This is a genomic window from Pseudomonas sp. LB3P93, from assembly GCF_054898025.1.
On the sequence record NZ_CM142713.1, the window covers coordinates 57,672 to 519,044 of the forward strand.

A 461,373-nucleotide genomic window follows, 5' to 3' on the forward strand; every position below is an offset into this window, starting at 1 on the left:
CGCAACAGCCGGCCGTTAGGTGCCTTGCAATAAAGCGCCATGTGGAAGAGGCGATTGAGGCGGCCGATCTCGCTGTAATCGTGTTCCGTTTCCATGTCGTCGATATGCTTGGCGGCCTGTTCGAAGTCTTCCTTCTCCAACAAGGGAATCGACAGGCGCAGCGCCTCGGATTCCAACAGGATTCGTAACGCATAGGTTTCGACGGCATCGCCCTGAACCAGCGGTGCAACCACTGCGCCTTTGTGGGCGATAACATTGAGCAGCGCCTGGGCTTCAAGTTGTCGCAGGGCTTCGCGCACCGGCATGCGGCTGACGCCGAACAGGTCGGCCAAATCTTGCTGGCGCAACGCGGTGCCGCAGGGAATGCGCCCGTCGAGAATGGCCGAACGCAGGGTTTCTTCAATCACCGAACGCGCCAAGTGAGCGGGAATCGGCCCGTTGACCTTGATACTGCTGAGGGGGTTGGGCTTCTGTGTCACGACTACGCACCCTGTTTGGCTGAAATATTTGGATCCAAATGGACACTAGTGACTGCCATGCAGCTTGTCAAATGGACAAAAGATCGCCGCCCGCGACTTTTCATGTCATTCACCATACAAAGTCTAGCGCGTCGGCGGTGATTGCACCGTGCCATTGTCTTTTAACGGGCTAACCTGCACCATCAACCGAATTCCACCTGCCTGACCTGGATGCCTCGCATTGGCGGTACGTTTCGCGATCCCTCGGACTTTGCGCTGGCTGTGCTGCGCGGTGCTGCTGGCCGGCGCCATGCTGGGCGGGCTGCATGCCGATTGGGATTTTTCGCTGATCAGCCGCAAGGCGCAGGCCCTGTACGGACCGTTGGGTGAAGGCCAGGCGCGCATCGATGCCTGGCAGCATTTGCTGGCCACGCAAAAACAGGTCAACGAGCTGGAACAGCTCAAGGTGGTCAATCAGTTCTTCAACAAACAGATGCGGTACGTCGAGGACATCGACCTGTGGCACGAGGTTGATTATTGGGAAACACCCATCGAAGCCCTGTGGAAGGGCGCCGGCGACTGCGAAGACTACGCAATCGCCAAGTACTTCAGCCTGCGCCATCTCGGCGTTTCCAGTGACAAGCTGCGCATCACCTACGTCAAGGCTTTGCGCCAGAACAGGGCGCACATGGTGCTGACGTACTACTCGAGCCCCGAGGCCATGCCGCTGGTGCTCGACAGCCTGATCGATGCGATTAAACCGGCCAGCCAACGAACCGATCTGTTGCCGGTCTACTCTTTCAATGCCGAAGGGTTGTGGTTGCCGGGCGCCAAGGGCAACAAGAAAGTCGGTGATACCAAACGCCTGTCCCGTTGGCAGGACGTGTTGAAGAAAATGCAGGCCGAAGGTTTCCCGGTCGAGACGACTAACTAGGAGCACGCGCTCAGATGTCTTTGTTCAAACAGCTGTTGATCGCTATCTGTCTGTTCCTGGTGGTCGCCTTCACCGGCAGCTTCATGGTCAGCCTGGAAAGCTCGCGTACACAGTACGTCAACCAGTTGCGCTCCCACGCCCAGGACGCCGCGACGGCATTGGCGCTGTCCCTGACGCCGAACATCGACGACCCGGCGATGGTCGAGCTGCTGGTCAGTTCGATCTTCGACAGCGGTTACTACGCGAGCATCCGCGTGGTCGATCTCAAGACTGATCAGACCATCGTCGAGCGCAGCGGTATTCCGGCGGTGAACAACGTGCCGGACTGGTTCGTCAAAATGATTGGCCTGGAGCCGGCCGGTGGCGATGCGCTGGTCAGCCGCGGCTGGGAACAGGCTGCGCGGGTCGAAGTGGTCAGCCATCCGATGTTCGCGTTGGCCAAACTGTGGCAGAGCGCGTTGGGCAGCCTCGGCTGGTTGCTGATCTGCGGCGCCGTGAGCGCGGTGTTGGGCGCACTGTTGCTGCGTCGACAACTGAAACCGCTGGACTACATGGTCAAGCAATCCCACGCCATTGCTCGCCGCGAATTCCTCAGCCTGCCGGAACTGCCGCGCACGCCGGAACTGCGCCGTGTGGTGCAGGCCATGAATCAGATGGTCGAGAAGCTCAAGGCGCTGTTTCAGGAACAGGCCGAACGCAGTGAAAAATTGCGGGTGGAGTCCTATCAGGACAACCTGACGGGTTTGGCAAACCGTCGCTATTTCGAGATGCAGTTGAACGCCCGGGTGAGCAATCCGGAGCAAGCCAGTTCGGGTTATTTGCTGCTGTTGCGAGTCAAAGACCTGGCCGGTTTGAACCAGCGTCTGGGCGGCCAACGCACCGACCAATTGCTGAAAGCGGTCGGTGAGCAGTTGTCCCGCGAGTGCGCCAAGTACCCGGAAACCCAGAACCTCGTCACGCGGATCCGTGGCGGTGAGTTCGCCGTGCTGGCGCCGGGGCTGGTGCGCGAAGAAGCGCTGCAGCTGGCGCAGAACCTCGACAGTGCCTTGGCGAGCCTGCATGCGACCGGCGCCACTGACGTGGCCTCTGTGGCGTCGATTGGTCTCGCGCCGTTCATTCATGGCGACTCACCGCAAGCGGTGCTCGGGCTGGGCGATCAGGCGTTGGCTCAGGCTGAAGGGCAGGGCGAACAGAGCTGGGCGTGCCTCGATCACAGCGCCTCGGCCAGCGTCGGCGATGACCATCACGCCTGGAATAACTTGCTGGATCAGGCATTGAATCAGCAGCGTTTCCAGTTGTATTTCCAACCGGTAGTGGCCAGCCAGGACACGCAACTGGTCCTGCACTACAAGGTGCTGTCGCGGTTGATTGACGAAGACGGCCAGACCATTCCCGCCGGACGCTTCCTGCCGTGGCTCGAGCGATTTGGCTGGACTGCGCGCCTGGATCGGCTGATGTTGGAGCTGGTGCTTGAGCAGATGGCCGAGCATCAAGAGTCGCTGGCGCTGAACCTGTCGTCGGCGACGTTGGCCGATCCGCAGGCGCTGAATAAAGTCTTCGAGATTTTGCGTGTTCACTCCGACCTCGGACCACGGCTGACCCTGGAAATCGGCGAGGAGCAACTGCCCGAGCAAGCGATGCTGGAAGAACTGACGCGGCGTCTGCGTGAGCTTGGGTTCTCCTTGAGCCTGCAACGGTTTGGCGGGCGCTTCAGCATGATCGGCAACCTGGCGCGGCTCGGTTTGGCATATCTGAAGATCGACGGTAGTTACATCCGGGCGATTGATCAGGAAAGCGACAAGCGCTTGTTTATCGAGGCGATCCAGCGGGCGGCGCATAGCATTGATTTGCCGTTGATTGCCGAGCGAGTGGAGACCGAAGGGGAGTTGGTGGTGATTCGGGAGATGGGGTTGTATGGGGTTCAGGGGCAGTTGTTTGGTGAGCCGAAGCCTTGGCGCTAACCCACTGATCGTTCACACGCTCTGCGTGGGAATGCAGCCCGTGACGCTCTGCGTCATATCGTTGCCAGGCGCAATGCAGGCGGCGAAGCCGGAACGCGGAGCGTCCCTGGAGGCATTCCCACGCAGAGCGTGGGAACGATCGGTGTGTGGAGTTAGATCAACCCCGTCTCGTCATCATCAATCAAATGACTCAACCCACCCAACGCCTCACGGGCCTGGTTCCGGTCCATCAGTTTGGCCTGAGCAGCGGCCGGCAAGTCGGTGACGCGGATCACGCCTTTGCTGGTCAGCACCTGAATCAAGTCGTCAAGTACCCGGATCATTTCCAGGTCGCTCTGCTTGAGCTGTTTGAGGCTGGTTTCCATCACTTCGTTGGCGTACCAGGCCTGAATCTCGTGATTATCAGCCGGCAGCGTTTCCGTGGCCTCGGCGTAGGCCGCGGCTTCCACGCGCACTAACTGACCTTGCGCATCGCGTTGCACGTAGAACATTGAGCATCCCTCAGAAATGAACCAGCGTCATGCTGTCAGCAGCATAGGCCAACTGGACGCGAGTATGCGGTGCGGCGACGAAATCGTCACCGGGGGCAAGCGCAAACGTGACGGCCGCCCCATAAGGGCGGCCGTTTTTCGTTGGATCAGCTGTTGTTGTGATCGACTTTGATGGTCGGGTCGCTGCCGGCAATCAACGTGTGGATGTTGGCGCTGGACCAGTTGTTGCCTTCCAGTTTGATCGTCACATCCGGCGTGGCGGCGGCCGCATCGCCCGAGTTGAACTTGCCGCCGGAGCTGACTTGCAACGATGACACGCCATCCACGGTGCTGATCTTCAGGAAGTTGTCGATCGTGCTGCCGGTTTCGCCTTGCAGCAGATCGCGCAGGTCGATGCGGTCACCTTCGCTGGCCTTGAAGTCCTTGATCACGTCGCTGCCGGTATCGCCAGCCTTCCAGACGAAGGTGTCGGCGCCCGAGCCGCCAATCAGGATGTCGTTGCCCTGACCGCCCATCAGCGAGTCGTTACCCGAGCCGCCGAGCAGGATGTCATTGCCCTTGCCGCCGTCGAGCAGGTCATTGCCCCCCGAGCCGAAGAGAATGTCATTGCCCGCACCGCCCAGCAGCGTGTCGTTGCCGTCATGGGCACCGGACACATCAAATGCGCTGTAGTGCTCGGTGATGTACTGGTGCACGTTGCTGGTCGAGACTTTGCTGACGTCCACGCCGGTCTCTTTGGCGACGAACGCCTGGATCGCCTGATAACCCTCGCCGGCAATGCCGTTGAAGCTCACCAGGTCACCGAACAGGATGTCGTTGCCGTCGCCACCATTGACCGTGTCGGAACCTGGCATTGTCGCTTCGGTGTGGCCGATGATCGAGTTGGCCAGGTCTTTCGGATCGATGTTGGTTTGCGGCGTCTTGTCCGTGTCGTACGGCTTGAGGTCGTTGAGGGTGACGTCTTTGTTCAGGCCGATGGCTTCTACCGTCGACACCTTGCCCAGCAGCGCGAAGCTGTCGGTGGAGTTGTCGATGGCGCTGGAGCCGGTGCTGCTGCCGTTACCGTCGCGATAAGACAGCTCGTACGTGCCGTTACCCTCGGCGCGAATAGTGCCCAGTTCGTCACTGCTCCAGTAACCGCCCTTCGAGTTCTTGTACGTCTGCAGCGTGACGGTGCCGGAGTTATCGATGGTCAAGTAGTGAGTGCTGTCCAGATAGCCGGAATAGGTCTGCCCCAACTTGTAATTGGTGGTGGTGATGACGTCATCGAGCTTCACGTTGCCGAACAGGGTCGGGTTGGTCTGCTCACCGCTCTGGTAGTAGGTCGGCTTGCCGTCGGTGATGAAGTACGTGAGGTTCTTCGCCCCGGTGTTCGCTATGGCGTCGGCACTCTGGAACCAGTTCGCCGTGGTTTTGAACACGTCCTCATAGTTGGTGCCGCCGCCGGAAACCATGGAATCAAGCACCGCTTTGAGCAGGATCAGCGCATTCGGATCGTTCAGGTTCACCGAGACAGACTTGTTGACCTGGTTGTCGAAGTCCGCGAGGAAGATGTTCACGGTGCCGGAGTTGCCACCCATGCTCTGCTTGAGCGTGTTGAACACCGAGGTCAGCGAGTCCTTGGCGGCGCTGACCGACGACGCGCTCATGCTGCCCGAGCTGTCGACCATGAACGCGATGTTGTAGTTGGTGCCCGGCACCACGGTCAGCCCGCCAATGTCGGCGACCATGATGTCGTTGCCGTCGGTGCCGGTGATGGTGTCGTCGGCCGCGGTAGCGGTGACGGCGTTGTAGACCGTCGGGTAAACGGTGACCGGGATCGTCGCGGTGCTTGTCGCCGAGCCGCCGAGGACCTCGGTGGAGGTCGAGGTCACGGTCAGGTTGAACTGGCCGTTGTAGTACGGCGGCGGGGTCACGGTCAGGGAACCGAGGTTCCAGCCGGTGACGTTGGCTTCACCCGACGTGGTGCTGGCGGTGAAGGTGTGGCCGGCGCCATCGGTAAGCACCGAGCCTGCCGGGATGCCGCTGATCTTCACGATCAGGCTTTCAGAGCCGTCGGTATCCGTGAGCGCAGTCTTGATCGCAGACAGGTGAACGCTGGTGCCTTCGGCCGCTTCGTTGAGCTTGTAGCCGTCGTAATAGCCTTCGCCATTGGTGCCGTGCAAATCGGAAACCGTCACGCCGGAAGCGGCCAGATCTGCCACGCCGGTATACAACGGCACGCCAGCGCTGCTCAGGTCGACCGCTGCACCGCCGTTGACCGACAGGTTGACGTCATAGCTGCCCGGGCCGCTCTGGTTGTGGTGGTAGATGTCCAGCGTGTAGTAACCGCTGGTGGTCGGGATAAACGAACCGCTCAGTTTGCCGCCCGCACCCCACGTGATCGCCGCGACGTTTTTGCCGCCGATGGTCACGAGCAGGCTGTCATCGCCCGTACCGCTGAAGGTGTAAGTCTTGCCCGCTTCGAGGTAGATCAGGCCGGAGGTTTTCGACGCCGTGCCGGCCGCGACGCTGCCGTCGGACTGCACATTGGTCACCGTGCCACTGGTGTTCGGTTTGCCCGCGCCGTCGATGACGCTTTTCAGCGTGCCCGAAGAGGCGCCGCTGCCATCGGTGCCGAGGCCCGACAGGCCGGTCCAGACTTCTTTGATCAGCCCGGTGGATTTGACGCTGTTGTCCGCAACGCTCAGGGACGGCGCATCGGCAACCGGTGTAATGTCGATTTTGATCGTGCCGGTGTTGCCCAGCAGCGAACCGTCGGTTGGCTGGAACTTGATCTGTGCGTAGTCCGCCAGATTGTTGCCCACGCCGCTGCCGCCGTAGCCATTGGCGCCGGATTCGTTGGCATCCGGCAGGAAGCGCACTTTACCCGCGTCGATGTCAGCCTTGGACAGGGTCTGGTTGGTCGTCACGTCGGTCCAGGTCGAGCCGTTCAGGTACTGCAATTTGCCTTCGCCCGGCAGGCCGGTGATTTTCACACCGAGGCTGGCGGCAGGGCTGTCGACATCGCTGACGCCAAAGGTCGACCAGCCGAGGATCAGTGGAGTGTCCTCGGTGCCGGTGACGTTAACCGGCGCGGCGGTCGGTGCATCGTTCACCGCCACAACGTTGACGGTGGTGGTCGCGGTGTTGGAGTAGTTGCTGCCATCGGTCACGGTCACGGTGATGATCCGCGGCACGCTGCTCGGGTTTTCACTGCTGTTGGTGAAGCTGATGTTCTTGATCTGCTGCATGTAGTCGGCGAGCGTCGCGTTGCCCGACAGAGTCAGCGTGACCGTGCCATTCGTGCTGTTGGCATTAATGGTGATGCCGTTGACGCTGGTGCCCAGGTTCAGCGCATCGCCGTCCTGACGGTTGGTCAGCACAATGGTCGCGCCGGTCAGCATTGTGCTGTCCGGGTCGGTGATTTTCAGGTCGGTGTCGCCGATCGATACGCCTTGGCCCGTGGTGCCTTCGGTGAAGGTCACGTTGTAGTTGGCACCCGTGGCGCCGCTGGAATTGTTGGCGTCCAGGTCGAGCACTGGCGGTGCATCGTTGTCGACGATCGCGGTGCTGATGCTGCCGTTGGACGCGCTGATCGCCAGGTTCTCGAAGTTGCCGCCGGTGGCCGAGTCGATCTTGACCACGAAGTTTTCAGTGCCTTCGGTGATCCTGTCGTCCAGGGTCGCAACGTTGAAATTCGCCGTGCTGGCGCCCGCCGGAATTTTCACGGTGTACACGCCGGTGAAGTCCGAACCGTCGGCGGCGGTGCCGCTGTAGGTGATCTTCAGGGTGACTTCGGTCTGCGCCGGGCTTGTCAGGCTGACGGTGTAACTGGCGGTCTGGCCTTCGGTCACCGAGGTGCTGCCGGTGATGCTGACTTCGGTTCTGTCGAGGGTGTCGGTGACGTTGGTGACGGCTGCCGCCGGGCTTTTGACCAGGTTCTCGAAATTGCCACCGGTGGCGTTGCTGATGGTCGCCTGTACCGTGCCCGCGTCTTTGTAAACGTCGTCTTTCGGCGCGTCAAAGCTCACGGTGCCAGTGGTTTTGCCGGCGTCGATGGTGATCACCGCGCCGTTGCTCAGCGTCACGGTCACCGGTGTGCCGGCGGCGTTGGTCAGGGTGGCGGTGTAGATGATCTGGCCGCCTTCGGCCACCGAGTTGCTCGCACTCAGCGAGAGAGTGGTCGTGTCGGTGGTGTCGGTCACGGTGGTGCTGACCGGGGTTTTGTCGGCAACCAGATTTTCGTAGTTGCCGCCGTTGACGTCGGTGATCGAGTTGGTCAGTGGGGTGTGGCCGCTCAGAGCGTCGTTTGGCGCGAGGGTGGTCACGAAGCCGGTGGTTTTACCGATGTCGATGGTAATCGTTTGGCCGTTGGCCAAGGACACGGTGACCGGGCTGCCAGTCACTGCCGCGCCAACTGTGGCGGTGTAAGTGACGGTGCCGCCTTCAGCGGCCGAGGCGGTGGCTTTCAGGGTCACGGTTGAGGTGTCGATGGTGTCGGTGACACTGGTAACAACCGCGGTTTTGTTCGGGACCAGGTTCTCGAAGTTGCCGCCGGTCGCGGTGGTGATGCTCGCCTGGACCCTGCCGGCGTCGATGTAGACGTCGTCTTTCGGCGCATCAACGGTCACGGTACCGGTGGTTTTGCCGGCGTCGATGGTGATCACCGCGCCATTGCTCAGATTGACGGTCACAGGTGTGCCGGCCGCGTTGGTCAGGGTTGCGGTGTAAACGATCGAACCGCCTTCAGCCACCGAGTTGGTCGCGCTGAGCGACAGGGTGGTCGTGTCAGCGGTGTCGGTCACGGTGGTGCTGACCGGGGTTTTGTCGGCAACCAGGTTTTCGTAGTTGCCGCCGCTGACGTTGGTGATGGCGTTGGTCAGTGGCGTGTGGCCGGTCAAGGCATCGTTTGGCGCAAGCGTGGTCACGAAGCCGGTGGTTTTGCCGATTTCGATGGTGATGGTCTGGCCGTTGGCCAACGACACGGTCACTGGCGAGCCGGTGACCGGCGCACCGACAGTGGCGGTGTAGGTGACGGTGCCGCCTTCAGCCGCAGCGCCGGTAGCGGTGAGTTTGACCGTCGAAGTGTCGATGGTGTCGGTCACATCGGTAACCGCAGCCGCCGGGTCTTTGACCAGGTTCTCGAAGTTGCCGCCAGTCGCGTCCTTAATGGTCGCTTCGACTTTGCCGGCGTCTTTGTAGACGTCATCGGCTGGTGCCTTGACGGTCACGGAGCCGACAGTTGCGCCAGCAGCGATGTTGATCACCGCGCCATTGCTCAGCGTCACGGTCACAGGTGTGCCGGCCGCGTTGGTCAGGGTTGCGGTGTAAACGATCGAGCCGCCTTCAGCCACCGAGTCAGTCGCGCTCAAGCTAAGAGTCGTAGTGTCAGCCGTATCGGTAACCGAGGTGTCTGCCGACTTGCCATCGACGTCGAGCTTCTCGTAGTTACCACCCTTCGCATCGTCGATTTTGACGCTCAACGAAGCGCCGCCAGCCAGGGCGTCGTTCGGTGCAACGAAATTCACGCTGCCGGAGCTCGAACCGACCGGAATGGTGATCGTCTGGCCGTTGGACAGGCTCACAATCACCGGCGAACCGGTCACTGGCGCGGTGACGGACGCGGTGTAAACCACGGTGCCGCCTTCGGCCACGGTGCCGTTGGCCGTCAGGCTGACCGTCGAAGTGTTAATGGTGTCGGTCACATCGGTAACCGCCGCCGCCGGGTCTTTCACCAAGGTTTCGAAATTGCCGCCGCTGGCGTCCTTGATGGTCGCTTCGACTTTGCCGGCATCTTTGTAGACGTCATCGGCGGGTGCCTTGACGGTCACGGAACCGCTAGTCGCACCAGCGGCGATAGTGATCACCGCACCGTTGCTCAGGGTTACGGTTACCGGCGTGCCGGCAGCGTTGGTCAGGTTGGCGGTGTAGACGATGGAACCGCCCTCAGCCACCGAATCCGTCGCGCTCAAGCTCAGCGTCGTGGTGTCCGCGCTGTCGGTCACTTTGGTGACGACGGCCGAGCGGTCGGTGTCCAGTTTTTCGAAGTTGCCGCCAGAGCTGTCTGCGATCGCTGCCCTGACGGGCGAGGCGCCGGTGTAGACGTCATTCGGCACGGTGTACGGCGCCGAACCGCTGGACTCGCCGGCCTTGATGTTGATTACCAGACCGTTGTTCAGCGTCACGGTCATCGCCGTGTCGGCCGGATGGCTCAGCGTGGCGGTGTAGGTGATCTGGCCACCTTCGCCGACGGTGCTCACATCGGCACTGAGTTTCAGCGTGGTGGTGTCGATGGTGTCATTGACGGTCGTGGTGTGCGTGGTCTTGCTGACGTCGAGTTTTTCGAAGTTGCCGCCGTCGGTGCTGGTGATGCCGACGGTGATCTTGCTGCCGTCCTTGTAGACGTCATCGGCCGGCGCCGGGACGGTGATGAAACCCGACTTCTCGCCGGCCTTGATCACGACGCTCTCGCCGTTGCTCAGTTTGACCGTCATGTCAGTGCCGGCGGCATTGCTGAGTTTGACGGTGTAAGTGATGGTGCCGCCTTCGACCACGTAGTCGCTGGCGGTCATGGTCACTTTGGTGGTGTCCAGGGTGTCGCTGATGGAGGTCGAGGTCGGGGTCTTGTCGGCGACCAGATTCTCGTAGTTGCCGCCGGCGACATCCTTGATGGCATTGGTCAGCGGTTCGTGGCCTACCAATGCGTCGTTCGGTGCTTTAACGGTGATCGAAGCATTGCTTTCACCGACCGCGATGGTAATTTTTTCACCATTGGCCAACGTGACAACCACGTCCTTGCCAGTGACCGGCGCGGTGACGGACGCGGTGTACACCACGTTGCCGCCTTCGGCCGTGGTAGGCGTTGCCGTCAGACTGACCGTCGACGTATTGATCGTGTCAGTCACTTCAGTGATGGCTGGCGCCGGGCTGGTCACCAGGTTTTCGAAGTTGCCGCCGCTGGCGTCCTTGATGGTCGCTTCGACTTTGCCGGCGTCTTTGTAGACGTCATCGGCTGGTGCCTTGACGGTTACGGAGCCGACAGTCGCTCCAGCGGCGATGGTGATCACGGCACCGTTCGACAGGTTAACGGTCACCGGCGTGCCGGCGGCGTTGGTCAGGGTCGCGGTGTAGACGATCGAGCCGCCTTCCGCGACCGAGTCGGTAGCGCTCAGGCTAACGGTGGTGGTGTCTGCGGTATCAGTAATCGAGGTGTCAGCCGACTTGCCGTCGACGTCCAGCTTCTCGTAATTACCACCCTTCGCATCATCGATTTTGACGCTCAGTGAGCTGCCGCCAGCCAAGGCATCGTTAGGCGCAACGAAGTTCACGCTGGCGCTGCTCGATCCGACCGGAATGGTGATGGTCTGGCCGTTGGACAAGGTCACAACAACCGGCGAACCGGTCACTGGCGCGGTGACGGACGCGGTGTAAACCACGGTGCCGCCTTCAGCGACAGAGGAAGTCGCGGTCAGGCTGACCGTCGAGGTATCGACGGTGTCGGTCACGTCAGTCACTGCCGGAACAGCGCTCGGCACCAGGTTTTCGAAGTTGCCGCCAGTCGCGTCCTTGATAGTCGCTTCGACCTTGCCAGCGTCTTTGTAGACGTCATCGGCAGGCGCCTTGACCGTTACGGAACCGACAGTCGCGCCGGCCGCGATGGTAATCACGGCACCGTTCGACAGGTTCACCGTGACCGGCGTGCCGGCGGCGTTGGTCAGGGTCGCGGTGTAGACAATCGAACCGCCTTCAGCGACCGAGTCGGTAGCGCTCAGGCTCAGGGTGGTGGTGTCTTTGACGTCGGTTACCGAAGTGACCGCCGGGGTTTGGTTCGCCACCAGGTTTTCGTAGTTGCCGCCGGTGGTGCCGTCGATTTTCACGCTCAGCGAACTGCCGCCGGCCAGGGCATCGTTCGGTGCAACGAAGTTCACGCTAGCTGAACTTGCGCCGACCGGGATGGTGATGAACTGGCCATTGGACAAAGCCACCACCACCGGCGAGCCGGTCACTGGCGCATTGACCGAAGCGGTGTAAACAACAGTGCCGCCTTCGACCGTGCTGGCCGTGGCAGTCAGGGATACGGTGCTGTTGTTGATGGTGTCGGTCACGTCGGTGACCGCTGGCGTCTTGTCGGTTACCAGGTTTTCGAAGTTGCCGCCGGTCGTCTTGGTGATGCTGGCGTCGACTTTGCCCGCGTCTTTATAGACGTCATCCTTCGGAGCGGCGAAGTTCACCGAACCGGTGGTGGCGCCCTTGGCAATGTTGATCACCGCACCGTTGCTCAACGTCACGGTCATTGCGGTGCCAGCGGCGTTGGTCAGGGTCGCGGTGTAGACGATCGAACCACCCTCGGCGACCGAACCGGTAGCGCTCAGGCTCAATCCGGTAGTGTCAGCCGAATCGGTGACGGTGGTGACCGCCGGCGAATGGTCCGTGACGACTTTTTCGAAGTTGCCGCCGCTCTGGCTGGCGATCGTCGCCTGGACTTTGCCGCCGTCGATGTACGGCGTGTTGGCCGGGGCGGCGAAGTTGACCGAACCGGTGGAGGCGCCGGCGGCGATGTTGATTACTGCGCCGTTGCTCAACTTCACGGTCATTGCCGTGTCCGTCGGGTTGCTCAGGGTGGCGGTGTAGGTGATCTGGCCACCTTCGCTCACGGTATGGCTGGCCGACAGGGACAGGGACGTCGTGTCCACCGTGTCTTTGACGGTTGTGCTCACGGACGACTTGCTGATATCGAGTTTTTCGAAGTTGCCGCCGCTGGCGTCAGTCATCTTGACGGTGAGCTTGCCGGCATCCTTATAGACGTCGTCGCTTGGCGCCGCGATGGTGACCGAACCGCTGGTCTTGCCGGCCGCGATGGTGATGGTCTCGCCGTTGCTCAGCTTGACGGTCACCGGGGTTTGCGCGGCGTTGGTCAGGGTCGCGGTGTAGGTGATGTGCGAACCTTCGAGTACAGACTTGTCAGCGCTGAGGGTCAGCTGTGTGGTGTTAGTGGTGTCGGCGACGTTGGTCACAGCCGGGTTCGGGCTGGTGACCAGGTTTTCAAAGTTGCCGCCGGCGGCGTCTTTGATGGTGACTTCCAGCTTGCCTGCGTCGTTGTAGACGTCGTCTTTCGGTGCGTCGACGGTCACGGTGCCGGTGGTTTTGCCGGCCGCGATGGTGATCACCGCACCGTTGCTCAGGGTCACAGTGACCGGCGTGCCGGCCGGATTGGTCAAGGTCGCGGTGTAAACGATCGAGCCCCCCTCATTGACGTTGCCAGTGGCGGTCAGCGAAAGAGTGGTGGTGTCGATGGTGTCGGTCACACTGGTGCTGACCGGGGTTTTGTCGGCAACCAGGTTTTCGTAGTTGCCGCCGCTGACGTTGGTGATCGAGTTACTCACCGCTGTGTGGCCGCTCAGTACATCGTTGGAGACCACGGCGTTGACGGTGCTGCTGCTGGCGCCGACCGCAATGGTGATGGTCTGACCGTTGGCCAGGGTCACGATCACAGGCGAACCGGTGACAGGTGCGCCGACCGAGGCGGTGTAAACCACGGTGCCGCCTTCAGCCACGGTGCTGGTGGCCGTCAGCGTGACGGTCGACGTGTCGAGGGTGTCGGTGACGCTGGTCACGGCGGCTGCCGGGTCTTTGACCAGGTTTTCGAAGTTGCCGCCAGTCGCGTCCTTGATGGTCGCTTCGACTTTGCCGGCGTCTTTGTAGACGTCATCGGCAGGTGCCTTGACGGTCACGGAACCGCTGGTGGCGCCGGCCGCGATGGTGATGACTGCGCCGTTGCTCAGCGTGACGGTTACTGGCGTGCCGGACGCGTTGGTCAGGTTGGCGGTGTAAACGATGGAACCGCCTTCAGCCACCGAGTCTGTTGCGCTGAGGCTCAGAGTCGTAGTGTCAGCCGTATCAGTTACCGAGGTGTCCGCCGACTTGCCATCGACATCCAGCTTCTCGTAGTTGCCGCCCTTCGCATCGTCGATTTTGACGCTCAGCGAACTGCCGCCAGCCAAGACGTCGTTCGGTGCAACGAAATTCACGCTGGCAGAACTGGCGCCAACCGGAATGCTGATCGTCTGGCCGTTGGACAAGGTCACCACAACCGGCGAACCGGTCACTGGCGCGTTGACGGACGCGGTGTAAACCACGGTGCCGCCTTCAGCGACAGAGGACGTGGCTGTCAGGCTGACCGTTGAGGTATCGACGGTGTCGGTGACGTCAGTCACGGCCGCAGCCGGGTCTTTGACCAGACTTTCGAAGTTGCCGCCAGTGGCGTCCTGGATGGTCGCTTCGACTTTGCCGGCGTCTTTGTAGACGTCATCGGCGGGTGCCTTGACGGTCACGGAACCGCTGGTGGCGCCAGCGGCGATGGTGATCACCGCGCCGTTGCTCAGGGTCACGGTGACTGGCGTGCCGGCCGCATTGGTCAGGTTGGCGGTGTAGACGATGGAACCGCCTTCAGCCACCGAGTCTGTTGCGCTGAGGCTCAGAGTCGTAGTGTCAGCCGTATCAGTTACCGAGGTGTCCGCCGACTTGCCATCGACATCCAGCTTCTCGTAGTTGCCGCCCTTCGCATCGTCGATTTTGACGCTCAACGACGCGCCGCCAGCCAGGGCGTCGTTCGGTGCAACGAAGTTTACGCTGGCGCTGCTGGCGCCAACCGGAATGGTGATGGTCTGGCCATTCGAAAGGGTAACTACCACTGGCGAACCAGTGACCGGTGCAGTAACGGACGCGGTGTAAACCACGGTGCCGCCTTCAGCGACAGCCGACGTAGCTGTAAGGCTGACCGTCGAAGTATCGACGGTGTCGGTCACATCAGTCACGGCCGCAGCCGGATCTTTGACCAGGTTTTCGAAGTTACCGCCGCTCGCATCCTTGATGGTTGCTTCGACCTTGCCGGCGTCTTTGTAGACGTCATCGGCGGGTGCCTTGACGGTCACGGAACCGCTGGTGGCGCCAGCGGCGATGGTGATGACTGCACCGTTGCTCAGGGTCACGGTGACGGGCGTGCCGGCAGCATTGGTCAGGTTGGCGGTGTAAACGATCGAACCGCCCTCAGCCACAGAATCAGTCGCGCTCAAGCTAAGAGTCGTAGTGTCAGCCGTATCGGTAACCGAGGTGTCCGCCGACTTGCCATCGACATCCAGCTTCTCGTAGTTGCCGCCCTTCGCATCGTCGATTTTGACGCTCAGCGAACCACCGCCAGCGAGGGCATCGTTCGGCGCAACGTAGTTCACGCTGGCGCTGCTCGAACCGACTGGAATGGTGATGCTCTGGCCGTTGGACAAGCTCACAACCACCGGCGAACCGGTCACTGGCGCGGTGACGGACGCGGTGTACACCACGGTGCCGCCTTCAGCCACGGACGAAGTCGCGGTCAGGCTGACGGTCGACGTGTCGACGGTGTCGGTCACGTCAGTCACGGCTGCAGCCGGATTGGTGATCAGGTTTTCAAAGTTACCGCCGGCTGCATCTTTGACAGTGACTTCAACTTTGCCAGCGTCTTTGTAAACGTCATCGGCAGGTGCCTTGACGGTCACGGAACCGCTTGTGGCGCCAGCGGCGATGGTGATCACCGCGCCGTTGCTCAGGGTCACGGTGACTGGCGTGCCGGCCGCATTGGTCAGGTTGGCGGTGTAGACGATGGAACCGCCTTCAGCCACCGAGTCTGTTGCGCTGAGGCTCAGAGTCGTAGCGTCCGACGTATCAGTTACCGAGGTGTCCGCCGACTTGCCATCGACGTCCAGCTTCTCGTAATTGCCGCCCGTCGCATCATCAATTTTGACGCTCAGCGAACTGCCGCCAGCCAAGACGTCGTTCGGTGCAACGAAATTCACGCTGGCAGAACTGGCGCCAACCGGAATGCTGATCGTCTGGCCGTTGGACAAGGTCACCACAACCGGCGAACCGGTCACTGGCGCGTTGACGGACGCGGTGTAAACCACGGTGCCACCTTCAGCCACGGAAGAAGTCGCGGTCAGGCTGACGGTCGAGGTATCGAGGGTGTCGGTAATGTCAGTCACTGCCGGAGCAGTGCTCGGCACCAGGTTTTCGAAGTTGCCGCCGCTGGCGTCCTTGATAGTCACTTCGACCTTGCCGGCATCTTTGTAGACGTCATCGGCAGGCGCGGCAACGCTGACGGAACCGCTGGTGGCGCCGGCCGCGATGGTGATCACCGCGCCGTTCGACAAGGTAACGGTCACAGGCGTGCCAGCCGGATTGGTCAGGGTGGCGGTGTACAGAATCTGACCGCCCTCGGCCACTTCGGTGGATGCCGACAGGCTCAAGCCGGTGTCGTCCCTGGAGTCGGTAATGGTGGTCAGCGCTGGCTCGGTGCTCGGAGTCAGCTGCTCGAAGTTACCGCCGGTGGTCCCGGTGATAGTGGTGCTGACGGTGCTGCCATTGTTGTAGACGTCATTGGCGGCGGTATCGACGGTCACGCTGCCGGTGGTCTTGCCCGCTTCGATGGTAATGACCGAGCCATTGCTCAAAGTCACAGTCATCGGTGTGCCGGCCGGGTTCGTCAACGTGGCGGTGTAGGTGATCTGGCCGCCTTCGACGACGGTGCCGGTGGCGGTGAGGCTCAGGCCGGTGTTGTCGACCGAGTCGGCAATGGTGGTGACCGCTGGCGTGGTGCTCGGGGTCAACTGCTCGAAATTGCCGCCGGTGGTCCCGGTAATGGTGGTGCTGACGGTGCTGCCGTTGTTGTAGACGTCATTGGCCGCTGTATCGACGATCACGCTGCCGGTGGTCTTGCCCGCTTCGATGGTGATGACCGAGCCATTGCTCAAGGTCACGGTCATCGGCGTGCCGGCCGTGTTGGTCAGTGTCGCGGTGTAAGTGATCTGGCCGCCTTCGACAACAGTGCCGGTGGCGGTGAGGCTCAGGCCGGTGTTGTCGACCGAGTCGGTAATGGTCGTGACGGCTGGCGTGGTGCTCGGCACCAGGTTCTCGAAGTTGCCGCCGGTGGCGCCAGTGATCGTGGTGCTGACGGTGCTGCCGTTCTGATAGACGTCGTTGGCCGGGGTGTCGACGTTCACGGAGCCGGTTGTTTTGCCAGCGTCGATGGTGATGGTCGAGCCGTTGGACAGGGTGACAGTGACTGGCGTTTGAGCCGGGTTGGTCAGGGTGGCGGTGTACGTGATCTGGCCGCCTTCGGTGACCGTCGAACCCGCCGTCAGTGTGACGGAGGTGGTGTCCGGCGAGTCGGTAATGGTGGTTACGGCCGGGGCCGGGTTTGGCACCAGGTTCTCGAAGTTGCCGCCGGTGGCACCGGTAATTGTCGTGGTGACCGTACTGCCGTTGTTATAGACGTCGTTGGCCGGTGTCGACACGTCAACAGTGCCGGTGGTTTTGCCGGCTTCGATGGTGATGGTCGAACCGTTGGACAGGGTGATGGTGACCGGTGTCTGCGCCGGGTTGGTCAATGTCGCGGTGTAGGTGATCTGGCCGCCTTCGGTGACGTTGGCGCCGGCGGTCAAGGTGACCGTGGTGGTGTCGACAGTGTCGGTAACCTGGGTCACGGCCGGGGTCGTCGGCGGGGTGACGGTGATGCCGTTGCCGCCCGTGGTGCCGGTGACGGTCACGTTGATCTGGGTCGAGTCGTTATAAACAGTGTCGTTTGGCGCGAGCGGGACATTGACGGTGCCGGTCAACTGGCCAGCCGGGATCACGATCACCGATCCATTGGACAGCGTGATGGTCAGGTCGGTCAGCGGTGCCTGGGTCAGGGTCGCGGTGTAAACCAGTACGCCGCCCGCTTCGGTGATGGTCGGCGTGGCGCTCAGGCTCAGGGTCGAATCGCGCTGTACGTTGGCGTTGGCGTTGGCGTTTGCCGTCTGACCGCCGAGGGTGTTCTGGGCGGTCAGTGCCGCAGTGCCGAGGCCCGCCGTCGGGAAACCAATGGTCGGGTCGACCCGGCCAGCGGTGGCATCCAGCATCACGAAGCTGTGACCGCCACCTGCTGCACCGCCGGTGCCCGCAGCTGTCGGGCCGGCAGCGGTGGCTTCGAGTTCAGTGGTCGGGTCGACACCCGCAGCGATGGCTTGCTGCAGTTCTTCAACCGATGGCGCGGCTTGTGCAGTGGCTTCTGACAAGTCAGTGCTGGAGTCCGGATCGCTTGCACTCCATTGAGTGTCGCGGCCCAGGTCCAGAGTGCGGCCGTCAGCCAGTTCGAGCGTAACGGCGCCAGCGGCACCCGTGTCTACCTGATCGCCGACAAACAACCGGTCGCCTTCAACGAGCACGCGGCGAATGCCCTCTGGGGACACCGCGAAAACCTGACCGACAATGCTTTTGACGATGGCAACAACACTGCTCATTGAAGACTCTCCGGGTGTCACGTTCAGTTGACTTCCATAAACCTGATGGCGTGTTCGCCGAATCAGTCTGGACGTACTTTCACAATATAAGAGGCACAACTTTGACGCGGTTAATCGTCAACAAATTGGCTATATTTTTTCGCTATAAACTATATGCCAAACTATTGACCTTAGTGTTGTCATCCTAAACACTCGCCCCCGTAATGTCACATTGATATTTAGGTAACTACCTGCCCCAAGAGTGTGACTCAGTTCCAAATTCCAACTTTCCGACACACGGTCATTCCGATGGTCATCATCCGATGCAGCGGCACGTTCTGCAGTGATTCAAGACAAGTAATTCCGGGAAATTCCAACCATGCGTTTGCACCTGTTAAAGGCTTTACCCTTCGCCCTTGCCGCCAGTTTTGTTCAGGCGCAGTCACTTCCGGAGGCCATGCAACAGGCGTTGGATGTCCATCCGGAAATCCAGGCAGGTGTTAATAGTCGATTAGCCGCGGATTATCAGTTAAAGGCCGCAAAAGGTGGATACCTTCCACGGGTCGATCTGCTGGGCGGTTATGGTCGCGAAGGCACGGACAGCGTCACCACACGCGCTGCCGGCAACGACAATCACTGGGAAACCCTGAACCGTAGCGAGTCGAGTTTGCGCCTGTCGCAAATGGTCTTTGACGGTTTTGCGACGTCCAGTGAAGTGGGGCGACAACAAGCCACCGTTAATTCCCGAGCTTATTCCTTGTTGGGCACGTCCGAACGCACCGCGCTGACCGTGGCTCAGGTTTATCTGGATGTACTGACCCGCCGCGAATTCGTGCGCCTGGCCACCGACAACCTGAAAAGCCACGAACGCATTTTTGACCAGATCAAATTGCGCACTCAGCGCGGCGTCGGCAGCGGTGCCGACCTCGATCAGGCCGAAGCGCGTATGGCCCAGGCTCGGAATAACCTGATCACGGAACAGACCAACCTGGCGGACGCTGAGACCAACTTCCTCAGCGCCGTGGGCCAGATGCCCGATCAATTGGAGCGTCCTGCCGATTTCCTCGCGCTGTTGCCGGCCAACTTGAATGAAGCCCGCGCGCAGATGCTGGAAAACAGCCCGATCCTGCGTTCTGCCGAGTCCGACATTGCCGCGGCCGAGAAACAGTACGACGCTGCCAAATCGTCCTTCTATCCGCGCTTCGATGCCGAACTGGGTCGCTCCGCCGACAACGACCTCGACGGTCAGAACGGTCACAGCAACGAATGGCAGGCCATGTTGCGCATGCGCTTTAACCTGTATGCCGGCGGCAGCAACAAGGCTGACCTGGAGTCCAAGTCCTACCTGTCCAACCAGGCACTGGATATCCGCAATAACGCTCTGCGCGTATTGAACGAAGAGTTGGGCCTGGCCTGGAATGCATTGAACAACGCAAATGCCCAAGTGCCGATCGCCCAGCAATATGTCGATCACAGCACTAGCGTGCGCACCGCGTACCAAAAGCAGTTCAGCCTGGGCGAACGCACTTTGCTTGACCTGCTCGACAGTGAAAACGAACTGTTCACCGCTTCCCGTCGCCTGGCGGAGATCAAAAACATTCAGTTATTTACTCAGTACCGAATCAAGGCGACCATGGGCGAGTTGCTCAAGAGCCAGGGAGTGGTCGCACCGTTGGCATCCGTTGTGCAGAACGACGTGAAGCCCAGGGTCCAGCTACCCGGGATGAATTGAGTCTTCCCTTTTTACTGTTAGACAAGAGTGCCGAGCGTGGAATCAGAAGTCAGTCGAGTTCAACTCATTCATGATCCACGCGCGCTGCACGACGATCCGCTACTGGATGGTCTGCTGGCCCTTTGCACCCTGCATCAAAAGCCGGCCAGCGCCGCGATGTTGACCACCGGCCTGCCGTTGCCCAAGCAGCGCCTGAGCGTTGAACTGCTGCCCCGCGCGGCCGCTCGCGCCGGTCTGCAAGGGCGCGTGCTGGTGCGCAAACTGGAGCAGATTCCGGCGATTGCGATGCCGGCGCTGTTGCTGCTCAAGGATGGCCGTAGTGCCGTCCTGCTCGGCTGGCACGGTGAAGACCAGGCCCGCCTGCTGATCAGCGAAAGCGACGGGGGCGAAAGCCTCGTCAGTCGGGAATTGCTGGCAGACGACTACATCGGCAAAGTGTTCTTCGCTCAACCCCAGCACAAATTCGACGTCAATCACGGCACGCTGATCCCGCGCGCGCGCTCGTGGTTTCGCGACACCCTCAAACGTTCGCGCTGGCTGTACGCCGACGCCATCGCCGCCAGTTTCCTGATCAACATCATCGCCATGGCCGCGCCGCTGTTCGTAATGAACGTCTACGACCGCGTGGTGCCGAATCAGGCTGAGTCGACCCTGTGGGTGTTGGCCATCGGTATCACCGGGGCTTACCTGTTCGACCTGATCCTAAAGAGCCTGCGCAGCTTGTGCCTGGACTTGGCCGGGAAGAAAACCGACTTGATCATCTCGGCGACGCTGTTCGAGCGCATCGTCGGCATGGCCATGAAGTACCGCCCGGCCCGGGTCGGCAGCTTCGCCCAGAACATCCATGAGTTTCAGAGCCTGCGCGATTTCCTCGCCTCGCTGACCTTGACCAGCCTCATCGACCTACCGTTTACGCTGCTGATCTTCATGGTCATCGCCATTCTCGGTGGGCACCTGGTGTGGATTCCGGTGCTGGCATTCCCGATTGCCTTGCTGATCGGCTATGCGCTTCAGAAGCCACTGGTGGCGACCATGGAGCGAACCATGGCCCTGGGCGCCGAGCGCCAGTCGAGCCTGATCGAAACCCTCGCCGGCCTCGATGCGGTGAAGGTCAACAACGCGGAAAGCGAACGCCAGTATCAATGGGAACAGACCATCGGCACCCTCAGTCGCCTTGAGCTGCGGGTGAAAATGCTCTCCGGTCTGGCGATGAACATCACCTTGCTGATCCAGCAACTGGCCGGGGTGATCATGATTGTCTTCGGCGTGTACCAGATCATCGCCGGCAACCTGAGCATGGGCGGTCTTATCGCCTGCTACATGCTTAGTGGTCGCGCGCTCAGCCCGCTGGCTTCGTTGTCCGGCCTGCTGACCCGCTACCAGCAAGCGCGGGTGACCATGACCTCGGTCGATCAAATGATGGAGCTGCCGCAAGAACGCAACTTCGAAGAGCGCCCGTTGAGCCGCAAGGTGCTGCAAGGCGCCATCGAATGCCGGCAGATGAACTTCACCTACCCGAACCAACAGAACGCGGCGCTGCAAAACATCAACTTGAGCATCAAGCCTGGCGAGAAGATCGGCATCATCGGTCGCAGCGGCTCGGGCAAAAGCTCCCTGGCCAAACTGCTGGTGGGTCTGTATCAACCGGACGACGGCGCGCTGTTGGTGGACGGCGTCGACATCCGTCAGATCGACGTCAGCGAATTGCGCCACAACATCGGCTACGTGGCACAGGACATCCAGCTGCTGGCCGGCACCCTGCGCGACAACCTGGTCTCGGGTGCGCGCTATGTAGAAGACGAAATGGTGCTGCAAGCCGCCGAACTGGCCGGCGTACACGAGTTCGCCCGTCTGCACCCGCAAGGTTATGAACTGCAAGTCGGTGAGCGCGGGCAGAACCTGTCCGGCGGCCAACGCCAGAACGTGGCGCTGGCCCGTGCGTTGCTGCTCAATCCGCCGATCCTGCTGCTCGACGAACCGACCAGCGCCATGGACAACACCGGCGAAGAACGCCTCAAGCAACGCCTCGCCGCGGTGATTGAAAACAAGACCGTGGTGCTGGTGACGCACCGGGCATCGCTGTTGTCGCTGGTGGATCGCCTGATCGTCATCGACCGTGGACAAATTCTCGCCGATGGCCCGAAAGCCGCCGTGATGGAAGCGTTGAAGAAGGGGCAGATCAGTGTTGCTTAAGTCGGGTTTCAAGGATTCGATCCGCCGTTACTTCAAAGGCTCCGAGTCGCTGCATGGCCAGCCACTTCCCGAGGTTAACAAAGCCCTTATCGAAGACGCCCCGCGCGTGGTGCGGCTGACGATCTGGGCGATCATCGGCTTTTTCGTATTCCTGATGCTCTGGGCCAATTACGCGGTGATCGACGAAGTCACCAAGGGCGACGGCAAGGCGATTCCGTCGTCGAAGATCCAGAAAATCCAGAACCTTGAGGGCGGGATCGTTTCCGAGCTGTACGTCACCGAAGGGCAAATTGTCGACGCCGGTGCGCCACTGATTCGCTTGGACGACACGCGGTTTGCCTCCAACGTGGGCGAGACCGAAGCCGATCGGCTGTCGATGCTGTTGCGCGTGGAGCGCTTGAGCGCCGAGGTCGATGACCGTCCGCTGAACTTCCCCGCTGATGTGCTGAAGGCTGTTCCCGGTCAGGCGGCCAGTGAAGAGTCGCTGTACATCAGTCGTCGTCAGCAACTGCACGATGAGATCGGAGGCTTGCAGGAGCAGTTGATCCAGCGTCAGCAAGAGCTGCGCGAATTCACTTCCAAACAGTCGCAGTACCGCAATGGACTGTCGTTGCAACGTCAGGAAATCAACATGTCCGAGCCGCTGGTGGCCCAGGGCGCGGTGTCCCCGGTCGAAGTGTTGCGACTCAAGCGTGCAGAGGTCGAAACCCGTGGGCAACTGGACGCCACGACACTGGCGATCCCTCGCGCTGAATCGGCTATCAAGGAAGTGCAGCGCAAGATCGACGAGACACGCGGCAAATTTCGCAGCGAAGCCCTGACCCAACTCAACGAGGCACGCACCGACCTGAACAAGGCCCAGGCCACCGGCAAAGCGCTGGAAGACCGGGTCAGCCGGACGCTGGTGACATCGCCGGTGCGCGGCATCGTCAACAAGCTTCTGGTGAACACCATTGGCGGCGTGATTCAGCCGGGCAGCGACCTGGTGGAAATCGTACCGCTGGACGACACTTTGCTGGTGGAAGCGAAGATTCGCCCGCAAGACATCGCGTTCCTGCACCCGGGCCAGGAAGCGACGGTGAAGTTCACGGCGTACGACTACACCATTTACGGTGGGCTGAAGGCCAGGCTTGAACAGATCGGTGCCGATACCATCACCGATGAAGACAAGAAGACCACGTACTACATCATCAAACTGCGCACTGATCGCAGTCACCTGGGGACAGATGAAAAGCCGTTGCTGATCATCCCGGGGATGGTGGCTTCGGTGGATATCATTACCGGCAAGAAGACCGTGCTGAGCTACCTGCTCAAGCCGATTATTCGGGCGCGGGCCGAGGCACTGCACGAGCGATAAGCCTGACAGATCGTTCCCACGCTCTGCGTGGGAATGCCGCCATGGACGCTCCGCGTCCACTGTGACGCAGAGCGTCACGGGATGTATTCCCACGCAGGAGCGTGGGAACAATCGGTGTTAGAGAAAAGCCATATCGTTATTCGCTAACGGTATTTAAATTTAAATTCTTATACCTATAAAGTCACTCTCCTGCGTACCTGCCGACCAATCGGCGCGCCGCACGACACGAACCAACACGGGACCTCCGTGAGTTTCTTGATCGACGTGCGCGCTTTGAAGCGTGCCGTGCGTGGGAGTGATTTTTATGTCAGTCGTCTCTGCGTCACCCGCAATCGCGCCACAAACCTTCGACATTCGTCCGTTCAGCGGCGCTGTCGGTGCTGAAATCATCGGTCTGGACCTGTCCCGCCCGATCAATGATCAGGATTTCGCCCGCATCCACCGCGCGCATCTTGATCATCACGTCGTGGTGTTCCGCGACCAGCGCATAACCCCCGAGCAGCAAATCGCTTTCAGCCGACGATTCGGCGTGTTGCAGATCCATGTGCTCAAGCAGTTCCTGCTGGCCGGCCACCCGGAAATCCTCATCGTTTCCAACATCATCGAAAACGGCCAATCCATCGGCCTCGGTGACGCCGGCAAGTTCTGGCACTCCGACCTTTCCTATAAAGAACTGCCGAGCCTGGGCTCGATGCTGCACGCCCAGGAACTGCCCGCCGAAGGCGGTGACACCTTGTTCGCCGACATGCACAAAGCCTGGGATAACCTGCCCGAGGCACTGCGCAAAGCCGTTGAAGGTCGCTCGGCCGCGCATTCCTACACCGCGCGCTACAGCGAGACCAAATTCGAAGGCAACTGGCGCCCGACCCTGACCCCGGAGCAACTGGCACAAGTGGCCGAAGTGGTCCACCCAATCGTGCGCACGCATCCGGAAAACGGGCGCAAGGCGTTGTTCGTCAGCGAGGGCTTCACCACGCGCATCGTTGGTTTGCCGGAAGACGAGAGCAAACAACTGCTCGATGAGCTCTACGCGCACAGCGTGCTGCCGCAAAACATCTACCGCCATCAATGGCAGGCCCACGACCTGGTGTTCTGGGACAACCGCTCGCTGATCCACCTCGCCGCCGGATGCCCAAGTCATCTGCGCCGCAAGTTGTATCGCACCACCATCCAGGGCGACGCGCCTTTCTGATTTGTCGGAGAACTTCCATGTCCAAACGTCTTCCATTCGCGCCGCTGGCTGCCGCCATCGGTTTGGGATTCAGCCTGATCGCCGGCAGCCTGGTGGCGCCGACCGTGGCTCACGCCGAAGGTGAAATCCGCATCGCCGAGCAGTTCGGCATTGTTTATCTGTTGCTCAACGTGGTGCGCGATCAGAACCTGATCGAGAAGTACGGCAAGCAGGAAGGCATCGACATCAAAGTCGACTGGACCCAGCTGTCCGGTGGCGCGGCGGTCAACGATGCGCTGCTCTCAGGTTCGATTGATATTGCCGGTGCGGGCGTCGGTCCGCTTCTGACCATCTGGGATCGCACTCACGGCAAGCAAAACGTCAAAGCCGTGGCTTCCCTCGGCAACTTCCCGTACTACCTGGTGAGCAACAATCCCAAGGTCAAATCCATCGCCGACTTCACCGAAAAGGACCGCATCGCGGTGCCGGCAGTCGGCGTTTCGGTGCAGTCGCGCTTCCTGCAGTACGCAGCCGCCAAGCAATGGGGTGACAAGGAATTCAATCGACTCGACAAGTACACCATCGCATTGCCGCACCCGGACGCCACCGCCGCGCTGATCGCGGGTGGCACCGAATTGACCGGGCATTTCTCCAACCCGCCGTTCCAGGACCAGGCGCTGGAAAACCCGAACGTGCACGTGGTGCTGAACACCTATGACCTGCTCGGCCCGAACTCGCCGACGGTGCTGTTCGCCACCGAGAAATTCCGCGACGAGAATCCGAAAACCTATAAGGCCTTCGTCGACGCACTGACCGAAGCGGCGCAGTTTGCCCAGAACGATAAAGGCGCGGCAGCGGACACTTACATCCGTGTCACCAAAGCCAAAATCGACCGTGCCGCGTTGCTGAAAATCATCGATAACCCGCAGTTCGAATTCAGCGTCACGCCGAAAAATACTTACCCATTGGCCGAATTCCTCTACAGCGTCGGCGCAATCAAAAACAAACCGGATTCGTGGAAGGATTACTTCTTCCAGGACGCCAAACCGCTGCAAGGGAGCTGATCGAGATGAACGCCCCTTTGCAAGGCCACACGGCCAGCAACCCGATCGCAGCCGCCCAGGCGCTGTTGTCCGTCGAAAATGTCAGCCTGGAATATCGCACGCCGCAGCGTGTGGTTCGGGCGACGCATCAAGTCAGTTTTGAAATCGATCCGGCGGACCGCTTCGTACTACTGGGGCCGTCGGGTTGCGGTAAATCTACGCTGCTCAAAGCGGTCGCCGGGTTCATTCAACCGTGTGAGGGCGAGATCCGGCTGCAAGGGCAAACCGTTCATGCGCCGGGGCCGGACCGGATTGTGGTGTTCCAGGAATTCGATCAACTGCCGCCCTGGAAAACCGTCAAACAGAACGTCATGTTTCCGCTGCTGGCCTCGAAAACCCTCAAGCGCAAAGAGGCCGAAGAACGGGCGCTGCACTACCTGGACAAAGTCGGTCTGGCGGCGTTTGCCGATGCCTATCCGCACACGTTATCCGGCGGCATGAAGGCGCGCGTGGCGATCGCCCGGGCGTTGGCGATGCAGCCGAAAATCCTCCTGATGGACGAACCTTTCGCCGCCCTCGATGCGCTGACTCGCCGCAAGATGCAGGAAGAATTGCTGCTGCTCTGGGAAGAGGTGCGTTTCACGCTGCTGTTCGTCACGCACTCCATTGAAGAAGCGCTGGTGGTAGGAAATCGCATTCTGTTGCTGTCGCCGCACCCGGGTCGGGTGCGGGCGGAAGTGCATAGCCATCAGTACGATTTGCACAGCCTCGGCGGCGTGGCGTTTCAGGAGTCGGCGCGACGGATTCATCGGCTGTTGTTCGATGAAGGTCAGTCGCCGGAAACCGAGCGCGAGCTGGATTTTTCCGATATTCGCATCGCTTATTGAGCCATTGAGAGGAGTGCCCGATGAGCCATTTATCATCTGCGCGTGAAGAATTCGAAACCGTTTTGCAGCCATTGACCAGCGTGCCGGTGGAGCGGGAATTGCCGCTCGGTCAGCGCCTCTGGCAACAGGCCTGGCTGCGTAAAAGCCTGATCCTGATTTTGCTTGCAGTGCTGTGGGAAGTGGTTGCCCGCGTCCAGAACAACGACTTGCTGCTGCCGAGTTTTCTGCAAACCGGCAGCGCGCTGTATGACGGTTTGCTCAGTGGTGAGCTGCTGGGCAAAGTGTGGATTTCGCTGGTGGTGTTGCTCAAGGGTTACTTGATTGGCATCGTCCTGGCGTTTGGTCTGACCACGTTGGCGGTGTCGACGCAGTTCGGTCGTGATCTGCTGAGCACGTTGACCTCGATGTTCAATCCGCTGCCAGCGATTGCTCTGTTGCCGTTGGCGCTGCTGTGGTTTGGTCTGGGGCAGAACAGCCTGATTTTTGTGCTGGTGCATTCGGTGCTTTGGGCGTTGGCGTTGAACACTTATGCCGGGTTTCTCGGCGTCTCGGAAACCCTGCGCATGGCCGGGCGCAATTACGGCCTCAAGGGCATGCGTTTTGTGTTGTTCATTCTGATCCCGGCGGCGCTGCCGTCGATTCTTGCCGGGTTGAAAATCGGCTGGGCGTTTGCCTGGCGGACGTTGATTGCCGCTGAACTTGTGTTTGGCGCTACCAGCGGCAAGGGCGGGTTGGGGTGGTACATCTTTCAGAATCGAAATGAGCTGTACACCGACAAGGTGTTTGCCGGGTTGGCGGTGGTGATTTTGATTGGGTTACTGGTGGAGAACCTGGTGTTTGACACCCTCGAGCGGGTGACCGTAAAGCGCTGGGGGATGCAGCGCTAAGTTTTTTTGGTGTCTGATCTGGCGCCTTCGCGGGCAAGTCGAATCGTCGCACCGCCGCTCCCACAGGGTTCTGTGTCGAACCCAAGGTCTGCATCCACTGGAGATAACTGTGGGAGCGGCGGTGCGACGATTCGACTTGCCCGCGATGGGGCCAGACCTGCCAATACATCAGTCAGGAGAATGTTTGCTAGCATTGCGTCTGAATCAACCCAACCCAGACACGAGTGCTCAGCATGCAACTCCCGGACATGAACCTGTTGGTCGCCCTCGACGCCTTGCTCGACGAGGGCAGCGTGGTGGGCGCCGCGCGGCGGATGAACCTCAGCCCGGCGGCCATGAGCCGAACGCTCACGCGTATTCGCGAGGCCATCGGCGACCCGATTCTGGTGCGCGCCGGTCGTGGTTTGGTGCCGACGCCCAAAGCGCTGGAGCTTCGCGAGCAGGTGCGCGATGTCGTGGAACAGGCCGCATTGTTGTTCCGCTCGGCCGATGCGGTGGAGTTGGGTTCGTTACGCCGTCGTTTCAGCATCCGGGCCAATGACTTCTTCGTCGGCGTCTACGGCGGCAAGCTGTTTGACACACTTGACCGCCAAGCGCCGCATTGCGAGCTGCGTTTCGTCCCCGAAGGCGACGGCGATGATGAAGCGCTGCGCGAGGGGCGGATCGACCTGAACATCAGCAACACCCGACCGCTGACCCCGGAAGTGAAGGTTCAGAATCTGTTTTCCACTCACTTCGTCGGCCTGGTTCGCGAGGACCATCCGCTGTTCGCCGAAGAGATCACGGCCGAGCGCTTCGCTGGTTTCTCCCATATCAGCATGTCCCGTCGCGGCATTGCTCGCGGGCCGATCGATGCCGCACTCAATGCCCTTGGGCTGGAGCGGCGGGTGGCGGTGATTGCGCCGAGTTTTCATGCGGCGATGTTTGCACTACCGGATTCCGACCTGATTTTACCGGTGCCCAAGGAAGCGTTGCTGAGCGTGCGGCGCCTGGGTTTGAAGCTGCGCTCGTTTACCCTGCCGATTCCCTTGCCCACCCTGATGCTGACCCAGGCCTGGCACCCGCGTTTCGACAAGGATCCGGCGCATCGCTGGCTGCGCGAAACGCTCAAGGCGTGTTGCGACGAGACGTGGCTGGCCGCGCAACCCTCTTGAAGTTCACCCCCAATTCCTGTGGGAGTGAGCCTGCTCGCGATAGGGCCATCACATTCAACATGATGTTGACTGATCCACCGCTATCGCGAGCAGGCTCACTCCTACAGGGGGTTTTGCATTGCTGCACCAAGCGCACTTATAACCTGCCAATAAGTCAATTTTCGTAACGTCTCGCGCTTCTTAAAATGCTCCGGTATTCAAACCCCGGAGCTTGCAGTCAATGACTTCCCTCATGGTCACGGCACCTCTCGCCGCGGCCAGTCCAGCCGCCGTTACGCCGCCCGTCTTCGGCCCGCGGATCATCATCGGTCTGGTGGGCGTGTTGCTGGCGGTGCTGGTGTCAGGTCTCAACGAAATGGTGACCAAGGTCGCCCTGGCCGACATCCGCGGCGCATTGGCCATCGGCTACGACGAAGGCACCTGGCTGGTCGCCTGCTACACGGCGACCTCGGTAGCCGCCATGGCCTTCGCGCCGTGGTGCTCGGTGACGTTCTCGCTAAGGCGCTTCACTCTCTGCGCCATCAGCGCCTTCACCCTGTTGGGTGTGTTGTGCCCGTTCGCCCCGAACTACGAAAGCCTGTTGGTCATGCGTACCCTGCAAGGTCTGGCCGGTGGCTCACTTCCGCCGATGTTGATGACCGTCGCGCTGCGCTTTTTACCGGCCAACGTGAAGCTTTACGGTCTGGCGGGTTATGCGCTGACGGCCACCTTCGGCCCAGGCCTCGGCACCCCACTCGCCGGTTTGTGGACCGAGTACGTCGGCTGGCAATGGACCTTCTGGCAAATCATCGCCCCGTGCCTGATTGCCATGGCGGCCGTGGCTTACGGCTTGCCGCAGGATCCACTGCGGATGGAGCGCTTCAAGCAGTTCAACTGGCGCGGTTTGCTGCTGGGTTTTCCGGCGATTTGCATGCTGGTGATCGGCATTCTGCAGGGCAATCGGCTGGACTGGTTCGAGTCGGACCTGATCTGCGGATTGCTCGGCGGTGGGCTGTTGATGCTGGTGCTTTTCCTGATTAACGAGTGGTCGCAGCCGATCCCGTTTTTCAAGATGCAGATGCTCGGTATCCGCAACCTGTCGTTCGCCTTGCTGACCCTGGCGGGGGTGTTGGTGGTGTTGCTGGCGGTGATCATTATTCCGTCCAGCTACCTGGCGCAGGTCCAGGGTTATCGACCGGTTCAGACCGCGCCGATCATGTTGTTGGCGGCCCTGCCACAGTTGATTGCGCTGCCGCTGGTGGCGGCGCTGTGCAACCTGCGTTGGGTCGATTGCCGCTGGGTGCTGGGCATCGGTTTGAGCATGTTGGCGCTGTCGTGCCTCGGTGGTTCGCAGCTGACATCGGTGTGGATTCGTGACGATTTCTACGCGCTGCAATGGCTGCAAATCTTCGGTCAGCCCATGGCGGTCCTGCCGCTGCTGATGCTCTCCACCGGCAGCATCACGCCGATGGAAGGCCCTTACGCTTCGGCCTGGTTCAACACCGTGAAAGGCCTGTCGGCGGTGATCGCTACAGGAGTGATCGAGGCGTTGACCACATCAAGGCTGCATTTCCATTCGACCATGCTGGTGGACTACCTCGGCAACTCCCCTCTAGCCGACAGCGACAGCGCTGGCCTTGCCCATCGTCTGCATGAGCAGGCCGTGGTGCTGACGTCATCGGATCTTTATCTGTGCATGACCGGCGTCGCGCTGGCGCTGATCCTGCTGATTTTCTGGCTGCCGACGCGGATTTATCCACCGCGCGCACCGACATGAACGCTCCACTGAAACAGAAGGTTTTTATGACGACTCAAACAAAGCAAAAAGTGGCTGTCGGCGTCGCCGCAGTGGTGGCGGTCGGCGTGCTGATTTACCTGCTGGCGCCAGGTCTTTTCGGCAAGCGTACGCAGCAGAACACCAACGATGCGTTTGTCTCGGCGGACTTCACCCTGGTGGTGCCTCGCGTGGCCGGGTTCATCAAGGAAGTGCTGGTGGAGGACAACCAACAGGTCAAGGCCGGGCAGTTGTTGGCGTTGATCGATGACCGGGACCTGCGTGCCGCCGCCCAGGCCGCCGACGCCGAGACGCTGGTGGCCAGGGCGCAACTGCAAAACGCTCGAGCGACCCTTGAACGCCAGGCTTCGGTGATCGCTCAGGCCCAAGCCACTGTGGTGTCGGCCAAGGCGGAAATGGCCTTCGCCGAGCATGAATTGAACCGCTACAACCACCTCGCCGGGGTCGGTGCCGGGACGGTGCAGAATGCTCAGCAAGCGCGCACGCGCATCGATCAGGCCGCCGCGCGATTGGCCAACGTCACGGCGGTGCTGGCGGCGGAGCGTAAGCAGGTGGAGATCCTCACGGCTCAGCGCGACGCGGCTGACGGTGGATTGAAGCGGGCGCAAGCGGCGCTGGAAATGGCCAGCTACGAGCTGTCTTACACGCGCATCGTTGCCCCTCAGGACGGCATGGTGGGCGAGCGGGCGGTGCGGGTTGGTGCTTACGTGACACCGGGCAGCAAGATTCTGGCGGTGGTGCCGCTGGCGCAGGCTTACGTGGTCGCCAATTTCCAGGAAACCCAACTAACCGACGTGAAGCCGGGGCAGGACGTACAAGTGCGTGTCGACAGCCTCGGTGGAGAGGTTTTGACGGGGCGCGTCGAGAGCATCGCGCCGGCCACCGGCGTGACATTTGCTTCGATCAAACCGGACAACGCCACCGGTAATTTCACCAAGGTTGTGCAGCGGATTCCGGTGAAGATTGTTCTGGAACCGGGTCAGGCATTGGCCGAGCGGTTGCGGGTGGGGATGTCTGTGGAGGCAAGGATTGATACGGCAAGCACCGTCTCGCGTGAGGTGGTTCAGCAATGAAGACATTTGTTGACAGGACTGACGCCTTCGCGAGCAAGCTCGCTCCCACAGGGGATATCTGTTTGGGCGGAGATTGTGTGAATTGCACAAATCCAATGTGGGAGCGGGCTTGCTCGCGAAGAGGCCGGTGGCCCCAACTCACCTTGTGCACCTTGCTGGTCATGAGCCTTACAGCCTGCACCGTCGGCCCAGACTTCCAGAAACCTCAACCACAACAAATCACTGAATGGTCGAAACCGTCTAAGGCCGCCGCCAGTGAAGCAGTACCCATCGACATGAACGAGCGCTGGTGGGAAGTCTTCAACGACCCGAAACTCTCGGCCCTGACCCAGCGCGCCCTGACCGACAACCTCGACCTGAAACTCGCCAGCAGCCGCTTGCAGCAAAGCCGAGCGGCACGCCAGGTGATCACCGCCGACCGCTATCCAAACACCGCCACCACCGGCGGTTACGGGCGCAAACGCAACAGCGGCGAAGGCCTGAACGATCCCTCGGGCAACAACGGCGACTCGGCGTTCAACCTCTGGGACGCCGGCTTCTCCGCGTCATGGGAGCTGGATTTCTGGGGCCGTGTGCGTCGCGAAACCGAAGCCGCCGACGCGACCCTGGAAGTCGCGGAAAACGATCGCCGCGGTGTGCTGCTGTCAGTGCTCGCCGAAACCGCTCAGGACTACATTCAACTGCGCGGCGTACAAAGCACTCGGGCCGTCACCGAACAAAACCTCGATGTCGCCCGGCACAGCCTGAAACTCTCGCAACTGCGTCTGGCCGACGGCGTCGCCACTGACCTGGACGTCGCCGAAGCGGCCGCCCAGGTCGCCGCCATCGAATCGCGCCTGCCGGCGCTGGAACAGCGTCAATCACAACTGATCAACGCCCTGAGCTTGTTGATGGGCGAGCCACCTCAAGCGCTGCACGCCGAGTTATCCACAGACGCACCCGTGCCGCCAACCCCTCGTCAGGTCGCCATTGGCCTGCCGTCGCAACTGGCCGAACGCCGCCCGGACATCCGTCAGGCCGAAGCCCGCCTGCATGCCGCCACCGCGAGCATCGGCGTGGCCAAAGGTGACTTCTATCCGCGGATTACCCTGTCCGGCAACATCGGTTCACAAGCCATGCAACTGAGCGATTTCGGCTCCTGGGGCTCGCGCTCGTTCGGCATCGGCCCGCTATTCAGTCTTCCGCTATTCGACGGCGGCCGCCTGCGCGGGGTCCTGAACTTGCGCGAGGCCCAGCAACAGGAAGCCGCCATCGCCTACCAACAAACCGTACTACGCGCATGGCACGAAATCGACGATCAACTGAGCGCCTACAACGCCAGCCAACTGCGTCGCGACAGCCTCGCCGAAGCCGTCCGCCAAAACCAGATCGCCCTGCGCACCGCGCAGCAGCAATATGTGGAAGGGGTGGTGGATTTCGTTAACGTGTTGACCGTGCAGGGGGCGTTGTTGGCGACTCAGGAGCAGTTTGTGGAGAGCTCGACCGGGGTGTCGCTGGCGATGGTGGGGTTGTATAAGGCGTTGGGTGGGGGGTGGGAGTCGGTGTATCCGTTGGCAGAGACGGCACAGCGTTAATTTCGTGGGGGGGGTATATCGAAAAAACCGGCCGAGGCCGGTTTTCTCACCCTAACGGCCAGCGAACTTAATCGCTGCGTACAAGGTTCAGTGGTGTGCCGAAGCTAGGGCCAAATGGTTTTGAACGCAATGATTGATCAAAGGACCATCTCGTAGGAAATGTCCTGATTTTTTTATGTGGGATTTGGTTTGCCTGAACCGGCGTTAATATTGCGACCCATATGCCTAACAAGCGCCGTCATCTCATGCATTCCAACCCTTACTCGCCACCGGCTGCAGACTGCGCCATAGGCAACGACCTGTTGTTTGCCTTCTATGTCGTGTCTAAACGCAAGCTCGCAGTCCTGTTTGTCGCGACCTTCGGTTTGTACTTCATGTATTGGTCGTATCGAAACTGGAAAAACTATCGAGCAGCTACTGCGGTGCGGGTCATGCCATCAATACGCGCGGTCATGAGTGTGTGGTTCACCTATGCCCTGGTCAGAGCTATCGATCGGCGCATATATGCCACAGGTTTTCGATACAAATGGTATCCAAGGTTTCTAGCTTTAACGTTCATTCTGCTCTGTGCCCTTGAGTCCACACGCATCTGGATTTTGGATCTGCATCTAAGTCTTGCGATGCTGGTGGTGCTCCTGACCCTTCAAGTCAGTTGCTTGATGCGTGTGCAGGTGGCGATAAATTATCTGGCGGACGATGCGTCGGGTAGACAAAACTCAACACTCAGCCCAATAAACTGGATATGGATTGTCTTGGGATTGTGCTGGTGGGGATTGTTGACCAGCCTCATTTTGGAGGGGCTAACGTAATGCCTCTGGCAGGAAGCGATAAAGCAGCCAGTTGGCTGCTCACCCAGCGAAATTTTCGATCTTTACCTGGCCATCTGGAAAAGTGGCGATGATTTCAAGTTCGCCGCCCATCGCGCGGATGTAGTTACGTAAAGTACTGATGTACATATCCGTGCGACGTTCCATCTTTGAAATCGCTGCCTGATTGATGTGCAGCGTTTCTGCAAGCGTGGCCTGGCTAAGCGCTTTGGCCTGACGCAATTCGTGCAATGGCATTTCCTTGATGTGTTGTTCATAAATCGACTCGGCGCGTGCCCGGGATTCGGGTGTCATCCGCGCTTCGAGCTCGGCAAATTTCTTAGCCATCGTTGTGACCCTCTTTGCGCAATGTGTCGAGATGCTCATCGTACAGCTGATCGGCCAGCGGTACATTGACTTCATACCATCGATCCTGACCGGTTTTATCACCGCCAATCAACAGCAAGGCACACCGCCTGGGATCGAATGCATACAGGATGCGATACGGACGCCCTGCATGCTGAATTCGTAGCTCCCTGAGATGACCGTGGCGTGAGCCATTTATGCCTGAGCTATGGGGAAACCTCAGGCCCGGGCCGAATTGGCCTAGCAACTTGACGCTTGCAGCCACAGAACTCTGCTCGCTTTCGCTCAGATCCGTCCACCAGTCGCCGAACTCGTCGGTGTATTCAATATCCCAATTCATGGGGCGGAATATGCACCTTATGGAATATTCCATCAAGGTTATATTTTCGATGAGTTGAAATCGAATTAACCAATGAAACTTTTCCCGATCCTTCGCTTTTCCTACAAGTGTTGGCAATCCACTTGACGCCCACCCACCCTGTCATAGACTCCGCTCATCCGTCAGGGAGATACGGTTATGCGGCGTTTTCGTGTTTGGGTTATCGGATTGACCTTGGTTACATGCGCCGTTCAGGCGCAAACGCCCGCGTCAGAGGATCCGCTGTTGGACAACAGCGCCACTGGCAGCAATGCGACGGCCAGCAGCGAAGCCCGTGGTGTATTGCGGGCCCGGGATCAGGCCGTGCTCGCCAGTGAGTTGTCCGGGCGCATTGTCGAGTTGCCGTTCAGTGAGGGCGAGTCGTTCAAGAAGGGCGATACGCTGGCGCGTTTCGATTGCTCGGCTTATCAGGCGCAGCTCAATGCGGCGCAGGCTGCCAGCCGTGGCGCGGGTGAAGAGTTGTCCCACAACAAACAGCTGGCGGCGTTGAATTCGGTCGGGCGTTTTGAAGTGGCGCGGGCCGAGGCCAAGGTCAGCGAGACGCAGGCGCAGTCTCAGGTTTATCAGGTTCAGGTCAAACGCTGCAGCGTGCTGGCACCGTTCGATGGCCAGGTCGTCGAGCGCAAGGTCAAGCGCTATGAGAGCGTGGCAGCCGGTACGCCATTGCTGGACGTGGTCGACAACCGCACCCTGGAAATCCATCTGCTGGTGCCGTCACGCTGGATGGCCCGGCTCAAGCCTGGCCAGACCTTCAGCTTTGTCCCCGATGAAACCGGTCAGCCGCTGGATGCCACGGTCAAGCGCTTGGGCGCGCGAATTGACGAAGGCAGTCAGACTTTGTTGCTGGTCGCGACGCTGCCCAATGCCAACGGTTTGCTGGCCGGCATGAGCGGCACAGCGCGTTTTGCGGAGCTTAAATGAACGCGCCCGTTGCGGGCGGTGCTGAACAGGTCTTCGCCAGGTTTCTAGATCTCGAACGCTTGACCCGCGCTGCGCGCACGCCTGCGCAATTGGCCTACAGCCTGGTCAATGACGGGCAGGCATTGTTTGGTTTTCGTCACGCGGCACTTCTGATCGCCGGCAAGGTGCAGGCGGTGACGGGTGTCAGTGCGGTGGACCCGAATGCGCCGTTCGTGGCGTTCGTCGAGCAGGCCGTGGCGCAGCTGTTCAAGGCCGGTGTGCTGCAGCAGGCACGGGTGATCCCTGCAAATGGACTCAGCGAATCGATTCAGACCGACTGGCAAAGTCTTTCTGCGGCTCAGGTTTTTTGGCTGCCGCTGATCGATCACCAGGGCGAGGTGTTTGGTGGTCTGTGGCTGGCGCGGGATCTGCCGTGGAATCCCTCCGAGCAAGTGCTGCTGTCGCAACTGGGCGACACCTACAGCCACGCCTGGCTGGCGTTGCAACCGCGCAAACCGTGGCGGCTGCGCTGGACCCGCAAACGTCGGGTAGCATTGGTCGCCGCACTGTTGCTCGCGTTGCTGATCCCGGTGCGTCAATCGGTGCTGGCACCGGCGGAAGTGGTTCCGCTGGGTGGCCGCGTGGTGGCTGCACCTCTAGACGGGGTGATTGCCGAGTTCCTGGTCAAACCCAATCAGACGGTAAAAACCGGCGACCTGTTGCTGCGCTTCGAAAGCACCACGCTCAAGGCCCAGGCCGACGTGGCCGAGCGCGCCTTGGGTGTGGCCGAAGCTGAGTTGAAAGCCAATTCCCAGCGCTCGTTCGCCGATGCCGAATCCAGCTCGAAGATCGATCTGTTGGCCGCGCGAGTCGAGCAAAAACGCGCCGAACGAGATTACGCCCGCGAACTGCTCAAGCGCAGCGAAGTCCGCGCCGAGCGCGGCGGTATCGCGGTGTTCGCCGACGCCGAGCGCTGGACCGGCAAACCGGTGCAGACCGGCGAGCGGCTGATGGAAATTGCTGACCCGACCCAGGCCGAGTTGCGCATCGAACTGGCGGTGGGCGATGCGATTTCCCTTGAACCGGGCGCGCAAGTCGCGCTGTTTCTCGACAGTGATCCTTTGCAACGGCACCTGGCGAAACTTGAACGGTCAGCCTATGAGGCGCAACCCACCGCTGCCGGACAATTGGCTTATCGTCTGGATGCAAATTTCGAGGGCGCGCCACCACGTATCGGCCTGCGCGGAACAGCGAAGATTTTCGGTGATCGTGCACCGCTGGCGTTGTACCTGTTGCGTCGGCCGCTGGCCGGTTTGCGCCAGAGTGTGGGTTTTTAGATGAACCTGCCGAGCCTGCGGGCCGATTTGCAGTTATCCGTGGCGACCCCGGCCCTCGATGGCTCGCCGCGCTGGACCCTGGCTGACCCGGTACGCGGGCGCTATTTCAAACTCGGCGCCGCTGCGATGCGTTTGCTGCGGCATTGGTCGTTGGGGGATCCCGAGCAAGTGCTGCGCGCCGCCAACCGCGAGCCCGGGTTGCCGCTGGATGGCGCAGAGCTTGAGCAGTTGCTGGGCTTTTTGCGAGGCCACGATCTGATCAGCGCGCTCGACCCGCAACAGCGCGCCAGTTACAGCCTGAAGGCAGCCGCCCAGCGTCAGACGTTGTGGCAGATTCTGCTGCACCAATACCTGTTTTTCCGCATTCCCCTGTGGCGCCCCGACGCTTTTCTCAATCGTGCCTGGCCCTGGCTGGAACGCTTCGGCCCGCGAGTGCTGCGCTATGGGCTGCCGGCGACGTTGGTGCTCGGGGTGTTTTTTGTCTCTCGGGACTGGCAGCGGTTTATCGCCACCTTCCCGCATCTGTTCAGCCTCGGCGGCGCGCTGGCGTTCGGAGTGGCGCTGTTTTTCGCCAAGCTCTGTCACGAGTTCGGCCACGCCTTCATGGCCAAGCGCGCGGGCTGTCGGGTGCAGAGCATGGGCGTGGCGTTCATGGTGTTGCTGCCGATGTTTTACACCGATGTCAGCGACGCCTGGCGGGTCAACGATCGCCGCGCGCGTCTGCTGATCGGCGCTGGTGGGGTGTTGGCGGAATTGCTGCTGGCCAGCATCGCCCTGCTGGTCTGGTCACTGCTGCCGGACGGCCCCGGACGCACGGCGGCGTTCATGCTCGCCAGTGCCACCTGGATCACCACGCTGGTGATCAACCTCAACCCGTTCATGCGCTTCGATGGTTATTTTTTACTCAGCGATTTCTGGGAGGTGGACAACCTTCAAGGACGCGCCTTTGCCTTGTGCCGTTGGCGGTTGCGCGAGTTTTTGTTCGGTTATGGAGCCGCCGCGCCGGAGCCATGGTCGCCGAAGATGCAGCGCCGATTGCTGATCTGGGGATATGGTGCGTGGCTGTGGCGCGCGGCGTTGTTTTTCGGGATTGCGCTGGCGGTCTATCACCTGTTCTTCAAAGTGTTGGGGATTTTCCTGATGCTGGTGGAGCTCGTGTGGTTCATCTTCCTGCCGATTTTGAGCGAGTGGCGGCAATGGTGGAGTCGGCGGGAGCAGGCTCATGCCTCCCGCGTGTTGCTCAGCGGTCTGGCGTTGTTCGGGCTGGTGTTGGCGCTGGTCTTGCCGTGGCGCAGTGCGGTAGAGCTGCCGACGATGCTTGAAGCGGGGCGCGCCAGTGCGTTGCACGCGCCGGTCGCGGCGCGGGTCAAAACGGTGAATGTGCATGACGGCCAAGTGGTTGCGCAGGGCGAGGTACTGATCGAGCTGGAGTCGCCGGACCTGGACTCGCGTCAGGCCATCGTTCGTCGCGAAATCCAGATCCAGCAGTTGCAGATGCGCCGTCAGGCCAGTCGCAGCGAAACCGCCGCCGACGCCGGTATCATCGAGCAGCGCCTGGCCGAAGCGGTGGCCGACTATCGCGGGCTGGCCGCCCAGCGTGAACGTCTGCTGCTACGCGCGCCCCATGCCGGCACCGTGCGTGATCTGTTGCCGCAATGGGTGGTCGGTCGCTGGCTGTCGACCAAAGATCCTCTGGCGCGAGTCGTCGAAGACGGTGCGCGGTTGCGCGGTTATCTGGCCGAAGCCGAACTGTGGCGGGTTGCGCCGGGGGCCACTGGGCGGTTCATCGCCGATGATCCGATGCATCCGGCGATCGCCGTGCAACTGACTGAAATTGATACCAATGGCGCAGCCTATGTCGATCAGGAGGCGCTGACCTCCGATCACCACGGGCCGATTGCCGTCCGCCGGGATGCGCATCAACGGGCCGAGCCGGTGCAGGGGCAATACGGGGCGCGGTTGAGCACCCTCGAGCACGCACCGACGCCGATGCAGCCCTTGCGCGGTGTGGTGGTGTTGCAGGGCGGCGGAGAGTCGCTATTGGGAGTGGCCTGGCGGCGCATGGCCGCGCTGGGTGTCAGGGAAAGTGGTTTCTAAGGAGAGCAGCGATGGCAAATACTGATTCAGTGGCGGCCGATGGCTTGGTGGTCCGGCCCTCGCGGACCAGCGATGCAGTGTTTCTGGAGAGTCTTTACCAGGCGGCGCGACCGGATTTGCAGTGGATCGACGGTGAGCAGGAAATGGTCGAGCAGGTGGTCGCCCAGCAATTTCAGGTGCAGGAACAGGGTTTGGGCGAGCGTTTCCCCAACGCGATGCATTACGTGATCGAGAAACTCGACACGGCCATCGGTGCGCTGACCACTGATTTTGGCCCCAATGAAATTCGCGTGTTGTACCTGGCGTTCATTCCCCAGGCCCGCGGCCAGGGATATGGACGCAAGGTGCTGCAAGGTGTGCAGAAAGCCGCGCAACAAATTCGCTGCCCGGTGGCCACGGTGGTCTGGGCCAACAACCCCCATGCGCGCCAACATTATCTGGCGCTGGGGTTTCAGGTTGAAGAGCGAAACCCGGCGGCGGAGCGGTTGGTGTGGTATCCACAAGTTTGAAAACACCATAGCCCCCTGTGGGAGCGAGCTTGCTCGCGATGGCGGAGTGTCAGGCACCATAGATGTGAATGAACCACCGCAATCGCGAGCAAGCTCGCTCCCACATTGGGATTTCGGTGTGTTCAGTTGAAGGCGATGTAGAAATATCCCACGCCCGGGTCACGTCCCATGGCCGGTACCCGGGAGACAAAAATGTCTTCCACCCGACCCAGTTCCGGTAACTCCAGCGCACATAACCCATCGACGAACTCTGTCGGCTCCAGACTGTTTAACCCGACGCTGAACGGCATGCGCTCGCTGTTGGGCATTTGCGAACAGGGCGTTTCTTTAAGCGTGTCGATATGGATCGGCAATTCACTGCCACCCGGCAGCTGCAGCCTGTCTGTCTTGCCCAGCAGAGCCTGAAAGTGTCGGCTTTGAACCTGTTGCAGCATGGCGTCACTCTCCAAAAAACGGTCGGGGGATTTGCATCCCCCGGCCAGACCTCAGTTGCGAGAAGGGAACAACCCGTTCAAGGCAACGCTGAAGTTGAGCACCAGGAACGGGTTCATCGTTTCCATCGGCAAGCCGTTACCGGCAGACGAGATTTCTCCCGTCACTGCGGTGGCGACGCCCTTGAGCGGTACGGCCGCAGCGCCTTGTGCATCGGAGAAGATGCTCGCCGAGCCCGGGCCGCCGCCCGAAGCGCCGATGTACGAGTTGGTGGCGGTTGGCGTGGTGACCGGGTTGCTCGCCGGGCTGGCCAGTTGCAGGGTGGTGGTCGCCGTGAGCCCGGACAAGGCATGGGTGTGATTAGGCATGTTGGTGATGGTGGCGGTGACGTTCTCGGTCCCGGAGTACTCGCCGATAACGCGAGGGGTCAGGCCCTGCCCGTTGCCTTGTGCAATCGGCATTCGGCCTTGCAGGTTGGGTAGCATGAAGTTGGTGGTGCCATTGCCTCCGTAGTAGATTCCCAGCAGTGAGAAAAGCGCCTGGTATTGCGAAACCCCCAGCGTCTGGCCGTTACACAGAGCCCAGCCGTTAGGGGCAAAGTTAAAGGCGAAAGGCTGAATAGTGCCCATGAATACTTCCATAGTTCCTCATCCCTCAGGTTAGTTGTCTGGCGCGCCACGCGGGCGGCCCGGATAGCCGGGCAGATCGTTGCGATTAGCCGATTCCTTTCATCTCCGTGGCTGGGTCACGCCAAGCCAGAGCGTAGTTGATCCGCATGGATACCCAATGTCGTTGGTCGCAAAGCCAGCATCGACGACGGCGCTGTCGCTGTCTTACAGTGATTGCAAGCTTCACGCTTTTTCACCGGCAGTCCTGAGGGGAGTTAATGGAGGCGCACAGAGAGTTGCCGCTCGACGGCACCCAAGGCCCGCAAGCGACACCCGGCGCCTGGGCGAGTGGCCGGCGCTTGCTTCGCTGGGCACGCGAGCATTGGCTGTTGCCGATCCTGGCGCTGGCCGCGCTGGTGCGTTTCTACGACCTGACGGCGGCGGCTATCTGGGGCGACGAAGGCTCCAGCCTGCTGCTGAGCCACTATTCTCTCGGCGGAATCTGGGTGCACGCTGCCCACGATGTGCATCCGCCGCTGTATTTCATGCTGCTGCATGGTTGGATCGAGCTGTTCGGCGACGGTATTTTTTCCATCCGCACGCTCAGCGCATTGCCCGGGATCGCCACGGTGTGGCTCGGCGTCTGGCTGATGGACTTGATCGCCACCCGGCGTGCCGCGTTGCTGACCGGTTTGCTGCTGGCGCTGCTGCCCACGGCGGTGCGTTACAGCCAGGAAGTGCGGATGTACTCGCTGCTGGGCCTGTGGCTGATCGGCGCCACGATTGCCCTGGTCTACTGGATCAGATACCCCCGGCGCACACGTTATCTGGTGGCGTATGTGCTGCTCATGAGTGCAGCGTTCTACACCCATTACTTCACGGCACTGTGTGTGCTTGGCCACTGGCTGTATCTGGGGGTGATCCGCCTGCAACCAGGTTATCGCTTGCGGCATATTCAACGCCCCGGCTGGTGGCTGGCGAACGTGGCCATCGTGCTGTTGTACTTGCCGTGGGTGCCGAGCCTGATCGATCTGATCCAGCACATGGATCAGCTCAAAGCCAATGGCGATGTAGGGTGGGAGGTACCGGTCACGTTCGGCTCGTTGCCGTCGATGATCTGGTCGTTTCTGATCCAGGACGATGGCGAGGACCTGCCGACAGTGATTTTCATCACGTTGCCTTTGGCGTTGCTGGCCTTGATGGGGGTGGCGCTGGCGCGTGATCGCAGTGTCATTCGTGGCAGTGCGCTGGTGGTGATCTACACCGTTTTGCCGTTGTTGCTGGTGTTTTCGGTGTCGTTCATCTCTCCGGTGTTCATCGAGCGGTACCTCACTGCCTATGCCCTCGGCCTGCCGATGATTGCCGCGCTGGCCATTGATCGCCTGTACTCGGGCTTCCGGGTACTGGCCCTGACAGTGCTGGTGTTGTTTATCGGTGTCGAACTGGTGGGCCTGAATAACAACGCCACGGTCGATACCAACGATCAGTTCAACGTCATGGTCAACTACGTCAACCAGCACTTCGTTGCCGGTGACCGGATCGTCACCAGCGACATGCTCTGGTACCTCAGCTACGTCTATTACAACCGCACCGACGCCAAGCCTTTGCTGTACACGCCACCCTTGCCCGGTGGCGGTTCGAGCCGGCCGAATGCCTATGGTTTCGGCACGTTGGTGAGCCAGGACGTTTACCTCGAAAGCCTTGGCGGCTTGCCCAAAGGCACGGGACGCGTGTGGTTGATCGGTACCGTCGGGGTGCCAGACGAGTTCACGCCGTTGCCCGCAGGCTGGCAGAGCGCTGGTGAAACCCAGGCAGGCGGCGCCAATGCGCGCTTGTTCTTGATGCATTGATTCAGTAGCAAAAATCACCCTTCTCAGATGATTTAGCTTCGATTTGATATCAAAACACTACTAATGGTACGGCCATTCATAGTCTACGCTCCGTCATACATAAGGGACTTATGACTAGGTGAATGGATGCAGCAGTTCCACTTTATCTCCGGCTTGCCGCGCTCGGGCTCGACCCTGCTTTCTGCAATCCTTTTGCAGAACCCGCGTTTCCATGCCGGCATGACCAGCCCCGTTGGCGCTCTGTTTTCCGGTGTTCTGGAGCAGTGCAGCGCCGGCAGCGAGTTTGGCGCGGTGATTGATACCGACCTGCGTCGGCGATTACTGCGCGGTCTGTTCGATTCCTTCTACGCCGACAAGGCCGACAAACCGGTGGTGTTCGACACCAACCGGCTGTGGAGCTCGCGCCTGCCGGCCATCAGCGATCTGTTCCCGCAAGCCAAAGTCATTGCCTGTGTGCGCAATGTCGCCTGGGTCATGGACAGCATCGAGCGTTTGTACCGCGCCAACCCCTTTGAAAACACCAAGTTGTTCGGCGACGCGATCGAACGCAATACCGTCTACAGCCGTTGCGAAACCCTGGCTCAGCGCAATCGCTTGGTGGGTTTTGCCTGGGCGGCGCTAAAGGAAGCCTATTACGGCGAACACGCCGAATCGTTGCTGATCGTCGACTACGACCTGCTGACCCAGGCGCCTGACCGGGTGATGCGGCTGGTCTACGACTTCATCGGCGAACCCTGGTTCGAGCATGACTTTGACAACCTCGCCTATGACGCGCCGGAGTTCGACCAGGCCCTTGGGGTTTCGGGCCTGCACAAGGTCAAGCCGCGGGTTGAACTGCAATCGCGGCGCACGATCCTTCCGCCAGATTTGTTCAAGCAGTACTCGGAATTGTCCTTTTGGCTCGATGGCTCAGCCAGCGCCGCCAATGTCATTCGCATGAAAGCCGACGCCGCGATCAGTTGATCGCGGCATTTTCATTTTCGCGTCACGAAAGTTCGAGTCCGGGTGAGCAGCATGTGGTGGAGCAAAGGCAAGTCGCGAGTTACCCAAGGCGCACGGGCACTGGCCTCGCCGATGATCATGTCCCTGGAACCGCGCATGCTGTTCGACGGCGCGGTTGCCGCCACGGTGGCGGATGTCGCTCAGCCTGACAGCCACCCCACGGCCGACGCCGCGAAAGCGCCGGCGAGTGATCAGCCGGTCGCCAGCAAAGACACCCACGGCCAGGCCGATGCCACGCCCGCGACAACACCTGTTGCAGTGCCTGGCCAGAGCGTGGTGTTCGTCGATTCCCGGGTCAAGGACGCCGACAGCCTGCTCAAAGGTGTGGCGCCCGGCACTGAGGTGGTTCAACTGGATGCGAGCCGGGACGGCTTGCAACAGATTGCTGACTACCTCGACACCCATCAGGGCATCAGTTCAGTGCAGATCATTGCCCACGGCAACGCGGGCGATCTGTGGTTGGGCGACAGCTATCTGTCGGCCGAAAACGTCGCAGCCCGCAGCACGGTGCTGGCAGAAATCGGCAAGGACATGAATGTCGGCGGCGACATCATGATCTACGGCTGTTACACCGCCGAAGGCCAGCGCGGCTTGAGTTTCGTCGACTCGCTGGCGCAAATGACCGACCGTGATGTGGCCGCGTCCAGCAACCGCACCGGGATCGGCGGCGACTGGAATCTGGAAATTGTCACCGGCAACATCGAAAGCGCCAACGTGCTGTCGACCACGGCCATGAGCGAGTATCAGTGGGGCCTGGCGACCTGGACCGCCACCAACAACGCCAACACCGGTGTCGGCTCGTTGCGTGCCGCCATCGCCTCGGCGCAGAACGGCGATATCGTCACCTTCAACAGCAGCATGACGGTGCAGTTGACGTCCGAATTGCTGATCAACAAGAACATCACCGTTGATGGCGACTTGAACAATGACGGCGCGGCTGACGTGATTCTCGACGGTCAGTACAGGACGCGGGTGATTGAAATTGCGGCGGGCAGAACCGTGAGTCTTGACGGCCTGGTGATTACCCGTGGTTTGGTGTCGGGCACAGGCGGCAACGGTGGTTACGGTGCCACGGGTGCGATGGCCGGGGGGATTTTCAACGCAGGGATCCTGACGCTGAACAACGTCAGCGTGACCTCCAACGCCGCTTCCGGTGGCGGTGGCGGTGGCGGTGTCACGGGCGCTTTTTACGGTGGTGGCGGTGGTGGCGGTGGTGGTTTGGGCGGCCAGGGTGGCGGGCATGGCGGTTCGGCCGGGCCGGGCACCGGCACGCTGGGTGGCCAGGCAGGTTCCGGTGGCGTTGGCGGTTATGGCGGTGGTTATGACGCGACCCACATGGGCGGTCGCGGCGGCACCAGCACCGGCGGCACGGGTGGCCTGGGCGTTTCCTATTACAGCAACGGCGGTAACGGTTCGACGGCCACCAATGGCACGATTTCCATTGGCGGCGGGGGCGGTGGCGCCGGTTGGGACAAGGTCGGTGGCGCTGGCGGTAACGCGGCGGGCGGGATCTACAATGCCTCCACCGGCACGATGACCATCATCGGCACGTCGAGCATCACCAACAACATCGGCGCCGGCGGTGGCGGTGGCGGCGGTGGTGGCTACGGCAGCAATGCGTCCAATGGCGGCATCGGCGGCCGGGGCGTCGGCGCGATCTGGAACAAAGGCACGTTGCTGATCACGGCCGCCAACTTCGCGGCACTGGCCGGCAATGCGGCGGGCAGTGGTGCGGGTGGTGCTGCGTTGGGCGGCGGGACAACAGGCACCTCGCCAACCGCCGCCGCGACAATCTACAACGACGGTGGTGTACTCAACACCGCGTATGCGCCGCCGCCGACCGCGACGATTGTGGTCGCTGACACCACCCTGAGCATCGGCGAAACCACCGTGGTGACATTCACCTTTTCCGAGGCCGTGACCGGTTTCACCAATGCCGACCTGACCCTCGCCAACGGCACCCTGAGCGCCGTCAGCAGCAGCGATGGCGGCATTACCTGGACGGCGACCTTCACGCCGACCGCCAGTATTTCCGATACGACCAACCTCATCACCCTGGACAACACCGGGGTGATCAACGGCCTGGGCACGGCCGGCGTCGGTACCACCAACTCCAACAACTACGTCGTCGACACCGCACGCCCGACCGTCGGCATCGTGTTCACCGACACCGCGCTGAAGGTCGGCGAAACCTCGCTGGTGACCTTCACCTTCAACGAGGCCGTGACCGGTTTTACCAACGCGGACCTGACGATTGCAAACGGCACGTTGAGCGCGGTGAGCAGCAGCGATGGCGGCATCACTTGGACGGCGACCTTTACCCCGACCGCCAGCATTACTGATGCGACCAACCTGATCACCCTGGACAACACCGGGGTCAGCGACCTGGTGGGCAATGCCGGTAGCGGCACCACCGATTCCAACAACTACGCCATCGATACCGTGCGCCCGACCGCGACCATTGTCGTGGCCGACAACGCGCTGAAAATCGGCGAAACCTCGCTGGTCACCTTCACCTTCAGTGAAGCCGTCAGCGGTTTCACCAATGCCGACCTGACGATTGCCAACGGCACCTTGACGGCCGTAAGCAGCAGCGACGGCGGCATCACCTGGACGGCGACCTTTACCCCGAACGCGAGCATCAACGACACAACCAACCTGATCACCCTGAACAATACCGGGATCGCTGACTTGGCGGGCAACGCCGGCAGCGGCACCACCGATTCGAACAACTACGCCATTGATACCGTGCGCCCGACCGCGACCATTATCGTGGCCGACAACGCGCTGAAAATCGGCGAAACCTCGCTGGTGACCATCACCTTCGCCGAGGCGGTGACCGGTTTCACCAACGCCGACCTGACGATTGCCAACGGCACGTTGACGGCCGTGAGCAGCAGCGACGGCGGTATCACCTGGACCGCGACATTCACGCCGACTGCCAGCATCACCGACACCACCAACCTGATCACACTGGCCAACACCGGTGTGAGCGACCTGTCGGGCAACGCCGGCAGCGGCACCACCGATTCGAACAACTACGCCATCGACACCGTGCGGCCAACGGCAACCATCGTCGTCGCGGACACGGCCTTGCGAATCGGCGAAACCTCGCTGGTGACCATTACCTTCAGCGAAGCGGTCAGCGGTTTCACCAACGCCGACCTGACCATTGCCAACGGCACTTTGACGGCCGTGAGCAGCAGCGACGGCGGCATTACCTGGACTGCAACGTTCACCCCGAGCGCCAGCATCAACGACACGACCAACCTGATCACCCTGGACAACACAGGGATCGCGGATCTGTCGGGCAACGCCGGTAGCGGCACCACCGATTCCAACAACTACGCCATCGACACGGTGCGTCCGACCGCCTCGATTGTGCTGGCCGATAGCGCACTGACCGCGGGCGAAACCTCGCTGGTGACCATCACGTTCTCCGAGGCGGTGAGCGGTTTCACCAACGCTGACCTGACGATTGCCAATGGCACGTTGACTGCGGTGAGCAGCAGCGACGGCGGGATCACCTGGACCGCAACTTTCACGCCGACAGCGGGCGTGAATGACACGACCAACGTCATCACCCTGAACAACACCGGTGTGGCCGATTTGTCCGGCAACACGGGCAGCGGCACCACCAATTCCGGCAACTATACGATCGACACTGTGGCGCCGACGGCCACCATCGTGGTCGCCGATAACGCGCTGAGAATTGGCGAAACCTCTCTCGTCACCATTACGTTCTCTGAAGCGGTAACAGGTTTCACTAACGCGGATCTGACCATCGCCAACGGCACCTTGAGCGCGGTGAGCAGCAGCGACGGCGGCATTACCTGGACCGCAACCTTCACGCCGACCGCCAGCATCACTGACGCGACCAACCTGATCATCCTGGACAATACCGGCGTACAGGGAGCCGGCAGCGGGAACGTTGGCAGCGGCACCAGCAATTCGAACAACTACGCCATCGACACCGTACGCCCGACGGCCACGGTTGTGGTGGCGGACACTGCACTGAGAATCGGCGAAACCTCGCTGGTCACGATTACCTTCAGTGAAGCGGTCAGCGGTTTTACCAACGCCGATCTGACCATCGCCAACGGCACGTTGAGTGCGGTGAGCAGCAGCGATGGCGGTATTACCTGGACCGCGACCTTTACCCCGAGCGCCAGCATCAACGACACGACCAACCTGATCACCCTGGACAACACCGGCATCGCCGACCTGTCGGGCAACGCCGGCAGCGGCACCACCGATTCCAACAACTACGCCATCGATACGCTTCGCCCCACCGCGACCATCGTCCTGGCAGACCCGACCCTGAGTGCCGGCGAAACGTCGCTGGTGACCATTACGTTCTCCGAGGCGGTGAGCGGTTTCACCAACGCCGACCTGACGATTGCCAATGGCACGTTGACTGCGGTGAGCAGCAGCGACGGTGGCATCACCTGGACCGCAACTTTCACGCCGACAGTTGGCGTGAATGACACAACCAACTTCATCACCCTGGCCAATGCCGGGGTGGCCGACCTGGCCGGCAATGCGGGCAGTGGCACCACCAACTCCGGCAACTACACGATTGATACCGTGATTCCGACCGCGACGATCGTGGTCGCCGACAACGCCCTGAAAATCGGTGAAACGTCGCTGGTGACCATCTCCTTCTCTGAGGCGGTGACGGGGTTCACCAATGCCGATCTGACCATCGCGAACGGCACACTCAGCGCGGTGAGCAGCAGCGATGGCGGCATTACCTGGATCGCCACGTTCACACCGACATCCAGCATTACCGACACGACCAACCTGATCACCCTGGACAACAGCGGTGTGCAAAACGGTTCGGGCAACGCCGGTATAGGCAGCACCGATTCCAACAACTACGCCATCGACACCGTGCGCCCGACGGCTACTATCGTGATGGCGGACACTACATTGGCGCTGGGCCAAACCTCGCTGGTGACCATCACCTTCTCCGAGGCGGTCAGCGGTTTTACCAACGTCGACCTGACGATTGCCAACGGCACGTTAAGCGCGGTGAGCAGCAGCGATGGCGGCATCACCTGGACCGCGACCTTCACGCCGACTGTCAGCGTCAACGATGCGACCAACCTCATCACTCTAAACAACACCGGGATAGCCGACCTGGCCGGGAACGCTGGTGCGGGCACGACTGATTCCAATAACTACGTGATCGACAGCCTGCGTCCGACCGCCACCATCGTGGTCGCCGACAGCACACTCAGCGCGGGTGAAACCTCACTGGTGACCATCACCTTCAGCGAGGCGGTCAGCGGGTTCGACAACAGTGACCTGAGCATCCCTAACGGTACGTTGAGCGCGGTCAGCAGCAGCGATGGCGGCATCACCTGGACCGCGACGTTCACACCAACGGTCGGCGTCAGGGACACCAGCAACGTTATCACTCTGAACAACACCGGGGTGGCGGACATTGTCGGCAACGCGGGCAGCGGCACCACCAGTTCGGCGAACTACACGATTGATACGGTGCTGCCGACCTCCACCATTGTGGTTGCCGACAGCACCCTGAACATCGGTGAAACTTCCCTGGTGACCATCACCTTCTCCGAGGCGGTAACCGGTTTCACCAACGCCGACCTGACCATCGCCAACGGCACCTTGAGCGCGGTCAGCAGCAGCGACGGCGGCATTACCTGGACTGCGACCTTCACGCCGACCAACGCTATTACCGACACGACCAACCTGATCACCCTGGACAACACCGGCGTGCAAAACGCCTCGGGCAACGTCGGCAGCGGCAGCACCGACTCCAACAACTTTGCCATCGACACCGAGCGTCCAACCGCGACGATCGTGGTGACTGACGCGGCGTTGGGCGTTGGCCAGACCACGCTGGTGACCATCACGTTCAGCGAGGCGGTCAGTGGCTTTACCAACGCCGACCTGACCATCGACAACGCCACCCTGAGCAACGTCAGCAGCAGCGACGGCGGCATCACCTGGACGGCCACCTTGACGCCTTTGGCCGGCATCTCCGACACCAGCAACATCGTCCGACTGGACAACACCGGGGTTCAGGATCTGGCCGGCAACGCAGGCAGCGGCACCACCGATTCCAATAACTACGTGATCGACAGCCAACGCCCGACCGCGACCATCGTGTTGAGCGATACGACCCTGAAACCGGGCGAAACCGCGCTGGTAACCATCACCTTCAGCGAGGCCGTCAGCGGTTTCGACAACAGCGACCTGAGCATTGCCAACGGTACGTTGAGCGCGGTGAGCAGCAGCGACGGCGGGATCACCTGGACCGCGACCTTCACCCCGACCCTCGGTGTAACCGATGCAACTAACCTCATCACCTTGAACAACACGAGGATCGCTGACCTTGCCGGTAATGCCGGTTCGGGCACGACAAACTCTGCCAACTATGTGGTCGAGACCCAAGTGCCGACCGCGACCATCGTGATCGCCGACAACGCCCTCAAGGCCGGTGAAACCTCAGGCGTGACCATCACCTTCAGCGAAACGGTGAGCGGTTTCACCAACGCTGATCTAACCATCGCCAACGGCACGTTGAGTAACGTGTCGTCCAGCGACGGCGGCATCACCTGGACCGCGACGTTCACGCCAACGGTCGACGTGACGGACAGCACCAACCTCATCCGCCTCGACAACAGTGGTGTGCAAAACGCCTCGGGCAACAGCGGCGTGGGCGTGACCGATTCGAACAACTACGCCATCGACACGGCGCGGCCGACTGCGACCATTGTGGTCGCGGACAATCGCCTCGGTATCGGCGAGACCACCACCGTTACAATCACCTTCAGCGAAGCGGTGTCCGGTTTCGATTTGTCGGATCTGAGCGTGGCCAACGGTGTGCTCTCCAACCTGGTCAGCAGCAACGGCGGCGTGACCTGGACGGCGACCCTGACGCCGACGGCGAACATCAACGACACCACCAACCTGATCCTGCTCGACACCGGCAACGTGGCCGACGCGGCAGGCAATGCCGGTGCCGCGATAGCCATCTCCAACAACTACGCCCTCGATGCCTCGCGCCCGACCGCCACCATCGTGGTTGCCAATCCGAATTTGGGCATTGGCCAGACGACGCTCGTGACCTTCACGTTCAGTGAGGCGGTGAGCGATTTCGACTTGTCGGATTTGAGCGTGACCAACGGCGAGTTGACCAATCTGACCAGCAGCGATGGCGGCAAGACCTGGACCGCGACCTTCACACCGACCGCGAACCTGTCCGACCCGAGCAACTTCATCGCCCTCGACACCAGCAACGTCTCGGACCTGGCAGGCAACACCGGCAACGGCGTAGCGGTTTCCAACAATTACGCCATCGACGGCGAGCGGCCGACCGCCACAGTCGTCGTTGCCAACCCGAACCTGGGTGTTGGCCAGACTTCGCTGGTGACCTTCACCTTCAATGAGGCGGTGACCGGTTTCGACCTGTCCGACATCAGTGTGGCCAACGGCACATTGTCCAACCTGACCAGCAGCGACGGTGGCAAAACCTGGACCGCGACGCTGACGCCCACCAGCAATACCAGCAACGGCAACAACGCGATCAGCCTGAACATCGCGGGCGTCAGTGATGGTTCGGGCAATGCCGGCAGCGGCTCTAGCCAGTCGAACAGTTATGCGATCAACACCGTGCCGGTGCCATCGTCGCCGATTGTGTTGGTGCCGGCGGATCCGGAGTTCCGCGCCCCGCAACCCGTGATCGTTCCAGATCAACCGAACGTGCCGCTGCAGCCGATCATTTTCACCCCGCCAACGGGCACGCTTGGCTCGCCGCTGACCTTTGCGCCGTTGTTCGAACAGCGGGTGATCGGCGACGGCATCCGGCCGCTGGGCGACATTTTCATCAACCGCGGCACACTGGCGCCAAGCTTCATCGCCCAGGTATTCGACAGCAGCGACAGCGGAGGCGAAGGCTCGGGCCAAGGGTTCCTTGGCTTTGGCGGTGGCGATGGCGGTGTGTTCAGCACCAGCACGCTGTCGAGCCTGTTCAATCAGGACACCGGCAGCGAACGCGGATCGCAGGACTCTTTCGGCAGTCATTCGATCAGGGGCGGGGACGTTTCCCAAGGACTGCGCGGCGTGTTTGGCGCGCTAACGCTCAACCAACAATTGCAACAAATCAAAGACACCGAGCAACGGCAGGTCGAGAGCCTGGCCGAGGCGTTGAAACACGTCGGCATCAGCGAAATGCAAGCCTGAAAAAATATTCAAAACAGTGCGGAACCCAGGGGCAGTCAAGGATGAATAGAAGTCAGAAGTTGTTCGGCGCCAGCCTGCTGGCGCTTGCGATCAGCGGATGTGCCGTCAAAAGTGAACCGATCGAGCGCAGCGTCAGCGAACAGCGCGCCAAGAGTGATCTGCAGAATATGTACACCGGTCAGGAGCCCCTCAGTGGTCCGCTGACCTTGCACCAGGCCATGGCCCGCGCGGTGAAATACAACCTCGAAGGCCGGCTCAAGATCATGGAAGAGGCGTTGGCCAAGCGCCAACTCGACCTCGCCAGTTTCGACATGCTGCCGCGCATGGCGCTGGCGGCAGGCTATGCCGGGCGCAGCAACGTCAGCGCCTCCAGCAGCCAGAGTGTGCTGACTGACACCCAGTCCCTGGAACCGTCGACCTCCCAGGACCGAGACCGCCGAGTGGCCGACCTGACCATGGTGTGGAACGTCCTCGACTTCGGCGTCAGTTACATCAGTGCCAAGCAGCAGGGCGATCAGCGACTGATCGTTCAGGAACGCCGGCGCAAAGTCATCAACACCATTGTCCAGGATGTGCGCTCGGCCTATTGGCGAGCGGTGGCTGCCGAGCGTTTGCTCACGCAGATCGACAGCCTGATGGCGCGGGTCGATGCGGCGCGCAGCAACAGCCAAAGCATGAGCACACAACGCATCGGCGATCCGATCCAGGCGTTGGGTTATCAGCGCTCACTGATCGAGGCGACCCGCCAGTTGCAGGAGCAACGCCGGGCGTTGTCACTGGCCAAAACCGAACTGGCAACCCTGATCAACCTGCCGATGGGCACCGACCTGAAACTGGCGACCCCGGATGATTACTCGATTCCGCAGTTGAAAGTTGGCATGGCCAGCCTCGAGCATGAAGCCTTGGCCAGCCGGCCGGAACTGCGTGAGCAGGATTACCAGACCCGCATCAGCACCGCCGAAACCCGTAAAGCCATGCTACGGCTGTTGCCGGGGCTGGAGTTTTCGGCGGGCGGGCATTACGACAGCAACTCGTTTTTGGTCAACGACAAGTGGGCCGACTACGGGGTGAAATTGACCTGGAACCTGTTCAACGTGATTTCCGCACCGGCCGCGATCAACGTGGCCAAGGCTGGCGAAGAAGTCGCCAAGGCACGGCGTCAGGCCATGTCCATTGCGGTGCTGGCCCAGCTCTACGTGGCCAACGCCAACTATCAGGAAGCGCTGCATCAGTTCGAGACCAACCAGGAATTGTCGAGCATTGACGGGCAGATTCTGGGGCAGTTGCGCAACCGTCATCAGGCGGCGGGTCTCGGTGAGCTGGACCTGATCCAGGGTGAACTGAACACCTTGCAGGCGGATTTGCGCCGCGATCTGTCCTATGCCGATCTGCGTAACGCTTACGGTCAGATCTTCGCCAGCGCCGGCCTCGACCCGATGCCGGATGAGGTGCAATCGACTGAAGTCCAATCCATCGCCACCGCCTTGGCCAACCGCGAAGCGGCGTGGGCGTCGGGCAACATCGCCGTGCCGGTGACCCATGCCCCAGTCCAATAATCTGCGGGTGCCGACCGCGAGCATCAATCGCGAACAACGAGAGACCCGCAACGGTCATCACGGCACCGCGATTTTGCTCACCGGTTTACCGGCAGCGGGCAAATCGACGCTGGCCCAGGCACTGCACGCCGAGCTGTTTGAGCGCGGCGTGCAGAGCGTGGTGCTCGATGGCGACGGGTTGCGGGTCGGGCTCAATCGCGATCTTGGCTTTTCCGACAGCGATCGTCTGGAGAACATCCGCCGCGCCAGCGAACTGGCGGCGCTGCTGGTGGAGAACGGGCAGATTGTCATCCTCGCGATGATCGCGCCGCTGGTGGAACTGCGTGAGGTGTTCGCTCGGCGATTGGGTGAGGATTACCGCGAAGTCTGGTGCAGCGCTTCGCTGGCGGTGTGCGAGCAACGCGATCCCAAGGGCCATTATGCGAGGGCGCGTCGCGGTGACCTGGCAGGGTTTACCGGTGTGTCCGCGCCCTATGAACCGCCGCCGTCCGCCTCCTTGGTGCTCGATACCGGCGTGCAGTCGGTTGAGGCCTGCCTCGACCACTTGCTGACCTGGCTCGGCGAGTGTGCGGTGCTGCCGAGACGATGAGTCGACCGGTGTTTGCTCGCTTGCCGGTGACGGTGGATTTGCCGCTGTTGTTGCAGGCGCTCGCGGCCATCGACGAGGATGCCTGGCACGCGCATTTCAACAGCGATTACTACGCCGGGGATTGGAGCGGTGTGGCGCTGGTGTCGGCGGCGGATGCGTTGACGGAATTGTCGCCGGGGCGCGGTGAGCCGCTGTTGCGCGCGCCTTGGTTGCGGGATTTGCGATGGCAGCAGGGCTTGCGGGATCTGCCATTGGAGATTGTGTCTGCACGCCTGTTGCGACTTGGGCCGGGCGGGCAGATTCATGAGCATCGTGACTATGATCTTGGCGGGCCAGACGCCGATTTGCGCCTGCACATCCCGCTGCTCAGCCCGCCTCAAGTGGACTTCATGCTCGATGGCCAGCGCATGCCGATGGCGGCGGGCGAGTGCTGGTTTCTCGACTTGTCGCGGCCGCATCGTGTGGACAATCGTGATACTCAGGCGCGGGTTCATCTGGTGCTCGATTGCCGACCGGGTGTCTGGCTGGAGCAGGCGATTGTTGACGGCGTATCGACCACGCCGTCGCCTGGCGTGGGTGACGGCGCCTTGCTGCAGTTTCAGCGTCTGGTGGCTAGTGATTTGCAGCTGTCGAAGACGTTGCAGGGCTTGCCGGACACCGAGGTTTTCATCACTCGTACTCTGGAACTGGCGGCTGAGCGAGGCCTGGCGTTTTCTCGGGGAGAACTGCTTGCGGCCATGCGAAACGGCCGTCGCCGATGTAATGAACAATGGAACGCCTGAGCCTGGAAGGTTGGCTACCGATTCGGGTCTGGCGGCCGGCTGGCGAGTGGCAGGTCGATTGGTGCTGGTTTGGCGACACGCCGCTGCATCAGCCTTTTTTTCGCGATGCCGTGGAAGAGGCGCTGCGACTGCCGTTCAACCAGGCGTTTCGTCGGCAAACACCGTTGGCTGTTCTCGGCGACTGGCAGGCGCAAAGTCCCGGTTTGGCGCCGAGTGCGTTTATTTTTCATGCTTCGCGCTGCGGCTCGACCCTCATCAGCCAAATGCTCGCGCAGCTCGATAACCACATCGTCATCAGCGAACCGCCGCCGCTGGATGACTTGTTGCGCAGTGATTTGCCTGCCGCCGAACAACGTGCCGCCATCAAAGGGTTGTTGTCCGCTTATGGTCAGCGCCGGCTCGGTGTCGAACAGCGGCTGGTGATCAAACTCGATGCCTGGAACATCGCTGAATTGCCCCTGTTGCGCGAATGTTTTCCCGACACGCCTTGGTTGTTTGTGTACCGCGATCCGCTGGAAATCGCCGTTTCGCATCTGCGTCGTCCGGGTATGCACATGGTGCCGGGGATGATCGGGGCGAGTGGGCTGGATGACGCATTGCCGTTCGACAGTCGCGAGGATTTTATTGCGCGGCGGTTGGGGCGGTTGTTGGAATTGGGGTTGGTGCGATGTTGGGCGTTTGGCGGGTTGGCGGTGAATTACAGTGAATTGCCCGGCGCAATGGCAGGGCGGTTGGCTGGGTTTTTCGGGTTGGATGATGTGCAGCGTGAGCAGGTTTTTGCGGCGGTGGGGCCGCATGCTAAACAGCCTTCGGAGGTGTTTGTCGGGGACAGCGATGAGAAGCGTCGTGAGGCTTCGGCACTTTTGTGTGAGCGGGTGGAGCGTTGGGCGCGCGCGCCTTATGAGGCGTTAGTTGCCAAGTCATGCATTGACAGTACTGACGCCATCGCGGGCAAGCCCGCTCCCACAGGTGATCTTCAGTGAACACAAGATTTTTGTACGACTGCGATCCCTGTGGGAGCGGGCTCGCTCCCACAGGTGATCTTCAGTGAACACAAGATTTTTGTACGACTGCGATCCCTGTGGGAGCGGGCTCGCTCCCACAGGTGATCTTCAGTGAACACAAGATTTTTGTACGACTGCGATCCCTGTGGGAGCGGGCTTGCCCGCGATGACGATCTTCAACTCACCACAAAACTACCCGGCTAAACCTTGGCCTGAGCCTGCTGAATCTGCACCGCCTCCCAATGATCCAGCGCCCGCTCAACCAGCAACTGCACACCATCGGCCATGCGGCTGAGTGCCAGGGCTACCGAGCGCCGTGTCCCGTCCACATCGTCTGCCAGATCGGCCGCGATGGCGCTGATGGACAGCAGGTCTTCGGAGGCGTTGGCCAGCAGGGCTTCGGTGTCGATGTCGGGAGAGACGGAGAAGAGCGCGCCTTTGCGGCGCCTGGCTGGTTTTCCGTCAGCCGGGGGAAAGTAGTGGGCAAAGGCGCGGTCAGCGGCTTCTTTGAGTTTTTCAGTTTCGAGAGAATCTTCGGAATCGGTGCCAGGGTTACCTGGCGGATTCGGCGTAATTTTGTGCATATATAAAAAATCCTAAACAGTATGTGAGAGCCGTCACCGTTCGCTTGCACGCGAATGGGGTGGCGGCCGTGCGCAGGTGTGCAAGACCGGGACTGTTTAGGACACCCAGCAGATCCGAGGATCTCCTGCGCGCAGCCGCCATTAAGCAATGAGCCATGGCAATTGCGACCTAAACAGTTTCGTCGGACTTGCACGTCCGTGTCACCGTTTATTCAGTGACAAAGCCAGACTAGACCTGGGCCCGGGCGGGAACAAGTTCACCAACACCACTACAACTTGAAGGAAATCTCCGACGGAGTTACCAGACGTTGGTGTTTTTGCAGAAGGTCAGGATTTGGACGACAAGTCCGCCATCCCCTTGAGCAATTCGATCGGCAGCGGAAAGACGATCGTCGAGGTCTTGTCACCGGCAATCGAACTCAGCGTCTGCATGTACCGCAACTGCATGGCCCCAGGCTGGCGGCCAAGCATCTCGGCCGCTTGCATGAGTTTTTCCGAGGCCTGCAATTCACCTTCGGCGTGAATCACCTTGGCCCGGCGTTCCCGTTCGGCTTCGGCCTGTTTGGCGATGGCGCGGACCATCGATTCGTTGAGGTCCACGTGTTTGATCTCGACGTTTGCCACCTTGATGCCCCAGGCATCGGTCTGGGCGTCGAGTACTTGCTGGATGTCGATGTTCAGCCGCTCCCGTTCGGCCAGCAGTTCATCGAGTTCATGTTTACCGAGCACCGCCCGCAACGTGGTCTGGGCCAGTTGGCTGGTGGCCATGAGGAAGTCTTCGACCTGGATGATGGCTTTCTGCGGGTCGAGCACGCGGAAATACAGCACCGCGTTGACCTTGACCGAGACGTTGTCGCGGGTGATCACATCCTGCGGCGGTACGTCGAGCACCACGGTCCGCAGGTCGACGCGGACCATTTGCTGGACCACCGGAATCAGCAGGATCAGGCCCGGGCCCTTGACCTGCCAGAAGCGCCCGAGCTGGAACACCACCCCGCGCTCGTATTCGCGCAGGATGCGGAAGGTCGACCCCGCCAGTGCGATCAGCAGTAACAGCAGCGCGGCAAAACCCAGTTGCAGGCCCATGTCTATTCTCCCTTCGACGCCGCATCAGCCGCGGCCACTTCCAGCAGTAATCCCTTGCGCGCCACCACCCTGACCCTTTGCCCGGGTTGCAGCGGCGTGGTGCTGAGGACTTGCCACTTTTCTCCTTGCAGGTGCACCCAACCGTTGTAGGCATTGCCGGCCAGCGACAACACCGGGGCCACGCTACCCACCAGTCCGGCATCGCCGCTGACGTTTTCTCGCGGTCGGGTTTTCAGGGCGTGGATCAGCAGGAAGATCAACAGCAGCGCACTGATCAGTCCGAGGCCGACCATCAATGGCACAGGCACTTCGGTGTTGCTCAGGATCACCGCGCCGATCACAAACATCACAATGCCGCCCAGCCCGATCACACCGTAATTGGGCAAGGCCGCCTCGGCGATCAAAAAGGCGATGCCGAACGTGATCAGCCAGATCCCCATGGGGTTGGGAGCCAGCAGGACGACGGTGTCCGCTGCGAAGACCGATCCGCTCAAGGCCAACAGCAGCGCAATTGCCCAGCAACGAGTGTTCACGTGACCCTCCGGGAGAGTCATTGATGGTTCTTTATACAGTCTAGCTGAGCTGTGGATTGTACGAATTTTGACCAGTTATTGACGTCGGCCCGGCGGGCGGATTTCCCGCGTGATTACGCCAGCGGGCCTAGACTTTCAGTACGTAGAAAAGCTTTAACCATCGTCCGCGCAAGTTGTTGCGGACACCGAGGTGCATCATGCGTATGGCAAGAACCCTGCAGAGCAGCCTGGATAAGGCGCACTGCGAATATGACATCATTTCCCACCCGCACTCGGCCAGCAGCCTTGAAACCGCACGGCTTGCGAACATTCCTGCCGAAAGGGTGGCCAAGTCGGTGATCCTCGACGACCAACACGGGCATTTCCTGATGGCTGTGCTACCGGCGAGTCGTCATCTGGACCTGAGCAAAGTACGCAGCAGCGGCGAATGGCAGGTCTCCCGGGAAAGCAACCTGCCGCACCTGTTCGATGATTGTGAACGCGGTGCCGTGCCAGCCCTGGGCGAATCCTATGGGCTCGACGTGGTCATCGACCCGTTGCTGACTCGCCAGAAAGACATCTACCTGGAAGCCGGCAACCACACCAATCTGCTGCACATGGAAATGCCGCAGTTTCTGAAAATGGTGCCGCATGCGGAGGTGCGAGAGTTGAGCCAGTGAGTTTTGCGGCGTTAGTGATACCGTCATCGCGGGCAAGCCACGCTCCCACAGGGTTCTCGCAGTCCTGTGGGAGCGTGGCTTGTCCGCGATTGACTGCAAAGCAGTCACCCAATCATTTGCCATAAAAAAGGAGCCCGACATGGAATCCCCAACCCACAGCCTTCCTTCCCTGTTCAAACAACTCGGCCTGGACAGCGATCCGGTCAGCATCGACCAATTCATCGCCACCCATTCACCGCTCAAACCGGACCTGCACCTGGCGGACGCGTTTTTCTGGACCAAGAGTCAGGCGGAGTTTTTGCGGGACGAGATTCTGGATGACGCGGATTGGGCGGAGGTGGTGGATCAACTGGATGTGCTGATGAGGAAGGGGCGTGGGGGTGTAAAAATCTGAGCGCAAAACCTTGTCACAGCTTTTCTGAAAGGTATTACCTGAGCTGAAGTAGCTTTCATGGCGTTGAGTCCAGCTATGAGAGCGAGTCATGCAACGAGTTTTGGCAGAAAGAGTCATCAGCATTTCTGAACTCGCGAAAAACGCAGGAGCTGCGGTGCGCGAGTCGCAAGACGGGCCGATTGCGGTGCTCGAAAACAATAAAATCAAGGCCTATCTGGTTTCGCCGGAGCTTTATGAAGCGATGCTTGTGCGTTTAGGTGATTTCAACCTGGCGTCCAGTTGAGTGTCGTAAATCTGTCCGTCCGCCTGAGAATTGTTTCAAAACTTGACCAACTTTCCCCTCCAATGCCATATTGATAGTTAGCAAGCTAACAGTGTGTGTTTCCCCTCGTGCCGAAGAACCTCGACGCTCTCCAGATGAACATCAGCAGCTCCATGGTGGTGGCCGCCAGGCATTGGCGGAAGATCTGCCAGACCACGCTGGTCAACTATGGAATCTCCGAAGCCTGCGCCGTCCCGTTGTTGATGATCGGGCGTCTGGGCGAGGGGGTGCGGCAGGTGACGGTGGCGCAGGCGGCAGGGATGGAGAGTCCGTCGCTGGTTCGCCTGCTGGATCAGCTGTGCCATGCCGGTTACGTCTGTCGCACCGAAGATGCCTATGACCGGCGCGCCAAATGCCTGAGCCTGACGGAAACCGGCCGGGAGTTGGTGCAGGCGGTCGAGATCGAGCTGGTGCGGTTGCGCAATGAAGTGCTCGAAGGCATCGACCGCAGTGATCTGGAAGCGACGCTGCGGGTTTTGAGAGCGTTTGAAGCGGCCAATCCGCCGTCGGTGGCCAACCCTTGAGCGGATTTTTCGCCGGCGTTCCTCCGGCGCGGGACTGGTTCTACGGGGTTCGCACGTTTGCGGCGTCGATGATTGCGCTGTACATCGCCATGCTCATGCAAATGCCCCGTCCGTATTGGGCGATGGCCACGGTGTACATCGTTTCCAGCCCGTTTGTCGGCCCTACCAGTTCCAAGGCTTTATACCGCGCGGTCGGCACCTTTCTCGGTGCGGCGGCGGCGGTGTTTTTCGTGCCGATGTTTGTCCAGAGTCCGTATGTGCTGGTGGTGGTGATCGCGCTGTGGACCGGGACGTTGCTGTTTCTGTCCTTGCACCTGCGCACGGCCAACAGTTACGCGCTGATGCTCGCCGGTTACACCTTGCCGCTGATCGCCTTGCCGGTGGTGGATAACCCGTTGGCGGTGTGGGATATCGCTGAAGCGCGAACCGAAGAAATCTTCCTCGGCATCGCGGTGGCAGCCGTGGTCGGTGCGATGTTCTGGCCCCGTCGGCTGGCGCCGGTGTTCAACGATTCGGTGAACAAATGGTTCGCCGATGCCTCGACTTACAGCCTGCGTTTCCTCAGCCGCAACGTGCAGCCGGACGAAGTCAGTGCCTTGCGTTCGGCGATGGTGGCGACCTTCAACAGCCTGGAGCTGATGATCGGTCAATTGCCCCACGAGGGCGCGCGGCCGCAGACGGTGCGCAATACCAAGGAGCTGCGCGGGCGGATGATTCACCTGCTGCCGGTGATCGACGCCCTCGATGACGCGCTCTATGCCCTTGAACGAAGAACGCCCGAGCTTGTGGATAAGTTCGCGCCGCTGTTGATCGCGACCACCGAATGGCTCGGCCACAAAGATGCCGACCTCGACCGCTGGCAGGCGCTGAAAGATCAACTTGAGGCTCTGCAACCGTCCGCCGAAGCGCTGGATGACCGCAAACAGCTGCTGTTCTCCAACGCGTTGTATCGCCTTGGCGAGTGGATCGATCTGTGGCAAGACTGCCGCAGCCTGCAATACGCCATTCAGTGCGAAAGCCAGGACAGCTGGCGCGCGGTGTATCGGCATTGGCGTCTGGGTCGCCTGTCGCCGTTTCTCGACCGTGGGCTGATGCTCTATTCGGCGGCGTCCACGGTGACCGCGATCATTGTCGCGTCGGTGCTGTGGATTCTGCTCGGCTGGACCGACGGCGGTGCCGCCGTGATTCTGGCAGCGGTGGCGTGCAGCTTCTTCGCCTCGATGGACGACCCGGCGCCGCAGATTTACCGGTTCTTTTTCTGGACCGCGATGTCGGTGCTGTTTGCCAGCCTTTATCTGTTCCTGGTGCTGCCCAACCTGCATGACTTCCCGATGCTGGTGCTGGCGTTTGCCGTGCCGTTCATTTGCATCGGCACCCTGACGGTCAAGCCGCAGTTTTACCTGGGCATGCTGCTGACCCTGGTCAACACCTCGTCTTTCATCAGCATTCAGGGCGCTTACGACGCGGATTTTCTCAGCTTCGCCAACTCCAACCTGGCCGGCCCCGTCGGCTTGCTGTTTGCGTTTGTCTGGACCCTGATCGCCCGGCCGTTCGGCGCGGAACTGGCGGCCAAGCGCCTGACCCGTTTCAGCTGGCGCGACATTGTCAGCCTGACCGAGCCGGCTACGCTGGCCGAGCACCGGCACCTCGGCGTGCAGATACTCGATCGCCTGATGCAGCACCTGCCGCGGCTGGCCATGACCGGGCAAGACACCGGCATCGCGCTGCGGGAAGTACGTGTAGCGCTGAACTTGCTCGATCTCCTCGCTTATACGCCGCGAGTGCAAGGCACACCGCAAGCGCTACTGCATCAAGTGGTGGCCGAGGTCGGCGAATACTTCAAGGCGTGTTTGAAGGCGGGCGAGCGGTTGCCGGCCCCGAGCCCGCTGCTGATGACCCTCGACCGTACCCGCCGAGCCCTCAACACCGAGTGTGATGACGGCGCGCGTCTGCACCTGTTGCATGCCCTGAGCGGTCTGCGTTTGTCGCTGCTGCCGGGGGTGGAATTCGTCGCCTCGGGTGAACTCGAAGAACCGCTTCCCCATGGCATCGATGGAGCGCCTTTATGATCGGTGATCTGGATATCAGCGGGGTGTTCCTGCCCACGCTGCTGGTGCTGATGGGCATTACGTACGTGCTGTTCCTGCTGGTGCACGGATTGCTGACGCGCCTGCACTTTTACCGTCTGGTCTGGCACCGGGCATTGTTTAACGTGGCTCTCTACGCCTTGCTCCTCGGCGCCGTGGACTCACTCAGTCGATACCTGATGACATGAAAAAGCCTTTTTTGACCCTCGGTCGCGTGGTCCTGACCCTGTTGATCGTGACCTTCGCCGTCGTCATGGTCTGGCGCATGGTGATGTATTACATGTTCGCGCCCTGGACCCGGGACGGGCACATCCGAGCCGACATCGTGCAGATCGCCCCGGACGTTTCCGGGCTGATTCAGAAAGTGGAAGTGCGAGACAACCAATTGGTGAAACGCGGCCAGGTGCTGTTCAGCATCGACCAGGACCGTTTCAAACTGGCCTTGCGTCAGGCCAAGGCAGCGGTCGCCGACCGACAGGAAACCCTGGCCCAGGCGCAACGCGAAGCCAAGCGTAACCGTGGCCTCGGCAATCTGGTGCCGGGTGAACAACTGGAAGAAAGCCAGTCGCGGGTGGCCCGCGCCGAAGTGGCGTTGATGGAAGCCCAGGTGGCGGTGGACAGCGCCCAGCTCAACCTCGACCGTTCGACCATTCGCAGCCCGGTGGACGGTTACGTCAACGACCGCGCGCCGCGTGCACAGGAATTCGTCACCGCCGGGCGCCCGGTTTTGTCGGTGGTGGACAGCAACTCGTTCCACATCGACGGTTATTTCGAAGAAACCAAACTCGACGGCATCCATGTCGGCCAGTCGGTCGACATCCGGGTGGTCGGCGACCGCGCGCGTTTGCGCGGCCATGTGGAAAGTATCGTCGCCGGCATCGAGGACCGCGACCGCAGCAGCGGCAGCAACCTGCTGCCCAACGTCAATCCGGCGTTCAGCTGGGTGCGGCTGGCCCAGCGGATCCCGGTGCGGATTGCCTTCGATGACGTGCCGGCCGACTTCCGCATGATCGCCGGACGGACCGCGACGGTGTCGATCATGGATGACCAACCGCAGGAGCCCGCGAAATGAGCAGGGCCTCGGGTTTGGCTGTCGCCGGATTGGGCCTGTTGCTGTCGGCGTGTCAGGTGGTCGGGCCGGATTATCACTTGCCGGATGACGCTGCCATCCACCGTGAAGACTTGCAGGGCGACTTATCGGTCAACGGTAAAAACGTCGTTTCAGCCCCGGTGCCCGCCCATTGGTGGCGCTTGTATCAGGATCCGCGCCTGGACCAACTGGTGCAGCAAGCCATGGCCAGCAACACCGATTTGCGCGTGGCCGCTGCGAACCTTTCCCGTGCCCGCGCTCAGGTCGACGAAGCGCAGGCTGCGGGTGGCTGGAGCGGTGGTGTGAAGATCGGCGCCCAGCGTTTGCAGGAATCCGGCGAAGCCTTCTTGCTACCGGAGAAAGTGCCGGTGGCCAACGTCGGTGACATTGGCATTACTACGTCGTATCAGTTCGATTTGTTCGGCACCTTGCAGCGCGGGATCGAAGCGGCCAAGGCCAATGCCGACGCGACTCAAGCCGCTGTCGATACCGCACGCATCACCTTAGTGGCGGATGTGGTCCGGGCTTATACCCAAGTGTGCGCGGCCAATGAAGAGCAGGAAATCGCCCAGCACTCCCTCGACCTGCAGGCCCAAGGCACCACCCTGATCCAGCGTCTGCGCGACGCCGGGCGCGGCGACGAAACCCAAGTCACCCGTTCGCAAACCCAATTCAAATCCTTGCGCGCCGACATGCCTCGTTATGAAGCGGCGCGTCAGGCCGGGTTGTTCCGCTTGTCGATGTTGTTGGCCAAGCCGGTTGAGCAGTTGCCTGCCGGAACCGCCACTTGCGCCGAATTGCCGAAAATCACCCAATTGTTGCCGGTCGGCGACGGCGCAACCTTGCTCAAGCGCCGACCCGATGTGCGCCAGGCCGAACGCCGACTGGCGGCCGCGACTGCCGGCATCGGCATCGCCACCGGCGAGTTGTACCCGGACATCAGCATCGGCGCGACGGTCGGTACCGTCGGCATCCTGGAGAACCTCGGCAAACCGGCGACCAATCGCTGGGGCTTCGGCCCGTTGCTGACCTGGACCGTCCCGTCCAACGGCTCGCGAGCGCGAATCCGTGAAGCCGAAGCAGCGACCCAAGGCACGCTGGCGCATTTCGATGGCGTGGTGCTCAACGCCATCCGCGAAACCCAGACGGGTCTGGCCCAGTACTCCGCGTTGTTGCAACGTCGCGATGCGCTGGCCGACGCCGAACAATCGGCGCAACTGGCCGCAGACCAGACCCACCGTTTCTTCCAGGCCGGCCGCGCGTCGTTCCTGGCGGACCTGCAAGCGACCCGGACTTACACCGATGTGCGGGCCCAATTGGCCTCCGCCAACACCCAGGTTGCCATGAGCCAGATCGATTTGTTCCTCGCCTTGGGTGGCGGTTGGGAAAGCGGACGAACGCAAGGCACGAACCCCGGCAAACCCTGAGGCCGTTGCTATGCTTTGACTTGATGAGGTCGCGTGTCGATTTCATCGTTCAAGGCTCGCGTTGGTCATGGGGATCTAATAATGAAAAACCCTTATGCTCCCGGCTTCTGGTGCGCTATTGCAGCATTGGTTTTGCTGTCGGCCACCTATTTCTACGGCATCATGCTGGCCCACCAGATCGACAAGGCGCTGGTGTTCCTCGACAGCGCCGCGGCGCTGATTGCCGTGATGGCAATCGTCGTGGTGGCCTGGGCTTCAGTCCAGGGCCAGCGCATCAAAAAAAGACAACTTGAACAAGGCAAGACCCTGGTGCTGATCTGGGACACCAAGGTGGCTTTGCGCCGGGTCGAAACCGTGTTTGACCGGTATTTCTGGGGCAGCTACTGGCAGCCGGGGCGCACGTTTCAGGAAGTCATGGGCGAACTTACCGGCACGCCGCTGGAAAAAAGCCTCGATACCCTGAAAAAACAGTGCCTTGAACTGGACAAACAAGTCTCCGACGACGACAGGCACTGGCTCAACAATGCCCGTGAGCTCTCCGATGTTGCCAACGCCATGGCCCGCGAACGCTATCAGCTGGACTTCTGCGATCCCCGCGCGGAAGTGACGGGCGGGGCGGTGATCAATCGCGATTTTGAAGTGCTGGTGTATACGTGGACGGCGCGGCTCAAGAGCTTTGATCATCAGCTGGATGAGATGGAAGTGCAGTATTCCTGAATTTGTGTTGCCTGAGCTGACGCCATCGCGGGCAAGCCCGCTCCCACAAGGATTGCGATAAACCTGTGGGAGCGGGCTTGCCCGCGATGGCGATTTCATATGCGCCGAAACTCTCGACCCTTACGCGCGGTCCATAGACACTCTTTAACCTTTAATCATTGGGCCGCCCCGTGCGCCTGATGCTAATCTGCATCGCACTTTCAGCGCAGTCGCGACCGCAACCCGTCATGGGTTCAGGGAAGACGACCACATTTTCAACAACGGACATTGATCGGGTCATTCATGAATAAATCAGCAGGCGTGCTTCTTGGAATCGTCGTTGCCATCGGTGCAATCAGCGCCGGTGGTGCCTGGTACACCGGCACCAAAATTGAAGGCGTGCTGAACACCTCGATCGCCGACGCCAACAAAGAGCTGAACGCCGCGCTGGTCGGTTCCAACGGCAAAGCGTCGCTGGAACTGGTATCGCTGGAGCGCCATGTGTTCAGCAGCACCGCGCACTACCGCCTCAAGGGCGAAGGCGAAATGTTCGGTGAAGCGCCGGTCGAGTTGTTGTTCGTCGACCACATCGAACACGGTCCGCTGCCGTTCTCCCGTCTGGTGTCGCTGAAATGGCTGCCGGTCATGGCCACCAGTCATTACGAACTGGAAAGAACCCCAGCCACCGAAAAATGGTTCGCCGCTGCCAAGGACAAGTCGCCGCTCAAGGGCCTGGTCAATATCGGTTACGACGAATCTACCAACGGCACCCTTGAATTGCTGCCGCTGGACGTCGCGCTGGATGCCAAGTCCAACCTGACGTTTTCCGGTCTGAACCTCGACGTCGCCGCCAGCGCCCAGGCCCAAAAGGTCAAGGCCAACGGTTACATGGACAAACTGACGTTGACCACGGTGGCTGAAGATCAGACGCCGGTGAAGGTCGAGCTGAACGGCCTGACCGTGGCCAGCAACCTGACCAAAAGCACCTACGGCTATTACATCGGCGACAACACCCTGGAGCTGACCGACAGCAAAACCACCTTCGGCGCCAAGCAGTCGGTGCTGGGTCTCAAGAAATTTGAAATGAAGAACCTGACCGAAGAATCGGGCACCAGTGGTTCGGGACGTGCCGATTACAAGGTCGGCGAAGTGTCGTTGAATGGCAAGACTGTCGGCTCCGCACAGATGGCCATGAGCCTGAAAAACCTCGACATGCCGGCGACCATGGCGTTGATGCAGATATATCAGACCAAGTTGCAGCCGTACGAGAAGGCTGCCGCTGAGGCCGCTGCCGCCGGTGAGCAGGCTCCAGAACTGGTCTTGACCCCGGCCGAAGAGGCGCTGGTCAAAACCAATCTGGAAAAACTGCTCGCCGCTGGCCCGCAGGTGGCTTTGGAGAATCTGTCGTTCAAGTCCATCAATGGTGAAAGCCGCGCCAACCTGGTGCTCGACCTGACCAAGCCGCAGTCCATGGACCTGCCGCCAGACCAGCTGACCCAACAGCTGATCGCGCTGCTGGATTTCAACCTGAAAGTGTCCAAGCCAATGCTCGTCGACCTGCTCACCGTGCAATCGGAAATCGACGGTCAGACCGACGTCAAGCTCGTTGCCGATCAGGCGACGGCCACCGCGGACATGTTCAGCAGCATGGCGGTTGGCACACAGTTCGCCAAACTGGAAGGCAACGACATCGTCACCCACCTGCACTACGCCAACAATCAGGTGGAATTCAACGGCCAGAAAATGACCGTTGAGCAATTTGTCGGTTTCGTGATGAGCAAGCTCGGCGGCGTTGCACCGATTCAGTAAAACCGCTCGCTTCAACGAAACGCCCGGCCTCTGCGACACGCAGACGCCGGGCGTTTTGCTGTCGGGTGTTTAAAACCTAATCCACGTCCCTAATCAGCCGCCACGCCTCATCCACCGGCAACGGTTGTTTCATCCGCTCAGCGAGCATCGCCATCGCTCGCTCTTTGTCGCAGGCAACCGCCGCCGCGACCACGCCGTTCCTGCTGAACAGGCCAATAAACGGAGGATGGTCAGGGTTGCCCTTGAACTCGACTTCGTCCCAGGTTTCGGCATGACCGAGGTAGTCGTAGTTTTTACCGAAGTGCCAGGTCCAGAAATACGGAACGTCGAGGTAGTGTTCGTCGCCGCCCAGCATGTTCGCTGCAGCGATGCGTGCCTGTTGCTGGGCCAGGCGCCAGTGCTCGATCCGTTGCGGCTGGCCGTTGAGCGGGAAGGTCGCGATATCACCCGCCGCCCAGAGCCCGTCGGCCACGCGCATACCACCGTCGGCCTGCAGTGAACGATCCTTTTCCTTGGGCAGGTCGGCAAACGGTTCCGTTGCCGGGCTGACGCCGATGCCGACCAGCACCAGGTCTGCCGGCAAACGTTGACCGTTTTCCAGTCTCACCGCTTCGACCTTATCCGTGCCTTCGATCTGCGCGGCTTCGCCATCGGTATAAAACACCACACCGTTGGCCTCGTGCAGGGCACGAATCGACTTGCCGACCGCTTCGCCGAACTGCTTGGCGAAGGGCACCGCGTGGCGGGCCAGCACGGTGACCTCCAAGCCGTATTGGCGCAGGGCCGATGCGGACTCAAGGGCAATGAAGCTGTCGCCGATGATTACCGCCCGCTGTCCCGGTTTCGCGGCGTTCAGAATCCGCGTCGCCTGATCCTTGGAGCGCAGCAGGAAGACTTGCGGCAGGTCGGCGCCGGGCAGCGTGGGGGGGTTGGGTGTGCCGCCGGTAGCCAGCAACGCCGCGTCATACGTCAGCGACTGACCGTCGGCCAGTCGCAGTGTTTTGTTGGCTGCATCCAGGCTCGCCACCTCACCGGTTATTCGCTCGATCCGCTGCTCGCGGTAGAAGCTTTCGTCTCGGAGTGGCGGGACTTCTTCTGGCGGCATCTCCCCGGCGATCACGAATTTGCTCAGCACCGTCCGGTCGTAACCGGCATCGGCTTCACGGTCGATCAACACGACGCGCCCGCCGAAGCCTTTTTCGCGCAATGCCGCCGCACCGGCCGTGCCAGCGGCACCGGCACCAACGATCACAAACGTGCGCTCATCATCGGCCGGCGGTGTGTGGGGATCCGATAGCGGCTGATCGTCGACCCAGACCTCGTCATCGCGCATTTCCAAGGGAAAGCGCTTGAGACTGTCCAGGGCAGGCGGTTCGCACAACCCGCCGTCCTCGATCCGATACGCAGCCTTGTGCCACGGGCAGATCAGGCGCCCATGACACAGCGCACCCTCGGCCAGCGGCGCCCCGGCGTGGGGGCATTCGCCTTGATAGGCGCGCAATTGATCGCCGACCTTCAGCAAAACGATTTTGGTGTCCGCGATCCGTACTTCCAGGCCTCGGTTTTCGGGCACATCGGCGAAACGGGCGACGCGGTGCAGGGCCATGATCACTCTCCAGGCAGGCGATTCACTTAAGAGTTTGGCGCTTAACCCGAGGTTCAGCCAATTCCCACTGCCACCGCACGAACGGTACCGCTATAGTTCGCAAGCCGAAAAAGTCCCCCTCCGCACAAGGTGCTCCGGAATGACCCGATTGACCTCTCTGAACCCTTGGCTGGCGGCCGTTGCAGTCGCCTTTTGCGTGCAATTTCCGGCGCAGGCCCAGGAGCGTTTCACCCTGAATATCCCGGGTGTCACGGATGACCGGCTGTTCACCTCGGCCGCCGCCAGCGATGCCCCAGGTTGCGGCGGACACAACGCGTCGCCGGCGCTGAACTGGAACACTGGCCCGGCAGGCACCTTGAGCTATGCCATCGTCATGCACGATCCCGACGGCCAGAAAGGTCAGGGGGTCGATCACTGGGTGCATTACGGCATCAAAGCCACCACGCACCAGATTGCGGCCGGTGTCGGCGCAAAATCCGCCCTTGAGGGCGTCGGCGGCACCAACAGCAAAGGCACCACCGGTTACGTTGGCCCTTGCCCGCCGGTTGGCGACAGTGCGCATCACTACATTATTCAGCTCTATGCACTGGACCTCGCTCCGGACGCCTTGCCCGCCGGCCTGACACGCGCGCAATTGCTGGAGAAAATCAAAGGCCATGTGCTGAAAAACAGCAGCGTGGTGCGGCGTTATCACCGCTGAAATTAATTTTCGGCCGGTTTAACCCGAACCTGAACGGGGGCTCGTCTCAGAGGATGAATGGATCAATTTCCTCCTGAGGTCAGCCCCCATGTCCCTCCCTCTGCACTTCCTCCGCCCGGCCGCCCAGGGTTTCACCGTCGGGTTGCTGCTGGCCGTTGCCGGTTGCGGCGTTTCCTCTAAACCTGATTCCGCTGCGGTGTCGCCACCGGCTCAAGGCGCAATGAAGACTGAGGCGCTGGTGCGCAGCGAGTCCGTTGCGGCGGATGCCTCGATGGCCAAGCGCAGTGTGCGTGCGGCACCCATAGCGGGTTTTGCGCCTGAGATGGCTGCGCCGGGTTATCGGGATGAGCAGCGTGAGCAATATCAGGCACTCGCGGATAACCCGATTCAGAGCGTGGCCGAGGCGCCGGTCTCGACCTTCAGCGCCGACGTCGATACCGGTGCTTACGCCAACGTTCGCCGCTTGCTGAATCAGGGACGTCTGCCGCCCGAAGGCGCGGTGCGGCTGGAGGAAATGGTCAATTACTTTCCCTACGATTACGCGTTGCCCACGGACGGCTCGCCCTTCGGCGTGACTACTGAGCTGGCGCCGTCGCCGTGGAACCCGCATACCCGTTTGTTGCGCATCGGCATCAAGGCCTCGGACCGTGCGGTAGCGGAACTGGCACCGGCCAACCTGGTGTTTCTGGTGGACGTGTCCGGCTCGATGGACCGGCGCGAAGGTTTGCCGCTGGTCAAAAGCACGCTGAAATTGCTGGTCGATCAACTGCGCGAGCAGGATCGCGTGTCACTGGTGGTCTACGCGGGAGAATCCCGTGTGGTACTGGAGCCAACTTCCGGACGCGAAAAAGCGAAAATTCGCACAGCGATCGATCAATTAACCGCCGGCGGCTCGACGGCGGGTGCCTCGGGCATCGAACTGGCTTATCAGATGGCGCAGCAGGCCTTCATCGCCAAAGGCATCAACCGCATCCTTTTGGCCACGGACGGAGACTTCAACGTCGGCATCAGCGACTTCGACAGCCTCAAGCAAATGGCTGTGGATAAACGCAAGACCGGCATTTCCCTGACCACGCTGGGTTTTGGTGTGGATAACTACAATGAACACCTGATGGAACAACTTGCCGACGCCGGCGATGGCAACTACGCCTACATCGACAACCTGCGCGAGGCACGCAAGGTGCTGGTGGATCAACTCGGTTCAACCCTCGCGGTGGTGGCAAAGAACGTGAAGCTGCAAGTGGAGTTCAACCCGGCGCAGGTCAGCGAATATCGGCTACTCGGGTATGAGAATCGGGCGCTGAAGCGTGAGGATTTCAGTAATGACAAAGTCGATGCCGGAGAAATCGGTGCAGGACACACGGTGACGGCGTTGTACGAAATTGTCCCCAAGGGCGAGAAGGGCTGGTTGGAGCCGCTGCGGTATGGCAAATCTGAGTCGGCTGCTTCTGGTACGACCGGGGAATTGGCGATGCTGCGTGTGCGTTATCAGTTGCCGGAAGGTGGGAAAAGTCGCTTGATCGAGCGGCCGATCGCGGGTGGTTCGGTTGGCAAAGCCAGTGATGACCTGCGATTTGCGGCGGCCGTGGCAGCGTTTTCCCAGCAACTCAAGGACGGGCGTTACACCGGTGATTTCAGCCTGAAGGACACCGAGGCTTTGGCACGTGGTGCACGGGGTGACGACCGATTCGGTCTGCGGGCAGAGTTTGTGCAACTGGTGGAGTTGGCGCAGAGCCTGCGCACCACCACCGCCTCCAACAGTGAGCCGCATAAAGGAGATTACAACTGACATGTCAGCGCCTGAACCGAGCGACGAATCGCTGCTGGCCCGGTATCGCGCAGGCGACGGGCCAGCGTTCGAGATTTTGTACGCCCGTCATCGCCAAGGCCTCTACCGGTTCCTCTTCGGTTTGAGCGGCAAGCCCGAACTCGCCGAAGAGGTTTACCAGGAAACCTGGCTGAGCCTGATCCGCAGCACCAGCCAGCCACAAGGCCGGGCGAATTTTCGTACGTGGCTGTTTCAGATTGCCCGCAATCGATTGATCGACCACTGGCGCAAACATGGAATCCACAATCCTTTGCACGACAGCTATGACGAGCAGACCCACGCCGTGATTGATGAGGCGACCGATCCCGAGCAACTGCTGAGCCTGAGCCGCGACACCCAGCGCCTCGAAGCCGCCCTGCAAAACCTGCCCGCCGACCAGCGCGAAGTGTTCCTGCTGCGCGCCCACGGCGATCTCGACCTGCCGCAGATCGCCACCCTCACCGAAACACCCCTGGAAACCGTCAAGAGTCGCTTGCGCTACGCCCAGCAAAAACTGCGTCGGCTGCTGGCCGAGGAGGTACTGACATGACTGACGCCCGCAAAACACCGGATGACGATGTGGTGAAGCATTTTCGTGAACACGCGGCTGGCGAACCACCGGCACATCTCGACGCGTTCATTCTGGCCGCCGCACACCGTGAAGCGCCTGCACACAAACCGAGCCTGTGGCAACGCTGGGTTCAGGCTTGCCAGAAACCCCGTTGGCAAGTCGCGTTTGCCAGCCTTGTTGGCGTCGCGCTGATGTTGACGCTGGTGCAACGTACGCCCAAGCAAGTGCCAACCTACGATTCCACCCCGGCGCCCAAAGCCTCATCTTTTGCGGCCAAGAAAGAAGCCGCAGAAGCGCCTGCATCGATTGCCCGCTCAATGGCGGCCCCGGCTGGCGCGATGTCCGCGCCTGCGCCAGCACCTGTGGCGCCAATGGCTGATATGGCTGCGCCCGCGCAGAGCGAATCGATCAGCGCTGACATGGCTGAGGAAGCGAAAGTAAGTAAACGCTTCGCGGCTCCACCGAAGTTCCTCGACGACCAGTTACGGGAAGTGATCCGCCTGCGAAATGCCGGTCAAACCAAAGCGGCCGACGACATGATGGCGACATTGCACAAACGCTTTCCCAAGGAGGACCTCGCCGCCAGACTCAAGAATCTGCAGAAAAACTGAGAGGCAAAGCGGTCAGCGATTTGGCATCAACAGCCGAAAGCGCGCACTATCGGGCCATAGCCGATGCGTTGGAGGATGCCGTGGCAAAAAAAATCGACCGCATCGCCCAAATGCTCAACTGCCCGGTCAAGGGCGAGGAATTGCGGCGAGCAGTGACGGAGAGTCGTAAGGAGTTTCTTCTGGCGAAGCAGGCAGAAGAGGCGCTGGAGGAGGACGGCCTTGATGATGAGTTGATTGAGGACGAAGAAGACGATGATGAGTACGATGAGTTTGATTGGACGACTGAATGAAAAGCACGCGTGCGCTCAATTTGAACCGTCAAGTTTTCCTTGACGGTTGCATCGGACCAACCAGCAGTTGCCGAGATGCCCTCACCCCTTGTAATCGCCGTCAACACGGCCCCTGTCGGTTGATGCGTTCCGGCGCTGATACTGCTCAGGGGTTTTTATTATCTGGATTTTTCTTTTTACCATTTGAGGCTCCTCCAGCCCTAGTCATGGCAGTAATCCCGCCTTCGACGGGAGCGTCCGCTCAACCCTAGGCGTGAGCCCGCGAAGTATCCTTATCCGAAAGAGACGGGACAAAGTGATCGACGGCTGTTCCATGGCCAGATTTCAGCTCAGTCTCGGCCCCATTTGGTTAAGATGCCGCGTTTCCTCAACCCTTGAGCTGCCAAGCCGCCCGGTTGGCCAGCGTCTTCGATACGGAGTATCTGCAGTGGATATGGAGGTGGCCTAATGGATGCCCAGCAGCAACTGCAGCGCTTGCTGGCCGGCAATGGCGAGAGTGAAGTAGTGGAGTTCAAGGAAGCCAAGAGCAACTACGATTTCGACAAGCTCGGCCGCTATTTCTCCGCGCTGAGCAACGAGGCTAACCTCAAGGGGCTGTCCGCAGCCTGGCTGGTCTTCGGCGTCAATGACCGCCAACAAGTGGTGGGAACACGCTTTCGAGAGACGCCTAAGCAGTTGCAGTCTTTGAAGAAGGAAGTGGCTGACAAGATCAGTCAGCGCCTGACCTTTGTCGAGATTCATACCGTTCAGCATCTTGCGGGCCGGGTGTTGCTGTTCGAAATTCCCGCTGCACCACAAGGTCTGCCGATGGCCTGGGAAGGACATTTCTACGGCCGCGACGGTGAGTCCCTTGGGCCGCTGTCGCTCGAAGAGATTGAACGCATCCGCCGCCAGAACCGGCTTCAGGACTGGAGCGCGGGTCTCTGTCCCGGAGCCAGCCTGGCGGACTTGAGCGAAGTGGCAATTGCGCTGGCCCGGCGCGAGTATTCCACTAAGCATCCTAAGTTGACCGACGAACTGGCGGGCTGGTGCGACGAAACCTTTCTCAACAAGGCTAAGGTAACCATCCAGGGGCATATCACCCGAACTGCCATTTTGTTGCTGGGCAAACCGGAGGCGGCGCATTGGCTCAACCCAGCCTCGCCCACCCTCAGCTGGATTCTCAAAGACCGCGACGGTTTTGAGCGCGATTACCAGCACTTCTCCTGTCCATTGCTGGTCAGCGCCGATGAGGTCTACCGCAAAATCCGCAACCTGAAATACCGCTATATGTCAGAGAGCTCGTTGTTCCCAGAGGAGGTCGACCAGTATGACCCCTTCATTATCCGCGAAGCACTCAACAATGCCATTGCCCACCAGGACTACGAACTGGGTGGCAAGGTCTCGGTAGTTGAATTCGAAGATGGGCGGCTATGCTTCAGCAACCCCGGCGACTTCATTCCCGGCTCGGTGGAACAAGTGATTCAGGCCGACGCACCGGAAACGCGCTACCGCAATCGCTTCCTCACCGATGCCATGGTCAACCTGAACATGATCGACACCATCGGCAGTGGCATCCGCAAGATGTTTCTGATCCAGAAAAACCGCTTCTTTCCCCTTCCTGAGTATCAGCTTGAGCGGAATCGCGTGCAGGTCACCATCACCGGACGCGTGCTGGATATGAGCTATGCGCGCAAATTGGCGGAAATGCCCAATTTGTCACTGGAAGACATCCTCCTGCTGGATCGGGTGCAGAAGCGCAAACCGCTGACCGATGCGCAGTCTCTCCATCTCAAGGCGCAGGGGCTGATTGAGGGGCGCAAGCCCAATTTTCATATCTCCGCCCAAGTGGCCCAGCACAGCGATGATCTGGCGCAGTACATCCGTAACCGGGGCATCGACGATACGCATTACAAACGCCTGATTTGCGAGTTGATCCAAAAATCGGGCTCAGCCAAACGTATCGACATCGATAAGTTACTGATAGACAAACTACCCGAGGTTCTAGACCGTCAGCAGAAAGCCAACAAGATCAAAAATCTGCTGCAGGCGCTTAAGATTCAGGGTGTTATCAAGGTCAAGGGCAAGCTGTGGCAAATGTCTAAAGGCTGATTTCTAGACATTGTTAGACGTTTTTAGACATTTATAGACATTCGCGCGTCGTGTTGGGGTTAGCCCGACGCCGACGAAACTGCACCTTCCTGATAAGAAGTCGGAAGGTGTAAACCTTCTTCAGGACGAGACATCACCCACAAAAAAGCCCCAGGCCCTACGGCCTGAGGCTTTCTCGTTTCTACTATTATGGTGCACCAGGCGGGATTCGAACCCACGACCCCTGCCTTCGGAGGGCAGTACTCTATCCAGCTGAGCTACTGGTGCAAGCGGGCGCCATGATACTCATATGCACTGCGGGCGTCCATGCTGCTGAATCGACTGCGGTTTTCGCAACCGTAACAACCGTTTGCTACGTTGATCAGAAAAATTAGGCAAATGCGCCGTTTTCGTTCTTTTTTTCGAACATAGTATTGTCCTTTAGGCGCTTTGATCCTACGATCCGTTTGAGATTTCAAACGCTCTTGTCTGGGTGCTGAACCGCACGAGTTTCGAACAGTGCGCTATTTATGTGCTTCAGCCCGGTGAATGATTTCCCTGACGGCAGCCTACAAGGCGCCTTTCTACAATCATAATTCGCTCCGCGCTGGTCGCGGTGCTGTTAAGGAAAGCCGACATGCAGCTTAAAGACACCCAGTTGTTCCGCCAGCAAGCCTTTATCGATGGCGCTTGGGTTGATGCGGACAATGGTCTGACGATCAAGGTCAACAACCCGGCAACGGGCGAAATTCTGGGCACTGTGCCGAAAATGGGCGCTGCCGAAACCCGTCGTGCAATCGAAGCCGCTGACAAAGCGCTGCCGGCCTGGCGTGCACTGACCGCCAAGGACCGTGCGAACAAACTGCGTCGCTGGTTCGAACTGATCATCGAGAACCAGGACGACCTCGCTCGCCTGATGACAATGGAACAGGGCAAGCCATTGGCCGAAGCCAAGGGTGAAATCGTTTACGCCGCTTCCTTTATCGAGTGGTTCGCCGAAGAAGCCAAGCGCATCTACGGTGACGTGATTCCGGGCCACCAGCCAGACAAGCGGCTGATCGTGATCAAGCAGCCAATCGGCGTGACCGCAGCCATCACCCCGTGGAACTTCCCGGCCGCGATGATCACCCGCAAAGCCGGCCCGGCCCTGGCCGCCGGTTGCACCATGGTGCTCAAACCTGCTTCGCAAACTCCGTTCTCGGCATTCGCTTTGGCTGAACTGGCCCAGCGTGCCGGCATTCCTGCCGGTGTGTTCAGCGTTGTGACCGGCAGTGCCGGCGACATCGGCAGCGAGCTGACCAGCAACCCGATCGTGCGTAAATTGTCCTTTACTGGCTCGACCGAAATCGGTCGTCAGCTGATGGCTGAATGCGCCAAGGACATCAAGAAAGTGTCCCTGGAATTGGGCGGCAACGCTCCATTCATCGTGTTCGACGACGCGGACCTGGATAAGGCCGTCGAAGGCGCGATCATTTCCAAGTACCGCAACAACGGCCAGACCTGCGTCTGCGCCAACCGTCTGTACATTCAGGATTCGGTCTACGACGCGTTCGCCGAGAAGCTGAAAGTGGCTGTGGCCAAACTCAAGATCGGCAACGGTCTGGAAGAAGGCACCACCACTGGCCCGCTGATCGACGAAAAAGCCGTGGCCAAGGTTCAAGAGCACATTGCTGACGCAATCAGCAAAGGCGCAACCGTGCTGGCGGGTGGCAAGGTCATGGAAGGCAACTTCTTCGAACCGACCATTCTGACCAACGTGCCGAAAAACGCTGCCGTGGCCAAGGAAGAAACCTTCGGTCCATTGGCGCCGCTGTTCCGCTTCAAAGACGAAGCCGAAGTGATCGCGATGTCCAACGACACCGAGTTCGGTCTGGCCTCGTACTTCTATGCTCGCGACCTGGGTCGTGTGTTCCGTGTGGCTGAAGCCCTGGAATACGGCATGGTCGGCGTCAACACCGGGTTGATCTCCAACGAAGTCGCGCCGTTCGGCGGCATCAAGGCGTCGGGCCTGGGCCGTGAAGGCTCCAAGTACGGCATCGAAGATTACCTGGAAATCAAATACCTCTGCCTGGGCATCTAAGCTCGCACGACTTAAGCACGGCAAGGCATTGCTTCAAGCGGAAAGGGCACGAGAGCGCTGTCCCTTTCTGCGCTTCAAACGGAATTTTCTCTGTGGCCGGGAACGCTGTGGCAGTCGATCATCGCATGCTGCCGTAGTTGCCTCCCCGCCGCATTTTCCTTGAACCACGCCGCCCGATGAGCGGTGAATGAGGACTTTATGAGCAAGACTAACGCTTCCCTGATGAAACGCCGCGAAGCCGCTGTACCACGCGGTGTTGGCCAGATTCACCCGATCTTCGCCGAGTCCGCGAAGAACGCCACCGTGACCGACGTTGAAGGTCGCGAGTTCATCGACTTCGCCGGCGGTATCGCCGTACTGAACACCGGTCACCTGCACCCGAAAATCATCGCCGCCGTAACTGCGCAGCTGAACAAGCTGACCCACACCTGCTTCCAGGTGCTGGCTTACGAACCGTACGTAGAACTGTGCGAAAAAATCAACGCCAAGGTGCCAGGTGATTTCGCCAAGAAAACCCTGCTGGTGACCACCGGTTCCGAAGCCGTGGAAAACGCCGTGAAGATCGCCCGTGCCGCCACTGGCCGTGCCGGCGTGATCGCGTTCACCGGCGCTTACCACGGTCGCACCATGATGACCCTGGGCCTGACCGGTAAAGTCGTGCCTTACTCGGCCGGCATGGGCCTGATGCCAGGCGGCGTGTTCCGCGCGCTGTACCCGAACGAACTGCACGGTGTAAGCGTCGACGATTCGATCGCCAGCATCGAACGCATCTTCAAGAACGACGCCGAGCCACGTGACATCGCTGCCATCATCATCGAGCCGGTTCAGGGTGAAGGTGGTTTCTACGTCGCTCCGAAAGAGTTCATGAAGCGTCTGCGTGCCCTGTGCGACCAACACGGCATTCTGCTGATCGCTGACGAAGTGCAAACCGGCGCTGGCCGTACCGGCACTTTCTTCACCATGGAACAGATGGGCGTTGCTGCCGACCTGACCACCTTCGCCAAATCCATCGCTGGCGGCTTCCCGTTGGCCGGTGTGTGCGGCAAGGCCGAATACATGGACGCCATTGCTCCAGGCGGCCTGGGCGGCACCTACGCCGGTAGCCCGATCGCTTGCGCCGCGGCCCTGGCCGTGATGGAAGTGTTTGAAGAAGAGCACCTGCTGGATCGCTGCAAGGCAGTCGGCGAGCGTCTGGTCACTGGCCTGAAAGCCATCCAGGCCAAGTACCCGGTGATCGGCGAAGTCCGTGCCCTGGGCGCGATGATCGCGGTCGAGCTGTTCGTTGATGGCGACAGCCACAAGCCGAACGCTCCAGCGGTAGCCGCCGTTGTGGCCAAGGCTCGCGACAAGGGCCTGATCCTGCTGTCTTGCGGCACTTACGGCAACGTTCTGCGCGTCCTGGTACCGCTGACTTCGCCGGACGAGCAACTGGATCAAGGTCTGGCAATCATCGAAGAGTGCTTCTCGGAACTGTGATTCCGGGCACTGATCGATTTGTGATCTGATCGACAAAAACCCGCTTCGGCGGGTTTTTTTTCGCCTCTTGAAACACATTGAAGCATTGGCGCTGTATCGAATGGCAAGCGTTGACTAAGGTTCAAGCATTGCGAGGGAGCGTGTTGCATGACTGCCGTTGATTTACCCGCTGTACCGAGAGTCTTGATTGCCGAGGCCGACCCTTGGTCTCGCGACCTGCTCAAGCAGGTGTTGTTGAGTGTGCGTTGTGATGCACTGCTGGATTTGTGTGCTGATGGCCAGCAGGCGCTGGAGTTGCTGGCGGCAAATCCTTACGACCTGGTGATCGTCGACTGGGAGCTGCCTGGCGTCGATGGCCTGAATGTTTTGCGCAACGTGCGTCAACGCAAGCGCAATCCGCCGCTGCCCTTCATTCTGTTGAGCAGCCGCAACGACAGCGCCAGCGTGCGCGAGGTCTTGCCCCTGGCACCCACGGAGTACCTGACCAAACCGCTGAACATGGAAGGCCTGACCCATCGCCTGCAAGAATTGCTGGTGAATGCCGGAGAGGAGGTTGCCTGCGAGGTGCCAACGCTGGCGCCCGGGATGACCTTGTCGGTGTACCTGGAGCGTCGCCGTGAACTGGCGGAAGGTGCGCCGTTGATGACCGACGTGCAGGTGGCGATCAAACGCAGCCTCAATCCCAATGGCCTCGATCTGACCCGGCTGGGAGATGAAATCCGCACCGATCCGCAGGTCACCGCCGTGCTGATCGCCGCCGCCAACAGTGCGGCTCATCACCTTGGCGATGCCGTACAAACCCTGTCCCAGGCGCTGCACCGCTTGGGCACCGGGCAAAGCATGAACCTGATTCTGGGGCTGGCGCTCAAGCGCAGTGCCCGGCTCAGCGATCCGTTCCTGGCGGATTACGCCGAGCGTTTCTGGGAGTTGTCGCTGCACACGGCTGAATACGCCCGCACGCTGGCGCGCTTGCTGGACCTGGATCAGGAGCGTTGTTATTGCGCGGGCATGCTGCATTGCCTCGGCGACCTCGCTTTGCTGAGGTGTTTGCAGGAGTGGAAGCAGGCCGGTGGCGAGCTGGATGAATGGCAGGAGGTGGGAGACGCCTTGGCCGACTTCGGCGCGGCCTACGGTTCGGCGCTACGCGCGCGTTGGCGCCTGCCGCTGGAGTTGCGAGAGCTGATTGCAGCGGTCTACCAGCTCGGTGGCGGGGTTTACTCCCGGGAAGCGCTGGTGATGAACATTGCTGCGCAACTGGCGCGTCTGACCGAGCATGAGGGCATTGAGGTATTGGCCAAAAGCCGGGCCGCGCGGTTGCTCCAGATTGGCTTGCCGGAATTGATGCGTTTGCGCAAAAAATAAACCTCACACGAAACCCCTTTAGGAGTGTCGATTCGGGTTTTGGGTCAGCCGGAGATAATACGGTTTTTACCCTGGCGCTTGGCCTCATACATCGCGGCATCCGCGCGGGCGAACACGCTGTCGAGGGTATCGTCCTCCGGAGTCAGGCTGGTCAAGCCTTGGCTGACGGTGATGCCGAACGTCTGGTCGTCATGGCTGAAGCTCAATTGCTGAATCTGCCGTTGCAGGCGTTCGGCGACTTGCATGGCCATGTCGGGTGCGCAGCCGGGGAACACCGCAGCGAATTCCTCGCCACCGATCCGCCCGAAAAAATCTCCCCGGCGTAAGGCGGCACGTCCGCTCTCGGCGATTCGTTGCAGTACGTTGTCGCCGGCTTGGTGGCCGTAAGTGTCGTTGACCACTTTGAAGTCATCGATGTCCAGCAACAGGAACGCCATCGGCGCGCCTTGTTTTCGCGCTTGTGCAAACTCGCGCTGGGCGCATTCGAAGAAGTGTCGGCGATTGCTGCTTTGCGTCAGCACGTCGGTGGTTGCCAGGCGCTGCAGTTCGGCTTCCATCCGTTTCTTTTCGGTGATGTCTTCGGCAATACCGACGATGATCACTGGTTGACCCGGCTCGGCCTGACGGTTGATGAAGCATTTGTCGCTGAGCCAGCGTACCTGGCCGTCGGCGGCGATGATGCGGTACTCGCGGTCTTCAACGGCGCCTTTGACCAGGACTTCCGCCAGGCTGCGCTCGGCGTAGTCCAGGTCATCGGGGTAAATGCTGTCGCGCCATTCGTTGTAGTCGGACAGCAACAGGCCTGCGGAACGACCAAAAATCCGCTCATAGGCCGGGCTGACGTAGAGCACCTGACGGGTTTCCCAATTGAATGCCCAAAGCACCGCGTTGACGCTCACCAGCAGGGAGCTGAAGAGCTGCTCGCGTTCGCTCAGGCGTGCCACTTCGCCCTGGGCATGCATGAGAGCCATCAGGGTTTGAGCGGCGTCGGGTAATTGAGGAAGGGATGAGTCTTGTGGGTTTTTGGGGACCATCGGGACAAATCTCAAAGGGCGTGCGCCGCTCCGATGTTACAAAGCGGCTGCAGCAAAGCCCGCCGGGTGGCGAAGTGTCTTTGAGATAGGGGATTTGGAGATTGGTTCCCGCCTATGGGGGCGCGGGAGCTTGCTCCCGCCGGGCGGTACTGGCGACTGCTGCGCAGCCGAACGGGGTGATGCGGCGTTCCGACAAGCCCCCTCGCCACAGACAAGCCTCTTTCTAGAGGCAAGCCTGTGGCGACGGGTCAGACAGCAGCAGGGCGCAGGGAGTAGGTTTTCAGTTGGTCGGCGAAGTCGCGCAGGGATTGAATCCCGCTGGCTTCGGCTTCGTGAACCCAATCCTTGATGGCGGCCAGCATGTCGTGACCATTTGAGCTGGTCTTGACCCAGATCTGCTGCAAGGCCAGGCGTTTCTCGTAAATTACCTTCAGCGCCTGACTGTGCTCGAGCATGGTCTGGATCCGAACGTGGTGTTTTTCGTCCAGCAGGCTGGTTTCCCGCGAAAGCAGGCGCTTGGCCCGGTGGAACTGGTGACGGACCGAGTGATCGACCTTTTCCAGCTCTTGCTTGACCAGCGGCGCGATCACCAATTTGCGGTATTGGGCCATGATCTGGAAGCGGTTGTTGAGGATCGCCATGGCAGTGTCCATGTCCAGGCTGCCTTTGCCTTCGACGCGGTGAGCGATTGGAGCAACCCGCTGGACCTTGGCCAGGCGGAAGAAACTGAAGACCTGGATCCAGGCCCAACCGAGGTCGAACTCCCACTTCTTCACCGACAGTTTGGCCGAGTTCGGGTAAGTGTGATGGTTGTTATGCAGTTCTTCACCGCCGATCAGGATGCCCCAAGGCACCAGATTGGTCGCCGCGTCGCGGCATTCGAAGTTGCGGTAACCGATGGCATGGCCCAGGCCATTGACCACGCCGGCGGCCCACACCGGGATCCACATCATCTGGATGGCCCAGATGGTGATGCCGATGGTGCCGAACAGCAGCAGGTCGATGACCGCCATGATCGCCACGCCCAGCAGCGGGTAGCGGCTGTAGAGGTTGCGTTCGATCCAGTCTTCGGGGCAGTTCTTGCCGTAGATGCGCAGGGTCTCCGGGTTTTCCGCTTCGGCGCGGTACAGCTCGGCACCTTTGCGCAGAACGGTGGACAGGCCCTTGATGACCGGGCTGTGCGGGTCATCGACGGTTTCGCATTTGGCGTGATGCTTGCGGTGGATAGCGGTCCACTCGCGGGTGTTCTGTGCTGTGGTCAACCACAGCCAGAAGCGGAAGAAATGTTTCAAGCCGGCATTGAGCTCAAGCGAGCGATGGGCTGAATAACGATGCAGATAGACCGTGACGCCGATAATCGTGACGTGGGTCATCAGCAGGGTGACTGCCACCAGTGACCAGGGCGACAAGCCGAGAAAACCTTCGTACCACATAGGCTATAGGGCCCTCGATAAATAAAAAAACAGCCGTTGCATTATCACTAAGCCCACAGATAAAACCAGTCGCCCTTTCAGATAAGAGTGGCCGGATGTTTCTTTAACCTATAATCCCAACCCTTTTGTAGGGACATGGACGGCCGAATGTCTGCCACCTATCGCGATGCCTTGCGTGCTGCGCTGCTCTACCTGTTGCTTTCTGCAGTATGGCTCCAGTTTAGCGGCTACTTATTGAACAGTTTCTTCGATAACTCCGCCGAGTTACTGCGATGGCAACTGATCAACGGTTACGTCTGGGTTGCGTTTAGTGCAGGGCTGATCTTCATTGCCCGAGCGCGATTGTTCCGGTGTCTGGGCATCGGCGCCAAGCTGCGCGAGCGTAGCGACGACCGGGAACGTTTGCGTCAGGCGGCCGCGGTGTTCGATTGCACCCGTGAAGGCGTGCTGGTCACTGACAGCGAAGGACTGATCGTCCATGTGAACCGGGCCTTCATGGAAATTACCGGCTACCAGCGTGAGGAAGTGCTGGGGCAGCGGCCGAACCTGTTCAAGTCCGGGCATCATCCTCCGGCGTTCTATCAGACGATGTTCGCCACGCTGGACAGTACGGGCGAGTGGAGTGGAGAAATCTGGAACCGGCGCAAAAGCGGCGAGATCTACCCGCAATGGCAGACCATCCGGATCATTCGCGATGACGAAAGGCAGGTCAGCCAATACGTTGCAGTGTTTTCCGACATCAGCGCGATCAAGAACTCGGAGCATCAACTCAAGCACCTGGCCCACCACGATCCGCTGACCACGTTGCCAAACCGGCTGCTATTCACCGACCGCGCCGAGCAGGCCCTGGCTTCGGCGCAACTCCACAAACGCGGTTGTGCGTTGCTGCTGGTCGATCTGGATCACTTCAAGATGATCAACGACAGCCTCGGGCACACGATCGGCGATCAATTGCTCAAAGCCGTGGCCGAGCGATTGAAAGCCATGTTCGGCCCGGGCATCACATTGGCGCGTCTGGGCGGTGACGAGTTTGCGGTACTCGCCGAAAGCTGTCCGCAACTGGTGCACGCCGGGGCGCTGGCTCAGCGGATCATCGATGGTCTGCGTGAGCCACTGCATATCGAGGGGCATCGGCTTTTTATCAACGCCAGCATCGGTATCAGCCTGTTTCCCGGCGATGCCTTGAGTGCCGAGCAATTGTTGCGCAACGCCGATTCGGCGCTGTTCAAGGCCAAGAGCGCCGGCCGCGAAGGCTACGCCCTGTACACCGAGGAATTGACTGCACATGCCCAGCAACGGGTAGAGATCGGATTCGAGCTGCGCCGCGCGCTGGAAAAGCAGGAGTTGCGGGTTCATTACCAGCCCGTGCATGACCTCAAGACCAGCCGTCTGATCGGCGTCGAGGCGCTGGTGCGTTGGCAGCATCCGCAGCGCGGGCTGGTGTCGCCGGCAGAGTTCATCCCTATCGCCGAACGCACCGGGCTGATTGCCGAGATCGATGCCTGGGTCATGCGCCAGGCCTGTCAGCAGATGTGCCAGTGGCAAGCCGCCGGCGTGGCGTTGTCATTCGTTGCGGTGAATGTTTCGTCGCGGTTGTTTGCCCGCCGCGAGCTGTATCAACAGGTGGCTCAGGTGCTGCACGAAACCGGCCTGGATCCGGCGTATCTGGAGCTGGAAGTCACTGAAAGCGCGGTGATGGAAGACCCGGAAGTGGCGCTGGAGCAAATGCATCGCCTGCGCGAGTTGGGTGTGCGGCTGGCCATCGATGATTTCGGCACCGGTTATTCGTCGCTGCTGCGACTCAAGCGTCTGCCGGTGCAGAAGCTCAAGATCGATCAAGGTTTTGTCGCCGGTTTGCCGTGGGACGAGGACGACGCGGCGATCGTGCGAGTGATTATCGCGCTGGCGCAAAGCATGGGGATGCAAGTGCATGCCGAAGGGATCGAGCAGGTCGAGCAGGCGCGCTTCCTGCTCGAACAGGACTGCGATCTGGGGCAGGGCTACTGGTTTGGGCGACCGGTTCCGGCCGAGCTGCTGGGGTGGGCGTACACGCCGGAAATCCGCTAAGCCCACCTTAGATTTTTGTGGCGAGGGAGCTTGCTCCGGCTGGATTGCGCAGCAGTCCCAAAAGCGAGTGCTTCGCCCTCGAACGGGAGCAAGCTCCCTCGCCACAGGGTTGTGAGCCACTTTCAAAAGCGTAAATCCGCCGCAAACCTATGTCTCGATAGATAATGTAATTTGGTTATATAAACATTCTTAAATAGTCTTTTTAAGAATATCCGCACGTCTCTACTATTGCTCTCACGCCGCAAGCAGTGCCGCCACTGCCAGGCAACCTCTCAGTTGAAGGAGCAGCACCATGAGCGCATCCCTACGTAGCGTTGACGGTCAAGACGAAGCAACCATCTTGCGTGAGATCCAGAGCGCATTGCGCGATCTGCGTTTTGGCGCCGTGGAAATTACCGTGCACAACGCTCAGGTGGTCCAGATCGAACGTAAAGAAAAATTCCGTTTGCAGAACCCAAGCAACAAACCGAGCTAACAAACCGGCAACCCGATTCCAGCACACCATAAAAAAAGCCAACACACCAAGAATTCCAGGAGCTTTCACCATGTCGTCGATTCGTCATTTCGCTTTGGCCGCCCTGGCCAGTGCCCTTTTTGCTGGTTCCGCGGTTGCCAAGGATTACGAGCTGCTCAACGTGTCGTATGACCCGACTCGCGAGCTGTACCAGGATTACAACGCCGAGTTCGTCAACTTCTGGAAAAAAGACCACGCTGGCGACAACGTGAAAATCCAGCAATCCCATGGTGGTTCGGGCAAGCAAGGCCGGGCCGTGATCGACGGTCTGCGGGCCGACGTGGTGACCCTGGCCCTGGCCGGTGACATCGACGAAATCGCGAAGCTCGGCAAGACCCTGCCGGCCGACTGGCAGAAGCGTCTTCCCGAGGCGAGCACGCCTTATACCTCGACCATCGTATTCCTGGTGCGCAAGGGCAACCCTAAAGGCATCAAGGACTGGGGCGATCTGGTCAAGAACGACGTATCGGTGATCACCCCGAACCCGAAAACCTCCGGCGGTGCGCGCTGGAACTTCCTCGCGGCCTGGGCCTACGGCTTGAAAGCCAACGGCGGTGATGAAGCCAAGGCCAAGGAATACGTGCAGACCCTGTTCAAACACGTTCCGGTTCTGGACACCGGCGCTCGCGGTTCGACCATCACCTTCGTCAACAACGGTCAGGGCGACGTGTTGCTGGCCTGGGAAAACGAAGCCTTCCTGGCGCTGAAAGAAGATGGCGGCGCTGACAAGTTCGAAATCATCGTGCCTTCGCTGTCGATTCTTGCAGAGCCACCGGTGGCTGTGGTCGACAAGAACGCCGAGAAAAAGGGCAACGAGCAGATCGCCGAAGCTTACCTCAAGCACCTGTACAGCCCGGCGGGCCAGGAAATTGCGGCGAAAAACTTCTATCGTCCACGTGACAAGGACGTGGCCGCCAAGTACAGCAAGCAGTTCCCGACCCTGGACCTGGTGACCATCGACAAGGACTTCGGCGGCTGGAAATCCGCTCAGCCGAAATTCTTCAACGATGGAGGCGTGTTCGACCAGATCTACCAGGCGCAGTAATTTTAAATAGCCATCAACGAGCCCCGGATTTACATTCGGGGCTTTGCGCGTTCTCAACCAAGGACTTTTATGTCGCGTCGTATCTCCCCCGTCATACCCGGCTTCGGGCTGACACTGGGCTACACCTTGGTGTACCTCAGCCTGATTGTGCTCATTCCACTGGCGGCGATGTTTGTGCACGCCTCGCAACTCACCTGGGATCAGTTCTGGGCGATTATCTCGGCGCCACGGGTGCTGGCGGCGTTGAAGCTGAGCTTCGGCACCGCGCTCTATGCCGCGATCATCAACGGCATCATCGGCACGCTGCTGGCCTGGGTGCTGGTGCGCTATAGCTTCCCTGGTCGCAAGATCATCGACGCAATGATCGATTTGCCCTTCGCTTTGCCCACTGCCGTGGCCGGTATCGCGCTGACTGCGCTGTACGCGCCGAATGGTTGGGTGGGTCAGTTTGCGGCGGACCTGGGTTTCAAGATCGCGTATACCCCCCTCGGCATCACGCTTGCCCTCACTTTTGTGACGCTTCCATTCGTAGTACGTACGGTACAGCCAGTATTGGCCGATATCCCCCGTGAAGTCGAAGAAGCGGCGGCGTGCCTGGGGGCCAAACCCTTGCAGGTTTTCCGTCATATTCTGGTGCCTGCGCTGCTGCCTGCGTGGTTGACCGGTTTCGCATTGGCCTTTGCCCGCGGGGTCGGCGAGTACGGTTCGGTGATTTTCATCGCCGGCAACATGCCGATGAAAACAGAAATTCTGCCGCTGCTGATCATGGTCAAGCTCGACCAGTACGATTACACCGGCGCCACGTCCATCGGCGTACTGATGCTGGTGGTTTCCTTCGTCCTGTTGCTGCTGATCAACTTGCTGCAACGCCGTATTGAAACCCCATAAGGAGGCGCAGAAATGTCCCAATCATCTATTGCTGCTGCTTCCTCGAACGCTGCCCGCCGTGGCAGTGCCAGTTCACGGAGAATCCTGATCGGTCTTGGCTGGCTGGTGTTTGCCCTTTTCCTGTTGCTGCCGCTAGTGATCGTGGTGTCCCAGGGTTTGAAGAATGGTCTGGGTTCGTTCTTCACCGCGATCCTTGAACCCGACGCGCTGTCGGCGCTGAAACTCACGGTCATCGCCGTGTTGATTTCGGTCCCGCTGAACCTCGTGTTCGGCGTCAGCGCCGCGTGGTGCGTGAGCAAGTACTCGTTCCGCGGTAAAAGCATTTTGGTGACGCTGATCGACCTGCCGTTTTCTGTATCGCCGGTTATCGCCGGTCTGGTCTACGTGCTGATGTTCGGCGCGCAAGGCCTGTTCGGGCCGTGGCTGCAGGATCACGACATCCAGATCGTCTTCGCCTTGCCAGGCATCGTGCTGGCGACGATCTTCGTCACCGTACCGTTCGTGGCGCGTGAACTGATCCCGCTGATGCAGGAACAAGGCACCCAGGAAGAAGAGGCCGCGCGCTTGCTCGGGGCCAATGGCTGGCAGATGTTCTGGCACGTCACCGTTCCCAATATCAAATGGGGCCTGATCTACGGCGTGGTGTTGTGTACTGCGCGGGCGATGGGTGAATTCGGTGCGGTGTCGGTGGTTTCCGGGCACATTCGCGGGGTGACCAACACCCTGCCGCTGCACGTCGAGATCCTCTACAACGAATACAACCACGTGGCCGCGTTCGCGGTCGCGAGCCTGTTGCTGATCATGGCGCTCTTCATCCTGCTGCTTAAGCAGTGGAGCGAAAACCGTATTAACCGCCTGCGCGCCAGCGCCGCGGAGGAATAATTCATGTCGATCGAAGTGCGTAACGTCAGCAAGAATTTCAATGCGTTCAAGGCGCTGGACAACATCAGCCTGGACATTCAAAGCGGCGAGCTCGTGGCGCTGCTCGGTCCGTCGGGTTGCGGTAAAACCACGCTGCTGCGGATCATCGCCGGCCTGGAAACCCCGGATAAGGGCAACATCGTGTTCCACGGTGAAGACGTTTCCGGCCATGACGTGCGTGACCGCAACGTCGGTTTCGTGTTCCAGCACTACGCGCTGTTCCGCCACATGACCGTGTTCGACAACGTCGCGTTCGGCCTGCGCATGAAACCGAAAAACCAGCGCCCTAGCGAAAGCCAGATCGCGGTGAAGGTTCATGAACTGCTGAACATGGTGCAACTGGACTGGCTGTCGGATCGCTACCCGGAGCAACTCTCCGGTGGCCAGCGCCAGCGTATCGCGCTGGCCCGTGCCCTGGCGGTCGAGCCAAAAGTCCTGCTGCTCGACGAACCGTTCGGTGCACTCGACGCCAAGGTCCGTAAAGAGCTGCGTCGCTGGTTGGCGCGGCTGCACGAAGACATCAATCTGACCTCGGTATTCGTGACCCACGACCAGGAAGAGGCTATGGAAGTCGCCGACCGTATCGTGGTGATGAACAAAGGCGTGATCGAACAGATCGGATCACCGGGTGATGTCTACGAAAACCCGGCCAGCGATTTCGTTTATCACTTCCTCGGGGATTCGAACCGTCTGCATTTGGGTGAAGACAACCACGTGCTGTTCCGCCCGCACGAAGTGTCGCTGTCGCGGCATGAGCTGGAAGACCATCACGCGGCGGAAGTGCGGGATATTCGTCCGTTGGGCGCGACGACCCGGGTGACGTTGAAGGTCGAAGGCCAGAGCGAGTTGATCGAAGCTGAAGTGGTGAAGGATCACGACAGCCTGATCGGCCTGGCGAAGGGTGAGACATTGTTCTTCAAGCCCAAAGTCTGGCAGAAACTCGCGAACATCTGACTCTGTAGGAGCCGGCTTGCTGGCGATTGCGGTGTGTCTGACATGCCGCGTTGTCATTGATCGCCAGCAAGCCGGCTCCTACAGTGTCTGCGGTGTTCACAAATCCCCTGTGGGAGCGAGCCTGCTCGCGATGGCGTCCTATGCAGCAGCACGCTTCGGATTGATCCGCACACCCCCAACCCGCGACTCAATCTGCTCTTTGAGGTCCCGCCGCATCCCCAGCAAAAACGCCAACTCAACCACCACAAACAACGGCCCGACAATCAACCCCGTCACATCATCGACAAACGCCGGTTTGCGCCCTTCATAGTGATGACCGACAAACTGAATCGCCCACCCCACCACAAACATCCCGATCCCGCTCGTCAGCCACACCAGCGTACTTTGCTGCGCAAGAACCTGGCCCGCCCAAACGCACAGCCCCAGCAGCACAGTCATCAACACCCCGAGCCGCACTTCCAGGCGCAGGTAAAACCACGCCGACGCCAGTGCCACCAGCATCGCCGGCGAAACCCAGCCTCCAACCCATTGCGGCCGCGACAGCAGAACCGCCACCGCCACTACGATCAGCGGAATACCGATAAAGTGGCTGGCAATATTGCGCGGGTCACGGTGGTAGGCGGCGTATTGACTGAGATGGTCAACGAGGCTTTTCATTGTTATTCCTCCTGTAGGGTGATTGATCATGCCTCGGGTTCACTTTTCGCTCTGTCAGGCAGGCGACAATCTCCAGGAGTTTTGATGGACATGCAGGTTTGGCGTGCGCGCCTGGAGTCGGGGCAGTGGTTCAGTCATTTACCTGTTCCCTTACAGGATAGTCTGCTGGCTGCGGCCCGGGTGCGGCGGTTATCGACGGGGCAGCTGTTGTTCAAGCGCGGTGACCCGCCGTGCGGCTTGTACGCGGTGCTCGAAGGCTCGGTGCGCATCGGCGCGGTCAGCGAGCAGGGCAAGGAAGCGCTGCTGAGCCTTGTGGAATCGCCCCATTGGTTCGGCGAAATCTGTCTGTTCGACGGCCAGCCACGTACCCACGATGCCTTCGCCGTGGGTCAGTGCACCCTGCTGCACATCCCGCAGGCGGCGCTGCTGGCGTTGCTCGATGAACAACCAGTGTACTGGCGGCAACTGGCGCTGCTGATGAGCCACAAACTGCGCCTGACCTTCATCAGCCTCGAACAGCTGAGCCTGATGCCCGCCCCGGCACGCCTGGCTCATCGATTGCTGATGATTGCCAAGGGTTACGGCGAATACGATCCGCCGCGCCGGGTACTGCAACTGCCCCAGGAGCAACTGGCGTCGATGCTGTCGCTGTCGCGCCAGACCACCAACCAGATCCTCAAGGACTTACAGGGGCAGGGCATTCTGAATTTGAAGTACGGCGAGATCGAGATTGTCGATGCCGAGCGCTTGCGGGCACTGGCGATTTTCTAAAACTCAGCGTTATTGATGGGCTTTGTCCGCGAACGCGCCTAGCCTGTGATGACGACAATCGAGGTGTGCCATGCGTGTGCTGTTAGTAGAAGACGAACCGGAGACCGCCAAACTCCTGGCCAACGGCCTGAACGAAGCGAGTTATTCGGTCGACGTGGCGCTCAACGGAATGGACGGCCGACGCTTTATCGAGTCCGGCGAGTACGAACTGATCATCCTCGACGTGATGCTGCCGGGGCTCAACGGCTGGCAGTTGCAGCAACAGATCCGCAAGCTCGGCGACACGCCGGTGCTGTTCCTGACCACAAAGGATGGCATCGAAGATCGCCTGCGCGGGTTGGAACTGCATGACGATGACTACTTGCTCAAGCCGTTTACCGTGAGCGAGCTAGTGGCGCGGGTGCGCAAGTTGTTGCGGCGGGATAGGGGGCGGTGATTTCTAGAGTCTGGTCATAAACGAACTGGACTTCGCATCGGAACTGCACTAAATACAATGCATGCCCACGATTTGTGGAATTTTGCACGGTATACGATGCTGGTTATCAAATGGAAAACCTTGGTGAACTGATCCGAACATTGCGCAAGGAGAGAAAGCTCTCTCAGCAGGCGCTGGCGCAACAGTACGGTATGAGCCGCTCTACCATTTCGGGTATCGAGAACAACACTATCGCCGAAGTTGGTATCCGTAAGGTTCAGGCGATTCTCAATGGCTTTGGGTATGAACTCACGGGCGTGGCTCGCCGGTCGACGCGTCCGACTCTGGATACCCTGAAAACTAAGAGCTTCCATTGTTGAGCCCCAGGACATTGGCAGATTGTGAAAATCAGGTGTTGCGCGAAGTCTGGTCAAAAAGCCGACAACGTTAGGGGAGTCGAAGATCGCCTTCGCGAGCAGGCTCACTCCCACATGGGGTCTTCGGTGTTGCCCGATTTTGGGATCCGCTAGAGATCAACTGTGGGAGCGGGCTTGCCCGCGAAGAGGCCGGAGCAGGCAACCCACCTTCCGGATCTGTCACCGCAGCCCATCCCGAAACTGCCCCGGCGTCATCCCGGTCCAGCGTTTGAAAGCACGGCTGAAGCTGCTCGTATCGGCAAACCCCAGCAAATAACTGATCTCACTCAACGAGCATTGCGGGTCGCGCAGGTGCAGCAGTGCGAGGTTTTCGCGGCTTTCGTTGAGCAGCGTGTCGAATCGACAGCCTTCGTCCGCCAGGTGCCGTTGCAGGCTGCGCAAGCTCAGGTGCAAGGCCTTGGCGATGTGTTCGGCGCTGGGCTCGCCTTCGGGCAGTTGCTCTTCAATGGCATCGCGGACCTTGCGCTCCCACGTCAGCGGTTTGAGTTGCGCCAGGGTGCGCTTGAGCACCGCTTCGTTGTGTTCAGCCAGTTCCGGGTTGGCGTCGTCCAAATGACTGTCGAAGTCCACGAGCGCAAATTCCAGCCGGTCTTCGTCGGCGGCGAAATACACCGGCGAACGAAAGACTTTGTGCCATTGATGCGGGTCGGCCGGTTCGGGACGGCGCAGGTACACCGCCAGCGGTGCATAGTCACGGCCCAGGCGATTGCGACAGGTGCGCACGTAAATCGCGGCAAACGCGTCGATGGCCTCCAGCGCCGGCGCGGGGTTGCCGGCGGGAATTTTCAGACGGAAGCGATAACGATCCTCGGCGCGGGTCAGTTCCAGTTCCAGCGCATCGCTGACCACTTGGTGATAGCGCACGATGCGCTCGAACACTTCACGCAGACTGCCGCTGGCCACCAGTGCATAACCGAGCGCATGAAACGTGGTCGGGCTGACAAAGCGCGACACCCGCAGGCCGATCGCCGGGTCGCCGCTGACCTGCACCGCGATTTCCCACAGGCGCGTGGTGCCCGACAACGGGTAACGGGCGTTCGGGTCGTCCATCAATTGCGGGTCGAGCCCCGCCTGGTGACACAGGGCGGTGCTGTCGAGGCCCAGCGCATCGAGTTGCTTGCGCAGGGCGCGGGTCCAGCTGGCGAGGGAGGTCGGTTCAGTCATGCTGATTGGCGCTTCCGGTCAACAGGTTGGCGTTCACGGCTACCGCGTTGTGAGGGTTCACAAGGCAGGATGCGAACATCAATAACCAGAGGATGGAAGCATGGACGGTACTTCTGCAAGTCCCCAGCGACTGAATGCAGCTCAACGATCAGCCCATATTCGCGAAGCGGTGCTGGCCAGAGGGGTCGAACTGCGCAAACGCTACCCGGTTCTCAACCATCAAGACGCGATGGGCGCGGGCATTCTGGCCTTCGCACTGGCCGCAATGATCGGTTCGGCGGCGCTCTACATGACCGGGCACATGGCCTGGTGGGTGTGCCTGTTGCTCAACGCGTTTTTCGCCTCGTTGACCCACGAGTTGGAACACGACCTGATTCATAGCATGTACTTTCGCAAACAGCGCGTGCCGCACAATCTGATGATGGGCCTGGTGTGGCTGGCGCGGCCGAGCACGATCAATCCGTGGATTCGCCGGCATCTGCACCTCAATCATCACAAGGTGTCCGGTACGGAAGCCGACATGGAAGAACGCGCGATCACCAACGGCGAGCCCTGGGGTTTTGCGCGGCTGTTGATGGTCGGCGACAACGTGATGTCGGCGTTCATTCGCATGCTGCGGGCCAAGACCTGGACTCATAAGCTCAGCATCATCAAACGCGCACTGAAGGTCTACGCGCCGCTGGCGCTGGTGCATTGGGGCGCGTGGTACGTATTTCTTGGTTTCCATGCAGCGAATGGCGTCGCCTATCTGCTGGGTGCGCCGATCGAATGGTCGGCGACCATGCTGTCGGTCATGCAGGTCATCGACATCGCGGCGGTGGTGATTATAGGCCCTAACGTGTTGCGCACGTTTTGCCTGCACTTTGTCAGCTCCAACATGCACTACTACGGTGATGTGGAGCCGGGCAATGTGATTCAGCAAACCCAGGTGCTGAACCCTTGGTGGATGTGGCCGATGCAGGCGTTCTGCTTCAACTTCGGCAGCAGCCACGGGATTCATCACTTTGTGGTGAAGGAACCGTTTTACATCCGCCAGATGACCGTGCCGGTAGCGCATGAAGTGATGCGCGAGATGGGCGTGCGGTTCAATGATTTCGGGACATTTGGACGGGCGAACCGGTTTGTGCGTGAGGAAACAACAGAGGCGCAGGAGGTTCGTGCCGCTCAGGCTTGATCAATGCACTCGGAAACTCAAACGCTGGTCATCAATTTGACCCAAAGGGACGTTACGTTGTGAAGCAAGGAGTGATTGGCATATGCAATTTAGGACTAATAAAGTAATTAAATATTCCTTTAATAGATAACCGTTTCAGCCAATCATCACATTCCAGCGAGGTTGATCAGCGCTAACAGATTTTGAGTTTCCGGGGCCGTCTCCTTGGCAGGGTGCGGTCCCTTTTTTTATTCGGCAAAACACAAAAGCCTGTAGGAGTGAGCCTGCTCGCGAAAGCGGTTTTTCCGCCACCATCAATGTTGAATGTGAGGCCGCCTTCGCGAGCAGGCTCGCTCCTACAGGGAGTTGTTCGCATATTCGATACAGATCTTAATAAATAGCTTCTTATTCCTTAACGAATATAACTCTCCTCCCTATACTCGGTCGGGAACAGACACGCAGCAGGAGAGTTCCCCCATGCGCAACGAATCAATTCGCTACCTGATTGTGCCGGGCTGGCAAGGATCGCCGGAAGATCATTGGCAAAGCCACTGGCAGAACAGTCTGCCGAACAGCGCGCGGGTGGAGCAGGCCGATTGGCTGACGCCGCGTCGTGAAGATTGGGTCGCGGCGCTGGCCGAAGCGATAGCGGCCGACAGCACGCCGGTGATCTTGATTGCGCACAGTCTGGGCTGCATTACGGTCGCTCATTGGGCCGCCACTGCGCCGCTGCAATTTTTGCGTCAAGTTCGCGGTGCCTTGCTGGTCGCACCCGCGGATGTCGAGCGCCCGGCGTGCTCGCCGGCGCTGCGTAACTTCGCACCGATCCCAAGCCACTTGTTGCCCTTCCCGAGCCAGGTCGTCAGCTCCGACAACGACAGCGCCGTGAGTGCGCCGCGAGCCCTCGAACTGGCCCGCAACTGGGGTGCCGAGGCAGGGATTCTGGCGGATGCCGGACACATCAACGTGAAGTCCGGACACCAGCGCTGGGAGCAGGGTTTTGCCTATCTCTATCGCCTGCAAAACCGAATGGAACATCACGCCCTGCGTCGCGCTTGAACCCTTTTCTTTTTTAAAAACGCCTACCCGTCTCCCGGCGGTTTTGGGCGGGAGTCTGCCATGAGTTTTGAAGCTTTCGGTCAGCCACTGCTGACCTTTCCCGACGCAGAAAAAAGCCCCCTCAGCATTCGCGCCAAGGCGCTGGTGTTTGTCGATCCACGCTCCCGCCAATTGCGCCAGGAGCTGGAGCAACTGGCGCCGCGCTCGATCTCGGTGTTGATCCGTGGCGAGTCCGGCAGCGGCAAGGAATTGCTCGCCCGGCACATCCATCGTGCGAGTGATCGCGGCGGGTTGTTCGTCTCGGTCAATTGCGGTGCCATCAGCCCGACCTATGCGGATGCTGAGCTGTTCGGTTATGCCGCCGGCAGTTACAGCGGTGCGGCCAGCAGCCGCGCTGGCTGGTTCGGGTCGGCCAACGGCGGAACGCTCTATCTGGATGAAATCGGCGACTTGCCGCTGCCGATCCAGATCAAATTGCTCGCCGCCCTGGAAAACCACGAAGTCACCCGCGTTGGCTCGCCCCAGCCGAGCCCGGTGGATGTGCGCCTCGTCGCCGCCACCAGCATCGACCTGGCGCAAGCGGTGGCGGCTGGAAAATTTCACGAACGGCTTTATCACTACCTCAGCGAAGGCCAGCTTGAACTGCCTGCGTTGCGCGAGCGGGTCGGCGATATTCTGTCGCTGTCCGAGTATTTCCTCGGCATCTACAGCCAGCGCCTCGACCTGCCGGTGCCGGTGCCGCTGATCAGCGAGGCTGCGCAGGTTGTGCTGGAGCGGCACAGTTGGCCGGGCAACACCCGGGAGCTGGAAAACGTCATTCACTTCGCGCTGCTGGTCAGCACCGGCGACGAGATTTTGCCGGAGCATTTGAATCTGCCTGAAGTGCCTGTGTCGTTGGCGCAGATCGAGCAGCAGATCGCGCAGGTGAGCAAAAATGGCACGGCTGCAGAGCGTTCGATCCTAAAGGATTTACTCGAGAGCCTGAGCCGAACGCTGTAACCCCAGCGAGCTAGAGCTGTATGAACAAAATGGAATATCAAAGTGAATAAAAGATATTGTTCGGGAATAAAAAATCCCGGTATTGTCCGCTTCACGCCAGCGATAGCACTTCACTGGCACACGTACTAATTAGCCGTCGTCGATGACGACCGTGATATTCGATAAGGACACTGCATGAAAAAGGTTCTGTTGTTCACCGCACTGGCGGCTGCCCTGACTGCGGGCCTGGCCCAGGCTGGCGAGAAACTGGTGGTTGCGGCGACCCCTGTTCCACACGCCGAGATTCTTGAACTGATCAAGCCAACCCTCGCCAAAGAAGGCGTGGACCTGGAAATCAAAGTCTTCACCGACTACGTTCAACCCAACGTACAGGTCGATCAGAAGCGTCTGGACGCCAACTACTTCCAGACCCTGCCGTACCTGAAAAGCTTCAACGAAGGCAAAGGCACCAACCTGGTGACCGTGATCGGCGTTCACGTCGAACCGTTCGGCGGTTACTCGAAGAAAGTCAAATCCCTGGCTGAGCTGAAGGACGGCGCGACCATCGCCATCCCGAACGAAGGCAGCAACAGCGGCCGTGCCCTGATCCTGTTGCAGAAGGCTGGCCTGATCGAGTTGAAAGACCCGAAAAACGCCCTGGCGACCCCGAAAGACATCGCCAAGAACCCGCACAATTTCAAGTTCAAGGAACTGGAGTCCGCGATGTTGCCGCGTGTTCTGGATCAGGTTGACCTGGACATGATCAACACCAACTACGCGCTGGAAGCAGGCCTGAACCCGGCAAAAGACGCGCTGGTAATCGAAGGTGCCGATTCGCCTTACGTGAACTTCCTGGTGGCTCGTCCGGACAACAAGGACAGCGTTGCCATCCAGAAACTGGCCAAAGCCTTGACCAGCCCGGAAGTGAAAGCATTCATCGCCAAGAAGTACAGCGGCGCGGTACTGCCGGCGTTCTGATTCGCGAGGTAAACCCCTTCAAGGTTTCGAGCGCCGACGGCTAAAATAGCGTCGGCGTTTTTTGTGTGCGTACATTGATCGTTCCCACGCTCCGCGTGGGAATGCCTCTACGGACGCTCCGCGTTCGGCTTTAGATGTGACGCGGAGCGTCACGGGCTGCATTCCCACGCAGAGCGTGGGAACGATCTACATCTCTCAGGCCACCCTGGCCTCCAGCGCCCTGCGCAACGCCACCAACAATTTCACGATTTCTTGCGGATCCAGCCGCTGTGGCACTTTCACGTCAGCCATTTTTCTCTTCCTTGTGATGGTTCGGCCAGGGAGTCTGGCCAAAAGCTGTGCGTCCTTGGAGGGGCTTTTTGAAAAAAAGATCCCTCCTACAGCTGCAAGGAAAATAGTCGTCTTCCTTCGCCTGGGCAAATCCGGCGGATAGTTTTTTGCGTGATATCAATATGCTTTAACGGTATTTAAATTCTTCTTTTTATACCTTTAAAGTCGGTGCCTGCCGGGCGGTTATCCACTGCCCATGGACTGCACCACCGTCGCTTACCCCCGCGACGTCCAGGATGTTCAATGAACTTCGATTACGCTTTTATCCTCAGCACCTTGCCGGCGTTTCTCAAAGCCGTGGGCATGACGCTGCAGGTCGGTTTTATCGCCATCGGCACATCGCTGCTGGTCGCCCTGATCAACGCAACGATTCTGGTGTTTCGCACGCCCTACCTGCAGCGGCTGGTCGGACTCTATGTCGAGTTGGCGCGCAACACGCCGCTGCTCATCCAGCTGTTCTTCGTGTACTTCGCCTTGCCGGCGCTGGGCATCAAGGTCTCGGGGTTTGCTGCGGCGATCATCACCATGACGTTTCTTGGCGGCGCTTACCTGACCGAAGTACTGCGTGCCGGCGTAGACGCCGTGCCCCAGGCTCAACTCGAATCCGGCCGCTCCATCGGCTTGTCCCACGGGCAACTGCTGCGCTACGTGATCCTGCCGCAAGCCGGGATTCTCAGCCTGCCGTCGCTGTTCGCCAATTTCATCTTCCTGCTCAAGGAGACCACCGTGGTCTCGGCGGTGGCGGTGCCGGAGATTCTCTACACCACCAAAAGCTACATCGCGCTCTACTACAAAACCTACGAAATGCTCGCCGTGCTGACGCTGATTTGCGTGCTGTTGTTCTTGCCGCTGTCGCTGCTGCTCAGCCGTCTGGAAAGGAGGCTCCAGCATGGCCAGTTCGGGTCTTGAATTGCTCTGGGTGTCCTTGCCGCAACTGGGCAAGGGCGCGGCGCAAACCTTGTCGATTTCCTTCTTGAGCATCGCCATCAGCACTGTTGGCGGCGTGCTTTACGGCGTGTTGCGCACGCTCAACGTCAAATGGCTGAACGTGTTCTTGCGGGTCTACCTGGAATTGTTCCGGGCGATCCCGGTACTGGTGTGGCTGTACCTGCTGTTTTTTGGCTTGCCGATTTTTTTCGGCCTGAGCATTCCGAGCTTCTGGTGCGCAGTGCTGGTGCTGTCGCTATGGGGCGCCAGCGAGGTCGGCGAAGTGGTGCGTGGCGCGTTGCATTCGTTGCCGCGCGGGCAGCGTGAAGCGGGGTTGTCGATTGGTCTGGATGGCCCGCAACTCTACGGCTACGTGCTGCTGCCCCAGGCGCTGAAACGCATGACGCCGCCGACCATCAACGTCTACACGCGAATCATCAAGACCAGCTCTCTCGCGGTGCTGATCGGCGTGGTGGACGTGATCAAGGTCGGCCAGCAAATCATCGAACGCACCTATGAATCAGTACTGATCTACGGCGCGCTGTTCCTGTTTTTCTTTTTCATCTGCTACCCGCTGTCGGCCGCTTCGCGCGTGCTGGAGCGGCGCTGGACGCAAGCATGAGCGCATTGATCGAGTTCAAGGGTTTCAACAAGTTTTTCGGCGAGCAGCAAGTGCTGGACGGCATCGACCTGCACGTGAAGTCAGGCGAAGTGATCGTCATCCTCGGCCCCAGCGGCTGTGGCAAAAGCACCTTGCTGCGCTGCCTCAACGGTCTGGAAGTCGCGCACGGCGGCAGCCTGAATTTCGCCGGGCGCGAGCTGCTGGACAAGGGCACCGACTGGCGCGAAGTGCGACAGCAGATCGGCATGGTGTTCCAGAGTTATCACCTGTTTCCGCACATGAGCGTGCTCGACAACCTGCTGCTCGGCCCGGTCAAAGTGCAGAAACGCGAGCGCCGCGAAGCCCGGGATCAGGCCGAAGCCTTGCTGGCGCGTGTGGGCTTGCTGGACAAGCGCGACGCCTTCCCGCGTCAGCTCTCCGGTGGCCAGCAGCAACGCATCGCCATTGTCCGTTCGCTGTGCATGAACCCCAAGGTCATGCTCTTCGACGAAGTCACCGCCGCCCTTGATCCGGAAATGGTCAAGGAAGTGCTCGAAGTCATCCAAGGCCTGGCTCGCGAGGGCATGACCCTGCTGATCGTCACCCACGAAATGGCCTTTGCCCGCGCCGTGGCGGACCGAATTGTGTTCATGGATGCCGGGCGAATCCTCGAACAAAACCCACCCGAGATTTTCTTTACGAACCCGCAAACCGCACGAGCGCAGCAGTTCCTGGAGAAGTTCTCCTACGTCGCCGCTTTACCCAAAACGACTCAAACAAAGGAACTGGAACCGCTATGAAAACTGCCAAGACTTCACTGCTGCTACTCCCGCTGCTCGGCCTCGCTTTGCTGGCCGGTTGCAACAAAACCGATGAACCCGCCAAGCCTGCGGCCACCGCCAGCTACCTGGAAAAAATCAAGGCGCGGGACAAGCTGATCGTCGGCGTCTTCACCGACAAACCGCCGTTTGGCTTCGTCAATGAGGCCGGACGTTATGTGGGTTTCGATACCGACATCGGCCGTCAATTCGCCAAGGACCTGTTGGGCGACGAGAACAAAGTCGAGTTCGTTGCGGTGGAACCTGCCAGCCGGATTCCGTTCCTGCAAAGTGACAAGGTCGATCTGATCCTGGCCAACATGACCGTCACCCCGGAGCGCAAGGAAGCGGTGGAGTTCACCAACCCGAACCTCAAGGTCGCGGTGCAGGCACTGGTTCCGCAAGCCAGCACGGTGAAAAACCTCGATGACCTGGCGACTCGCACCACCATCGTGACCACCGGCACCACGGCCGACATCTGGCTGACCAAGAACCACCCGGACTGGAAACTGCTGAAGTTCGAGAAAAACTCCGAGTCTCTGCAAGCGCTGGCCAATGGGCGCGGCGACGCTTATGCACAGGACAATCTGGTGCTGTTCAGCTGGGCCAAGCAAAACCCTGGCTACCGCGTGCTGACCCAGACCCTGGGCGCAGAAGCACCGATCGCGCCGGCGGTGAAGAAGGGCAATATCGAACTGCGTGACTGGGTGAATGCCGAGTTGGCGAAACTGGGCGAGGAGAAGTACTTGCTGAAGCTTTACGACCAATACGTGCGTAAAGAGCTGAGCGATGACACCAAGCCAGAGAGCGTGATTGTCGAGGGTGGGAAGTGGCAGGGGTGAGACTCTAACTTTTTCATCGATCTTTCGGTCCTCATCGCGGGCAAGCCCGCTCCCACAGGATTTGGGTCTGGACACAGAATATATGTCCGCTGAAGATCATTGTGGGAGCGGGCTTGCCCGCGATTCGGTTTCTCAGGCGCCGACTAGTCCGGCCAATACCACGCCGGCTCATCCAGCAAGCGCTGCCCGACAATCCCGGTCTGACCCAATGTTTTCTCAAGCACAATGCAATTGCATTCCGGATCTTCCTGCAACGCCGAGATCAATCGCCGCGCATGGGAAACCACCCACACCTGGCACTGCTCCGACGCCCGGATAATCAACCGCGCCAACGCCGGCAACAGGTCCGGGTGCAAACTGGTTTCCGGCTCGTTGAGCACCATCAGCGACGGTGGACGAGGCGTCAGCAACGCCGCCACCAACAGCAAGTAACGCAAGGTCCCATCCGACAACTCGGCCGCCGACAACGGTCGCAACAGCCCTTCCTGGAAAAACTCAATCGCAAACCGCCCGCCCTGCAAAGGCGCGATATTCAGTCGTGCACCAGGGAACGCGTCACTGATCGCAGACTGCAACGCCTCGGGGTCGCCGATTTCACGAATCGTCTGCAACGCGGCGGCGAGGTCGCGACCATCGTGATGCAACACCGGCGTGCGAGTGCCCAGTTGTGGTTGGCGCACCGGTGCATCGGCATCGCTGCGAAAGTGATCGTAGAAACGCCAGCGGCGGATGAACTCACGCAATTGCATGACTTCCGGCGAGGTCCGGAAGCTGCCGACCTGATCGAACAGGCTGTCGAAATTCGGCGTGTGCTGGGCCAGCACGTCCCAGTCGCGACCGACCCGGGCGCGGATCATCGGGCCGTTACGTTCCACCATGAGACTGGCCGGGCGGTAAAACGGGCCGTTCCAGATGCATTCCTTTTTGATTTCCGGGTCCAGGGAAAACGCGGACAGGCTCGGCTCCGGCAAACCCAGCGCGATCGAATAGCTGAAATCCTCACCGGCAAACCCCAGGCGCAGGCGTTTGGCGCCGTGGCGCACGGTGGCCTCGATCGGGACTTCACCATTACGCATACGCCGGGTGATGGTTTCCGGCCCGGCCCAGAACGTCGAATCCAGCCCACCCTCACGGGCCAAGGCGTTGACGACGCCGCCCTGAGCGGTTTCCGCCAGCAGCCGCAACGCGCGGTAGAGGTTGGATTTGCCGCTGCCGTTGGGGCCGGTGATCAGGTTCAACCGGCCCAGCGGAATCACCAATTTATTGATCGAGCGGTAATTGGCCACCGCGAGGGTTTTGAGCATGGGAAGCTTCCTGCTGCAGAGGCTGCCAGTTTGCCTTATTGTCGAGAGCACTGTGATCCCTTGTAATTGGATGGACTCGCCCAAGCCGAGGCGTCAATGCGCCACGATGGCAGTCTAAACAGCCAACGACAGCGAGGGCGAGTCCATGAAAAAGCATACTTCGATTGATCAATCCCTGTCTTCTTCCGATTTGTCGGCCTGCACAACCGTGGCGGTCGATCTGGCCAAGCAGGTCTTTCAGGTCGCCGGTGAAGACGTCCTCGGCCAAGTGCACTACGAGCAACGGATCAAGTCGCGCGAGGCGTTTTATGAGTTTCTACGCCAGTTGCCGCCTCATGTCGTGGTTCTGATGGAGACCGGTCCGGGTGCTCAAGCCTGGGCCCGGCAGCTGCAAGACCAAGGCAATCTGGCGCGGATTCTTCCAGCCCGTTTGGTGGCCACACATCGTAGCGGGCCTAAAAATGATCGCAACGATGCGCTGGCGATTCTGCGCGCTGGTCGCGATGAAAAGATCTACGCAGTGCCGGTCAAAAGCGTTGCGGCGCTGGCAATGCAGGCGTTGCATCGCGCCCGCCAAGGCTATGTGCGTCGACGCACGGCGGTGAGCAATCAGATGCGCGGCCTGCTGCTCGAGCATGGCGTGGCCTTGGCGCAGGGCGATGTTGCGATCAGCCAGAAAATTCCGCGGGTACTGGAAGATGCCACCCAGCCGGTGCCGGGCCTGCTGCGTGAACTGATCGACGAACTGTTGGCCGAGTGGCACCATTTGGGCGAACGCATCAGCGTGCTGACGGGGCGCCTGGAAGTGGCCGCCAACGCCGACATGACGGCGAAGCGACTGATGACTGTGCGCGGCATCGGCCCAGTCACTGCCACGGCACTGGTGGCCAAGGAAACCAAGCCTGAGCGATTTCCCAATGCCCGCAAGTTTGCCGCGTACTTTGGCATGGTGCCTGACCAGCACAGCAGCGGGCAGACGGTCCGGCTGGGGGACATGACCAAGCGAGGCGATGTTTATTTACGCAGCCTGATGATCCAGGGAGCCCATGCGGTACTGCAACAACTACGACCTGATTCCCAGCAACCCGATGACCGCCGCTTGTTGCGCTGGATGAGCCGGCTGGGTCGTAAGGAGGCTGCGATCAGGCTAGCCAACCGCAACCTGCGAATCGTCTGGGTGCTTCTACAGAATGACCAGACTTATCGTCGCCAGGCGGGTGATGGCCAGCAAGCGACGATGAGCCACTGAGCGACAGAGTTCTGCCACCGAGGTACCAACTGTCCGACCCTTTGCTGAAAAACATTGACCCCAGGTAAGACCGGCGTGGATTGATGCCTTAGCTGCTACTGGCCTTCGAGGCCTGACTGTAATCGGCATACCACGAGCTCTTCCAATTTTGGCCAGAAGCCGAAGACGGCTTCCTCGAATAGGCCTAATACATAGATGCAACGGGGCGGCGGTTTTTCAAAAGCGGGTAGACAGTGGGGGCGAGTCCATACATAGCAGCTGGCGGAGCCTGCGTTCGGCTGCGCAGCAGTCGTAAAATCAGCGCACGCGGTGTATCAGGCGGACCGTGCAAGCCGGATTGACGACTGCTGCGCAGCCGAACGCAGGCTCCGCCAGCTGCTACAAGGATTACGGCGTGATCGGTTTATTTGAAACCGTCAGGTGCACCCGTGGAACCCTGTTCTAAGCTCACAGTCGTATCGCCATTGGCACGTCCGTACAACGCAAAGGAGTCTGCATGGCTGGTCCCGGATTGAAAATAGTGGTTGGCCTGAGCCTCCTTGCCCTGCTGACCGCGTGTGGTGATAAAAAACCGGTCGAGAAGGACCGTCCACGGGTGTTCGTCCAAGTGGTCAAACCCACGGATTACGCCGCCTCGGTGACGCTCACCGGCGATGTTCAGGCCCGGGTCCAGACCGAATTGTCATTCCGCGTGGGCGGCAAGATCATTCAGCGCATGGTCGATGTCGGTGACCGGGTGTCGGCCAAGCAAGTGCTGGCCAGACTCGATCCCAAGGACCTGCAGACCAACGTCGACTCGGCCCAGGCCCAGGTCGTCGCCGAGCAGGCCCGGGTCACGCAGACCGCCGCCGCGTTCGTTCGCCAGCAAAAACTCCTGCCCAAGGGCTACACCAGCCAAAGCGAATACGATTCCGCCCAAGCCGCGTTGCGCAGCAGTCAGAGCGCGTTGACCGCTGCCCAGGCGCAACTCGCCAACGCTCGCGATCAACTGCGCTACACCGCGTTGGTTGCCGATGCGCCGGGGGTGATTACTGCGCGTCAGGCCGAGGTCGGCCAGGTGGTGCAGGCGACAGTGCCGATTTTCAGCCTGGCGCGCGATGGCGAGCGCGACGCGGTGTTCAACGTCTACGAATCGCTGCTGACCGAGGCGCCGGAGGATAAAACCGTCGTGGTCAGTCTGCTCGACAACCCTGCGATCAAAACCACCGGCACCGTGCGGGAAGTCACCCCGGCGGTGTCCGCGCAGACCGGCACCGTGCAAGTCAAAGTCACCCTCGACGGTCTGCCGGAAGGCATGCAATTGGGCTCGGTGGTGAGCGCCACGGCAAAGACGCCGGGCAAATCCGCCGTGGAGTTGCCGTGGTCGGCGCTGACCAAAAACCTCAGCGATCCGGCGGTATGGCTGGTGGACGCTGAGGGCAAGGCGCAACTGCACACCATCACGGTCGGTCGTTACCTGATCGGCAAAGTGATCATCAGCGCCGGTCTGCAGGGTGGCGAAAAAGTCGTCATCGCGGGTGGCCAGTTACTGCACCCCGGCGTGAAAGTCGAAATCGCCGAAAACACCTACAAGGATTTAGCAGTGGAAGCCCAGCCATGAAGCGTCTGTTACTGGTGTGCACCGCGGTGATGCTGGCGGCCTGCTCGAAAGAAGAACCGCCGCCGGAGCCGGTACGCCCGGTGCTATCGGTCAAGGTCCAGGCGTTGGATGAGGAAAATCTCGGCCGCTTCGCCGGCAGCATCCAGGCCCGCTATGAAAGCAATACCGGGTTCCGCGTGCCGGGGCGCATCGCCAGCCGTAGCGTCGATGTCGGTGCCGAAGTAGAAAAGGGCGCGTTACTCGCCACGCTCGACCCCACCGATCAGCAGAACCAGTTGCGTTCCGCCCAGGGCAATCTGGCCAGCGTCCAGGCGCAACTCATCAACGCCCAGGCCAACGCCCGGCGCCAAAAGGAATTGTTCGATCGCGGCGTCGGCGCCCAGGCGCAACTCGACATCGCGCAGACCGACCTCAAAACCACCCAGGCCTCCCTCGATCAAGCGCAAGCGGCGGTCGATCAGGCCAAGGACCAGCTCAACTACGTCGAACTGCGCGCCGACCACAAAGCCGTGGTCACCGCGTGGAATGCCGAAGCCGGGCAAGTCGTCACCGCCGGCCAGCAAGTGGTGACCCTGGCGCAGCCGGACATCAAGGAAGCCGTGATCGACCTGCCGGACACCTTGGTCGATCAGTTGCCGACCGACGTCGTGTTTCAAGTCGCGGCGCAACTGGACCCGAGAATCACCACCACCGCCACCGTTCGGGAAATCGAGCCTCAGGCCCAGAGTGCGACCCGTACCCGTCGAGCCCGCCTGACCCTGACCGACACACCGCCCGGTTTTCGCCTGGGCACTGCGATCAGTGTGACTCTCAGCTCCGCGATCAAACCGCGCATCGAACTGCCCTTGAGTGCGCTTCAGGAGGTCGATGGCAAAACCCGCATCTGGGTCATCGATACGCAGACCCAGACCGTTGCCCCACGAGACGTCAATCTGGTCAGCCGCACGGACTCAACGATGATCCTGGCCAGTGGCGTGAAGTCCGGTGAGCGGGTGGTCAGTGCCGGTGTGAACAGCCTGAAACCCGGGCAAAAAGTGAAAATCGACGAGGACAGCCCACAATGAAAGGGAGTTTCAATTTATCCGAATGGGCCCTCAAGCATCAGTCATTTGTCTGGTATTTGATGTTCGTCGCGCTGCTGATGGGCGTGTTCTCGTACATGAACCTGGGTCGCGAGGAAGACCCGTCGTTCACCATCAAAACCATGGTCATCCAGACCCGCTGGCCGGGCGCGACCCAGGAAGAAACCCTCAAGCAGGTCACGGACCGCATCGAGAAGAAGCTCGAAGAACTCGACTCCCTCGACTACGTGAAAAGCTATACGCGGCCCGGCGAATCGACGGTGTTCGTCAACCTGCGTGATACCACCAGTGCCAAGGACATTCCGGAAATCTGGTACCAGGTGCGCAAGAAGATCAACGACATTCGCGGCGACTTCCCCCAAGGCCTGCAAGGGCCGGGGTTCAACGACGAATTCGGTGATGTGTTCGGTTCGGTCTACGCCTTTACCGCCGATGGCTTGTCGATGCGCCAGTTGCGCGATTACGTGGAACAGGTCCGTGCCGAAATTCGCGAAGTGCCGGGGCTGGGCAAGGTCGAGATGGTCGGTGAGCAGGACGAGGTCCTCTACCTGAATTTCTCCACCCGTAAACTGGCGGCGCTGGGCATCGATCAGCGCCAGGTGGTGCAGAGCCTGCAAACCCAGAACGCGGTGACCCCGGCCGGGGTGATCGAGGCCGGTCCCGAGCGCATTTCGGTGCGCACCTCGGGGCAGTTCGCTTCCGAGAAAGACCTGGCCAACGTCAACCTGCGGCTCAATGATCGCTTCTACCGCTTGGCCGACATCGCCGACATCAGCCGTGGCTACGTTGACCCGGCGACACCGGAGTTTCGCTACAACGGCCATCCGGGCATCGGCCTCGCCATCGCCATGAAGAAGGGCGGCAACATCCAGGAGTTCGGCAAGGCGTTGCACCAGCGCATGACCGACCTGACCGCGGACTTGCCGGTGGGCGTCGGTGTGTACACGGTTTCCGACCAGGCCGATGTGGTGGAAAAAGCCGTCGGCGGTTTCACCAGTGCCTTGTTCGAAGCGGTGGTGATCGTACTGATCGTCAGCTTCGTCAGCCTTGGTGTGCGTGCCGGGCTGGTGGTGGCGTGCTCGATCCCGCTGGTGCTGGCGATGGTTTTCATCTTCATGGAATACAGCGGCATTACCATGCAGCGGATCTCCCTCGGTGCGCTGATCATCGCCCTCGGCCTGCTGGTGGACGACGCAATGATTACCGTCGAGATGATGGTCACGCGCCTGGAAATGGGCGAGACCAAGGAGCAGGCGGCGACGTTTGCCTACACCTCGACCGCGTTCCCGATGCTCACCGGCACATTGGTGACCGTGGCCGGTTTCGTGCCCATCGGCTTGAACGCCAGCTCGGCGGGTGAGTACACCTTCACCCTGTTTGCGGTGATTGCCGTGGCGATGCTGGTGTCGTGGGTGGTCGCCGTGTTGTTCGCCCCGGTGATCGGCGTGCACATCCTCAGCGCCAACGTGAAGCCCCATGACGCCGAGCCGGGTCGCATCGGCCGTGCCTTCAATTTCGGCATGCTCTGGGCAATGCGCAACCGCTGGTGGGCCATCGGTATCACGATTGCGCTGTTCGTCGCGTCGGTGTTTTCCATGCAGTTCGTGCAGAACCAGTTCTTCCCGTCCTCGGACCGCCCGGAAATCCTCGTCGATCTGAACCTGCCGCAAAACGCCTCTATCGCCGAAACGCGCAAAGCGGTGGATAAGCTCGAAGCGACGCTCAAGGATGATCCGGACATCGTGCGCTGGAGCACTTACATCGGGGAGGGTGCGATCCGTTTCTACCTGCCCCTCGACCAGCAATTGCAGAACCCGTACTACGCGCAATTGGTGATCGTCAGCAAAGGCCTGGAATCGCGTGTCGCCCTCAGTCAGCGCTTGCGCGAGCGGCTGCGCAAAGATTTTGTCGGCATCGGCAGCTACGTTCAGGCCCTGGAAATGGGCCCGCCGGTGGGTCGCCCGATTCAGTACCGGGTCAGCGGCAAGGACATCGATCAGGTGCGCAAACACGCGATCGCCCTGGCCACCGAACTGGACAAGAACTCACACATCGGCGAGATCATTTACGACTGGAACGAACCGGGCAAAGTCCTGCGCATCGAGATCGCGCAGGACAAGGCGCGGCAATTGGGGTTGTCGTCAGAAGACGTGGCCAACCTGATGAACAGCATCGTGGTCGGCTCGCAGGTCACTCAGGTCGATGACGATATCTACCTGATCAATGTCGTGGGTCGTGCGGTGGACGCGGAACGCGGCACACCGGAAACCTTGCAGAACTTGCAGATCGTGACGCCGAGCGGCACCTCGATTCCGCTGCTGGCCTTCGCCACGGTGCGCTATGAACTGGAGCAACCGCTGGTCTGGCGCCGCGACCGCAAACCGACGATCACCATCAAGGCGGCGGTGCGCGATGAGATTCAGCCGACCGACCTGGTGAAACAGCTCAAGCCTGACATCGATAAATTCGCCGCCAGTTTGCCGGTGGGTTACTCGGTTGCCACGGGCGGTACGGTAGAAGAAAGCGGCAAGGCCCAGGGGCCGATTGCCAAGGTAGTGCCGTTGATGCTGTTTCTGATGGCGACCTTCCTGATGATCCAGTTGCACAGCGTGCAGAAGCTGTTCCTGGTGGCCAGCGTCGCGCCGCTCGGCTTGATTGGCGTGGTACTGGCGCTGATCCCGACGGGCACGCCGATGGGCTTTGTGGCGATCCTGGGGATTCTGGCGCTGATCGGCATCATCATCCGTAACTCGGTGATTCTGGTGACCCAGATCGATGCCTTGGAGAAAGAGGGCGTTGCACCTTGGGATGCCGTGGCGCAGGCCACGGAGCATCGGCGCCGGCCGATTCTGCTGACCGCTGCGGCGGCGAGCCTGGGGATGATTCCGATTGCCCGGGAAGTGTTCTGGGGGCCGATGGCGTACGCGATGATTGGCGGGATCATTATTGCGACGTTGCTGACGCTGCTGTTTTTGCCGGCGCTTTATGTCGCCTGGTACAAAATCCGCGAGCCGAAAAAAGAGGTGCAGTAAGGCGAGCGCTTGATCGTTCCCACGCTCTGCGTGGGAATGCAGCCAGTGACGCTCCGCGTCATAGCCGCAGGGACGCGGAGCGTCCCGAGAGGCATTCCCACGCAGAGCGTGGGAACGATCAGTCGTTGCGGCGCCAAACGCTGGCCAACCAAGGCTGCTGCTCCCGTGGCAGCCCCGCCGGCCGGTAGTAATGCTCCAACTCCACAAACCCCGCCTCCGTCAGCAATTGCTGCCAGGCCGAAAGATCGTGATACGCCCCATACCGCGGCCCATTCCACCCTTCCTGATTCTCCCCGCGCGGATTGGAACTGAACAACACACCACCCGGCTTCAACGCCCCGCGCAATTCCTTCAACACCCGAGGCAATTCCTGGCGCGGGATATGAAACAGCACCGCATTGGCAAAAATCCCGTCGAAGCGTTCAATCGGCAGATCCAGCTTCAGAAAGTCCTGTTGCCACACCTCGCAACCACTGTCTTCACGCGCCATCTGCGCAAACTTCTCCGACCCATCCAGCCCGACAGCCGTGTGGCCCATGCGCGTGAACGTCTGCAAATCACGCCCCGGTCCACAGCCGAAATCGAGAATGTCGAACGGCGCCTCGCCCTGAATATGCCGCAGCAGGGCGTCGATGTTCTGGCTGACATCATGATCGCGAGTGCCCTCGCGAAAACCTTCGGCCACCGAGTTGTAATGGCCCAGGGTGGTGGAGGTGATCTGCTCGAGGTCGTCGGGGGTTTGTTTCATGGTGGGCTGCGCAGGCAATGGGGATTTGCCGAATATACGCCATGAGGCCGGTGACTGCTGCGCAGCCAATCGCGAGCAAGCCCGCTCCCACAGGGGAACGCGTCTGTCGGAACAACTCGGTCAACTGTGGGAGCGGGCTTGCCCGCGATGGCGGTATCACTGACGACCGATGACTCAGCTCTGCTTCATCCCCAAACAATCAATGGAACGATCAACCATGGCTTTGGCAATCTCCAGCAGATGCCAAATGGAGAACACCATGGCCCGGTCCGCCCCCTTGAGGTGATCGCCACACTGATATGCGGTGACCGAAGCGCAGCGCAGCAGGTCTGCGACGTAAAGTTGGGTGTCTTCGAAACTCACGTCGTCGCTGACGTTGTAGAAGCGCAGTTCATCGGGTGCTGAAGGCTGTTCACCGGTGAGGTAGAAATCGATTGCACGATAAAGAGCGGAACGGTCTCTCGGCGGGGCGCCGGCAGGCTTGCCTTCGGTGGGCGTTTCGGGTGGTGGATCGGGGACAGATCTTTTCATTGGTAAAACTCCTGGTATTAGTTGGAGCCAACCGATATCGCGACTAAACGAACAGGGGTGGCGGCTGCACGCAGGTTAGTCGACCGGTCTCCAGGCAATACCGGCGCACCCGAAGGTGCCCTGCGCACAGCCACCATAACGTTCAGGCAATGAAAACACCTGGAATGAGGTGGCGCTGTGCGCCTGGAAGATCCGGGCGACTAAACCCGATCACTGATGAGCAGTGACGGACGGAGACTAGCCACCGGAATTGGCAGGCGCAAGCGGGCAGAATGATCTAGGAAATGTCCTGCAAATGAAAGGGAACAGGCCTGTAGGCACACTGATTTTTCTGTGGGAAATGTTCCCTCCATAGCGAGGGAAATTGCCTGTGCCGAGGACGCTTTTGTGGCGAGGGAGCTTGCTCCCGCTGGGCTGCGAAGCAGCCCCCAAGCCATCCAACGAGGTGTGTCAGACTAACCCGGTCAGTAGATTTTGCGATTGCTGCGCAATCGAGCGGGAGCAAGCTCCCTCGCCACAAAAGCTCTACAATTTTCAGCGTGTTCAGCGCTTGTTGAGCCCCCGCGCCAACCGATCCCCGCCAAGCTGAATCACCGCCACCAACACCACCAGCAACACAATCACCGTCAACATGATCTGGCTATCAAACCGCTGATACCCGTACCGATACGCAATGTCCCCCAACCCGCCCGCACCTATTGCCCCGGCCATGGCCGATGAGTTGATCATGGTCACCAGCGTGATCGTGAAACCCCCGACAATCCCCGGCAGTGCCTCAGGCAACAGCACATGCCAGACGATGTGCCAGCGCCGGCAACCCATCGCCTGCGCCGCTTCGATCAATCCGTGATCCACCTCGCGCAAACTGACTTCGGCAATGCGCGCAAAGAACGGCGTGGCCGCAATCGTCAGTGGGACGACGGCGGCCCAGACACCGTACGTGGTACCGACGATCAACCGGGTAAACGGAATCAGCGCCACCATCAAAATCAGAAACGGAATCGAGCGGAACAGGTTCACGAAGGCGCCCAGTGCGCGGTTCAGCGCCGGTGCTTCGTAGATGCCGCCCTTGGAACTGGTGACCAGAATCACCGCCAACGGGATGCCCGCCAGCAGCGCAATCAGCGACGAGACGCCGACCATCAAGAACGTGTCGATGAAGCCTTGCAGCAAGCGATCAAACCACATAACCCAATACCTCCGCCTGTTGCGCCCAGTGGCCGGCGCGCTGACGCAACTCTTCCGCGCCGAGCGACGAGCCGGTCACCGCCAGCAGCAATTGCCCCAGCGCGTGGCCCTGAATCCGTTCCACCCCACCTTGCAGCAAGCGCACGCGGCCACCGAGGGCGCTGAACAGCGCCGCCAGATCCGGTTCGTCCGTGGCGCTGCCGGTGAATTGCAAACGCAGCACCACCGCGGCATCCGAGGACTGAGGTTGCGGGCGCAAGCGGCTTCGCAGTTCTTCCGGCAGAGCGTGTTGCAGCGGCGCGAGCAAGGTCTTGCTGACCTCATGCTGCGGGTTGCCGAACACTTCCCACACCGGCCCTTGCTCGACGATTTGCCCGTGTTCCAGCACCACGACCCGATCACAGATATCGCGAATAACCGCCATCTCGTGGGTGATCAGGACAATGGTCAAGCCCAGGCGCTGATTGATCTCGCGCAGCAGGCCGAGAATCGATTGCGTGGTTTCCGGGTCCAGCGCCGAAGTGGCTTCGTCGCACAGCAGGATTTCCGGGTCGTGCACCAGTGCGCGGGCGATGCCGACGCGCTGTTTTTGCCCGCCGGACAATTGCGCCGGATAGGCCTTGTGCTTGCCTTGCAGGCCCACCAGTTCCAGCAGTTCGCGGACTTTCTGCTCGCGTTTGTCCTTGGGCACACCGGCAACTTTCAACGGCAACTCGACGTTCTGCCAAACGGTCTTGGCCGACATCAGATTGAAGTGCTGGAAGATCATGCCGATCCGTCGGCGCAGCGCGACCAGGCGGTCTTCATCGAACTCGCCGATGTCCACTTGATCGATCAACACCCGGCCAGTGCTCGGTTGCTCCAGACGATTGATGGTGCGGATCAGCGACGACTTGCCGGCACCGCTGCGACCGATGATGCCGAACACCTCGCCGCGCTGGATCGCCAGGTCGATGCCGTGCAGCGCCGCCACCGGACCTTGTTGGCCGGTGTAGGTTTTGCCCAGGCCAACGAAGCGCACGTGAGCACGGTTAAGGACCGGATGCAGTTCAGTGTGTATCGCGTTGTGGGGCTCTGGAATTTCCAGTCGCAGTTGGGTGGCGGCCGTCATCCTTAGCTTTCCCAACCGGCTTGATAGAGCTTGCCGTGGGCCTTATCCAGCGCGGCACGAACGGCCGGCGAGTGCTGATAAATATCGACGAACTTGATCAGGCGCGGATCGGTTTTGCTTTTCGGCTGGATCACGAACTGAATCACGTATTCCTTGTGATCGAGGCCGTCGAACAGCAGCGCCGAACCGGCATCGAAGGTCTTCGACAGACGAATATAGGCCGGGTAGCCCTGAACCAGATCGGCGTCGTCATAGGCGCGCACCAGTTGCACGGCTTCAACCTGGAGGATTTTTATTTTCTTCGGGTTGGCGATGATGTCTTCTTCGGTGGCCTTGTAGCCGACACCCGGTTTGAGGGTGATCAGCCCGGCCTTGGCCAGCAGTTGCAGGCCACGACCACTGTTGATCGGGTCGTTGGCAATCGCGACGCTGGCGCCTTGCGGCAACTCGTCGAAGCTTTTGTATTTCTTCGAGTAGAGGCCGACGTTGTTGATGATCCCCGGCGCGAACGGCACCAGGTCAAAACCGGCGGCGGCTTTGGCGTTTTCCAGGAACGGGACGTGCTGGAAGTAATTCACATCGATGTCGCCGGCCGCGAGGCTGACGTTGGGGGCGATCCAGTCGCTGAACTCGACCAGGTCGACTTGCAGGCCTTGTTTTTTCGCTTCCTCGACGGCGGCTTCCAGCGGGATGGCGAAGGCGGCGGTGGTGCCGACCTTCAACGGCGCGTCGGCGGCGAAGGTGATGGAGCTGAAGAGGCCGAGGGCCAGGGCCAGTGCTTTGACTGGGTGGGAGAGGAGGGTCTTTTTCATGATGGGTTTTCCAGTCAAGTTAAGGCCGATCGTTCCCACGCTCCGCGTGGGAATGCCTCTCGGGACGCTCCGCGTCCCTACGGCTGTGACGCAGAGCGTCACTGGCTGCATTCCCACGCAGAGCGTGGGAACGATCAGTTACAGGGATTAGTGCCGGTAGTGGGAACCGGTATGTTGCTCAGGCAAATGCGCCTCACCGTGAAACAGCTTTTCTCGCAAGCTGCCGTGGTCATAAGCCGTCTTGTACGACCCGCGCCGCTGCAACTCCGGAATCACCAGTTCTATGAAATCCACATAGCTTTCCGGCGTGACAATCCGTGTCAGGTTGAAGCCATCCAGGCCGGTCTCGGCGATCCACGATTCCAGTTCATCCGCCACTTGTTCAGGCGAACCCACCACCGTGATGTAGCGGCCGCCGAGGGCGTGTTGCTCGAGCAATTTGCGTCGGGTCCAGTCGTTGTTTTGCAGGTTTTTGGTCGCTGACTGGATCGCGTTGCTTTTCACGTACTGGATCGGTTCGTCGATCTCGTATTCGGAAAAATCGATCCCGGTCGATGCCGAAAAATGCGCCACGCCTGCTTCAGCGCTGGCGTAGCTCAGGTACTCGGCATGCTTGGCCCAGGCCAACTCCTCGGTGGCGCCGACAATCACGTTCAAGCCCATGAACACCTTGATGTCCTCGGGATTACGCCCGGCTTCGACGGCGCTGGCGCGGACCTTGTCCACCTGAACCTTGGTTGACGGTTTGTTCTGCCCGCTGATGAACACGCACTCGGCATGACGCCCGGCGAACAACAAGCCGCGATCGGAACTGCCGGCCTGAAACAGCACCGGCGTGCGCTGCGGCGACGGCTCGCAGAGGTGATAACCCTCGACCTGATAGAACTCGCCTTTGTGCTCGACCTTGTGCACTTTCTCCGGTTGGGCGTAGATCCGTTGCTGCGGGTCATTCAGCACTGCGCCGTTTTCCCAGCTGCCTTCCCAGAGTTTGTAGAGCACTTCAAGGTATTCATCGGCCTGGTCGTAGCGGCGGTCGTGTTCGACCTGTTCACTCAAACCCATGGCTTTGGCGGCGCTGTCGAGGTAGCCGGTGACGATGTTCCAGCCGACTCGGCCGCGACTCAGGTGATCGAGGGTCGACATGCGTCGGGCGAACAGATACGGCGGCTCATACGTCAGGTTGGCGGTGAGGCCGAAACCGAGGTTTTTCGTCACCGCTGCCATGGCAGAGACCAGCAGCAGCGGGTCGTTGACCGGCAGCTGGATCGACTCTTTCAGCGGCACGTCAACGGAGTTTTGGTAGACGTCGTACACGCCAACGATGTCAGCGATGAACAGACCGTCGAACAACCCGCGCTCCAGCAACTGCGCCAGTTCGGTCCAGTATTCGATGGTTTTGTACTGGGTGGAGTTGTCCCGTGGATGCGTCCATAGGCCATGGTTGATGTGCCCGATGCAGTTCATGTTGAACGCGTTGAGCAGGATCTTCTTTTTGGCGTCGGCCATCAGATGGTCCCTCGCAACGGAGGGTTTTCATCGTTGAGGTAGTAATTGCCGACGGCGTGATACTTCCAGCGCACCGGGTCATGCAGCGTATGCACCCGAGCGTTGCGCCAGTGACGGTCGAGGCCGTGTTCGATCAGCGTCGCCTGGCTGCCGGCCAGTTCAAATAGCGTGCTGCCGGCGGCGAGGGAAATGTCGGTGCTGATGGCGCGGGCTTCGGCGACGGCAATCGAGGCGGCGGCGACAGTCTCGGCGTTGGGGTTGGCCTGGGCCTTGTCGAGGAATTCGCCGGAGCGTTCCAGCAAGGCTTCGGTGGCGTGCAGGCGAATGCTCAGGTGGCCGAAGCTTTTGATGGTCAGCGGGTCGTCAGTGGCTTTTTCGTGGGTGGCGTCGATCCACGGCCGGGTTTTGGTGCGCACGAAGTGCAGCGCATCTTCATAAGCGGCGCGGGCGATGCCGGTGTCGATGGCCGCGTGAAGAATCTGCGCCAGCGGGCCGACAGTGGTCGGGCGCTCGAAGGCACTTTGAAACGGAATGACGTCTTCGGCGCCCACGTAGACGTCTTCGAACACCACCGAACCGCTGCCGGTGGTGCGCTGGCCGAAACCGCTCCAGTCGTCGATGACGGTCAGGCCTTTGCTGTTGTGGGGGACGAACGCCAATTGCTGCACACCGTTTTCATCCACGACGGAGGTCGGAATGCGTTGCGCATAGATCGCACCGGTCGCGTAGAACTTGCGACCGTTGATGCGATAACCGTCACCGTCGCGGGTCAGGCTGGTGACGCGGTCGTGGGCGGTTTTGGTGCCCAGTTCCGCCAAGGCATTGCCGAAGCGCTGGCCGGCGAGCACTTCGGCGTACAGGCGTTTTTTCTGCTCTTCGCTGCCGTTCACGCGCAGCACTTCGAGGGCGTAGAAGTGGTTCTGCGGGATCTGTCCAAGCGAGCCGTCAGCCTGGGCAATCAATGCGATCACTTTGGCCAGGGTGACGTTGGAAACGCCAGCGCCGCCGTACTCTTTGGGCACGCTGATACCCCACAGACCCGAGCGGGAAAACACTTCCAGCTCCGGGTGCGGCAGACGGCGCTCGCGGTCGCGCAGGGCGCTGTCGCGTTTGAAATCTTCGGCCAGATCGGTCGCGACGATCAGGGCTTGCTCATCGCTGGTTATGACCGCGACGTGGTGAGAAAGAGTCATGTGTTTCTCCAGAGATCTGGTCAAAAGTGTTCTGGTCGTTAGATCCAGGAGTGGCGAGCGGGAAGCGTGCCGTTCAAGTGATAGGTGCCGACTGCGTGATACTTCCAGCGCACAGGGTCGTGCAGCGTGTGCACGCGGGCGTTGCGCCAATGGCGGTCGAGGTTGAATTCGGCGAGGGTCGCGCGGCTGCCGGCCAGTTCGAAGAGCTTTTCGCTGGCGAGCAGCGAGATTTCGGTGGTCAGCACTTTGGCTTCGGCCACGGCAATCGAGGCACGCGCGGCGGACTCGGCGGTGAGTGGCGCGGCGTTGACCTGATCCAGCACTTGCCCGGCCTTGCGCAACAGCGCTTCGGCGGCATGCAGCTCGATTTTCAGTTTGCCGATGTCGGCGATCACATACAGATCATCGCTGGCCCGTTCGACCTTGGCGTCGATCCATGGCCGGGCGCGGGTTTTTACGAATTCGATAGCGTCGTCGATGGCGCCGCGAGCGATGCCGGCGTCGATGGCCGCTTGAATCAGCTGCGACACGGCGCCCTGGATGTTCGGGCTGTCGTTGATCTTCCAGTTGTCCACCACCAGCTCGGCGTCAACGCGCACGTTGTTGAGCAAAATCGTGCCGCTGGCGGTGGTGCGCTGACCGAAGCCCGACCAGTCATCAACGATGCGCAGGCCCGGTGTGCCGCGACGGACGAAGGCCAACACTTGCTTGCCGTCATCGTTCAGCGCCTTGACCGCCACCCAATGGGCGAACAGCGCGCCGGTGGAATAAAACTTCTGCCCGCTGATGACAAAACCATCACCGTCGGCGGTGATCCGGGCTTTGAGTTCGAGGGTGTTTTTGGTGCCGCGTTCTGGCCCGGCATTGCCGATGCGCCAGCCTTCGAGCACGCTTTTGAACAGCTGTTTTTTTTGCGATTCCGTGGCGCTGCCGAGCACCAGATTGAGGATGCCGAACTGGTTCTGCGGGATTTGCCCTAGTGCCGGGTCCGCCGCGGAAATGATCGCGAAGACCTCGGCGAGGGTGACGAACGAAACCTGCGGGCCACCGTACTCGCGCGGGATGGCAATGCTGCCTAATCCGCTGCGGGTGAACTGTTCGATTTCCGACCATGGCAACTTGCGCTGGCGGTCACGTTTGGCTGCTTGCAGTCGGGCGACTTGCGCCAGCTCATGGGCGGCCTTGATGGCTTGTGCGTCGTTGCGCAAGACTTGCGCGGGCAACAACAACGGGGCGATGTCCAGATCACTCTGAACGATTGCATCTGCCAGACTGGACATCAGTGCCGCTCCTTGGCTGCACGCAATGCCCTGGCGATCTGCACTGGGGTGATTGTGTTCCGGACCATACCTACCTCACATCTCATGGAGTCGCCGCGATGGATGCGGCGAAATAAAAACAAGAATGTCCGGTGGTCCGGTTTATATACCCTAAACGCGTATAAATAATTAATAAACTAACTTTTGGGAATATGCATAGAAGGGCGTCTGTTCGTAGCGCAACACTTGTTTATGCAGCAACACTTGGGCTTGTCGCCGATGGCGAAGCCCTGTGGGAGCGGGCTTGCTCGCGAAGGCGGTGTGTCAGGCAAAATTAGATGGCGACTGATATGGCCTCTTCGCGGGCAAGTCGGATCGCCGCACCGCCGCTCCCACAGTGGACGGCGGTGTCTTCACTTTTTGCGCGGTTCGGCGGCTTTCAATTCCTCTTTGAACGGCAATTTCAGATAAGGATTGGCGCAGCCGATCTTCAATCTGCGCGGCGGTGCCCAGCCGGAGTTGTTGCCCACTCGATCGAGGATGCAGTAGGTCACTTCCAGCCGAAGGTCTTCGCCGGCTTCGAGAATGATCGCCGGCGGCACCCAGACCTGAATCGGCTCGCCGATGTCCCCAGCCTTGAGCTTCGGCAGGTCCATGCGCACGTCGCCCCAGCGCAGGGTGATTTCGTCGTCGACGGCCATGTTCAGGTAAGGCTCGATGGTCAACGGTACACCCCGTTTGATCTGGTTCGGATTGACCCCCTGGCGGCGAATGGTTTCGGGAATGCCCACCGGTGCCAGGTGCTCGTTTTCGTGGCCGCACGACGTGATCGGCTGGCCGCCCGGGCAATCGAGCTTGATCTGTACCTGAGCAGCAAGTGACAGCGCCGGCCCTTGTCCAACCTGCATGACGCGGTAGTGAATGCTGGAGGCGCCATTGGCGATGAAGCTTTGCGGCACACGCAGGCTGACGACTTCGCCGACATCATCGGCCGTGAGGACACGGGAGGCGACGTAGCAGTTGTCCCAGAACAGTTCGATCAGGTCGCCTTCGTCCATGCCGGGGTAGGGCGCCACGTCGATCAGCAGATGGGCCGCCGACGTGACATTGATGCCGGTCTTGTGAGATTGCGCCAGGGTAGGGGCCGCAAGTCCGGATTTATTCGAGATGCTTGTCATGGGTTTCTCCTTGAAGCCTTGCAGCGAAGTCCGTTTCTGAAAGATCAAAAGGCGTGAATTACCGAGCAACAAAGTTGATCACTATTTGCAAGTTTAAATAATGACTTGGAACGATGGCTGACGCCTGCTGGCGACTAGATAAGAGTGCGCTTGAATAGGTGTCAATAGAGTTGGTTAGTTAAGCAGTGTATTCAGTGTTATTCAGAAAAATCCTACGCTCTGAAGTTAATAAGCCGCATCGCTATGTCGAATTTGGCCGCGTATTTATTGATTTTCATGGCTAGGTGGCGGCGACCATGTGCTGGGTGAGGGCGCCGGATTTGGCGAATTTTAGGCGAGGTAAATCTGTTGCAGGACATATATATGTACCGCACGTGGCTGTAGAAAATAGTCCATTGTTCGAATGAGCAAGGAGAGAGTGTTGCGGAGTTTTCGTAGCAGAGATAGTTGTCACTTCCATCCGTGGAAGTTAACAAGTAATAAAACGGTATTAGTGGATGGCGTTATTCAGGAACTTACTGAGAAACTGCTTCGTGCGCTCTTCTTTCGGATTGGCGAACAGCGCCTTGGCTTCGCCTTGCTCGACGATCACACCTTTGTCGAAAAACACCACACGGTTGGCCACGTCCCGGGCAAAGCCCATTTCGTGGGTAACGATGACCATGGTGCGCTTCTCTTCAGCCAGGCTGCGGATGGTCGCCAGCACTTCACCCACCAGCTCCGGATCGAGCGCCGAGGTGGGTTCATCGAACAGGATCACTTCCGGTTCCATCGCCAGCGCACGGGCAATCGCCACACGCTGTTGCTGACCACCGGAAAGGCGTCGCGGGTAAGCGTCTTCCTTGCCCGCCAGGCCAACCCTGGCCAAGAGCTTTTTACCCAGGGCAACGGCGTCGGCGTGCGGGATCTTCTTCACGATGATCGGGCCTTCGATGACGTTTTCCAGGGCGGTGCGATGGGGGAACAGGTTGAAGCTCTGGAACACGAAGCCGACGTGCTGGCGCAAGCGCCGCACCAGGCTCTGTTGCTGGTTCAACGGGCGGCTGCCATCGATCTCGATGTCACCGACCTTGATCCGGCCGCTGGTGGGTTCTTCCAGAAAATTCAGGCATCGCAGGAAGGTGGTTTTTCCCGAGCCGCTAGGCCCGATGATCGCCACCACCTCGCCTTCCTTCACTTCCAGATCGATGCCGTTGAGCACCACTTGACCCTTGAACTGCTTTGTCAGTTTTTCCACGACAATCATTGGGTCAGGACTCCTGGTCGTGCCGATTGACCCGCTCTTCCAACTTGTTCTGCAGGTGCGAGAGCACCGTGGCCAGAATCCAGTAGATCAGCGCGGCGGCAAGGTACATGGTGAACACTTCGAAGGTTCGTGCTGTGATCAGTTGCGCCTGGCGGAACAGTTCCGGCACCTGGATGGTGGCGGCCAGCGCGGTGTCCTTGACCAGCGAAATGAAGCTGTTGCCCAGCGGCGGCAATGCGGTGCGCATCGCTTGCGGGATGATGGCCCGGCGCAGGGTCTGCGCACGGGTCATGCCGATGCTGGCCGCAGCTTCCCACTGACCGCGCTCAATGGAGCTGATCGCGGAACGCAGGATTTCACAGGCGTAAGCGGCCATGTTCAGCGAAAAACCGATCAGGGCCGCCGGGAGCGGATCGAGTTCCATGCCCAATTGCGGCAAGCCGTAATAGATCACGAACAGTTGCACCAGCAACGGCGTGCCGCGAAAGAACGACACATAGATGCGGGCGATCCAGCTCACCAGCTTGAAGCGCGACAGGCGCATCAGTGCCAGGCCGAAGCCCAGCATGAGGCCGAAGAACATCCCGCCCAGGCTCAAGATGACCGTGTAGTAGGCCCCCTTGAGCAGGAAGGGCAGGGAGTCCAGTGCGAGTTGGAAAGCTTCTTCCATTATTGAGTGACGTCAGCGCTGAAGTATTTTTCCGAAAGCTTTTTCAGCGTACCGTCGGCACGCAGCTTGTCGATGGCTTTGTTCACCGCAGCCAGCAACTCAGGCTCGCCTTTGCGCAGGGCAATACCGGCTTCCTGACGGGAGAACGCTTCGCCGGCGGCGACAGTGTCCTTGGCCTTCCTGGCGTATTCCAGTGCGGCGAGACGGTCGATCAGAATGGCGTCGATGCGGCCGACGCGCAGATCCTGGAACTTGGTCGGATCATCGTCATAGGTCTTGATAATGGCTTTAGGCTGATTGTCCTTGAGCCATTGTTCGTAGTTGGTGCCCAGGCCGACACCGACTTTCTTGCCGTCCAGATCGGCGGCGGTCTTGATGGTGTCTTTGTTCTTGGTCAGAACCAGCGCCTGAATCCCGGAAACGGTGTACGGCTCGGAGAAGTCATACTTCTTTTTGCGTTCTTCGGAGATGGTCACCTGGTTGATCACCGCGTCCAGACGTTTGGATTCCAGCGCCGCGAGGATGCCGTCCCATTTGGTCGGTTGCAGTTTGACCTTCACGCCCAGCTCTTTGGCCAGGGCTTCGGAGAACTCGACTTCGAAACCGGCCAGTTTGCCGTCGGCGTCGACGAAGCTAAACGGTGGGTAAGTGCCTTCCAGACCGACGTTGATCACGCCCGCGTCTTTGATTTTTTGCAGCTGCTCACCGGCAACCGCTTGCCCCAGCAGGCCGGCGCTCAGCGCCAGGCCCAGCGAACCGACCAGCAGATTTCGACGTAGTGCGGAAAAATTCATGACAAGCCCCTGTGTTTTCTTATGAAGACGCTTTTAGGAATGTTGGCAAAATCGGGATTTGGACGACTGCAATATCCTGCCCTAAAGCAGCGTATGCGTCTCGCTGCAAATTCGCCTGCGGCGTGACTATATGATGGCGCTTTTAGATAGGAAAATAATAAATATTGAGTTTGTTATTCTTTAATGGAATATCAGGCTGATGCAATTCCCTGTGGCGAGGGAGCTTGCTCCCGCTCGGCTGCGCAGCAGTCGTAAATCCAATCACCGCGATTAAAGTGAAACACCGCGTCGCAGGTTTTGGGGCGCTTCGCGCCCCAGCGGGAGCAAGCTCCCTCGCCACAGAACCATCGTCTACAGGAAGTCTTTGTAGGCAAACAACGCCGGCGCCCCACCGGTGTGCAGGAAGATGATCGGGCCATCGTTGAAGCGCTGACGACCGATACCGTCGAGCAACCCGGCCATGGCCTTGCCGGTGTACACCGGATCCAGCAACAAACCCTCCTGACCCGCCAGCAACTTCACCGCTGCGAGCGTCCCGGCATTCGGCTCGCCATAGCGTGGACCGAAATATTCGTCCCACAGTTCGATCTTGAAACTCGCCGGCAGGCTCACGCCCAGCAACTCGGCCGTGCGCTCGGCCAGGCCCTGGACTTTTGGGCGCTGATCTTCATCGCTACGGGAAACCGTGACACCAATCACTGGCAAATCCGGCAGTACTTCACTCAATGCCAGAGCCAGGCCACTGTGGGTGCCGGCGCTGCCCGAAGCCAGAACCACGGCCGCAAATTCCAGGCCGGTGTCCTTGATCTGTTCGGCCAGTTCCAGCCCGGCGCGCACATAACCCAAAGCGCCGAGGGCATTGGAGCCACCAATCGGCACCAGGTACGGCTTCTTGCCGTTGTTGCGCAGACGATCGGCCAGGGCTTGCAGTTGCTCGTCGGCGTTGTCGAGGTTTTCCACCAGCTCGACCTTGGCATCGAACAGGTCGAGCAACAGCCGATTGCCGTTGCCGAGATAGTTGAGGTCGTCGGTGCCCAGCGGGTTTTCCAGCAACGCTATACAGCCAAGGCCAAGTTTGGCTGCAATGGCCGCGGTCTGACGCACATGGTTGGACTGAAGCGCGCCAGCGGTGATCAACGTGTCGGCGCCCTGGGCCAAGGCATCGGCCGCCAGGTATTCGAGTTTGCGCAGCTTGTTGCCGCCCATGGCCAGCGGTGTCAGGTCATCGCGTTTGACGTACACATCGCGGCCGAGCCAGGTCGACAGCCGTTCGAGTTTTTCAAGTGCGGTAGGGTGGTCGAGGAGGTCGAGGCGGTCAAAACGGGCGAGCTGTTGTTTGATCATGGGTCCGTACTGGCGGAGAAAGATCTCAGGACTATAGGCACGGCTATAAGTGGGGGCAACCGCCAATCGCTTATATCCGAAAGTGCTGTACACAGCACAATTGGTTCTTAATTCGGCTTCCAGACCTTGCCGTAAAGTAATCGCCGTCAGCGTGGCCAGGCAGTCCGGCCGCCCGTGAGGAGTTTTTACCGTGAGCGAACGTTCCAGCCATTGGCAATTGCAGACCATCGTCAGCCAACTGCGTACGGCGCGCGACCAGTGGCGCGCACAAAACGGCCGCGCCAGCGGCGAGCAGGGCGGTCGCGAGTTGCCTTCGCGGGCAGCCATGGCGGAGATCCTTGAAGCGCTGTGCGGTGCCCTGTTCCCGATGCGTCTGGGGCCGGTGGATTTGCGTGAGGAGAGTGAAGACTTCTACGTCGGCCACACGCTGGACGTCGCGTTGAATGCGTTGTTGGCCCAGGCGCGCCTCGAACTGCGTTACGTCGCTCGCCACAGCGCCGAGGCCGACACCGAGGTCGAGGCCAAGACCATTTCGATCATTCAGGACTTCGCCCTCGCATTGCCGGGGCTGCGCAGCTTGCTGGACACCGATGTGCTGGCGGCCTATCACGGCGACCCGGCGGCCCGTAGCGTTGATGAAGTATTGCTCTGCTATCCGGGCATTCTGGCGGTGATTCACCATCGCCTGGCGCACCATTTGTACCGCGCGGGGCTGCCGCTGCTGGCACGGATCAGCGCGGAAATCGCCCACTCGGCTACGGGTATCGACATCCACCCTGGGGCGCAGATCGGTCGCAGCTTCTTCATCGATCACGGGACGGGTGTGGTGATCGGCGAGACGGCGATCATTGGTGAACGCGTGCGGATTTATCAGGCCGTGACGCTGGGCGCCAAGCGCTTCCCTTCGGATGAGGACGGCCAGTTGCAGAAGGGCCATCCACGGCATCCGATTGTTGAGGATGATGTGGTGATCTATGCCGGCGCGACGATTTTGGGCCGGATCACCATCGGCAAGGGTTCGACCATTGGCGGCAACGTCTGGCTGACCCGCAGCGTGCCGGCCGGGTGCAACCTGACGCAGGCGAATTTGCAGCATGATGATGGGACGCAGAAATAGGTCCCGAAATCTCGGCTGACTGACCCGGCCTCATCGCGAGCAGGCTCGCTCCCACAGTGGAGGGGTGTTGGACCACAGATTTGTGGACGACACTTATCCCTGTGGGAGCGAGCCTGCTCGCGATTGGTTTCAAGCCGAACCCAAATACTGGCATTCAGCAAATTTCCCTCTGAACGAATCCTCTAAATCCCCCGTCATACCCATCCTTGAGCTAGCGTAGGAAAGCGACCGCCGAGCCCTGCGATTAGTCCTTAGCACCCTATTCATGTTTAACTTGAACGCTCATTCAAGTTAAACCGCCGGTTTGCTGCCCGTTCACAACAGGAGGTTTGCCTTGCCGAGTCCGTTACTGATTGACCTGTTTCACCCCTTTGAGGTGCACCTTTCATGAGTGCATCGTCCCTCCCTCCAAGCGGCCAGGTCCGCATGAATCCGCCGGTGTTTTACTTCTCGGCGACCTTCATTCTGCTGTTCGGCATTATTGTCATCGCCATGCCTGAACAGGCCGGCGCCTGGCTGCTGGAAGCGCAAAACTGGGCGGCCAATACGGTCGGCTGGTATTACATGCTCGCGATGACGCTGTATCTGGTCTTCGTGGTGGTCACCGCCTTGTCCGGCTACGGCAAGATCAAGCTCGGTGCCGACCACGACGAGCCCGAATTCAGTTACCTGTCCTGGGCCGGCATGTTGTTCGCCGCCGGGATCAGCATCACGCTGTTCTTCTTTTGCGTGTCCGAACCGCTGACCCACTTGGCGCAACCGCCACAAGGTGAGGCCGGCACGGCGGATGCGGCGCGTCAGGCGATGCAGATTCTGTTTCTGCACTGGGGCCTGCACGGCTGGGGCGTGTTCGCTTTCGTCGGCATGGCCCTGGCCTATTTCGCCTACCGTCACAACCTGCCGCTGGCCTTGCGCTCGGCGCTCTACCCACTGATCGGCAAGCGCATCAACGGCCCGATCGGTTACGCAGTGGACGGCTTCGGCATCATCGCCACCGTGTTCGGTCTCGGCGCCGACATGGGCTTCGGCGTGTTGCACCTCAACTCGGGTCTGGATTACCTGTTCGGCATCGCTCACACCCAGTGGATTCAGGTCGGCCTGATCACGCTGATGATGGGCGCGGCGATTATCGTGGCGGTGTCCGGCGTCGACAAAGGCGTGCGGGTGATGTCCGACATCAACATGCTGCTGGCCTGTGCGCTGCTGCTGTTTGTGTTGTTTGCCGGGCCCACGCAGCACCTGCTCAACACTTTGATCCAGAACATCGGCGACTACCTCGGCGCCTTGCCGATGAAGAGTTTCGACCTCTATGCCTACGACAAACCCAGCGACTGGCTGGGTGGCTGGACCGTGTTCTATTGGGCCTGGTGGATCGCGTGGTCGCCGTTCGTTGGGCTGTTCATCGCACGGATTTCCCGTGGCCGGACCATCCGCGAATTCGTCTTCGGCGTGCTGTTGATTCCGCTCGGTTTCACCCTGGCGTGGATGTCGATCTTCGGCAACAGCGCCATCGACCAAGTCCTCAACCACGGCATGACCGCGCTCGGTATGTCGGCCATCGACAACCCGTCGATGACCCTCTACTTGCTGCTGGAAACCTACCCGTGGAGCAAAACCGTGATCGCGGTGACGGTGTTCATCAGCTTCGTGTTCTTCGTCACTTCGGCCGACTCTGGCACCGTGGTGCTGTCGACGCTGTCCGCCAAGGGCGGTAATCCGGATGAAGACGGGCCGAAATGGCTGCGTGTGTTCTGGGGCGCGATGACGGCGCTGGTGACCAGTGCGCTGCTGTTCTCCGGCAGCATTGATGCGCTGAAGTCAGCGGTGGTGCTGACTTCGTTGCCGTTCTCGATGATCTTGCTGCTGATGATGTGGGGGCTGCACAAGGCGTTCTATCTGGAGTCGCAGAAGCAGATCGCGCAGCTGCATTCCCTGGCTCCGGTGTCCGGCTCACGGCGTGGCGGCTGGCGTCAACGCTTGAGCCAGGCCGTGCATTTCCCGTCTCGCGATGAGGTTTACCGCTTCCTCGATACGACGGTGCGCCCGGCGATTGAAGAAGTCTCGGCAGTGTTCGTCGAGAAGGGTTTGAAGGTGGTCACTCAGCCGGACCCGGCCAACGACAACGTCAGCCTGGAAATCGGTCATGGCGAGGAGCATCCATTCATCTATCAAGTGCAGATGCGTGGCTACTTCACGCCATCATTTGCCCGTGGCGGCATGGGTTCCAAGGAACTCAACAACCGTCGTTATTACCGGGCCGAAGTGCATTTGAGCGAGGGCAGTCAGGACTACGATCTGGTGGGTTACACCAAGGAGCAGATCATCAACGACATCCTTGATCAGTACGAACGGCATTTGCAGTTCTTGCATCTGGTGCGTTGATTGCCGGCGCGGTGCTGTTCACGTTTCGGTGCTCAGCACCATGAACAGCACCAGCGCCGCCACCGGTACACCGAACACGGCGCTGCCGACCGCCAGTTCCGTGCTCAACGGCTGGCCGGCATGGACCATGCCGACCGCGCCGTTGATCAGCGTCAGGGCCAGCCACAGGACAACAAAACTGTAGGCCAGGGTCTGGCGGCTGAAGCCGATTTTCTCGCCGATGAACAGCATCAGCGCCAGCAGGATCAGGCCGAAGGTGATGATGATCGTGGTGTGCATGGTGTGTGTCCTCCCTTCAGATGTGTTCTGCCTCAAGACCGCCTTCGCGGGCAAGCCTCGCTCCTACAGATTGCGCGTAACCCCTGTAGGAGCGAGGCTTGCCCGCGAAGGCGTCTGGCCTGCCTGCAAATCAGCTTAAACCAATCCACCATTAGCCCGCAGAATCTGTCCATTGACCCAAGCCGAATCCGGCCCAACCAGAAACGACACGATGCGAGCGATGTCTTCCGGCTGACCCAGACGCTCCAGCGGAGGCATCTTGGCGAAGGTCTGGATCTGCTCTTCGCTCTTGCCATGCAAAAACAGCTCGGTCGCGACGGGGCCGGGGGCCACGGCGTTGACGGTGATGTTGCGACCGCGCATTTCCTTGGCGAACACCTGAGTCAGGGATTCCACCGCCGCTTTGCTGGCGATGTACACCGCGTAGCCTGGCAGGTTGAGGCCGACGGTGCTGCTGGAGAAGTTGACGATCCGCCCGCCGTTATTCAGACGCGTAGCTGCTTCACGCAACGTGTTGAAGGTGCCGCGCGCATGAATGTTGAAGGTCTGGTCGAACAGCTCATCCGTGTGTTGCGCCAGTGGCATCACTTTGAGAATGCCGGCGTTGTTGATCAGCACATCGACCTTGCCCAGTTGCGTTTCTGTTTCGTCGAACATCCGGCGCACGTCATCGGCATTGGCCACATCGGCCTTGATCGCTATGGCTTGATGCCCTGCCTGACGCAACTCCACCACCAGTTTCGAGGCTTCAGTGACGCTGCTGGCGTAGTTGATGGCGACGGCGAAACCTTCGCTGGCCAATTGTCTGGCAATCACCGCGCCGATGCCGCGGGAGGCGCCGGTCACGATGGCAACTTTCGAAGTTTGAGTGGTCATGGCGGTGATTCCTTTGAAGGTGGTTGCTTGGGGTGAAGCCAGATTCACATGTTTACGCAAGCCGATAAATGCACGAGAGTTGCCTTGACTGTTCAATAAACGCCAACAATAGAAGGGTGGGAGCGCAACGTGGATCAAGTCAAAGCGATGAAGGTGTTCGTGCGGATCTACGAGCGCAGCAGCTTCACGCTGGCCGCCGAAGACCTGAACCTGCCGCGTGCGACGTTGACTCACACCTTGAATCAGTTCGAAGCGTGGCTCGGTACGCGGTTACTCGAGCGAAGTACACGCAAGGTGCGCCCGACACTGGATGGCGAAGCGTATTACCTGCGTTGTGTGCAGTTGCTGGCGGAACTGGAAGAAGCCGAACTGGCTTTTCGCGGCTGCGCACCCAAAGGCCGATTGCGCGTCGACCTGCACGGCACCCTGGCCAAGCACTTCGTGATCCCCGCATTGCCGCAATTCATGGCGCGCTACCCGGACATTGAACTGTCCATCAGCGAGTCCGACCGTTTTGTCGACTTGATCGCTGAAGGCGTCGACTGCGTACTGCGCGCCGGCACCCTGAGTGATTCGGCGCTGATCGGAAAACGCATCGCCAACCTGCGCCAGATCACCTGCGCCAGTCCCGCGTACCTGCGCAAATACGGCGAACCGAAAAACCTTGAAGACCTCAAACATCACCGGGCGGTGAACTACGTCTCGCGCACCACCGCCAAGGTGTTCCCCTTCGAATTCATGGTTGATGGCCAGCTCAAAGAAATCGCAATCGATGGCGCGGTTTCCGTGTTCGGTGCGGAAATTTATGCAGCGTCGGCGATTGCCGGGCTTGGCCTGATCCAGTGTCCGCATTACCGGATGGAAACGCAGATTGCCCAAGGCCTGGTACAGGAAGTCCTTATCGATACGCCACCTCCGCCAATGCCGGTTTCGGTGCTGTATCCCCACAACCGACACATGTCGCCACGGGTTCGGGTGTTTGTGGATTGGTTGGGGGAGGTGTTTGCTGAGGCCCGGTAGCCGCCGGTCCGAGAGCAAAAAGGCGTTGGGCCAGAACGGCTAATATTTATCAGAGTGTGTATGGTGTGTATAGAAAAGACGTTCGTCGCGTAATGTGCGCAGCACAAGCTGCCCACAAGGACGAAGGTGATGCGAAGTCGAGAAATGATCAGGATGATCGAAGAGGATGGTTGGTATCTGGTAGCGGTGAAAGGTAGCCACCATCAGTACAAGCATCCGTGCAAGCCTGGAAGGGTGACGATAAAACACCCTGACTCGGATCTTCCAAAAGGAACGATCAACAGCATATTGAAACAGGCGGGTCTGAAATGAGGCCCGAGATCGGAAACGAGAGCCTCGAAGAGGCCACATCACAGGAAGGACTCACTGAAATGAAATTCCCGGTCGTTCTGCACAAGGATGCCGACTCAGACTACGGAGTAATTATCCCGGACGTTCCGGGTTGCTTCTCCGCAGGCGCTACTGTGGCTCAGGCATTTGAAAACGTGAAAGAAGCATTGTCATTGCATTACGAAGGCCTGGTTGCCGATGGTGATCCATTGCCGCAGATACGCGAGATCGATGCTCATCTTGATAACCCTGATTACGCGGGGGGTGTGTGGGGTGTGGTCGAGTTCGATATCACGCCGTACTTCGGCAAGTCAGTGCGTTTCAACGCGACATTGCCGGAACAGCTGCTTGAGCGTATCGATCAAACGGTCAGGCGGGACCAGCGTTACAACTCACGGTCTGGCTTTTTGGCTGCTGCCGCGTTGCGTGAGTTATCCGCCTGACTTGAAAACCTCCAGGAGCCAGAGCAAGCTCGGCTCCTTCCGTTTTCAGGCACTCTCGCGCTCAATCACTCGACACTCCAGCAAATTCAGCCGCTGAATCTCATCCTCCACCGGCAGCACCCCCAGGCTCTCCAATACCCGCGTCGCGGCCAGTACACCAATTTCCAGCGCCGGTGGTTTGATGGTGCTCAGACTTGGCAGCAACATCTCGGCAAATGGGTAGTCGCCGAACCCGAGCACCGCGCACTCCTCGGGGATTTTCAGTCCGGCTCGTTGCCCCGCCAGCAATCCGCCGGCCGCGAGATTGTCGTTGGCGAAGATGATTGCATCGGGAGCTGGAGAGACTTGCATCAGCGCTTCCATCGCTTGCTTCCCGGCTTCGAACGGCGCCCGATCGACATCCGGCGCAAACACCCAAGGCTCCAATCCGAATTCACGAACAGTCTGCGCATAACCATCGCGACGCTCCAGGGCACTGAAGTCTCCGGCCGCGCTGTTCTGCACAAACGCGATGCGTCGATAGCCTTTTCCATGTAGATACCGCGCAGCGCTGACGCCCACTTCAAAGTGAGAAAACCCGATCTGCATCGGCTCCCGCTCTGGCTGGTAATCCCAGGTTTCAATCACCGGAATGTCCGCTTCCGCGATCATTTTTTCGGTGCCTGCGCTGTGGAAATGGCTGGTGAGTACCAACGCTGCCGGCGACCAGCCGAGGAATGCCCGTACCGCGCTTTCTTCCTGCTCGGCGCTGAAGTAACTCGACGCCAGCAGCAGCTGATAACCATGGCGGCTGAGGGTGTCGCTGAATCCCTGAATGGTGTTGGCGAAGATCGGCCCGGAGATGTTCGGGATGACCATGCCGACGATTTTCCCCCGCGCCGACGCCAGCCCGCCGGCGACCAGGTTCGGCACGTAGCCCAGTTCGGCGACCACTGCGGCAATGCGATCGCGGCGTTCCGGCGAAACCTGTTCCGGCTGGTTGAAATAGCGCGACACGGTAATCGCCGAAACACCGGCTTGCCGCGCCACGGTGTTCAGCGTCACGCGGCCGGCGCCACGGCGTTTACGGGGTTTGTCTTCGCTCAACTTGTCATCCTTCTTAAAAACCAAAAGGCATATAAAAGTAATTTTTCAGTATTGGACGGTCTATATGACGCTTGCAGATACTGAGGATGTTAGCGCTAACATAGCGTTCTGTCTGCTACTCGCTCGAGCGAATGCCCAAGACACATTTCAGGCGTTGTCGTCGTAGAACGGCAGCGGTTCAGGGCACACTTTCGAGCGGGTAGACCATGCACAATTTTCCTGGGGCAACACAAAAACTGGCGCAATCGATTCGCGCTGCCGGCTGGTTACTTTCCGGGTTGGCGGCGTTGCCGCTGCCCACTGCATTCGCCGCCGACAGCGCGGATCAGGAACCCACACTCAAATCCGTCACGGTCACCGCTACGCGCCGCGAAGAATCGCTGCAAAAAGTCCCTGTCGCGGTGTCGGTCATCGATGGCGAGCAGCTTGAGCGCGACAACCGCAACAGCGTGGCGAGCATCGTCCAGCAGGTGCCTTCGCTGAACTTCCGCACCGGCGCTTCCAACAAGGACACGTCGCTGTTCGTGCGTGGGGTCGGCACGATTTCCACCTCGCCCGGCGTCGAGCCGACCGTGGCCACGGTGATCGATGGCGTGGTGTACGCACGTCCGGGTCAGTCGACCCTCGACCTGCTGGATCTGGAACGCGTCGAAGTGCTGCGCGGTCCGCAAGGCACGCTGTTCGGCAAGAACGCCTCGGCCGGTGTGCTCAACATCACCAGCAAGGCACCGACCGCCGAAACCCACGGCTACATCGATCAGTCGTATTACAGCGGCAACGAAAGCCGTACCCGGTTTGGCCTCGGCGGCAGCTTGATTCCAGACACTCTGAAGGGATCGATCAGCACGCTGTTTGGCAGCTACGATGGCAACGTCGACAACGAGCACAACGGGCAGGAGGTCAACGGCTACAACCACAAAGGCGCGCGGGGCAAGCTGGAATTCACACCCACCGATGACCTCAAATTCACCTTTATCGCGGACTACATGCAGTCCCACGACGATGCGCCGAATGGGGTGGTCAGCGAGTCTCTGACGCCAGCCTTTGCCAATGCGCTAAACCCTGTTCGGGCGTCCAGCGACAACCGCAAGATCAACACCGATACGCGCACCCATGTCGATGACATCAACAAAGGTCTGTCCGGCCAACTCGACTGGAACCTCGGCGATTACACCCTGACCTCGATTACCGCGTGGCGCGGTTGGGACAACACCCAACATCAGGATGGCGACCGTCTCGGTACGATCACCGCCGCGTTCCCCAGTACCGCCGACAAGGGCGATCTGGCGTTCGATCAGTACTCGCAAGAGCTGCGTCTGGCCTCGCCCAAAGGTGAGTTTCTCGAGTACGTCGGCGGCCTGTTCTACATGCACGGCAAAGATGAAGAAACCTATCAACGGACGCTGACCACAACCACAAGTGTTAACCGTGGCGTCGCCGATTACAGCACCACCAGCGACAGCTACGCGGTGTTCGGTGAAAGCACGCTCAACTTCACTTCGGACTTCCGTGGCATCGCCGGCCTGCGCTGGACTCACGACGATCTGGAATACGATCACCGCCGCGTTTCGACGTCCGCCACCACCGTCAGCGGCATTCAACCAGGCACCAGCAGTTCGGGGTCGGTGGATGAAGACGGCTGGTCCGGTCGACTCGGCGTGCAATACGATCTGAGCGATGCGGTCACCACCTACCTGACCTATTCGCGTGGCTACAAAGGCCCGGCCTACAACGTGTTTTTCAACATGCAGCCACGGGACACCGACGCGCTGAAACCGGAAACCTCCAACACCTGGGAGGCCGGTATCAAGGCCACGTCCTGGAACAATCGCCTGACCACCAACCTCGCGATCTTCCACAGCGATTACGACAACTACCAGGCGAACTTCTTCGACACCGTCGCCGGTCAAGTGGTGACGCGCCTGATCAACGCCGGCAGCGTCAGCACCGAAGGCGTCGAACTCGATTACGCCTTGCAGGCCACCCAACAACTGAAGTTTTCCGGTGCGCTGGCCTACACCCGCGCCCGCATCGACGAGTTTGCCTGCCCGGCGGGCGCGGCGGCGTCGTGCAACGTCAACGGCAAACCGCTGCCCTTCAGCCCGGACTGGAAAAGCTACGTGCGCGCCGACTACACCATCCCGCTGGATAACGGCCTCAATGTCGAACTGGGCACCGACTACAGCTGGCAAAGCGAAGTGCAGTACGACATCAGCCAGAATCCCGACACCAAACAGGGCGCCTACGGACTCTGGAACGCCAGCGTCGCCCTCGCCGATTACAGCAACGGCTGGCGCGTCGCGCTGTTGGGCAAAAACCTGGCGGACAAATCCTATTCACCGGCGCTGGCCAGTGGCGGCAGTTATATCTATCGCGCTGTGCCACGTGATGACGAACGTTACGTCGGCGTGCAACTGCGCAAGGATTTCTGAGCATGACTCGACAGCTGAAACTCGGCGCCTTTCTCATGGCCGGCGGGCACCACGTGGCCGCCTGGCGTCATCCCGAGGTGCCGGCCAATGCGGGGCTGGATTTCACCCACTACAAGCGTCTGGCGCAGATTGCCGAAGCGGCGAAGTTCGACGCGTTGTTTGTCGCCGACAGCGTCGCCGCGCCGAGCGGCAAGATTGCCAGCCGCATGGCGCGCTCGGATTTTTTCGAACCGCTGACGCTGCTTTCAGCCTTGAGCGTCGTCACCGAGCACATCGGCCTGATTGCCACCGCGACCACCAGCTATAACGAGCCGTACCACGTGGCCCGCAAATTCGCCTCGCTGGATCACCTGTCTGGCGGGCGCGCAGGGTGGAATCTGGTGACTTCGGACAATGCGGCCGAAGCGCAGAATTTTGGCCGCGACGAACACATCGGCCACGCCGAACGCTACAGCCGCGCCCGGGAGTTTCATCAGGTGGTCACCGGACTTTGGGACAGTTGGGAAGACGACGCCTTTATCCGCGACAAGGCCAGCGGTGCCTATTACGCCCCGGCCAGACTGCACGTGCTCGATCACGTCTGTGAACACTTCCGGGTCAAAGGCCCGCTGAACGTCGCGCGCTCGCCGCAAGGGCAACCGGTGATCGTGCAAGCCGGGTCTTCCGAGGTCGGTCGCGAACTGGCGGCGCAGACGGCGGAAGTGGTGTTTACCGCGCAAACATCTTTGGCCAGCGCCCAGGCGTTTTATGCCGACCTCAAGGGCCGTCTGCCCCGGTACGGTCGCAGCGCCGACTCTCTGAAAATAATGCCGGGCGTTTTTGTGGTGGTCGGGCAAACCGAAAGCGAAGCGCAGGAAAAATGTGAAACGTTTCAGCAATTAGTCGAACCAGAGGTTGGCGTCGCATTACTTGGGCGTATGCTGGGCAACTTCGACTTGTCGAAGTATCCGCTGGACGGGCCGTTACCCGACTTGCCGCTGACGCAAAGTGGCCAGCAAAGTCGGCAAAAACTGCTGACGGAACTGGCGGGCCGGGAAAACCTCAGCCTCGCTGAGTTGGGTCGCAAGATTGCCGGCGGCCGAGGGCATTTCAGCCTCGTCGGGACGTCGCAGCAGATTGCCGATCAGTTGCAGGAATGGTTCGAACAGCGCGCGGCAGATGGCTTCAATTTGCTGGTGCCGCATCTGCCCGGTGGCCTGGAAGATTTCGCCAACGGCGTGGTGCCGGAACTGCAGCGCCGTGGGTTGTTCAGAACAGAGTACGAAGGCCGCACCTTGCGCCAGAACCTTGGGTTGGCGAGGCCTTCCAACAGATTTGTGTAAACGAAAGGCAAAAGGGCTTTTGTGGCGAGGGAGCTTGCTCCCGCTGGGTGCGAAGCGGCCCCCGAAAACTGCTGATGCGTTTGTCAGTCAAATTTCGGTTGCCGAATTTGCGGCTGCTGCGCAGCCGAACGGGAGCAAGCTCCCTCGCCACAGGATTGATGTCTGACTCCAGTTACAAGCAATACAAACAAGAGAGGACTCGATGACTTACACCGCTGCCGAAAACCGCTACGACTCTATCCCTTACCGCCGCGTAGGTCGCAGCGGCCTGGTGCTGCCGGCACTGTCCCTGGGCCTGTGGCACAACTTTGGCGACAGCACGCCGATCGACACTCAGCGCTCGCTGTTGCGCACAGCCTTCGACCTGGGCATCAACCACTTCGACCTGGCCAACAACTACGGCCCGCCTTACGGCAGCGCGGAGGTCAACTTCGGTCGTTTGTTGCGTGAAGACTTCAAGCAATACCGCGATGAGTTGATCATCTCAAGCAAGGCCGGTTGGGACATGTGGCCAGGGCCTTACGGCCAAGGCGGCGGCTCGCGCAAATACGTGCTGGCCAGCCTCGACCAGAGCCTGCAGCGTTTGGGCCTGGACTACGTGGACATCTTTTATTCCCATCGCTTCGACCCGGACACGCCGCTGGAAGAAACCGCCAGTGCACTGGCCACCGCCGTGCAACAGGGTAAGGCGCTGTACATCGGTATCTCGTCGTATTCCGGGGTAAAAACCCGTGAGATGGCGGCGCTGCTGAAGGAGTGGAAAGTGCCGTTACTGATTCACCAACCGGCGTACAACCTGCTCAACCGCTGGGTTGAAAAGGACCTGCTGGATGTCACCGATGAACTCGGCACCGGCGTCATTGCGTTCACGCCGCTGGCGCAGGGTTTGTTGACCGACAAGTACCTTAATGGCATTCCGAAAGATGCGCGGGTCAATCGCCCGGGCGGTGGTTCGTTGCAGGAATCTCATCTGTCCGAAGCCAACATCGCCCACGTGCGTGGGCTCAACGAAATCGCCAAGCGTCGTGGTCAGAGCCTGGCGCAACTGGCGTTGGCGTGGACGCTGCGCGATCCGCGCGTGACCTCGGCGTTGATCGGCGCGAGCCGGCCGGAACAGATTATCGAAAACGTCGGGGCGTTGAAGAATTTGAGCTTCAGTGCTGAAGAACTGGCGGAGATTGACCGGTTTGCCCAGGAAGGCGGGATTAATCTTTGGGAGAAGCCTTCGACGGCAGAGTAAGCGTTCGGCGCCGGATTTGATCGTTCCCTCGCTCCGCGTGGGAATGCCTCCCGTGACGCTCCGCGTCACAGTGGACGCGGAGCGTCCATGGCTGCATTCCCACGCAGAGCGTGGGAACGATCGGGCGATAGGATCAGCGAAAGAACGGCACATCCCCCAATACCGTAGCCCGCTGCATCACCCGCCGCGCCGGTCGGTAATCATCGACGGCGTAATGCTGCGTCACGCGGTTATCCCAGAACGCCACGTCATCCTTCTGCCAACGCCAGCGAATGGTGAATTCCGGCCGCGTCGCATGAGCAAACAAAAACTTCAAAATCGCCTCGCTCTCGGTTTCCGACAGTTCATTGATCTTCGATGTGAAGCCCTCGTTGACGAACAACGACCGGCGCCCGCTCACCGGGTGCGTGCGAATCACCGGGTGCGACAACGGCGGATTCTTCCGGCGTGCTTCTTCCCACTGAGCCAGGGCCTCAGGCGTGTTGCCATAACGCTCCAGCGGAAACGAACGGGTAAAGTCGTGAGTCGCCGTCAGCCCTTTCAGCAAGCCTTTCATCGGCGCGGACAACGCTTCATACGCCGCAATGCCGCTGGCCCACAGTGTGTCGCCGCCAAATTCCGGCAGCAGCTTGGCGCTCAGTACCGCGCCCATGGCCGGAGTCGGCAGGAAGGTCACGTCGGTGTGCCAGATCGCGTTGTCGCGCACGTCGGTGACGGCGGTGTCGAGGATCAGCACTTCCGGTTGTTCCGGCACATTCGGGTAGATCGGATGGATGTGCAGATCGCCAAAATTCGCGGCGAAGCGTGCCTGTTGCTGTGGCGTGATTGGCTGATCGCGGAAGAACAATACTTGGTGCTTGAGCAACGCTTGCTCGATGGCGTCGCGTTGTTCCAGGTTCAGCGGCTGGCTGACGTCGATGCCGCTGATTTGCGCGCCGAGGGCCGAGCTGAGGGGAACGATGGTCAGGTTGCTCATGTTCTTTCTCTTCAATCCGGGGTGCCGAGCTGTCGGCATGGTCAATGACAAATCTTTAGTGAGCCTGGCCGTGCCACGGCACCAATTTGCGTTGCAATGCGCGCAGGCCCATTTCCATGGCGAAGGCGATCAGTGCAATCACCAGAATCCCCAGCACCACCACATCGGTGACGAGGAATTGTGCGGCCGACTGCACCATAAAGCCCAAACCGCTGGTGGCGGCGATCAGTTCGGCAGCAACCAGCGTCGACCAACCCACGCCCAGACCGATGCGCACACCGGTCAAAATGTCCGGCAGGGCGCTTGGCAGAATCACATGGCGAATCAACTGCGCCCGGGTTGCGCCCAGCGACTGGGCGGCGCGCAACTTGGCCGGGTCCACCGTGCGCACGCCGGTCGCGGTGGCGATGGCGATCGGGGCAAAGATCGCGAGGTAGATCAGCAAGACTTTCGACAACTCACCGATGCCGCACCAGATCACGATCAGCGGCAGATAAGCCAGCGGCGGAATCGGCCGGTAGAACTCGATCAGCGGATCGAGAATGCCGCGCGCGATTCGGTTATGGCCGATAGCGATTCCGACCGGCACGGCGGTCAGCACCGCGAAAGCGAGGGCCAGACCGATGCGGCTGAGGCTGGCGCCCAAGTGCTGCCACAACGTTGAATCCATGTAGCCCGTGGTTACCAGCAGCCAGCCTTTTTGCAGCACGGCGGACGGTGGCGGCAGGAACAGCGGTTCGATCATTCCAGTGGCCGTCACGGCCCACCAAATGAAAACCAGAGCGAGCAGCGTCAGCACGCTGATCCACCGAGTACTCAAACTGCGACGCACCGGAATGACTGTCGAACCTGGTTTCACCGCAACGGCGGGAATTTGATAACTGCTCATGCGCGCTCCTGCCGCTGGGCGGTGCTGCGTTGGGAGAACACTTTGGCGAGCACGTGTTCGCGGGTTTCGATGAAGCGCGGGTCGGACTTGATCGAGCGTGCCGACTCTCCGGCAGCGTAACGCTGGCCGAAATCCAGGCTCAGGCGCGCGACGATTTGCCCTGGGTTCGGCGCCAGCAAAATCAGATCCGTGGCGAGGAACACCGCTTCTTCGATGTCGTGGGTAATCAGGAATACGGGTTTGGCGGTGCGCTGCCAGACTTGCAGCAGCAACTCCTGCATCTGTTCGCGGGTGAAGGCGTCGAGGGCGCCGAAGGGTTCGTCCATCAGCAGAACGCGAGGGTCGGCGGCGAGGGCCCGGGCCAGGCCGACACGCTGTTTCTGGCCGCCCGAGAGCTGCCAGATTCGGCGATTTTCAAAACCTGAAAGGTCCACCAATGCGAGCATTTCCCGAGCACGGATTTCACGTTTGTCCCGGGAAACACCAGCCAGTTCCAGACCGAACCCGACGTTGGCCAACACGTCCTGCCACGGCAGCAAGGCGTCGTCCTGAAACACCACGCCGCGTTCGGCACTCGGGCCTTTGACCGGCACGCCGTCAAGGGTGATGCGCCCGGCGCTGGGTTTGACGAAACCGGCAATCAGGTTCAACAGCGAAGTCTTGCCACTGCCGGACGGGCCGAGGGCGACCAGCAATTGCTGGGGCCCAAGGCTCAGGGAAATATCCGCCAGTACCGGTTCCGGGCTGCCGGGGTACTGTGCGCTGATGCGCTCCAGCTGTAGCAAAGCCATTGCGGTTAACTCCCGATCAGTTGGTGATGAACTTCGCGCTGACGTACGGCGCGTAGTCCGGCAGCACGGCTTCGACCTTGCCTTGTTCCTTGAGGAATACGGCGGTGTCGGTGATGGCTTTGGTGGTCGGCGCGCCGAGGGTGATCACCTGGTCAGCCGCCAGCGGGAAGACGTTGCCTTGCAGCAGCAACGGAATGTCGCTGGCCTTGGCGCCGGAGAGTTTCACCAGTTTGTCGACGTTGGATTGGTTGGCGAGCCAGGCTTTCGGGTCTTTGCGGTAATCGGCGTAGGCGTCCAGGGTCACTTTGGCGAACGCGGTGACGATTTCCGGGTGCTTTTCCGCGAAGTCTTTACGCACGATCCAGGCATCGAAGGTCGGCGCACCGAACTTGGCCAGTTCGCCGGAGGTGATCAGCACTTTGCCGTTTTCCTTGGCAACACCAAGCGCTGGGTCCCACACGTAAGTGGCGTCGATGTCGCCGCGTTTCCACGCAGCGATGATGGCGGGTGGTGCGAGGTTGAGTACGGTGACTTTCGACGGGTCGATGTTCCAGTGTTTCAGCGCGGCCAGCAGGCTGTAGTGGCCGGTGGAAACGAACGGCACGGCGATTTTCTTGCCGATCAGGTCCTGAGGGGTCTTGATCCCGGAACCGTCGCGGGCGACCAAGGCTTCAGCGGCACCGATCTGCGTGGCAATCAGGAAGGTTTCGACCGGGACTTTGCGGGTGATCGCTGCTGTCAGAGGGCTGGAACCGAGGTAGCCGATCTGCACGTCGCCGGAAGCGATGGCGGCGATGATGTCCGCGCCATTATCGAACTTGCGCCAGTCGATCTTGGCGTTGGTGGCTTTTTCGTAAGCGCCGTCGGCCTGGGCGACTTTCGCCGGGTCAACGGTGGTCTGGTAGGCGACAGTAACGTCGGCCGCCTGGGCCAGGAAACTCGCCGCAGCCAGAGACGCGGCCGCCAGGAGGCGAAGGGGGAAATTCAGTTTCATTGGGAAGCTCCTTGTCAGGCGACCGAGAGTCGGCGTGAAAGGAGACTAAATGATCTAAGAATCCGAAAATAAATAACTTTTTCGAATGAGCTTATGAGCGGAAAATTCTAAGGGAGAGTAGTAGCGGATCGCTTTTGGCGAGGGAATTTATCCCCGTTGGGCCGCGAAGCGGCCCCAAAAATTATCCATGGCATTCATGATCGTTCCCACGCTCTGCGTGGGAATGCAGCCCGTGACGCTCCGCGTCACTGGACGCGGAGCGTCCCTTGAGACATTCCCACGCAGAGCGTGGGAACGATCAGAGCCAAGGAGGTTAGTTGCTGATCGCCAGAATGCTCGCCTGATACGACCCGACAAACACATCGAAATCGCCGACTTCGTTCTGCTCCAACTCCACTTGCTCAGCCAGCGAGGAACGCGCGCGTGCTTCAAACTTCGCCTGATCTTCGCCGTTCAACGGCTCGCTGCGGAAAAACTCCGCATGTGCCCGGCTCTGACGCAGGGAGAACTGGGCAAAGCTTTCCTTGTGCTCGGCCATCGCCGCCAGCACCTGGGCCGATGGTGTCAGGGACGGGTCCTTGACCTTGGCGAGCTGCGCATCCAATGCCTTGCTGTGGGCATCGCCGCCGTGGCTTTGATCCAGCAGCGCGGCGAGCGGAGCTATTTTTTCCAGCAACTCGGCGGCCCATTCCTTCAGGTCGACCGGTTGACCGTCGCGCTGCAATTGCAGGCCCGGACGACGACCTTCCTTGACCACGCTGAGGAAGTTCGAGGTCGCATTGCTGCACGAGGTATTGGTCAGCAGCGGGCTGTCGTTCAGCGCGCAATACAGCAGGAACGCGTCGAGGAAACGCGACTCCGGCAGGTCGATGCCCATCGGCAGGAACGGGTTGATGTCCAGGCAGCGCACTTCGACGTACTGAATGCCGCGAGCCACCAGCGCCTGGATCGGCCGTTCGCCGGTGTAGGTCACGCGTTTCGGGCGGATGTTGGAGTAGTACTCGTTTTCGATCTGCAGGATGTTGGTGTTGAGCTGAACCCACTCACCGTCCTGATGCGTGCCGATTTCGACATACGGCGCATACGGCGTGGCGACCGCTTTGCGCAGGCTGTCGGTGTAACTGGCCAGATCGTTGTAGCACGGGGTCAGACCGGCCTGGGCGTTGCTCTGGTAACCCAGGTCGCTCATGCGCAGGCTGGTGGCGTACGGCAGGTACAAGGTGTCCGGATCCAGTTGTTCCAACTGGTGCGAACGACCGCGCAGGAAACCGGCGTCCAGTGCAGGGGAGGCACCGAACAGGTACATCAGCAGCCAGCTGTAGCGACGGAAGTTGCGGATCAGCGCGATGTAGGCCGACGACTGATAGTCGCGGTCGGTGCCGACAAAACCTTCAGTCTCTCTGAGCAGCGGCCAGAGCTGTTCCGGCAGGGAAAAGTTGTAGTGAATCCCGGCGATGCACTGCATGGTCTTGCCGTAACGCAGGGCCAGGCCCTTGCGGTAGACGTACTTGAGCTGACCGATGTTGGACGTGCCGTAATAGGCGATCGGGATGTCTTCCTCGGCCGGCAACGGGCACGGCATCGATGGACTCCACAGAAACTCGTTGCCAAGCTTGCTGTAGGCAAAACGGTGAATCTTGTCCAGGCTCGCCAGCGTATCGGCCGGGTCTGGCAGGGCCGGGGTAATGAATTCCAGCAACGACTCGGAATAGTCGGTGGTGATTTGTTCATTGGTCAGCGCGGAACCCAATTCTTCCGGGTGCGGCGTTTGCGCCAGGCGACCTTCGCCAGTCACGCGCAGGCATTCACGTTCGATGCCGTGAAGGCACTGTTCGAGCAGAGAGAGGTTAGCGCGCTCGCCGAGCAGAGCCAGGCGGCGGTTGAGAAGTTCGCTCAAGTTGGATTCCTTCACGCGTCAGTCGCCCCAATATGGGGGTGGGCAAGACGGTCTACAAGGGTGAAGTTAAAACTGGCGTTTTCGCCTGGTTTTTGCAACCGCGCAAGCCATGCCGGTCAGTAAGAACTGCACAATCCCTGTGGGAGCGAGCCTGCTCGCGATTAGGGAGTGTCAGTCAACGTTTAAGTCGTCTGGCACACCGCAATCGCGAGCAGGCTCGCTCCCACAGGATTCGTTGCGCTGAAATTAACTCAAAATGATGGCATTCATCTACAGGACAGCGAACGTGCCTTGTGCTTTTGCGACCAGTTTGTCGCCCTGCATCACGTCAGCTTCGACCACCAGCGTGCGCCGGCCCGGGTGGATCACCCGTGCCGTGCACATCACTTCACCGTCAGAAACGGCGCGAATGTAGTTGATCTTGCATTCGATGGTCGCGCTCTGCTGGTCAAAGCCATGGGTGCTGGAACAGGCCAGCCCCATGGCAATGTCCACCAGACTGAACAAGGCCCCGCCGTGCAGCTTGCCCCCGCGATTGCGCAGTTCTGGCTCAAGCGCCAGGGCGACTTGCGCCACCCCGGTTTCCAGGCTGTGCAAGCGACACCCCAGCAGCTTGAAAAACGCGCTTTCGGTCAGCCCGGCAGGGATGTCCATCAGCGTTTCTTCAACTGCTTGGCGTTGGCGAACAGCGAAGCCATGGCATTGTTGGCCGGGGCCGCCGCCGTGGTTTCTTTACGCGGTGCAGTGTTCTGCGACTGGCGTGGAGCCGAACCCGGACGCGCACCACGGGCACCGTCGATTTTCTCGCCCGGGGTGTCGCTCATGCGCATCGACAGGCCAACGCGTTTGCGCGGGATATCGACTTCCATGACTTTCACTTTCACCACGTCACCGGCCTTCACCGCTTCGCGTGGATCCTTGATGAACTTCTCCGAAAGCGCCGAGATGTGCACCAAACCGTCCTGATGCACGCCGATATCAACGAACGCGCCGAAGTTGGTCACGTTGGTCACCACGCCTTCGAGGATCATCCCCAGTTGCAGGTCCTTAAGCTCTTCGACGCCTTCCTGGAACTCGGCGGTCTTGAACTCCGGACGCGGGTCGCGGCCCGGTTTTTCCAGCTCTTGCAGGATGTCGGTGACCGTTGGCAGACCGAAGGTTTCGTCGGTGTACTTCTTCGGGTCGAGGCGCTTGAGGAAGCTCGCATCGCCGATCAGCGAGCGAATGTCGCGGTCGGTTTCAGCGGCAATGCGTTGCACCAGCGGATAGGCTTCCGGGTGAACCGCCGACGAATCCAGCGGGTTGTCGCCGTTCATGACGCGCAGGAAGCCGGCCGCCTGTTCGAAGGTTTTTTCGCCCAGACGAGCGACTTTCTTCAGTGCCGCGCGGGTTTTGAATGCGCCGTGCTCGTCGCGGTGGCTGACGATGTTCTGCGCCAGGGTCGCGTTAAGGCCGGAGATACGGGCCAGCAGCGCCACGGAAGCAGTGTTCACGTCGACGCCCACGGCGTTCACGCAGTCTTCGACCACAGCGTCCAGGCCGCGCGCCAGTTTCAGCTGCGATACGTCGTGCTGGTACTGGCCGACACCGATGGATTTCGGGTCGATCTTCACCAGTTCGGCCAAAGGATCCTGCAGGCGACGGGCAATCGACACCGCGCCACGGATCGACACGTCGAGGTCCGGGAATTCCTTGGAAGCCAGTTCCGACGCCGAGTAAACCGATGCGCCAGCCTCGGAAACCATGACCTTGGTCATCTTCATCGCTGGGTATTTTTTGATCAGCTCAGCGGCGAGCTTGTCGGTTTCACGGCTGGCAGTGCCGTTACCGATGGCGATCAGGTCCACCGAGTGCTTGGCGCACAGGGCGGCCAGAATCGCGACGGTCTGATCCCACTTGTTGTGCGGCACGTGCGGGTAAACCGTGGCGTGGTCCAGCAGCTTGCCGGTGGAATCGACCACGGCGACCTTGCAGCCGGTACGCAGGCCCGGGTCGAGACCCAGGGTTGCGCGCGGGCCGGCCGGGGCCGACAGCAGCAAGTCGTGCAGGTTGTGGGCGAACACGTTGATCGCTTCGGTTTCCGCGCCATCGCGCAGTTCGCCGAGCAAATCGGTTTCCAGGTGGGTGTAGAGCTTGACCTTCCAGGTCCAGCGCACCACTTCGCCCAGCCATTTGTCGGCGGCGCGGTTCTGGTTCTGGATGCCGAATTGCTGGCCGATCATGCCTTCGCACGGGTGCATGGTGCCCGGCAGTTCGTCGCCGACTTTCAGCGCGGAACTCAGAATGCCTTCGTTGCGGCCACGGAAAATGGCGAGCGCGCGGTGCGACGGCATGCTTTTCAGCGGTTCGTCGTGTTCGAAGTAATCGCGGAACTTGGCGCCTTCTTCTTCCTTGCCGGCGATGACGCGGGCACTGAGGGTCGCTTCCTGCTTGAGGTAGCTGCGCAGTTTGTCGAGCAAACCGGCGTCTTCGGCGAAGCGTTCCATCAGGATGTATTTGGCGCCTTCGAGGGCGGCCTTCACATCGGCCACGCCTTTTTCGGCGTCGACGAAGCGTGCGGCTTCAGCGTCCGGCGTCAGGCTCGGGTCGTTGAACAGGCCGTCGGCCAGCTCGCCGAGGCCGGCTTCCAGGGCGATCTGGCCCTTGGTGCGGCGCTTCTGCTTGTACGGCAGGTACAAGTCTTCGAGGCGGGTCTTGGTGTCGGCGAGTTTGATGTCGCGTTCGAGTTGCGGGGTCAGCTTGCCTTGCTCTTCGATGCTGGCAAGGATGCTGATGCGCCGTTCGTCGAGTTCTCGCAGGTAGCGCAGACGTTCTTCCAGATGACGCAACTGAATGTCATCGAGGCTGCCGGTCACTTCTTTCCGGTAGCGGGCGATGAAGGGAACGGTAGAGCCTTCATCGAGTAGCGCGACGGCCGCTTCGACCTGTTGTGGGCGTACACCGAGTTCCTCGGCGATGCGGCTGTTGATGCTGTCCATAAAACCACCTGACAAATTGTGAAAGCAGGCTCGCAGGCGCAGAGATAAAGGCTCGGCGAGTCTGGTTGAGCGGCCTGGCGTGCGCCGCTACCTGGATCAACAGGTATCCCGTTGACCCGTGAAATCGAACAATGACTGCCGGCACCATGAAAATAAAAAGCGGCCACCTGCAGCCATGATCAGACGTTGCCTGACACAAAAGGCCGCGCATTATAACCAGCGTTCTATCATTCAGGGGCATCGCAGGCGGTAACGCGAAGGCCGGGTTTCTGGCGGTGAAGGAAAAATCTGCTAACAATGCACACGGTGCGTATAACGGCAGCTACGCCATAATGCGCGCCGAGATCAAAGGAGCATCTAATGAGCAGCACTGCAAACAATGCTGAAGGCGAAAAAATTCTTATTGTTGACGACGATCCAGGGCTGAGCAGCCTGCTGGAACGTTTTTTCGTCAGCAAGGGCTACCGCGCCCGCGCCGTACCGAACACCGAACAAATGGATCGCCTGCTGGCGCGTGAAGTGTTCAACCTGGTCGTTCTCGACCTGATGCTGCCCGGCGAAGACGGTCTGACCGCCTGCCGCCGCCTGCGCACGGCGAACAATCAGATTCCGATCATCATGCTGACCGCCAAGGGCGATGAGCTGAGCCGCATCAAGGGCCTTGAATTGGGAGCCGACGATTACCTGGCCAAGCCATTCAACCCGGATGAGCTGATGGCCCGTGTCAAAGCGGTCCTGCGCCGTCAATCGACGCCTGTGCCGGGCGCACCGGGCAGCGAAGACGAAAGCGTGACCTTCGGTGACTACGAGCTGTCCCTGGCCACCCGTGAACTCAAGCGCGGTGACGAAGTGCACATGCTCACCACCGGTGAGTTCGCGGTGCTCAAGGCGTTGGTCATGAACGCGCGTCAGCCACTGACTCGCGACAAACTGATGAACCTGGCCCGTGGCCGCGAATGGGATGCCCTGGAGCGTTCCATCGACGTGCAGATCTCCCGTCTGCGCCGAATGATCGAGCCTGATCCATCCAAACCGCGTTACATCCAGACAGTCTGGGGCGTGGGTTACGTGTTCGTTCCGGATGGCGCCGCCACCAAGTGATCGGCGATTTGTAGGAGCGAGTCTTGCGGGCGATTGTCCGCAGACTCGCGATCCGCAATATGCGAGCATCGCTCGCTCCTGCAAGTGTGTAGCGGTTATCCATGAAAACCCCCGTTTGGTTCCCCCAGAGTTTCTTCTCCCGCACCCTGTGGCTGGTGCTGATCGTCGTCCTGTTCTCCAAGGCGCTGACCCTGGTTTATCTGTTGATGAACGAAGACGTGCTGGTGGATCGCCAATACAGCCACGGCGTCGCCCTGACGCTGCGCGCCTATTGGGCTGCCGATGAAAAAAACCGTGAGAAAATCGCTGATGCCGCCACCCTGATCCGGGTAGTGGGTGCGGGTGTGCCGGAAGGCGAGCAACACTGGCCTTACAGCGAGATCTATCAGCGGCAGATGCAGGCTGAATTGGGTGCCGACACCGAAGTGCGATTACGTATGCACTCGCCGCCGGCTCTGTGGGTTCGGGCGCCTAGCCTGGGCGATGGCTGGCTGAAAGTGCCGCTCTATCCGCATCCGTTGCGCGGCCAGAAAATCTGGAACGTGCTCGGCTGGTTCCTTGCGATCGGCCTGCTGTCCACCGCCTCGGCGTGGATCTTCGTCAGCCAGCTCAATCAACCGTTGAAACGTCTGGTCTATGCCGCAAGGCAACTCGGCCAGGGTCGCAGCGTGCGACTGCCGATCAGCGACACCCCGAGCGAGATGACCGAGGTGTACCGCGCCTTCAATCAGATGGCTGAAGACGTTGAGCAGGCCGGCCGCGAGCGCGAACTGATGCTGGCCGGGGTGTCACACGACCTGCGTACGCCTTTGACCCGTCTGCGGTTGTCCCTGGAGTTGATGGGCGACCACAACGACCTCACCGACGCGATGGTGCGCGACATCGAAGACATGGACGCGATCCTCGACCAGTTCCTGGCGTTTATTCGCGATGGTCGTGACGAGTCTGTCGAGGAAGTGGACCTGAGCGACCTGGTGCGTGAAGTCGCTGCGCCGTACAACCAGAATGAAGAAAAAGTGCGGCTGCGCCTGGAACCGATCCAGCCGTTTCCGTTGCGTCGGGTGTCGATGAAGCGGTTGCTGAACAATTTGATCGGCAACGCTTTGCATCACGCTGGCAGCGGGGTTGAGGTGGCGGCTTATGTGTCCGGGGATACCAGCGCGCCGTACGTGGTGCTGAGCGTCATGGACCGTGGGGCGGGGATCGATCCTTCGGAATTGGAAGCGATCTTCAACCCGTTTACTCGAGGTGATCGTGCCCGGGGCGGGAAGGGGACAGGATTGGGCCTGGCGATCGTGAAGCGGATTGCTTCGATGCATGGCGGGAATGTTGAGTTGCGTAACCGGTCCGGTGGTGGGCTGGAAGCGAGGGTGCGGTTGCCGCTTGGGTTGATGCTGCCTAGAGATGCGGTTTAAGAAACCAGCAGCTTCGTTGGGGCTGAGGGCCTCTTCGCGGGCAAGCCCGCTCCCACAGGGTTTAGCAGTGAGCGCATGATTGTGCTTCACCACAAATCCTGTGGGAGCGGGCTTGCCCGCGAAGGCGGCCTTCCGGCCGCCATGAATTTCAGGGTTTAACCTTTTCCTTTGGTCCGCGTCATATTCGGCCCACCATTCTTCTCAAGATGCTCAATGATGATCCCCGCCACGTTCTTCCCTGTGGTGGTCTCAATCCCTTCCAGTCCCGGCGACGAGTTTACTTCCATCACCAGCGGTCCGTGATTGGAGCGCAGGATATCCACACCCGCCACCGCCAAACCCATGACCTTCGCCGCGCGCAACGCGGTCATGCGTTCTTCCGGGGTGATCTTGATCAGGCTGGCGCTGCCACCCCGATGCAGGTTGGAGCGGAACTCCCCGGGCTTGGCCTGGCGCTTCATCGCCGCGATCACCTTGTCGCCGACCACAAAGCAGCGAATGTCCGCGCCACCGGCTTCCTTGATGTATTCCTGAACCATGATGTTCTGCTTCAGGCCCATGAAGGCTTCAATCACCGACTCTGCCGCCGTCGCTGTTTCGCACAACACCACACCGATGCCTTGCGTACCTTCCAGCACCTTGATCACCAGCGGAGCACCGTTGACCATGTCGATCAGGTCGGGAATGTCATCCGGGGAGTGCGCAAACCCGGTCACCGGCAAACCGATCCCCCGGCGCGACAACAGTTGCAGCGACCGCAGCTTGTCCCGAGAGCGGGCGATGGCCACCGATTCGTTGAGCGGGAAAACCCCCATCATTTCGAACTGGCGCAACACCGCGCAGCCATAAAACGTCACAGACGCACCGATCCGCGGGATCACCGCGTCGAAACCCTCCAGCGGCTTGCCGCGGTAGTGGATCTGCGGCTTGTGGCTGGCAATGTTCATATAGGCGCGCAGGGTGTCGATCACCACCATTTCATGGCCACGCTCGGTACCGGCTTCGACCAGACGACGAGTGGAATACAGACGCGGGTTCCGCGACAGCACAGCGATCTTCATGCAACACCTGTGGAGGAGGTAGATACCGGGAACACCGGCTTGTCTTGTACGTACTTGATGCCCGGATTGACCACCAGCTGGCCGTCGATCAGGGCTTTGGAACCGAGTAGCAGGCGATAACGCATGGACTTGCGGCAGGCGAGGGTGAATTCGACCCGCCATACCCGATCACCCAGGGCCAGTGTAGTGCTGACCACGTAGCGCATCTGCGCGTGACCGTTGGAGCTTTTAATGGTTTTGCGCGTCACCAGTGGCGCCTCGCAACGTCGATGACGCAACTGCACCACCGTGCCCAGGTGCGCGGTGAAGCGCACCCAGCTTTCACCGTCGCGCTCGAACGGTTCGATGTCGGTGGCATGCAGGCTTGAGGTGCTGGCACCGGTATCGATTTTTGCGCGCAGGCCCGCGACTCCCAAATCCGGGAGCGCCACCCACTCGCGCAGACCGATAACGGTCAAATGGTCAAATGTCTTCAATAGGAAAAAACCGGCGATTAACGCGTCCAGGCCTCAGGCGTTACCTGGGCCAACGCTTTGAATGCAGGCTTGGCGAACCAGTAACCCTGCATCAGAAATATTCCACAGTCCGCCAGGAAATCCCGTTCTCCGGCGCTTTCGATGCCTTCGGCGATGACTGTAACGTTCAACTCCGCACAGATTGTGACAATCCCTCGAACGATAGCCTGACGAACACGATCGCGGTCGACATCGCGGATCAGTGCCATGTCGAGTTTGATCAGGTCCGGTTGGAAATCAGCCAGCAGATTGAGCCCCGAGTAGCCCGCACCGAAATCGTCGATGGCGGTCTTGAAGCCGAATTCGCGGTATTCACGCAGAATATTAGTCAAATGGCGATAGTTATCTACGTGCTGGCTTTCCAGTGTTTCGAAAATCAGACGGTTGATCGGAAAGTTGTGTTTTTTCGCGGCCTCGAGGGTGCTGCGAATGCACAGTTCCGGGCGGTACACGGCGTTGGGCATGAAGTTGATCGACAAGTGTGTCTGCATGTTTAGATTGGCCGCCCCTGCAATGGCGCGGGTCCGGCAGAGCTGGTCGAAACGGTAGCGATTCTCCTCGGTGACCTGGTCGAGCACCGACAGTGCACCTTCCCCGGCAATGCCGCGTACCAAGGCTTCATGAGCAAAAATCGACTGATCGCGCAGATCGACGATCGGTTGGTAGGCAAAAGAAAAATCGAAGCCCAGCGGCTCGCTTTGCTGACAGCCCTGGCAACCGCCCTGCGGCGAGGTCAATGAAGACGGGAATATAGTCACTCGATCACTCCATGCCGGTGAGCCGGCCAAGATCACAGTCTATCCGGAGGGCCGAGTTCTTGCGCCCGACAGAAACGGTAGTACAGTTCCGACTACTGGCCGAAAGAGGAATTCATATGGCACAAAAACAGGAAGAGGACGACAAGGTCCGTCTCGATAAGTGGTTGTGGGCCGCGCGTTTTTATAAAACACGTGCCTTGGCCAAGTCGGCGATTGAAAGCGGCAAGGTGCATTGCCGGGGTGAGCGCTGCAAACCGGGCAAGGAGCCGAGGGTCGGCGACGAATTTCAGATTCGTACAGGGTTCGAGGAGCGCACGGTGGTGGTTCAGGCGCTATCGATTGTGCGCCGTGGCGCGCCAGAGGCTCAGGCCTTGTATGCGGAAACCGATGCCAGCGTCGCCAAGCGCGAAGCGGCCGCGGCCATGCGCAAGGCGGGTGCGTTGGGCGTGAGCACCGATGGCAAACCGAGCAAGAAACAGCGGCGGGATTTGTTCAAGTTTCGTGGCAGTAGCAACGACGAATGAGGCTGTTGCTTCTGTGTCGTCTGGGCTGACGCTATCGCGAGCAGGCTCGCTCCCACAGGTATTGCGCAGTCCTTTGTGGGAGTGAGCCTGCTCGCGATCGAGTGCGCAGCACTCGCCGGCAGCACCCCGGAATCAGCGCGCTACGCATCACACTCATCCGCGAAACTCCCCGCATCGAACGGGCGCAGACTTGCAATCGCCCAGATGCGTAGCCATATCGGGTAACTGCCCAGCGGCGCATTCAGCAACTGAAATAACCACTCGTCGAAAATCAAACACAGCATCTGACCCGTAGGCCATAACCAGAAGGCCAGCAGCGTCAGAGGCACAAAATTGCACAAAGCCAACCGACGCAGGTCCACCTTGCTTGGAACAAACCCGGATTGTTCATAAAATGCCTCCCATGGCTGAACATCGCGCACCAAGTAGTGCTGCACAGGCGCAAATTTCACGTTTTGTAACCATTTGTCATTACTTCAGAACCCAGACCTATGACCGATCTACCGGATACCGACTACACCCAACGCTTCATCTTCGATGACAGCGACACCCGCGGCGAGCTGGTTTCGTTGGAACGGAGTTACGCCGAAGTCCTCGCCAAACACCCGTATCCGGAGCCGGTCGCGCAATTGCTCGGCGAGCTGATGGCGGCTGCGTCGTTGCTGGTCGGCACTTTGAAGTTCGATGGCTTGCTGATTCTTCAGGCCCGTTCCGACGGCCCGATTCCGCTGCTGATGATCGAGTGCTCCAGCGAGCGCGAAATCCGTGGCCTGGCCCGTTACGAAGCCGACCGGATCGCCCCCGACGCAACGCTTGCCGACCTGATGCCAAACGGCGTTCTGGCGTTGACCATCGACCCGACACAAGGCCAGCGTTACCAAGGCATTGTGGATCTGGATGGCGAAACCCTGTCGGAGTGCTTCACTAATTACTTCGTCATGTCGCAGCAGGTTGGCACCCGTTTCTGGCTGTATGCCGATGGCCGTCGCGCCCGTGGCCTGTTGCTGCAGCAACTGCCTGCCGATCGTTTGAAAGACGAAGAAGAACGCGCGGCCAGCTGGCAGCACATCACCGCGCTGGGCGGCACGCTGACCGCTGACGAATTGCTGAGTCTGGACAACGAAACCGTGCTCCATCGCCTCTACCACGAGGAGCAGGTTCGTCTGTTCGACGTGCAGAAACTGCGTTTCCGTTGCAGTTGCTCGCGAGAACGTTCAGGCAATGCTCTGGTCAGTCTGGGTATGGAAGACGCGCAAGCGCTGGTCATCGAGCACGGCGGCAACATCGAGATCGATTGCCAATTCTGCAACCAGCGGTACCTGTTTGATGCGGCCGATATCAGCCAATTGTTCGCTGGCGCGGGTGTCGATACGCCGTCAGATACCCGGCACTAAACCGGTTCAGCGCAGGTAAATTCACTGCTCAGCGCCGGAATAACGCCGTTCTGACGGGAGGGCCCTACTATTTTTGGGCTTTTCTGGCATAATCCGGCCCACTTTTTTCGCGGTAGTAGTGCACGACTTTCTACTACAAAACGTTTGGAGCACTCGGCCACTGGCCGACGGGGAACCTCATGACGCAAGCCAATAACGCCGTGTACACCGATCTGAGTGTTGATGATCTGGTCAAAGAAGCCCTGAATCGCGGTGAAGGCGAGCTTGCCGACACTGGCGCGCTGGTTGTTCGCACCGGTCACCGTACCGGCCGCTCTCCAGTCGATCGTTTCATCGTTGAAGAGCCTTCCACCCAGGCCGCCATTGCCTGGGGCCCGATCAACCGCAAGTTCCCGGCCGACAAGTTCGATGCCCTGTGGGACCGCGTCGAGGCCTTCAACAACGCGCAAGAGCATTTCGTTTCCCACGTTCATGTAGGTGCGTCTGCCGATCACTACCTGGCCGTGAAAATGACCACGCAGACTGCCTGGCAGAACCTGTTCGGTCGTTGCCTGTTCATCAACCCGGCCCAGTACAACCCGGCTGGCCGTGAAGAGTGGCAAGTGCTCAACGTTGCCAACTTCGAATGCGTTCCAGAGCGTGACGGCACCAACTCCGATGGTTGCGTGATCCTTAACTTCGCACAGAAGAAAGTGCTGATCGCCGGCATGCGCTACGCCGGTGAAATGAAAAAAGCCATGTTCTCGGTGCAAAACTTCCTGCTGCCGGCCGCCGACGTGCTGCCAATGCACTGCGCTGCCAACATCGGTGAAGCGGGCGACGTGACCTTGTTCTTCGGTCTGTCCGGCACTGGTAAAACCACCCTGTCCGCCGACGAAAGCCGTTACCTGATCGGTGACGACGAGCACGGCTGGGGCGAAGGCGTGGTCTTCAACATCGAAGGCGGTTGCTATGCCAAGTGCATCGACCTGTCCGAGAAGAACGAGCCAGTCATCTGGAAAGCCATCAAGCACGGCGCAGTCCTGGAGAACGTCGTTATCGATGACGCCAAGCACGCTGACTACGCTGATGTCAGCCTGACCCAGAACAGCCGCGCCGCCTACCCGCTGGAGCACGTTGCCAAGCGTTCCGAGAAAAACCTCGGTGGCGAGCCAAACGCTGTGATCTTCCTGACCTGCGACCTGACCGGCGTACTGCCGCCAGTCTCGATCCTCAGCGAAGAACAAGCGGCCTACCACTTCCTGTCCGGCTACACCGCTCTGGTGGGCTCGACTGAAATGGGTTCCGGCAGCGGCATCAAGTCGACCTTCTCCACCTGCTTCGGCGCACCGTTCTTCCCGCGTCCGGCTGGCGAATACGCAGAACTGCTGATCAAGCGCATCCGCGGCTTCGGCTCCAAGGTTTACCTGGTCAACACCGGCTGGACCGGCGGCGGCTACGGCGTCGGCAAACGCTTCAATATCCCGACCACTCGTGGCGTGATTGCAGCGATCCAGAGCGGCGCGTTGATCGGTGCTGAAACCGAGCACCTCGACACCATCAACCTGGACGTGCCGTTGGTTGTGCCGGGCGTTGAGACTGGCCTGTTGAACCCGCGTAACACCTGGGCTGACAAGGCTGCTTATGATGAAGCTGCCAAGGCATTGGCCGGGTTGTTTGTTGAGAACTTCAAGAAGTTTGAAGTGAGCGACGCGATCAAGGCTGCTGGGCCTAAGCTGTAAGGCTTTGGTTTAGCGAATGAAAAAGCCGCCCTTTGAGGGTAATGCTGTTCACTTAAGTATTTGAGTCCAAGCCGGGCTTATCCGAAAATCCGATGCCAGACTTCTGGCATCGGATTTTTTATGTCTGTTCAACAAGATCTGCTCGACCTCGGCGACCTTTTCAACTTCTGTGACCTGAGTACTTTCACCCAAAACATTCCCATCGAGTGGGTCGCGTCTGCGCTGGATCTTTCCAGTCAGGCGACCATTCGCCGACGTCGCCTGCCCGCTGACCAAGTGCTCTGGTTGGTGCTCGGCATGGCGTTGTTTCGTGACGAGCCGGTTCATGAGGTGGCCAGACGTTTGAACATCTGCGCTCAAGGCCTGGCCACCGACCACTTATTGGCCCGCAGTGGTGTAACCGAGGCGCGCAAGCGACTCGGTGCCGATCCTGTTGAGTGGTTATTCCGCAAGACCGGGACCCAATGGGGGGCGGAGCGCTATGACGACGATGCCTGGCATGATCTGCAGGTATTCGCGGTGGACGGTGCACTTTTGCGTACTCCGGATACGCCCGAGCTTCGAGATCACTTCGGGTCGGGAAACACTCCAAGCGACCGCCAGACGCCGTTTCCGATGCTGCGCCTGGTGGCCCTGATGAATGTGCGTTCGCACGTGATCATGGATGCTCAATTGAGCCCTTATCGACGCAGTGAAATGCGCTTGGCCGACGAATTTTTGCAGCAGATCCCCGACCACTCGGTGACGCTGTTCGACAAAGGTTTCTGGGGTGCCGAGCTGCTGTCGAGCCTGAGCGGAGCAGGCATCAACCGTCATTGGTTGATCCCGGCAAAAAAAGGACTGATCTGCGAGGAAGTGGCCCGTTACAGCCAGTACGACCGTTTAGTGCGTATGAAAGTCTCGCCGCAGGCCAGAAAGCGAAACCCGGATCTTCCAACGCACTGGGAAGTACGCGAAGTCAGTTATGAAATTAAAGGCAAGGTGAAGACCGTCATGACGTCGTTGCCGGCCAAGATCTACAACACTCAAGCCGTTGCCAAACTTTACCAGGAGCGTTGGGAAATCGAGTTGGGCTTCAGGGACATCAAGAGTTCGATGCAACAGAACGCGATGACCTTGCGCAGTAAAAAAGTCGAGCTGGTCTATCAGGAAGTGTGGGGGCTTTTGCTGGCTTACAACGTGATTCGTCGAGAGGCCAGTCAGGCGGCGGTGACGTTTGGCCGGGCTCCCTCGGACATCCGTTTCAAACCCGTTTGTCAGTACATCGCCGTGCAACTGATCGTGATGGCGGCGGCTAATCCGATTTCAGCCACAGGAAGACGCTTGGCTGAGTTGAGAGCAGGGATAGGGGGATTGTTTCTGGATCACCGCCCAAGGCCTTCGAGGCCAAGGACAGTGAAAATTTCAAAAACCCGGTTTCCAGTGGACCGTAAGGCTGCTCCGCTTAAGTGAACAGCATTACCCTTTGAGGGCGGCTTTTTTGTGGGCGTTCGGTTCAGGTTTTCAGGTGCAAAACGAACGCTCCGACCAACACCGAAACCACGCCAAGCACCTGTATTTTCGCCAGCTTCTCCTTGAAGAACACGTATCCCAGAATCGCCGCAATTCCTCCGGACAGCGTGCTGATCACCGTCACCACGGAAACCGATCCCGCCACCGCGCCCCAGGCAAATGAAGAGAACCCACCGAGGTTCATCAGGCTGGCGCCTGTTAACGTCATGCAGTTCTTCAGCGGCGGGATTTTCAAGCCATCCTTGATCTTCAGCACCATGACAACCAGCACGATCAGCCCAATCAGATAGGCCAGCCAAAGCATCGTCACCGGACCCAGCACCGGAAGAACGAAGTGGCCTTGCAGCCAGAAACTGGTGCCATAAAAAACAGCCGCCAACAGGGCATAGGCTATCGAACTGCTGGCCTGAGTGGTGTGTGGAAGTTTGGAGTCAGAGTGGATGCTGGAAAGGACGACCCCGATCACGCACAGCGCGATGCACAGCAGTTGGATCAGGTTGATCTGCTCGCCGCCCGCCCAGGACAGTAACGTGGTGACCACACCGTAAGAGGTCACCAACGGCGCTACGATAGAGGCCTTGCCGAGGGCGAACGCCTTGGACAAGGCCAGGGCTCCGGACACGGTCAACACAGCGGCGACCATGCCGATCAGCCAGACATCGAGCGATGCCGACATTGATTTGAGAATGAAGGCAGGAAAGGCGATCAGCAACAAGCTCATGATGCTGAAGCCCAGCGCCTGACCGAAATAGACAGCGCGCTTAACACCGACTGCGCGGGCGTTCAAACCCACCAGAAAATCCGTGCCGCCCCAAAGCAAGGCGGCGAGCAAACCCATTAATACGTCCACGCTATGTCCTTATAGGTGTGCGCTGCGGAGGTTAGAGGCTTTCCAGCGTCTGAGTGTCCCAGCGTTGGGCCTTGATGGCCTGGTAGAGCATTTGGATGGTCAGCGGCAGTTTGTCGGCGCGTCCCTTGGCTCGGCGTTTGAGGAACACATCGTAGCCTTCCGGCTGGAAGTAGCGATAGGCGTCGTAGTCCACGAGGTCGATCTCGAATTGCTCTTCCAGCGCTTCCATCAAATTCCGCGCATCAGCGCCATTGCAGCTCAGGTCGAAGTTGATCGACGTATTGAGGCTGATGGTTTTGCGTTCGGGGAGGCCGAGCTCTTCGTGCAGCAACTGCATGAGCAGGTGCATGGTGTGATCGTCGGGGAAGTTGGGGGCGAGGTTCATGGTGCGAATCTGCTGAATACCTGAGGGTGGGATATGGATGATTGCATGGGTCGAGCGCTACGACATGCGAATGAGGTTTGACAATGTAGAGGTCGTGAGATCTAAAAGGCCTTGACAATGAAAGTTTGTGCATGCGACAAGTGTCCACGTTTTATGGAATGTGGACACTTGGAGTTAAGGCGTTCATGAAGAGTCAAGATATTTTTCTTCTGTTCAAGATGACCAGTCTCCATGCACAAGAGGAGGGCTTCCAAATGGAGGGGGCGGCTACGGTGCCAATTATCGGTATTTCGCCGGCACCTAACGCAGGTTTTGCCCTGAAAGCTTCTGGAATGGGGCATGGCACCTTCGCTGATCCAAAATCCGATCTTGCTACTGCTGAAGCATCTACTGGACAGGAGCAATACCCGGATTGGGGATTGTTCGGTTCGAACACGACCGAATGGGGCAAGCAGTCATTGGCAGGTTGGGAAGGGTGGGATGATCCTGAGCAAGAAACACCGATCACCAGTTGGGCTGAGTGTTATTCGCTAAGAGCCCTTTCATCCTCCCTAGGCCTCAGCAAGAGCGAAGTATCAAACTCGATTGCTCGTTGCCGCGAGGCGGGGCTTCTGACCAATGATTTTGAAACCTCTCTGCCGAAGGTCAATCGTAGAGCGCTGCTGGGTATTGCGGAGCATGCGCTCAAGTACTTTTTCCCTGTGAAGCTGGGCGCGATTGTCCGTGGCATTCCTACAGGCTTTGCTGCACCAGCGTTGTCCAAACATCTCAAAAGTGCAGGTGATCTGATTCCTGTCTGGCCCGATCCGATCGGCAGTGAGAGAGGTCAAGCTGTTGAGCCTCTATACAAATCCGTTCCTGACGCAGTGAAAAAGGATCGGACGCTTTATCACTATCTGGCGCTTGCTGATGCGGTAAGGGTTGGGGGGCCAAGGGAGAGTGGCGTGGCAATTAATTTGCTGAAAGCAGGTATGGGTTTATGAATACGAATGCTGACCACAACTACGAGATGATTGAGTTCGTCGCGTTGGGATTGGGGGAAGAGTTTTTATCTGAGGTGGCTTTTGTCGGTGGATGCACCACCGCGATGTTAGTCACCGATGCAGCTGTACTCGACGATATCCGCTTCACCGATGACGTTGACTTGGTGATTGAACTTGCGGGTATTCCAGCTTGGGAGAAGTTGACTCAGCGTCTTGCCGCAAAGGGCTTCAAGATCACAGGAGAGGATGAGGTCAATTGCCGATTTCGGTTCAACGACATCATTGTCGATGTGATGCCGTCGGATGCGGCAGTGCTTGGCTACGCCAATCGCTGGTTTGTTGAGGGGCTTGCTCACGCGGTGACGTTCGCTTTACCCGGCGGGACAGTAATCAAGATCTTCGAGCCTCCCTACTTTCTCGCCACCAAACTTGAAGCCTTCAGCGGTCGTGGCAGAGGAGATCCGTATCACAAGGACGTGGAGGATATTGTCATTTTGATCGACGGTAGGTCGGAACTATTGGGGGAGGTCTTGCGCGCTGACGCTGAATTAATCCAGTTCATCTCTAGTGGAGTAGCGGGCTTGATCAAGCTGAAAGACATAGATTATGCGATTCAAAGCTCAAGCTCTGTGAAAGCTAATCCGGAGCGTGGCAAGCTCATTTTTCAACGTATGAAAGAGTTGAGCCAACTAGAATGATCTACACGACTAGATCCGTAAAAGGGCTGGTAAGGGAAGATAATCGTGATTGCGCTGGGGCAGTGTTTGACGGTGATAGAGGCTTGTTCGTCATCGTCGATGGCACGTCGAAACCAGGTAGTGGCCAACTCGCCCAAGGGTTTGTTCAGAGATTAATGGACGCTTATCAGTCGAGAATTAGCCAGGGTATCGGCGATGAGAATCATGAGTTGGCTACACAGTTGATTAGGTCATTACTCACTGATCTGCATGCGCCTTTATTTTCCGAGCTCTGCGGGTCAACAAGCTATCTAGTAGCGGTTGTTGCGAACGGCTTGCTGACGATTGCTTACGAAGGTGATTGCGGTTGCGGGGTGGTTGATACACAGATGGGGGTCGAGTGGATAACGACGCCTCATTGCCTGGCTAATTGGAAGCGTGACCGAACACACCGCGATCTGGCGTGCGATCCAGCGCGTCACCGCATTACTCGAAGCTACAAGATTGGCAAATTGCCTGAACCTGAGATTGTGCTCCGAACTGCGCAGGCAGGAGAGCGGCTGGTTTTCGCTACTGATGGCTTCTGGGCGGACATGAGCGAGTCGCATCAGGCGGAGGCCTTAAGTTCTCCTGAGATAGCTATCACTGACGTGGACGATGACGTGACCTGGATCGACGTTCATCTGTAAATGTGCGGGGATCGCAATAAGGACGAAATTTCGCGAAGCGTTCATCGCTGACAAGCCGGCACCTATTGGGGTTCGGCTTGCCTTCTGGTACTCAGCGGCGTCAGGCAGGTGCTTTCCAGTCCATCATGCGTTGTTGGGCGACTTGGAGCAGGTCGCAGCCGTCCTGGGCTAAGAGGAAGAGCGCGTGGGTGATGTGCGGGATGTCTTCGACGTCGCCGTGTTTGAAGCAAACGCAGTGCAGGGTTTTGAGGAGGTCACTGGATGCCCGGATGCGCTGGAGGGCGGCTTCGAGGATGTCCTGGGGGTTGGCCTCTGTGTCGATGATCAGGGGTGGGGAATCGGTGAGGTTGGTTTGTAGTGGGAGGTAGCGATTGTTTGTAGATGGGTTCCATTTCTTCATTGGTTTTAGCCTCAAATGCATCAGGAAGAACCGCTACCACCGTGACCAAGCGATGGGAGGCGGACTGTGTTCGGGTTGGTCAACCGATGAGGCTCACATCCCGGCACGCCCGAGGGCGTCCCAAACACAGCCACCATATAGCGTGCAGGCACTTGAAGTGACGGCAGCATACAACGGACGTATAGATATGAGCTATTCGGGTGACCAAGCCCGAGCCGCTGAATTAGCAGCGACAGTCACGACTATAGATACGAGCCACCAGGCAGCGATAGACGACAAAGAGTCCCCGCTTGTAGGAACCGGCCGAACCTTCGCTAGGCCGTTTCTATAGGAATTTTCCGCGACGCGATTTCTCGGGTTTTTCCGCCATCAACGAATATGCTGATACGCAACAACATCCAGCAAGCTAGTGCTCAACCCGGTCGCCGGCGCATAGATCGTACCTTTCACCGCCGAGAAGCTGACTCCTTTACTGCCCAGCGAAACGTAGCGTTCGCCTTGATCCAGTTCGGTGAAGTAGGTGTAGGAGTATTTGTGCATCAGCTTGTACTTCGCTTCGTCGCGGGCCACGGCGTTGCTGAGGTTTTCCAGATCGGCCTGGGTCAGGTTCAACGGTTTGTTCAGCTGCACCCCCCAACGCTTGAGGCAGACTTCGGCGAGGTGGCGGACGATCCGGCCTGGCTCGGCCAGGGTTTTCGGGCCGTTGGTGCCAGTAGGGGACGCGTTGCCCGCCATGGTGGCGTGGCGGCCGGCCATGGGGTAGATGTGGGTTTTGGTGCCTGTGGCGGTTTGCGGGATGACGCAGCTGAAGCCTTTCGAGCGCTCGTCCCGGGCATAGAAAGCTACATACTCTTTGACGTTGGCCCCGAGTTTGACTTTGTCGTCCTGAAAGTTGCCGGTGCCCGGCACTGGATCAAGGGCAAAGATATTCACCGGGATATTTTTAAGTTGATTGTCCTTGAGCATGGCATTGGCCAGCATGTGACAACTTACGCCGCCGCGGCTCCAACCCACCAGATTGACGTGGGTGGGGATAATGCCGTCTTTGCGGAACGTCTTGATGATTTGTTCCTGTAATTTTTGTTGCGTCACGCTGCGGTCGCCATAGTTGTATTTACGCCAAAACCACGAGCCCTCAGCTTTTACGTCTTCGATTGGAATACCGGCAGCTTTCAGGCGGTTATATTCCGCTTCGGTCAGTTGCTCGCGCTGCCAGTCGCATTTGCCTTTGATGATGTTGATCGCGTGTTGAACGTTCTCCGCCCAGCCTTTGCCGAACAGTGAGCCACTGAGGCCGTAGTCCTTGGACTTGGTAAAGAGGTCGTCGGCTTGCAGGTTACCGCTGCCGGGACCGTCGACCACGATCCATTCGGCGAACTCGCGGCCGGTGTGGTGAGAGGCAAGCGTGGAGACCAGTTCACCGTCCCAAAAGTTTTCATGAGTGTCGTCAAACTTGGTCGAGCCGGTGCCGCAAAAGAAAATGGTTAATGTAGTCATTGTAGTGCTCTTGATTGGTTTAAGAGCTTGCAGACTAATATTTGTTGTTTGCGAGTTGAAGGAGTTAGTTGTTTCTATGTTTGTGTTTTTAAGTAGTTATTCTTTGTCTGGCAACTTCCAGGAGTTCACAGCCATCCTGCGTTAGTAAATAAAGTGCATTCACTATATGGGGAATGTCTTTCACGTCAGCCTGTTTGAAGCACAGGCAATAAAGAGTTTCGAGCAGGTCGCTGGCGGCGCGCAGGCGTTGGTGAGCGGCGTCGAGGACGGCGCCGGTGCTGGCGGTGGTATCGATGACCAGCACGGGCGTTTCGCTGTAGCTGGTTTTGAGCGGGCGATAGCGGTCTTGCATGAGGTCAGTCCCTGTGTTCAACGGCGCGGCAAACTATAGAGGCGTGCGTTCAGGCGTCGCAATACCGCGTAAATGGACGGGTTTTGTAGGGGATTTACTGGCGTTGTGGTCTTTTGCCTACGTGTACCCCGAGGCTTTTTTCAGCAATACCCCTAGAGGTCGAGTTTCCTACGTGTTTGTCAGGCGCAGCGCATCAATCCTCTGTATGGTGCGCGCCAGAATCTGTAGGACGTTTCGAAAACGTCTGTCCAACGCTTAAAGGGAATTAGGTATGCAATGGCTACGTATGGCCTCGATTTTGTTGTTGTGGGCGGGTGTTTGTCGTTTGACGGGCGCGGCTGACGCGAGCAACTCGACGGTCCTTGCCAATATGGATCGCACCGGTTGGCCGGATGCCCTGACCAGCCAGGCGAACGTGGACACCGCGTCCCGCGCCGAGGTGTTGATGTTCGGCAAGGCACTGCTGGCCAGCGAAATGCTCGACGAACAAAGTCTGAAACAGCGACTGGGCGTGCAGGATGTGAAGCTCAAGTCGGTCAGGCAAGTGCGTGACGGGCTGTGGGATCGGTTGCTGGCCACCTACCGCAGCGCCAGTCAGAACTGCGACGGCGAACCCTTCTGCCCCCGCGTGCGAAGCGTCGCCGATTTGCGTCAGCTGGCGGCCGCGTTCACGGGCGAAATCAGCCCGGCTCATGCGGTTTGGGCGAGCAAGAGCCGAACATTTCATGAGCAGGCGTTGAATGAGCAGTTGCGCGTGGCGGTGTTGGTGCCCTGAGCTTATCCAATGTTTGTGGTGACTTTGCCGGCCTCTTCGCGAGCAAGCCCGCTCCCACAATTTGAAATGCATTCCCTGTAGGAGTGAGCCTGCTCGCGAAGCAATCTGTCCGCCGTCCAATTCCTCAAGCCTGACCGCGTCCCCGTTGCATCCGCTGTATCATCCCGTATCGTTTTGGTCCCCGACCTTTTCTCGACTCGCTGCGTTTGCCGGCTAGGCTTTGGGCTTCGCAGCGGTCAACGGAGTGACAGCTTATGCACAACACCCTGGAACAGGTTTTCGGTTATCCACAGTTTCGGCCCGGCCAGGAGGCGGCGGTCAGCGCGGTGTTGGCTGGGCGCTCGGCGGCGGCGATTTTTCCCACAGGCTCAGGCAAGTCCCTTTGCTATCAATTACCGGCCTTGTTGCTGCCGCACCTGACGCTGGTGGTCTCGCCGCTGCTGGCATTGATGCAGGATCAGTTGGCCTTCCTGCAACGCCACGGCATTGCGGCGGGCAGTATCGATTCGGCCCAGAGCCGTGACGACGCAAGCGATGTGATGGCGCGGGCCAAGTCCGGCGAGCTGAAGATTTTGATGATTTCTGTGGAGCGCCTGAAGAACGAGCGTTTCCGCAATTTCTTGCAGCAGGTGCCGATCTCGTTGTTGGTGGTGGACGAGGCGCACTGCATCTCGGAGTGGGGCCACAACTTCCGCCCCGACTACCTCAAGCTTCCCGACTATCAACGCCAGTTCAACATTCCGCAGGCGTTGCTGCTGACGGCCACCGCGACGCCCAAAGTGATCGCGGACATGGAGGCCAAATTCGCCATCGCCCCGGAAGATGTAGTGACGACAGGTTTCTACAGGCCGAACCTGAATCTGCTGGTCGAGCCGGTACGCGGTCAGGACAAGCGCCGACGTTTGGTCGAATGGATGAGCGAACGCCCGGGCCAACCGAGCATCGTCTACGTCACCCTGCAAAAAACCGCGGAGCACATCGCCGAACACTTGGGTCGCAATGGCATTCAGGCTGAGGCCTATCACGCCGGTTTACCCCACGAACAACGCGAAGCCATTCAAAAACGTTTCATGGGCGGGCAGTCCAATTGCATCGTCGCGACCATCGCCTTCGGCATGGGCATTGATAAAAGCGACATCCGCAACGTGGTGCATTTCGACCTGCCAAAATCCATCGAAAACTACAGCCAGGAAATCGGCCGTGCCGGGCGTGACGGGCAGCCGTCGGATTGTTTGGTATTGGCCAACCGCGACAGCCTCAACGTGCTGGAAAACTTCGTCTACGGCGACACGCCTGAGCTGGATGGCATTCGCTGCGTGCTCGACGAGTTGCAAGCTGCCGCGCCCGAGGGGCAGTGGGAGTTTCTATTGGGGCCCTTGGCGGACCAGAGCAACATTCGCCAATTGCCGCTCAAGACCTTGCTGGTGCAACTCGAACTGCGGGGTCTGATTGCCCCGCGTTACGCCTATTACGCCGAATACCGCTTCAAGTATTTGCAAGAACCGGAAGCCTTGCTGGCCCGATTCGAGGGCGAGCGCAAAGACTTTGTCGCGGCAATCATCAAGACCTCCAGCCGTGCGCGGACCTGGGCCACGGTGAATTTCGACGCGCTGTATGAGCAGCATCAAGCCGAGCGTAATCGGGTGGTCAAGGCGCTGGATTATTTCCAGGAAAAAGGCTGGGTCGAGCTGGAAAGCAAGCAGATGACTGAGGTTTACAGCTTGCTGCAAACGAATGTCGACAGTCAGGCACTGAGCACAGAACTGCACGCTTATTTCACCCAGCATGAACGCACCGAGATCGCGCGGATTCACGCCATGCTGGATCTGTTCGCCACTGATCATTGCCTGGGTTATCGCCTGGCCGAGTACTTCGGTGACGAAAATGCGCCGCGTCAGTGCGGGCATTGTTCGGTGTGTCATGGACAGGTGGCGCGGCTGCCAACACCGCCGGAATTACCGGCGCTTGTGGATAAAAACTTCGAAGCGCTGTGCGGTGATTTTATCCACAGGCATGAACAGCACACCGGCAATGTCCCGTCGGCTGAGCGGGTGACCCGGTTTTTGTGCGGGATCAGCGTGCCGCTGTTTACCAAGCTGAAGGCGCGTTCGATTCCGGGGTTTGCTGCGCTGGAAAATTATCCGTACGCCGACGTGCGCGGGTGGGCGGAACAACATCTGGCGGGCTGAAACTGTCCCCTGTGGGAGCGAGCTTGCTCGCGATGGCGGCGTTACAGTCAACATCAATGTGGAATGTGATGGCCCCATCGCGAGCAAGCTCGCTCCCACAGGGTTAGTCGGTGTTTGCTGAGAATCGGCATCAAATCCATCCGCTGAATGTTGCTCATCACAGGAATAAATTTCAAAAATGCCCAGCGGCTGACTATGGTGAGGGCTGTCTTTGGATCGCCAACAAGAGAACAACCATGAGCCAGACACCGTTCAACATTCAGCGCGCCGCCGTCATCGGCGCGGGCACCATGGGCCGTGGCATTGTCATGTGCCTGGCCAATGCCGGCGTTCCGGTGCAGTGGGTCGATAACAATCCGCAAATGCTGGAACAGGCGCTGGCCACCGTGGCGGACACCTACGCGCACAATGTGCGACAGGGCCGGATCGATCAGGCCGAGGCGGATGCGCGTATCGCACGCGTCACGGCGGCGTCTGATTATGCGGCGATCCGCGATGTTGATCTGGTGATCGAAGCGGTTTACGAAAACCTGGAACTCAAGCAAAAGATTTTCCGCGAACTGGACGGGCGGCTCAAACCCGAAGCCATTCTGGCGAGCAACACTTCAGCGCTGGATATCGATGCCATCGCCGCGGCGACTCGCCGTCCGGTTCAGGTCCTGGGCCTGCACTTCTTCAGTCCGGCCCACATCATGAAACTGCTGGAAATCGTCCGCGGTGCGCAAACCTCTCCGGCAGTGCTCGATGCTGCGCTGGAGTTGGGCGAGCGCATGAGCAAGGTCAGCGTGGTGGCCGGCAACTGCGATGGTTTCATCGGCAACCGCATGCTCAATACCTATGTGCTGGAAGCGCGCAAAATGTTGCTGGAGGGTGCTTATCCCTATCAGGTGGATGCCGCACTACAAGGATTCGGTTTTGCCATGGGGCCGTTCCGCATGTACGACGTGGTTGGCGTCGACCTGGGATGGCGGGCTAGAGAATTGGCTGGCACAGGGCAGGATGCGCCCGAGGTGCAGGTAGATAATCGTCTGTGCGAATTGGGGCGTTTTGGTCAGAAGAGTGGCAACGGCTATTACCACTACGAACCGGGCAGTCGACAGGCTGAACACGATCCGGAAGTCGATGCGCTGGTGCTGCAGGTCAGCGAAGGGCTTGGGTTTCAGCGTCGCGAGATAAGCCCCGAGGAGATTCTCGAGCGCTGTCTGCTGGCGCTGGTCAATGAAGGGGCGAAGATCCTTCAGGAAGGTATCGCGGGGTCGGCGCACGACATCGATCTGGTGTACCTCAACGGTTATGGTTTCCCGGCGGACAAGGGCGGGCCGATGGCGTGGGCGGATCAGCAAGGGCTGGCGGATATTCATCAGCGTTTGATGGCGCTAGAGACCCGGCAGGGTGATCACTGGAAACCGGCGCGATTGATTGGCGAGTTGGAGGCGGTGGGTAAAGGGTTCGCAGATCGGTAGACTCCACTGCTACTGATCGTCCCCACGTCGAGGCGTCGAACCGTCTGCGTGGGAACGCCTCCATGGACGCTCTGCGTCCGCTGTTGGGACGCGGAGCGTCCCGGGCTGCATTCCCACGCAGACGGTTCGACGCCTCGACGTGGGAACGATCCATAAGGCGAGAACCCATGAATCAACGCACCGACTACCCGCACTTCCAGCCCATCACTACCCGCTGGCACGACAACGACGCCTACGGTCACGTCAACAATGTCACTTACTACAGCTTCTTCGACACGGCGGTGAACACCTACCTGATCGAAGTCGGTGGCCTGGATATCCATGACGGTGAGGTGGTGGGTTTTGTGGTGAGCTCGTCTTGCGATTACTTTGCTTCTATCGCCTTTCCGGACCGGATCGAGATCGGTCTGCGGGTGGGCAAGTTGGGCAACAGCTCGGTGCAGTACGAGCTGGCGGTGTTCAAGGCCGGGGAAGACGAGGCCTGCGCGGCGGGGCGCTTCGTGCATGTATTTGTGGATCGGGCGTCGAATCAGCCGGTGGCGATTCCTGCCGGGTTGCGCGGTGCGTTGGAGCGCCTGGTGGTTTGAAGGACAAAAAAAATCGCAGCCTTGGGCTGCGATTTTTTATCTAGCTGTCAGCGATGCCGTTCAGGCCTCAATGATGACGCTTGTGCTTGTGATGTTTGCGATGACCATAGGCATGACCACGGCCCGGGTGGCCGTCACGGTAGTAGCGACGATCATCACGGCCGCCGCGATAGGAGCGACGATCATCGTCCTCGTCGCTTTTGTTACCCATGTAGTTACCCAGCGCGCCACCGGCGCCGCCGCCTGCTGCGGAGCCGATCAGGCTGCCGGTGGTGCCGCCCATGCTGCGGCCGACCACGTTACCGCCTGCTGCGCCCAACGCACCGCCGATGGCGGCTTCGCCACGGCTGCGTTTGTCTGCGCCGACTGCGCTACCACCCGCGCCGCCCAGGGCCGCGCCAATGGTGGAACCTGTATTGCCGCCTAACGACTGACCGACGACCGAGCCAAGAACCCCGCCCAATGCGCCGCCCACACCTGCTTCGGTGGTGCCTCCGGCAGAAGCGAAGCCACTGACCAGGCCAAGGGACAACAAGAGAATCGAGGAGAACTTCATTAGAGGAACCTCAAGGGGATGACGGCGCGATCCTGAGGCTGTGTCATGGTCCTGACAATCGAAATCCGACGAGTAACACGACTTGAGCACAATTCTATAAGTTACTGTTTTTTGGGTGGAACTTAAGGGTTTTTCGCCGGTCTTTAGCTACTTCGGACAGGCCGTTTTTGTGAAAAAACGGCCTTTTTTGTGGACGATTGGAAAGTTGCCTGCAGCTGAATTAGCAGCCGACATTATCCTGTGGCGAGGGAGCTTGCTCCCGCTGGGTCGCGAAGCGGCCCCAAAAACAGCAAACCCAATCTATCGGTCAGATTGGGTTGCCAGTTTGCGTCTGCTGCGCCCGAGCGCGGACCGGCCGGACGGGAGCAAGCTCCCTCGCCACAATGGTCGTTGTGTGCATCAAGCCGACTTGGCCAAAATCAACCCGGTCTCACTCGCCATTTCCAGTCGGATCGCCACAAACTTCGACGTCGGCGTATGGCTGCCATCCCCGGTGCTTTCCAGCGGCACCAGCGGATTCACTTCCGGATAGTACGCCGCCGCCTGCCCAGCAGGAATATCAAACGCCAGCAGCGTGAACCCCTTCACCCGACGCTCACGTCCATCATCCCAGATCGAAACGATGTCAGCCTTCTGCCCCGGCTTGAACCCCAGGCGAATGATGTCGGCTTCATTGACGAACAACACATCCCGCTGACCCTTCACGCCACGATAGCGGTCATCAAGCCCATAAATCGTGGTGTTGTACTGATCGTGAGAACGCATCGACTGCATGATCAGGTCCGGCAACACGCCCGTGGCGCGGGTGCGTTCGTGCACCAGGTCTTTTGGCAGCACGTTCGCCCGGAAATTGGCGCGCCCTGACGAGGTGTTCCACTTACGCGCACCGGCGCTGTTGCCGAGGTAGAAACCGCCAGGGTTTTTGACCCTCTCGTTGAAGTCACGGAAGCCCGCAATGGTATCGGCGATCAGGTCGCGAATGCGGCTGTAATCGGCCACCAGCCAGTTCCAGTCCACCGGTTTGCTGCCCAGGGTGGCGGCAGCGATGCCGGCGATGATCGACGGCTCGGAACGCATCTGGTTCGACAGCGGCTGCAACTGGCCGTTGGAGGCGTGGACCATGCTGAACGAGTCTTCGACGGTGACCGCTTGGGGGCCTTCGGTCTGGATGTCGATGTCGGTACGGCCCAGGCACGGCAGGATCAACGCGTCTTTACCGTGGGCCAAATGGCTGCGGTTGAGCTTGGTGCTGATCTGCACGGTCAGGTCGCAATTGCTCAGGGCCTGGAAGGTGCGGGTGCTGTCCGGGGTTGCTTGAGCGAAGTTGCCGCCCAGGCCGATGAACACTTTCGCGCGACCATCGGCCATGGCATGGATCGCCTCGACCACGTTGTGGCCGTTTTCACGCGGCACCTTGAACTGGAAGCGCCGCTCCAGGGAATCGAGGAACGCCACCGGTGGACGTTCGTTGATACCCATCGTCCGGTCGCCCTGCACGTTACTGTGGCCACGCACCGGGCACAGACCCGCGCCCGGCCGGCCAATGTTGCCGCGCAGCAGCATCAGGTTGGCGATTTCCTGGATGGTCGCTACCGAATGGCGATGTTGGGTGATGCCCATGGCCCAGCACATGATCACGTTCTTGCCTTTGGCGTACATGCGCGCCGCTTGCTCGATTTCCACCAGGGTCAGGCCGGACTGCTCAACGATCTGCGCCCACGGCGTGTCGTCGATGGCGCCCAGGTACTCCAGCACGTTGGCGCTGTGTTCATTGAGGAAGTCGTGATCGAACACCGAAGGCTGGCCAGTCTGCTGCGCCTCGCGCTCCCAATGCAGCAGGAATTTCGCCATGCCGCGCAGCAACGCCATGTCGCCGCCCAGCGCTGGACGGAAATACGCCGTGTTGGTCGGCTTGTCACCATTGGTGAGCATTTCAATCGGGTGTTGCGGATGCTGGAAGCGTTCCAGGCCACGCTCTTTCAGCGGGTTGACGCACACCACTTGGGCGCCGCGTTTCACCGCTTCGCGCAGCGGTTCGAGCATCCGTGGGTGGTTGGTGCCTGGGTTCTGGCCCCAGACAAAAATCGCATCGGCGTGTTCGAAGTCATCGAAGGTCACGGTGCCTTTACCGACGCCGACACTCTGCGCCAGCGCCACGCCGCTGGCTTCGTGGCACATGTTCGAGCAGTCGGGGAAATTGTTGGTGCCGTAGGCGCGCACGAACAGCTGATACAAGTACGCCGCTTCGTTGCTGGCGCGGCCCGAGGTGTAGAACTCGGCTTGATTGGGGCTCGACAGCCCTTGCAAGTGTCTACCGATCAGCGCGAATGCCGCTTCCCAGCTGATCGGCTTGTAGCGATCGGTTTCGGCGTCGTAGCTCATCGGCTCGGTCAAGCGGCCCTGATACTCAAGCCAATAGTCGCTCTGTTCCAGCAACGAGCTGACGCTGTGCTTGGCGAAGAACGCGCCGTCGACACGCCGTTTGGTCGCTTCCCAGTTCACCGCTTTGGCGCCGTTCTCGCAGAACGCCACCATGCCGGCTTCGTTGGAATCGCCCCAGGCGCAACCGGGGCAGTCGAAGCCACCGTTCTTGTTGGTTTTGAGCATCATGCGCAGGTTTTTCAGCGCGTTGTCACTGGTCAACCACGCCCGGGCAACGCTGGCCAGTGCGCCCCAGCCACCGGCCGGGCCTTTGTAGGGCTTGTAGCGAGGGACGGGTTTCTGGTCGGCTTGACGGTGTTGACTCACGCTTGATTCTCCAATGCCGGGCTGTAGACCCGTGGTGCATTCTTCTGGGGCAGATGGATAAGGTTTAAGTTGTGGCGACGGGCCCATTGCACGGCAAGGCCCGTGGGCGACGACAGGCTGACGAGGGTCTGGATGCCTGCGCGCAACACTTTCTGGATCAATTCGAGGCTGCAACGGCTGGTAACAATCGCCAGGCCGCCTTCAGTCGGGATGTTCTGGCGGATCAGCCCGCCAATCAGTTTGTCGAGTGCGTTATGCCGGCCGATGTCTTCGCGGCCCAGCAGCAATTCGCCCTGACCGTTCATGAACACCGCCGCGTGCACCGCGCCGGAGTACTGGCCAAGAGGCTGGAACGCACTGATGCGCTGACGCAAACCATCGAGCCACTCGGCGGGTGGCAAGGGTGCGCCGGTCAACACCTTGAGCTCTGGCAATGCCTGTTCAACCGCCTCCACGCCGCAGAGCCCGCAGCCGCTGGTGCCGGCCATTTGCCGACGCTGCTGCTTGAGGTTCCAGAACGCGCGATTGGCGATGGTCACTTGCGCGTATTGCGCCGAGCCCGAGCCGCTGAGTTGCAGGTCATAGATGTCGGAGGCGTCTTCGATGATGCCGCTGCCGAGGCTGAAACCGACAATGAAGTCTTCCAGGTCCGTCGGCGTTACCAGCATCACCGCCTGACTGATGCCGTTATAAGCAATCGCCAACGCGACTTCCTCGGCGAGCGCAGCGCTGGCCGATTCGGTGTATTGAAGGTCGCTGTAACGGTACGTCTGGCTGGCAGCAGGCGCGGGCGTTTCGAGGGCTGGCGCCGCGCAAACAGGGCGCTTGGTGTTCATGAGGCATCACCGACGGTTTAGTCAGCTTTAAGCCTATGCGCGTCAAGTTGTCACGTCTAATCGCTATTACTGATCCGCTGATAGATGGCGTCGATCAAGAGGCTGTGAGCGATTGTTGATAAATCGCAAAACAGGCTTCTGCCAATGCTGATCTGGGAGCGCTGCGGCGCATGATCAGCCCCAGCCGGGCAAGGGTCTTGGCGTTTTCAATGGGTTGCAGGCGCAAGTGATCAGTCAGGTTTTCCAGGCCGCCCTCTAAAGGCATCACTGCGCAGCACAGACCGCCGTGTACCGCTTGTAACAATTGGTGGACGGCATCGGTTTGCAGAAGCGGCTGGGGCGTCAGGCCACGGCTGTGGAAGTTGTGGTCGATGGACTGGCGAAAGTGCATGCCGCTGGTGAGCATGCCCAGGGGCAGCTCGATCAACGACTCCCAGCTCAGTGGCGCCTCGCCGAACGTGAAAAAGCGCTGATCGTAGAGCAAGCCCATGCGAGTTTCGCTGAAAGCCAGGGAATCGAAGCGTTCGCTGTCCAGACGCTCCAGATACGACACGCCGAGGTCCAGGCGATTGTTCGCCAATTGCTCGAGGATCTGCTCGGAACTCAGCGCCGAGAGTTCAAAGCGCAGGTTCGGGTGCTCGGCATGCAGACGTTGCATCAAAGGCAACGGATCGAAACTCGACAGCGGCACCACGCCCAGCCTGAGTGTGCCCACCAGATTGCCGCGACAGGCGGCAGCCTCGGCCTGCAAGCCGTCGTAGGCCGCCAGTACGGTGCGCGCCCACGCCAAGACGCGCTCGCCCGGCGCGGTGAACCCTTCGAAGCGCTGGCCGCGATTGACCAGTGGCAGGTCGAGTTCTTCTTCGAGGCTGCGCAGGCGCATGGACAGGGTCGGCTGGGTGATATGACAGCGCGCCGCGGCCTGGCCGAAGTGCCGGGTTTCGTCGAGGGCGATGAGGAATTTCAGTTGCTTGATGTCCATCTTCGCTCCAGGGCGCGGTGAAGGAGGGGATTCTAGCGCTTGGGCCGGATCAACGTCATTGGTCGGGTTGGAACCGGGGGTTGCAAGCTTGGTCTAGTCTTTTGCGTCTGGAACCTAAAACCCAAGGAGAGTGCACCATGAGTATTTTTAGCTTTGTGAAAGAAGCAGGCGAAAAGCTTATCGATCTGCTGACGCCGGGCAACGCCAATGCCAGTGAGCAATTGAAGGAACATATCAGCAAGGTCGGCCTTGGTAACCCGAACGTGCAGGCTACGGTGGATGGCGACAAGGTCATAGTGACCGGTGAGGTAGCGAGCCAGGAGGAAAAAGAAAAAATCCTGCTGGCCGTGGGCAATATCGCCGGTGTCGGGAGCGTGGATGACCAGATTACGGTGACTGGGCCAGTGGCAGTGGCCGCGAAGTTTGTCACGGTCGTGAAAGGCGACACTCTCAGCGCAATTTCTTTACGCGTGTATGGCGATGCCAACAAATATCAAAAAATCTTCGAGGCCAACAAGCCGATGCTCAAAGATGTGAACAAGATCTATCCAGGGCAGTCGTTGCGGATTCCTGAGTAATCCTCAAGACCGCTATCGCGAGCAGGCTCACTCCCACAGTGGATCTCCTTCGTACACAAATTTTGTGTTCGCTGAAATTCAAATGTAGGAGTGAGCCTGCTCGCGATGCAGACGATAAGGTCTAAAGCCCTGCAATAAGCTCCCGATAATCCCCCACAGCCGCAAACTCCGCCGTGTCCTTCGGCCCCTTGCGACTGTCCGGCTCACTTACCGCCAACAGATGCGCCACCCCAAAACTGCGCGCACTGCGCAGGATCGGCAACGTATCGTCGATAAACAGGCTGCGCGCCGGGTCGAAACCGATGTCGGCCTGCAACGCCTCCCAGAATTGCGGATTTTCCTTGGGAAAACCGTAATCATGCGAGCTGATCAACCGCTCGAAGTACGGCGCCAGCTCAATCCTTTCCAGTTTCAATGACAGCGAATCGCGGTGCGCATTGGTGATCATCACCACACGCTTACCAGCCTGTTTGATCGCCGCCAGAAACGTGTCTGCATCGGGCCGTAGGGCGATCAGGTGTGCGGTTTCCAGCTTCAGTTCACGCACCGGCAGCTTCAGCTCGGCGCTCCAGAAATCCAGGCAATACCACTGCAACTGGCCGGCGTTGCGTTCGAACAGCGGCTGCAATTCCATCTCGGCCATGGCCCGGCTGACGCCGTGCAACTCGGCGTAACGCTGAGGCAGGTGCTCCATCCAGAAATGGTTGTCGTAATGCAGGTCCAGCAGCGTGCCGTCCATATCCAGCAGAACGGTGTCGATGTCGCGCCAGGGCAGCAGGGACATAAAAAACTTCTCCAGCGGTAAAAAAGATATCCGAGGTCAACAATCAGGATAGGCCGGGTATAGTAACCCGCTATCGCCAAGGAGCCGCTCATGCGCCAGAAACCTACCGTACTCGCCCGCGAGATCGTCGCCACCAGCCGTTTGTTCTGCGTCGAGGAGCTGAAGCTGCGCTTTTCCAATGGCGTGGAGCGCACCTACGAGCGTTTGGTCGGCAAAGGCGCCGGGTATGGCGCGGTGATGATCGTGGCGATGCTCGATTCGGATCACGCCGTACTGGTCGAAGAGTATTGCGGCGGCACCGATGCCTATGAGCTGTCGTTGCCCAAAGGCTTGATCGAGCCGGGCGAGGACGTGTTGGCGGCGGCCGAGCGTGAGCTCAAGGAAGAAGCCGGGTATGGCGCGCGGCAGCTGGAACACCTGACCGAGTTGTCGTTGTCCCCCGGTTACATGAGCCAGAAGATCCAGGTGGTGCTGGCCACCGATCTGTACGAAGAAAGCCTGGAGGGCGACGAGCCCGAGCCGATGGGCGTGGACAAGATCAACCTGCACGAGCTGTCGGCCCTGGCGCAAAACCCGCGATTCACTGAGGGCCGTGCCTTGGCGGCGCTGTACCTGGCCCGTGATCTGTTGACTCAACGTGGGGTATTTCTGCCATGAATTTCCCGCATCCGTTGATGGCTCCGGTGGTTGAACTGGCGTTGAAGGCTGGCGAAGCGATCCTCCCGTTCTGGCGCTCGGGCGTGGTGGTGACTGCTAAGTCTGATGATTCACCGGTAACGGCGGCGGACTTGGCTGCTCATCATCTGATTCTGGATGGGCTGACGGCGCTGGACCCGAGCATTCCGGTGCTGTCCGAAGAAGACGCCAACATTCCCCAGAGCGTGCGCGCCGGCTGGCAGCGTTGGTGGCTGGTCGATCCGTTGGACGGGACCAAGGAGTTCATCTCTGGCAGCGAAGAGTTCACCGTCAACATCGCGCTGATCGAGCAAGGCCGGGTGGTGTTTGGCGTGGTGTCGATGCCGACCAACGGGCGCTTTTATGTCGGTGGTGCCGGCCTGGGTGCGTTGCGTGGTGATAAAGGTGCCGAGGCGCTGCCGATTCACGTTCGCGAGGTTCCGGCGGCAGGGGAAGCGTTCACCGTTGTTGCCAGCCGTCGGCATTCAAGCCCCGAGCAGGAACGCTTGCTGGCCGGATTGAGCGCCAGTCTGGGTGAGCTGCAACTGGCGAATATCGGCAGTTCATTGAAGTTTTGCCTGTTGGCGGAAGGCGCGGCGGATTGTTATCCGCGTCTGGCACCGACGTCGCAGTGGGACACGGCAGCGGCGCAAGGTGTGCTGGAAGGGGCGGGTGGTGAAGTGCTGGATTTGAGCGGTGCGCCGTTTTGTTATCCGGCGCGGGAGTCGTTGTTGAATGAGTTCTTTTTGGCGTTGCCGGCCAAGGCTGCGTGGCGCGAAAAACTGCTGGAACTGGCCCATTCCTGAGTTTCAATTGAATTCGTGGCGAGGGAGCTTGCTCCCGCTGGGCTGCGAAGCGGCCCCAACACCAGCCACCGCGTAATATCAGTTAATCCTTGTTGCCGGAATACGACTGCTGCGCAGCCGAGCGGGAGCAAGCTCCCTCGCCACAGGTCTTGTGTCTTACCGGTGCAGGACGTACTGCCCGGTAAACCTCACCGCATCGTCATCGCTATCGGCATTGACGATCCGCGAATGCAGCGCCAACCGCGCCCGTCCATACCGCTGATACGTCGCCAGAAACTTCTTCCATACCGCCGCACTCGGTGCCTGACATATCGCGATCGCGTCCATGGTCACCGGCAACGGATAAGTGATGTGCCCTTCGTGAATCACGATGTGCCCGCCCTCAACCCCTTCTTCACGCAATCGCAAATGCAGCCAGCCCCAACCGGCCAGCACCGCGCCGCAGTACAGACTGCCGCCGAACATGGTGCTTTTGTGATTGACGTTGGCTTCCAGCGGCAGGTGCAGGCGCAGTTGCTGGTCGTGCCAGTCGAGCACTTTGAGGCCCATGTCCCGGGTCAGCGGAATATCGTGATGGAGGACTGATTCCAGGTGACGACTGTCGCGGCTCATTCACGGGCCTCTTGTTTGAAGATGATGATTGGACGTTAGCTCAATCGAGTTCGTCGGTGTGACCGCTGGCACCACCGTCGGCGAAGTTCAGGCCGTGTTTTCGCAGCTTGTCGTGCAGGGTCTTGCGTGGAATGCCGAGGGCTTCGGCAAGGCTGCGCACCGAGCTGTGAGAGCGGGCCAGTTCGGCGGCAATCAACGATTTCTCGAAGTTTTCCACTTGCTCGCTCAGGCCGCCACTGAACGCGTCGACCGTCATGCCGGCAGCGCCCTCCGGGGTGTTGTTGTCCAGTGCCAGTTCCAGGCCCAGGGCAAAGCGCTCAGCGGCGTTTTGCAGTTCCCGCACGTTGCCCGGCCAAGTGTGGCGCAGCAACAGGGCGCGTTGCCCCGGTTGCAGTTCATGGGGCGGCAAGCCGTGGCGGGTGCTGGCTTCGTCGGCGAAATGCTGGAACAGCATCAGCGCATCTTCGCCGCGCTCACGCAACGGTGGGATGCGCAGCGGCGCGACGTTCAGCCGGTAATACAAGTCGGCACGGAAGCGCCCTTGATCGGCGGATTGGCGCAGGTCTTCTTTGGTCGCGGCGATGATGCGGATGTCCAGCGGGATCAACTGATTGCCCCCCAAACGCTCGACCACGCGCTCTTGCAGCAAGCGCAGCAGTTTCACCTGCACGTCCAGGCTCATGCTTTCGATTTCATCAAGGAACAACGTACCGCCGTTGGCGAATTCGAACTTGCCGATGCGGCGCTTTTGCGCGCCGGTGAACGCCCCCGGCTCATGACCGAATAATTCGCTTTCCACCACCGATTCGGCCAATGCTCCGGCGTTGATCGCCACGAACGGGCCGCTGCGCCGGCTCGACAAATCGTGCAGCGCCCGGGCCACGACTTCTTTGCCGGCACCGGTTTCGCCGAGGATCAGCACATCGGCCTTGGTCGCCGCCAACGCGCCGATTTGTTCGCGCAAGCGCAGCATCGGCGCCGATTGCCCGACCAGTCGGGTGCTCAGCTCATTACGATCACTCAGGGCCAGGCGCAGGCTGCGGTTGTCCAGCACCAGTCGGCGCAGGGCCAATGCGCGGCGCACGCTGTCGAGCAGCGCGTCGCTGGCGAAGGGTTTTTCCAGGAAATCATAAGCGCCGGCGCGCATGGCCTGGACGGCCAGCGGCACATCGCCGTGGCCGGTGATCAGCAGCACCGGCAGATCCGGGTCCTGGGCATGCAGTTCGGTCAGCAGTTCGAGGCCGTCCATGCCCGGCATACGGATATCGCTGACGACCACGCCCGGCCAGTCGCGTTCCAGTTGCCCGGCCAGGCCCTTGGCTTCGGCCAGTGGCAGGATTTTCAGGCCCGCCAGGTCCAGCGTCTGGCTCAAGGCCTGGCGCAGGTGGGGATCGTCGTCGATCAGCACGACCTGGACACGGTTATCGATGGTCATGCACTTCGGTCCTCGGACGGTTGCAGGCTCACACCCGGTGCGCCTGCGCGCAGCTTCAGGGTAATCAGGGCGCCACCTTCCTTGTGGTTGGCGAACGACAGTTCACCCCCGAAGGCGCGCATCAGGGTTTCGCAAATCGCCAGCCCCAGGCCAAGCCCCTGAGTGCGGGTCTTGGTGGTGTAGAAGGGCTCGCTGGCGCGACCAAGGGCTTCCATGCAAAAGCCGGGGCCGTTGTCGCGAATGTACAGAGTGACGCCGTCCACGGTGGATTGGGCACTCAACCAGAGTTTACGCGGCGGGCCTTTTTCGGTCAGCGCGTCGAGGGCGTTGGCCAACAAGTTGCCGAGCACCTGACGCAGACGGGTTTCTCCGGCCTCGACCCACAGCGTGGCCGCCGGCAAATCGCGGATCAGTTCGACCTCCATGCTGCGCCGACGTTTGGCCAATAACGCCAGCGCGTCATCCAGCGCCGGTTGCAGGGCGACGCTTTCCGGCGCATGGCGATCGCGCCGGGCGAAGGCGCGCAGGTGGGCGATGATCGACGCCATGCGCCCGGTCAGTTCGCTGATCAATTTGAGGTTGCCGCGGGCATCGTCGGTGCGCTGATGGTCGAGCAGCACTTCGGCGTTTTCCGCGTAGCTGCGAATGGCCGCGAGCGGCTGATTGAGTTCGTGGCTGATGCTCGCGGACATCGTCCCCAGCGCTGACAACTTGCCGGCCTGCACCAGGTCATCCTGGGCGCGCACCAGTTCCTGCTGGGCGTGTTCACGCTCCAGCACTTCCTGTTTCAGTCGACGGTTGAGGCCTTCGAGGTCGCTGGTCCGTTCGGCAACCCGGCCTTCCAGTTCACGTCGGGCCTTGGCTTCGAAGGCGATGCGTTCGAGGTAATGGCGGCGGCGCTGCATCATCAGGCCGAGCAGCAGCATCAACACCAGCAACGTCGCGCCGCCGATGGCGACGACGGTACGCACCGGGCGGTCGATCAGGGTGCGCGGGGCGAGAATGCTGACGTTCCAGCCGGTTTCAGCGATTTGCTGGGTTTGGGTCAGCCAGGCGTTGGGATTGAGCTTCAACGGTTTCGGATCGCGGGTCGGGTACGGTTGGATCGCAGTGATCGCTTTGCGTTCTTCTTCGCTCAAGGGCCGGGTCGAGCGGAACCGCCACTCAGGTCGCGACGTGAGGATGACCACGCCGTTATGGTCCGTCAGCAGCAGTTGTTCCGGGGTTTTGCCCCAGAGGCTTTCGGTGTGGTCCAGGTCGACCTTGACCACCAGCACGCCGATGATTTTTTCGCCGTTGCGCACGGCGGCGGCGAAGAAATAGCCGCGTTTGGCCGAGGTCGTGCCCAAGCCGAAAAAGCGTCCGAGCCGCCCGGCCATGGCTTCGCTGAAATACGGCCGGAAGGAAAAATTACGGCCGACAAAACTGTCGTGTTTGTCCCAGTTCGACGCCGCCAGGGTCTTGCCCGTGGTGTCCATCAGGTACATGACTTCGGCGCCGGTCTGGGCGCTGATATTTTTCAGCAGGCGATTGGCATTGCCTTGGGTGACGCTGTCGTCCGGGGCCCCGAGCACCGCGCGCAGGGCCGGCAGATCGCCGAGGATCTGCGGCATCACTTCATAACGGTGCAACGTGCCCAGCAAGTTGGCGACGTAAAGGTCGAGGGTCTGACGGTTCTGCCCGGCCAGCTCGCTGCGGTAATAACGCTCGGCCAAATGCTCCAGCGGCCACAGCAACGGCGCCAGGCACAGCGCGAGCAGTGCGAGGCTGCGCCAGCGGGGTCTGCGGGGGAGGGTCGGAGTCATGAGCATCGGGCGCCTGTGGGTACAGGCGCATTATGCCTAGGCTTGCTCGGCAAGACACTCGCGCAGCGCGGTTTGCCAGTCAGGCTGACTGACGCCCCATTCGCGTTGCAGGCGACTGCAATCCAGGCGCGAGTTCAGTGGCCGGGCGGCCGGTGTCGGATAGTCGCTGGAAGGGATCGGCAGCAGGTTGGCGCAAGGCTTGCCCTGTTCCCGCAGTGCTTGGCCGATGGCTTGGGCGAAACCGAACCAGGAAGTTTCGCCCTGAGCGGTCAGGTGATAAGTGCCCCACGCACCGGCTTGTCCCGCTTTCCAGCGTTCGATCAGAGCGAGGGTGCTGCTGGCAATCGTGCCGGCCCAGGTGGGCGCGCCGATCTGGTCAGCGACAATGCGCATCTCCGGTTTTTCTTGCAGCAGGCGCTGCATGGTCAGCAGGAAATTACGGCCGTAGGTCGAGTAGACCCAACTGGTCCGCAGGATCAGATGCTGGCCTTCTACCTCGGTGATCGCTTGCTCGCCGGCCAGTTTGCTCTTGCCGTAAACGCCCAGCGGGTTGGGCGTGTCGGCTTCGTTGTACGGCTCGGTCTTGTTGCCGTCGAACACGTAGTCGGTGGAGTAGTGAATCAGCGGGATGCCCAGCGCCAACGCTTCTTCGGCCAAAACGCCTGGGCCGGCTGCGTTGATGGCAAACGCCAGCTCCGGCTCGCTTTCAGCCTGATCGACCGCTGTGTGCGCAGCCGCGTTGATGATCAGGTCCGGGCGCACCCGTTGCACCTGCTGGCGAATTTGCTGCGGCTGAGCGAGATCGAGTTGATCGCGACCCAAAACTACCAGCTCGCCAACAGCCCCCAAACGCAGTTGCAATTCACGCGAAACCTGACCGTGCTGACCGCTGATAAGAATTCTCATGGAAACAAGTCAGCCTCTTCCAGACTTTTGCCGTTCTGATCCTTGGCCGACAGCTTGGGCGCTTCATCCAGTTGCCAGTCGATGGCAAGGGTCGGATCGTCCCAGCGAATGCAACGCTCGGCGGACGGCGCGTAGTAGTCGGTGGTCTTGTAGAGAAACTCGGCGAAATCGCTGAGCACCACGAACCCGTGGGCAAAACCTTCCGGCACCCACAGTTGACGACGGTTTTCCGCGGAAAGGCGCACCGCTTCCCACTGACCGAAATTCGGCGAGCTGCGACGGATGTCCACCGCGACGTCGAGCACTTCACCGACGGTCACCCGTACCAGTTTTCCCTGGGTATTTTCCAGCTGATAGTGCAGGCCACGCAGCACGCCTTTCTGCGAGCGGGAGTGGTTGTCCTGAACGAATTGCGTGTCCAGGCCTGTCGCTTCTTCAAACGCCTTGGCATTGAAACTTTCGTAGAAAAACCCGCGTTCGTCACCGAACACCTTCGGCTCGATGATCAGCACGCCAGGCAGAGCGGTTTCAATCACATTCATTGTTCTTCCCCGGCCAGCTTGAACAGGTACTGACCATAACCGGTCTTGCCGAAATAGCTGGCGCGCTCCAGCAACAGCTCGCGGCTGATCCAGCCATTTTCGTAGGCGATTTCTTCGAGGCAGGCGACTTTCAGGCCTTGGCGATGCTCGATGGTCTGCACGTACTGCGAAGCTTCAAGCAAGCTGTCGTGGGTGCCGGTGTCGAGCCAGGCAAAACCGCGACCGAAGCGCTCGACCTGCAGGTCGCCGCGCTTAAGGTAAGCATTGTTGACGTCGGTAATCTCCAGCTCACCGCGTGGTGAGGGCTTCACGGCTTTGGCGATATCGATCACATCGTTGTCGTAGAAATACAGGCCGGTCACGGCATAGCTGGATTTCGGTTTTTTCGGCTTCTCTTCGATGGACAGGGCGCGGCCTTCGCTGTCGAAATCGATCACGCCGAAGCGCTCCGGATCCTTGACCCAATAGCCGAATACGGTGGCGCCGGAGGGTCGTTTGGCGGCGTTCTTCAACTGGTCGCCAAAGTGCTGACCATGGAAGATGTTGTCGCCGAGGATCAGGCACACCGGGTCATCGCCGATAAACTCTTCACCAATCAGGAAGGCCTGGGCCAGACCGTCCGGCGACGGCTGCTCGGCGTAGCTGAAATTGACGCCGAACTGACTGCCGTCGCCCAGCAGGTTGCGGTATTGCGGCAGATCCTGAGGCGTGGAAATCAGCAAAATATCCTTGATACCGGCCAGCATCAGGACCGAGATCGGGTAGTAGATCATCGGTTTGTCGTACACCGGCAGCAGCTGTTTGGAGACGCCGAGCGTGATCGGGTGCAGACGCGTACCGGAGCCACCGGCCAAAACGATACCTTTCATCATGCGAGCAGCTCCTTGGTATTGATGGCGCCCAGGCGTTCGCCCTGATAGCTGCCGTCCTGAACACGGCGGCACCACTCAAGGTTATCCAGGTACCACTGAACGGTTTTGCGCAGGCCGGTTTCGAAAGTTTCTTCAGGCACCCAACCCAGTTCGCGCTCGATCTTGCTCGCGTCGATCGCGTAACGCAGGTCGTGGCCAGGACGGTCCTGGACGAAGGTAATGAGGTCGGCGAATTGCGCCACGCCTTCAGGCTTGTTCGGCGCCAGTTCTTCGAGCAGCGCGCAGATGCCGCGCACCACGTCGATGTTCTTTTGCTCGTTGTGACCGCCAATGTTGTAGGTCTCGCCGATCACACCTTCGGTGACCACTTTGAGCAGCGCCCGGGCGTGATCTTCGACGAACAACCAGTCGCGCACTTGCAGGCCGTTTCCGTAAACCGGCAGCGGCTTGCCGGCCAAGGCGTTGAGGATCACCAGCGGGATCAGTTTTTCAGGGAAGTGGAACGGTCCGTAGTTGTTCGAGCAATTGGTCAGCAGCACCGGCAGGCCGTAGGTGCGCTGCCAGGCGCGGACCAAGTGGTCGGACGCCGCTTTGCTCGCGGAGTAAGGCGAGCTCGGTGCGTAGGGCGTGGTTTCGGTGAACAGATCATCGACGCCGTGCAGGTCGCCGTACACCTCGTCGGTGGAGATGTGATGGAAGCGGAAAGCGCTTTTTTCCGGCTCGGCCAGCGTCAGCCAGTAAGCGCGAGTGGCCTCCAGCAGGCTGTAGGTGCCGACAATATTGGTCTGAATGAAATCCGACGGACCGTCGATGGAACGGTCGACGTGGGATTCCGCCGCCAGGTGCATGATCGCGTGAGGCTGGAAACGTGCCAGTACCGCGCTCACGGCTGCCTGGTCGACGATATCGGCCTGGACGAACTCGTAACGGGTGTCGGTGGCAATGCTGGTCAGCGACTCGAGATTGCCGGCGTAGGTCAGTTTGTCCAGGTTGAGCACTTCATGCTCAGTATGCCGAATCAGGTGGCGAATCAGGGCAGAGCCAATGAAACCGGCACCGCCGGTGATGAGAATACGCATGTTGGCCAGCCTTTTTCTGTAAGACGATAAAGCGAATGAGCATAGCTTGTCGGCAGGAGCAGGGCGGTGCAAGAGGGTTGTTGGTCGTATTTGGCTTTTGCGGTGCCGACGGGGGTTGATTATCGGCCGATGCAGTGGCGATATAAGCGCCTAATAAAATTTCAGGGGTCGTTGTATGCCGCTCGCCACGTTGATTCACCGCGCCAGTTTGCCCAGCCCGCAAGTGTCTGCGGAGCAAGCACTAGAGCTGCTGGAGGGGCATTACGGGCTGAGTGGAAAGTTGCACGCCCTGGGCAGCCAGCAGGACCTCAACTTTCGGGTCGACAGCAACCAGGGGCGTTTCGTCCTGAAAATCTGCCGTGGCGATTATTCGGCGCTGGAGCTGCAAGCCCAGCATGCCGGGCTCAAGCAGTTGGGGGAACACTCCAGCGTGCATGTGCCACGAGTGATTCCTTCCAAGAGCGGTGCAGACCTGCTCACGCTGGAAGTCGGTGGTCAGTCCGTGCATGTGCGCCTGCTCGATTACATCGAGGGCCAGTCGCTGACGCACCTCGATCATCTGCCCGGTTCGGTGGTGGCTGGTTTCGGTCGGCTCTGCGGCGAAATGGACCTGGCGCTGGCCGCATTCGAGCATCCGGGCCTTGAGCGCACGCTGCAATGGGACGCCCGCCACGCCAGCGCGTTGATCGGCCATTTGCTGCCGGTGATCAAGGATGACGCGCAACGCCGGTTGATCGCCGAGGCGGCCGAACGGGCCGAGCGGCATTTGCAGCCGCTGGTGGCCAAGCTGCCAGTGCAGGCGATTCACATGGACATCACCGACGACAACGTGGTCTGGCAGCGGGACTCGCAGCGCGAGTGGCAGTTGCAGGGCGTAATCGATTTCGGCGACTTGATCCGTACCTGGCGCATTACCGATCTGTCCGTCACCTGCGCGGCGTTGCTGCATCACGCCGATGGCGATCCGTTCTATATATTGCCGGCGGTCCAGGCGTATCACGCGGTCAATCCGTTAACTCACGAAGAACTGCTGGCGCTGTGGCCACTGATCGTCGCGCGCGCGGCGGTGTTGGTGCTCAGTGGCGAACAGCAAGTCAGTATTGACCCGGGCAATGAGTACAGCCGCGACAACCTGACCCATGAATGGGAGATTTTCCGCGTTGCCACGTCGGTTCCGCTGGAATTGATGGAAGCGGCGATTCTGACGTCCGTCGGCCAGACTCTGCCAGGCATCGGCAGCGAAGGTTTCGCGCCGTTGCTGCCGAGCCTGGTGGGGCGTGAGTTTGCCTTGATCGATCTGGGCGTGCTGAGCCCGCATTTCGAGGCGGGCAACTGGGAGCAGGAAGGCGTCGATCAGCGTTTGCTGACCGAGGCTGCGGCGGCGCATGGCCTGGCGGCCAGCCGTTATGGTCAATATCGGTTGTCACGTACCCAACCGGACAGCGCCGCTGAGCCAGATACTTGCCCATTGCACGTGGAGTTGCGAGTGCCAAACGGCACGGCGGTCGAATCGCCGTTTGCCGGTGTGGTTCATCAGCCGGCGGCGGGTGTGCTGCAACTGGACGGTCCGCAACTGAGCGTGCGCTTGTGGGGCGTGACCCCGTCGCTGCACACCGGCGCAGCGCTGGTCAAAGGTCAGGTGCTGGGGGTGGTCAGCGGGCCGTTGATTGTGCAGTTGTGCCGAGGCGCTTCGTTCGATGCGCCGTTGTTTTGCACGCCGTCTCGCGCTGCAGCGTGGCAAGCGTTGTGCCCGTCACCGGCGGTGTTGCTGGGGCTGGCTTGCGATGCTGAAGCGGAGCTCGATTCGCAGACATTGCTGGCGCGCCGCGACGCCAGTTTCGCGCGCACGCAGAAGCACTATTACGTCGACCCGCCACGCATCGAGCGCGGCTGGCGCAATCACCTGATCGACATGCAGGGCCGTTCCTACCTCGACATGCTCAACAACGTCGCGGTGCTGGGCCACGGTCATCCGCGCATGGCGGCGGTGGCCAGTCGTCAGTGGTCATTGCTCAACACCAACTCGCGTTTCAACTACGCGGCGGTGGCCGAATTTTCCGAACGCTTGCTGAAGTTGTCGCCGGAGGGCATGGACCGGGTGTTCCTGGTCAACAGCGGCAGCGAGGCCAATGACCTGGCGATTCGTTTGGCGTGGGCCTACAGCGGCGGTCGCGACATGCTCAGCGTGCTGGAGGCCTATCACGGCTGGACAGTGGGCGCAGATGCGGTCTCGACCTCGATTGCCGATAACCCGAAAGCCTTGAGCAGCCGTCCCGATTGGGTGCATCCGGTGATCGCGCCGAATATCTATCGCGGCGAATTCCGTGGCCTCGACAGCGCGCCGGACTACGTACGCAGCGTCGAACACAACCTGGCGAAAATCGCTGAGCAGAAACGCCAATTGGCCGGGTTCATTTGCGAACCGGTGTACGGCAATGCCGGCGGGATCTCGCTGCCACCGGGTTATCTGAAACAGGTCTATGCGCTGGTTCGCGCGCAAGGCGGCGTGTGTATCGCCGACGAAGTTCAGGTTGGTTACGGGCGCATGGGCCATTTTTTCTGGGGCTTTGAAGAACAAGGCGTGGTGCCGGATATCATCACCATGGCCAAGGGCATGGGCAACGGCCAGCCGTTGGGCGCGGTGATCACCCGCCGGGAAATCGCCGAGGCGCTGGAGGCCGAGGGTTACTTCTTCTCGTCGGCCGGTGGCAGCCCGGTCAGTTGCCAGATCGGCATGGCGGTGCTGGATGTGATGGAAGAAGAAAAGCTCTGGGAAAACGCTCAGGTCGTGGGTGGGTATTTCAAGGAGCGACTTGAAGCGCTGATCGATATTCATCCGCTGGTGGGCGCGGTGCATGGTTCCGGGTTCTATCTGGGGGTCGAGCTGATCCGCAATCGTGAAACTCTGGAACCGGCGAGCGAAGAAACCACGGCGTTGTGTGACCGCTTGCGGGAGTTGGGGATTTTCATGCAGCCGACGGGGGATTATCTGAACGTGCTGAAGATCAAGCCGCCGATGGTGACTTCGCGGCGGAGTGTGGATTTCTTTGTCGACATGCTGGCGAAGGTGTTGGCAGAAGGGTTGTAAGGCTGGATATCGTCTTCGCGGGCAAGCCACGCTCCCACAGGTCCGTGTCATACACAGGTTTCGCGTACGACACGAAACCTGTGGGAGCGGGCTTGCCCGCGAAGGCGATACCTGAAACGCCGATAAAATATCGATTGTTATCGGGTTTAAGTGCGTAAAAGTAGACGGACGGAAGATTAATCGCTTTTAAAGCCGATTTTTATCGGCTATAAAGTCGCCATTGCTCACGGCGTGACTCATTGCGCCCGTGCTTCCCGTTTCTGTCATCGGTCGATGCCAAACTCGACCACAGCACTTGCCCGGAGATGATTCATGAGTCGTATCGTTACCGTCGCCGCCACCCAGATGGCCTGTTCCTGGGACCTTGAAGCCAACCTCGATACCGCTGAAAGGCTGGTCCGTGAGGCCGCGGCCAAAGGCGCGCAGATCATCCTGATCCAGGAACTGTTCGAGGCGCCGTACTTCTGCCAGAAGCCGAACGCGGATTACCTGCAACTGGCCACGACGGTTGAAGACAACGTTGCCATCAAGCACTTCCAGAAAGTCGCCAAGGAACTGCAAGTGGTGCTGCCAATCAGCTTCTATGAGCTGGCCGGCCGTGCACGTTTCAACAGCATCGCGATCATCGATGCCGACGGCAGCAACCTCGGGATTTATCGTAAAAGCCACATCCCCGACGGCCCTGGCTACCACGAAAAGTATTACTTCAACCCGGGCGATACCGGCTTCAAAGTCTGGAACACCCGTTACGCTAAAATCGGCGTGGGTATCTGCTGGGATCAGTGGTTCCCGGAGTGCGCCCGCAGCATGGCGTTGATGGGCGCGGAAATCCTGTTCTACCCGACCGCCATCGGCAGCGAGCCGCACGACAAAACCATTTCGTCCCGTGACCACTGGCAACGCGTGCAACAAGGCCATGCCGGCGCCAACCTGATGCCGCTGATTGCCAGCAACCGCATCGGCAACGAAGAACAGGACGGCTACGACATCACGTTCTACGGCTCGTCGTTCATCGCCAACCAGTTCGGCGAGAAGGTCCAGGAACTGGATAAAACGGAAGAAGGCGTTCTGGTGCAAAGCTTCGACCTCGACGAGCTTGAGCACATTCGCAGCGCATGGGGTTCGTTCCGCGATCGTCGCCCGAACCTATACAATGCGATCAAAACCCTCGACGGTTCCCTGGAGTCCTGATCGCATGACCACTTTAAACAGCACCCCGCGCGCCGACGGCTTCTACATGCCCGCCGAGTGGGCGCCACAAACCCAAACCTGGATGATCTGGCCGGAGCGCCCGGACAACTGGCGCCTAGGCGGCAAACCCGCGCAAGCCGCGCATGTGGCCGTGGCCAAAGCCATCGCCCGTTTCGAACCGGTGACCGTGGCGGTCTCCGCCGGCCAATACGAAAACGCCCGTGCTCGTCTCGACGTGCCGAATATTCGTGTGGTCGAGATGTCCAGCGATGACGCCTGGGTTCGCGACACGGGTCCGACGTTCGTCATCAACAACAGTGGCGAAGTCCGTGGTGTGAACTGGGACTTCAACTCGTGGGGCGGTTTTGACGGTGGTCTGTATTCGCCGTGGAATCGCGACTCGCAGGTGGGCGGCAAGATCCTCGAGATCGAGCGCAGCCAGCGCTACCGTACTGAGGGTTTCGTGCTCGAAGGCGGTTCGATCCATGTCGATGGCGAAGGCACCCTGATCACCACCGAAGAATGCCTGCTCAACCGCAATCGCAACCCGCACATGAACCGTGGGGAAATCGAGGCGGTGCTCAGCGCCCATCTGGCTGTGGATAAAATCATCTGGTTGCCGGACGGATTGTTCAACGACGAAACCGACGGCCATGTGGATAACTTCTGCTGCTACGTGCGTCCGGGTGAAGTATTGCTGGCCTGGACCGATGATCCGCAGGACCCGAACTACCCGCGCTGCCAGGCCGCGATGAAAGTGCTGGAAAGCAGCACCGACGCCAAAGGTCGCCCATTCACGGTGCACAAGATGCCGATTCCGGGCCCGCTGTTTGCGACCGAGGAAGAGTGCGCTGGCGTGGATCCGGTAGACGGGACTCAGGAGCGCAATCCGACCGTTCGTCTGGCCGGTTCCTACGTGAACTTCCTGATCGTCAACGGCGGCATTATCGCGCCGAGTTTCGACGACCCGCTGGACGGCCCGGCGAAAGAGATTTTGCAGGGTCTGTTCCCGCAGCACGAGGTGGTGATGGTGCCGGGCCGCGAACTGTTACTGGGAGGCGGTAACATCCACTGCCTTACCCAACAGCAACCGGCGCCGCACAAGGAGTGAGTGGGGTTGTAACAGCCTGAGTCGGTTGAAAAACCACTGAGGCTCAAGTTTATCCTCGCCGTTCATCATGAAGCCCGCAGCCCAAAAGGACTGCGGGCTTCTTTGTATCCGCTTGTCGACACTTGAGAAACATTGGCACAGCTCTTGTATCTCTCAAGGTGTAAAACAGGGAGGGGGAGGACTGCGATGTTCTGTCATAAACCTTGGATAAGTTAGCCGCTCACGAACCAGGAGAGAGCGCTGAAATGAACGCCGAAGTGAACGTAGTGAGCGAGCGGGCGTTGCATCCCCTGGCAGTCAATAGCGAATCGCTCCAGGTCCTGGCGCACTGGTTGAAGTCCAATGGAACGCGTCAGATCAGAGAACCTGATCCGCGCCGGATGATGATCGAGCGTTACCCCGCTGGTTTATTCAGCGAGGCGGAACTGGAAGCGTTGTGGGATGTGATGGAAGGATAAGAAGAAAAAACAAAGGATTGATAAAAGCGCTGCCGGGAGGGCGGCGCTTTTTTTATGGGTGATGGTTTTGTACCCATGATCGTTCCCACGCTCTGCGTGGGAATGCAGCCCGGGACGCTCCGCGTCCCAAGAGCGGACGCAGAGCGTCCGATGAGGCATTCCCACGCAGAGCGTGGGAACGATCAACGATCAGTCGGTGGCAGGTGTTTAGAAGCTGTAAGTGCCAGTCACCACCAGGCTACGCGGTTCGCCCGGTTGAATCTGCGCTGCGCTGGTGGCCGACGAGTAATAGGCCTTGTCGCTGATGTTGTTCAACGCCGCGCGCAAGTCCCAATCCTTCTGCCGGAACCCGGCCAGTGCATCCCAGCGGCCATAACCCGGGAGCACGACGGTGTTGAGGTTATCGGCATAACGCTGGCCCACCAGGGTCAAACCGGTTTCCGCATACCAACCCATTTCCGGTTTCCAGGTCAGGAACAGGCTGCCGTTGTGCTTGGCCACGTTGCTGATGCGTTTGCCTTCAAAGCCGTTGTTGTCCTTCTCGACCGTCGCGTCCTGCACGCCCACGCCACCGCGCACGTACCAGTTGCCGGCGATTTTGCCGGTGCCGGTCAGCTCGATCCCGCGGGAACGTTGCAGGCCCGAGAGCAGAGTGATGGTCGGGTTGAGTGGATCGCTGGTGCGGCGGTTATAGAGTTCCAGTTCGTAAATCGCGAGCGTGGTGCTCAGGCGGTCGTCGAGCCAGTCGCTCTTCACACCGATTTCCTTCTGCTTGGTCAGCTCCGGGCTCAAGTCATTGCTGTTGCCGGCAACGCCCGGCGTGATGCCGATCAAACCGCCGCCCACCGGCGAGAACGTCTTGGTCCAGGACGCATAGAAGGAATGATTCTGCAGCGGCGTCCAGACCAGGCCTACACGCGGGCTGGTGCTGTGGCTGTCACGATCTTCGGAAATGTTCCGCAGCTTGTTGGTCGATTCGATGTCGAAGGTGTCGTAGCGCAAACCGGCCAGCAATTGCCATTGATCGTTCAGGCGCAATTGATCCTGCACGTACACCGCACGGCTTTCGACTTCGGTGTGGTTGTCGCTGGACACTTGCATGCGCCCGGTATGGCGCAAATCGCGATTGGGGTTGTACAGGTCCAGCGCCGGCACCGGTGAGCTGCCCGGCCCGGAAGTGGCCGCGTTGTACAAGGTCGGATCGCGGCGCTGGCTGCCGATCTCGATGCCGGTCAGCAGGCGATGCTCCAGGCCGAAGGTGTTGAAACCGCCTTCCAGTTCGACGTTGTTATAGACGTTGCGGGTGGTCAGGTCCTGCTGCCAGTGCTGGCGCGTGACGTTGGTGATCGGGGTGTACCCGGTCAGGTAAGTGTTGTCGAAATCGCTGTCGAGCTTGAACACGCCCAAGGTGTGGCGTAGCTGCCAGTTGTCGCTGAGTTCATAGCTGAGTTTCGAGCGCAGGGATTGCGACTTGTCGTCGATGAAATCGTGCTCGCTGCCGTAGGTCGTATCGCGTCCTACGTCTGCCGGGCGTCCGTTGACGCCCGGGATGCCGCGATCCGGCGTACGGTTGTAGCGGCTGTATTCGTACTGCACCAACCAGTTCAGGTCCGGCGTCAGTTGCCAGCTCATCGATGGCGCGAACAGCTGGCGGTTGCCGCTGACGCCATCACGGAAGCTGTTCTGATCCATGTTGCCCATGTTCAGGCGCAGGCTGATGTTCTCGGACGGATCGGTGCTGAGATCGGCATAAAGGCTACGCAGATCATCGCTGCCGCCCTGGGCTTCGATGGTCGAACGACGGCCGAACTCGGGGAGTTTGCTGACTCGGTTGACGATCCCGCCCTGGCTGCCACGGCCATACAAAACGGCGGCCGGGCCCTTGAGGACTTCGATACGCTCGATGTTGTGCAAGTCGCGCACGTATTGGCTGTCGTCACGAATGCCATCAAGGTAGAAGTCGTTGCTGGCGTCGAAACCGCGGATGCGCAGGCTGTCGAAACGCGTATCAGCACCGCTGCTGACGTTGGGGATGCCACTTAGCGCAGTGCCCAGATCATTGGTGCCGTAATCCACGACGTTCGCGGTTTTAATCGAGTCGATGGCTTGAGGTACGTAGCGGACCGGTGTCGCGGTGCGGGTTGCGGTGCTGGTTTCCTTCACTCGCGGGTCGTCGGCTTCTGCTTCGGCACTGATAGAGGTTTCGGGCAAAACGGTGGTCGCGGCGCAGGTGAAACCGGCAGACAGAAAGGCAGAAAGCCCAAGGGTTACCGGCGTAAGGCGGAAGGGGGCAGGCATCTGAAGCGCATCCGAAAGGGTGGAAGAATTCGAGGGCGCGAATGGTAATGCTTGTTATTTACTTTCGTTAATAATTCTTGAAAAGTTCCGCTGCTTGATTGTTTCGAGTTGTGTCGAAATTGCTACATAGGCTATTCGACCGATTCATGAAACAGTCTGAAAGCCATTCCAGCGTTTTTCCGCAACGGTCCGAGGATTAGTCTGCCGGCACTGAATTTCCCTGATTGATTGCCGGAGTCTTCTCATGATCCTTCACTACATCTACGACCCTTTATGCGGCTGGTGCTACGGCGCCAAACCGCTGGTACAAGCCGCTAAAGGCGTGCTGCCGGTAATCGCCCACGGTGGCGGCATGATGAGCGGCGCCAACCGCCAAACTGTTTCGCCACAACTGCGCAGCTACGTGATGCCCCACGACCGGCGCATCGCCGAGTACACCGGCCAGCCATTCGGTGAAGCGTATTTCGAAGGTCTGTTACGCGATGAAACGGCTGTGTTCGATTCAACGCCGCCGATTGCCGCAGTGCTGGCGGCCGAACTGCTTTCGGGCCGCGGACTTGAGTTGCTGGGGCGTTTGCAGACGGCTCATTACGTGGAAGGTCGGCGCATCGCCGATGCAGCGGTTTTGGGGGAGCTCGCCAACGATATCGGCCTCGAGTCTCAAGCCTTCCAGCTGGCATGCAAAGCAGTAGACACCGATCGCCATGTCAGGGAGAGCCGCGCACTCTTGGCCAAGGTTGGCGGCCAGGGTTTTCCGACCTTCGTCCTTGAACAGGATGGCCAATTCACCCTGGTCGATATCGGACCCTGGCTCGGCAAGCCGCAAGCATTTGCGCAATGGTTAAACCAATCGCTTCCTGCACAAACGTCGTCAGCCCCCGTGCAAGCCTGTGGCATCGACGGCTGCGCCCCTTGAATTCATCCGGAGTCACCATGGACAACCTTAGCCTGATCAAAAGCACCTATGAAGGCGCCAACTCCCAGGAAAACGCACGCAACACCGCCGGGGCCCTGGCCACGGATGCCCGCTGGACCGAGGCGGCAGGTTTTCCTTACGCCGGTACTTACGTCGGCTTCGATGCCATCGTCGAAAACGTGTTCAAGCGCCTGGCCACCGATTGGGATGATTTTCAGTTGAAGATCGAGGACTACGTCGCACAGGGCGACAAGGTGTTTGCGTACGGCAATTACAGCGGAATCTACAAGGCAACTGGCCGTCCGATGAATGCTCGCGTTGCGCATCTGTGGACCCTGGCCGATGGCAAAGTCACCCACTTTGAACAGTTCGTCGACAGCCATACCGTGCAACTGGCGATTGCCGGCAAGTAATTGCTTAGACGATTTTCACCTTTTCATAGACGATTCATGAAATTGACACATCGTTGAGCACGCAGATACGATCCCGTCCAACGCCTGTGGCTAACCGCCATGACTCACAAAATAATAAAAAGGCCCGCCACGATTCTCTCGTGGGCGGGCCTTTTTGTTTTGGGGTGAAAAAAGAGTGCGATAGCACCATTTCAGCCGTTCGACACAGCGCGTATCAACCGGTAATAAGGAAAAGAACAAAATGTTGAATAAGCGAATCAGCCTGATCGCTCTGGGGATGTTGAGCGCTACACAGGCCATGGCTAACGACCAGGCCGAATCCAAGGGATTTGTTGAAGACAGCAGCCTCAAAGTGCTGCTGCGCAACGCCTACATCAATCGTGACTACAAAGACGGTAACCCGGACAAAGCCGAGTGGGGCCAAGCGGCCATCGGTACGTTCTCGTCCGGCTTCACCCAAGGCACCGTCGGTGTCGGTGTGGATGCCTTCGGTCTGTACGCATTGCGTCTGGATGGTGGCAAGGGTCGTACCGGCGCTCAAGGCATCGACTTCTTTAAAAAGGGCGACAGCGGCAACGCGGCTGACGACCTGTCCAAAGGCGGCGCAGCGGTCAAATTCCGTCTCTCCAGCACCACGCTGACCTACGGCGACCAGATGCCGGCCCTGCCGGTTCTGAGCTACGACAACGGGCGCCTGCTGCCAGAAAGCTACACGGGCACCATGATCACTTCCAAGGAAATCAAAGGCCTGGAACTGAACGCCGGTCGCTTCACCGCCGAATCGCGCAAAAGCGCTGAAGGCCGTGACAGTGGTGGCCTGAAGTCGATCAACGTGTTGGGCGGTAGCTACCAGTTCACGGAACAATTCAAGGCTGCGCTCTACGCATCCGACGTCGAAGACGTGCTGAAGAAGCAATACGTGAACGCCAACTACGTGTTCCCGATCGACAAGGATCAGTCCCTGACCCTGGACTTCAACGGCTACCGCACCAAGCTGGACAGTTCCTACGTCCGCGAACACACCGTGCCTGGCGAAAGTATCGTCACCGGCGAGGACAACAAGATCTGGAGCCTGGCCGCGACCTTCGCCACCGGCCCACACTCGTTCACCCTCGCTCACCAGCGCAGCACCGGCGACAGTAACCTGGGCTACGCCTACGGCGGTTACCAGAAAGATCAAGGTCGTGTCGGCGACGGTGGCAATACCATCTACCTGGCAAACTCCTACTGGTCCGACTTCAACGCCGAAGACGAGCGCAGCTGGCAGTTGGGCTACGGCCTGGACTTCACCGCATTCGGCGTTCCTGGCCTGAGCTACAACTTCGCCTACGTGCGCGGTGACAACATCACCACGTCCACCAGCGAAGGCGGCACCGAGCGCGAAATCTTCAACCAGTTCAAGTACGTCGTGCAAAGCGGCCCGGCCAAAGACCTGAGCGTGAAATTGCGCAGCTCGATCCTGCGTGTCTCGCAGAAATCCAGCGAGTACAACGTCAGCGGTAACGAAGTGCGTGTGTTCGTGGATTACCCGATCAACATCTTCTGATGAGCGTTTGAGTGTTCATCACTCGATTAAAAAAACCCGACTGGTTCGGGTTTTTTTTCGCCTGACAACCGTTCAAAAGCGCATAAAACGGCCATTTTCGATCATAAAAAGTCGAATTAAAGCAACGTCATGCTCCGTTTCAAGCAGCGCTTGATATGCCTCAAATTCTTTCTCATGGACGTAAATCCTGTGCTCTCTAGATTAGGCTGCTAAATGTACGGAGATTTTTGAAAATGATCGTTTTGAACAGAGAAGTGGGCGAATCGCTACGGCGTAACAAATATGCCAACGTCCAAGGTGCTGACTTCAATCTCTACGGTCATTTCGCCGATTTTGTTCGACTGACTAAAAGCTGGGAAAGCATGGAGCCGGACAGTTACTACGGTCAGGCCGAGGCGGGCATGCGCTACCGTCGCTACAGCGATTTTGAATACAACCCAGTCACTCGCGACCTGAAGCAGTTGGAGCACCGGGCCTATGTTCAGTCCAAGGCCAACAACAGTTATGTGGGCGGGGTTGTGCGGCACTTCCAGGATTTCTCCGATGAGGTCATCAATTCGCCGGTAATGCGCAGCCTGATCGACATCGATTTTGAAGTGTATAAAAACGTGCTGCCGCAGGAGTTGCACGAGGAAATCTGGCAATGCCAGATTCATCAGATCCGCATCGAGATCAAGCCTGGCAAACAACTGGAAATTACTCCGGAAGGCATTCACTGCGACGGTTATCCGTTCAGCGGCGTGCACTTCTGGGGACGCAATAACGTTGAAGGGGCGGAGAGCCGTTTGTACGAGGCTCAAAATCAAGAGCAAGTGGCATCGACGACCTACGAGGAAATCCTCGACACCACCTACTTTCTCGATCGCGACATGCGTCACTACGTGACACCGGCACGCAATACCCATTCTCACGCCATGGCGTACCGGCAGATTCTGGCGATCTCTTTCTCGCGGCCCGGGACCGCTTTCGACATTGTTCGCTGAACAGTACAACACCGTGGCCAGTCTCGCCGAGTGCCCTGCACCGGTGATGCTGCGGCGCACCACGGCCAAGGATGCACAGCGCCTGGAACGCTTCTTTCGGCAATTCGAAGAAGTATCTTTCTGTGAATGGCAGGACGCCAAATGCCTGCGCAGTGTGCTGGTGCAGAAAACCACTACCGCGTTTATCGCGCTGGATGTCAGCGGCGAAATCGTCGGCGCGGTGTTGGGCGGAATGCTCGGCAGTCGCGGCACGATCAACCATTTGGCAGTGAGCCCGTTGTATCGCAGCCAAGGTGTCGGTCAACGACTGGTTGAATCCGCGTCAGCCGATATGAAACGCGTGGGCGTGCTGCGGATGTTCCTGTTTGTCGACGATGCTAACCTTGCCGGCCAACGCTTTTGGAGTGCCCAGGGTTTTTGCGAACCGCGCGGTGAAAGAACATTTGAGAGGGACCTATGAATGAGACGTCCAGCAGCCGGCCGCTGATGGTCGAACCGCACGCGTCGCGCACCTTCGCCGAGGCCAGCCCGGTCATTGCGGGTTACTTCACGGTGTCGTTTGTGTTCGGATTGATGGCGGTAAATGCCGGGTTGCCCGTGTGGCTGCCGGTCGCCATGTGCCTGTTCGTGTATGCCGGCGCTTCACAGTTTGCCGCCCTGGCGCTGATTTCCAGCGGCGCATCGCTCACCACCATCATCCTCACCACGTTTTTGATCAATGCGCGGCACATGCTGATGTCGGTCTACATGGCCAAGGCGTTGCAGGCGATGGGTCTCAGTCGGTTTGAGCGTTGGTGTTACGCGGGCGGGCTGACCGATGAGTCGTTCGCCTTTCATAGCGTCAAACTGGGCAAGGGTTCACCCGTCAACGTGCGTTACCTGATCGGCTTCAATCTGTATTGCCACGCCTCGTGGGTGCTCGGCGGTTTGCTGGGGGCGATTTGCGCGCAGTACGCGGCGCACTTGATCAAGTATCAGCTCGACTATGCACTGACCGCGATGATGCTCTACGTGCTGGTGTCGCTGTGCAACACACGTAACAAACTCATCGCCGCACTGGCCGCCGTCGCTTGCATGGGCGCGCTGAGTCTGGTCGGCAGCTCGCCCTTCAACGTATTTATCGCCACATTCGTGGGCTGCGGGGTGGGCGTATGCCTGACCAAACGTTCCTGATTCTGGTCGTCGCGCTGATGATGGCCGTGACGTTCCTGCCGCGCGCGTTGCCGCTGCAAGTGAACACCGACCATTGGCCGCCCTTCGTCGCCCGGGCGCTGGAATACCTGCCGGTGGCGATCGTCGCTGCAATCAGCCTTGCGCCGTTGTTGATCAAGGATCAGCACGTGCAGCTCGATCGCCCGGAATTTTATGCCGCGATTCCGACGTTGTTATGTGCGTACTTCAGCAAAAACCTCTTTCTCTCCGTTGCGGTGGGAACGGCTGCGTACATTGCGCTCGGCTCGTTCATGTAGCGGGAGGTCGACCACATCGTGCAAGGCCTGACCCGACAACTCCGGATTGTTGATCGCCAGCCGCACTTCGAGGGCATCTTCGAAGCCGGGGAAAATGGTCAGGCCGTTACGCTGGGCCGCATCCCGCGAGACCATGCCGAGGCCGTCCATTTGCGTGATCAACGACAGCGTCAGGGTTTCGCTGCACGAATACACCATCCGCTTGCCCGACTCGTAATTGCCCAGACCGGCATCGAGAAAGCGCAGGAAGCTGTGGGAATACGGACAATCGTCCGCCGGACGCACCTGAAACTTGTTGCCGAGCAACACCAGCGGATCATGTTCCTGACCGCAATGCGCACCGACCACCTGAACCTGGACATCGGGCAGGATGATGCTGGGCAACCCCGGCTTCTGCGGGCCAATCAACACCGCCAGGTCGAAATCTTCATTCTTCAGCTTGCTGAGGTTTTCCATCGACTCGGCGTAGCTGAATTCCAGCTGATAGTCGGGAAACACCTCAATCAGGCGTCCGATCATTCGCCGATTGAAGTCAGGCGAAAGCGTGGTGTTCAGCGCCACCTTGAGCGTGCGCTGCCCAGGCACCTTCAGCGCGGCCACTTTTTCTTCCAGTTGCCGCGTGGCGACCAACACCTTGTCCATGTAAGGCGTGAGCTCCGTGCCTTGTGTAGTCAGGGTCAACCCCTTGTTGGAGCGACGGAACAACCGAAAACCGAACTGCTCTTCGACCTTGTTCAACTGCGCGGCCAACGCCTGCACGGTTAAACAGGAATGCTCTGCCGCCGCCGACAAAGAGCCGGTCTGCACAATGCGCATCAGGTTGCGTAGGGTTCTGCTATCCATTGGGTAATGCCCTCTGAAGTGGGCTGGCTATTGTTGAGTACCTGGCCGCCGGTTGGGCGATACGTGCTGGCTATAATCCTGCACATGAACACGCTTGTCCCGAGTTTAGTAGCGAAATGATGCTGCGTCCGATGGCTGGAGGCTTACATAGAGTCGAGGTTTTTGGGGAGGGGTGGGTGATCAGGGTCAAAAAAATGCTCGGACCGGGAGGTTTGGGCATTTTTTTTGATGAAACGGCAGCGACGTTTCGGGTTTCAGCGTGTGAGGGGTTCAGTGAAATTGTCCGGTTTCGAAACGGTTTTGTGCAAAAAGCGAGATTTATGATCGTTTTTGAGCAAGTAAAATCGTTTTTATGCGTTTGGGGTCAGTTCGACGGTGCCAATTCAATTGGCGGAGCTCAATCTGAAGTGCTCTAAATGTTCGTTTTTATGCATCTACACCGAAAAATAATCATTTTTATGCAGCAAAACCTGATTTTGATCGTTACTCTCCATTTGTGCTGGTTTGATTTGGCCGAGGTTTGAAAAGGAGTGTGACGTGAGCGAGTTTCCCGTAGACCCGATCGGTGCTGCCTGGCTAGCAACGACATTCGACGTGCGGCCGATGGCACGGCTACCCGTGTTAAGTCAGGTCGGTAGCCGACGGTCAACTCAGGTCGAAGACGGGTTTCGTCTTGAGACCTATACGGAAAACATGCGCCCCGATCCGGACTTTTCATCCCATCTGCAATTTCACCTGCGGCATGAAGTCCCGAACCTCGAGTTCTTGACCAGACTGTTTACCAAGGTGGGTGCTGCACCGGTACAAGGCTGGTTGAAGGACGAGCCCACCGGCCAATATGCCCGCAGGTCGGCGTTCTTGTTTGAGTGGCTCACTGGCGAGCGGTTGCAGGCGCCAGAACCTATAGGCGGCAAGTATGTCGACGCCATCAACGCCGATCTGATGGTGGCGGCTTCACCCGAAGAGGCGGTGAAGGTGCCGCGTTGGCGAGTGAATGACAACCTGCCTGGCTCGAGCTACTTCTGCCCAATCGTCGTCAAGACAGCAGGCGTCCAGTCAGCAGCGGACCTCGATGTGCCTCACCTCTTTGGTCAACTGACCGCAGAGTTTGGCGAAGCGCTTCTGCTGCGCGCCGCCGCATGGATGACACTCAGGGAAAGCAAAGCCAGCTTCGCCATTGAAGGGGAGGCGGACCGTTCTACGCGTATCCAGCGTTTCGCAGATGTGTTGGCGCGACGAACCGGTCAGGGTGAACTGCCGCTCACTGATGCTGCACTGGCGGAGATGCAAGAAGAAATCCTTGGAGCAGTAACCACACTGACACGTATGGGGATTCGGCAATCTCCGGTGTTTGTTGGCGAAACTGTCCGCTATCAGGAGATCGTCCGTTACGTCGCTCCCCCGGAGAGCGATTTGGAGCGGATGTTGGAAGGCATTCGCGTCTTTCTGAATCGTACTCAAGGGCAATCCCCGGTCATGCGCAGTGCTGTAGCAGCGTTCGCGTTCGTCTATATCCACCCGCTGGCCGATGGCAACGGCCGGGTCCATCGCTTCCTGATCAACGACATTTTGCGTCGTGATGGGGTCATTCCAGACCCGGTGATTCTTCCGATATCAGCTGTTATCACTGACGACTCTGCTGAACGGCGTCTATATGACAGCGTGCTGGATCAGGTTTCAAAACCGCTCATGCAGGGCATTCGAGACCAGGTAACATTCGCCAATACGCGTACGCAATACCCTGACGGCGTGGTCTCGAATATTGAATTCACAGGCCAGGATCAGGCCCGCCCGGTGTGGCGCTATCCTAACCTGGGGCCACACGTTGTTTTCATGTCTAACGTCATTCGCCGCACCATCACCGAACAGATGCGTGAAGAGTCGCGGTATTTGCGCAGTCACATAAGGGCCAGACAGGCAATCAAGGAAGTCGTTGAGATGCCTGATCAACAGGCTGATCGGCTCTTGCGATCCATAGAGCAGAACGAAGGGAAGCTGAGCAACGTATTGGCAAAGGAAATGCCTGTGCTGGCGAGGCCGGATATTTGGGCCGCCGTTGTCGAAGCGGTGGCTCAGTCGGTTCGGGGGGAGGAGCCGATAGACAGTAGCGTGAGTGATCGATACCACCCGAATCAGCCAGTGGGTCGATGACCGACTTATGCAAAACGCCCCGATTGAATCGTAATGCTGTTCACTTAAGTATTTGAGTCCAAGCCGGGCTTATCCGAAAATCCGATGCCAGACTTCTGGCATCGGATTTTTTATGTCTGTTCAACAAGATCTGCTCGACCTCGGCGACCTTTTCAACTTCTGTGACCTGAGTACTTTCACCCAAAACATTCCCATCGAGTGGGTAGCGTCTGCGCTGGATCTTTCCAGTCAGGCGACCATTCGCCGACGTCGCCTGCCCGCTGACCAAGTGCTCTGGTTGGTGCTCGGCATGGCGTTGTTTCGTGACGAGCCGGTTCATGAGGTGGCCAGACGTTTGAACATCTGCGCTCAAGGCCTGGCCACCGACCACTTATTGGCCCGCAGTGGTGTAACCGAGGCGCGCAAGCGACTCGGTGCCGATCCTGTTGAGTGGTTATTCCGCAAGACCGGGACCCAATGGGGGGCGGAGCGCTATGACGACGATGCCTGGCATGATCTGCAGGTATTCGCGGTGGACGGTGCACTTTTGCGTACTCCGGATACGCCCGAGCTTCGAGATCACTTCGGGTCGGGAAACACTCCAAGCGACCGCCAGACGCCGTTTCCGATGCTGCGCCTGGTGGCCCTGATGAATGTGCGTTCGCACGTGATCATGGATGCTCAATTGAGCCCTTATCGACGCAGTGAAATGCGCTTGGCCGACGAATTTTTGCAGCAGATCCCCGACCACTCGGTGACGCTGTTCGACAAAGGTTTCTGGGGTGCCGAGCTGCTGTCGAGCCTGAGCGGAGCAGGCATCAACCGTCATTGGTTGATCCCGGCAAAAAAAGGACTGATCTGCGAGGAAGTGGCCCGTTACAGCCAGTACGACCGTTTAGTGCGTATGAAAGTCTCGCCGCAGGCCAGAAAGCGAAACCCGGATCTTCCAACGCACTGGGAAGTACGCGAAGTCAGTTATGAAATTAAAGGCAAGGTGAAGACCGTCATGACGTCGTTGCCGGCCAAGATCTACAACACTCAAGCCGTTGCCAAACTTTACCAGGAGCGTTGGGAAATCGAGTTGGGCTTCAGAGACATCAAGAGTTCGATGCAACAGAACGCGATGACCTTGCGCAGTAAAAAAGTCGAGCTGGTCTATCAGGAAGTGTGGGGGCTTTTGCTGGCTTACAACGTGATTCGTCGAGAGGCCAGTCAGGCGGCGGTGACGTTTGGCCGGGCTCCCTCGGACATCCGTTTCAAACCCGTTTGTCAGTACATCGCCGTGCAACTGATCGTGATGGCGGCGGCTAATCCGATTTCAGCCACAGGAAGACGCTTGGCTGAGTTGAGAGCAGGGATAGGGGGATTGTTTCTGGATCACCGCCCAAGGCCTTCGAGGCCAAGGACAGTGAAAATTTCAAAAACCCGGTTTCCAGTGGACCGTAAGGCTGCTCCGCTTAAGTGAACAGCATTACGATTGAATCGGGGCTTTTTTATGCGCGCAGTTTTTTGATGTACGTGACGGCGTTACTGATTGCGATTGTTCATCGGCGAGTCCAACACCTTCACCACATCATCAATGATCGCCTTACTCATATCCTGTAAATAATGCGATGCCCAGGCATGGCGATCGGTGTCGCGAACCATGGCAGCGTCTGAGGCGAGGAGCTTGGCGACGTGGAGCAGATCGGAAGCGTGGGAGAGGGCTGCGATGACCGGGACGCCGGCGTTGATGCGGAAGAGCGGTTGGTTGGCGTGGTAGGAGAAAGGGGTGAGGCCGATGGTTTTCAGGTCTTGGGGATTGGTCATTGGGCACCTCCGGTTTTTGGGCGGTGGTGTGCGTGACTTGGTGCAGCAATGGCAAAAATTTTGAATGGATTGCGGGCATTCATAAGGAGAACTCCAGTTGGTTTCTGCATCAATTCGAGTTCTCAGGCCCGGTCGCTGAATTGGCAGCGACGGGTTGAAAGTAGCTTGAGGGCCGCAGATGCGCAATCGTGGCTAGGTGGTGGCGTAGGGTGAGAGCTTCGGTGATTTACTGGACCTGAGGCTTGGGAATACGTAAATGACCCACGTCTAACCTGACGCCGGCCTCTTTCTCTTCGAAGCCAGGCTTTTGGGGGCAATCAGTGACTATCGACAGCTCCACTTCCCCCACCATTTTGTTGGCGATTTCCTCGTCGTGCGTGACATGGAACGGGCTGTCGAAAAATCGAATTGTCATGAGCATTTCTCCATTTTTTGGCGATATCTAAACGTTGCGGTAAATGGAAGTTGGCCGATTAATCATTTTCGACGCAAACAGTTTTAGTGTGTTCCATCGAGACAATCATTACACCAAGTAACTAATGATGTTCCCGCCCCCACCTTTATCCCCTCCAGCTAACTCCATACATTGAGCTCCAACGCCGACCCATTCATTCCGAAGGGAAGGTCACTGGAGAGTCCTCATGCCTTTCGTAAGCGTACGCATCACCCGCGATGGCGTTACCTCTGAGCAGAAAGCTCAGGTGATCGCCGAAATCACTGAAACCCTGGAACGCGTCCTGAAGAAGGATCCGCACCTGACCCACATCGTGATCGAAGAAGTCGACACTGATAACTGGGGCTACGCCGGCATCACCACCACCCAGTACCGAAAGCAACTGGCTGAGGCGGAGGGCACGTCATGACCGCGTCCGTCTCCATTGATTTCATCTCCGATGTGGTGTGCCCGTGGTGCGCTTTGGGCGCCACAGCGCTGGAGCAAGCGATCGAGAACGTGGCCGGGGAAATCTCGGTCGAGCTGACCTACAAGCCCTTCGAGTTGAATCCGGACATGCCGGCAGTCGGCGAAAAAGCGGTCGAGCATTTGATGCGTAAGTATGGACGCACTGCCGAAGACGTCGCTGCCGGCAAAGCGATGCAGATTGAACGTGGCGCGGCCCTCGGTTTCAAGTTCGACCTGGAGAAGCGCACTCACTTCTACAACACGTTTGATGCGCATCGGCTGCTGTTGTGGGCGTTGCAGGAAGGGCGACAGGTCGCACTGAAGAAAATCCTGCTGCGAGCCTATTTCGCCGACGGCGAGAACCCGAGTAATCGCGAGACGCTGGTTCGTCTGGCGGCTGAAGCAGGACTGGATGCGGCGGCTGCTCAAGAGGTGTTGGCGTCCGGCGCGTTTGCCAAAGAAGTGCGTGAGCTTGAAGCGTTTTACCGCCAGCACGGCATCAACTCGGTGCCGGCCATGGTGCTTAACGGACGTCACCTGGTGTCCGGTTCGCAGTCGGTCGAGTACTACGAACAGATGTTGAGACAAATGGCCAACGCCCCCGCCGAAGCCTGATTACCTGTTTTTTCAAATCATTCTTAATTAGTAGAGGTTCATCATGAGCAATTCGAAAAAAGTCATCGTTATTACCGGCGCATCCCAAGGCCTCGGCGCAGGCATGGTCAAGGCGTTCCGCGATCTGGATTACAAAGTTGTCGCCACATCGCGTTCGATCAAACCGTCCACCGACCCGGACATCCTCACCGTGGCGGGCGACATCGGCGACCCGGCAGTGGCGCAGCAAGTGATCCGTGAAACCATCGCCCGTTTCGGCCGCATCGATACCCTGGTTAACAACGCCGGGATCTTCGTTGCCAAGCCGTTCACAGCTTACACCGCTGAAGATTACGCCGCGGTGCTGTCGGTGAACCTGAATGGCTTCTTCTACATCACCCAACTCGCGATCACCGAGATGGAAAAGCAAGGCAAAGGCCACGTCGTCAACATCACCACCAGCCTGGTCGACCACGCGATTGATGGTGTGCCTTCGGTACTGGCTTCGCTGACTAAAGGCGGTTTGAACGCTGCAACCAAGTCCCTGGCCATCGAGTACGCCAAGCGCGGGATTCGGGTGAACGCGGTTTCTCCGGGCATCATCAAGACTCCGATGCATGGTGAAGAAACTCATGAGGCGCTGGGGAATCTGCATCCGGTTGGGCATATGGGTGAGATCAGCGACATTGCGCAGGCAGTTGTTTATCTGGATAGCGCGAACTTTGTCACCGGCGAGATTCTGCATGTGGATGGTGGGCAGAGCGCTGGTCACTAAGACTGCTTTTCCAAAGTGTAGAAACAGCGAAGCCCTTGTATTTCTACGAGGGCTTTGTTGTTGTGCCGGGTTTTTATTCGAGCCGCCATTGTTGCTGACGCTTCCAATCACTTGGAAAGCCCATAAGGCTCAGGTTCGTTGATTCCAAATGGTCCATAATTTCTTCGAGACGAGGCTTCCACTGGCTGTCTGGACTGATCAAATCGGTTAGATAGGCGAGTATCGTCAATACAATATAAAGCCGTTGTTTTGGCTGAGGCCTATCGGCGGATGTGTTTGGGATATTCCACTCTTTCGGAAGCGAGGGGCGAATTGAGAGTTCTCGGTTCCATAGTCGCGAGTGGTGAGCGCAGCAGTTTCGTACAAATGTCAGGGTGTGGAGCCAAGATGCTAGTACATCGAATGGCAGCCTGAATCTGGCCGCAATAGCTTTTTTGTCCGCACTTTTCCCTATGGCATTGAAGAGGGTGGATACGGTTCCCAGGCTGAGCTCTTCAAGAATCGCCCATGCGGGTGGTAGTTCAGGAAGGGCATAGGTCGCGCCGTAGTATCGAAAATAGTTATCACGCATACGGTTTTCGATCCTCTGTTGCTGAAGCCCATCCTCCTGTCGACCTCTTTCGATGCGATCAATCTCACGTCCGAATTTTTTTCGTTCTTTGCTCAGTTGCTCGCGAAGGGGGCGTAATAGCTCGGAATGCGAATAGGACGAGGAGAAGACCGAGGCATCAGCAATCCAACCGGGCCCATATTTGGGGCACATGTGGTTGCTGATGGTTGCTCGTATGGCGACTTCGACCCGCTCAATGGCATCCATTGTTATGCGCCGTAACGAGCCATCGAACCGGTATATGTCGACTACAGCTTTCAAGGTGCTACCCGATTTGAAAGTGTGATCCGGCCCATGTTCCTGAAAGGGGCGCATATAGGGGCTCAAACGAAACAGCGTGACCACTTCGAGGAAGCGCATGGCCCGGTCGTCGTTGGCGACTTGCAGGCCTCGTTGCTTTAGCAGTTCCAATTGCTGTTCTACGCTGAGGGCCGGTTTGTCAAAGGGCCTCATGTAGCTTTTCTCCAGGCAAAAAAAACCCGCACGATTTGAGCTTGCTGACTGGGTCAACCTAGGCTTGGCGGGTGTGTTGGGGTGCATTATAGGTAGGTGTGAGAGCCCGTCAACGTTGCAGTGACGCGAACTTGTAACGGGGCAGGCGCGCAGACAATGTTTGGTCTGGCGATGGAGGTAAGGCTTTGTTGGCTTCTATCGCCGCAATGAGGCGGCGTCCCGGGGGATTGTTTCCATACCCCAGAAACAACAAAGCCCTCGTATTTCTATGGGGGCTTTGTTTTGTAGGGTGCCGGCACCGGATGGAAAACTAAATCCGTGCCCTTTTTTCTACAGACAACAAAGCACTGCATCTTCGTCGTCGGGGATTTCGTCCGTAACAATCACTCGTGCATGCGCGCTGTGCTCATCCTCCATGCGCAACCCGAAGTAGCGAGTATCGTTGGCGTCCCAAAATGCCTCTATCTGCGCCATGGGCGCATGTTCAAGCAGCACCTCGGCGCTGTGCTCCAGGATGATCGAGTAACGTCGTTCGGTGTTCATTACAAAGAGGCTCGCAACGGCGGAGTGAAGTGGCAGGTTGTGCATAAGCACTGCTGTCATTATGCCGCCTCAATGATTTTCGACCTTCACCGCTCATCGTTTTGGTGAGGTATATAGATGCGCGGTAGCAGAATTGGATGCATCGATTCCGCACGCAAGTGTCTTGGTAATGCAGCATTTGTCTTGGTCAGTAGAGCGTCGCTGGGTTTGACGGCCTTATCGCGAGCAAGCTCCCACAGGTCCCAGTGTGTGGACGAAAAGTGGACGTTCCAGAAACAACAAAGCCCTCGTATTTCTACGAGGGCTTTGTTTTGTATGGTGCCGGCACCAGGAGTCGAACCCGGGACCTACTGATTACAAGTCAGTTGCTCTACCAACTGAGCTATACCGGCGTGTTAGGGCGACGATTATAGCGATTGGGATGGTTCTGTAAACCCCTGAATTCAGACTATTTTTACTCAGCCTTCAAGTCAGGCGCGAAGGAGGGTTTTCTTGAGTTTCTGAAGGGCTTTCCAGGTGCGGCTGTTTTGCATTGCGCGCAGCTGCGCTTCGGCCTGTTCGGCGCGTTGCAGGGCGGCGGCGAGCTGGTGTTCGGCGTCGCTGACGGGGTGGCTGAAGTTGTGGCCTTTGCAGAACTGGAACTCGTCGAGGTTGCACGGCGGGATGTCGAAGGCGGGTTTGAGGTTCAGGTGTTCGTTGGCGAGGTAGTAAGTGTTGATGCCGTCGAACAGGATGGAGTGGTAGCCGGCGTCGGTGACGAGGGTTTCCCAGGCCTGGTCGCGCTCCCAAGGGGTTTCGATGAGGATCACCCACGGCCGCCATTGGCTGAAGTCCATGCCGCGCAGGACGGTTTCTTCGTGGCCTTCGACGTCGATTTTCAGGAAGTGAATCTCGCGGCCCTGGGCGTGTTCTTCGCAGATGGAAGTCAGGGTGCGGGATTTGACGGTTTGGCTGCGCACGTCCATGCCGGCGTCTTTGTGCATTTTCGCCATGGCCGGGTCGAGGGTGGAGAGGCCGGTGCCGGCGATGCCGTAGAAGGTCAGGTCGTCGGCGCTTTCGCCGGCCACGCATTGCAGGTTGGTGTCTTTGGGGCGTTCGTGGCGCAGGGCGTCGTAGTAATTGGGCATCGGTTCGACGTTGATGCCGGTCCAGCCACGGTCATAGAAGGCTTTGGTCACGGAGTCGTGGGTGGGGTGGTTGGCGCCGACGTCGATGTAGAAGCCGTCTTCAACGGTTTTGAGGGCGCGCCACAGGCGTATGTCTTCGAAATTCTGTGCGTAAGAAATGAACGTCACTGTCGCATCCTGTCAGTCGGATTTTCTTGTTCGTGGCCGCGCTGTCGGCGCCCTTGGCTGTTTGTATAACAAGACTGGGGAAGCGGCGCAATTTTCCGCAGATGACGTCCCGTATTAGGCACTTATGTCCTTTGCATTAAATGCTTATGCACAATGTGCCCGGTGCTGGCGGCTCTCATTCCCCTTTTTGTAGACCCGTTCTCATTTGCCCGCAAATACCTGTTTTTTCGGTTTTTTTACAGGTGTACGAAAATTGAACAGTAGCGTTTCACCCCTGAAACAGGCGCTTATATTGGATCCACGATAATTTCATCAACAGAGTTATCCACAGGCTGTGGCTTTTTAAGGGCGTTCCGCCAAGAGCAGGAAATTACGTGGTGTGAGCGGGGTTTCGCAGAAGGTGCCGAGGCGAACGGTGTAGTCCTGATCGGCAAGGAAAAGTGCCCGATCGAGTACCAGCCAAAGCTCCAGCGGGCGTCGGAAAAGGCCGCGCAACAACTCCAGATTGCGTACTTCGGCGAGTCGTTGCCAGCCAGCGGCTTCGAGTGCGGACCAATCTTGCGCGTCGATTGTGGATAACTCTTTCAGTGCGGCCAAATGATGGCAGTAATCGGCGAAGGATTTGTCCAGCCAGGCACTCGGCAGGGAAGGCGTTGGCAGGTAGTCGTCAACGCCGCGGATTTGACGTTGCAGCAGGTCGAAACCCAGGCGTCGGGCCATCGAGGTGTCGCGTTGGCGTCGGACGCGAGCACCGGCGGTGACGGTTTCGCTCATCGGCAGCGAGAGATCGTCCAGGGACAGTTGTAGGTCGGATCGCATACCGTTCGAGGAAAGCGGCTGATACGCAGGAAGGCTGGTCCGGTTATAGCAGCACGGTGCAATGGCCAGTTGTTTACAGCCTGCCGCACTGGCGATCTGGATCAGTCGCACATGTAAATCACCACAAGCATGTAGCGCAACGGGTGTGTGATCGGCGTTCAGTAAAGAAGCAGCATCAGGCGCAAGCACATCCTGTTCGACATGCAGCGCATGCATGTGATGACGTTGGCTGAGTGCCTGGCCGCTGGAAACCAGCGCCGGATCGTGTTCCAGACACGTCAATTGTTGCCCCTGTTGCAGCAAACGCCGACCCAAGTGGCCCTTGCCCGAGCACCAATCCAGCCAATGCCTGGGCGGCGCAGCGAATGACAAGCAACTGGCGAACGCTTCAATCTGCTGCCACTTGCGCCCGGGCACGTCGACATTCAATCGATGTCCGGCCGCTTCCAGCGAATGCGCGGGCAACTCACCCACCGAACTCAACTCAATGGACAGCGCCGCCAATGAAGCAAACGGCTCAGGCGCATCCAGCAAACCAGGTTGGTTATGACTGTTCTCCGCCTCCTCCAGCGACCGCCCGCGTAGCCACAATGCCAATTCCGGGTAGGACGCTTCCCAGGGAAGCTGCAGATGAGTAAACGGACGAGGTTTCCACAACGCCTGATGCTCAATCAGAAAAGCATCCAGCGCCGTGAAACGGGCGAGCAAGGCGTCGCCCGTCAACACGCAGTAATCAGCGTCCTTGGCAGGCATCGACGCGCAGCCAGCGCTCCAGCAGCTTGAAGCCGCGAACCAGCACGTAAGCCATCAGCAGGTAGAACATGCCCGCGGCGAAGAAGATCTCCACCGGCAGGTAGGTCCGGGCAATGATGGTGCGGGCCATACCGGTTAGTTCCAGCAGGGTCACGGTGCTGGCCAGCGCACTGGCCTTGAGCATCAGGATCACTTCGTTGCTGTAGGCCGGCAGGCCGATACGCGCAGCACGGGGCAGGATGATGTAGAACAGCGCTTTGGGCTTGGACATGCCCAGCGCACGCGCCGCTTCGATTTCGCCCGGTGGAATCGCCTGAATGGCGCCGCGCAGGATCTCGGCGATGTAGGCCGCGGTGTGCAGGGTCATGGTCGCCGTGGCGCACCAGAACGGATCGCGCAGATACGGCCACATCGAGCTGTTACGGATCGCATCGAACTGCGCCAAACCGTAGTAGACCAGGAACAGCTGAACCAGCAACGGCGTGCCACGGAAAAAGAAGATGTAACCGTAGGGGAATGCCCGCACGTACCAGAGTCGCGACGAGCGAGCGATGCCCAGCGGAATCGCCAGCAGCAAACCCGCGATCACGGCGATGGCCACCAGTTCCAGGGTCAGTGTTGCGCCCTGAGCCAGTTTCGGCAGCCACTTGATGATGACTTCCCAGTTCATTGCGTGCTCCTCGCGAAGCCGCGAGCGGCGCGTTTTTCCATAAAGTACATGCCGGTCATGGCGAGAATCGTGAGGCCCAGGTACATGAACGCGGCCACCATATAGAAGGTGAACGGCTGTTTGGACACGGTCACGCCGATTTGTGCGTGACGCATGATTTCTTCCAGGCCGATGACCGACACCAGCGCAGTATCTTTCATCAGGATCATGAACAGGTTGCCCAGGCCGGGCAGGGCGATGCGCCACATCTGCGGCATGATCAACCGGGTGAAGATGCGAAACTTCGACAGGCCCAGCGCCACGCCTGCTTCACGGTGACCTTTGGGGATCGCCAGAATCGCACCACGAAACACTTCCGTGGCGTAGGCGCCGAAGCACAACCCCAGGGCAATTACGCCGGCAGCGAAGGCATTCAGTTCGAGGTCGGGATTGCCGAAGAACTCGCCCAGGGCACGCATCAGGTTGACCGTGCCGAAGTAGATCAACAGCACCCAGAGCAATTCCGGGATGCCGCGAACCAGCGTCGAATAAGTGCCGCCAAGCCATTGCAACGGCTTGTACGGGGAAGTCTTGGCCAAGGCGCCGAGCAGACCGAGCACCAGCCCCAGGCACAAGGCCGAGAGTGCCAGTTTCACAGTCATCAGCGCACCAGCGGCGAGCGCCGGGCCGAATCCGTAGAGATCGATAGTCATGGATTTCTTTTCAATTTGCAGCAGGCAATGCCAGGGATTGGCGCCGTCAGCGAACAGCGCCAGCCAGGCAAGTCAGAATCAATAGATGCTGAACGGGAAGTACTTGTCGTTGATCTTCTTGTAAGTGCCGTCCTCGACGATTTCCTTCAGGGCAAGGTTCAGCTTCGCGCGAAGGGTGTCGCCTTTACGTACAGCGATACCAATCTTGTCGCTTTCTTCCACCGGGTCGCCTTTGAATTCGTAAGGGCGGCCGGCGTCGCTTTTCAGCCACTCGTAGTTGACGTACTTGTCCGCCAGGATGCCGTCCAGACGACCGGAGGTCAGGTCCAGATAAGCGTTTTCCTGGGTGTCGTAGAGTTTGATTTCAACGCCTTCCATGTTGTCTTCCATCCAAGTGCCGGCGAGGGTCGCACGTTGTGCGCCGATCACTTTGCCTTGCAGGGAAGCCTTGTCGGTTTTGAAGTCGACGTCTTTCTTGGCGATGAATTGCAGTTTGTTGGAGTAGTACGGATCGGTGAAGTCCACCGCTTGCTTGCGCTCGTCGGTGATCGACATCGAGGAGATCAGGAAGTCGAACTTCTTGGCGTTCAGGGCCGGGATGATGCCGTCCCAGTCGGAGGTGACCACGGTGCAGTCGACTTTCATCTTGGCGCACAGGGCGTCGCCGATTTCCTTGTCGAAGCCGACGACATTGCCACTGGCATCTTTGTTGTTGAACGGCGGGTAGGCCGCTTCGATGCCCATCTTCAGGGTTTCGGCCATGGCACCGGCGCTGAAGGCCAGGGTGACGGCGGCTGCCAGGAAGACCTTTTTGTAGTTCTGCATGCGGGTAGCTCCGTTAGCGGTTGCTGGACATGAATTGTTTGCAGCGCGCCGAAAGCGGGTTTTCAAACACCTGCTGTGGCGATCCTTGCTCTTCTACCAGGCCCTGGTGGAGGAACACCACTTCGCTGGACACCTGACGGGCGAAACCCATTTCATGGGTGACCAGCAGCATGGTGCGGCCTTCTTCGGCCAGTGCGCGGATGACATTAAGTACTTCCTGGACCATTTCCGGGTCAAGGGCGGAGGTGGGTTCGTCGAACAGAATCACCTTGGGCTGCATCGCCAGTGTGCGGGCGATGGCCGCGCGTTGCTGCTGGCCGCCGGACAGTTGCGCGGGATAGGCGTGGCGTTTGTCAGCGATGCCGACCTTGGCCAGCAAGGCTTCGGCGACTTCGATGGCTTCGGCTTTGCTTTGACCGAGCACCCGGCGCGGGGCCTCGATGATGTTGTCGAGCACGCTCATGTGCGGCCAGAGATTAAAGTTTTGAAACACAAAACCAATCTCGCTGCGCAGGCGATTGATCTGCTTGCCGTCGGCAGCGACCAGTTCGCCGTTCTTGGCGGCTTTGAGCTTGAGTTCTTCGCCGGCCACAAGGATCTGGCCCTGATGCGGGTTTTCCAGCAGGTTGATGCAACGCAGGAACGTGGACTTGCCGGAACCGGAAGAACCCAGGATCGAGATCACGTCGCCGTCGCGGGCGGTCAGCGAGATACCTTTGAGCACCTCAAGCTGTCCGTAGCGTTTGTGCAAGTTGCGGATTTCAAGCGCGGGCGTGGCCTCAGCCATGTGCGTTCCTCATAGTGTTTCGCTCCTGCTGTTGGTTGGCCTTCCTGGCGAGGCGGCCAAGCTAGCATAGCGTCTGAATGGCAGCCAACAGCGCTACGGGCGGTAAACGGGTGGCATGCGGCAGGTTGTCGCATCGGTACAGCAGACTGTCGCGCTGCTATCAACCGAACAGCCGTTTGAACCAGCTGCACCGCGGGTGTCACGTAAAAAAGGGCGCGATGTTGCCAGCTTTGACGGGGTGTTGGAAGCGCTAACCGGCCAAACGTTCCTGATCTGCACTTTTATTGTGCATCGACTCATTTATGGGTGTGTTTCCGGTGCGCTGTTTCGTTCCTGAAGTGGGTCGCAGGGTAACGCTCTGGCAAATTGCCATTAATCTCAATGACTTGCGATGACTGTCCGGTCACGCTGCAGGCCCCGTGCCTGAGGAGTTTGAAACATTTTGGCGCAATTATTGCGTGCAGAATCCGGAACGCCCTGTTGGTTTCTTTTTACGAGAAGGAACACCAGACGGGATGGATGCAAATCGCTTTTCCTTACAAAGGTAGTTTCAATGAGCAGTACCCCAAGCTCCAATGGCCTCGAACAGGGGCTCAAACCGCGTCATGTGACCATGTTGTCGATCGCCGGGGTTATCGGCGCCGGCCTGTTCGTCGGCTCCGGCCACGCCATCGCCGCCGCAGGTCCGGCTGTTCTGTTGGCTTACGCCGCCGCCGGTGCGCTGGTGGTGCTGGTCATGCGCATGCTCGGCGAGATGGCCGTCGCGTCGCCAGATACAGGCTCCTTCTCGACGTACGCCGATCGCGCGATCGGTCACTGGGCCGGTTTCACCATCGGCTGGTTGTACTGGTGGTTCTGGGTGTTGGTGATTCCGCTGGAAGCCAACGCCGCCGCGACCATCCTGCACGCCTGGTTCCCCAACGTAGCCATCTGGGCGTTTACCCTGGTCATCACTTTGCTGCTGACAGTGACCAACCTGTTCAGCGTGAAGAACTACGGTGAGTTCGAATTCTGGTTCGCCCTGGTCAAAGTCATCGCGATTATCGGTTTCATTGGCCTCGGCATCATGGCGATCTTCGGCTTCCTGCCGAACAGCCAGGTCAGCGGCGTTTCGCATCTGTTCGACACCCAGGGCTTCCTGCCAAACGGCATGGGCGCGGTACTGGGCGCCATTCTGACTACCATGTTTTCCTTCATGGGCACTGAGATCGTGACCATCGCGGCCGCCGAATCGAAGAACCCTGGCCAGCAAATCTCCAAGGCCACCAACTCGGTGATCTGGCGGATCGGCTTGTTCTACCTCGTGTCGATCTTCATCGTTGTGGCTCTGGTGCCATGGAATGACCCGGTTCTGGCCGCAGTCGGTTCCTACCAGACCGTGCTTGAGCGCATGGGCATCCCGAATGCCAAGCTGATCGTCGACATCGTGGTGTTGGTTGCGGTAACCAGCTGCCTGAACTCCGCGCTCTACACCGCATCGCGCATGATGTTCTCCCTGGCCAAACGCGGTGACGCACCGGCCGTTTCCCAGCGCACCAACAAAAGCGGCACGCCGTACTGGGCTGTCATGTTGTCCACTGGCGCTGCCTTCCTCGCCGTGTTCGCCAACTACGTGGCCCCAGCCGCGGTGTTCGACTTCCTGCTGGCCAGTTCGGGCGCCATCGCGCTGCTGGTGTACCTGGTGATCGCGATTTCGCAACTGCGTATGCGCAAACAGCGTATGGCACGTGGTGAGAAAATCGCCTTCAGCATGTGGCTGTTCCCGGGCCTGACCTACGCGGTGATCATCTTCATTGTCGCGGCACTGACCATCATGCTGTTCCAGGATGCCCATCGCGTGGAAATCCTCGCGACCGGTCTGCTGAGCTTGTTGGTCGTGGCTGCGGGCTTGTTTGTGGCGCGCCGTCGTCGTAACGAGCAGTTGATCGCAGCGGTAGCGCGCTGAGTGTCCTGACTCAAGACAAACGCTGTTGAAGCACAGAAACGACCGCCATCAGAAATGATCGCGGTCGTTTTTTTCGATTGGCTTTGTTCGATTCAATCGGGGTGAATCCAGTCTTCTACACGTAATCCTGGCACCCGTTCGAACTCGCGCAGGTTGTTGGTAACAACAATCAACCCTCGTGAGCGCGCATGGCCGGCAATCATTTGGTCATAGGGGCCAATGGGTGTTCCAGCCTTTGCCAGTTCGGACCGGATCATTCCGGTGTGCGCGGCAGCTTCATTGTCGAAAGGGAAAACTTCAAGGCGTGCGGTGAAACCTTCGATCACGGCGAGGTTCTTTTCGGGAGTCGCTGATTTTTCGGCACCGTAGATCAACTCCATCAGCGTAATCGCGCTGATGCATAACTGTCCGTCATGAAGGTTGAATGCTTCTCTTACGATTTGCGGTTTGTTCTTGATAGTGAAGATGCAAATGTTGGTATCGAGCATGAACTTGATCATCAGAACGACTCACGCTCCTGATCAGCAGGTTGTTGGCGATCAGGCATAAAATCTGTGCTCACGCCATCTCCGTCGAACCAACTGTCCCAAGTCTCGTCCGCTGGCGTGATGATGCGAGCCCGGCCAATGGCGACTACGTTGACCCGTTTTACATCGCTCGGCATCGCTACGGCTTTTGGTAAGCGTACAGCCTGGCTGCGATTGCTCATGAAAAGAGTGGTCTGTTCCATATTTGGCCTCCTGCGGTTCTACGGGGGTTATGAGTCCCTAGAATAGATTTCATTAGGGATATGTCAATGGGATATACGAAGCCGCTGACCAGAGGTTGTGTAGATTCCCAGTGATAAATTCCAAAGAAAACGGCCGCTGTCAGTGATGACAAGCGGCCGTTTTTGCTTTCAAGGGCGAGTGGTTACTCGCTCTTTTCCTCCTGCGCATCCAACGACTGACGGTAGCTGTCCAGCGCATCGCCAAAATCAGTGATGAATTGCGGATCGGTCAGCCAGGCCTGTGCGGCATCGCGGTCCATGCCGTCGGCCCACATGCGGTAGTCGATCAGCATATCGGCGGCCAGGTGAGTGGCGGCCATGGCTTCGTTGTCGGCGTTTTCCATGTCCAGCAGTTCTGGATGGTCGCTGATGATCCCGGCGAGGTCCGACAGCAGGGCTAGCAGCATGTCGTTACGGCTGATGGCCTCTGCGTCGCGCATTTTGCTGAACATCGCCAGGGTGTATTCCGGGATCGGCTCGCCGATTTCACCCAGGTCATCGTCCAGCGCGGCGGGTTTTCGGCCGTGGATGTTGATTTGCTTGGCTTTGATCTTGGCGCGTTTGGCGCGTTTTTGCTGCTTGTTCAGGGATGCCATTAAATTCAGTTCGCTTTCTGTTGAGTTTGAGCCGCAATGGCGTCGGACGCCGCTACGTAGTCAGCCTGGAAGGCTGGTGATTCGATCCATGCCAGGGCGCCGGCTTCATCGACTTCGGTGGACCATTGGCGATATTCGATCAGCGCCGCGAGGATGAAATCCATCGCGCCTTCTTCGCCTTCCTGCTCGTACACCAGTTCCAGCAGCGGGTCTTCGAGGAAGGCCACGCACATCGCTTGCTGGCTGGTTTTTTCAGCGTCGATCATTTTCTTGAACAGCTCGGTCAGGTCCACCGATTCGAAGTCGATGCGATCGTCGTTCGGGTCCAGCTCGACCGGCGCGGCGGCCCGCTGGGTGCGGTTCTGCTTGGCCTTGGCTTTCGCGCGGGTGGCGCGTTTGTTCTGCTTGTTGGCGGATGCCATGGGTGTCGTTCCGTAATTCGATGAGAGGGGCGGGTCGATCAGTCGCGTGGCACTCGCCGCCCGGGTGTGTCGGGGGCCAGTTCGCCGGTCTGCAACCAGGACAATGCAATGGGCCATAGTGTGGCTTGGTATGCGCTGCGAAAAAAGGCGAAATGTCCGACTTCTTCTTCACCGATGTCTTCGGGGGCGATTCGCAGATGGGTGTTTGCGCTGCCAGTGAAGTAGCCGAGCAGGCGTTCAATGGCCGCAATCGTACCGTAAGGATCATCGCTGATGCTGATGGCCAACGTTTTTGCGCTGACAGATGCAAAGGGAAGCTGGCCGTTTTTTGCGTGCATGACGCGACCACTGGGCCGCGTTTCGTAACGCGCAGTGGGCGTGCTCCAGTCGCGAACCACGCCGGCGGGCGTGTCCTCCAGCCAGCCGAGGCGTTTGCCCGGAAAGTAGCCGCACAGCAGGGTCATCAATGGCATCACCACATGCCACTTGCCGAACATCCGCCAGCGATGAGCGGGCGCATAGTCGCGCCAGTAAGCGAATTGCGCGCCGACCGTCACCAAGTGCCGAATCAAATTCCCGGACGCTCCCAGGCCCGCTGCGCAGCCTCCAAAGCTGTGGCCGACAACGTCGATGGGCTGCCCGGGAAATTCGCGCTGCGCGCGGTTCAACATCGCCTCGAAGTCCAGCGCGCCCCAATCGGACCATGACGCCTCCAGCCCTTTCAGCGACGTCGGGCGCGACTCGCCGATGCCGCGGTAGTCAAAGGTGATGACATCGAAGTCATTGGCGAACAGGTAGTCGGCGAAGCGCGAATAGTGCCGGCAACGAACCGAGGTGGCCGCGTTGATGATAACGACCGGGCGCGCGCTGTCCTGAGCGGCGTGCTGCCAGGTGAAACCGCCGAGGGTGAAGCCGTCTGCGGCGGGTTCCTTGAACGGTTCGCCAGCAATGTCGGTGGTCAGCGACAATTCGATTTGAGTCGGTGCCAGTGAGGGCATGTCCTGCAAATTCATCGGCTTTGGACCTTTTTGGGTAGTTGCCAACGATAGTCTTCGTGCGGTCAGTGGACAATCCATCCGTGTTTATAGGCGGATTTGATCGAGCAGGCGCTCTTCTATTGCCGCTCGTTCCCGGTCCAGTTCAGCGCGGAGTTCGTCTTCACTTGGCAGCACTAGTTTGTACTTGCTGGCGAACAGTTGTTCGTTCCCCTGTAATACTGAGTAACGCACCACTGACTCGTTTTTTTGAGCGCAAAGAATGATGCCGACGGTCGGTCCGTCTGCCTCTTTGCGCTTAAGGTCGTCGTACATGCGTACATACATGTCCATCTGGCCGACATCCTGGTGGGTCAGTTCGCCGCGCTTGAGATCGAAGATGACGAAGCAATTGAGCAGGTAGTTGTAGAACACCAGATCGATATAGAAGTCTCTGCCTTCGGTGCTTATTCGTTGTTGTCGAGCGATAAAGGCAAAACCTTTTCCCAGCTCAAGCAGGAAGCCCTGAAGTTGCTCGATGAGTGCTTGTTCAAGTTCGGTCTCCAGTATCACTCCGGTGTCGGGCAAACCAAGAAACTCCAGCATCACGGGATCTCTAACGAACTCCCTGGGATTGTCGTTCATCGCGTGGATGTTCGTAATGGCTTCTGTCATGACGGCAGACTTGTCCCGACTCATAAGCAGGCGTTCGTAGTAGAGGGTGCTGATCTGGCGTTCCAGAGCGCGGCTTGACCAGTTTTGGTTGGCAGCTTCGTCCATGTACCACTTGCGTGCCATGTCACTGTCGACTCGTAGCAACCTGCGATAGTGGGTCCAGCTCAATTCGAGACGCAGTGCGTCTCGAATTGGAAACGCCTGATAAAACAGTCGCATTTTCCTTAAGTTGGTTTCATCGAACCCCTTCCCAAACTCCGATGTCAGCACCATCGCCAGCGTTGCGAGCAATTGCTTCCCATATGCCGCTCGCCGAGCCCCCTCCTGCTCAAACTCGACAATATGCCGTCCGATCTGCCAGCACGTTTGCACCTGAACGGTATCGACCGCTCGCAGCACCTTCTGTCGTGCCTGACGTATCAGTTCGCCAAGGTTGCCCACCAGAGAGGCAAGTTGTGGGTCTTGAGTGTTTTCGGTTTTGACGATGCTCATGAAGTCTTCCGCAGCTGGAGGAACAGGCGAAAGAGAATGGCAAGAGAGGGCAGCGCGGCGATGCAGGGCGTGGCTGGGAAATCGGCAGGAAATGCCGGATTCGTTTTGCAGGATCCTGCCGACGGCAGACCGGACATGAGGAATACATGGCGTAGTCCTTTTCGCAGTGGGCTCAAGGTCGAATCAATCTAAAACTTGGCCGTCCCCTGGGAAATCAAAAGTGAAGGACCAGAAGGGCGCTGTGGAGCCCAGGAGTCGCCATCATGAAGTACGTCCATTCACTCATGTTGCCCATCGTCGCTGTCGGCGTATTGATGTTTCCGGCGACATCGTGGGCCGCCAGCCTAGAGCCCATCGACAGCTCAGGCGTGCAAATCCAGAGGCAAGAGCAAAACGGGATCGCGTATCTGTCGGGTGGCATTGGCGAGGATGAGTCGAAGGCCATCCAGCAAACGACTGGATACAACCTGCACATGACCTTTTCGGTCGGGCCGGAGAATAAATACATTCCCGACGTCGATGTCGTCATTCAGAAAGCACCGGGGCAAACCGTGCTGACGCTGAGTCAGGCGGGTCCGCTGGTTTACGTCCAGTTGCCACCCGGTAAGTACACCGTTGTCGCGACCCGCAATGGTGAGGCGAAACATGACACCACGGATGTGGGAAGCGGTACGGCGCGTAATCTGGTCTTTCACTGGAACGGCGACGAATAGCCGTCCCTTCAAATCCCAGGCATAAAAAAACCCTGAATCTTGCGATTCAGGGTTTTCGGTATTTGGTGCCCAGAGACGGAATCGACCGAGGACACGGGTTTTACGACTGTACCAAACATGACCAGAACCCAATACACATGGCTGTTGAGACGACATGAGCCTTGCTAGACCCACGCCATCTGTTCGCAACGTTCACATTCCTTGCGTTTTTTACCTGGCCTGTTCGATCAAATCTGCCCCAGCGTCTTTTTTTAGCAACTCATAGAGCACCGTTATAAAGACATCTCTAGTCGCCTCATCGCTAAGCAGTTGCGTTGCCATACTTTGGTGGCTGTTCATAGCGCCGGCAATGGCTTGAATGGCTTTTCTCGGAAGATCAGCCTTCATGGCTTGTTCGCGAGTGTTGTTCTGGACCTGATCCATCACAACCAAGTCGGATCTGAGTTTCTCTGACACGTGTACCGCAAAGGCAACTTTGTCGGTGTCGGTGATGTTTTTTCCAAAAGCTTCATTTAGCTTTTCAATCAGTTCGGAAAGGTACTTCTTCTCTCGATCTCGCGCGTCTCTCAGACCATTGTCAGTCACGCTGTACAGGCTTGGTGTTTCTCCCGTTGGAAGAACACCCCCTAATGAGGTGCTTTGGTTAATCTTGAAATGGCTGAGTGTCAGATCGGCGAGATCGACCTGGTCGGAGCTGATCCCTTTCAAGCGTTTACGCAACAATCGAGCGAAGCTAGCGAAGGCTTCCAGGATTGGATCAGAAAATTCAACCAGCTGTGCCACGTACTCGTAGGTACGGACAAATTTGGTCAGGCTTTCACTAAAGATCATCAGTTCGTCGCGTTTTTTTGCGAATTCGGCGCGCTGAACATCAGCATTCTGCATGTCCTGCTCATCGCCCTGTTCATTGGCGATCTCCCACGCTTTTTCCCATTGATCAATACCGTCGTTAAGCAGCTTGAGCTTGCCATTGAAACGGTCAGTAGCGGGTTGGGTCAGGGCATACAATTTCTGATGTGTCACTTTCCGGTCAACAATCGCATCGCCGAACGCTGCCACTTCGGCACTATCGTAGATATACATCTCATCGAGACGTTGTTTAATGTCGTAAACGATGTTTGGGTCTTGAATATCTGCAACCTGCGCATCGCGATAGAAGGTTTTGAATGCCTTGAGGATTTCTTCTGACTCGTTGGCGAAATCGATGACAAAGGTTTTGTCTTTGCCGGGGTATGTGCGATTCAAGCGAGACAGTGTTTGCACCGCCTCCACACCTGAGATTTTTTTGTCCAGGTACATCGCAACCAGTTTTGGCTGGTCGAAACCTGTCTGAAATTTGTTGGCAACGATCATCACTCGGTAGTCTGGCGTGTCAAAAGCATTGCGCATGTCACGACCATGCAGCCCTGGATTGAGGTTGACTTCACTAAAGGCGTGATCTTCCTTGAATCCGGTGGCTTTCACTTCTTGGTTAGGCACATCGCCAGAGAACGCCACCATCGACTTGATGCTGGTGTAACGATTGCGCTCGCAGTAATCCTGCAAGGCCAGTTGATATTTGACCGCTGAAGCACGAGAAGGCGTAACGATCATTGCCTTGGCTTGCCCATTAAGCAGATGACTGACGTTCTTTTTGAAGTGTTCAACAATCAGCTCGACCTTCTGACCAACGTTGACTGGATTCAGTGACAACCACTTGGCCAAGGCTCGATTGGCACTCTTCTCATCGACTCGCTCATCTTGGCTGTCCATGAACGCCGAACCGATTTTAAAAGCGACTTTGTAACTGCTGTAGTTTTTCAGTACATCGAGAATGAAACCCTCTTCGATCGCCTGCTGCATTGTGTACAGATGGAAAGGCACGGGTGGGTTGTCGATGCTGACTGGTTTTTCTGGATATCGTGGGCGACCAAACAAACTCATTGTCGAGTGTTTGGGAGTAGCAGTAAAAGCAAAGTAGCTGGCATTACCGGGCCTTTGGCGCGAGGACTGCCAAACAGAAAGACGTTCCTCTTTGCTGAGTTGCTCCCATTCCTCCTCACTTTGTCCCGTCAGCACATAACGCAGATCGTCCGCAGTAGTGCCACCCGTTGAGCTGTGGGCTTCATCAATGATGATTGCGAAGCGTCGATCACGAAGAGATTTTTCGCCAAGAATCGCCGTCTGTGCGTGAGGAAACGTCTGCAATGTGCAAATGATGATCGGGGTACCTTCTAGCATGGCGTTTGCCAATTGCACGCTTTTGGGCTGATTGTTGTCCTCACGATCAATAGCCCGCACTAACCCTGTCTGGTGATCGATTTGCTTGATCGCGTCTTGCAGTTGTTTGTCCAGCACTTGGCGATCAGTAATCACCAGGACGCTGTGAAAGTAAGGCTCGCCATCCGGGCGTCGGATACGGATCAGCGAGTGAGCAGTCCAGGCAATTGTGTTGGTTTTACCGGAGCCAGCGCTGTGCTGGATCAGATAGGGCTGGCCTGCGCCTTCTTGCGCTACTTTTTCGAGTATTCCCGTCACACTTTCCCACTGATGGAAGCGTGGAAAAATTAACGTTTCTTTGAAAGATGCAATGCCCTTGGCGTCCTGGACCTCCTTGCGCTCCAGCAGCACGAAGCGGTGGAAAATCCGCAGCCAGTTATCTTTTTGCAACACCTGTTGCCACAGGTAGCTGACCGGATAGCTGCCGTCCTTGTTGGTCGGATTGCCAGCAGCGCCGTCATTGCCACGGTTAAATGGCAAGAAGAAAGTCGAGTCGCCAGCTAATCGAGTGGTCATACGAATATCGCTGTCGCTCATCGCGAAATGCACCACTGCTCCCCTACGAAATGCCAAAAGTGGTTCAGCCAAACCAGTCTTCACACTTTTCGGTGGACGGTCCTGGCAGTATTGCTGCATGGCTGCGTCCACTGACTGAGTGAAGTCGGTTTTAAGCTCAACGGTCGCGACAGGCAAACCGTTGATGAAAAATACCAGGTCAATCTCATCGGTTTTGTCTTGGGAGTAACGCAGTTGTGGCACCACCCGTAGACGGTTGGCGGCATAGTGAGCAATCACGGTGTCGTTACGGGCGTCTTCAGGCAAGGCTTGGCTCATGGACAGAACTCCGGCACCCGAAACGGTAAAGCCGTGGCGCAGCACATTGATCGTGCCACCCAATTTGTTCTGGAGCTGGGCACCCAATCGGTCGAAGAGAACGGTGCGCGTGCTCTCACCGTGCATCTTTCGTAGCGCAGCCAATTGCTGTGGCTGGGTGTCATTCAGCCAATCGAGCACATCTTCCGGATACAGCGCCCGTACGACGTCATAACCACTGGATTTGCCAACCAGCCAGCCGCTGTCAGACAGTTGCTCGATGATGTGGCGTTCCAGTTCACATTCGTGGTGGATGTGGGACATGTGCGATCCTTCACAGCTAAATTGAACCCGGCTCAGCGGGGGAGTTTGTCTAGAGTTTGACTAAAGTTTGTCTAGATAGAGAGGCTATCCGAGCGCTTCAAAACCCATCGACCTTTGTGCAAACCACCTGATTTTTCAATGGTTTTGTCTCGTGTCGACATAGCATTGAGCAGGTTGCGGAATTTGTTTTGCTTCTGCTTTTCGTCTAAAGCGTCTGAAAGTTTGTCTAGGATCAGCGTCACCAGCTCTTCGCGGGAGGCTGAGCCGTAGTGCCCCAGATAGTCGAGAATCAGGCGCTTGTAATAGGCATCGTCAAAGGCCCGATTACGAATGTAGTCACTTTTGTTGCCGGTGCTTTGCGCGACCTGTGCAGCGGTGTAGTAATTCGGCTTCCGGCCTTCGATAAGGTCTTGCTTACGGAGCATTGCAGCGGCAGCGTCGGTGATTGGTTGCTTCTTCTGGACTCGGTCCAGGAGCATCACCGTATTCAGAGGTAGATCCTCGCGCTCAAGCAACAGGCGTGTGTAGTTCTCGTCTATGACATGCCCATAGATCTCCAGCACAACCTTGTTCGGCTCTGACTTGCTGTAGTCCGGCAACGGAAAAAAGCGACTGCGCTGAGACAGGGTCATGGTGCGGATACCAAAGCCCATGGTGTCGATCATGTTCAGGCTGACCATGGCTTGGGTGAGCCAAGGATTGCGGTAGCGACTCGGGGTTTGCTCGCCGCTGAAATAATCCTCGGGCTGACCCTCAAAGAAACCACCGGCATTTTCGAAGACCAAACGGTCGACGCGTTCGGTAACGATAATCCGTGAGCGCAACTGATAGTCCTGGTGGGCAATGCAGTTGTGCAGTGCTTCAAGTATGACGCGGGTGTCGTACTTGCTGACTTCAGTGGCCAGCAATTGGTTTTGCGGGAACAGCTTGTAGCTGATGTTGCGGATGCGGTGCAGAACCTGAGTGGTGGCCAGCAGAAACGGCGGTGCAAAATGCTCGTAAGCCTGCTCTTCGCCGGTCAATTTCCAAGTGATTTGGGCCAGTGTTGGCAAAAAGTGACTGGATTGCGGTTTCCCCAGCAGTAACAGTGCGGTGCGGGTGATCTGGCCCTGAATAGTAATCTTCGCCTTATCCAGAAAGGTCGCGGTATCCCATGCGGGGATGTCAGCCGCGTATGAGGCGTTGCGATACTTTTCTGAGAATTTCTCCCGCGCCACAATCAGGGCTTGTTCATCCAGATCGGCGAGTGTTGCGCCTTCCACTGTTTCGGCTGACCAGTCGCGATTATCGACTGGCTCGTTCAAAATGGTTTCCAGCCGTTCCTGACGCATTTCAACCAGCGCGTCATCCAGGCGCTGCCAGGCCTTGTCGTGTGCATAGACTGGTAGCCGCGGGCGATGCGGCGGAATGTGGAAAACCCAAATGGTTTTACCCGTATCGTTCGTGGTGAAGTTTTCTACGCAAAAACCTTCCGAATCCAGATTGCTGCAACGCCCCAACAAGCGTTGGCGGATGTTTTCCGGTGTGTAGTCGTGAAACTTTTCGATGCCAACAATCCGTAACGAAGCGTCTTCTACCCCTATTACCAAATGCCCACCGGCCATGTTGGCAATTGCCGACAAATAGCTGGCGATGTCCTCGCCTTTACGCCCGGACACTGCATGGGTGAGGTTCTTGAACTCCTTCCACTCGCACGCGGCATTTTCCTTGGGGAAATGCTCGCGCAGATAAAGCTGAAGGGCGGCTTCGTTCATTCGTTTATTCCGTACTGATCAGGGATGAAGGAAGCGCGGGGCGCAATCCAGCAATTTGTTGATCCTGCCAGGCTGCGTAGGTTTGACCAGAACCTTGGACTGTCCACTCAGTTCGGCCATTGGCATTGCGACCTAAAACAACTGCCGCAGCAGCACTTGGGCTGTTGAATGCGTAATCGTCAGCGAATTTGCGTAAACCATTCGCTGTTTTCGGAAGCACGCCCTCACTGACGACTCGCGTATAAAGCGTCTGATAGTTGTGCGGTGTGCTAGTCCAGCGCTCACTGGCATCGGAGTTCTTGAGTACAAAAAACTCGCCATCGATTTCTTGGGCTAAGGCTTTGATCAAACGGGTTTTGCTAGTCAATTCAAACACTGGTGATTGGCTGACGGTGCTGATGCCAACGCCTGTTGTTTCGCTGATCTGCGAAGGTTTGGTCACTTCACGCAGAAAGTCGAAACCCAGTGCCGGTAACACAATGCGAATTTGATCGAGAAAAAATGCCATGTCGGCGCGATCCGATTCCGGCAGGTTATCGTACTCATGCGCTGTGCCGTTGACGACGATGCAATGCCCGGCACTTCGAGCAATGCGCATCAACCAGCTTTCCAGATACTTGACGTGAGCTTTGGTGAGATTCAGATCTTTGCTGGTGACTAGGCAAACCCGTTCCCAGAAGTCTTTCCCGCCCTGATCTTCCGCTCGGTTATGCTGCTTCAGGCGTTGTGCGACGTCGTCCGATTCACCGATATAAACCCTATTGCGCGGACTTCCGTCTGGGTCTGGGCCCATCAGGAAGTAAACACCCGTGCGTCCGCATTCAGGACGCTGCACGAGCTCGGTCAATTTGCTGCGTGGGCCTGTAAGCACATGGCCGGACCAGTTGATGATCTCGGCGGTTAGTAGGCCATTGGGTGTGCCGTCGATCAGGAACATACGAATGCTGCGGCCTTGGTTCACGAGGCTTCTCGCAGGTCTATTTGGCCGGTGACGGCGGCGGTGATTAGGGCGGTGCGGCGTTCTTTTAGTCGGGTGAGGCTTAGTTCGGTTTTGGTTATTAGGGTGTCGAGGCGAGAAGTCATCTGGGTGAGTGCCGTCAATATTTCGATTTGCTCAGCATCTGGGGGAACTGGAACGGGGAGCTCCATAAGATTGGTTGACGAAATCGAAGCCAAATTCGTGCTTTGTTTAGCGCGACCCATAAAGTAGAACTGGGCCGCTCTGGAACTTGTAAAGGTGTTCAGCCATTGGGGCTGGACGTGGGTTGGTCTAACAGCAAAAACATGATTCTGGTGGATACATTGTTCAACCTCTCCATGCCATATATGTCCGCGCCCGAGCTTGTCAAAATCCCCGCCTTCGTTCATTAAAACATCGCCTTTTTGAAGCAGATAACGATCTAGATCTTCGGTAGGTATATTGATTGTCGATACTTCATCAAGGTTTAGATAGCCATCCTGGACGTTGGCTACACGAAGATATGGGACTTCGATTGTCACCTTATCGGCATTGTCCTTACCTTTAGCTATGCCCGTTTGTACGCTTGCGATAAGTCTCAAACGTTTTACGACCCAGTGTTCGGGGACTTCACCAATCCAATCAACGCCAGAGCCTTTCAATTTCACAGTGGGGTCGAGCCCCTTGGTGACTGCATGGGTAATCAGCGCCTGGCGCTTTTCACGCAGCAGTTCGATAAAACGGGTCTTCTTGAGCAGCAATCCATCTATCTGGGTAATTTCGGATTCAAGGTGATTTGCAATTGAGCTCTGCTCTGAAAGAGGCGGCCATGCGGAAACAAAGTTTCGAGTGAATTCATCCGGGACCCGCTTTAGGCCGCCTGCGCCGGTCATGGCGCCCGCGCCAAATGCTCGGAAGCGGCCGCTTTGGACGATAAAGTTTAGAAAACGCGCATCTGTTTCTGATTTTGGGCGTAATACGGTGAGCTCAGTTGTGCCAAATCCCACTTGCCCTACAAGGTTGCGCAAAAGCGCACCTTTGCCATTCTCGAAGCAGGGTGTCACCTTCGCAAATGCCACGTCTCCATTTTCAAAATATGAATATCCGTTGCGTGCAGTTGCAACTGATCGCGTTTGCTCCAGATTGAGAGATCCGTCTTCTCCTATTGTTTCCATGGGCAGAAAGGACACTTCAGCGTCTAAATCTGCCAAGACGTCTTTGCTGATTGAAGGGTTTAGTTCCGCGAAAAAGCGTAGACGGCTCACCTCCCAATGCTCCGGCACCCGCCCCAACCACTCCACCCCTGAATCCTTATAAGCCGGATACGGCTTGTAATGACTCATGCCGTCACCTCATTCAGCAGAGCAGCGATCTCCGCTTCAACAGCCTTGAGGTCCGCATCAATCTCGCTTAGCGAACGAGGCGGCTGATACTGGTAGAAATACCGGTTGAAGTTGATCTCATAACCAACGATGCCAACTAAACCATCCTTCTCGTCACACTTGCTGGTATCGATCCAGGCATCCGGAACGTGCGGCAGCACTTCGCGAGCGAAGTAGTCTTCGATGCGCTGATTGAGCGGGACGTTTTCGTTTTCACGCAGGTCGCTATCAGCCTGGAGCTGACCTTTTTCATCCAAAATCGGTTGGGCTTCAGGGTCGCGTTCGCCAAAACAGCTGAAAAGCGCTTTCAGCGCAGCTTTGCCAAGCTTTTTGACCCCGGCAGCCTTTAGGAAGGCGGGCAGGTTATCGAAGCTGCCTTCTATCGCGGCGAACTGAGCGATGTGATCGGCACCTTTGCTATCGGCGTATGCAGCGAGCTTCTCGGGCGTGACGCTGAAGCGTAGACGTAGCGGGCGTTCAACGGTAATACGGCGATAGCCGAAGTCAGTGGTGTTGAAGATTTTGCTGCAAGGCGCGTTTTCACCTGCATCGTGCAGGCGAGCAATGTCGGCAATCTGGCCCTCCGAGAGCAGCTTGCGTTTGCTGCCCAGGGATTTACGCATCGGCGTATGCATGGCGGTGGCGTCGATCAGCTGCACTTTGTTCTTACGCGCTGCGTCTTTGTGGTTGGACAGCACCCAGATGTACGTGCCGATGCCTGTGTTGTAGAACAGGTCGTTGGGCAGTGCGATGATTGCTTCCAGCCAATCGTTTTCCAGAATCCAGCGGCGGATTTCTGATTCACCGGAGCCCGCGCCGCCATTGAACAGGGGTGACCCCGACAGCACTATGCCGATTCGGCTGCCACCCAATTCCACTGGCTTACGTTTTGATAGCAAATGCATCAGAAACAGCAGGGACCCATCGCCAACACGGGGGAGACCAGCGCCGAAGCGCCCGGCAAAGCCTTTGTTTTTCTGCTCGTCCTGCACCTGCTTTTGGACTTTTTCCCATTTAACGCCGAATGGCGGGTTAGCCAGGCAGTAGTCGAATTGCTCGTGGGGCAGTTGGTCGTGGGAGAGGGTGTTGCCGAGTTTGATGTTCTTGGTTTCGAAGCCCTGGATCAATTTGTCCGCTAATGAGATCGCGTAAGTCTCTGGGTTCAATTCCTGAGCGTAGGGGATCATGTCCGCCTTAGGGTTCCACTCGCCGACCAGCTCAATTGCGGAGGACAGAAAGCCGCCAGTGCCAGCTGCGCAATCGTAAACGGTACGAATCACGCCTTTTCCATTGAGCGCTTCGTGATCTGGGGCAAACACCAGCGTGGTGGTCAGTCGCACCACATCACGCGGGGTGAAGAACTCCCCGGCAGTGTCGTTGGCCGATTCGGCGAACTTGCGAATCAGGTGTTCAAACACCAACCCCATTTCATGGTTGCTGATGGTGTTGGGGTGCAGGTCGATACTGGCGAACTTCTGGGTGACCAGATACAGCAGGTTGGCGCTTTCGAGGCGGTTCAGCCAGTCGCTGAAATTGAAGTGTTGGAAGACTTGATGAGCATTGGCCGAGAACTTGGCGATGTAGTCTTCCAGATTCGCGCGGGTGCTCGTAGCGCCGACACTGGCCAAGTCGTACTGCGAAATGTTGTAGAAGGTCGCCTCAGCGATTCCAGGCAGGATCAGATCCCGGTCGACGGTGGTGTTCTTCAACGCAGTGAACTGCGTGCGCACTTTGTCGCGGGTGGGTTCCAGCACGCATTCCAATCGACGCAGCACGGTAAAAGGCAAGATGATGCGGCCGAACTCGGATTGCTTGAAATCGCCGCGCAGTACATCTGCAACGTTCCAGATGAAGTCGGCCAGGTTTTGCTGATTCACGAGTGTTCCTCTCAATGCAATGCGAGCCGGGGCCTGACAGCAAGGAGGGATTTGAGTCTGGGTTGTCCCGAATGGAGAACGATCATCCCTGCGCGCAGGCCCTGAGGGCTATCGCCAGCGGGCGATTAAATTGGGCGCAAGGATGCCATTAATCGATGCGCGGGGCATCACCTGTTCGGTTTGTTCATTTTACGAGCGACCCTGTTCGTCATTCCCAGACAAGTCCACCGCCAACGATAAATAGCGCTACAGACAGCGCTTTGCAGCTTTGGTTTTCTGCTCCTTTTCAGAAAAGGAATCCCGAGCATAAATGCGCAAACGTGCCGGGTTTTAAGTCCTCCGCTTGTAGGAACCAGTCGTAGAAGACAGCGGGAATACCGAGCCCATCAAATCCCAGGCATAAAAAAACCCTGAATCTTGCGATTCAGGGTTTTCGGTATTTGGTGCCCAGAGACGGAATCGAACCGCCGACACGGGGATTTTCAATCCCCTGCTCTACCGACTGAGCTATCTGGGCAACGGGGCGCATTAAACGGGTTTTTCAGGGGGTCGTCAAGCAAGTTTTCAAAAAATATTTAATTATTACCGTCGCTTACGATCCGACCCCCGAGAAAGCAGGATTATTCCGCTGGCGGAACGTAGCCGTCAGCTTTGGCGTAATCCTCGCCGGAGAAGTACTTGTCCATCTCGCCCTGAAGATATTTGCGGTCTTCGGCGTTCATCATGTTCAGGCGTTTTTCGTTGATCAGCAGGGTCTGGTGTTTCTGCCAGTCGGCCCAGGCCTTGGCCGAGACATGGTCAAAAATGTCCTGACCTTTTGCGCCCGGGAATGGAGCGCGCTCCAGGGCGGGCAATTCTTCTTTGTACTTGCGGCACATGATGGTGCGGGTCATGACGACTCTCCTGCGTTCAATACGGCAGCCGCGCGTTCGAGCAAGGTTTTGACCGGGGCGGCAAGGCCCAGGCGCGGCGGGGTGGCGAGGTTATACCAGAGCCAGTCGGCCTCGGCCACGTGATGGCCGGCCTCCTGGACCTGAACCAGCCAGGGTTCGATGGACAACTGAAAGTGGCTGAAGGTGTGCACCAGGCTCGGCAGCGCTTGTTGCGTGCCCAGCTCAAGCGAGTGCTGCGTGGCCAGATGTTGCAAGTCGTCGAGGTCGTCGAGTTCCGGCAGGCTCCAGAGACCGCCCCACAAGCCCGTAGAAGGGCGACGGTAAAGCAGAATCGCGCCTTCGCCGTTGGCGAGCATCGGCATCAACGTGCGCTTCTGTGGCACGGCTTTGCGCGGCTTGGGAATCGGGTAGCGGGTCTCCAGGCCGAGCATGTGCGCTTCGCAGCCCTTTTCCAGCGGGCACAGCAAGCAGCTCGGTTTGCTGCGGGTGCAAAGCGTGGCGCCCAGATCCATCATCGCCTGGGTGTAGGCGTTGACCCGATCATGCGGCGTGAAGCGCTCAGCGTTCGCCCACAGCTGTTTGGCGACTTTCGGCTCGCCCGGATATCCCTCTTGCGCGGTAAAGCGCGCCAGGACCCGTTTGACGTTACCGTCGAGGATCGGCGCCCGCAGGCCCATGCTCAGGCTGGCGATGGCGCCGGCCGTGGACAGGCCGATGCCCGGCAGATCGACAAGCTTTTCAACATCCCTCGGAAACTCGCCGCCGTACTCCGCCACGACAATCTTCGCGGTCTTCTGCAAATTGCGCGCGCGGGTGTAGTAACCGAGGCCGGTCCACAGGTGCAGCACTTCGTCTTCCGGCGCGGCGGCCAGGGCTTCGACCGTCGGCAGCGAGGCCATGAAGCGGTCGAAGTAATTCAGCACGGTGCTGACCTGGGTTTGCTGCAGCATGATTTCCGAGACCCACACCCGATACGGCGTGATGCCTTGTTGCCAAGGCAAATCGTGGCGGCCGTGGCGGTCGTACCAGTCCAGCACCGCCGTTGAAAACTGCTCGGCTCTCATCGCTTGAACAGCCCCTTCAGCGCATTTTTCAGCTCAGGGCTGACTTTGTCGCCAAGCTTCTCGTCGATTTTTTCGCTGATTTTTTCACCCGCCAGTTTAGTGGCGACCTGTCCCATGCGGTCGTTATCGAGGCGGCAAGCCTTGGCGCCCAGTTCCAGCGGGCCACGGCAGCGCAGCGGCCACTCGATGCCAACGAACTTCTCGCCGACCTGGCAGGCCGGGTCCGGCATGTCGCTCTTGTCGCCTTCGACGATCACGCCCACGCGGTAATCCATGCCCAGCACCCGCAGGTCGACGTCGCCGTCACCCTTCACGGTCATGCCCGGGATGCGTACCTTCAAGTCCGGGTTGCTGGCCACGCCGTTGCGGAAGGTCAGGTTGCCGTTGAGCTCTTGGAACGGTGTGTCCTTGCCCCGTGGCTCGCCGCTGAGGGATTTGCGGTTCAGGGTGGCGATGCCTTTGCACAGCTGTTGCTCGAGGTTGGCATTGAGCAGCACGCCGTTATTGATGACGAAACTGGCGTTGCCGTTGAGGGTGTCGATCAGTGCTTGCTGGCTATTGCCGCTGCCGGTCAACGCACTGTTGAGCGTCACCAGACCTTTGACCGGTGGATTCTTCCCTTGGCTTTCGAGGATTTTTTCCACAGGCACTTTGGTGATGCTGGTCTGCATGCTCAACGCTGGCATTTCCTGGCGCACGTCCAGGGTGCCCTTGGCTTCGAAGTTACCGCCGTAGAGGTCGCCGCGCAGGTTCTCGAGAGTCAGCAGGCCGCCCTGGCCGGTGGCCTTGAGCGCTGCGTTCTGGATCGGCAGTTTGTCGAGGGTCAGCAGGCCGAAGGTCAGGTCCGCGTCTACGTCGAGTTTGCTCAAACGCTCGACCGGCAACAGGCGTTCAGTACTCCACGCAGTTTTGGTTGGTGCGGCGGGCAACGGTGTGCTGCCGGCACCCGCCATGGCATCGGCTTCGGTGCTGGCGACTTCGGCCTGACGCACTTGTGTCGCGCTATTGGCTTCGGCGGATTTCGGTGGCAGGTAACGATCAGCGTTGAAGGTGTCAGCCTTGAGGGTTGCGCGCAGCGATTGTTTGGCGAAGTCCTCGACGGCGATACGGCCGCTGAAGGTGCTGTCGTCGACTTTCAGATTGATGTCGTCGAACGACACGCTGGTCGGCGTGCCCGCAAGGCGGCTCACCAATTCGACCTTGCTCAGGCTGCCTTCCGCCATGGCCGGGAGTTTCTGGCCGATGCTGTCGACGAATTTCGCTAGATCAAACTGGGCGATCGAAATGCCGCCGCTGATTTGCGGCGTCTTGTCGAGGTCGTTGACCTTCAGTTCGCCCAGCGCGCGCAATTGGTTGGCGGAGATCTTGATGCCGGTCCATTCGGCGACGTTCGCGGCTTTATCCAGCAGCAACTGGCCTTGGGCGGCGAAGGTCATAGTTTTGCCTTGCAGCGGATCGCCGGCGACTTCGCCGGAGAGCTTCATGTCTTCGAATTTGTAGCGCTGCAATGCGCGTTCAAAACGCAGCTCGCCATTGAGCTCGGTACGCACTCGCAGGACCGGCTGGTTGGTGCCGAGGAACGCCGTGAGTTTGACCGGAATGTTGGTCGAGTCGTGGACCGGGCCGGTACTCAGCTGGATGCTCTCGGCGCTGAACTGCTTGCCGGTCTTCTCGTCGCTGTATTCAACGCGGGCGTTGTTGACGGTCAGGCTGTCGATGTCCAGGCGAATCGGCTGGGCCGGTTTTTCCGCCTGGGCAGTGGTGTCTGGCGCCGGAGCAGGTTCGCCGGGAGTGACCGGCGGGGTGGCCGGATTGGCTGGCGCCGGGGCTTTGCCAATGTCTTCCCAATTACCGTGGCCGTCCTTGTCGCGGTTCAGGCGCAGGTTCAGGCCTTCGACGCGCACATCACTCATCTGCACTTCGCGGCGCAGCAGCGGCAGTACGCGCACTGACAGGCCAAGCATTTGCAAGTCGGCGAACGGCTCGGTGGGTTTGGCCAGGGTCGCGACACTGGCTTCGTGCAATTCCAGGCCGAGCCACGGGAACAGGCTCCAGCCGATATCGCCATTGAGCGTCAGCTCGATGTGGGCCTTGTCGCGGGCAATCTGGCGGATCTCGTCTTTATAGTCGTTGGGATCGAAGAGGTGGGTCAGGGCAAAGCCCAGCGCCACAATGATCAGCAACAGCCCGAGAAGTACCAGACCCAGGATTTTGCCGAACGCTTTCATGGGCGAGTCCTTGTAGTTAGTCGAATTCGAAATTTAGCCGGGGAGTATAGCGCTCCGAAGCGGACGACCGGTCAGCGATCACGCCGGCAGTACATCCAGCGGCACTTTCAGCTTGGCGGCCAGTGCCTGCGCTTCGAGATGCCCGGCAGGCGCGAGCAGTCGCAATGTCACGCCCGACTGCGACGCCATTTTCTGCGCTTCGTTCACCAGACGCTCGGCAACGCCACGACGACGGGTAATTTTTCGTACGCAAATTTGGGACAAGTGCCAAACATCAGCGTGCCGCTGCAAACGGGCGGCTCCAAGCAGCCGATCATTGAAGCGTCCGGCGATCAGCGAGCCATCGCCCAGGCAGCCTTCAATCAGCTGTACATCCCCTGAATACGGGGCGAACAGCCAGTCCGGGGCGTCGCGGTAAATTTTTTGCAGGTCTTGCTGATCCTGGTAAGTGGCTTCGTGCAGCAGCTCGACAATGATTGGCATGGAGGCTCCTTCAGTGGTACGAGAACAGACAACTTACATAAAGGTGATATCACTTTGGTTTTTCTGTCACGTACAGATGGTAACCTCTGCCAGTTCGTCCGTCCTTCTGCGACGTGATGTCGCACCAAAATGGAGCTTCACCTGAAAAAGACAGTCATGCGTGCGCATAAGGCTGGGGTCGAAGAGTGGCTGGCGAACCATACTAATAATTGGGGGATACACAATGACCACGAGCATCACGGCGGACGGTCTCAACGCCGATCAGCCCGCGTTCCTGTCCAAGGAACGCATCATCGCCAAGCCCGGTTTCAACCGTTGGCTGGTACCACCGGCCGCTTTGGCCATCCACCTTTGCATCGGCATGGCCTACGGCTTCTCGGTGTTCTGGTTGCCGCTGTCCAAAGCCCTGGGCGTGACCAAGGCAGTGGCTTGTGCACCGGACATGAGCTTCATCTCGCAAGTGTTCTCGTCGCAATGTGACTGGCCGATCTCGATGCTCGGCTGGATCTACACGCTGTTCTTCATCTTCCTCGGCTGCTCGGCAGCGATCTGGGGCGGCTGGCTGGAACACGCCGGGCCGCGCAAGGCTGGCGTCGTATCGGCGCTGTGCTGGTGTGGTGGTCTGCTGATTTCAGCGCTGGGGGTCTATACCCACCAGATCTGGCTGATGTGGATCGGCTCCGGGGTCATTGGCGGTATCGGCCTGGGGTTGGGTTACATCTCGCCGGTGTCGACGCTGATCAAGTGGTTCCCGGACAAGCGCGGCATGGCAACCGGTATGGCAATCATGGGCTTCGGCGGTGGTGCGATGGTGGGTGCTCCGCTGGCCGCAGCGCTGATGGGTCACTTCGCTTCGGCAGACAGCGTCGGCGTGTGGCAGAGCTTCCTGGTGATGGCCGCGATCTACTTCGTGTTCATGATCGGTGGCGCACTGTCCTACCGCGTGCCGCCAACCGGCTGGAAGCCTGAAGGCTGGAACGCTCCGGCGAAAAAAGCCTCGAACGCGATGATCACTCACCGTCACGTTCACGTGAATGTGGCGTGGAAAACTCCGCAATTCCGTCTGGTGTGGCTGGTGCTGTGCCTGAACGTCTCGGCCGGTATCGGCATCCTGGGTATGGCTTCGCCGCTGTTGCAGGAAGTGTTCGGCGGTAAATTGATCGGTGTTGACTTGCCATTCGGCCAACTGGACGCCGGGCAACTGGCTTCGATCGCGGCGATTGCGGCCGGTTTCACCGGTTTGCTGAGCCTGTTCAACATTGGTGGTCGGTTCTTCTGGGCTTCGTTCTCGGATTACCTGGGCCGTAAAAACACCTATTTCGTGTTCTTCGCCCTCGGTTTTGCCCTGTACGCGCTGATCCCGAACCTCGGTCACCTGGGCAACGTTGCGCTGTTCGTGGCGGCGTTCTGCATCATCCTGTCGATGTACGGCGGTGGTTTTGCGACCGTCCCGGCTTACTTGGCGGACCTGTTCGGTACGCAAATGGTTGGCGCGATCCACGGTCGTCTGCTGACGGCGTGGGCGGCGGCGGGTGTGTTGGGTCCGGTGTTGGTGAACTACCTGCGCGAGTATCAGTTGAGCATCGGCGTTGAACGCGCCGCGGCTTACGACATCACTTTGTACATCCTCGCGGGCCTACTGGTGTTGGGTTTCCTGTGCAACCTCATGGTTCGCCCGGTGGCCGACAAGTACTTCATGACCGACGCTGAACTGGCCGCCGAACAGGCGCTGGGCCACGACAAGGGTGCTGATGCCAGCACCGTGCTGGAGTGGAAAGCGGATGCAGGCACCAAGCCGCTGGCGATTGCCGCGTGGCTGGTGGTGGGCATTCCGTTGGCGTGGGGTGTTTGGGTGACGCTGCAGAAGACTGCAGTACTGTTTCACTAAGTAAAGCGTAGTACCCCTGCAGGAGTGAGCCCGCTCGCGATAGCGGTCTGACAGTCGACAGAAATGTTGACTGTGAGGCCCTCATCGCGAGCAGGCTCACTCCTACAGTTGTTTTGGGGTGTCTGAAATAGCTTGTATGGACATGTCTACCCGCGACAGCGCGGGGTTCTGTCCGTCAGTCATATCGCCTCCCGTGTTTCTGTTTCGCGCCCGCGCCCCTATAATGGCTGCCTTTTTCGCCCAATGATTTTGCGGAGCTGGTGATGGCCGAACGTAAGGCGTCAGTCGAGCGCGACACTCTGGAAACCCAGATCAAAGCCTCGATCAACCTGGATGGCACCGGAAAGGCCCGATTTGATATCGGTGTTCCTTTTCTTGAGCACATGCTGGACCAGATCGCCCGTCACGGGCTGATCGACCTGGATATTGTCAGCAAGGGCGACCTGCATATCGACGACCACCACACCGTGGAAGACGTCGGTATCACCCTGGGTCAGGCCTTCACCAAAGCCATCGGCGACAAAAAAGGCATCCGTCGCTACGGTCACGCCTACGTGCCGCTCGATGAAGCGCTGTCGCGCGTGGTGATCGACTTCTCCGGCCGTCCAGGCCTGCAGATGCATGTTCCCTACACCCGCGCCACCGTTGGCGGTTTCGACGTTGACCTGTTCCAGGAATTCTTTCAGGGCTTCGTCAACCACGCCCTCGTCAGCCTGCACATCGACAACCTGCGTGGCACCAACACCCACCACCAGATCGAAACCGTGTTCAAGGCATTCGGCCGCGCCCTGCGCATGGCCGTAGAGCTCGACGACCGCATGGCCGGTCAAATGCCGTCGACCAAAGGCGTTCTGTAATGCAGACGGTTGCGGTTATCGATTACGGCATGGGCAACCTGCACTCGGTGGCCAAGGCCCTCGAGCACGTCGGTGCCGGCAAGGTCCTGATCACCAGCGATGCCGACGTGATTCGCGAAGCCGACCGGGTGGTTTTCCCCGGCGTCGGTGCGATTCGCGATTGCATGGCTGAGATCCGTCGCCTGGGCTTCGATTCGCTGGTACGTGAAGTCAGCCAGGACCGTCCGTTCCTCGGCATCTGCGTCGGCATGCAAGCCTTGCTCGACAGCAGTGAAGAGAACGACGGTGTCGACTGCATCGGCCTGTTCCCGGGCGCGGTGAAGTTCTTCGGCAAAGACCTGCACGAAGACGGCGAACACCTGAAAGTCCCGCACATGGGCTGGAACGAAGTGAAGCAGACGGTGAGTCACCCGCTGTGGCACAACATTCCGGACCTGGCGCGTTTCTACTTCGTGCACAGCTACTACATCGCCGCCGGCAATGCGCGGCAGGTGGTGGGTGGCGGTCACTACGGTGTCGATTTCGCCGCAGCGCTGGCCGAAGGCTCGCGTTTCGCCGTGCAGTTTCACCCGGAGAAGAGCCATACCCATGGCCTGCAATTGCTGCAGAACTTCGCCGCGTGGGATGGTCGCTGGTAAATGGCCGTCAAGAAGAAGCCGCCGATCCTGACCCTCACTCCCGAACAGGAGAACGAGGCCAATCACAAGATCAAACGCTTCATGGAAGACCGCTTCGAACTGGACCTGGGTTCGTTCGAAGCGGCTGAAATCCTTGAGCTGTTTACCCGTGAAATTGCGCCGCACTATTACAACAGGGCGATTTTCGATGTGCAGACGCACCTCAAAGAGAGGTTCGAAAGCATCGAAAGCGACTTGTGGGCGCTCGAGAAAAACTGATTTCCGAGCGAAGCTGAACACTCGAATTTGAAGGTTTGCCAGATGCTGATTATTCCCGCTATCGATCTCAAGGACGGTGCCTGTGTTCGTCTGCGCCAGGGCCGCATGGAAGATTCCACAGTGTTCTCCGATGACCCGGTGAGCATGGCTGCCAAGTGGGTGGAGGGCGGTTGCCGCCGTCTGCATCTGGTCGACCTGAACGGCGCCTTCGAAGGCCAGCCGGTCAACGGCGAAGTGGTCACCGCCATCGCCAAGCGCTACCCGAACCTGCCGATCCAGATCGGCGGCGGTATCCGTTCCCTGGAAACCATCGAGCACTATGTGAAAGCGGGCGTGAGCTACGTGATCATCGGCACCAAGGCCGTGAAAGATCCGGCCTTCGTTGCTGAAGCCTGCCGCGCGTTCCCGGGCAAGGTTATCGTCGGTCTCGACGCTAAAGACGGTTTCGTCGCCACCGACGGCTGGGCTGAAATCAGCACCATTCAGGTGATCGACCTGGCCAAGCAATTTGAAGCCGACGGCGTGTCCGCGATCGTTTATACCGACATCGCCAAAGACGGCATGATGCAGGGCTGCAACGTACCGTTCACCGCTGCGCTGGCCGCTGCCACGCGCATTCCGGTGATCGCTTCCGGCGGTATTCACAACCTCGGTGACATCAAGTCGCTGCTCGACGCCAAGGCACCGGGCATCATCGGCGCGATCACCGGCCGGGCGATCTACGAAGGCACCCTCGACGTCGCTGAAGCCCAAGCTTTCTGCGATTCGTACAAAGGCTGAGGACTGACCATGGCGCTGGCCAAACGCATCATCCCTTGCCTGGACGTGGACAACGGCCGGGTCGTCAAAGGTGTGAAGTTCGAGAACATTCGTGATGCCGGCGACCCGGTGGAAATCGCCCGTCGCTACGACGAGCAAGGTGCCGACGAGATTACCTTTCTCGACATCACCGCCAGCGTCGATGGCCGCGACACCACGCTGCATACCGTCGAGCGCATGGCCAGCCAGGTGTTTATCCCGCTGACCGTGGGCGGCGGCGTGCGCACCGTGCAGGACATTCGCAATCTGCTGAATGCCGGCGCGGACAAAGTCTCGATCAACACCGCAGCGGTGTTCAACCCGGAATTTGTCGGCGAAGCGGCGCAGCATTTCGGTTCGCAATGCATCGTCGTCGCCATCGACGCGAAGAAAGTTTCTGGTCCGGGCGAAACCCCGCGTTGGGAGATCTTCACTCATGGCGGCCGTAAACCTACCGGTCTCGACGCCGTTGAGTGGGCGAAGAAAATGGAAGGCCTCGGTGCCGGTGAAATCCTGCTGACCAGCATGGACCAGGATGGAATGAAAAACGGCTTCGACCTGGGCGTCACGCGCGCCATCAGCGATGCACTGGGTATCCCGGTGATTGCCTCCGGTGGCGTCGGCAACCTGCAGCATCTGGCCGACGGCATCATCGAAGGCCACGCCAGTGCAGTGTTGGCGGCGAGTATTTTCCACTTCGGCGAATACACCGTGCAGGAAGCCAAGGCCTACATGGCGCATCGCGGGATCGTAATGCGCTAAACAAATCCATGCAGGCCAGTGGACAGCATGGCGGGCTCAGGGCACTCTTGGGCACGCCATGGATTTCGGTAGCCCGACATGATCAAACGCCTTCTTCTTGTCCTCGCCAGCGCTTCTCTGTTGCTCATCAATGGAGTCCACGCTGAAGAAAGTCCCGACACCGACCTGGTGTTGCTGACGGAAAATTTCCCGCCGTACAACATGGCGAAGAACGGCAAGAACTTCGCTCAGGACGAGAACATCAACGGTATCGCCGTGGACATCGTCCGCGAGATGTTCAAACGTGCCGACGTCACCTACAGCCTGACGCTGCGCTTCCCTTGGGAACGAATCTACAAACTCGCCCTTGAGAAACCCGGTTACGGCGTGTTCGTGATGGCGCGCTTGCCTGACCGCGAGAAGCTGTTCAAGTGGGTCGGCCCGATTGGCCCGGATGACTGGATCATGCTGGCCAAGGCGGACAGCAAGATCAGCATTGAGTCGCTGGAACAGGCGCGCAAATACAAGATTGGTGCGTACAAGGGCGATGCGATTGCCGAGACGCTGGCCAAGCAGGGCTTGAAGCCCATTGTGGTGCTGCGCGATCAGGACAATGCGAAGAAGCTGGTCAGCGGTCAGATTGATCTGTGGGCCACGGGCGATCCGGCCGGGCGTTATCTGGCGCGTCAGGAAGGTGTGAACGGCCTCAAAACGGTACTGCGCTTCAACAGCGCCGAGCTCTATCTGGCGTTGAACAAAGACGTACCGGACGAAGTGGTGGCCAAGCTCCAGGCCGCGCTGGATCAGCTGCGCAAAGAAGGTGTGGTGGACGACATCATGGCGCGGTATCTCTGATGCCTGACACCGAATCGTGTGTGTGACGCGGAGCATCACGGGAGGCATTACCACGCAGAGCGTGGGAACGATCTGGTTCAGCGATAAACTCCATCCTTGCCATGAGCAGCCGTCGCGCGATTGCTGCGCACGCTGATCATCTGTTTGATGTCGATCCAGTCAATCCCCTGAGCCTTGAGCTTGGGCAACTCCCGCTCCAGCACCGCCAGTGTCTGCGGATACGGATGCCCGATCATCACCACCGAGCCCTGCTTTCTCGCCAAACTGATCGCCGTCTGTAGCTGCGTGAAAATCGCCGCTTCAGTGCGCTCATCATCCAGAAACACATCCCGCGAAACGCTCGCCAAACCGATCTTCTGCGCCTCGGCCGCCGCGACCGTCTGCGCGCTGGTGCGGCTGTCGACGAAAAGCTTGTGCCGGCGCTGCAAGTCCGCCATCAACCAGGCCATGGCCGGTTGTTGAGCGGTCATGCGGCTGCCCATATGGTTATTGATGCCAGCGGTATAAGGCACGACCTTGAACGCCGCATTCAGGCGTTTCTCAAGTTCGTCGATGGGCAAATCGGGATGCCAGGCGAACGGGCCGGTGGCCGGGTCCATGGGCATGTGCAGGATGACGATCTTGCCGGCGCGATGAGCCTCGCGGGCGAATTCGGTGGCGTGGGGCGTGTCGGGCATGATCGCCGCAGTCACCGGGCCGGGGAGGGCGAGCACGCGGCGATCCCGGGGCAGGTTCTGCCCCAGGTCATCAATGATCAGAGTGATGTAGGCCTTTTGAGGGGCGGGCGTTGCATGAGCAACACCCGCCAGACAACACAACAGACCGAAGAGTAACCGCAGGCGCACCTCAGCGACCGGAGGTGATGCTCAGCCCTTTAAGCAGGCTCAGCGCCTGGGCCAACTGGTAATCATCGTCCTGTGGCATTGCCTTGGCTTTGCCGCCGGAACGGGTCGGTTTGTCGGCGCCGCCGTTGCCATTGCCCAGGTGACCCTGCAGGTCGGCTTCCTTGAAGTATTCGCCGTCCTGCTCGTTGGTGATCTTGGCCTTGCGCACTTCGATGTCCGGGACGATGCCCTGGGCCTGGATCGAGCGGCCGTTCGGCGTGTAGTACAGCGCCGTGGTGATCTTCAGTGCGCGGTCGTTGTTCAGCGGCAGCACGGTTTGTACCGAGCCTTTGCCAAAACTGGTGGTGCCCATGACCACTGCGCGTTTCTGATCCTGCAAGGCACCGGCAACAATTTCCGAGGCCGAGGCGCTGCCGCCGTTGATCAGCGCAACCATTGGCACGGCTTCGCTTTCGTCTTTGCCGGTGGCAGAGAAGCGCAACTCGGAGTTGGCGATGCGGCCCTTGGTGTAAACGATCAGGCCCTTGGTGATGAAGTGGTCGACCACTTCCACCGCCGATTGCAGCACGCCGCCCGGGTTGTTGCGCAGGTCGAGAATGATGCCGTTGAGCTTCTTGCCGTTGTCCTTGCGCAGCTTGGCCAGTGCCTTGGAAACTTCTTCGCCGGTCTTGACCTGGAACTGGGTGATGCGGATGTAGCCGTAGCCCGACTCAAGCAGCTGCGCCTTCACGCTCTTCACTTGAATGATCGCGCGGGACAGGGTCACGTCGAACGGTGTACCGCCGTCGCGCACCAGGGTCAGGGTGATCTTCTGGCCGATCTTGCCGCGCATCTTGTCCACGGCTTCGGTCATGCTCTGGCCGCGGGTCGGCTGGCCGTTGATCTTGACGATGAAATCGCCCGCCTGAATGCCAGCCTTGGAGGCCGGGGTGTCATCGATGGGCGAAACCACTTTGATGAAACCGTCTTCGGCGCCGACTTCGATGCCCAGGCCGCCGAATTCGCCGCTGGTGCTTTCCTGCAACTCAGCGAAGTCTTCCGGGCCCAGGTAGGCGGAGTGCGGATCGAGGTTGCTGAGCATGCCTTTGATGGCATTTTCCAGCAGGGTCTTGTCGTCCACCGGCTCGACATAGGCTGCCTTGATCCGATCCATGACCTCGGCAAAGGTGCGCAACTCTTCCAGAGGCAACGGCGCCTTGGTGGTCGCGGCAGTACCCGCAGGCGCGACAGCCGGGGCCGGCTGAGCAGCGAACGCCAGAGGCGCGCCGATCACCAGGGCGATCGTCAGGGCCAGCGAGGTAAGGCGGGACAAATGCAGCATGTCGAACGAACTCCTAATGTAGGTGACTCAACGCCTATCCTTGCGCGCGGCACCATTGCGCCGGATCACTCGGGTGACCCTGCTGACGAATAGCGAAATACAACGCTGGAGTGTCCTGCCCGCCACTGCTACCGACAGTGGAGATGGACTCACCGGCTTTTACCACGTCACCCGCAGACTTGAGCAGCGTCTGGTTGTGACCATAAAGACTCAAAAAACCGTTGCCGTGGTCGAGAATCACCAGCAGCCCGGCGCCACGCAGCCAGTCGGCAAACACCACGCGACCGCCATGCACGGCGTGCACCTGGCTGCCGGCGGAGGCGCTGATCATCACGCCGTCCCACTTGGTACGGGCATCATCGCCACGGGATTCACCGAAGCGTGCCAGCAGTCGACCATCGACGGGCCATGGAAGTTTGCCGCGAGTTGAAGCAAAAGCGCCGCCGAAGGTCTCGCCTGAACTTGAAACCAGTGCGCCGGGTGTCGATTTAACAGGTTTGCGTGGGGCATCAGTCGTGGCATCCGCCAGTTCCTGAGCCTCACGTAAACGCTTTTTTTCGGCTTCCTGCTGGGCGATGAGCGCTTTTTGGCGCGCTTCTTCAGCCTCTCGAGCCTGGCGGGCCAGGGTTTCTTCGATGGTTTTAAGGACTTTAGACAGGTCTGCCTGATCCTGCTCGCGGGCGGCCAGCTTCTGATCGCGAGCCTTCACGTCGTCGCTCAGCTTGGCCAGGACTTGCTGGCGCTCCTTGCGAACCTTGTCGAGCTCGTCGCGCTGGCTGTCGAGGCTGCTTTTCTGCACCAGCAACTGCGCCTGCTGCAAGCCGATGTCTTTTTCGACATTGGCCAGTTGGCGCAGGGTTTCGTTGAAATTCTTCAGCTGCTCCAGGCGGGCCTGGCTCAGGTAGTCGTAATAGGTGAGGGTGCGGGCGAATTTTTCCGGATTCTGCTGGTTCAGCAGGAGCTTCAAGTACTCCTGCCGGCCGTTCTGATAGGCCGCACGGGCCTGAATGGCGATCAGTCGTTGCTGTTCAGTGCGCGCGCTCTGGAGTTTTTTTTTCTCTCCATCGAGTCGCTGCAGCTCGGATTCGCTTTTCTTCAGCTCTTTTTGCAGGGTATCGACCTGCTTCTCGAGCTTGCCCATCTCGGTCTCGGTGCCTTTGAGGTCTTTCTGCACACCGGATTTTTCTTCCTGCAGCTTGCCCAGCAGTTTTTTCAGCTCGGCAATGTCCTGACGCGTGGCGTCCAACTGTTGTTGGGTTTGCGCGCGCTCGTCAGCGAAGGCCGGTTGGAGCAGGCAAGTCAGAGCAAGGGCTATCAGGACGCGAAGCATAGAGGCGGGCGACACCAGGGAAAGGGACGGCCTAGTATGCCCGCCAAGCGCCGCAAAAAAAACGCCCAATTGGGGTTGTGTGATAACCGGGCTGGCAAGTGAGTGTAATTAATCTTTAAAACCACCCAAAACCACTGTGGGAGCGGGCTTGCCCGCGATGGCGTCCTGACATTCAACATATTAGTTGGCAGTCAGATTGCTATCGCGGGCAAGCCCGCTCCCACAGGGTTATGGGGTGTTTAGAGAGACCGATTACACCAGAATCGAAGTACCGGTCATTTCAGACGGTTTTTCCATCCCCAGCAGCATCAACATGGTCGGCGCCACATCCGCCAGTACGCCTCCATCGCGCACCTTGAAGTCACGCTTGCCGACATAAATGAACGGCACCGGCTCGGTCGTGTGAGCCGTGTGCGCCTGGCCAGTGGACTCATCGGACATTTGCTCGACGTTACCGTGGTCGGCCGTGATCAGCGCTTCGCCACCCACCTTGTCCAGCGCATCGACGATACGGCCAACACACAGGTCCAGGCATTCAACGGCTTTCACTGCTGCATCAAACACGCCGCTGTGGCCGACCATGTCGCCGTTGGCGTAGTTGACCACGATCACGTCGTAACGCTGGTTTTCGATGGCGTCGACGATGCGGTCGGTGACTTCCGGGGCACTCATCTCGGGCTGCAGGTCATAGGTGGCGACTTTCGGCGACGGGATCAGGATGCGCTCTTCGCCCGGGAACGGTTCTTCACGACCGCCGGAGAAGAAGAAGGTCACGTGGGCGTACTTCTCGGTTTCGGCGATGCGCAGTTGCGTCTTGCCGTTTTTCGCCAGGTAATCGCCCAGCACGTTTTCCAGGCTGCCGGCGGCGAAGGCCGAAGGCGCGGGAATGCTGGCGGCGTATTGGGTCAGCATCACGAAACCGGCCAGTTTCGGCTGGCGTGCGCGTTCGAATTCCTTGAAACCGTCCTCGACGAACACGCGGGTCAGTTCGCGGGCGCGGTCGGCGCGGAAGTTCATGAAGACCACGGCGTCGCCGTCTTCGACTTTCACCGGCTCGCCGATGGAGGTGGCTTTGACGAATTCGTCGCTCTCGCCACGTTCGTAAGCGGCTTGCAGGCCTTCCTGTGCGGTGGCGGCGTTGAATTCACCGTTGCCGTCGACAATCAGGTTGTAGGCCTGGGACACGCGGTCCCAACGGTTGTCGCGGTCCATGGCGAAGTAACGGCCGACAATGCTGGCGATCCGGCCTTTGCCGAGGGCCTGGAAGGTCGCGTCGAGCAGTTCGATGGACGACTGGGCGCTTTTCGGTGGCGTGTCGCGGCCATCAAGGAAGGCGTGCAGGTAGATTTTTTCGGCGCCGCGCTTGAAGGCCAGTTCGGCCATGGCGACCAGGTGATCCTGGTGGCTGTGGACGCCGCCATCGGACAGCAGGCCCATAAAGTGCACGGCTTTGCCGGCAGCAACGGCTTTATCCACAGCGGCGCAGATGGTCGGGTTCTCGAAAAACTCGCCGTCGCGGATCGATTTGGTCACGCGTGTGAAGTCTTGATACACCACACGACCGGCGCCAAGGTTCATGTGGCCGACTTCGGAGTTGCCCATCTGGCCGTCCGGCAGGCCGACGTCCATGCCGCTGCCCGAGATCAGGCCGTTCGGCACGGTGGCCCACAAGCGGTCCAGTACGGGCTTCTTCGCCGCAAACACGGCGTTGGATTCAGGGCTCTCACTGTGACCGAAGCCGTCGAGAATAATCAGGACCAAAGGTTTAGGCGTGGTAGTCATGGATTCCACTCGTGGCTGAGTTAAAAGAGGGCGATGGAAAAGGGAGTGGCAGTTTAAAGCTAAGTTCCGACCGCGTCACCGCCGGACGGGGTTTGGCCCACCATAGTGGCTGTGTATACTGGCCGACATTTTAACGCCCTGGAACCTCCTTCGATGGTTGCTCACCTGATTGAATTTGCCACTAACCACTATCTGCTCGTCGGTATCTTCGTCGTACTGCTGGCGTTACTGATCGCTTATCAGATGCAAGGCGGCGGCCGCAGCCTGAGCACCGGTGAACTGACCGGGCTGGTCAACAAGGACGCGGGCGTTGTGATCGACATTCGTTCGGTCAAGGATTTCGCCGCCGGTCACATTGTTGGCGCGTTGAATATTCCTCACGACAAACTGGCTGCTCGCATTGCCGAACTGGAAAAGCACAAGGCCAAGACCATCATTCTGGTCGACGCCATGGGCCAGACCGCCGGCACCCATGCCCGCGAACTGATGAAATCCGGCTTCACCGCCGCCAAGCTGTCCGGCGGTATTTCCAGCTGGAAAGGCGACAACCTGCCGCTGGTGAAGTGATATGAGCAACGTCGTCGTCTATTCCAGCGATTACTGCCCTTACTGTTCGCGAGCCAAGTACCTGCTCGAGAACAAAGGCGTGGCCTTCGAAGAGATCAAGGTCGATGGCAAGCCGCAGGTGCGTGCCGCCATGGCCCAGAAAGCCGGACGTACGTCCGTTCCGCAGATCTGGATCGGCGAGCGCCACGTTGGTGGCTGTGATGATTTGTTTGCCCTTGAGCGCGCCGGCAAGCTCGACGCCATGCTCAAGGCCTGAACGCCTTCCCTATAAGACCCCAAGATCAGAAAGGATCTGAGATGACTGACCAACAGAACACTGCAGCTAGCGAAGAAGATACCGCACCGCAATTCTCCTTGCAGCGCATCTACGTACGTGACTTGTCGTTCGAAGCCCCGAAAAGCCCGGCGATCTTCCGCCAGCAGTGGGAACCGAGCGTCGGTCTGGATCTGAACACTCGTCAAAAGGCGCTGGAAGGCGACTTCCACGAAGTCGTCCTGACCTTGTCCGTAACCGTGAAAAACGGTGACGAAGTGGCGTTCATCGCTGAAGTGCAACAGGCCGGGATCTTCCTGATCAAGAACCTGGACGACGCTTCGATGAGCCACACCCTCGGCGCGTTCTGCCCGAACATCCTGTTCCCGTACGCTCGCGAAACCCTGGACAGCCTGGTGACCCGCGGCTCGTTCCCGGCCCTGATGCTGGCTCCGGTGAACTTCGACGCGCTGTACGCACAAGAACTGCAACGCATGCAGGCGGCTGGCGAAACTCCGACCGTTCAGTAAGTGTTCGATGCAGTAACGAAAAAGCGCCGTAACAGGCGCTTTTTTCTTGGCTGATCGTTCCCACGCTCTGCGTGGGAATGCCTCTAGGGACGCTCCGCGTCCAGTGACGCGGAGCGTCACGGGCTGCATTCCCACGCAGAGTGTGGGAACGATCAGTGGAGGGATTACTTGAACCCGAGCTGGCGCCAGCCTTCGTACACGGCAACCGCCACGGTGTTCGACAGGTTCAGGCTGCGACAGCCCTCACGCATCGGCAAGCGCAGGCGTTGTTCGCCGGGCAGTGCATCGAGCACTTCGGCGGGCAAGCCACGGCTTTCCGGGCCGAACAGGAACGCGTCGCCCTCGGCAAAACTGGCATCGTGGAAAGGGCGCGAGCCTTTGGTGGTAAAGGCGAACAGCCGTGGATGACCGAGACTCTCCAGGCAACTGGCGAGGTCCGCGTGGCGTTGCAGGGTGGCATACTCGTGATAGTCGAGGCCGGCCCGGCGCAGGCGCTTGTCGTCCATCTCGAAGCCCAGCGGTTCGATCAAATGCAGGTGGCAGCCACTGTTGGCGCACAGCCTGATAACGTTGCCGGTATTCGGCGGAATTTCTGGTTGAAAAAGGATGACGTGAAACATGCACGGCTCCGAAGATAAAGATGATCGGCATTCTACGCCGCCCGCCGACCCGCGTTCGAAACTATTACCGCGTGTAATGGGTTCGCTGGCGATTGTCGGACTGATGGTGGGCTTGATGATTGGCCGCCTGACCACGCCCGACCCCAGCGAATTGCAGCAGGTCGAGGTGACGGACGATGGGCTGGTGGTGTGGTTCAACAACGAACCCAAGACCCATGGCGAGTTCGTCGACGGCAGCCTCGCGCTGCTGTTCGAAGCGCAAGGCAAGGCGCAGAAAGGCCAGCTCAAACTCAACGACAAGGTCGTGAACTGGCGGACGCGCTTGAGTGATGGAGGGTTGTTGCTGACGTTAGTGGCGGCCCGGCCACTGCAGGGCGAGTGGACCGGTAGCGAGGTCGATGACCGCTGGCGGCTGGAGATCCATCTCCGAGAGCAATAAAAGAGGGAATCCCCGGCCTGCCTGTACCAAGGTTCCCAAAACGGCAGGGCTCGCGCATTGCGTCGAGCCCGGTGTAAAGAAGGAACCCCTGACCTGCCTGTATCAAGGGCCCCAAAACTGTGGGCTCGTCGCCTGTGCGGTGTGAGCCCGATGGAAAGAGGGGAATCCCCGGCCTGCCTGTACCAAGGTCCCCGAAACCGGGTAGTGAACTGAATCACTGAATGGACTATTGCAGGGGGCGTGCCAGGTTTTAACAAGTTGAAACAGAAAGCTGCTTTAGAATGCCGAAAGCCCCGTATTACGGGGCTTTCGTGTTTTTTCGATAGGGATTCGATTGTGAACTTTGGAGGGATGTCGGATCAGATGCCGTGCGCGATTGCGGTTCACGGTGCATTGCGGCGGTGCATGGCGGGGCGATGATCGTTCCTACGCTCTGCGTGGGAATGCCTCAATGGACGCTCTGCGTCCGCTTCGGCAGGGACGCGGAGCGTCCCGGGCTGCATTCCCACGCAGAGCGTGGGAACGATCGGCTTAAGGGTTAACCCTCATCCGACTCATCATCATCCCCACCATCAACCTTCATCCCCAATTCCTTGATCTTGCGCGTCAGGGTGTTACGCCCCCAGCCCAGCAAAACCGCAGCATCGCGACGCCGTCCGGCGGTGTGTTTCAGCGCGGTTTCGATCATGATCCGCTCGAAAGCCGGCACGGCGCTGTCGAGCAGGCTCGATTGGCCGCGAGCCAACGCCTGATCAGCCCACTGACGCAACGCTTGCTCCCAGTTGGTCACTGGTGCCGAATCCTGCGGCAGGCTCAGCAGCTCTGGCGGCAGGTCGCTGATGTGCACTTCGCGTCCCGAAGCCATCACCGTGATCCAGCGGCAGGTGTTCTCCAGCTGACGCACGTTGCCGCCCCACGGCAGGTTCTTCAGGTATTCCTCGGTTTCGCTTTTCAGCAGCTTCGGTTCCACCGCGAGTTCTTGCGCGGCGCGGCTGAGGAAATGCTTGGCCAGGGTCGGGATGTCTTCGCGACGGTCCGACAGCCGTGGAATGTGGATGCGGATCACGTTGAGGCGATGGAACAAGTCCTCACGGAATTTCCCGGCGTGCACCAGGGTTTCCAGGTTCTGGTGTGTCGCGGCGATGATGCGCACATCAACTTTCACCGGCGTATGACCGCCGACGCGGTAGAACTCGCCGTCGGCCAGTACACGCAGCAAACGAGTCTGGGTGTCCGCCGGCATGTCGCCGATTTCATCGAGGAACAGCGTGCCGCCGTCCGCCTGCTCAAAGCGCCCGCGACGCAGGTTGGCTGCGCCGGTGAATGCGCCTTTCTCATGGCCGAACAGCTCGGATTCCATCAGGTCTTTCGGAATCGCGGCCATGTTCAGCGCGATGAACGGCGACGCCGCCCGAGGACTGTGACGGTGCAGGGCGTGGGCCACCAGTTCTTTGCCGGTACCGGATTCGCCATTGATCAACACGGTGATGTTGGAATGGCTCAAGCGCCCGATGGCGCGAAACACTTCCTGCATCGCCGGCGCTTCGCCGATGATTTCCGGGGTGCGGGTCAGGGCGGCCGGGACTTCCAGGCCTTGCTGTTCCTGAGCGTGCTGGTTCGCACGTTTGACCAGCGACACCGCTTCGTCGACGTCGAATGGTTTTGGCAGGTACTCGAATGCGCCGCCCTGATACGACGCGACAGCGCTGTCCAGATCGGAGTGCGCAGTCATGATGATCACTGGCAGCCGTGGGTGTTGCTCGCGAATCCGCGCCAGAAGGTCCAGGCCACTGGCACCCGGCATGCGGATGTCAGAGATGATCACGTCCGGCTGCTGGCGCGCCAGGCGGCTCATCACGCCATCGGCGCTGTCGAAGCTTTGCGTGGTCATGCCTTCCTGCTGCAAGGCTTTTTCCAGGACCCAACGGATAGAACGGTCGTCATCGACGATCCACACGGTTTCACTACGGCTCATGTCGATGTGGCTCCTTGTTCCAGTGGCAGAAAGATCGAGAAGGTGGTGTGGCCTGGGTGGCTGTCACACTCGATCAAACCCTGGTGCTGGCTGATGATGTTCTGGGTAATGGCCAGGCCCAGCCCGGTACCGTCCGGGCGGCCGCTGACCATGGGAAAGAAGATGGTTTCTTGCAGGTCCGCAGGAATGCCGGGACCGTTGTCGATGATTTCGATCTTGGTCACCAGGCGATGACGCACGTGGCCGATGGTGAACTGACGCATGGCGCGGGTGCGCAGGCTGATGCGGCCCAGGCGCAGCTCGTTCTGGCTGCTGATGGCTTGCATCGCGTTACGCACGATGTTCAGCACGGCCTGAATCATTTGTTCGCGGTCGATCAACACGTCGGGAATGCTTGGGTCGTAGTCGCGCACCAAAGTGATGCAACCCTGACTTTCCGCTTCCACCAGATGACAGACGCGTTCCAGTACTTCATGAACGTTGCACATCGCCAGCGACGGCAATTTGTTGGAGCCGAGCATGCGGTCCACGAGGTTTCGCAGACGGTCGGCCTCTTCAATGATCACGTTGGTGTAGTCGCGCAGGCTTTCTTCCGGCAGTTCGCGGGCGAGCAACTGGGCTGCGCCGCGAATCCCGCCCAGCGGATTCTTGATCTCATGAGCTAGGCCGCGCACCAGCATTTTGCTGGTTTCCTGCTTCGACAGCTGCGCCTCTTCCTTGGTGATCCGCAGTAAGCGGTCACGGGGGTGGACTTCCAGCAGCAGCATGGTGGCGCCGTTGGCCAGGATCGGTGTTACCGCGTAGTCGACGGTCAGCGTCTGGCCGGTGAGGGCAGTGAGCATCGCTTCGCGCTTGGTGAACGGGTGCGCCTGCTCGACTGCCTGGCGCAGGGAATTCAGCGCTTCGGTGGATTCGGTGAACAACTCGCTGATGAACTGCCCATGGCTGCGCTGCCCGCTGATGGCCAGGAGCATTTCCGCCGCCGGGTTCATGTACTCGAGGCGCAGTTCGGCGTCGAGCAGAATGGTAGCGGTGGTCAGATTGTCGAGAAGCAGACGATGCAGTGCGTCACTGATGGTCATTAGGACCTCTTTTGGAGCAGGGCATGCGCGTGGATAACGCGCCGATACGAGGAAAATGCAAAAACCAAACCAAGGCTCCGAAAAGAAGCGTTTAAGGCCTGAAACGGGCGTTTGACGCTCGTTTGCGTGGCGTTCTGCCAGCTTTCGCGGGTACTTTCGAACCAAAATGGGTTGAGATGTGGGAACGGTGCAACCTATTGCACCAATATAGTGCGCAAACCTGAGAGAGGTTAGAAGAAACGCAGGAACGGATTTTTTTCTTCTTCGGGTTTGTCTTTGAGCGGACATTCCGGCCGTTGGCCGTAATCGGTGAGGGTGCAGGGTTTGACCTTGCGTTTCTGCGCGAGGGAAATGCGCAGCATCTGGAAGGGTTGATTGGCCGTGCGTTCGACGGTGCGGCCTTGTTCGTCGAGGATTTCCACGGAGAGGTTGTGGCTGCCGCGGTCAATGTTGCTCAGGGCAAATACCGGGCTGAGGCCGGGCTCGGCAGTGGGTTGTCCATCGAGCAACAATCGGTAGCGATGGCCTCGTTGCAGGCCGGGTTCGTTGGTAACGCTGACGATCAATTCTCCGGCGTTGCTACGGACCGTAGCGTCCGGCTCCGGGACCAGCACACGGAGCATGTCGTAATGGAACAGCGGCCGTTCTTCATTCTTCTGCTCGGCAATTACGGGGCGCGCGCCCGTCGGGTTGGCGGACATGCGATTGCTCGTCGCCAGCGGTACGCGCTTGGCATTGCCCGGGCCTGGCTGGTCGGTGTAGACACGATTACCGTGAGCGTCGACGTAGGTAAAGACCTCGGCCGTTACCGGCAGTGCGATCAGGCAGGCGATCAGCAGCCACAACCTCATGGTTTATGCACCCGTTGCACGGTGAAGGTCACCGTCGGGCTCTGTTGAACGATGTGCTCGCCATCAATCACCTGCACCGCCAGGCTGTGTTCGCCACGGTCAATATTCACCAGTTGCAGGATCGGCACGTTGCTCGATTGCCCATAGGGCTGAGCATCCAGCAGTAACCTGAACAGGTGCGGCGCTTGAAGGCGCGGCTTGATCATGACGCTGACCGTGAACGTGCCGTTGTTGGCGCGCAGGGCCTCATCGGTAGGTAAACCGGTCAACTCCAGCACCTCGTAGGCGCTGCGCGGTTGTTCGCTGTTGCTGGCCTCGGCAGCAGGTGCAGGAGGTGCCTGGCGCTCAACGCTGTTGAGCGGTGGCAACTCGACCGGCTGAGACTTGACGCCGTCGGGCGGTTGATTGCTGTAGGCGGTGTTGCCGGAGGCGTCGGTGTACTTATAGATCTGCGCTACGGCGGGCAGAGCGATCAGCAGCAACATCAAAAGAAAACCACGACCCATAAAATCGACCAGAAACGAAAGCGTTGGGTTGCAGCATAGGTCAGGGGTGGCGGTTGTCCCAAGTTGTAAACATTTGGGCATGATTTACAGAGATCTCCCAAGCACCACAAAACCCTGTGGGAGCGGGCTTGCCCGCGATATCGGTGTATCAGCCAACATTACTGTTGGATGTGCCGACGCCATCGCGGGCAAGCCCGCTCCCACAGGGTTTTTCAGTGATCGCTTAATCGTGGGCATAAAAAAGACCTCCCGAAGGAGGCCTCTTTTTGTCACGCCGCTTGCGCAGGCGCTACCGGATCAGCAGCTGTAGTACAGCTCATATTCCAGTGGGTGTACGAAGGTGCGTACCTTGATTTCTTCTTCGCTTTTCAGAGCGATGTAAGCGTCGATGAAATCATCGGAGAACACGCCGCCTTTGGTCAGGAACGCGCGACCTTTGTCCAGCTCTTCCAGGGCTTCTTTCAGGCTGCCGCAAACTTGTGGGATCTCTTTCGCCTCTTCAGGCGGCAGGTCGTACAGGTTTTTGTCAGCTGCGTCGCCAGGGTGGATCTTGTTCTGGATACCGTCCAGGCCGGCCATTACCAGGGCAGCGAAGGCCAGGTACGGGTTGGCTGCCGGATCCGGGAAGCGCGCTTCGATACGGCGAGCGCGAGGGCTGGACACGTAAGGAATACGGATCGAAGCGGAACGGTTGCGAGCCGAGTAGGCCAGCATTACCGGAGCTTCGAAACCTGGGACCAGACGCTTGTAGGAGTTGGTCGACGGGTTGGTGAAGCCGTTCAGGGCCTTACCGTGCTTGATGATGCCGCCGATGAAGTACAGAGCGGTGTCGGACAGGCCGGCATAACCTTCGCCAGCGAAGGTGTTCTTGCCATCTTTGGCGATGGACAAGTGAACGTGCATACCCGAACCGTTATCGCCGTACAGAGGCTTAGGCATGAAGGTCGCGGTGCGGCCGTAAGCGACAGCAACGTTGTGCACGCAGTACTTCAGGGTCTGAACTTCGTCAGCCTTGGCGACCAGGGTGTTGAACTTCACACCGATTTCGTTCTGACCGGCAGTTGCCACTTCGTGGTGGTGAACTTCGATGACCAGACCCATCTCTTCCATGGCGTTGCACATGGAGGTACGGATTTCGTGGTCGTGGTCGAACGGTGGAACCGGGAAGTAACCGCCTTTGATACCTGGACGGTGGCCATGGTTGCCGCCTTCGATGTCCTGGTCGGACATCCAGGAACCTTGTTCGGAGAAGATTTTGAACATCGAACCGGAGATGTCGGACTTGAACTTCACTTGGTCGAAGATGAAGAACTCAGGCTCCGGGCCAACGAATACGGTGTCGCCGATACCGGTCGATTTCAGGTATTCCTCGGCACGCTTGGCGATCGCACGTGGGTCGCGATCGTAGCCTTGCATGGTCGACGGCTCGATGACGTCGCACACAATGATCAGCGTTGGGTCTTCGGTGAACGGGTCGAGAACGGCAGTGCTGTCGTCCGGCAGCAGGATCATGTCGGAAGCTTCGATGCCTTTCCAGCCAGCGATGGAGGAACCGTCGAACATTTTGCCTTCTTCGAAGAAAGCTTCATCCAGCGCGTCGCGAGCCGGCATGGTCACGTGGTGCTGAGTGCCTTTGGTGTCCGTGAAGCGCAGATCAATCCACTTGACGTCATGATCTTTGATGAGTTGAACCGACTTCGACATAGTGTCCTCCGGGTGGCTTCGGGCTTAGTAGTGGATGCCCTTAGAATGTGGGTGATGCCGGCGCGAATACTCTGCCAAGGCAACCTGCCTCACAAGGGAGCAAATTGCATGCCAGTGCCCCACCATGGGTTTTTTGCCCCAATAACACGCTTATAAAGGCACAAAGCGTCTGAAAGCTGAAAATCTCGCCCTACAATGTAGCGTCAAAAACAACAAATGACCTGTTTTGGTGCGCGCAAAACCTTCTGCACATTAACTGGTTAAACCTTGAGCAATTTCCGCTATAATCCGCGCCCCCCTTTTTCGGCTGGCCCAGCGCGCGCTGTTTTCATGAAACTAATCGTAAAAGTCTTCCCCGAGATCACCATCAAGAGCCGCCCGGTACGGATGCGTTTCATCCGCCAGTTGGCCAAAAACATCCGTACCGTGCTCCGCGACCTGGACCCGGCTGTGGTGGTGAACGGTGTGTGGGACAATCTCGAGCTGGAAACACGCGTCAGCGAGCCCAAAGCCCTGAAGGAGATGACCGAGCGCCTGAGCTGCATGCCGGGCATCGCGCATTTCCTGCAAGTCGACGAATACCCGCTGGGCGACTTCGACGATATCGTCGCCAAGTGCAAGCAGCACTTCGGTGATGCGTTGGCCGGGAAGATCTTTTCGGTGCGCTGCAAACGTGCCGGCAAGCATGAATTCAGTTCGATGGACGTCGAGAAATACGTCGGCAGCCAACTGCGTCGTCAGTGCGGCGCCGCCGGAATCTCGCTTAAAGAGCCGGAAATCGAAGTCCGCATCGAAATTCGCGACAAACGGTTGTTCGTGATCCATAGCCAGCACAACAGCATCGGTGGATATCCGCTGGGTGCCCTGGAACAGACGCTTGTGCTGATGTCTGGCGGTTTCGATTCGACCGTTGCGTCTTACCAGATCATGCGCCGTGGTCTGATGAGCCATTTCTGCTTCTTCAATCTAGGCGGACGGGCCCATGAACTGGGCGTCATGGAAGTCGCGCACTTCATCTGGAAGAAGTACGGCAGCTCCCAACGCGTGTTATTTGTAAGTGTGCCATTCGAAGAAGTACTGGGAGAAATTCTCGGGAAAGTCGATAACAGTCATATGGGTGTAGTTTTGAAGCGTATGATGTTGCGCGCTGCTTCCCGTATTGCCGATCGGCTGGACATCGATGCGCTGGTTACCGGCGAGGCGATTTCCCAGGTGTCGAGCCAGACACTGCCGAACCTGTCCGTGATCGACTGCGTGACCGACAAGCTGGTCTTGCGTCCGCTGATCGCCAGTCACAAGCAGGACATCATCGACCTGGCCAACGAAATCGGCACTGCCGACTTCGCCAAGCACATGCCGGAATACTGCGGGGTCATCTCGGTGAACCCCAAGACCCACGCCAAGCGTCCGCGCGTGGAGTACGAAGAACAACAGTTCGACATGGCAGTCCTTGAGCGTGCGCTCGAGAACGCCAAACTGGTGCCGATCGATCGCGTGATCGACGAATTGGGCCAGGATGTGCAGATTGAAGAAGTCAGCGAAGCGCTGGCCGGTCAGATCGTCATCGACATCCGTCACCCGGACGCCGCTGAAGACGACCCGCTGGACTTGGCTGGCATCGACATACAAACGATGCCGTTTTATGCATTGAACGCTCGTTTCAAGGAACTGGACCCTACTCGCCAGTACCTGCTGTATTGCGACAAAGGCGTGATGAGTCGCCTGCATGCCCACCATTTGCTCAGTGAGGGGCATGCCAATGTGCGCGTTTATCGACCGAGCTAAGAGCCCGGGGCTGTTTGCCTGTGGCCTGCGTCACCGGCCCCCCGACTCTGCCGTCAAGCTGTAACGGCAAGGCCTGACTCTACTGTTAATCGCTGCCACGACCTGTCAGCACACCGAATCCTCTGATCGAGATACACAAGTGATCGAAAATCTACGCAACATCGCCATCATTGCTCACGTTGACCATGGTAAGACCACCCTGGTAGACAAACTCTTGCGTCAATCCGGCACCCTGGAGCGCAACGAGCTCAACGACGAGCGCGTGATGGACTCCAACGACCAGGAGAAAGAGCGCGGTATTACCATTCTGGCGAAAAACACCGCCATCAACTGGAACGGCTACCACATCAACATCGTGGACACCCCGGGCCACGCCGACTTCGGCGGCGAAGTTGAACGCGTAATGTCGATGGTTGACTCCGTTCTGCTGCTGGTTGACGCTCAAGACGGCCCTATGCCGCAAACCCGTTTCGTGACCAAGAAGGCTTTCGAAGCCGGCCTGCGTCCAATCGTGGTCATCAACAAGGTTGACCGTCCAGGCGCGCGTCCGGACTGGGTTCTGGACCAGATCTTCGACCTGTTCGACAACCTCGGTGCTACCGAAGAACAGCTGGACTTCAAAGTCGTCTACGCCTCGGCCCTGAACGGCATTGCCGGTCTGGAACACACCGCCATGGCTGAAGACATGACCCCGCTGTACCAGTCGATCGTCGACAACGTACCTGCGCCGAAAGTTGACCGTGACGGTCCGTTCCAGATGCAAATCTCGGCACTGGACTACAACAGCTTCCTGGGCATCATCGGCGTTGGCCGTATCGCTCGTGGTCGCGTCAAGCCGAACACCCAGGTTGTGGCGATCGATGCCGACGGCAAGCGCCGTAACGGCCGTATCCTGAAGCTGATGGGTCACCACGGTCTGCACCGCGTTGACGTTGAAGAAGCAGCTGCCGGCGACATCGTCTGCATCAGCGGCTTCGATTCGCTGTTCATCTCCGACACTCTGTGCGACCCACTGAACGTCGAAGCGATGAAGCCGCTGACCGTTGACGAACCAACTGTTTCCATGACCTTCCAGGTTAACGACTCGCCGTTCTGCGGTCGTGAAGGCAAGTTCGTCACCAGCCGTAACATCAAAGAGCGTCTGGACAAAGAACTGCTCTACAACGTTGCCCTGCGCGTTGAAGAAGGCGACACCGCCGACAAGTTCAAAGTCTCCGGCCGTGGTGAGCTGCACCTCTCGGTACTGATCGAAACCATGCGTCGCGAAGGCTTCGAAATGGGTGTTGGTCGTCCGGAAGTGATCATCCGTATGGTTGACGGCGTGAAGCACGAACCGTACGAAAACGTGACCATCGACCTGCCGGAAGAATCGCAAGGTTCGATCATGGAACAGATCGGTATCCGTAAAGGCGACCTGACCAACATGGTTCCGGATGGCAAGGGCCGTGTGCGCCTTGAGTACAACATCCCGGCTCGTGGCTTGATCGGTTTCCGTAACGAGTTCCTGACCCTGACCTCCGGTGCAGGCATCCTGACCTCGATCTTCGACCGTTACGACGTGATGAAGTCCGGCGACATGTCCGGCCGTCAGAACGGCGTGCTGGTGTCGGTTGCTACCGGTAAGGCTCTGACTTACTCGCTGGAAACCCTGCAAGCTCGCGGCAAACTGTTCCTGGGTCACGGTGAAGACGTGTACGAAGGTCAAATCGTCGGCATCAACAGCCGCGACAACGACCTGGGCGTCAACCCAACCAAAGGCAAGAAGCTCGACAACATGCGTGCTTCGGGTAAAGACGAAACCATCGCTCTGGTTCCGCCTATCCGTTTCACCCTGGAACAAGCTCTGGAATTCGTTCAAGAAGACGAATTGTGCGAAGTCACTCCTAAGTCCATCCGTCTTCGCAAGAAGATCCTGGGCGAAAGCGAGCGTACCCGCGCTGCCAAGAAAAGCGGTAACTGAGTCTCGACTTAGTTAGCAGCTAAAAAAACGCCCCCGACCGCAAGGTCGGGGGCGTTTTTGTTTGTCTGGAGTTTGTGCGGTGTTTGTTGATCGTTCCCACGCTCTGCGTGGGAATGCCTCAATGGACGCTCTGCGTCCGCTTTGGGACGCGGAGCGTCCCGGGCTGCATTCCCACGCGGAGCGTGGGAACGATCATGTAGGGGGCTTTAGAATTTTTCGAGGGTGCGGCGGCTTTCGCTGGTTTCGCGCGCCACTTCTTTCGGCTTGTAAGCGCAATACCCCGGCCGTGGCCCGATTTTCGGGTGATTGCGGCAGGTGTCCGGGCGCTTTTCATAAATAGTGCACAGACGGCTCTTACGATCCAGGTACAGGCAATCGTTGTTGCTCATGCGCTGGAGGGTGAAGATCTCGGTCTTCTGGTTGTAACGCTCGACGATCCCTTCCTTCTGCAAGCGCTTGGCAATGTTCTTTGCGGGCTCGCCGCGCTCGAACTCGTCGACGATGCCGATGCGGATCAGATCCTTGATCTTGGTCTCGACCGGCAGCGTGCAGCAGCTGGATACACACGAGCCGCACATCGGCGCAGAATATTTGGCCCAGGTATCGAGGCGATCGATCTCTGCGGCAGCGATCAGGTTGGACTTCATCATCGGTTGTTACCAGCGTGTGCATCAGGGCGCGCGATCATACCGGGACTGGTGGATTTTTGAACAACCTTTCGCCAGTTTTTTTCTGTACCGCCCAATAACACCGTTAATCCGGCACGGCCCCTGCATTCATTCAGGTACATGACAATGTAATGCCGGCCTATCTCGCACTATCAGGAAAAACTGCCGAACCAGAGCCCCGACCGCCTGTCAGACCGTCTAGGCTCAGACAACTCAACGCTCGCTCGAGGTCCTATCGATGACTCAAGAACCACTTGTTCGCGAAGCAGAGGTGGCCGCATTTCGCGATGCCGTCTTGACCAAACTCACCTACGCGGTGGGCAAAGACCCGGATCACGCCTTCGACCACGACTGGTTCGAAGCCATCGCCCTGGCAGCGCGCGATCACATGGTCGAGCACTGGATGGATCACACTCGGCAGATCTACCGCAAAGGTCAGAAACGGGTTTATTACCTCTCCCTGGAATTTCTCATCGGCCGGCTGCTCTACGACAGCCTGAGCAACCTCGGCCTGCTCGACGTCGCCCGCGAAGCCATGACCGAACTCGGCGTCGATATTGAGCGCATCCGCCTGCTGGAGCCCGACGCGGCTCTGGGCAACGGCGGCCTCGGTCGTCTGGCGGCGTGCTTCATGGAAAGCATGTCGACCCTCGGCATCGCTGGCCACGGCTATGGCATTCGTTATGAACACGGCTTGTTCCGTCAGGCCATCGTCGACGGCTGGCAGCAGGAACAGACCGAACACTGGCTGGATTTCGGCAATCCGTGGGAATTTGAACGGCCTGAAGTTGTTTACCCGATCGGCTTCGGCGGCAGTGTCGAAACCGTGACCGATGAAAACGGCAAGTCCAAGCAAGTCTGGTCTCCGGCGGAAACCGTGCGGGCCATTGCTTACGACACGCCGGTGGTCGGCTGGCGCGGGGCGAGCGTCAATACGCTGCGCCTGTGGCGTGCCCGTGCCATGGAAGATTTGCACCTGGAACGCTTCAACGCCGGTGACCACTTGGGCGCCGTGGCAGAAGTTGCCCGGGCGGAAAGTATCTCCCGCGTGCTTTACCCGGCGGACAGCACCGAAGCTGGCCAGGAACTCCGTCTGCGCCAGGAATACTTCTTTGTCGCCGCGTCCTTGCAGGATTTGCTGCGCCGCCATCGCAACATGCACACCTCGGTCCTGACCCTGGGCGACCACGCGGCGATCCAGCTCAACGACACGCACCCTTCGATTGCCGTGGCCGAGCTGATGCGGCAATTGGTCGACGTCTACGACGTGGCGTGGGACGCCGCGTGGCAGGTCACGGTCGATACGCTTTCGTACACCAACCACACGCTGTTGCCGGAAGCGCTGGAAACCTGGCCGGTCGGTTTGATGGAGCGGATGCTGCCTCGGCACATGCAGATCATTTACCAGATCAACGCCCAGCACATCGACTCGTTGCGCGCCAAAGGCATTCACGACTTCGACGTGCTGCGCGCGGTGTCGCTGATCGAAGAAGACAACGGCCGCCGCGTGCGCATGGGCAACCTGGCGTTCCTCGGTTCCCACAGCGTCAACGGCGTGTCCGGGCTGCACACGCAACTGATGCGCAAAACCGTGTTCTCCGAACTGCACAAGCTCTACCCGGAGCGGATCAACAACAAGACCAACGGCATCACCTTCCGCCGCTGGCTCTACCAGGCCAACCCTGAACTGACGTCGATGATTGTCGATGCCCTCGGCCCGGATCTGTTGGACAACGCAGAAGAACGCCTGCTGGAACTGGAGCCCTTCGCCGAAAAAAGCGCGTTCCGCAAAGCCTTCGCCGAGCAACGTCTGCACAGCAAAAAAGCCTTGGCGTATCTGATTCATGAACGACTGGGGATCGCGGTCAACCCGGCGGCGATGTTCGACGTGCAGGTCAAACGGATCCACGAATACAAACGACAGTTGCTCAACCTGATGCACACCGTGGCGCTGTACCAGGCGATTCGTGCCGAGCCGGAAATCGATTGGGTGCCGCGGGTGAAGATCTTCGCCGGCAAGGCCGCAGCCAGTTATCACCAGGCCAAGTTGATCATCAAGTTGACCAACGACATCGCCCGGGTGGTGAACAACGACCCGACGGTGCGCGGTTTGCTCAAAGTGGTGTTCCTGCCCAACTACAACGTCAGCCTGGCGGAGAGCATTATTCCGGCGGCGGATTTGTCCGAGCAGATTTCCACCGCAGGCTTCGAGGCTTCGGGCACCAGCAATATGAAATTCGGCCTCAACGGCGCGCTGACCATCGGTACGCTGGACGGGGCCAACGTCGAAATGTGCGAACGCATCGGCGCCGAGCACATGTTCATCTTTGGTCTCAGCGCCCAGCAGGTTGAAGCGCGCAAGCAGAACCATGAGTTCAATGCGACGCCGGACATTGCCGCATCCCATAGGCTTAACGACGTGCTGCAAGCGATTCGCGGCGGGGTGTTCTCACCGGACGATCCGTCCCGTTACGCAGGCTTGATCGACTCGCTGATCGACTACGACCGCTTCCTGGTTTGCGCCGATTTCGATTCCTACTGGGACGCGCAGATGCGCGTGGAAGCCCATTGGCACGATTCTCAAGCCTGGTGGCGCTCGGCGGTGTTGAGCACTTCCCGGATGGGCTGGTTCTCGTCCGACCGGACCATTCGCGAGTACGCCACGGAGATTTGGAAGGCGCTGGAGTAACTTTTAGCAATAATTGCGAGCAAGGCCCGACGGGTGTTGGGCCTGGCCGATATACTAAGCCCAAGTTTCAGTGAGCGCTGCGCGCTCAATCGCGGGCAAGCCACGCTCCCACAGGTCATATGTCGTTCTTGCGGCACATGCAAATCCTGTGGGAGCGTGCGGTGCGGCGATCCGACTTGCCCGCGATGACGTCAGCGCAGACGCCACATGGCAATGGGCCGCTTAGGGATATCGACCATGCAATGGATGTTCATGCTGATTGGGCTGGTGCTGGGCTGGATACTCGATGAGTCGTTCAGCGATGCGCTGTTGGGCGCATTGCTCGGGCTGGGTATCGGCCAGGCCATACGCCTCGGCCGCTTGGGTACAGAATCGGCCGAGCAGCGTCGTCTGCTGGACCAGGCGCAGGTTGCGCTGAATGGGGTGCAACAACGCCTGGCATTGCTGGAGGCATCTGGCGTCACAGCGCCGCAGACCAGCGAACCGATCGCCAGCGAAATCGCCCCGTCTCCTGAATTCACACTCGATGAAATTCCTCTCGAAACCCCGGAGATGATCTGGGAGCTTCCACCCGAACTCGAACCGATGACCGCAACGGCGCCGCAAACCAGCCGTCCGCTGCCCGACGATGCCTGGAAACCCGAGCCGGTCGCCCGCGAACCGCAACAACCCGCGATCCCTCGCGGCCCGAATTTAATCGACCGGGCCATCAGTGGCGCGCGCAACTGGCTGTTCGGTGGCAACACCGTGCTGCGGGTCGGCGTGGTGCTGTTGTTCCTCGGTCTGGCGTTCCTGCTGCGTTACGCCACCGAAGGCATGGTGGTGCCGATTGAACTGCGATATGCCGGAGTTGCGGCGGCTGCGTTGGGCTTGCTCGGGCTGGGTTGGTGGCTCAGAACACGCAACAGCAATTACGCGCTGATGCTGCAAGGCACCGGGATTGCCGTGTTGTACCTGACGGTGTTTGCCGCGATGCGCCTGCACCCGCTGCTCGATCCGACAGCCGCGCTGGGCCTGCTGGTCGCAGTGACAGTGTTCTCGGCGATTCTTGCCATCACTCAGGATGCGTTGGGCCTGGCTGCGGCCGCGGCACTCGGCGGCTTTGCGGCGCCGATCCTGACGTCCACCGGTGCCGGCAACCACGTCGCGCTGTTCAGTTACTTCGCTCTGCTCAATGCCGGCATCCTCGCCATCGCCTGGTTCAAGGCTTGGCGACTGCTGAACCTGATCGGTTTCGTCGGCACCTTCGGTATCGGTTTCGCCTGGGGCGTGCGCTCCTACACGCCGGAATTGCTGTGGAGCACCGAGCCGTTCCTGATTCTGTTCTTCCTGATGTACCTGGCCATCGGCCTGCTGTTCGCCCGGCGCAAATTGCTGGAAATGAGCGACGCCCCCGAGGACGACAGCCGCGAGGCGCTGCTGCGCTGGTCGGCGCGCAAGGGTGATTACGCCGACGGCACGATGCTGTTCGGCCCGCCGCTGGTGGGTTTCGGTTTGCAGTTCGCACTGGTTCAGCATTTGGAATTCGCCGCGGCGTTCAGTGCGTTGGCGTTGGGCATGATCTACATGGGGCTGGCCCGGTTGCTGATGGGCGGCCGTGCATTGCTGCTCGCGGAAACCTGCCTGGCGCTGGGTGTGATCTTCGCCAGCCTCGCGATTCCCCTGGGGCTCGACGCTCGCTGGACGGCCGCTGCCTGGGCGGTGGAGGGCGCGGGGATTTTCTGGCTCGGCCTGCGTCAGCAACGACCGCTGGCTCGCGCGTTTGCCTTGCTGCTGCAACTGGGCTCGGCCCTGGCGTTTGTCAGCGAATTGCGGATCGGCGACAGCAGCTTGCTCGACGGCGCTCCACTGGGCGCATTGATGCTCGGCGTAGCGTTGTTGTTCAGCTTCTATCAATTACGCAAAGCCTCGCCCGAACAAACATCGGAATGGGAACGCAAAGGGCTGCCGGTATTGGCTTGCCTCGGCCTGACCTTCCTCTATCTGCTGGCGCCGTTGTTCTTCCTGACCCACGGCACCGCGATCAGTTGGGCGCTGGCGGGGTTGGCGACGTTGTTTGTCGGCTTGCGTCTGCAATCGCGCACGTTCCTGTTCACCGCGTTTGCCGTGCAATTGCTCGGCGGTGCGTTGTTCCTGCTGCGGTTGCAAGGTTCCAGCGGTGAGTCGGCTGCGGTGTTCAGCGCTGGTTGGAGCGGTTTGCTCAGCGCGTCCCTGATCGGCCTGGCGTTGATCGCCGGCATGTTGCTCGCTGCTCGCGATGAGATGGTGCGCAACGACGTTCGACTGTTGCGCGGCTTGTCGGTGGTGTTGTTGGCCGGTCTGGTGCTGATCAATCTGGCGGTGCTGTTCGTGTTGCCATGGCAAACCGCGAGTGCGGTGTGGGCGGCCAGTGGCTTGTTCATCATTTGGCTCAGTCTGTACCTCAAGCAGCGCGTGAGTTTTGTCTTCGGCCTGCTGTTGCAGGTGATTGGCGGCGCGGCGTTCCTGTTCGCCGGGCCGGACCTGCTCGGGCCGCTGGCCAGCGAAGGTTTGAAGCCTCTGGCTCACAGCGGCTTCTGGACACCGCTGGTGTTGGGCCTGGCCGCGATGGTCGGGGCATGGCGCTTGCAGCTTGGTAATCATGCCTCGGCGTTTGATGTGCTGAGTTTGCAGCGTTTGTCCGAAGTGTTACTGGTGTGGGGCGCGGGTTGGTGGGCGCTGGCGTGGATCAGCGAAGTGTTGCGCTTTGCACCGCTGAATCTGCAAGCGACGTTGCTGCTGGCTGTTGCCGCTGTGAGCGTGGCGCTGTGGATGGTATTGGCGCTGCGTTTGAAATGGTCGGCGCTGGGCTTGCTCTGCACCTTGCTGATTCCTGCTGCCGGTCTGGTACTGCTTGCCGCGTGGCACTCGCGTTATCACCCGGCGGCGAACTTCGGCTGGCTGGTGTGGGCCGCGGTGTTCGTCGTGCACTTCATCTCCCTGCGACGCTTGGCGCCGATGTTGCCGGCGCGCGCCTTGAGCACCGCCCATGTGCTCGGCTGCTGGCTGTTGATCGGCGTGCTGGCGCTGGAATTGCGTTACGGATTGCTGCTGTTGTCCGAGCAGTACAACGCCTGGCGCTGGCTGGGTTGGGCGATTCTGCCGAGTGTTTATCTGGTGTTGATGGCGGCGCCGCGCAACTGGCCTTGGCCTGTTTCGGCGTATCCCCGCGAATATCGCTTCTACACGGCGGCACCGTTGGCAGTGCTGATGCTCGGCTGGTTCTGGCTGGCGAACATCGTCAGCGACGGCACGGCGGAACCGCTGCCCTATGTGCCGCTGATCAACCCGTTGGAGTTGGGGCTGTTGTTTGCGCTGTTCGGCGTTTACGTCTGGTCCCGCAGCGCCGTCACTCAACTGTCGATTCGCAAGGACTATGTGGATCACGCCACGCAACTGATCGCCGGGGTCTCGCTGTTCGCCTTCTTCACCGCGTTGGTGATGCGCACCGCGCACCACTGGGGCGGTGTGCCGTTCGAGGTGGATGCGTTGCTTGAGTCGATGCTGGTGCAGGCTGGCCTGTCCATCGTTTGGACCTTGATGGCGCTGAGTCTGATGATCGGCGGCCATCTGCGTCATCGCCGCGAAGTCTGGCTGATCGGCGCCGCGCTGATCGGCGTGGTGGTGGCCAAACTGTTCTTTGTCGAATTGAGTAACCGCGGCGGCCTTGCGCGGATCGTGTCGTTTATCGGCGTCGGCGTGTTGCTGCTGGTGGTGGGGTATTTCGCGCCGCTGCCGCCCAAGCGTACCGAGGCTGCGCCGGATGCTGAAAGGCCGGCCCCTGAAACCGAAGGAGTGTCGTCTTGAGTCAGAAGCTGAACCTGGGCTGGTTGGGCGCTGTTGCGTTGGGTGTGGCGCTGTCCGCCAGTGCTCAGGAAAAACCGGCGGACTTCGCCACTCAGGTGCCGTTGTCGGTGAGCGGCGAGGGGCCCTGGTATCGTCTCGAATTGCCTTTGAGCGTGCAACTGAATGCGCGGCAAACGGACCTCAGCGATGTCCGGGTCTTCAACGCTGCCGGCGAGGCCCAGGCCTACGCGTTGGCTCGCGAAGCGGCGTCAACCCGCGAAAACCGCACGTTGACCGACGTGAAATGGTTCCCGCTGTACACCTCGGCGGACGCCACGGAGCGCGTGCCGGGCATCCGCGTGCAATCGAATGCGAACGGCACGTTGGTCGAAGTGCAGCCGTCCAGTCAGCTGGAGGCGGGTGAAGAAGTGCTGCGCGGCTGGTTGCTCGACGCCAGCGGCATCAAGGCGCCGTTGCAGCAGTTGATCCTCGACTGGACCAGCGAGCGCGATGGTTTTCAGCGTTTCACCATCGAGGCCAGCGACGATTTGCAGCATTGGCAGTCGTGGGGCGAAGGGCAGGTGGCGCGGCTGACGTTTGCCGATGAACGGGTCGAACAGCATGAAGTTGGCTTGCCGGGGCAGTCGGCGCGTTATCTGCGCTTGCTGTGGAATTCACCGCAATCGGCGCCGGCGCTGACGTCCGCGCAGCTGCAAAGCGCCAGCACTCACAGCCTGCCGCTGCCGTTGGTCTGGTCGCAACCGCTGGCGGGCAACAGCGTGAAGGCGGGTGAGTACACGTGGCAGTTGCCGATGGGGCTGAATGTCGAACGGGTCCAGGTCGAGCTGAGTCAGCCCAACAGCCTGGCGCCGGTGACGTTGTCCGGTCGTCGCGAAAGCAGTCTGCCGTGGCAGCCGCTGACCAGTGGTTTGCTCTACCGCCTGACCCAGAGTGGCCAGGACGTGGTGCAGAACGAATTGCAGCTGTCGGGGCAAACCGTGCAGCAGTTGAAGCTTGTGGTGGATGAGCGCGGCGGTGGCTTGGGCGCAGAGGCGCCGACGGTGAAGTTTGCCGTGCGCTCGACGCAATTGGTGTTCCTGGCGCGCGGGGCGGGGCCTTATACGCTGGCGCTGGGGAGTGCGACGGTGAAGGCGGCAAACCTTTCGTTGTCGACGCTGATTCCGGATTACAGCGCGGCGAAGTGGGCGGCGTTGGGCAAGGCTTCGGTGGAAGGTGCGGCGGTGGTGAGCAGCCCATCCACGGGGACAACGGCAGCGACGACGGACACGAACTGGAAGAAGTTCGGGTTGTGGGCAGTGTTGTTGCTGAGCGTTTTGTTCCTGGCTGCGATGGCGTTCAGTTTGCTGCGCAAGCCTCCCGTCAAACCCTGAATCTGTGGCGAGGGAGCTTGCTCCCGTTCGGCTGCGAAGCAGTCGTAGATTCTGGGGCTGCATTCTCTCGGACAAATGGCGGCGAATGCTTCAGGGGGCCGCTTCGCACCCCAACGGGAGCAAGCTCCCTCGCCACAATTGAGTTCATTTACAGCTACGCTCAACCCGGCGCATGAACTCTATTGGGCGTATCACGTCTGATAGGAGGAAATGCGCCTCGACTCGCGTTAAACTGCGCGGGTTTTTAGCCCCCAATTCCACCGGAGCCTTCCATGTCCCGCGTTACCCTGAGTCGCTATTTGATTGAGCAGACCCGTAGCAACAACACCCCTGCCGATCTGCGTTTCCTGATCGAAGTGGTGGCGCGTGCTTGCAAGGAAATCAGCCACGCCGTGTCCAAAGGCGCCCTCGGCGGCGTTCTGGGCAGCATGGGCACTGAAAACGTCCAAGGCGAAGTGCAGAAGAAACTCGACGTGATCTCCAACGAGATCCTGCTCGAAGCCAACGAATGGGGCGGTCACCTGGCCGGCATGGCGTCCGAAGAAATGGACAATGCCTACCAGATCCCGGGCAAATACCCGAAAGGCGCGTACCTGCTGGTATTCGACCCGCTGGACGGCTCATCGAACATCGACATCAACGCGCCGGTCGGTACGATCTTCTCGGTACTGCGTTGCCCGAGCGAATACCTGAGCCAGAACGAAGCCTTGAACGAAAAGGCCTTCTTGCAGCCAGGTACTCAGCAGGTAGCCGCCGGTTATGCCATCTACGGCCCGCAGACCATGCTGGTGCTGACCCTGGGTGATGGCGTGAAAGGCTTTACCCTGGATCGTGAAATGGGCAGCTTCGTACTGACCCACGAAGACATCACGATCCCGGAATCCACTCAGGAATTCGCGATCAACGCGTCCAACCAGCGTCACTGGGAAGCGCCGGTACAACGCTACGTCAGTGAGTTGCTGGCAGGCGATGAAGGCCCGCTGAAAAAGAACTACAACATGCGTTGGGTCGCCGCGATGGTTGCCGACGTGCACCGTATCCTGACCCGTGGCGGTCTGTTCATGTACCCACGCGACAGCCGCGAGCCATCCAAGCCAGGCAAGCTGCGTCTGATGTACGAAGCCAACCCGATGTCGTTCCTGGTTGAACAGGCGGGCGGTGCGTCCACCGACGGTCACCAGCGCATCCTCGACATTCAGCCTGAAGGCCTGCACCAGCGTGTAGCGGTGTACCTCGGTTCGAAAGAAGAAGTCGCACGCGTCACGGCTTATCACAAGGAATAAACATGACCGCGCCCTGGCAGTCGTTGCTCGATTGGTGGTTCGGAACGCTCGAATCCCCCAACGAAATAGCGGCTGACAAGGGCAAGTTATGGTTCGGCAAGCGCGACAGCCAGGACCTCGAAGCGCAGACGCGTTTCGGGGACTGGGTCGAGCAGGCACTGGCCGGCGGATTGACTGACTGGGCGCAACGCCCTGAAGGTTGGCTGGCCCTGGTGCTGCTACTCGATCAACTCCCGCGAATGATCTTTCGCGACACTCCCAAATCCTTTTCAGGCGATCTCAGGGCTCAGGCACTGGTGGCGCAAGGCATTGCGGCGGATTTCGATCGGCAGTTGCGGCCGATCCAGCGGGTGTTTATATACCTGGTGTTCGAGCACTGCGAGAATCTGGCGGTGCAGAACGAGGCGGTTTCGCGGTACATCGATCTGGTTGCGCAGCAGCCGGAAGCGGATCAGAAGCTGTTTACCGATTATCTGAGTTATGCCGAGAAGCATCAGCGGGTGATTGCGCGGTTTGGGCGGTTCCCGCATCGCAATGCGGTGTTGGGGCGGGAGTCGACGGATGAGGAGTTGGCGTTTCTATCGGAGCCTGGTTCTCGCTTTTAGTTTTCTGCTATAGCTGATGCCGCCATCGCCAGCAGGCTGGCTCCCACATTTGGTTTGTGTCGTTCACAAATCCCCTGTGGGAGCCAGCCTGCTGGCGATGGGGCCAGTGAAAGCAGCTTAGATCCTGAAACTACCCACCAACTGCTTCAACCGCGCCGCTTGCTGTTCAAGATCCGCACACGCACGCAGTGTCGACTGCAAGTTCTCCACACCTTCCTGGTTCAGCGTGTTGATCTCGGTGATGTCGACGTTGATCGACTCCACCACAGCGGTCTGTTCTTCAGTCGCTGTCGCCACGGACTGGTTCATCCCGTCGATCTCACCAATGCGCTGGGTCACGCTGCCCAGGCGTTCGCCCGCCTGGTTGGCGATGCCGACGCTGCTTTCGCTCTGGCGCTGGCTGTCGGTCATGGTGCTTACCGCTTCACGGGCGCCGACTTGCAGCTCTTCGATCATCTTCTGCACTTGCTGCGCCGAATCCTGAGTGCGGTGGGCGAGGTTGCGCACCTCGTCCGCGACCACGGCAAAACCACGTCCGGCTTCACCGGCACGCGCCGCTTCGATGGCCGCGTTCAATGCCAGCAAGTTGGTCTGCTGCGAGATGCTGGTGATCACTTCCAGAATCTGCCCGATGTTCACGGTGTTGCTGTTGAGCGTTTCGATGTTGCCGCACGAATCGCTGATCTTCGCCGAGAGCTGCTGCATCGCTGCGATGGTTTTATCCACCACTTGCTGACCGTCCTCGGCCAAGGCACGGGCGTCGCTCGAGTGTTGCGAGGCGAGGGCGGCGTTCTGGGCGATTTCCTGAGCGGCGGCGCCCAGTTCGTTGATCGCTGCAGCCACGCTGCTGGTGCGCGAGGCTTGCTGGTCGGAGTTGAACATCGATGAGTTCGAGGCAGCCACCACACGCAGCGCCACTTCGTTGACCTGGCCGGTGGCCGAGGACACTTCGCGGATCGAGGTGTGAATACGCTCCACGAAACGGTTGAACGAGGTGCCCAACGCACCGAATTCATCCTGGCCGTGAATGGTCAGGCGTTTGGTCAGGTCACCTTCGCCTTCGGCGATGTCATGCATGGCGCGGCCCATAGTCAGCAGTGGCTGCATCAGGAAGCTGATCAACATGCCCAGCAGCGCGATGATGATAACCACGGCGATGATCATGGCAATAATCGCCGAGGTGCGGAATTCGCTGAGCATCGAGAACGCGGTTTCCTGATCCAGCACCAGCGCCACGTACCAGTCGGCCGAGGGCACACCGTTGACGTGGGTAAAGGAGATGAACTGGGTCTTGCCGTCGAGCTCGACTTCTTTCAGCCCCGGGCTGACTTTCGGCGCGCCGTTCGGGTAGGCCTCGGCGAGGCTCTTGAGCACCAGTTTGCTGTCCGGGTGGATCAGGATCTTGCCGTCGGCGCTGACGATGAACGCGTGGCCGTGACCGCCGAAGTTGAGCGAGTTGATGATCGCGCTGACGCTCGACAGGTCGATGTCCGCACCGGCAACGCCGATCATCTGGTTCTGATACTTCACTGGCGTGGCCACGGTGATCACCAGTTTGCCGGATGAAGCGGCGATGTACGGTTCGGTGACGATGGTCTGTTGCGCACCGTTGGCTGCCTTGTACCAGCCACGGGCGCGGGGATCGTAGTCCGCCGCACGATTGCCGGCCGGGACCGAGAACATCACGCCGTCAGTGCCACCGAAGTAGCTCAGCTGGAAGTTGCCGGTGTAGGCCGGCAAGTCGATGGCGCGCTTTAGGTTGGCCGGGGCGCTGCCGTCCACGGCGATCTGCTGGGACAGCGATTGCAGCAACTGCATGCGGCTTTCCAGCCAGGTCTGGATGTTGCTGGTGGTCAGGCTGCCGAGTTCCTGCATCGAGGATTCGGTACTGCTGCGCAATGTCTGGCGCTGGCGGTAGTCGTTGAACAGGATAAAGCAGGCGAACGCAACGGCGACCACGAGGGCGGCTGCCAGCAGGATCTTGTGGCTGAATTTCATGTTTCTGGTCATTAAATGCACTACCGCGAAGGGACTGGTCAGCGAGGGGCGTCAATTTGCCACAGTCGAGGGCTTTGCGCTGCTTCTATGTCGACTGGCCAGCGCCAAAGATTAGGCGTCTTTTTACGAAAACCGACGAAATACTCAACGGCACTGGAAAGTGGCTGATTTTTCGAAAAAAGGCAGACGAGCGGCCCGATAAATAGCCGGGGAGTCGGGGAACCAGATGGGGGTTTTCTCTTCTAAGCTTCAGCTTGGCAGCCATGCCATTCCCCTTCGCCCCAGGAGCTACACCATGTCGCTGCGATCTATCGCCTTGCTCTCGTTCTGCGTGTTGTTGGCCGCATGCAGCAAGGTCAATCAGGAAAACTACTCGAAGTTGTCGGCCGGCATGCCCAAGGCAGAGGTTGAAGCCTTGCTGGGTAAAGCCACTGATTGCTCGGGCGCGCTCGGCATGTCCAGTTGCACCTGGGGTGACAAGAACAGCTTTATCAGCGTGCAGTACGCCGGTGACAAAGTACTGATGTTTTCCGGCCAAGGCCTGAAGTAATCCGGGGCTACGCGCCCACGGGAGAAAAACAATGAAGCGGTTATTGATACTCCTTTTTGCCAGCCTGGTATTGGCTGGCTGCGCCACTTCTGGCGAAGATCCGTTGGCACCGAAAACGGTCAACAGCGTCAATCTCAGGAAATACCAGGGCACCTGGTATGAACTGGCCCGTCTGCCGATGTATTTCCAGCGCAATTGCGCGCAATCCGAAGCCCACTACACGCTCAAGCCTGACGGTAACGTGTTGGTGCTGAACCGCTGCCTGACGGCGGATTGGCAATGGGAAGAGGCCAAGGGCGTGGCTTATCCGCAAGTGCCGGGCAAGACCGACAAATTGTGGGTCGAGTTCGATACCTGGTTCTCGCGATTGCTGCCGGGTGTGGCGAAGGGGGAATACTGGGTGCTGTACGTCAGCGAAGATTACAAGACAGCCATTGTCGGCGATCCTAGCCGCAAGTATCTGTGGCTGCTGTCGCGCACGCCGACGGTTAACGGTGTAGTGCGTGAAGAGTTGCTGAGCAAGGCACGCCAGCAGGGCTACGACACCACGCGGTTGATCTGGCGTGCGTCGGATACGCAAATGGCCAAGACCTCGAACTGATTACTCCGCTAATGATCGTTCCCACGCTCCGCGTGGGAATGCCTCAATGGACGCTCTGCGTCCGCTGTTTGGACGCGGAGCGTCCCGGGCTGCATTCCCACGCGGAGCGTGGGAATGATCAGTGAGGGGGTCAGCCCAGGAGATCGCGCAGTACCTGGGTGAACGCGCGGTTACTTTCTTCTTCGGCGGCATGACGCCCGTCACGCACAACCCACTGGCCATTGACCAGCACATCGCGCACCTGGCGATCGCCACCGGCAAACAGCCAGCGATTGAGAATCCCGTCACCACTGGCCGTTGCCAGGTACGGATCGTTGCCGTCCAGCACCAGCCAGTCCGCACGCTTGCCGACTTCCAGTGCACCAATCGGCTGGCCCAGCGCCTGAGCGCCGCCATCCAGCGCCGCGTCATACAGTGTGCGGCCGACCATCGGCTGATCCGCGCCATACAAGCGATTGCGCCGCTGATCGCGCAGGCGCTGGCCGTATTCCAGCCAGCGCAATTCTTCCACCACGCTCAATGACACATGGCTGTCGGACCCGATACCCATGCGTCCGCCCTGCGCGAGGAAATCCACCGCCGGGAAAATCCCGTCGCCGAGGTTGGCCTCGGTGGTCAGGCACAGACCGGCGATGGCGCGACTCTTGGCCATCAGCGTGACTTCTTCCAGGTTGGCGTGGGTCGCGTGGACCAGGCACCAGCGCTGGTCGACTTCGGTGTTTTCGTACAGCCATTGCAGCGGACGACGGCCGCTCCAGCTCAGGCAGTCATCGACTTCTTTCTGCTGTTCGGCAATGTGTATGTGCACCGGGCACTGCTTGTCGCTGGTCGCCAGTACTTCGCTGATTTGCTGCGGTGTTACCGCGCGCAACGAGTGGAAACACAAACCCAGCGATTGTGCCGGTTGCTGCGCCAGGATCGGCTGCAAACGCGACTGAAGCTTGAGGTAGTTTTCGGTGCTGTTGATGAAGCGGCGCTGACCGTCGTTCGGGGTCTGGCCACCGAAACCGGAATGGCTATAAAGCACCGGCAACAGAGTCAGGCCGATACCGGCGGAACTGGCAGCCTGGCTAATCCGCAGTGCCAGCTCGGCCGGGTCGGCGTAAGGCTGGCCGGTGGTGTCATGGTGTACATAATGAAATTCCGCAACCGAGGTGTAACCGGCCTTGAGCATTTCGATGTACAGCTGACGGGCAATCACGCCGAGTTGATCCGGGCTGATTTTTCCGACGAGGCGATACATCAGATCGCGCCAGGTCCAGAAACTGTCGTTCGGATTACCCGCCACTTCCGCCAGCCCGGCCATGGCCCGCTGGAAGGCGTGGGAGTGCAGATTCGGCATGCCCGGCAGCAGCGGACCGCTCAGCCGTTCGGCGCCATCTGCGTGGGAATCGGCCTGGATATGGGTCAACACGCCCTCGGCGCTGACCTCAAGACGTACATTGTTGGCCCATCCACTAGGCAGCAGCGCGCGTTCGGCAAAGAAAGCGGACATGGTTCAGCACCCCATCGTGTGTTATTTGTATATACATATACAGACGTTTGCCTGCTCGGTAAACTCCGGCAAGCTAGGTGGCTCGTGTGGTTAGTTCGTCAGTTCAAGTTCGGATGCCAGAAATTCAGAGCCAAGGCGCTGCGACGAGTCATAGCTGGCTATGGCGAGGAGCAGCAACGCAGGATCTGGATTTCTGGCGCCGAAATTGACTGACAGAACTGACCATACGGGCCACATTACCCTTACCAAACGACCAAGGATTAACCGTGCCGACTCCGCCCCCAGTGTCACCGTTGGCCGCGAACATGGGCGACAGTCCGGCGCCCTTGTACGCCCGCGTCAAACAGATGATCACCCAGCAAATCGACAGTGGAAACTGGCCGCCGCACTACCGCGTTCCGTCGGAAAGCGAGCTGGTCAGCCAACTCGGTTTCAGCCGCATGACCATCAACCGCGCCCTGCGCGAGATGACCGCCGACGGTCTGTTGGTGCGCATGCAAGGTGTCGGTACGTTTGTCGCCGAGCCGAAAAGCCAGTCCGCGCTGTTTGAAGTGCACAACATCGCCGACGAAATCGCCTCCCGTGGCCATCGCCACACGTGCAAGGTGATCACCCTCGAAGAAGAGGCTGCCGGTTCCGAGCGCGCCCTCGCGCTCGATATGCGCGAAGGCCAGAGGGTTTTCCATTCGCTGATCGTGCATTTCGAAAACGATATTCCGGTGCAAATCGAAGATCGTTTCGTCAACGCGCTGGTCGCCCCGGACTACCTCAAGCAGGACTTCACCCTGCAAACGCCTTACGCCTATCTGAACCAGGTTGCGCCGCTGACTGAAGGGGAGCACGTGGTCGAGGCGATCCTGGCCGAGGCTTCCGAATGCAAATTGCTGCAGATTGAGAAGGGCGAGCCGTGCCTGCTGATTCGTCGCCGCACGTGGTCCGGTCGTCAGCCGGTGACCGCTGCTCGTTTGATTCACCCTGGTTCCCGTCATCGTCTGGAAGGTCGGTTTCACAAATGAGTGAAGTGAAAGTTTTACGCGCCAAAGATTACCCGCGCATGCCGTGGAAGAACGGCGGCGGCAGCACTGAGGAAATCACCCGTGATGCGGGTACTGGCCTTGATGGTTTCGGCTGGCGTCTGTCGATTGCCGATATCGGCGAGTCGGGCGGGTTTTCCACCTTCGCCGGTTACGAACGGATCATCACCGTGCTGCAAGGCGACGGCATGACCTTGTCGGTTGATGGTCAGGCCACGCGTTCACTGTTACCGCTTGATCCCTTTGCCTTTAGTGGCGAGAGCCAGGTGTCCTGCACATTGCTCGGCGGGCCGATCCGCGATTTCAACCTGATTTATGCGCCGCAGCGTTTCAACGCGCGGTTGCAGTGGCTGGATGGCGAACAGCGGTTTTTCAGTGAGGCTGGAACTGTGCTGGTGTTCAGTGTCAGCGAGGCGCTGGAAGTGAAGGTCGGTAACAGCACCTCACAACTCGGTCGCCATGATTGCCTGCAACTCGTCGGTAACACCGGCCTGCTGGATGTCTCCAGCAATGGCGCCTGCTGTGTGATCGAGCTGACAGCACGCGCTTAACTGTGGCGAGGGAGCTTGCTCCCGCTCGGCTGCGCAGCAGTCGTCAGTCTTGAATCCCTGATTTATCTGATAGATCCCATGCTCCCGGTTTTGGGCCTGCTTCGCAGACCAGCGGGAGCAAGCTCCCTCGCCACAAAAGCAGTCCTTGTCCCGTTCCCCAATGCGCACCACTTTGTTACCGAGCGCCCCAGCGTGGCGCAAAACCCCGCTCAAGTAACAAGCCATCACCCCTCCGCAAAATCCCCCCGAAAAATTTCATCTTCGCCAAAACCCTTGTTCCAAAGGCCTTCCAGCGTTCAAAAAACTTTTCTTGAACCCCCATCCAACAAGTTGGCCGCTTGATTGCATATGCTTGTATGTACAAGTAAAGACGTATGCGTATGAGTCGATCGAGACTCCTCGCAACGTCCACTGATTCGCTTGTGTCGCTTTGAAGCGCACAGGCTGGCTTACCCACCGCCAGGGTTGGTTTGGATTGATCGCTGAGGAGTCTTTTTCGTGACTGACAATACCCAGAAACCTACTACCGCCTCTTTTACAAAGTACCGTGACGTTGAAATCCGCGCTGCCCGCGGTAACAAGCTGACCGCCAAGAGCTGGCTGACCGAAGCGCCGCTGCGCATGTTGATGAACAACCTCGACCCGGAAGTCGCCGAGAACCCTAAAGAACTGGTGGTTTACGGTGGTATCGGTCGTGCGGCGCGTAACTGGGAATGCTACGACAAGATCGTCGAAAGCCTGACCAACCTGAACGACGACGAGACCCTGCTGGTGCAATCCGGCAAGCCGGTCGGCGTGTTCAAGACCCACACCAATGCTCCGCGCGTACTGATCGCCAACTCCAACCTGGTGCCACACTGGGCGAGCTGGGAACACTTCAACGAACTCGACGCCAAAGGCCTGGCCATGTACGGCCAGATGACCGCCGGCAGCTGGATCTACATCGGCAGCCAGGGCATCGTTCAGGGCACCTACGAAACCTTCGTCGAAGCCGGTCGCCAACACTATAACGATGACCTCAAAGGTCGTTGGGTCCTGACCGCAGGCCTCGGCGGCATGGGCGGCGCTCAACCGCTGGCTGCAACATTGGCCGGTGCTTGCTCGCTGAACATCGAATGCCAACAAGTCAGCATCGATTTCCGCCTGAACAGCCGTTATGTCGACGAGCAAGCCACCGACCTCGACGACGCGCTGGCCCGCATCGCCAAATACACCAAGGAAGGCAAAGCGATTTCCATCGCCCTGCTCGGCAACGCGGCCGAAATCCTGCCGGAACTGGTCAAGCGCGGCGTGCGCCCGGACATGGTCACCGACCAGACCAGCGCCCACGATCCGCTCAACGGTTACCTGCCGGCTGGCTGGACCTGGGAAGAGTACCGCGCTCGCGCCAAGACCGAGCCTGCTGCCGTGGTCAAAGCCGCCAAGCAATCGATGGCTGTGCACGTCAAGGCGATGCTCGAATTCCAGAAAATGGGTATTCCGACCTTCGACTACGGCAACAACATCCGTCAGATGGCGCAAGAAGAAGGCGTGGAAAACGCGTTCGACTTCCCAGGCTTCGTACCGGCTTACATCCGTCCGCTGTTCTGCCGCGGCATCGGTCCGTTCCGTTGGGCTGCGCTGTCGGGCAACGCTGAAGACATCTACAAAACCGACGCCAAGGTCAAAGAGCTGATCCCGGACGACGCCCACCTGCACAACTGGCTGGACATGGCGCGCGAGCGCATCAGCTTCCAGGGGCTGCCGGCACGTATCTGCTGGGTTGGCCTGGGCTTGCGCGCCAAGCTCGGCCTGGCGTTCAACGAAATGGTCCGTAGCGGTGAATTGTCCGCGCCAATCGTGATCGGTCGCGACCACCTGGACTCCGGCTCTGTTGCCAGCCCGAACCGCGAAACCGAATCGATGCAGGACGGTTCCGATGCCGTGTCCGATTGGCCACTGCTCAACGCCCTGCTGAACACCGCGAGCGGCGCGACCTGGGTTTCCCTGCATCACGGCGGCGGCGTCGGCATGGGCTTCTCCCAGCACTCGGGCATGGTGATTGTCTGCGACGGTACTGACGAAGCGGCCGAGCGTATCGCTCGCGTGCTGCACAACGACCCGGCGACCGGTGTCATGCGTCACGCCGATGCGGGTTACCAGATCGCGATCGACTGCGCCAAGGAACAAGGGCTGAACTTGCCGATGATTACCGGCAAGTAACACAAAACCCTGTGGGAGCTGGCTTGCCAGCGATGGCGGCGGCACTGCTGGAATTGATGTTGAAGGTACCGACATCATCGCTGGCAAGCCAGCTCCCACAGAGTCCGAGTAAACCCGACAGAACAATTAAAACAATCCACAGAGGTTGAACCATGGCTGGCAATGACGATCGTGCAGGCAGCAAACCGTTGATCGAGAAACGCTCGATCGACTACATCCCGGAAGCGGAAAGACACGGTCGTCTGTTTAGCCAGTTCACCTTGTGGATGGGTGCCAACCTGCAAATCACCGCGATTGTCACCGGGGCCCTGGCCGTGGTGCTGGGCGGTGACGTGTTCTGGTCGTTGATCGGTCTGTTGATCGGCCAATTGCTTGGCGGCGGCGTCATGGCGTTGCATGCCGCGCAAGGGCCCAAGCTTGGGCTGCCGCAGATGATCTCCAGCCGGGTACAGTTCGGCGTGTATGGCGCGGCCATCCCGATCGTGCTGGTGTGCTTGATGTACCTCGGCTTCACCGCCACCGGCACGGTGCTTTCCGGCCAGGCGCTGGGCCAGTTGTTCGGTGTCAGCGACAGCGTCGGCATCCTGATTTTCGCCAGTGTCATCGTGCTGGTCACAGTGCTCGGATATCGGGTGATCCATTGGATTGGCCGTGTCGCCAGCGTTATTGGTGTGATTGCCTTTGTCTATCTATTCGCTCGTCTGATGAGCCAGACCGACGTTGGCGCACTCCTGCAAATCCGTCACTTCAGCTGGAGCAGCTTCCTGCTGGCGGTGTCGCTCGCGGCGTCCTGGCAGATCGCCTTTGGCCCGTATGTGGCTGACTATTCACGCTACCTGCCGAGCAAGACGTCCTCGGTGAAAACCTTTTTCGCCGCGGGCGCAGGTTCGGTGATTGGCGCACAAGTGGCGATGATCCTCGGCGTGTTTGCCGCCGCGTCGGCCAATGGGCAATTCGCCGGTCACGAAGTGGCGTACATCGTTGGTTTGGGCGGGACCGGTGCCACCGCTGCGCTGCTGTACTTCAGCATCGCGTTTGGCAAGGTCACCATCTCCACGCTGAACTCCTACGGCAGCTTCATGTGCATTGCGACCATCATCAGCGGCTTCCGTGGTGAGCTGAAGGTCACGCGCTTGCAGCGTCTGGTCTTCGTGCTGGTCATCGTCGGTGCTGCGACCCTGATGGCATTGCTCGGCCAGCACTCGTTCCTCGGTGCGTTCAAGTCCTTCATCCTGTTCCTGCTGGCGTTCTTTACGCCATGGAGCGCGATCAACCTGGTGGACTACTACTGCATCACCCGCGAACGCTATGACGTGCCGGCGCTGTCCGATCCGAACGGTCGCTACGGCCGTTGGAATGCTCTCGGTATCAGCGTCTATGTGTTCGGCGTGCTGGTGCAGCTGCCGTTCATCTCCTCCAAGTTCTATACCGGTCCGCTGGTGGCGGCTCTGGGGGATGTGGATATTTCCTGGATCATCGGTCTGGTGCTGCCCGCAGCCCTGTATTACGTGTGCGCAAAAAAATGGCACGGCTCGGTACCCGATCACCTGATTCTGCCGGTCGAGCAGGACAGTGTTGTGCAACCTATAACAAGTGGGGCTGGTCGCGCTGCGGCGCAGGCCTGATTGGACGTGGACAGGGCTGGATGCCTCTTGACTGCCGTAAGCCAATTCATGATTAGGAGCGTCACTACAATGAAATCGAACAAGACCCTGCTGACCACATTGCTTTCCATGGGCCTGCTCGCCAGCGCCGGCGCCACTCAGGCAGCGGGTTGGTGCGAGTCGGGCAAGCCGGTGAAGTTTGCCGGCCTGAACTGGGAAAGCGGCATGCTGCTGACCGACGTGATGCAAATCGTGTTGGAGAAGGGCTACGACTGCAAGACTGACAGCCTGCCGGGCAACTCCATCACCATGGAAAACGCCCTGAGCAGCAACGACATTCAAGTGTTTGCCGAAGAGTGGGTCGGCCGCAGCGAAGTCTGGAACAAGGCCGAAAAGGCCGGCAAAGTCGTCGGTGTCGGCGCTCCGGTAGTGGGCGCAATCGAAGGCTGGTACGTGCCACGCTACGTGATCGAAGGCGACGCCAAGCGCAAGCTGGAACCCAAGGCCCCGGACCTGAAAAACATCGCCGACCTGGCCAAGTACGCCGCCGTGTTCAAGGATCAGGAAGAACCAGCCAAGGGCCGTTTCTACAACTGCCCGGCCGGTTGGACCTGTGAGCTCGACAACAGCGAGATGCTGAAAAGCTACGGCCTCGAAAGCACCTACACCAACTTCCGCCCGGGCACCGGCCCGGCGCTGGATGCCGCAGTGCTGTCGAGCTACAAGCGTGGCGAGCCGATCCTGTTCTACTACTGGTCGCCAACCCCGCTGATGGGCCAGGTTGACCTGGTCAAACTCGAAGAGAAGCCAGGCGTGGACAAGCGTGTGACCATCAAGGTCGGCCTGTCCAAGACTTTCCACGAGCAAGCCCCGGAACTGGTGGCGGTGCTGGAAAAGGTCAACCTGCCGATCGACCTGCTCAACCAGAACCTCGGGCGCATGGCCAAAGAGCGGATCGAGTCGCCAAAACTGGCCAAGATCTTCTTGAAGGAACATCCTGAAGTCTGGCACGCATGGGTGAGCGAAGACGCAGCCAAGAAAATCGACGCGGCCTTGTAGGTTGAGCCTCTCCGACTGCCGGCGACGGCAGTCGGACGCTTGATCGCAACCCCTTGATTGAGAGTCTCTTATGTTTCCCGAAAGCTTTACCTTTTCCATCGCCGACTGGGTCAACGGTTGGGTCGATTCGCTCGTCACCAACTACGGCGACGTGTTCCGCAGCATCTCCGACACCCTGTTGTGGGCCATCGTCAATCTTGAAGGGCTGCTGCGTGCGGCGCCCTGGTGGCTGATGCTGGCCATCGTGGCGGGCGTTGCCTGGCACGCGACCCGCAAAATCGTGACCACCTCCGTGATCGTCGGTTTGCTGTTCCTGGTGGGCGCGGTCGGCCTCTGGGACAAGCTGATGCAGACCCTGGCGCTGATGATGGTCGCGACGGTCATTTCGGTACTGATCGGCATTCCGCTGGGCATTCTCTCGGCACGCAGCAATCGCCTGCGTTCGGTGCTGATGCCGCTGCTGGACATCATGCAGACCATGCCGAGTTTCGTGTACCTGATCCCGGTGCTGATGCTGTTCGGCCTGGGCAAGGTCCCGGCAATTTTCGCCACCGTTATTTACGCTGCGCCGCCGCTGATTCGCCTGACTGATCTGGGCATTCGCCAGGTCGACGGTGAGGTGATGGAAGCGATCAACGCCTTCGGTGCCAACCGTTGGCAGCAACTGTTTGGCGTGCAACTGCCGCTGGCCCTGCCGAGCATCATGGCCGGGATCAACCAGACCACCATGATGGCCCTGTCGATGGTGGTGATCGCCTCGATGATCGGTGCCCGTGGCCTGGGTGAAGATGTGTTGGTGGGGATTCAGACCCTCAACGTCGGACGTGGCCTTGAAGCCGGTCTGGCGATCGTGATTCTGGCAGTGGTCATCGACCGCATTACTCAGGCGTATGGTCGGCCACGGCATGAGGTGAGCAAATGAACAACGAAGCCATCAGCAAAATCGAAGTCAAAAACGTCTTCAAGATTTTCGGCAACCGTTCCAAGGAAGCGCTGGGCATGATTGGCCAGGGCAAAACCAAGGATCAGGTGCTGGCCGAGACCGGCTGCGTGGTCGGCGTGAACGACTTGTCCCTGAGCATCGGCACTGGCGAGATCTTCGTGATCATGGGCCTTTCGGGTTCCGGCAAATCGACCCTGGTGCGCCACTTCAACCGCCTGATCGACCCGACCAGCGGTGCGATCCTGGTGGACGGTGTGGACATCCTGCAATACGACATGGAAGCCCTGCGCGAATTTCGCCGGCACAAGATCAGCATGGTGTTCCAGAGCTTCGGCCTGCTGCCGCACAAGACCGTGGTGGATAACGTCGCCTACGGCCTGAAAGTGCGCGGCGAGAGCAAGCAAATGTGCTCCGAGCGCGCACTGCATTGGATCAACACCGTGGGCCTCAAGGGCTACGAAAACAAATACCCGCATCAGCTTTCGGGCGGCATGCGTCAGCGTGTGGGCCTGGCCCGTGCCCTGGCGGCAGATACCGACATCATCTTGATGGACGAAGCGTTCAGTGCGCTCGACCCGCTGATCCGCGCCGAGATGCAGGACCAGTTGCTGGAGCTGCAAAAGACCCTGCACAAGACCATCGTCTTCATCACCCACGACCTTGATGAGGCGGTGCGCATTGGTAACCGCATTGCGATTCTCAAGGACGGGCGCCTGATTCAGGTCGGCACGCCGCGAGAGATCCTGCATTCGCCAGCGGATGAGTATGTCGACCGCTTTGTCCAGCGGCGCGCGGCGGTGGTTTAACAGTCGATCGTTCCCACGTCGAGGCGTCGAACCGTCTGCGTGGGAATGCATCCCGTGACGCTCCGCGTCACCCATGCGCAGGACTTGAGCCTTGCGCTGACAACGGGACGCGGAGCGTCCCAGGCGGCATTCCCACGCAGAGCGTGGGAACGATCAACTTCAAGAGGTCAATGATGTCCCAGGCTGAAAAAATCGTTATCGCCGATGCCCCGTTGCGTTGGCAGGATGTGGTTGCCGTAGCCCGCCATGGCGCACAGCTCGAGCTGTCGGCCCAGACCTGGGCGCGGATCGAGAATGCCCAGGCCATCGTCCAGCGCATCGTCGCCAGCGGCGAGCGCGCCTATGGCGTCAACACCGGCCTGGGCGCGTTGTGCAACGTCTCGCTCAAAGACGAGCAGCTCAGCCAACTGTCGCGCAACACCTTGCTCAGCCACGCCTGTGGCGTTGGCGCTCCGCTGGCCGACGAGCAGACTCGCGCGATCATGTGTGCGGCGATCCGCAATTACAGCCACGGCAAATCCGGCATTCATCGTCGAGTGGTCGAAGCGCTGCTGGCGTTGCTCAATCGCGGCATCACCCCGCAAGTGCCGTCCCAGGGTTCGGTCGGTTACCTGACCCACATGGCCCACATCAGCATCGCGCTGCTAGGTGTCGGCAATGTCAGCTATCGCGGGCAGATCGTTTCTGCGCAGCAGGCTTTGGCTGAAGAAGGTTTGCAACCGGTCCAGCTCGGCGCCAAAGACGGTCTGTGCCTGGTCAACGGCACGCCGTGCATGACCGGCCTCAGCTGCCTGGCGCTGGCCGACGCGACGCATCTGGTGCAGTGGGCAGACGTGATCGGTGCCATGAGCTTCGAAGCCCAGTGCGGTCAGATCGCCGCGTTCGATGCCGAAATCATCGCACTCAAACCTCACCCGGGCATGCAGCAAGTCGGCATCAACTTGCGGGCGCTGCTCGATAGCAGTGAAGTGATCGCCAGCAGTAAAGGTTTTCGCACTCAGGATGCGCTAAGTATCCGGTCGATCCCGCAAGTCCACGGCGCCGCTCGCGATCAGCTTGAGCACGCTAAAAAGCAGATCGAAACCGAACTCAACTCTGTCACTGATAACCCTATGCTGCTGGGCACGCCGGACAACTTCCGGGTGGTGTCCCAGGCCAACCCGCACGGTCAGTCAGTGGCATTGGCGGCAGATTTGCTGGCGATTGCCATGGCCGAAATCGGCTCCATCGCCGAACGTCGCCTGGATCGCCTGATCAACCCGCATGTCAGCGGTTTGCCGGCATTCCTGGTGGCCAATCCGGGGGTTAACTCTGGAATGATGATCGTCCAGTACGTCGCCGCTTCGCTGTGCGCGGAAAATCGCCAGTTGGCGCAACCGGCCGTGCTCGACAACTACGTCACCTCGGGCCTGCAGGAAGACCATTTGAGCATGGGCACCAACGCGGCGCTGAAGCTGCATCGCGCGCTGGAAAACTGCACGCAGATTCTTGCGATCGAATATTTGCTGGCAGCTCAGGCGTTTGAATTTCTGAAAGAACAACGCTTCGGCGCTGGCACCGATACCGCGTGGCGTCTGCTGCGTGAACGCGTCCCGGCTTACGACCAGGACCGCTGGTTGGCACCAGACATCGCCGCCGCTGCCGGCGTGTTGAAAGACCCGATTTTGCTGCACAAGGCTTTACCGAACCTCAACTGATTTCTACACAAAAACCAGCGTGCCAAGGCGCGGCTCCCCAAAAGCGAGTCGCGACGGACAACGGATATCTCCGGAGCGTCTGGTGAGTTCATAACAAACTCTCAAAAGGAGCACAAAATGACTGCGCTTAACCTTATTCCCGGCCAACTGAGCCTTGCCCAACTGCGTGATATCTATCAGCAACCGGTCAAAATCACCCTCGACAACAGCGCCTCGGCGCAGATTGAAGCCAGCGTTGCCTGCGTGGAACAGATCCTCGCCGAGAACCGCACCGCCTACGGCATCAACACCGGTTTCGGCCTGCTGGCCTCGACCCGCATCGCCAGCGAAGACCTGGAAAACCTTCAGCGCTCGCTGGTGTTGTCCCACGCCGCCGGTGTTGGCGAGCCGATCAGCGACGCGCTGGTGCGGTTGGTCATGGTGCTCAAGGTCAACAGCCTGAGCCGTGGTTTCTCCGGCATTCGCCGTGTAGTGATTGACGCGTTGATCGCGCTGATCAACGCCGAGGTTTACCCGCACATTCCATTGAAAGGTTCGGTCGGTGCCTCCGGCGATCTGGCGCCATTGGCCCACATGTCGCTGGTGCTGCTGGGCGAAGGCAAGGCTCGCTACAAAGGCGAGTGGATGGAAGCGACCGAAGCGTTGAAAATCGCCGGTCTGACCCCGCTGACCCTGGCGGCGAAAGAAGGCCTGGCGCTGCTCAACGGCACACAGGTTTCCACTGCTTACGCGCTGCGTGGGCTGTTCGAAGGTGAAGATCTTTTTGCCGGTGCCGTGGCGATTGGTGCCCTGACGGTCGAAGCGGTACTGGGCTCGCGCTCGCCGTTCGATGCGCGCATCCACGCCGCCCGTGGCCAGAAAGGCCAGATCGACGCCGCTGCCGCTTACCGCGATCTGCTGGGCGAGCGCAGTGAAGTGTCCGACTCGCATCAGAACTGCGAAAAGGTCCAGGACCCGTACTCCTTGCGCTGCCAGCCACAAGTCATGGGCGCCTGCCTGACTCAGTTCCGTCAAGCCGCCGAAGTGTTGGCCGTCGAAGCCAACGCGGTTTCCGACAACCCGCTGGTATTCGCTGCTGAAGGCGACGTGATTTCCGGCGGTAACTTCCACGCCGAACCGGTGGCCATGGCCGCTGACAACATGGCACTGGCCATCGCTGAAATCGGTTCCCTGAGCGAGCGCCGTATCTCGCTGATGATGGACAAGCACATGTCGCAACTGCCGCCGTTCCTGGTGGCCAATGGCGGCGTGAACTCCGGCTTCATGATCGCCCAGGTGACCGCAGCGGCACTGGCCAGCGAGAACAAGGCGTTGTCCCATCCGCATTCGGTAGACAGCCTGCCGACATCGGCGAACCAGGAAGACCACGTCTCCATGGCGCCGGCTGCCGGCAAGCGTTTGTGGGAAATGGCCGAAAACACTCGCGGCGTTTTGGCCGTGGAATGGTTGGCGGCCGTTCAGGGGCTGGATTTGCGTGAAGGCCTGAAGACCTCGGCGAAGCTGGAAAAGGCTCGCGGGATTCTGCGTAATGAAGTGCCGTTCTATGAGAAGGACCGCTTCTTTGCCCCGGACATCAATGCGGCGACCGAGCTGTTGGCGACGCGTTGCCTGAATGAGCTGGTTTCGGCGAAGTTGCTGCCTAGCCTCTAACCCCACCCACCGATCGTTCCCACGCTCTGCGTGGGAACGATCAAAGACGAGGAATTCGGGATGAAAACTCTCTGGCAACACTGCCACGTCGCAACCATGGCGCAAGGCGTCTACTCGATCATCGAGGACGCGGCCATCGTGACGTCCGGTGCGCACATTGAGTGGGTCGGCCCGCGCAGTGAACTGCCTTCGGGCGAGTACCCGGCTGTCAACGACTTGAAAGGGGCCTGGGTTACCCCGGGCCTGATCGACTGCCACACCCACACGGTGTTTGGCGGTAACCGCAGCGGTGAATTCGAACAGCGCCTGCAAGGCGTCAGCTACGCAGAAATCGCAGCGGCCGGCGGCGGCATCGCCAGCACCGTGCGCGCCACCCGCGCGGCGACCGAAGACGAGCTGTTCGCCAGCGCCGCCAAGCGCCTGAAAAGCTTGATGCGCGACGGCGTGACCACGGTCGAAATGAAGTCCGGCTACGGACTGGACCTGGCCAGTGAACGCAAGATCCTCCGCGTGATCCGTCGCCTCGGCGCCGAGCTCCCGGTCAGCGTGCGCAGCACCTGCCTGGCCGCTCACGCGTTGCCACCGGAATACAAGGATCGCGCCGACGACTACATCGATCACATCTGCGCTGAAATGCTCCCGGCCCTGGCCGCCGAAGGTCTGGTGGATGCGGTGGACGCGTTCTGCGAATACCTGGCGTTTTCGCCAGCGCAGGTCGAGCGAGTGTTCATCACCGCGCAAGAACTGGGTCTACCGGTGAAGCTGCACGCCGAGCAATTGTCATCGCTGCACGGTTCGAGTCTGGCGGCGCGCTACCACGCACTGTCGGCCGATCACCTGGAATTCATGACCGAAGACGACGCCATCGCCATGGCCAAGTCCGGCACCGTCGCGGTGCTGCTGCCCGGTGCGTTCTACTTCCTGCGTGAAACCCAGTTGCCGCCGATGGATGCCCTGCGCAAACACGGTGTGAAAATCGCCATCGCCAGCGACCTCAACCCCGGCACATCGCCAGCGCTGTCATTGCGCTTGATGTTGAACATGGCCTGCACCTGTTTCCGCATGACCCCGGAAGAAGCGCTGGCCGGTGCAACCATTCATGCCGCCACTGCATTGGGCATGGCCGACACGCATGGTTCGCTGGAAGCCGGCAAGGTCGCGGATTTCGTTGCCTGGCAAATCGATCGTCCCGCCGATCTGTCGTACTGGCTGGGCGGTGATCTGGAAAAACGCGTCGTGCGTCACGGCGTCGAAACGAGCGTTTAGGAGAGCAGTTGTGGATAAGGTTCTGAACTTCAAACAAGGCCGCGTGCCGCTGCTGATCAGCATGCCCCACGCCGGTTTGCGCCTGACTCCGGCGGTCGAAGCCGGGTTGATCCCCGACGCACGCAGCCTGCCGGACACTGACTGGCATATCCCGAAGCTGTATGAATTTGCCGCAGAACTCGGCGCGAGCACGTTGGCCGCCGAATATTCGCGATTTGTTATCGACCTGAACCGCCCGTCTGACGACAAGCCTTTGTATGTCGGCGCGACCACCGGTCTGTATCCGGCGACGCTGTTCGACGGCATCCCCTTGTTTCGCGAAGGCATGGAACCGTCGGCGGCGGAGCGCGCGACGTATCTGGAGCAGGTGTGGACGCCTTATCACACCACCTTGCAGAACGAGCTGGCGCGTTTGAAAGCCGAGTTCGGCTACGCGCTGCTGTTCGATGCGCACTCGATCCGCTCGATCATCCCGCACCTGTTCGACGGCAAGTTGCCGGACTTCAACCTCGGCACCTTCAACGGCGCCAGTTGCGATCCACAGTTGGCCACTCAATTGGAAGCGATCTGCGCGCGTCACGGCGATTACAGCCATGTGCTGAACGGACGCTTCAAGGGCGGTCACATCACCCGCCATTACGGCAACCCGGCCGAAAACATCCACGCCGTGCAACTGGAGCTGGGGCAGTGCACGTACATGGAAGAGTTCGAGCCGTTCCGCTATCGCCCGGACCTGGCCGGGCCGACGCAAGTGGTGCTCAAGGAATTGCTGCAAGGCCTGCTGGCCTGGGGCGAAAACCACTACGCGTGACGGATCGTTCCCACGCTCCGCGTGGGAATGCCTCAAGGGACGCTCCGCGTCCAGTGACGCGGAGCGTCACGGGCTGCATTCCCACGCAGAGCGTGGGAACGATCAGCACGTGGCTATCAAGTCGCCACCGTGCAAATCTCGGTCGCCACAGTTCGCTTTTCCCCTCTCGACGCTGCGTAATGTTCTGCGCACGGTGCACAAAGACACCGGGCCCATAACAATCAACTGCCGCACGAGAACGCTCCCTATGACAAGCACCAAAGGTTTGTTCACCCGCTGTCTCTCAATCCTCTGCGGCACCGCTCTTCTGAGCACCAGCGTCCTGGCCAGTGACGACGCGTCCTGCAAGGCCGTGCGCATGGGCGTGGTCAACTGGACCGACGTGATCGCCACCAGCGGCATGGCTGACGTGTTGCTCAACGGCCTCGGCTACGAAAGCAAGCAAACCAGCGCCGTGCAGCAAATCATCTTCGCCGGCATCCGCGACAAACGCCTCGATATTTTCCTCGGTTACTGGAAACCGGCGATGGACAAAAACATCGCGCCGTTCGTGGCCGCCAACCAGGTGAAGGTCATGGATAAACCAAGCCTGGCCGACGCTCAAGCAACGCTTGCCGTGCCTGAGTACGTCGCCGAAGCGGGTCTGAAAACCTTCGCCGACATCGCCAAATTCAAGGACAAGCTCGGTGGCAAGATCTACGGCATCGAGCCAGGCAGCGGCGCCAACACCACGATCAAAACCATGATCGAGAGCAATCACTTTGGCTTGAAGGACTTCAAACTGATCGAGTCCGGTGAGGCCGGCATGCTGGCCGCCGTTCAGCGGGCGGTGAATCGCAAGGAGTTCGTGGTATTCGTCGGCTGGACCCCGCACCCGATGAACATCAATATGAAGATTGCCTACCTGACTGGCAGCGAAGACGTCTATGGCCCGAACGAAGGCGCGGCGACTGTCTCGACTGTGACGTCCCCGGACTATGCCGTTCGGTGTCCGAACGTGAATCGCCTGCTGGAAAACCTGACCTTCACCGCGGCCCAGGAAAGCCAGCTGATGGTGCCGATCATGGAGCGCAAGACGCCCCAGGACGTTGCCAGGCAATGGCTGCGTGATCATCCGGAGGACCTGCAGCGCTGGCTGGCCGGTGTCAGCAGTTTTGAGGGCAAGGATGGCGTCGCCACCGTTCAGGCCAGCCTGAAAAACTGATCACCATTACTTGGGTAATTACTGTCCTGTGGCGAGGGAGCTTGCTCCCGTTGGGTTGCGAAGCAGCCCCCAAAATCTGCGACCGCTACGCGGTCGAACGGGAGCAAGCTCCCTCGCCACAGAACCGGGTTCCAATCCCCAACCGCTGAACTGACTGACACCAGACTCATGGCAACTTACCCGCTATCCGAACAGATGACGGCATTCGTCGAGAAAACCGTCAGCTTCAACAGCACCGACAGCAGCCTCAACGGTCTGCGTCAGGCCTACAGCGAGATGTGCCGGGCATTCACCCCGCCACGTCCCGTCGGGCTTTACGTGGTCGATTTCGAATTGGCCGGTGTGTTGGTGCGGTCTTATCAACCTCCAGTTACACCACCGACCGGTGGTGCCCCGTGCATTGTGTATCTGCATGGCGGCGGTTGGGTGGTAGGGGATCTGGATTCCCACGACTTCATCTGCGCCGAACTGGCATCGACACTCGGCGTGCTGGTGATTGCTGTCGATTACCGACTGGCACCGGAACATCCGTTCCCGGCGGCGTTCGATGACTGCCTGCGCGTCTGGCGCGCGCTGCGGACCGGACCCTTCAAGCTCGATCCCGAGCGTACGCTGGTGGCGGGGGACAGCGCCGGTGGCAACCTTGCCGCTGCGCTCTGTCTGGCGCTGCGGGATGCCGGCGAGCCGTTGCCGGCGGCGCAGGTCCTGATCTATCCGGGGTTGGGCGGTGATAACCAGCTGCCGTCGCGCAGCGAATGCATCGACGCGCCGTTGCTCGCCAGCAGTGATGTCGACTGTTATCACGCCCTGTACCTGCGTGGCAGCCGACAGCCGGGCGCCTATGCCATGCCGTTGCTCGCCGGACACTTCGGCGGACTGCCGCCGGCATTCATCGCTGTGGCGCAATTTGACCCGCTGCGCGATGACGGCGTGCTCTACGCCGAGCAACTGCAGGCCGCTGGCGTGCCCGCCGCTATTCATTACGGGGAAGGGCTGGTTCACGGCTGTTTGCGGGCTCGGGGTCAGGTCGCCGAGGTCGACTTGCTCTATGAAACGCTGCTCGGGTTTTTGGCTGACAAAACATGACGCTGCAAGGGGCATGCTCATTGGCGTAATTCGGGTTTATGATGCCGGACGGCAGAATAATAGAAGTCCCCCCAGGGATGACCTCGACCCCTTACGGAGCGCGCAATGCAGACTTTGTACCCGCAGATCAAACCTCACGCCCGGCACGATCTGGCCGTCGATGAAACTCACACCCTGTATGTCGACGAAAGCGGTTCACCGGAAGGTTTGCCGGTGGTGTTCATCCACGGCGGCCCCGGCGCCGGGTGTGATGCCCAGAGCCGCCGGTACTTCGATCCGAATCTGTACCGCATCGTGACGTTCGACCAACGCGGTTGCGGTCGCTCCACGCCCCACGCCAGTCTTGAGAACAACACCACCTGGGATCTGGTCGCCGACCTTGAGCGGATTCGCAAACACCTGGGCATCGAAAAATGGGTGCTGTTTGGCGGTTCCTGGGGGTCGACCCTGGCACTGGCCTATGCGCAAACCCACCCGGAGCGCGTACACGGTCTGATTCTGCGCGGGATTTTTCTCTGCCGCCCGCAGGAAATCGAATGGTTCTACCAGTGTGGCGCCAGCCGTCTGTTCCCAGATTATTGGCAGGACTACGTCGCGCCCATCCCGCTGGACGAACGCGACGACCTGCTCAGCGCTTTCCACAAGCGCCTGACCGGCAACGATCAGATCGCCCAGATGCACGCGGCCAAGGCCTGGTCCACCTGGGAAGGCCGGACCGCGACCTTGCGTCCGAACCCGCTGGTGGTCGATCGCTTCTCCGAGCCGCAACGCGCGTTGTCCATCGCGCGCATCGAATGTCACTACTTCACCAACAATGCCTTCCTTGAGCCGAACCAGCTGATTCGCGACATGGGCAAGATCGCCCATTTGCCAGGCGTGATCGTCCACGGTCGTTATGACGTGATCTGCCCACTGGATAACGCCTGGGAACTGCATCAAGCCTGGCCGAACAGCGAACTCCAAGTGATCCGCGATGCGGGTCACGCCGCGTCCGAGCCGGGTATCACCGATGCGCTGGTACGGGCCGCCAGCCAGATGGCTCGCCGCTTGCTCGACCTGCCGCCCGAAGAAGCATGAAGGGCCTGCTGCAGCGCGTGCGTGGCGCGCGAGTCGAGGTAGCGGGAGAGGTGGTGGGCGCGGTGGATCAGGGTTTGCTGGTGTTGGTGGCGGTCGAACCGGAGGATACTCGTGCCAGCGCCGACAAACTTCTGCATAAACTGCTTAACTATCGAGTATTCAGTGACGCCGAGGGCAAGATGAACCTGTCTTTGGCAGATGTGGACGGAGGGTTGCTGCTGGTCTCGCAGTTCACCCTGGCCGCTGACACCAAGAGCGGGTTGCGCCCGAGTTTTTCGACCGCTGCCCCTCCGGCCCTGGGCGAGGAGCTTTTCGACTATCTATTAACCAAAGCGAAACAGGTGCATGGCACTGTGGCATCAGGTAGATTCGGCGCGGACATGCAGGTGCACCTGGTCAACGATGGCCCGGTAACCTTCCTGTTACAGACGTGAAAGGGCTTGAAACATGTTTTTCAGGGCATTTCGACTGAAAACAGGGGTTTTTCGCGATAAATACTTTGTTACCCCTGATGCGTTGTAACGCGGCCTACTAGATAATCGCGCGCTACGGGGATCAGCGTTCGTTGGTCCATTTTGACTTAGGTAGAGACTTGTCCGGGACCTGTTGGGGAATCATTTAGCCCCATGGGAGTCGGAACAATGCTCGCCAACCTGGCATATAGATAGCTGGCCGTTGGTTTTTTGATCTGTTTTCGGCGAGGGTTGCTCGTGATTGTTAGTCCCTGTAATGCACCAAAATTGACTGCCAAACGGTTCCGAAGCGCTCTGGTAGCGGGCTCTGCACTGCTCTGCCTGCTCAGCGCCGGCCAGCTTTGGGCATTCAATCTGGATGATGTATCGGCCAAGGCAAAAGAGCTGGCCGGTCAAAAATACGAAGCCCCGCGCAGTAACCTGCCGAACGAATTCCGCGAAATGAAATTCGCGGACTATCAAAAAATTCGTTTCCGCACTGAAAAAGCCGAATGGGCCGATCAGAAAACCCCGTTCAAGCTTTCGTTCTATCACCAGGGCATGCACTTCGATACGCCGGTGAAAATCAACGAAATCACGGCCAACACCGTCGAAGAGATCAAATACGACCCAAGTCGTTTCGATTTCGGCGATGTGAAGTTCGATCCTAAAGCCACCGAGCAACTGGGCTATGCCGGTTTCCGTGTGCTTTACCCGATCAACAAGGCCGACAAGCAAGACGAAATCATGACCATGCTGGGCGCGAGTTACTTCCGCGTTGTCGGCAAGGGTCACACCTATGGCTTGTCCGCTCGCGGCATGGCCATCGATACCGCGTTGCCGTCCGGTGAAGAATTCCCGCGTTTCACCGAATTCTGGATTGAACAGCCAAAACCGGGTGACAAGCACCTGGTGATCTTCGCCCTGCTGGATTCGCCACGTGCCACCGGTGCCTATCGCCTGACCCTGCGTCCGGGCAGCGATACCATCGTCGACGTCAAGGCCCAGATGTTCCTGCGTGACAAGGTCACCAAGCTTGGCGTTGCACCACTGACCAGCATGTTCCTGTTCGGCGCCAACCAGCCGTCGAAAGTGCTGAACTACCGTCGTGAACTGCACGATTCCAGCGGTCTGTCGATCCATGCCGGCAACGGCGAGTGGATCTGGCGTCCACTGAACAACCCTAAACACCTGTCTGTGAGCAACTTCTCGATCGAGAACCCGCGTGGTTTTGGCTTGCTGCAACGTGGCCGCGACTTCAGCCACTATGAAGACCTCGACGATCGCTACGACAAGCGCCCAAGTGCCTGGATCGAGCCAAAAGGCGATTGGGGCAAGGGTTCCGTCGATCTGGTAGAGATTCCGACTGCCGACGAAACCAACGACAATATCGTTGCTTTCTGGAGCCCGGAAAAACTGCCTGAGCCTGGCCAGCCGCTGGACGTCGCTTATCGCCTGCACTGGACCATCGACGAAGCCGCTCTTCACGCACCGGACAGCGCGTGGGTCCAACAGACTCTGCGTTCCACGGGTGACGTGAAACAGTCCAACCTGATCCGTCAGCCGGATGGCAGCGTTGCCTATCTGGTGGACTTCGAAGGTCCGTCCCTGGCAGCACTGCCGGAAACGGCTGACGTTCGCAGCCAGGTCAGCGTTGGCGACAATGCCGAACTGGTCGAGAACAGCGTGCGTTACAACCCTGAAACCAAGGGCTGGCGCCTGACCCTGCGGATGAAAATCAAGGATCCGGGCAAGCCTACCGAGATGCGTGCGGCACTGGTTCAGAACGTCGTGCCTGCCGATCTCGCGAAGTCTTCGGTTCCAGCGTCCAACTCTTCCGTTGCCAAGGCTGACAAAGTGGCTGCCAGGCAAGCGGAAAAAGCGGACAAGGAAGCGAAGGCCGCCGAGGCCAAGCAGGCCGACGCCAAGCCTGTTGCCGATACCAAGGACAAGGACAACAAAGACGCCAAGCAGCCTGTTGCTGCGGACGCGGCCCCAGCCACACCGGAATCGTCCTCGACTGAAGAAGTCCTGACCGAGACCTGGAGCTACCAGTTGCCTGCCGATGAGTAATTCTCAAGTACAGCCAGAGACTCTTGCCGAGTATCTGGCGCATCTACCGATGACCGACCAGCAGCGCGCGGAACTCGCGGGCTGTCAGTCCTTCAGCGAATTGCACCAGCGTCTTTCGTCTTCGACATTTGACGCACCGGCCGAGGCTGCTCAAGCCTCGGTGGGCCGTCGCCTGACCCTGAACACCGCTGAAGAGCTGGAAGAAGCGGAAATGCTGGTGCTCGACGCCAGTGGCCGGGTTTGCCTCAAGGCAACCCCGCCGATCCGTCGGACCAAAGTCGTGCCGGAGCCATGGCGCACCAACATTCTGGTGCGTGGCTGGCGTCGCCTGACCGGTCGTACCAATCCGCCGGCCCCGCCGAAGGACGAGAACGTGCTGCCGGCGGCCCGCTGGCGCACCGTCGGTTCGATCCGGCGTTACATCCTGCTGGTCTTGATGCTCGGTCAGACCATCGTCGCCGGCTGGTACATGAAAGGCATCATGCCGTACCAGGGCTGGTCGTTCGTCGACCTGAACGAAGTCTTGCATCAACCGATCCTGCAAACCGTCACGCAAGTGCTGCCGTATGCGCTGCAAACCAGCATCCTGATTCTGTTCGGGATTCTGTTCTGCTGGGTGTCGGCCGGTTTCTGGACGGCGCTGATGGGCTTCCTTGAGTTGCTCACCGGCCACGATAAGTACCGTATCTCCGGTAAAAGTGCCGGCAATGAGCCGATCGCCAAAGACGCGCGCACCGCACTGGTGATGCCGATCTGCAACGAAGATGTGCCACGCGTGTTCGCCGGTTTACGGGCGACTTTCGAGTCGGTTGCGGCCACGGGTGACCTGGATCGCTTCGACTTCTTTGTCCTCAGCGACAGTAACGACGCAGACATCTGTGTCGCCGAGCAGCAAGCCTGGCTGGACGTTTGCCGCGAAGCCAAGGGTTTCGGCAAGATCTTCTATCGCCGCCGTCGCCGTCGCGTCAAACGCAAGAGCGGCAACCTCGACGACTTCTGCCGTCGCTGGGGCGGTGACTACAAGTACATGGTCGTGCTCGACGCGGACTCCGTGATGAGCGGCGAATGCCTGACCAGTCTGGTGCGCTTGATGGAAGCCACGCCGGACGCCGGAATTATCCAGACGGCGCCTCGTGCGTCGGGCATGGACACGCTGTATGCGCGCATGCAGCAGTTCGCGACCCGCGTGTACGGTCCGCTGTTCACCGCCGGCCTGCACTTCTGGCAGTTGGGCGAATCCCACTACTGGGGCCACAACGCAATCATCCGCATGAAGCCGTTCATCGAGCACTGCGCCCTGGCGCCGTTGCCGGGTAAAGGTGCTTTTGCCGGTGCGATTCTGTCCCACGACTTCGTCGAAGCAGCGCTGATGCGCCGTGCCGGCTGGGGCGTGTGGATTGCCTACGACTTGCCGGGCAGTTATGAAGAGCTGCCGCCGAACCTGCTGGACGAACTCAAGCGTGACCGTCGCTGGTGCCACGGCAACCTGATGAACTTCCGCCTGTTTCTGGTCAAGGGTATGCACCCGGTTCACCGCGCGGTATTCCTCACAGGGGTGATGTCTTACCTGTCGGCGCCGTTGTGGTTCTTCTTCCTCGTGCTGTCGACGGCGTTGCTGGCGGTCAACACGCTGATGGAGCCGCAGTACTTCATGGAGCCGCGACAGCTTTATCCGCTGTGGCCACAATGGCATCCGGACAAGGCCGTCGCGCTGTTCTCGACGACCATCGTGCTGCTGTTCCTGCCGAAACTGTTGAGCATCCTCCTGATCTGGGCCAAAGGTGCGAAAGAGTTTGGTGGCAAGTTCAAGGTAACGATGTCGATGCTGCTGGAGGTGCTGTTCTCCATGTTGCTGGCGCCGGTGCGGATGATTTTCCACACCCGTTTCGTACTCGCCGCGTTCCTCGGTTGGGCTGCGACCTGGAACTCGCCACAACGTGACGACGACTCCACGCCATGGAGTGAAGCGGTCAAGCGCCACGGTCCGCAAACCTTGCTGGGCTTCTTCTGGGCCCTGCTGGTGATCTGGCTGAACCCGAGCTTCCTGTGGTGGCTGGTGCCGATCGTCGGTTCGTTGATGCTGTCGATTCCGGTGTCGGTGATTTCCAGTCGCGTCGGCCTGGGCCTCAAGTCCCGTGACGAGAGCCTGTTCCTGATCCCTGAGGAATACAATCCGCCACAGGCGTTGGTGGCAACCGATCAGTACACCCACGAAAACCGTTGGCATGCATTGAACGACGGCTTCATCCGCGCGGTGGTCGATCCACAGCAGAACGCATTGGCGTGCTCGCTGGCGACTTCGCGTCACGGTCAGGCCGAGCCGATCGAATGGTTGCGGATCGAGCGGGTGCGCCACGCATTGAAAGTCGGGCCTGAAGGCCTGAACAACAATGAGCGTGTGCAACTGCTGAGCGACCCGGTGGCATTGGCTCGCTTGCATGAGCAGATCTGGAATGAAAGCCACGCCGAGTGGTTGCAGGCATGGCGTAAATCGGTGAAAGCCGATCCCCATGCGCCGCTGTTACCGCTCAAACCACTGAGTGCGCAGCCTCAGTTGGCCTGATGAAAAACCCCGCGAAAGCGGGGTTTTTTTTGCCTGATCGTTGCCAGACCCTTGTGCAAACAAGTGAGTGCGTTAGCATCCGTCCCCGAATTGGTGCGCCCGGACAATTTTCTGTTCGTATCTGCTGGTTTCCTAGAGGAAATCCGCCGTTTGCGCGCCTCACAACGCAATGGTTTTGGGGACTTGATGATGAAGAAGTATCTGTCGATGCTGCTGGTCGGCGTCACGGCATTGGTTGCAGTCAGCACGGCGCAGGCCGGTGCCATCGATGACGCGGTCAAGCGCGGCACGCTGAAAGTCGGCATGGACCCGACCTACATGCCGTTCGAAATGACCAACAAGCGCGGCGAGATCATCGGATTCGAAGTCGACATCCTCAAAGCCATGACCAAGGCCATGGGCGTCAAGCTGGAGCTGGTGTCCACCGGTTACGACGGCATAATCCCGGCCCTGCTCACCGATAAATTCGACATGATCGGCAGTGGCATGACCCTGACCCAGGAACGCAACCTGCGCCTGAATTTCAGCGAACCGTTCATCGTGGTGGGTCAGACCCTGCTGATACGCAAGGAGCTGGAAGGCACCATCAAGTCCTATAAAGATTTGAACACCGACGACTACCGCATCACCTCCAAGCTCGGCACCACCGGCGAGATGGTCGCCAAAAAGCTGATCTCCAAAGCCAAGTACCACGGCTACGACAACGAACAGGAAGCCGTGCTCGACGTGGTCAACGGCAAGGCCGACGCCTTCATCTACGATGCGCCGTACAACGTTGTGGCGGTGAACAAGGTCGGCGCCGGCAAACTGGTCTTTCTCGACAAGCCGTTCACCTATGAGCCTCTGGCCTTCGGTCTGAAGAAGGGTGATTACGACAGCATCAACTTCATCAACAACTTCCTGCATCAGATCCACGAAGACGGCACCTACGATCGCATCCATGACAAGTGGTTCAAAGACACCGCTTGGCAGAAGGATATGGAATAAGACTTGGTCAGATAGACCGAGTCGCCCCCAATCGCGGGCAAGCCCGCTCCCACAGGATCAACGTCGTACACAAATGATGTGTTCGACGCAGCCCCTGTGGGAGCGGGCTTGCCCGCGAAGGCGGCCTCCCTGGCGACACAGAATTCGGAATTTTCAGAGCAAATGAAACAGAAAAAAGTCCAATGGTCCTGGCACGTCCTGACCGTGCTCGTGCTGATCGGCCTGGCTGGCGCGCTGTATTACGCGACCTCGCTGATGTCCTACGAATGGCGCTGGAACCGCGTGCCGCAGTACTTCGCCTACCACGCCGAAGAGTCCCAGCGCGCCGCCGATATCTCCACCGTCAGCGAACTGGTGCGCAAGGGCGACAAGGCCGAAGTCACCCTGCGCAATGACGCTGGAGACGAGCAGCGAGTGACCGTCGACGACAACAGCCTGCAAGTCGCCCAAGGCGACGACGTGGCTGAAGGCGACGTGATCGGCGTGACACGCCATTGGGCCGCTGGACCGCTGATGTGGGGTCTTTGGACCACCTTGTGGTTGTCCGTGGTGTCCGGCGTACTCGGGCTGCTGATCGGCCTCGTCACTGGCTTGTGTCGCCTGTCGAAAAACCCGACGCTGCGCGATCTCTCGACCATCTATGTCGAACTGGTGCGCGGTACGCCGCTGCTGGTGCAGATCTTCATTTTCTACTTCTTCATCGGCACCGTGATGAACCTGTCCCGCGAATTCGCCGGGATCGCCGCGCTGTCGCTGTTCACCGGCGCCTATGTGGCCGAGATCATCCGCTCCGGCGTGCAGTCAATCGCCCGTGGCCAGAACGAAGCCGCCCGTTCCCTGGGTTTGAGCGCTGGCCAGTCGATGCGCCACGTGGTGCTGCCGCAAGCCTTGAAGCGTGTGCTGCCGCCGCTGGCCGGGCAGTTCATCAGTCTGGTCAAGGATACCTCGCTGGTGTCGGTGATCGCGATTACCGAGCTGCTTAAAAGCGGCCGCGAAGTCATCACCACCTCGTTCTCGCCGTTCGAAATCCTGTTCTGCGTGGCCGGGCTGTACTTGTTGATCAACCTGCCACTGTCGAAAATCGCCAGCCGGCTTGAGCGGAGGCTCGCGCAAAGTGATTGAAGTCCGCGATCTGGTAAAAGTCTTCGACACCCGTGGTCAAGTGGTGCGCGCGGTGGATAACGTGTCGACGCACGTGGCCAAGGGCGAAGTGCTGGTGGTGATCGGCCCGTCCGGTTCCGGCAAGTCGACCTTCCTGCGCTGCCTCAACGGCCTGGAAGAATTCGACTCGGGCTCGGTGAGCATCGACGGCCTGCAACTGGCCGATCCGAAAACCGACGTGAATGCCTACCGCCGCGAAGTCGGCATGGTGTTCCAGCATTTCAACCTGTTCCCGCACATGACCGTGCTGGAAAACCTCTGCCTGGCCCAGAAAGTCGTGCGTAAGCGCGGCAAGAAAGAGCGCGAGGCCAAGGCGTTGGCGTTGTTGGTGAAGGTCGGCATTGCGCAGAAGGCCAACGAGTTTCCATCGCGCCTGTCCGGCGGTCAGCAACAGCGTGTCGCCATTGCCCGGGCATTGGCCATGGAACCCAAGGTCATGCTGTTCGATGAGCCGACTTCGGCGCTCGATCCGGAAATGGTCGGCGAAGTGCTGGACGTGATGAAAACCCTGGCTGTGGAAGGTATGACCATGGTCTGCGTCACCCACGAAATGGGCTTTGCGCGGGAAGTGGCGGATCGGGTGTTGTTCTTTGATCACGGCAAATTGCTGGAAGATGCCTCGCCGGCCGAGTTCTTCGATGCACCGAAAGATCCGCGGGCGCAGGCATTCTTGCGCCAGGTTCTCTAACTTCAGCGTCTGTACTGACGCCTTCGCGGGCAAGCCCGCTCCCACAGTATTTTCGGTGTTAATGCTATTTGCGCCACACCGCTGAATCCTGTGGGAGCGGGCTTGCCCGCGAATGCGTCACCTCGGTGTTGCGCTATCCCGAGGTATTCGGATCACCTCAAACCTTGAACCTGCCCACCAGCATCTGCAGATGCGTCCCCAACCGCGCCAGCTCAATGCTGGACGCCGCGGTCTCTTCACTGGCTGCCGAGGTCTGCTCGGACACGTCGCGCACGTTCAGCACGCTACGGTTGATCTCTTCGGCTACTGCGGTTTGCTGCTCGGCAGCGGCGGCGATCTGCTGGTTCATCGACTGAATCGCCGACACGGTACGGGTGATGCTTTCCAGCGAGCTGCCGGCGCGGCGGGTCAGCTCAACGCTGCTGTCGGTCAGGCTGCGGCTGTTGTCCATGATGGTTGCCACTTGCTGGGTGCCGGTTTGCAGGCCGACGATCAGCTCTTCGATTTCTTCGGTGGACTTCTGGGTGCGCTGGGCCAGGCTGCGGACTTCGTCGGCGACTACCGCGAAACCACGTCCGGCCTCGCCGGCACGGGCGGCTTCAATCGCGGCGTTAAGCGCCAACAGGTTGGTTTGCTGGGCCACGGATTTGATCACGTCGAGCACGCTGCCGATCTTGTCGCTCTCGCGTTTGAGATCGCCCATGGCTGCGGTGGAGTTGCCGACTTCGAGGGCCAGGCGCTCGATCTGGGCGATGGCTTCGCCGACCACTTTGTCGCCTTCGCGGGCCTGTTGATCGGCGGCGACGGCGGCTTCAGAGGCTTCTTCGGCGTTACGCGCGACTTCCTGCACGGTGGCGGTCATTTCGTTCATCGCGGTGGCCACCTGGTCGGTCTCGACCTTCTGGCTGTTGACCCCGGCGCTGGTTTGCTCGGTGACGGCCGACAACTCTTCGGCGGCGCTGGCGATTTGCGTGACGCCATCGCTGATGCCGCCGATCAGTTCGCGCAGGCCCAGGGTCATGCTCTGCATGGCGCGCTGGAGCTGGCCGAGTTCGTCGCGACGTTCGGAAACAAGGTTTTGCGTCAGGTCGCCGGCCGCTACGCGCTCGGCCACTTTGAGGGTCTGGTTCAACGGGATCACGATCTGGCGAGTGATCGCCCAGGCCGCCAGCAAACCAAACGCCAAGGCGAGAACGGTGGCCATCAGCAGCAGGTTCTTGGCGTGCGCAGCGTCAGTGTCCCGGACGATGGTTTGCGACACGGTGAGTTTTTTGCTGACGTCGAGCAGGATTTCGCCTTGCTCGGCCATGCGCTTGAGGGCGGCGGCGCTGGCAACTTGAGAGTCGCGGAACTGGCTGACGGCGGCGCGGTAGGCTTTTAGTGAGTCGGTTGCCTGTTGCAGGTTGGCGATGTGCTGCTCCGGCAGTCTGGACGGCAGGCCTTCGAGGTTCTTCAGGGCGTTGTCGATAGCGTCCAGCGCCGGTTGCTCGGCCTCGGTCTTGCCGCTGTAGGTGTAGCCGCGGACCTGGAAGCGCGCTTGCTGAATCAGCTTGCTCAAGTCGATCACGCTGTTGAAGTCGGCGACGCTGTCGCCTTGTAGCATGGATTTTTCGACTTCAGCGACGCGGGCCACGGCGTTGTCGGCGGTAGCACCGAGTTTGCTGCGGGCGTCCTCGCGATTGGCGCCGGCCTGGGTCATGGCGGTGAACGCTTTTTTGTACTCGCTGACAGCGGCCAGTTGTTGATCAATCATCGCCACGTCAGAAGGTTGCTCGATCAGTGTGCGAGCGGTTTGCAGGCCGGCGTCGAGTTTGGCGAGCATGTCGTTGACGGCGCCCGGGCCTTGTTCGCCACGGCGCATATCGTAGTCCATGCGGGCCAGCCGCAGGTCTTTGGTCAGCTCATTGACGCTGGCAATGAACCCGAGCTTGTCACCACGGCTCATCACACCTGTCAGGCCGGTCCAGCCTGTAAAAGTGATCAGCAATGTCAGCAGCAGCACCAGACCGAAGCCGATCCCCAGTTTGCGATTGACGCTTACGTTTCCCAGATTCTCGGCTAGCCAACGGTACATGCTGCTACTCCCTCGGACCACTAATTGGTTTTATGGAGACTGTATCGGCAGGTGGCCGGGAATCTGTAGCCGTAACGCGGTATTCGGGTCGAGTAAATCCCTGTGGCGAGGGAGCTTGCTCCCGTTCGGCTGCGGAGCAGTCGTAAACCGATGGATACGGTCTGGCTGGATAAAAGCGGTGGCCGCTGCGCGCCCAAGCGGGAGCAAGCTCCCTCGCCACAGTGGACCGTGTTTGGGATTAGAAGAGTCGGGCGAGCAGCGCGGTGACGGCGGTTTCGACCCGCAGGATGCGCTCGCCGAGTTGTACAGGTTGCAGGCCGGCCTTGCCCAGCAGGTCGATTTCGTAAGGAATCCAGCCGCCTTCGGGGCCGATGGCCAGGGTTACCGGTTCGTTCAGGCCACGAGGGCAGGGCGGGTAGTTGCCGGGGTGGCCGACGAGGCCGAGGGTGCCGTCAGTGATCGCCGGCAGACGGTCTTCGACGAACGGCTTGAAGCGTTTCTCAATGACGATTTCCGGCAGCACGCTGTCCCGGGCCTGTTCGAGGCCGAGAATCAACTGCTCGCGAATCGCCTCGGGCTCCAGAAACGGCGTTTGCCAGAAGCTCTTCTCGACGCGATAGCTGTTTACCAGAATGATTCGTGGCACACCCATGGCCGCCACGGTCTGAAACACCCTGCGCAGCATTTTCGGCCGTGGCAGGGCCAACACCAGCGTCAGTGGCAGCTTGGTCGGTGGCGGCTGGTCGAGGGTGACGCGCAGTTCGGCTTCGTCGGCGTCCAGACGCAGCACTTCGGCTGAGCCCATCAGCCCGCCGATACGCCCGACGCGCATGCTGTCGCCGACGACGGAGCGATGAACTTCCTGCATGTGCGTCAACCGGCGATCACGCAGGATCACCCGGTCGGCCGCAATGAAGTCGGCCTCGATGAGGAGCAGCAGGTTCACGGCTGGGTCGCTGGCGGCTGGTCGTTGTGATCGTCAGCCGGCTGGTCGTCCGGGTGTTCGCCGCGCTTGCTGATCAGGCCGCCGAACAGGATGCCGATCTCGAACAGCAGCCACATCGGCACCGCCAACAGTGTCTGCGAGAAGATGTCCGGCGGTGTCAGGATCATGCCGACCACGAAGCAGCCGATGATCACGTACGGGCGGATTTTCTTCAGGTATTTGACGTCGACCACGCCGATCCACACCAGCAGCACCACGGCTACCGGGATCTCGAACGCCACGCCGAAGGCGAAGAACAGCGTCATGACGAAGTCGAGGTAGCTGCTGATATCGGTCATCATTTCCACGCCGGCCGGGGTGGCAGCGGCGAAGAATTTGAAGATCAGCGGGAACACCAGGTAATAGGCGAACGCCATGCCGGCGTAGAACAGCATGATGCTGGACACCAGCAACGGTACTGCGATGCGCTTCTCGTGCTTGTACAGGCCTGGCGCAATGAAGCCCCAGATCTGATGCAGGATCACCGGGATCGCCAGGAACAGCGACACCATCATCGTCAGTTTCAGCGGCGTCAGGAACGGCGACGACACGTCAGTGGCGATCATCGTAGCGCCCACGGGCAGATACTGGCGCAGTGGCGTGGAGACGAAGGTGTAGATCTGCTGGGTGAAGGCGAACAGCCCGGCGAAGATGATGAAGATCGCCGCTACGCAACGCAGCAGGCGGGTACGCAACTCGGTGAGGTGCGAAACCAGCGGCATGTGCTGGTCATTTTCAGGAAGATCGCTCATGGGGCTCGCGGCGGCAGTGTTGGGTCATGAGGGGCCGGCACAACAGGCGCAGCCGCAGGCGTGGCAGGTTCAACCGGTGGCGTTGCAACAACGGGCGCAGACTCGGTGGCTGCTACAACGGGTGCAGGCACGACGCCAGGAGCATGAATCGTCTGCTCCGCGACCGGCTCAACCGGCTGAACCGGTGTGGCTTCCTGCTGGGTTGGCGTGAAGATCTTCCGCGCCTCCTGTTCCAGCGACAGAATGTGCTCGTTGTGCAGTTGCCGACGAATCTCGTCGGCACCGATTTCACGTTCAACTTCCTGTTTGATCGCGTTGAAGCTGCGCTTCAGACGACCGACCCACAGGCCGGCGGTGCGCGCAGCACCCGGCAGACGCTCGGGACCCAGCACCAGCAGGGCGACGAGGCCGACGAGCAGCAGTTCAGAGAAGCTGATACCAAACATTAGTCAGTGCTCACACGTCTTTGCGGATCGGCTCTTCGACTTTTTGCGCCTGCACGTCGATGGTGTGCGGCTGATTCACGGACTGCTGTGGCTGAACCGGTGGCACCGGCTGTGCTGGAGTAACAGTCGGATCGGCCGGTTTTTCGTCGTCGTTCATGGCTTTCTTGAAGCCCTTGATCGACTCGCCCACGTCAGTGCCGAGGTTTTTCAGTTTCTTGGTGCCGAACACCAAAACGACAACAACCAAAATGACGATCCAGTGTTTCCAGTCAAAAATACCCATGTTGCTGCTCCTCTCTAATAGTTGTTCAGGCGGACGGGCGCGAGGCTTTCTCGGCGTGTCCGGACAGACCGAAACGACGGTCCAGTTCATCGAGTACAGCCTGTGGATGCTGCCCCAGTTGGGCGAGCATGACCATGCTGTGGAACCACAGATCGGCGGTCTCGTAGATCACATCGCTGCAGTCGCCGCTGATGGCGGCGTCCTTGGCGGCAATGATGGTCTCGACCGACTCTTCGCCGACTTTTTCCAGAATCTTGTTCAAGCCTTTGTGGTACAGGCTGGCGACATACGAGCTGTCGGCGGCGGCGCCTTTGCGCTCTTCCAGCACCTCGGCCAGACGGGTCAACGTGTCACTCATGGCTGTGTCCTGCGGAATAGATGGCGTGCGGGTCTTTCAGAACCGGGTCGACGGTTTTCCAGTCGCCGTTCTCGAAGACGCGGTAGAAGCAGCTCTGGCGGCCGGTATGGCAGGCGATGTCGCCGATCTGCTCGACCATCAGGATGATCACATCGGCGTCACAGTCCAGGCGCATCTCATGCAGCGTTTGCACGTGGCCGGACTCTTCGCCCTTGCGCCACAACTTGCCACGGGAACGTGACCAGTAAATGGCACGGTTCTCGGCAGCGCTCAGTTCCAGTGCTTCGCGGTTCATCCAGGCCATCATCAGGACGCGCCCGGTCTTGTGATCCTGGGCAATCGCCGGCACCAGGCCGTCTGCGTCCCACTTGATCTCGTCCAGCCAGTTTCTCATCTTCGACTCCGATGCAGGCCACACTTCATGAATAGAAGCCTACGTGAAATTCAGCGTTCAAACAGTGTGCCAGCGTGCGGGGGCGCTGGCTATCGGCGAACGACCAGATACAAACCGACGGCCACCATGATTCCGGCCGGCCAGTGACCCAGTTCGTTCAACGGCCCACCGGCAGCGAGTATCGTGCCGCCGGCCAGGTGCGCACAGCCGAGCAGTCGCAGGAACCAGTCATCCTTGCGCTTGTGCCACGGTGGCGGCGGATCGTTGGCGTGGGGCTGGGACATGCGTTCGAGCAGGTCGCGGGCCATGTTGGCCAAGTGCGGGATCTGCTCGAACTGGCTCTGCACGTTGCCGAGCAAGGCTTTAGGGCTGACGCGCTCGCGCATCCAGCGTTCGAGGAACGGCTGCGCGGTGTTCCACAGATCGAGGTCCGGGTACAGCTGACGGCCCAGGCCTTCGATGTTCAACAAGGTTTTTTGCAGCAACACGAGCTGCGGCTGCACTTCCATGTTGAAGCGTCGAGCGGTCTGGAACAGGCGCATCAGCACCTGACCGAATGAAATATCTTTTAACGGTTTTTCGAAGATCGGCTCGCACACGGTGCGGATCGCCGCTTCGAATTCATTGAGTTTGGTTTCCGCCGGTACCCAGCCCGAATCGATGTGCAATTGCGCCACACGCCGATAGTCACGCTTGAAGAACGCGAACAGGTTGCGTGCCAGGTAATCCTGGTCTTCCGGGGTCAGGCTGCCGACGATGCCGCAGTCGATCGCAATGTATTGCGGGCTCCACGGGTTCACGGTGCTGACGAAGATATTGCCGGGGTGCATGTCGGCGTGGAAGAAACTGTCGCGGAACACTTGGGTGAAGAAGATTTCCACACCGCGTTCGGCGAGCATTTTCATGTCGGTGCGCTGGTCGGCGAGGGTTGCGAGGTCGGTGACCTGAATCCCGTAAATACGCTCCATCACTAGTACTTTCGGCCGGCACCAGTCCCAATAGACTTGTGGCACATACAGCAGCGGCGAGCCGTCAAAGTTGCGCTTCAACTGGCTGGCGTTGGCCGCTTCACGCAGCAGGTCGAGTTCGTCGTAGATGGTTTTTTCGTAGTCCTGCACCACGTCCACCGGGTGCAGCAGGCGCGCGTCGGCCGAGAGCTTTTCGGCGGTGCGGGCGAGGATGAACAGCCACGCCAGGTCCTGGGCGATGATCGGTTTCAGACCCGGGCGGATCACCTTGACCACCACTTCTTCACCGGTTTTCAGCTGCGCGGCATGCACCTGGGCCACCGAGGCCGAGGCCAGCGGTTCGACGTCGAAACGGCTGAATACTTCACTGATCTTTTTGCCGAGTTGCTCTTCGATCAGGTTGACCGACACCTGTGAATCGAACGGCGGCACGCGGTCCTGCAGCTTCATCAGCTCATCGGCGATGTCTTCCGGCAGCAGGTCGCGGCGGGTGGACAGGATCTGCCCGAACTTGATGAAAATCGGTCCCAGGTCCTGCAACGCCAGACGCAATCGTGCGCCGCGGCTCAGGTCCAGCGTCTTGCGCGGAAACCAGCGCCACGGCAAGGCGTAGCGCAGCGCCAGCAGGAACCAGGGCAATGGCAGGGCGAACAGCAGGTCATCGAGGCGGTAGCGAATCACAACGCGCTGGATGCGCAACAAACGGCGGACGGCAAGCAGCTTCATGCGTTATCGCTTGGGTCGAGGGATCGGGAAAGGCGCTCGAAACGCGCCTCGAGACGTTCCAGATCGAGCTTGATCTGGTCCAGTTCACTGAAACGGGCTTCGGCTTCGCGCTGACCGACAAGGGTGCGCGATTCTTCGGCCAGGTACTCGCCAAGGTTCTGGTTCAGGCTGGCGAACCCTTGCTGATACCAGCGTGCGCGGCTGCGCAGGTGACCGCCGACCAGTTGCGTAGCGACCGGGCCGAGCCAGCGCGAGAGTTCGTACTCCCAGTCCAGCTCAAGGTCCTGAAGGATCGCCGCCAGTTCCAGCAGCACGCCGCTGTCGCCGTCGAGTTCGACTTCAGGACCATGCAGGACCGAGGTCTTGTCCTTGCTCATCGCCAGTTTCAACAGGCTTGAGGCCGGAGCACGCAACGTGCAGTCGGCACCGGTTTCCCAGTGGGACGCCAGCATCAGGCCTTCGTCACTGGGCAGGATGAACAGTTGCAGCGCCGGGCTGCGGCAGTCGATGGCAATCACTCTGCCGCTCAAATGCGCCAGCCGCGGCAGCGCCGTGCTGTCGAGGCGCAGCACCCGGTTCAGACCGAGTTCAACGCTGGCGAGCAGGCCGGCCAGCAACATCAGGGTTTGATGCCACGGTGCAGGGCGACGATGCCGGCGGTCATGTTGTGGTAGGTCACGCGGTCGAAACCGGCCTCGACCATCATCGACTTCAGGGTTTCCTGATTCGGGTGCATGCGGATCGATTCGGCCAGGTAGCGATAGCTTTCCGAGTCGTTGGTGATCAGCTTGCCCATCAACGGCATGAAGGCGAACGAATAGGCGTCGTAGGCTTTGGACATCAGTGCGTTGGTCGGTTTGGAGAATTCCAGCACCAGCAAACGACCGCCCGGTTTCAGCACGCGCAGCATCGAACGCAGAGCGTCTTCTTTATGCGTCACGTTGCGCAGTCCGAAGGCGATGGTCACGCAGTCGAAATGGTTGTCCGGGAACGGCAGCTTTTCAGCGTCGGCCTGAACGAACTCGACGTTGCCGGCCACACCCAGATCCAGCAGGCGGTCACGACCGACCTTGAGCATGGATTCGTTGATGTCGGCCAACACCACCTGGCCGGTTGGGCCGACGAGGTGCGAGAACTTCTTGGTCAGGTCGCCGGTGCCGCCGGCAATGTCCAGCACGCGGTTGCCGGTACGAACGCCCGACAGCTCGATTGCAAAACGCTTCCACAAACGGTGCATGCCGCCCGACAGGAGGTCGTTCATCAAGTCGTACTTGGCGGCTACCGAGTGGAAAACCTCAGCGACTTTTTCCGCTTTTTGGCTTTCCGGAACGTTTTTGAAACCGAAGTGCGTGGTGGGTTCGGCATCGCTGCCTTTGCGCTGATCAGTCATATCGCTGTCACCAGAAGAGAATGCGGGACATTCTAATCCCGGTGGCCTGCTTTGTCTTGGCAAGGCTGAAGGTAAGATGTAGAACCGCCGGGACGTTTTGCCGCAGCAGCGGTCAAGATGCTTCAGGAAAGTATTCATAAAGCAGGAGTCATTTGATGGCCCGTATTAGTGTTGAGCGTGCCCACGGCCTGGGCAAGGAAGCGGCCCGCGAGAAGGCTGACCAGTTGGCGCAGAAACTGTCCGATCAATATGGCCTGGAGCCGCAGTGGTCCGGCGACACCCTGAACCTCAAACGCTCCGGGGTGAAAGGTGCGGTGCATGTCGCCGAGGATTCGATTCGCGTCGATGTGGAACTGGGCCTGATGATGTCGGCCATGAGCGGCATGATCAAAGCGGAAATCGAAAAGGCACTCGATAAAGCGTTGGTTTAACCAGATTCTTTCTGCGAAACGCGATCCCTGTGGGAGCGGGCTTGCCCGCGAAGAGGCCGGTACATCCGCAAGTAACTTTGTGGCTGATCCATCGCCTTCGCGGGCAAGCCCGCTCCCACAGGTTCGGTGGTGTACCTACTTTTTTATGTCAGTTGTTAGGGTGCCGTTTCTAATTTTTCTCCCTACTTTGTGCCTGAGCCCGACACTTTCGCGGGCAGTTCCTCAAACCTTCTGCGCGTGAGGTGCACCATGGCCAAAGTTATTTTGAAGAAAAAAATCGACGCTTCGACGAATGCTCTGAGCGACGTTAAATCTTATGCCCGCAAGATCTGGCTGGCAGGCCTGGGGGCCTACACCAAGGTCGGCCAAGAGGGCAGCGAGTACTTTCAAGAGTTGATCAAGGCGGGTCAAACTGTTGAAACCAAAGGCAAAAAAGTAGTTGCCGAGAAGCTTGAAGCCGCTAACTCAGAGATCGACGAAGCCAAGAGTGAAGTGAGTACGTTCAAAGCCAAGGTCGAAGTTCAACTCGACAAGGTCGAGAAGGCTTTTGACTCGCGTGTCGCAAGTGCCTTGAATCGTATCGGCATTCCGTCTAAACATGACGTTGAGACACTGTCTGCTAAGCTCGATGAGTTGACGGCATTGCTCGAACGCGTCGCGCGTAAATCTTAAGGAGAACGGGATGGCTGGTAAAAAGAACACCGAAAAAGAAGGCAGCTCGTGGATCGGGAAAGTCGAAGACTACTCCCGCAAAATCTGGCTGGCTGGTTTAGGCGTGTACTCGAAGATCGACACTGACGGCAGCAAGCTCTTCGATACATTGGTTAAAGACGGCGAGAAAGCCGAGAAGCTCACCAAGAGCGCTGTCGGCAAGAAAGTCGATGACGTCAAGGTTTCCGCTTCGTCGGCCAAGTCGCGCATCAGCGGCGTGAAAGATCGTGCGCTGGGCAAGTGGGATGAGCTGGAAGGGGCTTTCGACAAGCGCCTGAACAGCGCCATTTCGCGCCTGGGTGTACCGAGCCGCAATGAAGTGAAAGCGCTGCACAGCAAGGTCGATACCCTGACCAAGCAAATCGAGAGGCTCACCGGTGCCAAGGTGGCGCCTGTTGCGGCGAAAACCGCAGCGGCCAAACCTGCCGCAAAAACCGCTGCCAAGCCACTGGCCAAGGCTGCCGCTAAACCGGCTGCCAAGCCAGCGACCAAAACTGCTGCAGCAAAACCTGCAGCAGCCAAGCCAGCGGCCAAACCGGTCGCCGCCAAAGCAGCAGCTAAACCAGCGGCTAAACCGGCTGCGAAAACCGCAGCGGTCAAACCGGCAGCCAAGCCTGCGGCAAAACCTGCCGCAGCGAAGAAGCCAGCAGTGAAAAAGCCGGCCGCTCCTAAAGCTGCCGCACCAAAACCAGCAGTGGCTGCCGCCAAACCGGCAACCCCGTCGGCTCCGGTCAGCGCATCGAACTCTGCTGCCGCACCGACCCCTGCTGTAACCCCGACTGCCGCGCCAGCTCCATCGGCGCCAACCAGTCAGTCCTGATGATCGTTCCCACGCTCTGCGTGGGAATGCCTCACCGGACGCTCCGCGTCCATTGCGGCAGTGACGCGGAGCGTCACCGGCTGCATTCCCACGCGGAGCATGGGAACGATCACGCCCGGCCTGTAAAGGTCGGGCGTTTTTGTTTGTGCACGGTTCTGCACACACTGCGGCCCCCTGTGGGAGCTAGCCTGCTAGCGATAGCGGTTCATCAGTAAACAACAATGTCGACGGATAAATCGCTATCGCTAGCAGGCTAGCTCCCACAGGGGGCGGCGGTGTTCAGGGGTTATTCGTGTTCTTCCAGGTATTGGAGCGCCAACTGCTCCGTCGCCACTTTGATCGGCGGCAGCAAATGCGGCGCCACCAGCATCATGATCTGATACACCACCAACCTGACTTCACCCTCGCGATCAAGAATCCGCTGATAGTCCAGTGAGAACAGCAGCGTCATGGTGATCTGCTCCACCAACTGCCCCAGCGCTTGTGTATCGCTGACCAACTGCCCCTGAGCCTTCAAGCGCGCCAGCAATGAAGCCAGCGTGCGCTTCAGTGCATTGAGCAGGTTGCGGATGCCCTTCGCCAGTTTCGGCAAACGTCCCGCCAGGTTCGACAGGTCCTGAAACAGAAACCGGTAATGGGCCAGCCGTTCGACGATCAAGTGCAGGAACAGCCAGTAGTCTTCTGGTGCCAACTCCACATCGGCCGGAGGATCAAGCAGTGGCGCAAGCTCGGCCTGGAACCGCTCGAACAATCCGAGAATCAACGGTTCCTTGCCGTGGAAGTGGTAGTAGAGGTTGCCCGGGCTGATACCCATTTCGTTGGCAACTTCCATGGTCGAAACGTTCGGTTCACCCTTCTGATTGAACAATTGCAGGGCACATTCGAGGATCCGGTCGCGGGTTTTCATCCAGTCTTCTTAATGGTCGAGTCATGCCACGGCAGACGTGTGCCGTGGTTCGTTATCAGTCAGCGCACCCGTACGTAAGTGCCAGGTGCCGCTTCCAGCGGTGGATAGTTCTGGTTGCCGAGGGGCATGTGGGTTTCTTTTTGCGCGCCCGAGCGTTCCTGAATCCAGCCCAGCCACTGTGTCCACCAGCTACCATCGACTTGCTTGGCGTCGTAATACCAGGCCCGTGGGTCGCTGCTCAGTTTCGTGCCCTCGACGAAGTTGGCTTTCGGGTTCGATGGCGGATTGAGGATGCTCTGCACATGACCGCTGTTGGACAGCACGAAGCGTCGTTCGCCCCCCAGCAGCAGCGTCGAGCGATACACCGCATCCCACGGCGTGATGTGGTCGTTGATGCCGGCCACACTGAAGCTGTCGACGGTGACTTTCTGCAAGTCGATCGGCGTGCCGCACACTTCCAGACCGCCCGGATGACCCAGCGGGTTGTGCTTGAAGAAGTCCAGCAAGTCGCCGTGCAAGGCCGCTGGCAGGCGCGTGTTGTCGTTGTTCCAGTAGAGGATGTCGAACGCTGGCGGCTCTTTGCCCAGCAGGTAGTTGTTGACGAAATAGCTCCAGATCAAATCGTTGGGGCGCATCCAGGCGAAGACTTTCGCCATGTCGCGGCCGTCCAGCACACCTTTCTGATAGGAGCGACGCTTGGCCGCTTCCAGGGTCTGTTCGTCGGCGAAGAGCGTGGCAGGGCTGTCCATCTGGCTGTCGAGCAGGCTCACCAGGTACGTCGCGCTGGACACCCGCCGCAGTTGCCGTTTGGCCTGCAAGTGGCCTTGCAGCGCGGCGATGGTCAGCCCGCCGGCGCAAGCGCCCATCAGGTTGACTTCGCGAGCACCGGTGATCGATCGGCAGACGTTCATCGCTTCTTCCACCGCTTCGACGTAGGTCGACAGACCCCATTCACGGTGCCGCACATCCGGATTGCGCCAGCTGATCATGAACGTCTGCAGACCGTTTTTCAGGGCGAACTGGACGAAGCTGTTGTGCGGGCTCAGGTCGAAAATGTAGTACTTGTTGATCTGTGGCGGCACCACCAGCAGTGGTTTTGAATACTGCTTTTCGCTCATCGGCTTGTACTGGATCAGCTCCAGCAGCTCATTGCGAAACACCACGGAGCCGGTGGTGGTGGCGACTGTCTTGCCGACCTCGAACGAGTGCTTGGTGACTTGCCGGGGCAGGCCGTCGTTGTGCAGGAAGTCGTCGAACAGGTGACCGATGCCGCGCACCAGACTGTTGCCGCCGGAGTTGAAGATCTCCTTGATCGCCAGCGGATTGAGCAGGGTGTTGGACGGCGCCACGGCGTCATTGAGCAGGGCGAACGCGAAGTGGGCGCGAGCGCGATCGTCGGGGCTCATGTTGCTCTCGTCGATCCAGCTTTTGACCTGCTTCTGCCAGCTCAGGTAGGCCTGCAAGCTGCGGCGATAAAACGGGTTGAGACTCCACGCCGGGTCGGCGAAGCGATTGTCCTGCGGGTTGGTCGGGTGCAGGGTTTCACCCAGCAGCACACGGCCCAGTTGGCCGCCCAGTTTCAAGGCATGTCGGGCGCTGTGCACCGGGTTGCGCAGGCCATGGGCGGCAACGCTGCGCAGGGTCGACAGCAGATCCCGGCCCCGCAGGCCGGTGATCGCACTCTGTGCGTTGATGAACGCGGCGGGAGTGGGTAAAAAGTCCCTCGCTGGTTTGTCGCGCATGTGTCAACACTCCTTCGTCTTTCAGGCCAAATACAAACACATCGAACCAGAACACCATAGACGCTGTTACGGGTTGTTGCGCGGTGCGGCGTCCTGCCGACCGACAATGGGCCGGTTAACCGCCTAATGGCGACGGATGCGGATGCATCACGGCGCGCTGACGTTCCTCCTCGAGGAATTTCATGATGATCGGTGCCACGGCCTCGGCGCGGGTAATCAGGAACAGATGCCCGTCATCGATGATGTGCAACTGGGCATTGGGAATTCGCCAGGCGAGCAAACGCATGTTGATCAGCGGGATCAATGGATCGTCGTCGCCGGCCAGCACCAGGGTCGGCTGATTGATCTTGTGCAGCCAGTGAATGCTGGTCCAGCCAAGCCCGGCGAACAGCTGCCAGTAGTAACCGAGTTTGCCCGCCGAGCGAACCTTGGCGGCGTGGCTGGCGGCCAGGGTCGGATCGCGACGGAACGAACCGCCATAGATCATCGGCGCAATGCGGATCACGTGAGACGGCTGGATGTAGCGCCGTGGGCTGGCCATCATCCACAACACTTTCGGTTTGCCCGGCACCATCACTGCGCCGGCCGCCGTGGCCGCCAGCACGAGTTTCTTGCAGCGCTCGGGATAGTCGTACGCGAACTGCTGGGCGAGGGCGCCACCCCAGGAAACACCGATGACGTTGACTTGCCCGTAGTCGAGGTAATCGAGCATCCGCGCCGTGAGTTTCGCCAGGCCCGGAAAGCGATACGGCCGGTTGGGCGTCGACGAACCGCCGACACCGGGTACGTCGAAAGCGATGACTTCCAGGTCCGGGTCCAGCGCCGCGACAAACGGAAACACCAGCTCCAGGTTGGCGCCGATGCCGTTGAAAATCAGCAAGGGCGTCAAGTGAGGCTTGCCGGGGCGTACTGCCGTGCGGAGGGTCTGGCCATCCAGGTCGACAGTACGGAATATGAACGGTTGCGGCATGCTTCAGGCCCTGTGGGTGAATTATCCCGGTCCCCTTTGTGGGAGCGAGCCTGCTCGCGATAGCGGTCTGTCAGTCACATCATTGTTGGATGTGCTATCGCCATCGCGAGCAGGCTCGCTCCCACATTGGGGTGGGGTGTGTCGGTTACCGCTCGTGTACGTAGGTGCCTGGCGCCGCCTCGCCTGCCGGGTAAGCCTTGTTGCCCAGGCTTGCCGGGGATTTTTTCAGCTTGCCCGAACGCTCGGCCTGCCAGGCCTGCCAGTGCAGCCACCAGGAGTCAGTGTGCTTGGTGGAATTCTCTTGCCATTCTTCGGCTTTGACCGGCATCTCCGTGCTGGTCATGTAGCGCGATTTCGGGTTGCCCGGCGGGTTCAGAATGCTCTGGATATGCCCGCTGCTGGACAGCACGAATTCAACCTTGCCACCGAACAACTGCGCTGACTTGTAGCAGGACTTCCACGGGGTGATGTGGTCGTTGGTGCCGGCCAGGGAAAAGATGTCGGCCGTGACCTGCTTCAGATCGATCGGCGTACCGCACACTTCCAGTGCATCGGGACGGATCAGTGGATTGCTTTTGAACATTTCGATCAGGTCGCCGTGGAATGCGGCGGGTAACCGTGTGGTGTCGTTGTTCCAGAACAGGATGTCGAACACCGGCGGCTCGTTGCCCAGCAGGTAGTTGTTGACCCAGTAGTTCCAGATCAAATCGTTGGGGCGCATCCAGGCGAAGACTTTCGCCATGTCGCGGCCTTCCAGCACACCGGCCTGATAGGAATGGCGCTTGGCGGCTTCGAGGGTCTGTTCGTCAACGAACAGGGCCACGTCGCTGTCCAGGGTGGTGTCCAGCACGCTGACCAGCAACGTCAGGGCGTTGACCTTCTTCTCGCCGATCGCGGCGTAGTGGCCCAGCAGCGCGGTGCAGGTGATGCCCCCGGAGCAAGCGCCGAGCATGTTCACGTCTTTGCTGCCGGTGATCGCGGTGACCACGTCGACCGCTTCCTTGAGCGCTTCGATGTAGGTCGACAGACCCCACTCGCGCTGCTCCTTGGTCGGGTTGCGCCAGCTGACGATGAACGTCTGCACGTTGTTGCGCAGGCAGAAACGCGCCAGGCTCTTGTCCGGGCTCAGGTCGAATACATAGAACTTGTTGATCTGCGGCGGCACCACCAGCAACGGACGCTCGTGCACCTGCTCGGTGATCGGGCGGTACTGGATCAGTTCCAGCACGTCGTTGCGGAACACCACCGCGCCTTCGGTCACGCCCAGGCTCTTGCCGACTTCGAACGCACCCATGTTGACCTGACTCGGCATGCCGCCGTTGTTTACCAGATCCTTGGCCAGATGCGAGAGGCCGTCGAGCAGGCTTTTACCGCCGGTTTCGAAGAAGCGTTTGACCGCAGCCGGGTTGGCCGCACTGTTGGTCGGCGCCATGGCTTCGGTCATGAGGTTAATCACGAAATGCCCGCGACTGACGTCTTTGGGCGGCAGATTGCTGTCGTCGATCCAGTCGTGGAGTTCCTTGCGCCACGCCAGGTAAGTTTGCAAATAACGTTTGTAGAGCGGGTTCTGGCTCCAGGCCGGATCGGCAAAGCGACGGTCATCGCTTGTGGGTTGAAGCTCCGATTTGCCGAACAACACGTTCTTCAGTTCAAGGCCGAAATGGGCAACATGTTTGGCACTGTGAATCGGTTGTTTGATGGCCTGCCTGAGCACCATTCGAGCAGACGCCAATAGATCCTTTCCACGCAGCCCAACGACAGGATTCAGCCCCAAGGTGTTTTCCGAGGCTTGATACTTCAAGTCATCGTTATTCTTGTTACTCATCTACGACGCTCCATTGTCCTGAGACGAGTACCTGGGTCCAGCCGTGTCATCACACAGCCAATGCCAGGTACTTCTGCTCGGGTGACCGTTAATTCTGCATCTCTGCTTTTTACGGCAGAGAGCACTGCAGGGAACTTGCCAGCTCCATTGGTTACCCGAGTTTAATTTTTTTCGCAAGCGGGCCAATCATTGACCCAGGAGCGGAGCATTCAAACAGATGGAATTAGAAAATGCCCTCTAAAGAGCAAGAGGCCTGACCTAGAGCATCAGCTTGACGATGGATTCATTCGGATCGCGGGTTTTTCCGGCGGCTTTCAGTTCGCCAAGATAATCGTTCCAAAGGTCCTCCTGACGCACGCCCAACTGGTACAGATATTCCCAGGTGAACAGGCCGCTGTCGTGGCCGTCGTCGAAGGTCAATTTCAGTGCGTACTGACCGGCCGGTTCTACTTTGGTCAGGCCTACGCCGATCTTGCCAAATTGCAGGATAGGTTTGCCGTGGCCCTGGACCTCGGCGGAGGGAGAGTGCACGCGAAGGAACTCGGCGGGCAGGTGATATTCCTCGCCGGACGCGTATTTCAGCGACAGGGTTTTCGAGGCTTTGTGCAGTTTGATGTCGGTGGGGAGTTGGGTCGTCATGGGGCCGGTCGTCCGTCGTAATGAAGGCCCTGTGTCGGCGGGTGATCCTGTGGCGAGGGAGCTTGCTCCCGCTCGGCTGCGCAGCAGTCGTAAAGCCGGCAAATGGGGTATTCCTGATCAACCTCATTCACCGATTTCGGGGTCGCTTCGCGACCCAGCGGGAGCAAGCTCCCTCGCCACAGAAGCCCGCTCACACAGAATGTGACCTACAGGATATAACGGGACAGGTCTTCGTTCTGCGCCAATTCACCGAGGTGGCTGTTGACGTACTCGGCGTCGATCAGGATCACCTTGTCGTCATGGGCGCTGGCCAGGTCGCCGGCGCTGAACGACACTTCTTCGAGCAGACGCTCGAGCAAAGTGTGCAGGCGACGGGCACCGATGTTCTCGGTCTTCTCGTTGACCTGCCAGGCGATCTCGGCGATGCGCTTGATGCCGTCCGGCTGGAACTCGATGACCAGGCCTTCGGTTTTCAGCAAGGCGCAATATTGCTCGGTGAGCGACGCGTGCGGCTCGCTGAGGATGCGTTCGAAGTCTTCCGGCGTCAGCGCCTTCAGCTCGACACGAATCGGCAGACGACCTTGCAGCTCAGGCACCAGGTCGCTCGGCTTGCTCAGGTGGAACGCACCGGAGGCGATGAACAGGATGTGGTCGGTCTTGACCATGCCCAGTTTGGTGTTGACGGTGCAACCTTCGATCAGCGGCAGCAGGTCGCGCTGTACGCCTTCACGGGACACGTCGACGCCACCGGTGTTGCCGCGCTTGGCGACCTTGTCGATTTCGTCGATGAACACGATGCCGTGCTGCTCGACCGCTTCCAGCGCCTTGGCCTTCAACTCTTCATCGTTGACCAGGCGGCCGGCTTCTTCGTCACGCACCAGTTTCAGCGCTTCCTTGACCTTGATCTTGCGGTTCTTGCGTTTGCCCTTGCCCATATTGGCGAACAGGCTCTGCAACTGGTTGGTCATTTCTTCCATGCCCGGTGGCGCGGAGATATCGACGCCGGCCATTTCGGCGACTTCGATTTCGATCTCCTTGTCATCCAGCTGACCTTCACGCAGGCGCTTGCGGAACAGCTGACGGGTGTTGGAGTCGGCCGATGGAGCGTCGTCATTGTTGAAGCCCATGCGTGCCGGTGGCAGCAGGGCGTCGAGGATGCGCTCTTCGGCGGCGTCTTCGGCGCGGTGACGAACCTTGGTCATTTCCTGTTCGCGCAGCAGCTTGATTGCCGCGTCAGCCAGGTCACGAATGATCGATTCAACGTCGCGACCGACGTAGCCGACTTCGGTGAATTTGGTCGCTTCGACTTTGATGAACGGCGCGTTGGCGAGTTTGGCCAGGCGACGGGCGATCTCGGTTTTACCGACACCGGTCGGGCCGATCATCAGGATGTTCTTCGGGGTTACTTCAACGCGCAGCTCTTCCGGCAGTTGCATCCGGCGCCAGCGGTTACGCAGCGCGATGGCGACGGCGCGCTTGGCATCGTCCTGGCCGATGATGTGGCGATTGAGTTCGTGGACGATTTCACGGGGAGTCATGGACATAGTAATTGGCGGTCCTCAAGCAAAAGTAAGCCGTGGCGCTAAGGCCGAAACAGGCTTACTCGGCGAGGTCCTGCTCCTCAATGGTGAAGGTGTGGTTGGTGAATACGCAGATGTCGCCGGCGATACCGAGCGCGGTCTCGACGATTTCGCGAGCCGACAGATCGGTTTTCTTCAGCAGTGCGCTGGCGGCGGCCTGGGCGTAACCGCCACCGGAACCCATGGCGATCAGACCTTCCTCAGGTTCGACCACGTCGCCGTTGCCGGTGATGATCAGGGAGGCGTCTTTGTTGGCGACCGCGAGCATGGCTTCGAGGCGGCTGAGGGTGCGGTCGGTGCGCCATTCTTTGGCGAGTTCGACGGCAGCGCGAACCAGGTGACCCTGATGTTTCTCAAGCTGGCCTTCGAAACGCTCGAAGAGGGTGAAGGCGTCAGCGGTGGCCCCGGCAAAACCGGCGATCACCTGGCCGTGGTACAGGCGACGAACTTTCTTCGCGTTGCCTTTCATCACGGTATTGCCGAGAGAAACCTGGCCGTCGCCGCCCATGACGACTTTGCCGTGGCGGCGAACTGAAACGATGGTGGTCAAGGGAGAGTCTCCACGCAGCGGGGCGAAAATGCCTTATGCCAACTCATATGGGGGTGGTGATGCGTTTTTCAACTGCGGGGCGGGAGAGGGGACGAGCGGTGTGTCGTTCGCGAAGGAGGATGTAAGTGGATCCCCGTGGCGAGGGAGCTTGCTCCCGTTCGGCTGCGAAGCAGTCGTAAATCCGGACGTCGCGGTTTGTCTGGCATACCGCGATGGCCGGATTGGGAGCGCTTCGCACTCCAGCGGGAGCAAGCTCCCTCGCCACAAAAGCAGGTTGTTTTCAGGAAATCAGCGGTTCTGGCGTTGTTGTAACAACAGGTTGCTGAAGCCGGCGCCGGACAGTTGTTTCTGCGCCGTGGTCAGCTGTTCGCGGTTGCTGAACGGTCCGACCAACACCCGATACCAGGTTTCGTCCTTCACCGTCCCGGATTCAACCGCCACGGCCTGACCCAGCAGAATGATCTGCGCCCGAACCTTGTCCGCGTCAGCCTCCTTGCGGAACGAACCGGCCTGGAGGAAGAACTTGGTCACCGGTGCCGCTTTGGAGACCGGTGGCGCGGGTGGCGGAGTAATCCCGGCCAGTGCGGCCTGAGCGCGCGCGGTGTCGATCTTTGCCGCTTGCTCCGGTGTTACCGGCGTGGTCGGAATGGCCGGCACTTGCGGCGTCGGCAGGGTTTTCTCCGGCACGGCATCCGGCGGCACGATGACTTCCGATTCCGGCAACAAGGTGTAGAAGTCGTACTTCGGCTTCACCGGTTGCGTCGGGCTCGGCGGAGTCTTGTTGGCCTCGGCGATCTTGGTGGCTTTCTGCTGCTCGATCTTCTCGCGCTTGACGCTCTCGCTGCCTTTGCCCGGCTCCAGTTTCATCAGGAACACAATGAACGCGCCGACCGTCAGGCCGATCGCCATCCACAGCCAACCCGGGATCGGTTGCTTTGCAGGAGCTTGGTAACGGCTGGCGCCACGCTTGGGTGCAGGTTTTTTCTTGGCAGCCAACTTACATACGCTCCAGAGTTTCCAGACCCAAGAGTTCCAGGCCTTGCTTGAGAGTGCGGCCGGTCAGCGCGGCGAGGCGCAGACGGCTCTGCATTTGCGCCGGGGTGTCGGCACTGAGGATCGGGCAGTTCTCGTAGAAGCTGGAGAACAGGCCGGCGACATCGTACAGATAGGTGCACAGGATGTGCGGCGTGCCTTTGTCGCAAACGTTATTCAGCACTTCGCTGAACTGCGCCAGTTTTGCGGCCAGTTCGTGTTCGTGCGCGGCTTCGAGAACGATCTGGCCTTCGACTTCGCTGAAGTCCTTGCCGAGTTTGCGGAACACGCCGGCCACGCGGGTGTAGGCGTACAGCAGGTACGGCGCGGTGTTGCCTTCGAAGTTCAGCATCTGGTCGAAGTTGAAGCTGTAGTCGCTGGTACGGTGCTTGGACAGGTCGGCGTATTTCACCGCGCCAATGCCCACGACTTTGGCGATGTTGCGCAATTCGTCTTCGGCCAGCTCAGGGTTCTTGTCCTTCACCAGGGTGTAGGCGCGTTCCTGGGCTTCGGTCAGCAGGTCGATCAGCTTCACGGTGCCGCCATCACGGGTTTTGAACGGACGGCCGTCGGCGCCGTTCATGGTGCCGAAGCCCATGTGCTCCATTTCCATCGGGTGCGTCACGAAGCCGGCCTTGCGGGCGACCGCGAACACTTGCTGGAAGTGCAATGCCTGACGCTGGTCGACGAAGTACAGCGCACGATCAGCCTTCAACTTGCCGCTGCGATAACGCACGGCGGCCAGGTCGGTGGTGGCGTAGAGGTAGCCGCCATCGGCCTTGACGATGATCACCGGCAGCGGGTCGCCGTCGGCGTTCTTGAATTCGTCGAGGAACACGCACTGCGCGCCATTACTCTCGACCAGCATGCCCGCAGCCTTGAGGTCGTTGACCACGTTGATCAGGTCGTCGTTGTAGGCGCTTTCGCCCATCACGTCGGCCATGGTCAGTTTGACGTTCAGCAGTTCGTAGATTTTCTGGCAATGCGACAGCGAAATGTCTTTGAACTTGGTCCACAGCATTAGGCAGTCCGGGTCGCCGGCTTGCAGCTTGACCACCAGGCCACGGGCGCGATCGGCGAACTCTTCGGATTCGTCGAAGCGTTTCTTGGCGGCGCGGTAGAAGTTTTCCAGGTCCGACAGCTCGTCGCTGGTGATCGGGTTTTCCTGCAGATAGGCCATCAGCATGCCGAACTGGGTGCCCCAGTCGCCGACGTGGTTCTGACGGACGACGTCGTCGCCGAGGAACTCCAGAACGCGTGCCACGCCATCGCCGATGATGGTCGAACGCAAGTGGCCGACGTGCATCTCTTTGGCCAGGTTCGGGGCCGACAGGTCGACCACCGTGCGCTGTACCGGGCCGGCCTTGCGCACGCCGATGTGCTCATCGGCCAGTGCGGCGTCCAGACGAGAGGCCAGGGCGTCAGTGTTCTGGAAGAAGTTCAGGAATCCCGGACCGGCGATTTCGGTCTTGGTGACGTTTTCGTCAGCCGGCAGCGCAGCAATGATTTTTTCCGCCAGATCGCGCGGCTTCATGCCGGCCGGTTTGGCCAGCATCATGGCGATGTTGCTGGCGAAGTCGCCGTTCTTCTTGTCACGGGAGTTTTCCACCTGGATCGCCGGCGACAGGCCTTCAGGCAACACACCTTCGTTGACGAGTTGGGTGATGGCTTGTTGGATCAGCTGGCGAATGGTGTCTTTCATGGTGTTCTCTTTCGACCGCAAGCGCGGCGGCGCCTGGATGCGCTAGTGGAAAAACTGGGCATTATCCGTTGCGAAGACGGGCTTGCCAACTATAGCGGGCAGGTTATGGATATGTGGTGACAAATCAACCGTAATCGCGGGCAAGCCCGCTCCCACAAGGATCTCCATTGTTTACTGTTTCAGTGCCACGCATCAGGCCCTGTGGGAGCGGGCTTGCCCGCGATGGCGATCTTGAAATTCAGTACAAGTCGACAGGATCGACATCAAGGGACCAACGCACCGCCCGCCCACTAGGCATCTGCTCCAGCGCCAGCAACCAACTACTCAACAGCCGATGCAACGGCGCCCGGGCCGTGGCCTGCAACAACAACTGCGCACGGTAACGTCCCGCGCGACGCTCCATCGGCGCTGGCACTGGTCCAAGCAACTCAATCCCGGTCAGATTCTGCTCAGCCAGCAAACGCTCGGCCTCGCTGCACGCCTCATCGAGAAAACCTTCGGCCTGTCCCGGTTTGTGCGCTTCGGCCCGCAGCAGCGCCAAGTGCGCAAACGGCGGCAAACCGGCCGAGCGTCGCTCGCTCAGCGCCTGCTCGGCAAAGGCGAAATAGCCTTGTTCGGTCAGTTGCACCAGCAGCGGATGGTCCGCCAGATGGGTCTGGATAATCACCTTGCCCGGCTCTTCAGCCCGGCCCGCCCGCCCGGCGACCTGGACGATCAGTTGCGCCATGCGCTCGCTGGCGCGGAAGTCGCCGGAGAACAGCCCGCCATCGGCATCGAGGATCGACACCAGCGTCACCCGTGGAAAGTGGTGCCCTTTGGCGAGCATTTGCGTGCCGACCAGAATGCACGGCTGGCCTTTCTGGATGGTGGCGAACAGCTGATTCATCGCGTCTTTGCGCGACGTGCTGTCGCGGTCGACCCGCAGCACCGGGACGTCCGGGAACAGAATCGCCAAGCGTTCTTCCGCGCGTTCGGTGCCGGCACCCACCGGCCGCAAATCGACCTTGCCGCATTTAGGGCAGTGCCGAGGCACGCGCTCGACGTAGCCGCAATGGTGGCAGCGCAGCTCGCCGGAGCGCTGGTGCACGGTCATTCTTGCATCGCAGCGCTGACACTCGGACATCCAGCCGCAGTCGTGGCACAGCAGCGTCGGCGCAAACCCGCGACGATTGAGAAAAACCAACACCTGCTGACCGGCCGCCAGGGTCTGGCCGATCGCTTGCTGCATCGGTCCGGAAATACCGCTGTCCAGCGGACGACTTTTCACATCCAGGCGCAGGAATCGCGGTTGTTTGGCGCCACCAGCGCGCTCGTTCAGGCGTAGGAGGCCGTACCGTCCGGTGTAGGCGTTTTGCAGGCTTTCCAGCGAAGGCGTGGCGGAGCCGAGGACAATCGGGATGTTTTCCTGCCGCGCGCGCACCAACGCCAGATCTCGGGCGTGATAGCGCAAACCTTCCTGCTGTTTATACGAGCCGTCGTGCTCTTCGTCGATGATGATCAAACCGGGGTTTTTCATCGGCGTGAACAGCGCCGAACGGGTGCCGATAATGATGTCGGCGTCACCGTCCCGGGCGGCGAGCCAGGCTTCGAGGCGCTCGCGATCATTGACCGCCGAGTGAATCAGGGCGATGCGCGCATTGAAACGCTGCTCGAAGCGCGCCAGGGTTTGCGGGCCGAGGTTGATCTCCGGGATCAACACCAGCGCTTGCTTGCCGGCTTCGAGGGTTTCGCGGATCAGCTGCAAATACACTTCGGTCTTGCCGCTGCCTGTGACACCGGCCAGCAGGAACGCGTGATAACTGTCGAACCCCGCGCGGATCGCTTCATACGCCGCGCGCTGCTCGGGGTTGAGCGGCAACTCCGGTTGCGCCAGCCAGTGTTCGTGACGGGCGCCGGGGGCGTGCTTGCGGATTTCCACCTGCACCAGATCCTTGGCCAGCAACAAGTCGAGGCTGTCTTTGCTCAACATTAGTTTGCTCAGCAACTGATGAGCGACGCCGTGAGGGTGCTGGGCCAATGTCGCCAAGGCTTCGCGCTGACGCGGTGCACGGGCGATGCGCGGGTCATCAAGGCTGGCGCCGGGCGCGGCGGACCAGAAGCGTTCCTGGCGCGCCTCGGCCAGTTCGCCTTGGCGCAACAACACCGGCAGCGCCCAGCTCAAGGTGTCGCCGAGGCTGTGCTGGTAATACTGCGAGGTCCACAGGCACAGCTTGAACAGTGCCGGAGGCAACGGTGGCGTGGCGTCGAGCAACGCCAGGGCCGGTTTGAGCTTTTCTACCGGCACTTCGCTGGTGTCGGTGACCTCCACCAGAATCCCGATCATCTCCCGCCGGCCGAACGGCACCCGCAGGCGCATGCCCGGTTGCAACTGGGCGCGCAGAACGCCGGCCGGGGCACGGTAATCGAACAGGCGGCGCAGCGGCGAAGGCAGGGCGAGGCGCAAAATGGCGTCGGGCACGCGGGGGATTCTCTTTGGGCGTGGCAGTAAATGAAGGCTGAACGCATAACCTGTGGAGCAGGCGCGCTCCCACAGGGACGGCGCTTTGGGTCGGGAGCCTAGCAGACGGTCGGTAGAAGCGACAGCTTGCGCGATTGTCAATGTCTGATAGAATCCGCGGCCTAATTACGTGCGGTATTCAACAATAGTGTTGGGTGGCGGCACGCAGCCCGAGGAAGACACCATGAAAGCTGATATCCATCCAGATTATCCAGTCATTGCTGTTACTTGCAGCTGTGGCAACAAGTTCGAAACTCGTTCGACCTTCGGCAAAGCTCTGCCGATCGACGTTTGCAACGAGTGCCACCCGTTCTACACCGGTAAGCAGAAGACTCTGGACACTGGCGGCCGCGTTCAGCGCTTCGCAGACCGTTTCGGTGCTTTCGGCAAGAAACCTGCTGCAGCAGAGTAAGGTTCGAAGGCCTCATGGGCTTTACCTTGCGAATGAAAAAGGCGTCCCTTGCGGGCGCCTTTTTTGTGTCCGCGATTTGGTTGTCCGGTGCCCAGGCCTTCTGCCCGGCTCCGAGCGGTCTTACGCCCGTCGTGGTGCAACGCGTGGTGGATGGCGACACCTTGCGCCTGAGCGATGGCCGCAGTGTGCGCATGATCGGCTTGAATACGCCTGAACTGGGCAAGCAGGGCCGTTCCGACGAGCCGTTTGCCGTGATCGCGCGCAAACGCCTGGAAGCGCTGGTGGCGGCCAGCGACGGGCGCGTGAGTTTGCTGTCGGGCAAAGAGGGCGAGGATCATTACGGTCGCACGCTGGCCCATGTCTACGGTGCTGATGGTGCCAACTTCGAAGCGCAGATGCTCGCCGAGGGCCTCGGTTTTCAAGTGGCGGTCGCGCCGAATGTCGATTTGGTCGGCTGCCAGCAAGCCGCCGAACGCAGCGCGCGTCAGGCTGGCCTTGGCGTGTGGCGGCAATCACCTGTACTGAAAGCGGATCAGATCAGCGCTTCCGGTTTTGCCGTGCTCAGCGGTCGTGTGAGCAAGGTTCAGCGCAATCGCGGCGGAGTTTGGATTGAGTTGCAGGACTCGGTTGTATTGCGTGTTGCACCCAACTTGCTCGGGCAATTCGATGTGGCATCGCTCGAACGGCTGAAGGACAAGCAGATCGAGGCGCGTGGCTGGGTGGTGGATCGTTCGCGCCGTGGTGGTTTGAAATCCGGGCAAGCGCGCTGGCTTCTGCCGCTGACCGATCCGACGATGCTGCAAGTGGTGCGTTAAGAAAAAATTGTAGACATTTTTTCTGTTGATTGTGAACAGTCTATCCCTTGTGTTCCGTGGCTCTTGGCCCAAAGTCGTAGGGCAGGGCGCTTGACAGGGGTGACTGGTCAGTCTTGTGGGGACTTTGCGACACGCGTATCCTCGGCGGTCCGTCTGTCCAACAGTAAAAGCGGAATGCCCACATGTCTGATTTGAAAACTGCCGCTCTCGAATATCACGCCCATCCTCGTCCAGGGAAGCTGAGTGTCGAGCTCACCAAGGCCACCGCTACCGCCCGCGATCTGTCGCTGGCCTACAGCCCCGGCGTAGCCGAACCAGTACGCGAAATCGCCCGCGATCCTGAACTGGCCTACAAATACACCGGCAAAGGCAACCTGGTTGCAGTCATTTCCGATGGCACCGCGATTCTCGGCCTGGGTAACCTCGGCCCATTGGCTTCCAAGCCAGTCATGGAAGGTAAAGGCGTGCTGTTCAAGCGCTTCGCCGGCATCGACGTTTTCGACATCGAAGTCGACTCCGAAAGCCCGCAAGCCTTCATCGACACCGTCAAGCGTATCTCCATCACCTTCGGTGGCATCAACCTGGAAGACATCAAGGCACCTGAGTGCTTTGAGATCGAACGCGCTCTGATCGAACAGTGCGACATTCCAGTGTTCCACGATGACCAGCACGGCACCGCAATCGTTACCGCGGCCGGCATGATCAATGCCCTGGAAATCGCTGGCAAAACCCTGGCTGACGCCAAGATCGTCTGCCTGGGTGCCGGTGCGGCCGCCATCTCCTGCATGAAGTTGCTGGTGAGCATGGGCGCCAGCATTGAAAACATCTTCATGGTTGACCGTACCGGCGTGATCCACTCCGGCCGTGACGACCTGAACCAGTACAAAGCGGTATTCGCTCACACCACCGAAAAACGCACCCTGGCTGACGCCCTGCAAGGCGCTGACGTGTTCGTGGGTCTGTCCGGCCCGAACCTGCTGAGCGCTGAAGGCCTGCTGTCGATGGCGCCTAACCCGATCGTGTTCGCGTGCTCGAACCCGGATCCGGAAATCTCCCCGGAACTGGCGCACGCCACCCGTGACGACGTGATCATGGCGACCGGCCGTTCGGATTACCCGAACCAGGTCAACAACGTGCTGGGCTTCCCGTTCATCTTCCGTGGTGCCCTGGACGTTCGCGCCAAGCGCATCAACGAAGAAATGAAAGTGGCTGCTGCCAACGCCCTGCGTGAACTGGCCAAACTGCCAGTGCCTCAGGAAGTGTGCGACGCCTACGGCGGCATCAAGTTGGAATTCGGTCGTGAGTACATCATTCCGAAGCCAATGGACAAGCGTCTGATCACCCTGATCTCCGATGCCGTGGCCAAGGCCGCCATCGAGACCGGTGTAGCGACCCTGCCGTATCCTAAGAACTACCCGCTGAAAAGCGTGGATGACGTGTTCAACGGCTAAGCCGTTGTAGCGCTTCAACAGAAAGCCCCGGCTCGTATGAGTCGGGGCTTTTTTTTGTCTGTGGTTTTTGTGGTGTCTGTGAGGGACTCTTCGCGGGCAAGCCCGCTCCCACAAGGTTCGGCGGCGTACGCAAGTTGTGAGTACACCAGCACCCATTGTGGGAGCGGGCTTGCCCGCGAAGAGGCCTTCCTGGGCAACACAAAACCTGCAGGCAATAAAAAGCCCCGCTCTTCTTCGAAGGCGGGGCTTTTTGGTGTGGCTATGCGATCAGAACAAATCGATCGGCGCCGCTTCATCCGCTGGCAGCGGGCTGCCCGGCGCATTGCCGTTACCCAACTCATTCACCGACGGTGGCGTGTCTTCGGCCTTGAACAACTCGAAGTACGCGCCTGGCGTGCCTGGGCTGGCCGCACGGCCGCTGACCGGGTCAACCCGCAGGCTGAGGATACCTTCCGGCTCTGCCTGGGTGTGAGGCGGCTTGTCTTTAAGGGCGGCAGCCATGTAGTTCATCCAGATCGGCAGCGCAACGGTGCCGCCGAACTCGCGTTTGCCCAGGCTTTCAGGCTGATCGAAACCCGTCCAGACGGTGGTCACGTAATCGGCGTTGTAGCCGGAGAACCAGGCGTCCTTGGATTCGTTGGTGGTACCGGTCTTGCCCGCAATGTCGCTGCGACCCAAGGCCAGTGCACGGCGGCCGGTGCCGAGTTTGATCACGTCTTCGAGCATACTGTTGAGGATGAAAGTAGTGCGACCGTCGACGATGCGTTCGGCTACGGCTGGCGTTTGCGGCGCGGCGCCTGGTGCGGCCGGAGCCTCGCCTGGGGTCTCGTTGACCGTGAACGCCTGGGCATCGGCCGGTGCGGCGATGCCGCTGGCCGCAACGTCACCCTGAGGAACGCTCGGCGGGTTGGCGACGAACAGCGTGTCGCCATTACGGCTTTCGATCTTGTCGATGATGTACGGGCTGATCTTGTAGCCGCCGTTGGCGAATGTGCTCCAGCCGGTGGCGATTTCCATTGGCGTCAGGGTCGCGGTGCCCAGTGCCAGGGACAAGTTGCGCGGCAGGTCCTGCTTGTTGAAGCCGAACTTGCTGATGTAGTCGATGGTGCGATCGACGCCCAGCGCCTGCACCAGCCGGATCGACACCAGGTTGCGCGACTTGTACAGCCCTTCACGCAGACGGATCGGGCCGAGGAAAGTGTTGGTGTCGTTCTTCGGACGCCAGACCTTGTCCAGGTATTCATCGACGAACACGATCGGCGCATCGTTCACCAGGCTGGCGGCGGTGTAGCCGTTATCCAGCGCGGCGCTGTACACGAAGGGCTTGAAGCTCGAACCCGGCTGACGCTTGGCCTGCATGGCACGGTTGTAATTGCTCTGCTCGAAGGCAAAACCACCGACCAGCGAGCGAATGGCGCCGTTTTGCGGATCAAGGGACACCAGCGCGCCTTGCGCTTGCGGGATCTGGCTGAATTTCAGCGAATTGTCCGGTTGGCGCTGCACGCGAATCAGGTCGCCGACCTGGGCCACGTCCGAGGGCTGCTTCGGATTGGCGCCCATGCTGTTGGTGTTCAGGAATGGACGTGCCCATTTCATTGTGTCCCAAGCGATGTGTTCTTCGCCGGTGCGGGTGATCACTTGCAGGCCGTTCTTGTCGACCTGAGTGACGATGGCAGGCTCAAGACCGCTAATGGTTCGCTGTTTGGTCAGCTCGGTGGCCCAGGCCTCGCGAGTCTTGCCCGGCAGGCGTGATTCAGGACCGCGATAGCCGTGACGCTGATCGTAAGTCATCAAGCCTTCGTGGACCGCGGTGTTGGCCATTTCCTGAAGATTGCTCGGCACCGTCGTGGTCACGCGGAAACCTTCGGTGTAGGCATCGCTGCCATAGCGGCCGACCATTTCGGCACGGGCCATTTCGGCAATGTACGGCGCGTTCACTTCCGGCGTCGGCACGTGGTAGCTGGCGTTCAGCGGCTCGTTGATCGCGGTGGTGTAGTCGGCTTCGGTGATCTTGCCGAGCTTGTACATGCGCCCAAGGATCCAGTCGCGACGTTCCTTGCTGCGGGCCGGGTTGGCCAGCGGGTTGAAGCGCGAAGGGGCTTTTGGCAGGCCGGCGATCATCGCCATCTGCGCCAGGCTGACGTCACGAATCGATTTGCCGTAGTAGACCTGCGCGGCGGCTTCGATGCCGTAGGCGCGGTTACCCAGATAGATCTTGTTGACGTACAGCTCGAGGATCTCGTCCTTGGTCAGCTGCCGTTCGATCTGCAGGGCCAGGAGGATTTCGGTGGTTTTGCGCGAGAAACTGCGTTCGCTGGTCAGGAAGAAGTTTTTCGCCACCTGCATGGTGATGGTGCTGCCGCCGGATTGGATGTGTCCGCTTTTTACCAGCTGGGTTGCTGCGCGCATCAGGCTGCTGGGATCGACGCCGTAGTGATTGGCGAAATTGTCGTCTTCAGCACTTAGTAACGCATTGATGAAATTGGGGGGAATGTCGGCGAAACGGATCGGTGTGCGGCGCATTTCGCCAAACTCTGCGATCAACTTGTTGTCGCTGCTGTACACCCGCAATGGAATCTGCAACTGGATGCTTCTCAGAGCCTCCACAGATGGCAATCCCGGACTAAGGTAAAGAAACGCGCCGCTCAGACCAAGGAGCAGTCCGCAGAAAACGGCGACGATGGACCAACCGAAAAATTTCAGCAGACGAATCAAGGCTTTGGGATATCCAGGGCAAAGAATGAATTAGGCAACAGGGTTCAGATAAACAGGGAACGACCCGCGCTTGAAGTAAAAACCGGAAAAAAACGCTGGGCATTATAAGCATTTTTACGTCGAGAGCGTCATTTGCGCTGCTGTCAAGACGGGTGGTTTGAACGCAACGGGTATTACAGAGTCCGTAAGACACGGATAGTCATAGGGAATTGGTAGTGCTAGGACTCTTCAATAAAAAGGCCAACACGCTTTTGGGGATCGACATCAGCTCCACGTCGGTGAAGCTGCTTGAGCTCAGTCGCCAGGGCGACCGTTATCGGGTCGAGGCCTATGCGGTCGAACCCTTGCCCGCCAACGCGGTGGTCGAAAAAAATATCGCCGAGCTCGAAGGCGTGGGCCAGGCACTCTCTCGCGTGCTGCTCAAGGCCAAAACCAATCTCAGGAATGTCGCCGTGGCCGTCGCCGGTTCGGCAGTCATCACTAAAACCATCGAGATGGACGCCGGTCTTTCCGACGACGAGATGGAAAACCAGCTGAAGATCGAGGCCGATCAGTACATCCCCTACCCATTGGATGAAGTCGCCATCGACTTCGAAGTCCAGGGCGCGTCGGCGCGTAACCCCGAGCGGGTCAATGTGCTGCTGGCAGCCTGTCGCAAAGAAAACGTCGAGGTGCGTGAAGCCGCGTTGGCGCTCGCCGGCCTGACGGCGCGAGTGGTCGACGTCGAGGCCTACGCGCTGGAGCGATCGTTCAGCTTGCTGGCGGCTCAGCTGGCGGTCTCTCAGGAAGGGCTGACCGTGGCGGTGGTCGACATCGGCGCGACCATGACCACCCTTAGCGTGCTGTACAACGGGCGGATCATCTACACCCGAGAACAATTGTTCGGCGGTCGTCAGTTGACGGAGGAAATCCAGCGGCGTTATGGCCTGACTGTCGAGCAGGCGGGGCTGGCGAAGAAGCAGGGCGGACTGCCGGATGACTACGTCAGTGAAGTCTTGCAGCCTTTTCGCGATGCGCTGGTGCAGCAGGTTTCCCGGTCTTTGCAGTTCTTCTTTGCTTCCGGTCAGTACAACGCGGTCGATCACATCCTGCTGGCGGGTGGCACTGCGTCGGTCCCGGGGCTTGATCGCCTGATCGAACAGCGGTTGGGCACGCCGACCCAGGTGGCCAATCCATTCTCCGACATGGCATTGAGCAACAAGGTCAACGCCGGAGCCCTGGCAAGCGATGCACCAGCACTGATGATCGCCTGCGGGCTAGCTCTGCGGAGTTTCGACTGATGGCGCGGATCAATCTTCTACCCTGGCGCGAAGAGCTGCGCGAAGAGCGCCGTAAACGCTTTTTGCTGGCACTGGTCGGCGTGCTGGTGTGTTCGGTGGGCGCGATTTTTATCGCGGACCAGGTCATCAGCGGCGCCATTGACCGGCAGGTGGCTCGTAACGATTACATCGGCAAGCAGATTGACGTGGTCGACGAGCGCATCAAGCAGATCAGCGACCTGAAGGCCCGTCGCCAGCAGCTCGTCGAGCGCATGCGCATCATCCAGGACCTGCAAGGCAACCGTCCGATCAGCGGGCGGGTTTTCGACCAGCTGGCGCGCACTCTGCCGGACGGGGTGTATTTCACCGAAGTGAAAATGGCTGGCAAAACCCTGTCCATTACCGGCGCGGCGGAATCGAACAATCGTGTGTCGGACTTGATGCGCAATCTGGATGCGTCCGACTGGTTCGATGCGCCGAGCCTCACGGAAGTCAAAGCCACCACCGCCGGTCAGCTGGATCAGGCCAACGTCTTTCAGTTGACCGTCCGTCAGACTCAGCCCGCCGTTGTGGAGGCTGCCAAATGAGCCCCTCCGAATGGTTCGAAGGCCTGCGCAAGATCGACATCAACGATCTGGATACCAACAACATGGGTTCCTGGCCGCCGGCGATCAAGGCCCTGGCGGGAGTCTTGCTGATGGTGTTGGTGTTGACCCTCGGGTACACCTTTTACATCAGCGATCAGGAAGATCACCTCACACTCAAGCGTGAAGAGGAATCGACCCTCAAGGAGCAATTCGCGACCAAAGCTCGGATGGCGGCAAACCTGGAGCTGTACACCCAGCAGATGAAAGAGATGGAGAACTCTTTCGGTGTGCTGCTGCGCCAGTTGCCCAGCGACACTGAAGTGCCCGGACTGCTGGAAGACATCACCCGTACCGGCCTCGGTAGCGGGCTGGAGTTCGAAGAGATCAAGCTGCTGCCGGAGGTCACCCAGCAGTTCTACATCGAACTGCCGATCCAGATCACCGTGACCGGCGCCTATCACGACCTGGCGACCTTCGTCAGTGGCGTGGCCGGGTTGCCGCGGATCGTTACGCTGCACGATTTCGACCTCGCGCCGGCCGACCCTGAAGGTGGTCCGAAACTGCGCATGAGCATTCTGGCCAAGACCTACCGCTACAACGACAAGGGGATGCAGAAATGACCCCGATTCGTTGCTTTTCGATGGTGGTGGTGTTCGCCGGCCTGGCCGGTTGTGGCAACGGCAATGACGTCAGTGACCTCGATGCCTACATGAACGAAGTGCGCCTGCGGCCACCCGGCAAGATTGAACCAACGCCGACATTCCGGTCTTACCCAACGTTCACCTACAACGCTGCCAACCTGCGCAGCCCGTTTTCCCGGCAGGTCAGGGTCGATCTGGCGGGGCAAAAGCACGGCTCGCGCAATGTCAAACCCGACCCCAACCGAGCCAAGCAGTACCTCGAAGGTTTTAACATCGAGCAGTTTGAAATGGTCGGCACGATCTCCAATGCGACTGGCTCCTTTGCGCTGTTGCGCGGAGCAGGCGGAGTGCATCGGCTGAAAGTCGGCGATTACCTGGGGCGTAACGATGGGCGGATCGTCGCCATCAACGGCTCGCAAGTCGATGTGGTCGAAATCGTTCCCGACGGCGAAGGTGCCTGGCTGGAACGGCCGCGGACCATCCCTTTGAAAGAGCACTCATAGTGGAACTCGAATAATGAACAGGATTTTCTCAACCCTCGGTATCTCGCTATGGATAGCGTTGCTGTCGCCGATGGTACAAGCGGCCAACCTCAACGCGCTGGATGTCGCCGCGCTGCCGGGTGATCGTGTCGAGTTGAAGTTATCTTTCGATGGCCCGCCACCGCAGCCCCACGGTTACACGACCGAGTCGCCCGCACGCATTGCGCTGGATCTGCCCGGTGTGGTCACCAAGCTGGCGAGCAAGAGTCGCGATCTGGGCGGCGGCAATGCCCGCAGCGCTACGGTTGTGGAAGCCAAGGACCGTACGCGGCTGATCATCAATCTGACGCAGCTGACCCCGTACAGCGCGCGAGTCGAGGGCAACAACCTGATCGTGGTGGTCGGGGAGGGGGTCAATAACAAGGCATCCCGCCCGCCCACCAGTGCACCTCGCGCCGCGACTGCAACGCCCGCCCCGGCGAAAACCTACGCACCTGTAGGCAAGGCCATCCGCGGTGTGGATTTCCAGCGTGGTACGCAGGGTGAAGGCAATGTGGTGATTGATCTGTCGGATCCGTCCATCGCCCCGGACATTCAGGAGCGCGACGGCAAGATCATCCTCGGTTTCGCCAAAACGCAGTTGCCTGAGCCGTTGCGAGTACGTCTGGACGTCAAGGATTTCGCCACTCCGGTGCAGTTCGTCAACGCCAGCGCCACGGGCGATCGGGCCACGATCAGCATCGAACCCAGCGGCGCCTTCGATTATTCGACGTACCAGACCGACAACAAGCTGACTGTCAGCATCCGGCCAATGACTGTTGACGACCTGCAAAAGCGCAATGCCGAGCGTTTTGCCTACACCGGTGAAAAGCTCTCGCTGAATTTCCAGGACATTGATGTGCGCTCGGTGCTGCAACTGATCGCCGATTTCACCAACCTCAATCTGGTGGCCAGCGACACGGTGCAGGGCGGTATCACGCTGCGTTTGCAGAACGTGCCGTGGGACCAGGCGCTGGACCTGGTGCTTAAAACCAAAGGTCTGGACAAGCGCAAGATCGGTAACGTCTTGCTGGTGGCGCCGGCCGATGAAATCGCCGCACGCGAGCGCCAGGAACTGGAATCGCAGAAGCAGATCTCCGACCTCGCGCCCCTGCGTCGGGAACTGCTGCAGGTCAACTACGCCAAGGCTGCCGACATCGCCAAGCTGTTCACGTCGGTGACCAGTGCCGAATCGAAAATCGACGAACGGGGTTCGATCACGGTTGATGAGCGGACCAACAACATCATTGCCTACCAGACCCAGGACCGGCTCGACGAACTTCGTCGCATCGTTGCGCAACTGGATATCCCGGTACGCCAGGTGATGATCGAGGCACGAATCGTCGAAGCCAACGTCGACTACGACAAAAGCCTCGGCGTGCGCTGGGGTGGTTCGGTGCAGAACAAGGGCAACTGGAACACGTCGGGGGTCAGCAATGGTTCGTCGACTACCATCGGCACCCCGGGCAGCACCAGCACTAACTCGCCGTTTGTCGATCTGGGCGCCGCGGGCAATACCTCGGGGATCGGCATCGCCTTCATCACCGATAACGTGCTGCTGGACCTGGAACTGACCGCGATGGAGAAGACCGGTAACGGCGAAATCGTCTCGCAACCCAAGGTGGTCACGTCCGACAAGGAAACCGCGAAAATCCTCAAGGGCACCGAGATTCCCTATCAGGAAGCCAGCTCCAGCGGTGCCACGTCGGTGTCGTTCAAGGAGGCGTCGCTGTCCCTTGAGGTCACGCCACAGATCACTCCGGACAACCGGATCATCATGGAGGTCAAGGTCACGAAGGACGAGCCGGACTACCTGAACAAGGTCCAGGATGTACCGCCGATCAAGAAAAACGAGGTCAATGCCAAGGTCCTGGTCAATGATGGCGAGACCATCGTGATAGGCGGGGTTTTCTCAAATACTCAAAGCAAGGTTGTAGATAAGGTGCCATTTCTCGGTGATGTGCCGTATCTTGGCCGCCTTTTCCGGCGTGACGTGGTTTCGGAGAAAAAATCCGAGCTGCTGGTATTTCTCACTCCGCGTATCATGAATAACCAGGCGATTGCTGTGAGTCATTGATTCTGTGCGAAATTTGATTCTTGTTGGACCGATGGGGGCTGGAAAAAGCACCATCGGCCGGTTGCTGGCCAAAGAGCTGCGCCTGCCGTTCAAAGATTCCGATAAGGAAATTGAATTGCGCACGGGCGCCAATATCCCGTGGATTTTCGATAAAGAAGGCGAGCCGGGCTTTCGTGACCGCGAGCAGGCTATGATCGCCGAGCTGTGCGGCTGCGATGGCGTGGTGCTGGCGACCGGTGGCGGCGCGGTGATGCGCGAAGCCAATCGTCGGGCGCTGCACGCCGGCGGTCGGGTGGTCTATCTGCATGCCTCTGTCGAGCAGCAGGTCGGGCGCACGTCCCGCGATCGAAATCGCCCCTTGTTGCGTACCGCCGATCCGGCCAAGACCCTGCGGGATCTGCTGGCGATTCGCGATCCGCTGTATCGGGAAATCGCCGACCTGGTGGTTGAAACCGATGAGCGGCCGCCGCGAATGGTGGTGCTCGATATTCTCGAACGCTTGCAGCAGCTACCTCCCCGTTAAAGCGAGGCGCGAAATGCGCTATCCTCGGCGTCCTGTCACGACCGCTCAAGGTTGTGGCGGATGGCTACCGAACGGCGTCACACCAGCAGACGTCGTGGACATTCGTTAACTCAAGGCAGGACGCCTGATTCCATCTTCACTGTGGGGACACATGCAGACACTCAAGGTCGATCTAGGCGAGCGCAGCTACCCGATTCACATTGGCGAAGGTTTGTTGGATCAGCCTGAGCTGCTGGCTCCGCACATTCGCGGACGGCAAGTGGCGATCATCTCCAACGAGACCGTTGCGCCGCTCTATCTCGAACGTCTGACCCGCAGCCTCGCGCAGTTCTCGGTGATTTCCGTGGTGCTGCCGGACGGCGAAGCTTTCAAGACCTGGGAAACCCTGCAGCTGATTTTCGACGGTCTGCTGACTGCACGCCACGACCGCCGCACTACGGTGATCGCCCTCGGCGGCGGCGTGATTGGTGACATGGCCGGTTTTGCGGCTGCCTGCTATCAGCGCGGTGTCGATTTCATACAGGTCCCGACCACGTTGCTGTCGCAAGTCGACTCCTCGGTGGGCGGCAAGACCGGTATCAACCATCCGCTGGGCAAGAACATGGTCGGCGCCTTTTATCAGCCGAATGTGGTGCTGATCGATACCGCGACCCTTAATACCCTGCCGGCCCGCGAACTCTCTGCGGGGCTGGCGGAAGTCATCAAGTACGGGCTGATCTGCGACGAGCCGTTCCTGACCTGGCTCGAAGAAAACGTTGATCGTCTGCGCGCCCTGGATCAGGTCGCCCTGACCTACGCCATCGAACGCTCCTGCGCGGCCAAGGCTGAGGTCGTCGGTGCCGACGAGAAGGAGACCGGCGTTCGTGCCACGTTGAACCTGGGTCACACCTTCGGTCACGCTATCGAAACCCATATGGGCTATGGTGTCTGGCTTCATGGTGAAGCCGTCGCTGCTGGCACCGTAATGGCTTTGGAAATGTCCACGCGACTGGGCTGGATCAGCGAGCAAGAGCGCGATCGCGGCATTCGTCTGTTTCAGCGTGCCGGCCTGCCGGTCATCCCGCCCGAAGAGATGACCGAAGCCGATTTTCTCGAACACATGGCAATTGACAAGAAAGTGATCGACGGTCGTTTACGCCTGGTGCTGCTGCGCCGCATGGGCGAAGCGGTGGTGACCGACGATTATCCGAAAGAAGTTTTACAGGCCACGCTGGGAGCGGATTACCGCGCCCTGGCTCAGCTTAAAGGTTAATAAGATCCCGATGACTAGTTTGCATGCCGACGAGGCTTTCCTCGGCCATTACCAGTTGAGTCATGACCCTTTTGCTCCACGGGTGCCTGGCTTCAAATTCTTCCCGGCCCAGCGCAAGCCGGTGCTGGGGCAACTGCATCACCTGGCACGCTACAGCCAGTTGCTGCTGGTGGTCACCGGCCCGCAAGGCAGTGGCAAGACCCTGTTGCGCCAGGCCCTGGTGGCCAGCACGAACAAGCAGTCGGTGCAGAGCGTGGTGGTTTCCGCCCGTGGCGCGGGCGATGCTGCCGGCGTACTGCGTCAGGTGGCTCAGGCGCTGAACGTCGCCCAGGCGGAGGTCAACGCGATTCTGGCGCAGGTCGTGCAACTGGCGCTGACCGGGCAGGAAGTCTATTTGCTGGTGGATGACGCCGAACAGCTCGACGAATCCGCGCTGGAGGCCTTGCTGGCCCTGGCCGCTGGCGCACCGGAAGGTCGCCCGCATGTGTTCCTGTTCGGTGAGTCGTCGCTGATTGCGCAACTGGACGCGCTGAGCCTCGAGGAAGAGCGTTTCCACGTCATCGAGTTGCAGCCTTACACCGAAGAAGAAACCCGCGAATATCTGGACCAGCGGCTTGAAGGCGCCGGCCGGGGTATCGAACTTTTCACCGCAGATCAGATCTCTGATATTCACGAAAGCTCCGACGGCTGGCCTGGCACCATCAACCAGGTTGCCCGCGATGCAATGATCGAAGCCATGATTGCCAGCCGCTCAGCGGTCAAGCGTCCAAGTATGGGGTTCAACATGCCGAAGAAACACGTATTGGCGATTTCCGCCGTCGTCGTGGTCGCGGTAGCCGCCGCCTGGTTGATGCCGGGTCGCAGCAAAGCACCGACCACCGGCGCGCCTGCCAACGAACAGGCGCAACTGCCGCTCGGCCAGGGCACGCCACAACCTAACAGCGGCGGCGCGCCTGCCGTGGAATTCGCCGGTAATTCGCAGCCGATGCCATTGCCGCTGGTCGGCAACTCGCAACCGGTCATGCGCGGTCCGCTGGCCGAAGCGGCCGGTGGCATCACCGAAGGCGACGACGGTGTACCGGTCGAAGGTTCCAGCGCTACACCGCCCACCGTGACCACCACCGCGCCGCCTGCGGGCATCCAGCCTGGCCCTGCGCCGACGCCTGCCGCCAAGCCGGTGCCAGCGCCGACTCAGGTCGCCACAGCCAAGCCAGTCCCGACTGCGCCTGCCGTGAAGCCGGCTCCTGCACCAGCGCCAGCCAAGCCAGCCGTCGTGGCCACCGCCAAGCCTGTCGAGAAACCAGCCGCTGCTGCTGCGAAAGGCGCTGGCGGTACCTGGTACGCCGGTCAACCGACGAGCAACTACGTGGTGCAGATCCTCGGCACCAGCTCCGAAGCGACCGCGCAGACCTTCGTGAAAGAGCAGGGCGGCGAGTACCGTTATTTCAAGAAAGTCCTCAACGGCAAGCCGCTTTACGTCATCACCTACGGTAACTTCGCCAACCGCGATGCAGCCCTTACCGCCATCAAGGCCTTGCCAGCGAAGGTTCAGGCTGGTAAACCTTGGCCTCGCACTGTCGCCAGCGTCCAACAGGAACTGGCAACAACTCGCTGAAGATTCGGCGGCCTTACCCAGGCCGCCTCTCCAAGCACCTCAAAATTTCTGCAAGTGCATGCCGCCTCTCCAGGCCGCGTGCCTTGTGGTGTCTGCGTTACAGTAGTCTTTGAGTCGTTGCGGTCAAAATTAAAAAAGTTTTGACTAGCACAGCAGATCGCTTTAAACCTTTCACAAATGCGACATAGATTTGCGACAGTTCGTCGTCAAATTTGTGGGCCTCTGTGACGCTGTGTACAATGACCACCCTTTTGCCCCCGCTAAGCCGGCGTACGTTCGGCGCGGATCGCAAGTGGTTGAATTGAAAAGAAATTTGCCTCGGAAAGAGGCAGCCTGGTGAGAAAGTGTCTATGAAAGCAGGTCTGTACCAACCAGATGAATTCAAGGATAACTGCGGTTTCGGCCTGATAGCCCATATGCAGGGCGAGCCCAGTCATACCCTTTTGCAAACGGCCATCGAGGCCCTGACCTGCATGACCCACCGCGGTGGGATCAACGCCGACGGCAAGACCGGTGACGGTTGCGGTCTGCTGATTCAAAAGCCGGATGTATTCCTGCGAGCCATCGCCCAGGAAACCTTCGGCGTCGAATTGCCCAAGCAATATGCTGTGGGCATGGTCTTCTTCAATCAGGACCCGGTCAAAGCCGAAGCCGCTCGCGAGAACATGAACCGCGAGATCCTCGCTGCTGGCCTGACCCTCGTCGGCTGGCGCAAAGTGCCAATCGACACCAGCGTCCTCGGCCGTCTGGCCCTGGAGCGTCTGCCGCAGATCGAACAGGTATACATCGGCGGTGAAGGCCTGAGCGATCAGGACATGGCGATCAAGCTGTTCACCTCCCGTCGTCGCTCGTCCGTGGCCAACGCCGCCGACGCCGATCACTACATCTGCAGCTTTTCGCACAAGACCATCATTTATAAAGGCCTGATGATGCCGGCGGATCTCACCGCCTTCTATCCAGACCTCAGCGACCAGCGCCTGCAAACCTCGATTTGCGTGTTCCACCAGCGCTTCTCCACCAACACCCTGCCGAAATGGCCGCTGGCTCAGCCTTTCCGCTTCCTCGCCCACAACGGCGAGATCAACACCATCACCGGCAACCGCAACTGGGCCGTGGCCCGTCGCACCAAGTTCACCAATGATCTGATGGACCTGGAAGAACTCGGCCCGCTGGTCAACCGCGTCGGTTCCGACTCCTCCAGCATGGACAACATGCTTGAGCTGATGGTCACCGGTGGCATCGACCTGTTCCGTGGCGTGCGGATGATCATTCCGCCTGCGTGGCAGAACGTCGAAACCATGGACCCGGATCTGCGGGCGTTCTACGAATACAACTCGATGCACATGGAGCCGTGGGACGGCCCGGCCGGCGTGGTAATGACCGACGGTCGTTACGCGGTGTGCCTGCTCGACCGTAACGGTCTGCGTCCGGCGCGTTGGGTCACCACCAAAAACGGTTTTATCACCCTGGCCTCGGAAATCGGTGTCTGGAACTACCAGCCTGAAGACGTGATCGCCAAGGGCCGCGTGGGTCCGGGTCAGATCTTTGCCGTGGACACCGAAACCGGTCAGATCCTCGACACCGATGCCATCGACAACCGCTTGAAGTCCCGTCATCCGTACAAGCAATGGCTGCGCAAGAACGCCCTGCGCATCCAGGCGACCATGGAAGACAACGACCACGGTTCGGCTTTCTACGACGTCGATCAGCTCAAGCAGTACATGAAGATGTACCAGGTCACGTTCGAAGAGCGTGATCAGGTGCTGCGTCCGCTCGGCGAGCAAGGCTACGAAGCCGTCGGCTCGATGGGCGACGATACGCCGATGGCCGTGCTGTCCCAGCGCGTGCGCACGCCGTACGATTATTTCCGCCAGCAGTTCGCGCAGGTCACCAACCCGCCGATCGACCCGCTGCGTGAAGCCATCGTCATGTCGCTGGAGATCTGCCTCGGTGCCGAGCGCAACATCTTCCAGGAGTCGCCGGAACACGCCTCGCGCGTGATCCTCAGCTCGCCGGTCATTTCCCCGGCCAAGTGGCGCTCGCTGATGAACCTCGATCGCCCGGGCTTCGAGCGCGCGATCATCGACCTCAACTACGACGAAAGCGTCGGCCTCGAAGCGGCCATCCGCAACGTCGCCGATCAGGCTGAAGAAGCCGTGCGCTCCGGTCGCACCCAGGTTGTGCTGAGTGACCGTCACATTGCCCCGGGCAAGTTGCCGATCCACGCTTCGCTCGCGACCGGCGCGGTGCACCATCGCCTGACCGAGAAAGGCCTGCGTTGCGATTCCAACATCCTCGTGGAAACCGCCACCGCTCGCGACCCGCATCACTTTGCGGTGCTGATCGGTTTCGGCGCCTCGGCGGTCTATCCGTTCCTGGCCTACGAAGTGCTGGGCGACCTGATCCGTACCGGTGAAGTGCTGGGCGACCTCTATGAGGTGTTCAAGAACTACCGCAAAGGCATCACCAAAGGTCTGTTGAAGATCCTGTCGAAGATGGGCATCTCGACCATCACCTCGTACCGCGGTGCGCAGCTGTTCGAGGCCATCGGCCTGTCCGAAGAAGTCTGCGAGCTGAGCTTCCGTGGTGTACCGAGCCGCATCAAGGGTGCGCGTTTCGTCGACATCGAAGCCGAGCAGAAAGCCCTGGCCGCCGAAGCCTGGAGCCCGCGCAAGCCAATCCAGCAGGGCGGTTTGCTGAAGTTCGTCCACGGTGGCGAATATCACGCTTACAACCCGGACGTGGTCAACACCCTGCAAGCCGCTGTGCAGCAGGGCGACTACGGCAAGTTCAAGGAATACACGGCGCTGGTGGACAACCGTCCGGTGTCGATGATCCGCGATCTGTTCAAGGTGAAAACCCTGGACACGCCGCTGGACATCAGCGAGATCGAACCGCTGGAATCGGTGCTCAAGCGCTTCGATTCCGCAGGCATCTCCCTTGGCGCCCTGTCGCCGGAAGCTCACGAAGCCCTGGCTGAAGCCATGAACCGCCTCGGTGCGCGTTCCAACTCCGGCGAAGGCGGCGAAGACCCGGCGCGTTACGGCACGATCAAGAGCTCGAAAATCAAGCAAGTCGCGACGGGCCGTTTCGGGGTGACCCCGGAATACCTGGTCAACGCTGAAGTGCTGCAGATCAAAGTCGCTCAGGGCGCCAAGCCCGGCGAAGGTGGTCAACTGCCAGGTGGCAAGGTCAACGGTCTGATCGCCAAGCTGCGTTACGCAGTGCCGGGCGTGACCCTGATCTCGCCTCCACCGCACCACGACATCTACTCGATTGAAGACTTGTCGCAGCTGATCTTCGACCTGAAACAAGTCAACCCGAAGGCCTTGGTCTCGGTGAAGCTGGTAGCAGAAGCAGGCGTCGGCACCATCGCTGCCGGTGTGGCCAAGGCCTATGCGGACTTGATCACCATCTCCGGCTACGACGGCGGCACCGGCGCATCACCGCTGACCTCGATCAAATACGCGGGCGCTCCGTGGGAACTCGGCCTGGCCGAAACCCACCAGACCCTGCGCGGCAACGACCTGCGCGGCAAAGTTCGGGTACAAACCGACGGCGGCCTGAAAACCGGCCTCGACGTGATCAAGGCTGCGATCCTCGGCGCTGAAAGCTTCGGCTTCGGCACCGCGCCAATGATCGCCCTGGGCTGCAAATACCTGCGCATCTGCCACCTGAACAACTGCGCCACCGGCGTCGCGACTCAGAACGAGAAGCTGCGCAAGGATCACTACATCGGGACCGTCGACATGGTGGTGAATTTCTTCACCTACGTCGCCGAAGAAACCCGTGAGTGGCTGGCCAAGCTGGGCGTGCGCTCCCTCGAAGAGCTGATCGGCCGTACCGATCTGCTGGACATCCTCGAAGGCCAGACCGCCAAGCAGAATCACCTGGACCTGACCCCGTTGCTCGGCAGCGATCACATCCCGGCAGACAAGCCTCAGTTCTGCCAGGTTGAGCGCAACCCGCCGTTCGACAAAGGCCTGCTGGCCGAGAAAATGGTCGACATGGCCACATCGGCCATCAACGACATGAGCGGCGCCGATTTCGCCCTGGATATCTGCAACTGCGACCGTTCAATCGGCGCGCGGATCTCCGGTGAAATCGCTCGCAAGCATGGCAACCAAGGCATGGCGAATGCGCCGATCACCTTCCGCTTCAAAGGGACGGCCGGTCAGAGCTTCGGCGTGTGGAACGCCGGCGGCCTGAACATGTACCTGGAAGGCGACGCCAACGACTACGTCGGCAAAGGCATGACCGGCGGCAAGCTGGTCATCGTTCCGCCGAAGGGCAGCGTCTACAAGACTCAGGACAGTGCAATTATCGGCAACACCTGCCTGTACGGCGCCACCGGCGGCAAGCTGTTCGCCGCCGGTACCGCGGGCGAGCGTTTTGCCGTGCGTAACTCCGGTGCCCACACGGTTGTGGAAGGCACTGGCGATCACTGCTGCGAGTACATGACCGGTGGTTTCGTCTGCGTCCTGGGCAAGACCGGTTACAACTTCGGCTCAGGCATGACCGGCGGTTTCGCCTACGTGCTTGACCAGGACAACAGCTTCGTTGACCGGGTCAACCACGAACTGGTGGAAATCCAGCGGATCAGCGGTGAGGCGATGGAAGCCTATCGCAGCCACTTGCAACGCGTGCTGAACGAATACGTCGAGGAAACCGACAGCGAATGGGGCCGTAACCTCGCTGAAAACCTCGACGACTATCTGCGTCGTTTCTGGCTGGTCAAGCCCAAGGCTGCCAACCTGAAATCGTTGCTTTCCAGCACCCGTGCCAACCCGCAGTGATATGCGCCTGAAGAGTTTGATGAGGTTTTAACAATGGCTGAACGTCTGAATAACGACTTCCAGTTCATCGACGTCGGGCGCAAAGATCCGAAGAAGAAACTGTTGCGTCAACGCAAGAAAGAGTTCGTGGAGATCTACGAACCCTTCAAACCCCAGCACTCGGCCGATCAGGCCCACCGCTGCCTGGGGTGCGGTAACCCGTATTGCGAATGGAAGTGCCCGGTGCACAACTTCATTCCGAACTGGCTGAAACTGGTGGCCGAGGGCAACATCCTCCAGGCTGCCGAGTTGTCGCACCAGACCAACACCCTGCCGGAAGTGTGCGGCCGGGTGTGCCCGCAGGATCGTCTGTGCGAGGGTGCCTGCACCCTCAACGACGGCTTTGGCGCAGTGACCATCGGTTCGGTCGAGAAGTACATCACCGACACCGCGTTCGCCATGGGCTGGCGCCCGGACATGTCCAAGGTCATACCGACTGGCAAGCGTGTTGCGATCATCGGCGCGGGCCCTGCTGGCCTGGGCTGTGCCGACGTGCTGGTACGTGGCGGCGTGACTCCGGTGGTGTTCGACAAGAACCCGGAAATCGGTGGTCTGCTGACCTTCGGCATCCCGGAGTTCAAGCTGGAAAAGACCGTGCTGAGCAATCGTCGCGAAGTCTTCACCGGCATGGGCATCGAGTTCCGCCTGAACACCGAAGTGGGCCAGGACGTGACCATCGAGCAACTGCTCGAAGAATACGATGCCGTGTTCATGGGCATGGGCACCTACACCTACATGAAGGGCGGATTTGCCGGTGAGGACCTGCCGGGCGTGCATGACGCGCTGGACTTCCTGATTGCCAACGTCAACCGCAACCTGGGCTTTGAAAAGTCGCCGGAAGATTTCGTCGACATGAAAGGCAAGAAGGTCGTGGTCCTGGGTGGCGGCGACACGGCGATGGACTGCAACCGTACGTCGATCCGCCAGGGCGCCAAGTCGGTGACCTGTGCCTATCGTCGTGACGAAGCGAACATGCCGGGCTCGCGCAAAGAGGTGAAGAACGCCAAGGAAGAAGGCGTGAAATTCCTCTACAACCGCCAGCCGATCGCCATCGTGGGTGAAGACAAGGTCGAAGGTGTGAAGGTGGTCGAGACCCGTCTCGGCGAACCGGACGCCCGTGGCCGTCGCAGCCCCGAGCCGATCCCGGGTTCCGAAGAGATCATCCCGGCCGACGCCGTGGTCATCGCGTTCGGTTTCCGCCCGAGCCCGGCGTCGTGGTTCGAACAGTTCAGCATCCAGACCGACAGCCAGGGCCGCGTAGTTGCGCCTGAACAAGGTCAGTTCAAGCACCAGACCAGCAATCCGAAAATCTTCGCCGGTGGCGATATGGTTCGCGGTTCTGACCTGGTGGTGACGGCGATCTTCGAAGGCCGCAATGCTGCCGAAGGGATCCTGGATTACCTGGGCGTGTAACCCGCGCTCAACTGACTGCAATGCAATACCTGTGGGAGCTGGCCTGTCGGATCGCCGCATCGCAGCGATAGCATCACCTCGGTCTACCTGACCAACCGAGGTGCCTGCATCGCCGGCAAGCCAGCTCCCACAATGTTTTGTGGTGCTGCAAAAATGCGACAAATTGACCCGATAGACAAAAGGCTGACCTGCAACCGTGCCTTTTGCGTCGCGCTCTGAGAAAATGCCCGCACTTTTTTTCCGGATGCCGACATGACTGCCCTGAAGAACGACCGTTTCCTTCGCGCCCTGCTCAAGCAACCCGTAGACGTCACCCCTGTGTGGATGATGCGTCAGGCCGGTCGCTACCTGCCGGAATACCGTGCCAGCCGTGCCAAGGCCGGCGACTTCATGAGCCTGTGCATGAACCCGGAGTTCGCTTGCGAAGTCACGATGCAGCCGCTCGACCGCTATCCACAACTGGACGCGGCTATCCTGTTCTCCGACATCCTGACCATCCCGGATGCCATGGGCCAAGGCCTGTACTTCGAAACCGGTGAAGGTCCGCGCTTCAAGAAGGTCGTCAGCACGATGGCCGACATCGAAGCCCTGCCGATTCCAGATCCGCACAAAGACCTCGGCTATGTCATGGACGCGGTCAGCACCATCCGCCGCGAACTGAACGGTCGCGTGCCGCTGATCGGCTTCGCCGGCAGCCCATGGACCCTGGCCACCTACATGGTCGAAGGCGGCTCGTCGAAAGACTACCGCAAGACCAAAACCATGCTCTACGACAACCCGCAAGCCTTGCACCTGCTGCTGGACAAGCTCGCGCAGACGGTCACAAGCTACCTCAACGGCCAGATCATGGCCGGGGCGCAAGCGGTGCAGATCTTCGATAGTTGGGGCGGCAGCCTTTCGGCGGCGGCGTACCAGGAATTCTCCCTGGCCTACATGAAAAAAATCGTCAGCGGCCTGATCCGCGAGCACGAAGGCCGCAAAGTACCGGTCATCCTGTTCACCAAGAACGGCGGCCTGTGGCTGGAAAGCATCGCCGACGCCGGCGCCGATGCCCTCGGCCTGGACTGGACCTGCGACATCGGCAGCGCCCGTGATCGCGTCGGCAACAAAGTCGCCCTGCAAGGCAACATGGACCCGACCGTGCTTTACGCCAAGCCAGAAGCCATTCGCACCGAAGTCGGCCGGATCCTCGCCAGCTACGGCAAGGGCAGCGGCCACGTGTTCAACCTCGGCCATGGCATCACGCCGGAAGTTGATCCGGAACATGCGGGCGCGTTCCTGCGTGCGGTACATGAGCTGTCGGCGCAATACCACGAGTAATACCTTTTCTTGATGGCTGCCCGTGCGAAGGCCGGGTGGCAATCACGATTAGAATTTTTCTGATTGTTTCTCGCGGGATTAAGTACTGTTGTTTAAGTTACCGTAGTTGGTTGTTTTCTTCTTGGTTTGCTATTTTTAAAGTTGAAAGTTGTAGTTGCTTACATTGTGCAGTATTTGCTAATAAGTGCTCGTCTTGACGGTCTGTCTATAACTAACTTTAATCGTGCCTCTAATTCAACTTTGGTGGGCGTGATGACAAGCAATGGTTATTCGCGAGTGCAAGTAGTGCTGCACTGGCTTTCAGCAGCAGTGATTTTATGGGCGTTATTGTCTGGTTTCTATGTTTCAGTAGTTGAAGTGACGCCACAAACAAAGGATTGGGTAGGCTTCGTCAACGTATCTGTGACCGCACTATTCATCCCGGTGTTCGCTTTAAGGTTGTATCTGGTTTTCATGTCATGCGCCGATGACGCACGCAACAAAACACTGATGGATCACGTGGCGTGCCTGATGCACAAAGCTATTTATCTAGTCACCGGGGTTGTACTAATTACCGGGGTATTGATGATGGATCGCGACATTAATGTGTTCAACTTGTTTTTAGTGCCGCAGCCCTTGGAAAGTCCAGTCTGGATTGACAGGTTTTTTGCTGTCCATGTCTGGACGTGCGGGCTGTTGTTGATACTGGTGGCATTGCACATCTCAGCCGTTATCAAACACGAACTCTGCGGACGCCGAGTCCTGAAACGTATGACTTTCTGACTCAGGCGGGTTGATTGCCCGGCAGGGTCGGTAGCTTCGCCAGTTTTAACGCCACCAGTAGCGCAATTACCAGCAGCGCAGCGATGAATATCCCGATACCGTTCCAACCGCCCATGTGCCAGAACACCCCGCCCGCCGTACCGGCGATGCTCGACCCGGCGTAGTAGCTGAACAGGTACAGCGAAGACGCTTGCCCCTTGGCCTTGACCGCCCGACGACCGATCCAGCTGCTGGCCACCGAATGCGCGCCAAAGAAGCCGAACGTGAAGATCAACATGCCGATAATCACCACCGGCAGGGGCGTGAACATGGTCAGGGCAAGGCCGGCGAGCATCAACACAATCGTCGCCCAAAGCACTTTGCGTCGGCCCAGCTTGTCGGCCAAAGAGCCGATTTTTGCCGAGCTATAGATGCCTGACAGGTACACCACCGACAGCAGGCCGACGAACACCTGATCCATGTGATACGGCTCGGCCAGCAAGCGATAACCGATGTAGTTGAACAGCGTGACGAACGCGCCCATCAGCACAAAGGCTTCAAGGAACAGCAGCGGCAGACCGGCGTCGCGAAAGTGCATGGTGAAGCCGTCGAGCAAGCTGCGCGGGTGCAGCGAGCGAGCGCGGAAGTTGCGTGATTCGGGGAGGATTCTCCAGAACACCGTGGCGGCGATCAGCGCCAGGCCGCCAATCACCAGCATCGCCGTGTGCCAGCTGACGAAGTCGATCAATACGCCAGTGATCAAGCGGCCGCTCATCCCGCCAATCGCGTTGCCACCGATGTACAAACCCATTGCCAGGCCGATGTGCTGCGGGTGGATCTCTTCGCTCAGGTAGGTCATGGCAACCGCCGCCAGGCCGCTCAACGACAAGCCAATCAACGCGCGCATCACCAGCACACCTTGCCAGCTCGGCATCATCGCGCTGGCCATGGTGCACAGCGCGGCAGCGAACAAGGCCGCCACCATCACCGGTTTGCGTCCGACACGGTCGGAGATCGGGCCGGTGATCAGCAGGCCGATGGCGAGCATCCCGGTGGCCACCGACAGGATCAGGCTGCTCTGCGCCGCGTTGATCGAGTACTCGTGGGACAGCAGCGGCATCATCGGCTGTACGCAGTAGAGCAGGGCGAAGGTCGCGAAGCCGCCGGAGAACAGCGCCAATACCGTGCGTATGAACATCGGCGTGCCTTTTTCGATGTAGATCTCTTTCAATTCGGCGACAACATCGTCCACCGCAGCGGGCGAAATTTCATGGGCAAGGGGGGCGACAGCAGTTTTCACTTCAGACCTCGGAGGGCGCAGCCGGTCAGGCAATGAAAAAAGCATATAGCTGCCTAATGATTCAATCCAATATATTGTTCGACCTGTTTGATAGGTTTAACGACCTAATGGAGTTTTCATGGAATTGCGTCACCTGCGCTACTTCATCGCTGTCGCCGAAGAACTGCACTTCGGCCGCGCCGCTCAGGTACTGGGCATCTCGCAACCGCCGCTGAGCCAGCAGATTCAGGCGCTGGAGCAAGAGGTTGGTGCACGACTGTTCGAGCGCACCAATCGTCGGGTCGAACTCAGCGAAGCAGGTCGGCTGTTTCTGGAAGAGGCGCGTCTGGTGCTGGCGCAGGTCGACAAAGCGGCGGATGTGGCTCGGCGTGCGCAGCTGGGTGAGTTGGGTGAGCTGAAGATCGGTTTCACCTCGTCGGCACCTTTCAACTCGACCATTCCCCAGGCGATTTTTTCGTTCCGCCAGCGCTTTCCGGCGGTGCATTTAAATCTGCGGGAAATGAGCAGCACCCAAGTGGCCGAAGCGCTGGTCGATGAGTCGATTGAGGTCGGCATCATGCGACCGCTCGGATTGCCGGATTCTCTCAGTGTCGTGGAGCTGATGCGCGAGCCGTTGGTAGCGGTGCTCAGCTCCAAACATCCGCTGGTCAACGGCAGTGAAGAAGGGTTGTTCCTGTCAGCATTGGCCCTCGAACCGTTCGTATTTTTCCCACGCAGTTATGGCAGTGGTCTGTACGCACAGTTGCTCAGCCTGGCTCGGGATGCCGGTTTCAGCCCGCACTTTGCACAAGAAGCGGGCGAGGCGATGACGATTATCGGGTTGGTGGCGGCGGGGTTAGGTGTGTCGGTGTTGCCAGCGTCCTATCAGCGGATGCGCATTGACGGCGTGGTGTATCGACCGCTGCTCGATCCGGCAGCGGTATCGGCGGTGTGGCTGGTGCAGCGCAAGGATCAGAAATCGCCGATGGCCAAGGCGTTTGTGGAGTTGTTGACGAGGAAGGTTGAGCCGTTGAAGTCGTGACTGTTTTGCGATCATAAAATTTCAGCTGATTAAAATTCTTGGTTGAGCAGGTGTGGCTCAAGAGCTACACTCGCTGCATGACCGAGATCCTTCGAAGCTCAACATTTTCTGGCTGGCTATTGAAGCTGGCCGACAGCCGCGCCAGGATGCGTATTCAGGTGCGAATCGATCGTATGGCTGATGGGCAATTTGGTGATGTCAAAGCCATCGGGGAAGGGTTGAGTGAAATCCGCATCGATTACGGCCCCGGTTATCGGGTCTACTTCATGCAGCAAGGTCGTCAGTTAGTCATCCTCCTTTGCGGAGGTGACAAAAGCAGCCAAACACGTGACATCAAACAGGCCAGGCTCATTGCAAAATCCTGGCAGGAGCAAAACCCATGACCGAACAATTCACTCGCTGGGACTCTGCCGAGTACCTCAAGACCGAAGAGGACATGGCCAATTATCTTGACGCTAGCATGGAAGAAGCGGGAGATGATCCAGCCTTTATCGCCAGAGCACTTGGTACTATTGCGCGTGCTCGGGGCATGACCCAGGTCGCACGGGATGCGGGGCTCTCTCGGGAAAGCCTTTACCGTGCACTTTCGGGTGAAGGCAACCCGGAGTTCGGTACCATTCTTAAAGTTATGAAGGCTTTAGGGCTGAAGTTACACGCCAGTACATGAGTCAAACCAAAAGAAAAAAAGAAGACTCATGGTGTCTTAAACAGTACTCTCCCCGTTCCCGAAAGGGGCTTGTGAGACTCTGAGGATCCTGGGCAACCAGCCATCGCAGAGCCAGGCAGGTACAGGGCGATGACAAGCCGACCTGTTTGTGAAGGGGCGCCGAAAGGCGCCCTTTGTCGTTCTCGGGGTGCCAGCCTCAGTCGACGTGTACCAGATCCCCGCGCAACGCCACCCCGGACACCACCGCCTTCAGCGCCTCCAGCCCAGGTCTCTCCCCGTCGTCACTGCACTGGTAGTTCCCGGTGTCCTGGCTCAAGTCGCGTTTGTGGATGCCCGTAATGTTGAACACGGCATTGGCGCCGGCCTTTTTGGCCTTGCTCTGCAAGGTCGCCAAGGTTGATTGCAATGCCCAGTAGCAGGCGTCTTCAGCGGATTTGTCTTCGTCGTCGGTCTTTCGGCTGCTGCTCACCGCATTCAGCTTGCGCACCTGCGTCGGCAACGCTTCTCCCGCCAGGTAGAACTTGACGCTGCCGTCCAGCAGACCGACTTCCGTGGCGCGCCTCACGCCTTCCTGGAAGTCCTGGTAGGAGGGTTCATAGGCGCCTTGCGATGCGAAGACCTGATCCACGTCCGGGTCAGAGGACAGTTGCTTGACCACGTCGTCACGCAGGTAGCTGATCCAGCGGTTATAGGTGTCGTGGATCCTGCCGTCCTTGAAGTCCAGCTCCCGGCTGTCGCGATAGTCCATTTCAAACGAGGTGGGTGTGTAAGGGATGTCGATTTCGGCATGGTGCCTGTTGCGCACGGTAATGGCCGCTTTGATCATGCCCGGTCGCGCCGATTGCACGACCCACTGGCGCTCAATCAGCGCGGTGACGATGGCGCGACTCATCCGGTCGTTGGTCAGGCCCTTGTCGCTGGAGAAGTTTTCCTTGGCGGTGTACACCGGCTTGCTGGTGCAGCCGCTCAGCGCAACGGCCAGGGTGAGCATTGCGCCGATGCGCTGAAACCGAGTCATTCCCTTCACTCCAAACATCTTCCAGATCAGTGCCAGCGACGGAAAATCAACGAGGTGTTGACGCCACCCAAAGCGAATTTGTTGTTCATCACGTGTTCATTGCGCATTTTGCCCGAACTCGTCAGCGCGTTCGGCCGAGTAGCAGTCGTAAAACTTTGGTTTACGGTCCATCTGAAACACCACATTGTCTGACTTTACGACTGCTTCGCAGCCTGACCCTGTCGGAGCCTGCGATCTTTTGATCTTCCCTTTAGAGAATCAAAGTCAAAAGATCGCTGCCTTCGGCAACTCCTACAGAGAATGCGTTGTGCATTCCGGTCTGGGTCTGGCTGACAGTTCTTACTGAACCTTCACCAAATCCCCTTTCAACGCAACACCCGCCATGATCGCCCCAGCGTGGCATTCATAGTTCTTGGCGTCTTTACGCTCATTGCTCTTGTAGAAGCTGACAATGTTGGTCACCGCATTAGCCCCGGCGCTTTTGGCCGCTTGGAACAAGCTGATGATTGCCGATTGCGCGACCCACTCGCAGGCGACTTCGTCGGTCTTGTTGAAGGCGTTGGTTTTCTTGTTGGTCACGGAACCGGTGCTGAGGACGGTGATGTTGCCGGCCGGGTTGTTGCCGGCCAGGTAGAACTTCACGCTGCCATCGATCTTGCCGGTGCGGGTGGCTTCGGCGACAGCTTTGTCGAGGGGCAGGTACACCGGGGTGTCGCGGGCCTGGCTGACGGCCGGGAGGGAGCAGATCAGCAGGATGGCGGCGGCAGCGAGTTTCTTGAAGTGCATGGAGGTCTCCTTGACCCGGATTAATTTGGTTACGACCAGCGACGAAAAATCAACGAGGTGTTGACGCCACCAAATGCGAAATTGTTGTTCATCACGTACTCGTTGCTCATCTGGCGGAACTCGCCGCGCAGGTAGTCGAGCTTGCCGCAATGCGGATCGACCTCGTCGAGGTTGAACGTGTGCACGTACAGGTCGCGGTTCATCATTTCGATGCTGAACCAGGACTCCAGTGCACCGCAGGCGCCCAGGGTGTGACCGAGGAAGCTCTTCTGCGAGCTGATCGGCATGTGCTCGCCGAACAACGCGCTGGTCGCCAGTGTTTCGGCAATGTCGCCCTGTTCTGTAGCCGTGCCGTGACCGTTTACGTAGCCGATGTCTGACGGTTGCAGCCCGGCGTCTTCCAGCGCCAGTTCCATGGCCCGGCGCATGGTGACCTGCTCTGGGCGGGTGGTGTGCTGGCCGTCGGCGTTGCTGCCGAAACCGACGAGCTCGGCATGGATACGCGCACCACGCGCGAGGGCGTGTTCCAGTTCTTCGAGTACCAACATGCCGCCGCCCTCACCGATTACCAGGCCATCGCGTCCTTTGTCGTAAGGGCGCGGGCTGGTTTGCGGGGCATCGTTTTTCAGGCTGGTGGCGTAGAGCGCGTCGAACACCATGGCTTCGGTCGGGCAGAGTTCTTCGGCGCCGCCGGCGAGCATCAGCGGCAAGCGGCCGAACTTGATGGATTCGTAGGCGTAGCCGATGCCCTGGCTGCCGCTCGTGCAGGCGCTGGACGTCGGGATCAGCCGGCCGGTGAGGCCGAAGAAGATGCTGATATTGGCCGCTGTCGTGTGCGGCATCATCCGCACGTAGGAGTTGGCGTTCAGGCCCTCGGCCACCGAGTTGAGCAGCATGTTGCCGAATGCCTTGATCTCATCGGTGCTGCCGGTGGACGAGCCGCAGGCGACGCCCATGCGCCCGTCCTTGATGATCGGGTTACCCAACAGTCCGGCGTCAGCCAGCGCCTGCTCCGACGCGCCGACGGCCAGGCGCGAGACCCGGCCCATGCTGCGCAGCTGCTTGCGGGTCCAGTGGCTCGGGACCTTGAAGTCGTCGATGGGCCCGGCCAGGCGCGTGTTGAGTTCGGTGAAACGATCCCACTCGTCCATCCGGCGAATGCCGCTGCGGTTGGCCGCGAAGTGGCTGGCGATAGTCTCCCAGTCGCTGCCCAGTGAGGTGATGCCGGCCATGCCGGTGACGACGACGCGCTTCATCAGCACAGGCCTCCGTTGACGGCCAGAACCTGCCGGGTGATGTACGACGCTTCCGCCGACATCAGGAAATTCACCGCGCTGGCCACCTCTTCCGGGGTGCCCATGCGCTGTGCGGGGATCATTTTCATCAGTTCTTCCACCGGCACGTTTTCATCGAGCATGGCCGTGTCGATCAGGCCGGGTGCGACACAGTTGACGGTGATTTTGCGCTTGCCCAGTTCGATCGCCAACGCTTTCGCCGCGCCGATCAAACCGGCCTTGGAGGCGCTGTAGTTGACCTGGCCACGATTGCCGATCAACCCGGAAACCGAGGTGATGCAGACAATCCGACCGGCAGCACGGCGCCGGATCATCGGCATCATCACCGGGTGCAGCACGTTGTAGAAACCGTCGAGGTTGGTGCGCATCACCACATCCCAATCATCCTCGCTCAGCGCTGGAAAAGCACCGTCACGCGTCAGGCCGGCGTTAAGCACCACGCCGTAATAGGCACCGTGAGCTTCCACATCGGCTTCGAGGATGGCTTTGCAGCTGGCGCGGTCGGAGACGTCGAACTGCAAAACCCGAGCATTGCGTCCTAGCGCCTGAATTTCGCCCTGAACGGTGATGGCGTCGGCCAAACCGCTGCGGCAATGCAGGACGATGTCATGCCCGGCCTGGGCCAGACGCAATGCGATGGCGCGGCCGATGCCACGGCTGGAGCCGGTGACCAGTACGGATTCAGTCATGGCTGGCTCCTTGAGATTCATGAAGATATTGCGCGGCCTGAGGCGGACGGAACACGTTCAGGCGAGCGGTGGCGTGAATGCCGGGGGCGTTGATATGGCATTCGAACACGCCCATGCCGTTGTCGTCTTCCAGCGAGCGTATGCCATGGATGGTCAGCTCGGTGCCCGCGGGGAAGTGCTCCACGTTGCATTCGAACTTACGGGTGCCGAGCAGGAAGCCCAGCTCTACCGCATCACCGCGCTGGCGCGCATGGCAACCGGCGTAGGCGGCGACACTCTGGGCCATCAGTTCGATGCCGACCCACGCCGGCAGACTGCCGTCGGGACGGTTGAACAGTCCGCCGGGCTTGACGATAAGGCGGGTGTGAATCTGCTCGTCATCGAACGCCAGGATCTGATCGATGAGGATCATGTCGCCAGCGTGGGGCAGCAGTTCGGCGAGCGGCCAGTCAATCATGGGGCGTCTCCGATAATCAGGCTGACGTTGTTGCCACCGAAGGCAAAGGAATTGCTCATCAGATAGCGAGGTGCAATGGACGTCAGGCGATCGGCCGGGGTCACCCATTGCAAGGTCGGCAAGTCGGGGTCGGGCTGACCGTCCCAAACGTGGGGCGGCAAGAGGCTTTCGCGGTTGTCCGCGCTCAGGCTCAACCAGCAGAAAGCCGCTTCCAGGGCGCCGGCCGCGCCGAGCGTATGACCGGTCATTGGCTTGGTGGAAGAGCAAGGCACGCCGTGCGGGAACACGGCCGAGACCGCCAGGCTTTCCATCGCATCGTTGTGTTGGGTGGCGGTGCCGTGCAGGTTCAGGTAGCCGATTTGTTCGGGTTGCAGATTCGCGCGGCTGAGGGCTTTGCTCATCGCTTGCAGGGCACCACGGCCGGTCGGTTCCGGCGCCGAGATATGGTGCGCATCGGAACTGGCGCCGCTGCCGAGCAGGGCAATCGGTTGGCTGTCGCCGGCCTTTTTGCTCATCAGGAACAGCACGGCGGCTTCGCCGATATTGATGCCGTTACGGTTGACCGAAAACGGATTGCAACGCTGCTCGGACACCGCTTCCAGTGCCGAAAAGCCGTTGAGCGTCAGTTTGCACAAACTGTCGACGCCGCCGCACAAGACCGCGTCGCAGAGCCCCAGATCCAGCAGGCGTTGGGCACTCATCAGCGCTCGGGCGCTTGAAGTGCAAGCAGTCGAGATCACATAGGCCGGGCCGCTCAATTGCAGCCAGTCGGCGAGGAAGTTGGCCGGCGCGCCGAGCTCCTGCTGCTGATAGTCGTAGTCGACGGGGAATTCATGTTCGCGGATGTAATGGGCCAGGCCACGGCTGGCCTCATCGATGCCGGAAGTGCTGGTGCCCAGAATCACACCGATTCGATCACGGCCGTAAGTCTGGATCGCTTGATCGATGTCGTCGCGAATTTGCAGCGCGGCTTCCAGCAGCAATTGGTTGTTGCGGCTGCTTTGCTCGGCCAGTTGTGCCGGGATCGGCGCCAGTTCCCCACGCACCGCCGCCACCGGCAGCGACCGCTCCGGCACCCAGCCGGATTCGCTGCGCATGCCTGAGCAATCGCCGGCAAACAGGTTGCGGGCGACTTCCTGTTTGTCGCGACCCAGGGCGCAGATCACCCCGAGGGCGTTCAGATAGGCGGTCATGGCGTTTCACCGCTCAGAGGCGTGACCAGGTACTTCGGACCTTTAGGCAGGTTCAACTCAAATCTCAGTGGTTGCGAGTAATGTACGTCCCAGCGAGCGGGCAGGGAACGTTGCGATCCATGTTGCCAGGCGTCGGGGTAGTTGCCCTGCAACTCGTCTTTCGGGGTCAGCGCGAACAGTAACGCTGCGAACAATTCCCTGGCTTCTGGATTCGGCGGCAGCAGGCCGTCGGCTTGCCACTGGCCATCGATCAGTTTCTGGCGTGCTTGCGGAATCCCCAGCAAATCCATCATCGACCAGCGAATGCCAGGGCCTTCGCGCTGGATCACCAGCACCCAGTCCTGACGTTGCTCGGCCACCAGGCGCTGGATGTGCAATTGCAGGGGCAACGACAGGTTCGGGGTGTGCTCGGGCAGCGGCGCCTGGCTGGCGCAAGCGCTCAGCAGCAGGAGGCAACCCAAAAGCAGGGAACGGATCATGTGGCATCTCTTGCGCAGAGTTCCGACAGCACGCGCAGCCGACGCTTGGGTTCGCTGACGAACGGATTGCGCTCGTCCCAGGCATAACCGGCGAGGATCGCACTGATCATACGGCGGATATCCGCTGAGCTGCCCGGATGGTAAATCACATCCTGGAAGGTCCCGGCGTACCAGCCTTCGACGTAGCAGCGGAACGTGTCGACGCCGCGCTTGAGCGGTGCGGCGAACTCGGTCTGCCAGTCGACGCTTTCACCCTGCAGTTGGCGATGCAAAACGCCGGCGGCCATGCTGGCCGAGCGCATGGCGATGGTCACACCGGAGGAGAACACCGGGTCGAGGAATTCCGCGGCGTTGCCCAGCAGCGCAAAGCCCGGGCCGTGCAAGGTTTTGACGTTGGCCGAGTAGCCGCCGATGGTCCGCGCTGGCGTGTCCCACACGGCGTTTTTCAGGACACCGGCCAGGCTTGGGGTTTCAGCGATGAAGCCGCGCAGGCACTCGTCCAGATTCTCCATGCGGCCTTCGAAGTGTTCGGCGGCGGCGACCACGCCCACTGAGCACCGGCCGTTGCTGAACGGGATGGTCCAGAACCATATGTCGCGGTGGATCGGATGCGTGGTGATGAGAATTTTTTCCCGCTCGAAGGTCGGGCTGTCGATATGGTCTTCGATGTGGGTAAACACGGCCTGGCGCACCGGGAAATTCGACGGTGCTTCAAGGTCCAGCAGACGTGGCAGCACGCGACCGTAGCCGCTGGCATCGAGCACGAAATCAGCTTCGACACGGTACTGGCTGCCATCTTCGCGCAGCACATCGAGCTGCGGTTTCGGCAGGTTGAAATCGGCGCTGACGATGGCTTCGCCATAGCGCACTTCCACGCCTTGCAGCGCAGCCTGATCGGCCAGCAGTTTGTCGAAATCGGCGCGCTGGACCTGGAAGGTAGTTGGCTTGCCGTTGCTGAACGTGTCGCCGAAATCAAACGCGCTGTAGTGCTCGCCCCAGGCGAACGCGGCGCCGTTTTTCAACTGGAACCCGGCGGCGTTCACGGCCTCGAGCATGCCGGCCTCTTCGACGAAATCCAGGCAGTGCGACAACAGGCTTTCACCGATGGAAAACCGAGGGAAGTGCTGGCGTTCGATCATCAGCACGTCGTGCCCTTTGCGCTTGAGCAGCGCGGCGGCAATGGCGCCCGAAGGGCCCGCGCCAATGACAACAACCTGGCGACGTTCCATTTCAACTGTTGGCACGGGGGCTCCTTGCCGGGGCGGCGAGATTCAAAGGGGGGGTGTGCATACCGGCGAGTGCCGGCAGCAGTGTGGCGATCAGGCCCATCACCATCAACGCGAAGTACAGCGCCGGGCTGATGAGTTGTTGTTGCAGCAGCAAGTTGAGAAAGACGATCTCGCTCAAACCGCGAATATTCAGCAGCAGGCTTTCGCGCCAGCGACTGGCGCCTTCAAACGATGCGCCGGCCCAGCCGAGGCCCAGCCAGTTGCCCAGCAATTTGCTGGCAATCGGCAACAGCAGCAGCGCCGCCAACTGCACCCAGCCGAGGCTGGCCATAGCGGCGTGGACATTGATCTGCACGATGCCGAAGGTGAGGATCAGCGGGATGGCGATCCATGTCTGTAAGCGGTTCATCCAGATCGCCGGCAACGGCAACACCAACGGCACTTTCAGCGCGGCCATGCACAGCAGGTAACCGATGCCGAAAATCAGCGCGTTGAGCTTGAAGTGTTCGGCGACCACCAACAGCACGAAGAAGCAGCCGCTGTGCAGCAACCGTTGACGCATACCCAACAGGCGCAACAGCACCGGCAGACAGGCGCCAACCAGCGGCAGCAACAGACTGCTCAGGTGCAGACTGCCCTGAGCAAAGCCGAACAGCGTCCAGCACGTCAGGTCGATGAGAATCGCGGTTTGCACCAGGCGCCGGGTTGCGTCGGGTGGGTAGTTGATGTGTCGCAGGTACAAAAACAACACCGGAATGGCGGTAATGGCGAACACCAGACCGACCGCCAGCGAACTGATCCACGGTTGCGGTGGCAACAGCCAGACCGACGTGACGAGCCCGCAGGCGAACGGAATGCAGAAACTCGGCAGGGCGATTTTCAGGCTCTGGCGATCCAGCCGCAGGTCAATCACGTCGCTCAGAATGTGCCCCAGCAACAAGGCAAAAGCGAGGCTGTAGAGGTTTTTCAGCCACACTGGCGAGATCAGTTCGGCGCCACTGAGCTGCCAGCCCGGCTCGATCCAGAAGTACATCAGCAACGGCAGGCCGAAGGTCGCCAGCAGCAACTGGCTGACGATCGGGATCAGGCCGAAGTGCCGACCCACGCGGGTGGCTACGGCGAACATCGCCAGGGCCATCAGCCAAAACAGGGCAATCATCATGCTGCTGGCTCCACGACGGCGGCGGCATGCACCCGGCGGCCGGCCCACGGCGCAAGGATGAAGCTGAAGGCCAGGCCGAGGCTCACCGACAGACCGAAGTTGCTCACCGCCGGCGTGCCGGACACCGCCAACAAACCGAACGACAGCCACGTGGTCACCGCGGCCAGCAAGGTCCCCAACAAACTCACGGCGGCGCCGCCGACCTGTTCGCGCATGAGGATTGCGTAATCGACGCTGATCGCCGTCACCAGCAATAGGCCGAACAGACTGAACAGGGTCAGCGGTTGGCCCATCCAGCCGAGGCTCGCCAGGCTGCACAACGCGGCCAGCAAGGGCAGCGAGACGATGCGCAACGCCCCACCGAAACCAAAGGGCAGGATCAGCACCAGCACGATCAACACGCAGGAGGCGAGTTTCAGCTCCGCCGCGCTGATCTGTGTCGCGGCGAAAACGCTGTTCAATTCACCGAGACGGTCGACCAGTTCGACGCCCGGCAAGTCCAGCGCCTGAACCCGCAACAGCGCAGGATTGTTCAGGCCTTGCAGGCTGACCATCGCGGCTACGCCGTCTTCGGTCGGCCCCAGCCACAGGGCGCGATAAGGTTCCGCCAGCGGACCGACCAGCGATGCGTCGATGTCTTCGACGGGCAGCGCCTGCAACGTCGCGAGTTCTGCTTGCAGCGCTTCTGCCGGTACGCCGAGGTCGAGCAAGGGCTGCCAGAACTGCGGCAACTTGCTCAATGCGTCGCGCACTTTGCGCTGATCGCTCGGTTGGCTGACCAGTTGATTCAGCGACAGGTAACCCTTGAGTTTTTCCAGGTTGACCAACTGATCCAGCCGCTCGCTCAGCGCGGTCTGGCGTTCGAGCAATTCCTGCTGATTGGCCGCGCGCACCAGGAAGAACTGGCTGGTCGGCTGATAACCAGTGATGCGCGCAATAGCCTGGGCTTCGTCGGTCAATTGCTGGGGAGCGCCGATCCACTGGCGGATATCGTTTTTGCTCTCAAGCTGCAACAGACCACCGACGCAGAAGGCAATCAACAGCGCCAACAACACCGGGGTGCTGACGTGTTTGAGCAGCGCTTCACGCAGATTTAGCAAACACTCGCAGACGCGCAGCGGCCAGTGCGCCGGTCGCAGGTTCACGCCCTTGAGCAGCGCTGGCAACAAGCACACCGCAGAGAGGTAGGCGCCGAGCAGACCGGCGGCGGAGAACACGGCAATCTGGGTCAGGGCCGGAAACGGTGTCCAGGCCAGGGCCAGGTAGCCGATGCAACTGGTGATCAGGCTCAGCGTCAGGCCCGGCAGGGTCAGGCGTAATGCCGGCCAGCTGTTCCAGGGTTTCATGCTCCAGCTTTTCGACAGGTAATGCAGCGGGTAATCGACGGCAACGCCGATCAGGCTAGAACCGAGCACCAACGTCATCACATGCATGTGACCGAACAGCGCCACGCACGCCACGGCACCAAACAGCATGCCCACCAACACCGGGACAAAAGCGAGCAAGACACGCCAGCGCCGGAAGGCCAGCAACAGCAGCAACAGAATGCCCACGGTGGCGCCGCCACCCACCCACGTCATCTCGCGGGTGGCTTGTTGCTGACCGTTGGCTGCATAAAGCAGACCGCTGGCGGCGAGCAGTTGCACGTCAGCCTGAGCGGCTTCTTCGCGGCTGTGTTCGAGCAGGTCGGCCACTTGCAACGGCAGTTTCATGTCGAAGGCGTTGCCGGTGGTTTTTGCCCGCAGCAACACCCAACTCTTGCCGTCGGCATCGGCGACCAACGCACCGCTGCTGATGTCCAGTTGCACGGCGCCGTGTTGCGGCTGGCTGTTCTGAATACGCCCGGTCAGGCCCAGCCAGTCATCCTGGCTCGGCACCAGGCTGAAACCGGTGAAAGGGTCGAACAGGGCTTGCACGCGTTGCTGGATAAAGGCGTCGGGATGCTCGATCAACTGCTGCCGATCCATCGCCGAGAGCATCGCCAATCGGCCCTGCAGCAGTTGCGTGCGCAGCGCGGGCAAGTCGGCTTGCAGGTTCCACTGGACCTTCTCGAACAACCCACTGGCCTGCCACTGCTCGCCCAGTTTCTGCGCCATGGCGATGGCTTGCGGGCGATCCTTATGGCCAACCAGCACCAGCATTTCGCGGTTCAGCGGTTCTTGCATGCGTTGTTCGGCGCGCAGTTCCAGCGCGTCCGGCGCCGTGCCCGGCACCAGTTCCATCAGGTTGGCCGACAGCGGTGCGCCGTCGCGCCATTGCCAACCGGCGAGCGCGAGCACCGCCAGCAGCAGGATCAGAAACAACCACGGTAACCTGCGTTCACTCGGCAAAGTCATGTTGCTCCGCGTCGCTCAACGGTTGAGTGCTGGTGCTGTCCTGCATGCGCAAAAGGGTGCTGTCGCCCTGGGTTTCCAGCAGTTCGATGCTGTGCACCAATTCGCTGCCGGTGATGTTGATCTGGTTGAACACTTGCTTGAGCAGCAATGAGCGCGGGATCAGTGTCAGCTTCCAATTCTGCGCTTCGCCGCTCAGCGAGAGTTCGAAGTCCCGTTGCAACCCGCTGCTGTCGCCTTGCAATACGGCGAGGAACAAACGGTTCTGCTCGGCGCCGGCGCTCTTGCTCGGGAGCATTTGCCAGCCGCTGGCGTCGCGCCGGGCGATGCCTTTGGCGCTGATGCGGTAATCCTGTTGCAGCGGCGTTTTCAGCAACCACAGCAATCCGTGGTTTTTCGCGAGGACGAACGTGCCCTTGCTGGTCAGTGGCTTGGGCAGCGCACGCAGGTGTTTTTCCTGAATGAAATTACCGTGGATCACATCGGGCTTGGCCAGTTGATCGCTCAGCTGCTGCAAATCAAAGGCGTGAGCAATCGATGACAGTCCGAGCAGTGCCAGCGCAGCGAGGTATCTGAACACCCGTGGCGAGCGAGCTTGCTCGCGCTGGGCTGCGTAGCGGCCCCAAAATTGGCGGGTTTGTGAGTGCTGCGCACTCAAGCGCGAGCAAGCTCGCTCGCCACAAGGGATTGGGTTGGCATCAAAAGAGGTGTCGATTCCTGGGTTCATGCGAGCATCCTTTCAACGGCATCGGTGAAGATTTTCGGTGAGGCCAACTGCATCTCGCGGCTGCTCATGTCGACGGCGACCTGTACGGAGCTGGCGCGGGTCAAACGCTCGCCGGTTTCCAGGTCGCTGATCAGATAGTTGATCTTCAGACGGTTCTCCCATTCCACCAGATTGGCGCGTACGTTCAGCTTCTGGCCAAACACGGCACCGCGCACATAACGCAATTGCAGGTCGATCACCGGCCAGGCGTAACCCGACTCGACCATGGTGGTGTAGTTGTGGCCGATCTTGTCCAGCAGCGCACAACGGGCGACTTCCAGGTATTTAACGTAATGGCCGTGCCAAACGACGTTCATGGTGTCGACGTCAAAGAACGGCACGAGGATTTCCGTATCGGTGTGAAGCACTCCCTTGCTACGCATGCAGCCTCCAGTGTTGCTCGGCGATACGCTTGAGGCACAGGCGCAATTCGCCTTCCAGTGCACGGTCTTCGATGACCGGCGGGAAGTCCTTGGCCAGTTGTTCATGCATGGCCGCCAGGGCTGGCGGCAGTGGACGCGCATCCTCGGCCTTGCTGCGCAGCCACACGCCCTGGTTGGCGGCGAGCAAGGTGGCGGCGGCGACCTGTTCGGTCAGCTCCAGCACGCGGATCGCATCGCGGGCGGCGATGGTGCCCATGCTCACCTTGTCCTGGTTGTGGCATTCGGTGGAGCGCGAGAAGACGCTGGCCGGCATGGTGTTTTTCAGCGCTTCGGCGGTCCAGGCACTGGTGCCGATCTGCACGGCCTTGAAGCCGTGGTTGAGCATCGCGCGATCCGCCGTGGCACCGGACAAATTGCTCGGCAAGCCATGGTTGTACCGCTCGTCCACCAACAGCGCGAGTTGGCGATCCAGCAGATCGGCCACGTTGGCCACCAGGTTTTTCAGGCTGTCCATGGCGAACGCAATGTGGCCGCCGTAGAAGTGCCCGCCGTGCAGCACGCGTTCGGCTTCGGCGTCGATGATCGGGTTGTCGTTGGCGCTGTTGAGCTCGATTTCGATGAACGAGCGCAGCCAGTTCAGGCTGTCGGCCAAGACGCCGAGGACATGTGGCGCGCAACGCAGCGAGTAGCGGTCTTGCAGGCGATGCAGCGGTGCGGTCGGCGCGTCGATCGCCAGATCCTTGCGCAACCACGCGGCGACTTGCATCTGCCCCGGATGCGGCTTGGCGGCGAACAGGCGCTCGTCGAAGTGCTCGGGATTACCTTGCAGCGCGACCACGTTCAGCGCGGTGATGCGAGTGGCCAGTTGCAGCAAGTAATCGGCGCGGGCATAGGCCAGGCAGGCGAGGCCGGTCATCACGGCGGTGCCGTTCATCAGTGCCAACGCTTCTTTCGGGCGTAGCACCAGCGGCTGCCAGCCGAGTTCGCGATGAACGTCGGCGGCTTGTCGGCGCTCTCCACGGAACGTCACTTCACGCTCGCCGGACAAGGTCGCGGCGACGTAGGACAGCGGCGTCAGATCACCGCTGGCACCCACCGAGCCTTCTTCCGGAATCAGCGGCAGGATGTCGTGTTCGAGGAACGCTTGAAGGCGTTCCAGCAACTCCACGCGCACCCCGGACACGCCGTGGCACAGCGACTGCAAACGCGTTGCCAGCACCGCGCGCGTGGCTTGGGCGTCGAGCAGTTTGCCCAGGCCGCAGCCGTGGAAGGTGTACAGATGACGGGGCAACGCCTCGACGTGATGCAGCGGCACCGCGACCACGCACGAGTCGCCGTAACCGGTGGTCACGCCATAGATCACGCCTTCCTTGTCCAGCAGGGAATCGAGGAATCGCGCGCCCTTGGCGATGCGCTCACGGTACGCAGGGTCGCTTTGCAACTGCGTCGGCACCTGACGGTTGGCCGCGGCCAGCACGTCTTCGATGCGCAAAGGGAGTTCGCCGAAGGTTACCGGCTCAAGCGTTGGCGTCGTCATCGGTCTTCCAGAAAGGGTAAAAGTTGAACCATTGTTGGGGCGCTTCAAGGCAATAGTGACCCAGGCGTTCTGCGTAGCGCGAAGCACACTGATGAATGACCTGTTCGCGGTCGCTGCGTTTCCACACCACGGCCTCGGCAAACGGTTCGAGCGTCACTCGATATTGGCCCGTCGGTTTCTTCAGGCACATCAGCAGATGGATCGGGCATTTCAGCAAACCGGCGAGCAGCCACGGCCCTTGAGGAAAAGCGGCCTGATGACCGAGGAAGTCCACCGTCACGCTGCGTCCGCCATGCAGGGGCACGCGGTCGCCGGCAATCGCCAGCCACTCGCCGCGTTCCAGGCGTTCATGCAGTTGCAGCATGATCACCGGGTCCAGCTCGCTGACCTGAATCAGCCGCAGATTGGTCGCACCGGCTTCGCCCAGTAAACGGTTAAACTGCTCGGCGTGCTTGGTGTGCACCAGCACGTTCATGGTGACCTTCTCACCTATTTCCGCGAGGGCGCGACAGACTTCGAGGTTGCCCAGGTGCGCGCCCACCAGCATCTGCCCGCGAGTGCCGCGCAGCTGGGTGCGCAGCAGCGCCGGGTCGACGATTTCGATGTGCTCGATGCTCAGCTTGCCGTTCCACACGTCGAGCTTGTCGAGCATCGAATCGGCGAAGGCCATGAACTGGCCGAACACTCGCCAGTGAGTCGGACGCAATTCAGGGCGAGCGCTCCAGTCCGCGAGGCGCTGCTGGTATTGCCAGGCGCTACGGCGGGCGCTGCGACCGAACAGGAAAAAGTACAGGACGATGCCGTACAGCAGCGGACTCAACAGCCGCCGGCCCAGCACTTTGGCGCCGAACGCGGTGAGTTTCATCAGCCAGAAACTGCCGCGCTCCTGACGGTCGGCCCAGTGTTCTTTATCCACGTTGCCGCTCATGCTCGCCACCGTCGCCAGAGGATCACCGGCGCCCGTAGCAACATGCCGAAGAACAGCCGGGTGTGCATGCTCGAAATCAGCACATTGTCGTGGAACATGCGGAAATGCGAGACACCGTCCAGCGGGTAATGGACCTTGGTCGGCAGCCACTGCATAGGCTGATTGCGCCAGGCCAGCCGCACGAGGATGTCCGAGTCGAAATCCATGCGCTTGCCGATTTTCGCCGAGTCGATCAGCGCCAGGGTCGGTGGCAATGGGTAGACGCGGAAACCACACATCGAGTCGCGGATCTGCAATGAAAGCGTGTTGATCCAGACCATGACGTGCGTCAGGTAGCGGGCGTACAAACGGCCTTTCGGCACACTGGCGTCGTATTGCGGATAGCCGCAGATCACCGCTTTGGGGTGCGCGCGTGATTGTTCGATGAAGGTCGCGACATCTTGCAGGTCGTGTTGACCATCGGCGTCCACCTGTAAGGCATGGCTGAAGCCCAGTCGCGAGGCTTCGCGCAGGCCAGTCATGACCGCACCGCCCTTGCCCTGGTTGGCAGCGAGGCGGATCAGGTTGACCATCTCACGCTGGGCCAGTCGGTCGAGCACCCTGGCGCAGGGTTGATCGCTGGCGTCGTCCACCAGAATGCACGGCAGGCCACTGGCGATCAGCGCGTCGACCACCGTGGTAATCGCGGTTTCGTGGTTGTAGACCGGAATGATTGCGCAGGGGTTATGCATACCGGGTCACACCTCACCCATGTAGCAGCTGGCGAAGCCTGCGTCCGGCCGCGAAGCGGTCGTAAACCGGTATTTGCGGTTTCTCAGAACAATGGTGGTGGATGCCATGCGAGCGCTTCGCACTCGGACGCAGCCTTCGGCAGCTGCTACAGGGAATCTCAACTTATCCACAGGCCGGCTCCAGCAAAATCCGCCCACTGGAGCAGGTCGCGGTTTCATTGCGGTAGGCGAAATACAATTTGCCGCGTTCCGGGTCGAAGCGCAGGTGCAGCTGGACTTCATCGCCGGGGCGCACCAGTTGCTGGAACTTCAGCACTTCCATACCGGCGAATTTGGCCGGCAGGTCCATCAATTGCTGGCCGAGGCTCAGCGCCCAATCCACCTGCACCACGCCAGGCAGTACTGGCGTTTGAGGGAAGTGTCCGCTGAAGTAGGCGAGGTCCGGCGGAACGGCCAGTTGCAGGCTCCATTCGCCATCGACTTCGACCTGTTCCAACACTTCCGGTGCGTTGGGGCGGGGGGCCAGCAGCAAGGCCTCGACGTCGGCCTGAGGCAGTTTTCCCTGAGGGTTCAGTGGCAACTGCCGCAGTAATCGCCAGCGTCGTGGCAGGGCCAGGGCTTCGCAATGCTGGCTGAGGTGCTGACGCAATTCTTGCGTCAGGGTGCGTCGGCCCTGATTGCGCAAGGCATGCAGGCCTGCGTCCGTCAGCACCACCAGCGCACCCAGCGAGGCGCGGTTTTCCTGGACCACACCGAGACGTGCTTCCGCGACCCAGTCATGGTCCATCAGCGCCTTTTCCAGCATCGGCAGCGAGATACGTTTTTCTTCCAGTTTGACGATTCGGTCCAGCCGTCCGAGCAGTTCGAATCGACCGTCGGCAGCAATTCTGGCGGCGTCAGCGCTGTGTTCGACGTGGCCGGCCGGCAAGTAAGGAGAGGCGATCAGCAGGGCGCCATCGCTGTCCTGACCCAGCTCGACGTCAGCAAACGGCTGCCAGAGATCGTGACCCTGACGCCAGGCGATGCCACCGGTTTCGGAGCTGCCGAGGATTTCCGTCGGCCATTGATGCAGACGTTCGTGAAGGCTTTGCGCAGCCTCGGCCGGTAGCGCGCCACCGGAGGAAAATACTCGGCGAACCGCGCTCAAGGCCGGCCAGTCGAGATTGTCGCCCATGCGCTTGAGCAGCGCCGGGCTGGCGACCCAGGCAAACGCCGGGTGTTCGCGACTGGCGCGCTGCAAGTCTTCCGGGAAGGCCAGTTGTTTGCGCACAAACGGACGTCCGGCGCACAACGGCCATAGCACCCGAAACAGCAAACCGTAGATGTGCTGGGTGGCGACGCTGCCGATGATGCACGCCTGGCCCAGATCGGCGCCCCAGAGCTTTTCCAGCGCCTGAACTTCATTGGCTATCTGGCGCAGGTTTTTGTCGATGCGCTTGGGTTCGCCACTGGAACCGGACGTACACAGGCTTAGCTGGCAGGTGTCCAGATCCAGTGCGGCGTTGGGCATCGGCGCGTGCTGATAATCGATGAGGTGCGCGTCATCGGCCAGATCGGTCAGCCACAGATCGACTTCGCTCGACCAGCGTTGGCGAGTCTGCGCTTGCAGGTCGGCAGGCAGCAGCACGCTGACCCCGGCACGCCAGGCGCCGAGCAGGGCAATCGCCAGGTCAGCGGCGTCTTCAAGGTGCACGGCAATGCGCTGCACGCCCTGGGATTGCAGGCCGGCCGCGAGGCTCAACGCCTGTTCGCACAGGTGCGCGTGATTCAACGCCGGTTCGGCCGTTACGCCACGCTCCGGCTGAGCCTTGAGCAACAGCTGCTCAAGCTTTATCCAATTCATGGGTGGCCTCGTACCCGTTGTCGTATGAGCCATTCAATGGCAAACAGCAGGCCCATCAATCCATAGGAAATCAGGCCGGTGTACAACATCCACCAACTCAGCGGCGCCCAAAGGGTCAGGGCGGCGGCGAGCAAACCGTTACAGAGGAAAAACACACACCAGACGATGGTCACCTGGCGGGTATAAACAATCGCTTTGGCCGGCAAACGCGGTTCACGCAGGCGCGCCAGGCGTTCAACCATCGGCGGCCCGATTTTCAGGCTCAAGCCAAACAGCCCCAGCATGAAAGCGCTGATCAGCACCGGGTACCAACGCAGCAACAGCGGGCTGTCGAACAGCGCCAGCAACAGGCAAAAGCCAATCGCGGTGAGCGCCATCCACAGGCTGCCGGGGCGACGCGCACCCAGCAGCGCCCGTGCCAGCCACAGGCTGCCCAGCAGCAGACCGAACTGCCACGGAGCAAAGTGTTCCATGCCGAAATACACCGCAAAGGGGTACAACAGGCCCGCCAGCAGCAGGCCAAGGCCGATCAGTCGACTCATGCGGCCGGTTGAACCAGACGGTAGACCGCCTCGACCACGTCGCTGACGGTGCGCACCGATTTGAATTCTTCGGCGGCGATTTTCTTGCCGGTCTGACGCTTGATGTGGTCGATCAGGTCGACCGCGTCGATGCTGTCGATTTCCAGATCCTGATACAGATTGGATTCGAGGCTCACGCGCTCAGGGTCCAGCTCGAAGAGTTCGACCAAGGCATCGCGCAGGGTGTTGAAAATGTCGTCACGAGTTTGCATGGTCCGGTCTCAAGCTGCCTGTTTTGCGGTGACGAACGCCGCAAGGCTCGCCACGTTGCTGAAGTGATTACGGGTGTCCTTGGCGTCGGCGTCGATTTTGATGCCGTACTTTTTCTGGATTGCCAAGCCGAGTTCCAGGGCGTCTACCGAGTCCAGGCCCAGGCCTTCGCCAAACAAGGCCTGGTCGTCTTTAATGTCGTCGGCGCTGATGTCTTCAAGGCCCAGGGCGTCGATGATCAGCAGTTTGATGTCACGGTGCAGATCGCTCATCTTCGGCGAGCTCCTTAATAAAGTAAGAGTGCAAATAATCGTTGAGCTTGCGCGAAGCTTGAGGCGCAGGGCCACACGCGGCAAAGGCTTGTGGGTCTATATCGGCCCCGACGCGGAAACTGAAGTGCACGCGACGTTTCGGGATGCGATACCAGGGTTCGGCCTTGGTCAAGGTGGTCGGGCTGACTTTGATGATCACCGGGGTCAGGATTTTCGCACCGCGCAGGGCGATTGCCGCGCCACCCCGATGAAAGGCCGGCGGTTCGCCTGGCTGGGTGCGGGTGCCTTCGGGAAAGATGATCAGGGTCTGGCCACTTTTCAGAGCGTCAGCTGCGGCGTCGAGCATGTCCATGCTGCCGTCGTTACTGATGTACTCGGTGCGGCGTAGCGGACCGCGGGTGAACGGGTTTTCCCAGAGGCTTTTTTTGACCACGCAGTTGCTGTGGCGCACCAGCCCGATCAGGAACACCACATCGATCAGCGACGGGTGATTGGCCATGATCATCTGGCCCGGGCGACCAAGCTTCTCCGCGCCCTTGATGTCGTAGGTCAGTACGCCGGTACGGGCCATGAACCGGACAAAAAACCAAAAGCAGCGACTGACGGTTTGCCTTGCCCGTAACCGATGGGTCTGCGCATCGCCGGGCAGACAGCTCAGCAACGGGAAAACCAACAGCCGCAGGCACAATCCGCCCAACCCGAACAGGGTGAAGCTTGCGGCGGTCGCCAGCAAACGCCAGTAATAGGCGTCGCGGTTTTTTTCGGTTACAGGTTGCGTTGCCAGGTCCATACACGATTTTTCCAGGCATGTTGGCAGGTGGTCTGCTGGCCAAGCAGGGTACGCAAGAGATTCAGGGCATGGGGCCAGTGGGCTTTGGACAACGCATCCGAGGTGCTGTTCAGGGACAGCTGCCAGTCGGTGCCCGGTGTCAGTAACAGGCCGACGGCATAAGGGAACGGTACGTCGTCAATCCAGGCCGAATAGGCTTCGGGCGGTTGTTCTTCGGTGACGATCAGCAGTACGGCAGGCGCGCCTTCGGCAAGCAGCGCCGCGGCCTCTAGCATGCCGTGTTCAAGGCCATCACCGGCGGCGGCAAGGGCGGTCATTTCGCTGGTTTCACCGCGCATGATCGACCACAGGCCAATGACCGCGTTGTGTACCGACAAGCTGAATTGAGTCGGTGACAACGGTTGGTCTGCTGCCAGATCGCTCAGGATTTCGAACGTACGGGGTGTTTCGCCATGACGGGAAATAAAGACCAACGGTAGGTCTTGGCGACCATCGGCCAAAGGCCAGCCGACGCTGAATGCCATCCGCGCCAGACGGCTGAGCCGTCGGCGCTGCATGGCTGGCAGAAAAGACACGTCGGGGGCGGCATCGCTGCTCTGAAGTGCGACCGGTTGTCGGCTCCAGGCCTGCCAATCGTCCACGCTTTCGAGCCCAGGGGCCCACGCGCGCCATTGGGCGATGTTGAAATTGACCACAGGCATTCATCCCGCCCCTGCGGGCTTTCTTGACGCGGCGAGTCGCAGAAAAACGCGACGACCTTACGTGGCGCTTGGCGCCGAGTGGCGCGCATTATCCCGTTGCGGTAGGCGTGTAGCAAATGATGGTTACATTTTGCGCACTCAAATGTACTGGTTTGTCCGCTAAAAGCTGTCGTATGGCCATTATTCACAATCAGGGTGGGCGCGTCTGTCGGTTCTGTCCGTCATCAATGGCAGGTTTGTCGGCTTTTTTATTGAGAGATTGCCGCTGACTGTGTAGTCCCTATGCCGATGAGGTAGCTAAGCAGCGCCGTGGACTACTACACTCGGTCATTCTTTGATACACGGAGGTTTTTGACATGCGGCGCGTGGTGTTCAATCAGAAAGGTGGCGTGGGCAAATCCAGCATTGCCTGCAATCTGGCGGCGGTCAGCGCCAGCGAGGGTTATCGCACCCTGTTGGTGGATCTCGATGCCCAGGCCAACTCCACTCAGTACCTGACGGGCCTCACCGGGGATGATATCCCGATGGGCATCGCCGACTTCTTCAAGCAAACCCTGTCCTCTGGACCGTTCGCGAAGAAAAACCAGGTCGATATCTACGAAACGCCGTTCGACAACCTCCACGTCATCACCGCGACCGCCGAGTTGGCCGACTTGCAGCCCAAGCTTGAGGCCAAACACAAAATCAACAAGCTGCGCAAACTGCTTGAGGAGCTGGGGGAAGATTACGACCGTATCTACCTCGATACCCCGCCAGCGCTGAACTTCTACGCGGTATCGGCATTGATTGCCGCTGATCGGGTGCTGATCCCCTTCGACTGCGACAGCTTCTCGCGCCAGGCGCTGTACGGCCTGCTGGCGGAAATCGAAGAATTGAAGGACGACCACAACGAAGGCCTGGAAGTCGAAGGCATCGTGGTCAATCAGTTCCAGGCTCGCGCCAGCCTGCCGCAGCAAATTCTCGACGAGTTGATCGCCGAAGGTTTACCAGTGTTGCCGGTGTACCTGACCAGCTCGGTACGCATGCGCGAATCCCACCAGGCCAATACGCCGCTGATCCACCTCGATCCACGGCACAAGCTGACCCAGCAGTTTGTCGAGCTGCATAACCTCCTGGAAAACGCCTGAATCCCGCCAATGACACCGATCCATTGTGGGAGCGAGCTTGCTCGCGATAGCGGTAGATCACTCAGCAGAGATGTTGAATCTGAGGCCCTCATCGCGAGCAAGCTCGCTCCCACAGTGATTTGCGGTGGTTCTAGATACCCTGGCTACGCAACCAGCTCATCAACTGCGGTAACGGAAACGCCCCGCTTTGACGCGCCACTTCCCGGCCGTTCTTGAACAGAATCAAACTCGGAATCGAGCGAATCCCCAATTGCGCCGACAATTGCTGATTCGCCTCGCTGTCCAGTTTCGCCATCCGACATTTACCCGCCAATTGCCCCGCCGCCTGCTCAAACACCGGCGCAAACGACTTGCACGGCCCGCACCAATCCGCCCATACGTCCACCAGCAACGGCAGATCACCCTTGATCTGGCTGGCGTAATCGCCTTGTTTCAATTCGAACGGCTTGTTCAGCAACACCTCGGCTTTGCAGCGGCCGCACTTTGGATGGTCGTCGAGGCGTTCGGCGGGGATGCGGTTGAGGCCATTGCAGTGGGGGCAGGGGATGAGGAGTGGGTCGGTCATGAGGGTGTCCTGTTAAAAAGCCGATCACTGCTATGTGGAGACGTTTGCTCATATTTTCAATCGTGCAGCGTCTGGCGGTGAAACTAGGCTGAGAGAAGGATCCGATTGAGACCGTTGGTCTGCTCAGGGGTATCGCAACTTGCGATAAAAAATCCCTGTGATTAACTCATCCATAGCAAAATGCGATAAGGATATTGCATGCGAGTGTTTTCCGAAAAACGAATATGGGCAGCCAAGGAAATGTGGCCGCAGGCGGCCAGTGCACTGGACCAGTGTTATCGAATAGTAAAGCGTGTCAAGCCAAGTGATTTTGCGGCAATGAAATCTTCATTTCCCGCAACCGACAAAGTCGGTGAGTTTCACGTTTTCGATATTGGCGGTAACAAATTACGGCTGATTGCCTATGTTCGATATCAGCATCAAAAAATCTACATCAAGCATGTGCTGGATCACCGCGAATATGACCGCGGTAATTGGAAGGAGGGAAGAGCATGAGCGTTCTGATCAAAAACGCCGCCGAGCACTGGGAGTTCGTATCGCCATTGCTACGCAAGCCCAAAAACGAAGACGACTATGACACGCTGGTGCAGGCACTCGACGAGTTACTCGAGATGACCGGAGTTGACGAGTCGCATCCTCTGATGAGTCTGGTGGACATCATCGGTGACTGGATTGAGGAATGGGATCACAAGCATCACCCAATGCCCGAAGCCACAGGTGCCGAAGTGCTTGGTTACATGATGCGTGAACATGGATTGACTCAAAGCGACTTGCCTGGTGTCGGCCCACAATCGGTCATTTCCGAGATCCTGAGCGGAAAGCGCCAGCTCAACCTGCGGCAGATCCGCTGGTTGGCCGAGCGATTCAATGTGCCGGTAGAAGTCTTTATCTGACCCGCCTCACGACGAACAACTGATCTCCAAATGCTTCCCCCACTCCGGCGGCCGCTCGGCATAGCTCTCCATCCCCGGTTGCTCGTCGAATGGAGTGCTCAGCACCGTATGCAGTCGCTGAACCTCTGAATAGTCACCACTTTCCGCCGCAGCGATGGCTTTCTGTGCCAGGTAGTTGCGCAGGATGTACAGCGGATTGACCGCGTGCATCCGCTTGCGCCGCTGCTCTTGATCAACCTCGCCATCTCGAGCCACGCGGGCGACGTACAGTTCGGCCCAGGTATCGAAGCCTTTGATGTCGACGAAGTCATCGCGCAAACGGGCGACGGCCAGTTCGGGTGATTCATCCCCCAGACGGCGGAAGAACAGCGTGTAATCGACGCCGCTGTTCTGCATCAGTTGCAGCAGTTGCTCCAGCAGTTTCTGGTCATCGTCTTCGGCCGTGGTGAAACCGAGGCGGCGGCGCATCAGGTCCAGGTAGTGGGCCTGATATAGCGGCAAGTACAAGCCGAGGGTTTCACGCAGGGCGTCGACGCTGATAAACGGCGTCAGTGCCTGGGCGAGGGCGCTGAGGTTCCACTGGCCGATCGGTACCTGGTTGCTGAAAGAGTAGCGGCCCTGATCATCCGAGTGATTGCAGATGAAGTGGGCATCGAAGTCATCGAGGAAGGCGAACGGGCCGAAGTCGAAGGTAATGCCGAGGATCGACATGTTGTCGGTGTTCATCACGCCGTGGCAGAAACCGTACGCCTGCCATTTAGCGATCAGCTCGGCATTGCGTTCGACGATTTCGCGGAACATCGCCAGATACGGTTCCGGTTGTTCCAGGCACTCAGGGAAATGCATGGCCAGCACGTGCTCGCCGAGTTCTTTCTGCTTCTCGGGGCGTTTGGTGTAGTAGAAATATTCGAAATGCCCGAATCGCACATGGCTTGGAGCCATGCGCAGGACCATGGCCGCGCGTTCCTGCTTCTCGCGCCACACCGGGGTGTCGGAGCCGATCACGCACAGGGCGCGGGTGGTCGGAATGTTCAGTGCATTCAGCGCTTCGGAGGCGAGAAACTCGCGGATCGACGAACGCAGTACCGCGCGTCCATCGCCCATGCGCGAAAAAGGTGTCTGGCCGGCGCCTTTTAGGTGCAGGTCCCAGTGTTCGCCAGCCTCGTTGTAGACCTCGCCCAACAACAAGCCGCGACCATCGCCCAGCTGTGGGTTGTAGGAACCGAACTGATGCCCGGAATAGACCATCGCCCGAGGCACCGCGTCGGCCCAGAGCTTGTGGCCGCTGAACAACTCGGCGAATTCCGGGGTATCAGCTACGGCGGGATCGAGATCCAGCAGTGCCATGGCGGCAGGACTGGCCACCACCAGACGCGGATTGTCGATGGGCTCGGGCAGGACATGGGCGGAAAACGTATCGCCGAGGCGTGCGAAGCGATTATCGAAGGTCAGTTCGTCGAGGGCTTTCAACGGCCATCTCCAGCAGAATGTCCGAGCATTCTGCTAGGGATAAGGCGGTTAGTCGAGCTTGGCGGGCGGCGGCTGAAGGGGCGACTTGCCATCCACCAGCGGCACGATGGTTTTCGCTTCCGGCTCGATTGGCACCATTTTGTATTCCTGGCCGTGAAGGTTCTTGAGGTAAACCTCCATTTGCCGGAACGAGATGTTGATGTGCTGCTTCTTGAACTCGCGGTTGATGAAGCGGTTGACCTCGTCGAGCACCGGGTTGCGGTCACCGAGGTCGCGCACGTGCATGCGCAACTCGTGGTCGAGGGTGCTTTCGCCGAAGTTCAGGAAGTACACGTGGGGCTCCGGGTCTTTCAGGACGCGCGGGTTGTCACGAGCAGCTTTGAGCAGCAGCTCTTTCACCAGATCCAGGTCCGACCCGTAATCGACGCCGAGCTTGAGGGTCACCCGGGTAATCGTGTCGGTCAGGGACCAGTTGATCAGTTGCCCGGTGATGAACGTCTTGTTCGGGACAATGATGTCCTTGCGGTCGAAGTCGGTGATGGTCGTGGCACGGATGCGGATCTTGCTGACCGTGCCTGACAGATTACCGATGGTGATCGTGTCGCCGATCCGCACCGGACGCTCGAACAGAATCATGATGCCGGAGATGAAGTTGGCGAAGATCTCCTGCATCCCGAAGCCGAGACCGACCGACAGTGCCGCCACCAGCCATTGCAACTTGTCCCAGCTCACGCCGAGGGTCGACAGGGTCGAGACGAAGCCGATGCCGGCGATCACGTAGGACAGCAGCGTGGTCGTGGCATAAGCACTGCCCTGTGCCAGGTTCAACTTCGACAGCACCAGCACTTCCAGCAAGCCTGGCAAGTTGCGCGCGAGGGCGAAGGTGATACCGATGATGATCAGCGCGCCGAGCATGTCGCCGATGCTGATCGGCACCATGCTCATGTTGGCGCCGGTGCCGCTGGTGTATTCATAAAGGGTGATGTTGTCCAGGTACGAGAACACCGAGATCAGATCGGACCAGACCCAGTACAGCGCCGCGATGAAACCGCCCAGCAGCGCCAGACGGATCAGGCGCAGGGACTGTTCGTTGACCTTCTCGATGTCCAGCGTCGGCTCTTCGATCACCGCTTCGCCGTCGCCAGCCTCTTTGGCGGCCTGGCGTTTGGCCAGGGCGCGTTGGTAGGCCAGGCGTCGTGCTGCAACACTGAGACCGCGAACGAAAGTGGCTTCGATCACCAGCCAGAACATCAGCAGGTAAAGGGTGTTGATCAACCGGTCGCTGAGCTTCAGCGCGGTGTAGTAGTAACCGAAGCACACCGCCACGAATAACGCGACGGGCAGGACGGTGAACATGACCCCGACCGCTTTGCGGAACAGCGAAGCGTTCTGGTGCGTCGGGCTGCTGACCAGCAGGCGGCTGAGCAACCAGGCCATCAACGCGTAGCAGATCAGCACCACGGGCATGCCGAGCACGTCATCAGCCAGGGTCGCGGGTTGCAGTTCGGCAACCGCCACCACCGCGACCAATGCCATCACCACCAGCCCAAGCCTGCGGACCCAACCCTGAAGGAATTCGACCTGAGGTTTTTCCCAGCGGAAATGCAGTTCCGCCACGCCGCCCGGCGCGAGGATCCGGTAAGCGGTGTAAAACACCAGCCAGGCCTGAGCCATTTGCAGCAGCGCCGCGCCCATGTTGGCGTTCTGCCCGCGGGCGTCGATCTGCAACGCCAGCCCGCATAACGCCAAGCCCAGCGAGACCGGCATTGCCAGCAGAATATTGATCAGGATGGCCTGCGGCGTGTGCCACTGGCTGTCACGCTTGAAGTGGCCGATGTCCTGGTGAACCTTGTTCAGTCGGGCATACAGGCTTTTACGCCGCCACAGCAGAGCGCCAATCAGCAACACCAGGGGCAGGAACAGCAACGGCCGCTGGATCAGGCCATCACTCAGTTCGCTCAGGCTGGAAGCCCATGGCAGTGTGGTGACCTGACGTTGCAGGCGCTCCGGTACGGCGCGCATCCATTCCAGATCCAGCGGCTTGTTGCTGGGAATCCAGAACATCTGCTCATCGAGCGTCGCCCGCAGACTTTGCGTGGTACTGAGCAGTTGTTTCTGGTTGAGTTGCAGGGTGATGGATTGGTTGAGTACCGCGCTCAGTTCACGGTTAAGGCGTTCCAGCAGGTCTGCGCGGGTGGTCGCCAGCTCCAGCAAGCTCTTGCGCAGCTGTGGGGTGACTTGCTCCGGCGGTTGGGTCGCCAACAGATTGTCGACGTAGGTCGCCGGATTGTTGAGCAGCTCACGTTCCTGGTTGACGTCAAATTGAATCAGGCGAATGTCAGCGATCTGGTCGGCCAGGTCACGATCGAGCTTGAGGCGCGGCAGGGCCGCCTTCTGCTTGTAGAGAATCTTGGAGAGCAGCAGGCTGCCCTTGAGTACGCTGATCTGCTCGTCCAGGGCCGAATCGCTTTGGGTCACGCTGTCCAGTTGCTGCTTGGTTTGCAGGTTTTGCTGGGTGATTGCGTTGAGGCGGTCGGTGTTTTTGAGCAGGTAGTCGGAGAGTTTCAGGTTCGCCGCGCTTTCGGTGGCCAGCAGGCTGCTGCTGCCGGATTTCTGCGCTTCGATGGATTGTTGGGTGACTGCCTCTTGGGAGTGGGCCAGGCGCTTCTGGTTGATCAGGGTCTGCAACTCCTGGATTTCCTGATCCAGGCGATCGGATTTTTCCGAGAGCAAGTCATGCTGGCTGTTGCCCAGATCCTGCAACTGGCTGTTGCCGGCCAGTTCCTCGCGGCGTAGCGGGATCAGGGCGTTCAGGGCCACGAGTTCGGCATTGAGCAGGTCACGCTGTTCGCCGCTCAGAGACTTGCCGGCGTCCTTGCCGGTTTTGAGGATGTTGTTGATCTGCTGGATGCGCGTCTGGCTGGCAGAAATTTCCGCCTGGGCGCGTTCGGGACGGGTCTGGGCGGTAATCACCAGACTGTTGGCGTCGGCCAGTGCTTTCTGCAGATCGCTCTGCTGGGTCGAACGCTCGGTGAGCACTTGCTCGAGCTGCTGGACCGTCTGGTTGGCGTAGCGTTGCGCAACCGGCTGCACTTTGCTGGCTTTGAGCCGGGCCAGTTCACGCTGGTTCTCAATGTTCTGCCGGGGGGCGGTGGCCAGTTGCTGCTTCAGAGCGATCAGTTTCTGATCGTAATCGCTCTTGTTATTGAGCTGGGTCAGCGTGTTCTGCAGGATGCCCTGCAAGGCTTTCTGATCCGCTTCCGGCAGTTTGCGATCGGCGATCTTGTCCAGACTCGCCTGCACGGCTTCGCTGGTCGGCGGTTCGGCCGCTTGCAACGTACCGACAGAAAGACTCAAGCCCAGCAGGGCCATGATGAAAAAAGTGCGCAGGGTTGACATAGAGACCGATCGAAAACGAGACGAAGTGTGGAGTTTAGAGGAACAAGCCCGGACCCGGGCGACTTCCTTCGGGGAATCTGACGCCCACTTTGCCAATCTTGTTCCCCTCCATGACCGCAACGGTCCAGATGGTGTTGTTCCACTCCACCTGGTCGCCGACTACTGGAGCACCGCCGACTTTCTGGGCAATGAAATGGCCCAGGGACATGTCCGGATCGATGCCTTCGACCTTCAACCCGTACAGCGCCGCAACCGCAGCCAGCTGGGCGTCTCCTTCGAGAACGAAGTCGCCGAAGAAGCGCAAATCGAGGCCGCGTTGCGGTGCCTGACTGAAGAGTTTTCCGAGGGCTGGAAGGTTGTGTTCATGGCCGATAACACACAGCAAATCATCGACTTCGAGCACCGTACTACCCGACGGGTGGAGCAGTTGCTGGCCCCGAAACAGTGCGGCGATACGCGTGCCTTCGGGCATTTTCAGTTCGCGAAGGGGCGAGCCGATGCACCATTTTTCGGCACCGAGGCGATAAACGAACAGCTCCCACTCGCTGGTGACATGCACCTCCAGCGCTGAGCGTGAGATCGGTACCGGCTCCGGCGGAACGGTCACTTTCAAAAGCTTCGCCACCCACGGCAGGCTCGTGCCCTGCACCAGCAGCGACACCAGCACGATAAAGAAGGCGAGGTTGAAGTAGAGCTGGGCATTCGGCAGGCCGGCCATCAGCGGGAACACCGCCAGAATGATCGGGACCGCGCCGCGTAATCCGACCCAGGAGATAAACGCCTTTTCGCGGCCATGGAACGCTTTGAACGGCAACAGGCCAACCAGCACCGACAGCGGCCGTGCAAACAGAATCATCCACAGCGCCAGTCCCAGAGCGGGCAGGGCGATGGGCAGCAGGTCATGAGGCGTCACCAGCAGCCCCAGCACCAGGAACATGCCGATCTGCGCCAGCCAGGCCATGCCGTCGAGCATGTGCAGAATACCGTGGCGGCTGCGCACCGGACGATTGCCGATCACCAGGCCGCAGAGGTAGACCGCGAGGAAACCGCTGCCGTGCAGGGCGTTGGTCAGGGCGAAGACCGCCAGGCCGCCGGCAATCACCAGAATCGGGTAGAGACCGTTGGCCAGGTTGATGCGATTGACCAATTGCAGCATGACCCAGCCACCGCCGAGGCCGATGACGGCACCGATGCCGAACTCACGCACGAAGTGGGCAAGCAGACTCCAGTGCAGGCCGGTCTGGCCGCTGGCGAGCATGTCGATCAGGGTGACGGTGAGAAACACCGCCATCGGGTCGTTGCTGCCGGATTCGATTTCGAGGCTGGCGGTGACCCGCTCGTTCAGGCCTTTGCCGCCCAGCAGCGAAAACACCGCCGCGGCGTCGGTGGAGCCGACGATGGCGCCGATCAGCAAACCCTGGATGATGTTCAGGTTGAACAGCCAGGCGGCGACCAGGCCGGTCAGCGCGGTCGTGATCAACACCCCGACCGTGGCCAGCGACAGCGCGGGCCAAAGCGCTACGCGGAAACTCGAGACCCGGGTGCGCAAGCCGCCATCGAGCAGGATCACCGCGAGTGCGAGGTTGCCGACCAGATAAGCCGTTGGGTAGTTATCGAAAATAATGCCGCCGCCATCGACGCCAGCGGCCATGCCCACCGCCAGGATAATCACCAGTATCGGGATGCCGAGGCGGGAGGAAAGTGAGCTCACCAGAATGCTCGCACCTACCAGCAACGCGCCGATCAAGAACAGGCTGTTGATGGTCGTCGCATTCAAAGGCAGTACTCCAGAAAGCTGAAAGGCGGGCACAAACTGACCATGCAGTCTGCGTGCCAGCGATTCTAACCTGTTGAAATGTGATGCTGTCAAAAAGCTTTTGCAGCACGGGGATGATCGTTCCCACGCTCTGCGTGGGAATGCAGCCCGGGACGCTCCGCGTCCCTAGAGCGGACGCAGAGCGTCCGTTGAAGCATTCCCACGCAGAGCGTGGGAACGATCATGGGTGAGGTTATAGGCTGAACCGCCCAACCATGTTGTTCAGGTCCAGCGCCAGTCGCGACAGCTCATTACTCGCCGCACTCGTCTGATTCGCCCCGGTCGCCGATTGCACCGACAAATCACGAATGTTCACCAGGTTACGGTCCACTTCACGGGCGACCTGCGCTTGTTCTTCCGCCGCGCTGGCGATCACCAGGTTGCGCTCGTTGATCTCGACAATGGCGCTGTTGATCGTGTCCAGCGAAAGACCTGCACCGCGCGCGATGTTCAAGGTCGATTCGGCGCGTTCGGTGCTGTTACGCATCGAATCCACCGCGTGCTCGGTACCGCTCTGGATGCTGCCGATCATGCGTTCGATCTCGCTGGTCGATTGCTGAGTGCGATGCGCCAGTGCACGAACCTCATCCGCTACCACCGCGAAACCACGCCCGGCTTCACCGGCACGTGCGGCTTCGATCGCTGCGTTCAATGCCAGCAGGTTGGTCTGGTCAGCCAGGCCGCGAATCACGTCCAGCACCTTGCCGATGTCACGGGATTCATTGGCCAGATCGCCAATCAAGGTCGCCGTGCTCTGCACGTCGGCGCTCATGCGTTCAATGGCGCTGACGGTTTCCTGCACCAGGTCACGACCGTCACCGGCCGAGGTGGTGGCGTTCTTCGAGGCTTCGGACGTGCTCACGGCATTGCGTGCGACTTCTTCCACGGCGCTGGTCATTTCATTGACCGCGGTGGCAGCCTGTTCGATTTCGTTGTTCTGCTGGGTCAGGCCACGGGCGCTTTCGTCGGTGACACTGTTCAACTCTTCCGCCGCGGACGCCAGTTGCGTGGCCGAGCCGGAAATCCGCTGCAAGGTATCGCGCAGCTTGTCCTGCATCTTCGACATGGCCAGCAGCAAGCGGCCGGCTTCATCTTCGCCATCAACGGTGATAGGGCGAGTCAGGTTGCCCTCGGCGATTTCTTCGGCAGCGCTCAGGGCGTTGGCGATCGGCTTGGTGATGCTGTTGGTCAGCAGCCAGGCGAACAGCACGGTCAGCCCGGAGGCGATCACCAGCAAGGTGACAACCAGGTTGAACGCCGAGGAGTACTGATCAGCTGCCTGCTGGTTAAGGTCGACCGCTTGTTGGTTGTTGATCAGCATCAGGCGGTTGAGCACGGCGTTGACGGCTTCAGAGTTGGTCAACAGATCGGTGTTGAGCAAGGTGCGCAGTTCTTCCACCTGGTTGTTGCGCGACAGGCTCTTCATCCGGTCTTCAAGCTGACGATACTGGCCAAGCAACTGCACGTACTGGTCGTAAGCCGCACGCTCTTCAGGGCTGGTGATGAATTTTTCATACTCAGTCTGAGCGGCACGGATCTGTTGATTGCGCTGGTCGAACAGCTCGATGGTCTTTTGCTGAACGTCTGGTTCGCGGTTGGTCAACAGGCGATAGGACAGGACCCGCAGACGCAGCGTCAGTTGGGTGAACTCATCCAGCGCCTTGATGCTCGGCACGCTGCTCTCGACGATGTTCTCACCGGCGCCGCGAATCTTGCTCATCTGGTTCAAGGCAAACACACCCAGAACCAGCATCAAACCGCCAATCAGGGCGAAACCGAGGAACGCCCGCGGTGCGATATTCATATTACGAAGGGACATGCTGTTTACCAAAGTGAGCGCACCCGTGCGGCGCTGAAGCTGACGTATGAATGACTTATCGGTCATACGACTAAAGTCTTGAGGGGCTGCGCGTTTTTGTCGCAGACAGGCCCCGGCGACGAAGTGAAGGAACCAGATTCGCCGATCACAGTCTTTAAAGCTCACGAGGACGGTCTCCCGCCAGGAAAATCAAGGGCTTGCGCCTGAATAACCCTGGCATCCGTGGTGACTTTTCTTTATCGTACGCGCCCTTTGAAAATGCTTGGAAAATCAAAATGTTGGAAGCATCCCTTAGTCAATTGGAACAGCTGGTCAACGACCTGGTGCAACAGAACCAGACGCTGCTCGGCACCAACCAAACCCTGAGTGCAGAACTGGCCCAGGCCAAGGATGAAAACGAAAGCCTGCAACTGAGCCTGATGGAACAGGAAGAGAAACAAGGCGCCACCGCGGCCCGCATCCAGGCCCTGGTTGAGCGCGTCAGCGCCGGCCCGGTCAGCGCATGAATCACGGCGCCGCAGGGGTAAAAGTCGTCTCGATCCTGGGGGAGGACTATTCGATCAAGGCGCCGGCCGGGGAAGAGCAAACCCTGCTGGACGCCGCGATGATGTTGAAAGCTGCCTTGGCCGACACCAAAAGGAAGTACCCGACGCTGATCGGTGATCGCTTGCTGGTACTGGCCGCGATGAATCTGTGCTCCCAGCAGATTGAAATGCAAAAGCAGCACAAGCAGGAACTCGACCGTTACCAAGAGCAAGTCAGCGCCACGGTTGAAGTGATCTCCAAGACGATCAATCAGGCCTGATCGGCTTTGCGCACAACCAAAGAATAGATTGTCGGTTCAGTTGTATACAATCGGCACGGCTGTTGCAGTGTTTCAGCCTCTTATTCTTTGGGGGTGCTCCATGCAGTTCTGGCGACGCAGTATTCAATGGCAGTTGATCCTCAGCATGGGCACCGCCCTGCTGGTCAGCATCCTGATCGTGGTTGGCATTTATACCCTCGTGGTCAACCGTCTCGCCCAGCGCTATCTGGTCGAACAGGCACTGCCGTCGAGCATCGAAGCGATGCGCAACGACATCGAACGAATCCTCGTGCAACCCCTCACCGCCGCCAAGGACATCGCCAGCAACAGCATGGTGCGCGACTGGCTGGCCGGGGGTGAAAACAGTGCCCAGACAGACGCGTTCGTGCAGTATCTGGAAGGCATCCGCGCCGAACACAAAGCCTTCACCGCGCTAATTGTCGGCACGGCTTCAAACCATTACTTCACTGAAAAAGGCCTGGACCGGACCCTCAGCCGCTCCAACCCCAAAGACGCCTGGTTCTACGCATTCCTCGACAGCAACCAGCCGCGCACCCTCAATATCGACAATGACACCGCGACCGGAGAATTGGCGCTGTTCATCGACCTCAAGGTCGAGCAGGCCGGTAAAGTCGTGGGCGTTGCCGGGCTCGGGTTGAGCATGAAAGAGCTGTCGGAGCTGATCCACAACTTCAACTTCGGTGAGCGCGGCAAGGTCTATCTCGTGCGTTCCGACGGTTTGATCCAGGTTCACCCCGAGGCGCAATTCAGCGGTAAACGCACACTTGCCGAGCAAATCGGCGCAACCGCCGCACAAGCGGTCATGGGTCAACTCTCTACCTCCAGAGCGTCTGCCACCAACAGCAGCTTCGTGCGCGATGACGAAGATTATCTGGCATTGAGCCTGCCTCTGCGGGATCTGGGCTGGACCCTGGTGGCCGAAGTGCCGCAGTCGCAGATCTATGCCGAAGCCCGTCGCGCCATGTGGATGAGCAGCGGCATTGGCCTGGCAGTGGCGCTGGTGTGCCTGTTGCTGGTGATATTGCTGGCCCGTGGGTTGGTGCGGCCGATCCGTCAGGTAACAGCCGCGCTGGTAGCCATCGGTAGCGGTGGGGGAGATTTGACCCACCGGTTAGATTCCAGCCGCGCCGACGAGCTGGGTGACCTGGCGCGCGGCTTCAACCGATTCCTGGACAGCCAGCGCGAGATGATTGGCGAAGTGCTGAGCACCAGCGAGCGACTGCGCACCGCTGTCGGCCAGGTGGCGCGGGTTGTGGATAACACCGCGGAACGTTCTGGTCGACAGCAGGAAATGACCGATATGGTGGCCACCGCTGTTCATGAGATGGGCCTGACCGTTCAGGAAATCGCCCAGAACGCAGGTAATGCCGCGGTCGCGTCGCAGAATGCTCGCGATGAAGCCATGCAGGCGCGGGAGGTGGTGGGTGGGTCGATTCGGCATATAGAAAGCATGTCCGATGAAATCGGCATCGCGGCGGGTGCCGTGGGCGAACTGGCCAATCAGGTCGCGTCCATCGATCAGGTACTGGCGGTGATTCGAGGGATCTCAGAGCAGACCAATTTATTGGCACTGAACGCCGCCATCGAAGCCGCACGGGCCGGGGACATGGGGCGTGGGTTTGCGGTGGTGGCGGATGAAGTGCGGACGTTGGCGCGGCGGACTCAGGCGTCCACCGACGAGATTCAGCAGATGATCGGCAGCCTCAAACAGGGCGCGGAGAATGCCGTTTCATCCATGCATTCCGGTCAGGCAGCGACGGGCACCGGAGTCGAGTCGAGCCAGCGCACTGGCGCGTCATTGACGGCGATTACCGGGCAGGTCGAGCGCATCAGCGACATGAACCATCAGGTGGCGACGGCGACGGAAGAGCAGTCGGCGGTGACGGAAGAGATCAACCGCAATGTGCAGGGGATTTCGGATCTGGCTCGGGCGACGGCGGGGGAAGTGAGAGCTTGCCGAGAGGATTGTCAGACGTTGCAGCGGTTGGCGGATGATTTGGCGCGGCAGATGGGCAGTTTCAAACTGAGTTAGTAAATGATCGTTCCCACGCTCCGCGTGGGAATGCCTCAATGGACGCTCTGCGTCCGCTTCTGGGACGCGGAGCGTCCCGGGCTGCATTCCCACGCGGAGCGTGGGAACGATCGGTGTCAGCGGGTCAGAACCACTCATCCTGCATCCCAAGACAAACATCATCCCGAGCCTCAAGGATCGCCAGCTCATGGTGGCAACCCGGAACTTCCCACGTCAGGAAATACCGCGCCGCCTGCAGCTTGCCCTTATAGAAGCTCACATCCGCCGCATTCCCCTTGGCCAACCCTTCCTCCGCGCGAATCGCCTGTTCCAGCCAGCGCCAGCCAATCACCGTGTGCCCGAATACCTTCAAGTAGAGCGCCGAGTTCGCCAGGCTGCTGTTGACCTTGCCTTGGCCCAGATCCGTCAGCAAACCGATGGTCACCGTTTGCAGGCGCGCGACCAGTTTCTCCAGCGGTTCACGCAATGCGGTCAACGACTCGTGCGCCTGTGCCCGTTCGGCAGTATTGGCAATCAAGCGGATCAATTGCTTGAGCCCCGCACCACCGTTCTGCGCCAGTTTGCGTCCCAGCAAGTCCAGCGACTGAATGCCGTGGGTGCCTTCATGGATCGGGTTCAGACGGTTGTCGCGGTAATACTGCTCCACCGGATACTCGCGGGTATAACCGTGGCCGCCGAGGATCTGGATCGCCAGTTCGTTGGCCTTCAGGCAAAACTCCGACGGCCAGGATTTGACGATTGGCGTCAGCAAATCCAATAGCTCATGAGCCTGTTTGCGCTGGTCTTCAGTTTCAAGCGTAGTGGTGTCATCGAACAGCCGCGCTGCGTACAACCCAAGGTCGAACGAGCCTTCGACATAGGCTTTCTGCGTCAGCAGCATGCGTTTGACGTCGGCGTGCTGAATGATCGCCACCGGCGCGGTGTTCGGGTCTTTGCTGTCCGGTACACGACCCTGCGGACGTTCGCGGGCGTACTCCAGGGAATACAGGTAACCGGCGTAACCGAGCATTACCGCGCCCATGCCGACACCGATCCGCGCCTCGTTCATCATCTGGAACATGTAGCTCAAACCGTGGTGCGGCTTGCCCACCAGATAGCCAACGCATTCACCGTTGTCACCGAAATTCAGCGCGGTGGACGTGGTGCCGCGCCAGCCCATCTTGTGGAACAGGCCCGCCAGCAGGACATCGTTGCGCTTGCCGAGGCTGCCGTCATCGTTGACCAGAAACTTGGGCACGATAAATAGCGAGATGCCTTTTACCCCGGCCGGTGCGTCCGGCAACTTGGCCAGCACCATGTGCACGATGTTTTCCGACAACGGGTGATCGCCGCCGGAGATGAAAATCTTGTTGCCCTTGAGGCGCCAGGTGCCGTCAGACGCAGGCTCGGCACGTGTACGAATATCCGACAGCGACGAACCGGCGTGAGGTTCTGTCAGCGCCATGGTGCCGAAGAAGCGCCCGTCGATCATCGGTTGCAGGAAGCGCTGTTTCTGCTCATCAGTGCCGAAGCTTTCAATCAGGTTCGCCGCGCCCATGGTCAGGAACGGGTACGAGGTCGATGCCGCGTTGGCCGACTGAAAATGCGCGAAGCAAGCCTGAGACAGCAGCGTAGGCAGTTGCATGCCGCCGGCGTCGAAACTGCGCGCCGCGTTGAGGAAACCGGCTTCGAGGAACGCATCCACCGCAGGTTTCACTTCCGGAATCAGAATCGCCTGACCGTCTTCATAGCGCGGCTCGTTCTCGTCGCCTTTGCGGTTGTGCGGGGCGAAGAACTTCTCGGCGATGCTACGGGCAGTGCCGATGGCGGCATCGAAGGTTTCGCGGTTGTGCTCGGCGAAACGCTCACGCTGGGTCAGGCCTTCGGCATCGAGGACTTCGTACAGCTCGAAAGCCAGATTGCGGGAACTGAGCAACGTCTCGGACATGGCGGCCTACCTTTTTTTGGAATGGACCGAGTCTAGGCGTGGGAATAAAGGCTGAACAGGATGATTGATGAGCGTGATGGTGGAGCCGCGCAACAACTTAGCAGACGCCACAAACAACTGTGGGAGCGGGCTTGCCCGCGATGGCGTCAGACCAATCAACATCTAAGGTGACTGGTAGATCGCTATCGCGGGCAAGCCCGCTCCCACAGGGGATATTGCAGACCGGGCACCTATTGCGGGCGCCCGGTCTTATTTGCGTTTAGCCGATCGTCATCAAGCTGGCATTACCACCCGCCGCAGCGGTGTTGACGCTCAACGCCCGCTCGATCACCAGACGCTCCAGCGCAATGCTGGTTTCGCCTTGCGACAGACCATGAACCCCAACAATCGCCCCGGCACGCTTGGCAACTTGCTGGCATACCGCACGCAGCTGGTCGGAATGGCCATGATGCAGAACCGCATCAAACACCACTTCGTCCTTGTTCCAGTCGGCAACCAGTTTGATCTTCGCCTGAATGTCCTTCGGCAGACGTGCGAACAGTGCCTTGGTCAATTCAGCTTCCGGCCAAACCGCCGAACCGCCGACGGCCAACACTGCCGCCAGTTGAGTCAGCAGATCGCCTTCGACTTCCGCCAGGCACAGCACGTGTTCACGCGGCAGGATGGCGTAGCTGTTGCGCTCGCCGGTCGGGCCGGCGAGGACACGGGTGATGCCGCTTTGCGACTGCGCCGCGAACTGCACACACAGGGTGCTCAGGTCAGCAAACTTGTTGCTGTCGGCCCAGGCTTTCAGCGCGGTCAGCGGTTTGCTCATGGCATCACGCAGACGAACGTCCGGCGCTGCGATGGCATCGCCGCGAGCGAAGGATTGTTCGATCGCATCGGTAGGACGTGTCGACAGCAGACGGTACAGGTACAGCGGACCACCAGCCTTCGGACCTGTGCCCGACAGGCCTTCGCCGCCGAACGGCTGCACGCCAACCACTGCACCCACGATGTTGCGGTTCACGTAGACGTTACCGGCGTTGACGTTGTCGATCACCTTGGCGATGGTTTCGTCGATCCGGGTGTGCACACCCAGCGTCAGGCCGTAGCCGGAAGCGTTGATCTGACCGATCAGTTGATCGATGTCTTTGCGCTTGTAGCGAACCACGTGCAGCACCGGGCCGAAGATCTCCCGTTGCAGCTCGTCGAAGCTTTCCAGTTCGATCAGGGTCGGCATCACGAAGGTGCCGCGTTTGACTTCTTCGCTGTTGGCGATTGCCACCTGATACACATTGCGACCTTTGTCGCGCATGGCCTGGATGTGCTTCTCGATGCCCGCCTTGGCTTCGGCGTCGATTACCGGGCCGATGTCCACGGACAGACGCTCAGGGTTGCCGAGACGGCATTCAGCCATGGCGCCCTTGAGCATTTCGATGACACGGTCAGCGGAATCTTCCTGCAAGCACAAGACGCGCAGAGCCGAGCAACGTTGACCGGCGCTGTCGAAAGCCGACGACACCACGTCGATCACAACCTGTTCAGTCAGTGCCGAGGAGTCGACGATCATCGCGTTCTGGCCGCCGGTTTCGGCGATCAGCGGAATCGGACGACCCTGTGCATCCAGGCGACCGGCGACGTTGCGTTGCAGCAGACGAGCAACTTCGGTGGAGCCGGTGAACATCACACCTTTGACCCGATCGTCGCCGACCAGGCGGGCGCCGACGGTTTCGCCACGGCCCGGCAGCAGTTGCAGCACGCCTTCCGGAATCCCGGCTTCGAGCAGCAAACGCACGGCTTGAGCGGCGACCAGCGGGGTTTGTTCCGCAGGCTTGGCCAGTACCGGGTTACCGGCAGCCAATGCTGCAGCGACCTGACCACTGAAGATGGCCAGCGGGAAGTTCCACGGGCTGATGCAGACCACTGGACCCAATGGGCGGTGGGCATCGTTGGTGAAATCGTTGCGCGCCTGCACTGCGTAATAACGCAGGAAGTCCACGGCTTCACGCACTTCGGCAATGGCGTTGGCGAAGGTCTTGCCGGCTTCACGAGCCAGCAGGCCCATCAGCGGCTGGATTTCGCCTTCCATCAAATCGGCGGCACGTTCCAGAATCGCGGCGCGTTCGGCGGGCGGAGTGGCCTGCCAGATCGGTGCAGCGTTCAGAGCGCACTGGATCGCGTTGTCGACGTCTTCGACAGTGGCTTCCTGCACGTGGCCAACCACGTCACGCAGATCGGACGGGTTGAGGACCGGCGCAGGGGTTTCAGTGCTGGACGCGCAGCCGAGCATCGGCGCGGCTTTCCAGTGGTTGTGAGCAGTGGCCAGCAGGGCGCAGGACAAGGAAGCCAGACGATGTTCGTTGGCCATGTCGATGCCGCTGGAGTTGGCGCGCTCGGCACCATAAAGATCACGCGGCAGCGGGATACGCGGGTGCGGCAGGCCGAAGCCGCCTTCCAGCGTCGCCATCTGCTCGATGCTGGCCACTGGATCGGCCACCAGCTCCTGGATCGAGATGGATTGGTCGGCGATACGGTTGACGAACGAGGTGTTCGCACCGTTTTCCAGCAGACGACGTACCAGGTACGCCAGCAGTGTTTCGTGAGTACCGACCGGTGCGTACACGCGGCACGGACGGTTCAACTTACCTTCGGAAACTTTGCCTACAACCTGTTCGTACAGCGGTTCACCCATGCCGTGCAGGCACTGGAACTCGTACTGACCGGGGTAATAGTTCTGACCGGCGATGTGGTAAATGGCCGACAGGGTGTGGGCGTTGTGCGTGGCGAACTGCGGATAGATGACTTCCGGCACCGAGAGCAGTTTGCGGGCGCAGGCGATGTAGGAAACGTCGGTGTACACCTTGCGGGTGTAGACCGGATAGCCTTCCAGGCCTTCGACCTGGGCGCGCTTGATCTCGCTGTCCCAGTACGCGCCTTTCACCAGGCGAATCATCAGGCGATGACGGCTGCGGCGAGCCAGGTCGATCACGTAATCGATCACATACGGGCAACGCTTTTGATAAGCCTGAATTACGAAGCCGATGCCGTTCCATCCGGTCAGTTGCGGCTCGAAGCACAGGCGCTCCAGCAGATCCAGCGACAGCTCGAGGCGGTCGGCTTCTTCGGCGTCGATGTTCAGGCCGATGTCGTATTGCTTGGCCAGCAAGGTCAGCGACAGCAGGCGCGGGTACAGCTCGTCCATCACGCGCTCGTACTGTGCGCGGCTGTAACGCGGGTGCAAGGCGGACAGCTTGATCGAAATGCCCGGGCCTTCATAAATCCCGCGACCGTGGGACGCTTTGCCGATCGAGTGGATAGCTTGTTCGTACGAGGCCAGGTACTTCTGCGCGTCGTGCTCGGTCAGTGCCGCTTCACCGAGCATGTCGTAGGAGTAGCGGAAGCCCTTGGCTTCGAACTTGCTGGCGTTGGCCAGGGCTTCGGCGATGGTTTCGCCGGTAACGAACTGCTCGCCCATCAGGCGCATGGCCATGTCGACGCCCTTGCGGATCATCGGCTCGCCGCTCTTGCCGATGATGCGGCTCAGGGACGACGTCAAACCTGCTTCATTATGGGTGGCGACCAGTTTGCCGGTCAGCAACAAGCCCCAGGTCGCGGCGTTGACGAACAGCGACGGGCTGTTGCCCAAGTGCGGGTGCCAGTTACCGGTGCTGATCTTGTCGCGGATCAGCGCGTCACGGGTGCCCTTGTCCGGGATGCGAAGCAGCGCTTCGGCGAGGCACATCAGCGCTACGCCTTCCTGGGACGACAGGGAAAATTCCTGCAACAGCCCCTGAACAATTCCGGCACGGCCGCCGGCGCTCTTCTGATTGCGCAGTTTCTCGGCAATCGAGGAGGCGAGCTTGTTGGTGGCTTCGGCCATCGCAGCAGGCAGACGCGCCTGTTCGATCAGCATCGGCACCACTTCCGGCTCAGGGCGACGGTAGGCGGCGGTGATCGAGGCGCGCAGTACCGATTGCGGCAGGATGCTTTCGGCGAATTCGAGGAAGCACTGGTGGGCGTGATCCAGAGGCGCATCGACGATGTCGTCGGAATCCTTGGTCAAACCGCTCAGCTCGGTCAGGGTTGCACCACCCTCGAGTTTTTCCAGGTAATTGAAAATTGCCTGCTTGATCAGCCAGTGCGGCGTGCGATCAATCGAGGTCGCGGCGGCCTTGAGGCGCTCGCGGGTCGGGTCGTCAAGTTTGACCCCAAGGGTGGTGGTAGCCATATTTTTATCCTCATGTTTGCCACGACCGCGTGGCATCAGCTGGCCGCAAGATTAGCTGGGCAACCTTTGAGGTGCAACCGGGTGCAACCCCTTTTTTGTCGGAATAATAAGCAGCTCGTCAGGAAATAAATTCCGGTACGAACGTACCGCTCCTGCTTGGTGCTTTTAATTCTAGAAAACCGTAAGGACTGCCCTAAAAGGGAGCAAAAACAGGGCTTTTTCAGGTAAATCCGACTAGGTGCAACTTATTCTCACGAAACTGGTTGCACCTTATTTGCTTTGTTGAATAGCATTCGCGCCCAAGGTGCAACCGGTCATAAAAGACAGGTGTGCCGGCTGATGGCTTTCCTGGGGAAACATCAGTCATAAATGCGCGGGACCTGAAATCGTCTGTCAAACGTCGTCGTTTGCGCGCGGTTCACCAGCCGCCGCTACATAAAAACAAAGCCAGGGCGTAACTTAATGAGCGTAAGCAATCCAACACTGATCACGTTCGTGATCTACATCGCAGCAATGGTGCTGATCGGCTTCATGGCCTATCGCTCCACCAATAACCTTTCTGACTACATTCTGGGCGGTCGCAGCCTGGGCAGCGTCGTGACTGCATTGTCCGCCGGCGCTTCCGACATGAGTGGCTGGTTGTTGATGGGCCTGCCGGGCGCCATCTACATGTCCGGTCTGTCCGAAAGCTGGATCGCCATCGGCCTGATCGTCGGTGCTTACCTGAACTGGCTGTTCGTCGCCGGCCGTCTGCGTGTGCAGACCGAGCACAACGGCGATGCCCTGACCCTGCCGGATTACTTCTCCAGCCGTTTCGAAGACAAAAGCGGCCTGCTGCGGATCATCTCTGCCGTGGTGATCCTGGTGTTCTTCACCATCTACTGCGCCTCCGGCATCGTGGCCGGTGCCCGTCTGTTCGAAAGCACCTTCGGCATGTCCTACGAGACTGCGCTGTGGGCCGGTGCTGCGGCGACGATTGCCTACACCTTCGTCGGCGGTTTCCTGGCAGTGAGCTGGACTGACACCGTACAAGCCACGCTGATGATCTTCGCCCTGTTGCTGACACCGATCATCGTGCTGCTGGCCACTGGCGGCGTCGACACCACGTTCCTGGCCATCGAAGCGCAAGATGCCAGCAACTTCGACATGCTGAAAAACACCACCTTCATCGGCATCATCTCGTTGATGGGCTGGGGCCTGGGCTACTTCGGCCAGCCGCACATCCTCGCGCGTTTCATGGCGGCGGATTCGGTCAAGTCGATTGCTAACGCTCGCCGTATCTCCATGACCTGGATGATCCTGTGCCTGGGCGGCACCGTCGCGGTAGGTTTCTTCGGCATCGCCTACTTCTCGGCGCACCCTGAAGTGGCCGGTCCTGTGACCGAAAACCACGAACGCGTGTTCATCGAACTGGCCAAAATCCTGTTCAACCCATGGATCGCCGGTGTACTGCTGTCGGCCATTCTGGCGGCAGTAATGAGCACCCTGAGCTGCCAGTTGCTGGTGTGCTCGAGCGCCCTGACCGAAGACTTCTACAAAACCTTCCTGCGTAAAACCGCTTCCCAGGTTGAACTGGTCTGGGTCGGCCGCGCCATGGTGCTGCTGGTTGCCCTGATCGCCATCGCGTTGGCTGCCAACCCGGAAAACCGCGTACTGGGTCTGGTCAGCTACGCCTGGGCCGGTTTCGGTGCTGCGTTCGGTCCGGTTGTCCTGATCTCCGTGATCTGGAAAGACATGACCCGCAACGGCGCACTGGCCGGCATCCTGGTCGGCGCGATCACCGTGATCGTGTGGAAACACTTCGAGCTGCTGGGCCTGTACGAAATCATCCCTGGTTTCATCTTCGCCAGCTTGGCGATCTACTTCGTCAGCAAACTGGGCGCGCCGACTCACGGCATGCTTCAGCGTTTCGCTGCTGCCGAGGCTGATTTCCGCCTGAACAAGTGATCGGGATGAGCTAAGGCTCTGACCTTTCGCCGAACATGAAAACGGCCCGCTTCCATTTGGAGGCGGGCCGTTTTTTTGGCCTACACAAATCTCGAATCACGGTGCGTACCCTGTGGGAGCGAGCTTGCTCGCGATAGCGGTAGATCATTCAGCATCAATGTCGATTGACCCGACGCCATCGCGAGCAAGCTCGCTCCCACAGGGTTTGGTGGTGGTTTTGAAGGAGATGTCTGTAGCCAAACACACTTATTGTTGAAGGATAAATCTCTAAAAAAGTAGGGCAAATCTGATTTTCCTGTCCCTCCCTCAACACCCCTTGTCGCTCATGCAGAATCGCCCGCCTTCATTCTGCAGAGACACATCGGATGTTCGCTCCTGCCAATCAACCGCGTTTCACGTTGACGATCGACGGCGTCCAGAATGAGCTCAAGGTGCTTGAGTTCACGGGCACGGAAGCCATCAGCCAACCCTACCGCTTTGACCTGGAACTGGTCAGCGAACGGCCGGACATTGAGCTCGAAAGTCTGCTGCATCGTCAGGCCTTTCTGAGTTTCGATGCGCAAGGTTGCGGCATACACGGTCAGATCTTTCGCGTCGGTCAAAGCGACTCCGGGAAACGTCTGACGGGCTACCAAATCAGTCTCGTACCGCGGCTGGCCTACCTCGGTCAGCGCATCAACCAGCGGATCTTCCAGCACAAAAGTGTGCCGGCGATCATCGCGCAGGTCCTCAAGGACCATGGCATCCAGCGCGATGCATTCGAATTTCAACTCGGCAGCGACTACTCACCGCGCGAGTACTGCGTGCAGTACGCCGAAAGCGACCTAGCGTTTATCCAGCGGCTGTGTGCCGAAATCGGCATTCATTACCACTTCCAGCACAGCCCTGACGGGCATCTGCTGGTGTTCGGCGATGACCAAACGGTGTTCCCGCGTCTGCACGAGCCGACGCTGTACCTGCCGGGCAGTGGCATGGCGGCGGATGCGCCGGCCATCAAGCGATTCAACGTGCGGCTGGAGACCCGGACCACGGCGGTCACCCGACGCGATTACGACTTCCAGAAACCGCGCCTTTCCCTTGAAAGCCGTGCCGACAGCGAACAGCGCCCGGTGCTGGAGGATTATCACTTCCCCGGCCAGTTCACTGATCGCGAGCATGGCAAACAGCTGACGCAACGAGCGCTGGAGCGGCACACCGCGGACTTCCGTCAGGCGGAAGGTCGCGGCGACGATTCTGCGTTGGTCTGCGGACATTTCCTGCACCTCGCCGAGCATCCGCGTCAGGCGTGGAACGACCTGTGGCTGATCACCGCAATCGAACACCGTGGCCGACAGCCGCAAGTGCTGGAAGAGTCCGCCACCAGCGACGACCCGGATGATTTCCAGGGCTACCGCAATACCTTTCTGGCGACGCCGTGGGACGTTTCGTTTCGTCCACCCCTGGGGCCGGAAAAGCCACGGATGCTCGGCTACCAACCGGCTGTGGTTACCGGGCCGGTCGACAGCGAAATCCATTGCGACGAGTACGGTCGGGTCAAGGTTCAGCTTGCCTGGGACCGCGACGGTCAGCTCAACGAACATTCCAGTTGCTGGTTGCGGGTCGCCACGGGCTGGGCCCACGACCATTACGGCAGCGTGCTGATCCCGCGAGTCGGCATGGAAGTGCTGGTGGGTTTCATCGACGCCGATGCCGACAAGCCGCTGGTGATGGGTTGCCTGCCAAACGCGGCAACGCCGGTGCCGCTGGATCTGCCTGCCGACAAGACCCGCAGCATTTTCCGCAGCCAAAGTAGTCCAGGTGGCGGCGGTTACAACGAATTGCGCATCGAGGATCGCAAAGGCGCCGAGGAAATCTACCTGCGCGCCCAGCGAAACTGGACTCAGCATGTGTTGAATGATCAACAGGTGCAGGTCGATAACGCCCGCAGCATCGTCGTCACCGGCACCGCTCGCCATGAATTGAAGGCCGACGAGCAGCGCATTACCCACGGTCAACGCCAGGCCGAAGTGAAGCTCGACGATCACTTGGTGGTGATGGGTGATCGGCACATCCGCGTGAACAGTCAGGCGCTCAACGCCAGTCAGCAATTCCATGTCAGCGCCGGTCAGCAAGTGGTGATCGACGGCGGTGCCAGTGCGACGATTCAGGCGGGCGGGCAGTGGATCAACATCGGTCCCGGCGGGATTTTCAGCAGCGTGCCGATTCAGGTCGGCGGCGCGCTGATGCCGGCGATGACCGCTGTGCCTGTGTCGCCTAATACACCATTGAAGCTCGTCGCCGCACCAGCAGCGCTGCTGAGCGCCGCACAGATCATGAGTCTGCAAAGCGACGCGCCGTTCTGCGAAGAATGCGAGCGCTGCAAGGACGGTGTCTGTGCAGCCTGATCGCTTGTCACCCCACGTCTGGCTGGAACGCCAGCTGCTCAAACCTGGCGAGCAGTTGTTTGCGATTTTCGGCAATGCCAGTGCTGCGCAGCCGTTCAACGCCTGGCAACACGCGACCACAGCACAAGCGCCGAGTCCGATCTGGGCCGACACGGCCTACGCCGAGTGGGAACCGGTGATGCCCTATGTCGGAATCGTCGCCGCTGGCAGTGAGTTTCTGGAGTGGGTCGCGACGACCGAGTCCCGTGACTGGGGTTGGCTGGCGGTTTCTTCTGCTTCTCAAGAAGCGCTGGTCGAGCATCTGCGCAGCCTCACTCAAGTGCTATTGCCCAACGGTAAAGCGGTGTTTTTTCGCTTCTGGGATGGGCGTTATTTGCTGCCGATTCTTCAGTCCGCCGACGTTAACGCCACGCAATTAATGCCGGTGATTGATCGCTGTTTGATCAATGGGCAGCCGCTCGATATCGGCGGCAGTGCGTTAAAAACCTCCAGGGTTTTTCCGTGGTGGGAAGTTACCGAATCGCTGCTTGAAGACCTCGCCGCCGAATCCACGACAACTCGAATCAACAACTTGATGAAGTGGTTGAGCGAGGACCGTCCTGATCTTTTTGAGGCGCTTTCAGAGCACGTATTGCGCCACAAGGTCGCGATCTTTTTGCAGACGCCGGATCTGCCTCAAGCACCGAAACAAGACTTGGTGGATTACCTGATGGCGGAGCTGAACTGATGGATCAGATTTTGCGCATCGAGCAGGAGCTCGACGGTTTTAAAGACACGCTGAGTTTGTATCGCCAGCAACTTGCCGGCTTCTTGAGTCGCAATGCAGACAAGGTAAGTCGGGCTGCGGACATGCCTTCGCTGTTGGACATGGAGCGGCTGGTAAAACTTGGCAATACCACGACGGCGGTGAGTAGTGGTGACGATGATTTTCTCTCGAGTGTTGCGCAGTGTCCGGCAAATGGAATTCTGGAGATAGAGAGCAAGTTTGAATCGGTCTATGACATTCCACTGGGGAATATTTCGGTTGATGTGATTGCCGTTGATGGCGGTGAAAGCAAGCCTGTCAGGCTCGATAAAAATGGTAAAGGACAGTTCGAAGGCACGCCGGGCAAGTTCTATCGCGTCCATGTTCAGAGCGAAGTGACCCCGGCACAAATCAAGGATCTCTTTGCCTCTTACGATGGCCTGACCTCAGAGCTGGAAGGTTGGCTGCGCACGGAGTGGGAGGGGTTCAAGCCGCAATGGTCGCAGTCGGCGTTTGCTGCCGCTGGTAACGGAATACTCGCGGGAAGTTGGGCTGCTGTCATTGGCGTGTGGGACAGCATCAGCCTGCTGTCGGACATTCTTCAGGATCCTGGCAAGTTCGTTGGTCGCTTGGGTAGCGGTGCTGCCCAACTGTCCGAGCTGGCAGAGAAATTCCCGGCAACGATGGAAAAGGTCCAACTGCTGGTCAGTGATGAAGCAGCCCTTTGCCTGTTGCTGCGTACGGCCAGCCTTTGGTTGGAAATGCTGCCCCCCAGCGAAATTGCCGGCAAAACGGCCGAAGCGGTTTCAACCGTCGTAGTGCAACTACTCATCGATATTCTGATCGGGGTAGTTCTGACTTTTGCGGGTGCAGGTGCAGGCATTGCCTATTTGGGTATGCGCCTTGCCAACTATGGCGCCCGAATCGTCGACGCTGTTGTGGGTTTCGTCAAAGCCATCTTCAACATCATCAACAGCTTCATTACTTACGTTGATCGCTACAAAAAAGTAGCCGCACGCGGTGTAGCTGCGGGTCTGAAAAAAGGTCGCATGCAATTGCGTTGGGATGCCAAACGCAACACCACGCTCAAGCAAAATGAACACCACGACGACGCCTCAAAGCAGGCCACAAACCCCAACGGCGACAGCGCCGACTCCGTCGATAAAACCGCCACCAACAAATGTCCGGTATCGATGGTCACCGGCGAAGAACTGCTGACCCTCACCGACGGTTCGCTGGACGGCATCCTGCCGTTCGATTTCACCCGGCTCTATCGCACCAGCGCCGCCGAGATCGATGCCGGCCTCGGATTCGGCTGGAGCCATTCGTTATCTCATCGGCTGGAAATCGACGACGACACCGTCATCTGGATCGACCACGAAAACCGTCGCACCGCTTTCCCGTTACCGAGCAGCGAGCGTCCGGCGATCCACAACAGCCTCTCGCGCGCCGCGATTTACCTCGGCAATGAACCCGAAGAACTGATCCTCGCCCAGGCCGGCGACGAGGCACGGTTCTACCACTTTCATAACGGTTTTCTTACAGCGATCAGCGACGCTTACGATAACCGACTGCGCATCGCCCGCGACCGCCAGGACCGTATCCAGCGCCTCGACAACGGTGCCGGCCGCGCCTTGCTCTTGCGTTATGAGCGCAGCCATCTGGTTGCCGTCGACTATCAGGTTTTTGTCCCGGCCCCGTCCCTCGAAGAAGCCTGGAAGACCGAGCAAACACTGGTCTGTTACCGCTACGACGAACGCGCCCGACTCATCGAAGCCACCAACGCCGCTGGCGAAAGCGAGCGCTACGACTACGACGATCAGCACGTCATTCTCCAGCGACAACTGGCCGGTGGGGCGAGTTTCTTCTGGGAGTGGGAAAGGTCCGGCAACGCTGCCCGATGCATTCGCCACTGGGCGTCGTTTTCGCAGATGGACGCGCGGTATGCCTGGGATGACGAGGGCAGCGTCACCGTCCACAACATCGATGGCAGCGAAGAGGTTTACGTCCACGACGAGCGGGCGCGGCTGGTGCGCAAGGTCGAGCTGGATGGCGGTGAACACCTCAAGGCCTACGACGACCAGGGTCGATTGATTGCCGAGCAGGACCCGCTCGGTGCCGTCACCGAATACCGCTATGACGAAGTCGGACGGCTGGTAGCGCTGATTCTGCCGCAAGACGAACCGACGTCCTACGAGTACCGCAACGGTTTCCTGCACGCGCGTTATCGCGGCAAAGCTGTCTGGAAATATCAGCGCAATGCCCAGGGTGACATCACCGAAGCGACCGACCCCGACGGCCACATCACCCACTATCACTACGACGAAAAAGGTCAGTTGCTGTCGATCCGTTACCCGGACAGCAGTCGGCACAAGTTCGTCTGGAATGGCTTGGGGCAACTGGTCGAAGAGACACTGCCGGACGGTGGTGTAAGGCGGTTTTCCTACGATGCGCTGGGGCGGCAGATTACCCGTCAGGACGAACACGGCGCGGTCACCAAGTCGCAATGGGATGCCGTTGGCCGACTGATCCAGACGACGCTGCCGGCCGGAGCCGTTCGCGGTTACAGCTACAACGCCTACGGCAAGATCACCGCCGAACGCGACGAACTGGGCCGCGTTACGCGCTACGAATACCTCGACGATTTGCATCTGGTCAGCCGTCGCCTTAACGCCGACGGCACCCAGCTGAAGTATCGCTACGACAACGCGCAGCTGTTGCTCACGGAAATTGAAAACGAATCCGGCGAAAAGTATCAGCTGGACTACACGCCCGGTGGATTGATCCGACAAGAAACCGGCTTCGACGGCCAACGCACTGCGTACGCCTACGACCTCAACGGCCATCTGCTGGAAAAAACCGAGTTCGGCGATGACGGTTCGCAGCTCGTCACGCAGTACGAGCGCGATACCGCCGGCCGCCTGCTGATCAAAACGCTACCCGACGGCATCAAGGTCGAATACCGCTACGACAGCCTCGGTCGGCTGATCGGTGTCGACGATGGCCACGACCATCCGCTGGAATTCGAGTACGACCAACAAGACCGGCTGATCACCGAGCATCAAGGTTGGGGCACGTTGCGTTATGGCTACGACGCCTGCGGCCAGCTCAACCGCCTGCGCCTGCCGGACGGCAGCAAGCTCGATTACCACCACGCCAAGGGCGGCGCGCTGACCGCCATCGACCTCAACGGCGCGCGGCTCACCACCCACCAATTTGCCTTCGGCCGCGAACAACAACGCCAGCAAGGCCAACTCACCAGCCAATACCACTACGACGAACAAGGCCGACTACAAGCCCACGCGATCAACCAGCAAACCCGACCGCTGTACATGCGCCATTACGGCTACGCGGTCAACGGCAACCTCGCGACCATCGCCGACAGCCGCCACGGCCAACGCAGCTATTACTACGACCCGCTCAACCGCCTGACCCGAGTCCGCCACACCCGCGACGACCCACCGGAAACCTTCGCCCACGACCCCGCCGGCAACCTGCTGATGCAGGATCGACCCGGTTTGGCGACCGTTAAAGGTAATCGCCTGCTGATGCAGGGCGACCGGCACTACGACTACGACTACGACGCCTTCGGCAATTTGGTTCGTGAACGCCGCGGCACCGCGCAAAAACTTATCACCGAATACCGCTACGACTGCCAGCACCGCTTGGTTATCGTCACGATGCCAAACGGACGTTGCGCGAGTTATCGATACGACGCCTTCGGCCGCCGCATCGCCAAAACCGTCGACGGCAAAACCACCGAGTTCTTCTGGCAAGGCGACAACCTCATCGCCGAAAGCAGCCGCGAGCACTACCGCAGCTACGTCTACGAACCCGGCACCTTCCGCCCCCTGGCGATGCTCGACGGCAAAGGCCCGCGCAAGTCCTGCCCGTTCTACTACCAACTCGACCACCTCGGCACACCGCAGGAATTGACCGATTTTGGTGGCGAGATCGTCTGGTCGGCGAAGTACAACGCCTATGGCAAAGTCACTGGGTTGGCCTTCGGCGGGGGTGAGCAGCTTGAGCAGCCGTTGCGGTTTCAGGGGCAGTACTTTGATGCCGAAAGCGGCCTGCACTACAACCGGCATCGGTACTATGATCCGGAGGTTGGACGGTATCTGACGCCGGACCCCGTGAAGTTGGCGGGTGGGCTGAACCAGTATCAGTACACGCCGAATCCGACGGGGTGGGTTGATCCGTTGGGGTTGAGCGGGAGTTGTCCGCAGTCGGGTAAGGCTGGGTGTGAGGCGCCGGATGACGCGACTGGCGTTAAGGTTGATGAGGGTGAGCCGGCACTGCCGAAGTTGACGGGGGATCAGCGAAGAGCGCGTATCGATGAGCTAGCGGAAGCGAATGCATATCGACGTTTAGATGAGATGGAAAGGGCCACTCCAGGTGCTCATTTTCTAGAAAAACATGGCAAGCAAACTAGTTTGGCGTCGCAACGTGAGCGAGTAATGACCGGACGAAACCCTACAACGGGAGTTATTGAAAGATACACAAGCGGGAGAAAGACTGGTCAGCCAAAGATCCCTAGTGCTGCGACACGTTTTATTAGTTATAGAGATCAGTTGAACGCTATTCACCGTGCTCAGCTAATATTCAGGCGTAATGGTCATGCTGCATCTAAAGAGCCAATGGGCATGGGTAAGCAAATAGGCGAGGGGTACAAACGAGATGGTTTGGTCTATGGCAAACAAACAGACGCAGTCGCCATACTAGATAGAACCGGTGCTCCTATAACAACTTATGCGGATTTTTGAATATGAAACGCCATCCTAAGCTTTCTATCTTGCGCGGCCTGCTTTTTCTATTCGACATTGATAATGTTGATGACGTTGAAAGAGAAGAGATAATAGTTTCTAAAAACGTTAATGATGAGGCGGAGCTCGCTGAGTTGTTCGATATGCTGATGAGGCCAGAATTCACTGCCTATAGTGACAGTGATCGCGAGTGGTATATCGATACATTGTATTATTATTTGGGATTGGAGGAGAGCTTTGATTCTGTTTTTGATAAATTGACAACTTATTTTGATGATGAGGTTGAAGATCGACGGAAATTTATGCAGGTCCTTCTGGAATGCCTGTTGCGATATCAGGCTGAAATGAAATAAAAAACTATGCGGTTCTAAAATAAATAAATCCGTCCCGTTTTTTTTGATGCCAATTGACAATGCTGGATAATGTTTAAGTGTTGTTTAAAGTTCACGGAACTACTACGAAATTTCCGGGCAAGCTCATCGGAAGTTTCCTTCAAGTTGTGGCGGCTTCCATGAACTGGTGGGCGATGGGTTGCAGGGATAGTCTTTGGCTGTCACCGCGTAAGTGGTGGCAGGGTGTAGGAGCCCTCTCTCATGATGCAACAGCTCTGTCGTTTGATTGCGGCACTTAACTCGTGTCCATATGACCGTTTGCGGCGGCTGTGCGCGGGACACGCTTCGGCGTGGCCGAGGTTCATGAGTGATCGGTACTCCTACTCCTGCGCATGGCTGCCACCCAAACCTGTAGGAGGGGGCGTTTGGCAGCTCATTTTCATACTCATGGAATTTACAAATGACGACGCTAACGCCAGATCCACCCTACGAAAAACCAATCCCCCACCCCAACAGCCGCTTCATGGCCCTCACCAGCAACTGCAACGACATGCCCACGCTGTTCGTCGATACCCACGCGCCGCTCGATGTTTTATATGACGCTGCCAGCTATCGAATTCGCGCTGTCACGCAGGTGCTTGAGAACATGTCGATGCGCGGTTCTGTTGAGTGTGAATCTTTCATTCTTAGTGATTTCGCATTGCTGTGTGCTATTCCGTTGCGGGATGGGTGTGATGTGCTAGACGTGGTGGGGCGACGGCTGAGGGCGCGGCCTTCGGAGTAGCGTCTAGTTGATTCTGTGGCGACGGAGGCTCCCTCGCCGCAGACGTTACTCGGAGATAAACCGGTCTTGAGTCTTGATGAAACGGTCGAATGCCACTGAGTTGTAAACTTCCAAACACCCATAAAACACCATTTGTTGGCTCGATTGCTTGCTGGTCGAGGATGTCTGTTTGTAGGCCGTTAATACGTAGTCAGTTGTTGCTTTGTAGGGGTCGTGCAGTACCTGAAGCGTGTCTTCATTTTGAAGAATGGTGTGCATTCCTTTGCCCATGAATGAGAATGCGCCCGCGGTCAGACTGATGTCTTTCTCTAATGCTGACTTTTCTTTGAATGGCTTCAAGATGCAGTGACTTAGGCCATAGTTCTTTAGCGATTGACGTGCTTCTTCGGTGTGTTGTTCGTTAGAAACGACGAACCCTGAATACAGCAGGCATAGAAAAGAAATGGTTGGAATACGCATCGGTTTTTCGACTTCCTGTCGGACGTTGAGATCAGTGTAGCGTCAGGGAGTTGGTAAGTATCTTTTGTGGTTGACCGAGAACTCTGGGGCGTCAGGAATCGCCGGATGGCAGGTTTTGGGGCTGCTGCGCAGCCCAACGGGGGCAAGCCCCCTCGCCACAGGGGATGTGTCTGGCTGGGGATTGTGGGCTGCGAGTGCCCGCTCAGCCGCGAGGTCCTGACGTTCGCCTCGGTACAAGGTAAACTTCCCGGCCTTCGCAGGAGCAATCATGAATTATCGTCACGCCTTCCATGCCGGCAATCACGCCGATGTGTTCAAACACCTGACTTTGACCCGCCTCATCGCCCTGATGTCGCGCAAGGAGCAGCCGTTTGCCTATCTCGACACTCACGCCGGCATTGGTCTGTATGACTTGCAGGGCGATCAGGCGAGCCGTACCGGTGAGTACCTGGAAGGCATTGCGCGTCTGTGGGATCAGCCGGATCTGCCGGCGCTGACCGCCGACTACATGAAGGTGCTGCACGACATGAACCCGGATGGCCAGTTGCGCTATTACCCGGGGTCGCCGGAGCTGGCGCGGCGTCTGACGCGGCCGCAGGATCGGCTGATGCTCAACGAGAAGCACCCGGAAGACGGTGTGTTGCTCAAGGACAATATGGCTGGTGATCGTCGGGTGAAGGTTCACTTGGGCGAAGGCTGGCATGTGCCGCGGGCGATGTTGCCGGTGCAGGAGAAGCGGGCGGTGATGTTGATTGATCCGCCGTTTGAGCAGCTTGATGAGATGCAGCGTTGCGCGGCGTCGCTGAAAGAGGCGATTGGCCGGATGCGCCAAACCGTGGCGGCGATCTGGTACCCGGTGAAGGACCAGCGCATGTTGCGTCGTTTTTATCAGGATTTGGCGGGCTCGGGCGCGCCGAAGTTGTTGCGTGTGGAGTTGCTGGTGCATCCGCTGGATACGCCGAACAGTCTGAACGGGTCGGGGTTGGCGATTGCGAATCCGCCGTGGGGGCTGGAAGAAGAGTTGCGTGAGTTGCTGCCGTGGTTGTCCAAGAAGCTTGGGCAGACTCAGGGTGGGTGGCAGATGGATTGGTTGATTGCTGAGAGTTGATGGCTGATTGATCGTTCCCACGCTCCGCGTGGGAATGCAGCCCGGGACGCTCCGCGTCCCTGCCGAAGCGGACGCAGAGCGTCCATCGAGGCATTCCCACGCAGAGCGTGGGAACGATCAGTGCGGGGTTAAATCGGGCAGGTAACGCCCGTGCCGCCAATCCCGCAATACCCTTCAGGGTTCTTCGCCAGGTACTGCTGGTGATACGCCTCGGCGAAGTAGAACGTCGGCGCTTCGTCGATTTCAGTGGTGATTTCGCCTTTGCCAGCCTTGGTCAGTTCGGCCTGGAACACCTGCTCGCTGTGCTTGGCGGCTGCTAGCTGGGTCGGGTTGGTCGCATAGATCACCGAGCGATACTGGGTGCCGATGTCGTTGCCCTGGCGCATGCCTTGCGTCGGGTTGTGCAATTCCCAGAACATTTTCAGCAGTTCTTCGTAGCTGACTTTTGCCGGCTCGTAGACCACCAGCACCACTTCGCTGTGGCCGGTCAGGCCGGAGCAGACTTCTTCGTACGTCGGGTTCGGCGTAAAGCCGCCGGCGTAACCCACCGCCGTACTGACCACGCCTTCACGTTGCCAGAACCGGCGTTCCGCGCCCCAGAAGCAGCCCAGGCCGAAGATCGCGAAATCCACGTCCATCGCAAACGGGCCCAGCAGCGGGGCGTCGTGGACGAAGTGTTTTTCCGGCACGGTCATTGGAGTTTCGCGGCCAGGCAGAGCTTGTTCTTTGGTAGGGAGCACGTTTTTGTTCACCAGGATTTCCGAGCGCAAGACCATCATCAGTCCCCTCAGTCAGGTTGAATGTAAATTGTCAGACACGCAGTTTGCACAATGCCGGCTGGTTACGCACTACCCGTGTGCCCCTGTGGGAGCGAGCTTGCTCGCGATAGCGGTGTACCAGTGAAATGGATGTTGACTGACACGCCGTCATCGCGAGCAAGCTCGCTCCCACAGTGATTAGGGGGGGGCACAGGGATTTGTGGTGTGCTGTCAGACGAGCGGGCCGCGTGGGTAGCGTTTGAGCTTTTCGATGAGCTCTGCGCCCGGGATCGGTCGGTCGAACAGGTAGCCCTGGCCGACGTCGCAGCGGTGACGACGCAGGAAAGCCAGTTGCTCGGCTGTCTCGATGCCTTCAGCCACAACCTTGAGTTTCAGGTTGTGGGCCATGGCGATCACCGCGGAGGTGATTTCCATGTCGTCCTGGTTGTCCGGGATTTCGTGGATGAAGCTTCGATCGATCTTGATGATGTCGATCGGGAATTTTTTCAGGTAACTGAGCGACGAGTAACCGGTGCCGAAGTCATCCATGGCCAGGGTCAGGCCCAGGCGCTTGAGCTGATCGAGCTGCAAGTGGGTGTCTTCGGTGGCTTCCAGCAGCAGGCCTTCGGTCAGCTCAAGCTCCAGCAGGTTCGCCGGCAGCGCTTCTTCCTTGAGGATGTTGGCGATGGATGCCACCAGGTCCGGGTCGGAGAACTGCTTGGGCGACAAATTGATCGCGACCTGAAGATTGCCCAGGCCAGCGGCGGTCAGGTCTTTGCTCATGCGGCAGGCCTGGCGGGCGATCCATTTGCCGATCGGGATGATCAGCCCGGTTTCTTCGGCAACGCTGATGAACTGGTCCGGGCGGATCATGCCTTTTTCCGGATGGTTCCAGCGCAGCAGCGCTTCCATACCCAGCAGGCGACCGCTGCGCAGGCACAGTTTGGGCTGATAGAACACGTCCAGCTCGTTCTGGGTCAGGGCACGGCGCAGGTTGTTCTCGACGAACAGTTTGTAGCTGGCCTCGGCATTCAGCGCTTCGGTGAACACCTGGACCTGATGCTTGCCGTTAGCCTTGGCCTTGTGCAGCGCCAGGCCGGCGTTGCGCATCAGGGTCTGTGGATCGCGACCATGCAGCGGCGCACAGGCCAGGCCCACGGAGCCGGTGACGCTGATCAACTGGTTATCGACGAACATTGGCTTGTCGAGGGTCGCCAGCAATTGGTTGGCGACCTGCTGGCCCATCGCGAGGCCGGTGTTGTCGAGCAGCACGGCGAATTCGTTACTGGCGAAACGCGCCAGGCTGCCGCTCGGGCTCAGGCTGTTGCGCAGGCGTCGGGCCAGGCTGATCAGCAGCTTGTCGCCGGTCTGGTGGCCGAGGCTGTCGTTGATGCGCTTGAAGTTGTCGATGTCCACCAGCAACAGGCTGATCGGGGTATCGCTGTCTCGGGCGAAGCGTTCGTCGAGGTTACGGATGAACGCCGGGCGGTTACCGAGGTTGGTCAGGTTGTCGGTGTAGGCCAGGCGCTCGATGCGCTGCTGGGCGAGTTTGGTCTGGGTGATGTCTTCGTAGATGCCGATGTAATGCGTCAGCTCACGGTTGTCGCCATAGACCTTGGAAATCGACAACTGGCCCCAGTAGGGTTCGAGGTTTTTACGGCGGCTCTTGAACTCGCCCTGCCAGCTGTTGCTCTTGGCCAGCGCCGAGGGCGCGTCGAACAGCAGCTCGCTGAGGTTTTCCAGCGCCGGCAGTTCCGACAGCCGCTGGCCGTGGACTTCTTCGGTGGTGTACTGGGTGATCGCCGTGAAGCTCGGGTTGACGTATTCCACCACGCCATCGCAATTGACCAGCAAAAAGGCGTTGGCGCTTTGCTCGACCGCACGCTGGAACAGGTGCAGGGCACTGGTAGCGGTGCGGCGGTTGTGGTTGTTGATGACTTGGGCGAACTGATCGGCCAACTCACCGGCAAAGGCGATTTCGTCCGACTGCCAGGCGCGGGTCGCGCCGGTCTGTTCCAGGCACAACACACCGACCACCTGGCCGTCGACACGGATACTGGCGTCGAGCATGGCGTTCACATCGCGCGGGCGCAGGCTCTCGGCCATTTCCCGGGTGCGTGGGTCGCGCATGGCATTGTGGGCGTCGATGGCGCGACTGCTGTGCAAGGCATCGAGGTAATCCGGGAAGCCGCTGACGTCGATCGGATCCGGCAGCTGGTATTCCCCGGAGGCGCGGTGATAGGCCGAGATCGGCACCAGCAGCGAGCCTTCGAGGTTCCATAGGCTGGCGCAGTCGATTTCGTAGATATCGCAGGCGCTGTGGGTGATCAGCTCGGCGGCTTCTTGCAGGGAATTGTTGGTGCTGTAGCGCTGGCGGGTCAGCAGCAGGATCAAGTCTTGCTGGGCGCGCACCCGGTCCAGGTGCTGCAGTTGTTCCAGCTGGGCGCGCTGATTGAGCTCCAGGGCGATTTGCAGGCGCGAGTTCTGGGTTTCCAGGTCCAGCGACGGCAGCAGCGGTTCACCGTCGAACAAGCCGTCCACGACCATCAGGTAACCGCGCAGCAGGTGGCGATTGTGTTGGCGGTAAGCTTCGCCCAATTCGAGCAAGCTCAGGGAGCCTTTGGCAGTGTGCAGGTTGTAGCGGATCAGGTAGTGCGGGCTGTCGCTGAGTTGCTGCTGAATCGCGTCGTGAAGCTGATAGCGCGCTTCGGGCTCCATCAGACTGGCGTAGGGTGAGTCGACCAGGGCACAAAGCTCCACGGCCGGCAGACCAAACTGTCGTTCGCAATTGGGATCGAGAAACAGGAGTGCCCAGCTAGCTTCATTCAGCCGTTCGAAACGCAGCATGCCGAGCCGCGAGGGCACAGGCAATTGCGTCACTACCTCGGCCACCATACGGCTGGCGGCATCGGGTTGGCTTTTCATTGAGGGAAACTCGCTTCGAATGTGCTGATCGCGCCGGGCTCTCGCCCTCTTTACTGTTGCCTGCGGCAAGGTTGCATCATTGCGACACTGACTGACAAGAGACATGAAGGCCAAGTGCTATAAGAATATGTCGGCAGGGGCGAAGATTTCTCCAGCAAGGGCCGAAAACTAATGCATTTGGCCTTCTGTGGCGAGCGAGCTTGCTCGCGCTTGAGTGCGCAGCACTCACAAAATCGGCAATCGATGCCCGAATGTTGGGGCCGCTACGCAGCCCAGCGCGAGCAAGCTCGCTCGCCACAGGTGCTCCGTTAACGTAAAGGAATGCCGATTGATTGCAGCAGCTCGCCGTCCCGGTCGTGGTAATTCACCTGAATCTGCTCCCGATCGACCACCAGGTGGGCGAAGTTGTCTTCGCTGACCACCTCGCTGGTCAATTCATGCTGGTAATCGCCCGCTGCGGTTTGTGCCAGTGCCTGATCGAGGATAAAGGTGGACGCGGAGGCGTACGGCAGCAGTTTGCTGTTGCACAGGGGTGACGACACGATGGTGTGCACTTCGAAGTCCGTATCCTCGCTGTGGGTCAGGCGACTGGTCATGGAACCGTGGACATCGCCGGAAACGAAGACGACATTCTTGATGCGATGCGTACGAATCGTCTCCAACAACCGTAGGCGTTGTTCCGGAAAGGCTTTCCAGGCGTCATCCCCGTTGAGCTTGCGGTCGGGGTAGAACATTACGCTGGTGACCACGAACTTGACCCGGGCCGGGCTGTGGATCAGCCATTTGCACAACGCCTGTTCCTGATTATCGTCGAGGATGCGTCGATCATCGGCCGACAAGTTGCGGCGGGTTCGGCTGTCGGTGATAAACCATTCAATATCGCCTTCGGCGAACTGATACCAATACTGTTCCAGTTTTCTGCCGGGTTGCCCATTGGCCAATAAATCATGCGCCGGGCTGTGGCTGGCCTGGTATATCTCATAGGCGGCCATGGCGTTCTTATATAAATAAGCATCGGCCTTGCTCTCGTTGGCGGGCCAGTTATCTTCTATTTCATGATCGTCGAGGATCATGTAAGTCGACACGCTGGACATTAACCTGGCGATGTTCGGTTGGGAAAAAGCCGCGCGATACTTGCTGAGTATTTCCTTGTATTCCCGGTCGGGAGCAATAACGTTCAGGTCATCCACATAGATTTGATCGCCGGTCATCAGCATCGCGCTAATACGCGGTTCGGCCTGCTGGGCGAGATCGGTGATCGAGGCAAAGATCCGGTCACCGGCCTGGGGGGTGATTGCCAGGCCTGCGGTAAGGCGCAGGTAGCGGCATGAGCCAACGATGTACGCCCGCGGCGTGCTGACTTTGCTGGACAGGGTGCGAAAGCGATAAATCTCCCGTGGCCATTGCAGCGGCAGCTCCTGAACGGTCTCCACGGTATGCACCGGGCTCATGGGGCTGAACCATCCGGCCTGGTATTCGTACTCGGTGTCGGTGGCGAGGTCGTTGAGCGCAATCACATCGGCCAAGTCGCGCAAGAGGGACAGTTCGGAGAATACGCCTTGGGACCAACGCTCTTCTCCATAACACCGATAGCGAATACCGGCAAAGACCAATGAGTTTTCTTGAAGTTCGCCTCGCAGAAAAATGCGCACGTGGTTAGTTGTAGTGTGGCCAACAATAGGGCCGACAGTTGGTTTAAACATGTTCGAATCCATTCGAAATAACGCTAACTAAGCAAAAGAGGTTCGCAGTTTTCAAAAGAAAATGCTGTCGAACTAAGCCTAGTTAATTGGCGGGAATAAATATCGTGCGGAAGTGGACTTGAGTTGTGGGCGATGTAAGCCACGGTTGTAGGAAGACGCTTTATTCAAGGCAAAAAAAAGCCCCGCCAAATTGGCGGGGTTGAGGTACGAGCGTGGCGCTCGGAAAACGTGGAGCGCGACAGGCCCCCCGGTGAAGGAGGGCCGGCCGGTGTTACAGCAAGATGGTGCGGATGTCGGCCAGCAGGTCGCTCAGACGCTTGGTGAAGCGTGCAGCAGCGGCGCCGTTGATCACACGGTGATCGTAGGACAGCGACAGTGGCAACATCAGTTTCGGCTGGAAGGCTTTGCCGTCCCAGACTGGCTGGATGGTTGCCTTGGAAACACCGAGGATCGCCACTTCCGGCGCGTTGACGATCGGCGTGAAGCCGGTGCCGCCAATGTGGCCGAGGCTGGAAATGGTGAAGCAGGCGCCTTGCATGTCGTCAGCGGTGAGCTTCTTGTCGCGGGCCTTGGCTGCCAGCACAGCGGCTTCGGCGGCCAGTTGCAACAGGCTCTTCTGGTCGACGTTCTTGATGACCGGTACCAGCAGGCCTTCAGGGGTGTCGACCGCGAAGCCGATGTTCACGTACTTCTTGCGGATGATCGCTTTGCCGCTTGGTGCCAGCGAACTGTTGAAGTCCGGCAGTTCCTTGAGCAGGTGCGCGCACGACTTGAGCAGCAGCGGCAGGATGGTCAGCTTGACGCCGGCCTTCTCTGCAACGGCTTTCTGAGCGATACGGAACGCTTCCAGGTCGGTGATATCAGCCGAATCGAACTGAGTCACGTGCGGAATGTTCAGCCAACTGCGGTGCAGGCTCGACGCGCCGATTTGCATCAGGCGGGTCATCGGCACTTCTTCGGTTTCACCGAAGCGGCTGAAGTCCACGACCGGAATCGGCGGGATGCCCGCGCCGCCGGTTGCGCCAGCAGCAGCGGCCGGTGCTTCCTTGGCCTTCTGCATCATGGCTTTGACGTAAACCTGCACGTCTTCTTTCAGGATGCGACCGTGCGGACCGCTTGCGCCGACGGCGTTCAGCTCGACGCCGAATTCACGGGCCAGTTGGCGTACAGCCGGGCCAGCGTGAACCTTGGCGCCCGGTTTGGCCGGTGCAGCAGCAGGTGCGGCCGGTGCCGGAGCAGCAGGCGCAGCGGCGGCTGGAGCAGGAGCGCTCGGTGCGGCAGCAGCGGCCGGAGCCGGTGCCGCAGCAGGCGCAGCGCCTTTGACTTTCAGCTTCAGAATCAGGTCGCCAGTACCGACTTCGTCGTCCAGCTTGACGGAAACGCTTTCCACCACGCCAGCGGCAGGCGATGGAATTTCCATGCTCGCCTTGTCGGATTCCAGGGTGATCAGCGACTGGTCGGCGGTGACGGTGTCACCAGCCTTGACCAGCACTTCGATGATCTTGGCCTTGCCCGACGAACCGATGTCCGGGACATGAATGTCCTGAACACTGTCGGCAACCGGTGCCGCAGGTGCCGCAGCGGCTGGCGCCGGAGCAGCGGCAGCAGGTGCAGCGGCTTGAGCTGGCGCGGCAGCAGCAGGGGCCGTAGCACCCGCCACTTTCAGGACCAGAATCAGGTCGCCAGTGCCGACTTCGTCATTGAGCTTGACGCTGATGCTTTCGACCACGCCAGCGGCGGGCGAAGGGATTTCCATGCTGGCCTTGTCGGATTCCAGGGTGATCAGCGACTGATCAGCCTCGACGGTGTCGCCGACCTTGACCTGGATCTCGATGATCTGGGCCTTGCCCGCCGAACCGATGTCCGGCACGTTCACTTGCTGGGAAGCGGCAGCAGCAGGTGCGGCAGCAGGCGCTGGAGCAGCGGCGGCAGGAGCAGCAGCCGGTTTGGCTTCAGCCTTGGCAGCCGGCGCAGCGGCAGCCGCAGGGGCCGCAGCAGCGGCACCTTCAACTTCCAGCTCCAGCAGTTCGTCGCCTTCTTTCAGGCGATCGCCCAGCTTCACTTTCAGACTCTTGATGATGCCGGCCTTTGGCGCAGGCACTTCCATGCTCGCCTTGTCCGACTCAAGCGTCAGGATGCTCTGGTCGGCTTCGATACGGTCGCCGACCTTCACAAACAGTTCAATTACTTCACCTTCACCGCTGCCGATGTCAGGTACGCGAATGAGTTCGCTCACAGAGTGTCTCCTCAGCAGTCCAGTGGGTTGCGTTTTTCCGGGTTGATCCCGAACTTGGCGATGGCTTCAGACACCACCTTAGGTTCGATATCACCACGGTCAGCCAGTGCTTCCAGGGCTGCCAACACCACGAATTGACGATCGACTTCGAAGAAGTGACGCAGCTTCTTGCGGCTGTCACTGCGGCCGAAACCGTCGGTGCCCAGGACTTTGAATTCCTTGGACGGGACCCACTGACGAATTTGCTCAGCGAACAGCTTCATGTAGTCGGTAGAGGCGATGACCGGACCTTTACGGCCGTTCAGGCACTCTTCGACATAGCTCAGTTTAGGCTTCTGGCCCGGGTGCAGACGGTTGGTGCGCTCGACGGCCAGGCCATCGCGACGCAGTTCGTTGAAGCTGGTAACGCTCCAGACGTCGGCGGCAACGTTGAACTCTTCACGCAGGATCTTCGCCGCTTCACGGACTTCACGCAGGATGGTGCCGGAGCCCATCAGCTGAACGTGGTGCGCCGCTTCGCGGGTGTCTTCTTCGAGCAGGTACATGCCCTTGATGATGCCTTCCTCGACACCGGCCGGCATGGCTGGCTGCTGGTAGGACTCGTTCATCACGGTGATGTAGTAGAAAACGTCCTGCTGCTCTTCGGTCATCTTCTTCATGCCGTCCTGAATGATCACCGCCAGCTCGTAGCCGTAGGTTGGATCAAAGGTGCGGCAGTTCGGGATGGTGCCAGCCAGGATGTGGCTGTGACCGTCTTCGTGTTGCAGGCCTTCGCCGTTCAGCGTGGTCCGGCCGGCGGTGCCGCCGATCAGGAAGCCACGGGTGCGGCTGTCGCCAGCGGCCCAGGCGAGGTCGCCGATACGCTGGAAGCCGAACATCGAGTAGAAGATGTAGAACGGCAGCATTGGCTGGTTGTGGCTGGAGTACGAAGTACCGGCAGCGATGAAGGAGCTCATGGCGCCCGCTTCGTTGATGCCTTCTTCGAGGATCTGGCCCTTCTTGTCTTCCTTGTAGAACATCACCTGGTCTTTATCGACTGGCTCGTAGAGCTGGCCGACGGACGAGTAGATGCCCAACTGACGGAACATGCCTTCCATACCGAAGGTACGGGCTTCGTCCGGGATGATCGGGACGATGCGCGAGCCGATTTCCTTGTCCTTGACCAGCTGCGCGAGGATCCGCACGAAGGCCATGGTGGTGGAGATTTCACGGTCGCCCGAGCCGTCCAGGATAGCCTTGAGGGTATCCAGTGGCGGGGTCGGAATGTCGAAGCTTTTGGCGCGACGTTGTGGCACGAAACCGCCCAGTGCAGTGCGACGCTCGCTCAGATAACGGGCTTCGGCGCTGCCTGCTTCGGGTTTGAAGAACGGCAGGTTTTCCAGCTCGGAGTCTTTAACCGGAATGTCGAAACGATCGCGGAACAGCTTCAGGCTTTCAACATCAACCTTCTTGGTGTTGTGCGCAGTGTTCTTCGCTTCGCCGGCACCGGTGCCATAACCCTTGATGGTCTTGGCCAGGATGACGGTCGGTTGTTCTTTGTGGTTGACCGCTTCGTGGTACGCCGCGTAGACCTTGTACGGGTCGTGGCCGCCACGGTTGAGTTTCCAGATCTCGTCGTCGGACAAGTCCTCAACCATTGCCTTGAGTTCTGGCGAGTTGAAGAAGTGTTCACGCACGAACGCGCCGTCTTTGGCTTTGTAGTTCTGGTACTCGCCGTCGATGACTTCGTCCATGCGACGTTGCAGGATGCCGTCGACGTCTTTGGCCAGCAGTGGGTCCCAGAAACGGCCCCAGATGACTTTGGTCACGTTCCACTGAGCACCGCGGAACACGCCTTCGAGTTCCTGGATGATCTTGCCGTTGCCGCGAACCGGGCCGTCGAGGCGCTGCAGGTTGCAGTTGATAACGAAGATCAGGTTGTCGAGCTTCTCGCGGCCAGCCAGCGAGATCGCGCCCAGGGATTCTGGCTCGTCGCACTCACCGTCGCCCAGGAAGCACCAGACTTTTTGCTTGCCTTCAGGGATGAAGCCACGGGCTTCCAGGTACTTCATGAAGCGTGCCTGGTAGATCGCCTGGATCGGGCCCAGACCCATGGATACCGTCGGGAACTGCCAGAAATCAGGCATCAGCCAAGGGTGCGGATAGGACGACAAGCCCTGGCCGTCGACTTCCTGGCGGAAGTTGTTCATCTGGTCTTCGGTGATGCGGCCTTCCATGAACGCACGGGCGTAAACGCCTGGCGAGGTGTGACCCTGGAAGTAGATCAGGTCGCCGCCGTGTTCGTCGGTCGGGGCCTGGAAGAAATAGTTGAAGCCGATGTCATACAGGGTTGCGCTGGAGGCGAAGCTGGAGATGTGACCGCCCAGGTCCGAATCTTTCAGGTTCGTACGCATCACCATGGCCATCGCGTTCCAGCGTACCAGCGAGCGAATGCGGCGTTCCATGAACAGGTCGCCAGGCATGCGTGCTTCGTGGGTAACGGGAATGGTGTTGCGGTATGGCGTGGTGATGGCGTAAGGCAACTGCGAACCGCTGCGGGTTGCGAGTTCGCCCATACGGGTCATCAGATAGTGAGCGCGGTCTTCGCCTTCTTTGTCGAGAACCGATTCCAGGGCGTCCAGCCATTCCTGGGTTTCGACGGGATCGAGGTCTTGCATGGCTTGCTCCAGGGCGGAAAGGCTTCCAGAATCGGTTGCCTGAGTTTGCGACTGGCCTTGTGGGCAGACGATATAAATTCTTGGATTGCCGAGAGGTTGTTCCGGCGGCGTGTAGTTTTACTACAAATCATCGGGCATTTCAGCCTTTCGAATGTATATACGAGTAGTAAAACTACAGATGAGCGGCTTGTGGCCTCCGGCTGCGTTGTGAGAATAATCGTTAAGGTTGGTCTTTTGCCAACCGAAAAAGGTGAAAGCTTGATGCTGTCTGCCAAAAAGAAAGAGATTTCAGCTATTTCTAACCTTTGTTCGACAGTCGATCACGTAGTGCGATTTGAAAATTCACTACATGCAGCCCTCAACACGCCGATCAAGGATAGACCATGAGCCTTCCTCCGCTTGCCGAACTGCCCGGCATTCTCCTGCCGTTTGTCACCCGCGCCGAGCAGTCGTTCCGCACCGCCGTCGGCGAGTTGGAAGGCGACCATGGCCTGTCTGCCTGGACGCCTGAACGCTGGGCGCAATTCGCCCGCGTCACCGCCGCCAGCGACTTCGTGACTGAACAGAGTGTGCGTGACCCTTCGATGTTGCTGGCGCTGGTGCAGTCCGGCGAACTGGACCGCAGCTTTGCGCCCGGCGAGTTGTGCGGGCAGATTGCGGCGGCAGTGAATGCGGCCGAAACCGACGACGAGCTCGGACGTGTCTTGCGCCGTCAGCGCACCCGCCAGCAAGTGCGAATCATCTGGCGCGACCTGAACCGTCAGGCCGACTTGATCCAGACCTGCCGCGACCTCTCGGACATGGCCGATGCGAGCATCGATCAGGCCTATCAGTGGTTGTACGCGCGGCATTGCCAGCAGTTCGGTGTGCCGACCGGCCGGCGCAGCGGCGAGCCGCAGCAGATGGTCATCCTCGGCATGGGCAAGCTGGGCGCGGTGGAGCTCAACCTGTCGTCGGACATCGACCTGATCTTCGCCTACCCCGAGGGCGGGGAAACCGTCGGCGTGAAGCGCTCGCTGGATAACCAGGAATTTTTCATCCGGCTCGGCCAGCGCCTGATCAAGGCGCTGGACCCGATGACCGTCGACGGTTTTGTGTTCCGCGTCGACATGCGCCTGCGGCCTTACGGCTCGGCCGGTGCCCTGGTGCTGAGCTTCAACGCGCTGGAGCAGTATTACCAGGATCAGGGTCGCGACTGGGAACGCTACGCGATGATCAAGTCGCGGGTGGTGGCCGGCGATCAAGTGACCGGCGCGCAACTGCAAGAGATGCTGCGCCCGTTCGTTTACCGGCGTTACCTCGATTTCTCGGCGATCGAAGCGCTGCGCACCATGAAGCAGCTGATCCAGCAGGAAGTGCGGCGCAAGGGCATGGCCGACAACATCAAGCTTGGATCGGGCGGCATCCGCGAAGTGGAGTTTATCGCCCAGGCGTTTCAACTGATCCACGGTGGTCGCGACCTGAGCCTGCAGCAGCGCCCTCTATTAAAAGTACTGAGCACACTGGAAGGTCAGGGTTACCTGCCGCCAGCGGTGGTCAGCGAGTTGCGCGAAGGCTACGAATTCCTGCGTTACACCGAACACGCCATCCAGGCGATTGCCGACCGCCAGACCCAGATGCTGCCGGACGGCGCGCAGGATCAGGCGCGCATTGCCTTTATGTTGGGCTTCGCTGACTGGGAGGCTTTCCATGAGCGGCTGATGTATTGGCGTGGCCGCGTGGCCTGGCACTTTGGTCAGGTGATCGCCGATCCCGATGAAGAGGAAGGCACTGAAAGCGAAGTGGTGGTCGGCGGTGAATGGCTGCCGCTTTGGGAAGAGGCCCAGGATGAAGAGGCCGCTTGCCGCCAGTTGGAAGAGGGCGGTTTTGCCGATGCCACCAAGGCCCTGAAAGCGTTGGCCGGTTTGCGCGGCAGCCCGCAGTTGCGCGCGATGCAACGCTTGGGGCGCGAACGCCTCGATGCATTTATTCCGCGATTGCTGGCTCAGGCGGTCGAGCATGCCAATCCGGATCTGGTGCTGGAACGTGTGCTGCCGCTGGTTGAAGCGGTGGCCCGTCGCTCCGCGTATCTGGTGTTGCTGACCGAGAACCCCGGCGCGCTGCGACGGTTGCTGACCTTGTGCGCGGCGAGCCCGTGGATTGCTGAGCAAATCACCCGCTTCCCGTTGCTGCTCGATGAATTGCTCAACGAGGGCCGGCTGTTCAAGCCGCCCTTGGCGCCAGAACTGGCCGCCGAATTGCGCGAGCGCCTGACGCGAATTCCCGAAGACGACCTCGAACAGCAAATGGAAGCCCTGCGCCATTTCAAACTGGCGCACCGCTTGCGGGTCGCCGCTTCGGAAATCGCCGGCAGCCTGCCGTTGATGAAAGTCAGTGATTACCTGACCTGGCTCGCTGAAGCGATCCTCGAACAAGTGCTGGCGCTGGCCTGGCGCCAGACCGTGGCCAAATACGGCACGCCACTGCGCAGTGACGGTACGCTGTGCGATCCGGGCTTCATCATTGTCGGTTACGGGAAAGTCGGCGGGCTGGAGCTGGGGCATGGTTCGGACCTGGACCTGGTGTTCATCCATGACGGTGATCCGCAGGCGGAAACCGACGGACCGAAACCGATTGATGGCGCGCAATTCTTCACCCGGCTGGGGCAGCGGATCATTCACTTGCTCACGGCCCAGACCAACTCCGGTCAGCTGTATGAAGTGGATATGCGCCTGCGACCATCCGGTGCTTCCGGACTGTTGGTGAGTTCGGTGGGCGCATTTGCCCGTTATCAGGAAAACGAAGCCTGGACTTGGGAACACCAGGCGCTGGTGCGGGCGCGGGTGCTGGTCGGCAGTCAGGATGTCGGCCAGGCCTTTGAGAAGGTTCGCGCAGCGATATTGGGCAAGTCGCGGGACCTTGCGACCTTGCGCCAGGAGGTGAGCGAGATGCGCGCCAAGATGCGCGATAACCTCGGCAGCAAGAGCACCGCAGCCGGCACCGCGGCAAACGCCTTCGAGGCCTCGGCGCCGTTCGATCTCAAGCAGGACGCCGGAGGTATCGTCGATATTGAATTTATGGTGCAATACGCGGCCCTGGCGTGGTCTGAAACACATCCGCCATTGCTGCGTTGGACGGATAACATCCGCATTCTGGAAGAGCTGGAACACGAAGGGCTGATGCCCGTCGAAGACGCCAGTTTGCTGCGCGAGGCCTATAAAGCCTACCGCTCCGCCGCGCACCGACAGGCCTTGCAGAAGGACGCCGGGGTGATACCGGGCGACCAGTTCGCGGACGAACGGCGGCAGGTATTGCGGATCTGGCGCGAGCTGGGGCTAAGCTGAAACCGGATAGTTGAAACACCCAATAACCCTGTGGGAGCGGGCTTGCCCGCGATGAGGCCGTCACATTCAACATTGCTGGCGACTGATGCTCCGCTATCGCGGGCAAGCCCGCTCCCACAGGGTGCGCAGTGTTTTATAGATTGAGGCAGCTAAGCTGCACCGCACTTGATGTGCACCAATACCCAATGTGGGAGCGAGCTTGCTCGCGATAGCGGAGTGACAGTCGACAGCAATGTTGAAGGTGATGACCCATCGCAAGCCCGCAGGCTCCCGCAGTGATTCTCGAGGCGGGGAGGCGTATGCCTCCCCGGTTCGTTTTTGGAAACCACATGAAAATTCTGATCGTTGGGCCCAGCTGGGTCGGTGACATGGTGATGGCGCAGACACTGTTTCAGTGTCTCAAGCAACGCCACCCGCAATGCGAAATCGACGTCCTGGCCCCCGAGTGGAGCCGGCCGATCCTGGAGCGTATGCCTGAAGTCCGTCAGGCCTTGAGCTTTCCGCTCGGCCATGGCGCTCTGGAGCTGGCGACGCGTCGGCGCATCGGCAAATCCCTGGCCGGCCAGTACGACCAGGCGATCCTGCTGCCTAACTCCTTGAAGTCGGCGCTGGTACCGTTCTTCGCCGGCATCCCGAAACGCACCGGCTGGCGTGGCGAGTTCCGCTACGGCCTGCTCAATGACGTGCGCACCCTGGATAAAGAACGTTATCCGCTGATGATCGAGCGCTTCATGGCGCTGGCTTATGAGTGCGATGCCGAGCTGCCGACTCCGTATCCACGGCCGAGCCTGCAGATCGACCCGGTCACCCGCGAGGCGGCACTGGCCAAATTTGGCTTGGCCCTCGACCGCCCGGTGTTGGTCCTGTGCCCCGGCGCCGAGTTCGGCGAATCCAAACGCTGGCCGTCCGAGCACTACGCCAAGGTTGCCGAAGCGAAGATCCGCGAAGGCTGGCAAGTCTGGTTGTTCGGTTCGAAAAACGATCACGCGGTCGGCGAAGACATCCGCGCGCGACTGATTCCCGGCCTGCGTGAAGAGTCGGTGAACCTCAGCGGCGGGACTTCCTTGGCTGAAGCCATCGACCTGATGTCCTGCGCCGACGCAGTGGTGTCCAACGACTCCGGCCTGATGCACGTTGCCGCCGCGCTGAACCGCCCGTTGGTGGCGGTCTACGGCTCGACATCGCCGGGTTTCACGCCACCTTTGGCCGAGCACGTCGAGATCGTGCGCCTGGGCCTCGAATGCAGCCCCTGCTTCGATCGCACCTGTCGCTTTGGTCATTACAACTGCCTGCGCCAGCTCATGCCGCAAGCGGTGAACGAAGCCTTGCAGCGGTTGCAGGGCACTGTGGTCGAGGTCAAATAGTTTGCGCGTTCTGTTGATCAAGACGTCTTCGCTGGGCGACGTGATTCACGCGCTGCCAGCGTTGACCGACGCGGCGCGGGCGATTCCCGGCATCAAGTTTGATTGGGTAGTGGAAGAAGGCTTCGCCGAAATCCCGACTTGGCACCCGGCCGTGGGCAAGGTGATTCCGGTGGCGATCCGTCGCTGGCGCAAGAACCTTTGGCAAACCATTAAAAGTGGCGAGTGGAAGCGCTTCAAGCAAAGCGTTCGCGCCACGAAATACGATCTGGTGATTGATGCTCAGGGCCTGCTGAAAAGTGCCTGGCTGACGCGCTATGTCAAAGCACCGGTCGCCGGACTCGACAAGGACTCGGCGCGCGAACCCATCGCCGCACGTTTCTATTCCCGTCGCCTGGCAGTGAGCCGTGGGCAGCACGCGGTAGAGCGGGTCCGCCAATTGTTCGCCCTGGCGTTGGGCTACGACTTGCCAAAAGGTCTGGGCGATTACGGCCTGAACGTCGAACGACTGGTGGAACTGCCGCGCAAGAATCCGTACGTGCTGTTTCTCCACGGCACCACGTGGGACACCAAACACTGGCCGGAAGCCTATTGGCGTGAGCTGGCCGAGCGCGTGGGCTATCTCGGCGTCGGCGTGAAGCTGCCGTGGGGCAATCCCATCGAAAAAGCCCGGGCCGAGCGCATTGCCGCAGGGTTCAGGCATGTCGAAGTGCTGCCAAAACTGAACCTGGCCGGTGTCGGCAAAGTGCTGGCCGGCGCTCAGGCCTGCGTAGCCGTGGACACCGGTCTCGGTCATCTGGCCGCCGCGCTCGACGTACCGACCCTGTCGCTGTTCGGCCCGACCAACCCGGGCCTGACCGGCGCCTACGGCAAGGCGCAGATCCACATCGCCAGCGACTTCCCCTGCGCGCCGTGCCTGCAAAAGAAATGCACCTATCAACCGACGGCCGAAGATGCCCGTCAGTTCGACCTGAAACGCGAGTGGCCCCTGTGCTTCACGCGTCTGAATCCCGAGCGTGTCGCGACCCGACTGAGCACGTTGTTACTGGCTGAGGAGCTGCGCTGATGCAATTGGCATTCGTCTTGTACAAGTACTTTCCGTTCGGGGGGTTGCAGCGCGACTTCATGCGCATCGCCCTCGAATGTCAGCAGCGCGGCCATCAGATTCGCGTCTACACGCTGATCTGGGAAGGCGATGTGCCGCCGGGTTTCGAAGTGCTGGTGGCGCCGGTCAAGGCGTTCTTCAATCATCGGCGCAACGAGAAGCTCAGCGAATGGATGGAAGCGGACCTGGCCAAGCGTCCCGTGGACCGTCTGATCGGTTTCAACAAGATGCCGGGCCTGGACGTCTACTACGCCGCCGATGGCTGCTTCGAAGACAAGGCGCAGAACCTGCGCAACTCGCTGTACCGTCGTTGGGGCCGCTACCGGCACTTCGCCGAGTACGAGCGCGCGGTGTTCGCCAAGGATGCAAAGACCGAAGTGCTGATGATTTCCGAGGTCCAGCAGCCGCTGTTCATCAAGCATTACGACACGCCGCTGGAACGCTTCCATTTGCTGCCGCCGGGTATCTCTCAAGACCGTCGCGCGCCGGCCAATGCCACCGAAATCCGTGCCGATTTCCGTCGTGAGTTCAACCTCAAGGACGATGACCTGCTGCTGGTGCAAATTGGCTCCGGGTTCAAGACCAAGGGCGTGGATCGCAGCCTCAAGGCGCTGGCCGCATTGCCCGCTGATCTGAAGAAACGCACCCGGTTGTTTGTAATTGGCCAGGACGACCCCAAATTGTTCCAGATGCAGAGCGCCACCTTGGGGCTCGGCGACAACGTGACGTTCCTCAAGGGGCGCAGCGATATCCCGCGTTTCCTGCTGGGTGCCGACCTGCTGATTCATCCGGCGTATAACGAAAATACCGGGACGGTGCTGCTCGAAGCATTGGTCGCCGGGTTGCCGGTATTGGTGAGCGCGGTCTGTGGTTACGCCCATTACATCGCCGAGGCCGACGCTGGCCTGGTGTTGGACGAACCGTTCGATCAGGCGCAACTGACTCAGTACCTGACCGGCATGTTGAACGACGCTCAAGCACGGGCGGCCTGGAGCCGCAACGGTCTGGCCTTCGCTGAGACGGCCGACCTCTACAGCATGCCGCAACACGCGGCCGATGTGATTCTGGCGGAGCACGCTTAATGAAGTTGATGCTGGCTGAACCGTTCAAGAGCCTTTGGGCCGGACGCGATGCGTTTACCGAAGTCGAAGGCTTGCAGGGCGAGGTTTACCGTGAACTGGAAGCGCGCCGGACGTTGCGCACTGAAGTGAACGGCAATGGTTTTTTCGTGAAGATCCACCGTGGCATCGGCTGGGGCGAGATCTTCAAGAACCTGCTGACGGCCAAGTTGCCTGTACTCGGCGCGGGTCAGGAGTGGAAGGCCATTCAGCGCCTGAAAGAAGTCGGCGTACCGACCATGACGGCGGTTGCTTACGGCGAGAAGGGCAGCAACCCGGCGGATCAGCATTCGTTCATCGTCACCGAAGAGCTGGCGCCCACCGTCAGCCTCGAAGATTTCAGCATCGACTGGATCAAGAACCCGCCCGAGCCTGCGCTCAAGCGCGCGCTGATCGCCGAAGTCGCACGCATGACCGGCATGATGCACCGCGCCGGGGTCAATCATCGCGACTGCTACATCTGCCACTTCCTGCTGCACACCGATAAGCCGGTGACCGTCGACGACTTCAAGCTCTCGGTAATCGACCTGCACCGCGCCCAGACCCGTCCAACGATCACTCAGCGCTGGCGCAACAAGGATCTGGCGGCGCTGTACTTTTCGGCACTGGACATCGGCCTGACCAAACGCGACAAACTGCGATTCCTCAAAGGCTACTTCCAGAAGCCGCTGCGTCAGATTCTGGGTGAGGAGGCAGGATTGCTCGCCTGGCTCGAAGGCAAGGCCAACAAACTCTACGACCGCAAACAGCGATACGGGGATGCGCTCTGATGCCGGGTTGGAAACTGGAGCCTGCTTACAGCGATCTGGCGAAAGATTTTGGCTGCCTGGAAGCGGTGTTTGCGCTAAAGGGTGAGCGCCTGACCCGCGACCCGTTGTCCGAGGTCATCCGCGTCAATCTCAAGGGCGTCAATTATTACGTCAAACGCTACAGCGGCGCCGGCAAAGGCCTGCGTCGTTATCTGGGCAAGCCTCGGGTCAAGGCCGAATGGCAGAACCTCAAGCGCTTCGCCAAGTGGGGCATTCCCACCGCTGAAGTGGTTGCCTGGGGCCTGGAGCGGCGCGGCGCGGCGTATGCCCGTGGCGCGATGATCACCCGCGAGCTGCCGAACACAGAAGACTTGTCGGCCCTCGCGGACCGGCACGACCCCAAGTTGGCGGACCGCGCCTGGGTCGATACCGTCAGTCGTCAGTTGGCCGGTTACACCCGGACCATGCACGACAACCGTTTCACCCATAACGATTTGAAGTGGCGCAACCTGCTGGTCGACGATGAGGCGAAGCTGTTCCTGATCGACTGCCCCAACGGCGATTTCTGGCGCGGCTTCTGGCTCAAGTACCGGATCACCAAGGACCTGGCCTGTCTCGACAAGGTGGCCAAATATCACCTGTCGGCGACCCAGCGCCTGCGCTTTTACCTGCAATACCGCCAGCGTGATCGGCTGAATGCCGACGACAAAAAACGGATCCGGCACGTGGTGAGATTTTTCGAGGGACGCGAATGACTGATTTTCTGGCTGCTGAAGACCGTGCGCTGCTTGAGCGTCATGGCCTCGGCACGTTCGACGCACTCTGGGCCAAGCAGCTCGACGCGGTGGATGAACCCAACACCGTCGGTGGCGGCTGGAGCAGCGTGTTTCGGCTGGATCTGGAAGGTCATGGCTACTACCTCAAGCGCCAGAGCAACTACCTGACGCGCACCTTCCATGCGCCGTTTGGCGAGCCGAGTTTTGCCCGCGAGTTTCGCAACATCAGTCGTTATCAGAAGCTGGGCATTCCGGCGCTGAAGGCAGCGTTTTTCGGTGAGCGCAAAGTCGACGGGGAAGTGCGGGCGGTTCTGCTGACCCGCGCACTGGACGGTTGGGATGACCTGGATTCGCTGTTGCAGCGCTGGTCGGACCTGAGCGAGGCGCAACACTCGGCCATCATGAAAGCCTGTGGCGAACTGGCGCGGCGCCTGCACGGCGTACGCCAGCTTCACGGTTGTTTCTACCCTAAACACATTTTCCTGCAGGCCACAGGCGACGGTTATCAGGCGCAGTTGATCGACCTGGAAAAGACCCGGCCGTTGCTGTTCGGTCAGCGTGACCGGATCAAGGACCTGGAGCCGTTGCTGCGTCGCGCGCCGGAGTGGACTGAAGCGCAGTTGCGCGAGTTGCTGGCGGTGTACGTGGATCAGCCGCGGGACAGTTCGCTGGTGGACAGTTGGGTTTCGCGCCTGACCGCGCGGCGCAGTCACAAGGAGACGCGCTGATGCGGTTGTCCGAACTGAAAGACGCCGGCCGCACTCCGAGCCTGCCGATGAGCATTTCCCTGGCCGATGCCGCGGGTCCCGCCGAGTTGCAGCTGCTGAGTCTGCTGCGGGTGTTGCCAGGGCAGCGTTACGTGGGTGCCGGCGTGTGGCGCGGCCGGCCGGTGCTGGCCAAGTTGTTGGTCGGCAGCAAAGCGGCGCGGCATTTTCAGCGTGAACTGGATGGCGTGCGTTTGCTTGCCGATCAGGGGCTGACCACGCCACAGCTGCTGGTGGATGGCCTGAAAGAGGGCGAGGGTGGCTGGCTGCTGTTCGATTTCCTCGAAGGCGCCGAAAGCCTGGGGGATACCTGGAAAAAAGTCGAACACCTGCCGGTGCTGGCGGATATGCAAGGGGCCGTGCTGGCCGAGGCGTTAGGCGCTATCGGCCAAATGCATCGCAAGGGGCTCTGGCAGGAAGACCTGCACCTGGACAACCTCTTGCGTCAGCGAGGCCGGTTGTACCTGATCGATGGCGGCGGCGTCTGTGCTGAAACACCCGGCCAGCCGCTGTCACGGCAGAAGGTCCTGGAAAACCTCGGCGTATTTTTCGCTCAGTTGCCCAAGTCGCTGGAGCCGTTCACCGAAGAACTTCTGGTGTATTACCTGTTGAGCAACGGCGAACACGCATTGCCGATGGAGGCGTTGCAGAAGCAGATCGACAAGGTTCGAAGCTGGCGCTTGAAGGACTACCTGATCAAGGTCGGCCGCGAATGCACGCTTTTCAGCGTCAAGCGCGGGGCGTTCGGTTTGCGTGCGATTCGTCGCGAAGAAGAAGCGGCAATGCTGCCGGTGCTGGAGCAGGCCGATGCCTTGCTCGACCAAGGTCATCTCTATAAGACCGGCGGTGCGGCGAGCGTAGGAAAAGTCGAGGTTAATGGTCGGACGCTGGTTATCAAGCGCTACAACATCAAAGGCTTTGCACACTGGCTCAAACGCTTCTGGCGCCCGAGTCGTGCCTGGCACTCGTGGCGCGAAGGCAATCGCCTCGCGTTCCTCGGCATCGCCACGCCCAAACCGTTGGCGTTGCTGGAGAAGCGTTTTCTCTGGCTGCGCAGTCGGGCGTATCTGGTGACCGAGTATCTGCCGGGGCCGGACATCATCGAGCGCTTTGCGCCCTATGTTGAACGTGGTGATGCGCCCGAGGCCGAATTGGTGGCGCTGGATCATTTGTTTGCCGAGCTGATCCGCGAGCGGATCAGTCATGGGGATTTCAAAGGCCACAATCTGTTCTGGCAGCAGGATCGCTGGGCGCTGATCGATCTGGATTCGATGTGTCAGCATGGCTCGGCGAACAGCTTTGCCCCGGCGTATGCACGGGACCGGGCGCGGTTCATGCGTAACTGGCCCGAAGAAAGCGCGCTCTACCAAGTCATCGATCAGCGGCTTCCCCGCAAGATTGATAGCGCCTCCTGAATCGGGTCTTCGACCCTATCGCGGGCAAGCCCGCTCCCACATGGGTTTTGTGTCGCTCACTTAATTTGTGTGCGACCGCTAGCTACTGTGGGAGCGGGCTTGCCCGCGATGGCGTCAGACCAGTCACCCGAGATTATGGGGACAAGTTCTTGTGAATCGTCCTACATGATCCACAGACCCCATGAACTGTGCCCTGAATAGCCACGATGCTAGTTTGCCTGACGTTCACGGAGGGCAGATTTTGACCATAAAAACAGCTGTTGCGATCGGTACTTTCTCACTGGTTTTATCGGGCTGCGGCACAGCGCTGACGGTGCTACAGGATGACGAAGACGCCGCTCGCGGCCTGCGCAAGCAAAAAACCTACTGCCAGTCCATCCCCCGCATTTACAGCGGCCTGGCCTACGACTTCTGCATCTTGAATGCCCCGCCTGATCCCACCGGCTTCCTCGTCCCCTTCGTATTGCTGGACCTTACTCTGTCAGGGGTCATGGACACCGTTTCCTTGCCCTACACGATTTACCGCCAGGCCAACGACGGTAATCTCGGGATTTACTGGCGGGCAGGCCGCGGATAAGCGCGACGCCACGCTTTCATCCAAGGGGGTAATAAGCGCTGGGTCATTCCCGCCATGTTTACGCTATAATCCCGCCCTTTAGCTGTCTCTCGTCCCTTGCGAGGGACACATTAATTTTTGAGGCGCTTGTCGCCTGCATGCAGACTAAAGAGGCTAGACCCCTGTGGCATTGACGATTCTTGGCCTGTCCGGCGCCCTTAGCCATGATCCTTCCGCAGCCTTGTACATCGACGGCAAGCTGGTCGCGGCGGCTGAAGAAGAGCGCTTTGTGCGCGATAAACATGCAAAGAACCGCATGCCTTATGAATCGGCGAAGTTCTGCCTCGAGCAGGCGGGCATCAAGCCGTCCGACGTTGACGTGGTCGCGATCCCATTCGCCCCGATCAGCTTGTTCGGCAAGGCTCGGTGGCAGTACGCCAAGCGTTACTGGTACGCCCCGGACCGCGCCCTCGATGCGATCCTGATGGGCAATCGTCGCTACAAGCGCTATCGCAACAAGATTGTCTGGTGCCTCGAGCAACTGGGCTTCGATCCGAAGAAAATCAAGATCGAGCCGGTCGAACACCACTTGGCCCACGCCTCCAGCGCTTATCACTGCTCCGGTTTCAAAGAGAAAACCGCGATCCTCGGGATCGACGGCAAGGGTGAGTACGCCACGACCTTCTTCGGTTACGGCGAAAACGGCAAGATCCACAAGATCAAGGAATTCTTTGATCCGGACTCCCTCGGCGGCCTGTACGGCGCAATCACCGAGTTCCTCGGTTTCGATATGCTCGACGGTGAGTTCAAGGTCATGGGCATGGCGCCGTACGGCGACGCCAGCAAATACGATTTCTCGCGCCTGGCTTCGTTCGAAAACGGCGAGCTGGTGATCAACACTGACTACGCCAACGTCATCGGCCTGCGTCGTTATAAGGAGAAGGGCAAAGGCTACTACTTCTCGCCGAAGCTGATCGAGTGGCTGGGTCCGAAGCGCGAAGGTGATATCGCCGACGAGCCTTACATCCACTACGCCGCGAGCATTCAAGCGCTGTTCGAAAAAATTTCGCTGCAGATGATCGACTACTACCTGGGCGACGTGCTCAAGGAAACCGGCAAGCTGGCCTATGCCGGCGGTTGTGCGTTGAACGTCAAGCTCAACCAGAAAATCATCGCTCGCGATGACGTCAAAGAGCTGTTTGTACAGCCTGCATCCGGCGACGCCGGCACGGCAGTCGGCGCGGCGGCGTATGTGTCTCACGCCCGTGGCGTGCCGGTCGAGAAGATGGAACACGTCTACCTCGGCCCGTCGTACAGCAACGAAGACGTTGTCGCTGCGTGCGCTCGTCACCCGAGCAAACCGGTCTGGCGCAAGCTTGAGAACATGCCGGAAAACATCGCCAAAATCATGGTCGATGGCAACCCGGTCGCCTGGTTCCAGGGGCGTATGGAGTTCGGTCCGCGTGCCTTGGGCGGTCGTTCGATCATCGGTTGCCCGAGCGCAGTCGGCGTGGCTGACCGGATCAACCACCAGATCAAGTTCCGCGAGCGCTGGAGGCCTTTCTGCCCGTCGATGCTCGACACCGTGGCCCCGCAGATGATCAAGATCGATCACCCGGCGCCGTTCATGACCTTCACCTTCGAAGTGGCGGAAGAGTGGAAAACCCGTGTGCCGGAAGTCGTCCACGAGGACGGTACGTCCCGGGCCCAGGTGCTCAAGCGCGAATACAACCCGCGCTACTACGACATGATGAAGGCGCTGGAAGTGCTGACCGGCAACGGCGTGTCGCTGAACACTTCGCTCAACCGTCGTGGCGAGCCGATGATCTGCTCGCCGACCGACGCGCTGAACATGTTCTTCGGTTCCGATCTACAGTATCTGATCATGGAAGACATCCTGGTGGTCAAAGAGGGCGCCAACGCTTATGACACGCTCGGCTGAACGCCATGTGTTGCAGTTCTGCCACGGCTATGACGGGCCGTTCCTGGACTGCGCCCGGCAGTACGCCAGCCTGTTCGCGGGGACCGGTTATCGGGTGACCACGGTCTTTTTGACCGGGGCCGCCGATAGCGAAGTGGCCGCGAATTGCGCTTCCGATGAAGTGCTGTTCATGGAATACAGCTCCAAGGCCATTCGTGGCCTTAAGCTGGGCGCCATCGGCGATCTGCGCAAGATCGCCGCTTCGCGCAACTTCAGTTTCTGCATTGCCCACCGTTTCAAGCCGATCTACATCGCCTTGCTCGGCACCTCGTTGCCGGTGATCGGTGTGCATCACGCGTTTGACGATTACAAACGTGGCACCCGCAAACTATTCGCCCATATTTTCCGCAAGCGCCTGAGCCTGCTCGGGGTCTCCGATGCGGTGCGTGACGACATGCGCCGCTGCCTGCCGAAATGGCCGGCCGGGCGGATTCAGACGCTCTATAACCGCGTGGATGTGCCGGCGTTGCAGACCAGTCAGGTGTCGGTACGCGAGGCCCGCGAAACCCTCGGTCTGTCGGCGGATGCCTGGATTGTCGGCAACGTCGGGCGGCTGCATCCGGACAAAGACCAGACTACGCTGCTGCACGGTTTTGCCGAGGCATTGCCGGGCTTGCCGGCCAACAGCCAGCTGGTGATCCTCGGTAGCGGTCGACTGGAGCAGGACCTCAAGGCCCTGGCCCGGGAACTGGGTATCGGCGATCGCGTGCTGTTTCTCGGTCAAGTGCCGGATGCCCGTCGCTACTTCCGTGCCTTCGATGTGTTTGCCCTGAGTTCGGATCACGAGCCTTTCGGCATGGTGCTGCTGGAAGCCATGGCCGCCGGCGTACCGTTGCTCGCCACTGCTTGCGGTGGGGCGAAGGAAGTCGTTGAAGGCGTGGGCATTCTGTTCCCGCTGGGCGATGCCGAACACTTGGCCCAAGGGCTGAAACACCTGGCCGCGATGGACGACCAGCAACGTCACCAGTGCGCCGAGATGATGCTCGATCGCCTGCGTGAGCGTTTCTCCGACCGCGCGGTACGCGATGCTTTCTGGCATTTGCCACACGTCACAGAACTGGCACCGAGGGGCTGATGCTCAACCGATTTCAAGGCTGGCGCGAACGGGGCTGGGCGGTGGTCGACGCCTCGACTTATGCACAGGCCTGGCAACGTTTTGGCGGCAGCGTCGCGACACATCCGTTGGTCGTTGAGCGTCTGGCACAGTTGGCCGGGATCCCGGTGCGTTACCTGGCCTGGGAGCAAAGCGGTGAAGTGAAAGCCGCGATTCCGACCTGGGGACGCGACCTGGCACTGTCCAAAGACGTGCTCAAACGCCGCGGCAAAAAGGGCTTGTTCGACCTCGGCAATGCCGAATTGATCCTGCCCGCCGCCGCTGATGCACAAGCGCCATTGCGCCATCGCGGACGTTATTTGTCGGCGCTCAGCGAAGGTCGTTTCACCGACATCAAGTTGCAGACCGAACAACTGGCGATGGCCCGCACGCCCGAAGAGTTATCGAAGAAGTTTCGCTACAACCAGCGCCGTGAATTGCGCCTGCTGGAAGAGGCGGGCGGGGTGGTGCGACCGGTTGCCGACTTTTCGAGTACTGAGCTGGCCGCGATCTATTGCGACCTGTTCCAGCGCCGCTGGGGCTTCCCGGCTACCGGCGCCGAACGTATGGCGGAGGTGATCGAGCTGCTGCGGGACTTGCTGATCGGCTCGGTGATTTTCCTCAACGATGCACCGATTGCGATTCAACTGGTTTACCGCGTCGAGGCGCCGGAGTGGATTAGCGTCGAGTACATCAACGGGGGTGTCGATCCCGAAACGCGCGAGTTCAGCCCCGGTAGCGTGCTGAGTTTCCTCAACACCCAAAGTGCCTGGGAGCATGCGCGGGCCCTGGATAAACCCTTGCGGTTTTCCTTCGGTCGCGCCGACCGAGAATACAAGGACCGCTGGTGCAATCCCGTGCCGGTCTTCACCGTGTGAGTGAACCCATGAGCCGCAAACAGCAACTGCTCAAGCGCCATCGGCGCAACAAACGGATCGGCCTGTTGATCGCGCTGATGCTGCTGATTGCCATCGGCGTGCTGGTGGCCTGGTGGTTGCCGCTGATGCTCGCGGTGCTGGGCTGGATTGCCCACGAGGCGTGGTTTGCCGACCATTTGTTCTATTCGCCGAAAGACGATTACCAATACAGTTTTCCGCCGTACACCCAAAAACCCAAGGTTCACCTGGACGGGGAGCGTTTGCGGCTGGACGAGGGGGTCATGCTGGTCGACGACGCCACGCTGGTATTGGCGCTGCGGATAAAAAGCACCTGGCTGGGTCGCTTTATCGATCCGGTGGTCGAGTTGGCGGGTGGCGAGAATCCCGACCGGCAAACGTTCGAGCGTGGCGTAAACGGCCTGCGTTATCTGAACCTCAGTGGTCAGTCGCAAGTGCTGTCGCGGGGTGAGTTACGGCTGCGCGGGCGTTTCTGCCGGCTGCTCGGCGAGCCCGTGCTGTGGGCGTTCGAACAACCGGATTATCGCCGCCAGCGAGTGATGGTGATCGCGCCCCACGCCGACGACGCCGAACTGGCTGCCTATGGTTTGTACAGCCAGGCCGATGAAGCCTGGATCGTTACCCTCACCGCCGGTGAAATCGAAGCCGAGCATTATCAGCAGATCGGCCTGAGCAAAGTCGAGGCCGCCCGACTCAAGGGCCGTTTGCGCGCCTGGGACAGCATCGCTGTGCCGCGTTGGGCGGGTGTGCCTGAAGCGCATTGCGTGCAGTTGGGGTATTTCTGCCTGCAACTGGCGGCGATGCAGGCCGCACCGACGCAACCGATGGGGTCGCGTGAAGCCGAGTTGAGCGACACCCGCGTCTATCGCCAGTTGAATCCATTTACCCTGCCGGGCGACGCCGACGGCGCGCCGACCTGGAATAACCTGCTGGCCGATCTGCGTGAACTGTTGATGCGCGCGCGCCCTGAAGTGATCGTGCTGCCGCATCCGACGCTCGATCCGCATCCCGATCATCTCTGCGCCCAGCAAGCGGTCCTCGAAGCCTTGAAAGGCCTTGAGTGGCAACCGACCACCTTGCTCGGCTACGCCAATCATCTGCACGATAACGACCGCTGGCCAATGGGCGATGCGGGGCATGGCATTGCGCTGCCGCCGGCCTTCGACCCGGCGACGCCGATGCAGCCTTGCTGCCTGCCGCTGTCGCTGGAGCTTCAGCGTGATAAGGCCATGGCGCTGGGCATGATGCACGACCTGCAACCGCGCATGCCGTTCAAGCGACGTTTGCGTCGGTCGATACAACGACTGTTAGCCCGTAGAGTGCCGCCCGTTTATGGCGAGAACGAATTTTTTCGCAAGGCGGTCAGGCGTCATGAATTGTTATGGCTGTTGAAGCATGGTGAAACATCTCGACAGCAGAAATGAAGCACTTCCGGGCCTAGCATGGCCGCGTCTTAAACAACTGCAGTGATTCTTCTGTGATCAACCCACGCCCGCGTATTGTTTTTCTGATCCCGTACTTCGGTCAATGGCCGTTCTGGATGCCGTTTTTTCTGGAAAGTTGTCGTCGCAACGCCGATATCGACTGGTTGCTGTTCAGCGACTGCGGCACGCCTGAGAATCTGCCACCTAACGTCACCGTCGAGTGCATGACGTTCAGTGATTACTGCGCGCTGGTGTCGCAACGGTTGGATATCGACTTTGCACCGGATGCGGCTTACAAGCTCTGCGACATCAAGCCGGCACTGGGGCATATTCATGCCGACCGCCTGCAAGGCTATGATTTCTGGGGGTTCGGCGATATTGATCTGGTGTATGGTGACCTGCGAAGTTACTTCACCCCTGATCGGCTGGCCGGTTATGACCTGTTCTCGACTCACGAGCGACGGGTCGCAGGGCATCTTTGCCTGATGCGCAACAACGCCCGCAAACGTGAGTTGTTCATGCAGATGAAGGACTGGCGAAAGCGCTTTACCGATCAGGAGCACCACGCACTGGACGAGGGCGCATTCAGTCGGATCTTCCTCTGGCGCAAGAATTTCCCCGAGCCTTTGTTCACCTTGGTGGGCAAGTTCAATCCGTGGCGTCGTCGCAGCGAATTCACTGAGGCGTTCAGCACGCCGGGTGGCTGCATCAAGTGGCACGATGGCACGGATGATTTTCCGCATCGCTGGTATTGGCGCAATGGCTGTTTGAGTAATGATCGCGATGGCGATCGCCGGTTTCCGTATTTCCACTTCGTTTGCTGGAAACGCAACGAGTGGTCACGGTTGCCTCCACCCGATCCAGCCGAGGTCAGGCGTATTGCCGCCGAACCGGACTGGGTCATCGATGCGACAGGTTTCCACCGGGGAGAGTTATGAGTCAACGGTCAAAGGTTCTGCAATTGCAGCCTGACTACAACGTCAAAGCCCATGATTTTGCCGACCTCGCGGAGCAGATCGTCAAGGCGCTGCCGAGTGATCGCTATGAGGTCACTGCGGCATTCCTGCGTGGCAAGCCTGGGCCAGGCGAGGCTGTGAGCCGGGCCGACCGTTCGGTGTATTTCGAGTTTTCCGACAAGTCTCTCAAGGGCATGCGCCTGCGCGCGATGTGGCAGCTGTACAAGTTTTGCCGCGCAGAAAAGTTCGACGTGGTGATTTGTAACCGCTTCAAACCGGTGAACATGATGCTGACGCTCAACCGCTGGTTGAAGGTCCCGTTGTGCATCGGCATTTCCCACGGTTTCGGTGAGTACGACCGGTTTTACCGGCGCCGCCAGACCCAGCGCCTGATCGACCGTCACTGGCGTTTCGTCGGTGTGTCGCCAGCGGTCAAACAGTATTTGCTGGACTGTGACTGCGGTTTCACCGACCAGAATACTTACGCCATTACTAATGCAATCGACATCGAGCAGGCCGAAGGCTTGCAGCACAGCCGCGAGCGCGCCCGCGAATTGTTGGGCATCGATCCGTCGGTGCGCTTGATCGGGGCGCTGGGTCGCCTGGTGCCGATCAAGGGTCACACCTATCTGTTGCAGGCGTTTGCCGCCCTCAAGGACAAGTACCCGAACACCCAATTGGCGATCATCGGTGCCGGTCGCGAAGATTCGCGCCTGAAAGCCGAAATCGATAGCCTGGGCCTGACCGGTCGCGCACACCTGCTGGGCTTCAAGGAAATCGCCTTGCAGTACATTCGTGCGTTCGACGTCTGGACCATGCCGTCCCTGGCTGAAGGCCTGGGGCTGGCGTTGCTCGAAGGCATGAGCGGGCACCTGCCGGTGATCGCCTCCAACGTGCCGGCCATGCTGCCGCTGATTGAAGGCGCGGGTGGGCTGGCGATTACACCGAAGGACGTGCCGAGCCTGATCGCGGCGCTGGATAACTACCTCGGGCTGTCGGATGACGAGCTCAAGGCCAAGGGCGAACAGTCCTACCGTTATCTGCAGAAAGAACATGACATCGAGGTGTTCCGCCAGGAGTACCTGAACTTGATCGAATCCGGCCTGGAACAGGCCCGCAAGGAACAACCATGAGCGACGCGCAACCTCTCGTAACCGTCATCATCGCGTCGTATAACCACGCTCGCTACATCGAGGAAAGCATTCTCAGCGTCCTCAACCAGACCTATAAGAACATCGAGTTCCTGGTGGTCGACGACGGCTCCAAGGATGACAGCGTCGAGCGGATCAAGGTCTTGCAGGCGCAGCACGGTTTTGATTTCCGGGTTCAGCAGAATCAGGGGCTGACCAACACGCTCAATGGAGCTATCGCTCGCTCCAGCGGTAGCCTGATCGTGCCGTTCGGTTCTGACGACATCATGTTGCCAGAGCGCATTGCGACGCAGGTGGCATACATGGATGGCAAGCCCGAGGTGGGTATCTGCGCGGGCAACATCGAGCTGATCGACGCCGACGGCAATCTGTACCCCGAGAAGCGTCAGCGCCGTGATGTGCCGTTCCGTCGTCTGGACTTCGATGACATGTTCCTGGAACGCAAACCTTATCCCCCCGCGCCAACCCTGATGATCCGCCGGGAAGCGCTGGACAAGGTGGGTGGCTTCGATCCGAATATTCGCCTGGAAGACTTGCTGATCGAGCTGAAGGTGACCCGTGCCGGTTACTTTATCGATGGCTTGAATGTGCTGATGGCGCGCTATCGCAAGCACGCCACCAATTCCTACAAGAACCACCGCTTCATGATCGACAACATCCTGCGCTCCTACGCGCTGTTCAGCGATCATCCGCTGTACGACGAGGTGCGTTACAAGTTCCTTAGCTCGATGTTCCTCAAGACCGCCAACCGTGATCGCAAGCTGGCCCGCGAACTGCTGGCGCAGATCCCGTTCAAGGCCTGGAACAAGAAGACCTGGCGCGGTCTGGGGCGGCTTTACTTCTCGCCGCTGGAAAAAGACTGAAGCCGTAACACGATCTCTGTAGCCGCTGGCGCAGCCTGCTGCTACAAAAGCTGCGTTGAAAGCTTCAGCGAGCGATCTTTTCGGCCTGGCTCTTGTCAGCCATCTTGCCCTGGCGCAGCCATTGCAAGACCTTCTTGCCGGCCGTCATGCCCGGCTTCTCTATGTACAGGAACGTCAAGCTGCTGATAACGATCAGCAGACAACTGCACACGGCCAAGAGCGACAGATAGGTCCAGGTATCACGAGCGTCCAGGTGCAGCACCAGCGGCAGGCGCTGGACCATCACCCAAAGCACGAAGCCGTGCAGCAAATAAGTGCTGTAGCTGATTTCCCCGAGCCAGCGGATGCTGCGCGGTTGTAGAGCGCCGAACAGGGTGTTTCCCGATGCCACGATCACAAAAAACAAGGAAAGCAGCAGCAGCGGCAGCAGATTGAACGCGCGGTTGAATGCCGTAAAGGCAATTGCCAGCGCCAGCAACGCGATAATTCCCGCCAGTCGCGTCCGGCCCCAGGCCATCAAGTGTGGCCGGCGTATCCAGTACGCCGCACCAATGCCGCCCAGGAAACTCGCCAGAAAGTGCTTCTTCAGTGAGTGCTCCCAACCGACCAACTGGTACAGAGCGTAAATGCCGATCAGGCACAGCACCACTTGCAGCCAGCTGCCACGATAAATGAAGACCATGCCGGCCAATGGCAGCGCCAGATAGAAAAATACCTCGTAGCCCAGGGTCCAGGTGACGTTGGAGATCAGCATGCCGGTTTGGTGGTACTGATTGACGTCCGGTCGGTCGAAGGTCAGCCAGGCCAGGATCTGCCCTACCAGTCGAATGCCGGGCTCTTTGAGCTCCCAGTTCTGAAGGTAGAACACTGTGATGAACACAATCAGCATCAGCGGCAAGTACAACGGGTAGAGGCGAAACACCCGAGAGACTGCGAAGGCCAGCCAGTCGTGTTGACGTCCCTGGGTGAGCAATCGGTTCCAGAACAGAAAACCGGTGATCATGAAAAACAGCGCGACGCTGCCCTGGCCAAGCTGCGAGTAAAAGTTGCTCGGCGGGAACTCAATAACGCCGGTGCGCACGAAGATCCAGGTAATCATCGAATGGTGCACGAACACACCGAACGCCAGATAGCCTCGCAGGCCATCAATGCTGGCATAGCGGCTTTCGCCGGAATGCTCCAGGTGACGGGAGATTTTCGGAACGGCGCGCAGCAACAGGGCGGCGGTTACGATGGCCAGCAGATAGGCTGCCAGCGCAATGAGTGGGTTGGTTTCAGTCATCAATGAGCCCGGGCCGGGGAACTCCCGGACAGCACTTGCCTGTGCAAATTATCGACAGCAGCTTTCGACGCCGTCGTGGCGTATCCCTGGAGCAGCGCTTCGAAGTGATCTTCGAACAACCAGCGCCGATCTACCGTGTAGCGCTGCATGTGGCGAAGATTACGCTGACGTAGCGAAAGGCTCAACGAAGAGGGGTAGATGCGCATGTCAGCGACATCGATCAAGCCGAACTCGCCGTCTGCCAGCACCAGCACATTGCCCAAGTGCAGAGAGCGGAAATACACGCCTTTCTCATGCAGCTGCGCCATGAACTTGCCGAAACGTTCTATCAGTGCCTCACGCACTGCTGGCGCGGTAATGCCCTGCAAGACCTGGCGCAGGGTGTTGCCTGGCAGTGGCGAATAGTGCACAGCGCTGCTGCCGTCACCAAGACGATACAAGTGAAGAGTCTGTGGGGTTGGAATCCCCATGTTGCGCAATTGCTCGCTGTTGACGACAAAACGCTCGGAATAGGGGCTGAAACTGCCCGAAGTGTACCAGCGGCGGCGGCGGAACAGCTTGAGGAAGCTGCCATCGACCAGACGCAGGACTTTTGGGCCCAGACCATCCGCTTCGATTATCTGCGCGTTGTCGGTCAACGAGTGCAGGGCGGCCAATGTCAGTGACTTGACCGGCATCGCCAATAGACGTTTGGCGCGCTGATTGATGCTTAGCGCGGCGATCAGCGCCAGCGGAATCCACAGCAGGAACCAGTGTTCCTTGGGTCGGGAAATGATCCCGCCACCTTCAGTCAAGCCTGCACCGATGCCGAAAATCAGCCAGGTGGAAGCAATGATGAACAGCGGTTGCACGCGATTGCGCCAGCTGTTGAGCAATCCACGAGCCTGGAAAAACAACCACGGCAACAAACCGAAAATACCGACGTAATAGAGCACACCCAAGGCAAAACTGTGAGGCTCCTGCAAGGCGTAGCCAATACCGGGGTCGAGTGTGAGGTCGGCGTTGTAGCCATGACCGATCCATGGGTGATCGGCAATTTTGTGCAAGGCCAGCTGCCAGATTTCGATGCGATAGGAATCGCCTCGTTCGATGATCATATGTGAAAACATTATCGCCACGGCCGCACTGCCGACGATCAGGGCGCCCAGTAATACAGCGGAACGGCGATTCCAACAGATATAGCCCAGCCACAGCGCGGCCAGTGTCAGGGCGACCAGGGGGGTTCTGGAACCGGTGGCGATCACGGCAGCGAACATGATGGCCATTGCAGGGATGCTCAGCCAAAGCATCTGCTGGCGCTTGCAGACCATGCTCATACTCAGCCAGTAAGCACAGAAAAAACCGTACATGTGTGAGGCAAGCAGCGGGTTATCGAACGCACCCCCGCCGATAAGGCGCAAGCCTGGCTCGTAGATACGGGCGTACATGAAGAGGTTGTACACCGTTCCGATCAGCCCAACCATCGCGGCGGTGAACAGCAAAGGCTGGACGATTTCGCTGCGATAACGCACCAGTAAGTAGCAGCCGGCGAACAGCAACAGGGTATGGAGCGGTGGTTTGAACTGCGCGGCGATACGTTCGCTTCCAGGCCCCCAGCACAAACTGATCAGCGCCCAGGCGGCAAACAGCAGCACCGCAATGAAGATCGGCTCTCGCAGCAACTCCTTGAGTTCGCGAGGGCGCAGGCAAAGGGCGATCAGAGCTGGAATGCTGAACAGTCCATAAAAAAGCTTGTGGTGCAAACTTCGGCCCGGCAGGAAAAACAGCGCACAGAGGAGCAGGAGGTAGCCGACTGGAAGAATCCAGAGGCAGATGAAATCGAAGACTCGATTGGACACGCTATTGAAACCGCTGAGTTGCATACTGAGAGATTCAATCCTGAAGTTGATCGGCCATTTCGGGTTGATGGCTATTTGATGCTGAATTTGATGCCTAACAATAACAGCCTTTATGCGATTGCCAGAACCCTGAGGAAGCTGTGCTAAAGTCAGCGTCCTTTTTATCGACATTCGCGTGATATGACCGACTCCAGTCTCTCCGCAAGCCCTTCGAGCTTGAAAATCTACTTCCGCCTGCTCGGCTATGTCCGGCCGTACATCAGTCTGTTTCTGATCAGCATCGTCGGTTTTCTGATTTTCGCTTCGACGCAGCCAATGCTCGGCTACATCCTGAAATACTTCGTCGACGGCTTGTCCAACCCCGAGGCGGTGCTGTTTCCAACCGTGCCTTACCTGCGCGACCTGCAACTGCTGCAGGCGGTGCCGTTGCTGATCATCCTGATCGCCGCATGGCAGGGGCTGGGATCTTATCTGGGCAACTACTTTCTGGCCAAGGTTTCCCTCGGGCTGGTCCATGATTTGCGTGTGCAGTTGTTTAATAACCTGCTGGTTTTGCCTAATCGGTATTTCGACAAGCATAACTCGGGTCATCTGATTTCGCGTATCACCTTCAACGTGACGATGGTCACCGGGGCGGCCACGGATGCGATCAAGGTCGTAATCCGTGAAGGCATGACGGTGATCTTCCTGTTCGCCTCGCTGCTGTTCATGAACTGGAAACTGACCCTGGTCATGGTTGCGATCCTGCCGTTGATCGCCGTGATGGTGCGCACCGCGAGCAAGAAATTCCGCAAGCAGAGCAAGAAAATCCAGGCCGCCATGGGCGACGTGACTCACGTGTCCTCGGAAACCATACAGGGCTATCGCGTGGTGCGCAGCTTCGGCGGCGAAGTCTTCGAGCAGAAGCGATTCCTCGCGGCCAGCCAGGGCAACACCGACAAGCAACTGCGCATGACCCGTACCGGCGCCATCTACACGCCGTTGCTGCAACTGGTGATCTACAGCGCCATGGCGGTGCTGATGTTCCTGGTGCTTTACCTGCGCGGCGATGCGTCGGCCGGTGACATGGTTGCCTATATCACCCTGGCCGGCCTGCTGCCCAAACCGATCCGTCAATTGTCCGAAGTCAGCTCGACCATCCAGAAAGGCGTGGCCGGTGCCGAGAGCATCTTCGAGCAGTTGGACGTCGCGCCTGAAGTCGATACGGGCACCGTCGAGCGCGACGCCGTCAGCGGTCGTCTGGACGTGCGCCACCTGAGCTTCACCTACCCCGATACCGACCGCCAGGTACTCGACGACATCAGTTTCTCGGTAGAGCCGGGGCAAATGGTGGCGCTGGTCGGGCGTTCGGGCAGCGGCAAGTCGACGCTGGCCAACCTGATCCCACGCTTCTATCACCATGACAAGGGCGAGATCCTGATCGATGGCGTTGAAGTGGAGCAATACAAATTGCTGAACCTGCGCAAGCACATCGCCCAGGTGACCCAGCACGTGACCCTGTTCAGCGACACCGTGGCCAACAACATTGCTTATGGCGATCTGGCGGGCGCGCCCCGTGAAGACATCGAAAAAGCGGCGAGAGACGCCTATGCGATGGACTTCATCGCGCAGTTGCCCGAAGGCCTGGACACCCAGGTCGGCGAGAACGGCGTGTTGCTGTCCGGCGGTCAACGCCAGCGCCTGGCGATTGCCCGTGCGCTATTGAAGAACGCTCCGTTGCTGATTCTTGACGAAGCCACGTCGGCCCTCGATACCGAGTCCGAGCGGCATATTCAGGCGGCGCTGGACCAGGTCATGAAAGGCAGGACCACCCTGGTGATCGCTCACCGATTGTCGACCATCGAGAAGGCTGACCTGATTCTGGTCATGGATCAGGGCCGGATCGTCGAGCGCGGCACCCATGCCGAACTCCTGGCGCACAACGGTTACTACTCCCGACTGAACGCCATGGGCCTTGACGCCCCGGCGGAAGACATCGCCTGACCCTTGCTCACCGGGCGTGCAATGCGCCCGGTGATTTGTATCATTTATCGGCATTCCTGCTCAAAAAATGACCACTTTTCATTGTCGAATCATCCCGTTGCAGCCACCACACAAGCCAGCGCCAACCCTGTGGTAATATCGCGCCCCTGTTCATTTTGTATGTGGGTTGCTCCATGAAGTTGTCCATGCCGCGATTCGATCAAGCCCCTGTCTTGGTGGTCGGCGATGTCATGCTCGACCGTTACTGGCATGGTGGTACCTCACGGATTTCCCCTGAGGCGCCGGTACCGGTAGTCAAGGTCGAGCAAATCGAGGACCGCCCGGGCGGTGCCGCCAACGTTGCGTTGAACATTGCCGCCCTCGGTGCACCGGCCTCGCTGGTCGGCGTGACCGGCGATGACGAAGCTGCCGACAGCCTGGCCAATAGCCTCAAGGGCGCAGGCGTGCGGGCGTTGTTCCAGCGCATCGCGCACCAGCCGACCATCGTCAAGCTGCGGGTCATGAGCCGTCACCAGCAACTGTTGCGTATCGACTTCGAAGAACCTTTCGCCACTGACGCGTTGGCGTTGGGCGCGCAAGTCGACGAATTGCTCGAAGGCATCAAGGTGCTGGTGCTGTCCGACTACGGCAAAGGCGCACTGAAAAACCATCAGGTGCTGATCCAGGCCGCCCGTGCCCGTGGCATTCCGGTGCTGGCCGATCCCAAGGGCAAGGATTTCTCGATCTACCGTGGTGCGAGCCTGATTACGCCGAACCTCAGCGAGTTCGAAACCATCGTCGGTGCTTGCACTGATGAGCACGAGCTGGCGACCAAGGGCGCGCAGCTGATGCACGATCTGGACCTTGGCGCGCTGCTGGTGACCCGTGGCGAGCACGGCATGACCTTGCTGCGCCCGGATCATCCGGCGCTGCACTTGCCGGCCCGTGCCCGTGAAGTATTCGACGTGACCGGTGCCGGTGACACGGTGATTTCCACGCTGGCGGCCGCGATTGCCGCGGGCGAAGAACTGCCACACGCGGTGGCCCTGGCCAACCTGGCGGCGGGCATCGTCGTCGGCAAGCTTGGTACAGCGGCGATCAGCGCCCCGGAGCTGCGTCGGGCCATCCAGCGTGAAGAAGGTTCCGAGCGCGGTGTGCTGGGCCTTGAGCAGTTGTTGCTGGCGGTCGACGACGCGCGTGCGCACAAAGAGAAGATCGTTTTCACCAACGGCTGCTTCGACATCCTGCATGCCGGCCACGTGACCTACCTCGAGCAGGCGCGCGCCCAAGGCGATCGTTTGATCGTTGCGGTGAATGACGATGCTTCGGTCAGCCGTCTGAAAGGGCCGGGTCGTCCGATCAACAGCGTCGACCGTCGCATGGCCGTACTGGCCGGTCTGGGCGCAGTGGATTGGGTCATCAGCTTCCCTGAAGGCACCCCGGAAAACCTGCTGAGCGAGGTCAAGCCGGACGTGTTGGTCAAGGGCGGGGATTACGGGATCGACCAGGTTGTCGGCGCAGACATCGTGACCGCTTACGGCGGGACCGTGAAAGTGCTGGGGCTGGTGGCAAACAGCTCGACGACCGCGATTGTCGAGAAGATCCGCAAGTCCGAGTAACACTGATCGTTCCCACGCTCCGCGTGGGAATGCCTCCAGTGACGCTCTGCGTCACGCCGTTTGTGGGACGCGGAGCGTCCCAGGCTGCATTCCCACACAGAGCGTGGGAACGATCAAGTTCAAGAGCTGACTTTCTTGCGCGGCACGATTTTCTTCAGCAATTGCTTCGCCTTACCACGCAACCGCGCCAAACCTGAATCCTTCCCCGGCGGACTCAACCCCTGCTGCCGCACCCAGTCTTTCCAGCGAATCCGCTCATCGCGCACCAGCCAGCCTTCCTGCCGGGCAAAACTCTCTGCCAGGAACAACCCGCGTGTACTCGCCGGGTACAGCTGATCCTTTTTCAAGGTATACAGCTCGGCCATCGGCTGGCCGTCCTGCAGCGGCATCAAGTACAAATCGGGACGCTTGCGATCGAGCCGGGCCACCAACTGATCACCTTCCAGTCGCTCGTCGACATGAAACAGGCTCAGGGATTTGGCTTCCTTGGGCACGTCCAGGCGCAAGTCATAGATCAATTGCAGCGATGCAGTCGGCAAATGCACGTAAGCCCGTGGACGTTCGATCAACTGCATTTTGGCGCAACGCACCGGCCGCGCCGAGCCGGACAATGGTGTCAGGCGGAAGGGCAATGCCTCGCGATAATGCAGTGCGGAAGAGTAGGGTGCCGGCAGCCAGGTGTCATTGAAGCGTCCACCGAGCCAGCCTTCCGGGGTTTCCAGCAGGCACTCTTCGGCAATCTCCTGGATCGCCGTGTGCAGCGGCAGGTTCAGCTCATGGGCCGGCACGTAACCGGAGATCAACTTGAGCACCACATCGCCACGGTCTTGCCGACGCTGGCGCACCAACACCCAGTAATCGCGATTCTGCCAATGCAGGGTCAGGCGCACCGAGACCCCAAGGTTGGCCAGTTCCAGAGCGAACCGTTCGGTGTCGGGCACCGTCACCGGGCGGCGACGTTGCAGGGTCTGGGAGAAATTGAGCGGCATCCCGACGCTCTGATAACTCAAGCCTTCGGGAGTCGCTTCGACGTACAACGGCAGGGTCTTGAAGTTGCTCGGGTTCTTTCTTATGAGCGTACGCGGCATGTCGGCTCCTGCTTAAGGCCGCGTGGGCGGCATCAGTTTCTACGTAGGACCTGGGCAACGGTCGCGACGTTGTGGGCGAGGTGCAGCGGATTGATGGTCCCGACAATAGCACTGGCAACACCCGGGTGTTCAAACAACAACTCAAAGCTGGCGCGCACTGGGTCCACGCCCGGACTCAGGCAAACGTGACCGCTGGCGAGGGCTTTTTTGACCAGAATGGCTTTACCGTGAGCAGCAGCATAGTCAATGACTGGCTTCTCGCTCTGTTCGTTCAGATTGTAGGTGACCATGGCGCAATCACCCTGTTCCAGAGCCTTCAAACCCCCTTCGACGGTTTTGCCGGAAAAACCGAAGCCGCGAATCTTGCCTTCGGCCTTGAGCGCGGCGAGGGTCGCGTAGACCTCGCTGTCATTGAGGATCGCCAGGTCGTTGCCGTCGGAGTGCACCAGCACCAGGTCGATAAAATCCGTTTCGAGGCGTTGCAGGCTGCGTTCCACTGACAGTCGGGTGTGGGCGGCGCTGAAATCGTGGCTCGACTGGCCGTCGGCAAACTCTTCGCCGACCTTGCTGACGATCACCCATTCCTGACGCTGACCCCGCAGCAACGGACCGAGGCGCTCTTCGCTGCGGCCATAGGCCGGGGCGGTATCGATTAGGTTGATGCCCATGTTGCGCGCGAGTTTGAGCAACATGCGCGCTTCGTCATCGCCCGGGATCTGGAAGCCGTTGGGGTATTTCACGCCTTGATCGCGGCCAAGCTTGACCGTGCCCAGGCCCAGCGGCGAAACCCGCAGGCCGGTGCTGCCCAGCGGGCGATGCAGTTCATGCAGGGTCGGTTGGCTCATGGCAGCAGTTGCTCCCAGGCAGGGACACACATCGGTGGTTTTGGCAGGTCGGGCAGCGGCGCCGGATGGCTCGGCTGGATGCCGTCGCGCTGCAGCGACGTGATGACCCGGTCGGCGAAGTCCGGTGCCAGCGCCAGTTTTGTCGGCCAGCCGACCATCAGGCGTCCTTCTTCGGCAAGGAATGCATTGTCCGGACGAGTCAGCCCCGATTGCAGCGGTTCGGCGCGATCCACGCGCAAGGTTGCCCATTGCGCCGTGCTCAGGTCGACCCATGGCAGCAATTGGCCAAGCTCTTTCTGCGCGGTGGCGATTTGTTCGGCAGGTTCGCGGGCAACCCCTTCGGCTTCGGCGATGTCGCCGCCCATGTACCAGACCCATTGGCCATCGGCGGCTGGATGGGTGGTCACGGTGATGCGCGGTTTGGTGCCGCCGCCCAGGCAATGGGCATACAGCGGTTTGAGGCTTGGGCCTTTGGCGATGATCATGTGCAACGGTCGGCGCTGCATGGCGGGCTTGCTCAGCCCCAGTGCTTCGAGTAGCGACGCCGTGCCGGCACCGGCGCTGAGCACGATGCGCTGGGCGCGGATCTCTCGCTCGTCGACCTTCAGGCCTACCAGGACGCCACCCTCCAGCAACGGTTCGATGTTCTGACCGGCGAGAAGGCCATCACCGGCCAGATCGGCCAGGCGCTGGATCAGGCTCGGCACGTCGATCACCAATTCCGCCAAGCGATAGACCTTGCCCTTGAAGCGTTTGTCTTGCAGGGCCGGCGGCAATTGGTCGCCCTTGACCTGATCGACACGGCCGCGCACCGCTTTGCTGGCGAAGAAACTGGTGAGGTTGCCGGCGAGGGTGCCGGGGGACCAGAGGTAATGGGCTTCGGATAGCAGGCGCACGCCGGACAAATCCAGCTCGCCGTCGCCGGCCAAGGCTTCACGCCAGCGGCGCGGCATGTCGGCGATGGCTTCCGAGGCACCGGTCAGGGCGCCGTGCAACGCGTACTTGGCGCCGCCGTGGATGATGCCCTGAGACTTCACACTCTGCCCGCCGCCGAGGCTGGCGCTTTCCACCAGCACGGTCGAAAAACCCTGGCGGCGCAGGCGCGCATTCAGCCAGAGGCCGGCGACACCAGCGCCGACAATCAAAACGTCGGTGGAAATAACGGATGGCATGCAGCGACCTCAGTGTTCAAGACGAGGGCGCAGTATACAGACTCGACGAACAGGGGATTTGTTGCTGATCAAACTGTGGGAGCGAGCCTGCTCGCGATAGCGGTGGGTCAGGCAACCTTTCAGTCGACTGGTACACCGCCATCGAGCAGGCTCGCTCCCACAGGGGATTGGGGTGTCAGTTAGTGGCCGGCAGTTTTGGAGAAGAGCTGGATGACAACGACGCCCAGCACAATCAAGGCCATCCCCAGCATCGCCGGCACATCCAGTTTCTGGCCGTAGATAAACAGTGCCGCGACGCTGACCATCACGATCCCCATGCCGGCCCACACCGCGTAAGCCACGCCCACCGGAACGCTGCGCACCACCAGGGTCAGCATCCAGAAGGCAATGCCGTAACCGACAATCACCAGAATCAGCGGCAACGGGGTGCTGAAGCCTTTGACGGCTTTCATCGAAACGGTCGCGATCACTTCGGCGCAGATGGCAATGGCCAAGTAGTAGTAAGCGGTCATAGGTGCATCCTCGTGTGAAGTGTTGCTGTCTGAGTTCGGCATTCTAGAGAATCTCCAGATGCGGTAAAGTCATTACCTATCTGTTCTGAAGATGGGTTGGCACATGAACATGCAATGGAATCTGGAGCAGCTGCGCTTGTTTGTCAGCGTAGCGGAGCAGCGTTCGTTTTCCGCCGTGGCGCGGGATCAGCGCAAGGCGCAGTCGGCGGTCAGCAGTTCGATTGCGCTGCTGGAAGAGGACTTGGGCGTCAGCCTGTTCGACCGCAGCAGCGGTCGTCAGCCAAAACTCACCGAGGCCGGCAATGCCTTGCTGGAAGAGGCACGCGAAGTCTTGCGTCAGTGCGAACGCCTCAATGGCCGGGCGCTGGCGATGATGCGCGGTCAGGAAGCGCGTTTACGGGTGGCTCAAGATGAGGCGATGCCCTATCAGCCGATCATCGAAAGCTTTGCAGCCCTGGCGGAAAAATTTCCCAGCCTTGAAGTGCAGCTGACCAGCGCTGCCCAAGGTGATGTGGCGCGCAAACTGGTGGAGCGCCGGGCCGATCTGGGGCTGCTGTTTTATCACGACCAGATTCCCGAAGCGCTGGAGCGTCGGGTGCTGGGCAGCGTCGAAATGGTCACCGTGTGCGGCGTCGGTCATCCTCTGGCGAAACAGGCGCCGGTCGATTGTCAGGAACTGGCGCGGCATCGCCAGCTGCTGATGTCCACGCAGTCCAGCGTCTACCCCGGCAGCGAGCCCGCCAGCCCGCAGGTCTGGCGGGCCGACAGTTTCTACGTGATGGCTGAATGGCTGGTGCGCGGCCTCGGCTGGGCCTGGCTGCCGCGACACGTGGTGCAATACCCGGCGTATCAGGATCTGATGGTCGAGCTGGATAGCGAATGGACCCCGCCGGCGCTGGTCGTGGAACTGGTCTGGCGTCGCGACGAGCCCCTCGGCCCGGCAGCTCGCTGGCTGGCAGAACGTTTTGCCGTGCACTTGCAGGCGATCGGCGAAAAAACCGATAAACTCCGCCGCCATGAATAGAACTCTCTACACCGCGCTGTTTTACTTGGGGCTGCCATTGGTAGCGATTCGACTGTGGCTGCGTTCGCGCAAGGCGCCGGCGTATGCCAAACGCATTGGCGAGCGTTTTTCCCTTGGCTTGCCGGTGATGAAATCGGGCGGCATTTGGGTGCACGCGGTGTCTGTGGGTGAAAGCATTGCCGCGGCGCCGATGATTCGTGCCTTGCTGCAACGTTATCCACAGCTGTCCATTACCGTGACCTGCATGACCCCGACCGGTTCGGAGCGCATCCACGCACTGTTTGCCGACGAGCCGCGCATCCAGCACTGCTATTTGCCTTACGACTTGCCGTGCGCGGCGGCGAGATTCCTTGATCGGGTCCAGCCGAAACTGGCGGTGATCATGGAGACCGAGCTCTGGCCGAACCACATCCATCAGTGCGCCAAGCGCGGGATTCCGGTGGCGTTGGCCAATGCACGATTGTCCGAGCGCTCGGCCAAGGGCTATGGCCGCTTCCGAAAACTCACCCAGCCGATGCTCGCCGAGATGAGCCTGTTCGCGGTACAGACCGAAGCCGAGGCGCAGCGCTTCCGTGACTTGGGTGCGCGTGCCGACACCGTGGAAGTGACCGGCTCGATCAAGTTTGATCTGACGATCGATCCGCAACTGCTGCTGCGCGCCACCGAATTGCGCGCGCAGTGGCAGGCGCAGGAACGTCCGGTGTGGATCGCCGCGAGTACCCACGAAGGTGAAGACGAAGTGGTGCTGGCGGCCCATCGTCAGTTGCTCGCCCATCATCCCGATGCCTTGCTGATTCTGGTGCCGCGTCATCCTGAGCGTTTCAACTCGGTGTACGAGCTGTGCCAGCAGCAGGGGTTTGCCACGGTGCGTCGTTCCGCCGGCGAGCCGGTCACGGCCAATACCTCGGTGTTGCTGGGCGACACCATGGGTGAGTTGCTGTTTCTTTACGCCCTGGCGGACAGCGCGTTTGTCGGCGGCAGCCTGGTGCCGAACGGCGGGCATAACCTGCTGGAACCGGCGGCGTTGGCCAAACCGGTGCTGAGCGGACCGCACCTGTTCAACTTCCTCGAAATCGCCGCGCAATTGCGCGGCGCCGGGGCGTTGCAGGAGGTGGAAGATGCCGAAGGACTGGCGCTGGCGGTGCAGCGGCTGTTCGAATTGCCGCGCGATGCGCAACGAATGGCGGAAGCGGGATTGAAAGTGATGCGCACCAATCAGGGCGCGTTAAAGCGGTTGCTGGATGGGTTGGGGCGGTTGATCAACTGACTTGACACCTGTGGCGAGGGAGCTTGCTCCCGCTCGGCTGCGAAGCAGTCGTGAAACCTTCAATTGCGATGTGATTGGCAGAATGCTGGGGCTGCTTCGCAGCCCAGCGGGAGCAAGCTCCCTCGCCACAGAACAGGTTTTTATTGCGTAGGCTTAGCCTTCAGTTGTTCCGCCGCGGCCTTGGCCAGGTCCGGTGGCAGGAAGTCCTTGTCCGGGTTGTAGTCAGGCTTGAGCCAGCGCGCCAGGTCCTGCAAATCCCCCGGATTCAACGTGCCGGCGGCCTGCTTCAAGCGCAGATTGTCGAGGATGTAGTCGTAGCGAGTGTCGTTGTAGTTGCGCACCGAGGTGTACAGCTGACGCTGGGCATCCAGCACATCGACGATGTTTCGCGTACCGACCTGATAACCGATTTCGGTCGCTTCCACCGCGCTCTGGTTGGAGATGATCGACTGCTTGCGCGCCTGCACCTGCTCAACGTCGGTGTTCACCGCGCGGTGCAGATTGCGGGTGTTTTCCACCACTTGCCGGCGCAGGGATTCGCGTTGTTGCTCGGACTGATCCAGTTCTGCGTACGACTGACGCACCTGGGAGTTGATCAAGCCACCGCTGTAGATCGGGATGTTCAGTTGCAGGCCCACACTCGACTGGTCGACGTTGCCCTTGTAAGCCGGGCCGAAGGCGTTCGGGTTGCTGAACCCCAGGGCGTCGTTGTCACCTTTTTCGTACTTCGCCACGGCATCCAGGGTCGGCGCATGGCCGGCCTTGCGCTGCTTGAGGGTTTCTTCGGCGGCGCTGACGGCGTAGTTGCTGGCCAGCAAATTCAGGTTCTGTTTGGCGGCGGTGTCGACCCAGGCCTTGGCATCATTGGGTGCTGGCGGCAGGATCGGCAGCGTGTGGACGATGCCCTGGATCGAGTTGTACTGACGGTTGGTCAAAGTGATCAGCGCTTCGAACGCATCATCCACCTGGCGTTGCGCAACAATCCGGTTAGCCCGTGCGGTGTCGTAACTGGCTTGCGATTGCAGCACATCGGTCTTGTCCGACAGGCCGACATCGAAGCGCTCGTTGGACTGGTCGAGCTGACGCTTGAACGCCGCTTCTTCAGCCTTGGTCGAGGCCAGGGTGTCCTGGGAGCGCAACACGTTGAAATAGCTTTCAGCGGTTTGCAAAATCAGATTCTGTTCGGTGGCCGAGAGTTGCAGCGCGGCCTGTTCGTTGACGTCTTTGGCGGCCTGGAACTGGAACCAGCGATCGGCGCGGAACAGCGGTTGTGCCAGGGTTGCCTGGTAGGAATGCGCATTGCGGTTAATTGTGGCCGCAGGCTGATCGATCGAGGTGCGCACATTGTTCAGTTCGGCGCCGCCCGACAGGTTCGGCAGCAGCCCGGCGCGGGCCTGAGGCACCACTTCTTTCTGGGCGCCATATTGAGCGCGGGCAGCCGCCAGGTCGGCGTTGTTATCCACCGCTTCCTGATAAACGCTGACCAGATCGGTTTTGGTCGATAAGGGCGCTTCTGCTGCCCATGCCATTCCATTGGACGCACAAGACACGGCAAGGGCCAGTGAGAGTTTGCGCAGCATGTGGCCATCCCTAAAAAATTACGCTGATAATTTGAGCGCCAAGGCTACGGCGCGGCCCCTACAGCGTCAAGGCGCGGTACGGCGTAGCGAGTGTAGTTGTGTGCAACGACGGCAACAATCCTGTAATTGCGCCATTCATCATGGTGTTTACCGCGGTGTTGGCGTTCTTTGCCAGTTGTGTCTAGACTGGCCGGGTTCTTGTCGGGGTGCCTTGCTATGAGGCTGAGATCGAATAATTTCGGATCCCGTTGAACCTGATCAGGTTAGCGCCTGCGTAGGGAACAAGATTTCTCGTCACCCGGCGAGTCCTCTTGTGCTTCGTCCGGGATGTTGTTCGACAATCGAACACCCCTCGAGCACTGAGCACAGCACCAACGGCTTTGTCATGGCTGATTGGTCGCGTCCATTCGTTACAGGTTCGCTCCGACAAAATTCCACTGCCTGGATGCTGTCTGGAGAGCCCGTGATGACGATAAAACTAAAAAACACTACGAACCTGAGTGACTCGGCCCAAGTCGATCAACAATCGGTTCAGCCGTTTACCCGCTCGCAAAAAATCTATGTTCAGGGCTCCCGCCCGGACATCCTTGTGCCGATGCGCGAAATCAGCCTCGACGTGACCCCGACCGACTTCGGCGGCGAGATCAACGCGCCTGTCGTTGTGTACGACACCTCGGGCCCGTACACCGACCCCAACGTCATCATCGATGTGCGCAAAGGCCTGGCCGATGTGCGTTCGCCGTGGATCGAATCCCGTGGCGACACCGAGCGCCTGCCGGGTCTGAGTTCCAACTTCGGCCAGGAACGCCTCGCCGATGCCGAGCTGACCAAGCTGCGTTTCGCTCACGTGAACAACCCACGCCGCGCCAAGGCCGGTGCCAACGTCAGCCAGATGCACTACGCCCGCAAAGGCATCATCACCGCCGAGATGGAATACGTCGCCATCCGCGAAAACATGAAGCTTGAAGTGGCGCGCGCCGCTGGCCTGCTGGACCAGCAACACGCCGGTCACAGCTTCGGCGCCAGCGTGCCGAAAATCATCACCCCCGAGTTTGTCCGTGACGAGATCGCCCGCGGTCGCGCGATCATTCCGGCCAACATCAACCACACCGAACTGGAACCGATGATCATCGGCCGTAACTTCCTGGTGAAGATCAACGGCAACATCGGCAACAGCGCTTTGGGTTCGTCCATCGAAGAAGAAGTGGCGAAACTGACCTGGGGCATTCGCTGGGGTTCGGACACGGTCATGGACCTGTCCACCGGCAAACACATTCACGAAACCCGCGAGTGGATCATCCGTAACTCGCCGGTGCCGATCGGTACCGTGCCGATTTATCAGGCCCTGGAAAAAGTCGGCGGCGCCGCCGAAGACCTGACCTGGGAGCTGTTTCGCGACACGCTGATCGAACAGGCCGAGCAGGGCGTCGACTACTTCACCATCCACGCTGGCGTGTTGCTGCGCTACGTGCCGCTGACCGCCAAGCGCGTGACTGGCATCGTCTCTCGTGGCGGTTCGATCATGGCCAAGTGGTGCCTGGCGCATCACAAAGAAAACTTCCTCTACACCCATTTCGAAGACATCTGCGAAATCATGAAGGCCTACGACGTCAGCTTCTCGCTGGGCGATGGCCTGCGTCCTGGCTCGATCGCCGACGCCAATGACGCTGCACAATTCGGTGAGCTGGAAACCCTCGGCGAGCTGACCAAGATCGCCTGGAAGCACGACGTGCAATGCATGATCGAAGGCCCGGGCCACGTGCCGATGCAGTTGATCAAAGAGAACATGGACAAGCAGCTGGAATGCTGTGACGAGGCGCCGTTCTACACCCTCGGCCCACTGACCACCGACATCGCGCCGGGCTACGACCACATCACCTCCGGTATCGGTGCGGCGATGATCGGCTGGTTCGGTTGCGCCATGCTTTGCTACGTGACGCCGAAGGAACACTTGGGCCTGCCGAACAAGGATGACGTGAAAACCGGGATCATCACCTACAAGATCGCCGCCCATGCCGCCGATCTGGCCAAGGGGCATCCGGGTGCTCAGATTCGCGACAATGCCTTGAGCAAGGCGCGCTTTGAATTCCGTTGGGAAGACCAGTTCAACCTGGGCCTTGATCCGGACACCGCGCGTTCGTATCACGATGAAACCCTGCCGAAGGATTCGGCCAAGGTCGCGCACTTCTGTTCGATGTGCGGGCCGAAATTCTGCTCAATGAAAATCACCCAGGAAGTCCGCGAATACGCGGCCAACCAGCGCATCGAAACCGTCGACGCCGAAGTCGCCCAGGGATTGGCGGAACAGGCTGAGCGGTTCAAGCAGGAAGGCAGTCAGCTGTACAAGAAAGTTTGATCCGTACTGATCGTTCCCACGCGGAGCGTGGGAACGATCACAACAAATGTCCCTCTGAGATAACACCCTTGAGCATTCAACCGAGCACTTACTCCCCTGACATCGCGGTGCCCACAGACAAACGTGTCTTCGGCGGTCGCGATCTGTTTTCCCTGTGGTTCTCCCTCGGCATCGGCCTGATGGTGCTGCAGACCGGCGCACTGCTCGCGCCAGGTCTGGGCCTGTCCGGCTCGTTGCTGGCCATCTTCTTCGGCACACTGGTCGGCGTTCTGCTGCTGGCCGCCGTCGGCGTGATTGGCAGCGACACCGGCCTGTCGTCGATGGCCGCGCTCAAGCTCAGCCTCGGCAAACGCGGCGCGAGCCTGCCGGCCGTGCTGAACCTGCTGCAACTGATCGGCTGGGGCTCGTTCGAAATCATCGTGATGCGCGACGCCGCCAGCCTGCTCGGCGCTCGTGCGTTCAGCGAAGGCAGTCTGCTGTCGAATCCGCTGCTCTGGACCTTGTTCTTCGGTGCATTGGCGACCTTGCTGGCCGTCAGCGGTCCGTTGACGTTCGTGCGGCAGATACTGCGCAAATGGGGCATCTGGCTGCTGCTGGCCGCGTGCATCTGGCTGACCTGGAACCTGTTCGCCAAAGCCGATCTGGCTGCATTGTGGGCGCAGGCCGGTGACGGTTCGATGCCGTTCGCCGTGGGCTTCGACATTGCCATTGCGATGCCGCTGTCGTGGCTACCGCTGATTGCCGACTACTCACGTTTCGGCAAGCGTGCGAAAAACGTGTTCGGCGGCACGGCGATTGGTTTCTTTATCGGTAACTTCTGGCTGATGAGCCTCGGCGTGGCTTACACCCTGGCGTTCGCGCCGAGTGGTGAAGTGAATGCCTTGCTGTTGGCATTGGCGGGTGCCGGTCTGGGGATTCCGCTGTTGCTGATTTTGCTCGACGAGTCGGAAAACGCCTTCGCCGACATTCACTCGGCGGCGGTTTCCAGCGGGATTCTGTTGCGCTTGAAAGTCGAGCACCTGGCATTGGCGATTGGCGTGATCTGCACGCTGATCGCCTGCCTGGCACCGTTGGCTCAGTATCAAAACTTTCTGCTGTTGATCGGCTCGGTGTTTGCGCCGCTGTTCGGCGTGGTGCTGGTGGATCACTTCATCCTGCGTAAACGCAGTGCTCAGGTGGCGTCAGCCGCATTGCGCTGGCCGGCGCTGCTCGCCTGGTTGGGCGGGGTGAGCACTTATCACTTGCTGGCCAATCTGTATCCGGACATCGGCGCAACCCTGCCGTCGTTGATTCTGGCAGGGTTGCTCCAGCTGGTGCTGGGCCGGGCCTTCAGTTACGGCCGGGAAACAGCTCGGGCTTGAGAATGCCGTTCAGGCGCGGGTAGGGGATCTTCAGTTCGACGTGGCCCAGCGCGTAAGGCGCGATGGTGCTGGTTTCGTACTTGAGGATCACCCCGCCGTAGGTCAGCGCCACGTTCTGGGTTTTCTGGAAATGCCATTCCTTCAGGAACTCCGGTTCCTGATCGAGCTTGGTGCTGATCAGCCAGCTGTTGTGCGCCACTTGCGCGGCTTTCCAGAACGCCTCTTCCTGCCCCGGCACCAACATATCGGACAAGGTCAGCACTTTATGCTGCTGGCGCGAATAGTTGATGAAGCTGCGACCCGGTGTGCCATGGGCGCCGCCGGTGTCCAGGTAGCTGGAAAACTCGACGATCACCAAGCCGTCATGCTGCTCACGTACTTTGGCTTGCAGGTAGCTGCTGTTGCGCGGACCGGCGGTGCGCAAAAACTCATCGCGATAGGCCGCCAGCGTCGGTGCCGCAGGGGCGTCGGGCGAGGTGCGGGTCATTTGCAGCAAGCGTTTTTCGATAATGCCGTCCAACTGCGGTTCTGCAGGGAAGCGCAGCGTATCGATGTTCACCAGCGGGCAGTCAGGTGTCGTGCAACCCGGTTTCAGCTGTTCTGATGCGTCGCGGGTCGTTTCCAGCGGCGCCCGGTAGTTGGGTTGGAACAAACTCTGGCAGGCGCCCAGGGTCAGGGCGATTACGGCCACGGAGGCGATTTTAAAAAGTGACATGGGTGTCCTTCATAAAACTGGGAAAGGCAAAAAGTTATCCGCTTCGACTCTCAACGAAGCAGTCAGTTCGCCACTAAGCTAATTAGAGTTGGTTTCGCCCCCACCGTCTATCTCGCTGACGGAAAGGGGCTGCATCAAACGGCGCGAGCGCGTTAGGATGGCGCGAAGTCGAGGTTGCACGTAACAAAAAGGAGCCTCGTAACGGATTTGCAGTAAAGAGGATTGTCATGACTGATTTTGCCAACGCCATTCCGACCGCCGTCGATATCGTTCGGCGCGAAAAGTGCTACGAGGGCTTCTACAAGCTCGATCGTGTGCACTTGCGTCATGAATTGTTTGCCGGTGGCATGAGTCGCGAGATCAATCGTGAAGTGTTTGTCCGTCACGATGCGGTGTGCGTGCTGCCGTACGATCCGCAGCGCGATGAAGTGGTGCTGATCGAGCAGTTTCGCGTCGGCGCCATGGGCAAGACCGACAATCCGTGGCTGATCGAGCTGGTCGCCGGTCTGATCGACAAGGATGAAGTACCGGAAGAAGTTGCTCACCGCGAAGCGCAGGAGGAAGCTGGGCTTGTGTTCGGGGCGCTCTGGCCGATGACCAAATACTTTCCATCGCCGGGCGGCAGCAACGAATTTGTGCATTTGTACCTGGGGCGTTGCGACAGCACAGGAGTCGGCGGCCTGCATGGGCTGGAGGAAGAAGCAGAAGATATCCGCGTCACGGTCTGGGCATTCGAAGATGCCCTGCAGGCCGTACGCGACGGACGAATTGCCAACGCGGCCAGCATCATTGCCTTGCAATGGTTAGCTTTGAACCGCGCTGAAGTGAGGGGGCTATGGTCGTAAACAAGTTGCGCGATCGCTATCGGGTGGATCTCGTCGGGCTGCAAGCCGCTTGCGAGGCGAACTACGCGCGCCTGATGCGACTGCTGCCGGACATGCGCAATGAACCGGAGGCTCGGCGCATTGCCGTGACCCACGGCGACCAGATGCTCGGCGTGCTGGCCCTCGAAGTGCTGCAGGTCTGTCCGTACACCACGACCCTGCAAGTACGCCAGGAACACAGCCTGCCGTGGCTGCCGGTGCCGCAACTGGAAGTGCAGGTCTATCACGATGCGTGCATGGCCGAAGTGGTCAGCGCCGAACATGCGCGACGCTTTCGCGGCGTCTATCCTTACCCGAATGCCTCGATGCATCAGCCGGACGAAAAGGCCCAGTTGAATATGTTCCTGGGTGAATGGCTGAGCCATTGCCTGGCATGTGGGCATGAGTACGCCGTCGTTCGATAGATGTGAACTGCGTCAGGTTCACAGGTTTCCCCTTTTGATCGTCCCCCAGCATAATTGCGGCACTCATCCAATCCCGTGATTCAGCCTGGGAGAACGCCTTGCCGAGCGTATCCACATTGACCACCGCCGATTCGGCGTTGCTGGTGCAACTGTCCGACAGTCATCTGTTTGCCGAAGCGGACGGGACGTTGCTGGGCATGAATACCCGGGACAGTCTGCAAAAGGTCATTGAGCTGGTGCGCGTACAGCAGCCGCAGATTGATCTGATCGTTGCCAGCGGTGATTTGTCTCAGGACGGGACGCTGGAGTCTTATCAGCTGTTTCGTGACCTGACCCGGCAGCTTGATGCGCCGGCGCGCTGGATTCCTGGCAATCACGATGAACCGCAGATCATGGCCGAAGCTGCTGTGCAAAGCGCGTTGCTGGAGCCAGTGGTGGATGTTGGTAACTGGCGGGTTACTTTGCTGGATTCGGCGGTGCCGGGGTCGGTGCCGGGGTATTTGCAGGATGAGCAGTTGCAGTTGTTGGCTCGTTCGCTGAGTGAGGCGCCTGAGCGGCATCATTTGGTGTGTTTTCACCATCATCCGGTGTCGATTGGGTGTGCGTGGATGGAGCCCATTGGCTTGCGCAATCCAGAAGCCTTGTTTGCGGTGCTGGATCGCTTTCCGCAGGTGCGCGCGGTGTTGTGGGGGCATGTGCATCAGGAGATTGATCAGGATCGCAATGGGGTGCGGTTGATTGCTTCGCCTTCGACTTGCATTCAGTTTGAGCCGGGGAGTGATGATTTCAAGGTTGGGGAGCAGGCGCCGGGGTATCGGTGGTTGCGGTTGTTGCCTGATGGCCTCATTGAAACTGGCGTTGAGCGGGTTGCCGGGTTTGATTTCCAGGTTGATTACGGTTCTGACGGTTACTGACGGTTGCGATCTTGGCGGCCTATGGGCCGACCAAGCTCTTGCGGACTGAGTACATATCCATTTCTGCGGTAACGGCGGCTGGCGGTTTCGCCCTTACGGCGACTCACTTTTTTTTCAAACGCCAAAAAAAAGTAAGCAAAAAAAGGCTCGCCCCAAGCGTCCGGCCCCTCGCTTAGGCTCGGCGTTCCTTCGCTCCGGTATCCATCCGGGGACACTGCCCTCCGGTCTGCTTCGCGACGACCTACATGCAGCGTGTTCGACTGCGTCGAACGGCGCTACGCGCCACTCCCCGGATGAACACCTCCACTCAGCCTCCCGAAAGGGGCGGGTGGATCAAGATCAAAAGCAGGCGAGCTAACGCTCGGCCTATTGAGTGGTGAAAAGCGAAGCGCGTACGCCGATCCTTTGTAGGAGCGAGGCTTGCCCGCGAAGACGGCCTGACAGCCGACCAATATCTTGCTGATGTACCCAATCCACTGTGGGAGCTGGCCTGCCAGCGGTGGCGGCCTGACAGCCGACCTGCAATTTGCGGGTGTACGCCATTCCCTGTGGGACCTGGCTTGCCTGCGATGGCGGCCTGACAGCCGACCAATATCTTGCTGATGTACCCAATCCACTGTGGGAGCTGGCCTGCCTGCGATGGCGGCCTGACAGCCGACCTGCAATTTGCGGGTGTACGCCATTCCCTGTGGGACCTGGCTTGCCTGCGATGGCGGCCTGACAGCCGACCAATATCTTGCTGATGTACCCAATCCACTGTGGGAGCTGGCCTGCCAGCGGTGGCGGCCTGACAGCCGACCTGCAATTTGCGGGTGTACGCCATTCCCTGTGGGACCTGGCTTGCCTGCGATGGCGGCCTGACAGCCGACCAATATCTTGCTGATGTACCCAATCCACTGTGGGAGCTGGCCTGCCTGCGATGGCGGCCTGACAGCCGACCTGCAATTTGCGGGTGTACGCCATTCCCTGTGGGACCTGGCTTGCCTGCGATGGCGGCCTGACAGCCGACCAATATCTTGCTGATGTACCCAATTCCACTGTGGGAGCTGGCCTGCCAGCGATGGCGGCCTGACAGCCGACCAATATCTTGCTGATGTACTTAATTCCACTGTGGGAGCTGGCTTGCCTGCGATGGCGGCCTGACAGCCGACCAATATCTTGCTGATGTACTTAATTCCACTGTGGGAGCTGGCTTGCCTGCGATGGCGGCCTGACAGCCGACCAATATCTTGCTGATGTACCCAATTCCACTGTGGGAGCTGGCCTGCCAGCGATGGCGGCCTGACAGTCGACCAGCATCTTGCTGATGTACCCAATTCAACTATGGGGCTGGCTTGCCAGCGATGGCGGCCTGACAGCCGACCAATATCTTGCTGATGTACTTAATTTCACTGTGGGAGCTGGCTTGCCAGCGATGGCGGCCTGACAGCCGACCAGCATCTTGCTGATGTACCCAATTCAACTGTGGGAGCTGGCCTGCCGGCGAAAGCGACCTCACTGACGACGCTGTTTAATGGTCAGCAAAAATTTCAGAACCTTCCCACGAAGTTTTCAGGTTGCCCGTCAGACGCGGCTTCTCTAGCCTTTTGCCTGTCGCTGACACATTCAGCGATCGGGCTTCGCGGCCCTATGAACTGAGGCATAATCGCCGCGCTTTTCAACAGCACTTTCGGGTGTCTGTCGTTTTGTGTCATGGCGGCTGTGCGTGGGATACCTTCGGGTATGCCGATGCTCAGTTCTCGGTCCGCGAACCCGCGTACAGCTGCCACCCTTACATTGCATCGCGGCAATTGGGGGTGGCTCCATATCAATGAACTGAGGTGTCACCATGTTCAAACCAACCCCCAATCCCCCCGCCCGCAAACCCAGCACGATGTACATGATCGTCCCTGAAATGGACACGGAAAGCCTGTTAGCCCATTCCTGTGAGTCCCTGGCGTCGGCGAGTGTCATGGCCAGCGATTTTGCGGCGCGCCTGCATGGGCCGGACCGGCATACAGCGATGGCGATTCAACAGATAGTCATGCTGGCCGAACTGACGGTGAATCGGGCGCTGGATAATGTCGATCCAGCATAATTTTTTCAGATAGACCGCGCTATCGTTCATCGGGAGCAAGCTCGCTCCCGATGACGCCCGTTCGTGAAACCTGATTCCTGCCTATATCCCCGATCCCCCCGACTCCCTGTAAACTCCGTCTTCTTTACCCGACGCACAGGGAGTTCAAATGTCCGGTTCGATCCTTTATATCCACGGTTTCAACAGCGCGCCTTCATCGAAAAAGGCCACGCAGCTGGTGCACGTGATGGAACGTCTGGGTTTGAGCGATCAATTGCGCGTTCCGGCCTTGCATCACCATCCGCGCGAAGCCATCGGTCAGCTAAACAAGGCGATTGAAGAGCTGGGGCGGCCACTGCTGGTCGGCAGCTCACTCGGCGGCTACTATGCGACTCACCTGGCTGAGCGCCATGGCCTCAAGGCCCTGTTGATCAACCCTGCCGTCAGTCCGCACCGGATGTTCGACGGGTTCCTGGGGACGCAGAAAAACCTGTATACCGATGAGGCCTGGGAATTGACCCACGACCACGTGACGGCCCTGGCCGAGCTGGAAGTGCCGGCGCCCCGGGATCCGCAGCGGTATCAGGTGTGGTTGCAGACCGGTGACGAAACGCTGGACTATCGCCTCGCCCAGCAGTATTACCGCGCCTGTGCCTTGCGCATCCAGGCCGGCGGCGACCATAGTTTCCAGGGTTTTGCCGCGCAACTTCCGGCAATGCTGAGTTTTGCCGGCATCGGCGCAGATTTGTATCAGGCGATCGATTTCACAGCACTGTGATCTTTCGCCTCTATTTCATAGAACATTTGACGACGAGACCCCATGGCCACTCCCAGCGCTAGCTCTTATAACGCAGACGCCATCGAAGTCCTCTCGGGCCTCGACCCGGTGCGCAAACGCCCCGGCATGTACACCGACACCAGTCGGCCGAACCACCTCGCCCAGGAAGTCATCGACAACAGCGTCGATGAAGCCTTGGCTGGGCATGCGACATCGGTGCAGGTCATCCTGCACGCCGACCACTCCCTGGAAGTCAGCGATGACGGCCGTGGCATGCCGGTGGACATTCACCCGGAAGAGGGCGTTTCCGGGGTCGAGCTGATCCTCACCAAGCTTCATGCGGGTGGCAAGTTTTCCAACAAGAACTACCAGTTCTCCGGCGGTCTGCACGGGGTGGGTATTTCGGTGGTCAACGCTTTGTCGACCGAAGTTCGGGTGCGCGTGAAGCGCGACGGCAACGAATACCAGATGACCTTCGGCGACGGTTACAAGAAAACCGATCTGGAAGTGATCGGCACCGTCGGCAAGCGCAACACCGGCACCAGCGTGTTCTTCGCGCCGGACCCGAAGTATTTCGATTCGCCGAAATTCTCCATCAGCCGCCTCAAGCACGTGCTCAAGGCCAAGGCCGTTCTGTGCCCGGGGCTGCTGGTCAGTTTTGAAGACAAGGCCACCGGCGAGAAAGTCGAATGGCATTACGAAGACGGCCTGCGCTCCTATCTTGTGGACGCGGTCAACGGCTTCGAGCGTTTGCCGGACGAGCCGTTCTGCGGCAGCCTGGCCGGTAACAAGGAAGCGGTCGATTGGGCGCTGCTGTGGTTGCCGGAAGGTGGCGACAGCGTTCAGGAAAGCTACGTCAACCTGATCCCGACGGCGCAGGGCGGTACGCACGTCAACGGTCTGCGTCAGGGCTTGCTCGATGCGATGCGCGAGTTCTGCGAATTCCGCAGCCTGCTGCCGCGCGGTGTGAAGCTGGCGCCGGAAGACGTCTGGGAGCGCATCGCGTTCGTGCTGTCGATGAAGATGCAGGAACCGCAATTTTCCGGCCAGACCAAAGAACGTCTGTCGTCCCGTGAGGCGGCGGCGTTTGTTTCCGGTGTGGTCAAGGATGCGTTCAGCCTGTGGCTCAACGCCCACCCGGAAACCGGCATGCTGTTGGCGGAACTGGCGATCAACAACGCCGGCCGTCGTCTCAAGGCCAGCAAGAAGGTCGAGCGCAAGCGCATTACTGCGGGGCCGGCACTGCCGGGCAAACTCGCCGACTGCGCCGGGCAGGACCCGATGCGTTCCGAGCTGTTCCTGGTGGAAGGTGATTCCGCTGGTGGTTCGGCCAAACAGGCGCGGGACAAAGAGTTCCAGGCGATCCTGCCGTTGCGCGGCAAGATTCTGAACACCTGGGAAGTCGACGGCGGCGAAGTGCTGGCCAGTCAGGAAGTTCACAACATCGCCGTGGCCATCGGTGTCGATCCGGGCTCGGCGGACATCGCCCAGCTGCGCTACGGCAAGATCTGCATCCTCGCCGACGCCGACTCCGACGGTCTGCACATCGCCACCTTGCTCTGCGCCTTGTTCGTCCAGCATTTTCGTCCGTTGGTGGATGCCGGTCACGTCTACGTCGCGATGCCGCCGCTGTACCGCATCGATTTGGGCAAAGAGATTTACTACGCCCTCGACGAAGCCGAGCGCGATGGCATTCTCGATCGTCTGGTGGCCGAGAAGAAACGCGGCAAGCCGCAGGTCACCCGATTCAAAGGCCTGGGTGAAATGAACCCGCCACAGCTGCGCGAAACCACCATGGACCCGAACACTCGGCGTCTGGTGCAGCTGACCCTGGAAGATTACGAAGCAACCGCTGAAATGATGGACATGCTGCTGGCGAAGAAACGCGCCGGTGATCGCAAGTCCTGGCTGGAATCCAAAGGCAACCTCGCCGAGGTTCTTGGCTGATGCGGGTTGGCTTTGCCCTGGCGTGTGCGTTACTTCTGACCTCCGTTTCGGCATTTTCCGAACCGGCACCGGAGTTGCGCCTGTTGTCCGAGCATCCCGTCGACGGCATGCGCGGCGGCAACCTGTCGGGGCTGGTCCAGTGTGGCAAGGACCTGTGGACGATCTCCGATCGCGACGATGATCAGATTTATCGCCTCGATACCCGCGACACGGTCTGGCAAGCCGAAACCGTGGGCATCGGCGTCCCTCCGGTGCCGGACAGCGATTTGCCATGGGGGCTGCGTTCGCGGGCCTGGGTCGCATCGTTTGTGCGGGGCGGGGACCTGGATTTTGAAGGCATCACGTGCGATAGCGTCGGTAATCGCTACATCGTCAGCGAGTCCCATGCAGCGGTCCTGCAAGTGCCGCCCGTTGGGCCTTCGTCCTGGCTGAAGATCTCGCCGATGCTGGTCCGCGAAGCGCGGGCCAGCGGCATGTTGTTGCAATTCAATGCGCTGTTCGAGGGGCTGGCGATCAACCCGGCGGGCGATCAATTGTGGCTCGCCGCCGAGCGTCAAAGCCGTGGCTTGCTGCTGATCAAGCGCAAACAGACGGTGTGGGATTGCGACGGTGGATGCGTGTTGCTGAGCGAGGCGGGTAAAGAAATGCAGCCGGCGCAGTTTCCACGGGCCAAAGCCGTGACTCGGGACTTTGCCGACCTATCGCTGTTCAACGGCAAGCTGTTCACCCTTGAACGCAACGCTTACCAGATCTGCCGCCGCGACCCGGTCACGGCCAAGGTCGAGCGCTGCTGGTCGTTTGCCGATGAAGCCTTGCAGGAACACCGCCGCTATCAAAATCCGTTTGGTCTGACCGAAGCATTGATTGTCGACGCCGAGGGGGCCTGGATCGGCACCGACAACAACAACGATGCCCGCGCCGATGGCGAGGTTCGCCCGGTTGTCTGGCGTTTCGCCGCGCCTGAAGGTGGCTGGAGTGCCAAGCCGTGAGCCAGCAGACGCCGGGAAAGCGCGCGGGTCGGGTGTTTATGGTGCTGGCCTGGTGCGCGGCGCTGTTTCTGGCAACGCGGTTTTTCGGCCAGTGGGAGGATCGGCAGCAAAATCCCAATGTGGTCGTCAGCTCGGAGCAGGGCGAAGGATTTATTGAAGTGAAACTGGCCAGCAACATCCAGGGCCACTTCGTCGCCAGCGGCCAGATCAACGGTCAGCCGGTAGATTTCATGCTGGATACCGGGGCGACCGATGTGGCGATCCCGGCTGAAATGGCCGAACGGCTGAAACTTGAAAAAGGCTTCGGGGTGACCCTGAGCACCGCCAACGGTCGTACCGAGGGTTATCGAACCCGCGTCGACCGGCTGCAACTGGGCGACATTGTGCTGCGTGACGTGCGCGCCATCGTCGTGCCAGGCCTGGATGGCAAGCAAGTGCTGCTCGGTATGAGCGCACTCAACAAACTTGAATTTACCCAGCGCGGTGGCACCATGCTGCTGCGCCAGACAACGAACCGATGAGGCCCGCATGAGCGACTCCCTTGATCTCAGCCTGGACGGTGTAGAACGCCGGTCACTGGCTGACTTCACCGAAAATGCCTACCTCAACTACTCCATGTACGTGATCATGGACCGTGCCTTGCCGCATATCGGCGACGGCCTGAAACCGGTACAGCGGCGCATCATCTATGCGATGAGCGAGTTGGGGCTGGACGCCGATTCCAAGCACAAGAAGTCGGCGCGTACCGTCGGTGACGTGCTCGGTAAATTCCACCCGCACGGCGATTCGGCCTGCTACGAAGCCATGGTCCTTATGGCCCAGCCGTTCAGCTACCGCTACACGCTGGTCGACGGCCAGGGTAACTGGGGGGCGCCGGATGATCCCAAATCCTTCGCCGCCATGCGTTACACCGAGGCGCGGCTGTCGCGTTATTCCGAAGTGCTGCTCAGCGAACTGGGCCAGGGCACCGCGGACTGGGGCCCGAACTTCGACGGTACGCTCGACGAGCCGCTGGTGTTGCCGGCACGTTTGCCGAACATCTTGCTCAACGGCACCACCGGCATCGCCGTGGGCATGGCCACCGACGTGCCGCCGCACAACCTGCGCGAAGTCGCGACGGCGTGCGTGCGCTTGCTCGATGAGCCGAAAGCCACGGTTGAGCAGCTCTGCGAACACATCCAGGGCCCGGATTACCCGACCGAAGCGGAAATCATCACGCCCCGCGCCGATCTGCTGAAAATGTACGAAACCGGCAAGGGTTCGGTGCGCATGCGCGCCGTGTATCACATTGAAGACGGCGATATCATCGTCACCGCGCTGCCGCATCAGGTCTCCGGTGCCAAGGTGCTGGAGCAGATCGCTGCGATGATGCAGGCCAAACCGTCCAAGGCCCCGCAGATTGCGGACCTGCGCGACGAATCCGACCACGAAAACCCGTGCCGGATCGTGATCATTCCGGGCGCACGGAAAAACTTCGACCACGACGGGCTGATGCAACACCTGTTTGCCAGCACCGAGCTGGAGTCGAGCTATCGGGTCAACATCAACATCATCGGCCTGGACGGCAAGCCGCAGCTGAAAAACCTGCGTGCGCTGCTGGTGGAATGGCTGGAGTTCCGCGTCAACACCGTGCGTCGTCGTCTGCAATTTCGCCTGGACAAGGTCGAGCGTCGCCTGCACCTGTTGGACGGTTTGCTGATTGCCTACCTCAACCTGGATGAAGTGATTCACATCATCCGTACCGAGGAACACCCGAAAGCCGCGCTGATCGCGCGTTTTGCCCTGAGCGAAATCCAGGCCGACTACATTCTCGACACCCGTTTGCGTCAGTTGGCGCGACTGGAAGAAATGAAGCTGCGTGCCGAGCAGGATGAACTGCTCAAGGAACAGGCCAAGCTGCAAGCCCTGCTGGGCAGCGAAGCCAAGCTGAAAAAACTGGTGCGTACCGAGCTGATCAAGGACGCCGAAACCTACGGCGACGACCGTCGCTCGCCAATCGTCGAGCGCACCGAAGCCAAGGCCCTGACCGAACACGATCTGCTGCCGAACGAGAAAGTGACCGTCGTGCTGTCGGAAAAAGGCTGGGTTCGCTCTGCCAAAGGGCATGAGATCGACGCTACCGGGCTTTCCTACAAGGCCGGGGATGGTTTCAAGGCTTTGGCGCCGGGTCGCTCCAACCAGTTCGCAGTGTTTATAGACTCCACCGGTCGCAGTTATTCGGTGCCTTCGCACACGCTGCCATCGGCCCGTGGCCAGGGCGAGCCGTTGACCGGCCGTCTGACGCCGCCGCCAGGGGCGACTTTTGAATGCGTGCTGATGCCGGAAGACGATTCGCTGTACGTGATCGCCTCCGACGCCGGTTACGGCTTCGTGGTCAAGGGTGAAGACCTGCAAGCCAAGAACAAGGCCGGCAAGGCGCTGTTGAGCTTGCCGAACAACTCCAAGGTCATTCTTCCGCGCCCGGTAACGGATCGCGAGAATAATTGGCTGGCTTCGGTGACCACCGAAGGTCGCCTGCTGATCTTCAAGATCAGTGATCTGCCACAATTAGGTAAGGGCAAAGGCAACAAGATCATCGGGATCAACGGTGAGCGTGTGGCCAGTCGCGAAGAATATGTCACGGACATCGCCGTACTGCCGGATGGCGCCACGTTGGTGCTGCAGGCCGGGAAACGTACGTTGTCACTGAAAGCGGACGACCTCGAACACTACAAAGGTGAGCGTGGGCGTCGTGGTAACAAACTGCCACGTGGCTTCCAGCGGGTCGATGCGCTGCTCGTCGAAAACCTCAATTAAGCGTCCTAGAGGCCTCGATCTACGATTTAACGCGTAGATCGACGCATTGGCGCTGGAGTCGGAACGCATATTCACGGATGATATGGCCTTTCAAGCGCCGGCGTGGCCGAGCGTTCTTCATATTTATTGAGTATTTTCACTGTGGTTAGCCTTGTGGCAACCACCTGGATGGGACGATGACTGCTCTGCGCCTTCCTTTTATTTTGATGCTCGCCGGCGTTCTTGGCTTGGCGGGTTGCAGCGTTCACCAACCGGTGTCGCTGTATCAGCTGGACAGCGGAAGTCCGGCTCAGCCTGCGCAAAGCGCGGGCATGGCGGTTTTGCTGGGCCCGGTGACGGTTGCGGATTACCTGCAACGCGAAACCTTGTTGCAGCGACAGCCCGATGGCAGCCTGCAGGCATCGCTTGACGGTCGGTGGGCGGGTAGCTTGTCTTCCGACATCGATCAGCTATTGCTGCGTCAGGTAGCGGGTCATCTGGACAGCCAGCGCGTTGTGCTGGCGCCTGCGACTGCCGGCTTCACGCCGGATGTTCAGGTGCTGATGACGATTACTCGCCTGGACTCGGGTGAATCGCAACCGGCGATCCTGGATGCACAATGGCGTCTGATCGACCGTCGTGGCCAGGTTCGCGACAACCGCATCATTCACCTGCAGGAAAAGCACGCTGGCGGTACGGCGGCTCAGGTTCAGGCTCAGGGTGTGTTGCTGCAGCGTCTGGCCGAGCAGCTGTCGGTAGCGCTCAAACCGCTGGCTAACCAGCCACCGATTGCCGAAGCGCCGAAAAAACCGGCTGCCAAGCCTGTGGCTCCGGCGGCGGAACAGGAAAAGCAGCCGAAGATCCCGATGGCTTCGCCAATCCGCACCGATATGGAAGTGTTCAGGTTCTAAGCCTGGATTGATTCAACACAAAGCCCGCAGAGATGCGGGCTTTGTTGTTTCTGCGGGTTGTATCTCCAATGCCTGTCCCGGCCTCATCGCCAGCAGGCTGGCTCCCACAGGGGCATGTGTACGCCACAGATCCAATGTGGGAGCCAGCCTGCTGGCGATGGGGCCAGGACAGGCAACAAAAAACCCGCAGACAATCACTCATCTGCGGGTTTTGTTGTTACGGGACTAAGAGCTACGCCCGACGCTCATGCATCCGCGCCAATTGCCGTTCCAGCATCGACGGATAAGGCTCCATCAACCGCTCCACACAGCAAGCACCCTCAGGGCTGGCAATCGGGCGGATCCGCGCACGCTGGCGGATCAGCGCGTCGTCACTGATCTTGCGCTCCACCAGCAGCAGGTTGCGGCTGTGTTGCGACAAGGCCAGGGCATCCTGAGCGGCCTCGGTCAGCAGCAGATCGATCTGGCTCAAACCGAACAACTCGTCGCCCAGCGTCAGGCCCAACTGCAATTGCAGGGTGATGCCGCTGTCCGCGACTTCGATCTGCAACTGATGGCCCAGTGCTCGCAACAGCTCACCGCAGCAGATCGCGTTGGTCAGGTAGTCGTCGCCGCTGTCTTCCGTGTGGAAGACCATCAGCGTGCTGCCATCGTTCAGGCTATGCAGTTCGCCCTCATAGAGTGACGCGGCCTGATCTAGGCAATCGCGATAGCGTTTCAGCAGTTCTTCCAGGCGTGTGCGCGGCAGACGACGCAGTTGATCCTGAGCACCGAGTTGCACGGCCAGGACGGCGCTGTGCTGTGGCACGTTCGAGATCACCGGTTTTGCTGCCGGTTTAGGCGCGGCGTCGGCCGATTCATCACGCAAATCGGCAAATGCATCATCGTCATCATCGTCTTCAACGGTGCTGACACTGCGCCGTGGTGCAGGCTTGAGGCCGGCCACAGGCTTGCTTTCATCGAAACTCGGATCACGCAGGTTGCGCACTTCGAAGGTCGGCTCGTTATCGTCGGCGTCTTCGTATTCGCTGTCGTCGTATTCCGGCTCAGGCGCAGGTTCCGGCTCGGCCGGCTCCGGCGCGAAATTGGCGTGCAGCTGACGGGCCAGGTCGCCGATCTCATCCTGACGCTCGGTGGCCGGGGTGTATTCGTCGATATTGCGCAGCCACACGCGCAATTGCAGCAGCGGCGTGGAGATGTGCCGACCCAGACGCAGGCTCAAGGCCAGGGACAGGGCCAGCAGAATTGCACTCAAAATACCCATGCTTTGCAGGCTGATGGTCATCGGTTGCTGGAACTGATCCATGTCCAGGCTGATGCGCAGTTGCCCGGCGGTCACGTCCTGGAACGTGATCTTGCTCTGGTACATGCCCTCGGCTTCGCCCAACAGGCTGTGCTTGGGGCGCTGACCGGCTTCGGCGAGGATGCGGTTATCCACGCTATAGATGGCGGCGTGGGCCACCAGCTTGTTTTTGGTCAGGTTGTTGAGCAGCACGTTGAGGCTGAGGATGTCGTTGGACACCAACAGCTCGGTGGCGGAGGTGGCGGTCTGCGTGGTCAGGCTTTCGCCCAGCGCATCGGCCTGCTCGTGCATGGCCTGCTTGAATTGCAAACCCATCACGCAGGCGTAGATCACCAGGGCCAGAGCGACCAGGATCACGTTATGGCTGGCGATGCGCAATGCAATCGGTACACGGCGGTGGCGCAGTGCACGGAAGATCAGCAGAAAGAAGTTATCGGTTTTTACTGGCGTGGGCCGGTTCACTTGAGCTCGGCTCTTTTGTCCGTGAAGTTGACGCGCAGTATAGCGACAGGCCCTAGACCGGCAAAGCGTTGACGGTGCCCGATGGTCACTGAAAGTGGGTAGAATGCGGTTTTTTTCCACTTGCGGGGGTGCGCCTTGCGCGAAATCGTCCTGATAAACATCACGGGAGTCGACCGTCCGGGTCTGACTGCGGCCATTACCGGCGTTCTGGCCCAGGGTGGTGTGAACATTCTCGACATCGGTCAGGCGGTGATCCACGACACCCTGTCGTTCGGCATCCTGGTTGAAATTCCAGGTACCGAGCAAGGCAAGTCGGTGCTCAAAGACATCCTGTTCAAGGGTTACGAGCTCGATCAGCAGGTGCGTTTCACGCCGGTGTCCGAAGAGGATTACCAGCAGTGGGTCGGCAACCAGGGCAAAAAACGCCACATCGTGACGCTATTGACCCGCAAAGTGACCGCCGGGCAATTGCAGGCCGTGAGTTCGATTACCGCCAAATATGGCCTGAACATCGATCACATTGATCGCTTGTCCGGGCGTATGCCGCTGGACACCCCGGCCGACAAGGGCAAGGGCTGCATCGAGTTTTCCGTGCGTGGTGAAGCGGCTGATCCGCAAGCGCTACGGGCCGAATTCCTCAGCGTCGCCCAGGAACTGAACGTCGACATCGCCTTCCAGGAAGATTCGCTGTTCCGCCGTAACCGCCGCCTGGCGGTGTTTGACATGGACTCGACGCTGATTGAGGCCGAAGTCATCGACGAACTGGCCAAGGCTGCGGGTGTGGGCGATCAGGTGTCTGAGATCACCGAGCGGGCGATGGCCGGTGAACTGGATTTCCGTGCGAGCTTCAAAGAACGCCTGGCTTTGCTCAAGGGGCTGGACGTCAGCGTGCTGGACTCGATCGGTGCTTCGTTGCGTCTGACTGAAGGCGCTGAAACCCTGTTCGCCGAACTCAAGCGTCTGGGCTACAAGACGGCGATCCTGTCGGGCGGCTTCACCTACTTCGCCAAGCAGTTGCAGGCCAAGTTGGGCATCGACTACGTGTTTGCCAACGAACTGGAAGTGGTCGACGGCAAGGTTACCGGCGTGGCGGTTGAGCCGATAGTTGATGCGCAGCGCAAGGCGGATCTGCTGAAGGAACTGGCGCACAAGGAAGGTTTGCGTCTGGAGCAGACCATTGCGGTCGGCGACGGTGCCAACGATTTGCCGATGCTGGCGATTGCCGGTCTGGGCGTGGCGTTCCGCGCCAAACCGCTGGTGAAGCAGTCGGCGAAGCAGGCGATTTCCACCCTTGGGCTGGATGGCGTGCTGTATCTGCTGGGCTTTCGGGATCGTGACGGGCAGCTCTGAGCCTCCCCAAGGCTGAAAGGCTCTTGTGGCGAGGGAGCTTGTCGGAACGCCGCACCGTCCCGCTGGGCTGCGAAGCGGCCCCAAAAAAAGGACTGCTATGCAGTCCTGGTGGGAGCAAGCTCCCTCGCAACAGGTATCGGGTTCATCCTCAAAGCGACTTCCACAACGAATCAAAATCCTCCTCAACGCCGCTCACCGCGGCGTTGTCGTTCCTGCTGGTCTCCAACGAGCGATAAGCAAACTGATTAAAACTGTTGGTGCTCGCCACCCGCCGATCCAGCCCGGCCCGGCGTTCCTGGCCGTTGGTGTTGATCAGCACTTTGCTGCCTTCCTGAAAGGGCAGGCGCGGTGCGAGCAACGTGGCGGGCAGGTCGATGGCGCTGATTTCCGGCAACAACAGGCCACGTAAATACTGACTGTGATCGTCCCGCGCTCGCACCAGTTGCAGCCCGCACGGCTCGGCGTATGGCGCGACCTGCTCAATCCCCATTTGCGTGCCACCGCCACGCACCTGACGAATCCAGCGCACCACCGCGATACTCCAGCCCTGATTGGCGGAGTCCTCGATTCCGACCATTTCGCCAGCTTGTAACTCGGCCGGCACTGCACCAGGCCATGCAAGGCAATATCCGCCGGGACTGTGATTGATGACTGGCAGAGCGTATGTCGGAAAATGCCGATTGCTATCAGCCGCCTCGTGGCCGTCGTCGTTCTGGAGTTGCGGGTATTCAATTTCTTCGTAAGGCAGCAAGGCATCGGCGTTGCCGTGGGGGGCGGCGTCGAACGCCCGGCCCCATTGATCGCTTTCCCGGCCAGCCGGGGAAGTGGCCGAAAACTGCGCAAGCCTGGTGCCAGGGTTTTTCAAAATATCGCTGAACGAACGCTGCCCGCCCAGATAGAAATGCAATGCGCTCATGCCCACGCACAGGGTCAACGTGCCTTGGCCGACGGTGCGTTGAAAGCTGCGCTCGGCCGCCTGGCCCCAGGCGGCGTGCAGGTGTTGCAACGTATCCAGGCTGAGCCCGCTCGGTACGGGCAGCGGCGGTGTACCGATAGTGCCTTGCAAATGCGCTTCGATGGCGGTGACCAGTGGCTGCGGATCGATCCCCAACAAACTGGCCTGCTGCTCGGCCCTGAACTTCGAGCGATAGCGCGGCCCGGTGTCGAGGTCCGGCGCGACGGCAAACAATCCTTCGGCGGGTTGGCCGGGTTGTAACTTGATCCATTGGCTCCAGGGCTCCAGCACCTCGGCAAGCCGGGCAATCTGGTTCTGGCGCAGTTGATTGCAGCGGGAGGCGCCGAGCAGCAGGGCCGAAACGTAGGTCTGTTCGATGCTCAGGGTTTTCGTCTCGTTGGCCAGCTCATCGCGCAGGCTCAGATGCTGGAGTTTGTGCGCGCAGGCGATTCGATACAGCTGATGCAGCTCCAGCCACAGGCCTTCCGGTACTGGGCAATACAGTTGAGTAGAGCGAATCAGTGGGCCGTTCAGGCAATGGATCGCCCGCTGCAGTGCTTGGGTCAACAGCGATGCTCGATCCTTGCTGAAGCGCGGGGTAATGCGCACGACGATCTGTTTGTAGCCAATCGCCAAGTGGCTTTGCAGTGCCTGGCAAAGGTTGGCGATCTTGCGCGAACGCTCGTCCAGCACAATCGCCTGATGCAGGAAATGTCGCTCCAGGTGTTTGCAGACGTAATACACCTCGGGTCGCAACAGTTCGAGCAGTTGCAGGCGATTGTCGCTGGGGGTGAGCAGTTGGTTGAGCTCGCTCAAGCCTTGATAGAGCAGGCGAGCGGTTTCGCCGATGTTGGCTTTGGGCAGGTTGGCGATCCAGCGCTTGAGGTCGCGCGGCGTCGGTTCACAGAACGACAGGCGTAGCTGCGTCGGGATCGGTGCACGTAGCAGCAGGTGGGGACTGGTCTCATTCATGCCGTGGAAAACTCCAACCGGGAAATGGGCGTGAATGACCTGACTGTAGCACCTGTGGATGTCGACCGTTTGTCTGTCAGCCGGGTGCCGCTCGGGTGTACTACTAATCTGACACACGTGCGACTGGATACGCACAGTCGTACGGCCTGTTGCCTACGCAGGGCAGGTCTCTTGTAACTTCAAGGAGATGAAGTTTATGTCTAGATACGTAGTGGCAAATCAATGGGGCGGTAGTTCGGCACCCTGGCATCCGGGCGGAGACTGGACGTTAGGCGCACGGGACAACCAGAACGTGGTCGCGATCGAGATCAAATCGGGCGATGGCGGGAAGAGCTTCACCGGCACCATGACTTACGCGGGTGAAGGTCCCATTGGCTTCAAGGCTCAGCGCACGGGCCAGAACCAGTACAACGTGGAAAATCAGTGGGGCGGCAACGACGCCCCATGGCATCCGGGTGGCAAGTGGGTCATCGGCGGCCGTGATAATCAGAACGTTGTGGCGTTGAGCGTCACCTCCAATGACGGAGGGAAAAACCTCAGTGGCACCAATACCTACGCCAACGAAGGGCCGATCGGTTTTCGTGGACAGATAGAGTAACGGCGCTACCGAAATGTCCGCCCCTTCGAAGACGTTCGACGGGGCGGATTAGCCAGGTCAGACTTTCGGCAAGCCCATGCCCTGGCCCATCTGTACTGGCGAACCAGCCGCCAGTTCTTCAGCCCATTTCACCTGGTCCGGCCCGAACAGCACGACAGCAGTCGAACCCAGCTTGAAGCGACCCAGTTCCGCACCTTTTTCCAGATGGATCGGCGCGCGGGCAGCTTCGTCGTAACGGAAGGTTTTCAGCTCGCGTTTCGGCGGCGTCACCAGCCCGGCCCACACGGTTTCAATCGAGGCCACGATCATCGCGCCCACCAGCACCACGGCCATCGGCCCGCGCTCGGTGTCGAAAATGCACGCCACACGCTCGTTGCGGGCAAACAGCTCCGGCACGTTTTCGGCGGTGGTCTGGTTGACCGAGAAAATCCGGCCCGGGATGTAAACCATCTCGCGCAGGGTGCCAGCCAGTGGCATGTGCACGCGGTGGTAGTCTTTCGGCGACAGGTAAATCGTCGCGAAATCGCCGCCCATGAACGGCGCAGCATTCGCGGCATCACCACCGAGCAATTCCAGCACGCTGAAGCTGTGGCCCTTGGCCTGGAACACGCGACCGTGTTCGATCGGGCCGAGTTGGCTGACCGCGCCGTCGGCCGGGCTGAGAATCGCGCCCGGGGTTTCATCGAGCGGGCGAGCACCGTCTTTCAACGCACGGGTGAAGAACGCGTTGAAGTGCTCGTAAGCGGTCAAGTCTTCGACCAGCGCCTGGGACATGTCCACCTGGTAACGCTTGGCGAACCAGGCGGTAAAGGCGTTCTTGAACCAGCGCACGCGGCATTCGGCAATGCAGCCGGCCAGTCGCGAGAGCAAGTGGTGAGGCAGCAGGTATTGGCTGAGGATAAACAAACGCTTATTCATTAACTGTCCTTAAAAACCTTAAATCTCTACGGGCGTATCGGGGTGGTTGCCCCATTCGCCCCAGGAGCCGGCGTAGCCTTTGACCCGCGGATAACCGAGGGACTTGGCCACTAGATAGGTGAAGCCAGAGCGATGGTGAGTCTGGCAGTGGGTAATGACTTCTTTGTCTTTGGTGATGCCGAGTTGTTCCAGGATCTGCGGCATGTCCGTGCGGATGCGCAGGTTGCGCGACTTATCCATGCCGGCCGTCCATTCGAAATTCACCGCGCCGGGAATGTGCCCGGCCTTGGCTGCCAGGACTTTCTCGCCGGAGTACTCCAGCGGGCCACGCGCGTCCCAGACCGCCAGGTCAGCGGCGCCGAGACGGCTTTGCAGGTATTCGCGAGTGGCGGTCGGTTCGTCGTGCAGGGTCAACGCAACCGGGCCGCCAACGTGGGGCGGGATCTGGATCGACATGGGCATGCCTTCTGCCAGCCACGCCGTCAGACCACCGTCTATATAGTGGTAATTGCGGTGGCCGATGACATCGAGCAGCCAGATAAAGCGCCCCGCCCAACCGCCACCTTCGTCGTCATACACCACGTAGACCGCATCGGGGTTGTGTCCCAACTCACCGAACAACGCTTCGAGTGCCGCTTGCGGCGGCATCAGCCCCGGCGCAGGCGCCTGACCGAGTTGCGTACGTTTGGGGTCGACAAAGCGTGCGCCGGGAATATGCCCTTCGGCATAGCGGGCGCTGCTGGTCAGGTCCACCAGAATCAGTTCGCGGGACTCGAGGCGAGGGAGCAAGTCGCTCGGCTCGATGACCAGCGCCAAGCCAGAGAAGTCAGACATGTGAGGTCTCCAGAGCACAAAGGGGAGGATTGTAGCGCAGCATTCATTGACCGCGCTGGCTAAAGCTATGGAGTGCCTTTTCAATGCACTGAGCCGTTTTACCGAAAGCTTGGACAGTGATTTCCGAAAACGGCCCGCCGCCCTGATCCGCAACAACAACCATGATTACCCGGCCATTATTGACCAGTGAGCGCAGCAGCAAGTGTTCGCCGCGAAACTGCGCGCGCAGGTTGGCAGGTAACAGGGCCGAGAACTGGGCGTTGTTGGCGGGTGTCAGTCGCACTTGGGCCTGTTGCGAGAGTAGCCGTTGCAGCACGGTGCTCTGACTGACGGCCAGGTTCAGCCCAGTCGCGTCCTTCTCCAGCCCGGCCGTTTGATGCGCACGCAAATTGGCGTGGGTGCGGTCGGCCATCAAAATCATCACCCGACGCATGCCGCACGCGACCAGCGCGTCCCGGGCAGAGGTGGTCAAGTGCATCGCGTTGGTGAAGCGGCTCGGCTCGACCAGCAGTTCAGCGCATTGTTTACGCCACGCCGTCAGGTCTTCGGTGGTCGGCGCCGGTGCCGGCAGCAAACCGGCGTGAATGCGGTTCACGCCCGATGGCCAGATCAGCGATACAGCGGGGTGCCATATGTCCGGCATGGCGTGCTGATGCGCGCTGTTGACGGCTTGTTGATGCAGTTGCTGCTGCACTTCGCTCATCGGCATTTGCAGGTAAAGGCTGGTCAGGTATTGCCAACGCTCGCTGTGCGGACTGTCCCAGGCCTGTTGCGCCGACAGTGCCAGGCCATTGGCCAATAGCACGGTATTGGCTGGCTGATTGAGCCAGCGGCGCAGGGTCGGATCGTCATCGAGACGGTTTTGCTGGCGCAAGGGATGCTCGCTGTCGCGGGCAATGCGCAGGACTTTGACCAGTTCTCGCTGCTCGTTGAGCAGCAGTCGATAACCTTGCTGGACCCAGATCGGCAAGCGCCAGATGTCCACCAGTGCCTGGCAGATGTCCAGCAAGCGAACGCCGAACAATTGCTTTTCGACGTTGCGCGCTGACTCGCCTTTATGAATCACCCGCAGTTCCCACTCTTCGAGCAACTGCGGATGAGTCAACGCCATCGGCCACAGCGGCGAGAGAAACAGCAGGCTGCCCCAGTGGATGTCCTGCCAGAGCCGCGCCAGGCGACCGGCGAAAAAACCGTTGGCCTGTTGGGTCGCATGCTGGCTGATCATCTGCAACTGACGCAAAGCCACCGGTATCTGTGATTGGGGTTCGGCAGGCAACCGGGCAAGCAACTCTTCGGTGCGCTTCAACCCGAGGCGATTGATCGCCACTTCAAGATTTTCCGCCGGCTCGGTCATGCTGCCGTGGGTGTGGCGATTGGCTTCGCGAATCACGCTCAAGGCCAGGGCCGGGCTGTCCTGCAACAGTTCGGCAATGTCACGAAGTGAACTGCGGTTATCGGCGAGGGCCCTGCAGACACGGTCGTGACTGTCTTGCGGAACCGGCAGGCGCACGCCATCGAGAAGCTTGACCCAGCCTTCAAGCGTGGTCGGTTTTGGGGTTGGGATGTTCGTTTCGTTAGCCATGGTTGGACGTGATCATCGTCTGCATTACCTATGCCCGGAGAGGGCTAAATTAGCTTTTCGCTTGAACTGGCTATAGTCTGGCGCAGTTTTGCCGATAAGTAGAAGAAGAGATTTTTTAACTTCCGAATATGACCTTGAACCCGACTCAGTAAGTGCTCTCCTACCTATGGCTAAATTAATCGGCATCATCGTCGTATTCGCGAGCGTGCTCGGCGGATACGTGCTCTCCCACGGCAAGATTGCCGCCCTGATCCAGCCTTTCGAGGTGTTGATTATCGGGGGCGCGGCCCTCGGTGCATTCCTGCAGGCCAACCCTGGTCATATGTTCAAACACGTTCTCAAGAAATCCTTGGGAATGTTCAGCTCGCGCTTCAACCACACGTTCTATCTGGAAGTGCTGGGGCTGATTTACGAGATCCTCAACAAGAGCCGCCGCGAAGGCATGATGGCAATCGAAGGCGACATCGAAGATGCTGCCGCGAGCCCGATTTTTGCCAAGTACCCGGCCGTTCTGAAAGATGACCGCATGACGGCGTACATCTGCGATTACCTGCGCATCATGTCCTCCGGTAACATGGCTCCCCATGAGCTCGAAGGCCTGTTCGACATGGAGCTGACCAGCCTCAAGGAAGACCTGGATCACCCGTCGCACGCGGTGAACGGCATCGCCGACGCCATGCCCGGTTTCGGTATCGTCGCGGCCGTGTTGGGGATCGTGGTGACCATGGCCTCCCTGGGTGAAAGCGATCAGAAAATGATCGGCGTCCACGTGGGTGCGGCACTGGTGGGTACCTTCTTCGGTATTCTCGCCGCCTACGGTTTCTTCGGCCCGCTGGCCCATGCCCTGGCCCACGAAGCCAAGGAAGAACTGAACGTCTACGAAGCCATCAAGGCCTCGCTGGTTGCTTCGGCTTCCGGCATGCCACCATCGCTGGCGGTGGAGTTCGGCCGCAAGGTTCTGTACCCGGCGCACCGTCCTAGCTTCGCTGAGCTGGAACAAGCGGTTCGCGGTCGCTAAGTCATGGAAAATAACCAGCCGATAATCATCAAGCGCGTAAAAAAATAC

At 59.7% G+C, this 461,373-nt stretch carries 387 protein-coding genes, 3 tRNA genes, 4 pseudogenes and 1 riboswitch (2 of these 395 running past the window's edge); of the genes and pseudogenes, 221 read left to right on the forward strand and 173 right to left on the reverse strand.

Annotated features, from left to right (window positions below):
• Positions 1–479, reverse strand: partial view of a GntR family transcriptional regulator gene (locus ACYZT8_RS00300; protein WP_461978295.1) — the 5' portion only. The gene continues 229 nt to the left of window position 1, outside the view; only the first 479 of its 708 coding nucleotides appear in the window; its start codon is at positions 477–479; the stop codon falls past the left edge of the window.
• A gap of 220 nt (positions 480–699) precedes the next feature.
• Between ACYZT8_RS00300 and lapG the strand changes: the two genes are divergently transcribed.
• Positions 700–1,392 (forward strand): cysteine protease LapG, encoded by a 693-nt coding sequence (gene lapG, locus ACYZT8_RS00305; protein WP_461978297.1) that lies wholly within the window; start codon positions 700–702, stop codon positions 1,390–1,392.
• A 14-nt stretch (positions 1,393–1,406) separates the two neighbouring features.
• The gene (gene lapD, locus ACYZT8_RS00310; protein ID WP_461978299.1) at positions 1,407–3,353 is read left to right on the forward strand and encodes a cyclic di-GMP receptor LapD; all 1,947 of its coding nucleotides are present in this window, start codon (positions 1,407–1,409) and stop codon (positions 3,351–3,353) included.
• A 152-nt stretch (positions 3,354–3,505) separates the two neighbouring features.
• Here lapD and ACYZT8_RS00315 read toward each other — a convergent pair whose 3' ends face one another.
• Together ACYZT8_RS00315 and ACYZT8_RS00320 are read right to left on the reverse strand one after the other, a co-directional pair.
• Positions 3,506–3,844: a tryptophan synthase subunit beta gene (locus tag ACYZT8_RS00315; protein WP_131063426.1), complete on the reverse strand. Its 339-nt coding sequence runs from the start codon at positions 3,842–3,844 to the stop codon at positions 3,506–3,508.
• Between the two features lie 146 nt (positions 3,845–3,990).
• Entirely contained in the window at positions 3,991–18,138 is a 14,148-nt protein-coding gene (locus ACYZT8_RS00320; protein ID WP_461978302.1) for a retention module-containing protein, read from the reverse strand.
• 358 nt (positions 18,139–18,496) lie between these two features.
• Here ACYZT8_RS00320 and ACYZT8_RS00325 point away from each other — a divergent pair, with 358 nt between their 5' ends.
• From ACYZT8_RS00325 to ACYZT8_RS00380, 12 genes are all read left to right on the forward strand, one after another.
• Entirely contained in the window at positions 18,497–19,849 is a 1,353-nt protein-coding gene (locus ACYZT8_RS00325; protein ID WP_461978304.1) for a TolC family outer membrane protein, read from the forward strand.
• Positions 19,850–19,885: 36 nt separating this feature from the next.
• Positions 19,886–22,042: a type I secretion system permease/ATPase gene (locus ACYZT8_RS00330; RefSeq protein WP_461978306.1), complete on the forward strand. Its 2,157-nt coding sequence runs from the start codon at positions 19,886–19,888 to the stop codon at positions 22,040–22,042.
• A complete protein-coding gene (locus ACYZT8_RS00335) occupies positions 22,032–23,399 on the forward strand; it encodes an HlyD family type I secretion periplasmic adaptor subunit (RefSeq protein ID WP_461956530.1) in 1,368 nt (455 codons plus the stop codon). Before ACYZT8_RS00330 ends, ACYZT8_RS00335 begins: the two co-directional genes overlap by 11 nt.
• A 304-nt stretch (positions 23,400–23,703) precedes the next feature.
• Positions 23,704–24,591: a TauD/TfdA dioxygenase family protein gene (locus ACYZT8_RS00340; protein ID WP_461978308.1), complete on the forward strand. Its 888-nt coding sequence runs from the start codon at positions 23,704–23,706 to the stop codon at positions 24,589–24,591.
• Positions 24,592–24,608: 17 nt separating this feature from the next.
• Positions 24,609–25,634 (forward strand): ABC transporter substrate-binding protein, encoded by a 1,026-nt coding sequence (locus tag ACYZT8_RS00345; protein WP_461978310.1) that lies wholly within the window; start codon positions 24,609–24,611, stop codon positions 25,632–25,634.
• A 5-nt stretch (positions 25,635–25,639) separates the two neighbouring features.
• On the forward strand, positions 25,640–26,500 hold the full coding sequence (locus ACYZT8_RS00350) for an ABC transporter ATP-binding protein (RefSeq protein ID WP_461978312.1): 861 nt from the start codon (positions 25,640–25,642) through the stop codon (positions 26,498–26,500).
• Between the two features lie 20 nt (positions 26,501–26,520).
• Positions 26,521–27,387: an ABC transporter permease gene (locus ACYZT8_RS00355; protein WP_438658301.1), complete on the forward strand. Its 867-nt coding sequence runs from the start codon at positions 26,521–26,523 to the stop codon at positions 27,385–27,387.
• Positions 27,388–27,620: 233 nt separating this feature from the next.
• Positions 27,621–28,541 carry a LysR family transcriptional regulator gene (locus ACYZT8_RS00360; RefSeq protein ID WP_461978314.1) on the forward strand — a complete coding sequence of 307 codons (921 nt, stop codon included), beginning with the start codon at positions 27,621–27,623 and terminating at the stop codon, positions 28,539–28,541.
• A 220-nt stretch (positions 28,542–28,761) separates the two neighbouring features.
• Positions 28,762–30,297: an MFS transporter gene (locus ACYZT8_RS00365; RefSeq protein WP_461978316.1), complete on the forward strand. Its 1,536-nt coding sequence runs from the start codon at positions 28,762–28,764 to the stop codon at positions 30,295–30,297.
• Between the two features lie 26 nt (positions 30,298–30,323).
• Positions 30,324–31,388 (forward strand): HlyD family secretion protein, encoded by a 1,065-nt coding sequence (locus ACYZT8_RS00370; RefSeq protein WP_461978318.1) that lies wholly within the window; start codon positions 30,324–30,326, stop codon positions 31,386–31,388.
• Entirely contained in the window at positions 31,385–32,962 is a 1,578-nt protein-coding gene (locus ACYZT8_RS00375; protein ID WP_461978320.1) for an efflux transporter outer membrane subunit, read from the forward strand. Before ACYZT8_RS00370 ends, ACYZT8_RS00375 begins: the two co-directional genes overlap by 4 nt.
• Before the next feature lie 221 nt (positions 32,963–33,183).
• Positions 33,184–33,771, forward strand: coding sequence for a hypothetical protein (locus tag ACYZT8_RS00380; protein WP_461978322.1), 588 nt, complete (start codon positions 33,184–33,186; stop codon positions 33,769–33,771).
• 39 nt (positions 33,772–33,810) lie between these two features.
• Here ACYZT8_RS00380 and ACYZT8_RS00385 read toward each other — a convergent pair whose 3' ends face one another.
• On the reverse strand, positions 33,811–34,116 hold the full coding sequence (locus ACYZT8_RS00385) for an XRE family transcriptional regulator (protein WP_083375321.1): 306 nt from the start codon (positions 34,114–34,116) through the stop codon (positions 33,811–33,813).
• The gene (locus ACYZT8_RS00390; RefSeq protein ID WP_461978324.1) at positions 34,109–34,474 is read right to left on the reverse strand and encodes a type II toxin-antitoxin system RelE/ParE family toxin; all 366 of its coding nucleotides are present in this window, start codon (positions 34,472–34,474) and stop codon (positions 34,109–34,111) included. Before ACYZT8_RS00390 ends, ACYZT8_RS00385 begins: the two co-directional genes overlap by 8 nt.
• A gap of 177 nt (positions 34,475–34,651) precedes the next feature.
• On the opposite strand from ACYZT8_RS00390, the gene ACYZT8_RS00395 reads away from it, so the two are divergent.
• From ACYZT8_RS00395 to ACYZT8_RS00410, 4 genes are read left to right on the forward strand one after another with little or no spacing between them, the layout of a single operon-like run.
• Complete coding sequence (locus ACYZT8_RS00395) at positions 34,652–35,434, forward strand: efflux RND transporter periplasmic adaptor subunit (RefSeq protein ID WP_461978326.1); 783 nt, start codon at positions 34,652–34,654, stop codon at positions 35,432–35,434.
• Positions 35,431–36,750: an efflux RND transporter periplasmic adaptor subunit gene (locus ACYZT8_RS00400; RefSeq protein ID WP_461978328.1), complete on the forward strand. Its 1,320-nt coding sequence runs from the start codon at positions 35,431–35,433 to the stop codon at positions 36,748–36,750. Before ACYZT8_RS00395 ends, ACYZT8_RS00400 begins: the two co-directional genes overlap by 4 nt.
• Complete coding sequence (locus tag ACYZT8_RS00405; RefSeq protein ID WP_461978330.1) at positions 36,751–38,847, forward strand: HlyD family efflux transporter periplasmic adaptor subunit; 2,097 nt, start codon at positions 36,751–36,753, stop codon at positions 38,845–38,847. It begins immediately after the preceding gene.
• An 11-nt stretch (positions 38,848–38,858) separates the two neighbouring features.
• Positions 38,859–39,356: a GNAT family N-acetyltransferase gene (locus tag ACYZT8_RS00410; protein ID WP_461978332.1), complete on the forward strand. Its 498-nt coding sequence runs from the start codon at positions 38,859–38,861 to the stop codon at positions 39,354–39,356.
• 122 nt (positions 39,357–39,478) lie between these two features.
• Here ACYZT8_RS00410 and ACYZT8_RS00415 read toward each other — a convergent pair whose 3' ends face one another.
• Complete coding sequence (locus ACYZT8_RS00415; protein ID WP_461978334.1) at positions 39,479–39,790, reverse strand: DUF6916 family protein; 312 nt, start codon at positions 39,788–39,790, stop codon at positions 39,479–39,481.
• Positions 39,791–39,841: 51 nt separating this feature from the next.
• Positions 39,842–40,429, reverse strand: a complete 588-nt coding sequence (locus tag ACYZT8_RS00420; protein ID WP_461978336.1) for a phage tail protein — start codon at positions 40,427–40,429, stop codon at positions 39,842–39,844.
• 245 nt (positions 40,430–40,674) lie between these two features.
• Between ACYZT8_RS00420 and ACYZT8_RS00425 the strand changes: the two genes are divergently transcribed.
• The 7 genes from ACYZT8_RS00425 to ACYZT8_RS00455 all read left to right on the forward strand — a co-directional run bounded on the left by ACYZT8_RS00425 (position 40,675) and on the right by ACYZT8_RS00455 (position 55,375).
• The gene (locus ACYZT8_RS00425) at positions 40,675–42,246 is read left to right on the forward strand and encodes a glycosyltransferase family 39 protein (protein WP_461978338.1); all 1,572 of its coding nucleotides are present in this window, start codon (positions 40,675–40,677) and stop codon (positions 42,244–42,246) included.
• 126 nt (positions 42,247–42,372) lie between these two features.
• Positions 42,373–43,209 carry a sulfotransferase family protein gene (locus tag ACYZT8_RS00430; RefSeq protein WP_461978340.1) on the forward strand — a complete coding sequence of 279 codons (837 nt, stop codon included), beginning with the start codon at positions 42,373–42,375 and terminating at the stop codon, positions 43,207–43,209.
• Between the two features lie 51 nt (positions 43,210–43,260).
• Positions 43,261–51,465: an Ig-like domain-containing protein gene (locus tag ACYZT8_RS00435; protein WP_461978342.1), complete on the forward strand. Its 8,205-nt coding sequence runs from the start codon at positions 43,261–43,263 to the stop codon at positions 51,463–51,465.
• A gap of 41 nt (positions 51,466–51,506) precedes the next feature.
• Positions 51,507–53,021, forward strand: a complete 1,515-nt coding sequence (locus tag ACYZT8_RS00440; RefSeq protein WP_461978344.1) for a TolC family protein — start codon at positions 51,507–51,509, stop codon at positions 53,019–53,021.
• On the forward strand, positions 53,005–53,610 hold the full coding sequence (gene cysC / locus ACYZT8_RS00445) for an adenylyl-sulfate kinase (RefSeq protein WP_461978346.1): 606 nt from the start codon (positions 53,005–53,007) through the stop codon (positions 53,608–53,610). The genes ACYZT8_RS00440 and cysC overlap by 17 nt, the downstream gene beginning before the upstream one ends.
• Positions 53,607–54,392, forward strand: coding sequence for an aspartyl/asparaginyl beta-hydroxylase domain-containing protein (locus ACYZT8_RS00450; protein ID WP_461978348.1), 786 nt, complete (start codon positions 53,607–53,609; stop codon positions 54,390–54,392). Before cysC ends, ACYZT8_RS00450 begins: the two co-directional genes overlap by 4 nt.
• A complete protein-coding gene (locus ACYZT8_RS00455; protein WP_461978350.1) occupies positions 54,380–55,375 on the forward strand; it encodes a sulfotransferase family protein in 996 nt (331 codons plus the stop codon). Before ACYZT8_RS00450 ends, ACYZT8_RS00455 begins: the two co-directional genes overlap by 13 nt.
• Positions 55,376–55,596: 221 nt before the next feature.
• Here the strand turns inward: ACYZT8_RS00455 and ACYZT8_RS00460 are convergent, their stop codons facing one another.
• The 3 genes from ACYZT8_RS00460 to ACYZT8_RS00470 form a co-directional block, all read right to left on the reverse strand.
• A complete protein-coding gene (locus ACYZT8_RS00460; RefSeq protein ID WP_461978352.1) occupies positions 55,597–55,980 on the reverse strand; it encodes a DUF6124 family protein in 384 nt (127 codons plus the stop codon).
• Positions 55,981–56,307: 327 nt separating this feature from the next.
• Positions 56,308–57,066 carry a slipin family protein gene (locus ACYZT8_RS00465; protein WP_131060480.1) on the reverse strand — a complete coding sequence of 253 codons (759 nt, stop codon included), beginning with the start codon at positions 57,064–57,066 and terminating at the stop codon, positions 56,308–56,310.
• A 2-nt stretch (positions 57,067–57,068) separates the two neighbouring features.
• Positions 57,069–57,599, reverse strand: coding sequence for an NfeD family protein (locus ACYZT8_RS00470; protein WP_461978354.1), 531 nt, complete (start codon positions 57,597–57,599; stop codon positions 57,069–57,071).
• 197 nt (positions 57,600–57,796) lie between these two features.
• On the opposite strand from ACYZT8_RS00470, the gene ACYZT8_RS00475 reads away from it, so the two are divergent.
• From ACYZT8_RS00475 to ACYZT8_RS00520, 10 genes are all read left to right on the forward strand, one after another.
• Complete coding sequence (locus ACYZT8_RS00475) at positions 57,797–58,258, forward strand: aminoacyl-tRNA deacylase (RefSeq protein ID WP_461978356.1); 462 nt, start codon at positions 57,797–57,799, stop codon at positions 58,256–58,258.
• Between the two features lie 139 nt (positions 58,259–58,397).
• Positions 58,398–58,652: a DUF2789 domain-containing protein gene (locus ACYZT8_RS00480; protein ID WP_461978358.1), complete on the forward strand. Its 255-nt coding sequence runs from the start codon at positions 58,398–58,400 to the stop codon at positions 58,650–58,652.
• A gap of 88 nt (positions 58,653–58,740) precedes the next feature.
• Positions 58,741–58,935, forward strand: a complete 195-nt coding sequence (locus ACYZT8_RS00485; protein WP_461978360.1) for a type II toxin-antitoxin system Phd/YefM family antitoxin — start codon at positions 58,741–58,743, stop codon at positions 58,933–58,935.
• Positions 58,936–59,069: 134 nt separating this feature from the next.
• Positions 59,070–59,498, forward strand: coding sequence for a MarR family winged helix-turn-helix transcriptional regulator (locus ACYZT8_RS00490; protein ID WP_461982329.1), 429 nt, complete (start codon positions 59,070–59,072; stop codon positions 59,496–59,498).
• On the forward strand, positions 59,495–61,567 hold the full coding sequence (locus ACYZT8_RS00495; RefSeq protein WP_461978362.1) for an FUSC family protein: 2,073 nt from the start codon (positions 59,495–59,497) through the stop codon (positions 61,565–61,567). Before ACYZT8_RS00490 ends, ACYZT8_RS00495 begins: the two co-directional genes overlap by 4 nt.
• Positions 61,564–61,773 (forward strand): DUF1656 domain-containing protein, encoded by a 210-nt coding sequence (locus ACYZT8_RS00500; protein ID WP_008148151.1) that lies wholly within the window; start codon positions 61,564–61,566, stop codon positions 61,771–61,773. Before ACYZT8_RS00495 ends, ACYZT8_RS00500 begins: the two co-directional genes overlap by 4 nt.
• Entirely contained in the window at positions 61,770–62,657 is an 888-nt protein-coding gene (locus ACYZT8_RS00505) for an efflux RND transporter periplasmic adaptor subunit (RefSeq protein ID WP_461978364.1), read from the forward strand. Before ACYZT8_RS00500 ends, ACYZT8_RS00505 begins: the two co-directional genes overlap by 4 nt.
• Positions 62,654–64,102, forward strand: coding sequence for an efflux transporter outer membrane subunit (locus ACYZT8_RS00510; RefSeq protein WP_461978366.1), 1,449 nt, complete (start codon positions 62,654–62,656; stop codon positions 64,100–64,102). The genes ACYZT8_RS00505 and ACYZT8_RS00510 overlap by 4 nt, the downstream gene beginning before the upstream one ends.
• A gap of 81 nt (positions 64,103–64,183) precedes the next feature.
• Positions 64,184–64,819: an NADH:ubiquinone oxidoreductase subunit N gene (locus ACYZT8_RS00515; RefSeq protein WP_461978368.1), complete on the forward strand. Its 636-nt coding sequence runs from the start codon at positions 64,184–64,186 to the stop codon at positions 64,817–64,819.
• Between the two features lie 282 nt (positions 64,820–65,101).
• Entirely contained in the window at positions 65,102–66,607 is a 1,506-nt protein-coding gene (locus tag ACYZT8_RS00520) for a YdgA family protein (protein ID WP_461978369.1), read from the forward strand.
• A gap of 76 nt (positions 66,608–66,683) precedes the next feature.
• On the opposite strand, the gene ACYZT8_RS00525 is transcribed toward ACYZT8_RS00520, so the two are convergent.
• Entirely contained in the window at positions 66,684–68,213 is a 1,530-nt protein-coding gene (locus tag ACYZT8_RS00525) for an FAD-dependent oxidoreductase (protein ID WP_461978371.1), read from the reverse strand.
• A gap of 139 nt (positions 68,214–68,352) precedes the next feature.
• Here ACYZT8_RS00525 and ACYZT8_RS00530 point away from each other — a divergent pair, with 139 nt between their 5' ends.
• The 6 genes from ACYZT8_RS00530 (at position 68,353) to ACYZT8_RS00555 (ending at position 74,283) form a co-directional block, all read left to right on the forward strand.
• Positions 68,353–68,913: a YbhB/YbcL family Raf kinase inhibitor-like protein gene (locus tag ACYZT8_RS00530; RefSeq protein ID WP_461978373.1), complete on the forward strand. Its 561-nt coding sequence runs from the start codon at positions 68,353–68,355 to the stop codon at positions 68,911–68,913.
• Between the two features lie 88 nt (positions 68,914–69,001).
• Positions 69,002–70,702 carry a vWA domain-containing protein gene (locus ACYZT8_RS00535; RefSeq protein WP_461978375.1) on the forward strand — a complete coding sequence of 567 codons (1,701 nt, stop codon included), beginning with the start codon at positions 69,002–69,004 and terminating at the stop codon, positions 70,700–70,702.
• A gap of 1 nt (position 70,703) precedes the next feature.
• Entirely contained in the window at positions 70,704–71,270 is a 567-nt protein-coding gene (locus ACYZT8_RS00540; protein WP_461978377.1) for an RNA polymerase sigma factor, read from the forward strand.
• Positions 71,267–71,902 (forward strand): hypothetical protein, encoded by a 636-nt coding sequence (locus ACYZT8_RS00545; protein ID WP_461978378.1) that lies wholly within the window; start codon positions 71,267–71,269, stop codon positions 71,900–71,902. The genes ACYZT8_RS00540 and ACYZT8_RS00545 overlap by 4 nt, the downstream gene beginning before the upstream one ends.
• Positions 71,903–71,922: 20 nt before the next feature.
• Positions 71,923–72,192: a hypothetical protein gene (locus ACYZT8_RS00550; protein ID WP_461978380.1), complete on the forward strand. Its 270-nt coding sequence runs from the start codon at positions 71,923–71,925 to the stop codon at positions 72,190–72,192.
• Positions 72,193–72,639: 447 nt separating this feature from the next.
• Entirely contained in the window at positions 72,640–74,283 is a 1,644-nt protein-coding gene (locus ACYZT8_RS00555; RefSeq protein WP_461978382.1) for an RNA-binding domain-containing protein, read from the forward strand.
• Between the two features lie 190 nt (positions 74,284–74,473).
• On the opposite strand, the gene ACYZT8_RS00560 is transcribed toward ACYZT8_RS00555, so the two are convergent.
• Positions 74,474–74,550: transfer RNA gene (locus tag ACYZT8_RS00560), tRNA-Arg, on the reverse strand.
• A gap of 349 nt (positions 74,551–74,899) precedes the next feature.
• Here ACYZT8_RS00560 and gabD point away from each other — a divergent pair.
• The 3 genes from gabD (at position 74,900) to ACYZT8_RS00575 (ending at position 79,180) form a co-directional block, all read left to right on the forward strand.
• A complete protein-coding gene (gene gabD / locus ACYZT8_RS00565) occupies positions 74,900–76,342 on the forward strand; it encodes an NADP-dependent succinate-semialdehyde dehydrogenase (RefSeq protein ID WP_131060516.1) in 1,443 nt (480 codons plus the stop codon).
• Between the two features lie 198 nt (positions 76,343–76,540).
• Positions 76,541–77,818: a 4-aminobutyrate--2-oxoglutarate transaminase gene (gabT, locus tag ACYZT8_RS00570; RefSeq protein WP_461978384.1), complete on the forward strand. Its 1,278-nt coding sequence runs from the start codon at positions 76,541–76,543 to the stop codon at positions 77,816–77,818.
• Positions 77,819–77,965: 147 nt separating this feature from the next.
• A complete protein-coding gene (locus ACYZT8_RS00575; RefSeq protein WP_461978386.1) occupies positions 77,966–79,180 on the forward strand; it encodes an HDOD domain-containing protein in 1,215 nt (404 codons plus the stop codon).
• A gap of 44 nt (positions 79,181–79,224) precedes the next feature.
• On the opposite strand, the gene ACYZT8_RS00580 is transcribed toward ACYZT8_RS00575, so the two are convergent.
• Positions 79,225–80,214 (reverse strand): GGDEF domain-containing protein, encoded by a 990-nt coding sequence (locus ACYZT8_RS00580; protein WP_461978388.1) that lies wholly within the window; start codon positions 80,212–80,214, stop codon positions 79,225–79,227.
• 248 nt (positions 80,215–80,462) lie between these two features.
• Complete coding sequence (desA, locus tag ACYZT8_RS00585) at positions 80,463–81,647, reverse strand: delta-9 fatty acid desaturase DesA (protein ID WP_461978390.1); 1,185 nt, start codon at positions 81,645–81,647, stop codon at positions 80,463–80,465.
• Between the two features lie 147 nt (positions 81,648–81,794).
• On the opposite strand from desA, the gene dibA reads away from it, so the two are divergent.
• The 6 genes from dibA to ACYZT8_RS00615 all read left to right on the forward strand — a co-directional run bounded on the left by dibA (position 81,795) and on the right by ACYZT8_RS00615 (position 88,036).
• A complete protein-coding gene (gene dibA, locus ACYZT8_RS00590) occupies positions 81,795–83,714 on the forward strand; it encodes a phosphodiesterase DibA (RefSeq protein ID WP_461978392.1) in 1,920 nt (639 codons plus the stop codon).
• 292 nt (positions 83,715–84,006) lie between these two features.
• Positions 84,007–84,189 (forward strand): sulfur starvation response protein OscA, encoded by a 183-nt coding sequence (gene oscA / locus ACYZT8_RS00595; protein ID WP_007945260.1) that lies wholly within the window; start codon positions 84,007–84,009, stop codon positions 84,187–84,189.
• Positions 84,190–84,259: 70 nt separating this feature from the next.
• On the forward strand, positions 84,260–85,273 hold the full coding sequence (locus ACYZT8_RS00600) for a sulfate ABC transporter substrate-binding protein (protein ID WP_461978394.1): 1,014 nt from the start codon (positions 84,260–84,262) through the stop codon (positions 85,271–85,273).
• Between the two features lie 69 nt (positions 85,274–85,342).
• Positions 85,343–86,161 carry a sulfate ABC transporter permease subunit CysT gene (gene cysT, locus ACYZT8_RS00605; protein ID WP_461978396.1) on the forward strand — a complete coding sequence of 273 codons (819 nt, stop codon included), beginning with the start codon at positions 85,343–85,345 and terminating at the stop codon, positions 86,159–86,161.
• A 12-nt stretch (positions 86,162–86,173) separates the two neighbouring features.
• Positions 86,174–87,043 carry a sulfate ABC transporter permease subunit CysW gene (gene cysW / locus ACYZT8_RS00610; protein ID WP_438661680.1) on the forward strand — a complete coding sequence of 290 codons (870 nt, stop codon included), beginning with the start codon at positions 86,174–86,176 and terminating at the stop codon, positions 87,041–87,043.
• A gap of 3 nt (positions 87,044–87,046) precedes the next feature.
• On the forward strand, positions 87,047–88,036 hold the full coding sequence (locus ACYZT8_RS00615) for a sulfate/molybdate ABC transporter ATP-binding protein (RefSeq protein ID WP_131060526.1): 990 nt from the start codon (positions 87,047–87,049) through the stop codon (positions 88,034–88,036).
• Between the two features lie 138 nt (positions 88,037–88,174).
• Here ACYZT8_RS00615 and ACYZT8_RS00620 read toward each other — a convergent pair whose 3' ends face one another.
• Positions 88,175–88,693 carry an Mpo1 family 2-hydroxy fatty acid dioxygenase gene (locus tag ACYZT8_RS00620; RefSeq protein ID WP_461978400.1) on the reverse strand — a complete coding sequence of 173 codons (519 nt, stop codon included), beginning with the start codon at positions 88,691–88,693 and terminating at the stop codon, positions 88,175–88,177.
• A gap of 84 nt (positions 88,694–88,777) precedes the next feature.
• Here ACYZT8_RS00620 and ACYZT8_RS00625 point away from each other — a divergent pair, with 84 nt between their 5' ends.
• From ACYZT8_RS00625 to ACYZT8_RS00635, 3 genes are all read left to right on the forward strand, one after another.
• A complete protein-coding gene (locus ACYZT8_RS00625; protein ID WP_461978402.1) occupies positions 88,778–89,464 on the forward strand; it encodes a Crp/Fnr family transcriptional regulator in 687 nt (228 codons plus the stop codon).
• A gap of 70 nt (positions 89,465–89,534) precedes the next feature.
• Positions 89,535–89,900 carry a response regulator gene (locus ACYZT8_RS00630; protein ID WP_461978404.1) on the forward strand — a complete coding sequence of 122 codons (366 nt, stop codon included), beginning with the start codon at positions 89,535–89,537 and terminating at the stop codon, positions 89,898–89,900.
• Between the two features lie 110 nt (positions 89,901–90,010).
• Positions 90,011–90,259 carry a helix-turn-helix domain-containing protein gene (locus ACYZT8_RS00635; RefSeq protein ID WP_461978406.1) on the forward strand — a complete coding sequence of 83 codons (249 nt, stop codon included), beginning with the start codon at positions 90,011–90,013 and terminating at the stop codon, positions 90,257–90,259.
• A 216-nt stretch (positions 90,260–90,475) separates the two neighbouring features.
• Here ACYZT8_RS00635 and ACYZT8_RS00640 read toward each other — a convergent pair whose 3' ends face one another.
• Complete coding sequence (locus ACYZT8_RS00640; RefSeq protein ID WP_461978408.1) at positions 90,476–91,480, reverse strand: AraC family transcriptional regulator; 1,005 nt, start codon at positions 91,478–91,480, stop codon at positions 90,476–90,478.
• Positions 91,481–91,580: 100 nt separating this feature from the next.
• On the opposite strand from ACYZT8_RS00640, the gene ACYZT8_RS00645 reads away from it, so the two are divergent.
• The 8 genes from ACYZT8_RS00645 to ACYZT8_RS00680 all read left to right on the forward strand — a co-directional run bounded on the left by ACYZT8_RS00645 (position 91,581) and on the right by ACYZT8_RS00680 (position 99,166).
• Positions 91,581–92,654 carry a fatty acid desaturase gene (locus ACYZT8_RS00645; RefSeq protein ID WP_461978410.1) on the forward strand — a complete coding sequence of 358 codons (1,074 nt, stop codon included), beginning with the start codon at positions 91,581–91,583 and terminating at the stop codon, positions 92,652–92,654.
• Positions 92,655–93,110: 456 nt separating this feature from the next.
• On the forward strand, positions 93,111–93,692 hold the full coding sequence (locus ACYZT8_RS00650) for an alpha/beta hydrolase (RefSeq protein WP_461978412.1): 582 nt from the start codon (positions 93,111–93,113) through the stop codon (positions 93,690–93,692).
• Between the two features lie 60 nt (positions 93,693–93,752).
• A complete protein-coding gene (locus ACYZT8_RS00655) occupies positions 93,753–94,691 on the forward strand; it encodes a sigma 54-interacting transcriptional regulator (RefSeq protein WP_461978414.1) in 939 nt (312 codons plus the stop codon).
• A 174-nt stretch (positions 94,692–94,865) separates the two neighbouring features.
• Positions 94,866–95,648 (forward strand): MetQ/NlpA family ABC transporter substrate-binding protein, encoded by a 783-nt coding sequence (locus ACYZT8_RS00660; protein WP_461978416.1) that lies wholly within the window; start codon positions 94,866–94,868, stop codon positions 95,646–95,648.
• A 573-nt stretch (positions 95,649–96,221) separates the two neighbouring features.
• A complete protein-coding gene (locus ACYZT8_RS00665) occupies positions 96,222–96,887 on the forward strand; it encodes an amino acid ABC transporter permease (RefSeq protein WP_461978418.1) in 666 nt (221 codons plus the stop codon).
• A complete protein-coding gene (locus ACYZT8_RS00670; RefSeq protein WP_461978420.1) occupies positions 96,868–97,527 on the forward strand; it encodes an amino acid ABC transporter permease in 660 nt (219 codons plus the stop codon). The genes ACYZT8_RS00665 and ACYZT8_RS00670 overlap by 20 nt, the downstream gene beginning before the upstream one ends.
• Positions 97,524–98,306, forward strand: coding sequence for an amino acid ABC transporter ATP-binding protein (locus ACYZT8_RS00675; protein ID WP_461978422.1), 783 nt, complete (start codon positions 97,524–97,526; stop codon positions 98,304–98,306). The genes ACYZT8_RS00670 and ACYZT8_RS00675 overlap by 4 nt, the downstream gene beginning before the upstream one ends.
• Positions 98,303–99,166 carry a transporter substrate-binding domain-containing protein gene (locus ACYZT8_RS00680; RefSeq protein ID WP_461978424.1) on the forward strand — a complete coding sequence of 288 codons (864 nt, stop codon included), beginning with the start codon at positions 98,303–98,305 and terminating at the stop codon, positions 99,164–99,166. The genes ACYZT8_RS00675 and ACYZT8_RS00680 overlap by 4 nt, the downstream gene beginning before the upstream one ends.
• A gap of 143 nt (positions 99,167–99,309) precedes the next feature.
• On the opposite strand, the gene ACYZT8_RS00685 is transcribed toward ACYZT8_RS00680, so the two are convergent.
• Positions 99,310–100,470 carry an AAA family ATPase gene (locus ACYZT8_RS00685; protein WP_461978426.1) on the reverse strand — a complete coding sequence of 387 codons (1,161 nt, stop codon included), beginning with the start codon at positions 100,468–100,470 and terminating at the stop codon, positions 99,310–99,312.
• 190 nt (positions 100,471–100,660) lie between these two features.
• Between ACYZT8_RS00685 and ACYZT8_RS00690 the strand changes: the two genes are divergently transcribed.
• The 4 genes from ACYZT8_RS00690 (at position 100,661) to ACYZT8_RS00705 (ending at position 107,433) form a co-directional block, all read left to right on the forward strand.
• On the forward strand, positions 100,661–101,719 hold the full coding sequence (locus tag ACYZT8_RS00690; RefSeq protein ID WP_461982331.1) for an IS110 family RNA-guided transposase: 1,059 nt from the start codon (positions 100,661–100,663) through the stop codon (positions 101,717–101,719).
• A 496-nt stretch (positions 101,720–102,215) separates the two neighbouring features.
• Complete coding sequence (locus ACYZT8_RS00695) at positions 102,216–103,319, forward strand: efflux RND transporter periplasmic adaptor subunit (RefSeq protein ID WP_461978428.1); 1,104 nt, start codon at positions 102,216–102,218, stop codon at positions 103,317–103,319.
• The gene (locus tag ACYZT8_RS00700; protein WP_461978430.1) at positions 103,316–104,383 is read left to right on the forward strand and encodes an efflux RND transporter periplasmic adaptor subunit; all 1,068 of its coding nucleotides are present in this window, start codon (positions 103,316–103,318) and stop codon (positions 104,381–104,383) included. Before ACYZT8_RS00695 ends, ACYZT8_RS00700 begins: the two co-directional genes overlap by 4 nt.
• Positions 104,380–107,433: an efflux RND transporter permease subunit gene (locus ACYZT8_RS00705; protein ID WP_461978432.1), complete on the forward strand. Its 3,054-nt coding sequence runs from the start codon at positions 104,380–104,382 to the stop codon at positions 107,431–107,433. The genes ACYZT8_RS00700 and ACYZT8_RS00705 overlap by 4 nt, the downstream gene beginning before the upstream one ends.
• 118 nt (positions 107,434–107,551) lie before the next feature.
• Here ACYZT8_RS00705 and ACYZT8_RS00710 read toward each other — a convergent pair whose 3' ends face one another.
• The 13 genes from ACYZT8_RS00710 to ACYZT8_RS00770 all read right to left on the reverse strand — a co-directional run bounded on the left by ACYZT8_RS00710 (position 107,552) and on the right by ACYZT8_RS00770 (position 121,013).
• Complete coding sequence (locus tag ACYZT8_RS00710) at positions 107,552–108,181, reverse strand: class I SAM-dependent methyltransferase (protein ID WP_461978434.1); 630 nt, start codon at positions 108,179–108,181, stop codon at positions 107,552–107,554.
• Positions 108,182–108,355: 174 nt separating this feature from the next.
• Complete coding sequence (locus tag ACYZT8_RS00715) at positions 108,356–108,712, reverse strand: DUF6124 family protein (RefSeq protein WP_461978436.1); 357 nt, start codon at positions 108,710–108,712, stop codon at positions 108,356–108,358.
• 543 nt (positions 108,713–109,255) lie between these two features.
• Complete coding sequence (locus tag ACYZT8_RS00720; protein WP_030128490.1) at positions 109,256–109,900, reverse strand: methionine ABC transporter permease; 645 nt, start codon at positions 109,898–109,900, stop codon at positions 109,256–109,258.
• Entirely contained in the window at positions 109,890–111,011 is a 1,122-nt protein-coding gene (locus ACYZT8_RS00725; RefSeq protein WP_461978438.1) for a methionine ABC transporter ATP-binding protein, read from the reverse strand. The genes ACYZT8_RS00720 and ACYZT8_RS00725 overlap by 11 nt, the downstream gene beginning before the upstream one ends.
• Positions 111,012–111,013: 2 nt before the next feature.
• Positions 111,014–111,823, reverse strand: coding sequence for a MetQ/NlpA family ABC transporter substrate-binding protein (locus ACYZT8_RS00730; RefSeq protein WP_461956606.1), 810 nt, complete (start codon positions 111,821–111,823; stop codon positions 111,014–111,016).
• Positions 111,824–111,970: 147 nt separating this feature from the next.
• Positions 111,971–113,329: an LLM class flavin-dependent oxidoreductase gene (locus ACYZT8_RS00735; RefSeq protein WP_461978440.1), complete on the reverse strand. Its 1,359-nt coding sequence runs from the start codon at positions 113,327–113,329 to the stop codon at positions 111,971–111,973.
• Positions 113,329–114,522 carry an SfnB family sulfur acquisition oxidoreductase gene (locus ACYZT8_RS00740; RefSeq protein WP_461978441.1) on the reverse strand — a complete coding sequence of 398 codons (1,194 nt, stop codon included), beginning with the start codon at positions 114,520–114,522 and terminating at the stop codon, positions 113,329–113,331. The genes ACYZT8_RS00735 and ACYZT8_RS00740 overlap by 1 nt, the downstream gene beginning before the upstream one ends.
• A 38-nt stretch (positions 114,523–114,560) precedes the next feature.
• On the reverse strand, positions 114,561–115,802 hold the full coding sequence (locus ACYZT8_RS00745) for an SfnB family sulfur acquisition oxidoreductase (RefSeq protein WP_461978442.1): 1,242 nt from the start codon (positions 115,800–115,802) through the stop codon (positions 114,561–114,563).
• Positions 115,803–116,194: 392 nt separating this feature from the next.
• Positions 116,195–116,959 carry a hypothetical protein gene (locus tag ACYZT8_RS00750; RefSeq protein ID WP_461978444.1) on the reverse strand — a complete coding sequence of 255 codons (765 nt, stop codon included), beginning with the start codon at positions 116,957–116,959 and terminating at the stop codon, positions 116,195–116,197.
• Between the two features lie 490 nt (positions 116,960–117,449).
• A complete protein-coding gene (tcyN, locus tag ACYZT8_RS00755) occupies positions 117,450–118,205 on the reverse strand; it encodes an L-cystine ABC transporter ATP-binding protein TcyN (protein WP_461978446.1) in 756 nt (251 codons plus the stop codon).
• Positions 118,206–118,209: 4 nt separating this feature from the next.
• Entirely contained in the window at positions 118,210–118,875 is a 666-nt protein-coding gene (gene tcyL / locus ACYZT8_RS00760) for a cystine ABC transporter permease (RefSeq protein ID WP_010464804.1), read from the reverse strand.
• Positions 118,875–119,669, reverse strand: a complete 795-nt coding sequence (gene tcyJ, locus ACYZT8_RS00765) for a cystine ABC transporter substrate-binding protein (protein WP_131060553.1) — start codon at positions 119,667–119,669, stop codon at positions 118,875–118,877. The genes tcyL and tcyJ overlap by 1 nt, the downstream gene beginning before the upstream one ends.
• Positions 119,670–120,020: 351 nt before the next feature.
• Complete coding sequence (locus ACYZT8_RS00770; RefSeq protein ID WP_461978449.1) at positions 120,021–121,013, reverse strand: D-cysteine desulfhydrase; 993 nt, start codon at positions 121,011–121,013, stop codon at positions 120,021–120,023.
• A gap of 190 nt (positions 121,014–121,203) precedes the next feature.
• On the opposite strand from ACYZT8_RS00770, the gene epsC reads away from it, so the two are divergent.
• The gene (gene epsC / locus ACYZT8_RS00775; protein WP_461978450.1) at positions 121,204–122,130 is read left to right on the forward strand and encodes a serine O-acetyltransferase EpsC; all 927 of its coding nucleotides are present in this window, start codon (positions 121,204–121,206) and stop codon (positions 122,128–122,130) included.
• Between the two features lie 426 nt (positions 122,131–122,556).
• Positions 122,557–124,512, forward strand: coding sequence for a choline transporter BetT (gene betT / locus ACYZT8_RS00780; protein WP_461982333.1), 1,956 nt, complete (start codon positions 122,557–122,559; stop codon positions 124,510–124,512).
• 18 nt (positions 124,513–124,530) lie between these two features.
• Here the strand turns inward: betT and ACYZT8_RS00785 are convergent, their stop codons facing one another.
• Both ACYZT8_RS00785 and ACYZT8_RS00790 read right to left on the reverse strand, forming a co-directional pair.
• Positions 124,531–124,791, reverse strand: coding sequence for a hypothetical protein (locus ACYZT8_RS00785; protein WP_461978452.1), 261 nt, complete (start codon positions 124,789–124,791; stop codon positions 124,531–124,533).
• Positions 124,792–124,926: 135 nt separating this feature from the next.
• On the reverse strand, positions 124,927–125,667 hold the full coding sequence (locus ACYZT8_RS00790) for an SDR family oxidoreductase (RefSeq protein ID WP_461978454.1): 741 nt from the start codon (positions 125,665–125,667) through the stop codon (positions 124,927–124,929).
• Between the two features lie 129 nt (positions 125,668–125,796).
• Here ACYZT8_RS00790 and ACYZT8_RS00795 point away from each other — a divergent pair, with 129 nt between their 5' ends.
• The 3 genes from ACYZT8_RS00795 to ACYZT8_RS00805 all read left to right on the forward strand — a co-directional run bounded on the left by ACYZT8_RS00795 (position 125,797) and on the right by ACYZT8_RS00805 (position 127,460).
• Entirely contained in the window at positions 125,797–126,687 is an 891-nt protein-coding gene (locus tag ACYZT8_RS00795) for a LysR family transcriptional regulator (protein ID WP_461978456.1), read from the forward strand.
• Positions 126,688–126,816: 129 nt separating this feature from the next.
• Entirely contained in the window at positions 126,817–126,999 is a 183-nt protein-coding gene (locus ACYZT8_RS00800) for a type II toxin-antitoxin system HicA family toxin (RefSeq protein ID WP_046045491.1), read from the forward strand.
• Positions 126,996–127,460, forward strand: coding sequence for a type II toxin-antitoxin system HicB family antitoxin (locus tag ACYZT8_RS00805; protein WP_461956618.1), 465 nt, complete (start codon positions 126,996–126,998; stop codon positions 127,458–127,460). Before ACYZT8_RS00800 ends, ACYZT8_RS00805 begins: the two co-directional genes overlap by 4 nt.
• Before the next feature lie 45 nt (positions 127,461–127,505).
• Here ACYZT8_RS00805 and ACYZT8_RS00810 read toward each other — a convergent pair whose 3' ends face one another.
• A complete protein-coding gene (locus tag ACYZT8_RS00810; RefSeq protein WP_461978458.1) occupies positions 127,506–128,546 on the reverse strand; it encodes a LacI family DNA-binding transcriptional regulator in 1,041 nt (346 codons plus the stop codon).
• A 206-nt stretch (positions 128,547–128,752) separates the two neighbouring features.
• On the opposite strand from ACYZT8_RS00810, the gene ACYZT8_RS00815 reads away from it, so the two are divergent.
• From ACYZT8_RS00815 to mgrA, 3 genes are all read left to right on the forward strand, one after another.
• Complete coding sequence (locus ACYZT8_RS00815) at positions 128,753–130,978, forward strand: TonB-dependent receptor (RefSeq protein WP_461978460.1); 2,226 nt, start codon at positions 128,753–128,755, stop codon at positions 130,976–130,978.
• A gap of 2 nt (positions 130,979–130,980) precedes the next feature.
• On the forward strand, positions 130,981–132,300 hold the full coding sequence (locus tag ACYZT8_RS00820; protein WP_461978462.1) for an LLM class flavin-dependent oxidoreductase: 1,320 nt from the start codon (positions 130,981–130,983) through the stop codon (positions 132,298–132,300).
• Between the two features lie 202 nt (positions 132,301–132,502).
• Entirely contained in the window at positions 132,503–133,540 is a 1,038-nt protein-coding gene (gene mgrA / locus ACYZT8_RS00825; RefSeq protein WP_461978464.1) for an L-glyceraldehyde 3-phosphate reductase, read from the forward strand.
• A 133-nt stretch (positions 133,541–133,673) separates the two neighbouring features.
• On the opposite strand, the gene tauD is transcribed toward mgrA, so the two are convergent.
• The 7 genes from tauD to ACYZT8_RS00860 all read right to left on the reverse strand — a co-directional run bounded on the left by tauD (position 133,674) and on the right by ACYZT8_RS00860 (position 142,065).
• Positions 133,674–134,516 (reverse strand): taurine dioxygenase, encoded by an 843-nt coding sequence (gene tauD, locus ACYZT8_RS00830; protein WP_461978466.1) that lies wholly within the window; start codon positions 134,514–134,516, stop codon positions 133,674–133,676.
• A gap of 55 nt (positions 134,517–134,571) precedes the next feature.
• Positions 134,572–135,405 (reverse strand): taurine ABC transporter permease TauC, encoded by an 834-nt coding sequence (gene tauC, locus ACYZT8_RS00835; protein ID WP_461978468.1) that lies wholly within the window; start codon positions 135,403–135,405, stop codon positions 134,572–134,574.
• The gene (gene tauB, locus ACYZT8_RS00840; RefSeq protein ID WP_461978470.1) at positions 135,402–136,196 is read right to left on the reverse strand and encodes a taurine ABC transporter ATP-binding subunit; all 795 of its coding nucleotides are present in this window, start codon (positions 136,194–136,196) and stop codon (positions 135,402–135,404) included. Before tauB ends, tauC begins: the two co-directional genes overlap by 4 nt.
• Before the next feature lie 16 nt (positions 136,197–136,212).
• Positions 136,213–137,190: a taurine ABC transporter substrate-binding protein gene (gene tauA, locus ACYZT8_RS00845; RefSeq protein ID WP_461956628.1), complete on the reverse strand. Its 978-nt coding sequence runs from the start codon at positions 137,188–137,190 to the stop codon at positions 136,213–136,215.
• A 313-nt stretch (positions 137,191–137,503) separates the two neighbouring features.
• The gene (gene gshA / locus ACYZT8_RS00850; RefSeq protein WP_461978472.1) at positions 137,504–139,087 is read right to left on the reverse strand and encodes a glutamate--cysteine ligase; all 1,584 of its coding nucleotides are present in this window, start codon (positions 139,085–139,087) and stop codon (positions 137,504–137,506) included.
• A 270-nt stretch (positions 139,088–139,357) separates the two neighbouring features.
• Complete coding sequence (locus ACYZT8_RS00855; protein ID WP_007972875.1) at positions 139,358–139,741, reverse strand: PaaI family thioesterase; 384 nt, start codon at positions 139,739–139,741, stop codon at positions 139,358–139,360.
• Entirely contained in the window at positions 139,741–142,065 is a 2,325-nt protein-coding gene (locus ACYZT8_RS00860) for a Tex family protein (protein WP_461978474.1), read from the reverse strand. Before ACYZT8_RS00860 ends, ACYZT8_RS00855 begins: the two co-directional genes overlap by 1 nt.
• 360 nt (positions 142,066–142,425) lie before the next feature.
• Between ACYZT8_RS00860 and ompR the strand changes: the two genes are divergently transcribed.
• Entirely contained in the window at positions 142,426–143,166 is a 741-nt protein-coding gene (gene ompR, locus ACYZT8_RS00865) for an osmolarity response regulator transcription factor OmpR (RefSeq protein WP_010464774.1), read from the forward strand.
• Between the two features lie 101 nt (positions 143,167–143,267).
• Positions 143,268–144,581, forward strand: a complete 1,314-nt coding sequence (locus ACYZT8_RS00870) for an ATP-binding protein (protein WP_461978476.1) — start codon at positions 143,268–143,270, stop codon at positions 144,579–144,581.
• Between the two features lie 155 nt (positions 144,582–144,736).
• Here ACYZT8_RS00870 and rimK read toward each other — a convergent pair whose 3' ends face one another.
• From rimK to rimA, 3 genes are read right to left on the reverse strand one after another with little or no spacing between them, the layout of a single operon-like run.
• A complete protein-coding gene (gene rimK, locus ACYZT8_RS00875; protein WP_007949201.1) occupies positions 144,737–145,642 on the reverse strand; it encodes a 30S ribosomal protein S6--L-glutamate ligase in 906 nt (301 codons plus the stop codon).
• Positions 145,639–146,118 (reverse strand): retropepsin-like aspartic endopeptidase RimB, encoded by a 480-nt coding sequence (gene rimB / locus ACYZT8_RS00880; protein WP_010464766.1) that lies wholly within the window; start codon positions 146,116–146,118, stop codon positions 145,639–145,641. The genes rimK and rimB overlap by 4 nt, the downstream gene beginning before the upstream one ends.
• Positions 146,119–146,135: 17 nt before the next feature.
• Positions 146,136–146,915: a S6 modification regulatory phosphodiesterase RimA gene (gene rimA / locus ACYZT8_RS00885; protein WP_461978478.1), complete on the reverse strand. Its 780-nt coding sequence runs from the start codon at positions 146,913–146,915 to the stop codon at positions 146,136–146,138.
• A 116-nt stretch (positions 146,916–147,031) separates the two neighbouring features.
• Here rimA and ACYZT8_RS00890 point away from each other — a divergent pair, with 116 nt between their 5' ends.
• Positions 147,032–147,439 carry an RNA-binding S4 domain-containing protein gene (locus tag ACYZT8_RS00890; RefSeq protein ID WP_461978480.1) on the forward strand — a complete coding sequence of 136 codons (408 nt, stop codon included), beginning with the start codon at positions 147,032–147,034 and terminating at the stop codon, positions 147,437–147,439.
• Between the two features lie 170 nt (positions 147,440–147,609).
• Here ACYZT8_RS00890 and ACYZT8_RS00895 read toward each other — a convergent pair.
• A pseudogene (locus tag ACYZT8_RS00895) lies at positions 147,610–147,830 on the reverse strand (phosphatase PAP2 family protein); the annotation flags it as partial.
• Between the two features lie 100 nt (positions 147,831–147,930).
• On the opposite strand from ACYZT8_RS00895, the gene hslO reads away from it, so the two are divergent.
• The 3 genes from hslO to ACYZT8_RS00910 all read left to right on the forward strand — a co-directional run bounded on the left by hslO (position 147,931) and on the right by ACYZT8_RS00910 (position 152,006).
• Entirely contained in the window at positions 147,931–148,833 is a 903-nt protein-coding gene (gene hslO / locus ACYZT8_RS00900) for an Hsp33 family molecular chaperone HslO (RefSeq protein WP_461956634.1), read from the forward strand.
• 179 nt (positions 148,834–149,012) lie between these two features.
• Positions 149,013–150,554, forward strand: coding sequence for a phosphoenolpyruvate carboxykinase (locus ACYZT8_RS00905; protein ID WP_461978482.1), 1,542 nt, complete (start codon positions 149,013–149,015; stop codon positions 150,552–150,554).
• A gap of 120 nt (positions 150,555–150,674) precedes the next feature.
• Positions 150,675–152,006 (forward strand): IS4 family transposase, encoded by a 1,332-nt coding sequence (locus ACYZT8_RS00910; RefSeq protein WP_461974571.1) that lies wholly within the window; start codon positions 150,675–150,677, stop codon positions 152,004–152,006.
• A gap of 43 nt (positions 152,007–152,049) precedes the next feature.
• Here the strand turns inward: ACYZT8_RS00910 and ACYZT8_RS00915 are convergent, their stop codons facing one another.
• Both ACYZT8_RS00915 and ACYZT8_RS00920 read right to left on the reverse strand, forming a co-directional pair.
• Positions 152,050–152,904 (reverse strand): EamA family transporter, encoded by an 855-nt coding sequence (locus ACYZT8_RS00915; RefSeq protein WP_461982335.1) that lies wholly within the window; start codon positions 152,902–152,904, stop codon positions 152,050–152,052.
• A gap of 43 nt (positions 152,905–152,947) precedes the next feature.
• Positions 152,948–153,301 carry a DUF1493 family protein gene (locus ACYZT8_RS00920; RefSeq protein ID WP_461978484.1) on the reverse strand — a complete coding sequence of 118 codons (354 nt, stop codon included), beginning with the start codon at positions 153,299–153,301 and terminating at the stop codon, positions 152,948–152,950.
• 158 nt (positions 153,302–153,459) lie between these two features.
• Between ACYZT8_RS00920 and ACYZT8_RS00925 the strand changes: the two genes are divergently transcribed.
• The 3 genes from ACYZT8_RS00925 to ACYZT8_RS00935 are packed head-to-tail and all read left to right on the forward strand — an operon-like array spanning position 153,460 to position 155,650.
• Positions 153,460–154,284, forward strand: a complete 825-nt coding sequence (locus tag ACYZT8_RS00925; protein WP_461982337.1) for a MarR family transcriptional regulator — start codon at positions 153,460–153,462, stop codon at positions 154,282–154,284.
• Positions 154,281–154,982 carry a nucleotidyl transferase AbiEii/AbiGii toxin family protein gene (locus ACYZT8_RS00930; RefSeq protein ID WP_461978486.1) on the forward strand — a complete coding sequence of 234 codons (702 nt, stop codon included), beginning with the start codon at positions 154,281–154,283 and terminating at the stop codon, positions 154,980–154,982. Before ACYZT8_RS00925 ends, ACYZT8_RS00930 begins: the two co-directional genes overlap by 4 nt.
• A complete protein-coding gene (locus ACYZT8_RS00935; RefSeq protein ID WP_461978488.1) occupies positions 154,979–155,650 on the forward strand; it encodes a PP2C family protein-serine/threonine phosphatase in 672 nt (223 codons plus the stop codon). The genes ACYZT8_RS00930 and ACYZT8_RS00935 overlap by 4 nt, the downstream gene beginning before the upstream one ends.
• A 100-nt stretch (positions 155,651–155,750) precedes the next feature.
• On the opposite strand, the gene ACYZT8_RS00940 is transcribed toward ACYZT8_RS00935, so the two are convergent.
• The 3 genes from ACYZT8_RS00940 to ACYZT8_RS00950 all read right to left on the reverse strand — a co-directional run bounded on the left by ACYZT8_RS00940 (position 155,751) and on the right by ACYZT8_RS00950 (position 157,899).
• Entirely contained in the window at positions 155,751–156,050 is a 300-nt protein-coding gene (locus tag ACYZT8_RS00940; protein ID WP_461978490.1) for a hypothetical protein, read from the reverse strand.
• 369 nt (positions 156,051–156,419) lie between these two features.
• Complete coding sequence (locus ACYZT8_RS00945; protein ID WP_461978492.1) at positions 156,420–157,547, reverse strand: hypothetical protein; 1,128 nt, start codon at positions 157,545–157,547, stop codon at positions 156,420–156,422.
• 88 nt (positions 157,548–157,635) lie between these two features.
• Positions 157,636–157,899 (reverse strand): hypothetical protein, encoded by a 264-nt coding sequence (locus tag ACYZT8_RS00950; protein ID WP_461978494.1) that lies wholly within the window; start codon positions 157,897–157,899, stop codon positions 157,636–157,638.
• 271 nt (positions 157,900–158,170) lie between these two features.
• On the opposite strand from ACYZT8_RS00950, the gene ACYZT8_RS00955 reads away from it, so the two are divergent.
• From ACYZT8_RS00955 to ACYZT8_RS00970, 4 genes are all read left to right on the forward strand, one after another.
• Entirely contained in the window at positions 158,171–158,674 is a 504-nt protein-coding gene (locus tag ACYZT8_RS00955; protein ID WP_461978496.1) for a polysaccharide deacetylase, read from the forward strand.
• A gap of 254 nt (positions 158,675–158,928) precedes the next feature.
• Positions 158,929–160,863 (forward strand): RecQ family ATP-dependent DNA helicase, encoded by a 1,935-nt coding sequence (locus tag ACYZT8_RS00960; protein ID WP_461978498.1) that lies wholly within the window; start codon positions 158,929–158,931, stop codon positions 160,861–160,863.
• Positions 160,864–161,099: 236 nt separating this feature from the next.
• Entirely contained in the window at positions 161,100–162,326 is a 1,227-nt protein-coding gene (locus ACYZT8_RS00965) for a 3-hydroxyacyl-CoA dehydrogenase (protein WP_461978500.1), read from the forward strand.
• A gap of 167 nt (positions 162,327–162,493) precedes the next feature.
• Complete coding sequence (locus ACYZT8_RS00970) at positions 162,494–162,913, forward strand: acyl-CoA thioesterase (RefSeq protein WP_461978502.1); 420 nt, start codon at positions 162,494–162,496, stop codon at positions 162,911–162,913.
• Between the two features lie 67 nt (positions 162,914–162,980).
• On the opposite strand, the gene ACYZT8_RS00975 is transcribed toward ACYZT8_RS00970, so the two are convergent.
• The 4 genes from ACYZT8_RS00975 to ACYZT8_RS00990 form a co-directional block, all read right to left on the reverse strand.
• Entirely contained in the window at positions 162,981–163,469 is a 489-nt protein-coding gene (locus tag ACYZT8_RS00975) for a glycine zipper domain-containing protein (RefSeq protein WP_461978504.1), read from the reverse strand.
• 399 nt (positions 163,470–163,868) lie between these two features.
• Positions 163,869–166,217: an FdhF/YdeP family oxidoreductase gene (locus ACYZT8_RS00980; RefSeq protein WP_461978506.1), complete on the reverse strand. Its 2,349-nt coding sequence runs from the start codon at positions 166,215–166,217 to the stop codon at positions 163,869–163,871.
• Positions 166,214–167,053: a formate dehydrogenase accessory sulfurtransferase FdhD gene (gene fdhD / locus ACYZT8_RS00985; RefSeq protein WP_461978508.1), complete on the reverse strand. Its 840-nt coding sequence runs from the start codon at positions 167,051–167,053 to the stop codon at positions 166,214–166,216. The genes ACYZT8_RS00980 and fdhD overlap by 4 nt, the downstream gene beginning before the upstream one ends.
• Positions 167,054–167,147: 94 nt before the next feature.
• On the reverse strand, positions 167,148–168,035 hold the full coding sequence (locus ACYZT8_RS00990; RefSeq protein WP_461978510.1) for a LysR family transcriptional regulator: 888 nt from the start codon (positions 168,033–168,035) through the stop codon (positions 167,148–167,150).
• Positions 168,036–168,172: 137 nt separating this feature from the next.
• Between ACYZT8_RS00990 and lysM the strand changes: the two genes are divergently transcribed.
• A complete protein-coding gene (lysM, locus tag ACYZT8_RS00995) occupies positions 168,173–168,613 on the forward strand; it encodes a peptidoglycan-binding protein LysM (RefSeq protein ID WP_461978512.1) in 441 nt (146 codons plus the stop codon).
• 121 nt (positions 168,614–168,734) lie between these two features.
• Here lysM and yrfG read toward each other — a convergent pair whose 3' ends face one another.
• On the reverse strand, positions 168,735–169,397 hold the full coding sequence (yrfG, locus tag ACYZT8_RS01000) for a GMP/IMP nucleotidase (RefSeq protein WP_403104387.1): 663 nt from the start codon (positions 169,395–169,397) through the stop codon (positions 168,735–168,737).
• A gap of 90 nt (positions 169,398–169,487) precedes the next feature.
• Between yrfG and nudE the strand changes: the two genes are divergently transcribed.
• Both nudE and cysQ read left to right on the forward strand, forming a co-directional pair.
• On the forward strand, positions 169,488–170,054 hold the full coding sequence (gene nudE / locus ACYZT8_RS01005) for an ADP compounds hydrolase NudE (RefSeq protein ID WP_461956653.1): 567 nt from the start codon (positions 169,488–169,490) through the stop codon (positions 170,052–170,054).
• Positions 170,051–170,878 carry a 3'(2'),5'-bisphosphate nucleotidase CysQ gene (gene cysQ / locus ACYZT8_RS01010; RefSeq protein WP_461978514.1) on the forward strand — a complete coding sequence of 276 codons (828 nt, stop codon included), beginning with the start codon at positions 170,051–170,053 and terminating at the stop codon, positions 170,876–170,878. Before nudE ends, cysQ begins: the two co-directional genes overlap by 4 nt.
• Positions 170,879–171,034: 156 nt before the next feature.
• Here cysQ and ACYZT8_RS01015 read toward each other — a convergent pair whose 3' ends face one another.
• The 7 genes from ACYZT8_RS01015 to rfbB are packed head-to-tail and all read right to left on the reverse strand — an operon-like array spanning position 171,035 to position 178,129.
• The gene (locus tag ACYZT8_RS01015; RefSeq protein WP_461978516.1) at positions 171,035–171,490 is read right to left on the reverse strand and encodes a YiiD C-terminal domain-containing protein; all 456 of its coding nucleotides are present in this window, start codon (positions 171,488–171,490) and stop codon (positions 171,035–171,037) included.
• A 40-nt stretch (positions 171,491–171,530) separates the two neighbouring features.
• Positions 171,531–172,925 carry a sigma-54-dependent transcriptional regulator gene (locus ACYZT8_RS01020; protein ID WP_461978518.1) on the reverse strand — a complete coding sequence of 465 codons (1,395 nt, stop codon included), beginning with the start codon at positions 172,923–172,925 and terminating at the stop codon, positions 171,531–171,533.
• Positions 172,922–174,730, reverse strand: a complete 1,809-nt coding sequence (locus tag ACYZT8_RS01025) for a sensor histidine kinase (protein WP_461978520.1) — start codon at positions 174,728–174,730, stop codon at positions 172,922–172,924. The genes ACYZT8_RS01020 and ACYZT8_RS01025 overlap by 4 nt, the downstream gene beginning before the upstream one ends.
• Before the next feature lie 36 nt (positions 174,731–174,766).
• The gene (gene rfbD, locus ACYZT8_RS01030) at positions 174,767–175,636 is read right to left on the reverse strand and encodes a dTDP-4-dehydrorhamnose reductase (protein WP_461978522.1); all 870 of its coding nucleotides are present in this window, start codon (positions 175,634–175,636) and stop codon (positions 174,767–174,769) included.
• Positions 175,633–176,178 carry a dTDP-4-dehydrorhamnose 3,5-epimerase gene (gene rfbC / locus ACYZT8_RS01035; protein WP_461978524.1) on the reverse strand — a complete coding sequence of 182 codons (546 nt, stop codon included), beginning with the start codon at positions 176,176–176,178 and terminating at the stop codon, positions 175,633–175,635. The genes rfbD and rfbC overlap by 4 nt, the downstream gene beginning before the upstream one ends.
• A complete protein-coding gene (rfbA, locus tag ACYZT8_RS01040) occupies positions 176,175–177,050 on the reverse strand; it encodes a glucose-1-phosphate thymidylyltransferase RfbA (RefSeq protein ID WP_461978526.1) in 876 nt (291 codons plus the stop codon). Before rfbA ends, rfbC begins: the two co-directional genes overlap by 4 nt.
• Positions 177,047–178,129, reverse strand: coding sequence for a dTDP-glucose 4,6-dehydratase (rfbB, locus tag ACYZT8_RS01045; RefSeq protein WP_461978528.1), 1,083 nt, complete (start codon positions 178,127–178,129; stop codon positions 177,047–177,049). Before rfbB ends, rfbA begins: the two co-directional genes overlap by 4 nt.
• A 175-nt stretch (positions 178,130–178,304) precedes the next feature.
• On the opposite strand from rfbB, the gene ACYZT8_RS01050 reads away from it, so the two are divergent.
• From ACYZT8_RS01050 to ACYZT8_RS01065, 4 genes are all read left to right on the forward strand, one after another.
• Positions 178,305–181,217: an aminotransferase gene (locus tag ACYZT8_RS01050; RefSeq protein WP_461978530.1), complete on the forward strand. Its 2,913-nt coding sequence runs from the start codon at positions 178,305–178,307 to the stop codon at positions 181,215–181,217.
• A gap of 312 nt (positions 181,218–181,529) precedes the next feature.
• Positions 181,530–182,408, forward strand: a complete 879-nt coding sequence (gene aguB, locus ACYZT8_RS01055) for an N-carbamoylputrescine amidase (protein ID WP_461978532.1) — start codon at positions 181,530–181,532, stop codon at positions 182,406–182,408.
• Between the two features lie 4 nt (positions 182,409–182,412).
• Positions 182,413–183,519, forward strand: coding sequence for an agmatine deiminase (gene aguA / locus ACYZT8_RS01060; RefSeq protein ID WP_461978534.1), 1,107 nt, complete (start codon positions 182,413–182,415; stop codon positions 183,517–183,519).
• 245 nt (positions 183,520–183,764) lie between these two features.
• Positions 183,765–183,977: a hypothetical protein gene (locus ACYZT8_RS01065; RefSeq protein WP_094469623.1), complete on the forward strand. Its 213-nt coding sequence runs from the start codon at positions 183,765–183,767 to the stop codon at positions 183,975–183,977.
• A gap of 207 nt (positions 183,978–184,184) precedes the next feature.
• Here the strand turns inward: ACYZT8_RS01065 and ACYZT8_RS01070 are convergent, their stop codons facing one another.
• Positions 184,185–186,275 carry a TonB-dependent receptor gene (locus ACYZT8_RS01070; protein WP_461978536.1) on the reverse strand — a complete coding sequence of 697 codons (2,091 nt, stop codon included), beginning with the start codon at positions 186,273–186,275 and terminating at the stop codon, positions 184,185–184,187.
• Positions 186,276–186,519: 244 nt separating this feature from the next.
• Between ACYZT8_RS01070 and ACYZT8_RS01075 the strand changes: the two genes are divergently transcribed.
• From ACYZT8_RS01075 to ACYZT8_RS01105, 7 genes are all read left to right on the forward strand, one after another.
• Positions 186,520–187,191 carry a DsbA family protein gene (locus ACYZT8_RS01075; RefSeq protein ID WP_461978538.1) on the forward strand — a complete coding sequence of 224 codons (672 nt, stop codon included), beginning with the start codon at positions 186,520–186,522 and terminating at the stop codon, positions 187,189–187,191.
• 17 nt (positions 187,192–187,208) lie between these two features.
• Positions 187,209–187,604 carry a nuclear transport factor 2 family protein gene (locus tag ACYZT8_RS01080; protein ID WP_461978540.1) on the forward strand — a complete coding sequence of 132 codons (396 nt, stop codon included), beginning with the start codon at positions 187,209–187,211 and terminating at the stop codon, positions 187,602–187,604.
• A 241-nt stretch (positions 187,605–187,845) separates the two neighbouring features.
• Complete coding sequence (locus tag ACYZT8_RS01085) at positions 187,846–189,150, forward strand: OprD family porin (RefSeq protein WP_461978542.1); 1,305 nt, start codon at positions 187,846–187,848, stop codon at positions 189,148–189,150.
• Positions 189,151–189,383: 233 nt separating this feature from the next.
• A complete protein-coding gene (locus tag ACYZT8_RS01090; RefSeq protein ID WP_461978544.1) occupies positions 189,384–190,133 on the forward strand; it encodes a 2OG-Fe dioxygenase family protein in 750 nt (249 codons plus the stop codon).
• A 46-nt stretch (positions 190,134–190,179) separates the two neighbouring features.
• Positions 190,180–190,593 (forward strand): GNAT family N-acetyltransferase, encoded by a 414-nt coding sequence (locus ACYZT8_RS01095; RefSeq protein ID WP_461959417.1) that lies wholly within the window; start codon positions 190,180–190,182, stop codon positions 190,591–190,593.
• Positions 190,590–191,306 carry an AzlC family ABC transporter permease gene (locus tag ACYZT8_RS01100; RefSeq protein WP_461978546.1) on the forward strand — a complete coding sequence of 239 codons (717 nt, stop codon included), beginning with the start codon at positions 190,590–190,592 and terminating at the stop codon, positions 191,304–191,306. The genes ACYZT8_RS01095 and ACYZT8_RS01100 overlap by 4 nt, the downstream gene beginning before the upstream one ends.
• On the forward strand, positions 191,285–191,602 hold the full coding sequence (locus ACYZT8_RS01105; protein ID WP_461978548.1) for an AzlD domain-containing protein: 318 nt from the start codon (positions 191,285–191,287) through the stop codon (positions 191,600–191,602). The genes ACYZT8_RS01100 and ACYZT8_RS01105 overlap by 22 nt, the downstream gene beginning before the upstream one ends.
• Here ACYZT8_RS01105 and ACYZT8_RS01110 read toward each other — a convergent pair.
• Complete coding sequence (locus ACYZT8_RS01110; RefSeq protein ID WP_461978550.1) at positions 191,519–192,445, reverse strand: LysR family transcriptional regulator; 927 nt, start codon at positions 192,443–192,445, stop codon at positions 191,519–191,521. The genes ACYZT8_RS01105 and ACYZT8_RS01110 overlap by 84 nt on opposite strands.
• A gap of 116 nt (positions 192,446–192,561) precedes the next feature.
• On the opposite strand from ACYZT8_RS01110, the gene ACYZT8_RS01115 reads away from it, so the two are divergent.
• The 3 genes from ACYZT8_RS01115 (at position 192,562) to ACYZT8_RS01125 (ending at position 196,040) form a co-directional block, all read left to right on the forward strand.
• Positions 192,562–192,861 carry a hypothetical protein gene (locus ACYZT8_RS01115; protein WP_461978552.1) on the forward strand — a complete coding sequence of 100 codons (300 nt, stop codon included), beginning with the start codon at positions 192,562–192,564 and terminating at the stop codon, positions 192,859–192,861.
• Positions 192,862–192,982: 121 nt separating this feature from the next.
• Complete coding sequence (locus tag ACYZT8_RS01120; protein WP_461978554.1) at positions 192,983–194,596, forward strand: Fic family protein; 1,614 nt, start codon at positions 192,983–192,985, stop codon at positions 194,594–194,596.
• Positions 194,597–194,708: 112 nt separating this feature from the next.
• Positions 194,709–196,040, forward strand: a complete 1,332-nt coding sequence (locus tag ACYZT8_RS01125) for an IS4 family transposase (protein WP_461974571.1) — start codon at positions 194,709–194,711, stop codon at positions 196,038–196,040.
• 62 nt (positions 196,041–196,102) lie between these two features.
• Here the strand turns inward: ACYZT8_RS01125 and ACYZT8_RS01130 are convergent, their stop codons facing one another.
• Together ACYZT8_RS01130 and ACYZT8_RS01135 are read right to left on the reverse strand one after the other, a co-directional pair.
• Positions 196,103–196,384 carry a DUF3077 domain-containing protein gene (locus ACYZT8_RS01130; protein ID WP_461978556.1) on the reverse strand — a complete coding sequence of 94 codons (282 nt, stop codon included), beginning with the start codon at positions 196,382–196,384 and terminating at the stop codon, positions 196,103–196,105.
• Between the two features lie 226 nt (positions 196,385–196,610).
• Complete coding sequence (locus ACYZT8_RS01135) at positions 196,611–196,799, reverse strand: hypothetical protein (RefSeq protein WP_461978558.1); 189 nt, start codon at positions 196,797–196,799, stop codon at positions 196,611–196,613.
• 226 nt (positions 196,800–197,025) lie between these two features.
• On the opposite strand from ACYZT8_RS01135, the gene ACYZT8_RS01140 reads away from it, so the two are divergent.
• Genes ACYZT8_RS01140 through ACYZT8_RS01150 form a run of 3 tightly spaced genes read left to right on the forward strand, consistent with a single transcriptional unit; the run spans position 197,026 to position 198,654 of the window.
• The gene (locus tag ACYZT8_RS01140; protein WP_461978560.1) at positions 197,026–197,247 is read left to right on the forward strand and encodes a tautomerase family protein; all 222 of its coding nucleotides are present in this window, start codon (positions 197,026–197,028) and stop codon (positions 197,245–197,247) included.
• Positions 197,244–197,900 carry a DsbA family oxidoreductase gene (locus tag ACYZT8_RS01145; RefSeq protein WP_461978562.1) on the forward strand — a complete coding sequence of 219 codons (657 nt, stop codon included), beginning with the start codon at positions 197,244–197,246 and terminating at the stop codon, positions 197,898–197,900. Before ACYZT8_RS01140 ends, ACYZT8_RS01145 begins: the two co-directional genes overlap by 4 nt.
• A gap of 43 nt (positions 197,901–197,943) precedes the next feature.
• Positions 197,944–198,654 carry an SDR family NAD(P)-dependent oxidoreductase gene (locus tag ACYZT8_RS01150; RefSeq protein ID WP_438661586.1) on the forward strand — a complete coding sequence of 237 codons (711 nt, stop codon included), beginning with the start codon at positions 197,944–197,946 and terminating at the stop codon, positions 198,652–198,654.
• Positions 198,655–198,727: 73 nt separating this feature from the next.
• On the opposite strand, the gene ACYZT8_RS01155 is transcribed toward ACYZT8_RS01150, so the two are convergent.
• The 9 genes from ACYZT8_RS01155 to ACYZT8_RS01195 all read right to left on the reverse strand — a co-directional run bounded on the left by ACYZT8_RS01155 (position 198,728) and on the right by ACYZT8_RS01195 (position 206,101).
• A complete protein-coding gene (locus tag ACYZT8_RS01155) occupies positions 198,728–199,717 on the reverse strand; it encodes an Abi family protein (protein ID WP_461978564.1) in 990 nt (329 codons plus the stop codon).
• Between the two features lie 330 nt (positions 199,718–200,047).
• Positions 200,048–200,260, reverse strand: coding sequence for a hypothetical protein (locus ACYZT8_RS01160; RefSeq protein WP_461982339.1), 213 nt, complete (start codon positions 200,258–200,260; stop codon positions 200,048–200,050).
• A 316-nt stretch (positions 200,261–200,576) separates the two neighbouring features.
• Positions 200,577–200,652: transfer RNA gene (locus ACYZT8_RS01165), tRNA-Thr, on the reverse strand.
• A 78-nt stretch (positions 200,653–200,730) separates the two neighbouring features.
• The gene (locus ACYZT8_RS01170) at positions 200,731–201,555 is read right to left on the reverse strand and encodes an FkbM family methyltransferase (RefSeq protein WP_461978567.1); all 825 of its coding nucleotides are present in this window, start codon (positions 201,553–201,555) and stop codon (positions 200,731–200,733) included.
• Between the two features lie 342 nt (positions 201,556–201,897).
• Entirely contained in the window at positions 201,898–203,127 is a 1,230-nt protein-coding gene (locus tag ACYZT8_RS01175; RefSeq protein ID WP_461978569.1) for a methyltransferase, read from the reverse strand.
• Entirely contained in the window at positions 203,108–203,797 is a 690-nt protein-coding gene (locus tag ACYZT8_RS01180; RefSeq protein ID WP_461956719.1) for an ABC transporter permease, read from the reverse strand. The genes ACYZT8_RS01175 and ACYZT8_RS01180 overlap by 20 nt, the downstream gene beginning before the upstream one ends.
• Positions 203,794–204,489, reverse strand: a complete 696-nt coding sequence (locus tag ACYZT8_RS01185; RefSeq protein WP_010464638.1) for an ABC transporter permease — start codon at positions 204,487–204,489, stop codon at positions 203,794–203,796. Before ACYZT8_RS01185 ends, ACYZT8_RS01180 begins: the two co-directional genes overlap by 4 nt.
• 78 nt (positions 204,490–204,567) lie before the next feature.
• Entirely contained in the window at positions 204,568–205,314 is a 747-nt protein-coding gene (locus ACYZT8_RS01190; protein WP_461978571.1) for an ABC transporter substrate-binding protein, read from the reverse strand.
• A 13-nt stretch (positions 205,315–205,327) separates the two neighbouring features.
• Entirely contained in the window at positions 205,328–206,101 is a 774-nt protein-coding gene (locus ACYZT8_RS01195) for an ABC transporter ATP-binding protein (RefSeq protein ID WP_007897462.1), read from the reverse strand.
• A gap of 553 nt (positions 206,102–206,654) precedes the next feature.
• On the opposite strand from ACYZT8_RS01195, the gene gabP reads away from it, so the two are divergent.
• Complete coding sequence (gabP, locus tag ACYZT8_RS01200; RefSeq protein WP_461978573.1) at positions 206,655–208,046, forward strand: GABA permease; 1,392 nt, start codon at positions 206,655–206,657, stop codon at positions 208,044–208,046.
• Positions 208,047–208,138: 92 nt separating this feature from the next.
• Here gabP and vapC read toward each other — a convergent pair whose 3' ends face one another.
• The 6 genes from vapC to ACYZT8_RS01230 all read right to left on the reverse strand — a co-directional run bounded on the left by vapC (position 208,139) and on the right by ACYZT8_RS01230 (position 211,974).
• Positions 208,139–208,546, reverse strand: a complete 408-nt coding sequence (vapC, locus tag ACYZT8_RS01205; RefSeq protein WP_461978575.1) for a type II toxin-antitoxin system tRNA(fMet)-specific endonuclease VapC — start codon at positions 208,544–208,546, stop codon at positions 208,139–208,141.
• On the reverse strand, positions 208,546–208,776 hold the full coding sequence (gene vapB / locus ACYZT8_RS01210; protein ID WP_461978577.1) for a type II toxin-antitoxin system VapB family antitoxin: 231 nt from the start codon (positions 208,774–208,776) through the stop codon (positions 208,546–208,548). Before vapB ends, vapC begins: the two co-directional genes overlap by 1 nt.
• A gap of 182 nt (positions 208,777–208,958) precedes the next feature.
• Positions 208,959–209,411, reverse strand: coding sequence for a hypothetical protein (locus tag ACYZT8_RS01215; RefSeq protein WP_461978579.1), 453 nt, complete (start codon positions 209,409–209,411; stop codon positions 208,959–208,961).
• A 5-nt stretch (positions 209,412–209,416) separates the two neighbouring features.
• Positions 209,417–209,833, reverse strand: coding sequence for a hypothetical protein (locus tag ACYZT8_RS01220; RefSeq protein ID WP_461978581.1), 417 nt, complete (start codon positions 209,831–209,833; stop codon positions 209,417–209,419).
• A gap of 38 nt (positions 209,834–209,871) precedes the next feature.
• Positions 209,872–210,846, reverse strand: coding sequence for an alpha/beta hydrolase family protein (locus ACYZT8_RS01225; RefSeq protein ID WP_461978582.1), 975 nt, complete (start codon positions 210,844–210,846; stop codon positions 209,872–209,874).
• A 69-nt stretch (positions 210,847–210,915) separates the two neighbouring features.
• Positions 210,916–211,974, reverse strand: a complete 1,059-nt coding sequence (locus ACYZT8_RS01230) for a PDDEXK nuclease domain-containing protein (protein ID WP_461978584.1) — start codon at positions 211,972–211,974, stop codon at positions 210,916–210,918.
• A 263-nt stretch (positions 211,975–212,237) separates the two neighbouring features.
• Here ACYZT8_RS01230 and ACYZT8_RS01235 point away from each other — a divergent pair, with 263 nt between their 5' ends.
• The gene (locus ACYZT8_RS01235) at positions 212,238–212,687 is read left to right on the forward strand and encodes a carboxypeptidase regulatory-like domain-containing protein (RefSeq protein ID WP_461978586.1); all 450 of its coding nucleotides are present in this window, start codon (positions 212,238–212,240) and stop codon (positions 212,685–212,687) included.
• A gap of 210 nt (positions 212,688–212,897) precedes the next feature.
• Here ACYZT8_RS01235 and ACYZT8_RS01240 read toward each other — a convergent pair whose 3' ends face one another.
• The 10 genes from ACYZT8_RS01240 to ACYZT8_RS01285 form a co-directional block, all read right to left on the reverse strand.
• Complete coding sequence (locus ACYZT8_RS01240; RefSeq protein WP_461978588.1) at positions 212,898–216,083, reverse strand: type I restriction endonuclease subunit R; 3,186 nt, start codon at positions 216,081–216,083, stop codon at positions 212,898–212,900.
• Positions 216,084–216,154: 71 nt separating this feature from the next.
• On the reverse strand, positions 216,155–217,837 hold the full coding sequence (locus tag ACYZT8_RS01245) for an ATP-binding protein (RefSeq protein ID WP_461978590.1): 1,683 nt from the start codon (positions 217,835–217,837) through the stop codon (positions 216,155–216,157).
• Between the two features lie 4 nt (positions 217,838–217,841).
• Positions 217,842–218,798, reverse strand: coding sequence for a GIY-YIG nuclease family protein (locus ACYZT8_RS01250; protein WP_461978592.1), 957 nt, complete (start codon positions 218,796–218,798; stop codon positions 217,842–217,844).
• Complete coding sequence (locus tag ACYZT8_RS01255; protein WP_461978594.1) at positions 218,795–220,138, reverse strand: restriction endonuclease subunit S; 1,344 nt, start codon at positions 220,136–220,138, stop codon at positions 218,795–218,797. The genes ACYZT8_RS01250 and ACYZT8_RS01255 overlap by 4 nt, the downstream gene beginning before the upstream one ends.
• Positions 220,135–222,054 carry a type I restriction-modification system subunit M gene (locus ACYZT8_RS01260; RefSeq protein ID WP_461978596.1) on the reverse strand — a complete coding sequence of 640 codons (1,920 nt, stop codon included), beginning with the start codon at positions 222,052–222,054 and terminating at the stop codon, positions 220,135–220,137. The genes ACYZT8_RS01255 and ACYZT8_RS01260 overlap by 4 nt, the downstream gene beginning before the upstream one ends.
• A 441-nt stretch (positions 222,055–222,495) precedes the next feature.
• Positions 222,496–222,571: transfer RNA gene (locus ACYZT8_RS01265), tRNA-Phe, on the reverse strand.
• Positions 222,572–222,674: 103 nt separating this feature from the next.
• Complete coding sequence (locus tag ACYZT8_RS01270; protein WP_007949047.1) at positions 222,675–222,947, reverse strand: oxidative damage protection protein; 273 nt, start codon at positions 222,945–222,947, stop codon at positions 222,675–222,677.
• Positions 222,944–224,011 (reverse strand): A/G-specific adenine glycosylase, encoded by a 1,068-nt coding sequence (mutY, locus tag ACYZT8_RS01275; RefSeq protein WP_461978598.1) that lies wholly within the window; start codon positions 224,009–224,011, stop codon positions 222,944–222,946. The genes ACYZT8_RS01270 and mutY overlap by 4 nt, the downstream gene beginning before the upstream one ends.
• Complete coding sequence (locus tag ACYZT8_RS01280) at positions 224,008–226,239, reverse strand: AsmA family protein (RefSeq protein ID WP_461978600.1); 2,232 nt, start codon at positions 226,237–226,239, stop codon at positions 224,008–224,010. Before ACYZT8_RS01280 ends, mutY begins: the two co-directional genes overlap by 4 nt.
• 78 nt (positions 226,240–226,317) lie before the next feature.
• A complete protein-coding gene (locus ACYZT8_RS01285; RefSeq protein WP_461978602.1) occupies positions 226,318–226,722 on the reverse strand; it encodes an acetyl-CoA sensor PanZ family protein in 405 nt (134 codons plus the stop codon).
• A gap of 223 nt (positions 226,723–226,945) precedes the next feature.
• Between ACYZT8_RS01285 and ACYZT8_RS01290 the strand changes: the two genes are divergently transcribed.
• From ACYZT8_RS01290 to ACYZT8_RS01320, 7 genes are all read left to right on the forward strand, one after another.
• The gene (locus ACYZT8_RS01290) at positions 226,946–228,610 is read left to right on the forward strand and encodes an OFA family MFS transporter (protein WP_461978604.1); all 1,665 of its coding nucleotides are present in this window, start codon (positions 226,946–226,948) and stop codon (positions 228,608–228,610) included.
• Positions 228,611–228,873: 263 nt separating this feature from the next.
• Positions 228,874–229,467, forward strand: coding sequence for an imidazoleglycerol-phosphate dehydratase HisB (gene hisB / locus ACYZT8_RS01295; protein WP_461978606.1), 594 nt, complete (start codon positions 228,874–228,876; stop codon positions 229,465–229,467).
• Positions 229,467–230,105 (forward strand): imidazole glycerol phosphate synthase subunit HisH, encoded by a 639-nt coding sequence (gene hisH, locus ACYZT8_RS01300; RefSeq protein WP_461952287.1) that lies wholly within the window; start codon positions 229,467–229,469, stop codon positions 230,103–230,105. Before hisB ends, hisH begins: the two co-directional genes overlap by 1 nt.
• Positions 230,106–230,363, forward strand: a complete 258-nt coding sequence (locus tag ACYZT8_RS01305; RefSeq protein WP_008024930.1) for a DUF2164 domain-containing protein — start codon at positions 230,106–230,108, stop codon at positions 230,361–230,363. It begins immediately after the preceding gene.
• 42 nt (positions 230,364–230,405) lie between these two features.
• A complete protein-coding gene (gene hisA / locus ACYZT8_RS01310) occupies positions 230,406–231,143 on the forward strand; it encodes a 1-(5-phosphoribosyl)-5-[(5-phosphoribosylamino)methylideneamino]imidazole-4-carboxamide isomerase (protein ID WP_010464588.1) in 738 nt (245 codons plus the stop codon).
• A 9-nt stretch (positions 231,144–231,152) separates the two neighbouring features.
• Positions 231,153–231,923 (forward strand): imidazole glycerol phosphate synthase subunit HisF, encoded by a 771-nt coding sequence (gene hisF / locus ACYZT8_RS01315; protein ID WP_007972752.1) that lies wholly within the window; start codon positions 231,153–231,155, stop codon positions 231,921–231,923.
• Between the two features lie 78 nt (positions 231,924–232,001).
• Complete coding sequence (locus tag ACYZT8_RS01320) at positions 232,002–232,757, forward strand: substrate-binding periplasmic protein (RefSeq protein WP_461978608.1); 756 nt, start codon at positions 232,002–232,004, stop codon at positions 232,755–232,757.
• A 77-nt stretch (positions 232,758–232,834) separates the two neighbouring features.
• Here the strand turns inward: ACYZT8_RS01320 and ACYZT8_RS01325 are convergent, their stop codons facing one another.
• The 4 genes from ACYZT8_RS01325 to gpmI form a co-directional block, all read right to left on the reverse strand.
• Positions 232,835–233,602 (reverse strand): divergent polysaccharide deacetylase family protein, encoded by a 768-nt coding sequence (locus ACYZT8_RS01325; protein ID WP_461978610.1) that lies wholly within the window; start codon positions 233,600–233,602, stop codon positions 232,835–232,837.
• A 1-nt stretch (position 233,603) separates the two neighbouring features.
• Entirely contained in the window at positions 233,604–234,923 is a 1,320-nt protein-coding gene (locus ACYZT8_RS01330; protein ID WP_461978612.1) for a S41 family peptidase, read from the reverse strand.
• A gap of 34 nt (positions 234,924–234,957) precedes the next feature.
• Positions 234,958–236,253, reverse strand: coding sequence for a murein hydrolase activator EnvC family protein (locus ACYZT8_RS01335; protein ID WP_461978614.1), 1,296 nt, complete (start codon positions 236,251–236,253; stop codon positions 234,958–234,960).
• Between the two features lie 252 nt (positions 236,254–236,505).
• Complete coding sequence (gpmI, locus tag ACYZT8_RS01340; protein ID WP_461978616.1) at positions 236,506–238,035, reverse strand: 2,3-bisphosphoglycerate-independent phosphoglycerate mutase; 1,530 nt, start codon at positions 238,033–238,035, stop codon at positions 236,506–236,508.
• A 153-nt stretch (positions 238,036–238,188) separates the two neighbouring features.
• On the opposite strand from gpmI, the gene ACYZT8_RS01345 reads away from it, so the two are divergent.
• Genes ACYZT8_RS01345 through secB form a run of 3 tightly spaced genes read left to right on the forward strand, consistent with a single transcriptional unit; the run spans position 238,189 to position 239,385 of the window.
• A complete protein-coding gene (locus ACYZT8_RS01345; protein ID WP_461978618.1) occupies positions 238,189–238,602 on the forward strand; it encodes a rhodanese-like domain-containing protein in 414 nt (137 codons plus the stop codon).
• Between the two features lies 1 nt (position 238,603).
• Positions 238,604–238,858 carry a glutaredoxin 3 gene (gene grxC / locus ACYZT8_RS01350; protein ID WP_008024917.1) on the forward strand — a complete coding sequence of 85 codons (255 nt, stop codon included), beginning with the start codon at positions 238,604–238,606 and terminating at the stop codon, positions 238,856–238,858.
• A gap of 41 nt (positions 238,859–238,899) precedes the next feature.
• A complete protein-coding gene (gene secB, locus ACYZT8_RS01355; RefSeq protein WP_131061261.1) occupies positions 238,900–239,385 on the forward strand; it encodes a protein-export chaperone SecB in 486 nt (161 codons plus the stop codon).
• A 164-nt stretch (positions 239,386–239,549) separates the two neighbouring features.
• Here secB and ACYZT8_RS01360 read toward each other — a convergent pair whose 3' ends face one another.
• Positions 239,550–240,005 (reverse strand): tRNA (cytidine(34)-2'-O)-methyltransferase, encoded by a 456-nt coding sequence (locus tag ACYZT8_RS01360; RefSeq protein ID WP_007949025.1) that lies wholly within the window; start codon positions 240,003–240,005, stop codon positions 239,550–239,552.
• On the opposite strand from ACYZT8_RS01360, the gene ACYZT8_RS01365 reads away from it, so the two are divergent.
• Positions 240,004–240,444 carry a hypothetical protein gene (locus ACYZT8_RS01365; protein ID WP_461978621.1) on the forward strand — a complete coding sequence of 147 codons (441 nt, stop codon included), beginning with the start codon at positions 240,004–240,006 and terminating at the stop codon, positions 240,442–240,444. The two genes, ACYZT8_RS01360 and ACYZT8_RS01365, sit on opposite strands and share 2 nt — an antisense overlap.
• Before the next feature lie 538 nt (positions 240,445–240,982).
• Here ACYZT8_RS01365 and ntrC read toward each other — a convergent pair.
• From ntrC to glnA, 5 genes are all read right to left on the reverse strand, one after another.
• Complete coding sequence (gene ntrC, locus ACYZT8_RS01370) at positions 240,983–242,419, reverse strand: nitrogen regulation protein NR(I) (RefSeq protein WP_461978623.1); 1,437 nt, start codon at positions 242,417–242,419, stop codon at positions 240,983–240,985.
• A complete protein-coding gene (gene glnL / locus ACYZT8_RS01375; RefSeq protein ID WP_010464561.1) occupies positions 242,416–243,501 on the reverse strand; it encodes a nitrogen regulation protein NR(II) in 1,086 nt (361 codons plus the stop codon). Before glnL ends, ntrC begins: the two co-directional genes overlap by 4 nt.
• 230 nt (positions 243,502–243,731) lie before the next feature.
• Complete coding sequence (locus tag ACYZT8_RS01380) at positions 243,732–244,352, reverse strand: DUF4124 domain-containing protein (RefSeq protein ID WP_461978625.1); 621 nt, start codon at positions 244,350–244,352, stop codon at positions 243,732–243,734.
• Positions 244,349–244,858: a DUF4124 domain-containing protein gene (locus ACYZT8_RS01385; protein ID WP_461978627.1), complete on the reverse strand. Its 510-nt coding sequence runs from the start codon at positions 244,856–244,858 to the stop codon at positions 244,349–244,351. Before ACYZT8_RS01385 ends, ACYZT8_RS01380 begins: the two co-directional genes overlap by 4 nt.
• A 297-nt stretch (positions 244,859–245,155) precedes the next feature.
• Complete coding sequence (glnA, locus tag ACYZT8_RS01390) at positions 245,156–246,562, reverse strand: glutamate--ammonia ligase (protein WP_131061256.1); 1,407 nt, start codon at positions 246,560–246,562, stop codon at positions 245,156–245,158.
• A gap of 330 nt (positions 246,563–246,892) precedes the next feature.
• Here glnA and thiI point away from each other — a divergent pair, with 330 nt between their 5' ends.
• Positions 246,893–248,347 carry a tRNA uracil 4-sulfurtransferase ThiI gene (thiI, locus tag ACYZT8_RS01395; RefSeq protein ID WP_461978629.1) on the forward strand — a complete coding sequence of 485 codons (1,455 nt, stop codon included), beginning with the start codon at positions 246,893–246,895 and terminating at the stop codon, positions 248,345–248,347.
• A gap of 139 nt (positions 248,348–248,486) precedes the next feature.
• Complete coding sequence (gene typA / locus ACYZT8_RS01400) at positions 248,487–250,307, forward strand: translational GTPase TypA (protein WP_461956745.1); 1,821 nt, start codon at positions 248,487–248,489, stop codon at positions 250,305–250,307.
• A 206-nt stretch (positions 250,308–250,513) separates the two neighbouring features.
• On the opposite strand, the gene ACYZT8_RS01405 is transcribed toward typA, so the two are convergent.
• Positions 250,514–250,954, reverse strand: coding sequence for a YkgJ family cysteine cluster protein (locus tag ACYZT8_RS01405; protein ID WP_461959419.1), 441 nt, complete (start codon positions 250,952–250,954; stop codon positions 250,514–250,516).
• A gap of 259 nt (positions 250,955–251,213) precedes the next feature.
• Between ACYZT8_RS01405 and ACYZT8_RS01410 the strand changes: the two genes are divergently transcribed.
• From ACYZT8_RS01410 to ACYZT8_RS01430, 5 genes are all read left to right on the forward strand, one after another.
• Positions 251,214–253,664 carry a glycogen/starch/alpha-glucan phosphorylase gene (locus ACYZT8_RS01410; protein ID WP_461978631.1) on the forward strand — a complete coding sequence of 817 codons (2,451 nt, stop codon included), beginning with the start codon at positions 251,214–251,216 and terminating at the stop codon, positions 253,662–253,664.
• Between the two features lie 237 nt (positions 253,665–253,901).
• Positions 253,902–257,489, forward strand: coding sequence for a DUF2339 domain-containing protein (locus ACYZT8_RS01415; RefSeq protein WP_461978633.1), 3,588 nt, complete (start codon positions 253,902–253,904; stop codon positions 257,487–257,489).
• Complete coding sequence (locus ACYZT8_RS01420) at positions 257,486–258,859, forward strand: DUF3999 domain-containing protein (RefSeq protein ID WP_461978635.1); 1,374 nt, start codon at positions 257,486–257,488, stop codon at positions 258,857–258,859. The genes ACYZT8_RS01415 and ACYZT8_RS01420 overlap by 4 nt, the downstream gene beginning before the upstream one ends.
• 272 nt (positions 258,860–259,131) lie before the next feature.
• Entirely contained in the window at positions 259,132–260,142 is a 1,011-nt protein-coding gene (locus ACYZT8_RS01425) for a class 1 fructose-bisphosphatase (RefSeq protein ID WP_461978637.1), read from the forward strand.
• A 2-nt stretch (positions 260,143–260,144) separates the two neighbouring features.
• Positions 260,145–260,747, forward strand: coding sequence for a DUF924 family protein (locus tag ACYZT8_RS01430; RefSeq protein WP_461978639.1), 603 nt, complete (start codon positions 260,145–260,147; stop codon positions 260,745–260,747).
• Positions 260,748–260,864: 117 nt separating this feature from the next.
• Here ACYZT8_RS01430 and ACYZT8_RS01435 read toward each other — a convergent pair whose 3' ends face one another.
• Both ACYZT8_RS01435 and ACYZT8_RS01440 read right to left on the reverse strand, forming a co-directional pair.
• Positions 260,865–261,629: a methyl-accepting chemotaxis protein gene (locus tag ACYZT8_RS01435; RefSeq protein WP_370694726.1), complete on the reverse strand. Its 765-nt coding sequence runs from the start codon at positions 261,627–261,629 to the stop codon at positions 260,865–260,867.
• A 141-nt stretch (positions 261,630–261,770) separates the two neighbouring features.
• Positions 261,771–262,757: pseudogene (locus ACYZT8_RS01440) on the reverse strand (cache domain-containing protein); the annotation flags it as partial.
• 283 nt (positions 262,758–263,040) lie between these two features.
• Here ACYZT8_RS01440 and ACYZT8_RS01445 point away from each other — a divergent pair.
• Entirely contained in the window at positions 263,041–263,295 is a 255-nt protein-coding gene (locus tag ACYZT8_RS01445) for a hypothetical protein (protein ID WP_010464535.1), read from the forward strand.
• Between the two features lie 31 nt (positions 263,296–263,326).
• The gene (locus tag ACYZT8_RS01450; protein WP_461978642.1) at positions 263,327–263,896 is read left to right on the forward strand and encodes a lipocalin family protein; all 570 of its coding nucleotides are present in this window, start codon (positions 263,327–263,329) and stop codon (positions 263,894–263,896) included.
• 130 nt (positions 263,897–264,026) lie between these two features.
• Here ACYZT8_RS01450 and ACYZT8_RS01455 read toward each other — a convergent pair whose 3' ends face one another.
• Complete coding sequence (locus ACYZT8_RS01455) at positions 264,027–265,391, reverse strand: formimidoylglutamate deiminase (protein WP_461978644.1); 1,365 nt, start codon at positions 265,389–265,391, stop codon at positions 264,027–264,029.
• 305 nt (positions 265,392–265,696) lie between these two features.
• Here ACYZT8_RS01455 and hutC point away from each other — a divergent pair, with 305 nt between their 5' ends.
• From hutC to ACYZT8_RS01555, 20 genes are all read left to right on the forward strand, one after another.
• Positions 265,697–266,407: a histidine utilization repressor gene (gene hutC, locus ACYZT8_RS01460; protein WP_154505298.1), complete on the forward strand. Its 711-nt coding sequence runs from the start codon at positions 265,697–265,699 to the stop codon at positions 266,405–266,407.
• Positions 266,404–266,976 (forward strand): HutD/Ves family protein, encoded by a 573-nt coding sequence (locus ACYZT8_RS01465; protein ID WP_461978646.1) that lies wholly within the window; start codon positions 266,404–266,406, stop codon positions 266,974–266,976. The genes hutC and ACYZT8_RS01465 overlap by 4 nt, the downstream gene beginning before the upstream one ends.
• Before the next feature lie 498 nt (positions 266,977–267,474).
• Positions 267,475–269,178 (forward strand): urocanate hydratase, encoded by a 1,704-nt coding sequence (hutU, locus tag ACYZT8_RS01470; protein ID WP_461978648.1) that lies wholly within the window; start codon positions 267,475–267,477, stop codon positions 269,176–269,178.
• 152 nt (positions 269,179–269,330) lie between these two features.
• A complete protein-coding gene (locus ACYZT8_RS01475) occupies positions 269,331–270,803 on the forward strand; it encodes a purine-cytosine permease family protein (RefSeq protein ID WP_461978650.1) in 1,473 nt (490 codons plus the stop codon).
• A gap of 69 nt (positions 270,804–270,872) precedes the next feature.
• Positions 270,873–271,841 (forward strand): ABC transporter substrate-binding protein, encoded by a 969-nt coding sequence (locus ACYZT8_RS01480; protein WP_461956756.1) that lies wholly within the window; start codon positions 270,873–270,875, stop codon positions 271,839–271,841.
• A 70-nt stretch (positions 271,842–271,911) separates the two neighbouring features.
• A complete protein-coding gene (locus ACYZT8_RS01485; protein WP_461978651.1) occupies positions 271,912–272,763 on the forward strand; it encodes an ABC transporter permease in 852 nt (283 codons plus the stop codon).
• Entirely contained in the window at positions 272,760–273,590 is an 831-nt protein-coding gene (locus tag ACYZT8_RS01490) for a quaternary amine ABC transporter ATP-binding protein (RefSeq protein ID WP_109627517.1), read from the forward strand. The genes ACYZT8_RS01485 and ACYZT8_RS01490 overlap by 4 nt, the downstream gene beginning before the upstream one ends.
• Positions 273,591–273,763: 173 nt before the next feature.
• The gene (gene hutH / locus ACYZT8_RS01495) at positions 273,764–275,287 is read left to right on the forward strand and encodes a histidine ammonia-lyase (protein ID WP_461978653.1); all 1,524 of its coding nucleotides are present in this window, start codon (positions 273,764–273,766) and stop codon (positions 275,285–275,287) included.
• Between the two features lie 117 nt (positions 275,288–275,404).
• Positions 275,405–276,937 (forward strand): histidine ammonia-lyase, encoded by a 1,533-nt coding sequence (gene hutH, locus ACYZT8_RS01500; RefSeq protein ID WP_461978655.1) that lies wholly within the window; start codon positions 275,405–275,407, stop codon positions 276,935–276,937.
• Positions 276,938–276,997: 60 nt separating this feature from the next.
• On the forward strand, positions 276,998–278,203 hold the full coding sequence (hutI, locus tag ACYZT8_RS01505) for an imidazolonepropionase (RefSeq protein WP_461978657.1): 1,206 nt from the start codon (positions 276,998–277,000) through the stop codon (positions 278,201–278,203).
• A 10-nt stretch (positions 278,204–278,213) separates the two neighbouring features.
• Positions 278,214–279,014: an N-formylglutamate deformylase gene (gene hutG, locus ACYZT8_RS01510; protein WP_461978659.1), complete on the forward strand. Its 801-nt coding sequence runs from the start codon at positions 278,214–278,216 to the stop codon at positions 279,012–279,014.
• Between the two features lie 247 nt (positions 279,015–279,261).
• The gene (locus ACYZT8_RS01515; RefSeq protein WP_461978661.1) at positions 279,262–280,218 is read left to right on the forward strand and encodes a choline ABC transporter substrate-binding protein; all 957 of its coding nucleotides are present in this window, start codon (positions 279,262–279,264) and stop codon (positions 280,216–280,218) included.
• Between the two features lie 168 nt (positions 280,219–280,386).
• A complete protein-coding gene (locus ACYZT8_RS01520; RefSeq protein WP_461978663.1) occupies positions 280,387–281,304 on the forward strand; it encodes an alpha/beta hydrolase in 918 nt (305 codons plus the stop codon).
• 105 nt (positions 281,305–281,409) lie between these two features.
• Positions 281,410–282,381 carry a prolyl aminopeptidase gene (gene pip / locus ACYZT8_RS01525; RefSeq protein ID WP_461956764.1) on the forward strand — a complete coding sequence of 324 codons (972 nt, stop codon included), beginning with the start codon at positions 281,410–281,412 and terminating at the stop codon, positions 282,379–282,381.
• Positions 282,378–282,815, forward strand: a complete 438-nt coding sequence (gene dtd, locus ACYZT8_RS01530) for a D-aminoacyl-tRNA deacylase (protein WP_461978665.1) — start codon at positions 282,378–282,380, stop codon at positions 282,813–282,815. The genes pip and dtd overlap by 4 nt, the downstream gene beginning before the upstream one ends.
• 276 nt (positions 282,816–283,091) lie before the next feature.
• Complete coding sequence (locus ACYZT8_RS01535; protein ID WP_461978667.1) at positions 283,092–284,906, forward strand: glucan biosynthesis protein G; 1,815 nt, start codon at positions 283,092–283,094, stop codon at positions 284,904–284,906.
• On the forward strand, positions 284,899–287,469 hold the full coding sequence (gene mdoH, locus ACYZT8_RS01540; protein ID WP_461978669.1) for a glucans biosynthesis glucosyltransferase MdoH: 2,571 nt from the start codon (positions 284,899–284,901) through the stop codon (positions 287,467–287,469). The genes ACYZT8_RS01535 and mdoH overlap by 8 nt, the downstream gene beginning before the upstream one ends.
• A gap of 189 nt (positions 287,470–287,658) precedes the next feature.
• Positions 287,659–288,456, forward strand: a complete 798-nt coding sequence (locus tag ACYZT8_RS01545; RefSeq protein WP_461982342.1) for a transporter substrate-binding domain-containing protein — start codon at positions 287,659–287,661, stop codon at positions 288,454–288,456.
• A 162-nt stretch (positions 288,457–288,618) separates the two neighbouring features.
• On the forward strand, positions 288,619–289,578 hold the full coding sequence (locus ACYZT8_RS01550; RefSeq protein WP_461978671.1) for an amino acid ABC transporter permease: 960 nt from the start codon (positions 288,619–288,621) through the stop codon (positions 289,576–289,578).
• Positions 289,571–290,305, forward strand: a complete 735-nt coding sequence (locus ACYZT8_RS01555; RefSeq protein ID WP_461978673.1) for an amino acid ABC transporter ATP-binding protein — start codon at positions 289,571–289,573, stop codon at positions 290,303–290,305. Before ACYZT8_RS01550 ends, ACYZT8_RS01555 begins: the two co-directional genes overlap by 8 nt.
• Positions 290,306–290,462: 157 nt before the next feature.
• Here ACYZT8_RS01555 and ACYZT8_RS01560 read toward each other — a convergent pair whose 3' ends face one another.
• The 10 genes from ACYZT8_RS01560 to ubiE all read right to left on the reverse strand — a co-directional run bounded on the left by ACYZT8_RS01560 (position 290,463) and on the right by ubiE (position 298,681).
• Positions 290,463–292,379, reverse strand: coding sequence for a methyl-accepting chemotaxis protein (locus tag ACYZT8_RS01560; RefSeq protein ID WP_461978675.1), 1,917 nt, complete (start codon positions 292,377–292,379; stop codon positions 290,463–290,465).
• Between the two features lie 238 nt (positions 292,380–292,617).
• Positions 292,618–293,325: a 16S rRNA (uracil(1498)-N(3))-methyltransferase gene (locus ACYZT8_RS01565; protein ID WP_461978677.1), complete on the reverse strand. Its 708-nt coding sequence runs from the start codon at positions 293,323–293,325 to the stop codon at positions 292,618–292,620.
• Complete coding sequence (gene tatC / locus ACYZT8_RS01570; protein ID WP_131061476.1) at positions 293,322–294,116, reverse strand: twin-arginine translocase subunit TatC; 795 nt, start codon at positions 294,114–294,116, stop codon at positions 293,322–293,324. The genes ACYZT8_RS01565 and tatC overlap by 4 nt, the downstream gene beginning before the upstream one ends.
• Positions 294,113–294,562 carry a Sec-independent protein translocase protein TatB gene (tatB, locus tag ACYZT8_RS01575; protein ID WP_461978680.1) on the reverse strand — a complete coding sequence of 150 codons (450 nt, stop codon included), beginning with the start codon at positions 294,560–294,562 and terminating at the stop codon, positions 294,113–294,115. The genes tatC and tatB overlap by 4 nt, the downstream gene beginning before the upstream one ends.
• 10 nt (positions 294,563–294,572) lie before the next feature.
• Positions 294,573–294,845 carry a twin-arginine translocase TatA/TatE family subunit gene (locus tag ACYZT8_RS01580; protein ID WP_150763379.1) on the reverse strand — a complete coding sequence of 91 codons (273 nt, stop codon included), beginning with the start codon at positions 294,843–294,845 and terminating at the stop codon, positions 294,573–294,575.
• 25 nt (positions 294,846–294,870) lie between these two features.
• Complete coding sequence (locus ACYZT8_RS01585) at positions 294,871–295,203, reverse strand: phosphoribosyl-ATP diphosphatase (RefSeq protein ID WP_008047820.1); 333 nt, start codon at positions 295,201–295,203, stop codon at positions 294,871–294,873.
• Positions 295,196–295,597, reverse strand: a complete 402-nt coding sequence (hisI, locus tag ACYZT8_RS01590) for a phosphoribosyl-AMP cyclohydrolase (RefSeq protein ID WP_461978682.1) — start codon at positions 295,595–295,597, stop codon at positions 295,196–295,198. The genes ACYZT8_RS01585 and hisI overlap by 8 nt, the downstream gene beginning before the upstream one ends.
• An 89-nt stretch (positions 295,598–295,686) precedes the next feature.
• On the reverse strand, positions 295,687–297,291 hold the full coding sequence (ubiB, locus tag ACYZT8_RS01595) for a ubiquinone biosynthesis regulatory protein kinase UbiB (RefSeq protein ID WP_461978684.1): 1,605 nt from the start codon (positions 297,289–297,291) through the stop codon (positions 295,687–295,689).
• Positions 297,288–297,911: a ubiquinone biosynthesis accessory factor UbiJ gene (locus ACYZT8_RS01600; RefSeq protein WP_461978686.1), complete on the reverse strand. Its 624-nt coding sequence runs from the start codon at positions 297,909–297,911 to the stop codon at positions 297,288–297,290. Before ACYZT8_RS01600 ends, ubiB begins: the two co-directional genes overlap by 4 nt.
• Complete coding sequence (ubiE, locus tag ACYZT8_RS01605; protein ID WP_007948968.1) at positions 297,911–298,681, reverse strand: bifunctional demethylmenaquinone methyltransferase/2-methoxy-6-polyprenyl-1,4-benzoquinol methylase UbiE; 771 nt, start codon at positions 298,679–298,681, stop codon at positions 297,911–297,913. The genes ACYZT8_RS01600 and ubiE overlap by 1 nt, the downstream gene beginning before the upstream one ends.
• A 155-nt stretch (positions 298,682–298,836) precedes the next feature.
• Here ubiE and ACYZT8_RS01610 point away from each other — a divergent pair, with 155 nt between their 5' ends.
• From ACYZT8_RS01610 to ACYZT8_RS01620, 3 genes are all read left to right on the forward strand, one after another.
• The gene (locus tag ACYZT8_RS01610; RefSeq protein ID WP_461978688.1) at positions 298,837–299,112 is read left to right on the forward strand and encodes a polyhydroxyalkanoic acid system family protein; all 276 of its coding nucleotides are present in this window, start codon (positions 298,837–298,839) and stop codon (positions 299,110–299,112) included.
• A 249-nt stretch (positions 299,113–299,361) separates the two neighbouring features.
• A complete protein-coding gene (locus tag ACYZT8_RS01615; protein WP_461978690.1) occupies positions 299,362–299,784 on the forward strand; it encodes a phasin family protein in 423 nt (140 codons plus the stop codon).
• A gap of 10 nt (positions 299,785–299,794) precedes the next feature.
• Positions 299,795–300,643 (forward strand): phasin family protein, encoded by an 849-nt coding sequence (locus ACYZT8_RS01620; RefSeq protein ID WP_461978692.1) that lies wholly within the window; start codon positions 299,795–299,797, stop codon positions 300,641–300,643.
• A 286-nt stretch (positions 300,644–300,929) separates the two neighbouring features.
• Here the strand turns inward: ACYZT8_RS01620 and ACYZT8_RS01625 are convergent, their stop codons facing one another.
• The 10 genes from ACYZT8_RS01625 to ACYZT8_RS01670 all read right to left on the reverse strand — a co-directional run bounded on the left by ACYZT8_RS01625 (position 300,930) and on the right by ACYZT8_RS01670 (position 314,048).
• Complete coding sequence (locus tag ACYZT8_RS01625; protein WP_033055348.1) at positions 300,930–301,550, reverse strand: TetR/AcrR family transcriptional regulator; 621 nt, start codon at positions 301,548–301,550, stop codon at positions 300,930–300,932.
• Between the two features lie 59 nt (positions 301,551–301,609).
• Positions 301,610–303,292, reverse strand: a complete 1,683-nt coding sequence (gene phaC, locus ACYZT8_RS01630; RefSeq protein WP_461978694.1) for a class II poly(R)-hydroxyalkanoic acid synthase — start codon at positions 303,290–303,292, stop codon at positions 301,610–301,612.
• Between the two features lie 115 nt (positions 303,293–303,407).
• Positions 303,408–304,262: a poly(3-hydroxyalkanoate) depolymerase gene (phaZ, locus tag ACYZT8_RS01635; RefSeq protein ID WP_461978696.1), complete on the reverse strand. Its 855-nt coding sequence runs from the start codon at positions 304,260–304,262 to the stop codon at positions 303,408–303,410.
• Positions 304,263–304,407: 145 nt separating this feature from the next.
• Positions 304,408–306,087: a class II poly(R)-hydroxyalkanoic acid synthase gene (gene phaC / locus ACYZT8_RS01640; protein ID WP_461978698.1), complete on the reverse strand. Its 1,680-nt coding sequence runs from the start codon at positions 306,085–306,087 to the stop codon at positions 304,408–304,410.
• 258 nt (positions 306,088–306,345) lie between these two features.
• Entirely contained in the window at positions 306,346–306,726 is a 381-nt protein-coding gene (locus ACYZT8_RS01645) for a gamma-butyrobetaine hydroxylase family protein (RefSeq protein ID WP_461978700.1), read from the reverse strand.
• A gap of 206 nt (positions 306,727–306,932) precedes the next feature.
• On the reverse strand, positions 306,933–308,270 hold the full coding sequence (gene hslU / locus ACYZT8_RS01650; protein ID WP_461978702.1) for an ATP-dependent protease ATPase subunit HslU: 1,338 nt from the start codon (positions 308,268–308,270) through the stop codon (positions 306,933–306,935).
• A 55-nt stretch (positions 308,271–308,325) separates the two neighbouring features.
• Positions 308,326–308,856, reverse strand: a complete 531-nt coding sequence (hslV, locus tag ACYZT8_RS01655; RefSeq protein ID WP_030129223.1) for an ATP-dependent protease subunit HslV — start codon at positions 308,854–308,856, stop codon at positions 308,326–308,328.
• Between the two features lie 288 nt (positions 308,857–309,144).
• The gene (locus ACYZT8_RS01660) at positions 309,145–309,852 is read right to left on the reverse strand and encodes an SPOR domain-containing protein (RefSeq protein WP_010464446.1); all 708 of its coding nucleotides are present in this window, start codon (positions 309,850–309,852) and stop codon (positions 309,145–309,147) included.
• A gap of 1 nt (position 309,853) precedes the next feature.
• Entirely contained in the window at positions 309,854–311,590 is a 1,737-nt protein-coding gene (argS, locus tag ACYZT8_RS01665) for an arginine--tRNA ligase (protein WP_461978704.1), read from the reverse strand.
• Between the two features lie 238 nt (positions 311,591–311,828).
• Positions 311,829–314,048, reverse strand: a complete 2,220-nt coding sequence (locus ACYZT8_RS01670) for a primosomal protein N' (RefSeq protein WP_461978706.1) — start codon at positions 314,046–314,048, stop codon at positions 311,829–311,831.
• A 223-nt stretch (positions 314,049–314,271) separates the two neighbouring features.
• Between ACYZT8_RS01670 and rpmE the strand changes: the two genes are divergently transcribed.
• The 3 genes from rpmE (at position 314,272) to ACYZT8_RS01685 (ending at position 316,765) form a co-directional block, all read left to right on the forward strand.
• A complete protein-coding gene (gene rpmE, locus ACYZT8_RS01675; RefSeq protein WP_461956784.1) occupies positions 314,272–314,499 on the forward strand; it encodes a 50S ribosomal protein L31 in 228 nt (75 codons plus the stop codon).
• 14 nt (positions 314,500–314,513) lie between these two features.
• Complete coding sequence (locus ACYZT8_RS01680; RefSeq protein WP_461978708.1) at positions 314,514–315,314, forward strand: thermonuclease family protein; 801 nt, start codon at positions 314,514–314,516, stop codon at positions 315,312–315,314.
• A gap of 182 nt (positions 315,315–315,496) precedes the next feature.
• Complete coding sequence (locus tag ACYZT8_RS01685; protein ID WP_461978710.1) at positions 315,497–316,765, forward strand: malic enzyme-like NAD(P)-binding protein; 1,269 nt, start codon at positions 315,497–315,499, stop codon at positions 316,763–316,765.
• 267 nt (positions 316,766–317,032) lie between these two features.
• Here the strand turns inward: ACYZT8_RS01685 and ACYZT8_RS01690 are convergent, their stop codons facing one another.
• Complete coding sequence (locus ACYZT8_RS01690) at positions 317,033–319,480, reverse strand: penicillin-binding protein 1A (protein WP_461978711.1); 2,448 nt, start codon at positions 319,478–319,480, stop codon at positions 317,033–317,035.
• Positions 319,481–319,695: 215 nt separating this feature from the next.
• Between ACYZT8_RS01690 and ACYZT8_RS01695 the strand changes: the two genes are divergently transcribed.
• The 12 genes from ACYZT8_RS01695 (at position 319,696) to ACYZT8_RS01750 (ending at position 336,285) form a co-directional block, all read left to right on the forward strand.
• A complete protein-coding gene (locus ACYZT8_RS01695) occupies positions 319,696–320,760 on the forward strand; it encodes a pilus assembly protein PilM (RefSeq protein ID WP_461978713.1) in 1,065 nt (354 codons plus the stop codon).
• Positions 320,760–321,326, forward strand: coding sequence for a PilN domain-containing protein (locus ACYZT8_RS01700; RefSeq protein WP_461978715.1), 567 nt, complete (start codon positions 320,760–320,762; stop codon positions 321,324–321,326). The genes ACYZT8_RS01695 and ACYZT8_RS01700 overlap by 1 nt, the downstream gene beginning before the upstream one ends.
• A complete protein-coding gene (gene pilO / locus ACYZT8_RS01705) occupies positions 321,323–321,946 on the forward strand; it encodes a type 4a pilus biogenesis protein PilO (protein ID WP_461978716.1) in 624 nt (207 codons plus the stop codon). Before ACYZT8_RS01700 ends, pilO begins: the two co-directional genes overlap by 4 nt.
• Positions 321,943–322,470 carry a pilus assembly protein PilP gene (locus ACYZT8_RS01710; RefSeq protein WP_461978718.1) on the forward strand — a complete coding sequence of 176 codons (528 nt, stop codon included), beginning with the start codon at positions 321,943–321,945 and terminating at the stop codon, positions 322,468–322,470. Before pilO ends, ACYZT8_RS01710 begins: the two co-directional genes overlap by 4 nt.
• Positions 322,471–322,483: 13 nt before the next feature.
• Complete coding sequence (pilQ, locus tag ACYZT8_RS01715) at positions 322,484–324,565, forward strand: type IV pilus secretin PilQ (RefSeq protein ID WP_461978720.1); 2,082 nt, start codon at positions 322,484–322,486, stop codon at positions 324,563–324,565.
• A 4-nt stretch (positions 324,566–324,569) separates the two neighbouring features.
• Complete coding sequence (gene aroK / locus ACYZT8_RS01720; RefSeq protein WP_010464421.1) at positions 324,570–325,088, forward strand: shikimate kinase AroK; 519 nt, start codon at positions 324,570–324,572, stop codon at positions 325,086–325,088.
• A gap of 151 nt (positions 325,089–325,239) precedes the next feature.
• Positions 325,240–326,340, forward strand: coding sequence for a 3-dehydroquinate synthase (gene aroB, locus ACYZT8_RS01725; RefSeq protein WP_461978722.1), 1,101 nt, complete (start codon positions 325,240–325,242; stop codon positions 326,338–326,340).
• Positions 326,341–326,350: 10 nt separating this feature from the next.
• Entirely contained in the window at positions 326,351–327,955 is a 1,605-nt protein-coding gene (locus ACYZT8_RS01730; RefSeq protein WP_461978724.1) for an AAA family ATPase, read from the forward strand.
• A 350-nt stretch (positions 327,956–328,305) separates the two neighbouring features.
• A complete protein-coding gene (gene gltB, locus ACYZT8_RS01735; RefSeq protein ID WP_461978726.1) occupies positions 328,306–332,751 on the forward strand; it encodes a glutamate synthase large subunit in 4,446 nt (1,481 codons plus the stop codon).
• 33 nt (positions 332,752–332,784) lie between these two features.
• Positions 332,785–334,203, forward strand: a complete 1,419-nt coding sequence (locus tag ACYZT8_RS01740; RefSeq protein ID WP_461978728.1) for an FAD-dependent oxidoreductase — start codon at positions 332,785–332,787, stop codon at positions 334,201–334,203.
• A gap of 252 nt (positions 334,204–334,455) precedes the next feature.
• Positions 334,456–335,523 (forward strand): uroporphyrinogen decarboxylase, encoded by a 1,068-nt coding sequence (gene hemE / locus ACYZT8_RS01745; protein WP_461978730.1) that lies wholly within the window; start codon positions 334,456–334,458, stop codon positions 335,521–335,523.
• Between the two features lie 276 nt (positions 335,524–335,799).
• Positions 335,800–336,285 carry a cytochrome b gene (locus ACYZT8_RS01750; RefSeq protein WP_461978732.1) on the forward strand — a complete coding sequence of 162 codons (486 nt, stop codon included), beginning with the start codon at positions 335,800–335,802 and terminating at the stop codon, positions 336,283–336,285.
• A 1-nt stretch (position 336,286) separates the two neighbouring features.
• Here ACYZT8_RS01750 and ACYZT8_RS01755 read toward each other — a convergent pair whose 3' ends face one another.
• On the reverse strand, positions 336,287–337,531 hold the full coding sequence (locus tag ACYZT8_RS01755; RefSeq protein WP_461982344.1) for an MFS transporter: 1,245 nt from the start codon (positions 337,529–337,531) through the stop codon (positions 336,287–336,289).
• Between the two features lie 151 nt (positions 337,532–337,682).
• Here ACYZT8_RS01755 and ACYZT8_RS01760 point away from each other — a divergent pair, with 151 nt between their 5' ends.
• The 3 genes from ACYZT8_RS01760 to ACYZT8_RS01770 all read left to right on the forward strand — a co-directional run bounded on the left by ACYZT8_RS01760 (position 337,683) and on the right by ACYZT8_RS01770 (position 339,252).
• Entirely contained in the window at positions 337,683–338,585 is a 903-nt protein-coding gene (locus tag ACYZT8_RS01760) for a LysR family transcriptional regulator (RefSeq protein WP_461978734.1), read from the forward strand.
• A gap of 77 nt (positions 338,586–338,662) precedes the next feature.
• Entirely contained in the window at positions 338,663–338,968 is a 306-nt protein-coding gene (locus tag ACYZT8_RS01765; RefSeq protein ID WP_461978736.1) for a type II toxin-antitoxin system RelE/ParE family toxin, read from the forward strand.
• Complete coding sequence (locus tag ACYZT8_RS01770) at positions 338,965–339,252, forward strand: addiction module antidote protein (RefSeq protein ID WP_131061443.1); 288 nt, start codon at positions 338,965–338,967, stop codon at positions 339,250–339,252. The genes ACYZT8_RS01765 and ACYZT8_RS01770 overlap by 4 nt, the downstream gene beginning before the upstream one ends.
• 196 nt (positions 339,253–339,448) lie before the next feature.
• Here ACYZT8_RS01770 and ACYZT8_RS01775 read toward each other — a convergent pair whose 3' ends face one another.
• The 21 genes from ACYZT8_RS01775 to ACYZT8_RS01875 form a co-directional block, all read right to left on the reverse strand.
• Positions 339,449–340,270: a hypothetical protein gene (locus ACYZT8_RS01775; protein ID WP_461978739.1), complete on the reverse strand. Its 822-nt coding sequence runs from the start codon at positions 340,268–340,270 to the stop codon at positions 339,449–339,451.
• Positions 340,271–340,609: 339 nt separating this feature from the next.
• Positions 340,610–341,056 (reverse strand): excinuclease, encoded by a 447-nt coding sequence (locus tag ACYZT8_RS01780; protein ID WP_461978741.1) that lies wholly within the window; start codon positions 341,054–341,056, stop codon positions 340,610–340,612.
• Positions 341,057–341,085: 29 nt separating this feature from the next.
• Complete coding sequence (locus ACYZT8_RS01785; protein WP_461978742.1) at positions 341,086–342,312, reverse strand: beta-ketoacyl-ACP synthase; 1,227 nt, start codon at positions 342,310–342,312, stop codon at positions 341,086–341,088.
• The gene (fabG, locus tag ACYZT8_RS01790; RefSeq protein WP_461978744.1) at positions 342,312–343,040 is read right to left on the reverse strand and encodes a 3-oxoacyl-ACP reductase FabG; all 729 of its coding nucleotides are present in this window, start codon (positions 343,038–343,040) and stop codon (positions 342,312–342,314) included. Before fabG ends, ACYZT8_RS01785 begins: the two co-directional genes overlap by 1 nt.
• A complete protein-coding gene (locus ACYZT8_RS01795; protein ID WP_461978746.1) occupies positions 343,033–343,497 on the reverse strand; it encodes a hotdog family protein in 465 nt (154 codons plus the stop codon). Before ACYZT8_RS01795 ends, fabG begins: the two co-directional genes overlap by 8 nt.
• A complete protein-coding gene (locus ACYZT8_RS01800) occupies positions 343,494–344,690 on the reverse strand; it encodes a beta-ketoacyl-[acyl-carrier-protein] synthase family protein (RefSeq protein WP_461978748.1) in 1,197 nt (398 codons plus the stop codon). The genes ACYZT8_RS01795 and ACYZT8_RS01800 overlap by 4 nt, the downstream gene beginning before the upstream one ends.
• Complete coding sequence (locus tag ACYZT8_RS01805; RefSeq protein ID WP_461978750.1) at positions 344,687–345,169, reverse strand: hypothetical protein; 483 nt, start codon at positions 345,167–345,169, stop codon at positions 344,687–344,689. Before ACYZT8_RS01805 ends, ACYZT8_RS01800 begins: the two co-directional genes overlap by 4 nt.
• Positions 345,166–346,413 (reverse strand): NAD(P)/FAD-dependent oxidoreductase, encoded by a 1,248-nt coding sequence (locus ACYZT8_RS01810; RefSeq protein WP_461978752.1) that lies wholly within the window; start codon positions 346,411–346,413, stop codon positions 345,166–345,168. Before ACYZT8_RS01810 ends, ACYZT8_RS01805 begins: the two co-directional genes overlap by 4 nt.
• A complete protein-coding gene (locus ACYZT8_RS01815) occupies positions 346,400–347,560 on the reverse strand; it encodes a sodium:proton antiporter (protein ID WP_461978754.1) in 1,161 nt (386 codons plus the stop codon). The genes ACYZT8_RS01810 and ACYZT8_RS01815 overlap by 14 nt, the downstream gene beginning before the upstream one ends.
• Complete coding sequence (locus ACYZT8_RS01820) at positions 347,557–349,896, reverse strand: MMPL family transporter (protein ID WP_461978756.1); 2,340 nt, start codon at positions 349,894–349,896, stop codon at positions 347,557–347,559. Before ACYZT8_RS01820 ends, ACYZT8_RS01815 begins: the two co-directional genes overlap by 4 nt.
• A complete protein-coding gene (locus tag ACYZT8_RS01825; protein WP_461978758.1) occupies positions 349,880–350,620 on the reverse strand; it encodes an outer membrane lipoprotein carrier protein LolA in 741 nt (246 codons plus the stop codon). Before ACYZT8_RS01825 ends, ACYZT8_RS01820 begins: the two co-directional genes overlap by 17 nt.
• Positions 350,617–351,042 carry an acyl-CoA thioesterase gene (locus ACYZT8_RS01830; protein WP_461978760.1) on the reverse strand — a complete coding sequence of 142 codons (426 nt, stop codon included), beginning with the start codon at positions 351,040–351,042 and terminating at the stop codon, positions 350,617–350,619. The genes ACYZT8_RS01825 and ACYZT8_RS01830 overlap by 4 nt, the downstream gene beginning before the upstream one ends.
• A complete protein-coding gene (locus ACYZT8_RS01835; protein WP_461978762.1) occupies positions 351,035–352,579 on the reverse strand; it encodes an HAL/PAL/TAL family ammonia-lyase in 1,545 nt (514 codons plus the stop codon). The genes ACYZT8_RS01830 and ACYZT8_RS01835 overlap by 8 nt, the downstream gene beginning before the upstream one ends.
• The gene (locus ACYZT8_RS01840) at positions 352,560–353,507 is read right to left on the reverse strand and encodes an LpxL/LpxP family acyltransferase (RefSeq protein ID WP_461978764.1); all 948 of its coding nucleotides are present in this window, start codon (positions 353,505–353,507) and stop codon (positions 352,560–352,562) included. Before ACYZT8_RS01840 ends, ACYZT8_RS01835 begins: the two co-directional genes overlap by 20 nt.
• Positions 353,504–354,238 (reverse strand): glycosyltransferase family 2 protein, encoded by a 735-nt coding sequence (locus tag ACYZT8_RS01845; protein WP_461978766.1) that lies wholly within the window; start codon positions 354,236–354,238, stop codon positions 353,504–353,506. Before ACYZT8_RS01845 ends, ACYZT8_RS01840 begins: the two co-directional genes overlap by 4 nt.
• Before the next feature lie 163 nt (positions 354,239–354,401).
• Entirely contained in the window at positions 354,402–356,081 is a 1,680-nt protein-coding gene (locus ACYZT8_RS01850; protein WP_461978768.1) for an AMP-binding protein, read from the reverse strand.
• Positions 356,078–356,623 (reverse strand): COG4648 family protein, encoded by a 546-nt coding sequence (locus tag ACYZT8_RS01855; protein WP_461978770.1) that lies wholly within the window; start codon positions 356,621–356,623, stop codon positions 356,078–356,080. The genes ACYZT8_RS01850 and ACYZT8_RS01855 overlap by 4 nt, the downstream gene beginning before the upstream one ends.
• Positions 356,620–356,874, reverse strand: coding sequence for an acyl carrier protein (locus tag ACYZT8_RS01860; RefSeq protein ID WP_007992314.1), 255 nt, complete (start codon positions 356,872–356,874; stop codon positions 356,620–356,622). The genes ACYZT8_RS01855 and ACYZT8_RS01860 overlap by 4 nt, the downstream gene beginning before the upstream one ends.
• A gap of 9 nt (positions 356,875–356,883) precedes the next feature.
• On the reverse strand, positions 356,884–357,144 hold the full coding sequence (locus ACYZT8_RS01865) for a phosphopantetheine-binding protein (protein ID WP_461956815.1): 261 nt from the start codon (positions 357,142–357,144) through the stop codon (positions 356,884–356,886).
• Positions 357,125–357,934 (reverse strand): lysophospholipid acyltransferase family protein, encoded by an 810-nt coding sequence (locus ACYZT8_RS01870; RefSeq protein WP_461978772.1) that lies wholly within the window; start codon positions 357,932–357,934, stop codon positions 357,125–357,127. Before ACYZT8_RS01870 ends, ACYZT8_RS01865 begins: the two co-directional genes overlap by 20 nt.
• Positions 357,910–358,635, reverse strand: coding sequence for a beta-ketoacyl synthase chain length factor (locus ACYZT8_RS01875; protein ID WP_461978774.1), 726 nt, complete (start codon positions 358,633–358,635; stop codon positions 357,910–357,912). Before ACYZT8_RS01875 ends, ACYZT8_RS01870 begins: the two co-directional genes overlap by 25 nt.
• 356 nt (positions 358,636–358,991) lie before the next feature.
• On the opposite strand from ACYZT8_RS01875, the gene ACYZT8_RS01880 reads away from it, so the two are divergent.
• Positions 358,992–359,762: a ParA family protein gene (locus ACYZT8_RS01880; RefSeq protein WP_461978776.1), complete on the forward strand. Its 771-nt coding sequence runs from the start codon at positions 358,992–358,994 to the stop codon at positions 359,760–359,762.
• A 130-nt stretch (positions 359,763–359,892) separates the two neighbouring features.
• Here the strand turns inward: ACYZT8_RS01880 and trxC are convergent, their stop codons facing one another.
• Positions 359,893–360,327, reverse strand: a complete 435-nt coding sequence (gene trxC, locus ACYZT8_RS01885) for a thioredoxin TrxC (protein WP_461978778.1) — start codon at positions 360,325–360,327, stop codon at positions 359,893–359,895.
• 198 nt (positions 360,328–360,525) lie between these two features.
• Here trxC and ACYZT8_RS01890 point away from each other — a divergent pair, with 198 nt between their 5' ends.
• Complete coding sequence (locus tag ACYZT8_RS01890) at positions 360,526–360,822, forward strand: type II toxin-antitoxin system HigB family toxin (protein ID WP_461978780.1); 297 nt, start codon at positions 360,526–360,528, stop codon at positions 360,820–360,822.
• Positions 360,819–361,220, forward strand: coding sequence for a helix-turn-helix domain-containing protein (locus tag ACYZT8_RS01895; RefSeq protein WP_461978782.1), 402 nt, complete (start codon positions 360,819–360,821; stop codon positions 361,218–361,220). Before ACYZT8_RS01890 ends, ACYZT8_RS01895 begins: the two co-directional genes overlap by 4 nt.
• A 6-nt stretch (positions 361,221–361,226) precedes the next feature.
• Here ACYZT8_RS01895 and selO read toward each other — a convergent pair whose 3' ends face one another.
• The 4 genes from selO to ACYZT8_RS01915 form a co-directional block, all read right to left on the reverse strand.
• Entirely contained in the window at positions 361,227–362,690 is a 1,464-nt protein-coding gene (gene selO / locus ACYZT8_RS01900; RefSeq protein ID WP_461978784.1) for a protein adenylyltransferase SelO, read from the reverse strand.
• 48 nt (positions 362,691–362,738) lie between these two features.
• Positions 362,739–366,089 (reverse strand): mechanosensitive channel MscK, encoded by a 3,351-nt coding sequence (gene mscK / locus ACYZT8_RS01905; protein ID WP_461978786.1) that lies wholly within the window; start codon positions 366,087–366,089, stop codon positions 362,739–362,741.
• 34 nt (positions 366,090–366,123) lie between these two features.
• Positions 366,124–367,866, reverse strand: coding sequence for a potassium/proton antiporter (locus ACYZT8_RS01910; RefSeq protein WP_461956824.1), 1,743 nt, complete (start codon positions 367,864–367,866; stop codon positions 366,124–366,126).
• Between the two features lie 232 nt (positions 367,867–368,098).
• Positions 368,099–369,724, reverse strand: a complete 1,626-nt coding sequence (locus ACYZT8_RS01915; RefSeq protein ID WP_461978788.1) for a methyl-accepting chemotaxis protein — start codon at positions 369,722–369,724, stop codon at positions 368,099–368,101.
• A 275-nt stretch (positions 369,725–369,999) separates the two neighbouring features.
• On the opposite strand from ACYZT8_RS01915, the gene ACYZT8_RS01920 reads away from it, so the two are divergent.
• From ACYZT8_RS01920 to ACYZT8_RS01935, 4 genes and pseudogenes are all read left to right on the forward strand, one after another.
• Positions 370,000–370,230 (forward strand): hypothetical protein, encoded by a 231-nt coding sequence (locus tag ACYZT8_RS01920; RefSeq protein ID WP_131061409.1) that lies wholly within the window; start codon positions 370,000–370,002, stop codon positions 370,228–370,230.
• Entirely contained in the window at positions 370,227–370,529 is a 303-nt protein-coding gene (locus tag ACYZT8_RS01925) for a cell division protein ZapA (protein WP_010464343.1), read from the forward strand. The genes ACYZT8_RS01920 and ACYZT8_RS01925 overlap by 4 nt, the downstream gene beginning before the upstream one ends.
• A gap of 262 nt (positions 370,530–370,791) precedes the next feature.
• A pseudogene (locus ACYZT8_RS01930) lies at positions 370,792–371,670 on the forward strand (cache domain-containing protein); the annotation flags it as partial.
• A gap of 204 nt (positions 371,671–371,874) precedes the next feature.
• Positions 371,875–372,582 carry a methyl-accepting chemotaxis protein gene (locus tag ACYZT8_RS01935; protein WP_461982346.1) on the forward strand — a complete coding sequence of 236 codons (708 nt, stop codon included), beginning with the start codon at positions 371,875–371,877 and terminating at the stop codon, positions 372,580–372,582.
• A 124-nt stretch (positions 372,583–372,706) separates the two neighbouring features.
• On the opposite strand, the gene ACYZT8_RS01940 is transcribed toward ACYZT8_RS01935, so the two are convergent.
• The gene (locus tag ACYZT8_RS01940) at positions 372,707–374,509 is read right to left on the reverse strand and encodes an acyl-CoA dehydrogenase (RefSeq protein WP_461978791.1); all 1,803 of its coding nucleotides are present in this window, start codon (positions 374,507–374,509) and stop codon (positions 372,707–372,709) included.
• A gap of 259 nt (positions 374,510–374,768) precedes the next feature.
• Positions 374,769–378,719 (reverse strand): trifunctional transcriptional regulator/proline dehydrogenase/L-glutamate gamma-semialdehyde dehydrogenase, encoded by a 3,951-nt coding sequence (gene putA, locus ACYZT8_RS01945; RefSeq protein ID WP_461978793.1) that lies wholly within the window; start codon positions 378,717–378,719, stop codon positions 374,769–374,771.
• Between the two features lie 462 nt (positions 378,720–379,181).
• On the opposite strand from putA, the gene putP reads away from it, so the two are divergent.
• The 6 genes from putP to ACYZT8_RS01975 all read left to right on the forward strand — a co-directional run bounded on the left by putP (position 379,182) and on the right by ACYZT8_RS01975 (position 389,677).
• Positions 379,182–380,666: a sodium/proline symporter PutP gene (putP, locus tag ACYZT8_RS01950; RefSeq protein ID WP_461978795.1), complete on the forward strand. Its 1,485-nt coding sequence runs from the start codon at positions 379,182–379,184 to the stop codon at positions 380,664–380,666.
• A gap of 365 nt (positions 380,667–381,031) precedes the next feature.
• Positions 381,032–383,050, forward strand: coding sequence for a type VI secretion system Vgr family protein (locus tag ACYZT8_RS01955; protein WP_461978797.1), 2,019 nt, complete (start codon positions 381,032–381,034; stop codon positions 383,048–383,050).
• A complete protein-coding gene (locus tag ACYZT8_RS01960; protein WP_461978799.1) occupies positions 383,040–383,777 on the forward strand; it encodes a DUF4123 domain-containing protein in 738 nt (245 codons plus the stop codon). Before ACYZT8_RS01955 ends, ACYZT8_RS01960 begins: the two co-directional genes overlap by 11 nt.
• Positions 383,777–388,561 carry an RHS repeat-associated core domain-containing protein gene (locus ACYZT8_RS01965; protein ID WP_461978801.1) on the forward strand — a complete coding sequence of 1,595 codons (4,785 nt, stop codon included), beginning with the start codon at positions 383,777–383,779 and terminating at the stop codon, positions 388,559–388,561. The genes ACYZT8_RS01960 and ACYZT8_RS01965 overlap by 1 nt, the downstream gene beginning before the upstream one ends.
• A 2-nt stretch (positions 388,562–388,563) precedes the next feature.
• Positions 388,564–388,914, forward strand: coding sequence for a hypothetical protein (locus ACYZT8_RS01970; protein WP_461978803.1), 351 nt, complete (start codon positions 388,564–388,566; stop codon positions 388,912–388,914).
• A 439-nt stretch (positions 388,915–389,353) separates the two neighbouring features.
• A complete protein-coding gene (locus ACYZT8_RS01975; protein WP_461978805.1) occupies positions 389,354–389,677 on the forward strand; it encodes a hypothetical protein in 324 nt (107 codons plus the stop codon).
• A 45-nt stretch (positions 389,678–389,722) separates the two neighbouring features.
• Here the strand turns inward: ACYZT8_RS01975 and ACYZT8_RS01980 are convergent, their stop codons facing one another.
• Positions 389,723–390,136 (reverse strand): hypothetical protein, encoded by a 414-nt coding sequence (locus ACYZT8_RS01980; protein WP_461978807.1) that lies wholly within the window; start codon positions 390,134–390,136, stop codon positions 389,723–389,725.
• Positions 390,137–390,404: 268 nt separating this feature from the next.
• On the opposite strand from ACYZT8_RS01980, the gene ACYZT8_RS01985 reads away from it, so the two are divergent.
• Entirely contained in the window at positions 390,405–391,244 is an 840-nt protein-coding gene (locus ACYZT8_RS01985) for a 23S rRNA (adenine(2030)-N(6))-methyltransferase RlmJ (RefSeq protein ID WP_461978809.1), read from the forward strand.
• Between the two features lie 128 nt (positions 391,245–391,372).
• On the opposite strand, the gene msrA is transcribed toward ACYZT8_RS01985, so the two are convergent.
• From msrA to aceE, 5 genes are all read right to left on the reverse strand, one after another.
• Positions 391,373–392,020, reverse strand: a complete 648-nt coding sequence (gene msrA / locus ACYZT8_RS01990) for a peptide-methionine (S)-S-oxide reductase MsrA (protein ID WP_461982348.1) — start codon at positions 392,018–392,020, stop codon at positions 391,373–391,375.
• Between the two features lie 213 nt (positions 392,021–392,233).
• Complete coding sequence (locus tag ACYZT8_RS01995; RefSeq protein ID WP_461978811.1) at positions 392,234–394,927, reverse strand: sensor domain-containing phosphodiesterase; 2,694 nt, start codon at positions 394,925–394,927, stop codon at positions 392,234–392,236.
• A 308-nt stretch (positions 394,928–395,235) separates the two neighbouring features.
• Positions 395,236–396,630, reverse strand: coding sequence for an alkaline phosphatase D family protein (locus ACYZT8_RS02000; protein WP_461978813.1), 1,395 nt, complete (start codon positions 396,628–396,630; stop codon positions 395,236–395,238).
• 271 nt (positions 396,631–396,901) lie between these two features.
• Complete coding sequence (gene aceF, locus ACYZT8_RS02005; RefSeq protein ID WP_461978815.1) at positions 396,902–398,866, reverse strand: dihydrolipoyllysine-residue acetyltransferase; 1,965 nt, start codon at positions 398,864–398,866, stop codon at positions 396,902–396,904.
• 11 nt (positions 398,867–398,877) lie between these two features.
• The gene (gene aceE, locus ACYZT8_RS02010) at positions 398,878–401,523 is read right to left on the reverse strand and encodes a pyruvate dehydrogenase (acetyl-transferring), homodimeric type (protein WP_461978817.1); all 2,646 of its coding nucleotides are present in this window, start codon (positions 401,521–401,523) and stop codon (positions 398,878–398,880) included.
• On the opposite strand from aceE, the gene ACYZT8_RS02015 reads away from it, so the two are divergent.
• The 17 genes from ACYZT8_RS02015 to ACYZT8_RS02095 all read left to right on the forward strand — a co-directional run bounded on the left by ACYZT8_RS02015 (position 401,518) and on the right by ACYZT8_RS02095 (position 421,054).
• A complete protein-coding gene (locus ACYZT8_RS02015; protein WP_461978819.1) occupies positions 401,518–401,910 on the forward strand; it encodes a hypothetical protein in 393 nt (130 codons plus the stop codon). The genes aceE and ACYZT8_RS02015 overlap by 6 nt on opposite strands.
• On the forward strand, positions 401,907–404,846 hold the full coding sequence (gene glnE, locus ACYZT8_RS02020; RefSeq protein WP_461978821.1) for a bifunctional [glutamate--ammonia ligase]-adenylyl-L-tyrosine phosphorylase/[glutamate--ammonia-ligase] adenylyltransferase: 2,940 nt from the start codon (positions 401,907–401,909) through the stop codon (positions 404,844–404,846). Before ACYZT8_RS02015 ends, glnE begins: the two co-directional genes overlap by 4 nt.
• A 329-nt stretch (positions 404,847–405,175) precedes the next feature.
• Positions 405,176–406,210: a lipopolysaccharide heptosyltransferase II gene (gene waaF / locus ACYZT8_RS02025; RefSeq protein WP_461978823.1), complete on the forward strand. Its 1,035-nt coding sequence runs from the start codon at positions 405,176–405,178 to the stop codon at positions 406,208–406,210.
• Position 406,211: 1 nt separating this feature from the next.
• A complete protein-coding gene (waaC, locus tag ACYZT8_RS02030; protein WP_461978825.1) occupies positions 406,212–407,273 on the forward strand; it encodes a lipopolysaccharide heptosyltransferase I in 1,062 nt (353 codons plus the stop codon).
• Entirely contained in the window at positions 407,273–408,394 is a 1,122-nt protein-coding gene (locus ACYZT8_RS02035; protein ID WP_461978827.1) for a glycosyltransferase family 4 protein, read from the forward strand. The genes waaC and ACYZT8_RS02035 overlap by 1 nt, the downstream gene beginning before the upstream one ends.
• The gene (gene rfaP / locus ACYZT8_RS02040; RefSeq protein WP_461978829.1) at positions 408,394–409,200 is read left to right on the forward strand and encodes a lipopolysaccharide core heptose(I) kinase RfaP; all 807 of its coding nucleotides are present in this window, start codon (positions 408,394–408,396) and stop codon (positions 409,198–409,200) included. The genes ACYZT8_RS02035 and rfaP overlap by 1 nt, the downstream gene beginning before the upstream one ends.
• Positions 409,200–409,934, forward strand: a complete 735-nt coding sequence (locus ACYZT8_RS02045) for a lipopolysaccharide kinase InaA family protein (RefSeq protein ID WP_461978831.1) — start codon at positions 409,200–409,202, stop codon at positions 409,932–409,934. The genes rfaP and ACYZT8_RS02045 overlap by 1 nt, the downstream gene beginning before the upstream one ends.
• Positions 409,931–410,683, forward strand: a complete 753-nt coding sequence (locus ACYZT8_RS02050) for a lipopolysaccharide kinase InaA family protein (RefSeq protein ID WP_461978833.1) — start codon at positions 409,931–409,933, stop codon at positions 410,681–410,683. Before ACYZT8_RS02045 ends, ACYZT8_RS02050 begins: the two co-directional genes overlap by 4 nt.
• Positions 410,683–412,134, forward strand: coding sequence for a lipopolysaccharide kinase InaA family protein (locus ACYZT8_RS02055; protein ID WP_461978835.1), 1,452 nt, complete (start codon positions 410,683–410,685; stop codon positions 412,132–412,134). Before ACYZT8_RS02050 ends, ACYZT8_RS02055 begins: the two co-directional genes overlap by 1 nt.
• A 241-nt stretch (positions 412,135–412,375) precedes the next feature.
• Positions 412,376–412,711, forward strand: coding sequence for a YceK/YidQ family lipoprotein (locus ACYZT8_RS02060; RefSeq protein ID WP_461978837.1), 336 nt, complete (start codon positions 412,376–412,378; stop codon positions 412,709–412,711).
• Positions 412,712–412,874: 163 nt separating this feature from the next.
• Complete coding sequence (locus tag ACYZT8_RS02065; protein WP_461956849.1) at positions 412,875–414,632, forward strand: carbamoyltransferase family protein; 1,758 nt, start codon at positions 412,875–412,877, stop codon at positions 414,630–414,632.
• A complete protein-coding gene (locus tag ACYZT8_RS02070; RefSeq protein WP_461978839.1) occupies positions 414,616–415,746 on the forward strand; it encodes a glycosyltransferase in 1,131 nt (376 codons plus the stop codon). The genes ACYZT8_RS02065 and ACYZT8_RS02070 overlap by 17 nt, the downstream gene beginning before the upstream one ends.
• Positions 415,746–416,642, forward strand: coding sequence for an antimicrobial resistance protein Mig-14 (locus tag ACYZT8_RS02075; RefSeq protein ID WP_461978841.1), 897 nt, complete (start codon positions 415,746–415,748; stop codon positions 416,640–416,642). The genes ACYZT8_RS02070 and ACYZT8_RS02075 overlap by 1 nt, the downstream gene beginning before the upstream one ends.
• 8 nt (positions 416,643–416,650) lie before the next feature.
• Positions 416,651–418,084 (forward strand): PIG-L deacetylase family protein, encoded by a 1,434-nt coding sequence (locus ACYZT8_RS02080; protein WP_461978843.1) that lies wholly within the window; start codon positions 416,651–416,653, stop codon positions 418,082–418,084.
• A 53-nt stretch (positions 418,085–418,137) separates the two neighbouring features.
• Positions 418,138–419,022 carry a DUF6625 family protein gene (locus ACYZT8_RS02085; protein ID WP_461978845.1) on the forward strand — a complete coding sequence of 295 codons (885 nt, stop codon included), beginning with the start codon at positions 418,138–418,140 and terminating at the stop codon, positions 419,020–419,022.
• Entirely contained in the window at positions 419,019–420,173 is a 1,155-nt protein-coding gene (locus tag ACYZT8_RS02090; protein WP_461978847.1) for a glycosyltransferase family 4 protein, read from the forward strand. The genes ACYZT8_RS02085 and ACYZT8_RS02090 overlap by 4 nt, the downstream gene beginning before the upstream one ends.
• Positions 420,170–421,054: a glycosyltransferase gene (locus ACYZT8_RS02095; protein WP_461956855.1), complete on the forward strand. Its 885-nt coding sequence runs from the start codon at positions 420,170–420,172 to the stop codon at positions 421,052–421,054. The genes ACYZT8_RS02090 and ACYZT8_RS02095 overlap by 4 nt, the downstream gene beginning before the upstream one ends.
• A 64-nt stretch (positions 421,055–421,118) precedes the next feature.
• Here ACYZT8_RS02095 and ACYZT8_RS02100 read toward each other — a convergent pair whose 3' ends face one another.
• Positions 421,119–422,336 (reverse strand): acyltransferase family protein, encoded by a 1,218-nt coding sequence (locus tag ACYZT8_RS02100; protein ID WP_461978849.1) that lies wholly within the window; start codon positions 422,334–422,336, stop codon positions 421,119–421,121.
• Positions 422,336–424,078, reverse strand: coding sequence for an O-antigen ligase family protein (locus ACYZT8_RS02105; protein ID WP_461978851.1), 1,743 nt, complete (start codon positions 424,076–424,078; stop codon positions 422,336–422,338). The genes ACYZT8_RS02100 and ACYZT8_RS02105 overlap by 1 nt, the downstream gene beginning before the upstream one ends.
• On the opposite strand from ACYZT8_RS02105, the gene ACYZT8_RS02110 reads away from it, so the two are divergent.
• The 3 genes from ACYZT8_RS02110 (at position 424,073) to hldE (ending at position 427,755) form a co-directional block, all read left to right on the forward strand.
• On the forward strand, positions 424,073–424,321 hold the full coding sequence (locus ACYZT8_RS02110) for a hypothetical protein (RefSeq protein ID WP_461978853.1): 249 nt from the start codon (positions 424,073–424,075) through the stop codon (positions 424,319–424,321). The two genes, ACYZT8_RS02105 and ACYZT8_RS02110, sit on opposite strands and share 6 nt — an antisense overlap.
• A gap of 33 nt (positions 424,322–424,354) precedes the next feature.
• Complete coding sequence (gene msbA, locus ACYZT8_RS02115; RefSeq protein ID WP_461978855.1) at positions 424,355–426,157, forward strand: lipid A export permease/ATP-binding protein MsbA; 1,803 nt, start codon at positions 424,355–424,357, stop codon at positions 426,155–426,157.
• A gap of 173 nt (positions 426,158–426,330) precedes the next feature.
• A complete protein-coding gene (gene hldE / locus ACYZT8_RS02120) occupies positions 426,331–427,755 on the forward strand; it encodes a bifunctional D-glycero-beta-D-manno-heptose-7-phosphate kinase/D-glycero-beta-D-manno-heptose 1-phosphate adenylyltransferase HldE (RefSeq protein WP_461978857.1) in 1,425 nt (474 codons plus the stop codon).
• Positions 427,756–427,874: 119 nt separating this feature from the next.
• On the opposite strand, the gene ACYZT8_RS02125 is transcribed toward hldE, so the two are convergent.
• The 4 genes from ACYZT8_RS02125 to ACYZT8_RS02140 form a co-directional block, all read right to left on the reverse strand.
• The gene (locus tag ACYZT8_RS02125) at positions 427,875–428,843 is read right to left on the reverse strand and encodes a metal ABC transporter ATPase (RefSeq protein WP_461978859.1); all 969 of its coding nucleotides are present in this window, start codon (positions 428,841–428,843) and stop codon (positions 427,875–427,877) included.
• Between the two features lie 32 nt (positions 428,844–428,875).
• Entirely contained in the window at positions 428,876–429,688 is an 813-nt protein-coding gene (locus ACYZT8_RS02130; protein WP_461978861.1) for an aldo/keto reductase, read from the reverse strand.
• The gene (locus ACYZT8_RS02135; protein ID WP_461978863.1) at positions 429,685–430,860 is read right to left on the reverse strand and encodes an NAD(P)/FAD-dependent oxidoreductase; all 1,176 of its coding nucleotides are present in this window, start codon (positions 430,858–430,860) and stop codon (positions 429,685–429,687) included. Before ACYZT8_RS02135 ends, ACYZT8_RS02130 begins: the two co-directional genes overlap by 4 nt.
• A gap of 179 nt (positions 430,861–431,039) precedes the next feature.
• Positions 431,040–431,372: a DMT family transporter gene (locus tag ACYZT8_RS02140; RefSeq protein ID WP_008027887.1), complete on the reverse strand. Its 333-nt coding sequence runs from the start codon at positions 431,370–431,372 to the stop codon at positions 431,040–431,042.
• Between the two features lie 103 nt (positions 431,373–431,475).
• Here ACYZT8_RS02140 and ACYZT8_RS02145 point away from each other — a divergent pair, with 103 nt between their 5' ends.
• Complete coding sequence (locus ACYZT8_RS02145) at positions 431,476–432,396, forward strand: LysR family transcriptional regulator (RefSeq protein WP_461978865.1); 921 nt, start codon at positions 431,476–431,478, stop codon at positions 432,394–432,396.
• Complete coding sequence (gene waaA, locus ACYZT8_RS02150; RefSeq protein ID WP_461978867.1) at positions 432,389–433,663, forward strand: lipid IV(A) 3-deoxy-D-manno-octulosonic acid transferase; 1,275 nt, start codon at positions 432,389–432,391, stop codon at positions 433,661–433,663. Before ACYZT8_RS02145 ends, waaA begins: the two co-directional genes overlap by 8 nt.
• Positions 433,664–433,803: 140 nt before the next feature.
• Here waaA and ACYZT8_RS02155 read toward each other — a convergent pair whose 3' ends face one another.
• Entirely contained in the window at positions 433,804–435,243 is a 1,440-nt protein-coding gene (locus ACYZT8_RS02155) for a TolC family outer membrane protein (RefSeq protein WP_461978869.1), read from the reverse strand.
• A gap of 192 nt (positions 435,244–435,435) precedes the next feature.
• A riboswitch (TPP riboswitch) is annotated at positions 435,436–435,541 on the forward strand.
• A gap of 168 nt (positions 435,542–435,709) precedes the next feature.
• Between ACYZT8_RS02155 and thiC the strand changes: the two genes are divergently transcribed.
• The gene (thiC, locus tag ACYZT8_RS02160; protein ID WP_416740561.1) at positions 435,710–437,599 is read left to right on the forward strand and encodes a phosphomethylpyrimidine synthase ThiC; all 1,890 of its coding nucleotides are present in this window, start codon (positions 435,710–435,712) and stop codon (positions 437,597–437,599) included.
• A gap of 68 nt (positions 437,600–437,667) precedes the next feature.
• Positions 437,668–438,960: a putative hydroxymethylpyrimidine transporter CytX gene (gene cytX / locus ACYZT8_RS02165; RefSeq protein ID WP_461978872.1), complete on the forward strand. Its 1,293-nt coding sequence runs from the start codon at positions 437,668–437,670 to the stop codon at positions 438,958–438,960.
• Here cytX and ACYZT8_RS02170 read toward each other — a convergent pair.
• Positions 438,929–439,675: an RsiV family protein gene (locus tag ACYZT8_RS02170; protein ID WP_461978874.1), complete on the reverse strand. Its 747-nt coding sequence runs from the start codon at positions 439,673–439,675 to the stop codon at positions 438,929–438,931. The two genes, cytX and ACYZT8_RS02170, sit on opposite strands and share 32 nt — an antisense overlap.
• 227 nt (positions 439,676–439,902) lie before the next feature.
• Here ACYZT8_RS02170 and ACYZT8_RS02175 point away from each other — a divergent pair, with 227 nt between their 5' ends.
• From ACYZT8_RS02175 to ACYZT8_RS02220, 10 genes and pseudogenes are all read left to right on the forward strand, one after another.
• Positions 439,903–440,520 carry an NUDIX domain-containing protein gene (locus ACYZT8_RS02175; RefSeq protein WP_131058782.1) on the forward strand — a complete coding sequence of 206 codons (618 nt, stop codon included), beginning with the start codon at positions 439,903–439,905 and terminating at the stop codon, positions 440,518–440,520.
• On the forward strand, positions 440,511–440,963 hold the full coding sequence (locus ACYZT8_RS02180; RefSeq protein WP_131058783.1) for a DUF1249 domain-containing protein: 453 nt from the start codon (positions 440,511–440,513) through the stop codon (positions 440,961–440,963). The genes ACYZT8_RS02175 and ACYZT8_RS02180 overlap by 10 nt, the downstream gene beginning before the upstream one ends.
• Before the next feature lie 98 nt (positions 440,964–441,061).
• A complete protein-coding gene (gene cpdA / locus ACYZT8_RS02185; RefSeq protein WP_461978876.1) occupies positions 441,062–441,877 on the forward strand; it encodes a 3',5'-cyclic-AMP phosphodiesterase in 816 nt (271 codons plus the stop codon).
• A gap of 1,846 nt (positions 441,878–443,723) precedes the next feature.
• Positions 443,724–443,954 (forward strand): annotated as a pseudogene (locus ACYZT8_RS02190) (DUF6124 family protein); the annotation flags it as partial.
• Positions 443,955–444,102: 148 nt separating this feature from the next.
• Complete coding sequence (locus tag ACYZT8_RS02195; protein ID WP_461956871.1) at positions 444,103–444,711, forward strand: YqiA/YcfP family alpha/beta fold hydrolase; 609 nt, start codon at positions 444,103–444,105, stop codon at positions 444,709–444,711.
• A gap of 42 nt (positions 444,712–444,753) precedes the next feature.
• Entirely contained in the window at positions 444,754–446,658 is a 1,905-nt protein-coding gene (parE, locus tag ACYZT8_RS02200) for a DNA topoisomerase IV subunit B (protein ID WP_461978878.1), read from the forward strand.
• Entirely contained in the window at positions 446,658–447,647 is a 990-nt protein-coding gene (locus ACYZT8_RS02205) for an esterase-like activity of phytase family protein (protein WP_461978880.1), read from the forward strand. The genes parE and ACYZT8_RS02205 overlap by 1 nt, the downstream gene beginning before the upstream one ends.
• Positions 447,644–448,168, forward strand: a complete 525-nt coding sequence (locus tag ACYZT8_RS02210) for a retropepsin-like aspartic protease family protein (RefSeq protein WP_461978882.1) — start codon at positions 447,644–447,646, stop codon at positions 448,166–448,168. Before ACYZT8_RS02205 ends, ACYZT8_RS02210 begins: the two co-directional genes overlap by 4 nt.
• Before the next feature lie 7 nt (positions 448,169–448,175).
• Positions 448,176–450,443 carry a DNA topoisomerase IV subunit A gene (gene parC / locus ACYZT8_RS02215; protein WP_461978884.1) on the forward strand — a complete coding sequence of 756 codons (2,268 nt, stop codon included), beginning with the start codon at positions 448,176–448,178 and terminating at the stop codon, positions 450,441–450,443.
• A 176-nt stretch (positions 450,444–450,619) separates the two neighbouring features.
• A complete protein-coding gene (locus tag ACYZT8_RS02220; RefSeq protein WP_461978886.1) occupies positions 450,620–451,333 on the forward strand; it encodes a PqiC family protein in 714 nt (237 codons plus the stop codon).
• A gap of 232 nt (positions 451,334–451,565) precedes the next feature.
• On the opposite strand, the gene ACYZT8_RS02225 is transcribed toward ACYZT8_RS02220, so the two are convergent.
• Entirely contained in the window at positions 451,566–453,098 is a 1,533-nt protein-coding gene (locus ACYZT8_RS02225) for an AhpA/YtjB family protein (protein WP_461978888.1), read from the reverse strand.
• Positions 453,099–453,233: 135 nt separating this feature from the next.
• Between ACYZT8_RS02225 and serB the strand changes: the two genes are divergently transcribed.
• Positions 453,234–454,448 (forward strand): phosphoserine phosphatase SerB, encoded by a 1,215-nt coding sequence (serB, locus tag ACYZT8_RS02230; RefSeq protein ID WP_461978890.1) that lies wholly within the window; start codon positions 453,234–453,236, stop codon positions 454,446–454,448.
• Positions 454,449–454,596: 148 nt separating this feature from the next.
• On the opposite strand, the gene ACYZT8_RS02235 is transcribed toward serB, so the two are convergent.
• Complete coding sequence (locus ACYZT8_RS02235; protein ID WP_461978892.1) at positions 454,597–456,375, reverse strand: molecular chaperone; 1,779 nt, start codon at positions 456,373–456,375, stop codon at positions 454,597–454,599.
• A gap of 196 nt (positions 456,376–456,571) precedes the next feature.
• On the opposite strand from ACYZT8_RS02235, the gene ACYZT8_RS02240 reads away from it, so the two are divergent.
• Positions 456,572–456,973, forward strand: a complete 402-nt coding sequence (locus tag ACYZT8_RS02240; RefSeq protein ID WP_094469425.1) for a lectin OAA family protein — start codon at positions 456,572–456,574, stop codon at positions 456,971–456,973.
• A 57-nt stretch (positions 456,974–457,030) separates the two neighbouring features.
• Here ACYZT8_RS02240 and asd read toward each other — a convergent pair whose 3' ends face one another.
• The 3 genes from asd to ACYZT8_RS02255 are packed head-to-tail and all read right to left on the reverse strand — an operon-like array spanning position 457,031 to position 460,307.
• On the reverse strand, positions 457,031–457,891 hold the full coding sequence (gene asd / locus ACYZT8_RS02245; protein WP_461978894.1) for an archaetidylserine decarboxylase: 861 nt from the start codon (positions 457,889–457,891) through the stop codon (positions 457,031–457,033).
• An 18-nt stretch (positions 457,892–457,909) separates the two neighbouring features.
• The gene (locus ACYZT8_RS02250) at positions 457,910–458,725 is read right to left on the reverse strand and encodes a rhodanese-like domain-containing protein (RefSeq protein ID WP_461978896.1); all 816 of its coding nucleotides are present in this window, start codon (positions 458,723–458,725) and stop codon (positions 457,910–457,912) included.
• A gap of 43 nt (positions 458,726–458,768) precedes the next feature.
• Positions 458,769–460,307 carry an HDOD domain-containing protein gene (locus ACYZT8_RS02255; RefSeq protein WP_461978898.1) on the reverse strand — a complete coding sequence of 513 codons (1,539 nt, stop codon included), beginning with the start codon at positions 460,305–460,307 and terminating at the stop codon, positions 458,769–458,771.
• Between the two features lie 166 nt (positions 460,308–460,473).
• Here ACYZT8_RS02255 and motA point away from each other — a divergent pair, with 166 nt between their 5' ends.
• Both motA and motB read left to right on the forward strand, forming a co-directional pair.
• Entirely contained in the window at positions 460,474–461,325 is an 852-nt protein-coding gene (gene motA, locus ACYZT8_RS02260; RefSeq protein ID WP_461978900.1) for a flagellar motor stator protein MotA, read from the forward strand.
• A 3-nt stretch (positions 461,326–461,328) separates the two neighbouring features.
• Positions 461,329–461,373: the beginning of a flagellar motor protein MotB gene (gene motB / locus ACYZT8_RS02265; RefSeq protein WP_461978902.1), read on the forward strand. 984 nt of this gene lie beyond the right edge of the window; only the first 45 of its 1,029 coding nucleotides appear in the window; its start codon is at positions 461,329–461,331; its stop codon lies beyond the right edge, outside the window.

Bases quoted from the DNA above. Each gene is read 5' to 3' on its own strand.
- ACYZT8_RS00785 (WP_461978452.1), bottom strand. From the start codon at position 124,791: ATGCACACCACGATCATCATCACCTTCGGCCTGATCCTGCTGGCGCTG.
- ACYZT8_RS01445 (WP_010464535.1), top strand. From the start codon at position 263,041: ATGTCGCTGCGATCTATCGCCTTGCTCTCGTTCTGCGTGTTGTTGGCC.
- ACYZT8_RS00745 (WP_461978442.1), bottom strand. From the start codon at position 115,802: ATGTCCAGTCTGGCAGATGCAATCGTTCAGAGTGATCTGGACATCGCC.
- ACYZT8_RS00515 (WP_461978368.1), top strand. From the start codon at position 64,184: ATGAAAAACCCTTATGCTCCCGGCTTCTGGTGCGCTATTGCAGCATTG.
- ACYZT8_RS00790 (WP_461978454.1), bottom strand. From the start codon at position 125,667: ATGACCACTCAAACTTCGAAAGTTGCCATCGTGACCGGCGCCTCCCGC.
- fdhD (WP_461978508.1), bottom strand. From the start codon at position 167,053: ATGAACACCAAGCGCCCTGTTTGCGCGGCGCCAGCCCTCGAAACGCCC.
- ACYZT8_RS01320 (WP_461978608.1), top strand. From the start codon at position 232,002: ATGATCAAACGCCTTCTTCTTGTCCTCGCCAGCGCTTCTCTGTTGCTC.
- ACYZT8_RS01425 (WP_461978637.1), top strand. From the start codon at position 259,132: ATGTCCCGCGTTACCCTGAGTCGCTATTTGATTGAGCAGACCCGTAGC.
- ACYZT8_RS00440 (WP_461978344.1), top strand. From the start codon at position 51,507: ATGAATAGAAGTCAGAAGTTGTTCGGCGCCAGCCTGCTGGCGCTTGCG.
- ACYZT8_RS01585 (WP_008047820.1), bottom strand. From the start codon at position 295,203: ATGAGTGACACGTTGACCCGTCTGGCCGAGGTGCTGGAAGAGCGCAAA.
- vapB (WP_461978577.1), bottom strand. From the start codon at position 208,776: ATGGAACAGACCACTCTTTTCATGAGCAATCGCAGCCAGGCTGTACGC.
- ubiE (WP_007948968.1), bottom strand. From the start codon at position 298,681: ATGACTGATCAGCGCAAAGGCAGCGATGCCGAACCCACCACGCACTTC.
- rfbD (WP_461978522.1), bottom strand. From the start codon at position 175,636: ATGAGAATTCTTATCAGCGGTCAGCACGGTCAGGTTTCGCGTGAATTG.
- ACYZT8_RS01155 (WP_461978564.1), bottom strand. From the start codon at position 199,717: ATGAGGCCCTTTGACAAACCGGCCCTCAGCGTAGAACAGCAATTGGAA.
- ACYZT8_RS00870 (WP_461978476.1), top strand. From the start codon at position 143,268: ATGAAAACCCCCGTTTGGTTCCCCCAGAGTTTCTTCTCCCGCACCCTG.
- yrfG (WP_403104387.1), bottom strand. From the start codon at position 169,397: ATGTCCCTGCTGCCCTGGCGCGACATCGACACCGTTCTGCTGGATATG.
- ACYZT8_RS00415 (WP_461978334.1), bottom strand. From the start codon at position 39,790: ATGCTGCAACAGGTTCAAAGCCGACACTTTCAGGCTCTGCTGGGCAAG.
- thiC (WP_416740561.1), top strand. From the start codon at position 435,710: ATGACGATAAAACTAAAAAACACTACGAACCTGAGTGACTCGGCCCAA.
- ACYZT8_RS01980 (WP_461978807.1), bottom strand. From the start codon at position 390,136: ATGCGTATTCCAACCATTTCTTTTCTATGCCTGCTGTATTCAGGGTTC.
- ACYZT8_RS01175 (WP_461978569.1), bottom strand. From the start codon at position 203,127: ATGCCTGCCAAGGACGCTGATTACTGCGTGTTGACGGGCGACGCCTTG.
- msbA (WP_461978855.1), top strand. From the start codon at position 424,355: ATGACCGACTCCAGTCTCTCCGCAAGCCCTTCGAGCTTGAAAATCTAC.
- ACYZT8_RS01140 (WP_461978560.1), top strand. From the start codon at position 197,026: ATGCCTTTCGTAAGCGTACGCATCACCCGCGATGGCGTTACCTCTGAG.
- lapD (WP_461978299.1), top strand. From the start codon at position 1,407: ATGTCTTTGTTCAAACAGCTGTTGATCGCTATCTGTCTGTTCCTGGTG.
- ACYZT8_RS00475 (WP_461978356.1), top strand. From the start codon at position 57,797: ATGCGTATGGCAAGAACCCTGCAGAGCAGCCTGGATAAGGCGCACTGC.
- ACYZT8_RS01345 (WP_461978618.1), top strand. From the start codon at position 238,189: ATGGTTGCTCACCTGATTGAATTTGCCACTAACCACTATCTGCTCGTC.
- ACYZT8_RS01110 (WP_461978550.1), bottom strand. From the start codon at position 192,445: ATGGATAGCAGAACCCTACGCAACCTGATGCGCATTGTGCAGACCGGC.
- lysM (WP_461978512.1), top strand. From the start codon at position 168,173: ATGAGTATTTTTAGCTTTGTGAAAGAAGCAGGCGAAAAGCTTATCGAT.
- ACYZT8_RS00940 (WP_461978490.1), bottom strand. From the start codon at position 156,050: ATGAAGAAATGGAACCCATCTACAAACAATCGCTACCTCCCACTACAA.
- ACYZT8_RS01740 (WP_461978728.1), top strand. From the start codon at position 332,785: ATGGCTGAACGTCTGAATAACGACTTCCAGTTCATCGACGTCGGGCGC.
- tatC (WP_131061476.1), bottom strand. From the start codon at position 294,116: ATGAGCGATCTTCCTGAAAATGACCAGCACATGCCGCTGGTTTCGCAC.
- ACYZT8_RS00450 (WP_461978348.1), top strand. From the start codon at position 53,607: ATGAGTCGACCGGTGTTTGCTCGCTTGCCGGTGACGGTGGATTTGCCG.
- ACYZT8_RS00465 (WP_131060480.1), bottom strand. From the start codon at position 57,066: ATGGGCCTGCAACTGGGTTTTGCCGCGCTGCTGTTACTGCTGATCGCA.
- ACYZT8_RS00400 (WP_461978328.1), top strand. From the start codon at position 35,431: ATGAACGCGCCCGTTGCGGGCGGTGCTGAACAGGTCTTCGCCAGGTTT.
- ACYZT8_RS00430 (WP_461978340.1), top strand. From the start codon at position 42,373: ATGCAGCAGTTCCACTTTATCTCCGGCTTGCCGCGCTCGGGCTCGACC.
- ACYZT8_RS00600 (WP_461978394.1), top strand. From the start codon at position 84,260: ATGTCGTCGATTCGTCATTTCGCTTTGGCCGCCCTGGCCAGTGCCCTT.
- ACYZT8_RS00525 (WP_461978371.1), bottom strand. From the start codon at position 68,213: ATGGCCCTGCACCGCGTCGCCCGTTTCGCCGATGTGCCCGAAAACCGA.
- ACYZT8_RS01800 (WP_461978748.1), bottom strand. From the start codon at position 344,690: ATGACCGCCTATCTGAACGCCCTCGGGGTGATCTGCGCCCTGGGTCGC.
- ACYZT8_RS01940 (WP_461978791.1), bottom strand. From the start codon at position 374,509: ATGTCCGAGACGTTGCTCAGTTCCCGCAATCTGGCTTTCGAGCTGTAC.
- ACYZT8_RS00505 (WP_461978364.1), top strand. From the start codon at position 61,770: ATGAAAAAGCCTTTTTTGACCCTCGGTCGCGTGGTCCTGACCCTGTTG.
- ACYZT8_RS00890 (WP_461978480.1), top strand. From the start codon at position 147,032: ATGGCACAAAAACAGGAAGAGGACGACAAGGTCCGTCTCGATAAGTGG.
- ACYZT8_RS01780 (WP_461978741.1), bottom strand. From the start codon at position 341,056: ATGCACTTCAAGAAACTCGCTGCCGCCGCCATCCTGCTGATCTGCTCC.
- ACYZT8_RS01180 (WP_461956719.1), bottom strand. From the start codon at position 203,797: ATGAACTGGGAAGTCATCATCAAGTGGCTGCCGAAACTGGCTCAGGGC.
- putA (WP_461978793.1), bottom strand. From the start codon at position 378,719: ATGGCTACCACCACCCTTGGGGTCAAACTTGACGACCCGACCCGCGAG.
- ACYZT8_RS01245 (WP_461978590.1), bottom strand. From the start codon at position 217,837: ATGAACGAAGCCGCCCTTCAGCTTTATCTGCGCGAGCATTTCCCCAAG.
- argS (WP_461978704.1), bottom strand. From the start codon at position 311,590: ATGAAAGACACCATTCGCCAGCTGATCCAACAAGCCATCACCCAACTC.
- ACYZT8_RS01685 (WP_461978710.1), top strand. From the start codon at position 315,497: ATGTCTGATTTGAAAACTGCCGCTCTCGAATATCACGCCCATCCTCGT.
- mdoH (WP_461978669.1), top strand. From the start codon at position 284,899: ATGAGTAATTCTCAAGTACAGCCAGAGACTCTTGCCGAGTATCTGGCG.
- ACYZT8_RS00640 (WP_461978408.1), bottom strand. From the start codon at position 91,480: ATGACTGAACCGACCTCCCTCGCCAGCTGGACCCGCGCCCTGCGCAAG.
- hisH (WP_461952287.1), top strand. From the start codon at position 229,467: ATGCAGACGGTTGCGGTTATCGATTACGGCATGGGCAACCTGCACTCG.
- ACYZT8_RS01815 (WP_461978754.1), bottom strand. From the start codon at position 347,560: ATGATGATTGCCCTGTTTTGGCTGATGGCCCTGGCGATGTTCGCCGTA.
- ACYZT8_RS01490 (WP_109627517.1), top strand. From the start codon at position 272,760: ATGAACAACGAAGCCATCAGCAAAATCGAAGTCAAAAACGTCTTCAAG.
- mscK (WP_461978786.1), bottom strand. From the start codon at position 366,089: ATGTCAACCCTGCGCACTTTTTTCATCATGGCCCTGCTGGGCTTGAGT.
- ACYZT8_RS01920 (WP_131061409.1), top strand. From the start codon at position 370,000: ATGTTGGAAGCATCCCTTAGTCAATTGGAACAGCTGGTCAACGACCTG.
- ACYZT8_RS00730 (WP_461956606.1), bottom strand. From the start codon at position 111,823: ATGAAAAAGACCCTCCTCTCCCACCCAGTCAAAGCACTGGCCCTGGCC.
- ACYZT8_RS01610 (WP_461978688.1), top strand. From the start codon at position 298,837: ATGGCCCGTATTAGTGTTGAGCGTGCCCACGGCCTGGGCAAGGAAGCG.
- ACYZT8_RS01280 (WP_461978600.1), bottom strand. From the start codon at position 226,239: ATGAAAGCGTTCGGCAAAATCCTGGGTCTGGTACTTCTCGGGCTGTTG.
- ACYZT8_RS00530 (WP_461978373.1), top strand. From the start codon at position 68,353: ATGACCCGATTGACCTCTCTGAACCCTTGGCTGGCGGCCGTTGCAGTC.
- ACYZT8_RS01850 (WP_461978768.1), bottom strand. From the start codon at position 356,081: ATGAATTGGATAAAGCTTGAGCAGCTGTTGCTCAAGGCTCAGCCGGAG.
- ACYZT8_RS01865 (WP_461956815.1), bottom strand. From the start codon at position 357,144: ATGAGCGATCTGCACCGTGACATCAAACTGCTGATCATCGACGCCCTG.
- ubiB (WP_461978684.1), bottom strand. From the start codon at position 297,291: ATGAAGCTGCTTGCCGTCCGCCGTTTGTTGCGCATCCAGCGCGTTGTG.
- ACYZT8_RS00735 (WP_461978440.1), bottom strand. From the start codon at position 113,329: ATGGCCGACGCCAAAAAGAAGATCCTGCTCAACGCGTTCAACATGAAC.
- ACYZT8_RS00390 (WP_461978324.1), bottom strand. From the start codon at position 34,474: ATGAATTGGGATATTGAATACACCGACGAGTTCGGCGACTGGTGGACG.
- ACYZT8_RS02125 (WP_461978859.1), bottom strand. From the start codon at position 428,843: ATGCCGCGTACGCTCATAAGAAAGAACCCGAGCAACTTCAAGACCCTG.
- ACYZT8_RS00905 (WP_461978482.1), top strand. From the start codon at position 149,013: ATGACGCAAGCCAATAACGCCGTGTACACCGATCTGAGTGTTGATGAT.
- ACYZT8_RS00405 (WP_461978330.1), top strand. From the start codon at position 36,751: ATGAACCTGCCGAGCCTGCGGGCCGATTTGCAGTTATCCGTGGCGACC.
- hisI (WP_461978682.1), bottom strand. From the start codon at position 295,597: ATGAGAAACTGGCTGGACGAGATCAAGTGGGACGCAGACGGCCTGGTG.
- ACYZT8_RS02035 (WP_461978827.1), top strand. From the start codon at position 407,273: ATGCAATTGGCATTCGTCTTGTACAAGTACTTTCCGTTCGGGGGGTTG.
- ACYZT8_RS02175 (WP_131058782.1), top strand. From the start codon at position 439,903: ATGACTGATTTTGCCAACGCCATTCCGACCGCCGTCGATATCGTTCGG.
- aguA (WP_461978534.1), top strand. From the start codon at position 182,413: ATGACCACTTTAAACAGCACCCCGCGCGCCGACGGCTTCTACATGCCC.
- tauC (WP_461978468.1), bottom strand. From the start codon at position 135,405: ATGAGCAGTTATCAAATTCCCGCCGTTGCGGTGAAACCAGGTTCGACA.
- ACYZT8_RS00975 (WP_461978504.1), bottom strand. From the start codon at position 163,469: ATGAAGTTCTCCTCGATTCTCTTGTTGTCCCTTGGCCTGGTCAGTGGC.
- betT (WP_461982333.1), top strand. From the start codon at position 122,557: ATGAATCCGCCGGTGTTTTACTTCTCGGCGACCTTCATTCTGCTGTTC.
- ACYZT8_RS00385 (WP_083375321.1), bottom strand. From the start codon at position 34,116: ATGGCTAAGAAATTTGCCGAGCTCGAAGCGCGGATGACACCCGAATCC.
- ACYZT8_RS02050 (WP_461978833.1), top strand. From the start codon at position 409,931: ATGACTGATTTTCTGGCTGCTGAAGACCGTGCGCTGCTTGAGCGTCAT.
- ACYZT8_RS01730 (WP_461978724.1), top strand. From the start codon at position 326,351: ATGACTAGTTTGCATGCCGACGAGGCTTTCCTCGGCCATTACCAGTTG.
- rfbB (WP_461978528.1), bottom strand. From the start codon at position 178,129: ATGCGTATTCTCATCACCGGCGGTGCCGGTTTCATTGGCTCTGCCCTG.
- ACYZT8_RS00930 (WP_461978486.1), top strand. From the start codon at position 154,281: ATGAATACGAATGCTGACCACAACTACGAGATGATTGAGTTCGTCGCG.
- ACYZT8_RS00955 (WP_461978496.1), top strand. From the start codon at position 158,171: ATGCAATGGCTACGTATGGCCTCGATTTTGTTGTTGTGGGCGGGTGTT.
- tauA (WP_461956628.1), bottom strand. From the start codon at position 137,190: ATGAAACTGAATTTCCCCCTTCGCCTCCTGGCGGCCGCGTCTCTGGCT.
- ACYZT8_RS00435 (WP_461978342.1), top strand. From the start codon at position 43,261: ATGTGGTGGAGCAAAGGCAAGTCGCGAGTTACCCAAGGCGCACGGGCA.
- ACYZT8_RS00805 (WP_461956618.1), top strand. From the start codon at position 126,996: ATGAGGCCCGAGATCGGAAACGAGAGCCTCGAAGAGGCCACATCACAG.
- ACYZT8_RS00320 (WP_461978302.1), bottom strand. From the start codon at position 18,138: ATGAGCAGTGTTGTTGCCATCGTCAAAAGCATTGTCGGTCAGGTTTTC.
- ACYZT8_RS02095 (WP_461956855.1), top strand. From the start codon at position 420,170: ATGAGCGACGCGCAACCTCTCGTAACCGTCATCATCGCGTCGTATAAC.
- ACYZT8_RS01015 (WP_461978516.1), bottom strand. From the start codon at position 171,490: ATGAGCCGCGACAGTCGTCACCTGGAATCAGTCCTCCATCACGATATT.
- ACYZT8_RS01105 (WP_461978548.1), top strand. From the start codon at position 191,285: ATGCCTGACCAAACGTTCCTGATTCTGGTCGTCGCGCTGATGATGGCC.
- ACYZT8_RS02180 (WP_131058783.1), top strand. From the start codon at position 440,511: ATGGTCGTAAACAAGTTGCGCGATCGCTATCGGGTGGATCTCGTCGGG.
- phaZ (WP_461978696.1), bottom strand. From the start codon at position 304,262: ATGCCGCAACCGTTCATATTCCGTACTGTCGACCTGGATGGCCAGACC.
- ACYZT8_RS01995 (WP_461978811.1), bottom strand. From the start codon at position 394,927: ATGAAAAGCCAACCCGATGCCGCCAGCCGTATGGTGGCCGAGGTAGTG.
- ACYZT8_RS00770 (WP_461978449.1), bottom strand. From the start codon at position 121,013: ATGATCAAACAACAGCTCGCCCGTTTTGACCGCCTCGACCTCCTCGAC.
- ACYZT8_RS01770 (WP_131061443.1), top strand. From the start codon at position 338,965: ATGACCGAACAATTCACTCGCTGGGACTCTGCCGAGTACCTCAAGACC.
- phaC (WP_461978694.1), bottom strand. From the start codon at position 303,292: ATGCGCGACAAACCAGCGAGGGACTTTTTACCCACTCCCGCCGCGTTC.
- ACYZT8_RS01515 (WP_461978661.1), top strand. From the start codon at position 279,262: ATGACAAGCACCAAAGGTTTGTTCACCCGCTGTCTCTCAATCCTCTGC.
- pip (WP_461956764.1), top strand. From the start codon at position 281,410: ATGCAGACTTTGTACCCGCAGATCAAACCTCACGCCCGGCACGATCTG.
- ACYZT8_RS00455 (WP_461978350.1), top strand. From the start codon at position 54,380: ATGGAACGCCTGAGCCTGGAAGGTTGGCTACCGATTCGGGTCTGGCGG.
- ACYZT8_RS00925 (WP_461982337.1), top strand. From the start codon at position 153,460: ATGTGGACACTTGGAGTTAAGGCGTTCATGAAGAGTCAAGATATTTTT.
- ACYZT8_RS01150 (WP_438661586.1), top strand. From the start codon at position 197,944: ATGAGCAATTCGAAAAAAGTCATCGTTATTACCGGCGCATCCCAAGGC.
- ACYZT8_RS02235 (WP_461978892.1), bottom strand. From the start codon at position 456,375: ATGAATGAGACCAGTCCCCACCTGCTGCTACGTGCACCGATCCCGACG.
- ACYZT8_RS02170 (WP_461978874.1), bottom strand. From the start codon at position 439,675: ATGTCACTTTTTAAAATCGCCTCCGTGGCCGTAATCGCCCTGACCCTG.
- hisA (WP_010464588.1), top strand. From the start codon at position 230,406: ATGCTGATTATTCCCGCTATCGATCTCAAGGACGGTGCCTGTGTTCGT.
- ACYZT8_RS01970 (WP_461978803.1), top strand. From the start codon at position 388,564: ATGAAACGCCATCCTAAGCTTTCTATCTTGCGCGGCCTGCTTTTTCTA.
- hutH (WP_461978655.1), top strand. From the start codon at position 275,405: ATGACTGCGCTTAACCTTATTCCCGGCCAACTGAGCCTTGCCCAACTG.
- glnE (WP_461978821.1), top strand. From the start codon at position 401,907: ATGAGCCTTCCTCCGCTTGCCGAACTGCCCGGCATTCTCCTGCCGTTT.
- dibA (WP_461978392.1), top strand. From the start codon at position 81,795: ATGTCTGCCACCTATCGCGATGCCTTGCGTGCTGCGCTGCTCTACCTG.
- ACYZT8_RS01135 (WP_461978558.1), bottom strand. From the start codon at position 196,799: ATGACAATTCGATTTTTCGACAGCCCGTTCCATGTCACGCACGACGAG.
- ACYZT8_RS01580 (WP_150763379.1), bottom strand. From the start codon at position 294,845: ATGGGTATTTTTGACTGGAAACACTGGATCGTCATTTTGGTTGTTGTC.
- ACYZT8_RS00410 (WP_461978332.1), top strand. From the start codon at position 38,859: ATGGCAAATACTGATTCAGTGGCGGCCGATGGCTTGGTGGTCCGGCCC.
- ntrC (WP_461978623.1), bottom strand. From the start codon at position 242,419: ATGAGCCGTAGTGAAACCGTGTGGATCGTCGATGACGACCGTTCTATC.
- aguB (WP_461978532.1), top strand. From the start codon at position 181,530: ATGAGTCGTATCGTTACCGTCGCCGCCACCCAGATGGCCTGTTCCTGG.
- ACYZT8_RS02080 (WP_461978843.1), top strand. From the start codon at position 416,651: ATGAGCCGCAAACAGCAACTGCTCAAGCGCCATCGGCGCAACAAACGG.
- ACYZT8_RS02250 (WP_461978896.1), bottom strand. From the start codon at position 458,725: ATGTCTGACTTCTCTGGCTTGGCGCTGGTCATCGAGCCGAGCGACTTG.
- ACYZT8_RS01100 (WP_461978546.1), top strand. From the start codon at position 190,590: ATGAATGAGACGTCCAGCAGCCGGCCGCTGATGGTCGAACCGCACGCG.
- phaC (WP_461978698.1), bottom strand. From the start codon at position 306,087: ATGAGTAACAAGAATAACGATGACTTGAAGTATCAAGCCTCGGAAAAC.
- ACYZT8_RS01835 (WP_461978762.1), bottom strand. From the start codon at position 352,579: ATGACGACGCCAACGCTTGAGCCGGTAACCTTCGGCGAACTCCCTTTG.
- ACYZT8_RS01560 (WP_461978675.1), bottom strand. From the start codon at position 292,379: ATGTACCGTTGGCTAGCCGAGAATCTGGGAAACGTAAGCGTCAATCGC.
- ACYZT8_RS01285 (WP_461978602.1), bottom strand. From the start codon at position 226,722: ATGCCAATCATTGTCGAGCTGCTGCACGAAGCCACTTACCAGGATCAG.
- ACYZT8_RS01020 (WP_461978518.1), bottom strand. From the start codon at position 172,925: ATGACCATCGATAACCGTGTCCAGGTCGTGCTGATCGACGACGATCCC.
- ACYZT8_RS01550 (WP_461978671.1), top strand. From the start codon at position 288,619: ATGAAACAGAAAAAAGTCCAATGGTCCTGGCACGTCCTGACCGTGCTC.
- ACYZT8_RS01095 (WP_461959417.1), top strand. From the start codon at position 190,180: ATGCTGCGGCGCACCACGGCCAAGGATGCACAGCGCCTGGAACGCTTC.
- ACYZT8_RS01955 (WP_461978797.1), top strand. From the start codon at position 381,032: ATGTTCGCTCCTGCCAATCAACCGCGTTTCACGTTGACGATCGACGGC.
- ACYZT8_RS00580 (WP_461978388.1), bottom strand. From the start codon at position 80,214: ATGGTCCCCAAAAACCCACAAGACTCATCCCTTCCTCAATTACCCGAC.
- ACYZT8_RS01795 (WP_461978746.1), bottom strand. From the start codon at position 343,497: ATGATTGACTGGCCGCTCGCCGAACTGCTGCCCCACGCTGGCGACATG.
- ACYZT8_RS02145 (WP_461978865.1), top strand. From the start codon at position 431,476: ATGAACATGCAATGGAATCTGGAGCAGCTGCGCTTGTTTGTCAGCGTA.
- ACYZT8_RS00460 (WP_461978352.1), bottom strand. From the start codon at position 55,980: ATGCACAAAATTACGCCGAATCCGCCAGGTAACCCTGGCACCGATTCC.
- ACYZT8_RS01645 (WP_461978700.1), bottom strand. From the start codon at position 306,726: ATGACGACCCAACTCCCCACCGACATCAAACTGCACAAAGCCTCGAAA.
- pilO (WP_461978716.1), top strand. From the start codon at position 321,323: ATGAGCCCCTCCGAATGGTTCGAAGGCCTGCGCAAGATCGACATCAAC.
- cysW (WP_438661680.1), top strand. From the start codon at position 86,174: ATGTCCCAATCATCTATTGCTGCTGCTTCCTCGAACGCTGCCCGCCGT.
- ACYZT8_RS00615 (WP_131060526.1), top strand. From the start codon at position 87,047: ATGTCGATCGAAGTGCGTAACGTCAGCAAGAATTTCAATGCGTTCAAG.
- glnA (WP_131061256.1), bottom strand. From the start codon at position 246,562: ATGTCGAAGTCGGTTCAACTCATCAAAGATCATGACGTCAAGTGGATT.
- ACYZT8_RS00740 (WP_461978441.1), bottom strand. From the start codon at position 114,522: ATGACTCTTTCTCACCACGTCGCGGTCATAACCAGCGATGAGCAAGCC.
- cysQ (WP_461978514.1), top strand. From the start codon at position 170,051: ATGAATTTCCCGCATCCGTTGATGGCTCCGGTGGTTGAACTGGCGTTG.
- ACYZT8_RS01480 (WP_461956756.1), top strand. From the start codon at position 270,873: ATGAAATCGAACAAGACCCTGCTGACCACATTGCTTTCCATGGGCCTG.
- ACYZT8_RS01435 (WP_370694726.1), bottom strand. From the start codon at position 261,629: ATGTTCAACTCCGACCAGCAAGCCTCGCGCACCAGCAGCGTGGCTGCA.
- gltB (WP_461978726.1), top strand. From the start codon at position 328,306: ATGAAAGCAGGTCTGTACCAACCAGATGAATTCAAGGATAACTGCGGT.
- ACYZT8_RS01520 (WP_461978663.1), top strand. From the start codon at position 280,387: ATGGCAACTTACCCGCTATCCGAACAGATGACGGCATTCGTCGAGAAA.
- ACYZT8_RS00945 (WP_461978492.1), bottom strand. From the start codon at position 157,547: ATGACTACATTAACCATTTTCTTTTGCGGCACCGGCTCGACCAAGTTT.
- putP (WP_461978795.1), top strand. From the start codon at position 379,182: ATGAGCGTAAGCAATCCAACACTGATCACGTTCGTGATCTACATCGCA.
- ACYZT8_RS00365 (WP_461978316.1), top strand. From the start codon at position 28,762: ATGACTTCCCTCATGGTCACGGCACCTCTCGCCGCGGCCAGTCCAGCC.
- ACYZT8_RS00395 (WP_461978326.1), top strand. From the start codon at position 34,652: ATGCGGCGTTTTCGTGTTTGGGTTATCGGATTGACCTTGGTTACATGC.
- ACYZT8_RS01270 (WP_007949047.1), bottom strand. From the start codon at position 222,947: ATGACCCGCACCATCATGTGCCGCAAGTACAAAGAAGAATTGCCCGCC.
- ACYZT8_RS02055 (WP_461978835.1), top strand. From the start codon at position 410,683: ATGCGGTTGTCCGAACTGAAAGACGCCGGCCGCACTCCGAGCCTGCCG.
- ACYZT8_RS00655 (WP_461978414.1), top strand. From the start codon at position 93,753: ATGAGTTTTGAAGCTTTCGGTCAGCCACTGCTGACCTTTCCCGACGCA.
- ACYZT8_RS01335 (WP_461978614.1), bottom strand. From the start codon at position 236,253: ATGCTTCGCGTCCTGATAGCCCTTGCTCTGACTTGCCTGCTCCAACCG.
- ACYZT8_RS01620 (WP_461978692.1), top strand. From the start codon at position 299,795: ATGGCTGGTAAAAAGAACACCGAAAAAGAAGGCAGCTCGTGGATCGGG.
- ACYZT8_RS02090 (WP_461978847.1), top strand. From the start codon at position 419,019: ATGAGTCAACGGTCAAAGGTTCTGCAATTGCAGCCTGACTACAACGTC.
- ACYZT8_RS00360 (WP_461978314.1), top strand. From the start codon at position 27,621: ATGCAACTCCCGGACATGAACCTGTTGGTCGCCCTCGACGCCTTGCTC.
- cysT (WP_461978396.1), top strand. From the start codon at position 85,343: ATGTCGCGTCGTATCTCCCCCGTCATACCCGGCTTCGGGCTGACACTG.
- mutY (WP_461978598.1), bottom strand. From the start codon at position 224,011: ATGAGAGCCGAGCAGTTTTCAACGGCGGTGCTGGACTGGTACGACCGC.
- ACYZT8_RS01365 (WP_461978621.1), top strand. From the start codon at position 240,004: ATGCACGGCTCCGAAGATAAAGATGATCGGCATTCTACGCCGCCCGCC.
- ACYZT8_RS01545 (WP_461982342.1), top strand. From the start codon at position 287,659: ATGAAGAAGTATCTGTCGATGCTGCTGGTCGGCGTCACGGCATTGGTT.
- ACYZT8_RS01195 (WP_007897462.1), bottom strand. From the start codon at position 206,101: ATGGCTGAGGCCACGCCCGCGCTTGAAATCCGCAACTTGCACAAACGC.
- ACYZT8_RS00345 (WP_461978310.1), top strand. From the start codon at position 24,609: ATGTCCAAACGTCTTCCATTCGCGCCGCTGGCTGCCGCCATCGGTTTG.
- ACYZT8_RS00990 (WP_461978510.1), bottom strand. From the start codon at position 168,035: ATGGACATCAAGCAACTGAAATTCCTCATCGCCCTCGACGAAACCCGG.
- hldE (WP_461978857.1), top strand. From the start codon at position 426,331: ATGAAGTTGTCCATGCCGCGATTCGATCAAGCCCCTGTCTTGGTGGTC.
- ACYZT8_RS01240 (WP_461978588.1), bottom strand. From the start codon at position 216,083: ATGTCCCACATCCACCACGAATGTGAACTGGAACGCCACATCATCGAG.
- ACYZT8_RS01820 (WP_461978756.1), bottom strand. From the start codon at position 349,896: ATGACTTTGCCGAGTGAACGCAGGTTACCGTGGTTGTTTCTGATCCTG.
- ACYZT8_RS00670 (WP_461978420.1), top strand. From the start codon at position 96,868: ATGGCCAGTTCGGGTCTTGAATTGCTCTGGGTGTCCTTGCCGCAACTG.
- ACYZT8_RS01680 (WP_461978708.1), top strand. From the start codon at position 314,514: ATGGGCTTTACCTTGCGAATGAAAAAGGCGTCCCTTGCGGGCGCCTTT.
- ACYZT8_RS01050 (WP_461978530.1), top strand. From the start codon at position 178,305: ATGCCGCTCGCCACGTTGATTCACCGCGCCAGTTTGCCCAGCCCGCAA.
- ACYZT8_RS00695 (WP_461978428.1), top strand. From the start codon at position 102,216: ATGGCTGGTCCCGGATTGAAAATAGTGGTTGGCCTGAGCCTCCTTGCC.
- ACYZT8_RS01090 (WP_461978544.1), top strand. From the start codon at position 189,384: ATGATCGTTTTGAACAGAGAAGTGGGCGAATCGCTACGGCGTAACAAA.
- ACYZT8_RS01450 (WP_461978642.1), top strand. From the start codon at position 263,327: ATGAAGCGGTTATTGATACTCCTTTTTGCCAGCCTGGTATTGGCTGGC.
- cysC (WP_461978346.1), top strand. From the start codon at position 53,005: ATGCCCCAGTCCAATAATCTGCGGGTGCCGACCGCGAGCATCAATCGC.
- ACYZT8_RS01065 (WP_094469623.1), top strand. From the start codon at position 183,765: ATGAACGCCGAAGTGAACGTAGTGAGCGAGCGGGCGTTGCATCCCCTG.
- hutI (WP_461978657.1), top strand. From the start codon at position 276,998: ATGAAAACTCTCTGGCAACACTGCCACGTCGCAACCATGGCGCAAGGC.
- ACYZT8_RS01615 (WP_461978690.1), top strand. From the start codon at position 299,362: ATGGCCAAAGTTATTTTGAAGAAAAAAATCGACGCTTCGACGAATGCT.
- ACYZT8_RS01845 (WP_461978766.1), bottom strand. From the start codon at position 354,238: ATGCATAACCCCTGCGCAATCATTCCGGTCTACAACCACGAAACCGCG.
- ACYZT8_RS01305 (WP_008024930.1), top strand. From the start codon at position 230,106: ATGGCCGTCAAGAAGAAGCCGCCGATCCTGACCCTCACTCCCGAACAG.
- rfbC (WP_461978524.1), bottom strand. From the start codon at position 176,178: ATGAATGTGATTGAAACCGCTCTGCCTGGCGTGCTGATCATCGAGCCG.
- ACYZT8_RS02155 (WP_461978869.1), bottom strand. From the start codon at position 435,243: ATGCTGCGCAAACTCTCACTGGCCCTTGCCGTGTCTTGTGCGTCCAAT.
- hslO (WP_461956634.1), top strand. From the start codon at position 147,931: ATGACCGATCTACCGGATACCGACTACACCCAACGCTTCATCTTCGAT.
- ACYZT8_RS01775 (WP_461978739.1), bottom strand. From the start codon at position 340,270: ATGACTCGGTTTCAGCGCATCGGCGCAATGCTCACCCTGGCCGTTGCG.
- ACYZT8_RS00355 (WP_438658301.1), top strand. From the start codon at position 26,521: ATGAGCCATTTATCATCTGCGCGTGAAGAATTCGAAACCGTTTTGCAG.
- hisB (WP_461978606.1), top strand. From the start codon at position 228,874: ATGGCCGAACGTAAGGCGTCAGTCGAGCGCGACACTCTGGAAACCCAG.
- waaF (WP_461978823.1), top strand. From the start codon at position 405,176: ATGAAAATTCTGATCGTTGGGCCCAGCTGGGTCGGTGACATGGTGATG.
- ACYZT8_RS01430 (WP_461978639.1), top strand. From the start codon at position 260,145: ATGACCGCGCCCTGGCAGTCGTTGCTCGATTGGTGGTTCGGAACGCTC.
- ACYZT8_RS01225 (WP_461978582.1), bottom strand. From the start codon at position 210,846: ATGAATTTGCAGGACATGCCCTCACTGGCACCGACTCAAATCGAATTG.
- ACYZT8_RS00725 (WP_461978438.1), bottom strand. From the start codon at position 111,011: ATGACGGCCGCCACCCAACTGCGACTGGAAATTCCAGAGCCCCACAAC.
- secB (WP_131061261.1), top strand. From the start codon at position 238,900: ATGACTGACCAACAGAACACTGCAGCTAGCGAAGAAGATACCGCACCG.
- ACYZT8_RS01075 (WP_461978538.1), top strand. From the start codon at position 186,520: ATGATCCTTCACTACATCTACGACCCTTTATGCGGCTGGTGCTACGGC.
- trxC (WP_461978778.1), bottom strand. From the start codon at position 360,327: ATGACCGACCCACTCCTCATCCCCTGCCCCCACTGCAATGGCCTCAAC.
- ACYZT8_RS01785 (WP_461978742.1), bottom strand. From the start codon at position 342,312: ATGAAGCGCGTCGTCGTCACCGGCATGGCCGGCATCACCTCACTGGGC.
- ACYZT8_RS00815 (WP_461978460.1), top strand. From the start codon at position 128,753: ATGCACAATTTTCCTGGGGCAACACAAAAACTGGCGCAATCGATTCGC.
- ACYZT8_RS01475 (WP_461978650.1), top strand. From the start codon at position 269,331: ATGGCTGGCAATGACGATCGTGCAGGCAGCAAACCGTTGATCGAGAAA.
- ACYZT8_RS01875 (WP_461978774.1), bottom strand. From the start codon at position 358,635: ATGCCTGTGGTCAATTTCAACATCGCCCAATGGCGCGCGTGGGCCCCT.
- ACYZT8_RS00970 (WP_461978502.1), top strand. From the start codon at position 162,494: ATGAATCAACGCACCGACTACCCGCACTTCCAGCCCATCACTACCCGC.
- ACYZT8_RS00800 (WP_046045491.1), top strand. From the start codon at position 126,817: ATGCGAAGTCGAGAAATGATCAGGATGATCGAAGAGGATGGTTGGTAT.
- ACYZT8_RS01895 (WP_461978782.1), top strand. From the start codon at position 360,819: ATGAGCGTTCTGATCAAAAACGCCGCCGAGCACTGGGAGTTCGTATCG.
- ACYZT8_RS00490 (WP_461982329.1), top strand. From the start codon at position 59,070: ATGAACATCAGCAGCTCCATGGTGGTGGCCGCCAGGCATTGGCGGAAG.
- ACYZT8_RS00665 (WP_461978418.1), top strand. From the start codon at position 96,222: ATGAACTTCGATTACGCTTTTATCCTCAGCACCTTGCCGGCGTTTCTC.
- ACYZT8_RS01840 (WP_461978764.1), bottom strand. From the start codon at position 353,507: ATGAGCGGCAACGTGGATAAAGAACACTGGGCCGACCGTCAGGAGCGC.
- ACYZT8_RS00660 (WP_461978416.1), top strand. From the start codon at position 94,866: ATGAAAAAGGTTCTGTTGTTCACCGCACTGGCGGCTGCCCTGACTGCG.
- ACYZT8_RS01160 (WP_461982339.1), bottom strand. From the start codon at position 200,260: ATGAACACCGAACGACGTTACTCGATCATCCTGGAGCACAGCGCCGAG.
- ACYZT8_RS00325 (WP_461978304.1), top strand. From the start codon at position 18,497: ATGCGTTTGCACCTGTTAAAGGCTTTACCCTTCGCCCTTGCCGCCAGT.
- ACYZT8_RS01085 (WP_461978542.1), top strand. From the start codon at position 187,846: ATGTTGAATAAGCGAATCAGCCTGATCGCTCTGGGGATGTTGAGCGCT.
- ACYZT8_RS01230 (WP_461978584.1), bottom strand. From the start codon at position 211,974: ATGAGCATCGTCAAAACCGAAAACACTCAAGACCCACAACTTGCCTCT.
- glnL (WP_010464561.1), bottom strand. From the start codon at position 243,501: ATGACCATCAGTGACGCACTGCATCGTCTGCTTCTCGACAATCTGACC.
- oscA (WP_007945260.1), top strand. From the start codon at position 84,007: ATGAGCGCATCCCTACGTAGCGTTGACGGTCAAGACGAAGCAACCATC.
- rfbA (WP_461978526.1), bottom strand. From the start codon at position 177,050: ATGATGAAAGGTATCGTTTTGGCCGGTGGCTCCGGTACGCGTCTGCAC.
- ACYZT8_RS02205 (WP_461978880.1), top strand. From the start codon at position 446,658: ATGCGGGTTGGCTTTGCCCTGGCGTGTGCGTTACTTCTGACCTCCGTT.
- ACYZT8_RS00315 (WP_131063426.1), bottom strand. From the start codon at position 3,844: ATGTTCTACGTGCAACGCGATGCGCAAGGTCAGTTAGTGCGCGTGGAA.
- ACYZT8_RS00720 (WP_030128490.1), bottom strand. From the start codon at position 109,900: ATGTGGTTTGATCGCTTGCTGCAAGGCTTCATCGACACGTTCTTGATG.
- tcyJ (WP_131060553.1), bottom strand. From the start codon at position 119,669: ATGAATTTTTCCGCACTACGTCGAAATCTGCTGGTCGGTTCGCTGGGC.
- ACYZT8_RS00675 (WP_461978422.1), top strand. From the start codon at position 97,524: ATGAGCGCATTGATCGAGTTCAAGGGTTTCAACAAGTTTTTCGGCGAG.
- ACYZT8_RS00350 (WP_461978312.1), top strand. From the start codon at position 25,640: ATGAACGCCCCTTTGCAAGGCCACACGGCCAGCAACCCGATCGCAGCC.
- tatB (WP_461978680.1), bottom strand. From the start codon at position 294,562: ATGTTTGGTATCAGCTTCTCTGAACTGCTGCTCGTCGGCCTCGTCGCC.
- ACYZT8_RS00860 (WP_461978474.1), bottom strand. From the start codon at position 142,065: ATGGACAGCATCAACAGCCGCATCGCCGAGGAACTCGGTGTACGCCCA.
- asd (WP_461978894.1), bottom strand. From the start codon at position 457,891: ATGAATAAGCGTTTGTTTATCCTCAGCCAATACCTGCTGCCTCACCAC.
- hisF (WP_007972752.1), top strand. From the start codon at position 231,153: ATGGCGCTGGCCAAACGCATCATCCCTTGCCTGGACGTGGACAACGGC.
- ACYZT8_RS02255 (WP_461978898.1), bottom strand. From the start codon at position 460,307: ATGGCTAACGAAACGAACATCCCAACCCCAAAACCGACCACGCTTGAA.
- ACYZT8_RS01915 (WP_461978788.1), bottom strand. From the start codon at position 369,724: ATGTCCCTTCGTAATATGAATATCGCACCGCGGGCGTTCCTCGGTTTC.
- ACYZT8_RS01115 (WP_461978552.1), top strand. From the start codon at position 192,562: ATGATGCTGCGTCCGATGGCTGGAGGCTTACATAGAGTCGAGGTTTTT.
- ACYZT8_RS01935 (WP_461982346.1), top strand. From the start codon at position 371,875: ATGGGCCTGACCGTTCAGGAAATCGCCCAGAACGCAGGTAATGCCGCG.
- ACYZT8_RS02220 (WP_461978886.1), top strand. From the start codon at position 450,620: ATGACTGCTCTGCGCCTTCCTTTTATTTTGATGCTCGCCGGCGTTCTT.
- ACYZT8_RS00545 (WP_461978378.1), top strand. From the start codon at position 71,267: ATGACTGACGCCCGCAAAACACCGGATGACGATGTGGTGAAGCATTTT.
- ACYZT8_RS01760 (WP_461978734.1), top strand. From the start codon at position 337,683: ATGGAATTGCGTCACCTGCGCTACTTCATCGCTGTCGCCGAAGAACTG.
- ACYZT8_RS02045 (WP_461978831.1), top strand. From the start codon at position 409,200: ATGCCGGGTTGGAAACTGGAGCCTGCTTACAGCGATCTGGCGAAAGAT.
- ACYZT8_RS00645 (WP_461978410.1), top strand. From the start codon at position 91,581: ATGGACGGTACTTCTGCAAGTCCCCAGCGACTGAATGCAGCTCAACGA.
- ACYZT8_RS00700 (WP_461978430.1), top strand. From the start codon at position 103,316: ATGAAGCGTCTGTTACTGGTGTGCACCGCGGTGATGCTGGCGGCCTGC.
- ACYZT8_RS00650 (WP_461978412.1), top strand. From the start codon at position 93,111: ATGCGCAACGAATCAATTCGCTACCTGATTGTGCCGGGCTGGCAAGGA.
- tauD (WP_461978466.1), bottom strand. From the start codon at position 134,516: ATGAGCAACCTGACCATCGTTCCCCTCAGCTCGGCCCTCGGCGCGCAA.
- ACYZT8_RS01625 (WP_033055348.1), bottom strand. From the start codon at position 301,550: ATGAAAACCCGCGACCGGATCCTCGAATGTGCCCTGCAATTGTTCAAT.
- hutC (WP_154505298.1), top strand. From the start codon at position 265,697: ATGGGCGACAGTCCGGCGCCCTTGTACGCCCGCGTCAAACAGATGATC.
- tcyN (WP_461978446.1), bottom strand. From the start codon at position 118,205: ATGATTGTCGTGGAAAAACTGACAAAGCAGTTCAAGGGTCAAGTGGTG.
- ACYZT8_RS01485 (WP_461978651.1), top strand. From the start codon at position 271,912: ATGTTTCCCGAAAGCTTTACCTTTTCCATCGCCGACTGGGTCAACGGT.
- ACYZT8_RS01070 (WP_461978536.1), bottom strand. From the start codon at position 186,275: ATGCCTGCCCCCTTCCGCCTTACGCCGGTAACCCTTGGGCTTTCTGCC.
- ACYZT8_RS00500 (WP_008148151.1), top strand. From the start codon at position 61,564: ATGATCGGTGATCTGGATATCAGCGGGGTGTTCCTGCCCACGCTGCTG.
- ACYZT8_RS01975 (WP_461978805.1), top strand. From the start codon at position 389,354: ATGACGACGCTAACGCCAGATCCACCCTACGAAAAACCAATCCCCCAC.
- rimK (WP_007949201.1), bottom strand. From the start codon at position 145,642: ATGAAGATCGCTGTGCTGTCGCGGAACCCGCGTCTGTATTCCACTCGT.
- ACYZT8_RS01235 (WP_461978586.1), top strand. From the start codon at position 212,238: ATGAAGTACGTCCATTCACTCATGTTGCCCATCGTCGCTGTCGGCGTA.
- ACYZT8_RS02140 (WP_008027887.1), bottom strand. From the start codon at position 431,372: ATGACCGCTTACTACTACTTGGCCATTGCCATCTGCGCCGAAGTGATC.
- pilQ (WP_461978720.1), top strand. From the start codon at position 322,484: ATGAACAGGATTTTCTCAACCCTCGGTATCTCGCTATGGATAGCGTTG.
- ACYZT8_RS00915 (WP_461982335.1), bottom strand. From the start codon at position 152,904: ATGGGTTTGCTCGCCGCCTTGCTTTGGGGCGGCACGGATTTTCTGGTG.
- ACYZT8_RS01830 (WP_461978760.1), bottom strand. From the start codon at position 351,042: ATGCGTAGCAAGGGAGTGCTTCACACCGATACGGAAATCCTCGTGCCG.
- ACYZT8_RS01330 (WP_461978612.1), bottom strand. From the start codon at position 234,923: ATGCTGCATTTGTCCCGCCTTACCTCGCTGGCCCTGACGATCGCCCTG.
- ACYZT8_RS00480 (WP_461978358.1), top strand. From the start codon at position 58,398: ATGGAATCCCCAACCCACAGCCTTCCTTCCCTGTTCAAACAACTCGGC.
- gpmI (WP_461978616.1), bottom strand. From the start codon at position 238,035: ATGACTACCACGCCTAAACCTTTGGTCCTGATTATTCTCGACGGCTTC.
- waaA (WP_461978867.1), top strand. From the start codon at position 432,389: ATGAATAGAACTCTCTACACCGCGCTGTTTTACTTGGGGCTGCCATTG.
- ACYZT8_RS00820 (WP_461978462.1), top strand. From the start codon at position 130,981: ATGACTCGACAGCTGAAACTCGGCGCCTTTCTCATGGCCGGCGGGCAC.
- gabT (WP_461978384.1), top strand. From the start codon at position 76,541: ATGAGCAAGACTAACGCTTCCCTGATGAAACGCCGCGAAGCCGCTGTA.
- ACYZT8_RS01385 (WP_461978627.1), bottom strand. From the start codon at position 244,858: ATGGGTCGTGGTTTTCTTTTGATGTTGCTGCTGATCGCTCTGCCCGCC.
- ACYZT8_RS01290 (WP_461978604.1), top strand. From the start codon at position 226,946: ATGACCACGAGCATCACGGCGGACGGTCTCAACGCCGATCAGCCCGCG.
- ompR (WP_010464774.1), top strand. From the start codon at position 142,426: ATGAGCAGCACTGCAAACAATGCTGAAGGCGAAAAAATTCTTATTGTT.
- ACYZT8_RS01130 (WP_461978556.1), bottom strand. From the start codon at position 196,384: ATGACCAATCCCCAAGACCTGAAAACCATCGGCCTCACCCCTTTCTCC.
- ACYZT8_RS00380 (WP_461978322.1), top strand. From the start codon at position 33,184: ATGCCTAACAAGCGCCGTCATCTCATGCATTCCAACCCTTACTCGCCA.
- ACYZT8_RS00540 (WP_461978377.1), top strand. From the start codon at position 70,704: ATGTCAGCGCCTGAACCGAGCGACGAATCGCTGCTGGCCCGGTATCGC.
- ACYZT8_RS02195 (WP_461956871.1), top strand. From the start codon at position 444,103: ATGTCCGGTTCGATCCTTTATATCCACGGTTTCAACAGCGCGCCTTCA.
- rpmE (WP_461956784.1), top strand. From the start codon at position 314,272: ATGAAAGCTGATATCCATCCAGATTATCCAGTCATTGCTGTTACTTGC.
- ACYZT8_RS00375 (WP_461978320.1), top strand. From the start codon at position 31,385: ATGAAGACATTTGTTGACAGGACTGACGCCTTCGCGAGCAAGCTCGCT.
- ACYZT8_RS00340 (WP_461978308.1), top strand. From the start codon at position 23,704: ATGTCAGTCGTCTCTGCGTCACCCGCAATCGCGCCACAAACCTTCGAC.
- ACYZT8_RS01465 (WP_461978646.1), top strand. From the start codon at position 266,404: ATGAGTGAAGTGAAAGTTTTACGCGCCAAAGATTACCCGCGCATGCCG.
- ACYZT8_RS01710 (WP_461978718.1), top strand. From the start codon at position 321,943: ATGACCCCGATTCGTTGCTTTTCGATGGTGGTGGTGTTCGCCGGCCTG.
- ACYZT8_RS00510 (WP_461978366.1), top strand. From the start codon at position 62,654: ATGAGCAGGGCCTCGGGTTTGGCTGTCGCCGGATTGGGCCTGTTGCTG.
- ACYZT8_RS01860 (WP_007992314.1), bottom strand. From the start codon at position 356,874: ATGCAAACTCGTGACGACATTTTCAACACCCTGCGCGATGCCTTGGTC.
- ACYZT8_RS01220 (WP_461978581.1), bottom strand. From the start codon at position 209,833: ATGGCATCCGCCAACAAGCAGAACAAACGCGCCACCCGCGCGAAAGCC.
- ACYZT8_RS00555 (WP_461978382.1), top strand. From the start codon at position 72,640: ATGGATGCCCAGCAGCAACTGCAGCGCTTGCTGGCCGGCAATGGCGAG.
- ACYZT8_RS01965 (WP_461978801.1), top strand. From the start codon at position 383,777: ATGGATCAGATTTTGCGCATCGAGCAGGAGCTCGACGGTTTTAAAGAC.
- ACYZT8_RS01380 (WP_461978625.1), bottom strand. From the start codon at position 244,352: ATGAGGTTGTGGCTGCTGATCGCCTGCCTGATCGCACTGCCGGTAACG.
- ACYZT8_RS01925 (WP_010464343.1), top strand. From the start codon at position 370,227: ATGAATCACGGCGCCGCAGGGGTAAAAGTCGTCTCGATCCTGGGGGAG.
- hemE (WP_461978730.1), top strand. From the start codon at position 334,456: ATGACTGCCCTGAAGAACGACCGTTTCCTTCGCGCCCTGCTCAAGCAA.
- ACYZT8_RS01410 (WP_461978631.1), top strand. From the start codon at position 251,214: ATGACTCAAGAACCACTTGTTCGCGAAGCAGAGGTGGCCGCATTTCGC.
- ACYZT8_RS00635 (WP_461978406.1), top strand. From the start codon at position 90,011: ATGGAAAACCTTGGTGAACTGATCCGAACATTGCGCAAGGAGAGAAAG.
- hslU (WP_461978702.1), bottom strand. From the start codon at position 308,270: ATGTCCATGACTCCCCGTGAAATCGTCCACGAACTCAATCGCCACATC.
- ACYZT8_RS00420 (WP_461978336.1), bottom strand. From the start codon at position 40,429: ATGGAAGTATTCATGGGCACTATTCAGCCTTTCGCCTTTAACTTTGCC.
- mgrA (WP_461978464.1), top strand. From the start codon at position 132,503: ATGACTTACACCGCTGCCGAAAACCGCTACGACTCTATCCCTTACCGC.
- ACYZT8_RS00370 (WP_461978318.1), top strand. From the start codon at position 30,324: ATGACGACTCAAACAAAGCAAAAAGTGGCTGTCGGCGTCGCCGCAGTG.
- ACYZT8_RS01415 (WP_461978633.1), top strand. From the start codon at position 253,902: ATGCAATGGATGTTCATGCTGATTGGGCTGGTGCTGGGCTGGATACTC.
- ACYZT8_RS02075 (WP_461978841.1), top strand. From the start codon at position 415,746: ATGCTCAACCGATTTCAAGGCTGGCGCGAACGGGGCTGGGCGGTGGTC.
- thiI (WP_461978629.1), top strand. From the start codon at position 246,893: ATGAAACTAATCGTAAAAGTCTTCCCCGAGATCACCATCAAGAGCCGC.
- ACYZT8_RS02070 (WP_461978839.1), top strand. From the start codon at position 414,616: ATGACACGCTCGGCTGAACGCCATGTGTTGCAGTTCTGCCACGGCTAT.
- ACYZT8_RS00750 (WP_461978444.1), bottom strand. From the start codon at position 116,959: ATGACAAGCATCTCGAATAAATCCGGACTTGCGGCCCCTACCCTGGCG.
- ACYZT8_RS01855 (WP_461978770.1), bottom strand. From the start codon at position 356,623: ATGAGTCGACTGATCGGCCTTGGCCTGCTGCTGGCGGGCCTGTTGTAC.
- hutH (WP_461978653.1), top strand. From the start codon at position 273,764: ATGTCCCAGGCTGAAAAAATCGTTATCGCCGATGCCCCGTTGCGTTGG.
- dtd (WP_461978665.1), top strand. From the start codon at position 282,378: ATGAAGGGCCTGCTGCAGCGCGTGCGTGGCGCGCGAGTCGAGGTAGCG.
- ACYZT8_RS01890 (WP_461978780.1), top strand. From the start codon at position 360,526: ATGCGAGTGTTTTCCGAAAAACGAATATGGGCAGCCAAGGAAATGTGG.
- ACYZT8_RS00855 (WP_007972875.1), bottom strand. From the start codon at position 139,741: ATGGACATCCCTGCCGGGCTGACCGAAAGCGCGTTTTTCAAGCTGCTG.
- gabP (WP_461978573.1), top strand. From the start codon at position 206,655: ATGAGCAGTACCCCAAGCTCCAATGGCCTCGAACAGGGGCTCAAACCG.
- parC (WP_461978884.1), top strand. From the start codon at position 448,176: ATGAGCGACTCCCTTGATCTCAGCCTGGACGGTGTAGAACGCCGGTCA.
- grxC (WP_008024917.1), top strand. From the start codon at position 238,604: ATGAGCAACGTCGTCGTCTATTCCAGCGATTACTGCCCTTACTGTTCG.
- ACYZT8_RS01360 (WP_007949025.1), bottom strand. From the start codon at position 240,005: ATGTTTCACGTCATCCTTTTTCAACCAGAAATTCCGCCGAATACCGGC.
- ACYZT8_RS01190 (WP_461978571.1), bottom strand. From the start codon at position 205,314: ATGCAGAACTACAAAAAGGTCTTCCTGGCAGCCGCCGTCACCCTGGCC.
- ACYZT8_RS02000 (WP_461978813.1), bottom strand. From the start codon at position 396,630: ATGTTTAAACCAACTGTCGGCCCTATTGTTGGCCACACTACAACTAAC.
- ACYZT8_RS01870 (WP_461978772.1), bottom strand. From the start codon at position 357,934: ATGGACCTGGCAACGCAACCTGTAACCGAAAAAAACCGCGACGCCTAT.
- ACYZT8_RS02240 (WP_094469425.1), top strand. From the start codon at position 456,572: ATGTCTAGATACGTAGTGGCAAATCAATGGGGCGGTAGTTCGGCACCC.
- ACYZT8_RS02100 (WP_461978849.1), bottom strand. From the start codon at position 422,336: ATGACTGAAACCAACCCACTCATTGCGCTGGCAGCCTATCTGCTGGCC.
- rfaP (WP_461978829.1), top strand. From the start codon at position 408,394: ATGAAGTTGATGCTGGCTGAACCGTTCAAGAGCCTTTGGGCCGGACGC.
- ACYZT8_RS00705 (WP_461978432.1), top strand. From the start codon at position 104,380: ATGAAAGGGAGTTTCAATTTATCCGAATGGGCCCTCAAGCATCAGTCA.
- tcyL (WP_010464804.1), bottom strand. From the start codon at position 118,875: ATGGAAGAAGCTTTCCAACTCGCACTGGACTCCCTGCCCTTCCTGCTC.
- ACYZT8_RS01765 (WP_461978736.1), top strand. From the start codon at position 338,663: ATGACCGAGATCCTTCGAAGCTCAACATTTTCTGGCTGGCTATTGAAG.
- ACYZT8_RS01080 (WP_461978540.1), top strand. From the start codon at position 187,209: ATGGACAACCTTAGCCTGATCAAAAGCACCTATGAAGGCGCCAACTCC.
- desA (WP_461978390.1), bottom strand. From the start codon at position 81,647: ATGTGGTACGAAGGTTTTCTCGGCTTGTCGCCCTGGTCACTGGTGGCA.
- ACYZT8_RS00910 (WP_461974571.1), top strand. From the start codon at position 150,675: ATGTCTGTTCAACAAGATCTGCTCGACCTCGGCGACCTTTTCAACTTC.
- ACYZT8_RS01455 (WP_461978644.1), bottom strand. From the start codon at position 265,391: ATGTCCGCTTTCTTTGCCGAACGCGCGCTGCTGCCTAGTGGATGGGCC.
- ACYZT8_RS00965 (WP_461978500.1), top strand. From the start codon at position 161,100: ATGAGCCAGACACCGTTCAACATTCAGCGCGCCGCCGTCATCGGCGCG.
- ACYZT8_RS00935 (WP_461978488.1), top strand. From the start codon at position 154,979: ATGATCTACACGACTAGATCCGTAAAAGGGCTGGTAAGGGAAGATAAT.
- ACYZT8_RS00715 (WP_461978436.1), bottom strand. From the start codon at position 108,712: ATGAAAAGATCTGTCCCCGATCCACCACCCGAAACGCCCACCGAAGGC.
- ACYZT8_RS00625 (WP_461978402.1), top strand. From the start codon at position 88,778: ATGGACATGCAGGTTTGGCGTGCGCGCCTGGAGTCGGGGCAGTGGTTC.
- ACYZT8_RS01405 (WP_461959419.1), bottom strand. From the start codon at position 250,954: ATGAAGTCCAACCTGATCGCTGCCGCAGAGATCGATCGCCTCGATACC.
- aceE (WP_461978817.1), bottom strand. From the start codon at position 401,523: ATGCAAGACCTCGATCCCGTCGAAACCCAGGAATGGCTGGACGCCCTG.
- ACYZT8_RS00920 (WP_461978484.1), bottom strand. From the start codon at position 153,301: ATGAACCTCGCCCCCAACTTCCCCGACGATCACACCATGCACCTGCTC.
- nudE (WP_461956653.1), top strand. From the start codon at position 169,488: ATGCGCCAGAAACCTACCGTACTCGCCCGCGAGATCGTCGCCACCAGC.
- fabG (WP_461978744.1), bottom strand. From the start codon at position 343,040: ATGACTGAATCCGTACTGGTCACCGGCTCCAGCCGTGGCATCGGCCGC.
- vapC (WP_461978575.1), bottom strand. From the start codon at position 208,546: ATGATCAAGTTCATGCTCGATACCAACATTTGCATCTTCACTATCAAG.
- ACYZT8_RS01700 (WP_461978715.1), top strand. From the start codon at position 320,760: ATGGCGCGGATCAATCTTCTACCCTGGCGCGAAGAGCTGCGCGAAGAG.
- ACYZT8_RS01255 (WP_461978594.1), bottom strand. From the start codon at position 220,138: ATGAGTCATTACAAGCCGTATCCGGCTTATAAGGATTCAGGGGTGGAG.
- ACYZT8_RS02135 (WP_461978863.1), bottom strand. From the start codon at position 430,860: ATGCCATCCGTTATTTCCACCGACGTTTTGATTGTCGGCGCTGGTGTC.
- ACYZT8_RS01125 (WP_461974571.1), top strand. From the start codon at position 194,709: ATGTCTGTTCAACAAGATCTGCTCGACCTCGGCGACCTTTTCAACTTC.
- motA (WP_461978900.1), top strand. From the start codon at position 460,474: ATGGCTAAATTAATCGGCATCATCGTCGTATTCGCGAGCGTGCTCGGC.
- ACYZT8_RS01825 (WP_461978758.1), bottom strand. From the start codon at position 350,620: ATGAACCCAGGAATCGACACCTCTTTTGATGCCAACCCAATCCCTTGT.
- ACYZT8_RS00710 (WP_461978434.1), bottom strand. From the start codon at position 108,181: ATGAAACAAACCCCCGACGACCTCGAGCAGATCACCTCCACCACCCTG.
- gabD (WP_131060516.1), top strand. From the start codon at position 74,900: ATGCAGCTTAAAGACACCCAGTTGTTCCGCCAGCAAGCCTTTATCGAT.
- ACYZT8_RS00520 (WP_461978369.1), top strand. From the start codon at position 65,102: ATGAATAAATCAGCAGGCGTGCTTCTTGGAATCGTCGTTGCCATCGGT.
- ACYZT8_RS01985 (WP_461978809.1), top strand. From the start codon at position 390,405: ATGAATTATCGTCACGCCTTCCATGCCGGCAATCACGCCGATGTGTTC.
- ACYZT8_RS01025 (WP_461978520.1), bottom strand. From the start codon at position 174,730: ATGACTCCGACCCTCCCCCGCAGACCCCGCTGGCGCAGCCTCGCACTG.
- ACYZT8_RS00680 (WP_461978424.1), top strand. From the start codon at position 98,303: ATGAAAACTGCCAAGACTTCACTGCTGCTACTCCCGCTGCTCGGCCTC.
- ACYZT8_RS00950 (WP_461978494.1), bottom strand. From the start codon at position 157,899: ATGCAAGACCGCTATCGCCCGCTCAAAACCAGCTACAGCGAAACGCCC.
- ACYZT8_RS02130 (WP_461978861.1), bottom strand. From the start codon at position 429,688: ATGAGCCAACCGACCCTGCATGAACTGCATCGCCCGCTGGGCAGCACC.
- ACYZT8_RS00630 (WP_461978404.1), top strand. From the start codon at position 89,535: ATGCGTGTGCTGTTAGTAGAAGACGAACCGGAGACCGCCAAACTCCTG.
- ACYZT8_RS01145 (WP_461978562.1), top strand. From the start codon at position 197,244: ATGACCGCGTCCGTCTCCATTGATTTCATCTCCGATGTGGTGTGCCCG.
- ACYZT8_RS01805 (WP_461978750.1), bottom strand. From the start codon at position 345,169: ATGATCCGTTCCCTGCTTTTGGGTTGCCTCCTGCTGCTGAGCGCTTGC.
- tauB (WP_461978470.1), bottom strand. From the start codon at position 136,196: ATGGCTTTGCTACAGCTGGAGCGCATCAGCGCACAGTACCCCGGCAGC.
- ACYZT8_RS00535 (WP_461978375.1), top strand. From the start codon at position 69,002: ATGTCCCTCCCTCTGCACTTCCTCCGCCCGGCCGCCCAGGGTTTCACC.
- ACYZT8_RS00425 (WP_461978338.1), top strand. From the start codon at position 40,675: ATGGAGGCGCACAGAGAGTTGCCGCTCGACGGCACCCAAGGCCCGCAA.
- ACYZT8_RS00575 (WP_461978386.1), top strand. From the start codon at position 77,966: ATGACTGCCGTTGATTTACCCGCTGTACCGAGAGTCTTGATTGCCGAG.
- parE (WP_461978878.1), top strand. From the start codon at position 444,754: ATGGCCACTCCCAGCGCTAGCTCTTATAACGCAGACGCCATCGAAGTC.
- ACYZT8_RS00960 (WP_461978498.1), top strand. From the start codon at position 158,929: ATGCACAACACCCTGGAACAGGTTTTCGGTTATCCACAGTTTCGGCCC.
- aroB (WP_461978722.1), top strand. From the start codon at position 325,240: ATGCAGACACTCAAGGTCGATCTAGGCGAGCGCAGCTACCCGATTCAC.
- ACYZT8_RS00485 (WP_461978360.1), top strand. From the start codon at position 58,741: ATGCAACGAGTTTTGGCAGAAAGAGTCATCAGCATTTCTGAACTCGCG.
- ACYZT8_RS00620 (WP_461978400.1), bottom strand. From the start codon at position 88,693: ATGAAAAGCCTCGTTGACCATCTCAGTCAATACGCCGCCTACCACCGT.
- msrA (WP_461982348.1), bottom strand. From the start codon at position 392,020: ATGGTCTTGCGCTCGGAAATCCTGGTGAACAAAAACGTGCTCCCTACC.
- ACYZT8_RS01880 (WP_461978776.1), top strand. From the start codon at position 358,992: ATGCGGCGCGTGGTGTTCAATCAGAAAGGTGGCGTGGGCAAATCCAGC.
- ACYZT8_RS01185 (WP_010464638.1), bottom strand. From the start codon at position 204,489: ATGACTATCGATCTCTACGGATTCGGCCCGGCGCTCGCCGCTGGTGCG.
- ACYZT8_RS01215 (WP_461978579.1), bottom strand. From the start codon at position 209,411: ATGGCATCCCTGAACAAGCAGCAAAAACGCGCCAAACGCGCCAAGATC.
- ACYZT8_RS01600 (WP_461978686.1), bottom strand. From the start codon at position 297,911: ATGTTGCTGGCCGGCCTGCTCGCCAGCGTTGAACTCGGTCTGAACCGG.
- ACYZT8_RS00685 (WP_461978426.1), bottom strand. From the start codon at position 100,470: ATGCTCAAAACCCTCGCGGTGGCCAATTACCGCTCGATCAATAAATTG.